This is a genomic window from Pantoea sp. WEP (assembly GCF_041678305.1).
GTDB lineage: Bacteria > Pseudomonadota > Gammaproteobacteria > Enterobacterales > Enterobacteriaceae > Pantoea > Pantoea dispersa.
This window is the reverse complement of record NZ_JBGNXB010000001.1, coordinates 3,724,890-4,111,630: the sequence shown is the minus strand read 5'-3', so window position 1 is coordinate 4,111,630 and position 386,741 is coordinate 3,724,890. Positions and strand designations below refer to the sequence as shown.

Genomic DNA, 386,741 nt, shown 5'->3' with positions numbered 1-386,741 from the left:
TCTGGCGATCGCTAAAACCGTGTGATTAGCGGTTTTTTAGCCATTGAACAATATACTCTGCAACCTGCTCAGGCTGATTGATATCCAGCACCGGTACCTGAAGCGCTAACGCTTCATCCGTCGCTACGGCAATCACCCAGTCGTCCAGCAATTCATCAATTTCTCCCTTAACGCCGCGCCGCCATAGCACCATCCTGGGTACGGGTTCCTGTTTAAACCCCTCGACCAGCACCAGATCCAGCGTTGCAGCGTCCATACGGCTTGCCAGCTGCGCTAAACTAAGCGGCTGTTGTGGCGTTTCACACATTAACGCCCAGCGTTGTTCGCTGGCGACGATCACCTGATCGGCTCCCGCTTTGCGCAGCAGATAACTGTCTTTTCCCGGCGTATCGATGTCCATCTGATGATGGGTATGCTTGATCAGCCCGGGGCGAATGCCCTGCGCTCTCAGTAGCGGAATCACCTGTTGTAACAGGGTGGTTTTGCCGGTGCCACTCCAGCCCACCACCGCCAGTAACGGCACACTCATCACGCACTTTCCTCATTAACCAAATCGTCAGGCGTATTGATATTGCGGAAGGCGGCTTCATCATCATCAAACAGTACGCCGTGTCCGCCATGTTCTCGCATAAACTGCATCAGACGACATTCTCCGCGCAGCAGCCACGCTTCCAGATCATCGGCCAGCGCACGATGCACCAGGGCCAGCGCCGGATGATCACGCTGACCCGATGTCACCCACACGGCGGCGGCTGCACCACGCTGCTGCCACAGCCGTGCAACAAAATCCTGCGGTAGCCACGGCGTATCGCAGGCGCAAAACGCCACCCATTCGGTCTGGCTGTGCCGCAGGCCGCTGAGCATTCCTGCCAGCGGACCGGGATAATCAGGCAGCGAATCACGAATCACCTGACAACCACTTGCCTGATAACGATCAATGTTACGGTTGGCGCTAATCAACACAATATTGACCTGCGGCTGTAAACGCTGCAGAACGTGCTGATAAAGCGGTTTGCCCTGTAATGGCAGCAAGCCCTTATCCTGACCTCCCATACGGCTGCCTTGCCCGCCTGCGAGGATCACACCGGTAAATGCGGTCATCTTCGTCTCCCTGTTTATTCTGGACGATACTTAACTCGCGGTAGCGAACCACCTGCGCAAAGGAATCAATGATGAAATATCACCGACTCAATGAACTGCTCGAACTGCTGCAGCCTGCCTGGCAGCAAGAACCCGATCTCAACCTGCTGGCATTTTTACAAAAACTGGCGCAGGAATCAGGTTTCAGTGGCCCATTAAGTGAATTAAGCGATGACGTATTGATTTACCATCTCAAAATGCGTGATGCCGGTAGTCAGGCTGTGATCCCGGGTCTGAAGAAAGATTATGAAGTGGACTTCAAAAGCGCGCTATTACGTGCGCGCGGTGTGATCAAGGATGATGAGTAGTGTTATCCTTGCGCGTTCAACGCACAGGTAACACACAGGCACAATGATGAGCGAAGCCGCTTTTAATTTTCAGACGCTGAATCCCGACGTCATCCTTGATGCGCTCTGGGATGCCGGTCTGCGGGTCGAGTCCGGCTTAACCGCCCTGAACAGCTACGAAAACCGCGTCTATCAGTTCAGCGATGAGGATAAGCGACGCTATGTCGCTAAGTTCTATCGTCCGCAGCGCTGGAGCGCCGCACAGATCGCTGAAGAGCATCGGTTTGCTCAGGATCTGCTGGACGATGAAGTGCCGGTTGCCGCACCGCTGGCGCTGCAGGGCAATACGCTCAATCAGCACGCTGGCTTTATGTTCGCGGTGTTTCCCAGCCTCGGTGGCCGGCAGTATGAAACCGACAATGAAGAGCAGATGGAGTGGGTAGGTCGTTTCCTTGGCCGTATCCATCAAACCGGACGCCACAGCCCGTTCCGCCAGCGGCCCACTCTGGGCCTGCAGGAGTATGTGGTTGAGCCACGTCTGCAGCTGGAACAGAGCACGCTGGTGCCCGCCTCGCTGAAGGATGCGCTACTGAAGGCGTTAGATAAACTCAGCGCCACGCTGCAGCAGAGCTGGCATAGCCAGTGGCAACCGCTCCGGCTGCACGGTGACTGCCATCCCGGCAATATTCTGTGGCGCGATGGGCCGATGTTTGTCGATCTCGATGACGCGCGCACCGGCCCGGCAGTGCAGGATTTGTGGATGCTGGTGAACGGCAGCCGTCAGGAGCAATTGATCCAGTGGGATATTTTGCTGGAAGCGTATAACGAATTTGGTGATTTCGATTTACACGAATTGACACTGATTGAGTCTTTACGCGCCATGCGCATGGTTTATTATCTGGCCTGGGTGGTACGCCGCTGGCAGGATCCCGCTTTTCCGCGCGCCTTCCCCTGGATGACCGATGAGGACTTCTGGCGCCGGCAGATTGCACTATTTATCGAGCAGGAAAAGTTGTTACACGAACCGCCGTTACAGCTTAGCCCGCAATTTTAATGAAGTACTCAGGAGATGTTCTCACGATGAAAAAGATTTGGTTTGCGCTGGTAGGTTTGATGCTGGCATTTAGCGCCTCAGCGGCACAGTTCAACGACGGCAAACAGTACGTTACGCTGCCAAAACCGGTCGCCGGTGAGCCGCAGGTTATGGAATTCTTCTCCTTCTTCTGCCCGCACTGCTACCAGTTTGAACGCATTTACCACGTCAGCGATGCGGTGAGAAAGAATCTGCCAGCGGATACCAAAGTGACCAAATATCACGTTGATTTTCTCGGCGGCGACTTCGGTCCGGTGGTCACGCATGCGTGGGCAGTGGCAATGGCGCTGGGTGTGGAAGATAAAGTGACCGCACCGATTTTCGACGGCATCCAGAAGACCCAGACCATTACCGACGCAGCCAGCCTGAAAGAAACCTTTATTAAAGCAGCGGGTATCACCTCTGAAGATTACGATGCAGCGTGGAACAGCTTCGCCGTGAAGGCGCTGGTCGCACAGCAGCAGAAAGCGGCCTCGGATGTTAATCTGCAGGGCGTACCGGCGATTTTCGTTAACGGCAAATACATGGTTAACAACGGCGGCCTGGACACCAGCTCAATGGATAACTTCGTGGCGGATTATGCCAACGTCGTGAAATTCCTGGTTGAGAAAAAGTAATTAAGCGCTGACAACGCGATGGCTTATGCTGTAGCGGCGCGGTTATCACCCGCCGCTACAGTGAAACCAACCCACACCATATCCTTAATTCACTAAGCCATTCATCCCTTACCGCCAGCGTTTTTTGATTACCCTTTCGCTTAATATCCACATAGACGATCGCCTTTTTAAAAAGGTGTTTCGTATCACGGCAAGATTATAACTGACTGATTGTAAAAGCATTTTAACCGTAAAATGATTGCAATTAACGTAAATAACAATACGTTATGAATTTTACGCACAAAGTTATCCACAAGATGATCCTTGCGATCCGCGCCGCGTAACCGCGAAAAAGATCCTCACTTTCTGCTGTTACTTCAACATTGTTCGCTGGTTGTGGCATCCTTATAACCCTGATTATCGCAACGAAGAAAATACAAACCTATGGCGCAAATTGCAGAAAATCCCCTGATTCTGGTAGATGGCTCTTCCTACCTCTACCGTGCATATCATGCCTTTCCGCCGCTGACCAACAGTGCGGGTGAGCCAACCGGCGCCATGTATGGTGTGCTCAACATGCTGAAAAGCCTGCTGATGCAGTATCAACCCAGCCATGTGGCTGTGGTCTTCGATGCCAAAGGCAAAACGTTCCGCGATGAGCTGTTTGAAAATTACAAATCGCATCGTCCACCGATGCCGGACGATTTACGCGCGCAAATCGCGCCGCTGCATGAAATGGTAAAAGCCATGGGGCTGCCGCTGCTGGCGGTGTCCGGCGTGGAAGCCGATGACGTGATTGGCACGCTGGCGCTGGAAGCGGAAAAGCAGGGGCGTGCGGTGCTGATCAGCACCGGCGATAAAGACATGGCGCAGCTGGTGACGCCGGGCATTACTCTGATTAACACCATGACCAACACCGTGCTCGGTCCGGAAGAAGTCGAGCAGAAATACGGAGTACCGCCTTCGCTGATTATCGATTTCCTCGCCATGATGGGCGACAGCTCGGACAACATCCCGGGCGTACCGGGCGTGGGCGAGAAAACCGCACAGGCGCTGCTGCAGGGGCTGGGCGGCATGCAATCCATCTACGACAACCTTGATAAAGTGGCCGGGCTCTCCTTCCGTGGAGCAAAAACCATGGCGGCGAAGCTGGAGCAGAATCGCGATGTGGCGTTTCTCTCCTACCAGCTGGCGACCATCAAAACCGATGTGGAACTGGAGCTGGCCTGCGAGCAGCTGACGGTTAACGAGCCTGACGTTGAAGCATTGCAGACGCTGTTCAGCCGCTATGAATTCAAACGCTGGCTAGCCGATCTGCAGGAAGGAAAATGGCTGCAGGGTAAAAAGAGCAATAGCCAGGCGCAGAAATCGCTGCCGGATGAACCCGTCGTGGCCGCAGCGGAAACGGTCAGCGTGCTGTCATCCGACGGCTATGTCACCATCCTCGACGAGGCGACCTTTGCCGACTGGCTGAAAAAACTGCAAAGCGCCGACGTGTTTGCTTTTGACCTGGAAACCGATTCGCTGGATACCCTGAGCGCCAATATTGTCGGCATTGCCTTCGCCGTGGCACCGGGCGAGGCCGCTTACCTGCCGGTGGCGCATGACTATCTTGACGCGCCACCGCAGCTGGATCGCGCCGCGGTGCTGAAGCAGCTGAAACCGCTGCTGGAGGACAGTAAAGCAGCGAAGGTCGGGCAGAATCTGAAGTACGATCGTGGCGTGCTGAAAAATTACGATATTGAGCTGAACGGCATCAAATTCGACACCATGCTGGAGTCTTACTGCCTGAACAGCGTCGGCGGCAAGCATGATATGGACAGCCTGGCGGCCCGCTGGCTTAACCACAAAACCGTCACTTTCGAAGAAATCGCCGGTAAAGGTAAAAATCAGCTCACCTTCAATCAGATCGCGCTTGAGCAGGCGGCGCACTATGCGGCAGAAGACGCTGACGTCACGCTGCAGCTGCACCTGCAAATGTGGCCGAAGCTGGAGCAGGAAGCTGGTCCAAAGCAGGTATTCGAGGCGATTGAGATGCCGCTGGTGACGGTCATTTCCCGCGTAGAGCGCAACGGTGTGCTGATCGATCAGAACATCCTCGCGAAACATTCGCAGGAGCTGACCACGCGTCTGGCCGAGCTGGAGCAGAAGGCGCACGAGCTGGCCGGCGAGCCTTTCAACCTCTCCTCCACCAAACAGCTGCAAACCATTCTGTTTGAGAAGCAGGGGATTAAGCCGACGAAGAAAACGCCGGGCGGCGCGCCATCGACCAGTGAAGAAGTGCTGGCTGAGCTGGCGCTCGACTATCCGCTGCCGAAAGTGATTCTTGAGCATCGCGGCCTGTCGAAGCTGAAATCCACTTACACCGATAAGCTGCCGCAGATGATCAATCCGATCACCGGCCGGGTACACACCTCTTATCACCAGGCGGTGACGGCCACCGGACGACTCTCCTCGACCGACCCGAACCTGCAAAACATTCCGGTGCGCAACGAAGAGGGACGGCGCATCCGTCAGGCGTTTATTGCGGGCGCGGATAAGCGCATCGTGGCTGCCGACTATTCGCAGATTGAGCTGCGAATTATGGCGCACCTGTCGCAGGACAAAGGCCTGCTGGATGCGTTTGCGCAGGGTGAGGATATCCACCGCGCCACGGCGTCTGAAGTGTTTGGTGTGGCGCTGAGCAAGGTTTCCGGTGAGCAGCGCCGCAGTGCGAAAGCAATCAACTTCGGACTGATTTATGGCATGAGCGCATTTGGTTTGTCGCGTCAGCTGAACATTGGTGCCGGCGAAGCGAAGAAGTACATGGATCTCTACTTTGAGCGCTATCCGGGCGTGCTGCGTTATATGGAAGCGACGCGCGCGCAAGCCGCGGATAAGGGATACGTCGAGACGCTGGATGGTCGTCGTCTGTGGCTGCCGGACATCAACTCCAGCAATGCCATTCGCCGTAAAGCTGCCGAACGTGCGGCGATCAACGCACCGATGCAGGGCACCGCAGCGGACATCATCAAACGTGCCATGATCGCCGTTGACGGCTGGCTGCTGCAGCAGAACAGTGACGAGGTGAAAATGATCATGCAGGTACACGATGAACTGGTATTTGAGATCCACAAAGATGCCGTCGCAGGTGCCAGCCAGACGATCCGCGAACTGATGGAGAACAGCATGAAGCTGGATGTACCGCTGCAGGTTGAAGTGGGAACCGGTGATAACTGGGATCAGGCGCACTAAGGGCCCGCTGCCCGCCGCAGATGCAGGCGGCGGGTAACGTCATAAGAAAAAAGTTTACTTAATCGGTTCAGCCGGTCATCAAAACTGCCGGTAAAATACAGGTTAAGTAACTGCTTATCGGCTAAGCATTTTTTTGGTAATTAAACTACATGCCCTGCGCGAAAATGTGACGAAGCTGGTAAAAAAGATGTCGAATTCTGAAACTTAACAACAAAAAACCCTTTGTTGGTCAGAAAAAATCGGGTAAAGTTCATCGCGTAGGGTACAGAGGTAAGATGTTCTATCTTTCAGACCTTTTACTTCACGTAATCGGATTTGGCTGAATATTAGCCGCCCCAGTCATTTATGACTGGGGCGTTTTTTATTGGGCTTTTTCTGAAAAAAAGCGGACGCAAAGGCCCGCTCTGGCGCTATTCTGACAGCGCTTCACCGTCGCCTTCCTGCGCCGGGGTCAGCTCGCTAAACCAGGTATCGAGTTTCTGACGCAGCTTATCGACGCCCAGTTTTTTCAGCGATGAGAACATCTCGACCTGGACATCGCCCATAAATGCCAGCGATGCTTCACGCACCATGTTCAGCTGCGCTTTACGGGCACCGGAAGCCAGCTTGTCGGCTTTGGTCAGCAGAATCATAACCGGAATACCGCTCTGCACCGCCCACTCAACCATTTGCTGATCGAGATCTTTAAGCGGATGGCGGATATCCATCAGCACCACCAGTCCTTTCAGGGCCTGACGTTTCTGCAAATATTCACCCAGCGCGCGCTGCCATTTACGCTTCATCTCTTCCGGGACTTCCGCATAACCGTAACCTGGTAAATCCACCAGGCGTTTGCCTTCCACCACTTCAAACAGGTTAATCAGCTGCGTGCGGCCTGGTGTTTTACTGGTACGCGCCAGGCTTTTCTGGTTGGTCAGGGTATTCAGCGCGCTGGATTTGCCTGCATTTGAGCGCCCGGCAAAGGCAACTTCAATGCCCGTATCCGCCGGTAGATGACGAATATCCGGCGCGCTGAGCATGAAATGGGTGACGTGATAGTTCAAAGCAGACAATGTAAAACTCCAGCAGAATGATCGGGCAATGGCGCTGATTATACCTGTTATGGCGCAAAAGTGCCCGACAGGCGTCTTAACGCGCCATTTTGTAAGAGATCGCCGCTAACTGCTACCAGTGATGACGGATTCATGCAACATTCATTCTTTATATTACTGTTTATTTTCATGGTCTTACGCTAAATATGAAAAAGACCGCTCTAAATTAGAGACAAGTCTCACTTGTTCAATTTACTGTTTGGTCTACATTTGTTGTCAGTGCACGGCAGCACCCATCAGGATGATGAGCTCAGGAGCGTCGGGGATGACCGCGAGCATGGCAGGAGAGCGATTCAGGCAGGAATCGGACAGGGACAGGGATTACTCGCAGGAGCGATGTGGCGATGGAGCAACCGGGACGTTGTGAGCCGTAAAGGATTTGACGCGTGTTTCCTTCGTATGAAGGTGCGAAATAAGGCGATAGCACAGGCTATCGCCTTTTTTCTTTGTCATCTTTCTGCTAGATTTCGCCGCAATTCTATACTGAACTCACCAGGCATCGCCGAGACCGAACACATGAAGCAACCTGCACCAGCCCAGCGTGGCAAACCTGCTGCTAAAGCGAAACGCAAATCGCGTGAAGAACTGAACCAGGAAGCCCGCGATCGCAAGCGCGATAAAAAGCACAGCGGCCACAAATCCGGCAGCCGCGCCAACCCGGAAACGCAAAGCGCCGGTAAAGGGCACAGCAAAAAGAGCGCCGATCCGCGCGTGGGCAGCAAAAAGCCGGTCGCGCTGGTGGCGGACGGCAAAACCCTGCCCGAGAAGAAAGTGGCGAAGCCAAAGCCCAAAGCCGAAAAAGTGCGTCTGACGCCGCAGGAAGAGCTGGCGAAGCTGGAGAACGATGAGCGTCTCGACACGCTGCTCGATCGCCTTGAGAGCGGCGAAACCCTGAGCGCAGAAGATCAGGCGTGGCTGGATGAGACGCTGGATCGCATCGACGAGCTGATGGAAACGCTGGGCATTGCGCTGGACGACGACGCCGAAGATGAGCAGGCAGAAGAGGATATGATGCGCCTGCTTAAGGGCCACTAACCGCCATTTTTGATCGGCATGCGGCTTTGCGCATGCCGCGCTAAACAGGTATTCACCTATGTTTTGGCCTGGATCAATTTTAGCGCTGCTGCTGACATGTTATCTGCTGTGGTTATTGTTTAAACTACGCCGCCTGTCGCGGCTGAAATCGCGCTTACGGCGGCGTTCCGCCCAGCGCTTCGTCTCCTCTTCTGCCACGCGACACGCCCTCAGACGACGTCACCGTAAGGAGTGAGCATGTCATCGCAGCAGATTGAGTGGGATCAGCGGCTCATCGAAAAATACAATTACGCCGGTCCACGCTACACCTCCTATCCCACCGCGCTGGAATTCAGTGAAAGCTTTGGCGCGAGCGATTTTCAGCGCGCGGTTGAGCGCTATCCCGAGCGCGCGCTATCGCTGTATGTGCATATCCCGTTCTGCCATCGTCTGTGTTACTTCTGCGGCTGCAATAAAATCGTGACGCGCCAGCTGCACAAGGCCGATCGCTATCTGGAGGTTCTGGCGCAGGAGATTCGTCAGCGCGCTCCGCTGTTTGCCGGCCGTCGCGTTACGCAGCTGCACTGGGGCGGCGGCACGCCCACCTTCCTTAATCAGCAGCAGGTCAGCCGGCTGGTGGCGCTGCTGCGCAGCCATTTCGACATCGCTGACGATGTGGAGATGTCGATCGAAGTCGATCCGCGTGAAATTGAGCTGGAGATGATCGATCATCTGCGCGCAGAGGGCTTCAATCGCCTGAGCATGGGCGTGCAGGATTTCAACAAGGCGGTGCAGGAGCGGGTCAACCGCGTTCAGGATGAAGAGACCATTTTCGTCCTGGTGCAGCGTGCCCGCGCGCAGGGATTCCGCTCAGTCAGTCTGGATTTAATCTACGGCCTGCCGCTGCAGACGCCAGAGAGCTTTGCCTTTACGCTGCAGCGGGTGATTGCGCTCAATCCGGATCGTCTCAGCGTCTTCAACTATGCGCACATGCCTGCGCTGTTTGCCGCTCAGCGCAAAATCAAAGATGAGGAGCTGCCGACGGCGGCGCAGAAGCTGCAAATCCTGCAGCAAACCATCGCGACGCTGACCGGTGCGGGTTACCAGTTTATTGGCATGGACCACTTTGCCAAACCGGATGATGAACTGGCGGTGGCGCAGCGCGCCGGCGTACTGCATCGCAACTTCCAGGGTTACACCACGCAGGGCGAAACCGAACTGCTCGGGCTGGGCGTTTCGGCCATCAGCATGCTGGGCGACAGCTATGCGCAGAATCAGAAAGAGTTAAAAGCCTGGTATGCCAGCGTTGAGCAGCAGGGCCATGCGCTGTGGCGCGGTTTAACCCTGAGCGAGGATGATTGTCTGCGGCGGGATGTAATTAAAGCGCTGATCTGTAACTTTGCGCTGGATTTTGCCGACATCGAAGCCCGGTGGCCAGTGGTGTTTGAACGCTATTTTGCTGAGGATTTAGCGCTGCTGGCGCCGCTGGTGGCGGACGGCTTGCTTGAGATCGGTGAGCGCCGGCTGCAGGTCACCGGCATTGGCCGTCTGCTGATTCGCAACATCTGCATGTGCTTTGACCGCTATCTGCGGCAGAAAGCGCGCATGCAGCAATTTTCGCGGGTGATTTAAGCATAAAGGGAGCCAGCGCTCCCTTTATGTTAACTGAACAGACTGACGCTGATGGCGCAGACCACGGCGGCCAGCGCGGTTTGCGGTGAGTGAGTCACAGCATTACCGATTGCCGCCACGTTATGCGCGATCAGCTGGATGACAGATTGCAACATGTTAGCCTCTCCCGATTGCCGCCCGTATGATACTGAACGGCACCGGTCTGTACAGATGTTACGCGCAGAAAGTGTGCAATAAATAACCCTTTTACACTTTTCCGCGTTATTCCATGCCCAGTTCTTTCAGTTTACGCGTGAGCGTATTGCGGCCCCAGCCCAGTAAACGTGCCGCTTCCTGCTTGTGGCCCTGCGTATGACGCAGCGCAGTGGTCAGCAGCGTACGCTCCATCTCCGGCTGTGCTTCTGACAGCAGGTTTTGATGACCGGAACGCAGCGCGCGGTCTGCCCACTGCGCCAGCAGCGTTGCCCAGCTGTCCGGCAGCGACTGCACCGGATTTTCCGGCGTACTCGACTCAAACAGCTCCGGCGGCAGATCCTGAATCAGCACTTCCTGGCCCGCGGCCATCACCGTCAGCCAGCGGCAGGTGTTCTCCAGCTGACGCACGTTACCCGACCAGTGCAGTCGCGTCAGCGCGGCTTCGGTCTCTGGGTGCAGAATTTTCGCTTCCACGCCCAGCTCACGCGCTGCGACCTGCAGGAAGTAGCGCGCCAGACGCGGAATATCCTCGCGACGTTCACGCAGCGGCGGCAGATGCACGCGAATCACGTTGAGGCGATGGAACAGGTCCTCACGGAACTTGCCCTCCTGCACGCGCAGCTCCAGATTCTGGTGGGTAGCGGCGATGATGCGCACATCCACTTTGACCGGCGCATAGCCACCAACACGATAGAACTGACCATCGGCCAGCACGCGCAGCAGGCGCGTCTGTACATCAAGCGGCATATCGCCGATTTCGTCGAGAAACAGCGTGCCGCCATCGGCCTGCTCAAAGCGGCCCTGACGAATCTGGTTCGCGCCGGTAAACGCGCCTTTCTCGTGGCCAAACAGCTCCGATTCGATCAAATCCTTCGGGATCGCCGCCATATTCAGCGCGATAAACGGGGATTTGGCGCGCGGGCTGTGGCGATGCAGCGCATGCGCGACCAGCTCTTTACCGGTACCGGACTCGCCGTTGATCAGCACGCTGATCGACGAACGCGACAGGCGCCCGATGATGCGGAAGACATCCTGCATCGCCGGCGCTTCGCCGATGATGTCGGTGGTCGGGCCGCTTACCGGCTGATTGCGCGGCTGTTGCTGCTCCTGATAGTGACTGATGGCGCGCTCTACCAGTGCGACCGCTTCATCAATATCAAACGGCTTTGGCAGGTAATCAAACGCGCCCTGCTGATAAGCGCTGACCGCCGCGTCGAGGTCCGAATGCGCGGTCATAATGATGACCGGCAGCATCGGATGACGCTGTTTGATCTGCTTCAGCAGCGCCAGACCATCCATGCCTGGCATACGAATATCCGACAATAATACGTCCGGGGTTTTGGTCGAGAGCGCATCCAGCACCTCGTTGCCGCTGTCAAAGGTGGCGCAGCTTAAACCGGCTCCAGTGAGCGCACGTTCAAGCACCCAGCGGATGGAGCTATCGTCATCGACGATCCAGACTATCCCTCGTTGCATAGAAACCTCACTGGCGAATAGGCAGGTAAACCGAGAATTCGGTGTGGCCTGGCCAACTGTTAAATTCAATTTTTCCCGAATGCTGATCAATCAGGCTGCGGGCGATAGAGAGACCTAAACCGGTGCCGCCTTCGCGTCCGCTGACCATCGGATAGAACAGCGTATCCTGCAGCTGGGCCGGAATGCCCGGGCCATCATCTTCAATGTCGATACGCGCCACCAGCCGGTAACGCGTGCCGTGTAACGTCAGCTGAAACGCGGTACGGGTGCGGATGACAATGGTGCCGCCCGCTTCGCCCAGCGCCTGCAGCGCGTTACGCACCACGTTGAGCAGCACCTGCTCAATCTGGTCCGGGTCGTGCGGCAGCTCCGGCAGGCTGGGGTCATAATCACGCACCAGCGAGACGTTTTCCGGCAGCTCCATCGACACCAGGTTAACCACACGTTCAGCCACCTGATGGATGCTCTGGGTCACGTGCAGTCCGGGCTGCTGCGGACCCAGCAGGCGGTCGACCAGGTTACGCAGCCGGTCGGCCTGCTCAATAATCACTTTGGTATATTCATTCAGCGCCGGATCGGGCAGGGCGCGCGATAACAGCTGCGCCGCGCCGCGCAATCCGCCGAGCGGGTTTTTAATTTCGTGCGCCAGGCCACGAACCAGATCGCGCGCGGCAACCTGCTGGGCGTGCTGAATCTGCTCCTGGCTGAGACGGCGCTGATTATCCATCGGCGCCATTTCCAGCAGAATAAATCCGTCGGGTAGACGCTGTGCCGTGAGCGACATAATGTGCGCGCGGCCATCCACCACTAACGTGACTTCGCTATCGGTAAAGCCCTGGCCTGCCCCTAAACTCTCGCTCATTACCTCAATGTTCAGCGAAAAATAGCCGGTAAGTTCCGGTAAGGGCGTGCCGAACAATTTTCGTGAGCTTTGCGCCAGTAACTGCTGGGCCGCCGGGTTGGCGTAGTGGATAACCAGATCGTTATCGACCAGCAAAATACTGTTGATCAGGGAGTTGAGAATCTGCCCCGCGTCGGGCAGCGTGCCAGTTGCCATACAGCGTTCCTCTGCACTAAATTAGTGCATTATAGCCTTTGGGGACGCAAATCTATCCGTCGAACGATGAATTCGCGGTGAAAAAAGCCCATCCGGAGATGGGCTAAAGTTTCCACGGCAACAAAAAATCTTCAGCGCCAGGATTAGCACCGTCGCGGCGATGGCGGCTACGGTGCATCTGCGCGAATCTTTTAAGGATTAAACGCTGTAGTACAGTTCGAACTCAACCGGGTGCGGCGTCATGCGTACGCGGTCGTTGTCAGCTTTACGCAGTTCGATGTAAGCATCGATAGCGTCGTCGGTGAACACGCCGCCACGGGTCAGGAACTCGCGGTCTTCGTTCAGTGCATTCAGCGCTTCTTCCAGTGAACCGGCCACTTTTGGAATCTCAGCTTCTTCTTCCGGCGGCAGGTCGTACAGGTTTTTGTCCATCGCATCGCCAGGGTGGATCTTGTTGATCACGCCGTCGAGGCCGGCCATCAGCAGTGCGGTGAACGCCAGGTATGGGTTAGCCGCTGGATCCGGGAAGCGCGCTTCGATACGACGTGCTTTCGGGCTGGCCACCACCGGGATACGGATAGAGGCAGAACGGTTACGTGCTGAGTAAGCCAGCATTACCGGTGCTTCGTAGCCTGGGACCAGACGCTTGTATGAGTTGGTGGTCGGGTTTGCCAGGGCGTTGATGGCTTTAGCGTGCTTGATGATACCGCCGATGTAGAACAGGGCAGTTTCAGACAGGCCGCCGTATTTGTCGCCAGAGAACAGGTTTACGCCGCCTTTAGACAGTGACATGTGGCAGTGCATACCGGAACCGTTGTCGCCAAACATCGGCTTCGGCATAAAGGTCGCCGTTTTGCCGTAGGCGTGCGCGACGTTGTGCACGACATATTTGTAGATCTGAATTTCGTCAGCTTTCTTGGTCATGGTGTTGAAGCGGGTAGCCACTTCGTTCTGACCCGCGGTTGCCACTTCGTGGTGATGCGCTTCAACCACCAGACCCATCTGCTCCATGGTCAGACACATGGCAGAACGGATGTCCTGTGAAGAGTCAACCGGTGGCACCGGGAAGTAGCCGCCTTTCAGACCTGGACGGTGACCTTTGTTACCGCCTTCGTACTCTTTACCGGTGTTCCAGGCTGCTTCGATGTCGTCGATAGCCACGTGTGAGCCGGAAGTTGAAGAGCCGAAACGGATGTCGTCAAACAGGAAGAACTCTGGCTCAGGTCCGAACAGTACGGTGTCGGCGATGCCGGAAGAACGCAGGAACTCTTCTGCGCGCTTGGCAATGGAGCGCGGGTCGCGATCGTAGCCCTGCAGCGTGCCTGGCTCGAGAATGTCACAGCGGATGATGAGCGTCGGATCTTCGAAGAACGGATCCATTACGGCAGTTGTTGCATCCGGCATCAGCACCATGTCTGATTCGTTAATGCCTTTCCAGCCTCCGATGGAAGAGCCATCGAACATTTTGCCTTCTTCGAAGAAGTCAGCGTTAACCTGGTGAGCAGGGATAGTAACGTGCTGTTCTTTACCTTTGGTATCGGTAAAACGCAGGTCAACAAACTTAACTTCGTGCTCGTTCATCATCGAGAGAACGTGTTCAGCGGACATACTCAACTCTCCTGGAAATGGTCATTTTGTCGTCGTGGTGAGAGAACTTCTGTTGCCGGGAATGTGTCACGACTACTGACCACCCCTGACCAAGATCTCGGCAAGCTCTTCAACCGTTGTGCAACTGTCGTTTTCGCTTAAAAGATATAAAGCGAATTCTGTGCCAACTTTATTACAATGGTGAAAATGGCGCTGTGATGCGCCCTGCGGTGAGACGACGGCTGCACCAGCGTGGATGGAATGCACCAAAATAGTGCCGTCAGTTTAGGGGTAAGCACTCAAATGGTGCAAAGCGCCATCAAAGTGCAGCTTAATGCACCGTTATTGGTGCTAAAAACGCGCACTGCGAGAATCTTTCGGCGAAAACTGTGATCATGTTCAGTCTTTCGCTTAATCCGTGTACAATACCGCGTTATTTCTATAATGCCTGAGGCAAAGCTGTGATCGAAAATTTGCGTAACATCGCCATCATCGCGCACGTTGACCATGGTAAGACCACCCTGGTTGACAAACTGCTGCAACAGTCCGGTACTTTTGATGCCCGTACCGAAGCGACTGAGCGCGTGATGGACTCCAACGATTTGGAGAAAGAGCGTGGGATTACCATCCTCGCGAAAAACACCGCCATCAAATGGAACGACTACCGTATCAACATCGTTGATACCCCGGGACACGCCGACTTCGGTGGTGAAGTTGAGCGCGTCATGTCCATGGTGGATTCGGTGCTGCTGGTTGTAGACGCGATGGATGGCCCTATGCCGCAAACCCGCTTCGTAACCAAGAAAGCCTTTGCCCACGGTTTGAAGCCGATTGTAGTCATCAACAAAGTTGACCGTCCCGGCGCGCGTCCGGACTGGGTTGTTGACCAGGTATTTGACCTGTTCGTCAACCTCGACGCGACTGACGAGCAGCTCGATTTCCCGATCATTTATGCGTCTGCGCTGAATGGTATCGCCGGTCTGGATCACACCGACATGGCTGACGACATGACCCCGCTGTATCAGGCCATCGTCGACCACGTTTCTCCACCGCAGGTTGAAATTGAAGCCCCACTGCAGATGCAGATCTCGCAGCTGGACTACAACAACTACCTCGGCGTAATCGGTATCGGCCGCATCAAGCGCGGTAAAGTGAAGCCAAACCAGCAGGTTACTGTGATCGACAGCGAAGGGAAAACCCGTAACGCGAAAGTCGGTAAAGTGCTGGGCCATCTGGGTCTGGAGCGTATTGAATCCGACCTGGCTGAAGCGGGCGACATCATCGCTATCACCGGTCTGGGCGAGCTGAACATCTCCGACACCATCTGCGACACGCAGAATGTGGAAGCGCTGCCAGCGCTGAGCGTGGATGAGCCAACCGTAACCATGTTCTTCAACGTCAACACCTCACCGTTCTGTGGTAAAGAAGGTAAGTTTGTGACGTCGCGTCAGATCCTTGAGCGTCTGAACAAAGAGCTGGTGCACAACGTAGCGCTGCGCGTAGAAGAAACTGAAGATGCTGATGCATTCCGCGTATCCGGTCGTGGTGAGCTGCACCTGTCAGTTCTGATCGAGAATATGCGTCGTGAAGGCTACGAGCTGGCGGTATCCCGTCCGAAAGTTATCTACCGTGAATTCGAAGGCCGCAAGCAGGAGCCATTCGAAAACGTTACCCTCGACATCGAAGAAACCCATCAGGGTTCAGTGATGCAGGCGATGGGTGAGCGTAAAGGCGACCTGAAAAACATGGATCCGGATGGTAAAGGCCGCGTACGTCTCGACTACGTGATCCCAAGCCGTGGTCTGATCGGCTTCCGTAACGAATTCATGACCATGACTTCCGGTACCGGTCTGCTGTACTCCACCTTCAGCCACTACGACGACGTGCGTCCGGGCGAAGTGGGCCAGCGTCAGAACGGCGTGCTGATCTCCAACGGTCAGGGTAAAGCGGTTGCCTTCGCCCTGTTCGGCCTGCAGGATCGCGGTAAGCTGTTCCTCGGTCACGGTGCGGAAGTGTATGAAGGCCAGATCATCGGTATTCACAGCCGTTCTAACGACCTGACCGTAAACTGCCTGACCGGTAAGAAACTGACCAACATGCGTGCGTCAGGTACTGACGAAGCGACCACCCTGGTACCACCGCAGAAAATGACGCTGGAGCAGGCTATCGAGTTCATCGATGATGACGAACTGGTAGAAGTGACGCCGCAGTCAGTACGTATTCGTAAACGCCACCTGACCGAGAACGATCGCAAACGCGCGTCTCGCGGCAGCAAAGAGTAAGCGAAATCGTCTGATAATGAGCCCCGCACCCGCGGGGCTTTTTTTTGCCTGCCGTCTGAGGCAGCGCGACCCGCACGAAATCAGACCCCGCTTGCGGAATGCGGATTTCCCCTAAGCGTACCTGTTCAGGCTTGCCTTTTACCGCTAGAGTGAATGATCCAGGGAACGTAGAGGAGAGGTGTCATGCTGTACATCTTTGATTTAGGCAATGTGATTGTTGATATCGATTTCAATCGGGTACTCGGCGTCTGGAGCGATCTGGGACGCGTGCCGCTTGCCACGCTGCAGAGCCGTTTTCGCATGGACGAGACCTTCGAGCAGCACGAGCGGGGCGAAATCAGCGACCCGGAGTTTGCCGCCCGGCTGTGTGACCAGCTCGATATTGCCCTGAGCTATCCGCAGTTCACCGCTGGCTGGCAGGCGGTGTTTGTCGGCGTGCGTCCGGAAACGCTGGCGATCATGAACCAGCTGCGCGCCAGCGGCGAGCGCGTGGTGATTCTGTCTAACACCAACCAGCTGCATTTCGAGTTCTGGCCAACGCAGTATCCGGAAGTGCAGCAGGCTGCTGACCACATCTATATGTCGCAGGATATCGGCATGCGCAAACCAGAAGCGCGCATCTGGCACTACGTACTGGAGCATGAAGGCTTCACCGCCGATCAGGCGGTATTCTTTGATGACAACCAGGCCAATGTTGATGCGGCGCGCGCGCTGGGCATTGAGAGCGTGCTGGTCGAAGATGCGAAAACCGTGCCTGACTGGTTTGCGAGCCGTCGCTGAGTGACCATGCGAACTCATCTGCGCCACTCGGCGCATGCGTTTTTCCTGTGGATCAAACTGCTGTGGCGCCGCATTGATGAAGACAACATGACCACGCAGGCCGGTAATCTGGCCTACGTGTCGCTGCTGGCGCTGGTGCCGCTGATTGCCGTGGTATTCGCGCTGTTTGCCGCCTTCCCGGTGTTCTCGGACATCAGCGTGCAGCTGAAGAACTTCATCTTCACTAACTTCATGCCAGCCGCCGGGGATGTGATTCAGCGCTATCTCGATCAGTTTGTCGCCAACGTCAACAAAATGACGGCGGTGGGGGCGGTCGGGCTGATTGTCACGGCGCTGCTGCTAATGCACTCGGTCGACAGCGCGCTCAACGCCATCTGGCGCAGCGATAAGCCGCGCCCGATGGTTTACTCCTTTGCGGTCTACTGGATGATCCTGACGCTGGGACCGCTGCTGGCCGGTGCCAGTCTGGCTATCAGCTCCTATCTGCTGTCGCTGCGCTGGGTGAACGTGACCGGCGTCACCAGCCTGATCGATCAGGCGCTGCGCATCTTCCCGCTGGTTCTCTCCATTCTCGCCTTCTGGCTGCTGTACAGCATTGTGCCGACGCGGCGCGTGCCGGGACGCGATGCGTTGATAGGTGCGGTGGTCGCGGGTCTGCTGTTCGAGCTGGGCAAAAAAGGCTTCGCGCTCTATGTTACGATGTTTCCTTCGTATCAGTTAATTTACGGCGTGCTGGCGGTGATCCCCATCCTGTTTCTGTGGGTTTACTGGACCTGGTGTATTGTGTTGTTAGGCGCGGAAGTGACCGTCACGCTGGATGACTATCGCCAGTTAAAACAGCAGGAACGCGATAAAGAACGAGAGGAAACATGATTGCTTTGATTCAGCGTGTGACGCGCGCCAGCGTCAGCGTGGATAACGCCACGGTGGGCGAAATTGGCGCCGGTCTGCTGGTGCTGCTGGGGGTAGAAAAGGGCGATGACGAGCAGAAATCACAGCGCCTGGCGGAGAAAGTGCTGGGCTACCGCATCTTTGGCGATGAGAACGACAAAATGAATCTCAGCGTACAGCAGACAGGCGGTAGCGTGCTGGTGGTTTCGCAATTCACCCTGGCGGCCGACACGCAAAAAGGCATGCGTCCCTCTTTCTCTGGCGGCGCGCATCCGGCGGAAGCGGAGCGCCTCTATCACGACTTCAGCGATCGCTGCCGGGCGCTGGGCGTCACCACCGCCAACGGGCGCTTCGCCGCCAATATGCAGGTTTCGCTGATTAACGATGGTCCGGTGACCTTCTGGTTACAGGTGTGAGATTTTTAGCCGAGCGGCAAGGGATCAGCCACGCAAGCTCCGAACGAGAGAATCACTTTATGTATCATCTTCGCGTACCGCAAACGGCGGAAGAGCTGGATATGTATTACCAGTTCCGCTGGGAAATGTTACGAAAGCCGCTGCGCCAGCCGCAGGGCTCAGAACGTGATGCCTGGGATGCGCTGGCGCATCACCAGATGGTGGTGGATGAGCACGGCAAACCGGTAGCGGTAGGCCGGCTGTATATCAATGCGGAAAATGAAGCGGCGATCCGCTTTCTGGCGGTGCATCCGTCGGTGCAGGGCAAAGGGCTGGGTACGCTGGTGGCGATGACGCTGGAGTCGGTGGCGCGCCAGGAAGGGGCCAAACGCGTCACCTGTAGCGCGCGCGAGGATGCGGTGGAGTTCTTTGCCAAGCTCGGCTTTGTCAATCAGGGCGAAATTACTGCACCGCAAACCACGCCGGTGCGTCACTTCCTGATGATTAAACCGGTGGTGACGCTGGATGATATTCTGCATCGTGCCGACTGGTGTGGACAGCTGCAGCAGGCGTGGTACGAACACATCCCGCTGAGCGAAAAGATGGGCGTGCGCATTCTGCAGTATACCGGGCAGAAGTTTGTTACCACCATGCCGGAAGCCGGCAACCAGAACCCGCACCACACGCTGTTTGCCGGCAGCCTGTTTTCACTCGCCACGCTCACCGGCTGGGGATTGATCTGGCTGCTGCTGCGCGAACGCCATCTCGGTGGCACCATCATTCTGGCCGATGCACATATTCGCTACAGCAAACCCATCAGCGGACGGCCCGGCGCCATCGCCGATCTCGGCTCGCTGAGCGGCGATCTCGACCGGCTGGCGCGCGGACGAAAAGCACGCGTACAGATGGAGGTGGAGCTGTTTGGGGATGATGAGCTGGGCGCGGTGTTTGAAGGTGTCTACATCGTGTTACCCGCCGATCCCGACGGACCGCTGGAAGAGGGCGGTTCAGGCGCGCGTATTAATTAACCACGCAGCGCGCAGCCACAAAATTAATCCGATTACCCCGGTGCGCATGAATGCGCACCCTGGAAAAACGGTGCATTGATTTTGTAGGGGCGCCATTAATGGCGACCAAAAAAGCGCAACTGACCCGCATCGCGCTTTTTCGGCGCGATCGGTCATGCAATCATCACTGCACCTGCCCGCCACGCATCGTCTGCTGCAGCGACTGCGTATCCGTCGTCACCGACAAACTGCCTTCTGCGCTGGTACGCAGCGGGGCGCCAGCGCTGAGCGAACCCTTCAGCTGCAGCTGCAAATTACTGCTACCGCTCAGCGGCAGCGCAGGCCAGCCCCAGTTTTGCAGCACGTTTGCCGGTACCGCCTGGCCTTTCAGGTTCAGCGTAAACGGACGCTGTGCTTCCTGTCCTGCGGTTGCCGTGCCTTCCAGTAATCCGCTACCGTTAAAGGCGCTCATCTCGCTGACCTCAATCTGCCGATCGCTGGCGTTCAGGCTAATCGACGGATGGCGCAAATCGGTGCGGTTAAAGGTGGCTTCCGCCGCGTTAAAGCTGGCTTTGCCCGCCCAGATGCCCCATTGATGCTGGCGCGCCAGCAGCAGATTTTCTGCATTACCGTCGAGCGCGGTCATCTGGAACGGGAAGGCCGGATTGATATCAATCACCAGGTTACGGTTAGCCGTCGCACGCTTCACCAGCACGCTATCCAGCCAGCCCGGCAGCGTCTGCTGCCAGCGATCGCGCCAGTTTTGCGGCAGCGTGTATTCCAGGCCGGCAATGGCTAAATCGTCAAGCGTCAGGCGCTTATCGCTGCGCGTCCAGCTGCCGCTGGCGCGAATCACGCCGTTGACCCAGCGTGAGCTGAACTGCGTCAGCTGAATGCCCTGCGGTGAGAATTCGGCGTTGACGATCGGATCGTTGAGTTCAAAGCTGCCGTTAATAAAGTTGCCGGCGTTCATGGCCAGCGAACCGTCGTCGCTCTGCCAGTCATCGCCGCGCAGCGTAATGTTCTTCAGGGTCAGATCGAGATCGGTCACCGCCCAGTCCGGGCCCTGCAGGCGCGCATCGGTCATATCCAGCCGGTTGATGCTCACCGAAGGCACGTCACGCAGCGGACTGAGGAACTCGCTCAGGCTCTGCTGAGTTTGCAGGCGGATATCGTTAAGACGCAGCTGGTTGATTTGCCAGTTACCCTGCGCGTCGCGCTCGGCACGTCCGGTCATTGAGCCGCGCGCCAGATCGGCGCCGATATTGCTCAGCACCAGCCGGCGTTTGGCGATATTGCCCTGCAGCAGCACGTTATTACCGGCGACGCCGTCCAGCGTCATGGCACCTGCGCTCATCTGGAACTGCGCATCGCTGCCCAGCATATCGTCTGGCGTGGGCTTCCACGGCACAATGCCGCCGTTGACCCGCTGCGCCGCCAGCGGCAGGGCGCTGTGCGGGCTTTCGATCTGCACATTATTGAGCTGCAGCCGGTTGGCCTGAATCGGCAGCGTGGTTTGTGGTGACTGGTTAGCGAGGTTGATGTCGCCGTCGCGCACTTCAATGCTGTCGAAATGCAGCGGATCGCTGAACTGCACCAGTGCCAGACCGAGATCGACGCGCTTCGCCACCAGCACCGCCGGCTGGCCGTCGTGGCCGAAGCTGAAGTCATCCAGGATGATGTGGGAAGGCGAGGAGAAGTTGTGCTCAATCTTACTCAGTGACAGATGCCAGGCGGTTTTATCGCTTACCCAACGGCTAAACCAGCCTGCGCCCCACTGGGTTTGCAGCAGCACATAGAGAACCACCAGCGCCAGCAGAATCAGCAGTAACAAGGTAAGGAAAAACTTGCCTAAAAATTTCATCGCATCCATCCATCCCGATATTTATCCGGTGAGTGGTTGTTATGCCTGAATTACCGTTACAGCTCAACAGCCTGGATGAAAAAGCGGATAAATAACAGGCAGGCCGTAGCCTGCCAGCAGCATTACTTTTCCTGCGGAAAGACGAGGTTAAGCACGATAGCGGTGATACCCCCGGCGGCGATGCCGGATGACAGCAGGGTTTTCAGCCAGTCCGGGGCAAATTGCAGAATCAGCGGCTGTTGCGATACGCCGAGGCCCACCGCCAGCGACAGCGCGATGATCATAATGGCGCGGCGATTGAGCGGCTCGCGCGACACGATGCGCACGCCAGAAGCGGCAATGGTACCAAACATCACGATGGTGGCGCCGCCCAGTACCGGTTCCGGAATATGCTGCACAAAGCCGCTCACCGCCGGGAACAGGCCGAGTACGATCAGCATCAGCGCCACCACAAAGCCCACGTAGCGGCTGGCCACGCCGGTCAGCTGAATCACCCCGTTGTTCTGACCAAAGCAGGAGTTAGGGAAGGTGTTGAACAGCGCCGACACAAACGAGTTGAGACCATTGGCCAGTACGCCGCCTTTCAGACGCTTCATATACAGCGGACCGCTGACCGGCTGTTCGGAGACATCGGAGGTGGCGGTAATATCGCCGATGGTTTCCAGCGAGGTCACCATAAACACCAGCATCAGCGGGATCAGCAGATTCCAGTCAAAACCCAGGCCGTAATAGAGCGGCGACGGCACGGCCAGCAGCCCCTGGTTGGTTGGTGCTGAGGTAGCGGGCAGCATATCCAGCGCCCAGGCCAGCGCATAACCCACCGCCATGGCGATCACCAGCGACGCGACGCGCAGATAAGGGTTGCGCTGGCGATTGAGCAGGATGATAACCACCAGCACGGCACCGGCCAGCAGCAGATTTTTCGGCGCCCCAAAGCTGTGATCGTTCATGGCGGCGAAGCCACCGCCAATCGAGGTCAGGCCGACCTGAATCAGCGACAGACCGATAATCATCACCACAATGCCGGACACCAGCGGCGTGATGATGCGGCGCGCGAGGTGCAGCACGCGTGACAGCAACATCTCAGTACAGGAAGCCACCATCAGGGTACCAAACAGCGCTGCCATCATGGTCGGCACATCGGCACCGCCGTTTTTCAGCGCCATACCGCCCATGATCAGCGGCGTGACAAAGTTAAAGCTGGTGCCCTGAATCGACAGCAGGCCAGAACCCACCGGTCCCCAGGTTTTAATTTGCAGAATGGACGCCACGCCCGAAGCAAACAGCGACATGCTGATGATGTGCTGCGTATCCTGTGCCGGCAAGCCGAGCGCCTGGCAGATCAGCAGTGCCGGGGTAATCACCGCCACAAACATCGCCAGCAGATGCTGGCAGGCAGCAAACAGCGTTTGCGGCAGCGGCGGACGATCTTCAAGACGGTAAATCAGTTCACTTTTGCTCTCGCCTGGCGCAGTGGCAGGCTGGCGGGATTCAGCAGTATTGACGGACATGGTGGCTTCTCAATAACAACAAAGGGGCGATTTTAAACGGTTGCGTTGTGAAAGCAATCGTTTGCAATGCCCCTTTTAGTTGCGATTGATCTAGAGCGTAAACACCGTGCGGCAGCGGCTGTCATCCTGCTGCCACGCCTGCTCTACCTCACTCAGCGGACGCTGCTGAAAAGCGATGGAGAAGTCACTTTCAGCGGCGGCGTTCAGCATCTCACCAATGCAGGCGATCAGTTCGCTGTCAGAGACGCTGCCCAGTCCGCTGCCCATCAGCGTCAGCCCGGATGAGCGCAGCAGTTTACTGTGCAGCGCGATCTCCTGCCCGCTGAGCGAGCCAATCTGCACAAAGCGCACCGTTTTCTCACCGCCGGCCACGGCCGCATGCATGATGTCGAGCGCACTCTGGCCCCACAGATAATCCAGCACCACATCAATGCCTTGCTGCATCAGCGCTGGCAGCGCGCCGGGCAGTTCATCCAGCGTCAGGATGATATCCGCGCCCTGCGTGCGCAGCTGCTCGAGCACCGCGCGGTTACGGCCGGTGGCGATGATTTTCCCGGCACCGAGGTGACGCGCAATACGCACCGCCAGCCCGCCGGAGGTGCCGGTTGCGCCGTTGATCAGCACGGTTTCACCCGCCTGAAACTGCGCGCGACGCGTCAGTGCGGCCCATGAGGACATGCCGGGATTGGCGATTGCTGCAGCCAGCAGCGGATCAAGCGCCGGCGGCAGCGCAACCACCGCTGCAGCCGGCACCCGGGTCTGCTGCGCCATACTGCCCCACGGTGCGCTAAAGGCGAGAAAATAGACCGGATCGCCGTTGCTCAGCGTGCCGGTGCCATCAATACCGGCGATAAACGGATAGTGGCTACCGGCGCTGTAATGGGCGCCGGCGGCCCGCGCTTTCGCCAGTTGGCTGATGGCGGCGGCCTTCACCGTCACCACCACATGCTGTTCATCGGCCTGCGGTGGCGGGAAATCGCCCCATACCGGTTTCTCACCTGCGGCACTGACAATGGCTGCTTTCATGTTTCACCTTCAGTTCATCGGATAATATGTGTAATATGCACACATTAGGCCTGCTCTGGGATGACGTCAATGAAAAGCGTGCAAAATACACATAATAATGCCGGCTTCGATGATTTGCATAACGCGCTGCTGATGATCGTCGGCACCTTTAATCGTCCGCAACGCGATGAATTATTAATAAAAGAGTCCGGTGTCCAGCTGGATCGCGCCCTGTTTCCGCTGCTGATCCAGATTGGCCGTTTTGGTCCTCTCGGCGTGGTCGAGCTGGCGGATCGCGCCGGGCGCGATTACACCACCGTCAGCCGCCAGGTGGCGAAGCTGGAAGAGCTGGGGCTGGCGCAGCGGCAGAAAAATGCCAGAGACAAGCGGGTTAATGAGGCGGTGATCACGGCGACGGGAAAAGCGATGACGGATAAAATCGACGCGGCGCGCACCCAGATCTATCAGCAGCTGTTCGCTGGCTGGCCAGCCGAAGAACGCGCTGAGTTAACGCGCCTGTTACAGCGCTTCGTCGGCGATTTTATGGCGGTGGATCGACAGCCGCAGCTGGATTAAGCGTGGCTGTAGCGCTCGGTTTCCGGCAGCCAGCGCTCGATCAGCGCCTGAGCCTGTTCAGGATAATGCTGGTGGATATGGCGCGCCACGCGCTGAACTTCCGGAATCATGCTTTGATCGCGCAGTAAATCGGCAACTTTAAACTCGGCGTTGCCGGTCTGGCGCGTGCCGAGCAATTCACCCGGACCGCGAATCTCCAGATCGTGCTGGGCGATGACAAAACCGTCGTTGCTGTCGCGCAGCACCTGCAGGCGTTTCTGCGCGGTTTTACTCAGCGGCGCTTTGTACAGCAGCACGCAGTGTGAGGCGACGGCACCGCGGCCAACGCGTCCGCGCAGCTGATGCAGCTGCGCCAGACCAAGTCGTTCCGGGTTTTCGATGATCATCAGGCTGGCGTTGGGCACATCCACGCCAACCTCAATCACCGTGGTGGCCACCAGCAGCTGGATTTCGTTGGCCTTGAATGCCGCCATTACCGCCTGTTTCTCCGCTGGCTTCATACGCCCGTGTACCAGACCAACCTGCAGGTCCGGCAGCGCCACTTTCAGCTCCTGCCAGGTGGCTTCCGCCGCCTGCGCTTCCAGCACGTCGGATTCATCGATCAGCGTACACACCCAATAGGCCTGACGGCCCTCGTGGCAGGCGCTTTGCACCCGGGTGATGATGTCGCTGCGGCGGGTATCGGGAATTGCCACCGTGGTCACCGGCGTACGGCCCGGCGGCAGCTCGTCAATGGTTGAGGTATCGAGATCGGCGTAGGCCGTCATCGCCAGGGTGCGCGGAATCGGGGTGGCGGTCATGATCAGCTGATGTGGATGGAAACCCTGCTCTTCGCCTTTTTCCCACAGCGCCAGCCGCTGATGCACGCCGAAACGGTGCTGCTCATCAATGATCACCAGCGCCATGCCGTTGAACTTCACCTGTTCCTGGAACAGCGCGTGCGTGCCCACCACCATCGCCACCTGACCGCTGGCAATCGCCTCCTGTTGCGCTTCGCGCGCTTTCCCTTTCTGCTTTCCTGCCAGCCAGCCAACTTCCACGCCAAGCGGCGCAAACCACTGGCGGAAATTACTGGCGTGCTGTTCTGCCAGCAGTTCGGTCGGCGCCATCAGCGCTACCTGCTTGCCGTGGGCGATCACATTCAGCGCCGCCAGCGCAGCCACCAGCGTTTTACCGGAGCCGACATCACCCTGCACCAGGCGCATCATCGGGAAGTCGTGCGCCAGATCGCGCTCAATCTCTGCAACCACGCGCCGCTGCGCCGCGGTGGGGGAGAATGGCAGCGCGGCCAGCAGTTTATCCACCAGTTCGTGGCGTGCCGGCATGGGCAGGGCGTGATGGCGCTGCGCGCCGGCGCGTACCGCCAGCATGCTGAGATTGTGCGCCAGCAGCTCTTCGAGGATCAGACGCTTCTGCGCCGGATGACGGCCGGTTTCCAGCTCGCTCAGGCGCAGGTCCGGCGGCGGCCGGTGCAGGGTGCGCAGCGCCTCCGGCAGGCTGATCAGACCGCCGCTCAATTCCGGCGGCAGCAGCTCGGCAATCGGGCAGCTCTCCAGCAGCGTCAGTGCCTGATCGGTGAGATTGCGCAGCGTGGCCTGGCGAATACCTTCGGTGGTGGGATAGACCGGCGTCAGGGTTTCCTGCAGCTCAACGCCACCCAGCTCGCCCTGGACGCGATACTCCGGATGAATGATTTCGGCGCCGCGCTGACCGCGTTTGATCTCGCCATAAGCGGTGACGCGACGGCCCGGCGCCAGGCTGTTTTTCATGCCAGCGTTGAAATTGAAGAAGCGCATCGTCAGCACGCCACTGCCGTCGCTGATCTGGCATACCAGCATGCGACGGCGGCCAAAGGTGATTTCGCTGTGCAGCACTTCACCTTCCACTGTCGCCCAGATGCCGGGCAGCAGATCGTTAATTTTGTACAGCTGGGTGCGGTCTTCGTAGCGCAGCGGCAGATGCAGCAGCAGATCCTGAATAGTAAACAGGCCGAGTTTCGCCAGCTTACCCGCCTGGCTGGCGCCGACGCCGGTCAGGGTACTGAGCGGAATGGCATCCAGCAGACGGCCTTTCATTTTTTACCCGTCGCTTGCATGGTGGCCCACCAGGCGGCATCGGCTTCGACTTCGCCCTGCGCGTTGATGTGCGGATAGGGCAGGCCTTTCTGCTTCGCTACGCGCGCCAGCACCGGATAACCGCCCTCAAACAGCAGGCGCTGCTGCTCATCCTCGTCCAGCAGGCTATGCTGGCGGCGATACATGCCGGCGTTTTGCCGCTGGCGCTGGGCTTCATACAGAATCAGCGCGGAGGCCACGGAGACATTCAGCGACTGCACCATACCGACCATCGGAATGATGATATCGCGGTCGGCCAGCACCAGCGCTTCAGCGGTGATGCCGGTTTTCTCCTGGCCCATCAAAATACAGGTCGGTTTGGTGTAATCGATCTCGCGGAAATCGACCGCTTTGTCTGACAGATGGGTCGCCAGCACCTGCATGCCGCGATCTTTCAGATGGCGCACCGCATCAGCAATGTGGCGATGGGTTTTCACCTTCACCCAACTGTTACTGCCCGCCGACGCGGACACCATGGTGCGCATACGCACGCTGGGCCATACGGCGTGCACTTCGTGGATGCCGACGGCGTCGGCGGTGCGGATCACCGCAGAGACATTGTGCGGCTTATGCACCTGCTCCATGCAGACGGTGAGATCGTGCTGGCGCATGGCCAGCATCTCCTGGATACGAGCAAAACGTTGAGCGTTCATGCACTAATTACGGTTACGGTGAACTTTAATCACGTCCGGCATCACGCGGATTTTACGCATGATATTGGCCAGATGGACGCGATCGTTCGCGGTGAGGCGGATGAAGGCGCTGTAAACGCGGCCGTCACGCTCTTCGGTATTGAGGCTTTGAATATTCGAACCTGCGGTATTGATTGCCGCGGTCAGGTTGGCCAGCGCGCCCTGGTGATTAAACATATCCACCTTAATCTCGGCGACAAACTCCTGATCGGTCACTTTATCCCATTCAACCGGCATGAATTTTTCCGGTTCTTTCTGGTAGCCGCGAATGTTGCGGCAGGATTCGTGATGCACCACCAGACCTTTACCGGGGCTGACGTGCGCGACAATCGGGTCGCCAGGGATGGGACGGCAGCACTTGGCGAAGGTAATCAGCACGCCATCAGCGCCCTTGATTGGCAGCTTTTTGCTGCGCTTACTGCTGCCAGATGACGGTTCGCTATCGGATTGCAGCAGGTTCTTCGCCACCACCACGCTCATGGCATTGCCGAGGCCAATCTCCGCCAGCAGATCGTCGATGCTGGAGAGCCTCATACGCTCCAGCTCCTGCTGAATATTCTCCGCCGGAATTTCGGCCAGCTTTTTACTCCCGCCGAGCGCGTGGCTCAGCAGACGACGGCCGAGGTTAACGGAATCTTCGCGCTTGAGGTTTTTCAGCAGCTGGCGAATTTTGGCACGCGCTTTTGAGCTCACCACAAAGTTGAGCCACGCGGCATTTGGCCGGGCGCCAGGTGCGGTAATGATTTCAATCGTCTGGCCGCTGGTCAGCGCCTGCGACAGCGGATACGGCTGGCGATCGACGCGCGCACCGACGCAGGCGTGGCCGATATCGGTGTGCACCGCATAGGCGAAATCCACCGGCGTGGCGCCCGCGGGCAGTTCGACGATGCGGCCTTCCGGCGTAAACACGTAGATCTCATCCGGGAACAGATCGGATTTTACGCTTTCGATGAATTCAAACGAGCTGCCAGCGCTCTGCTGCAGCTCCAGCAGGCTTTGCAGCCAGCGCTGGGCGCGAATTTGCGCGGTGGTACCGCTTTCGCCAGCTTCTTTATAAGCCCAGTGGGCCGCCACCCCCATCTCCGCCATCTGATCCATATCTTCGGTACGGATTTGCACCTCAACCGGCACGCCGTGCGGGCCGATCATCGAAGTGTGCAGTGACTGATAGCCGTTGGCTTTGGGAATGGCGATGTAATCTTTCACGCGTCCGGGACGCGGTTTGTACAGGCTGTGCATCTGACCGAGCACGCGATAGCAGGTATCAAGGTCTTTCACGATGACGCGAAAGGCATAGATATCCATGATCGAGTGAAATCGCTGCTCTTTCAGGTGCATTTTGCGGTAGATCGAATAGAGATGCTTTTCCCGTCCGCTGACGCGGCACGGAATGCCGGCTTCCTGCAGACGCCCGTCGATTTCCGACAGGATCTTCTGAATCATCTCTTTACGGTTACCGCGCGCCGCTTTCACCACCTCTTTAATCACGCGGAAACGGTTTGGGTAGAGCGCTTCAAAGCCGAGCTCTTCCAGTTCCGTTTTCAGGTGATGAATACCAAGGCGGTGCGCCAGAGGACTGTAAATCTCCAGCGTTTCCAGCGCGATGCGCCGTTTTTTATCCGGACGCAGCGCGCCCAGCGTGCGCATGTTGTGCGTGCGGTCAGCCAGTTTGATCAGGATGACGCGAATGTCCTGCACCATCGCCATGATCATTTTGCGGAAGTTTTCAGCCTGCGCTTCTTTCTTGTCGCGGAATTTCAGCTTATCGAGCTTGGAAACGCCTTCCACCAGCTCGGCCACGCTTTTTCCGAACAGCTGTTCCATGTCCTGATAGGTGGCGGGCGTATCCTCAATCACATCATGCAGCAGCGCCGCCATCAGCGTTTCGTGGTCGAGCTTCATCTCGGCCAGAATGCAGGCAACCGCAACGGGATGGGTGATATAGGGTTCGCCGCTGGAGCGTGTCTGGCCCTCGTGGGCATCACGTGCGACAAGGTAAGCTTGCTTGAGGCGCTTGATTTGCTCCTCAGGCAAGTATTTTTCAATCAGCTGATTGAGGCTTTCAAACAGATACAAGGTTGACCTGCAGAGTGCTGTTAACGACGACCTTCAGCGATAGCGGTAACGGCTTGTAACTCAGCGGCTTCCTGCTCTTGCTGTTCCTGACGATCACGGACATCCAGAATCTGGTTGGTGATCAGGCCTTCTTCGATTTCGCGCAGGGCGATAACGGTGGCTTTATCGTTCTCTTCCGGAACCAGCGGATCTTTGCCGCCTACCTGCATCTGACGTGCACGACGTGCAGCGACCAACACCAGGTCAAAACGGTTACCAACTTTCTCTACTGCGTCCTGAACGGTTACGCGTGCCATAGGTGTGCTACTCCACAGATGATGAAGAAATGACTGGGCATAATACTGAAAGTGACTTCAGACTGCCAATAGTTTGCTGATTAAAGCATCATGTCGCGCTTTCTGGCGACCCATACGCAGACGTTCTGCGCGAATAATGGTTTTCAGATCCGACAGCGCCAGATCGAAATCATCATTAACAATCAAATAATCGTATTCGGCATAGTGGCTCATTTCTGCCACTGCCTGCGCCATGCGGCGGGCGATCACCTCTTCGCTGTCCTGACCGCGGCCGCGCAGGCGGCGATCCAGCTCTTCGGTGGACGGCGGCAGAACAAAGATGCTGCGTGCGGCCGGCATTCTCTGGCGAATCTGCTGCGCGCCCTGCCAGTCAATGTCGAGAAACACGTCAACGCCGGTCGCCAGCACCTGCTCAATCGCCGCGCGTGAGGTGCCGTAATAATTGCCAAACACTTCCGCATGCTCAAGGAAAGCATCCTCGGCGATCATGCGTTCGAATTCAGGCTTTGAGACGAAAAAGTAGTGTTCACCATGCGCTTCGCCGGGGCGCACGCCGCGGGTGGTATGAGAAACAGACACCTGCGTATCGTACAGCGGTTGTGTCTTTAACAGCGCCTGAATCAGGCTGGATTTACCTGCGCCGCTGGGGGCGGAAACAATATAGAGCGTGCCTTGAGCCATGGTTATCTTGAATTGAGTAAAGAGCGGAGTCGATTTCCTGCACAGTATACACGGCTTAAGCGCAGCACGCAGCGTTTGCCGCCCGCACGCGGCAATTCTTTTTCTGTGCGCGCCCTCCAGCGGCAGCGCAACTTTCTGCAATTCGCACAAAAACCCGTCAGCCTCGCTCCACAATCGGCTTTTTAACGCTGGTGTCACTCGCTGCGGCACGCTGCAATCAGCAAAAAAGGAGGTGACGATGAAAGGATGGAGATGGCTGGGTGCGATGTTGCTGGCGGGATGTGCGAATGGGATGGCGGTCTGTCCCAACTGGTCACCGGTGCGCGCTGAACAGGAGATGGGCGTGCTGCACAACCAGCTGCGCCACTGGGATGATGCCTACTACCGTCAGGGGCAAAGCCCGGTAAGCGATGCCGACTACGACAGCCTGCAGCAGCGCTTACAGCAGTGGCAGCGCTGCTTCACGCCGGCGTTGCCCGGCTATGCGGCACAGCTCAGCACCGACGGCAGCACGCTGCACCCGGTGGCGCATACTGGCGTGCGCAAGCTGCGTGACAAGCTGGCGGTGGCCTACTGGATGCAGGATAAACCGGCACTGTGGGTGCAGCCGAAAGTCGATGGCGTGGCGGTGACGCTGGTGTATCGCCACGGCGAACTGGCTGGCCTGATCAGCCGGGGCGACGGACTGCGCGGTGAACAGTGGCTGGCGAAAGCACCGCACATTGCGGCGATCCCGCAGCATATCGCGACCGACCGTGCGGAAGTGGTGTTGCAGGGTGAACTGTTCCTGACGATGACCGATCACCAGCAGGCGCGCGATGGCGGTCAGAATGCGCGCGCCCAGGTGGCGGGCGCCATGATGCGGCGCGAAGCCAGTCCGCTGCTGTCGCGCATTGGCGTGTTTATCTGGGCATGGCCGGATGGGCCGCCGATGATGCAGGCGCGGCTGGCGCAGCTTACGAAGTGGGGCTTCGCCCTGACGCAGCAGTGGAGTCGCCAGGTCAGCAATGAAGAGGAGGTCGCAGCCTGGCGTGAGCGCTGGTATCGCCAGCCGCTGCCTTTTGTCACCGATGGTGTGGTGATTCATCAGTCACCGCAGCGCGTCGGGCGCGACTGGCAGCCCGGGCAGGGCAGCTGGTCGGCCGCGTGGAAATATCAGCCTGCCGAAGTCAGCAGCGAGGTGCTGTCGGTGGATTTCAACGTCGGACGCACCGGCAAAATTGCCGTGGTGCTGAACCTGCAGCCGGTGCAGCTGGAGGATAAAACCGTCCGGCGGGTCAATCTGGGCTCGTTGCGTCGCTGGAAGCAGTGGGATGTGATCGCCGGCGATCAGGTCACGCTGTCGCTGGCCGGGCTGGGTATTCCGCGGCTGGAACGGGTGATCTGGCGCGTGGCGCAGCGCGACTATCCCCAGCCGCCACAGGACGACGTATTCAATCCGCTGAGCTGCCTGCACTTCAGCACAGGGTGTCGCGCGCAGTTTCTGTCGCGCCTCAGCTGGCTGAGTCATAAGTCGGTGCTGGATATTGCTGGCATGCAGCGCAGTAGCTGGCAGCGCCTGCTGGACGGTGGCAGCATCAGCCACCTGTTCTCCTGGCTGACGCTCACGCCAGAGCAGATTGCGCAGGCGCAGGGCATCTCGACCGTACGCGCCCGGCAGATCTGGCATCGCTTTAACCTGACGCGCCAGCAGCCGCTGCGCCGCTGGATCAGCGCGCTGGGCTTACCGCTGCCGCGCACGGCGCTCCAGGCGTTGCCCGATACGCAGTGGTCGCAGCTGCTGGCGCGTTCAGCCGACAGCTGGCAGCAGCTGCCGGGTATCGGCAACGCCCTGGCACAGCGGCTGGTGACGATGCTGCAGGATGCGCGCCTGCAGTCGCTGATTCACTTTCTGCAGCAGCAGAATATCCCGGCGCAGCCGTCAGTGCTCGGGGTGGGGGTAGTTGAAAATCGGCAGACCGAGGCGGAAGCGCAGCGCCAGCAGGCGGGCGAAGAAGCCGAACAGTAGCGTGATGATCACCACCACTTCATGTGCCAGCGGCGTTTTCAGCAGCAGGATATACATCCAGCCGGAGGCAAAAGCGATACCGGCGTACAGCTCTTTCTGGAAAACCAGCGGAATGCGGTTGCAGAACATATCGCGCAGCACGCCGCCAAAAACGCCGGTGATGACTGCGGCGATGGCGGCGATGATCGCCGCATGGCCGGAATCCAGCGCAACCTGTGCGCCGATAATCGAGAACACCACCAGACCGAGCGCATCCAGCACCAGAAACACTTTACGCAGATGATTCATCAGCGGCGCGACAAAGGTGGTGACCACGGCCGCCGCCGCGACGATCATGATGTATTCCGGGTGTTTCACCCAGCCGAGCGGATAGTGGCCCAGCAGAATATCGCGCACCGAGCCGCCGCCAATCGCCGTGACTGACGCAATAATAATGACGCCGAACAGATCCATTTTGCGTCGGCCTGCCGCCAGCGCACCGGTCATTGCTTCGGCGGTAATACCAATGATGTACAGGACGGTTAATAACATAGAGCACTCCAGTAAACTGGCGGCAAGGCTAAAGATTTCCCAGAGTGTAGACCACTGAGATTTTCTAAAAAAATGTTTTCGGATTAGCCATCTTAATGGCGAGCCTGCTAATGAGCTTGTTACAGAGGAAGCGCGGTTATCGGCCGGTGTTTTCGCATCAATAAAAATGATGCGAGACGGCGGATCGGCCCTGATTTAAGTTTCGCCGATGATGTGTCGTACCTGATTAATGCCTGCTCATTCAGGCTCATCATTTACGGGCGCGACGTGCAGCAACTCTGGACAGGCATGAAAAAACACAGCGAAGACATCCTCTATTACTCCTCCGATAAGCTGGCGGCACTCGGGCTGGAAAGCCTGCTGACGGCATTACCGGTAGGCTGCCGGGTGCATGAGCTCTGGTCGCTCAGTACCGTCATCTCGCAGTGTGAAAAGCTGCGACCCCGCTTGCTGGTGTTTATCTTTCACGAGAATATGCCGCTGAGTGGCACCTTCAAAGTGCTGTATGCGCTGCAGCAGCAGTTTCCGGCTATGCAGGTGCTGGTACTGACGCGACGCCTGTTGCCGATGATGCACGCTCTCAGTCGTTATCTGCCCGGACTCAGCGTCCTCGATTTAAAGTCCTCACACACCGCGCTGTGTCGTTGCCTGCTGGCCTGTATCGCTGGCGGGATACCGCAGTTGCAGGAGGGGGCTGACATTCTGCTACCGGACCGGCAGCTGCGGGTGCTGCTGATGATGGCGTGGGGCTACAACACGGAGCAGATTGGTAACCGGCTCGGTATCAGCCATAAAACGGTGAATGCACACAAGCTGAATGCGCTAACCCGCCTGCAGGTGAAAAGCAAAAACGACATGGCCGATCTGTTTATGGTGATTGATGAGCTGCGCATGCTGGTGGGATGGCTGCGCCTGCACCGCAATGGCAAGCTGAGCGAGCTGGCTTATCATTCGCTGGAAGAGTTACTGGAAGCATAAAAAGAAAAAAGCGTGCTGGTAACCAGCACGCGAACGCATCTTGCAGATGCCCAGAGCCCACCATACAGACTTGTTGTTATTATCCGTTTCTTGCTCGCACTGCGGCGAAAGCTTTCAGGCTAAAACGGTACTCCGGCTGGAACCAGGGACGTCCGTAGTAGCAGTAGATCAGCATTCTGATGGAAACCATCGCCAGGTAACCCCAGATGGCGCACAGCACTGACGGCGTCAGCCACACGGTAAACAGCGTGACCGCCAGCCCTGCCAGCACGGAAGACGTCTCCGTAAAGGCAATGCGCGTAAATTGTTTTTCCCGTTGCAGGATGGCGCGATAGTGCTGCCCCTGCGGAATAATAATAAAGATGACGGAAATCATCTCCAGCATAATTGCCAGTTCCGGCTGTCCCATTACTCGGCTGTAAATGTCACTGCCGATAAACAGCGCGGCAAAAATAAATAGACCGCTTAATACATTACCCCAGTAAAGCGTCGAGAGTTCGCTGTTATTTAAACTTTGATAGCGAATAAGTGCGTTACCGAAGCCGCGATCGGCTAGTGTATCAATCACTAATAAGATCACTACGGCAATCGCGAGCAAATTGAGCTCATTTGCCTGCAGGATTTGCGCCAGCAGTGAAAGCTGTAATACCCCAATGCCAACGATTTTTATTGATGACAACACTGACCATTTGGCGCTGGCCAGATTTCTTTCGCGTATCGCCATACTCTGCTCATTATGGTACATGTACCAGTGCAATTAAGGGTTCACCCGGGCGGCGGCCCAGAGTACAGATCACATCAATGCAGCGCTTCCTGTCGCAGTCCTGAGATACCTTTCAGTGCCGGCCACGTCGCGATGCTGTTAATTAAGTGATGCTCTGATGATAAAATGATGCCCCTGGCGCGTAATTGTTGTGGCGTCTGCGCGGTATCTCCTCCGGTCAGGAGGAAATCCGCGAGATCGTTATAAAATCCTTTTGCATTATTATATTTCCCGGCCAGTATCCGTCTGGCAATCTCAACAAATTCTTTTTCAGATAACAAAGGATAGGTTGAGCGATCCATGTTATGTCCCTGCTGTTTTTATTATTAAGTACTGCTGTGTGTGAAGGAGTTATACCGTGTTTTATTTAAATTAACACCATAAGAAAACTCCTATAAATCGACTGCAGGAATAAATGGTTTCAGAATATGGATGTGAATATATAAGTTCTGGTCTTTACAATTTATTAGTCCTTTTCCACCTTTTATGGCGCTGCAAAGTTGAACAAGTCAGCGCACAGGAAAAAACAGAGTTAAATCAGAAGCACTCAGCTCTCGCCAGTCCGGCACGTCCAGGAATTTTCCCGGTTACGACGCTTTAGCCAGACTGGTGAATGGTGCGAAAATGCGCTTTGCGCGCGGTGAAACAGTTAAACACCGCTGCGCGAAAAAAATGCCGCTTTTTAGCGATTGCGTCCAGCGGAGGATAAAGGGTGGCTGGTGGGATAATGCATTGATTCTAATGGGTTAACAGATGAAGGAGGCGCTCAAGATCGCGTTTTACCCAGGCAACATCCCCGGCGAACTTCTCGTCAGACATCAGCGGCTGGCGATAAACCACCATGACGACTTCGGCACCCTGCTCGTTGGCAATGACCCGCATCGGCATATAAATCTCTTTACCGCTGCCGGTGTCAATCCAGTGATCCATCACGCCAAACGGGTTATAGGGAGTGAAACGAATCTTCACTGTGCCTTCCGGGCCTTTCGCTTTCCAGTACTGGCCTTCCTGCGTCAGCGTGCTGCTGCTCAGGCCGCTGGCCCACTTCGCAAAACATTCGGGTTTCCAGATGGTTTCGTACAGATCTAACCAGTTACGGGGAATGGTGAGCGTCACTGTCTGAGATGGCAGCATGGAGCCTCCGCGGGGCAGGTAAACGACAAATTAAACCTGAAACATCGCCTGTCACCTTAACTGAAGGGCACCGGACTGCAAACGGCCCGGTGACGGAAGTGTGCTGCAACAGCGTTTTTTGTCAGATAAAACGGCCACGCCCCTGAATGTCATGCAGTCCGGCGCTGCCGTCGGCCTGACGCAGCACGAAGCGATCGGATTGCGCCACCACCGCGCAGCTGTGATTAGGGAAGATGCGCAGCAGGGCACCAACCGCAGGCGCATGTTCGCCATAGGTTAAAAAGCCGTGCTCTTCCGACAACTTCTGCACTTCATACTGATGGCCATGCTCGTCCACCGCGATGCCGAAACTGCTGGCATTGGTGCCGTGCGGGCCTTTGTCCGAGCTCAGCATTTTGGAGCCGGCATCAATGATGGCGTAATAAGGATTAACGGCCACCACGCGCGTCACGACCGTTAACGCCAGCGCATCCGCCTCACACAAGCCCAGACGCCAGGCAGTGAGATCCAGCAGGGCATAATTGCCGGGACGAATTTCATCGCTGCGGGCGGCTACCGGTGCCGCCAGCGCCGTGGGCGTGGAGCCAACCGAGATGGGACAAGGGGCAAAACCGGCATCCAGCAGTCGCCGTTGCAGGTCACGCATCAGCGCGATCTCCTGCTGCGCCACCTCAGCTATCGCCGTGGCATGACCCGCAGCGTACGCATGACCCGCATGCGAGATCAGCCCGGCGAAGGGCAATCCGCTGGCGACAATCTGCTGCGCCAGCGTCAGCGCGCTATCGCTATGCGGATCGACGCCAACGCGATGCAAACCCACATCCACTTTAATGGCGATCGCCAGCGCGCAGTCCGGCTGCTGCTGATGGGCGGCGGCGATGGCGCTTACGCCCGCCGCGCAGTCTGCGATGCAGGTAATGCGCGCCTGATGCTGTGCCGCCAGCTGCAGCAGTTCGGTCAGCGCGGCGGCGTGCACTACGGGATAAGCCAGCAGTACATCGCGTGCCCCGCCGTGCACAAAAGCCACGCCTTCGCTCGGTTTCGACACAGTAATGCCGCGCGCACCCAGCTGGCGCTGCTGTTCAGCGATCCAGACGCTTTTATGGGTTTTGATGTGGGGACGCAGCGCGACGCCGGCGGCATCGGCTTTCTGTTGCATCAGTTGCAGGTTACGCTGCAGGCGCGCAGCATCAACTTCCAGGTAGGGCGTAAGCCGGTCGGCGTGCAGCGGTCGCAGCCAGCCTGCTGTCTCAGAGTGTTCCATTATAATAGTCCGCAGGTTATGTCTTGGTGCGGACTATCATTCACGAGCGCCGGTTAGACGTAAAGTGAAGCTTCGCCTGGCGGACGGGTTTTAAAGCGGCGATGCAGCCACAGATATTGCTCAGGCGCGCGCAGAATTTCTTTCTCAATCACCCGATTCATGTACGCCGCGGCGGCCGCTTCATCATCATGCGGGTAGTTTTCCAGCTGCGGCTGAATGATCAGCTGATAGCCGTCTTTGCGCGCATTACGAATCAGCACGATGGTCAGCATCGCCGGTTTCGCCAGCCGCGACAGGACAAAGGTGCCATTGGTGGTGGCCGCTTTCTCGACTGCGAACAGCGGAGCAAACACGCTGCCTTTCGGGCCGTAGTCCTGATCCGGCGCGAACCAGACGGCTTCGCCCTGTTTCAGCGCCTGAACCATGCCGCGCAGATCGCGTCGATCAATCATTGCTTTATTGGATCGCATGCGCCCTTTGGTCTGCGCCCACTCCATCGCCTGATTATTGTGCGGGCGATACATCGCCATCATCGGCTGGCACAGTCCGGTGATACGGCCACCCAGCTCCAGCGACATAAAGTGCACGCCAATCACCATCACGCCGCGCTGCTGGCTCTGCGCCAGCTGAAGATTGGCGATGCCGTGCACCTGAAACAGCTGTCGCACGCGCGCATCGGACCAGAACCAGGCGATGCCGGTTTCCGCCAGTGCCATGCCCAGCGACTCAAAATTGCCGGCAATCATCACCTCTTTCTCGTCTTCATTAATGTGCGGGAAGCAGAGTTCGATGTTACGCCGCGTGATGCGTTCGCGCCGCTTCAGGAAGTGGCGTGATAGCCGGCCCGTCGTCGCACCCAGCCGGATTAATAAAGGATAGGGGAGCTGCACCAGCAGCCAGAGCACTGCCAGCCCGAACCAGGTAAACCAATAGCGGGGATGCAAAAGTTTGGAACAGAACTGCCCGGTTTTCTTCATAGCGCCTTCATGTCAGGAGTGAATGTAACGCGCGAAGAAGTCGGTCCATGGTTCCCGGTGCGGTACAACTGTAGTTATTACGACCGCCACTTTAGCAAATAGTGCCGTATAAGATATGTAAACTCTGCAATCTTCAGGATTCAGATGATTGATAGATCGTGCACTAACTGGCGTGAGAATGAAATCGGATTGGGTTTAAACTGCGTAAAAACAACAGGTTGTTGGATTGGCTGGCCAAATTTATATGTCATTTTCGGTCAGTAACAGACACAGTTGCTCATCATTCAGGCAATAATCCTTACATTGCGAAAATTTAATATTGGTCTACTGCATCGGCTGGCAGCTTCTATAAGCCAGTTTCAGACACAGTAATGTCCATTTGGCGCTAAAAAAGCCATGATCAGACACTATTGTGTCTGGGTGGAAGCGTTATAGATCAAACAGGCTTACCGTATGGCTACGATGTGCAGCATAATGTTGCCGCATACCTGTGGGCAGGCCGTAAAACCGTGCGATCCAGCCATTAGGCGCTATACAAACCGGCGTAATGGCTGCTGTTAGCAAGGAAAGATAAAGCCCTGAGCAGGGCTTTACAGAGATAAGCGTTACTCGATGTTCTGAATCTGCTCGCGCATCTGCTCGATCAGCACCTTGAGCTCAATTGCTGAGGCGGTGATATACGCATTAATCGATTTCGATGCCAGCGTGTTCGACTCGCGGTTGAACTCCTGCATCATAAAGTCGAGGCGGCGGCCGACGGCTTCTTTCTTCTTCAGAATGTTGTAAGTCTCTTTCACGTGCGCATCGAGGCGATCCAGCTCTTCGGCTACATCAATACGCTGGGCCATCATCACCAGTTCCTGCTCAAGGCGATTGTTCTCCAGCTGAACCTCGGCTTCTTCCAGCTTGCTCACCAGACGCTCGCGCTGCCATTTCAGCACTTCTGGCATCTGTGCACGCACTTTGCTGACCTGCTCAGTCACGCCCTGCAGCCGCTGTTCGATGAGCGCTTTCAGCGCGTTGCCTTCACTTTCACGCGCAATGATGAAATCGTCCAGCGCGCCATCCAGCGCCGCCAGCAGTTCAGCATTAATGGCGTCCAGATCCTGCTCCTGCGCGGTCATCACGCCCGGCCAGCGCAGAATATCCAGCGGGTTAATTGCGCCTTCATCGCTCTGCATCTTCACCCAGTTCGCCGCCTGCACCAGCTGTTTAGCCAGCGACTCATTCAGCTGCAGCTCACCCTGGGCGCTGGCATCGGCGTCGAATCGCAGGTTGCACTCGATTTTGCCGCGCGTCAGGCGGTTGCGGATGCGTTCGCGAATCACCGGCTCCAGGCTGCGAAACTGCTCCGGCAGGCGGATATAGGTTTCGAGGTAACGCTGGTTGACGGAACGCAGTTCCCAGGCGGCGCTGCCCCAGCTGCCTTTGGCTTCACGGCGGGCGTATGCGGTCATACTGCGGATCATAAGCTTCTACTCATTCAGGAAATGTTCTTCGAATTATAGCGAGGGTGGCTTGTGCATGGTAGATAAATTCATGGGGATATTTGGGCTGTATTAATAATAAAAATCTTAATTTATACATGATTAATTTACTCTTCATTAATTATCACCAGGCAGGAATAGATTAATAATTAAGAATAATATATTTAAGATAATTGTTTTTTGTGTCGCCTGTTACGCTGTTACTGAGTGTGTTTAGTCAGTTCGATTTGTTTTGAGGTTATTATGTGGCTGATTAATAATGAGATATTATTCAATCCGGAAAGCAGGACGCTTGAAAATAAAGGAAAGGTGACTTTACAACTCAACGCGAGTGCATCGCGCTGTTTGTCATTATTCATGCATAATCCCGGAGATGTTATTAGCCGTGAAGCGCTGTTGAGAGAAGGATGGGGAAATCAGGGGGTACTTGTCACGGATAATTCGCTGCGCCAGGTTCTGTCAACATTACGCAAACAATTTTCACATTTTAATATTGAAGGTGATTTGTTTGTTACGATGCACAGGAAAGGTTACAGGCTAAATGATGACATTATTGTTAAATCACTTATCCCTGTCATTGAGCCTCATGATGAAAAACCATTGGGCGTTCTGGATGCTAATAAACTTTCGAATGTAAAGGCCAGAAGCTATTGGCATTTATTCAAACGAAGAAAGCCAGGAAGCCACAGCGCCATAAGACACGTTTTGTTTACCTTTATCGGCGTAATAAGTAGCGGTATCGTTCTCCTTATCTTTTCGTTAATGGGGATTAAGATTTTCGATGTTAAAGGGGTGGTTGATATTCGATATCAAGAGTATCGGGTGGAAAACTCTCTTCATTGGTATATTCAGCAGGACTTAACGAAAGCTCATATGGATAAAATTGAGCATTCTTTGCCTGTTATTAAAAAGGAGATTTTGCACTTAATCAGTCTTGAAGATAATGAAAATCATATTTATATCCATAGCGATAAGATGATTGATCGATTTAGCTGGTTTATTTGTCAGCGTCCCATTGAAAAGGAGAATGCGCTATGTCGTTCAGTTATGTCCTACGTCGCAGAGTGATGTTCATTATTTTAGGCGGACTGTTAACGCTATTGTTTGTATTGGCCTTAACGCTATGGTTAATCGTTAATAGACGTTTGCCTGATTGTGAATCTGATTCCATGATTATTACACATGAGGCGGAGAGACTCGTTGTGTCACGCGGTGTCTGGAAAGTCCAGAATCGTTTTTTACATGCTACAGGAAATTACAACGGTATTATAAGCTATTATGGACTGGATCATAAGCTTCTTTCACGTGAACCTGTGGATGTTTCATTCGAATTAAAATATGGTTTCACAGGTTCAGTCTTGCGTAGTGAAACGACATCACTTTCCTATAATCTTGGTAATCGTGCCGATGATGAAAGTATTGCCCGCTATACCTCCGCCGGTTTGTCGTTAGGGCATATCAATTATGGATGGATATATCGACTGCAGAATAAAAAGTATGTTCTGGGCAATAATTTCAATCCCACAATCATCTGCATGAAATGATGGGTGAATCTCACAAATTTATCCCCATCTTTCAGGCATGCGTTGACTTACAGGCAATCCTGAATGTTGGCCATTCAGAACTAATCACATTAAATTCAGACTTTGACAATTAATTTTTGATTTTTTCACAAAATTCACATATCCCAGATGTTATAGTCTGTTTAGTCGAAATTTTAGCTGTTATTTATTAATGCCGGAGGATGTCCGGATAATGAGTAAAGATGTTGCTTTGTTGCTTTCTCTCATGGTATTTATCTGAGGCGCGTAGAGGTGCTGGTCTGATGTCTTTTTTTAGCGATATAAAAAATTATACCCATGACATTTTTAGCGCTGCATCAAACCATGTTCCTGTAGCGTCAATAGCCTGCCTGGCGGTTTTTGCTCCAACCTTGATTTATATACCTAACAATGGAGGATCATCCTATGATCTTCCTTTAAACTTAATGACGGCTGGGCTTCTGGCATTATTTGTAACGGGCATTTTGTTAACGCGAAAGTTCCGCCTTGCGACGCTCCTTGATGATAATGATATGACGCATGCACAGTTATTCATGTTATTTTGCATAGCTCTGGCCGTTCTTTTGCAGGAAAGTGATCATGCGCTTATTTCTGGGGTTTTTCGCTTTTTAAATCTCGGCTTTATTTTTATATTATGGCTGGTGCTTAATCAGGTTCCCCAGCTTCGTAATCAACAAATCACTTTGTTAACCGGAATCGTTTTATTCGCGGTTTTACAGTCTGTTCTTTCTATTCTTCAGATAACTTTCCCCTCATTGTTACATTCTATGCTGGAGTTCAAGTTTGAACCTTCAGCAATCAGGCCCTACGGTATTTTTCAGCAGGTTAACGTTTTAGCAAGTTTCCTCGCCACCGGGCTTATTTGTTCGGTCTGGCTATGGATTAAAAACGATAAAAATTTCCCATTAATAATTTCTATGTCCGCATTAGTTATTAGCGTGGCATTGTTTCTCACGCAGTCACGGACAGGTATGTTAGGCTTTTTGCTAGCATTGTCGATTATTTTAATAATCAGCGCGCCGCAGGTTCGTATCAAACTGATAAAAATCATATTTGTCATCGTGTTAGGTGCTGCCATTGCAAGCATTGTGCGCTATCAAATATCTTTGGGAACCAGAGAGTATACTGGCTCAAATGTGGCACGCTTTGAGCTGTGGTTACATTCTGTAGAAATGATTATGGCAAAGCCATTTAGTGGTTGGGGTTTTGGTTCATTCGAGCATGACTTTGCCAGAATACGCATGGATGCGCACGCCTATAAAAATTCTTTCGATGTTGTTCATCCTCATAACGAGATTCTTTATTACTGGATTGAAGGTGGGGTGTTGGCCTTTACAGGACTGATGGCCATTTTAATTTCATGGTTTTTGCCATTGTGGAAGCTGAGAAATAATGTTGAGCGACAGCTTTTGTGGAGTCTTACCCTTCCTGTCGTTTTGCATACCATGCTTGAGTTTCCCCTCTATCAATCTTTGCCACATTTATGGTTGCTATTATTATTAGGTCATCTGGCGCTGCGCTCATCAGAAGACGATGCCACTCTTTCCGCTTGTAAAGAAAAGCGGAGACATTTTTCGTTGCGGCTGACACTGGCCATATTGACTCTGGGCGTTTCCGGTTTTTTCTTCAGCGGCCTGCAGACCAACGCGCTGCTCACCCAGGCGGAGCGCGGTCAGTTCCTCTCGTACCCTTCACGCGATCAGCTGTGGAATCCGTGGATTCAGGGCGAGCGCTATGAGTTCGGCGAAATGGTGCATTGCCTGATGCGCTACAACCAGACGCGGGATGAGCGCCTGCTGGCGCGCTTTGTGCAGCAGTCATCGCTGTGGCTGGAGCGCCATAACGACCTCAACGTATTCCGGAATGCGGTGATGATTGAGTGGCATCTGCGTCACTATCAGCGCTCGCGCAGGCTGCTGCGTCAGGCGCTGACCCTCTATCCGACAGATGAAAGTCTGCTGCAGCTGAAAGCAAAAATGATGACGGAATGGTCATCGGCGGCCTATGCTGTGACAGATGAGACAGGCAACTTCTGAGGCTAAGATGTTGAATAAATGGATGAGGCCGCTGGGCTTCACCATGATGTTAAGCGGATGTCAGACTTCTCCGCCCACCCCGCAGGTTATTCCGCCGCACACCGCGCCCGTGGCCGTGTGCGGGGCCGGCGAGATGATGATGCAAACCACGCTGTGGTTTGATCTGCCGTCCTCCGCTGGCGCAGCGGGCTGGTCGCAGTTTGCTGAACGCGACATCACGCCGCACTTTCCCTCGCCGCTGACGATTTACGATGCCCGCGGCCCGCAGGGCAATCGCAAGGTACTGGTACTGCTTCATCCGGCGGATCGGGCCAGCTCCGAAAGCATTAACGCGCTGCGCGACAAGTTTAAAAATCGTTTTGCGACACAACCGGTGACGCGCATCGACGCGCTGGTGTGCGCGGCGCTGTAACACGCGCTGCCTGCACGCGGGCAGGACAGCCGCCTGTGAAGTCCGTATAATGCGCAGCCAAACCCAAGCAAGCCGGAGAGAAACCATGCGTCCAGCAGGCCGTAGCACTTCTGAAGTGCGTCCCGTCACCCTCACTCGTCACTTTACCAAACATGCGGAAGGCTCGGTTCTTGTCGAGTTCGGCGAAACCAAAGTCCTGTGCACCGCGACCGTTGAAGAGGGCGTGCCGCGTTTTCTCAAAGGCAAAGGCCAGGGCTGGGTAACCGCAGAATATGGCATGCTGCCGCGTTCGACGCACAGCCGTATGGCGCGTGAAGCCGCCAAAGGCAAGCAGGGCGGACGTACGCTGGAAATCCAGCGCCTTATCGCCCGCTCGCTGCGTGCGGCGGTTGATCTGCAGGCGCTGGGTGAATTCACCATCACGCTGGACTGCGACGTGATTCAGGCCGACGGCGGCACGCGCACCGCGGCGATCACCGGTGCCTGCGTGGCGCTGGCGGATGCGCTGAACGCGCTGGTGGCAGCCGGTAAACTGAAAGCCAGTCCGCTGAAAGGTATGGTGGCGGCGATCTCGGTCGGCATCGTAGCCGGTGAAGCGGTGTGCGATTTAGAGTATGTCGAAGACTCCGCCGCAGAAACGGATATGAATGTGGTGATGACCGAAGATGGCCGCATGATTGAGGTGCAGGGCACCGCAGAAGGCGAGCCGTTCAGCCATGACGAATTGTTGCAGCTGCTGGCGCTGGCGCGCGGCGGCATTGAGCAGCTGATTCAGGCGCAGAAAGCGGCGTTAATTGATTGATGTAACAGGCGACCACAGAGTCGCCTTTTCTTTATTTGAGGAGTGAGAAATGAAAGCCTGGCAGCGTCAGTTTATTGAGTTCGCCCTGAACAAAGGGGTGCTGAAGTTTGGTGAGTTTACCCTGAAGTCTGGCCGTAAAAGTCCCTATTTCTTTAATGCCGGTCTGTTCAACACCGGGCGCGATTTAGCGCTGCTGGGCCGTTTCTATGCGCAGGCGCTGGTGGATGGCGGCGTCGATTTCGACCTGCTGTTTGGCCCGGCCTACAAAGGCATTCCGATTGCGACCACTACTGCCGTGGCGCTGGCCGATCATCATGACCGCGATGTGCCGTACTGTTTTAACCGTAAAGAGGCCAAAGATCACGGCGAAGGCGGTTTACTGGTGGGCAGCCCGTTGCAGGGCAAAGTGATGCTGGTCGATGATGTGATTACCGCCGGCACGGCAATTCGTGAATCGATGGATATCATCAATGCCCACAACGCCACGCTGGCCGGCGTGCTGATTTCACTCGACCGCCAGGAGCGCGGCCGTGGCGAGATGTCCGCGATTCAGGAAGTGGAGCGCGATTATCAGTGCAAGGTCACCGCGATCATTACACTGAGCGAGCTGATTGATTACCTGGCGGAGAAGCCAGAGATGGCCGACCATCTGGCGAAGGTGAAGGCGTATCGCAAAGAGTACGGTATTTAAGGTTTGCTGCGGTAGTCAGCGCCGCACGATAGCGTAGCGGCGCAATTTATTGCGCGATGGATCGCGCCGCTACAAATCCGCTGTGCGTATTAAACCAGCTGTGCGGCAATCAACGGCCAGCGGCTGTCGAAATCGGCGGTCGGGCGATAGCGGAACTCCGAGCGTACATAGCGTGACAGCAAACCTTCGCAGAACGCCAGCAGCTGGCTGGCGAGCAGCGTCTCATCGGTCTGGAAACCTTCACCGTCGCGCATCTTCTTCTCTTTCATCACCTGGCGCAGCTGAACTTCGATACGTTCAAACAGCTGATTAATGCGCCCCTGCAGGCGATCCTGTTCAAACATCAGCGCGTGGCCGGTCAGGATCCGCGTCAGCCCTGGATTACGCTCACCAAATCCCAGCAGCAATTGCACGATCAGGCGCAGACGCGCCATCGTCTCTTTTTCATCTTTCAGGATCAGATTGATGCGGGTAATCAGACTGTCTTCAATAAACTCAATCAGGCTATCAAACATGCGCGTTTTGCTGGGAAAGTGGCGATATAACGCCGCTTCCGAAACGCCGACATTGGCGGCCAGCTTGGCGGTGGTGATACGCTGACTGCCATCGCCCGACTCCAGCATTTGCGCCAGCGCCTGCAAAATCTCTTCGCGACGATTCCGTTTCGCGACTTTTTTTTCTGCCATGACCTTCAACACCCCTGAAATTCACCAAAAACAGGCAATACTGCCTTATCTGCCACAGATAAAGCGGCCTGTGGCGACAAGAAATAAAAAGATGGCTATGCGAAAAGTGAGCGTATTACTGACGGCCAGAGTGACCGAAACCGCCTGCGCCGCGATCGCTGGCGTCAAAATCTTCCACCAGGTTAAATTCGGCCTGCACCACCGGTACAAACACCAGCTGGGCCAGGCGATCGCCAGGCTGCAGCGTGAAGCTATCCTGGCCACGATTCCACACTGAAACCATTAGCTGGCCCTGATAGTCGGAGTCAATCAGCCCTACCAGGTTACCCAGTACGATGCCGTGTTTGTGACCGAGACCGGAGCGCGGCAGGATGACGGCAGCCAGTGACGGATCGGCAATGTGAATCGCCAGGCCGGTCGGCACCAGCGTGGTCATGCCCGGTGCGATTTCCAGTGCGTCATCAAGGCAGGCGCGCAGATCGAGACCCGCGGAGCCAGAGGTCGCATAGGTGGGTAGTGGGAATTCCTTGCCTACGCGCGCATCAAGTATTTTTACGTCGATTTTTTTCATCATAACGGCTGACAATCTCGTCTATTAATTGTTGGCCAAGGAGCGTCTTATCACTGAGCGGTAAGACTTTCTCTCCCTCCTGCCAAAAAAGGTGAAGAGCATTGGTGTCGCTATTGAAGCCCTGCCCGGCCTGCGCCACATCATTGGCGCAAATCAGGTCCAGGTTTTTCCGCACCCGTTTTTGCCGCGCGTATTCTTCCACATTCTGGGTTTCGGCAGCAAATCCCACCACGAAAGGGCGCTGCACTTTGAGCGCCGCGACGCCTGCGACAATATCCGGGTTCTTCACCAGCTGCAGCGTGACGTTATCATCGCCACCCTGTTTTTTAATTTTCTCTGCGGCAATGTTTGCCGCCCGGTAGTCTGCCACGGCTGCGCTGGCAATGAAAATATCTTGTTGGCTGATTTGCGCCATCACCGCCGCTTCCATCTCCAGTGCGCTGTTGACATCAATACGCGTCACGCCGGCGGGCGTGGCTAAGTTCACCGGACCGGAAACCAGCGTCACGTTTGCGCCGCGCTTCGCCGCAGCCGCGGCAACCGCATAGCCCATCTTGCCGGAGCTGTGATTACTGATATAGCGCACCGGATCCAGCGCTTCACGCGTCGGACCGGCGGTGATCATAATGTTGAGATGTTGCAGATCGTTGACGGGCGCGGCCCACTCCAGCGCATGCGCAACGATGGCCAGCGGGTCCAGCATGCGGCCCGGGCCGATATCACCGCACGCCTGGCTGCCGCTGTCCGGTCCCCAGATCAGCACGCCGCGCTGCGCCAGACGCTGCAGATTCTCCTGCGTGACTGCCGCGCGGTACATCTGCTGGTTCATGGCCGGCACGATGGCGACCGGTGCCGCGCTGGCCAGGCAGGCGGTGGTGACCAGGTCGTTTGCCATGCCAGCGGTAATGCGCGCAATCAGATCGGCGGTTGCGGGCGCAAGCACAATCAAATCGGCCCATTTTGCCAGTTCGATATGGCCCATTGCCGCTTCGGCCGCCGGGTCGAGCAGGTCATCAAACACCGGATAGCCGGAAACCGCCTGCAGGCTGAGCGGCGTAATAAAGGCTTTGGCCGCATCGGTCATCATCACGCGGACATCCGCGCCGCGATCGCGCAGACGGCGCACCAGTTCCGGTGCTTTATAGGCCGCGATGCCGCCGCTGACGCCCAGCAGAATTTTTTTTCCGGCTAATCCCATCATGTTGTTTGCCTCACTTCAACGCAGAGTGCCGCGCCTGGCGCGACAGATGCAGGCAACTTTATCACAAAATCGGCGACCCGCCTTTTCACTGCCTGCGCCCTTTGCGAGCCGGCTCTGGAATTTGTCACGCGCCGCTGGTGGCCTGCAATGCACCGGCGCAGAATGGCGGCATTGCAGGGAGGGCGGAACGATGACGGAACTGGCACCACGGGAAAAACTGACGCTGCTGGGCGCCGAGGCGCTAAGCGATGCCGAGCTGCTGGCGATCTTTTTACGTACCGGCACGCGCGGCAACAGCGTGATGGGGCTGGCGCGGCTGATGCTGAATGAATTCGGTTCGCTGTATCGCATCATGACCGCCAGTAAAGAGGAGCTGGGGCAGATAAAGGGCGTCGGCAGCGCCAAAATGACGCAACTGCATGCCATTGCGGAACTGGGTCGGCGCTTTTTTGCCAGCCAGCTGGCGCGCGAAAATGTGATGGAGAATCCGCAGGTCACGCGCCACTACCTGCAAAGCGTGCTGGCACATCAGGAGCGTGAAATCTTTATGGCGCTGTTTCTGGATAACCAGCACCGCGTTCTGCAGGCGCAGAAGATGTTTTCCGGCTCCATTGCCAGCGTGGAAGTGCATCCGCGTGAAATCGTGCGTGAGGCGCTAAAGCTCAACGCGGCGGCGGTGATACTGGCGCACAATCATCCGTCCGGCATGGCGGAACCGAGCCGTGCCGATCGCGAGATTACCAGCAAGGTGGCGCAGGCCTGCGCGCTGCTGAATATCCGCTTATTAGATCATCTGGTGATTGGTCACGGCGAGTTTACCTCTTTCGCTGAGCGCGGCTGGCTGTAATTCGCGGCGTCAACTGGGCAGAAATCCGGCGTTTTTGCGCGATCCGGAGGGATCTTTATCTGTTCGGGACTTGAGCACTTCGGCTTAGCGGCGTATACTACGCCACCTTTGAGAATCTCGGGTTTGGCGTTTGGGCCAGCTTAGCGGGTTCACATGGAACTCGCCTGGGCGGGCTAAGGCCTGACGAGGCGGCCAAAACCTAGTTTTTAAAGCTCGAGCTGATTTGATTTTTGGAGAATAGAAATGTCACGAGTCTGCCAGGTAACTGGAAAGCGTCCGGTGACCGGTAACAACCGTTCCCACGCAATGAACGCGACGAAACGCCGTTTCCTGCCGAACCTGCACTCTCACCGTTTCTGGGTTGAGAGCGAGAAGCGCTTCGTTACTCTGCGTGTATCTGCTAAAGGTATGCGTGTTATTGATAAAAAGGGCATCGATACGGTTCTGGCCGAAATCCGCGCCCGTGGTGAGAAGTACTAAGGAACTGAATCATGGCTAAAGGTATTCGTGAGAAGATCAAGCTGGTTTCCTCTGCTGGTACAGGTCACTTCTATACCACCACGAAGAACAAACGTACTAAACCTGAGAAACTGGAACTGAAAAAGTTCGATCCGGTTGTACGTCAGCACGTGATCTACAAAGAAGCCAAAATTAAGTAATTTTGGTGTTCTTGCGAAAAACCCGGCTCCGGCCGGGTTTTTTGTTTCTGCGCTACGTTGAGGAGATGAGATGCCTGAATTACCTGAGGTAGAAACCAGCCGACGCGGTATAGAACCTCACCTGGTGGGAGAAACCATTCTGCATGCCATTGTGCGCAATCCGCGTCTGCGCTGGCCGGTTTCCCATGAAATCCACGCGCTGAGTGACCAGCCGGTGCTCAGCGTACAGCGCCGCGCCAAGTATCTGCTGCTGGAGCTGCCGCACGGCTGGATTATCATTCATCTTGGCATGTCCGGCAGCCTGCGCGTTCTGCCCGGCGAACTGCCGGCTGCGAAGCACGACCACGTCGATTTGGTGATGAGCAATGGCAAAGTGCTGCGCTACACCGATCCGCGGCGTTTTGGCGCCTGGCTGTGGACTACCGATCCGGAAGGCAGCAGCGTGCTTGCGCACCTTGGTCCGGAACCGCTGAGCGATGCCTTCAGCGGCGGGTATCTGTATGAAAAGTCGCGCGGCAAACGCACGGTGATCAAGCAGTGGCTGATGGATAACAAAGTGGTGGTGGGCGTGGGGAACATCTATGCCAGCGAATCGCTGTTTACCGCCGGGATCTTACCCGATCGTCCGGCGATGAGCCTGAGTGAAGCGGAAGCGGAACTGCTGGCGAACACCATCAAAGCCGTACTGCTGCGTTCAATTGAGCAGGGCGGCACCACGCTGCGTGATTTCCTGCAGACCGACGGTAAGCCAGGCTATTTTGCGCAGCAGCTGCAGGTATATGGCCGCGCCGGCGAGCCCTGTCGCGCCTGCGGTACGCCGATCCTCAGCGGTAAACACGGTCAGCGCAGCACCTTCTGGTGTCCACGCTGCCAGCACTGATTACGGCTGCGCCAGCTTCGCCAGCAGCGCCTGATGCACCACGGCAGGCAGAAATGCCTGCACGTCACCCTGATGACGCGCCACTTCCTTGACCAGCGACGACGAGACAAATGAGAAGCCTTCGGACGGCATCAGAAACACGCTCTCCAGCGTGGGCAGCAGATGACGGTTCATGTGCGCCAGCTGCAGCTCATACTCAAAGTCCGATACCGCACGCAGACCGCGCACCAGCACGTTCGCGTTCTGCGCCTGGGCAAAGTTCGCCATCAAATCGCTAAAGCCAACCACCTCAACATTTGGCAGATGGGCCGTAACCTGGCGCGCCAGATCGACACGTTCATCAAGGCTAAACAGCGGCTTCTTACTCGGGCTGGCGGCAATCGCCAGCACGATGCGATCAAACATCTGCGCGGCGCGCGTGACGATATCCAGATGGCCCAGCGTCATCGGGTCAAACGTGCCGGGATAAATCGCTTTAGTGCTCATACGCGGCCCTGTGTTGAGGTGTGATGCAGCGCCCAGAGCGCCGAGTATTTGTTAAAGGTGTATTGTGCGTTGACCACCGCCAGAATCCAGCCCTGTTTACCATCGAGAAAACCGGCGCGCAGCAGCAGCGTCTTAATAAACGCGCCCGCGGTGTGGCTGAAAACAGAGAGAATACTGCAGCGCTTGCCGCGCTGAAAGCGCTCCTGCGCCCAGGCTTCGGCATAGTTCATCTGCTTGCGCTGGAAGGCGATCAGGTCGCGGCAGGTCAGGTGTTGCAAATCACCCGGCAGCGCCACCACCGGCGTGCCCTGCGTCTCCAGCGATTCGTGCACCAGATTGTCGTTATAGCGCAGATGGCGCGGATAGAGGCGCAGCACGCGGTCGGGATACCAGCCGCTGTGGCGCATAAAGCGGCCGAGAAACAGATTACTGCGGCCGAGGCTATAAACCTTATCGCTGGGTGGCTGTGTCAGCACCTGCTCAATGGCGCGGCGCAGTTCTGGCGTAACCCGTTCATCGGCATCCAGCATCAGAATCATATCGCCGCTGGCAAAGGCCTGGGCGCGCTGACGCTGCTTACCAAAGCCGGCCCAGCCGTCCGCCTGATAGACCTGCGCACCGCGCGCGCGTGCCACCTCGATGGTCGCATCGCTGCTGCCCGAATCCAGCAGAATGATTTCATCTGCCCAGCTGACGGAAGCCAGCGCCTCCGGAAGGAGTTCAGCTTCGTTTTTGGCGATCATCACCACGGAGAGACGTTGGCGTTGCGACATGCGTTAATGAGCTCGTGGAGGCAGATGCGGTTCGAGTAACTGTAGCAGACGCTGCAGTGCGCCCTGATTCTGGTGCAGCACGTCTACCGCGTGGCGGCCGTAGTAGCGGCGATAATCGTCATCCTGCAGCAGGTTCGCCACTTCTTTTTCCAGCGACACCACATCAGTAACGGTAATCAGCCCTTCCGCCTGCTGCAGACGGGCGCAGATATCTTTGAAGTTCCAGATGTGCGGGCCCATCAGCACCGGAATGGCATGCGCAGCGGGCTCGAGCGGATTATGGCCGCCGCGCTCCACCAGGCTGCCGCCGACAAAGGCCAGATCGGCGATGCCGTACAGCAGCATCAGTTCGCCCATGGTATCGCCAATCACCACCTGCGTGGCGCTGGAGGGGATCTCGCCGCTGCTGCGCAGGGTAAAGCTGAAGCCGCGTTTTTGCGTCAGGTTGCAGGCATCTTTAAAGCGTTCCGGATGGCGCGGCACCAGAATCAGCAGCAGATCCGGGAACTGTTGCAGCAGGCGACGATGGGCGTCGAGCACGATGGCCTCTTCGCCTTCGTGCGTGCTGGTGGCGATCCACACCGGCCGGCGCGACGCCCACTGGCGGCGCAGCGTCACCGCGCGTGCTGCCAGTTCCGGCGTAACGGAGATATCAAACTTGAGACTGCCGGTCACGGCCAGATGCGAGCGCTTCAGGCCGAGGCTGAGGAAACGATCGCCGTCCTCAACGTTCTGCGCGGCGATTAGCGTAATGCGCTGCAGCAGGTCGCGCATGAAACCGCCGAGCTTTTTATAACCTCTGGCGGAGCGTTCAGACAGGCGCGCATTGGCAATCACCAGCGGAATCTGGCGCTGATGCAGAATGCGAATGATGTTCGGCCACAGCTCGGTTTCCATGATAATCACCAGCCGCGGGTCAACGGTATCGAGGAAACGGTTGATTGAGCCGGGCAAATCGTACGGCAGATAGACATGGTGCACGTCTTTGCCAAACGCCGACTGGGCGCGCTCGGAGCCGGTGGGCGTCATGGTGGTCACGGTTATGGGCAGCGTCGGATAGCGATGACGCAACGCGCGCACCAGCGGCACGGCGGCGAGCGTTTCACCGACCGAAACCGAGTGCAGCACGATGCCGTGCGGCGCTACTTTACCGCTGCAGTAGCCGTAGCGCTCCGCCCAGCGTTTGCGATAGGCCGGTGCTTTTCGACCGCGCAGCCACAGGCGCAGCCAGATCAGTGGCTGAATCAGATAAAGCAGGGCTGTATAGAGAGTCGTCATAGTTAAGGTTACGACCAGTTCGCGTCAAAAAACACAGTAAAGGCGGCATGTTAACAGAAACTGACCGCCTGCTCATACCACTTCGTCAACGGGTTTGCAGGACGTGCTGATAAAGCGAAGTCAGCGCCTGCGCCAGTCTTTGCGGACCATAAGGTTCAATTTTGCGACGTGCGGCTTCGCCCAGCGCCGGATTGTGCGAAAGTGCAGGCGTTGCCATTACCGCTTCGTTTAACGCTTTGATATCCAACGCATCGCAGACAAAACCCTCTTCACCGTTGGTGATAAATTCTGCGCCGCCGCAGCCGGTGCTGGTAATGATTGCCAGCCCGCAGGCCATCGCCTCCAGCACCACATTGGGGAACGGATCGTACAGCGTTGGCAACAGCAGCGCATCGGCAGCGTGATAAAACGGCTGAACGTCCTGCTGCACGCCCGCGAAGCGCAGGCGGTCAAGACAGTTAAGCTGGTTCGCCAGCTGCTGATAGCGCGCCAGCTGTTTGTCCTGGCCGACCACCACCAGGTAGCGATCGCTATTAGCGACCGCTTCGATAGCGGCCTTTAGCCCTTTGCGTTCGAAGCCGGAGCCGACGTAGATCATCACCGTGGCGTCCTGCGGCAGGTTGAGTCGCTGACGCGCGGCGTGACGCAGCGTATCGCTGGCAGGCTGAAAACGCTGGCTATCAATGGCGTTGTGAATCACGTGGATTTTGCTGGCATCCAGCGCGAAGTGGCGCAAAATATCCTGCTTCACCATGTGCGAATTACAGATCACCGCTTTCAGCGAGGGCGCGTTGAACATCTCCGCTTCCGCCTGCAGCACATAGCGATGGTACGGGCTCAGGCTGGCGCTCAGCCGCTGCCACGGCGAAACAATGCGCGCGCGCTGCTCCAGCCATACGCGATGCACACCGTCGCCGGCGCGGAAAATATCGCAGCCAGCGATGCGCTCGTGGCTCTGTACGATATCGAACTTTTCCCGCTCCCAGCAGGCGCGCGCCGCGCGGGCAAAGCCGCGTTCACGCGAAATGCGGCCGAATTTTGCCGGATTGCAGATGTGCAGGTGCCAGGCCGGGTTCGGCGTGCCCTGCCAGCTGCGGGTAATAATGTTGAGATCGAGCTGCTCGCCGTCCAGCGCTTCCAGCGCACGTGAGATAAAGCGCTCGGCACCGCCGTCCGGCCGGTATTTCTGCCGGACAATCGCCAGCCGTAACTTAGTCATGCAAAAGGCTCCTGGCGGCGGCAAGCACATCCTCAACCGGGATGGCAGACAGATAGCGCTGCTCGGTATTGGTATTGATCGAATCCGGTGACGGCAGCGGCGCATAGTCGCCCGCCCAGATAACGCGGTTATTGTCGCCCCACGGGCGCCAGTGCTGCAGCTTGGTCGGGCCGAACAGCGCCAGGCACGGCGTCTGCAGCGCCGCAGCCATGTGCATCGGTGCGGAATCGACGCCAATAAACAGCTGTGCGGCGTCGATCAGCGCCGCCAGCTGCGGCAGCGAGAGCTGGCCCGCCAGCGACACCACGTTCGGCGTGCGGCACAGCGACTGGATATGGGCGATCATCGCCAGCTCTTTCTGATCGGGCGCGGCGGTCAGCACCACGCTGCGACCATCAGCGGCCAGCGCATCAATCAGCTGCGCCACCTTTTCATCTTCCCAGCACTTAAAAACCCAGCGCGAGGTGGGCTGCAGCACCACAAACGGGCCGGTAATCGACTGCTGAGCGAGGACATCCTGCACTTTTTGCTGGTCGGCGGTGCTGAAATGCATGGAGGCTGTCGCCCCGGCGGTGGGAATGCCGAGCGGCTGCAGCGCCGTCATGTTTTGTTCCACGGTGTGCAGCTGATGGTGACGGTCGGTGGAAACCAGCTGGTTATGGCACCAGCGCCAGAACGCGTTGTCGCGCTTGCGGTAGGCAAAGCCAATGCGAACCGGCGCACCGGACAGGCCGGTAATAATGGCGCTGCGCCACTGGTCGGCCAGATTGATCACCACATCGTAATGGCAGGCGCGCACCGCCCGCACCAGCGCGACCTCATGGCGAAACTTCTGCCAGCCGCCTTCCTTTTTCCAGTTGCGATCGATGATATGCAGCTGACGGATCGCCGGATGCGCTTCCAGCATCGGGCGCGTCTCTTTATACAGCAGCACATCAATGTTGGCCTGCTGATAGCGCTGGCGCAGCGCATTGATGGCAGGCGTGGTCAGCAGCATATCGCCATGATGACGCAGCTTTATCAGCAAAATATTTTGCGGTGCAAAGTGGGCTGGAATCGGGCTTGCCATACTCAAATCATCTCAAAATTCAGTGAGCTGATTGTAGGGCAAACCCTGGAGGGGTTAAAGCCGCGGCGGGCGCTTATTTATTGCGCCAGCGATAAATGCGGCTCAGCCACAGCAGCAGCTGATACCACTGACGCGCGCCGCGCGCATTGCGCAGCATGCGTTTGTGCGTCTGACTGCTAAACAGATCGGCGATCATTGCCTGGCGCGCTGCGGCGTCCGGTTCGCGCCGGATAGCGTGGCACACGCTGAGCGCTTCGCGGGTAATCTGCGCGTGGAAGCTCGGGTAAATCTTCACCTTGTGACGATAGCGCGTGTTGATCTCTTCCAGCATGCGCGCGATTTTCAGGTAGTGACGCTGATAGTCGACGTTGTGCTGGCCGGTGCGCTTGCGGTTGCTGATCGACGCATCGTGCATGTAGTAGCGATACAGCACCCGATCGGTGTAGCGCACGCGCTTAACGTTGAGCATGAACTCGGTGGTCCACGGGATGTCCTGATGATGCAGACCGGGTTCAAACTGCAGATTAAGCTGTTCGATCAGCTCACGGCGGTAGATACCGAGCCACACGACGTGCAGGTAACGCCGGGTTTTCAGCGCCTTGTCGAGCCACTCCGGCCCGCTTAATACGCCAGTGCTGGTGAGGCGATCCCGCGGAATCATCGGCTTAATTGTCTGGCTGGCCTTGAAAAACCACTCGGCGTTGCACTGCGCAGCGTCCAGCCGATCGCGCTCCGCCATGTCGACCAGCGTCTGGTACATCGCCGGGTCCATGGTGTCGTCAGCGTCGGGAAAGCTGACGTATTTACCCCGCGCCACGGCCAGCCCGGCATTACGCGCACGCGACACGCCACCGTTCGGCTGATGAATCACCTGAATATGCTGGTACTGCTGCGCCAGCGCGTCGGCGCGCTCGCCGGAACCGTCGGTGGAGCCATCGTCAACAATGATGATCTCCAGCGACGTCAGGGTTTGCGCCAGCAATGCATTGATACAGCCAGTAAAATCAGCACCAGCGTTAAACATCGGGATAATGAGACTGAGTAGCGGGGATGAGCTATCGGGCTGCGCTGTCATGTTCTTCGTTGTTCCGTCGCGCCAGGCGCTGCTGCTGCCGGGTGCGGATAAAATCATGGATATCATTTAGCTTGCGTTCATCCAGCTCAAACAGCTGTTCAACCGGATGGGCAAATTTGTATTGTGCAGCGAACACAAACGAAGAGGGCGCGATGTGGTTCGGGCCAATTAAGAGCACGTCACCCAGCGGCCTTTGCTCCTCTACGCAGCAGGGACCATAAATTAAAATCACCGGTACCTGTTGCGCGTCGGCAATATACACATTGCCGGAATCCGAGGCGATATAGAAATCCATCTCGTTAATGGCGGCAGGCAGCGCCTCGAGCGGGATTTTACCCACCAGACTCACCAGATTGTTTCGCTGACCGGCAACTTTAAACAACTCCTGAACGCGTGATTGTTCATTCGGTGCGCCGAAAGCAAAAAAAGTGCAGGGGAGATCGCTCAGGTGGTCGAAAAGCCGACACCAGATTAACGGCGGAATGGTTTTGGCCTGATTTCCTGCCGTTACGCTAATACCAATGCGGATGCCCGGCGCCTGCGTAATTTCCGCTGGCAGCGTTTCCGGTTGCCACAGTGGCAGGGTGGCATGTTTGGGATAACTCTCTTTGGTAAAAGAGCGGTCGGCCAGTTTCAGGTAATTTTCCAGCGTTAAGGTATTTTTCTCGTGATGAACCACGCCGCTGGCCGTTAAATAAAACAGGCCCTGATAGCCTTTGCGACGATAGCTGGAAAGAAATTGTTTGTTGCTGGCATTGCAGCAGGCGGCAATAAATAAATTGAGATTGGTGGGATGCAGCAAATAAATATTGTCGTAGCGATTGAGCAGCTGCCACACCAGTTTTATTTTTTTCATCAAACCGGAGCGATGATCTTCGATATACCAGATGTGCTCCAGCGTGGCGTCACGTTCAGCCAGCGGGGCGACACTATAGCTCAGCAGGGCATCGCTTTTTCCCAGGTGGGATAATAACGGCGTGATATTAATATAGTCGCCAATTTTAGCGGTCTGTATCACCAGATTTTTACCGGTACGGCCATGAACAAACTTCATCACCCATTTGACCGGCGAAAAAAGAATAAACAGTAGTACGTACGTCAAGTAGTCATCCCCATGATTCGGTCACACCGTCATGGGGGACCTGTTAACCTGAAACGTGCTGCGTGGTTGAAAATGACGTCTCCGCCACCTGAATAAGCTGCAGGTATTGCTGGCAAACAACGCTCAAACTATAAATGCTTAAGTCCAGATGTTGCAACCTGGGGGGAGTTGTATAAATTTCTCGCATTTTTTCTGCCAGCGATGTTGCATTCATCTCTGCCAGACCGCGTGACAGTTCGCCGGTGAGGATCGAAACAGGACCGCCCGGACAGCGCGTACTGACCACCGCGGTGCCGCAGCTCAGGGCTTCGACCAGCACATTACCAAAACCTTCACTGTCGGAGCTGACCACCAGCAGGCGCGCGTGACGTATCCAGGGATACGGGTTGCGCTGAAAACCTTCGAAGCGCACGCGCTCCGCAATGCCTGAATTCTGCGCCTGCTCACGCAATTTTTGCGTTATTTTTTCGCTTCCCTGTCCCAGCAAAACCAGCGGCGCGGTGATGCCACTCAGGGCATAGGCTTCAAGCAGGCGGTCATGGCGTTTGGTTTCATGGAAGCGTCCCACATGCACCAGGAAATCGGTGCCGGCTAACGGGCAGGGTTCAGCGGCCAGTCGGGCGAGGCTGTCAAAATCGAAAGGATTGGCGATCACTTTGGCCTGGCGGGGCTGTACGCCAATGTTTTGCACCATATCGTCGATGACGTACTGCGAAACCCCGACGATTTGGCGATCCTGATAAACGTGACGGATTTTCAGACGCTTCAGCCACAGCGAGAAGCCGGTTTTACGTGCCAGATACGAAGCAGAAAACACGCCGTGCAGACAAAACCAGGTTCTGTCTCCATCGAGCGCAGGCGTTTGCCTGACAATGCGGTCAGTTTTATGCAGATGAGAGAGGATCAGATCAAATTTGCCGTGCCGCGCTTCACTGTCGCGCACCGCACGATCCAGCAGGCGCGCGCGGCGCCATGTTTCTGTCAGCTTGCGCCACGGGTGGTTACAGCGATCAAGAATCACCTGGTAATCCACGCCAGCCGGAATAGGGTAATCACATACCTTCCGCAATGAGAAGATCGAAACCTGGTGTCCCTGACTGAGGAAGCCCCCCGCCAGAGTCAGTACGACTTTTTCGGCACCGCCGCCCGGCAGGCCATCAATCACCATTAAAATGCGTTTCGACAAAATTTTTTACCCCTACATGCCAGTCTGCTGTAAAGACTTAGCTGCTATCATTCCCGGTGCTATCAGGACTTAATATAAGAAAATTCAATTAATTATTTTTATGGCCAGGTAATTTTACACGAACGTGCGCTCGGTTAATTGCTAAAATTCAGGCCAGTGAAGAGTTTAAATTATTCTAGTTTAACTAATCTTATACCGCTATCGACTTCCCCCTGAACCCGCATGGGAAAAGTTTGCGCCCGTCAGGAGCGTTGCGTACCATAGCGATTATAACACTGTAATTCACCGGATAAGTTATGGAAAAACCTGCCTTTTTAATTACCCTTGATACCGAAGGGGATAACCTGTGGCGCAATCGCAGCGGCAAGGTCACTACCCATAACGTCCGGTTTTTACCGCGCTTCCAGGCGCTGTGTGAGAAATACGGTTTTAAACCGACCTGGCTAACCAACTATGAGATGGCCAGTGACCCGGCTTATGTCGAGTTCGGGCGCGATCTGCTGGCGCGCGGTCAGGGCGAAATCGGTATGCATTTACATGCCTGGTACAGTCCACCTGAATATGCGCTGACCGACGATGAGTGGCGTTATCAACCTTATCTGATCGAATATCCGGAAAACGTCCTGCGCGATAAAGTCGCCTATATGACCGATCTGCTGGAGAACGCTTTTCAGCGTAAAATGACCAGCCACCGCGCCGGCCGCTGGGCATTTAATGAAGTGTACGCCCGCGCCTTGATCGATCAGGGCTATCTGGTTGACTGCTCGGTTACGCCGCGTGTGAGCTGGCGTAATGCGCAGGGTGCACCGCAGGGACAGGGCGGAACGGATTACAGCCATTTCCCCGATCGCGCTTATTTCCTCGATGAACAGGATATTTCCAGGCCTGGCGGCAGCCCGCTGCTGGAACTGCCAATGAGCATTCAGTATCGCTATGGCACGTTCACTAATCAGCTCAAACAAGTGTGGAATGGCATCCGCGGCAGGCAGCGTGGACCTTCAGTGAACTGGCTGCGTCCGGTGGGGGGGAATCTGGCCCAGATGAAACAGGTGGCTGAACAGACGCTCGCACAGGGCAACGACTATGTGGAGTTCATGCTGCATTCATCCGAGTTTATGCCAGATGGCAGCCCCACGTTTAAAACGGAGGCTGATATTGAACGCCTGTATGACGATCTGGAAGGCCTGTTCAGCTGGCTGGCGACCCGGACGCAGGGGATGACGCTCACGGAGTTTGCCCGGCTGAAGCAACAGCAGCGCTAAGCCGCCCAATCGCGTTATAGCGCGATCTCAGCCAGCATGGCCATCACGTCGTCAGGCTGAATGTCTGCCATGCTGCTGCCCTGAGCGGGCCGTAACGCATGCTGATTCCTGCCGTAGCCACCAATCAGACCCGGGTCAGTCGGGCCGAACAGGGTGATGTTGGGGCGATCCAGCGCGGCGGTCAGATGGCTCAAACCGGTATCCACCGAGACCACCGCACGGGCGCCCGCCAGCTGCTGCGCCACCTGCTCCAGCGTTAGCTTCGGCAACACCTCTGCGTGATCAAACCCTGCTGCCAGCCGCTGCGCGCGCTGGTGCTCGTGTTCGGCGCCCCACGGCAGCCTGACGCGCAGGCCAGTGGGCTGAACCCGCGCGATGAGCTGGCGCCAGTGATCTTCCGGCCAGTGTTTGTTGTCGCGCGTTGTGGCGTGCAGAAACACCAGGTACGGTTGGCTATCCTGCGGTTGCGCCGCGAGAAAATGACCGGCAATGGCATAGTCGCCCTGCGTGGCCGGTTTTTCATAGCCCAGACTTTTCGCGAACAGTTCGCGCGTGCGTTCCACGGCGTGCTGCTGCTTGCCAATCTCATGACGCTTGTCATACCACCAGCTGGCGAACGGTTCGCGTGCGCTGCGGCTGTCCTGGCCATGTTTAATGCCTTTGGCGAGGCGCGTCACCAGCGCGGCGCTTTTAATCAGCCCCTGGGCATCAATCACCACGTCGTACTGACGTGACTGCAGCTCGCGTTTGAATTGCACGCGCTCCTCGCGCTGCTGGCTGCCAAACCAGTGTTTGCGCCAGCGACGAATCGCCACCGGCAGGACTTTGTCAACGGCCGGATGCCAGCCAGGAATTTGCGCAAAATTCTCTTCCACCACCCAGTCGAAGCGAATGCCGGGAATCGCCTGCATCGCGTCGGTCAGTGCCGGCAACGTGTGCAGCACATCACCCATCGACGAGGTTTTAACAATCAAAACGTGCATGGTTACTCCTGCACCGGATGCAGTAACTCATTGAGTTCCTGATGCACGCGTGCCGGTTGAATATCAATCAGGCTCTGGTGATAGCCCTCTGCGGCATCGCCTTTGCGCACTTTGTGGTAGCCGGTAATCAGGCGAATGATGCGCGCCTGATGGGATAGCGGCGGCGTGAAATCCGGGCTGCTCGGGCCATACAGCGCCACCAGCGGCCGGTTGAGCGCGGCGGCAATGTGCATCAGTCCGGAATCATTGCTGACAACCGCAGCACAGTGGGCGATCAGAATCACCGCCTGCTCCAGCTGCGTTTCGCCCGCCAGATTGCGGCAGTGCGCGCGTGCCGTGTCCGGCAGCGCCTGCAGGATCGCCTCGCCGGTTTCCCGATCTTTAGCCGAGCCGAACAGCAGTACCTGATAGCCTTCAGCAATCAGCTGTGCCGCCAGCGCGGCGTAGTGATAGTGCGGCCAGCGCTTCGCGGGACCAAACTCGGCACCGGGGCAGAAGCCGATAGCCGGGCGATCGGCCGACAGCGCAAACTGCGCTGCGGTCATGCGTTTTTCATCGTCGTCGACGCGCAGCTGCGGCCACAGCAGCGGCTGCGGCAACTGTGCTGCCGCCGCAACCGGCTGGTCATAGCCCAGCGCCACATAGCGCTCCACCATTAAGGGAAACGCGGCTTTGTCCAGCACACGCACGTCATTCAGCACGCCATAGCGCATTTCACCGCGCCAGCCGATGCGGCGTTTGATGCCGGCAAAAAACGGCACCAGCGCCGATTTAAACGAGTTTGGCAGCACATAGGCGCGATCGTAACCGCTGGCCCGCAGCGCTTTGCCCAGGCGACGGCGCTCACCCAGCGCCAGCGCACCGTGGCCAAGCGGCATCGCCAGCGCCTGATTCACTTCCGGCATGCGTGACAGCAGCGGCCGGCACCAGGCCGGCGCCATCACATCAATTACCGCCTCAGGGTGCGCCTGTTTCAGCGTGCGATAGAGACTTTGCGACATCATCATATCGCCGACCCAGGAGGGGCCAATAACCAGAATTTTCATCGCCGGTGCCGGTTTCCTTATGCGTGACGGTTCAGCCAGGCCATGTATTCGCCCACGCCCTGCGCAACGGTTTTAAACGGTTTGTCATAGCCCGCGGCGCGCAGTTTGCTGAGATCCGCCTGCGTAAAGGCCTGGTAGCGCCCTTTCAGTTTGTCCGGGAACGGGATGTATTCGATCTGGCCTTGCTGGTGGAACTTCAGCACCGCATCCGCCACTTCCTGGAAAGATTCGGCGCGGCCGGTACCACAGTTATAGATGCCGGAAACGCCGTTTTCCCAGCACCACAGATTGACTGCCACTACATCATCAACGTGGATGAAGTCACGACGGAAGCTGTCGCTGCCCTCGAACAGCTTAGGATTTTCACCGTTGCTGATTTGCGTATTGAGGTGGAACGCGACGCTCGCCATGCTGCCTTTATGGCCTTCACGCGGCCCGTACACGTTGAAATAGCGGAAGCCGCACACTGGCGAATCTGCTTCCGGCAGAATCTGGCGGACATAGTGGTCGAACAGCATTTTTGAGTAGCCGTACACGTTGAGCGGCTGCTCGTACTGGCGCTCTTCAATGAAGTTCTCGTTACGCCCGCCATAGGTGGCGGCCGATGAGGCATACAGGAACGGGATTTCACGTTCGAGGCAGAAGTGCAGCAGATCTTTTGAGTACTGATAGTTGTTATCCATCATGTACTTACCGTCCCACTCGGTGGTGGCTGAACAGGCACCTTCATGGAACACCGCTTCAATCGGACCCAGATCTTCACCCGACATGATGTAGGTGAGGAACTCCTCTTTATCCATGTAATCCGCGATGTCCAGATCCGCGAGATTCACGAATTTGGTGCCATCTTTCAGATTATCCACCACCAGGATATCGGTATGACCGCGATCGTTGAGCGCTTTCACAATGTTGCTGCCAATCATGCCCGCGCCGCCGGTTACGATAATCATATGCTTTGCCTTTAAACAGTTGGGGTGAAACAGGAGGTTTCACGCACGAATACCTAACATCATAACATTTCAGCCCGATGCGGACAGCCAGATGACGCCGATCGCGCTGCACAAATCCTGCGCGCCGCGTGAACTATGCTGCAAAACGGAGATTTCCCTGGCTGAATTGTCGTCCATTCGCTTTTCGATCAGTAATATGTGCCAAAATTTTGCTATCTGAGGAGCAGAATCATGTCCGATCAGTTCTATTCACAAATCCGGCAACAGCTTGAGACAACGCGGCAGGACGGATTGTTCAAACAGGAGCGCACCCTGACCTCGGCGCAGCAGGCGGAAATCAACGTCGCCAATAGCCCGCCGGTGATCAACTTCTGCGCCAATAACTATCTCGGCCTTGCGAACCATCCGGCGCTGATTCAGGCCGCCAAAGACGGTATGGATACGCATGGTTTTGGCATGGCGTCGGTGCGTTTTATCTGCGGCACGCAGGACAGCCATCAGCTGCTGGAGCGCCGGCTGGCGGAGTTCCTCGGCATGGAAGAGGCTATCCTGTTCTCCTCATGCTTCGACGCCAACGGCGGGCTGTTTGAGACCTTGCTGGGCGCGGAAGATGCGATTATCTCGGATGCGCTCAACCATGCGTCGATCATCGACGGCATCCGCCTGTGCAAAGCTCAGCGCTATCGTTACGCCAACAATGATATGGCTGAGCTGCGCGCGCGCCTGCAGGAGGCCCGCGACAAGGGCGCGCGGCACCTGCTGATTGCCACCGACGGCGTGTTCTCCATGGATGGCGTGATCGCTAACCTGCAGGGCATTTGCGACCTGGCCGATGAGTTTAATGCGCTGGTGATGGTGGATGACTCGCACGCGGTGGGCTTTGTCGGCGCAAGCGGACGCGGCACGCATGAATACTGCGGCGTGATGGATCGCGTGGATATTCTGACCGGTACGCTGGGTAAAGCGCTGGGTGGCGCGTCCGGCGGTTACGTGGCGGCAAAACGCGAGGTGGTTGAATGGCTGCGTCAGCGCTCGCGCCCCTATCTGTTCTCCAACTCGCTGGCACCGGCGATTGTGGCCGCGTCGCTGCGCGTGCTGGATCTGCTGAACGAAGGCGATGGGCTGCGGCAGCGGCTGTGGGAAAACGCCCGCTTCTTCCGGGAAAAAATGACCGCCGCGGGCTTTACGCTGGCCGGTGCCGATCACGCCATCATTCCGGTGATGCTGGGCGATGCCAAAGTGGCGCAGCAGTTTGCCAGCCTGCTTCAGCAGGAAGGCATCTACGTTACCGGCTTCTTCTATCCGGTGGTGCCGCAGGGCCAGGCGCGCATTCGCACGCAGATTTCTGCCGGCCACACTCAGGCGCAGCTGGAGCACGCAGTGGCGGCCTTCACGCGCATCGGACAACAGTTAGGGGTTATTACTGCAGGAGCCAACGGATGAAAGCACTGGCTAAACTGAAAGCGGAAGAGGGGATCTGGATGGTGCTCGACGCGCCGGTGCCGGAGCCCGGTCATAACGATCTGCTGATTAAAATCCGCAAAACCGCCATCTGTGGCACCGATGTGCATATCTATAACTGGGACGACTGGTCGCGCAAAACCATTCCGGTGCCGATGATCACCGGCCACGAATACGTGGGCGAAGTGGTCGGTATCGGTCAGGAAGTGAAGGGTTTCGCCATTGGCGATCGCGTATCGGGTGAAGGTCACATCACCTGTGGCCACTGCCGCAACTGTCGCGCCGGCCGTACCCATTTATGCCGTAATACCGTGGGTGTCGGGGTCAATCGTCAGGGCTGCTTCGCCGAATATCTGGTGATCCCGGCGTTTAACGCCTTCAAAATTCCCGACAATATTTCCGACGAGCTGGCGGCGATTTTCGATCCGTTCGGTAACGCGGTGCATACCGCGCTCTCGTTTGATTTGGTAGGTGAAGACGTGCTGATCTCCGGTGCCGGACCGATTGGCATTATGGCGGCAGCGGTGTGTAAGCACGTCGGCGCACGAAACGTGGTGATCACTGACATCAATGAGTACCGCCTCGGGCTGGCGCGTGAAATGGGCGTGACGCGTGCGGTCAACGTGGCGCAGCAGAATCTGCGCGAGGTGATGACGGAACTGGGGATGACCGAAGGCTTTGATGTCGGACTGGAGATGTCCGGCGCGCCGCCGGCGTTTCGTACCCTGCTGGAGACCATGAATCACGGCGGACGCATTGCGCTGCTGGGCATTCCGCCGGGAGAGATGTCGATAGACTGGAACCAGGTCATCTTCAAAGGGCTGTTTATCAAAGGTATTTACGGCCGTGAGATGTTTGAAACCTGGTACAAAATGGCCGCGCTGATTCAGTCCGGCCTCGATCTGACGCCGATCATCACGCATCGCTATCACATCGACGACTTCCAGCAGGGCTTCGACGAGATGCGTTCCGGGCGTTCAGGCAAAGTGGTGCTGAGCTGGGATTAAACGACACACCGGCCTGCGGGCCGGTGACGCTCAGGATTGCTGTTTTTCCGCATCAGTCAGATAACGCACCTTACGCGTGTAGTCCTGGCCTTTGAAGCTCAGCGGCTGGTGCGGATCCTGCAAATATTTTTGCCATTCACTTAAGGGAAAGCCGCCATGCGCGCCAATCACCTGCGGTGGAATCACGGCCGACTGACCACCAATGCGTTTCGACACCGGCCAGTTAGCCCATTCGCCCAGATTGACCGTGCGGACATCCAGCAGGTCGAGCAGGGCCGCGAGCGGTAGCTGATCGGTTGGCGGCTGGTCGTCGTTCATCAATTCCCAGGTATCATTAAATAACGTCAGCCACAGCGGACAAATACGCTGCCATGTGCGACGGGAGGCCGCCAGATAGGCGCCATTCACGTGATCCTGCAAATAAGGGCGAACGGTGTGGTGGTAATAGGCCGGAATATGTTCTTCCGGTGCGCCGGCCAGTTTGGCGATCATCTTGCCCTGACGGAAGCTGCTATACAGATGATGCTCACGCATCGCAATATCCGGCGTTTTCAATAAATTGAGATCGGAATCGATCATCAATATACCTTCACCGGTCGCCTGCAAGGGGGCCTGAAGTTTTATCAGGCGGCTGCGGTAGATCTGTTTATAACGGTAGTTTTCTTCTCGAAACGGCACTTCCAGCGTCACCACGCGCACACGTGCCGGCAGCGGCGGAAAAGCGCTGGAAGGCTGATCGCTGACGATGACAATTTCGCTGATGGTGTCGGCGCAGCGGCTGGCAAAATAAGCGCTGAGCACCGCTTCTTCAATGTAATCAGCGCCGGTACAGGGAATGACCACGGAACTGACGGCAATGGTGCCCTGCGCATCCGCCTGCGTGGCGGGAATGTTGTGGCGCGAGAGAATATAGCGACGGTGTTTATTTAAAAAATCAAACATGCTTTTTTCTCTCCATGACGTTTTCCAGAATGTTTTCCACGCCCGACACGTAATGTTCAATGCTGTAGCGCTCGCGCACCCGGGCGGCGGCGGCGGCGATTAAACGCTGGCGCAGTGCAGTATCCTGCCACAGCGCGCTAAGATGCTGGCTAAGCTGTTGCGTATTGCCATAGTCAAACAGTAAACCGGTCTCGCCGTGTTGAATTAATTCCGACGTACCGACGACATTCGAACCTATCACCGCCGTATTCACCAGCATCGCTTCCAGCACCACGCGCGGCAGCCCTTCACTGGCTGAGGCGAGAATAAACGTATCGAATGCCGCCAGATAATCCAGTGCGTTATTTTGAAAGCCGGTAAAAATAACCTGCGCGGCAATCCCTTCTTTTTGTGCCAGCTGCTGTAAGTGCTGCTGCTCCGGGCCGGCACCGACGATCACCATTTTCCATTTAGCGGCAGGATGCGCGCGGCTGAATGCACCCAGCGCCTGCAAAATATGATGGTTAGATTTACGCGCAATCAGGGAACCGATGGAGCCGAAAATAAAGGTATCTGCGGGATAATCAAAGCGCTGACGCACCGCCTCACGCTCCGGCAGCGGCTGATGAATATCGATAGCGTTGGATACGGTAAAGCAGCGCTGCGCATCAACACCGCTTTCGCTTAAGGTGCGGTGTACGCCCTGTGACACAGCAATCACCGCATCACAATGCCGATTAATCATCTTTACCAGCGCATTATTGAGTAACGGGTCAATGCGGCAGTGCTGAATTAACGCCACGTGAGTCTGTTCAGCGGCGAGATAGCCTTCAACGTTGGTGCTGGGCTGATTATTCATGTACAGCGCATCATAGCCACCGTCGCGTAAAATCGTCGCGATTTGGCGGGCGTTAGGCTGCATGCGCCACTGGCGATCGATGCGGTCGATGGCGCTTTTTTTCACCGCGCGGTTAAAAAACAGCAGGGTGCGCAATAACTCTTTGGTGGTTTTTGCCCAGAGCGGCTGGCGGCGCTGCGCAATAAATATCACCGGAATGCCGATCGCGTCTAATATCGAGGCAATGGTCTCCTGATTGCCACGCGCGTAATTCTGATAAAAACAGCAGGTGATAGCGAAACGCTGGCGATCGATGCGTTTGAGTAATTCCAGCATGCTGTTGGTGCCGCCGCCCCATTCGCGCCCGGTATCCAGCAGCAGAATTTTCTTTCTGGTTGACGTCATCTGTTCCGATATCCTTGCGCGGAAAAGGTGTGGCGTTAAATAAGGCGCAGCACGCTGCGCCTGATAATCAGAATAGCTGTTTAAGCGACTGCACGAGTGGACTGCCGGTAATGCTCTCTGTCACCACCTCCACCGCACGACTCTGCGGTACGGCAGGCAGCGGCTGGCCCGGCTTACACACGCCAGGCGCGCGGAATACCGGGGTACGCGGTTGCACCGGCGTGCTGGCCGGCGGCGTAGCGCCCTGGCGCAGCGGTTCGTTGAGCAACTGGCTGGGGCGGACGAGAGTGATATCGCCCGGTAGCGTCGGCAACATCTGCTGCAACACCCGTACCGTGGTGGGATGCGGATGGCCAATGGCGATAGCGTAGCCATCACGCTGTGCCAGCTTCACTGCGCGGGTGAACTGGGTGCGAATCGCCGCTTCATTCTGGCTGTCGTCGAGGAATACGCGCCGCTTCAGCACCTTAACCTGCGTGCCCTGCGCGGCCGGAACCGACTGGCTGTTGCCAATGGTCATGCTATCGAGGAAGTAGTAATTGTAGTGATTGAGCACCTGCATCACTTTCTGCATGCCGGGCAGGCTGGAGGTCATTTTGCTGCCCATGTGGTTATTCAGGCCAACCGCATACGGCACTTTGTTGCTGGCGTCACGCACGATGCGCGCGATCTCTTCGCTGCTCATCTCCGGCGTTAACGTATCCTTCTCCAGCGGCTGCTTGCTCAGCGGTGCCATCGGCAGGTGAATCAGCACCTCATGACCGCCCTGATGCGCTTTGGTTGCCATATCACGCGCATGAGGCGCATTGGGCAGCACCGCCACAGAAATCGCGGCAGGCATCTGCAGCACTTTATTCTCTTCAGTCGGGCGGTAGCCGAAGTCGTCAATGACGATAGCCAGTTTTCCCGCATGGGCGGCAAAGGTGAAAAACAGCCCGCACAGGGCGGCGCTAAGCTTTTGGGACTGAAACAACACTTATCTTCCTAACCACGGCAGTGGATTGACGGCCTGTCCCTGACGACGAATTTCAAAGTAGAGCGAGGGCGTGCCGCGGCCGCCGCTGGTGCCCACGAGGGCGATAGGCTGTCCTGCCTTCACCTGCGCACCGACGCTCACCAACGCGCTCTGATTGTAGCCATAAAGGCTCATATCGCCTTTACCGTGTTCGACGACCACAACCAGGCCGTAGCCTTGCAGCCAGTCGGCCATCAGCACGCGACCATCAGCAACGGCTTTGACTTCAGTGCCTTCCGGGGCATCAATCACCAGACCTTTCCAGCGCAGTTCGCCCTGCATTGCTTCACCAAAGCGATGTTCAATGCGACCGCGCACTGGCCAGATGGCCTGTCCGCCCGGCCGGCCAAGGCCGCCGGTGCGCGCCATCAGCTCGCGCTCGCTTTGTGTAGGGGAATAGCTGGAGCCTTTGGCTTTTGCCTGAGCCTGACGCTGGCGCACTTTTTCCGCCTCACGCGCTTCGCGTTGCGCCCGTTCGCGCGCCTCACGTTCGGCTTTGGCGATTTTGTCCTGCAGGCGGCTTTCGTTCTGGCGCATCTCGACCAGATCGGCCTGGTCTTTCTCCAGCGCGCTCTCCAGTGCGGACAGTGTTTTCTTACGCGCGGCGCTGGCGGTTTCCAGCTTGTTCTGTTGCGTCTGCTGCTGCGCTAACAGCGACTTTTGCTGCTCCTGCTTGCCCTGCAGCGCCTGACGCTGCTGCGCCAGCTCCTGCTGAGTCTGCTTAAGCTCATCGATGTTTTTCTGCCGTGCGGCATTGAGGTAGCCAAAATAGGCCAGAATGCGTTCGCTGCGCTGTGCTTCTTCACCGCCGAGCAGAAGTTGCACGCCGTTGTGCTGGCCCTGACGAAACGCGGCATCCAGCTGCTGCGCCAGCAGTTTTTCCTGCTGCGCCTGCTGCTTTTCCAGCCGGGCAATGGCGGCGGTGGTTTGGGCGATTTCGCCGTTCAGCGCGCTCAGGCTATTGCGGGTTTCACGCAACTGGCGACTGGCCTGGGCAATCACTTTTTCCTGACTCTGCAGCTGATCGAGCAGCTTACTGCGCTGCAGCTTCTGCGCTTTTACGCTTTTCTCTTTTTCAGCGATGTCCTGCTGAATGGACTTTAGCTGCGTTTTGCTGTCATCGGCGCTATGCGCGGCGACGGGCAACAGCAACGCACCCGCACAAAGCAGGCTGAGGGAGATATCGGACCAGCGAAATGACAACGGAGATGCCGGGTCGTTGTAACGGGTCCTTGTGTGTGTAACGGTCGCTTTTCCCTTCATAGTCGATAATTATTCCACGATGAACAGCCGCTTACCAGTTATCCCGGCCGGGTTTTGCTTTACGAAAGATGTCGGCCACAGCTTACCGGGATAAAGATTGTCTCAATTTTGCGATTAGAACACTTTTTTTGGAAAATGACGCACAAATCGTAACTCTGCCCGCTTCGCGACTGTACATGCGAAGTGGCGCAGGTATACTCAGAACCCTTGTTTTAGCTTATTAGCCCCGGTCTGGAGTCGTTACCCCTCATGCAAGAAATTATGCAGTTTGCAAGCAATCACCCCATCCTTAGTCTGGCATGGGTCGCTTTACTTATTCTGGTGATTGTAACCACCGTTAAAGGCATGTTCTCTAAGGTAAAAACCATCAGCCGTGGTGAAGCAACCCACCTGATCAACAAAGAGGACGCGGTGGTGGTAGACGTTCGTTCACGCGACGACTATCGCAAAGGACACATTTCAGGGGCTATTAACATCGCCGCAGCCGATATCAAAAAAGGCAGCTTCGGCGAGCTGGAAAAGCACAAGTCGCAGCCCATAATTGTGGTATGTGCCACCGGCCAGAGCGCCGCAGAACCGGCAGCCACCCTTAGCGCAGCGGGTTTTGACAAAGTGACCGTGCTGAAAGATGGTGTGAGCGGCTGGAGTGGCGAAAACCTGCCGCTGGTTCGCGGTAAATAACTTCCTGAGGTATCACCGCATGGCTAATGTTGAGATTTACACCAAAGTGACCTGTCCTTACTGCCACCGGGCGAAGGCGTTGCTGGATCAAAAAGGCGTGTCATACCAGGAGATTCCCATTGATGGGGACGCGGTAAAGCGCGAAGAGATGATCAAACGCAGCGGCCGCACCACGGTGCCACAGATCTTTATTGACGCGCAGCACATTGGCGGCTGTGACGATCTCTACGCGCTGGACGGGCGTCAGGGACTCGATCCCTTACTCCGCGCATAATATTTTCGACCGACAATTTTCACTTAAAGGATTCAGTAACATGTCAGAGCATAGCAGCAACGAAATGCAGTTCCAGATTCAACGCGTTTACACCAAAGACGTTTCATTTGAAGCGCCAAACGCTCCTCAGGTTTTCCAGAAAGAGTGGGAACCGGAAGTGAAGCTGGATCTGGACACCGCCTCTTCTCAGCTGGCGGATGAAGTGTATGAAGTCGTGCTGCGCGTTACTGTCACCGCCACCGTGGGCGAAGACACCGCGTTCCTGTGCGAAGTACAGCAGGCCGGTATCTTCACCATCAGCGGTATCGAAGGCACGCAGATGGCACATTGCCTCGGCGCTTACTGCCCGAACATTCTGTTCCCGTATGCGCGTGAATGTGTCACCAGCCTGGTGTCACGCGGTACCTTCCCTCAGCTCAATCTGGCGCCGGTCAACTTTGATGCGCTGTTCATGAATTATCTGCAGCAGCAGGGTGAAGGCGAAGCGCCACGTCAGGATGCCTGATGACTACACTCAACGCTTCGATTAGCGTCATCGGTGCCGGCTCGTACGGCACCGCACTGGCCATTACGCTGGCCCGTAATGGCCATCCGGTGCTGCTGTGGGGCCACAATCCGCAAAACGTGGCGCAGCTGCAGGCTGACCGATGCAATACCGCTTTCCTGCCCGATGTTCCTTTCCCCGATAATCTCGTTCCTGAAGCCGATCTGGCCCGCGTCGTCAGCGCCAGCCGCGATCTGCTGGTGGTGGTGCCAAGCCATGTGTTCGGCGACGTGCTGATGCAGCTCAAACCGCTGCTGCGTGCCGACTCACGCATTGTCTGGGCGACCAAAGGACTGGAAAAAGAGACCGGACGGCTGCTGCAGGATGTGGCGCGCGAAATCCTCGGCGACAGCATTCCGCTGGCGGTGATTTCCGGCCCGACCTTTGCCAAAGAGCTGGCGGCCGGTTTGCCGACGGCGATTGCGCTGGCGGCCACTGACGCGCAGTTTGCCGACGATCTGCAGCAAAAGCTGCACTGCGGCAAAAGCTTCCGCGTTTACAACAATCCGGACTTCATCGGCGTGCAGCTGGGCGGCGCAGTGAAAAACGTCATTGCGATTGGTGCCGGGATCTCCGACGGCATTGGCTTTGGCGCCAACGCGCGTACGGCACTCATCACCCGCGGTCTGGCGGAGATGAGCCGTCTCGGTGCTGCGCTGGGTGCCGATCCAACGACCTTTATGGGCATGGCGGGTCTTGGCGATCTGGTGCTGACCTGTACCGATAATCAGTCGCGCAACCGCCGTTTCGGCATGATGCTGGGGCAGGGCGAAAGCGTGGATGAGGCGCAACGCATTATCGGACAAGTTGTAGAAGGCTACAGAAACACTAAAGAAGTCAAAGCGTTAGCTGCGCGTATGGGCGTGGAAATGCCAATAACCGAGCAAATTTATCAGGTATTATATTGCGAAAAATCGGCGCGAGAGGCAGCATTGAGCCTGCTTGGTCGTACAAGGAAGGACGAGAACAGCCAAAGCTAAAGCAGGACGCTTAAGCATTATCACCTGTAGCGCCTAATCGGGCGCTTTTTTATCGGGAGCAAACAGCAATGTCGTCTGAAGAGTTAGAACTGGTCTGGAACCATATCAAAGCCGAAGCCAGAGCGCTGGCCGATTGTGAACCGATGCTGGCCAGTTTTTACCACGCGACCTTGCTCAAGCACGAAAATCTCGGCAGCGCGCTCAGCTACATGCTGGCTAACAAGCTCGCTAACCCGATCATGCCCGCTATCGCCATCCGCGAAATTGTTGAAGAAGCCTATCGTCAGGATCCTGAGATGATTGTCTCGGCCGCGTACGATATTCAGGCGGTGCGTCAGCGCGATCCGGCGGTCGACAAATATTCCACGCCGTTACTCTATCTGAAAGGCTTCCACGCGCTGCAGGCGTACCGTATTGGCCACTGGCTGTGGAAAGAGGGACGGCGCGCGCTGGCGGTGTATCTGCAAAACGAAATCTCGGTCTCATTCGCCGTGGATATTCATCCGGCGGCGCGCATCGGGCGCGGCATCATGCTGGATCACGCCACCGGCATCGTGATTGGTGAAACGGCTGTGGTGGAAAATGACGTCTCCATTCTGCAGTCGGTCACGCTGGGCGGTACCGGTAAAACCAGCGGCGATCGCCATCCGAAGATCCGTGAAGGGGTGATGATTGGCGCAGGGGCCAAAATCCTTGGCAATATTGAAGTCGGGCGCGGTGCCAAAATCGGTGCCGGTTCGGTGGTCTTGCAGCCGGTGCCGCCCCATACCACGGCGGCCGGCGTGCCGGCGCGCATTGTCGGCAAACCAGCCAGCGACAAACCGTCGATGGATATGGATCAGCACTTCACCGGCGCCGGGTTTGAGTACGGCGACGGCATCTAGCCTTTGATCAGCGCGCCCGCATAATCCAGCTGGCGCCACGCCTCATACACCACCACTGAAACCGCATTCGACAGGTTCATGCTGCGGCTCTCCGCGCGCATCGGAATGCGGATCTTCTGTTCTGCCGGCAACGCATTAAGAATTTCTGGTGGTAAGCCACGGCTCTCCGGGCCAAACAGCAGATAGTCGCCCGGCTGATAGCTGACGGCGCTGTGCGCCGGTGTGCCTTTGGTGGTCAGCGCGAATAAGCGCTGTGGCGCTTCTGCCGCCAGAAAAGCAGCGTAGCTGGCGTGCTTTTTCAGCGCGGTATATTCATGGTAATCCAGTCCGGCGCGGCGCAGGCGTTTATCATCCCAGGCGAAGCCTAACGGCTCAATCAGGTGCAGCTGAAAGCCGGTATTGGCGCACAGGCGGATGATATTGCCGGTATTTGGCGGGATTTCAGGTTCAAATAAGACGATGTTTAGCATAAGGCCCCCGGAAACGAGGGCCGCAGCATAGCAAATTATTGCCGGGCGGAGTACAGCGGCAGCCACAGCGTCAGGCGCAGACCGCCTAACGGGCTGTCATCGGCTTTCACCCAGCCGCGGTGCTGTTGCACGGCGGTTTCGACAATCGCCAGCCCGAGCCCGGTGCCGCCGGATTCACGGTCACGCGCTTCATCGGTGCGGTAGAACGGACGGAAAATCTGCTCGCGATCTTCCGGGCTGACGCCAGGACCGTCGTCGTCCACGTGCACGGTAATGCCCTGAATATCCACCGCAAAGCTAACGCTGATGTGCGTGTGTGAATAGCGCAGCGCGTTACGCACAATGTTCTCCAGCGCGCTTTCCAGCGCATGCGGGTTGCCGTACAGCGGCCATGGACCGGGCGGATACGGCACGTCCATGGTTTTACCCATCTGCTCCGCTTCGAATTTGGCATCTTCCAGCACGCCATTCCACAGCTGGTTGGCCTTCATCGCTTCGCTCACCAGCGCGTTCTTGTGCTGGGTGCGCGACAGTACCAGCAAGTCGTTGATCATGCCGTCCAGACGCTGCGCTTCGGTCTCAATGCGCTCCAGCTCTTTGCCTTCGCCATGACGCCGGCGCAGTAGCGCCGTCGCCAGCTGCAGACGCGTCAGCGGCGTGCGTAATTCATGGCTGATATCCGACAGCAGACGCTGCTGTGCCGTCATCATGCGTTCGAGCGCGCTCACCATCTGGTTGAAACTGGAGCCGGCAGCGAGAAATTCCTGCGGGCCCGATTCCAGTTCCGGATGCTGACGCAGATTTCCGCTCGCCACTTCATCCGCGGCATGTTTTAGTTTGCGTGCCGGACGCGCCAGGCTCCACGCCAGCCACAGCAGCAGCGGTGAGCTGATTAACATCGTGACGATGAGCAGCAGCAGAGGACGGTCAAACAGCAGGTTGACGAAATCGAGCTGGGAACTGGTGGCGGGACGGATCAGATAGAGCTGGTAATTGTCTTCGCCGTCGCGCACCGCGAAGGGGCCGACCATCTCGACGCGACCATACTTTTTCTTCTGCGGATGATCGGCATTATCGGACTGGCCGATAAAGTTGCGGATCACCTGCATTTCATTGTGCTGCGCACCGATCACCCGTCCTTCGCTGGTCACCAGCAGCAGGCGCTGACCGGGCGGTGCCCATTTGTCGATGGCGCGAAACAGCCGGCGCCACCACATCAGGTCGTTGGGCGGATCCTGTGACAGCTCCGCCTCAACGTGTTGCTCAATCATGGTGCCCTGGCGCTGTTCGCTCTCCATCAGCGAGGTCATCTGGCGCGAATCGAGTTTGGGCACCATCAGTACCAGCATCAACACCAGCGCCAGGGTGAGCCAGAAGATGGCGAAGATGCGGGTGGTCAAACTTCCAATCATGATGCCGAAACCATCAGATAGCCGCGTCCGCGCAGAGTTTTGAACCACGGATGACCATCACGACGTTCCGGCAGCTTACGACGCAGGTTGGAGATGTGCATATCGATGGCGCGGTCAAACGGCGTCAGGCGCTTGCCCAGCACTTCCTGGCTGAGATGCTCACGTGACACTACCTGGCCAAGATGCTGCGCCAGTAAGTAGAGCAGGGTGAACTCGGTGCCGGTGAGATCCAGCGTTTCGCTGTCGAAGCTGGCTTCCTGACGGCCCGGATTCAGGCGCAGGCAATCCACTTCCAGCGTCGGTGAGCTGTTATCGTGCTGTTGCTGCTGTTCGCTCCAGTTGGAACGGCGCAGAATCGCACGGATACGCGCCACCAGTTCGCGATCGTTGAACGGCTTTGGCAGATAGTCATCCGCGCCCAGTTCCAGGCCCAGAGCGCGGTCCAGCTCGCTACCGCGGGCGGTCAGCATGATGACAGGGGTTTGATGTTGCTGGCGTAGCTCTTTTAACGTGTCGATACCGTTCTTCTTCGGCATCATGACATCGAGCAAAAGCAGGTCGACGGTGTTGTCCAGCAGATTGAGCGCCTGCTCGCCATCGCTGGCGACAATCACCTCAAAACCTTCCATTTCAAGCAGTTCTTTAAGCAGCGAAGTCAATTCGCGGTCGTCATCAACCAACAGGATTTTATTCATTTTTTGTTGCCCTCCGCAGGCAAAATACCGTGTTCCTATAGTGGCAATCCAACGCTTTACGTAGTTTTACACCCCCTGACGGATGTTTGCAGCTGTCGCCGTACACTAGCTCTCGTTGAATCGCAAAACGGAACGAACCGGGAGTAAACGATGCGCTACTTAACCGCCGTCGTCTTTGCCTCAGCGATGGTTCTCAGTCACGCCAGCGCAGAAGCAGCAGACACGACGACGATTGACGAGATGCATCATAACGGCGGATTGACGACAGGCAGTATGACGCAAAATCCGCAAAGCCACATGTTCGATGGCATTGAGCTGACTGAACAACAGCGGCAACAGATGCGTGACCTGATGCAGCAAGCGCGCCATGAACGCCCGGTGTTAAGCGTTCAGGACATAGAAACTATGCATGACCTTGTCATTGCAGACAAATTTAACGAATCGGCTATCCGCCAGCAGGCAGAGAAACAGGCCCGTGAGCAGGTAGAACTGCAAATCGAGATGGCCCGGGTTCGTAATCAGATGTATCACCTGCTAACGCCTGCACAGCAAGCGACATTGCAGAAGAATTTTGAGCGGCGTCTGAACGAAGCGCGTCGGCTCTCCGGATTGCAGCCATCATCACCGCTGCAAGCAGTGAGTAGTACCAGCAGTAACCAGTAACATAGTATCCCTGTTTTCCTTGCCATAGACACCATCCCTGTCTTCCCCGCCATGATGGCGGGGTTTTTTTTGCCCTGAATTCGCGGGCAAATTGCATCCGTTTCGCCATCCTGTCACGCAGTCTGCACGGGACGGTGATAAACTTGAGCCATTTTCCACTGCATGGCGTGCTGCAGCGCCTGACGAGGCAAGGTATGGAACCTTCCTACGCAAAACTGGTAAACCGCGCGGCGCTGGCGGCGACCACGCTGGCAACGCTGTTGCTGATCGTGAAAATTTTCGCCTGGTGGTACACCGGTTCGGTCAGCTTGCTGGCGGCGCTGGTGGATTCGCTGGTCGATATCGCCGCGTCACTGACCAATCTGCTGGTGGTGCGCTATTCATTGCAGCCTGCTGATGACGATCACACCTTTGGTCATGGCAAAGCGGAATCGCTGGCGGCACTGGCGCAAAGCATGTTTATCTCCGGATCGGCGCTGTTTCTGTTTCTTACCGGGCTGCAGCATCTGGCCACGCCGGAAACGCTGCGCGCGCCGCTGGTTGGCGTAGTTGTGACGCTGATCGCCCTCAGCTCCACGCTGGTACTGGTCGCTTTTCAGCGCTGGGTGGTGCGGCGTACCCGCAGCCAGGCAATTCGCGCGGACATGCTGCATTATCAGTCGGATGTGGTGATGAACGGCGCCATTCTGGTGGCGCTGGGCTTAAGCAGTTATGGTTTTAAGCGTGCGGATGCGCTGTTTGCGCTCGGCATCGGCGTATATATCCTCTATAACGCGCTGCGCATGGGCTATGAAGCGGTGCAGTCGCTGCTGGATCGTGCGCTGCCGGAGCAGGAAAAACAGGCGATTATCGCGCTGGTAAGCCACTGGCCCGGCGTACGCGGCGCCCATGCGTTACGTACGCGGCAGTCCGGCCCGACGCGGTTTATTCAGCTTCATCTGGAGATGGACGATCATCTCCCGCTGGTGCAGGCGCATCAGGTGGCCGATCAAATTGAGCAGGCATTACGGCAAAAATTTCCCGGCTCAGATGTGATTATTCATCAGGACCCCTGTTCTGTCGTGCCGCAAAATCAGCAGGGTTTTTTTCAGTTTTAGCCGTTATAAAACATAGCATTGCGTGAAAAAAATGACGTAACGCTAACAACTCTGTAAAAAATTAGCGAAAACTTGTCTGACCTGAATCAATTCAGCATCAAGCCTTTGATATACTATCTGCAACTATTAAGCCGTGCGATCGCGAGCTGGTCCACACCGATCGACAGGCAGGAATAATCCTTAGTTTTGAACAATCCAGAGGTTGTCATGATCAAAAAAATCGGAGTACTGACCAGCGGCGGCGACGCCCCAGGCATGAACGCAGCCATTCGCGGAGTTGTCCGTTCCGCGCTGAGTGAAGGCCTTGAAGTTTTTGGTATTTATGACGGCTATCTGGGTTTGTACGAAGACCGCATGATCAACCTCGACCGCTACAGCGTGTCGGACATGATTAACCGTGGCGGCACCTTCCTCGGCTCGGCGCGTTTCCCGGAGTTCCGCAACGAAGAAGTGCGTCAGGTCGCGATCGAAAACATGAAAAAGCGCGGCATTGATGCGCTGGTAGTGATCGGCGGTGACGGTTCTTACATGGGTGCCAAACGCCTGACCGAAATGGGCTTCCCGTGCATCGGCCTGCCGGGCACCATCGACAATGACGTCGCCGGTACCGATTACACCATCGGTTATTTCACCGCGCTGGAAACCGTGGTTGAAGCGATTGACCGTCTGCGCGATACCTCTTCTTCGCATCAGCGTATCTCTATCGTAGAAGTGATGGGCCGCTACTGCGGTGACCTGACCTTAGCGGCGGCCATCGCCGGTGGCTGTGAGTTCATCGTGCTGCCTGAAATCCCTTACACGCGCGAAGAGCTGGTAGCAGAAATCCAGGCGGGCATTGCGAAAGGTAAAAAACACGCCATCGTGGCGATCACCGAACACATCTGTGACATCGACGATCTGGCGCACTTTATTGAAGCGGAAACCAAGCGTGAAACCCGTGCCACCGTGCTCGGCCACATCCAGCGCGGCGGTGCGCCATGCGCTTACGACCGCATTCTGGCATCACGCATGGGCGCTTATTCAATTGAGCTGCTGCTGCAGGGCTACGGCGGTCGCTGCGTGGGTATTCAGAACGAGAAGATGGTGCATCATGACATCATCGACGCTATCGAAAACATGAAGCGTCCGTTCAAGCGCGACTGGCTGGATACCGCGAAAAAACTCTACTAATCAACGATAAATCGGGCGCGATCGCTTTCGCGCCCTTTTTTATGCCTTGCTATATTCTCCATAGTTATAACAGCTTATTTTTAATTCTTTAATCCATGGATTGCTTTGTGTCAGTCTTGTTCTATAACGACCTCGGGAGAGCAAGCAATGAACAAGTGGAGTATTGGTGTCACCCTGTTACTGGCTTCAACCAGTGTTCTGGCAAAGGATATTCAGCTGTTAAACGTCTCTTACGATCCAACCCGTGAGCTGTACGAGCAGTACAACAAAGCGTTTAGTGCGCACTATAAGCAGGAAACCGGCGATAACGTGGTGATCCGCCAGTCGCACGGCGGTTCGGGTAAGCAGGCGACGTCCGTGATCAATGGCATCCGCGCAGATGTGGTGACGCTGGCGCTGCAGTCCGACGTGGATGCTATTGCTGACCGTGGTCGTATCGATAAAAACTGGATCAAGCGTCTGCCGGATAACTCGGCACCTTATACTTCCACCATCGTGTTCCTGGTGCGCAAAGGCAATCCTAAAGGCATTCATGACTGGCCGGATCTGATTAAGCCAGGCGTTTCTGTGATCACGCCAAACCCGAAAACTTCCGGCGGCGCACGCTGGAACTATCTGGCGGCCTGGGGCTGGGCGCTGGACCAGAACCACGGTGACCAGGCCAAAGCGCTGGCTTACGTCCGGGCGCTGTTCAAAAACGTTGAAGTGCAGGATTCCGGTGCACGTGGCGCGACTAATACCTTCGTTGAGCGCGGTATCGGTGATGTGCTGATTGCATGGGAAAACGAAGCCTATCTGGCCGTTGATAAGCTGGGCAAAGACAAGTTTGAAATCGTTACGCCGAGCGAATCGATCCTCGCCGAACCGACGGTCTCCGTGGTCGATAAAGTGGTGGATGAGCAGGGCACGCGTAAGGTGGCGGAAGAGTATCTGAAATATCTCTACTCACCGGAAGGCCAGACCATCGCGGCGCAAAACTTCTATCGCCCGCGCGATCCTGAGGTGGCGAAGAAGTTTGCCAGCAGCTTCGCGCCGGTTAAGCTGTTCACCATCGATGACAAGTTTGGCGGCTGGAGCAAAGCGCAGAAAGCACACTTTGCCGACGGCGGCAGCTACGATCAGGTCATGAAACCGTAACCGCGTTTTCATCATGACGAAACGGTCAGCCCTGCGCTGGCCGTTTTGCTTTGCGGCGCGGAAAAAGCCGTGACTTTCCGCTGGCGACAGGTGAGGATGCTGACAGCTCATCACTGAGGATCTGGCCATGCAGGCGCGCCGCCGTAGTCTCACGTTGCTGATTATCGCGTTCATCCTTCTGATTGCCGGGCTGATCGCCGGCGCGGTGCATTTGCATAAAAACGCCGACGCGCTGTGGCAGATTGTCAGCGAAAAGTGCGTACCGGACATGACGCAACGCGGTAATCCTGCCCCCTGTCAGCAGGTCAATCTGGCGCAGGGTTACGTCACGCTCAAAGATCTGAATGGCCCGCTGCAATATCTGCTGATGCCGATAGCAAAAATCACCGGCATGGAGAGCCCAATCCTCCTCGAACCCACCACGCCGAACCTGTTTGCTGCCGCCTGGCAGCAGCGCCGCCTGCTGGCGCAGAAGCGCGGTGCGCCTGTCGACGACCGCGTGCTGTCGCTGGCCATCAACGCGCAGTATGGTCGTACGCAGAATCAGCTGCACATTCATATCTCCTGCCTGCAACCGGATGTGCGTCAGCAGCTGGATACGCTGGCGCCGAAGCTGAATGCGCAGTGGCAGACGGTAACGCTGCTGCGGCATACCTGGCTGATTCGCACGCTGAGCACCGCCGAACTGGCGCAGCAGAGCGTGTTTATCCGGCTTGCAGAGGAGGTGCCGCATGCGCGCGGTGAGATGGGAAAATACGGGCTGGCGCTGGCCCAACTGCCGGATGGACGCCTGGCGCTGCTGGCGCTGGAGCGCAACTGGCTCAAGCTGAATCGCGGTTCGGCGGAAGAACTGCAGGATCACCAGTGCCGTTTGCTGGAGTGAGTGGCACCGCGACCGATTAAGGCAATAAAAAAGGCGGCTCATCAGCCGCCTTTCTCTGCGTGAGAAACTTACGCGTTTTTCGCTGCTGCAGCGGCTTTGACGATCACCGCGAAAGCGTCGGCTTTCAGAGATGCACCGCCCACCAGCGCGCCGTCGATGTCCGGCTGGGTGAACAGTTCTGCGGCGTTTTTGTCGTTAACCGAACCGCCGTACTGAATGATTACCTGCTCAGCGATAGCGGCATCTTTCTTCGCGATGTGGTCGCGAATGAATTTGTGTACTGCCTGCGCCTGCGCTGGGGTCGCTGATTTACCGGTACCGATGGCCCAGACTGGCTCATAGGCGATAACCGCGCCTTCGAAGGCCGCTGCACCCTGGGTTTCCAGCACGGCGTCGATCTGACGTGCGCACACTTCTTCAGTTTTGCCGGCTTCATTCTCGGCTTCGGTCTCACCGATGCACAGCACTGGTACCAGGCCTGCGGCCTTCAGCACGGCGAATTTCTTCGCGATGAACTCGTCGCTCTCTTTATGGTAGGTGCGGCGCTCAGAGTGGCCGATGATGATGTATTTCGCGCCGATGTCTTTCAGCATCTCGGCAGAGGTTTCACCGGTGAAAGCGCCAGACAGGTTCACGTCAACGTTCTGCGCACCCAGCGCAATGTGGCTGCCGGAAATGGCGTGTTTGGCCTGATCCAGATAGATCGCCGGCGGAGCAATCGCCACACCGCAGCCTTCCACACCTGACAGCTCTTTGCGCAGGCCTTCAATCAGCTCGCCCGCCATGTGCTTGCTGCCATTCAGTTTCCAGTTACCCATAACCAGTGGATGTCGCATTCTTTCCTCCGCATAACGCGATTCATGAAATAGCGCTGCCATCGGGGCAGCGATGTCTGCCAGACAGTATAGAGATCAAATGGGGCGCTGGCTTTGCTTTTCGTCATTTTTGCCGGGGAGATCAGGGGCTAGCGAGCGCCAGTTTGATGGGCTCAACGGCGAAGGTCAGTCCCTTGTCGCCGTTGTCTGCGACCACAAAGCGCAGCGCACCTTCGGTGCGGGAAAAATAGCGTGCGCCCTTGCCGGCGCTGAGCAGGCCATCGAGCTTCTTGTGTCCCTCTTCCGCTGACAAACCGGGCACAAAAAAGCGCAGTAGCGCAGTCATGTAATCCATGGCGCGTGTCTGTGCCGCTTTCATATCCGGGCCCGGCACCGGCAGCCAGGTAATCTGCAGCGTTTTAATCTTGCCGGTGCCCTGTTCCAGCGCGGTGGAGGCATACAGCGTTTCGCTGATTTTGCTGGCGGCACGTGTCAGGTGGCTCTTGTCATCGCGGTTATCGATGGCGCGATACTCCTGCAGCGGCAGGTCAGGATTGGCGGCGTTGTACTTTTCGCGGAACTGCGCGATGGTCATATCAAAGGTGGGCGCACCCGCCAGCAGATACGGCGCCGCAGGCAGGTGATCGTTGCGATCCTGCGCGGGCGCGTCCTCTGCCCAGGCGGGAAATGTCAGTGCGACGCTGAGCAACAGCGCGACTGGCAGATTCTTCATTGCTTCGGCCCTAAATCATTCACTTAGCCCACGATTAGAACGGTTTTTACCGCTGAAAGTCAAAACCCGCGCCGGGAAAAATCTGACATTTTGCTGCCGGCGCGATTACCAGTAATGCTCGCTGGTCATGTGACCGGGTTTACGCTTGAAATGCTTGCGCATATCGCGGGTCTCTTTCAGCAATTGCTGGGTATCGCGCACCATCTGCGGGTTACCGCACAGCATCACGTGGCTGGTGTCGGCGTGCATTGGCAGGCCCACGGCGTTTTCCAGTTCTCCGCTCTCGATCAGCTGCGGTACGCGGCCATGCAGTGAACCGGGCATCTGCTCGCGGCTGACCACCGTCTGAATGTGCAGCTTGCCCTGATAACGCTGCTGCAGTTGCTGCATCAGCGGCAGAAAACTCAGGTCGGCGGCATAGCGCGCAGCGTGCACCAGCACAATGTTATCGAAGCGCTCCAGCCCTTCGCCCTGTTGCAAAATCGACAGATACGGGCCGATCGCCGTGCCGGTCGCCAGCATCCACAGCGTCTGGCAGTCGGGGAGCTCATCCAGCACAAAGAAACCGGCCGCCTCTTTGGTCACCATCACCTGATCGCCGGGCTGCAGCGCCTGTAAACGCGGGCTGAGCTTCCCTTCCGGCACCGTTACCAGATAGAACTCCAGCAGCGGATCGTGCGGCGCGTTGACGTAGGAGTAGGCGCGCTGCACGCGCTCGCCGTCGACTTCCAGCGCCAGCTTGGCAAACTGGCCGGCGGTAAAAGGGTCGATGGGCGCCGTGACGCGCAGGCTGAACAGTGCGTCGGTCCAGTTTTTCACTTCTTTTACTTCTGCATTGACCCACTCTGCCATGTTCGCTCCTGATGATTGATAATTGGTCTCTTTCTATCTTCGTCAGCCCGGCACCAGATTTCCAGCCCCGCAGCGGTCAAAGGGCTCTCTGCGACAAATCGTCCGCACACATCAGCAACTGTAGCGGCCACGTTACAGCCTGGTACAGAAGCTTGACGGTGCCTGTGCTGCCGCTTTACGCCCGCCTCTCGCTTTGTGCGCAATTCCTGATATTTTTGCCGCCATAACTCTCCGGCAGCCCTGTTTAGTGCTGTCATTACTTTGTTTCTCAGGCAGACATTTTGTTCCATGATGATGAGTAATACGCAAAACCGCTTCCTGCTGTTCATGCTGATTGTGCTGGTGGCGGTCGGGCAGATGGCGCAGACCATCTATGTGCCCGCCATGGCGAACATGGCAGAGGCGCTTAACGTACGCAGCGGCGCCATGCAGCAGGTGATGGCGGCCTATCTGATGACCTACGGCGGATCGCAGCTGATCTACGGCCCGTTGTCGGACAGTATTGGCCGGCGTCCGGTGATCCTCGCGGGCATGACGATCTTCGCGGCGGGCGCGCTGATCGCCCTGTTTGCGCCGTCGCTGAGTGTGCTGGTGCTGGGCAGTGCGGTGCAGGGACTGGGTACCGGCGTGGCTGGCGTGATGGCGCGCACCATGCCGCGCGATCTCTACTCCGGCATTGCGCTGCGCCAGGCCAACAGCCTGCTCAACATGGGCATTCTGGTCAGCCCGCTGCTGGCGCCGGTAATCGGCGCGCTGCTGACCCATCTGTTTGGCTGGCACGCCTGCTTTGCTTTCCTGCTGCTGCTGTGTGTTGGCGTAACGGCGGCGATGGCACGCTGGCTCCCGGAGACCCGTCCGGTGGATGCGCCCGCGACACCGTTTCTGCGCCGCTACATCACGCTGCTCAGCGACGGCAACTTTGTGCGTTATCTGCTACTGCTGATCGGCGCGCTGGCGGGCATTGCGGTATTTGAGGCCAGCTGCGGCGTACTGATGGCGGGCGTGCTGGGGCTGGACGGGCTGACGGTGAGTATTTTGTTCATCCTGCCGATTCCGGCGGCCTTTTTTGGTGCCTGGTTTGCCGGCCGCGAGCAGAAATCCTGGCATACGCTGATGTGGTACGGCGTGAACAGCTGCCTGCTGGCGGGCCTGCTGATGTGGCTGCCGGCGTGGTTTGGCGTGATGACTATCTGGACGCTGCTGGTGCCGGCCGCGCTGTTCTTCTTCGGCGCGGGCATGCTGTTTCCGCTGGCAACTTCTGGCGCGATGGAGCCCTACGCGTGGCTGGCCGGCAGCGCCGGTGCGCTGATCGGAGGCCTGCAGAATCTGGGTTCCGGTGTGGTTGCGTGGCTCTCAGCGCTGCTGCCGCAGCACGATCAGTCGAGCCTCGGTATGCTGATGTTTGTGACGTCGCTGGTGATGCTGCTGTGCTGGTGGCCGCTCTCGCGTCATCCGGAGAGCGGCAAACAGACGGTTACAGGATAAAAGGGTGCAGCGCTGCGTCTTTGCGGTCCAGATAGTGGATTGACTGAATGCGGCGAATGGTGCGCGATTTACCGCGCACCAGCAGCGTTTCGCTGGTGGCGATATTGCCCTGGCGCGTGATGCCCTTTAGCAGATCGCCCGTGGTGATGCCGGTCGCCGCGAAAATTACATTATCGTTACGCGCCATCTGTTGCAGCGTCAGCACTTCCCCGGCGTTGATGCCCATTTCGGCACAGCGCGCCAGCTCCTGCTCACCCAGACGGCGGTTTTCGGCCGAATCCCCTTTGACCTGATGACGAGCCAGCAGGCGCGCCTGCATGTCGCCATCCATGGCGCGGATCACCGCCGCCGACACCACGCCTTCTGGCGCACCGCCGATGCCATACAGCACGTCCACTTCGCTGTCCGGCATACAGGTAAGAATCGAGGCCGCCACGTCGCCGTCCGGGAAAGCAAACACGCGCACGCCCAGCTGCTGCAGCTGCGCGATGACCGCATCGTGACGCGGTTTGGCGAGAATCGACACCGTCAGCTGGCTAAGCGGTTTATTGAGTGCCTGCGCAATCGCCTGCAGATTGGTGGCGAGCGGCTGGTTGAGATCGATAGCGCCGCGCGCGCCCGGACCGACAATCAGCTTTTCCATATACATATCAGGTGCGTGCAGGAAGCTGCCTTTATCGCCCACCGCCAGCACCGCCAGCGCGTTGGCCTGGCCCATCGCAGTCATACGCGTGCCTTCGATAGGATCAACTGCAATGTCCACCGCATCGCCGTGGCCGGTACCGACTTTTTCACCAATGTAGAGCATCGGTGCTTCGTCGATTTCGCCTTCGCCAATCACGATCTGGCCGTCGATATTGATGGTGTTGAGCATAATGCGCATGGCGTTGACGGCGGCGCCGTCGGCGGCATTCTTGTCGCCGCGTCCTAACCAGTGATAGCCCGCTAACGCAGCGGCTTCGGTCACACGGGAAAATTCAATCGCGAGTTCTCGTTTCATGGTCTGCACCTGACAAAAAACAGGCGGGCAGTGTAGCACAGCGGGGCAGGGGGACGGGAAAAACCCGCGGCAGGGCGCCGCGGGTCAGCACAGTGTTACTCTTCTTCTTCCCACGCCTGGGCGCGCGCCACGGCTTTTTTCCAGCCGGCATAGCGCACGTTGCGTTCGGTGGTTTCAATGCTTGGACGGAATTCGCGTTCCACCACGGCTTTAGCACGAACTTCCTCCAGATCGTTCCAGAAGCCGACCGCCAGACCGGCGAGGTAAGCTGCACCCAGCGCGGTTACTTCGCGCACTTCCGGACGCTCCACGCGCGTGCCGAGAATATCGGACTGGAACTGCATCAGGAAGTTGTTGGCCACCGCACCGCCATCTACACGCAGCGACTGCAGGCGGGTATCGGCATCGTTCTGCATCGCTTCCAGCACATCACGCGTCTGGTAAGCGATGGACTCCAGCGTGGCGCGAATGATGTGGTTGGCATTGGCACCACGGGTCAGGCCGAAGATTGCGCCGCGCGCATACGGGTCCCAGTACGGTGCGCCGAGACCGGTAAAGGCCGGCACCATGTACACGCCATTGGTGTCTTTGACTTTCATCGCGAAGTATTCGGAGTCGCCCGCATCGCTGATCAGCTTCATCTCATCGCGCAGCCACTGAATGGACGCACCACCGATGAACACGGCACCTTCCAGCGCGTAGTTCACCTCGCCGCGTGGACCGCAGGCGATGGTGGTCAGCAGACCGTGAGTCGAAGTAACCGCTTCGGTACCGGTGTTCATCAGCATAAAGCAGCCGGTGCCGTAAGTGTTTTTCGCCATGCCAGGCTGCACACACAGCTGGCCATACAGCGCAGCCTGCTGGTCACCGGCGATACCGGCGATAGGAATACGCGTGCCGCCCTTACCGCCAATGTTGGTCTGGCCGTAGATTTCGGACGATCCTTTCACTTCCGGCAGCATTTCACGCGGAATATCCAGAATCTCCAGCATGCGCGCATCCCACTCCAGCTTGTGGATGTTGTACATCATGGTACGCGATGCGTTGGTGTGATCGGTGATGTGCACGCGGCCCTGGGTCATTTTCCACACCAGCCAGGTGTCGACGGTGCCAAACAGCAGTTCGCCGCGTTTTGCCCGCTCGCGCGCGCCTTCCACATGGTCGAGAATCCACTTCACCTTGGTGCCGGAGAAGTACGGGTTAATCACCAGACCGGTGGTGTGCTGGATGTACTCTTCCAGACCCTCTTTCTTCAGCTTGTTACAGTAGTCGGCGGTACGCGGATCCTGCCAGACGATGGCGTTGTAAATTGGTTTGCCGGTCTCTTTGTCCCAGACAATCGCGGTTTCACGCTGGTTGGTGATACCGATGGCGGCGATCTGGTCAGAACGGATATCAGCGTGTGCCAGCACTTCCACTAGCGTGGAGCTCTGTGAGGCCCAGATGTCCATCGGATCGTGTTCAACCCAGCCGGCTTTCGGGTAGATCTGGGTGAATTCGCGCTGTGAGACGGCGACGATGTTGGCGTCATGATCGAGCACCACGGCACGTGAGCTGGTTGTGCCCTGATCGAGCGCGACAATATATTTTTTATCAGTCGTAGTCATTATGGTTTCCTGATGATTAACGATGAAACTTACGCTTTACGCTGCTCAGCGCGCGCGACCGGTTTTTCTGTTTTACTGGTTTCTGCAAGGTTGCCCGGCAGGTGACGGCCAATCAGCGCACGGTAACCGAAGGCACCGAGGCAGGCGCCGACCAGCGGGCCAAAAATTGGCACCAGGAAGTAAGGAATATCTTTACCACCGGTGAACGCCACGTTACCCCAGCCAGCGAAGAAGGCGAACAGCTTCGGACCGAAGTCACGCGCCGGGTTCAGGGCGAAGCCGGTCAGCGGACCCATGGAACCGCCAATCACCGCCACCAGCAGACCAATCAGCAGCGGCGCCAGCGGGCCACGCGGTACGCCGTTGCCGTCGTCGGTCAGCGCCATGATCACCGCCATCAGCACGGCGGTAATTACCATTTCCACCAGGAACGCCTGCGCCACGGTGATGTGCGGGTTCGGATAGGTGGAGAAGATACCGGCCAGATCGAGGCTTTGCACGCTGCCGCGTACCATCTGGTGGCTGGCTTCGTAATCAAAGAACAGATTGTAGTAAAGACCGTAGACCAGCGCCGCCGCACAGAACGCGCCAGCGATTTGCGACACAATATAAGGTAAAACTTTGCGGCCTTCGAAGTTGGCGAATAGGCACAGGGCAACCGTGACTGCCGGATTGAGGTGAGCGCCGGATACGCCTGCGCTCAGATAAACCGCCATGGAGACAGCAAGACCCCAGATGATACAAATTTCCCACTGGCCGAATGCGGCACCGGCCAGCTTCAGCGCCGCCACACAGCCGGCACCAAAAAAGATGATCAAACCGGTACCGAGAAACTCGGCGATGCACTGACCTTTGAGTGTGTTCGTTGTCTGACTCATAATGGAATTCCTGAAGCGAGGTTAAATTTTATCAGTTTTTGTTCTCAATCCTTGAGTCGCCCAGCTCTAATGTAGGGTTGATGTGAATTTATCGTTAACGAGCATAAACGAGAAATAGCGAAATCGAATTTTGTGTGCCGTGTCATAAAAATGCGCGTTTTCGCGTCTTTTGCCTGTGTTTAGGGCCAAAAACCCCCGCTGCGCTGCACCCTGCGCGTGTGACCGCGCGCAAAATGCGCGAAGTTGCGCGTTTTCCAGGTATAAACTGAAAAGTGTTACAGACTTCCCTCGCAGGCCTTGTGCTGCTGGACTTGCCGGGTGTGGCTACATACAATCGGGACATCGTGGCTGGACGCACTATTTTAAGGCACGCCCGGTCTATCAACGCCTTGCACGATTTAGGAGAGGTCAGAAAGATGTCATTTGAAGTATTCGAGAAACTGGAAGCGAAAGTACAGCAGGCGATTGATACCATCACCCTGCTGCAGATGGAAATTGAAGAGCTGAAAGAGCAGAACAATAACCTGAAAAATGAAATGAGCCAGGCATCCGGCAATCACGAAGCGCTGGCGCGTGAAAATCAGCATCTGAAAGAAGAGCAGCATGTATGGCAGGAGCGCCTGCGTGCACTGCTGGGAAAAATGGAAGAAGTTTAAGCCTCAGCGCTTAAACCAACGGGTGCCGCGGCACCCGTTTTTGTTTGTCGCTTACTCGATGTCGAGTGCGTCTTCAGACAGGATCATGCCGGTGTTGTCGGCGTAGAGATGATCGCCGGAGAAGAAGGTGACGCCGCCGAAGTTAACCCGCACGTCGCTCTCGCCGATGCCTTCGCCTGCGGCGCCAGCCGGAATGGCCGCAATCGCCTGAATGCCGATCTCCAGCTCTTCCAGTTCATCGACCTGGCGAACCGAGCCGTACACCACGATGCCTTCCCACTCGTTTTGCGCCGCCAGTCTTGCTAACTGAGCGTCAACCAGCGCGCGCCGCACCGAGCCGCCGCCATCGACCAGCAGCACGCGACCGCGACCGTTCTCTTCGAGCAGGTCATACAGCAGGCCGTTGTCTTCGAAACATTTCACTGTGGTAATTTGACCACCGAATGAGGTGCGCCCACCAAAGTTCGAAAAAAGCGGTTCAACAACGTTCACTTCTTCATGGTAGATGTCGCAGAGTTCAGATGTATCGTATTTCATAGGGATGTCGTCTGTTTGCCACAGGAGCGGTAAGTATATCGCTATCTGACGATTGTTGGCAAAATCATCAACCGCCAAAAAAAGCGCTGCATCAATATCCTGCGTAATATTTTGTCTGCGGCGGAGAGAACAGCGGCGCGTGGCGACAGCGCCGCAGGGGAAGCGTTACACGGCGGGCTTCTTGAAGGCCTGCTTGTGCGAGATACGGGAAATCAGCTCGGTCAGCGACAGCACCATGGTGGATCGCACCATCTGCAGGTAGCGCTGCTGCTGCATGGCGCGCAGCGCGGCGTCGTCGCGGGTGAAATCGGGTTGCGGCGGCCAGGCCAGCACGCAGTGCAGTTCGCCGAACGGGCCGAGTATTTCATCGTCGGTAAAGCGGTAGTCGCTGGTGTCGTGATTCAGCTCCTCACGCAGCGCCAGCAGCAGCTCGCAGTCTTCGTATTCGTGGCGATTGATCACCCCCAGGCCGTAGATAAGCTTCAGGCGTACCGAGAGCTCGCCCAGCGGGCCGTCGCCCAGCAGCAGCGGTTCCACCGCATATTTCACCGCGTAGTCGTCTTTGCGAAAGACCTGCAGCACCAGCAGATTGACTGCTTCCGCCAACAGTTCGACAGCGGCGATCAGGAAGCTTCTCACCGAACGACCGGCGTTCAGCCGCTCAAGCACCCGGTTTTCAAAAGCCTGCTTCTCTTCCATTATTGCCTGCATCATTCAGCTACCGTCGACGGGCACGCGGCTGCCGTGCCCGAATTGACCACTAAAGGGCGCGCATTATGCCATAGCGTGGTAAGCGCTCACCACTGAGCTCACCACTTCGCTATTGGCATCAAGGCCAGAAATCTCCGCCAGCGCCGCCTGTGGGCCTTTCTGCGCGATCAGTGACGCCAGCTCCTGCGCCTGCGGATCGGCTTCGCTGCGATAGTGCATCGCGGCGGCAATGCCCTGCACCAGGCTGGCGTGCGGCAGCTGATACTCCAGCGTGCCCAGCGTCGGCTTGATCAGGCGATCGCCGGCGCTCAGCTTACGCAGCGGCTGACGGCCGACGCGCTCGACGTCATCTTTCAGGTACGGGTTTTCGAAACGCGTCAGGATTTTCTGGATATACGCGGCATGTTTCTCCGCATCGAAACCATAACGCTTGATCAGCACCGCGCCGCTCTCCTGCATCGCGCCCTGCACCACGGCACGCACTTTCTGGTCGAGAATGGCTTCGCGAATGGTGGCGTGACCGGCGAGCTGGCCGAGATAAGCGGTAATGGCGTGACCGGTGTTGAGGGTAAACAGCTTGCGCTCGACGAACGCCATCAGGTTATCAGTCAGCTCCATGCCAGGAATGTCCGGCAGCGCGCCTTTAAACTGGGTTTTGTCGACGATCCACTCGCTGAAGGTTTCTACGGTAACTTCCAGCGGATCGGTGCTGCCGGCTTCAGATGGCGGCACGATGCGGTCAACTGCCGAATCAACAAAGCCAACATGCTCTTCAACCCACGCATGATACTGCGGCGGCAGCGCCTTCAGTACGTGCTGCTTCAGCTGGCTGGTGCCGCGCACCATGTTTTCACAGGCGATGATATTCAGCGGACGGACATTACCGTTGTCACTGCGTTTGGCCAGACCCTGCGCCACGCTGCCCGCGATGCGCTCAAGGATCTGCGGACCAACCGCCGTGGTAACGATATCAACCTCAGCAATCAGCGTGACGATGTCGTCGCTGGTGCTGTTCACCGCGCTGACGCCGGTAACGATTTCAACCTGCGCCTGCTCGCCCACCACGTGAACCGGATACTCATGACGGGCGTTAAGGGCATCAAGCACCACCTGATTCACATCAGCAAACACCAGTTCGATACCGGCATCCGCCAGCAGCTTACCGATAAATCCACGGCCGATGTTACCTGCTCCAAAATGTAACGCTTTCATAAATTTGACCCATATCAAATGACGAAAGGGCGGGCATGTCCGCCCCGGAAAGTGGGGACGGGCTTGCCCGCCCCAGGGAAGTTAAACCGCGAATTACGCGTTGGCAGTGCTGCCAGACAGCAGATCCAGCACGTCCTGCACGCTGGTGGTGTTCGCCAGCTTCTCAATTACGCTGTCGTCATCGAGCGCATTGGTCAGGCTGGTGATCACCTGAATGTGTTCGTTATTGCGTGCGGCAATACCAATCACCAGTCGCGCGACTTCGTCCGGCTCATCGCCAAACTGCACGCCGGCCGGATACTGGCAGAATACCACGCCGGTTTTCAGCACGCGGTCTTTGGCTTCAACGGTGCCGTGCGGCACGGCGATGGATTCACCGAGGTAGGTTGGCGTCAGCTGCTCGCGCGCCAGCATCGCTTCAACGTATTCCGGCTGCACGTAGCCGCCTTTCACCAGCTGCTCGCCGGCGAAGCGAATCGCCTGCTCTTTATTGCTGGCGCTCAGGCCGAGGAACACGTTATCAGCGCCCAGTTTGAACAGGTGCGCGCTGCCGTCGTCATAGCTGTCTGCCAGCGCGGTCTGCACTGTTTCACGGTGGGCTTCGCTGCGGTTCGCCGCCACCAGACGCTCAGTCAGGTTGGTGTACAGCGCGCTGTCGAGGAAGTTGTTCAGCGAGATGTGCTGCGCCTGTGGCGCCTGACGCATCGCACGTTCGGTCAGATCGCGGTGAGTAATCACCAGATCGACATCGCCCGGCAGCGAGTTAATCGCGCTGTTGGTCACCGAGATATTGCTCAGGCCCGCATCCTGCACTTTCTTGCGCAGCACGCCTGCACCCATCGCGCTGGAGCCCATACCGGCATCACAGGCGACGATGATTTTGCGCACGTGGCTGACGTCAACGCTGCTGGCATCGGCAACCACCGGTGAACCGGCAACGGCCTGGCCTTTTGACTGCGCTTTCATGTCTTTCATGCGCTGGGTCGCCGCTTCAATGTCGTCTTCTTCTTTTACTTTGCTGGTTTTCAGCAGAATCGAGGAGACCACGAAGGAGACGGCGAAAGCCGCAACGATAGCCGCGATGTTAGCGAAGTAAGCGCCTTTTGGCGTCATCGCCAGCACGGCCAGAATCGAACCTGGTGAGGCCGGTGATACCAGACCGCCATTCAGCAGCGTCAGGGTGAACACGCCGGTCATACCGCCGAGGATCACTGCCAGCAGCAGGCGCGGCGCCATCAGCACGTACGGGAAGTAGATTTCGTGGATACCGCCAAGGAAGTGGATGATCGCTGCACCGCCCGCCGACTGCTTGGCGCTGCCGCGGCCGAAGATCATATAAGCAACCAGCACGCCCATACCCGGACCCGGGTTCGCTTCAATCAGGAAGAAGATCGATTTGCCCGCTTCGCTGGCCTGCTGGATACCCAGCGGCGAGAAGATACCGTGGTTGATGGCATTATTGAGGAACAGGATTTTCGCCGGTTCAACAAAGATTGAGGTCAGCGGCAGCAGGTTGTTCTGCACCATCAGGTTTACGCCGGCGGCGAGAATGTGTGACAGACCTTCTACCAGCGGACCGATAGCGAGGAAGGCCAGCAGCGCCAGCAGCATACCGATAATACCGGCCGAGAAGTTGTTGACCAGCATCTCGAAGCCGCTTTTGATTTTGCCGTCAACCGCGCGGTCAAACGACTTGATCGCCCAGCCGCCCAGCGGACCGGCAATCATCGAGCCAAGGAACATCGGCATATCGGCACCGACGATCACGCCCATGGTGGTGATGGCACCGACCACGCCGCCGCGATCGCCACCCACCAGACGACCACCGGTGAAGCCGATGAGCAACGGCAGCAGGTAGGTAATCATCGGGCCGACCAGCTTGGCCAGCGTTTCGTTAGGAATCCATCCGGTTGGAATGAACAGTGCTGTGATGATACCCCAGGCGATAAACGCACCGATGTTTGGCATCACCATATTACTCAGAAAGCGACCAAAGCTCTGAACCTTGACCTTGACTGATGAGGACATAAACCCACCCCTTATTGAGACGCGCTGCAATAAGAGAGCGCGTTTGTTTTTGTTAAGACGTTACGGCGGGGGCCGTGGCATTACTGTATGCACGCGGACTCTAGCACTAGTTGATTACGCTGCGTAGCGTCAGGAAAAAGTGTGATATATATCACGCTAAGTTGGGGTGGGCAGGGGGATTAAAGGTGACTTTGATCACAAAAATACCCTGTAAGAAAGCAACGCCGGCGAAAAAATGCGCGCAACAGCGGTAGAAATGTGACAAAAATCACCTTTCACCTGGGCCGTTTTGTTTCACAAATGTGATTGAGATCACAAACTATTTTTGGTTGAAAATGCGCCAGATCACACTCTGTGCTGACAGAAAAAGGCGATGTAAGGAAGTGACGAAAATCTGAAAAAGCGGGCAGTGGAGAACTGCCCGCTGAGCGGCTTACTGCAAACCACCCTGTACGGCATTTTGTGCCTGGGTCAGCGCCTGCGTATTGCTGGCGAGATTACTCATCAGCGTGTTGTATTGCGTGGCCTGCTCCTGCGTCGGGAACTGAACGCCGCCGTCATTGAAGCTGACGCGCGCGCCCTGCGACTGCAGATAATCGCCGGCCTGAACTGCCGACTGGCTCAGCGCCTGCAGCTGCGGCAGCAGCGGGATCAGCGTGCTGGCTGGCTGAGTCACCACTTTGGCGTACACGCTGTCGTACACTTTCTTCAGATCGTCCGGCTGCTTCAGCGTGGCTTTGCTGCTGTCGGCCTGCATTTTGGCGCTCTGAATCTGCTGCGTCAGCACGCTCAGATTGCCGCTCGCCTGGCGCAGGCTGTCGCGGCGTGTCAGATAATCCTGCGGCACGCGGATGGCCGCCAGCTCATCAACCACCGGGCGCATGCCCTGGTCCACCGCCTGATTCACCTGCTGCGAGAAGCCATACAGGATGGCGTAATCACTGGCGTAGTTACCGAAGGTTTGCTTCTGGTTTTCGCTCAGGCTGGGCAGATGTTCACCGCTGCGCATCACGGTGTTTTGCAGAAAATCAGTAAAGGCTTTGCGCTGATCGCCCTCTTTATCGCCGCAGGCGGTAAGCTGCAGCACAAGTAGCACGCCGGTCAGCAGCATGCCGCTACGCATCCAGATGCGGGAAATTCCTGACGCCATAATTCAACTCCTGTTGTGACGATGGCTAAATTCGATTCGCTGGGAAAGGTCCTAAAGAATAGTGCAATGGCCCCGGCTGTACAACGGCTGGTCTGCAGTGCTTCACGCTGGTGCGTGCCTGCTGCACAACTGTGCAGCGCAGCCTGCCTGCGAGCGCAGCGCTGTGCAATAACATATGTAATTCAGGCTGATAGCAACCTGGCATTGATATTGCCTGCTTTCTGGCAGATGCAGGAGCGATCGCGGGCAACCGACGTCGCCACACAATTTGCAATGGGTCACTAGGGTTCCGATCGCGAGATGCTGGTCCGAGAGTGACCGACCGTCCTCTGACGGTTACACGGCGGGAAAAAAGCCCGGGAGGAAAGCGAGAACGTTGCTCGCCGCCTCCTGCCTGATTTTCGTCCGTTAACGCCAGAGGAATCATCATGATTAAAGCCTGTCTGCGCCTGCTGCTGATTTGCAGCGTCGCCCTGTTCAGCGTTCCGTCGCTGGCCGCCGCTAAACCATCCTTTAAACTTTGCTGGTCCATCTACGCTGGCTGGATGCCGTGGGATTACGCCCAGCAAAGCGGCATCGTGAAAAAGTGGGCCGATAAGTACGGCATCGATATTCAGTTTGTGCAGGTTAACGACTATATCGAGTCGGTCAATCAGTACACCGCGGGTGGCTTTGACGGCTGCACCATGACCAATATGGATGCGCTGACCATTCCGGCCACTGGCGGCGTCGACAGCACCGCGCTGATTGTCGGCGACTACTCCAACGGCAACGACGGCATTCTGCTTAAAGGCGCGGACAGCGTCAGCGCGCTGAAAGGCAAACCCATCAACCTCGTCGAACTCTCGGTCTCACACTATCTGCTGGCGCGCGCGCTGGAGAAATCCGGCATGAGCGAGAAAGACGTCAGGGTGGTTAACACCGCCGATGCCGATCTGGTGGCGGCGTTTGGCACTGCTGACGTTAACGCCATCGTCACGTGGAATCCGCTGCTGGCGGAAGCAGAGAAGCAGCCGGACAGCCATCTGGTGTTCTCCTCGGCGCAGATCCCGGGCGAAATCCTTGACCTGCTGGTAGTCAACACCGCCACGCTCAACAAATATCCTCAGCTCGGCAAAGCGCTGACCGGTGCCTGGTACGAGACGCTGCACAGCATGGCCGGACAGAGCGACAGTGCCAAAGCGGCGCGCACGCAGATGGCGCAGGCATCCGGTACCGATCTGGCCGGTTTTGATCAGCAGCTTGCCGCGACACACCTGTTCAGCGATGCCAAAACCACGCTGGATTTTGTCGATAGCCCGCAGTTAAAAGCCACGATGCAGCTGGTGGCCGAATTCTCCTTTAAACACGGTCTGCTGGGCGAAGGCGCGCCGGGGGCCGATGCGGTAGGGGTCGCTACCCCGGCCGGTAACTGGGGCGATGCCGGCAACATCAAACTGCGCTTTACCGACACCTTCACCAAACTGGCCGCCGCCGGTCAGCTGTAAGCGAGGCGCTGCCGATGCGTAAATTGATCAACTACCAACCGCTGCCGCTCGGCCGCCTGCTGCTTGGCATTCTGCCGCTGCTGGCGGTGCTGCTGGTCTATCTGTTCGCGTCGGATGCGCGTCTCAGCCTGAACGCGGCAGACAAACTGCTGCCGGGATTTAACGCTATGGGCGAGGCCATCAGCCGGATGGCGTTTCAGCCCAGCCCGCGCACCGGCGAGTATCTGCTGTGGAGCGATACCGCCGCCAGCCTGCTGCGTTTGCTGAGCGGCGTTGCTATCAGCGCGCTGCTGGCGCTGGCAATCGGCCTGTTCACCGGCGCGCTGCCGGTGGTGCGCGCGGTGCTGGCACCGCTGGTGACGCTGTTTGCGCTGGTGCCGCCGCTGGCGATTCTGCCCATTCTGTTTATCTGCTTTGGCCTTGGCGAAGTCTCCAAAGTGGTGCTGATCGTTATCGGCATCACGCCGCTGATCGCCCGCGATCTGCAGCTGCAGGTGCAGAAAATCCCGCAGGAGCAGCTGGTCAAAGCGCAGACGCTGGGTGCGCATAGCGCGCAGATTCTGTGGCGGGTGATTCTGCCGCAGCTGATGCCGCGCCTGTGCGATGCGGTGCGGCTGTCGCTCTGTTCGGCGTGGCTGTTCCTGATTGCTGCCGAAGCGATTGCGGCCACGGAAGGTCTCGGTTATCGCATCTTCCTGATGCGCCGCTATCTGGCCATGGATGTGATTCTGCCGTACGTGGCATGGATTACCCTGCTGGCCTTTGCCCTCGACCTGCTGCTGCGGCTCGTCAGCCGACGCTGCTGGCCGTGGTATCACGCCAAATAAGGAGCGCGCGATGCCCTTACTGCAACTGAAAAATCTGGAAAAACACTACGGCGATCAGGTGGTGCTGGAGCGGCTGAATATGCAGGTCGAGCGCGGCGAATTCGTGGCGATTGTCGGCGCCTCCGGCTGCGGCAAAACCACGTTTCTGAATATGCTGCTCGGCACCGAAGCGCCGACCAAAGGCGAGCTGCTGCTGGATGGCGCACCGATTCCCGACGAGCCGGATGCCCATCGCGGCGTGGTGTTTCAGCGCTACTCGGTGTTTCCGCATCTGACGGTGCTCGGCAACGTGATGCTGGCTGACGAGTTCAGCAGCGCACGCTGGCTGGGACGCGTCTGGGGACGCAAACGTCAGGCGATTCGCCAGCGCGCGCAGGCAATGCTGGCGCAGGTCGGACTGGAACAGGCGCAGAGCAAATATCCGCATCAGCTGTCGGGCGGCATGCAGCAACGTCTGGCCCTGGCGCAGGCGCTGATGAAACAGCCGCGCATTCTGCTGCTGGATGAACCTTTTGGCGCGCTCGATCCCGGTATTCGCAGCGAGATGCATCAGCTGATCACCCAGCTGTGGCAGCAGCATCAGCTGACCATTTTCATGATCACCCACGATCTGAAAGAGGGCTTCAGCCTCGCGTCACGCCTGCTGGTGTTCGACAAACTGCGCCACGATCCGCACGCGCCGCAAGCCTGGGGCGCCACTATCACTTACGACCTGCCGCTGGATCGCACTCAGCCCGCCGCTGAAGTGCTGTCCGCAACGCAGGTGGCTTAAAGGAGAGCACGATGCAGCCATACCAAACCCTGCTGCCCGCCGGGGCGCACTGGTCATTTGTCATGCGCAGCGGCAGCGCGCTGACGCTGACCGATGTGGAGGGCGGCGCCAGCGCCAGCCTGCTGTTTTATAACCCGGAAAACCTGCTGGAGCGCTATAACGCGCCGGACACGCTCAAGTGCCAGCACACTTTCCGGCTCACCGCCGGCCACTGTCTCTACTCGGACATGGGGCGCATTTTCTGCGGCATTGAATACGACAGTTTCGGCTGGCACGAGAGCGTGTGCGGCACGCTGAACGCGGCACAAACGGCTGCGCGCTATGGGGTCAGCGACTATCAGCAGGCGCGTAACCTGCGCCATCAAAACGGCTACGACAGCTTCCTGGTCGAGCTGGCGAAATATGGCCTTGGCCAGCGCGACATGGCGGCCTGCCTCAATCTGTTTGCGCAGGTACGCGCCGATGACAGCGGGCGCTTAACGCTGGAGCGGCAGGGCGAAGCCGGCGCGCAGGTTCGGCTGCGTTTCGCCATGGACACGCTGGTGCTGCTGCACACCTGTCCGCACCCGCTCAGCCCGGCGAGCGATTATCCGCGCCAGCCGCTGCAGCTGACGCTGGATGCGCAGCGCGCTCCGCTGCCGGAAATCTGTCTGCAGCGCGCGGAAAACCAGCGCGGCCTGCGCAATAACGCCCTCTATCAACTGCAGGGAGAAGTGTGATGATTAAAGAGAGTGAACGAAACCCGGCGCAGGCGCGTCTGCAGCAGCAGATCGACGCCGGTGATTACTGGCTGCAGCGCATTGCCGCCGGAGAAACGCTGCGCATTACCGATCTGGAAGGCAATCAGGCGGCGGACACGCTGTTTTTTAATGCCGACGATACCGCCGAGCGCTACAGCATGAGCGAGACGCTGCGCGGCCAGCACAACGTGTTTCTCACGGCCGGCAGCGTGCTGCGTTCTAATCTTGATCGGCCGATGCTGACCATCACCGCCGATACCTGTGGCCGTCACGATACGCTCGGCGGCGCCTGCTCGTGCGAGAGTAATACGGTGCGTTATGACCTCGAAAAGCGCCACATGCACTCCTGCCGCGACAGCTGGATGCTGGCGGTCGCCGCGCATCCGGAGTCTGGCCTGACGCGCCGCGATATCACGCACAACATTAACTTCTTTATGAATGTGCCGGTGACCCACGACGGCGGCCTGACGTTTGCCGATGGCATCTCCGCGCCGGGTAAGTATGTTGAGATGGTGGCGCAGATGAACATTCTGGTGCTGATCTCCAACTGTCCGCAGCTCAACAATCCCTGTAACGGTTACAACCCGACGCCGATTGCCGTCAGCGTGTGGTGATTCTCTGACGCAACGGGACGACCCGTTTTACGCCGTCACAGCTGGTGCAGGACGACCTGCCGCAATAAGAGTATTCAGTCATGATTGATCGCGTATTGATTGCCAACCGTGGCGCGATTGCCGTGCGTATCATCCGTACCCTGCAGGCCATGAATATCCGGGCGATTGCCGTCTATGCCGAAGCCGATCGCCATGCGCGCCACGTGCGGCTGGCCGATGAAGCCTGGTCGCTGGGCGAGGGCCAGGTGCGCGACACCTATCTCAACCAGGACAAACTGCTGGCGATTGCCGCGCAGAGCGGCGCGCAGGCGCTGCATCCGGGCTATGGCTTTCTCAGTGAAAAACCGGAGTTCGTCACGCGCTGCGAAGCGGCGGGCCTGCATTTTCTCGGGCCGGATGCGGCGCAGATGCGGGCGTTTGGCCTGAAACATCGCGCGCGTGAGCTGGCGCAGCAGAACGCGGTGCCACTGCTGCCGGGCAGCGGGCTGCTGACCTCCCTGCAGCAGGCACAGGCCGCCGCGCAACAGATTGGCTATCCGGTGATGCTGAAAAGCACCGCCGGCGGTGGCGGCATTGGGATGCAGCGCTGCAACAGCGCGGACGAGCTGGAGGAAGCCTTTACCCGCGTAAAACGTCTGGCAGGTAACAATTTCGCCGACGATGGCGTGTTTTTAGAGAAATTTATCGCCCGGGCGCGCCATATCGAAGTACAGATTTTTGGCGATGGCCACGGCAACGTGATTGCGCTGGGCGAACGCGATTGCTCGGCGCAGCGCCGTAATCAGAAGGTGCTGGAGGAGACCCCCGCGCCGCGGCTCAGCGATGCGGTGCGCGCGCAGTTGCAGGCCACCGCCGTACGGCTGGCGCGTGCGGTTAACTATCGCAGCGCTGGCACGGTGGAGTATGTCTACGATGAGGTCAGCCAGCAATTCTGGTTCCTCGAAGTGAATACCCGCCTGCAGGTCGAGCATGGCGTCACTGAACTGGTGTACGGCGTGGATCTGGTGCGCTGGATGGTCGAACTGGCGCAGCAGCGCCTGCCGCCGCTGGCGACGCTGCAACCGGTGGCGCAGGGCCATGCTATTCAGGTGCGGCTGTACGCTGAGGATCCGGCGAAGCAGTTTCAGCCGAGCGCCGGGCTGCTCAGCCACGTGCAGTTCCCGACGGCGCTCGATCACGCCACGCTGCGCATCGACAGCAGCGTAGAGAGCGGCATGGAGGTTTCACCGTTTTACGATCCGATGCTGGCGAAGATCCTCGTGCACGCGGCCGATCGCCAGCGCGCGCTCGACGGCATGATCGCGGCGCTGGCGCAGAGTGAGCTGTATGGCATCGAGACCAACCTGCGCTGGCTGCGTCAGCTCTGTACGCTGCCGGACGTGCAGCAGGGGCGCATCATTACCGCCACGCTCGGCAGCGTGGCGTGGCAGCCGCCGACGCTGGATATCCTCAGCGGCGGTACCCTCACCACGGTGCAGGATGCGCCGGGCCGCGTCGGCTACTGGCACGTCGGCGTACCGCCTTCCGGGCCGTTCGACAGCCGCGCCTTCCAGCTCGGCAATCGCCTGCTGGGTAATGAGGCCCAGGCGGCCGGGCTGGAAATCACGCTGCGCGGTCCGACGCTGCGCTTTAATCAGGCGTGCAGCTTTGTGCTGAGCGGCGCGCCGCTGGCAGCCACCCTCGACAGCCAGCCGCTGGCGATGCATCAGGTGCTGCATGCGCAGGCCGGGCAAACCCTGACGCTGGGCGACGTGCGCGACGGCTGCCGCAGCTATCTGCTGCTGGCGGGCGGGCTGGATACACCGCGCTATCTGGGCAGCCGCAGTACCTTTACGCTGGGTAAGTTTGGCGGTCACGCCGGGCGGGCGCTGCGCGCCGGCGACGTGCTGCAGCTGGCCGCGCCGCGTCAGGCTGCGGCGGCGCGCCTGCCTGAGACGCTGCTGCCGCCGCTTAACGGTGAATGGCAGCTGCGCGTTATTTATGGTCCGCACGGCGCACCTGCCTTCTTTACCGATGACGATATCGACGAATTTTTCGCTGCTGAGTGGCAGGTGCACTACAACTCCAGCCGCACCGGGATTCGGCTGATCGGCCCGAAACCTGACTGGGCACGCAGCGACGGCGGCGAGGCGGGCATGCATCCGTCCAATATTCACGACAACGCCTATGCCTTTGGCACGGTAGATTTTACCGGTGATATGCCGGTGATCCTTGGTCCGGACGGCCCTTCGCTGGGCGGCTTTGTCTGTCCGGCGACGGTGATCGACGCCGATCTGTGGAAGCTGGGTCAGCTCAAAGCGGGCGATCGACTGCGCTTTGTGCCGATCGCCCTTGCTGATGCCGATCGTCTGGCGCAGGCGCAGCGTCGTGAGATCGCGCATCTGCAACCGGATGCGGTGCGCGTGGTGCCAGCGCTGCCGCTGATCGATCCAATATTGCACCAGCATGCAGCAACCGCCGGGCGGCCTGCACTGTGCGTGCGCGCCGCGGGTGACCGTTTTCTGCTGGTGGAGTATGGCGCGCTGACACTGGACATTGCGCTGCGTTTCCGCGTTCACGCCCTGATGCAGTGGCTGGAGGCGCATCCGCTGGCGGGTCAGCTGGAGCTGACGCCCGGCATCCGCTCGTTACAGGTGCATTATGATGCGCAGCAGTGCGCAAGAAGTGAGCTGTTGGCGCAAATTTTGCACGCTGATAATCTGCTGGGCGACCTCGCCGACGCGGCTGTGCCGTCGCGCACCGTGTGGCTGCCGCTCAGCTGGGATGATGCCGCCTGCCGTGAAGCCGTAACACGCTATAGCCAGTCGGTGCGTTCGAATGCGCCCTGGTGCCCGAGCAACATTGAGTTTATCCGGCGCATCAACGGGCTCGATAGCGTGGAGGCGGTGAAACAGATTGTGTTCAGCGCCTCGTATCTGGTGATGGGGCTGGGCGATGTCTATCTCGGCGCGCCGGTGGCAACGCCACTCGATCCGCGTCACCGCCTGGTGACCACCAAATACAATCCGGCGCGTACCTGGACGGCGGAAAACTCGGTGGGCATCGGCGGCGCGTATCTGTGTGTTTATGGCATGGAAGGGCCGGGCGGCTATCAGTTCGTCGGACGTACGTTGCAGATGTGGAATCGCGATCGCCGCACCAGCGCCTTTACCCAGCCGTGGCTGCTGCGCTTCTTCGACCAAATCCGTTTTTATCCGGTCAGTGCCGACGAACTGCTGCAAATCCGCGAACGTTTCCCGTGGGGCGATTACCCGCTGCGCGTGGAAGCCGGGGAATTTCGCCTCGCCGACTATCAGGGGCTGCTGACTGCCCAGGCGACGGAGATCGACGCATTCCAGCAGCAGCGTCAGCAGGCGTTTGACGCCGAGCTGGCACGCTGGCGCGCCGATGGCCAGTTCACCTTCGACAGCCAGCTGCAGGCGCAGAGCAGCGAGGAAGTGGTGGTGCCGGCGGGCTGCCACAGCGTGGAGAGCCAGGTGGCGGGCAGCGTGTGGCAATGGCTGGTGGCGGAAGGCAGTGATGTGACCGCGGGTGCCACGGTAGGCATTCTCGAATCCATGAAGATGGAAATCCCGATCGTGGCGCCGGTCAGTGGCAAAATCCACAGCCTGCAACGCCAGGCCGGGCAGCAAGTGCAGGCGGGTCAGTTACTTATGGTGATCGATCCGTTTGCAGTATAAGAAAGAAGAAAAAATAATCAGGAAACAGGCAGCAAAACCGGGGATCTGACCCATACTTAGAGACCCGGTTCAATGTTGCATTGCCCTGACATCTTTTCGCAGTGTGCAACAGGCTGTGTCCCGTAACGGTTTCATTAAAACACTATTTTCGCCCTGATAAGGGAAAACTGTTTCGGGATACAGCCTGATAAGGCCGGTTTCAGCGCCTGGTGGCGCTTACCTCTCTACTTTCACGTGCTTCATAGTGAGTTTTAAGGAGTTCTCTATGGAAATAAAAGATCCAATGGTCGAATTACTCAGCAGTCTTGAGCAAATTGTTTTGACACGTGATGCACAGACTCCCGTATCAGAAATTGCACTCAATACCGTTTCCGTTCCCGAACCGCAGCGTTTACGCGAGATGACCGGCATGCAGGTGGATGAATTCGCCCGCGTGATGGGGGTGAGCGTCTCGTCAGTAAAAAGCTGGGAAGCGCAACGTACGCGCCCATCCGCCACGGCTCGCAAACTGATGAAACTGCTGCAGGCCAATCCGTATCTGGGCCGACAGCTGCTGGAATAACGCCGACTATCGGTTCTCTGTGACCCGCCTGCACGGCGGGTTTTTTTAGCTTAAGCCACCGTATTTCGCCGCCTGTTTGACAAACCAGCTCTCCGGCACGCTGTACGGCGGTTTTGCCAGCTGCGCGATGCCCTGTTCAATGATGTGATTCGCCTGCTGCCACAAACGCCGATCGCCCTGCTGTAACAGCTGAATCTGAATCTGTTTCTCCACCAGGTAAACCCGGGCAAAGTTGGGATCGAACTGCACGATGGCACGGGTGTTATCGATGATATCGGCCAGCTTGATGGTTTGCGCTTCGGGCGAGGCTTCGGCAGTGTGGCGAAAGTGTGCCAGCTTACGGGCGGTACGATTTTTCGCCTGCGGCTGGGCGCTGTCGGTGAGCATGTCCACCAGATGTGCAACGCGCGCACCAAAGTGTTCTTCAATATCCTGTAAAGTACTGGCGGTGTCCTCCACCGTGTCGTGCAGCCAGGCGGCAGCGATCATCGCTTCGTCATCGCTGACGCTGCGCACCAGCTCCGCGACGGCAGCCGGATGCACAATATAGGGTTCGTCGGTGTATTTACGACGCTGGCCCGCATCGGCATGTGCCTGCGTGGCATAACGGCGCGCCTGCTCTTCCAGTGAATCACGCATCTTCACACTCCAGGAAAAAGTTGCTTGCAATTATCTAGCGCGCTATCTATATTGAGTCGCATGAACAGTAATCAAGATGACAAAAAAGTGAAGCCTGCGCCACTCCAGCTTGATCAGCATCTGTGTTTCGCGCTCTATTCGGCGAACCTGGCGATGCATAAAGTCTATCGCCAGCTGCTGGCGGCGCTGGAGATCACCTATCCGCAATATCTGGTGATGCTGGTGCTGTGGCATCAGGATGATCTGACGGTATCGGAGATTGGTGAAAAGCTGTTTCTCGATTCGGCCACCCTGACGCCACTGCTGAAACGACTGGAGAGCGCTGGTCTGCTGCGCCGCCAGCGTTCGCGTCAGGATGAGCGTCAGGTCGTGGTTACGCTGACCGACCAGGGACGCGCGCTGCAGGAAAAAGCCGCCAGCATTCCGGAAGCGGTACAGTGCGCGACCGCCTGCGATACCGACACCATGGCGGCGCTGAAACAGCAGCTGGACGATCTGCGCGGCAACCTGAATCGCGCCACCTGAGCATCAGGGATGTCGCTGCGGCGGCATTCTGAGAGTGAAGTTTTCCCCTGTGCCTTATAAATAGCACGCGATTATATAGCGAATAGTGAGGTTATGATGTCTTTAGAAAAAGTGATTTACACCGCCAAAGCCAAAGCAACCGGTGGCCGCGATGGCCGCGCCACCTCGTCTGATAACGTGCTGGACGTGAAGCTGGGCGTGCCAAAAGAGATGGGCGGCGCGGGCGGCGAGGTGACGAACCCGGAGCAGCTGTTTGCTGCCGGCTACTCTGCCTGCTTCCTCGGCGCGATGAAGTTTGTTGCCGGCCGCGACAAAATCGCCATGCCAAAAGACGCGTGGATTGAGGGCGAAGTAGGGATTGGCCCTATCCCCACCGGTTTTGGCATTGAAGCAAAACTGAATATCCATCTGCCAGAGATGGACGCGGCGGAAGCGCAGAAGCTGGTTGATGCGGCACACATTGTTTGTCCGTACTCAAACGCGACGCGCGGCAACATCGACGTGACGCTGAATATCATCAACTAAGTTGATGCCTGCATAAAAGGCTCCTGCGGGAGCCTTTTTTATCACGAACAACATCCCGCATCCCATCGAACTAAAGAATTTTCTGGTCTTACCATTGGTTAAATGTTCTACTGCTGCGCTCCGTGCATCATCGTAATTATTTGGGTTCAGATTCGTCCCGATCCTACTCGCCAGGTCACGCTTTTCTGCTACGCAAGCGAACCTTACGCTCTTTGCACAGTCACATTTACGGTTGAAGCATCGACACCAGGTCGGGAACAGAAATTTATATGAATTACATTAAAAGTTTAACGCAGCAAAAGTTGTCGCTTTTGCTGGCGCTCTATCTTGGCATCTTATTGAATTTGCCAATCTTTTATCGCCGTTTTGACGGCTTCTTAACGAAATCTACCGTCACCAACTGGTTATCCGCCGCGGCGGAAGTGACCGCTGCCGTACTGCTGACCTTCTTCCTGATGCGACTGCTGTCGCTGGGTGGCAAATGGTTTTATCGCGTGATCGCCAGCCTGCTGGTGGTGATTTCGGTGGCCGCCGCCTATTACATGGCGTTCTTTAACGTGGTGATCGGTTACGGCATCGTGGCGTCGGTCATGACCACCGATGTCGATCTCTCTAAAGAGGTTATCGGGCTGCACTTTGTGCTGTGGATGGTGCTGGTGAGCGCACTGCCGCTGCTGCTGATCTGGCGCAATAACCTGAGCCTGACGCTGATTGAACAGCTGAAAACTCCCGGTCAGCGCCTGAAACCTACAGTGATCCTGCTGCTGAGCGTAGCGCTGGTATGGCTGCCGATTCGCTACTTCGACAAACTGCAAAAAGCCAATGAAGAGATCACCAATATCGACCTGCCAAGCTATGGTGGCGTAGTGGCGCACTCTTATCTGCCTTCGAACTGGATTGCGGCGCTGGGCCTGTTCGCCTGGACCAAGGTGGATGAGAAGCTGGACAGCCAGGAGTTGCTCGATCCGGCGAAGAAGTTTACCTATATAGCGCCGCCTGGCATTGACGATACCTATGTGGTGTTTGTGATTGGCGAGACCACGCGCTGGGATCACATGGGCATGCTGGGCTATAACCGCGATACCACGCCGAAGCTGTCGAAAGAGAAGAATCTGGTGGCATTCCGCGGTGAATCCTGTGATACCGCCACCAAGCTGTCGCTGCGCTGCATGTTTGTGCGCGAGGGCGGCACCATGGATAACCCTGGCCGTACGTTGAAAGAGCAGAACATTTTTGCGGTGATGAAAGAGCTGGGCTTCACCTCCGAGCTGTTCGCCATGCAGAGCGAAGTGTGGTTCTACGACAACGCCGATGTGAATAACTTCTCGTTCCGCGAGCAGATTGGTTCTGAGAAGCGCAATCAGGGCAAAGCGGTGGACGATATGCTGCTGGTGCCGGAGCTGCAGGCTTCGCTGCAGCGCTTCCCGAAAGGCAAGCATCTGGTGGTGTTGCACACGAAAGGTTCACACTATCTCTATTCGCAGCGTTATCCGCGCGAGTTTGCCCGCTATCAGCCTGAGTGTATCGGCGTGGACGATAAGTGCAGCAAAGCTCAGCTGATTAACGCCTACGACAACTCGATTCTGTATGTTGATACCATGCTGGACAGCGTGCTGGATCAGCTGCGTGATAAGAAGGCGATTGTGTTCTATGCCGCGGACCACGGTGAGTCGATCAGCGAAAATATGCACCTGCACGGTACGCCGCGCGAGATGGCGCCGCCGGAGCAGTTCCGCGTGCCTATGATTGTCTGGGCGTCTGATAAGTATTTGCAGGACCCGACTAACCGCAGCAACTTTGAGCGGTTACAGGCGCAGCAGCGCGTCGGCAAAACCCATCGTCATGTTGAGCTGTTCGACACCATTTTAGGGTGTCTGGGTTATACCTCGCCGGATGGCGGTATTAAAGCAGCGAATAACTGGTGCCAGGCACCTGCCACTGCCAGCAGTGCGAAAGCGCTGTAATTCGTGCCTGGATCTTATTGAGCAGGCAGGTGTTTAAGGCACTGCTTGCTTTCCAGGCAATCAGGCGGATTTTCGGGAAAAGGGATTGACGCTCTAAAGTCACGGCAGTAATATTCGCCCCCATCGGCGAGTAGCGCAGCTTGGTAGCGCAACTGGTTTGGGACCAGTGGGTCGGAGGTTCGAATCCTCTCTCGCCGACCATCATTCAAGAAACCTGCTTTGCAAAAAGCAGGTTTTTTTTCGTCTGTGGCAAATAGAGGATGAGAACCTCCGAAGGAGGTTTGAGCCGAGCGCAGCGAGACAACGTTGCGTCAGCAACGGCCCGCAGGGCGCTTCTCGCAGAGAAGCGTAATCCTCTCTCGCCGACCATCATTCAAGAAACCTGCTTTGCAAAAAGCAGGTTTTTTTTCGTCTTTAGCAAATAGAGGATGAGAACCTCCGAAGGAGGTTTGAGCCGAGCGCAGCGAGACAACGTTGCGCCAGCAACGGCCCGCAGGGCGCTTCTCGCAGAGAAGCGTAATCCTCTCTCGCCGACCATCATTTAAGAAACCTGCTTTGCAAAAAGCAGGTTTTTTTTCGTCTGTCGTTTTTGCAGTTTCAGGGTGAAATACGGGACCGCTCCGTAAAGACGCTGTCTCGTCCCTGATCGCTCGGCACACGCCATCCCTGGCGTGTGACGCTTTACTCCGCGGCCCCGCATTCCACCCTTTATCCGGCTTCGGTGATGGCTGAAGGTTTATTGGCTGCCGTGCACATCCCCCAGGTGCGTATAAATACGCACCCTACAAAAGTGCATAATCCTGTAGGGCCGCCATTCATGGCGACCGGATGGCCGCGCCGGAATCCACGCTCATCATTCAGCGGCATATTCCCTGTAGGGTCGCCATTCATGGCGACCGGATGACCATGCCGGAACCCACGCCCATCATTAATGGCGATCTGATGGGGCTTTCCCTGAACCAGACTCACATCCCGGCAGCAATTAAGCAAAGTCATCAATTTACGCGTTCCATTAATCATCACCGGGATAAACCGTATTATCCTTCAACACCGCTCTTCATCCCTTGCTGCATCAAAGCACCTCTCTTAATTCGCGACACATTCTGCTTATGACCGGCTTTTGCTTTTTGCTGATTTCTTATGCCATTACGCCAGCATATTTCGCTGCCTGAACGTCATAACGCACGGGGAATCGTTCAGATATTCAACATTTACCGACAACTTTAAGACGTTTTTTAACGGTGATAATCACTGTCATCAGGCGCTATTGCCAGAGAATCACACGGCATTGCGCGCTTTATCACCTTTTTAAATTTTGGCTTAGCGTGCAAACACTGTTTTTTATCGTTGCTTGCACTTACTCACACTCTGTGTAAATAACCCCACGTTGTATTGACGTTCATTGCAACTGTTGACAAATTGATGCGTCAATAAGATGCAGAGACGGCCAGCGCTGGCAGGTTCCACGGCGTCAGCGCTACAACAATAACCGCTCGCATTTTGGTCATTACATAACTGACCTGCCCGAACCGCATAAAAAAATCAGAGGTCGGGCGACGCACACAACATCACATCACAATGGAGCAAAACATGATCAACTCCCTGGCCAAATCCAGGATGCTGAAGGTCGGTCTTAGCCTGATTGCTATGACCGTGGCCGCGGGCGTTCAGGCGAAAACCCTCGTTTACTGTTCAGAAGGTTCGCCGGAAGGCTTCAACCCGCAGCTGTTCACATCCGGCACCACTTACGATGCCAGCTCAGTACCGATCTACAACCGTCTGGTTGAGTTCAAAACCGGTACCACTGAGCTGCAGCCGGGCCTGGCAGAAAAATGGGACGTCAGCGAAGATGGTAAAACCTATACCTTCCATCTGCGTCAGGGCGTGAAGTGGCAAACCACCAAAGACTTCAAGCCGACCCGCACCTTCAACGCTGATGACGTCGTGTTCTCCTTCGAGCGCCAGCTCGATAAAAACAACAAGTACCACGGTGTCTCCGGCGGCAGCTACGAATACTTCGAAGGCATGGACATGCCGAAGCTGATCGCCAAAATCGAAAAAGTGGATGACTACACCGTACGCTTCACGCTGACCCGTCCGGAAGCGCCGTTCCTCGCCGACCTTGGCATGGACTTCGCGTCAATCCTGTCGAAAGAGTACGCCGACAACATGCTGAAAGCCGGCACGCCAGAAAAACTGGACCTCAACCCGGTGGGTACCGGTCCGTTCGTGCTGCAGCAGTACCAGAAAGACTCACGTATTCTGTACAAAGCCAACCCGGACTTCTGGGGCACCAAGCCAAAAATCGATCGCTTGGTGTTCTCCATCACGCCAGATGCTTCAGTGCGCTACGCCAAACTGCAGAAAGGCGAGTGTCAGGTGATGCCGTATCCCAACCCGGCTGATATCGCCAGCATGAAGAAAGACACCAAAATCAACCTGATGGAACAGCCAGGGCTGAACGTCGGTTACCTGTCTTTCAACACCGAGAAAAAACCGCTGGATAACGTCAAAGTGCGTCAGGCTCTGACCATGGCGGTGAACAAGCAAGCGATCATTGATGCGGTCTATCAGGGCGCCGGTCAGGCAGCGAAAAACCTGATCCCACCAACCATGTGGGGCTACAACAATGACGTCAAAGACTACGCTTACGATCCGGCCAAAGCCAAAGAGCTGCTGAAAGAAGCGGGCATGCCGGATGGCTTCAGCATTGACCTGTGGGCGATGCCGGTACAGCGTCCGTACAACCCGAACGCCCGTCGTATGGCGGAAATGGTTCAGGCTGACTGGGCGAAAATCGGCGTGAAAGCCAAAATCGTTACTTTCGAGTGGGGCGAGTACCTGAAGCGTGCTAAAGCCGGTGAACACCAGACCGTGATGATGGGCTGGACCGGTGATAACGGGGATCCGGATAACTTCTTCGCCACCCTGTTCAGCTGCGCGGCAGCGAAAGACGGTTCCAACTACTCACGCTGGTGCTACAAGCCGTTTGAAGATCTGATTCAGCCAGCACGTGCTGAAGCCGATCACAACAAACGTATTGAGCTCTACAAGCAGGCGCAGGTGGTAATGCACGACCAGGCGCCAGCACTGATCATCGCGCACTCAACCGTGTACGAGCCAGTGAGCAAGAAAGTGAGTGGCTATGTGGTTGATCCATTAGGTAAACATCACTTCGAAAACGTCGACATCCAGGAATAACCTTTCGGATTATCGCGGTCAGGGCCAGCATGGCTGGCCCTCGGGCGGCACCTTCGCCGCCCGTACTCCGCACTTTATTTCCGGCTAATTTCTTATAAACCCTCAATACCTTGCGCTGATGCAGCGTGAAGTATGACGGGGATTTTGAAGCGCTTCTTGCGTCGCGTCCGGCTATGCCGGCTGCGGATTGTGAGCAATGTAGTCCATGGCGTTAGCGCCACGGAAAATGACTGAGAATCCGGCTTATGCTGCAATTCATACTCCGACGTCTGGGCCTTGTCATCCCGACGTTCATCGGTATTACATTATTGACCTTTGCCTTCGTTCACCTGATCCCCGGCGACCCGGTGCTGATCATGGCCGGTGAACGCGGTATCTCCCCCGAACGTCATGCGCAGCTGATGGCCCAGTTTGGTCTCGATCAGCCGATGTGGAAACAGTACATCACTTACATCAACGGCGTGCTGCATGGCGACCTCGGCATCTCGCTGAAAAGCCGCATCCCGGTGTGGGATGAGTTCGTGCCGCGCTTTAAAGCCACGCTTGAGCTGGGCATCTGCGCCATGATCTTCGCCGTTGCCGTGGGTATTCCGGTCGGCGTGCTGGCGGCGGTGAAACGCGGCTCAATTTTCGATCACACCGCCGTGGGCATCTCGCTGACCGGCTACTCAATGCCGATCTTCTGGTGGGGCATCATGCTGATCATGCTGGTGTCGGTGCAGCTCAACCTGACGCCGGTCTCCGGCCGCGTCAGCGACACCATCTTCCTTGACGACAGCCATCCGCTCACCGGCTTTATGCTGATTGATACGCTGCTGTGGGGCGAAGAGGGCGATTTCAAAGATGCGGTGATGCACATGATCCTGCCGGCCATCGTGCTGGGTACCATTCCGCTGGCGGTGATTGTGCGTATGACGCGCTCCTCGATGCTGGAAGTGCTGGGTGAAGATTACATCCGCACCGCGCGCGCCAAAGGCCTGACGCGCATGCGCGTGATCGTGGTGCACGCGCTGCGTAACGCCATGCTGCCGGTGGTCACGGTGATCGGGCTGCAGGTGGGCACGCTGCTGGCGGGCGCCATCCTCACCGAAACCATCTTCTCCTGGCCGGGACTCGGCCGCTGGCTGATCGAAGCACTGCAGCGCCGTGATTATCCGGTGGTGCAGGGCGGCGTGCTGCTGGTGGCAATCCTGATCATTCTGGTCAACCTGCTGGTTGATCTGTTGTACGGCGTGGTGAATCCGCGCATCCGTCATAAGAAATAAGGGGGAATCATGTCTGCTGTTGATCCCGCAAGCGTCACCGCTGCACCGAAGCCGATGACCCCGATTCAGGAATTCTGGCACTATTTTAAACGTAACAAAGGCGCGGTTATCGGCCTGGTTTACATCATTCTGATGCTGCTGATCGCCATCTTCGCCGATGTGCTGGCACCGCATGCCCCGGCTGAGCAGTTCCGCGATGCGCTGTTGCACCCGCCGGTGTGGCAGGAAGGCGGCAGCTGGAAATTTATTCTGGGCACCGATGACGTCGGCCGTGACATCCTGTCGCGCCTGATGTTTGGTGCGCGCCTGTCGCTGCTGGTGGGCTGCATGGTGGTGGTACTGTCGCTGATTCTGGGGGTGATTTTCGGTCTGATGGCCGGTTATCTCGGCGGCGTGGTGGATGCAGTGATCATGCGCCTCGTCGACATCATGCTGGCGCTGCCAAGCCTGCTGCTGGCGCTGGTGCTGGTGGCCATCTTTGGCCCGTCGATTGTCAACGCCTCACTGGCGATCACCTTCGTTGCGCTGCCGCACTACATTCGCCTGACGCGCGCGGCGGTGCTGGTGGAAGTCAATCGCGACTACGTAACCGCCTCCAGCGTGGCCGGTGCCGGTACGCTGCGCCAGATGTTCATCAATATTCTGCCTAACTGCCTGGCACCGCTGATCGTGCAGGCGTCGTTAGGTTTCTCCAACGCCATCCTGGATATGGCCGCGTTGGGCTTTCTCGGTATGGGGGCGCAGCCGCCGACGCCGGAGTGGGGCACCATGCTCTCCGACGTGTTGCAGTATGCGCAGAGTGCCTGGTGGGTCGTGACCTTCCCCGGAGTGGTCATCCTGCTGACGGTTCTGGCCTTTAACCTCATGGGCGATGGTTTGCGTGATGCACTCGACCCGAAACTCAAGCAGTAAAGAGGCACCGAGATGGCGTTATTAAATGTAGAAAAACTGTCGGTGCATTTCGGCGACGAAAAGGCACCCGTTCCGTGCGGTTGACCGCATCAGCTACCAGGTAGAACAGGGCCAGGTCGTCGGGATTGTCGGCGAGTCCGGCTCCGGTAAATCGGTCAGCTCGCTGGCGATCATGGGGCTGATTGACTATCCCGGCCGCGTGAAAGCGGAGAAGCTGGAGTTCAATCAGCGCGACCTGCAGCGCATCTCCGAAAAAGAGCGCCGCCAGCTGGTGGGCGCAGAAGTGGCGATGATCTTCCAGGACCCGATGACCAGCCTCAACCCGTGCTATACAGTGGGCTACCAGATCATGGAAGCGCTGAAGGTGCATCAGGGCGGCAGCAAGCGCACACGGCGTCAGCGTGCCATCGACCTGCTGGAGCAGGTGGGCATTCCCGATCCGGCGTCGCGACTTGATGTCTATCCGCATCAGCTGTCTGGCGGCATGAGCCAGCGCGTGATGATCGCCATGGCCATTGCCTGTAAGCCGAAGCTGCTGATTGCCGATGAGCCAACCACGGCGCTCGACGTAACTATTCAGGCGCAAATCATCGAACTGCTGCTGGAGTTACAGAAGCAGGAGAACATGGCGCTGATCCTGATCACGCACGATCTGGCGCTGGTGGCCGAAGCGGCGCAGCACATCATCGTGATGTACGCCGGTCAGGTGGTGGAGAGCGGCAAAGCGGTGGATATCTTTAAAGCGCCGCGTCACCCGTATACGCAGGCGCTGCTGCGTGCGCTGCCGGAGTTTGCCGCCGACAAAGCGCGGCTGGCGTCGCTGCCGGGCGTGGTGCCGGGCAAGTATGACCGCCCTAACGGCTGTCTGCTCAATCCGCGCTGCCCGTACGTGACCGACCGCTGCCGTACTGAAGAACCTGAGCTGCGCGATATTCCGGGCCGCCAGTCCAAATGTCACTTCCCACTGGATGATGCCGGGAGACCGACTTATGAGTCTTGATAACACGAAGCAGGATTACCTGCTGCAGGCGATTGACCTGAAAAAACACTATCCGGTGAAAAAGGGCCTGTTCGGCCAGGAGCGCCTGGTGAAGGCGCTGGACGGCGTCTCCTTTAACCTCGAGCGTGGCAAAACGCTGGCGGTGGTGGGCGAATCCGGCTGCGGTAAATCCACGCTGGGTCGCCTGCTGACGATGATTGAAACGCCGACCGCCGGCGAGTTGTACTGGCACGGGCAGGATCTGCTGAAACACGATCCGCAGGCGCAAAAGCTGCGCCGGCAGAAAATCCAGATTGTGTTCCAGAACCCGTATGGCTCGCTCAATCCGCGTAAGAAAATCAGCCAGATTCTGGAAGAGCCGCTGGTGATCAATACCGCGCTGAGCAAAGCGGAACGGCGGGAAAAAACGCTGGAGATGATGGCCAAAGTGGGCCTGAAAACCGAGCACTACGATCGCTATCCGCACATGTTCTCCGGCGGTCAGCGCCAGCGTATCGCTATTGCGCGCGGCCTGATGCTCGATCCCGACGTGCTGATTGCCGATGAGCCGGTCTCGGCGCTCGACGTCTCGGTGCGCGCTCAGGTGCTCAACCTGATGATGGATTTACAGCAGGATCTCGGCCTGTCCTATGTGTTCATCTCGCATGACCTGTCGGTGGTGGAGCACATCGCCGACGAAGTCATGGTGATGTACCTCGGACGCTGTGTGGAGAAGGGCAGCAAAGAGGCGATCTTCAGCAACCCGCGCCATCCGTATACCCAGGCGCTGCTGTCAGCCACGCCACGCCTCAATCCGGACGAACGCCGCGAGCGCATCAAACTGACCGGTGAGCTGCCGAGCCCGCTGAATCCGCCGCCGGGCTGCGCTTTCAACGCACGCTGCCGCCGTCGTTTCGGTACCTGCGTGCAACTGCAGCCGAAACTGAAGCAGTATGGTGAGCAGCAAATCGCCTGCTTCGCCGTCGACCAGGATGAGAATCAGCCGGTGGCGACGCCGTAATTACGGCCAGCCAGTGCGAAAGGCTCCTGCGGGAGCCTTTGTTATTGGTGGCCTGATACATGAGTAAAATTAACCTGACGTGTCTTAATCGCCTGCGATGGCAGAAATGTATTACGCGACTGAATCTTTAAAACACTGGTCCTGAACCACAGCGAAAAGGTTAAGGCAAATTCTGAATCCGTGCCGCATTGTGTGAGCGCCGTCACGGCCAGAGATAACTGCACATCTCAATGATATGTTGTTTACTATCAGTTAATTACCCTAATTATCTTCCGGCTGCTATTTCCGTTAATCGATTTTTATTAATCCTGCTCAATTAATCAGTGCATGCTTTTTGCATCTGCATATTTTCAATCTTTCAGATAAAACTCTTTTGTCGAATCTGCGGTTTTAATAATCAGAATTCTCTCACCGTGTCTTAACGTGTGTGTTATATTCGCGGAAATTACCCCTCCGCTTTAACAGGCTCTGATCATGAAGAACTACGACGATCTGCAGCGTTTCCAGGAAAAAACGCAAACGCTGGACATTGCTTTTAAGGATATGTCCGGGCAATCGCTGGAAGCCGATCACAGCCAGTGGGCGATCATCCGTCAGCTGGCGACGGATGATGAGCCGGAGCTGGGTAGCGGCCAGCGCGTCGATCTGCCGCAGCCGCAGCCGATTCGCGGCGATGAGTTTGTCGCGCCGCCGCAGGCTCTCAATCCGGCGCCCGTCGCCCGCAGTGAAAAGGCATCGCTGCTGCAGAGCCTCGCCGCCAGCGCGCCGGCACCCGACACAGAAACACCGCGCAGCGCGTTATTCCCGCCAGCAAGCAGCGCGCCCACTGCCGCGCCCGTGTCGTCGCTGGCACCGGCAGCCACGCACGTAGCGCGTCAGGCGGCCACTTCACTGTTCCCACCGCCGCCGGTCAGCGCGCCGGTCGCTGAACAGGCGGTCGCCCCTGCTGCCGCAGCACCGGCCACTGCGCCCGCCGTGATGCAGCCGGAGCCTGCTACGCCCTCGCGCTTTGGCGCACTGTTCCGCTCGCGTGCGGCGGAACCGGTTCATTTATCTAAAGAAACACTGCTCAAACCGTTACTGGAGAAGATCGCGCTATGCCATTAGTTTGTGTGTGCTCGCCAAAAGGGGGAGTAGGAAAAACCACCATGGCGGCCAACCTGGCCTGGAGTCTGGCGCGTGCCGGCAGCAAAGTGCTGGCGATCGATTTTGACGTACAAAATGCGCTGCGCCTGCATTTTGGCGTACCGCTGCACGACAGCCGCGGCTTTGTGGCGCGCTCGGAAGAGCAGGCTGACTGGAGTCAGTCGATCCTTACCACCGGCAGCAACATCTTTGTCATGCCTTACGGTGAAGTGACTGAAGCGCAGCGTGAGCGCTTCGAACACAACCTGGCGCACGATGCCCATTTCTTAAAACGCGGCCTGGATACCGTTCTGAATTATCCGGGTCTGGTGATTATTGCAGATTTTCCGCCGGGACCCGGTCCGGCGCTGAAAGCCATGCAGGCGCTGGCCGATATGCATTTAGTGGTGATGCTGGCGGATACCGCCTCGGTGGCGCTGCTGCCGCAAATTGAAAACCATCGCATGATTGGCCAGCCATTAAATAATCAGCACGGTCATTATTTCGTGCTCAACCAAAGTGATAATCGCCGGAATATCAGCCGTGAAGTGACCGCATTTATGCAGCAGCGGCTGGGCGATAATTTACTCGGCGTGGTGCACCGCGATGAAAGCGTGGCTGAGGCCAATGCCTCGCAGCAGTCAATCTATGATTTCAGCCCGGCTTCGGCAGCGGCGTTTGATATTGAACTGGTGGCAAAACGGGTAGCGAATATCCTGAATATCAACGTAGGCAACGGCGAAGTTCAGGCACCGATCCGCAGTCATTATTAACAAGCCCGGCCGCCAGCGGCCTGGTTCAAATAATAACAACACAGCTTTTTCAGGGTGAATCATGAGTAAACTCGGGTTTTACCTGCTGCTGCTGGTGCTTGCACCGGTCGCTGCGGTAATCGTCATCACGCCTATGGACAGCCAGAAACAGTATATTTTTGGTTTGATCAGTATTGGCATGATGTTTTTACTGGGCTTCAGTAAAAGCCGTAAAATAACCATTGTGATGGTTTTTCTTTCCGCGCTGATGTCGACCCGATATATCTGGTGGCGCACCACGGAAACGCTGCAGTTTAATTCCGAGATTGAAGCGATTCTCGGTATCGGCTTATATCTGGCCGAGCTGTACGTCTGGCTGATCTTAATTCTCGGCTTCCTGCAAACCAGCTGGCCATTAAAACGCACCATCGAACCGCTGCCGGATGATACCCGCTTGTGGCCGACGGTCGATGTCTACGTGCCGACCTATAACGAAAGCCTCGACGTGGTGCGGGATACCGTGCTGGCGGCGCAGTGTATCGACTACCCGCGCGATAAGATCAAAGTTTACCTGCTGGATGATGGCAAACGCAGCGAGTTCGCGGTATTTGCCGCCGACGTTGGCGTCGGCTATATCACGCGTGACGATAACCGCCACGCCAAAGCCGGCAACCTCAATCACGCCATGAAAATCACCAAAGGCGAGCTGATTTGCGTGTTTGACTGCGACCACGTGGCAACGCGCACGTTCCTGCAGGCCACCGTCGGTCCGTTCCTGAAAGATCCGAAGCTGGCGCTGCTGCAGACGCCGCACTACTTTTATTCGCCGGATCCGTTCGAACGTAACCTGCGCGCCGCGCGCAGCATCCCGAATGAGGGCTCGCTGTTTTACGGCCCGGTGCAGCAGGGCAACGACAACTGGAACGCCACGTTCTTCTGCGGCTCCTGTGCGGTGATCCGCCGCAGCGCGCTGGAACAGATTGGCGGCTTCGCGGTGGAAACCGTCACCGAGGATGCGCATACCGCGCTGAAAATGCAGCGTCTCGGCTGGGGCTCGGCGTTCCTGGCAATTCCGCTGGCGGCGGGACTGGCGACCGAACGTCTGGGCCTGCACGTGATTCAGCGTACCCGCTGGGCGCGCGGCATGACGCAGATTTTCCGCGTCGACAATCCGCTGCTGGGCCGTGGGCTCAAGTGGCAGCAGCGTCTGTGCTACCTCAACGCCATGCTGCACTTCCAGTTTGGCCTGCCGCGCGTGGCGTTCCTCACTGCGCCGCTGGCTTACCTGCTGTTTAACCTGAATATTATCCACTCGTCGGCGTCACTCATTTTCGCTTACGTACTGCCGCATCTGGTGATGTCGCTGTACGTCAACTCGCGCATGAACGGCAAATTCCGCTACACCTTCTGGGGTGAAATCTACGAAACCGTGATGTGCTTCCACCTGGTGATTCCGACGCTGCTGACCCTGCTGTCGCCAAAGCACGGCAAATTCAACGTGACGGATAAAGGCGGTCTGCTGGACCAGGGCTTCTTTGACTTCCACATCGTGCGGCCTCACGTCATCGTTGCCGCGCTGCTGTCGATTGGTATCGTGGCCGGCGTGGTGCGCGCCGTGGCGCATGATTACTTCGGGGTGGACCCGTACGTGATTGCGCTCAACGTCGGCTGGGCGGTGTTCAGCCTGATCATCCTGATGGCAGCGATTGCCGTGGCGCGTGAAACCAAACAGGTGCGTAAAACCATTCGTATCGAGGTGCAGATCCCGGCGGTGATTCACTATGCCAGCGGCATCTCTTCGCGCACGCAAACCAGCGATCTGTCGATGGGCGGCGCGCAGCTGGATGCGCCGGACAACCGGCATGAGCACGATGAAATCGAAGAGATCGATCTGCTGCTGAAATCGGGTGCCATCACCATTCCGGTGAGCAAGATCTCCGGTGATGAGGAGACCATTCGCCTGCGCTTTGGCGCGATGCCGCTGGCGCGCCGCCGTGAACTGGTGCGCGTGGTGCTGGCGCGGGCCGATGCGTGGATCCAGCCGGAATATAAGCAGGACAATCCGCTGGTGTCGCTCGGCACCATCATCCGTACCGTCTTTGAGCTGTTCTGGCTGAGCTGGAAAGATCGCCGTGAGGCGCGCAAGCGTGATGGCCAGGCAACGGCCAAAGAGGACAGCGCAGCATGAAAACATTGACGTACACGCTGCTGGCCAGCGCGCTGACCACCACGCTGCTGCTCGCCCCTGCCTGGGCAGAGACGCCGGCGGTAACCCAGGACAGTGCCGCGCTCTCTGACGTACCGCCGCCGCAGGGGCTGGATGGCAGTGCCGATCCGCAGCTGAAGCAGGCCGCGGGCGACGCGCCGTACACGCCGGGCGATGCAGCGCCGGTGCAGGAAAATACAGCACCCGCACAGTCGGCAGAGTCAGCAACGCCAGCAGCATCGGCTGCGCCTGACATCGTCATACCGCAGGTGGCTGCGGAGGCACCGGCTGCCGCTGAGCCCGCTGGCGCGCTGTTAAACCAGCCGGTGAGCAGCACCATTTCGGTGGCGCAGATGGGGCAGCCGCGCGGCATCACCCTGACCGGCGGCCAGCTGCAGTCCGGTATTCTGTTTACCCTGCCGGGCGATGAGGTGATCACTAATGCGCGGCTCAACCTGTCGCTGCGCGTCTCTGCCGCGCTGGCGGCGCGCAACACGTCGCTGCAGCTGATGCTCAACGGCCAGCCGCTCGGCACGCTGCCGCTGGGTGCCAGCGACAGCGATGTCAGCGACTATCAGCTGGATATTCCGGCGGCGATGGTGGTTTCCAGTAATAACCTCAGCTTTAAAATCAACGATGCCGACAAGCTGCTGTGCGAAAAAGAGAGCGCGCAGCAGTATCAGGTCACCATTCTGCCGAAAACCACGCTCAGCCTTGAAGGCCAGCAGCTCAACATCGGCACCAGCCTGCGCAACTTCCCGCGTCCGTTTATTGATGTGCAGCGCATGACGCCCGCCAGCGTGACCTTTGGTTTTGCCGCTAACGTTTCGCCGGATAGCGTCAGCGCCGCCGCGCTGGTGGCTTCCTGGCTCGGCATTCAGTCGGATTACCGTGGCATCCGTTTCCCGGTGGTGCGCGGCGATCTGCCCGAGCACAACGGTATCCTGATCGGCCACCCGGGTGACAAAATCGGCAGCGTGACGCTGCCCGCAGCCCGTGGTCCGCTGCTGCAGGTGATCGATAACCCTAACAATCCGGTGTACAAACTGCTGCTGGTGGTCGGTGCAGATGATGCCCAGCTGCGCCAGGCGGCCAACCGCCTGACCACGCAGCCGCTGGCCACCGATGCCAGCAGCCTGAACGTACCGCCGCAGCCGATTAGCACGCGCAAACCGTACGACGCACCGCGCTGGATCAACACCAGCCGCCCGGTGCGCCTCAGCGAGCTGCTGCGTAAAGATCAGAGCCTGACCACCACCGGTATCTGGCACGATGCGCTGCGGGTTAACTTCCGCGCGGCGCCGGATCTGTTCCTGTGGGACGGCGACGCGATTCCGGTCAATCTGCACTACCGTTTCCCGTCCGAAAGCTGGATTGATGAAAACAATTCGTTCCTCAACGTCACGCTGAACGGCACTTTCCTGCGCAACCTGACGGTGAATAAAGTCGGGCTGCTGGAGAGCGCCTGGCACCGGCTGGGCGGCGATGCACGTCAGGAGCAGTACACGCTGAAGCTGGAGCCATACCTGATTTACGGCGACAACCAGCTGGCGCTCTACTTCAACATCAAGCCAAAGGCGGATGCGCCGTGCGGCGTGCTGCTCAACAACAACATCAAGAGCCGTATCGAAGAGGATTCGTGGATCGATCTGAGCCACACGCGCCACTTCACCATGCTGCCGAACCTGTCGTACTTCGTCGGTGCTTCGTTCCCGTTCTCGCGGCTGGCGGATTTTTCGCAAACCACGCTGCTGCTGCCGGAGGCGCCGGGTGATGCCGAGATCGCCACGCTGCTGGACATGGCCGCGCGCGCCGGTAACGCCACCGGCGTGCCGCTGCTGCAGAACCAGGTATTGTTCGGCCTGCCGAATGGCGGCACCAATCTGACGCGCCTGCAGCACAGCGATGTACTGGCGGTGAGCACCATGCAGCACAGCGCCTTCACGCAGCAGATGCTGGCCGGCACCGCTTACCAGACCAGCGGCAACACGCTGGGCGTTAAAGAGCCGACCAGCGTCGATAAGCTGCGCGGCTGGCTGACCGGTGACTGGTCTCGCCAGCAGCTGGATGCCGATCGCTACTTCTCCTCAAATGAAGCGTGGCGCGGCTTTGTCAGCTATCGCTCACCGTGGAGCGCCGATCGTCTGGTGGTGATGACGGTCGCCACCAGCGATCAGCAGCTGCTGCGTTTGCACGATGATTTGAATTCGGCGCGCATCAACGCCGGCATTCGCGGTGATACCGCCATCATCACCGATGAGAACGGCATCCGCAGCTTCCGCGTCGGGCCGCAGTTCCCGAGCGGTGAAATGCCGTGGTACATGATGGTGGTGTGGTATGCCAACCAGCACTCGGTACTGATGGCGCTGGCAGCGCTGCTGCTGTCGGCGCTGATCGGCAGTGCGGCCTGGGTGATGCTGAAGCGCCACGCGTGGCGCCGTCTCCACCCGCAAGACGATAGCCACTCCGGCCGGAAGTAAGGATAAAAATAATGAAAAAACAGCTGATAAGTGCCGGTATTCGTCAGGCGTTCCTGCTGGGCGGCGCGCTGACGTTCTCACAGCCGCTGCTGGCGGCGGAGAGCACCAATCCGGCGTTACAGGCACTGTTCGACCAGGCGGCCTACTGGCATCAGAAAGCGCATGACGATCTGGCGAAAGCCTCGCTGCAAAAAATCCTGATGGTGGAGCCGAACAATACCCAGGCGCTGTATCTGCTGGCGCTCTATTCACAGCAAAGCGGCAGCGCGGCCGATGCGGCACAGTGGCGCGCCCGCCTGAGTGCGGTTTCGCCTAACGATCCGCATCTGACGGAACTGGACAATGCGCGGCAGCTGCAGAGCATTCCGCAGGCGCAGCTGTCGCTGGCGCGTCAGCAGGCGCGCAGCGGTAACATCGCCGCCGCGCTGCAAACCTGGCGCAACACCTTCAGCGGCAACGAGCCGCCACCGAGCGTGGCGGCAGAATATTATCTGACCATGGCCGGCGACCGCACGCTGCTGCCCCAGGCGGTGGAGGCGCTGCGGCAGTTTGCCGCTGATCATCCGCAGGATACCGGCGCTCAGCTGGCGCTGGGCAAAGCGCTGACCTATCAGGAAGCGACGCGCCGCCAGGGCATTGATGTGCTGGCCAGCATGGCGGACGGTAATAAAGAGGCCGATCGCTCGCTGCGTCAGGCGCTGCTGTGGCTGGCGCCCCAGGCGTCAGACGCCACGCTGTATCAGACCTGGCAGCAGCGCCATCCGCAGGACAGTGCAGTGGTGGATTACTACCGCAAAAATGTCGGCGGCGCGGAGAAGGGCGCGGGCTTTAGCGCGCTGAACAGCGGCGACGTCAGCGGTGCGCAGAACAACTTTGAAAAAGTGCTGCAGGCCAACCCGCAGGACGCCGATGCGCTGGCCGGTATGGGCTACGTGGCGCAGCGCGCCGGACGCTACGCCGAAGCCGCCGATTATCTGACGCGCGCCGCACAGCTGGGCGGCGATCAGAGCCAGCAGCGTCAGCAGCAGGCGGCCGACGCCCGCTTTTACGCGCAGCTGGCGAATGCCCAGCAGGCGCTGAAAAACGGTGACAGCGCGCAGGCGCTGGCGCTGAGTGAGCCGCTGACGCAGGCCGAGGGCGAAAAAGGCATATCGGCGAAGCTGTTCCGCGCTGATGTGCTGCGCCGCAGCAATCAGCTGCAGCAGGCGGAGCAAACCTACCGGGCCATTCTGCAGAGCGATGCCGATAACCGCAGCGCCAAAGAGGGACTGTTTTACGTGCTGCGCCAGCAAAACCGCAGCGCCGAAGCCAACAGCCTGCTGGCATCATTGCCCGACAGCGTGCGCCAGAGCGTGGCACCGCGCGGTAACAGCAGCGATCCGCTGCGTGCGCAGGCAAAACGCGAGCTGGCGGCAGGCAACCGCAGTGCGGCCATCGCCACGCTGAACAGCGCCATTCAGCGCTATCCCAGCGACGGCTGGCTGCGACTCGATCTGGCGCGCATCTACCGCGCGCAGGGCGATAGTTTACTGGCTGCCAACGTCATGCAGCCGACCCTGCGCAGCGGTGCCAGCACCAGCGAGCTGTATGCCGGTGCGCTCAACGCCAGCGAGAGCGGTGCCTGGCAGCAGGCCAGCCAGCTGCTGGCGCGCATTCCCAACGGCAGCAAGAACAGCGAGATGCGCGAACTGGCGCAGCGCGTGAATTTCAATCTGCAAATGGCCACCGCCGATCGCTATCTGGCGCAGGGCTCTGACGCGGCAGCGGCCAATACGCTGCGCGCGCTGGCCGCCACGCCGCCCGCCAATCCGGTCGATGCCGGTAATCTGGCACAGAAACTGGCCAAAGCCGGCGATCTCACCACGGCGGTGACGGTGGTGCGCGGCAACATGCAGCGCGGCGTGCAGGGCAACGCCGGTGATTACGCCGCGCAGGTGGCGGTACTGAATCAGGCGGGACTGACGACAGAAGCGCAGAGCTTCCTCAGCAGTCCGGAGCTGCAGGCGCGCAGTACGCCCACGCAGCTGGCCGGCATCCGCAACGGTTATCTCATCAATGAAGTCGATCGCCTGCGCGAGCAGAAGCAGTACGCCGCCGCCTATGACAAGCTGGTGGGCGCGCTGCAGCACGATCCGCAGAACCGCGATCTGATGTTTGCCATGGCGCGTCTGTATCAGTCCGGCAAGATGAACAAAGAAGCGGGCGTGGTGTATGACTATCTGCTGACGCAGGATACGCCCACTCAGGATGCGCGCACCGGTGCTATTGATGTGGCGCTGGCGCAGAACGACGTCGACAAAGCGAACACCTTAACCCGCGGCCTGCGCAATGAGCAGACGCCGGATCGCCTGTTACTGCTGGCGCGCGTGGCGGAAGCTAACGGCGAGCACAGCCAGGCGATGAGCTACCTGCGCAGCGCGCGCGGCCAGCTGATTGGTCTGCAGGGCGCACAGAGCGGCAGCGTGCCGACCGTTGGCGGTCTGGCGCTGGCGGACAATCCGTTTATCAACCGCAGCACCTCGCCGGTGTCCGGTTCGCCTTCCAGCTATGGCACGGTAATGCCGTGGCAAACGGCCCCGGCGACCAGCAGCAGCGCGCAGGACGTCACGCTGGCGAGCACCACGCCGGCGGTCCGGCAGAGCCAGACGCTGCGCCAGATTGACGAGATGATGGACAATCTGCAGGAGAAAACCGGCACCTGGGTACAGGGGCAGATGCAGGTGCGCGGACGCGACGGCGAATCGGGGCTCAGCAAGCTGACCGAAGCCAAAGCGCCACTGACCTTCTCGACCGTGCCGTTCGGCGAGTCGCGCTTCGACTTTACGATGACGCCGGTGTCGCTCACCGCTGGCAGTGCGGCCGGTGATGCGTGGCGTCGCTTCGGCAGCAACGCGCTGGTGCAGGGCAATGTGGTGGCATCCGGCGCGGCCAAAATAGACGACACGCCGTCTTCGTCGACCGATTCGCAAAAGGCCACCGGCGTGGAACTGAATATGGCGCTGAAGGGCGACAGCTATAAGATCGATCTCGGCAGCACGCCGCTCGGCCAGGATCTCAGTACGCTGGTGGGCGGCGTGCAGTGGTCACCGAAGCTGACCGATTTCCTGACGCTGATCCTCACCGGTGAACGCCGCGCCATGACCGACAGTCTGCTGTCGTACGTTGGCGTAGAGGACAAGACCAGCGGCAAGCGCTGGGGGCGCGTCACCAAAAACGGCGGCAACGCCATGCTGAGCTTCGATAACGGCGACGCGGGTTTCTACGTCGGCGGCGGTGCTTACAGCTATCTGGGCGAGAACGTGGCGAGCAACAACAGCGTGCAGGCCACGGCTGGCGCTTACGTGCGGCCTTTCCACTACGACGACCGCGAGCTAAAGGTCGGCATGAGCCTGTCGTGGATGGATTTCTCCAAAAACCTGAGTTACTTCAGCTACGGTCAGGGCGGCTATTTCAGTCCGCAGAATTATGCCGCGGTGTCGTTCCCTGTCGACTTCAGCCGCAAGTTTGATGACCTGAAAGTCAACGTTGGCGGTTCGGTCGGCTATCAGTCGTACAGCCAGGACAAGAGCGCGTATTTCCCCAACGATCCGTCGCTGCAGTCCCAGCTGCAAAGCCTCGCCGATCAGGGCTTTGTCAAAAGCGCCTACTATAGCGGTGAGAGCAAAAACGGCATTGGCTATAACCTGCACGCCGGTGCCGATTATAAGATTAATAAAGATGTCACCATCGGCGGCCAGCTCGGCTATGACACCTTTGGCGATTACAACGAAAGCACAGCCAATCTGTACTTCCGTTATCTGTTTGGAGACAACTAATGAGTGAGCAACCGGGCGCACGCATCAGCCATCCGTATCAGCCGGGCTGGTTTGATCTGGTCAGCGTGATGATTGAGAGCATGCTGGATAACGCTGGCGCGGAGGCGGAAGCCTTCCTCAACGGCGTGGGCGAATTGCTGGCAACGCGCTATCCTTTGCCGGAGGCGCGCACCGTGCAGGATCTGGAGCGCGAAATTAATCTTCAGCTGGCGCGCTTTAACTGGGGCTTTGTTCAGCTGCAGCCGCAGCAGAACGCGATTATGCTTGAGCACCATGCCCTGCCGCAGGGCGACAGCCAGCTTGATGCAGAACGCTGGCAGCTGGCGCTGAGCGCAGTGCTGGCCGGCGTGTACGCGCAGTGGCTACGTGCGCAGGGTGGTAGCGCGGCGGTACCGCTGACGCTGGAAAAAATCGACGGCGGCACGCTGCATTATCGATACCAATAGGAAGCTGTGATGAGAGTGATGCGGTTCTGGCGTCAGTGGATGCTGTGTTTCATGGTGATATTTTTCAGTGCTCAGGCGGCCGCCGATGGCTGGAGCAGTTACAAAAGCCGCTTTATGAGCAGCGACGGCCGCATCAGCGATACGGCCAACAACAACGTCAGCCACACCGAAGGTCAGGGCTACGGCATGCTGCTGGCGGTGGCGTATAACGATCGCGCCACCTTTGATTTGCTGTGGCAGTGGACGCGTACCCATCTGCGCAATCCGCAGAATGACCTGTTCTACTGGCGCTATACGCCGGGCGCAGCCGATCCCATCGCCGATAAGAATGATGCCTCGGACGGGGATGTGCTGATCGCCTGGGCGCTGCAGCGCGCGGCACAGAAGTGGGGCGGTGATTATCAGCAGGCGTCGGATCGCATTCAGCGCGCGGTCATCAAGCTAACGGTGATCGACTACGCCGGCCGCAAGGTCATGCTGCCGGGCGCGCAGGGCTTCAATAAAACCAGCTATGTGGTGCTTAACCCTTCCTATTTCCTGTTCGCCGCATGGCAGGAGTTTGCGCAGCACAGCCATCTGCGCGTGTGGAACACGCTGATTGATGATGGCCTTGCGCTGCTGGGCGACATGCAGTTTGGCAAAACCGGCCTGCCGCTGGACTGGGTGGCGCTGAACGCCGATGGCTCCGTCGCGCCGGCGGTCGGCTATTCCAACCGCTTCAGCTATGACGCGATTCGTATTCCGCTGAATATCTGGTGGTACGATCCGCAAAGCCTGCGGCTGGTGCCCTTCCAGCGCGTCTGGCAGGGCTACGCGCGCGACACCACGCCAGCGTGGTTTGATGTGCTGGCCAACACCCCGGCACCTTACAATATGGAAGGTGGCCTGACCGCGGTGCGCGACCTGACGCTCAACCAAACCGGCTACCTCAGCGACCGCTTAGCGCCGGAGCAAAACTATTTCTCCGCCAGCCTGCAACTGCTGACCTGGCTGGCTTATCAGGAGAAGCGATAGCCTCTCTGTGCCGGACGGGATTAACCTTCCGTCCAGCCGATCACCATCAGGCCCGCCCGCCTGGCTTCAAACCGCTGTTCCAGCGTTTCACTCGATTCCAGACCTGTCTGTATTTCATTTCATTCCTGTACTGACCGCGCAGCTATTGCGCCCGATCAAAATAAATCGCGCGAATAAGGGTTATCAGCGCACGCCATGCAACGCGTATTGAGAGGAGGCGCTATGAGCAAAGTCAGGTTTAAACGCAGTGAATTACCGCCGCTCACCGATAAGCAACAGGCGGAGCTGGATGCTTTGAGCCGGAAACAGGACAGCGACATCCAGTGTGATGATATTGCGCCGTTAGACGACAGTTTCTGGCAGGCTGCCGAACGGGGGCGTTTTTACCGCCCGGTAAAAACCCAGGCTTCGATCAGAATCGATGCGGATATTCTTGAGTGGTTGAAGGCGCCTGGCAAAGGTTATCAGACGCGCCTCAACGCGATCCTGCGAGCCGCGATGCTAAGAGAACTGCAGGGTAAATAGTATGCTTATTTAAAATCCGCATACGGTTCCAGTGGCTGTGGTGGCATATCCATGTCGCCGTTCCAGCCGGCCATTGAGTAGCGCACATACAGCAGCCCGTGGCTTGGGGTGTAATCTTTCGCCTGCTGAATATCCATGGCCAAACCCAGCGACCAGTGCGGCGTGATGCGCCGCTCTATCAACGCCTGCACGGTATAGCCGAAACCGCGTCCGGAACTGCTGTCCGATGACGGATTGCTGGCCAGCGTAAAGCCTGGATTCACCGGGTAGCGCGCCTGAGCGTCGGTGGTTGACTGTGACCACGACACCGAGCCGCCGAGTTCATACGACCAGTTTTCCGTGCGCTGACGCCAGGTCAGCGGCACCGCCAGCGAGAAGTAGTGCTGCGGGCTGTAATAGCCGCCCTGGCCAAAGGTGTAGTCGCTCAAATCTTTCTGATAGTGCCACAGCATACTGTTCAGGCCGATGGTGGCGCGCTGGTTGTCGCTATTGATCAGCTTGTAGTAATAGCCTGCCATCAGCCGTTCGCGGCTGTTATCCGCCACGTTTTCACCGCTGATTTGATGGGCGCTGAGATCGGCCCACATCCCGTGCGCGCCGCCCCGATCGTAACTCAGGCCGATGCCGCCGCCAGTCGCGACGACGCCGCCCCAGTTTTTGCCGCCGTTAGTGGCCGGATCGCGCGCGCCGGCGTAAGCCAGCAGCGAACTGGAGATCGGGCGACGTGAAGCAGTAAAGGTCACCCCGAGATCGTCGATGTCGGTCTTCCAGCTTACGCCGCCGACCCAGTTAGTGACGGTGAAACCGAGCGGCGTGGTGCCGATATCGGCTGACCAGCGATCGTTGTGCCAGCCGACGCCCAGCGCGGTGCCTTCGTCCCGCTGGGTGAAATCGCGCCGGCAGCCCCCGGCGTTGGCATCGTTACAGCTGCCGAACTGTTCACTGTGGCTGCCATCAGTGGTGGAAAATGTTCCGGCAGACACCTGTACGTGATCGACGCGCACAAAGCTGCGGCCATCGGCCAGCGGGGTTTCCGCCTGCAGCATGGTGGTATGGGCGGTAAAGTCAGAGGTGCCACCGTTGCCCTTATCGCGCGAGTAGTCCTGTTCCAGCGTCACAGTGGTGTCCTGCTGGCGATACAGGTCAGCGGCGTCGCTGCGGATGCTGCGCTTAAGCCAGTCGTCCTGGGCCTGCGTGCGCGTCAGCCGGGTATAGCGGGCGTTATCGTCTGGCAGCGCAGGGGTAATGCCGCTGGCGACCATCGCCGCGCGGTAATCCTGCTGTGCCAGCGCGGGCTGGCGCTGCTGTCTCTCCAGCCGCGCGGCATCACGCAGCACCAGCGCTTTTTCCTGTGACGGCGCGACAGCGGCGGCGCGGGTTTTCAGCGCGCTGAACAGCTGCTGCGCTTTGAGGAGATCGCCGCTGTTTTGCCAGGCGAGCGCCACGCGCCGGCCGCTGTTCAGGCTCTGCTGTGCCACGCTGTCCGGCAGGCTGTGCAACGCTGCGCGCGCTTCAGTGGTGCGCTGCAGCGCCAGCAGCGCCTCGATGCGGCCGAGCGCGGCATCGTTGTTGCTGGCGTCCTGCTGCAGCACCTGCTGATACCCGGCCAGCGCTGTTGTGGCATCGCCCCGCTCCAGCGCCCAGTCGGCCAGCGTAATGTCGCGGCGCGGCGAGGCCGGCTGCTGTTGCAGCAAGCGGATGGCGGCGGCTTCATCACCGCGGGCGCGTAGCTCCCCGGCACGCCCGAACGCCTGGTTTTGCGCCAGGCGATCCGCCAGTTCATGCATGTTGCTGTCCCAGCGGGCGGTGGGTAAACGGTGCAGCGTGGCCAGCGCGGCGGCATCGTCGTCGCCGGATGACTGCCACAGTGCCGTGGCATACAGCGCGGCTGGCTGCTGCGGCTGCTGGCGCACCATCGCGGCCATTACCGCCGCGCCTGCCTGGTTGTCACCGCTGCTGCGTAGCGCACTGGCCAGCCGCCAGGCCAGCCAGACATCATCCGGTCGCGCCTGAGCCGCCTCACGGTATTTCGCTACCGCCTGCGGCCATTGCTGCTGCTGCGCCAGCGTATCTGCGTCGGCCAGCAGGCTCTCAATACGTAAATTGCTCAGGCGCTGCTGCGCCGTGCCGTTACTGCGGTCAAGGCGCAGCGCCTGCTGCCAGTACTGTCGGGCTAACGCGCTGTTTTTACGCGCCTGCGCCACATCACCGAGGCCGATGAGCGCCCAGCTGTCATTGCTGTCGATGGCCTGCGCGCTGCGGTACTGCCGCTCAGCGCCGGACAAATCCCCCTGCTTCAGCGCCGCGTCGCCGCTGTCGATAGCCAGCCAGTAACGATTGGTCTGTAACAGGGACTGCCACTTGCCGATTTGCGTGCTGGCCTGGCCCGCCTGAATCGCTTTCTGTAGCCAGCTGATGGCGGCGGCGCGGTGACCGGCACGCGCCTGCGCCTGGCCCATGGCACCGAGCAGTTCGGCGTCGTCCGGATTGGCCTTCAGCGCCGCCTGTAATGCGCCGATTGCCGCCGCGCCGCCGCCAGCCTCGACCAGCGCCAGGCCGCGCATGCGCTGGCGGAAGGCCGGATCGGCCAGCATTTTTTGCTGACGCGCCAGCTCATCCGCTCCGCGCTGTTGCGCATCGCCGCTGGTGAACACCTGCAGATACTGCTGCAGGCTGGCAACGCTGCGCTCGCTTACCGGCTGGTTCTGGATCTGCTGCAGCCACAGTTCGGACGCGGCATCGCGGCCGCCGTCGCGGTTGGCCAGCTGACGCAGCTGGGTCATCGCCTGATCCGGCTGATTATTATCAAACGCCATGCGCGCCAGCTGTAGCTCGACGCCGATATTGCCCGGATAACGCTGCTCCAGCGCCTGTAACTGACGCCAGGCGAGCGGCTGCTGGCCCGGCAGGCGCGCCACCAGTCGCCAGTACTCCAGTTCGGTGTTTACATCGGGAAAGACGCCGTGAAACAGCGCATCCCACGCTGCTTTGGCCTCCGGCAGCCGTCCTGCGGTGGCCAGCAGCCGCGCCTGCTGCAGCTGCTGACGTCCTTCGGGGCTCATCAGGCGCAAACCTGCCGCAGATTCGCGTGTGGCTGCGTCATCCGGCGCAGCCTTTTGCAGCGCATCGAACAGCTGCTGCGCTTTGGCCTGATCGCCCTGACGCAGCGCCATACGAATGCGTGCCGCCAGCACCTGCGGGTTATCCGGATCGATTTTTTCCAGCCGGTACAGCGACTGCTGCACCAAATCGTATTTGTTGGTGGATTCGCCGGTACGAATCTGCATCAGCAGCCACGCCACCGGCGCCACCTGCGGACCGGGTGCGGCCGCCACGCTGCCGGCCAGCGCACTGGCGATCAGCAGCGCAAGCGGTAACTTATTCATCGTCATCCAGCTCAGCCAGGCGACGACGGCTCACCATGCGCATCAGGCGCCAGGCCATCAGGGCGAACAGGATCACCACCAGCACGGCACATATCGCCAGCCATACCGGATGGGTGGCCAGCAGATTCCACAGCCGCTCCCACCACGGCAGATGCCCGACAAAGTAGGTATCACCCACGCGCACGCTGTTGACGCCGGACTCCCGGACGATGCTGACGGAACCGAACATCGCCGCGCGTTTGCCGCTGTCGCGCAGCGCTGCATTCAGCAAATCCCAGCCGCGCGGGCTGTCAGCCAGCAGCGCGACCACGCTGCGCTGATCGTGGAACGGCGACTGGAAGCCAACCAGGGCGCCGATCGGACCGCGTGAACTGATGCCGGTCTGGCTTTCGGCAGTGCGCTCGCTGGCTGACAGTGGCACGTTGGGCGCGCTGCCCGGGCGCGATGGCATGTTGAGGGTGCTGCGCGTGCGATCCACCAGCAGATTGATCGCCGTGTCCGCCTGCAGATCCGGCGGAATGCTGCCGATCAACAGCAGATCGGCATCGTGGTCTTTGGCGTTGCGCCAGTCATCGCTCATCTGCACGCGCAGTGCCGGATAGCCGGTCTGGGCGCCGATCGCCCCCAGCGCGTCAAGCAGCGTACTGACTTCGCCGCTCTCCGGTTTTGCCGGCACCAGCACCAGGGTTTGCGCCAGATCGGCGAAGCGGCTGAACGGGAAGCCAGCGCTGGCAAACGCGCCGAGCGAGGGCATTTCGATGTAGTGACGATAGCCGGAGAAATCGATGCTGGAGCGATCGTCGATCACCGCATGATGCGCGACGGGGGTGACGGTTTCACAGCGGCCATCGGCAGTGCCGCCGATAAAGGTATTGGCGTAGTCAAAATCAAAGCGCAGCTGGTTTACCACACCGAGACGCAGTGCCGGAATGGTCAGCTGACGGCTGTTGTCCTGCAGGCCCTGCATCAGCGGAATGCGCATAAGCTGCTGACCCGCGCCATCTTTACTGGTCAGCGGATAATCCTGCATGAACTGGTTATTGAGATGCACCGCCAGCCGTGAGCCGTCCTGCTGCACCGGTGAGGTGTAGCGATAGATCAGGTCCATATCAATGCCGCGTGCACGCACCAGGAACAGATCCGGCGGCAGGTTGAGCGTCAGGCTAATCGGGTTGGGTTGCAGGCCATCGGCCTGCAGCTGGTTCTGATACTGCGTCAGTTCACCAAAGGTGGTGCGGCGATCGGTGCGTACCCAGTTTGGCGCATCGTACGGCTGGCGCGGGGCCAGCAGTTTCACGCTGTCGATGGTGGCGCGCTCGCCGCGCAGCAGCAGTTCACCCTGCGCAATGCCCTCTACTGCGGTGATCAGATCGTTATCGTCGCGGCCGAGAATCAGCAGCATCTTCTGATAGGGATTGTCCGGCTGGCTGACTATTTCCACGGTGGGTTTGTCCACCGGCGGCAGCGTTTGCAGGAAGTCAGGCCGGCGATCATTGGTGGCGAACACCACCGCATGCTGCCCTTCCGGCAGCTGGTTATACAGCACCGGGAAGGACTGGCCGCGCCACTGCGCCTGGCTACCGAACCACGAGGCCAGCAGGCCTGCCGCACGCTGTTGCTGCACATCCGGCTGGCCGCTGAACACCATAGGCAGCTGCAGCGGCCGGTTGTCGCGCGCGTCAAAGAATGGCTCCGGGAAATGGGAGAGATCGTTTTTCAGCGGCAGCTTCTGCAGCGTCAGGTCCAGTTTGCTCGCTTTACCGATATCCAGCCAGATGGTGCTGTTGGCCGGGTTTTCGCACACGTTGGCGTAGTGGCCGACCAGTTCCAGACGGATGCGGTTGAAATCGCTAATGTAGCGCGGGTCGATCGCCAGTTGCGTCTGGTTCTCTTTGCCGAGCTGATCGGCGGTGACGGTGACCAGTCCCACCAGTTCATCGTTGAGATACACCTTGAGCTGCGACTGCGTCGGCAGCAGCGCCGGCGAAGGCCGGTAGTTGAGCGTCAGCAGCGCGCGCGTGACCACTTCGTCGCTGCGCACGCCGAACTCAATCTGGCTGGTGGGGACAGTGCCGCGCAGCGTCATGCTACCCGGCGGCGGTGCCACCTGGGTAAACAGCAGCTGGCTATCGCGCAGCGGGGCGCTGGTATCGAGCGGTTGGTTCACGTCGGACAGCGGCGCAGAGGTTGCCGCAGGCGGTGCAGCAGGAAGCGCCGCCGGAAGTGCCGCCTGCGCCAGAGACGCCGTGCCCAGCAGCAGGGCGGTGAACCAACTCAGTTTTCTCGTCATGGTCATATCATCAGCTTAGGTAAAATCAGTGTTGAGCGTTGCCGGTCGCGGACGGACGTTGTGCGGCAACAGCGTTGCCAGCCAGTGCAGTCCGGCGGTCAGGCCACGGAACAGGCGGCGCAGCGGTGCCGGACCATACTCCGCCAGCCGCAAATAGCCTTTGAAGCCGAGCAGCATAATGTCCGCCAGGCTCTGCACCGGTTTATCCTCCGGAAAACCGTCCTGCCACAGCGCCCAGGTATCGGCGCGCGCAAAGGTGCACTGAATAAATTCGATGTGCTGGCGGGTGGAGAGCTGGTGCAGGCGGATACCCGCGCGGCGGCCAAATACGCGCTGTACCTGGCACGGGAAGCTGAACTCCTGCTGTCCGCGCCGCAGCAGCAGCGAGACGCTTTCGTTCTCGCGCAGTGCATCCGGCTCGCGCAGTTCGACGCCCACGCCGCCGTCAGAGTAGTCGCGCAGCGTGCACGGCAGCATATGACCATCGGCGCGTGCCAGCGCCGCCGGCATGGCGATCTCCACGCGGTGCGCTTCACGGATTTGACGCGCTTCCACCGACACCGCCACCGCGCCGCCGAGAATAATCATGTTGTAAACCACCCACACCAGACTGACCCAGATGGTGAGCAGCTCATTGGCCGGGCCGTGCGCCATGCGCCAGAAGCCCATGCCGATACCGGCAATGTTCAGCAGCACCAACAGCATGTAGGGTTTGGTGATCACCCAGTCGAGATGGCGCTCTTCTACCAGGCCCCCTTTGGCGGTCACGTTGAATTTGCCTTTGTGCGGATTAAACAGCGCGACGGTGGTGGGGCGGGCGATATACCAGGCGAGCACGGTTTCATACACCTCGCTCCAGAACGAGTGGCGCCAGCGCCCCTGGATGCGCGAGTTGGTCAGGCTGGTATGCACCATGTGCGGCAGCACGTAGATGGCGATGGCCAGCGCGGGCGCATAGATGATGTAGGCATGGCACAGCAGGAACGCCAGCGGCGCCAGCAGAAAGATCAGCCGGGGAATACCGGCAAGAAAGTGCAGCATGGCGTTGGCGTAACACAGCCGCTGTACCAGCTTCAGCCCTTTGCCAAACAGCGGATTATCGAGACGGAAGATCTGCACCATGCCGCGTGCCCAGCGGATGCGCTGGCCAATATGCGCTGACAGACTTTCGGTCGCCAGCCCGGCGGCCTGTGGAATGCGGATGTAGGCTGAGGTGTATCCGCGGCGGTGCAGTCGCAGCGAGGTGTGCGCATCTTCGGTAACGGTCTCTACCGCGATACCGCCAATCTCATCCAGTGCGCTGCGGCGCAGCACTGCGCAGGAGCCGCAGAAAAAGGCGGCATCCCAGGTGTCGTTACCATCCTGCACCAGACCGTAAAACAGCGAGCCTTCATTCGGCGTCTGGCGGAAGCGGCCGAGGTTGCGCTCAAACGGGTCCGGTGAGAAGAAGTGGTGCGGCGTCTGCAGCATGCCCAGCCGGTGATCTTTCAGGAACCAGCCCATGGTGAGCTGCAGGAATGAGCGTGTCGGCACATGGTCGCAGTCAAAAATCGCCACGTATTCGCTGCGGCAGGTGGTTTTCAGCGCATGGTTGATGTTGCCGGCCTTGGCGTGTTCGTGGCTGGGGCGCACCACGTAATTGACGCCCACGCTGGCGGCAAACTCGCGGAACTCCTCGCGCGTGCCGTCATCAAGAATATAGATGTTGAGTTTATCCTGCGGCCAGTCGATGCCCAGCGCAGCATAGATGGTGGGTTTGACCACGCTGAGCGGCTCGTTGTAGGTCGGCACCAGAATATCGACGCTGGGCCAGCTGGCGATCTCCGGCGGCATAGAGACCGGCTGGCGGTTGAGCGGCCACAGCGTCTGGAAATAGCCCAGCACCAGTACTGTCCACGCGTAGGTTTCCGCGCCAATCAGCAGCAGGCCAAACGTCAGGCTGAGCGGATCGTCCCAGTTAAGGGTTTCCGTATAGCGCCACCACAGATAGCGGCAGGAGATGGTGAGCGACAGCACAATCAGCATGATGGTCACCAGCCGGCCCGGCATACGGCGCACCAGCATGGCCAGCGCCCACAGCAGCAGCACAAACACAAACTGGGTGGTGATATCAAACGGCTGCGAGATGCACAGCAGCGCCAGCAGGCTGGCGGCGATCGCCACTACGATGAACAGCAACTGACGCACGCGCCGTGGCAGGCGCTGCAGCCAGCGTTCGCTGCGCTGCGGCACGCCGCTGTGTTCCAGCCGCGCCGGCAGCTGCGCCAGCCATTGATACAGCTGCTGGCGCCAGCGGAACAGCGAGCCAAAGGCGTTAAAACGTTTACGCTCGCTGCGCGCGCTGCCGTCCAGCGGCAGCATGATAAGCAGCCACAGGCTCTGGAGTGCATAGCGCACAATATCGAGCGGACGCGGGCGCAGCGGAGAGATATGCGGGAAGTAGCGCTGACGCTGCTGCAGCACGCGCCGCCACGCCGGCGTTTCCAGCCGCAGCAGCGACCAGGCGAGCACGCACCACAGAAGATGCAGCGCGACCGTTAACCGCCCGGCACCGTGCTGACGCGCCAGGTGCGCGCGCTGCTGCAATGCCTGCGAGGCCTGCGGCACCAGCAGCCAGCGCAGCGCATTCATGCGCCACCTCCGGCGACATGCAGCAGCAGCCAGTTGGCCAGCGTATTGATCTCTTCGCTGGCCAGCGCATGCGGACGCCAGGCGCCCACTGGCTGTTTCATCATCAGCGCTTCCGCCAGCGCTTCATCGCGATGAATTACCTGTGGAATCAGGTTTTTAAGCGAGCGCAGCCACAGCTGATGCAGATCCTGCTGCAGCTGGCTGTTGGCGTTGAACTGGTTAATCAGAAACAGCGTCTGCGGCGAAAAGTGCGCGCGGTGCAGGCGCAGCTGGCAGTTGGCATCCAGCGTTAACAGCTGAAGCAGCCGATCGGCGGCCGGGATGAACGCCTGCTGCCACGGCAGCAGATCCGCCGGAAGGTCGAAAATAATCCACTGATAGCGCTGTTTCAGGGCCGGCAAAGCCTTAAGCAGCGGTTGTGCAATTTCCGCTGTCGCTGCGTTTAAGGATAAGGTCTGCTGATGCGTGAGCGTGCCAGACGGCAGGAAATCCAGCCCCGGCTGATAGCGCAGCGCGCTGTGCTGCCACGGCTGGTTATCCAGCTGCGCACGCAGCCAGCCGTACGGCGTGTCGAGCGGCAGATTAAAGTGGGCCGCCAGTTGGTTGGCTGGCGAAAGGTCAATAAGCAGCACCGACTGCTGCAGCGCGTTTAGCGCCCAGCCCAGCGCAGCACTGAGTGCCGTCGCGCCACACCCGCCACGCAGCCCCTGTAAGGCGAGAACCGGCATTAGCGTGGTGACTCCGGTCCCTGCGTGCATTCCTGCAACAACGGCCAGCGCGACAGCAACTGTTGCAGACGCGCTTCACGGGCAATATCAATATAGCGAAACGCCTTCAGTGAAAAGGCGTCACTCAGGGCGTTAATATCATCCTGATCTTCGCTGCCGACAGCGATCAGTGAAAAAGCATTTTCAGTTTTCATTACTTTTTTGCCACCAAAGAAACGACAACGGATAAAGAGGGGTGATATTTTCTTGTCGCGTATAAAACCGCAGCCAGCGATTTCTGGCCCGGCAAAGTCAAACAGTCTGGCGCGTGCGCAGCTTTTTTTATTTCAGCAGTTCCAATCGTTGCCGTCTATATTAAACTAGCCTGGATTGTACAGATCGCGACGCTAATATGAAAAATCTTTATACGCTTGGCCTGCAGCAGGTACAACAGGAATTAATCGCCCTGCAGTCGCCGGGATTTTACTGGATAACCTGCCAGCGGCCCGAAGACGCACGAACGCTGTTACGTCAGGTGGTTAGCCAGCAAAAGGCGGCCACGCTGGTGAGCGCGGATGGACCCCCGCAGGCGCTGTTAACGCCCGATCCGCCCGGCGGTCCGGCACGTATTCCCTTATTTTCGCTGCCTGCCAATAAAGCCAGCCTGCAACATCTGGCCAGCGATATGGCGCGCGTAATGAATAAACGTAGCGGTCTGGTCATGTTTTATAGTCAGGCGGCGCTGTGGAGCAAATTATCCCCGGATGAACTGACCGTGTGGATAAAAGGCTTGCGCCGGGTTCTGTTAAAAAAACAAATGACGCTGCTAATGATCACCTGCGGAACCGCAATTATTCCCCTGCGAAATCATCTGCAGCGTTATTTTCGTCAGCTTGATGGTGTCGCTCATTTAGAATTTCAGCAGGATAGCTGGCAATATCGAATTAACTGGTGGTATTCCGCCGATAAATTGCTGGCCGACCGCGCTATCCGCCTGAACTGTATTGATAATCAGTTTATTGCGCAGGCTGAAGCCGCCGCGTCGCAGCCGCTGAGCCTCAATGATGAAAACCAGTTTCTGGCCCAGCAGGATGTGCTGGAAGGGGCGCCGCCGCTTTCCGCGCAGTGGCAACTGTTCAGCGATAACGAGAGCGTGTATGCGCGCGCGCAGCAGGCCAACGCCGCCACGGTCATCTTTAGCCTGGCCCATAATCAGGATGTGCCGACTCTGGCGAGCATGGTCCATGGTTTGCGGCGATCGCGCGGCAACGCGCTGAAAATCGTGGTGCGGGAACTTGGCACCAGCCTGCGCTACAGCGATGAACGTTTGCTGCTGGCGTGCGGCGTTAACAGCATTGTTCCGACGGCGGCGCCGCTGTCGCGCTTGCTGACCGCACTGGAAGGGGTGCAGGGCCAGCAGTTTACCCGCCACGTGCCGGCCGATCTGCCGGCGCTGGTGCAGGCGCTACAGCCGCTGCAGCAGAAAGGCTATTTGCCGCTGGAGCGATTCTGTGCGGCGGTACAGCAGTTGATGAACAATACGCTGCTGCCGGAAAACGACAAAGGGCTGATGGTGGCGCTGCGCCCGGTGCCGCAGCTGTCGCCGCCGCAGGTGCTGACGCTGTGTAAACCGCGTCGTTTTGGCGACCTGGTGACGCTGGTTGACGATCGGCTCTATTTATTCCTCTCTTCCTGCCGCTTTAACGACCTGGACATTGCCCTGAAATCGATATTTTCCCTGCCGCACGACGAGCTGTTTAGTAACCGCATGGTGTGGTTTGCCGACAACCAGATTTTGTCGGAGGTGAATAAAGTGCGGCAGCTGACGCCGGTGGCGCAGTTCGAACCGCTCAGGGTACCGGCCGCTGCGCAACCTGCCGCGCCGGCAGCGGCCGCGCCGCGCGGCCCTCAGGCGCCGCAGCCGATCATCATCGACCTCGGGGAGCCGCACGTATGACGCTGATGGATGGTGTGCAGGTGGCGATCCTGCTGTTACTGATTTTGCTGTTCCTGAAATCGCTGTGGCGACGCTGGCTGCCGCAGCGCAGCACCAGCCTGCTGATGCGCCTGTTACCTGCCCGCGCCCTCAAATCGGAAGGGCAGTGGCAACGCCAATCGACCAAAACGGATAAACATGGATAACACACCTTCGACGCTGCACGCGGCGCGCTGGCGCGGCCTCGGCGGCTGGAACTTTTACTTTCTGATCAAATTTGGTCTGTTGTGGTACGGCTATCTCAACTTCCATGCACTGAGTAATCTGGTGTTTCTGGCGTGGCTGCTGTTTCCGCTGCCGTCAGCGCGGCTGCATCGTCTGCGCCAGTGGGTGTCGCTGCCGATTGGCTTCGCGCTGTTCTGGCACGATACCTGGCTGCCGGGTCTGAACTCGCTGCTCAGCCAGGGCAGCCAGGTGGCGGGATTCTCGCCGGCCTATCTGCTGGATTTGCTGCAGCGCTTTATTAACTGGGAGATGATCGGCGCGGCCTTTGTGCTGCTGGTGATTTACCTGTTCGTGGCGCAGTGGATTCGCGTCACCGTGCTGGTGTCACTGGCGCTGATCTGGCTGAACGTGCTGACGCTCGCCGGCCCGGCGGTCAGCCTGCTGCCCAGCAAAGCCGCCGCACCGCCGGTGGCGCTGAATGACAAACCGGCCGCCAGCCCGGCCGCGGCGGGACTCGATCAAAGCGCGCCGCCCACCAGCGCCAACCTCACCGCGTGGCTGAATCGCTTTTACGACAGCGAACGCCAGCGCGTCACGCACTTCCCGGATGCGCTGCCCGCCGATTCGCAGCCGTTCGATATTCTGGTGATCAACATCTGTTCGCTGGCGTGGTCGGACATTGATGTGGCGCAGCTGCGTGACCATCCGCTGTGGAAGCACTTTGATATCGTGCTGAACAACTACAACTCCGCCACCGGCTACAGCGGTCCGGCCGGTATTCGCCTGCTGCGCGCCAGCTGCGGCCAGACCTCACACAGTAACCTGTATAAAGCCACCGACCAGCGCTGCTATCTGTTTGATAATCTGGCGAAGCTGGGCTTTAAGCAGCAGCTGATGATGGACCATACCGGCGTGTTTGGTAACTACCTGAAAGAGCTGCGCGAGGACGGCAACATGCAGGCGCCGCTGATGTCGCAGGCCGGGATTGCGCCGGAGCTGACGTCTTTTGATGGTTCGCCGGTGTACAACGACGGGCAGCTGATGCAGCGCTGGCTTGATGACCGCAGCAAAAGCAGCGATGCGCGCAGCGCCACCTTCTACAACCTGATTCCGCTGCACGACGGTACGCGCGAGCTGGGCAGCACCCGCACCGCCGAGTGGCAGCCGCGCGCACGGGTGCTGTTCGACCAGCTCGATACCTTCCTGACCAATCTGGAGAAGTCGGGACGCCGGGTGATGGTGCTGGTGGTGCCAGAGCACGGTGCGGCACTGCAGGGGGATAAAATGCAGATGTCCGGGCTGCGCGACATTCCGAGCCCGGGCATCACCCACGTGCCGGTTGGCATTAAATTTGTTGGCATGAAAGCGCCACATCAGGGCCAGCCGCTGACCATCGATACGCCTGTCAGCCTGCTGGCAATTTCCGAGCTGGTGTCGCGGGTGGTGGACGGTCAGGTGTTTAACGCACCGAACGTCAACATGTCGGTGCTGGCGGATAACCTGCCGCAGACGCCGGTGGTGTCGGAAAATGATAACGCCGTGGTGATGATGTATCAGGGCAAACCGTGGATTCGCCTTAACGGCGGCGACTGGGTAGCCTATCCGCAGTAAAACCTGAGCGGCAAACGGTGCGGGCTGGCGCGCACCGTTTTGTCTCTGCGCCGCTAAAGGCTGACAAAATGCTGAAACCGCGCGCAAAGCGGGGCAGTTGCGTGATTTTCGCCTTTATCCCGGCGCAAAAAAATGCTGACCTGGGATATACTTGCTGCGCATTCCGGCAACTGTCACGGCCCCCGGCGGCCAGGAGAGGTTTTGTTGCGCGTCAGTCGTTCGTTAACGATAAAGCAGATGGCCACCGTGTCCGCCGTGGCGCTGGTCACCATCTGTATTTTTATCGTCATCCAGTTATTCCATTTTGTGCAGCAGCGCAGGGTGGATTACGCCCAGCAGATGGAGAACGTCGCGCATACCGTGCGTCAGCCGCTGTCCGAAGCGGTGCTCAAAGCCGATATCCCGCAGGCCGAACGCATTCTGAATACCCTTAAGCCGGCGGGCATTCTGTCGCGCGCCGATGTGGTGCTGCCGAACGCCTTCCAGGCGCTGCACGCCGACTTCGCGCCGGAGAAACCGGTGCCACGCTTTGTCGCCCGGCTGTTCGAACTGCCGGTGCAGATTACGCTGCCGCTCTATTCGGTCGAGCGCAGCGGGCTGCCGAAGCCGATTGCCTATCTGGTGCTGCAGGCTGATTCGTCGCGCGTTTATCAGTTCCTGCTCAGCACGCTGTCCACCATGATCACCACCTATCTGCTGCTGGCGCTGATTCTGTCCGTGGCGATCAGCTGGTGTATCAACCGGCTGATCGTGCATCCGCTGCGTAATATTTCGCGTGAGCTGCAGGAGCTGCCGCCGCCCGCCATTCTCACCCATAAGCTGGCGCTGCCGCACAATCATCGCGACGATGAGATCGGCATGCTGATTCGTAGCTACAACCGCAATCAGCAGGTGCTGGAGTCGATTCACGATGAGATGAGCCGGCTGACCACCCATTTCGCGGTGACCGATTTGCCCAACCGCGCGCTGTTTCTGGCGCTGCTTGATCAGCACATCCGCCATCGCCACAGCCAGCAGCCGTGGGGGCTGATGGTGATCCGCATCGAAACCCTGCAGGAAGCCAATGGCGTCCTGAGCGATGAGCAACGCGATACGCTGATGCTGACGCTGGTGGAAAAAATCCGCAGTACCATTGATGACCATACGCTGCTGGCACAGACCGGACCGAGCGACTTTGCGCTACTGATGAAGCGTGCGCACAATCCGTTTCGCGCCATGCGGCTGGCGCGCAACCTGATGCTACGCATCAACCAGCCGGTGAACCTGTATCAGCTGCAGCTGCGCCCCAACGCCAGCATTGGTCTGGCGCTGCATGACGACAACACCGTGTCCGCTGGCGAACAGCTGGCGCGCGCCACGTCGGCGATGATGTCGGCGCGCCATCAGGGTAAAAACCAGATTCTGTTCTTTGACCCGGCGCTGACCGAGCGGGCGCAGAAGCGCTTAACTCAGGAGCACGACATCCTGCAGGGCCTGCAGGATGGCCAGTTTGCGCTCTATCTGCAGCCGCAAATCAATATGGCCACCGGCGAGCTGGCCGGCGCAGAAGCGCTGCTGCGCATGCGAATGCCGGACGGCAGCTACGGGTTATCCGAAGAGTTCATCGCCAGCGCCGAAGAGATTGGCGTCATCTCTGCGCTCGGCCGCTGGGTATTTGAAGAGGCGTGCCGCATCATCGCTGGCTGGCAGCGCCACGGCATCAATCTGCCGCTCAGCGTGAATATCTCCGCAGTACAGCTGCGCGATGCCAGCGTGGTGAGCCATCTGCAGGGGCTGCTGGAGCGCCACCGCATTGCGCCGGGTAACTTCGTGCTGGAGATCACCGAAACCGCGCAGATTGGCGATGCTGAACAGGCGATGGCGCTGCTGCGCTCGCTGCAGCAAACCGGGGTGGCGGTCGCGCTGGATGATTTCGGCATGGGCTACTCCAACCTCAACTACCTGCATCAGTTCAAAGCGCTGCCGGTCAATAAGCTAAAAATGGATCGCAGTTTTGTCGCCGCGCTGCCGGATGATGACACCATGGTGCGCATCGTGGCGGCAATTGCCGATATCATTCACCTCGACGTGATTGCCGAAGGCGTCGAAACCGCCGAGCAGCGCGACTGGCTGCTGGCGCGCGGAATTACCATTGGGCAGGGCTACTTATATGCTGAAGCCCTGCCGTTATCGGTGTTTAACCAGCGCTGGCTGGCCAGCTCGTCACCGTCTGAATAATCACCTTATTTATTGATTTTCCTTGCAGAATTGCACCGTTATGGGGTGCTGAAGCGTTTCAGTTCATAGTTAGAGTTTTGTAACTTTTGTAAGGAATGTAAGGGTATACTAATCCTGTTAACAGAGTGTTATTTTCCTCGCCATCGGTAAGGTCATACGCTTCCAGGCGGCTTGCCGCATGCGTTTCTCCATAACAATGGCGGTGAATGCCGTCTATACCTGGACACCTGTTATGAAACTGTTCAAAAGCCTCTACTTTCAGGTACTGGTTGCCATCGGCATCGGCGTCCTGTTAGGCCACTACTACCCTGAGTTAGGCGCGCAAATGAAGCCGCTTGGCGATGGCTTCGTTAAGCTGATCAAGATGATCATCGCCCCCGTGATTTTCTGTACGGTGGTGACCGGTATTGCCGGCATGGAGAGCATGAAAGCAGTTGGACGGACCGGCGCAGTAGCGCTGCTCTATTTCGAAATTGTCAGCACCATCGCGCTGATTATCGGTCTGGTGGTGGTCAACGTGATCCAGCCGGGCGCAGGAATGAACGTCGATCCGGCGACGCTGGATGCCAAAGCGGTTGCAGTCTACGCGCAGCAGGCTGAGCAGCAGGGCGTGATTGCCTTCCTGCTGGACGTGATCCCGAACAGCGTAGTCGGTGCCTTCGCCAGCGGTAACATCCTGCAGGTGTTGCTGTTCGCTATCCTGTTTGGCTTTGCGCTGCATCGCCTCGGTAACGCCGGCACCGTGATGTTCAACGTCATCGAGAGCTTCTCGAAGGTGATTTTTGGCGTGATCAACATGATCATGCGTCTGGCGCCGATTGGTGCGTTCGGCGCCATGGCGTTCACCATCGGTAAATATGGTGTCGGATCGCTGGTGCAGCTCGGTCAGCTGATTATCTGCTTCTACATCACCTGCGTACTGTTCGTGGTGATTGTGCTGGGCATTATTGCCCGCTGGGCCGGCTTCAACATCTTTAAGTTTGTTGCCTACATCAAAGAAGAGCTGCTGATTGTACTGGGAACGTCTTCGTCCGAGTCGGCGCTGCCGCGTATGCTGGACAAGATGGAGAAGCTGGGCTGTAAGAAATCGGTGGTCGGGCTGGTGATTCCAACTGGCTACTCGTTCAACCTCGATGGCACGTCGATTTACCTGACCATGGCGGCGGTGTTTATCGCTCAGGCGACCAACGCCCACATGGATGTCTTCCACCAGATCACGCTGTTAGTGGTGCTGCTGCTTTCCTCCAAAGGCGCGGCAGGGGTGACCGGCAGTGGCTTTATCGTGCTGGCGGCTACGCTGTCGGCGGTGGGACATCTGCCGGTGGCCGGTCTGGCGCTGATTCTCGGGATTGACCGCTTCATGTCGGAAGCCCGTGCGCTCACCAACCTGGTGGGTAACGGTGTGGCGACTGTGGTGGTGGCGAAGTGGGTCGGCCAGCTGGATGAAGCGCAGATGAAAGCGACGCTTTCTTCAGCGAAAAAGGTCAATAACGCTTCACAGACCAGCGCGTAATCCTCTATTTGCGTTAATTTGTCGTGAAATGCCCGCTGTCGCTTGCCCTGACAGCGGGCATTTGCATAATAACCCCATTGATTTTTTTCCCGATTTTTTTCCTCGTCGCGCGACATCCTGACCTTCCTGTGGTCAAAGAGTCTGTCGTTGTATAAACGTGGCGGCAGCCTGCCGCCGTGGTTCGCTGAAAAGCGGCCGCCTATGGCGCGCACGAGCGTTTATCTGTTTGAGTAGGGGTTCACATGCAGGGCACCAGAATTCGGCTTTTGGTTGGCGGATGGCTGCTTGCGGCATCTGGCTTCGGCGTCCACGCCGAAACACTTCAGCCTGATCCCGCCTGGCAGGAAGGCAAACTGGACAATGGTTTCAGCTGGCAGCTGCTGACCACACCACAACGTCCGAGCGATCGCATCGAGCTGCGCCTGATAGTTAATACCGGTTCGCTGGTGGAAAGCGCCCAGCAAACCGGGTTCAGCCATCTTTTACCGCGTCTGGCGATGGTGCATAACACCGCGCTGGATACCAATCAGCAGCGCGCACTGTGGCAACAGGCGATGGATCCGCAGCGACCGCTGCCGCCGGCCATCTCATCTTATGATTTCACCCAATACAATCTTAGCCTGCCGAACAACCGGCCGGAGCTGCTGAAAGAGGCGCTCAGCTGGCTGGCGGCCACCGCCGGTAAAATGACCATCAATGAGCAGGTGGTGTCGACCGCGCTGACCGCCACCGATCCCATCGCGACCTGGCCGCCCAATACGCAGGATGTGTGGTGGCGCTATCGCCTGAAAGGGTCGACCATGCTGGCGCATGATCCGGGCGAACAGCCGCGTGCGCCGGTGGATATCGCGCAGCTTAATGCGTTTTACCAGCAGTGGTACACGCCGGACGGCATGACGCTGTACGTGGTGGGCAACGTGGATAGCCGCAGCATGGCGGAGCAGATCAACAAAGCGTTCTCGCCACTGCAAGGCAAACGGGTGGCGCCCGCGGCGCTGCCCACGCTGTCGCCGCTGCCGCATCAGCCAATCAACCTGGTTAACGGCGGCATGATGCAGGATCGCCTGTCGCTGGTGTGGGATACGCCATGGCAGCCGATCCGCGACTCGCAGAATCTGCAGCGCTACTGGCAGAGCGATCTGGCGCGCGAAGCGCTGTTCTGGCACGTCCAGCGCGCGCTGGCCGACAGCAAAGCGCAAAACGTGCAGGTTGGCTTCGACTGTCGCGTGCTGTATCAGCGTGCGCAGTGCGCCATTAACATGGATTCGCCTAACGCGTCGCTGGCGCAGAACCTGAACCAGGTGGCGCGTGAGCTGGCCACCGTACGTGACAAAGGTCTGCCGCAGGAGGAGTTTGATGCGCTGATGGCGCAAAAGCTGCTGGAACTGAACAAACTGTTTGCCACCTACGCGCGCACCGACACCGATATTCTGATGGGGCAACGTCTGCGCTCGCAGCAGAATTCCGTGGTGGATATCGCGCCGGAGCAGTACCAGAAACTGCGTCAGGCGTTTCTCAGCGAGTTAACGCGCGACCAGCTCAACCAGGAGCTGCGCCAGCAGTTAACGCAGGAGCTGACCATGGTGCTGATTCAGCCGCAGGGTGAGCCCGAAACCAACGTCAGGATGCTGCAGGACAGCTGGGACAAGGTGATGAAGGTTCCGGATGCGCCTGCCGCCGCCGCTACCCCGGATGAGGCTAAACCCGAAAATAATGGCAGCGCGAGCGCGACTGATGCGGCTCAACCCTCGTCATGACACAGGGCGCATGAATCCCCGCAATAAGGTGCGCTACAGCAAGGCGGCACGGATGTTCATCCTCAGAAGCTTACGTAAGCGACCGGGATGAACGCGCGCCGCCAGCGCCGCTGCGGTTCAACGTAGCAGGGGCATCAGGTCTTTGCGCGCAGCCATTCGGTCACCAGCATCGGCCAGCTGGCCAGCGGCAGATCCGCCACGCCACGAATCCCAAAGCCGTGGCCGCCTTTCTGATAAAAATGAATTTCCGCCGGCACCTTGTGCTCCCGCAGGGCACTAAAAAACACCATGCTGTTATTAACGGAAACCGTCTCATCGTCAGCAGCGTGGATCAGCAGCGTCGGCGGCGTCTGGCCGTGCACGCGCGTCTCCAGCGAATAAGCATCAATGCTTTTTTGATCCGGCCATGCGCCCAGCAGGCGGGTGCGTGAACTTTCATGCGCCAGACCGTCGCGCATGCTGATGACCGGATAGAGCAGCACCATCGCATCAGGCCGCGGTGACAGGCTGTCGGCCTGATCCTGCAGTGGATAGATTTTTTCGCCAAAGCGGGTGCCGAGACTGGCGGCCACGTGCCCGCCGGCGGAAAAGCCCATCATCACGATGTATTTTCCGTTCAGGCCGCGCTGTGAGCGCTCGCGCAGCACGCGCACCGCACGCTGGGCATCGGCCAGCGGCGCATCCGGCCCTTCATGATGGCCGTCGTACGGCAGGCGATAGGTCATTACCGCCAGCGTGTAGCCCATCGAGGTAAAAAAGGTGGCGAGGGCGCTGCCTTCGCGGTCGATCAGTACGCGCTGATAACCGCCGCCCGGTGCCACCAGCAGGGTGATACCGTTTGAGGTTTCCGGGTGCCAGATCGCCATCTCCGGGCAGCGCACGCCGGTGGCGGCGCGGTCGTAAGGTTCGAACTCTCTGGCCAAATCGACGATCTGCGGCTGAGCGCGCGAGTCACTCGCGCCTGGCGCGTCGCCGTGCGGCCAGATATTGATAATTTCTGTGTGCATAAATCTGTCCTGAGCGAGTCATGTTGTCGTTATTGTGTTCGCGGTCGACCTGACAGCTTCCTGCTGTGGTTGATTAAAACATGGTCTTTTTTCGCGCGATCGTCCAGCCGAAAACCGCCGGCGTCGCCAGTTTCGGACTATGCCTGGCGGTCGGGTTTATCGTCGTAATGCATTGAATTTAAATCAGTCTGATTAGCGGCATTTAAGTGGTGAGCGTCAGGCAGAGAGGAGGCTGGATGGCGTGCGTCATTAGTAAAAATTGCCCGGTGAATCTGCGTCATTAAGCCAAATTTTCGCGGTGATATTTTTCAACGTAATAATCAATTTGCCGTCAGGGCAGAGGGAAAATTGTCGCGACGCGTAGCAGGCAGCGCGACGCGACGCGACGCGACAATCGTGTGCGGTGTTAAACGGTTTTTGGCATCGCGCTGTGCGGAATAATCGCGCCGCGATGCTGGATCACCGTACTGGCGGTGAGATGGCCGCGCGCTGCGGCCTGCTCCACGCTGCCACCCGCGAGGCGCACCGCCAGATAACCGGCGCTGAAGGAGTCACCTGCCGCGGTGGTATCGACAATCTGCGCCGGAGCCAGTTTGATGGCCGCAACGTCCCGCAGCGGCTCGTCGCCGCGCGCCACCAGGCAGGAGTCAGCACCACGTTTGATCACAATCTCCTGCACGCCGGCGGCGCGCGTGCGCGCAATCACGTCCGCCAGCGGCTGTTCGCCCCATAGCAGGTGTTCATCATCCAGCGTTAGGAAGGTGATATCGGTGTGGCGTAGCATCGCCGCATACGCCTGCTGCGCACTGGCGCTATCCGCCCACAGACGCGGCCGGTAGTTGTTGTCAAAAATCACGGTGCCACCGTTTTGCCGGCAGGTACTGAGCAGCGCCATCAGCTTTTCGCGGCTGGCCTGAGGCAGGATCGCCAGGCTGATGCCGCTCAGGTAGAGATAGTCGTAATGCGCCAGCTGCTGACAGATGGCCCCGGCCTGCGGACTATCCAGCCAGAAGCGCGCGGCTGCATCGCTGCGCCAGTACCAAAAGGTGCGCTCGCCGTGGGCATCGGTTTCGATGAAGTAAAGCCCGGGCATTTTGTCCGGCAGGCGCTGCACCAGCTGCGTGTGCACCTGCTCCTGCTGCCAGGCCGCGATCATCTGGTCGCTGAAGCTGTCGGTGCCAAGCGCGGTGACATATTCCACGCGCAGCTGGCTGGGATCGCTCTGCCGTGCCAGATAGACCGCGGTATTCAGCGTATCGCCGCCAAAGCCGCGTTTGATGTTCTCACCTTTTTCGGACAGCTCAATCATGCATTCGCCAATAATGGCGATGGTTTTCTGCGTCATGGTGTTTGGCCTGTAGTGAATGCTGCGCTCTAGTCTCGCGTCTGGTATGGCAGTCGTCAATGCTTTTTAAAACACTGTTTTAATTTGCCTTAAGGCGTAAAATCGCGCTTCTGCACCGATTTAGCGGCCAAACCGGGGGTTGTTTTGCCGATTAAGCCGCAGACACGCTGCTAGACTCAACAGCTCGTGTGGCTGCGCAGACCAATAAAGTTATCCAGGGGAGAGCCGATACTTGCCACTGAGATGCTATTTGCAGGCACTCAATACCAACCAGGAAAACACCATGGTGATGAAGAATTTGAGTCATCGGCTGCCTTTTTCTCCCGAACTTGAGCAACAACAGGAAACCCGTCTCTACTGGCAGCAGTGCCAACGGTGCTACACTTTCCAGCCGATTTACCAGGTTTCTGGCCGCTTACTGGCTATTGAACTGCTTACCGCCGTGGTGCATCCCGCCGCACCTGAGCAAAACGTGTCACCCGAAGACTATTTCGAGGCGCTGACCATTGCCCAGCGTCTCGACATCGTCCAGGAGCAGCTTGAACTGTTATTACAGTGGGCTTCCTTCTTCAGCCAGCGTCAGCTGGTGGCCTCCGTCAATATTGATGGACCCACGTTACTGGCCATTCAGCAGCATGCGCCCGTGCGCGCGCTGATCGTTCAGCTGCCGTGGGTGCGCTTCGAACTGACCGAGCACCACGCGCTGCCGCAGGAAGAGATGGTGGCGCAGATGCCGGAGCTGGGCCCGCTGTGGCTGGATGACTTTGGGTCCGGCATGGCGAACTTCTCCGCGCTGACCGAACTGCGCTACGACTACATCAAGCTTTCGCGCGAGCTGTTTATGCTGCTGCGCGCCAGTGATGAAGGGCGCTCGCTGTTCTCCATGCTGCTGGCGCTGATCAACCGTTACTGTAACGGCGTGATCGTCGAAGGGGTGGAAAACGAGGAGGAGTGGCAGCAGGTACGCAACTCGCCCGCCATGGCCGCACAGGGCTATTATTTTTCACGTCCGCTGCCGTTTAACCAGCTGGAAAACCTGGTACTTGAGCTTCCGTAATTCCGCTCTGCCGCGTCTCGACTATCTTTAAGGAGACGTGGAAGGGCAAGGAGGAGGCAAAATGTCGCGTACAGGAAAAATAATTAGCTGGGTGGTCGGGATTTTATTGTTGCTGGTTGTGGTGGTCGTGGTGATTATCGCCACCTTTGACTGGAACCGCCTGAAGCCAACCATCAACCAGAAAGTCTCGGCAGAACTGAACCGACCTTTCGCTATTCGCGGCGATCTTGGCGTTGCCTGGGTGCGCAATCGCGAAGAGCCAGGCTGGCGCAGCTGGGTGCCGTGGCCGCAGGTGCACGCTGACGATGTTATGCTCGGTAATCCGCCCAGCGTGCCGGAAGTGACAATGGTGCATTTGCAGCGGGTGGAAGCCACGCTGGCGCCGCTGGCGCTGCTGCACAAAGAGATTTACCTGCCGTGGATTAAGATGCAGCAGCCGGATGCGCGACTGGTGCAGACCGCCGATAAGAAAAATAACTGGACCTTCAACCTCGCCAGCAGCGAAAACAGCGACCCCAACGCGCCGCCTTCGGCATGGTCATTCCGCCTTGATAATATCCTGTTCGATCAGGGACAGCTGCGCTATCGCGACGCCATCAACAAAGCCGATGTCTCGGTAAAGATCAATCCGCTGGGCAAACCGGTGCCTTACGCGCAGGTCGCGGGCGGTAACGACCAGCAGAAAGGGGCCGGCGATTTTGTGTTTGGCTGGCAGGCGAGCGGGACCTACAACAACCAGAAACTCGATGGCGACGGTAAGATTGGCGGTATGTTGTCGCTGCGCAGCAAAACCACGCCGTTCCCGTTGCAGCTCGACGTACGCAATGGCACCACACGTGTGCGCGTGGATGGCACCCTGCAGGATCCGCTCAATCTCGGCGGGCTGGATGTGCGGCTGCGCTTCTCCGGCGACACGCTGGCAAATCTGTACGGCTTAACCGGCGTGCTGCTGCCGGACACGCCACCGTATGAAACTGACGGCCACCTGATTGCGCGTTTCAACGAAGAGAAAGGGCCGCTGTTCCGCTACGAAAAATTCAACGGTCATATTGGTGACAGCGATATTCACGGTTCGCTCAGCTATCGCCAGGGCAAACCGCGTCCGACGCTGAGCGGCGAGCTGACGTCGAACCAGCTGCGTATGGCGGACCTTGGGCCGCTGATTGGGGTTAACTCCGGCAAGGGCAGTGAAAAAACGGCGCAGGCCAAAGCACAGCGCGGTGAGGCCAGCACCCAGCCGGCGGATCGCGTGTTGCCACATGACAAGTTCGATACCAAAAACTGGGATGTGATGGACGCTGACGTGAAGTTCAGCGGCAAGCGTATCGAGCACAGCAGCAAGCTGCCGCTCAGCGATCTCTATACCCATCTGCAGCTGAAAAATGGCGACCTGCTGCTGGATCCGCTGCGCTTCGGCATGGCCGGCGGCAGCATTAATTCGACCATCCATCTGGAGGGCGATCGCTCACCGATGCGCGGCCGCGCCGACCTGCATGCGCGCAAGCTGCAACTGCGTCAGCTGTTCCCGGATGTCACCGCCATGCAGCGTAGTCTCGGCCAGCTCAACGGGGATGCCAGTCTGACCGGCACCGGCAATTCGGTGGCCGACCTGCTGGGCACCAGCAATGGCGAGCTGAAACTGTTGATGAACGATGGCCTGATCAGCCGCAGCCTGATGGAGATTGCCGGGCTGAACGTTGGTAACTATGTGGTGGGTAAACTGTTTGGCGACGATGAGGTGCGCATCAACTGTGCCGCGACCGACCTGAATATCCGTCAGGGACTGGCGACGCCGCGGCTGTTCGTGTTCGATACCGAGAACGCGGTGATCAACGTTACCGGCAACGCTAACTTTGCTAATGAGCGCTTGGATCTGTCGATCAATCCGGAGAGCAAGGGCATTCGTATCATTACGCTGCGTTCGCCGCTGTATGTGCGCGGCACCTTCAAAAACCCGGATGCCGGAGTCAAAGCCGGTCCGCTGCTGGCGCGTGGTGCCGCAGCCGTCGCGCTGGGGGCAGTGGTCGCGCCGGCGGCCGCACTGCTGGCGTTGATTTCACCAAGCGACACCGATGATAATCAGTGCAGCAACGTGCTCCAGCAGATGAAAAGCAAAAAGTGATCAGTTACGCCACAGCACTTTGATGATGTGGTAGCCAAAAGCGGTTTTCACCGGTCCGTAAGGTTGCAGCAGCGGGCAGGTGAACACCGCTTTATCAAATGCCAGCACCATCTGCCCTTTGCGAAACTCCCCCAGATCGCCCCCGTTACGCCCGGACGGGCAGGTCGAATGTTTTTTTGCCAGTTGCTGAAAATTCGCGCCTTTTTCCAGCTGCGCCAGCAGCGCTTTTGCCTGCGCTTCCTGTTTCACCAGGATATGTAAAGCCGCCGCGGTTTTCGCCATGATGGTGTTCCGTTATGTATGTATAATATTCGACGCATTATAGCGTAGTGCGCGTCAGTTGTAGGGTCGCCATTGATGGCGACCTTTGCGCTCAGGTGCGCATCAATGCGCACCCGACGGCGCGATGTAAATCTTCCTGTCTGATTAAATTGAGTGATGTTTTTCTATGCGTCTTAATCCCGGCCAACAACGTGCTGTCGAATTTGTCACCGGTCCCTGTCTGGTGCTGGCCGGTGCGGGTTCCGGTAAAACCCGCGTGATCACCAATAAAATCGCCCATCTGATCCGTGAATGCGGCTATCAGGCGCGCCATATCGCGGCGGTGACCTTCACCAACAAGGCGTCGCGCGAGATGAAAGAACGTGTGGCGCAAACGCTGGGACGCAAAGAGGCGCGCGGCCTGATGATCTCAACCTTCCACACGCTGGGCCTGGAGATCATCAAGCGCGAGTACAAGGCGCTCGGCATGAAATCGACCTTCTCGTTGTTCGACGATCAGGATCAGCTGGCGCTGCTTAAGGACCTGACCAAACAGTGGCTGGAAGAAGATAAGACCCTGTTGCAGCAGCTGATTTCCACCATCTCCAACTGGAAAAATGACCTGGTCGACCCGCAGGGCGCGGCCGGCCTCGCCAAATCGCAGCGCGACCAGATTTTTGCCCACTGCTACGCGCTGTACGATCAGCATCTGAAAGCCTGTAACGTGCTGGATTTCGACGATCTGATTCTGCTGCCGACCCTGCTGCTACAGCGGAATCAGGAGGTGCGCGAACGCTGGCAACAGCGCATCCGCTATCTGCTGGTGGATGAGTATCAGGACACCAACACCAGCCAGTATGAGCTGGTGAAGTTGCTGGTCGGCGCCCGGGCGCGCTTTACCGTGGTCGGTGATGACGATCAGTCTATCTACTCGTGGCGCGGCGCGCGGCCGCAGAACCTGGTGCTACTGAAAGAGGATTTCCCGGCGCTGGAAGTGGTGAAGCTGGAGCAGAACTACCGCTCGACGCAGCGTATTCTTAAATGCGCCAATATCCTCATCGCCAACAATCCGCACGTGTTTGAAAAGCGGCTGTTCTCTGAGCTGGGCGAGGGCAGCGAGCTGAAAGTGCTGAGCGCCAACAACGAAGATCACGAAGCCGAGCGCGTGGCGGGCGAGCTGATTGCCCATCACTTTATCAATAAAACCCAGTACAAAGATTACGCGATTCTTTATCGCGGTAACCATCAGTCGCGCGTGTTTGAAAAGCTGCTGATGCAGAACCGTATTCCTTATCGCATCTCCGGTGGCACGTCGTTTTTCTCGCGGCCGGAAATCAAAGACTTGCTGGCCTATCTGCGCGTGCTGACCAATCCGGAAGATGACAGCGCGTTTCTGCGCATCGTAAACACGCCACGCCGCGAGATCGGCCCGGCGACGCTGCAGAAGCTGGGTGAGTGGGCCAATCTGCGCAACAAAAGCCTGTTTAACGCCAGCTTTGATATGGGGCTTGAACAGACGCTTTCCGGGCGCGGGCTGGAGCATCTGCAGCGCTTTACCCACTGGCTGAATGAAATCGTTCAGCTCACCGAGCGTGAACCGGTGAATGCGGTGCGCGACCTGATTCGCGGCATCGACTATGAAAGCTGGCTGTTCGAAACCTCCCCCAGCCCGAAAGCGGCGGAAATGCGCATGAAGAACGTCAATACGCTGTTTCAGTGGATGACCGAAATGCTGGAGGGCGACGAACTTAACGAGCCGATGACGCTGGCGCAGGTGGTGACGCGCTTTACCCTGCGCGACATGATGGAGCGCGGTGAGAGTGACGAAGAGCTCGATCAGGTCCAGTTGATGACGCTGCACGCCTCGAAAGGGCTGGAGTTCCCCTATGTCTATCTGGTGGGCATGGAAGAGGGGCTGCTGCCGCATCAGAGCAGTATCGATGAGGACAATATCGAAGAGGAGCGTCGCCTGGCCTACGTGGGCATCACTCGCGCGCAGAAAGAGCTGACTTTTACCCTGTGCCGCGAGCGCCGTCAGTACGGCGAGCTGGTGCGTCCGGAACCAAGCCGCTTCCTGCTGGAATTGCCGCAGGATGATGTGGCGTGGGAGCGTGAGAAAAAGGTGATCAGCGCCGAAGAGCGGGTGAAAACCGGGCAAACGCGTGTCGCCGGCTTACGTGCGATGCTGGAGAACGCGAAGAAGGGGTAATGGTTTCGTCACAGCCGCAAGACTGGCCTCTGGCGAAATCTGTTGCGCGCGCCGCAGAGGCAAAGCGCCCGGCAAAGCAAACTTCACTCGCGTAAAGGCGCAGTTGCCGGGCGTTTTCCAACGCAGCAGCAGCAGGTTCGATCAGGAAATCGTCAGCAGCCAGTGCACATACGACTGGTAATGGCTCTCCTGCTCCAGCAGCTCGGCGCGCAGCGGATGCGCAGCCAGCCAGCCTGCCGGCAGCGTCAGGTGCAGCGCATCATCATCCGCCTGCAGACGCACCGCCGGCAGCGTGTCGTCGCGCCGCCGGCTGGAGAAGATAATTGCCAGCCGCAGCAGACGGCTCAGCCGCTCTGCCATGCGCGGCGGCACGGCGTTTTGCTGCGTCAGCAGCGCCAGATCAATGCTGCCGCTCTGGTTCTGCAGCAGGCAGGCCAGCATTTTTTTCTGTGCGGGGGTGAAACCAGGAAGATCGAGATGGCGAATCAGATACGCGGCGTGCTGTGGTGCCTGGCGGAAATCGACGCTCAGGCCAATTTCGTGGATTGAACAGGCGCTGAGGAGTAAATCGCGACATCGCTGATCCAGCTTCCAGCTGCTGCTCACCTGACGGAAAAAGCTCTCTGCCAGCTGGCGCACGCGGCCCGCCTGCTCAACATCAATGGCGAAACGACGCTGAACGTTCTGCAGCGTGCGGCTGCGAATATCGCGGTCAATCGGCAGATGCAGCATGCCGTACACCAGCCCTTCGCGCAGTGCGCCGCCGGCCAGCGTCATGCTCTCAATGCTCAGCTCGTGGAAAATGGCGATCAGAATCGACAGGCCGCTGGGAAACACCAGCGCACGCTCCAGCGTCAGCCCTTCAATCTCCAGCTCCTCCAGCTTGCCGCACTGAATGGCACGCTGCTTAAGCTGCTGCAGTTTGCTCAGGGTGATGCGCTCATCCATGCCCTGCGCCACCATGATCTCCTGCAGCGCCTGGACGGTGCCGGACGCGCCCACGCAAATCTGCCAGCCTTTCTCACGCAATGCTGGCGCAATCGGACGGATCATTTCACGTGCAGCCTGTTCGGCCTGGGCAAAGTTCTCTTTGGCGAGATGACGATCGCTGAAGAAGCGCTCCAGCCAGGTCACACAGCCCATCGACAGGCTAAACAGCGTCGTGGCGTGCGCACCTTCGCCGGTCACCAGCTCGGTGCTGCCGCCGCCGATATCGACCACCAGCCGCTGATCAGAGCCGCCGGTGGTGTGCGCAACACCCTGATAGATCAGGCGTGCTTCTTCCTCGCCGCTGATGACGTTCACCGCACAGCCGAGAATCTGTTCCGCCTGAGTCAGGAAATCCTGCGCGTTGCTGGCAATGCGCAGCGTGGCGGTTGCCACCACGCGGATTTGTTCCGGGGGAATGTCCTGCAACTGCTCGGAGAACAGACGCAGGCACTGCCAGCCGCGCTGCATCGCCTCAGCCGAGAGATGGTTGGCCGCATCAAGACCTGCCGCCAGACGCACCTTGCGTTTAATTCGCGCGACGGTCTGAATACTGCCGGACACTTCGCGCACCACCAACATATGAAAGCTGTTAGAACCTAAATCAATCGCAGCATAAAGTGACGATGCGCTTAGCATGTGTGCTTAACCCGAACGTTTACGGTTGTTGTTGCGCGGGGCACCGCCGCGACGGTTGCTGTTGTTGCCACCGCGACGTGGACCGTTGCCCGAGCGGTTACGCTGCAGGCGTTTCGGTGGCGGCAGGTCGCTCAGCAGGGCGTCGCTGTTGTACTTGCTCACCGGAATACCGTGACCGATGTACTCTTCAATCGCCGGCAGGTTGAGCGCGTACTCTTCACAGGCCAGGCTGATGGAGTGACCGCTGGCGCCAGCACGACCGGTACGGCCAATGCGGTGCACGTAATCTTCGCGATCGTCCGGCAGGTCGTAGTTGAAGACGTGCGTAACTGCCGGGATGTGCAGGCCGCGCGCGGCGACGTCGGTGGCAACGAGGATATCCACATCACCTTTGGTGAAGTCGTCCAGAATGCGCAGGCGTTTTTTCTGCGCCACGTCGCCGGTCAGCAGGCCCACGCGGTGACCATCGGCAGCCAGGTGGCCCCAGATATCTTCACAGCGGTGCTTGGTGTTGGCGAAGACGATGGCGCGATCCGGCCACTCTTCTTCCAGCAGGGTCTGCAGCAGACGCATCTTCTCTTCGTTCGAAGGGTAGAACAGCTCTTCTTTAATGCGGTGGCCGGTTTTCTGCTCGGGCTCAACTTCAACGTATTCGGCGTTGTTCATGTGCTCGAACGCCAGTTCACGTACGCGATAAGAAAGCGTGGCCGAGAACAGCATACTCAGGCGCTGGGTGGCCGGCGGCATGCGGCGGAACAGCCAGCGAATGTCTTTAATGAAGCCGAGATCGAACATGCGATCTGCTTCATCCAGTACCACGACCTGAATGGCGCCGAGGTTGATGTGATTTTGTTTGGCGTAGTCAATCAGGCGTCCGGTGGTGCCCACCAGAATATCGACGCCGTCTGCCAGCACTTTCAGCTGCTTGTCATAGCCATCGCCGCCATAGGCGAGGCCCAGCTTCAGACCGGTGGCCTGCGCCAGCGGCTCGGCATCGGCATGAATCTGCACCGCAAGCTCACGCGTCGGTGCCATGATCAACGCGCGTGGCTGATTAACCTGGCGGCCTTCAGCAGCAGGATGAGAAAGAAGATAATGAAACGTTGACGTCAGGAACGCCATCGTTTTGCCGGTACCGGTTTGCGCCTGACCCGCGACATCACGCCCTGAAAGCGCAAAAGGCAACGCGAGCGCCTGAATCGGCGTGCAGTTATGAAAGCCTTTCTTATCAAGGGCTTCCACTACCTGTGGGTGCAGGGCGAAGTCGGAAAACTTCTGTTCTGTTAAGTGTGTTTTGCTCATAGTGTGGTAGAATATCAGCTTACTATCGCTTTACGAAAGCGTATCCGATGAAATAAAGTCAACCTACGTTGGTATATTTTACGCCAATTCGCCAGGCATAATCTTTGGAGTTAAACATGAGCAGCGATAAAATCGTTCACCTGACCGATGACAGTTTCGACACTGACGTGCTGAAAGCCGACGGTGTGACGCTGGTAGATTTCTGGGCTGAATGGTGTGGTCCTTGCAAAATGATCGCCCCGATTCTCGACGAAGTCGCAGAAGAGTACGACGGTAAGCTTACCATCGCCAAGCTGAACATTGATGAAAACCCAGGTACTGCGCCAAAATACGGTATTCGCGGTATCCCGACCCTGCTGCTGTTCAAGAACGGCGAAGTGGCGGCGACCAAAGTGGGTGCGCTGTCTAAAGGTCAGCTGAAAGAGTTCCTGAACGCTAACCTGGCCTAAGCCCGGCGCGGTGTTTGTTCGGCAGTGGTGAATTTTTTCGCCACTGCTGGACGTCTCCCTTCAGGCGTGTTAAGTTGACCTCACTGCATTACGCACTTACCTTGTAGTTTGCATCTAAAGTTTTCCCTTGTCAGACCCAGCTCGCATTGAACGTTTTCGTGGTTTGGCAATCTGACGGCTAGCACATTCGGCATCACCTTTCGACCGTCTCCTCGCTTCCTATCGCCACATCTGACGATAACCGTCGAGCAGCGTTGAAAAAGAGCCATTAACAGGCATGGAATTTTTGCCATACCATTCACGACAAACATTTCGAGAATTACCCCGAGTTTAAGAACCCATCACTATGAATCTTACCGAATTAAAGAATACGCCGGTTTCTGAGCTGATTACTCTCGGCGAAAATATGGGGCTGGAAAACCTGGCGCGTATGCGCAAACAGGACATTATTTTCGCCATCCTGAAACAACACGCGAAGAGCGGCGAAGACATCTTCGGTGATGGTGTGCTGGAGATACTGCAGGATGGATTTGGTTTCCTCCGCTCCGGAGACAGCTCCTACCTCGCCGGTCCCGATGATATCTACGTTTCTCCCAGCCAAATCCGCCGCTTCAACCTCCGCACTGGTGACACCATTTCTGGCAAAATCCGCCCACCGAAAGAAGGTGAACGCTATTTTGCGCTGCTGAAAGTTAACGAAGTTAACTACGACAAGCCAGAAAACGCCCGTAGCAAGATTCTGTTTGAAAACCTGACGCCGCTGCACGCGAACAACCGTCTGCGCATGGAGCGTGGTAACGGTTCGACCGAAGACCTGACGGCGCGCGTGCTGGATCTGGCATCGCCAATCGGTCGTGGTCAGCGTGGTCTGATCGTCGCACCGCCGAAAGCCGGTAAAACCATGCTGCTGCAGAACATCGCGCAGAGCATCGCGTACAACTATCCTGACTGCGTGCTGATGGTGCTGCTGATTGACGAGCGTCCGGAAGAAGTAACCGAAATGCAGCGTCTGGTGAAAGGCGAAGTTATCGCGTCTACCTTTGACGAACCGGCCTCGCGTCACGTGCAGGTTGCAGAGATGGTGATCGAGAAGGCTAAGCGCCTGGTCGAGCACAAAAAAGACGTTATCATCCTGCTGGACTCCATCACCCGTCTGGCGCGCGCCTACAACACCGTGGTACCGGCGTCGGGTAAAGTCCTGACCGGTGGTGTTGACGCCAACGCCCTGCATCGTCCGAAGCGTTTCTTCGGTGCGGCACGTAACGTGGAAGAGGGCGGCAGCCTGACCATCATCGCCACCGCGCTGGTTGATACCGGTTCGAAGATGGACGAAGTGATTTACGAAGAGTTTAAAGGTACAGGTAACATGGAACTGCACCTGTCACGTAAAATCGCTGAGAAGCGCGTGTTCCCGGCTATCGATTACAACCGTTCCGGTACGCGTAAAGAAGAGCTGCTCACCTCTCAGGAAGAGCTGCAGAAGATGTGGATCCTGCGCAAAATCATCCATCCGATGGGTGAAATTGATGCGATGGAGTTCCTCATCAATAAACTGGCAATGACCAAAACCAACGACGAATTCTTCGATATGATGAAACGCTCGTAATCTGTTGCCGCCGGTAACGGCCTGAGCCAGCCGGCTAACGGCACAAATTGCCAGGATTTATGACTAACGCCACGTCTTAACGTGGCGTTTTTCATTTGTGGGCATTAGGATTATGCCTGTCAGGAAGCAGACATATTGACTGAGGCAGCAAAGCGGCGGTTTTTTCAGCAAACGCACGCGCTGCGACAGAATTCAGACCAGGGATATACAGCAATGGCGGGAAAATTGCTTATTGTTGCCCATGATTTTAGCTGAGAGCGTTAACGTGAATTTACTCACTATGAGTACTGAGCTTGGTTTAGTATTTCTTTTTTCTTTAGCGTTCCTGTTTTTTGCTCGTAAAGCGGCTAAAAAAATTGGGCTTGTGGACACGCCGAATTCCAGAAAACGACACCATGGCGCCATTCCGTTAGTCGGCGGTATCTCCGTGTATGCGGGGATTTGCTTCGCCTTTGCCATCTCAAATTATTATCTGCCGCACGCCGTATTGTACCTTTTCTGCGCCGGGGTACTGGTGCTGGTCGGCGCGCTCGATGACCGCTTTGATATCAGCGTCAAAATCCGTGCCGTGGTTCAGGCGGCGATTGCCATCGTGATGATGGTCGGGGCAAAACTCTATTTACTGAGCCTGGGGTTTATCATTGGTCCGGTCGAGCTGATCGTCGGGCCTTTCGGCTATGTGCTGACGCTGTTCGCGGTATGGGCAGCGATCAATGCTTTCAATATGGTGGACGGTATTGATGGTCTGCTGGGTGGCTTATCCTGCGTCACCTTCGCTGCGATGGGCATCATCCTCTACTTTGACGGACAGACCAGCCTGGCGATGTGGTGCTTCGCGATGATCGCCGCCACCATTCCCTACATTCTGCTTAATCTCGGCTTTTTAGGCCGGCGTTATAAAGTCTTTATGGGTGATGCCGGCAGTACCATGATCGGCTTCACCATCATCTGGATTCTGCTGGAAACGACGCAGGGCCTCAGCCATCCCATCACGCCAGTTACCGCCCTGTGGCTGATTGCTATTCCGCTGATGGACATGGTGGCGATCATGTATCGTCGCCTGCGCAAGGGCATGAGCCCGTTCTCGGCCGATCGTCAGCATATCCATCACCTGATCATGCGGGCCGGTTTTACCTCCCGCCAGGCCTTTTTATTGATTACCGTGGCCGCCGCGCTGCTGGCCGGGATCGGCGTGCTGGGCGAATATCTGGCATTTATTCCCGAGTGGGTCATGCTGGCGCTGTTCCTCGCTGCTTTCCTCCTTTACGGTTATTGCCTGAAACATGCATGGCGCGTCGCGCGCAAAATCCGTCGTATCAAACGTCGCTGGCAAAGCAGCGGCGAAGAGAAAAAATAATTACCCAGATAAGTACCCGGATAAGGACACTTTTGTTATGACCTCTGTCGTTGTGGAGAACGAACTGGATGTACGCGGCCTCGGCTGCACGCTGTGGCGCGGCAAAGGCTGGATTATTGGCCTGGCGCTGCTGTTTGCGCTGCTGGCGTGGCTGGCTTCCATGCTAATGAAGCAATCCTGGAGCGCCACGGCGGTGACCGATCGGCCGACGGTGAATATGCTGGGCGCATTCTTTGTGCAGCAGCAGTTCCTCAATAATCTGGATGTGCGCAACGAGACCGTCAGCCTCAACACGCCAGCACCGACGGTGATGGATGAGGTCTATCAGGAGTTCACCATGCAGCTGGCGTCGTGGGATACGCGTCGCGATTTCTGGCTGCAGACTGATTACTATAAGAGCCGCAAAAGCGGTAATGCGCACAATGATGCCGCGCTGCTCGACGATCTGATCACCAACATTCAGTTCACCCCGGCTGATACCACTCACAATACGCTGGATAACATTAAGCTGATCGCGGAGACCGCCGGCGACGCCAACAATCTGCTGCGGCAGTACATTGCCTATGCCAGCGAACGCGCCGCGCGCCATCTCAACGATGAGCTCAAAGGTGCGTGGCAGGCGCGCAGCGTGCAGCTGCAGGCGCAGGTCAGTCGTCAGCAGGAAGTGGCACAGGCGGTGTTTGATCGCCGTCGCCAGCGCATCGAGCAGGCGCTGAAAGTAGCCAGCCAGCAGGGCATTAAAGAAAACCGCGCGCCGGTCAGCGGTGAAGCGCTGCCGGACAGCGATCGCTTCCTGCTGGGGCAGCAGATGCTGCAGGCGCAGCTGGATACCCTGCAAGCCAGCGGACCTGCTTACGATTTAAGCTATGATCAAAACAGGGCGATGCTCAACACACTGCAGGCCGGACCGCGTCTGGATAAACCGTTCCAGACCTACCGTTACCTGCGCACGCCGGAAGAGCCGGTCAGCCGCGATAGCCCACGTCGTCTGTTTATGATGGTGATGTGGGGCGCGATCGGTGCGCTGGTGGGTGCCGGCGTAGCGCTGGTGCGTCGTCCGCGTGCAACATTCGCCAACCGTCACTAAGAGAATCCGCGTGAAAGTTCTGACTGTATTTGGCACGCGCCCTGAAGCGATCAAAATGGCTCCGCTGGTGCAGGCACTGGCGCAGGATGCTGCCTTCGAATCGCGCCTGTGCGTGACGGCACAGCATCGTGAAATGCTTGACCAGGTCCTGCGCCTGTTCCGGCTGCAGCCCGACTATGACCTCAATATTATGCGGCCCGAGCAGGGGCTGACCGAGATCACCAGCCGCATTTTGCAGGGTATGAAGACCGTGCTGGCAGACTTCCAGCCGGATGTCGTGCTGGTGCACGGCGATACCACCACCACTTTTGCCGCCAGCCTGGCCGCGTTTTACCATCAGATTCCGGTGGGCCACGTTGAGGCGGGTCTGCGGACCGGTAACCTGATGTCACCGTGGCCGGAGGAGGCCAACCGCACCCTGACCGGTCATCTCGCCAGCTATCACTTCACGCCGACAGAAAATTCGCGGCAAAACCTGCTGCGCGAAAATCTGCCCGATGCGCGCATTTTCGTCACCGGCAATACGGTGATCGACGCGTTGCTGTGGGTACGCGATCGCGTGCTGGATGATGCCGATCTCAATGCCCGCCTGGCGGCGCGTTACCCGTTCCTTGAGGCCGACAAAAAGCTGATTCTGGTTACCGGCCATCGGCGCGAAAGCTTTGGCGAAGGCTTTGAACGCATCTGCAGCGCGCTGGCGCAGCTGGCGCGTCAGCATCCGCAGCTGCAAATCGTCTATCCGGTGCACCTCAACCCTAACGTCAGCGAGCCGGTGAACCGTATTCTGAGCGGTATCAACAACATCATTCTGATTGAGCCGCAGGAGTACCTGCCGTTTGTCTGGCTGATGAATCGCGCCTGGCTGATTCTTACCGATTCCGGTGGCATCCAGGAAGAGGCGCCGTCGCTGGGCAAACCGGTGCTGGTGATGCGCGAAACCACCGAGCGGCCGGAAGCGGTCGCGGCCGGTACGGTGAAGCTGGTCGGCACCGACGTGAATAAAATTGTTGCTGAAGTCAGCCTGCTATTGCAGGACGACGAGGCGTGGCAGGCGATGAGCCGTGCGCACAATCCGTATGGCGACGGCCATGCCTGCGCGCGCATCCTGCAGGCACTTAAACAACACAGAGTTTAACTATGCGTTTTTCAACCATTTCCGTTATCGGACTGGGCTACATTGGGCTGCCGACGGCAGCCGTTTTTGCGTCGCACGGGAAACAGGTCATCGGCGTGGATATCAATGCGCGCGCGGTGGAAACCATTAATCGCGGCGAAATTCATATCGTCGAGCCTGAACTGGGCGACGTAGTACGTGCAGCGGTGCACAACGGCAACCTGCGCGCCACCACCCAGCCTGAAGCCGCCGACGCCTTTCTGATTGCCGTGCCGACGCCGTTTGTCGGCGATCATCAGCCGGATCTCAGCTACGTGCAGGCGGCTGCGCTGTCGATTGCGCCGGTGCTGAAGGCCGGCGATCTGGTGATCCTCGAATCAACTTCGCCAGTGGGCGCTACTGAACAGATGGCGCAATGGCTGGCGGCGGCGCGCCCGGATCTGCGCTTCCCGCAGCACGGCGAGCAACCTGACGTGTTTATCGCTTACTGCCCGGAGCGCGTGCTGCCGGGGAAAGTGATGGTCGAGCTGCTGGAAAATGACCGCGTGATTGGCGGCATGACGCCGGCCTGTTCGGCGCGCGCCAGCGAGCTGTATCGCATTTTCCTGCGCGGCGAGTGTGTGGAAACTAACGCGCGCACCGCAGAGATGTGCAAGCTGACGGAAAACAGTTTCCGCGATGTGAACATCGCCTTTGCCAATGAACTGTCGCTGATCTGCGCCGAACAGGGGATCAACGTGTGGGAACTGATTGCGCTGGCGAACCGCCATCCGCGCGTCAATATCCTGCAGCCGGGACCGGGCGTTGGCGGCCACTGCATTGCGGTCGACCCATGGTTTATCGTGGCGCAAAACCCGCAGCAGGCACGGCTGATCCGGACCGCGCGTGAGGTTAACGATGCCAAGCCGGGCTGGGTGCTGGATCAGGTTAAACAGGCGCTGGCCGAGTGCCTGACGGCCAGCGGCAAGCGTGCCACGGACGTGACCATCGCCTGCTTCGGTCTGGCATTCAAACCTAATATCGATGACCTGCGTGAAAGCCCGGCGATGTCGGTGGCGCAGCGTATTGCGGGCTGGCACAGCGGCCGCACCTGGGTGGTCGAGCCGCATGTGGCGGATATTCCGCCGCAGCTCGCCGAACGCGCTACGCTGGTGCCGCTGGCTGATGCCCTGCAACACGCTGACATCCTGGTGATGCTGGTCGATCATGCACAGTTCCGCGCCGTTACCCCTGAACAGGTGACGCAGCCGTGGATTGTGGATACCAAAGGAGTCTGGCGATGAAACAGTTTTTAGTCACCGGCGGCGCCGGTTTTATTGGCTCCGCGCTGGTGCGCTTCCTGATTGCCAATACCGACCACCGGGTGGTGGTGGTGGATAAGCTGAGCTATGCCGGCAATCTGGCGTCGCTGGCACCGGTTGAGCAGGATGCGCGCTTTGCTTTTGAGCAGGTCGATATCTGCGACCGCGCCGCGCTGGATCGCGTGCTGGCGCAGTACCAGCCGGACTGCATCATGCATCTGGCGGCAGAGAGTCACGTGGACCGCTCGATTGACGGGCCAATCGCCTTTGTCGAAACCAACATTGTCGGCACCTACCAGCTGCTGGAGGCGACGCGCCATTACTGGAACGGCATGACGGATGAGCGCAAGAAAGGCTTCATCCTGCACCACATCTCCACTGACGAAGTGTTTGGCGATCTGCACGGCACGGAAGATTTCTTTACCGAAACCACGCCGTACGCCCCGAGCAGCCCCTATTCGGCGACCAAAGCCAGCAGCGACCATCTGGTGCGCGCATGGCTGCGCACCTACGGACTGCCTGTGGTGGTCACCAACTGTTCCAACAACTATGGGCCTTACCATTTCCCGGAAAAACTGATTCCCCTCACCATTATCAATGCGCTGGCCGGTAAGCCGCTGCCGGTGTACGGCAACGGCAGCCAGATTCGTGACTGGCTGTATGTGGAAGATCACGCCCGCGCGCTGTACACCGTAGTCAGCAGCGGCAAAGTGGGCGAGACCTACAACATTGGCGGCCACAATGAGCGGCGCAATATTGAGGTGGTGGAGACGCTGTGTGATTTGCTGGATGAGCTGGCACCGCAACAGCGCGCTGCCGGGCTGAGCAGCTACCGGGAACTGATCACCTTTGTTCACGATCGTCCCGGCCACGACCTGCGCTATGCCATTGATGCCAGTAAAATCGCCCGTGAACTGGGCTGGACGCCGCAGGAAACATTCGACAGCGGCATCCGCAAAACCGTGCAGTGGTATCTGGCCAATCCGCAGTGGTGGCAGGCGATTCTCAACGGCAGTTATCGCGGCGAGCGTCTGGGCTTAGCCACCCCGCGTTAAGCGCGCATGCAGGAGGAGCAACGATGAAAGGTATCATCTTAGCCGGTGGCTCGGGCACGCGCCTGCACCCGATAACCCGGGCGATATCCAAGCAGCTGCTGCCGGTGTACGACAAACCGATGATCTACTATCCGCTGTCGGTGCTGATGCTGGCGGGGATTCGCGACATTCTTATTATTACCACGCCGGACGATCGCGCCCATTTTGAGCGGCTGCTGGGGGATGGCAGTGAATTTGGCCTGCAGCTGCAGTATGCCGAGCAGCCGAGTCCGGATGGCCTGGCGCAGGCCTTTATCATCGGTGAATCCTTCATTGGCGACGACAGCTGTTGTCTGGTGCTGGGCGACAATCTCTACTTCGGCCAGGGCTTCAGTCCGAAACTGAAAAAGGTGGCCGCGCGCAGCCACGGTGCCACGGTCTTTGCCTATCAGGTCATGGATCCGGAACGTTTTGGCGTGGTGGAGTTTGATGACGACTTCAACGCGCTGTCGATTGAAGAGAAGCCGCAGCAGCCGAAATCGCGCTGGGCAGTCACCGGCCTCTACTTTTACGACAACCGCGTGGTGGATTTTGCGAAGCAGGTGCAGCCTTCGGCACGCGGCGAGCTGGAAATTACCGCCATCAACCAGATGTATCTGGAGCAGGGCGAACTGGCGGTGGAGCTGCTGGGGCGCGGCTTTGCCTGGCTGGACACCGGCACCCACGACAGCCTGATTGAGGCCAGCGTGTTCGTGCAAACGGTTGAGAAACGCCAGGGCTTTAAAATTGCCTGCCTCGAAGAGATTGCCTGGCGCAACGGCTGGCTGAGCGATGAGCAGCTGCTGGCAGCGGCACAGGCGTTGACCAAAACCGGCTACGGCCAGTATCTGCTGGATATTCTGCATGCCCGTCCGCGTCAGTATTGATCCCCTTGCGTGGGAGAGCGACTTCTTCCGCTGCGCCACGGCGCGGCTGACGCTGGACGGCGATGTGCCGCTGGCCGAGGCGCTGCAGCAGCCTTACACGCTGTGGCAGGTTAAGGTGCCGGCGCAGGACAGCGCGGCGATAGATGCGCTGAGCCAGCACGGTTTTCAGCTGGTGGAAGGCGAAGCGGATCTGGCGATCAATATCAAACGCACCGAACGGCAGACCGGCGTACGTATCGCGCGCGAAGCGCAGATCCCGCAGCTGCGCGCGGCAGCGGCCCAGGCGTTTAGCCAGAGCCGTTTTCGTGCTCCCTGGTTTGACGCTGAAGACAGCGGCCGCTTCTACGCACAGTGGATTGAGAACGCGGTGCGCGGCACATTTGATCACCAGTGTCTGATCGCCTGCGACGAGCAGGGCGCGCTGCAGGGGTTCGTCTCCATGCGCGAAGTCGCTGGTGACGCGCGTATCGGTCTGCTGGCGGTGCTGCCGGCGGCGCAGGGCAACGGCGTCGGGCAGCGTTTGCTGCTGGCGGCAGCCGACTGGGGCCGGGTGCGCCAGCTCGAACGTCTGCGGGTCGCAACCCAGCTCAGCAATCTTACGGCGATGCGCCTCTATTTACGCAGCGGTGCCCGGCTGGAAAGCACCGCCTACTGGTTTTACAGGAAAGCCTGATGATCCCATTTAATGCGCCCCCGGTTGTGGGCACCGAAGTTGACTATATGCAGTCGGCGATGGCCAGCGGCAAGCTGTGCGGCGACGGCGGCTTTACCCGGCGCTGTCAGCAGTGGATGGAGCAGCATTTTGGCAGCAAAAAAGTGCTGCTGACGCCCTCGTGCACCGCTTCGCTGGAGATGGCCGCGCTGCTGATCGATATCCAGCCCGGCGATGAAGTGATCATGCCGAGCTACACCTTTGTCTCCACCGCCAACGCCTTCGTGCTGCGCGGCGCCACCATTGTGTTCGTCGACGTGCGCCCGGATACGCTGAATATCGACGAAACGCAGATTGAAGCAGCAATCACGCCGAAAACGCGCGCCATCGTGCCGGTACATTACGCGGGCGTGGCGTGCGAGATGGATACCATCATGGCGCTGGCGGCGAAGCACCAGCTGTATGTGATTGAAGATGCGGCGCAGGGCGTGATGTCGCAGTACAAAGGGCGCGCGCTGGGCACCATCGGCCATATTGGCTGCTTTAGCTTCCATGAGACGAAAAACTACACCGCCGGCGGTGAAGGCGGCGCTACGCTGATCAACGAGGCGAAACTGATCGAGCGTGCGGAGATCATCCGCGAAAAAGGCACCAACCGCAGCCAGTTCTTCCGCGGACAGGTGGATAAATATACCTGGCGCGACATTGGTTCCAGCTACCTGATGGCGGATTTGCAGGCGGCTTATCTATGGGCGCAGCTGGAAGCGGCGGAACGCATCAACCAGCAGCGTCTGCGCCTGTGGCAGAACTATTACGACGCGCTGCAGCCGCTGGCGGCCAGCGGGCGCATTGCGTTACCGGCGGTGCCGGCCAGTTGCCGTCACAACGCCCACATGTTCTATCTCAAATTGCGCGACAGCGAGGATCGCCAGGCACTGATTAACTGGATGAAGGAAGCGGAGATCCTCACCGTGTTCCACTATATCCCGCTGCACTCCTCACCGGCCGGCGCGCGTTTTGGCCGCTTCCACGGCACGGATGCGTTCACTACGCGCGAGAGCGAGCGCCTGCTGCGGCTGCCGCTGTTCTACAACCTGTCGGACAACAACCAGCGTACGGTAATCAGTTCGCTGCTGAGCTTCTTTGCCTGATGTCGTTAGCCAGAGCCTCAGTGTGGACCGCCTCGTCCACGCTGGTAAAAATTGTCGCTGGCCTGCTGGTGGTGAAACTGCTGGCGGTGAGCTTCGGCCCCGAGGGCGTCGGCCAGGCGGGTAACTTTCGCCAGCTGATTACCGTGCTCGGCGTGCTGGCCGGCGCGGGTATCTTTAACGGCGTAACCACCTATGTCGCGCAGTTCCGCCAGCAGCCGGCGCAGCTGCGTGCAGTGACCGGCACTGCGTCAGCAATGGTGCTGGGGTTTTCCACGCTGCTGGCGCTGCTGTTCCTGCTGGCGGCGGAGCCCATCAGCCGGGCGCTGTTTGGTCACGCCGCCTGGCAAAACGTGGTGCGTATCGTCGCCTTTTTGCAGCTGGGCATTGCCTGGGCCAACCTGACACTGGCGTTGCTGAAAGGTTTTCGCGATGCGCGCGGTAACGCGCTGGCGCTGATCGCCGGCAGCCTGATCGGCGTGGTGGGTTATGTGCTGTGCTGGTGGCTGGGTGGCTATGCCGGTGCGCTGGTCGGGCTGGCGCTGGTGCCGGCGCTGCTGGTCGGGCCGGCGCTGTGGATGCTGCGACGCCACCGCGAGGAACTGCCGCTGCGCTGGCTGATGCCGCAGTGGCAGCCGGCGCTGGCGCGTAATCTGGCCAAATTTACCCTGATGGCGCTGATGACGGCCGTGACCCTGCCGGTAGCCTGGGTGATGATGCGTAATCTGCTGGCGCAGCAGCAGGGCTGGGCGCAGGTCGGGCTGTGGCAGGGCGTCACCAGCATCTCCGATGCGTATCTGCAATTTATCACCGCCACGTTCAGCGTCTGGCTGCTGCCAACGCTGGCGCGGCTGGAGCATAAAGCTGACATCGCGCGCGAAATTGGCCGTGCGCTGCGCTTTGTGTTGCCGGCGGTGGCGGCGGCCAGCTTTTGCGTCTGGCTGCTGCGCGATGTCGCCATCTGGCTGCTGTTTTCCCCGCAGTTCAGCGCCATGCGCGATCTTTTTGTCTGGCAGTTGTGCGGTGACGTCTTTAAAGTAGGCGCCTATGTTTTCGGATACCTGGTGATCGCCAAAGCCTCACTGCGCTTTTATATTCTCACGGAAATCAGCCAGTTTGTGCTGCTGACAGCCTTTGCGCACTGGCTGATCCCACTGCACGGAACGGCGGGCGCGGCGCAGGCTTATATGGCGACCTACGTGCTCTACTTTGCCCTTTGCTGTGGCGCTTTCTTGATTTATTGCCGGAAAAAATGACGCTATTTCACGTGCTGGGCTCCGATATCCCGCATCACAATCACACGCTGCTGCGCTTCTTTAACGACGTCATGAGCGTTGAATCGCCAGCCGACGCGCCGCGTCAGTTTATGGTGGTATCGGCCGCGCCGGATACCCTGATGGCCTATCCTCAGCTGCAGATCGACGTGTATCCCAGCAAGCGCGCGCTGGCGCAGGCGGTGATCGCACGCGCCGCCGATCGCCGTCAGCGCTTCTTCTTTCACGGCCAGTTCAATCCGCGCCTGTGGCTGGCGCTGCTCAGCGGCAAGCTGCGGCGACAGCAGGCGTTCTGGCACATCTGGGGCGCCGATCTCTACGAAGAGGGCGCCGGGCTGAAGTACCGCCTGTTTTATCTGCTGCGGCGTATCGCCCAGGGGCGCATGGCGCAGGTGTTTGCCACGCGCGGCGATCTGCACTTTTTCCAGCAGCGCCATCCGCGCGTGCCCACTTCGCTGCTCTATTTTCCAACGCGTATGCCGGAGGCCGCGATACCCGCACCTGCCGCCAGCGACAGCTTTACCATTCTGCTCGGCAACTCGGGCGATCGCAGCAACCGGCACATTGAAGGATTGCAGGCGATTCGCCGCCAGTTTGGTGAGCAGGTTAACGTGGTGATCCCGCTCGGTTATCCGGCCAGCAACTATGAGTACATCGATGAGATTGATGCTGCCGCGCAGCGCCTGTTTCCGCGCGGCCAGGTGACGCTGCTGCGCGACAAAATCGACTTCACAGCCTATCTGCAATTGCTGAGTCGCTGTCAGCTCGGTTATTTTATGTTCGAGCGTCAGCAGGGCATCGGTACGCTGTGCCTGCTGATTCAGGCCGGCATTCCGTTTGTGGTCAACCGTAAGAATCCGTTCTGGCGTGACCTGAGCGAGCAGGGGCTGCCGGTGTTATTTAGCGCTGATGCGCTGGATCGCACGCGCGTGGCGGAGGCGCAGCGTCAGCTGGCGCAGTGCGATCGTTCCGCTATCGCCTTTTTTGCCCCGGGCTATCTGGCGGGATGGCGCCACGCGCTGGCGGAGAGTGAAAGGGAGTCAACATGAGCCTGCTGCAGTTTAGTGGTCTGCTGGTGGTGTATCTGTTTTCGCTGGGCTTCATTCTGACGCTGACCTGGCGCGAATTTAAACGGGTGCGTTTTAATTTCCACCTGTTCTTTACCCTGCTGTTTTTACTGACCTTTTACTTTGGCTTTCCGCTGACCAGCGTGCTGGTGTTCCGCTTTAACGTCAGCGTGGTGCCGGCAGACTATCTGCTGCAGGCGCTGCTGGCCGCCACCAGTTTCTACGCCATCTATTACGTCAGCTACAAAGTGCGGCTGCGGCCTGCGCAGGCGGTGCCGCGCAAACCCTGGCTGACGATGAACCGGGTGGAAACCCATCTGACCTGCCTGCTGCTGGCGCTGGTGGCGGTGGGAACCGTCACGGTGTTCTTTATGCATAACGGCCTGCTGCTGTTCCGGCTGTCGGCCTATAACCAGATCTTCTCCAGCGAAGTGTCCGGCGTGGCGCTCAAGCGTTTCTTCTACTTCTTCATTCCGGCGATGCTGATCCGCTATTTCCTTAATCCTACCCAGCGCCAGTGGCTGCTGTTTTTGCTGATCACGGTGGCGTTTGGTCTGCTGACCTATGCGCTGGTGGGCGGGACGCGCGCCAATATCATCATCGCCTTTGCGCTGTTCCTGTTCATCGGCATTACGCGCGGCTGGATTACGCTGTGGATGCTGGTGGGGGCCGGCGTGATGGCGATTGGCGGCATGTTCTGGCTGGCGCTGCGTCGTTACAATCTCGACGTGGTGGGTGATGAAGCGTTTTACACGTTTCTCTATCTAACGCGCGACACCTTTTCGCCGTGGGAAAACCTTGCGCTGCTGCTGCAGAATTACGACAAAATCGATTTTCAGGGGCTGGCCCCGATCTGGCGTGATTTCTACGTGTTTATCCCAGGCTGGCTGTGGCCGGATCGGCCATCGATGGTGCTCAACAGCGCCAACTATTTCACCTGGGAAGTGCTGAATAACCACTCCGGGCTGGCGATTTCACCCACGTTGCTCGGGTCGCTGCTGATCATGGGCGGTGCAGGCTTTATTCCCCTTGGGGCGATAGCGGTCGGGCTGTTGATGAAAGGGTTTGATTCTCTCTACCAGCAGGGGCGCGAAGCTGGCAACCGCTACAGCGGTGCCATTTTGCAAAGCTTCTGCTTTGGCGCGGTGTTCAATATGATCGTGCTGGCGCGCGAAGGGCTGGATGCCTTCGGCTCGCGCGTGGTGTTCTTTTGCCTGATTTTCGCCGCCTGCGTTGGGCTGGCGAAGTTACTTTTCTGGCTGTTAGCGCGTGCCGGGCTGATTCGCCCGCGCGCGGAGCCAGTTTTATCGCGCTCTGCTTAACCTCCGGGCCTGACGGGAAATACCGACCATGGAAACCGATCATCCGCGTTATACCCTGCGCGGCATCGATTTACACGCTTTCGCCGATATGGCGAGCTTTCTTCACTTTTTGCTGCCGGACGGCAAGCCGCGCAGCGGCACGCTGGTGGCGATCAACGCCGAAAAGATGCTGACGCTGGAAGAGGATGCCCAGCTGCGCGCGCTGATCGCCGCCGCGGAGATCAAATACCCGGACGGCATCAGCATTGTGCGTTCGCTGCGAAAAAAATACCCGCAGCTGACGGTGAACCGCATCGCCGGCGCCGATCTGTGGGAAGCGCTGATGGAACAGGCGGGCCGCAGCGGTATTCCGGTGTTTTTAATCGGCGGGCGTGAGCAGGTGCTGCAGGAAACTTGCGATAAATTACGCCGTCAGTGGAATGTCAACATCGTGGGCAGCCAGAACGGCTACTTCGCTCCAGCCGAACGCGAGGCGCTATTTGCGCGCATTGCCGCCAGCGGGGCGCAGATTGTGACCGTGGCGCAGGGATCGCCGCGCCAGGAGCTGCTGATGCGCGACTGCCGCGAACACTGGCCGCACGCGCTGTATATGGGCGTCGGCGGCACCTATGACGTCTTTACCGGCCACGTCACGCGTGCGCCGCGCATCTGGCAGCAATTAGGGCTGGAGTGGCTGTATCGCCTGATACGCCAGCCATCACGCTGGCGCCGCCAGTTAAAACTGCTGAAATATTTACGCTATCACTGGCGCGGCGATCTGTAACGCGGCAGGAATAGTGCTGTAATTCCGGCAGGTTAAGCAGGCAAATTGCGTTATTTATCGACGGAATGCACAAAGCGTAAGCAAACGCGATTTTTTTATGAAAAAGCACTGGACAGCCTGGAGTCAAATACGTAGTATGCCCATCCGCAACGGCGCTACGCGCCCGTAGCTCAGCTGGATAGAGCGCTGCCCTCCGGAGGCAGAGGTCTCAGGTTCGAATCCTGTCGGGCGCGCCATTTAGTTTGTGCGCAAGAGCTTCGGTGGTTGGTTTAACCGCGTTATGCAGTGCATTAAGTAAGCGGTTACGCTTACGCACCAGAATTATGGTGGCTATAGCTCAGTTGGTAGAGCCCTGGATTGTGATTCCAGTTGTCGTGGGTTCGAGTCCCATTAGCCACCCCAGATTTTGCTGGGACATGCGAAGGTGGCGGAATTGGTAGACGCGCTAGCTTCAGGTGTTAGTGTTCTTACGGACGTGAGGGTTCAAGTCCCTCTCTTCGCACCAGGCAAAACAAGTAAGCAGTAACAGGCAGTACAAAATCGGCGAGTAGCGCAGCTTGGTAGCGCAACTGGTTTGGGACCAGTGGGTCGGAGGTTCGAATCCTCTCTCGCCGACCATATTCGAAAAGCCTGCTTTGCAAAAAGCGGGCTTTTTTCGTTCGTAGCAAAAGAGGATGAGAACCTCCGAAGGAGGTTTGAGCCGAGCGCAGCGAGACAACGTTGCGTCAGCAACGGCCCGCAGGGCGCTTCTCGCAGAGAAGCGTAATCCTCTCTCGCCGACCATCATTTAAGAAACCTGCTTTGCAAAAAGCAGGTTTTTTTTCGTCTGTAGTAAAAGAGGATGAGAACCTCCGAAGGAGGTTTGCGCCGGGCGCAGCGATTGTCGCTATTACGCGACACCTAACCTGCTGATTTTCAACAGCCTTACCTTTCCTTGCACAGCCTGTCGCTCAGCGGAGACAGCTTTAAACCGGTCTGTCGCGTTTTCGCGACATCGCAACCGCTGTCAGCGGGCAGAGATTGCCTAACTCACTGATATAAAATAACTTCCCGTGACTCATGCCATTCTGGCACGCTTTGTGCAATAATCTCTGCGTAGATGCTCATTCCACCTCTTATGTTTGCGGATGCAACATAAACCTGGGAATGATGCAGAGCCCCTTACGGTATCCGTTGTCCAGCTGGCAGTAACGTGCACGCGCTACTGCAGTAAGAAGGACATTACGTTGAGTCGGATACCATCAGTTGTCTTACCGACCTGATCTTACACCTGCTTCTGGCAGGTGTTTTTTTATCTGCCGTTCACGGATTGATGCCGTATTCCCTGCACGCTCTTTGAGGCAAAAAAAAGCCGGGACTGGCCCGGCGTGCACAAAAATAACAACAGTAAAATCAGGCGCCAGGATTGTTCTTCAGCGTCAGTAACAGACCTTCGCGACGCATTTTAGCCGCGTCTTCCGGGCGATGCAGGCGATCGTAAACGTCCGCCAGCCAGGCGTAGTCAAAGCCATCGGGACGCTGTGCCAGCGCCTGCTGGAAGGCTTCTGCGGCCTGCTGCCATTCACCATGGCGCATCAGCAGCTGGCCGAGCGTGCTGTGCAACAGCGGCGTGGCGCCGTGCTGCTTGATCTGCTGACGCAGCGCTTTTTCCAGCGCCTGCGGGTCACCGCTTTTGATACGCGGCATCAGCAGCACCAGCCGATCGTCATACTGACGCTTCAGCCCTTCCAGCACGATGCTTTGCGCTGTGTCCGGATCGTCGCACTCGATCAAATGCTCAGCCATCGCCACCTGCAGGGCAGTCTCCTGGCGGGTTTTACGACTCTGGTTCTGCCACCATTTTTTCAGGCCTTCGCTGCCCTGATCGGCCATAGCCTGATTCATCAGACCCAGCCACGCCTGCTGCTGCAGCGCGTTACGCTGGTTCTCATCGTTAATCTGCGCCTTCTGCATAGAGGGCAGGATATCCAGCAGTGCGCCCCAGGCGCCGGTGCGGATATAAGCCTGCTCGGCCAGACGCAGCACTTCCGGATGGCGCGGCGCCACTTCCAGCAGGCGATCAATACCGTGACGTGCGGCGTGATCTTCGTTACGCGCCAGCTGCAGTCGCACGCGGGTGATCTCAACCGGAATGGTATCGTTCTCGGAGAGCTCAGAGGCGCGCTCCAGGTGCTGGTTAGCACGGATTTCATCGCCGCGCTGCTGCGCTGCTTCCGCCGCCAGCAGATAGTTCGCCACCGGCTGATCGGCGTGATCGGCATTCTTTGACAGCAGCTTTTCTACCTGACGATAATCGCCTTCCGCCAGCTTCATCAGCGCGCTTTGCGTGTGACGCTGGGCGCTACGACGTTTCCGCCCGGTGAACCAGCCGCGGGTGCGGGCGCCGGTGCGGAACAGGCGACGCAGAATCCATTCGACCAGCAGAATCACCAGCAGGCTGAGAATCAGGATGATGGCCAGACCGGTGACGCTGGTCTCAATGTTCCAGTTATCGGTCTGGATCAGCACGTAGCCCTGATGGCCGGCAACCATCGGCCCCAGCACAATGCCGGCAATCAGCAGCAGGAAAAGCACCAATACTTTCAGCATGGTTAGCCTCCCTGTTGATCAGCCGCAGCCGATGGCTGCGCCAGCAGATTGCGCACGCGTGTTTGCATCAGTTTTTCCAGCAGCGCCTGGCTCTCCAGCGTGTCCGGCACGTCCATCGAAATACTTTGCTGACTCAGCTCGTCGAGCTGGGCGAGGAAGGCTTTGGTCGCCGCATCGTTAGTGTCGTACCAGGCTCGCACCCAGGTGGATACCGCATCGATGGACTGTTTGTAGATCTCATCCTGATGGCGCGGCACCGCCTGCGCGGCAATCAGCAGACGTGAACGGATGTTTTCGCGCAGATAAACATCCTGATTCGGTGCCAGCAGCGGCTGCGCGGTGTTATCGCGGCGGCGGATGGTGATGAAATCATCCATGAAGTTGTGCCAGCTCTTCACCAGATTCTGACGCCATTCGTGCAGCGAGCTGGAGAGCTCACCGCTGTCGGCATCCATCGGCGATTCATCGCTGTCGTTATCGGCCAGACGCAGATTATCCACGCCGTTCGACAACTGGTTCAGCTTGAGGATGATGCCGTCGTAGTCCACCTGGCTGACCGCCGCCAGTGAACTGATATCCTGGGTCAGCGCGCGGCGCACGTTCATGATGCTGGGATCGTTCATCTCCGCCAGGCTGGTGTCCGCGCTTTTCAGCAGCGCTGCCGCGGTGGTGACGTCCTGATCGCTCCACAGTTTGCGACCCGCCAGTTTAACGAGGTAGTCGGCCTGCGCCAGCAGCCAGGTGCGGGTATCGTTGCCGGAAATAGTGGCCACTTTTTCACGCAGCGTCTCCAGCTCTTTGGCGCTGTTATCCTGCTGGCTGCGCGCTTCCTGCAGCGCGGTGTTGGCGTCCGCCAGCTGCTGCGAGAGCTGTTGTTTATCGCTGCCCAGTTGCTGCTGCAGGGCGCTCAGCTGCTCGCTCAGGTTCTGGTTAGTCTGAGCCTGTAAGTCGGCCTGGTGTTTCCCATTCAGGTAAAGTCCCGCGCCAATCGCCAGTGCAATGACAATTGCCACCGCGCTCAGCACCTTGCCGTCGCTCTTTTTCGCGCGAGGCGGCTGGCTGGCTGGCGTCGGGGAAGTGTCCGCAGGGGTGGTTTCTTCAACCATGGCGGAGGAGTCTTTTTGTTCCGTCATTGTGGCTCATCCCAATGTTAAGTTCAGCGTAACGCACGCAGCAGCGCGTCGTTATCCGCACCATCGGCTACCTCAATCTCCTGCCAGCCTAATTCGGCGGCCTGGGTAGCCAAACGTTCACTGACGACCAGTAGCCGACAGTGCAGCAGCCATTCCCGCCGATCGATTGGCGGAAACAGCGCAAACAGTTGTTGTAACATTTCACCGCTGGTCACCACCAGCGTGGTAATACCGCGATCGCGCCAGCGACGGCCTTCAATCGCGCCGTCGTACTGCTTTTCACAGCGCTGATAGCATTCACAGTATTGCACGTCCGCGCCGCGGGCGATCAGCGTCTCCGCCAGCAGTTCACGGCCCGGACTGCCGCGCAGAATCAGCGCACGCTTGCCGCTGACCTGCTGCAGGCGATTCAGCCGCACCAGCTCTTCGCTGGTTTCCCGCGCATGCGGATAGTCAACGTTCAGATTACTGACGGTGTGCAGCGCCAGCGCGGTGCTGCGACCAATGGCATAATAGTCGAGAAATGCCGGCCACGCGCTGCGCTGCTGCTGTAAAGCGGGCTGGGCAAAGTGCACCACCTGCTGCGACAGCAGAAATACCAGGTCACCGGGCTGCAGAGCGGCCAGTTTTAGCGGCAGTTGGGGGAGATCGCGACCCGGCGTGAATTCAATCAGCGGAAACGACCACGCCAGTTTGCCCTGGCTGCGCAGGCGCGCAACCAGTTCGCTGGCGGCGGGTTCCGGACGGGTCACGAGGATAGTCATGCGGGCGGCTGTCCCTGATAAACTTCACGCAGAATGTCACGCGCACCGCCGTCCAGCAGCTCTTCGGCCAGCGAGATCCCCATCTGTTCGGCCTGTTCACGCGGGCCGCGGCGTTCGCCCACCACCATCTGGCTGCCGTCCGGCGCACCGACCAGGCCGCGCAGCCACAGCTGATCGTCTTCCAGCACGGCAAAACTGCCGATCGGTACCTGACAGCCGCCTTCGAGACGGGTATTCATGGCGCGCTCGGCGCGCACGCAGACGGCTGTGTCGCTGTGGTTCAGCGCCTGCAGCAGCGTAATTAACGGCTGATCGTCGAGGCGGCACTCAATGCCGACCGCGCCCTGGCCCACCGCCGGCAGGGAAAACTCCGCCGGCAGCGCCTGACGAATGCGATCTTCCAGTCCAAGGCGTTTCAGCCCGGCGGCAGCAAGAATGATGGCGTCATACTCGCCGGCGTCCAGTTTGCTGAGACGCGTACCAACGTTACCGCGCAGCGAGCGAATCACCAGGTCCGGGCGCCGTGCGCTAATCTGGCACTGGCGACGCAGGCTGGACGTGCCGACCACCGCGCCCTGCGGCAGCGCGTCGATCGAGGAATAATGATTCGAGACGAACGCGTCGCGCGGATCCTCGCGCTCGCAGATGGTCACCAGTCCCAGACCGTCGGGAAAATCGACCGGCACATCTTTCATGGAGTGCACCGCCATATCGGCACGGTTTTCCAGCATCGCCAGCTCAAGCTCTTTGACAAACAGTCCCTTGCCACCCACTTTCGCCAGCGGCGTATCAAGGATGACATCACCTTTGGTGACCATCGGCACCAGCTCAACCTGCAAGCCGGGATGCGCAGCCATCAGGCGCTGTTGGACATATTGTGCCTGCCACAAGGCAAGCGGGCTTTGCCTGGTAGCAATTCTGAAAATTTTGTTTAACATGCTGTTAACCATTTTGATCGTTCATCGATTATCCTATCATTGATAGGGGAATGCTGTCAGTTTCAACGGATTGACCAGGCTGCAATCTCAGACCGGAGCCCGCTTTTTACGGCGTCAGATTCTGAGGCTGGAGTCCGAAAATGCAGGGCTACGTTTGGAACGTGCTAAACTGTCAGGTAGCGCAACTTTCTTTACGGTCAATCTTCCAGGTGTTAGATTGATCACGTTTCCAGCAATAATTTGCCCGACATCTTTATTATTAAGCGGCAGATTTTGGAAACAGGGTGCTTAACACTGGGACAATCAGGCGAAACGTCTTGTACCTCTACATTGAGACACTGAAACAGAGACTGGATGCGATTAACCAGCTGCGTGTAGATCGCGCACTGGCTGCCATGGGACCTGCTTTCCAGCACGTCTACAGTCTGCTGCCAACATTACTGCATTATCATCATCCGCTGATGCCGGGTTACCTTGAAGGTAGCGTTCCCCATGGCGTCAGCTTCTTTGCGCCTGATGAAAACCAGCAGCAGCTGTTGCAACAGTTAGCGGGCGACCATCCGCTCGACCTCAGCAGCGCGGTGAAGGGCGAACTGCCTATCACCGGCATCTACTCAATGGGCAGCACCTCGTCAGTCGGCCAGAACAGCGTCTCCGACCTCGACATCTGGGTATGCCATCAGTCATGGCTGGATAACGAAGAGCGTCTCAATCTGCAGCGCAAGTGTACGCTCCTGCAAAAATGGTGTGTGTCGCTGGGTGTGGAAGTCAGCTTCTTCCTGATCGACGAAAACCGTTTCCGCCATAATGAGAGCGGCAGCCTCGGCGGTGAAGACTGCGGTTCTACCCAACATATTTTACTGCTGGATGAGTTCTACCGTACCGCCGTGCGCATGGCGGGCAAACGCATTCTGTGGAACATGGTGCCTGGCGAAGAAGAACATCACTACGACGATTACGTGATGTCGCTCTATTCACAGGGCGTGCTGACGCCGAATGAGTGGCTGGATCTCGGCGGTCTCGGCACGCTGTCGGCGGAAGAGTATTTCGGTGCCAGCCTGTGGCAGCTGTATAAAAGTATCGATTCGCCGTACAAAGCGGTGCTGAAAACCCTGCTGCTGGAAGCTTACAGCTGGGAATACCCAGACACGCAGCTGCTGGCGATGGATATCAAACAGCGACTGCACGATGGCGAAATTGTCTGCTTCGGTCTCGATCCCTACTGCATGATGCTGGAGCGCGTGACGCGCTATCTGACCAGCGTCGATGACACCGCGCGCCTTGATTTGGTGCGCCGCTGTTTTTACCTCAAAGTGTGCGAAAAACTCTCCAGCGAGGAGCAGCATCCGCGCGCGGGCTGGCGGCGTGAAATTCTGTCGCAGCTGGTGAAAGAGTGGGGCTGGGACGATGAGAAGCTGGCGGTGCTGGATAATCGCGCGCAGTGGAAAATCGAACGGGTGCGCGAGGCGCACAACGAGCTGCTGGATGCGATGATGCAGAGCTATCGCAACCTGATCCGTTTTGCCCGTCGCAACAATTTAAGCGTCAGCGCCAGCCCGCAGGACATCGGCGTGCTGACGCGTAAATTGTACGCCGCGTTTGAAGCGCTGCCGGGCAAAGTCACGCTGGTGAACCCGCAAATCTCGCCCGATCTGTCGGAAGAGAACCTGACCTTTATTCATGTGCCGGCCGGGCGCGCCAACCGTGCCGGCTGGTATCTGTATAACCAGTCGCCGGACATGAGCTCAATCATCAGCCATCAGCCGCTGGAATATAACCGCTATCTCAACAAGTTAGTGGCATGGGCGTGGTTCAACGGACTGCTGACGCGCAAAACCCGTCTGCACATTAAGGGCAACGAGTTCTGCGATCTGCCGCGCCTGCAGGAGCTGGTCAACGATGTCTCCAGCCACTTCCCGCTGCGTCTGCCGGCGCCGACGCCGAAAGCGCTCTACAGCCCGTGCGAAATCCGGCATCTGGCGATCATCGTTAACCTCGAACACGATCCGACCTCGGCGTTCCGCAATCAGGTAGTGCACTTCGACTTCCGTAAGCTGGATGTATTTAGCTTTGGCCAGCAGCAGCAGTGCCTGATCGGCAGCATCGATCTGCTGTACCGCAACTCGTGGAACGAAGTGCGTACGCTGCACTTCAGCGGCGAGCAGGCGATGATTGAAGCGCTGAAAACCATTCTGGGCAAAATGCATCAGGACGCCGCACCGCCGGACACGGTAGAAGTATTCTGCTACAGCCAGCATCTGCGCGGCCTGATTCGTACCCGCGTGCAGCAGCTGGTGTCGGAATGCATTGAGCTGCGTCTGTCGAGCACGCGTCAGGAGCCGGGCCGCTTTAAAGCGCTGCGCATGGCCGGTCAGACCTGGGGCCTGTTTTTCGAACGCATGAGCGTCTCGGTGCAGAAACTGGAAAACGCGGTCGAGTTTTACGGCGCGATTTCCAACAACAAGCTGCACGGTTTGTCGATCAAAGTTGAATCGAACCAGACGCCGCTGCCGCCGGTGGTCAACGGCTACGCCAGCGAAGGCATCATTCAGTTCTTCTTTGAAGACACCAGTGACGATCGCGGCTTCAATATCTATATCCTCGATGAAAGCAACCGGGTTGAGGTGTATCACCATTGCGAAGGCAGCAAAGAGGAGCTGGTACGTGACGTCAGCCGCTTCTATTCGTCGTCGCACGATCGCTTTACCTACGGCTCAAGCTTTATCAATTTCAACCTGCCGCAGTTCTATCAGATTGTGCACGCTGGCGATCGCTTCCAGGTGATTCCGTTCCGCAGCCAGACGCTGACGCAGCTGTGCGCCACCCAGCCGGACAACGACAACGGCGACTTCCAGCCGCGCTACCAGATGCACTAAAGCCGCTGCGCTGTACGCAGTGGCCTGCACCCGTTTCTGAACCTTCTGCCGGATATTTCCTGTTGCTTTTACAACGTCAACTGCGATGATAAGCAGCTGGGATTTGGATAAAAAGAGCAGACAGAATGATACGAGTGATGAGCCAGCTGGGTATGGCGCTGGCGCTGGTCAGCCTGGTAGGCTGTGGCCTGAAAGGACCGCTGTATTTCCCGCCCAACGATCGGCCGCAACAGAAAAATCAGCCGGTGACTGAGCAGCAGCAAAAAGCGGCACAGGATGCGGATACCAGCGGCCTGGTCACCAGCAAACCGGCTGGCGTGCAGGCGAATTAAACCCGATGAGTCATCCGGCGGAGCAGAAAATGCAGTTCTCGAAAATGCACGGTCTCGGTAACGACTTTATGGTCGTCGATGCCGTGACGCAAAACGTCTTTTTTTCGCCGGAACTGATTCGCCGCCTGGCGGATCGGCATCTGGGGATCGGCTTCGATCAGTTGCTGATCGTCGAGCCACCTTACGATCCGGATCTCGATTTCCACTACCGCATCTTCAACGCTGACGGCAGCGAAGTGGCGCAGTGCGGCAACGGCGCGCGCTGTTTTGCCCGCTTTGTTCGCCTCAAAGGGCTGACCAATAAAAGCGACATTCGCGTCAGCACTCAGACCGGCCGCATGGTACTGAGCGTCACCAGCGATGAGCTGGTACGCGTTAACATGGGCGAGCCCAACTTTGACCCGCAGCAGGTGCCGCTGCGCGCTAACAAGGCGGAAAACCTCTATCTGCAGCGCGTGGCCGAGCAGACCGTGATGTTTGGCGCGGTATCAATGGGCAATCCACACTGCGTGATTCAGGTTGAAAGCGTGAAAACCGCCGCGGTGGAGACGCTCGGTCCGGCACTGGAGAGCCATGAGCGCTTTCCCGAGCGCGTGAACGTCGGCTTTATGGAAGTGGTCAATCCGGAACACATCCGTCTGCGCGTGTATGAACGCGGCGCAGGCGAAACCCAGGCGTGCGGCAGCGGCGCCTGCGCCGCAGTGGCCTGCGGCATTCAGCAGGGCATTCTGGCGGAGAAAGTGCGCGTCGATCTGCCCGGCGGCACGCTGCATATCGCCTGGAAAGGGGCCGGTCAGCCGCTGTTTATGACCGGGCCAGCCACACACGTCTATGATGGGTTTATTCATCTATGAAAAATATCGAAGAGCAGACCGACAGCGCGGTTTTGCTGGACGATCAGGCGGTGAGCGCCTGGCTGCGTCACAACCCCGATTTCTTTATTCGCAATGCGCGCCAGGTTGAGCAAATGATGGTGCCGCATCCGGTGCGCGGCAGCGTATCGCTGGTGGAGTGGCATATGGCGCGTCAGCGCAACCACATCCAGCAGCTGGAAGAGGAGATCACGCTGCTGATGGAGCAGGCAACCGCCAATCATCAGCTGTTCGATCGCCTGCTGGCGTTGCAGAGCCATCTCGCGGCGGCCGATAGCCTGCAGGAGATGCTGACGCGCCTGCATCGCTGGGCGCGCGAGCTTGGCCTGGCGGGCGCTAATGTGCGGCTGTTCAGCGACCGCTGGCGCATCGGCGCACCCTCCGATTTCACCCAGCTTGGTCTGTCACGCCAGGCGTTTGAGCCGCTGCGCATCCAGCGCTTTGGTCAGCAGCATCACTACCTTGGCAGCCTGAACGGACCGGAGCTGCTGCTGCTGCTGCCGCAGGCAAAAGCCGTCGGATCGGTGGCGATGTCGCTGATGGGCGAGCAGGGCGATCTCGGCGTACTGATCTTCAGCAGCCGCGACAACCAGCACTATCAGGCGGGCATGGGCACGCTGCTGCTGCAGCATCTGGCACAAATGCTGCCCGACCTGCTGTCTCGCTGGGTGGAGCGCGCATGAGCAGCGCCAGCCCGCTGTTGCCGGCCGTTGAGGGCTTTCTGCGCTATCTGAAAGTCGAACGCCAGCTCAGCCCGCTGACGCAAAAGAATTACCAGCGCCAGCTGCAGGCGCTTATCGCCATGGCGGATGACATGCACATTACCGCGTGGTCGCAGCTGGAACCGGCACAGGTGCGCAGTCTGGCGTCGCGCAGCCGGCGCGGCGGTCTCGGGGCTAGCAGCCTGGCCCTGCGCATGTCGGCGCTGCGCAGCTTTCTCGACTGGCAGGTCAGTCAGGGCATGCTGAGCGCCAATCCGGCGAAAGGCATCGCCACGCCGCGCAACGCACGGCATCTGCCAAAAAATATGGATGTCGATGAAGTCAGCCAGCTGCTGGAGATCGACCTCGACGATCCGCTGGCGGTGCGCGACCGCGCCATGCTGGAAACCATGTACGGCGGCGGTTTACGTCTCGCTGAGCTGGTGGGCATCGACTGTCGTCATCTTGACCTGGAGAGCGGTGAAGTCTGGGTGCGGGGCAAAGGCAGCAAAGAGCGCCGCGTGCCGATTGGCGGCACCGCCGTCACCTGGCTGCAGCACTGGCTGCCGTTACGCAACAGCTTCGCGCCGCAGGATGATGCGGTTTTTGTATCGACGCGCGGCAGCCGTATTTCGGCGCGCAATGTGCAGAAACGCTTCGCCGAATGGGGCATTAAGCAGGGCGTCGCCAGCCATATCCACCCGCATAAGCTGCGCCACTCGTTTGCTACCCATCTGCTGGAATCGAGCGGCGATCTGCGCGCGGTGCAGGAGTTGCTCGGCCACGCCAACCTCTCGACCACGCAAATCTATACCCACCTGGATTTCCAGCATCTGGCGTCGGTATACGATGCGGCACACCCGCGTGCTAAACGAGGAAAGTCTGAATGAAGTTTTATCGCCCGCTGGGCCCGATCAAAGCCATCACCTTCGATCTCGACGATACGCTGTATGACAACTATCCGGTGATCCGTAAAACCACGGCGGAATCGCACGCTGCACTGCAGGCGTATCACCCGGCGCTGCGCGAGTTTACGCCGGAAGATTATCAGGCGTTGCGCGATGAACTGCTGCTGCGTGAGCCGGAAATTTATCACGATGTCTCTGAGTGGCGTCGCCGCTCGGTAGAGCTGGCGCTGCTCAACGCCGGACTGCCGGCCGCGCAAGCCAGCGCAGGTGCCCGCGACGTGATGAGCGTGTTTCATCAGTGGCGCAGTGCGGTGGAGATGCCAGAAGAGACCCATCAGACGCTGGCCTGGCTCGGCGAGCGCGTGCCGCTGGTGGCGATCACCAATGGCAACGCCGACCCGCAAAAGCTCGGCATCGATCACTACTTCCAGTTCGCGCTGCGCGCCGGTCCGCACGGGCGCGCCAAGCCGTGGCAGGATATGTACCATCTGGCCGCCGAACGGTTGGGCATTGCGCCGCAGCATATTCTGCACGTCGGCGATGACCTGACCACCGACGTCGCCGGTGCGCTGCGCGCCGGTCTGCAGGCGTGCTGGATCAACCTGCGTGACGGCAATCTGATGAAGATTGATGACGCGCGCCTGCTGCCACACGTGGAAATTCATCAGTTGGCATCGCTGACCTCGCTGCTATAATGGCTGTAAATTTATCCAGTCGTATTCTGTATTCTGCAACGCGCGGCCGTGCAGGCTGTGCGTCACCAGCCTGATCGCATAGCTGATTACGCCCTCGCAGATGTCTGCCCTTGCCGCCTGGCGGCAACGCGAACGGTGCAGGATACGCATCCTACTTGCTTAAAACGGTGCTTATGGACGTTTCCGATCTGCTTAACGGCTTGAATGACAAACAGCGCGAAGCGGTCGCCGCGCCGCGCAGCAATCTGCTGGTGCTGGCCGGAGCAGGCAGCGGTAAAACCCGCGTGCTGGTGCATCGCATCGCCTGGCTTTTGTCGGTAGAGAACTGCTCGCCTTACTCAATCATGGCGGTGACCTTCACCAACAAGGCGGCAGCGGAGATGCGCCACCGTATCGACCAGCTGATCGGTACCAGCCAGGGCGGCATGTGGATTGGCACCTTCCACGGCCTGGCGCACCGTTTACTGCGCGCGCACCACCTGGATGCCGGGCTGCCGCAGGATTTCCAGATCCTCGACAGCGAAGATCAGCTGCGTCTGCTCAAGCGCCTGATCAAAGCCATGAACCTCGACGAGAAACAGTGGCCGGCGCGTCAGGGCATGTGGTACATCAACGGCAAAAAGGACGAAGGGCTGCGGCCTAAGCACATTGAAAGCTACGGCAATCCGGTGGAGCAGACGTGGCTGCGTATCTATCAGGCGTACCAGGAAGCCTGCGATCGCGCCGGGCTGGTCGACTTCGCCGAACTGCTGCTGCGGGCGCATGAGCTGTGGCTCAACAAGCCGCAGATTCTCAATCACTACCGCGAGCGCTTCAGCAATATTCTGGTAGACGAATTCCAGGACACCAACAACATTCAGTACGCGTGGATTCGCATGCTGGCTGGCGACAGCGGCCGGGTCATCATCGTTGGTGATGACGATCAGTCCATTTACGGCTGGCGCGGCGCGCAGGTGGAGAACATCCAGCGTTTCCTGCAGGATTTCCCAGGCGCGGAAACCATCCGTCTTGAGCAGAACTATCGCTCCACCAATAACATTCTGAAAGCAGCCAACGCCCTGATTGCCAATAACAATGGCCGTCTGGGGAAAGAGCTGTGGACCGACGGCAGCGACGGTGAAAAGATTTCACTGTATTGCGCGTTCAACGAGCTGGATGAAGCGCGCTTTGTCGTCAATCGCATCAAAACCTGGCATGAAAACGGCAACGCGCTGCAGGATTGCGCCATTCTCTACCGCAGCAACGCCCAGTCGCGCGTGCTGGAAGAGGCGCTGCTGCAGGGCAGCATGCCGTACCGCATTTATGGCGGCATGCGCTTCTTCGAGCGCCAGGAGATCAAAGATGCGCTGGCCTATTTGCGGCTGCTGGCCAACCGCAATGACGATGCGGCATTCGAGCGCGTGGTCAACACGCCGGTGCGCGGCGTTGGCGATCGCACGCTCGATGTGGTGCGCCAGACCGCGCGTGAGCAGCAGCTGACGTTGTGGCAGGCCACGCGCGCACTGCTGCAATCCAAAGCGCTGGCTGGCCGTGCCGCCTCGGCGCTGCAGCGCTTCTGCGAGCTGGTGGATGCGCTGGCGACGGAAACCGCTGAGCTGCCGCTGCACGTACAGACCGATCGGGTGATTAAAGACTCCGGCCTGTGGCTGATGTACGAGCAGGAAAAGGGCGAAAAAGGCCAGGCGCGTATCGAAAACTTAGAGGAATTGGTCACCGCCACGCGCCAGTTCAGCTATCAGGACGAAGACGAAGATCTGATGCCGCTGCAGGCGTTTCTGTCGCACGCGGCGCTGGAAGCCGGTGAAGGCCAGGCGGACAAGTGGCAGGATGCGGTGCAGCTGATGACGCTGCACTCGGCGAAAGGGCTGGAGTTCAGCCAGGTGTTTATCGTCGGCATGGAAGAGGGCATGTTCCCGAGCCAGATGTCGCTGGACGAAGGCGGCCGGCTGGAGGAGGAGCGTCGCCTGGCGTATGTCGGCGTGACGCGCGCGATGGAGAAGCTGACGCTCACCTACGCCGAAACCCGTCGCCTTTATGGTAAGGAAGTGTATCACCGGCCATCGCGTTTCATTGGTGAACTGCCGGAAGAGTGCGTGGAAGAGGTGCGGCTGCGCGCCAGCGTGAGCCGGCCGGTGAGCCATCAGCGCATGGGCACACCGGTGGCGAAGAGCGACAGCGGCTTCGCGCTCGGGCAGCGCGTGCGCCACGCTAAGTTCGGCGAAGGCACCATTATCAATCTGGAAGGCAGCGGCGAGCACAGCCGTCTGCAGGTGGCCTTTCAGGGTCAGGGCATTAAGTGGCTGGTGGCGGCTTACGCCCGGCTGGAAACCGTGTAGCGCGGTTGCGCTACCTTGACGACTTTTTCGTCTCAGCGTAACATGCGCGCACTATTATCATGAGAGGACAATGCCTTGGACGCGCCCAGTCGATGCTGGCTCTATACCCTGGTTAACAGGGACAATTTCTAAGGCTACCTCTTTAACGCGGGTAGCCTTAGCGGTTATCAGCGACCTCCCTTTTTGATCCCGTCGCACGAGTCAGCACTGATTTACCCTTGAAGCGAAAGTTTCCGCGTTCAGGCTTTGCCGTGCCCGTGGTGCCAGCAGCACTGCGGTTCACCGCCTTGTCCCATGTCGTCTGCAATGGGGAGTATTGCTATGCTGAGCGCATTTAAACTGGAGCGCGATCGCCTGACGCGCATCGAGCTGGAAGACAACAACGACAAACTCAACACCTCGGTGTGGGTCGATCTGATCGAGCCGGACGACAGCGAGCGTGAGCGCGTGCAGTCGGAACTGGGGCAGAGCCTGGCAACGCGCCCCGAGCTGGAGGACATTGAGGCCTCGGCGCGTTTCTTCGAGGACGAAGACGGCCTGCACATCCACTCCTTTTTCTTTTTTGAAGATGCTGAAGATCACGCCGGCAACTCCACCGTGGCGTTTACCATCCGCGAAGATCGCCTGTACACACTGCGCGAGCGTGAGCTGCCGGCGTTCCGCCTGTACCGCATGCGCGCGCGCAATCAGCAGCTGACTGACGGCAACGCCTACGAACTGCTGCTCGATCTGTTCGAAACCAAAATCGAGCAGCTGGCGGATGAGATCGAGAACATCTATAGCGCGCTGGAAAAACTCAGCCGCGTGATTATGGAAGGGCAACAGGGCGAAGAGTACGACGACGCGCTGTCGCGCCTGGCGGAGCTGGAAGATATCGGCTGGAAAGTGCGTCTTTGCCTGATGGATACCCAGCGTGCGCTGAACTTCCTGGTGCGTAAAGCGCGGCTGCCGGGCAATCAGCTGGAGCAGGCGCGCGAGATCCTGCGCGACATCGAATCGCTGCTGCCGCACAACGAATCGCTGTTCCAGAAGGTTAACTTCCTGATGCAGGCGGCGATGGGCTTTATTAACATCGAGCAGAACCGCATCATCAAAATCTTCTCGGTGGTGTCCGTGGTGTTCCTGCCGCCGACGCTGGTGGCCTCCAGCTACGGCATGAACTTTGAGTTTATGCCGGAGCTGAAGTGGAGCTTTGGTTATCCCGGCGCGATTGGCCTGATGATTCTCGCCGGGCTGGCGCCGTATCTCTATTTCAAACGGAAGAACTGGCTGTAATCGTACAGCATTGCATCATCGCACAGAACCGTAGCGGCGCGATTCATCGCGCTTTGTCTAACGGATGCTCAGCATATTGCGTCGTGGCATTCGCGTTATTAATACGCAAACCTGAGCGCAATAAATTGCGCCGCTACAACAGCGTGCGGTCTTTTGCTGGCGCCTTACCCCTGACGCGCCAGCGCTAATCTGCTAACCTGTTGCCTCAACTCACTTTCTGATTTCCTCCTTATGGCGCGTTTCTCTTTGCGGCAGCAGTGGGCGCTGCTGCTGACGGCTTCGCTGGTGCTGGGCTGCCTGCTGCAGCTATTGCACCTGCCGGCTGCACTGCTGCTCGGTCCGATGATTGTCGGTACCATTATGGGGCTGAGCGGCGCAACCGTGCGCATCGACAAACGGCTGTTCGTACTGGCGCAGGCGGTGCTGGGCTGCATGATCGGCCAGAGCCTGTCGCCTGCGATCCTCTCGCCGCTGCTCGATGACTGGCCGGTGGTGCTGGCGGTGCTGCTGCTGACGCTGGCGGCCAGCGGGCTGTCCGGTTTTCTGCTGGTGCGCTTTAGCTCGCTGCCGGGACCGACCGGCGCGTGGGGATCGTCGCCGGGCGGCGCGTCCGCAATGGTGGCGATGGCGGGCGATTTTGGCGCCGACGTGCGGCTGGTGGCGTTTATGCAATATCTGCGCGTGCTGTTTGTTGCTACTGCCGCGGCCGTGGTGGCTCGCATCGGCCTCGGCAGTAGCGGTGCTGCGGCCCACATTGTCTGGCTGCCGCCGCTGCACAGTGGCTTCGTGCTGACGCTGCTGGTGATGGTGGCGGGTGCGTGGCTGGGGCAGAAACTGCGTATCCCGTCCGGCGCGCTGCTGCTGCCGGCGCTGATGGGTGCCACGCTGCACGGAACGGGGGTCGCGACGCTGCAGGTGCCGGAGTGGCTGCTGGCACTGGCCTATGCGCTGATCGGCTGGAGCGTTGGCCTGCGCTTTACCCGGCCGATCTTTTTGCTGGCGCTGCGCACGCTGCCGCAAATGATCGCCTCGATTATCGGTCTGATGCTGTTGTGCGGGGGGCTGGCGTGGATGCTGACGCGCGTGCTGCACGTCGATCTGATGACCGCTTATCTGGCAACCAGCCCGGGCGGGCTGGATACGGTGGCGATTATTGCTGCTGGCAGCCGGGTCGATATTGCGTTTGTCATGGCGCTGCAGACGCTGCGTCTGTTTACCATTCTGCTTACCGGCCCGGCGATGGCCCGTTTTATCTCACGCTATGCGCACGCGCGTGCGGGCTGAAAACAGCAGCGCGTCCAGAATGAAGATCGCCAGCGCCAGCCAGATGAAGCCGAAGGTCACCATTTTATCCGGCGTCAGGCTCTCACCGTAAAACAGCACCGCCAGCAGGAACATCAGCGTCGGCCCGAGGTACTGAAAGAAACCGACCGTCGACAGGCGCAGGCGCGCGCAGGCGGCGGCGAACAGCATCAGCGGAATGGTGGTAATGATGCCGGCGGCGATCAGCTTGAGGTTCAGGCTGAGTGGATTAGCGCTGAGGTGGCTGGTGGCGCTGTCAGCAAAGCCAAACAGATAGATGGCCGCCAGCGGGAACAGCCACGCGGTTTCAATCAGCATACCGCTCTGTGCATCAACCTGAATCTTCTTGCGCACCAGCCCGTACAGCGCGAAGCTCAGCGCCAGGCCGAGGCCGATGATTGGCAGCGAACCGAACTGCCACAGCTGCACCAGCACGCCGGTGGCCGCCAGCAGCACCGCCAGCCACTGCAGACGGCGGAAGCGCTCGCGCAGAAACAGCATGCCAAACACCACGTTAATCAGTGGGTTGATAAAGTAGCCGAGGCTGGCCTCCAGCATATGCTGATTATTCACCGCCCAGATAAACAGCAGCCAGTTGCCGCCAATAGTCAGTGCGGTCAGCGCCAGCAGCAGCACTTTTTTCGGCTGGGCCAGCACGCTGCGTACCTGACGCCAGCTGCGGCTCAGGGTAATCAGTCCCAGCATAAACAGGGCCGACCAAATCACACGGTGGGTCATAATTTCCGTCGGTGGCACTTCTTTGACCAGCTTGAAATAGGCCGGTGCGATGCCCCAGATAAAGTAAGCGCCCAGCGCATAAAAAATGCCCTGACGCGTTTGTTGCGTATCCATCATCTATTCCAGAAAAGCGGCGAGTGTCGCAGGCCGCACGAAGTTAACCAATAAGATAGGTCGCAGTCGCAGTGGCGATGTAATCGCCCTGCTGATTGTGCAATTCGACGCGCGCAACCGCGACTTTATTCCCGGCGCGCAGCAGGCTGCTGGTGGCGACAAAGCGCTCGCCGCGTCCCGGGCGCAGGTAGTCGACGCGCATATCAATGGTGCCCATGCGTGACAGGCGCTGACGCAGCTCCTCTTCGCTGATGCTCTGCTGGCGCGACAGCGCATGGCTGACGCACACCAGCCCGGCGGCAACATCCAGCACTGAGGCAATCACGCCACCGTGCAGAATCTGCTGCGCGGCGTTACCCACCAGCATGGTTTTATTGGCAAAGCCGAGTTCGGCGTAATCGGTTTCAAGGCGATCCAGCTCAAGGCCCAGTGCCTGATTAAACGGCATGTGATAGACAAAAATTTCGCCAATCAGCCGGCGCGCTTCCTGCTGTGTCAGCATCGGGGATGACATTTTTCCTGCCTTAAGATGTTAAAGAATTGTGTATATTATGCCGCGTTCGCGCCGCTTTCCAGTTTCAGAAATCCGCGCTAATCAACCACCGGGTTTGCGTGTAGAATGGCGTGCTTTTTGAACCGTCGCCCGACGATAACTTTTGCAGCGCTCTGGAGAATTCTATGCGTAAGCAGTACGCCTTGCTGGCCGCGGCATTTATGGTTCCTGCGCTGGCGCAGGCCGATGAAGCCACCGTGAAAGAGGTTCATGACGCACCAGCGGTGAAGGGCAGTATTATCGCTAACCTGCTGGAAAAACACGATAACCCATTCGTGCTTTATCCCTATGAAAATAACTATCTGCTTTACACCTACACCAGCGACATGAATAAAGAGGCGATTTCCTCTTACAACTGGGCAGACAAAGCGAAAAAGGATGAAGTAAAATTCCAGCTCAGCCTGGCGTTTCCGCTGTGGCGCGGCATTTTGGGTGACAACTCGGTGCTGGCCGCGTCGTATACTCAGCGCTCCTGGTGGCAGTTGTCGAACCGGGGGGCTTCATCACCGTTTCGTGAAACCAACTATGAGCCGCAGATTTTTCTCGGCTGGGCCACCGACTATTCGCTGGGCGGCTGGACATTACGCGACGTCGAGCTGGGTCTGAATCATCAGTCAAATGGCCGCAGCGATCCCACGTCACGCAGCTGGAACCGCGCTTACGCCCGTCTGATGGCGGAGAACGGCAACTTCCTGGCGGAAATCAAACCCTGGTATCGTCTGCCGGAAAGTGCCAGCAACGATGATAACCCGGACATCACCAAATACATGGGCTACTACCGGGCGAAGCTGGGCTATATGCTCGGCGACAGCATTTTCAGCGTGGAAGGCAACTACAACTGGAATAGCGGCTACGGCGGTGCAACCTTCGCGTGGAGCTATCCGATTTCTGAACACGTGCGCTTTTACACGCAGCTGTTCAGCGGTTATGGTGAATCCCTTATTGACTATAACCATCGCCAGACGCGTCTTGGCGTCGGCGTAACGCTTAACGATCTGTTCTAACCAGTCAAAACAGGATTACCGTGGCAACATCGGCAGTGCTTAATCAGGAAATGCTGGCGCAGCAGGTATTACAGGATACCTTCGGCTATCAGCAGTTCCGTCCGGGTCAGCAAACCATCATCGAAACCGCGCTGTCAGGGCGCGACTGCCTGGTGGTGATGCCGACCGGCGGCGGCAAATCGCTGTGCTATCAAATCCCGGCGCTGGTGCGCGAAGGGCTGACGCTGGTGGTTTCGCCGCTGATTTCACTGATGAAAGATCAGGTTGATCAGCTGCTGGCGAACGGCGTGGCGGCGGCGTGCCTTAACTCGACGCAGACGCGTGAGCAGCAGCAGCAGGTGTTTGCGGACTGCCGCAGCGGCAAACTGCGGCTGCTGTACATCGCGCCGGAACGTCTGATGATGGATAACTTCCTCGACACCCTGCAGCACTGGAATCCGGTTATGCTGGCCGTTGATGAAGCACACTGCATTTCGCAGTGGGGCCACGATTTCCGTCCGGAATATGGCGCGCTCGGTCAGCTGCGCCAGCGCATTCCGCAGCTGCCGGTGATGGCGCTGACCGCCACCGCCGATGAAGCCACGCGTAACGACATCGTGCATCTGCTGCAGATGCACGATCCGCTGATTCAGATCAGCAGTTTTGACCGTCCCAACATTCGCTACACGCTGGTGGAGAAGTTCAAGCCTACCGAGCAGCTGCTGCGCTATGTGCAGGATCAGCGCGGCAAAAGCGGCATCATCTACTGTAACAGCCGCGCCAAAGTGGAAGACACCGCTGCGCGTCTGCAGAGTCGCGGCATCAGCGTTGGCGCTTATCATGCCGGCATCGACAGCGAGCAGCGCGCACGCGTGCAGGAAGCGTTTCAGCGTGACGATTTGCAAATCGTGGTCGCGACCGTGGCGTTCGGCATGGGCATCAACAAACCCAACGTGCGTTTTGTGGTGCACTTCGACATTCCGCGTAATATCGAATCCTACTATCAGGAGACCGGCCGCGCCGGGCGTGATGGCCTGCCGGCGGAAGCGATGATGTTGTACGACCCGGCCGACATGGCGTGGCTGCGTAAGTGTCTGGAAGAGAAAGCGCCCGGGCCGCTGCAGGATATTGAACGCCACAAACTCAACGCCATGGGCGCGTTTGCCGAGGCGCAAACCTGCCGTCGTCTGGTCTTGCTTAACTACTTTGGTGAAGGTCGTCAGCAGCCGTGCGGCAACTGCGATATCTGCCTCGATCCGCCGCGTCGCTATGACGGTCTGGTCGAAGCGCAAAAAGCGCTGTCGGGCATTTACCGTACCGGGCAGCGTTTTGGGATGAGCTATATTGTTGAAGTTTTGCGCGGCTCAACCAACCAGCGCATCCGTGATAACGGCCACGATAAACTGCCGGTGTACGGCCTCGGGCGCGAGCAGAGTCAGGAGCACTGGGTCAGCGTGCTGCGCCAGCTGATCCATCTGGGCATGGTGACGCAAAACATCGCCATGCACTCGGCGCTGCAGCTCACCGAGGCCGCGCGCCCGGTGCTGCGCGCTGAAGTGCCGCTGATGCTGGCGGTACCGCGTACCGTGACGGTGAAAAGCCGCAGCAGCGCGCCAAAAGTCTACGGCGGCAATTACGATCGCAAGCTGTTCGCCAAGTTGCGTAAGCTGCGTAAAGCCATCGCCGACGAAGAGAATATTCCGCCTTACGTGGTGTTTAACGACGCCACGCTGATTGAAATGGCAGAACAAATGCCGGTCAGCGCTTCAGAGATGCTGAGCGTGAACGGGGTCGGTCATCGCAAACTGGAGCGCTTCGGTAAGCCGTTCCTGCTGATGATCAAAGAACATCTTGATGAAGAATAAGGGAAATAAACCATGCTGATGTTATTTGCCACCGTCGCGCTGGTGCATCTGGTTGCGCTGATGAGTCCGGGACCGGACTTCTTTTTTGTCTCACAGACCGCCGCCAGCCGCTCGCGCAAAGAGGCGATGATGGGCGTGCTCGGCATTACGCTGGGGATTGTGATTTGGGCCGGTGTCGCGCTGATGGGCCTGCATCTGATTCTGGAGAAAATGGCGTGGCTGCATGAAATCATCATGGTCGGTGGCGGGCTGTATCTGCTGTGGATGGGCTGGCAGCTGCTGCGCTCAGCGCGTCAGCGTCACAAGCAACCTCATACGGAAGCGCCGGTGGTTGAGCTGCCAAAGCGTGGCATGAGCTTCCTCAAAGGGTTTCTCACCAACCTGTCTAACCCGAAAGCCATCATCTACTTCGGCAGTGTGTTTTCACTGTTCGTGGGTAACGATGTGGGCGCGATTGAGCGCTGGGGCCTGTTCCTGTTGATCGTCGGTGAAACCTTTGCCTGGTTTACCCTGGTGGCGGCGATTTTTGCCCTGCCGTGGATGCGCGATAAGTATCAGCGGATGGCGAAGTGGGTGGACGGTATGGCGGGCGTGCTGTTTGCCGGGTTTGGTATTCACCTCATCATCTCCCGATAAGATCCCGAACCGTAGCGGCGCAATTTATAGCGCGTTTCAACTGGGCGCGATAAAGCGTGCCGCTACGATCAGTGCCAATCGTTACGCCATTTTACGTGCGCTGGCCAGCAGTGCGCCGACCGCCATAAACAAGCCACCAAACACCCGGTTCAGCAGCTTCATCTGCTTCGGACCTTTGATCCAGCCGGCAATGCGCGTCGCCAGCGTGGCGTAACCAATCATCACAATGATGTCGACCACGATGGTAGTCACGCCGAGCACCAGATACTGCATCAGCTGCGGCTGGTGCGGCACGATAAACTGCGGAAACAGCGCGGCGAGAAACACAATGCTCTTCGGATTGGTGAGATTCACCAGCAGCGCGCGCTGAAACAGACGACGACGCGGCATCGCTTTGGCCACCGCATTGAGATCGATTCCGCCCGCTGAGCGCCACTGCTGAATGCCAAGCCACACCAGATAGGCCGCGCCCGCCCATTTCAGTACCTCAAACGCCAGCACCGACTGCGAAAACAGCGCGCCCAGACCGGCGCCCACCAGCACAATATGCACGGCGAGACCCAGCTGTAATCCGGTAATTGAGGCTGCCGCACCGCGATAGCCGTGGCTGATGCCGGTGCTCATGGTGTTGATCGCGCCGGAACCGGGCGAGAGGCTGAGGATGGTCGTGGTTAACAGGTAGGTTAACCACCATTCAATGGTCATGGGTGACATTCCCTGAAGAGAGTGAAGTGTGACACAATACGCCAGAAAATCGCGCTGCGCTATTAAGTGCAGAGCCGCGTTTGACGTTTTTTCAGGGGGACGGATGCAGCAGCATAAACAGAGTTGGCTCGGACGTGAGCACGCTTTTTCAGCCTTTGCTACCGGTCCGCTGCTCGACTTCTGGCGTCAGCGTGAAGAGTGTGAATTCAGCGGCGTGGGCAATCTGACCATTCGCTATGTGCGCTTCACCTCACCGCAACACCGCCGTGTCATCCTGATTGTGCCCGGACGCATTGAAAGCTACATCAAATACCCCGAGCTGGCCTATGACCTGTTCCACTGCGGCTACGATGTGGTGATTATCGACCATCGCGGTCAGGGGCGTTCAGACCGGCTGCTGGCCGATTCGCATCGCGGTCACGTGGTGGAGTTCAGCGATTATGTCGACGATCTGGAAACGCTGTATCTGAAAGAGATCGTCAGCCATCACTATCAGCAGCGCTACGTGCTGGCGCACTCGATGGGCGGCGCAATTGTGGCGCTGTTTCTGGCGCGTCAGCCGCAGGCCTTCCACGCGGCGGTGTTTTGCGCGCCGATGTTTGGTATCGTGCTGCCGCTGCCGCCGTTTCTGGCGCACCGCATTCTCGACTGGGCGGAAAAGCTGCCCGCGCTGCGCGACGGCTACGCGCTGGGCACCGGACGCTGGCGCGCCAGCCCGTTTGGCATTAACCGGCTGACGCACAGTCGCGAACGCTATCGTCGCAATCTGCGCTTTTACGCCGACGATCCGGCGATTCGCGTCGGCGGCCCTACCTATCACTGGGTGCGGGAAGGGATTCAGGCCGGACGCCATATCCTTAATCAGGTGGCGCAGATTACGACACCGATTCTGCTGCTGCAGGCCAGTGAAGACGATGTGGTGGATAACCGCGCGCAGGATCTGTTCTGTGAGGCCATGGCGGCAGCGGGACATGCGGTGGAAGGCACCACGCCTTACATCATTCAGGGCGCGCGTCACGAGATCCTGTTTGAAACAGACGCCATGCGCGCCGAAGCGCTCAATGCGGTGGTCGACTTTTATCAGCGCCACCGTGACTAATGTATTCTTAGACATCAATACCAGAGGCCTACATGTACCACATCGTTGCATCCGACCTGGATGGCACGCTGCTTTCTCCGCAACATCGTCTGACGCCGTTTGCCCGCACCACGCTGCAGGAACTGGTGGCGCGCGATGTGCATTTTATCTTTGCCACCGGACGCCACTACATTGACGTCGGTCAGATGCGCGATAAGCTCGGCATTCCGGCGTATATGATCACCTCAAACGGCGCGCGCGTGCACAACGCCGACGGCGAACTGGTGTTCAGCCACAATCTGGACAGCGATATCGCCAGCGAGTTGTATGGCCTGAAGTATCACGATGAGAAAATCCTGACGCACGTTTACCGCGACGATGAGTGGCACATCAGCCGCCATAATCCGCAGGAAGCGGAGTTTTTCCAGGAATCGGTGTTTACCTATCAGGTGTATCAGCCCGGCATGCTGGCCACCGACGGCATCAGCAAAGTGTTCTTCACCTGCGACGATCCGGAGCATCTGGTTCCGCTGGAACAGGCGATTGAAGCGCGCTGGGGTGACCGGGTTAACGTCAGTTTCTCGCTGCCCACCTGTCTGGAAGTGATGGCTGGCGGCGTCTCGAAAGGGCACGCGCTGGAAGCGGTGGCGAAACAGCTTGGCTATTCGCTGAAAGAGTGCATCGCGTTTGGCGACGGCATGAATGATGTCGAGATGCTGAGTATGGCGGGCAAAGGCTGCATCATGCGTAACGCCCATCAGCGACTGAAAGATACCCTGCCGACGCTGGAAGTGATTGGCAGCAACGCCGACGATGCGGTGCCGCAGACGCTGCGTAAATTATTCCTCGCCTGAATAAAACGGGCCGGTATTCACCGGCCCGCTCAGATTATGCCTGCTGCTGCTTATGGCGATGCTCGCTGACCATGGTCAGCAGCAGTAACACCACCGCCAGCACCGATCCGACAATCATCACTAAGAAACCGCCGTCCCAGCCGAAGAAATCCACGGTGTAACCGACAATCGCACTGGCTGCTACCGATCCACCGAGATAGCCGAACAGACCGGTAAAGCCTGCTGCAGTGCCGGCCGCTTTTTTCGGTGCCAGCTCCAGCGCGTGCAGACCAATCAGCATCACCGGACCGTAGATCAGGAAGCCAATGACGATCATGCAGATCATATCCACGCCCGGATTGCCCGGCGGGTTCAGCCAGTAAATGATGGTAGCGATGGTCACCAGCGTCATGAAAAACACCCCGGTGGCACCGCGATTGCCGCGGAATACCTTGTCCGACATCCAGCCGCACAGCAGCGTGCCCGGAATCCCGGCGTATTCGTACAGGAAATAGGCCCACGAGGATTTATCCAGCGTGAAGTGCTTCACCTCTTTCAGATAGGTCGGTGACCAGTCGAGGATGCCGTAGCGCAGCAGATAAACGAACACGTTGGCCAGTGCGATGTACCACAGCAGCTTATTCGGCAGCACGTACTGCATGAAAATCTGCTTCGCCGTCAGCTCCTGTTCGTGGTTCTCGCTGTAATCCGGCGGATAGTCATTCTTCCATGCCTCAATCGGCGGCAGCCCGCACGACTGCGGCGTATCGCGCATCAGCGCAAAAGCGATGATGGCGACGAGGATGGCACCAAACGCCGGCATATAGAGCGCGGCTTTCCAGTCGTTAAACCACGCCATGCCGAGCAGGAACAGCAGCGGAGGAATGCCGCCACCCACGTTGTGCGCGCAGTTCCATACCGACACAATGCCGCCGCGCTCTTTCTGCGACCACCAGTGCACCATGGTGCGTCCACACGGTGGCCAGCCCATGCCCTGGAACCAGCCACACAGAAACAGCAGCACGAACATCACCATGATGCTCGAGGTTGCCCACGGCACGAAGCCCATTACCAGCATCACGGCGGCGGCGAGAATCAGGCCGGCGGGCAAAAAGACCCGCGGGTTGGAGCGATCCGAGACCGATCCCATGATGAATTTGGAAAAACCGTAGGCGATGGAGATGCCGGAGAGGGCAAAGCCAAGGTCGCCGCGGGAAAAGCCCTGTTCGACCAGGTAAGGCATCGCCAGCGCAAAGTTTTTGCGCACCAGATAATAGGCGGCGTAGCCAAAGAAAATGCCGAAGAAGATCTGCCAGCGCAGACGACGATAGAGCGGATCGACGCGATCGTCCGCCACCTGGGGCTGGTGTGGTGCAGGTTTAAAAATACTCAACATCAGAATGGCCCTCCAGGGCGCAATATAGTTATCGATTCCCAGCAGGTTGGGGCAAAAAAAGTACGACAGCGAACAGAAAGCAACCTTTCCATTTCGCGCACAGAATAGTGATGGTTACGCGCAGTTACTGTGACGTGTGACACATATGTTACAGTTTTATGACACTAAAGAGCGATATAAACCAGTAAATGTTGGATTTCGCGCATTTCTGCCAGAGAAAACGGCACGTTGCCTCATAAAAATCGCCGCCCGTCGGTCAACCCGCCATGCGAACACGTGCCTGCTGACCGGGCAGCGAAGATGCGATCGTGTTTAATTTCATCACATGTCAACCAGATTATCCCGCCAGCGCGCTGTAGTTTGTTTACACTAGCGCCAGTGTTGAACTTTAGGATGCATAACCGTGCTGTTGCTGATCGTTACCACCATTCTGTGGGCTTTTTCTTTTAGTTTAATCGGGGAGTATCTGGCGGGGCAGGTGGATACCTGGTTCTCGGTGCTGATGCGTTTAGGCCTGGCGGCGCTGGTCTTTCTGCCGTTTCTGCGCTGGCGCGGTTACCGCGCTTCAACGTTGCTGCTCTATATGCTGGTGGGCATGCTGCAATTAGGCATCATGTATCTGATCAGCTTCGAGGCTTATCTCTATCTCAGCGTGCCGGAATTCCTGCTGTTTACGGTGATGACGCCGCTGTATGTCACACTGATTTATGACCTGCTCAGCAAGCGCCCGCTGCGCATTGGCTATGCCTTCAGCGCGCTGCTGGCGGTGCTCGGTGCGGCCATTATCCGCTACGACAAAGTCAGCGATGATTTCTGGTTCGGACTGCTGCTGGTGCAGGCGGCCAACATCTGCTTTGCGATTGGCATGGTGGGCTATAAGCGCCTGCAGGAAGTCCGCCCGATGCCGCAGCACACCGCGTTCTCGTGGTTCTATCTCGGCGCAGTGCTGATCGCGGTGATCGCCTGGTGCATCTGGGGCAATCCGCACAAGCTGCCGACCACCACGCTGCAGTGGAGCGTGCTGGTGTGGCTGGGCGTGGCCGCGTCCGGGCTGGGTTACTTCATGTGGAACTACGGCGCGACCCAGGTCGATGCCGGGACGCTGGGCATTATGAACAACATGCACGTGCCGGCAGGATTACTGGTGAATTTGGCGATCTGGCAGGAGAAGCCGCACTGGCCGAGCTTTATCGCCGGGGCGATAGTGATTTTTGCGTCCCTGTACGTGCATAAACGCTGGGTACTGGGACACACGGCCAAAAGCGGCAGCTCAGGCGCTTAGCTTTTTTTCGCGGGTGTCGATGGCCGCTGAATCAGCGTTAAGCCTTTCAGGAAGTTACGCAGAATCTGGTCACCGCACTCGCGATAATTTTTATGATCCGGGTTGCGGAAAATCGCGCCGATCTCGGCCTGTGACACCTTGAAGTTAGCCTTCAGTAAGATATCCGGGATATCGGTGGTTTTCAGCGCGAAGGCGATGCGTAACTTTTTGAGAAAGATATTATTGTTCATGCGGCGCTCAACCGACGGGGCCGGCGCGTCTTCGCTTTTGCCGCGACGGTAGAAAATCAGACCGTTGAGGAAGTAGCCCATCAGCACATCCGGCAGTTTACGAAACGTCTCATCGTCATCTTTCTTCAGCCACGCCTGCACATCTTCACGCGGTACTTCACTGCCCGCCAGCGCAAAAATCTCCACCACTTTGCTGTCGCTCAAATCCAGCATATAGCGCACGCTGCGCAGCACATCGTTATTGGTCATGGTGAAACTCTCCGGTAGCGGTTAAGGCGGCGCATTATAGAGCAGGCAGGGCGGGGATAACAGCACGGGCGACATTGGCCGCCCGCGGCATCAGGACGAGACCGGCTGCAGGGAGCCGGGGCGCGAGGCATCGCGCACGTAAGGCAGGTGCTCGCAGGCGTGCTGACGGGCAAAGCGCACAAAGGCCTCCAGCACCGGCTGCCGCTGCTCGCCGTCGCGCATCGCCGCGTATAAACGGCTCCACAATCCGTCGCCCAGCGTGCGTGTCACCACCAGCCCCTGGTGCTCAAAGCTCTCTACCACCCAGTGCGGCAGCGCGGCAATGCCCATGCCGGCCGACACCATCTGGATCAGCAGCAGCGTATTATCCACGCTCTTCAGCGCCGGGCTGACGCCGGCTGGCTGTAAAAAGTTACGCCACACGTCCAGCCGCTGACGCTGTACCGGATAGATCATCAGCACCTCATCGGCCAAATCTTCCGGCGTGATGTGAGCCAGTTGCGCCAGACGGTGATCCGGCGCCAGCACCAGCCGCACCTCAAAATCAAACATCGGCGCATAGAACAAACCGCTGCGCGGCAGAATATCGGACGTCAGCACCACGTCCAGTTCGCCCTGCTGCAGCGCCGGTTGCGGATCAAAGGTCACGCCGGATTTGAAGTCCATCACTACCTGCGGCCAGCTCTGACGGAAATTGTTCAGGGCCGGCGTCAGCCACTGGATGCAGCTGTGGCATTCGATAGCGATGCGCAACGTGGTCTGATGCGGCTCATGACAGGCCTGCAGCGCCTGCTGGATCTGCGGCAGAATCTGCTCCGCCAGCTGTAACAGAATCTCTCCCTGCGGCGTAAAACGGAGCGGCTGGCTCTTACGCACGAACAGCCGGAAGCCCAGCCGCTGTTCCAGGTCGCTGAACTGGTGAGACAACGCCGATTGCGTCTGATGAAGCTGGGCGGCGGCGGCAGCCAGCGAGCCGGTGTGCCGTAACGCCTGCAGCGTCCGCAGGTGTTTGAGTTCGATCATGAGAGTCCTTCACATCGAGATTGAACAAATTGCGCTTGAGACACATACAGTACCCGCAGATTATAGCGGTGTAAACATCTGGACGGCTAAACATCTCAGTCAGACGCGACGGCCACTTTACCTTTGTCCAGCTAATACGCTCAGCGCACGGCAGGATTGCCCGCTGGATGAACGTAAATCGGTTGCTGCGACTGTCGCACAGCGAATAACTTCTGGAGAATCTCACATGACCATTCTGAACCATACTCTCGGTTTCCCTCGCGTCGGACTGCGCCGCGAACTGAAAAAAGCGCAGGAAAGCTACTGGGCCGGGAACAGCTCACAGGACGAACTGCTGGCGGTGGGTCGTGAACTGCGCGCCCGTCACTGGCAGCAGCAGAAAGACGCCGGTGTTGATCTGCTGCCGGTCGGCGATTTTGCCTGGTACGATCACGTACTGACTACCAGCCTGCTGCTCGGTAACGTACCGGCACGGCACCAGAATAAAGACGGCTCAATTGACCTCGATACCCTGTTCCGCATCGGCCGCGGTCGGGCGCCCAGCGGTGAGCCTGCGGCGGCGGCAGAGATGACCAAATGGTTTAACACCAACTATCACTATATCGTGCCGGAATTTACCCAGGGTCAGCAGTTCCGTCTCAGCTGGACGCAGCTGCTGGACGAGGTGGATGAAGCGCTGGCGCTCGGCCACGCCATCAAACCGGTGCTGCTGGGGCCGGTGACCTATTTGTGGCTGGGTAAGGTGAAAGGTGACGCCTTTGACCGCCTGTCGCTGCTGCAGGCCATTCTGCCGGTGTACCGTCAGGTGCTGGCTGAACTGCATCAACGCGGCATCGAATGGGTGCAGATTGATGAGCCGGCGCTGGCGCTGGAACTGCCGCAGGTGTGGCGCGAGGCGTTTAAACCGGCGTACGACGCGCTACAGGGCGAAGTGAAACTGCTGCTGACCACCTACTTTGACAGCATTGGTCAGAATCTTGATGTCATCAAAACGCTGCCGGTGCAGGGCCTGCACGTGGACCTGGTGCACGGCAAAGATGACCTTGAGCAACTCAACCAGCAGATCCCGGCGGACTGGCTGCTGTCGCTGGGGGTGATCAATGGCCGTAACGTCTGGCGCGCCGATCTCACCCGCTGGTTTGAGCGCCTGCAGCCGCTGATCGGCCAGCGTCAGCAACTGTGGATTGGATCTTCCTGTTCACTACTGCACAGCCCCATTGACCTGAGCGTGGAAACCCGTCTCGACGACGAGGTAAAAAGCTGGTTCGCCTTTGCGTTACAGAAGTGTACGGAGCTGTCGCTGCTGAGTCAGGCGCTGAACCAGCACGATGCCGCTGCGCTGCACGCCTGGAGCGCGCCGATTCGTGCCCGGGCAAACTCTGCTCGCGTGCATAACCCCGCCGTGGCGCAGCGTCTGGCGCAAATCCAGGCCAGAGACACTGAGCGCAACAGCAGCTACACCGTGCGTGCTCAGGCGCAGCGTCAGCGCTTTAACCTGCCGGCGTGGCCTACCACCACCATCGGTTCTTTCCCGCAGACCACCGAGATCCGCGGCCTGCGCCTTGACTTCAAAAAAGGCAACATTGACGGCGGCCACTACCGCACCGGTATCGCGGAACACATCCGGCAGGCGATTGCGGAGCAGGAGCGTCTGGGGCTCGACGTGCTGGTGCATGGCGAAGCCGAGCGTAACGACATGGTGGAGTACTTCGGCGAAAACCTCGACGGCTTTGTTTTCACGCAGAACGGCTGGGTACAGAGCTACGGCTCGCGCTGTGTTAAGCCGCCGGTGATCATCGGGGACGTCAGCCGCCCGCAGCCGATTACCGTCGAGTGGGCAAAGTATGCGCAGTCGCTGACCGACAAACCGGTGAAGGGCATGCTGACCGGACCGGTCACCATCCTGTGCTGGTCGTTCCCGCGGGAAGACGTGACGCGCGAAACCATCGCAAAACAGATTGCGCTGGCGCTGCGCGACGAAGTGCAGGACCTGGAAAAAGCCGGTATCGGCATCATTCAGATTGACGAACCGGCGCTGCGTGAAGGCTTGCCGCTGCATCAGTCTGACTGGGCAGCCTACCTGCGCTGGGCGGTGGACGCGTTCCGCCTCAACGCTGCGGTGGCGCAGGACGAGACGCAGATTCACACCCACATGTGTTATTGCGAGTTCAACGACATCATGGATTCGATCGCCGCGCTGGACGCCGACGTGATCACTATCGAAACCTCACGTTCTGATATGGATCTGCTTGATGCGTTTAAAGCGTTCGAATATCCCAATGAAATCGGGCCGGGCGTATATGACATCCACTCACCCAACGTACCGAGCGTGGAGTGGATGGAAGATCTGCTGCGCAAAGCGGCGCAGAGTATTCCGCAGCAGCGCCTGTGGGTGAACCCGGACTGTGGCCTGAAAACGCGCGGCTGGAGTGAAACGCGTCAGGCGCTGGCCAACATGGTAAAAGCGGCGCAGAAGCTGCGCGCCGAAATCGTTGGATGACAGGATAATACGTTGTGTTGTTGAGTTGGGGCGCGCTGGCGCCCCTTTTTTATTCCGCGTTCGGCGCGACGCCATACTGCTTAAACCACGCCAGCATGCGCTGCCAGCCATCCTGCGCGGAATCGGCGTGGTAGCTCGGACGATAGTCGGCGTTGAAGGCGTGGCCAGCTTCCGGATACACCACAATCTCGGCTTTGGCATTAGCCGCGTGCAGGGCCTGGCGCATCTTATCGATACTTTCCAGAGGAATGCTTTCATCCTGGCCGCCATACAGGCCCAGCACCGGTGCATTCAAATCCACTGCAATATCAATTGGATGTTTCTGCTGCTTCAGCGTTTTCTCGCCCTCCAGGCGACCGTACCAGGCGGCGGCGGCGCGCACCTGCGGATTATGGGCGGCAAACAGCCAGCTGATGCGACCGCCCCAGCAGAAACCGGTGATCGCCAGACGACGGATATCGCCGCCGTGGCGCGCCGCCCAGTTGGCCACGTGGTCGAGATCCGACAGTACCTGCGAATCCGGCACTTTGCTCACCAGCTCTTTGAACAGGGTGGGGATATCGTTGTAATCGTTGGGATCGCCTTCGCGGAAATAGAGCTCCGGCGCCACGGCGAGATAGCCTTCCAGTGCCAGACGGCGGCACAGATCGCGGATGTGCTCGTGCACGCCGAAAATTTCCTGCACCACCAGCACGACCGGCAGCGTGCCGCTAAACTGTTGCGGACGAGCATAATAAGCCGGCAGGTTCTCACCCTGGCTCGGCACGGACGTCTCGCCCGCGTGAATGGCATCGCTGGCGGTAATGATGGTGCTGGCTGCGGTGGGCTGCACCGCTGGCGCAAAGCCGTCGGTAGCGGATTTTTGTGCCATATTGTCTTCGGTTTTCATGGTTCTCTCCGTGCTAGCAAGTGCGCAATCACGTAACTATAGCCTGGCCTTACGGCAAGGCTGGCGTAGGGTACGGGGGATGGTTAACCTGGTCTGCTTCTCTATTAACACTGCCTTTTATGGTTACACAGCACCGCTTGTAGCAATTCAGCGCAGCAGACCGCTAATATGTGATTAGAGTCACACAATATCTTTAGTTCAATGTAACTTTCATTATTGATAGTGAATTCAGTCACATATTTATCCGGGCCGCTGACGTAAAGTGGCGCGCTTATTCCCCTTATCTTCCAGGAGTCTGATATGGCCCAGTCTGACGTTTTCCACCTTGGCATCACCAAAGCCGATTTGAAAGGAGCCACGCTGGCGATTGTTCCTGGCGATCCGGAGCGCGTGAAGAAAATCGCGGCGCTGATGGAGAATCCACAGCACCTCGCGTCGCATCGTGAATTCACCACCTGGCTGGCGGAGATCGACGGCAAACCGGTGGTTGTCTGTTCCACCGGCATCGGCGGTCCGTCCACCTCTATCGCCGTTGAAGAGCTGGCGCAGCTGGGCGTGCGTACCTTCCTGCGTGTGGGTACCACCGGCGCGATTCAGCCACACATCAACGTGGGCGATGTGCTGGTGACCACCGCCTCGGTCCGTCTGGACGGTGCCAGCCTGCACTTTGCGCCGATGGAATTCCCGGCGGTGGCTGATTTCGCCTGCACCACCGCGCTGGTGGCCGCGGCAGAAGCCTGCGGCGCGACCACGCATATTGGTGTCACTGCCTCGTCAGACACCTTCTATCCTGGCCAGGAGCGCTACGACACCTTCTCCGGACGCGTGGTGAGCCGCTTCCAGGGCTCGATGAAAGAGTGGCAGCAAATGGGCGTGCTTAACTATGAGATGGAATCCGCTACACTGTTAACCATGTGCGCCAGTCAGGGACTGCGTGCCGGCATGGTGGCTGGCGTCATCGTGAATCGCACGCAAAAAGAGATCCCGGATGCGGCCACTATGAAGCAGACAGAAAGTGATGCGGTGAAAATTGTGGTGGATGCCGCGCGTCGCTTACTTTAGCGCGCCAGTCAGGGAATGATTTCGAGACCAGGCTTATAGGAAGCTCAGCAATTGCCTGATTAGAATGCGCGCAATTTCAGCCGATTCTGAGAAATTTCCTATGCGCAAAACGATCTCTGTCCCACGTCCGGGTTTTACCAGCCGCCCTGCTGCAATGCAGGCCCGCGTTGAGAGTGCCGCCGCGCGGTTTCGTCAGGCAATGGCCGCGTCAGATTATCCTCTGGCGCGCCAGTGCTGCGAAGAAGTGCTGCGCGTCATGCCTAACCAGATGCAGGTGCTCAGCGACTACGCGCTGACGCTGATGCGCGTCGGCGAACATAAAAAATCCTACAAGATTTACCAGAAAATCTATCAGGCACCGGCGGCGCAGCGCGCGCAGGCGTCGGAAACCTGGCTGGATGGCCTGACGGAAGTGTGTGGCTGGCTGGATAAGACAGATGAAGTGGCGCGTTATGGCCTGGAATCGCTCACCCAATCCGACATGCGTTTCAGTCAGGGCGCGAAAGCGACTTTTCCCGCACCGGCGCCTGCGCCGATTAACCGCAGCAATCCGGCAGAAAATATCATCTCCTTCAGCCTGTACGGCGGTCAGCCGCGCTACTGCGAAACCCTGATTAAAAACGTTGAGGTGGCGCGCGAGCTCTATCCGGACTGGATGTGCCGCATCTATCTCGACGACAGCGTGCCGCAGCACGTGTGGCAGCGCCTGACCCAGCCAAACACCCAGCTGGTGGATATGTCGCAGGAGAAAACCATTTTCCCTACGCTGTGGCGCTTTCTGGTGATGGACGATGCCAGCGTAAAACGCTACATCGTGCGGGATGCGGATTCGCTGCTGTCAGAGCGCGAAGTGGCGGCCGTCGACGCCTGGCTGGCTTCGCCATTCTGGTTCCACCACATGCGCGATTATTATTCGCACACCGAGCTGTTACTGGCCGGCATGTGGGGCGGCTGTCACGGCGTGTTTCACAATGTGGAGCAGCAGATGCGCGACTTTATCGCGCAGTATGACGGCAGCGAGCGCTTTACTGACCAGTACTTCCTCAAGGTAGCGCTGTGGCCGACGGTGCGCGACAGCATCCTCAATCACGACGATATCTTTCACTTCCACCACGCGCAGCCGTGGCCGGCGCATGCGCCGATTCGCTGGCAGACCGACAGCTTCCACGTCGGCAGCAACGCCGGTTTCGCCAGCATGGCCGGCAAAGTGGCCAACGCCGAAAATGGCCAGCAGCAGGTAGAGCTGACCTACGGCGGCAACAGCTGGTGCTATCCGGCGAAGGTGAAAAGCGACAGTGAATGGGTGCTGCCGATGCCGTTTTTCCTGATTGACGCCTGGAAAGCCGGCGACCTGACCGTACGCGCCCTGTAGTTGCCCGGACGGTGCCCATCGCGCCCGCGATAAAATCCGCGGGTTGCCATGAATGTTCTGGACATTCATACAGTGGCGCTCTACCTTCTCCTCAGCGAGACGATCCGCGGGGGGATTATGGATCAGCAACTTATCATCAGCGGCGCGCTGGCGCTGGCCGGTTTGGGCATTGGCTGGATTATTGCCCAGCTGCGCGCCGGCCATCAGCACGCCAGCTTCACCACCGAACGCCGCCTGCTGGAACAGGCGCAGCAGCGTCAGCAGCAGCAGCTGGAACAGCTGCAACAGCAACTGCAGCAGCGCGAACAGGAGCTGCGCCAGCTTCACGGCACGCTCAGCGGCGCGCAGGAGCGCCTGCAGCAGCTGGATTACTGGCGGGCCGAGAGTGAACAGCTCAGCCGCGAGCTGCGTAATCAGCTGGAAGTTAACAGCGCGCAGGAAGCCGAACTGCGGGAAGTCACCATTCGATTAGAAGAGACGCGTTTCGCCGCTGAGGAGAAGCAGCGTCTGCTGACCAACAGCGAACAGCGCCTGAGTGCGCAGTTTGAAAACCTCGCCAACCGAATCTTCGAAAACAGCGGAAAACGCGTCGACGAGCAGAACCGGCAGAGCCTCAACAGCCTGATCGGCCCGCTGCGCGAACAGCTGGACGGCTTCCGCCGCCAGGTCAACGATAGCTTCGGCCAGGAAGCGCGTGAACGCCACACGCTGGCGCATGAGATTCGTCAGCTGCAGCAGCTCAACGCGCAGATGGCGCAGGAAGCGATCAACCTCACCAAAGCGCTGAAGGGCGACAACAAAATTCAGGGCAACTGGGGCGAAGTGGTGCTCAGCCGGGTGCTGGAGGCCTCAGGCCTGCGCGAAGGCTACGAGTACCAGACCCAGGTCAGTGTGCAGCTGGAGCAGCAGGGCCGTATGCAACCGGATGTGATTGTGCGTCTGCCGCAGGGTAAAGATGTGGTGATTGACGCCAAAATGACGCTGATTGCCTATGAGCGCTACTTCAACGCCGACGATGAGCTGACGCGCGAGCAGGCGATTCAGGAGCACATCAACGCGGTGCGCGGCCATATCCGGCTGCTGGGGCGTAAAGATTATCAACAATTGCCCGGTTTACGCTCGCTGGATTATGTGCTGATGTTTATTCCGGTCGAACCGGCGTTTCTGCTGGCGATCGATCGTCAGCCGGAGCTGATCAGCGAAGCGCTGCAGCAAAACATTATGCTGGTCAGCCCGACCACGCTGCTGGTGGCGCTGCGCACCATCAATAATCTGTGGCGCTATGAGCATCAGAGCCGCAACGCGCAGCGCATCGCCGACCGCGCTGCGCGCTTGTACGACAAGATGCGGCTGTTTGTTGATGACATGAGTGGCATCGGGCATAGCCTCGACAAAGCGCAGCAGAGTTATCAGCTGGCGATGAAAAAGCTGGCGCAGGGGCGTGGCAACCTGATCGCCCAGAGCGAGTCGTTTCGTGCGCTTGGCGTGGAGATCAAACGGCCCATCAACCCGCAGCTGGCAGAGCAGGCGCAGCCCGACGCGGCGGATGATACATGGGCCGATGACAGCGAGCCCGCTGAAAATGCGGCAGATTCTTCCGCCGCTTCCCTGCGCCGCATCAACGAATAACACGCCGGTGGCGTGCTCGGATCGCCCGACTCTGATACACTTCGGGAAGTATTGTTTGTGGAACAGGTAAAACCGATGGCAGATGAATCACAGCAGGAAACTACCCATTTTGGCTTTCAGACCGTCGCCAAAAGTGAAAAGGCCGATAAAGTCGCGGACGTGTTTCACTCCGTCGCGGCGAAATATGACCTGATGAACGATCTGATGTCGTTCGGCATCCATCGCGTCTGGAAGCGTTTTACCATCGACAGCAGCGGCGTGCGCCGCGGTCAGCGCGTCCTGGATCTGGCCGGCGGTACCGGCGATCTGACGGCAAAATTCTCGCGCCTGGTCGGTGAAACCGGTCAGGTGGTGCTGGCGGACATCAACAGCTCAATGCTGAAGATGGGACGCGAAAAGCTGCGCAATCTCGGCGTAACCGGCAACGTCAGCTACGTGCAGGCTAACGCAGAAGCGCTGCCGTTCCCGGATAACTATTTCGACTGCATCACCATCTCCTTCGGCCTGCGTAACGTGACCGAAAAAGAGAAGGCGCTGGCGTCGATGTTCCGCGTGCTCAAGCCAGGCGGTCGTCTGCTGGTGCTGGAGTTCTCTAAACCGGTTTTCGATCCGCTGAGCAAAGCCTACGACACTTACTCTTTCCACATTCTGCCGCGCATCGGCCAGCTGGTGGCAAAAGACGCGGAGAGCTATCGCTATCTGGCGGAGTCGATTCGTATGCATCCGGATCAGGAAACCCTGAAGGCGATGATGAACGACGCGGGCTTTGAAAATACCAGCTACTACAACATGACCGGCGGCATTGTGGCGCTGCATCGTGGCTTTAAGTTCTGATTAATCATGACTTTTACCCCTCTCATCACCGGCGGTCTTGAGACCGCCCTGAACCGTGTGTTGTACCGCGATCGCAGCCTGAAAACCGCACGCCAGCGTCTGGCCGGCAAAGTCCTGCTGCTGCGCCTGCAGGAGCTGGATTTTCCGCTGGTGCTGGTGTTCAGTGAAAACCAGCTGGATGTGCTGAGTGACTGGCAGGACCGCAGCGACTGCAGCGTCAGCCTGCGTTTCAGCACGCTGCCTAAGCTGCGCGATCGTCAGCAGCTGACCAGCCTGATTCGCAGCGGTGAGCTGGACGTGGAAGGCGATCTGCAGGTGGTACAGCAATTCTCCGCGCTGATGGATCTGGCTGAACTCGACCCGGCCGAATATCTCGCGCCGTGGGTGGGCGACATTGCGGCACAGGGCATCAGCCAGGCCGCTCAGCGTGCGCTGGCCCAGCTCAGACAGCAGGTCACCCGCCGTCAGGATTATCTGGGGCAGGTGCTGACCGAAGAGTGGCGCGTGGCACCGGGGGCGCTGGAGCAGGCGTGGTTTTGTGAGGAGGTAGAAGCGATGGAACGTGCGCTTAATGCGTTTGAGGCGCGTTTGGCACAGTTGGAGGCGAAATGACGCTGGGAGAAATTCGGCGCTTATACTTCATTATCAAAGTTTTTCTGACCTACGGGCTGGATGAACTGATTCCGCATATGCGCATTACGCTGCCGCTGCGGCTGTGGCGGCGCTGTGTTTTCTGGATCCCCAACCGGCACAAAGAAGCCGAGATGGGCATCCGTCTGCGTCTGGCCATGGAGCAGCTCGGTCCGGTTTGGATCAAGTTCGGTCAGATGCTCTCGACGCGCCGCGACCTGTTCCCGCCGAAAATTGCCGATGAGCTGGCGATTCTGCAGGACCGTGTGGCGCCGTTCGACGGCGTGAAAGCCAAAGCGCAGATTGAGCGTTCGATTGGCGGCCCGGTGGAAACCTGGTTCGACGACTTCGATATCAAACCGCTGGCATCCGCTTCGATTGCCCAGGTGCATACCGCGACGCTGAAATCCAACGGCCGCGAAGTGGTGATCAAAGTGATTCGCCCGGATATCCTGCCGGTGATCAAAGCTGACATGAAGCTGATTTACCGCCTGGCGCGCTGGGTGCCACGTCTGCTGCCGGACGGTCGCCGTCTGCGCCCGATGGAAGTGGTGCGCGACTACGAAAAAACGCTGATTGATGAACTCAATCTGCTGCGTGAAGCTGCCAATGCGATTCAGCTGCGCCGCAACTTCGACCAGAGCCGCATGCTGTACGTGCCGGAAGTGTTTTCCGACTACTGCAGCGAAACCATGCTGGTAATGGAGCGCATTTACGGCATTCCTATCTCCGACGTCGCCACGCTGGAGCAGCACGGCGTCAACATGAAGCTGCTGGCCGAACGCGGCGTGCAGGTGTTCTTCACACAGGTGTTCCGCGACAGCTTCTTCCACGCCGATATGCATCCCGGCAACATCTTCGTGAGCTACGAGCATCCGGAAGATCCGCAGTACATCGGCATTGACTGCGGCATCGTTGGCTCGCTGAACAAAGAAGATAAGCGCTACCTGGCGGAAAACTTCATCGCCTTCTTCAACCGCGACTACCGCAAAGTGGCCGAGCTGCACGTCGACTCGGGCTGGGTACCGCCGGATACCAACGTGGAAGATTTTGAGTTCGCGATCCGTACCGTGTGCGAGCCGATTTTCGAAAAGCCGCTGGCGGAAATCTCCTTTGGTCACGTGCTGCTCAATCTGTTCAACACCGCGCGCCGTTTCAATATGGAAGTGCAGCCGCAGCTGGTGCTGCTGCAGAAAACCCTGTTGTACATCGAGGGCATCGGCCGTCAGCTCTATCCGCAGCTCGATCTGTGGAAAACCGCCAAGCCGTTCCTGGAGGACTGGATTAAGGATCAGATCGGCATTCCGGCCATCCTGCGGGCGGTGAAAGAGAAGGCGCCGTTCTGGGCGGAGAAACTGCCGGAGCTGCCGGAGCTTTTTTACGACAGTATGCGCCAGCACAAGTTATTGCAGCACAGTGTCGATAAACTCGTCACCGATTTGAACGCGCAGCGCACCCGTCATCATCAGGCACGTTATCTGTTTGGCGTCGGGGCTACACTGTTATTAAGTGGCACCGCCGTGCTGTTGAGCCGGCCTGACTGGGACTTCTTCCCGGCGCTGTTAATGGCCGCCGGCATCGTCACCTGGCTCATCGGCTGGCGCAAGACAAACTGATTGTCTGCCTGGTGCAAATCGCGTAATGTCGCAGGCTTAAGTCCGGGTAAAAACGGACTTTCTGTGCGTTACAGTTAACCGTTTTTCACAGAATATTAGAGGCATATCTCATGGGCGGTATCAGTATTTGGCAATTGTTAATCATTGCCGTCATTGTTGTACTTCTGTTCGGTACCAATAAGCTTCGTAACCTGGGTTCGGATTTAGGCTCTTCCATTCGCGGCTTCAAAAAAGCCATGAGCGATGAAGACGAGAAAAAGGATCAACCGAAAGAGCAGGACGCTGACTTCAACGCCAAACTGGCAGACAAACAGCACACCCCGGCGAGCAAAGACGACGCCCGGGACAAGTAAGGTAAAACTGTGTTCGATATTGGTTTTAGTGAACTGGTATTGGTGTTCGTGATCGGGCTGATTGTACTGGGCCCGCAGCGCTTACCGGTTGCGGTGAAAACCGTTGTTGGCTGGATCCGGGCCATTCGCTCGCTGGCTGCTAATGTGCAGAACGAACTGGCCCAGGAGCTGAAACTGCAGGAGCTGCAGGACAGCCTGAAAAAGGTCGAAGAGGCAGGACGCGGCACGCTGTCGCCGGAGCTGAAACAATCCATGGAAGAGCTGCGTAAAACCGCGGACTCCATGAAGCGCTCGGTGCAGCAGAGCATCGATATCGAAAAAGCGGAAGATGAAGCCAACACCATTCATCAGCCGCCCGCTGCTGCGCCACAGCCCGCTGCCGCACCGCAGCCCGCTGAGCCGCACAGCGTTGTGACGCCGGCCAGCGCGGCGCATCAGGCCAGCGCCCCGGCGCAGGCGCCGCAGCCTGCACCAGCCACCAGCCACACCGATTCCGTCGCGCCTGCGACCACTCCTCCCGTAAAAGATGAACGATAAACATGGCCGTTGAAGATACCCAACCGCTCATCAGCCACCTGATTGAGCTGCGCAAGCGTCTGCTGAACTGCATCATCGCGGTGTTTGTTATCTTCCTGTGTCTGGTTTACTTCGCCAACGACATCTATCACGCGGTGGCAGCACCGCTGATTAGCCAGATGCCCGCCGGCGCCAGCATGATCGCCACCGACGTGGCCTCACCGTTCTTTACGCCGATCAAACTGACCATCATTGTGTCGGTGTTTCTTGCGGTGCCGGTGATTCTTTATCAGGTCTGGGCGTTTGTCGCCCCCGCGCTGTATCGCCATGAGCGCCGTCTGGTGATGCCGCTGCTGTTCTCCAGTACGCTGCTGTTTTATGTCGGCGTGGCCTTTGCCTACTTCATTGTGTTCCCGCTGGCATTTGGCTTCTTCGCCAAAACCGCGCCGCAGGGCGTCACCATCGCCACGGACATCACTAACTACCTCGACTTTGTCATGACGCTGTTCATGGCGTTTGGCGTGGCGTTTGAGGTGCCGATTGCCATCGTGCTGCTGTGCTGGACCGGCATTACCAGCCCGGACGATCTGAAAAAGAAACGGCCGTATATTCTGGTCGGCGCGTTTGTGGTTGGGATGTTGCTCACACCGCCGGACGTTTTCTCGCAAACTTTGCTCGCTATTCCGATGTACTGCCTGTTTGAAGTCGGCGTATTCTTCTCCCGCTACTATGTGGGTAAAGGACGTCAGGCGGCAGACGATGAGGAACAGAACCCCGACGCCTGATGTCTTTTATGCAGGGCATCCCGCTGATGGGGTGATGATGAATCTTAACCGCCCGCCTGCCGGGCGGTTTTTCTATCCGTCGCTTTAAGACGGAATGGGGAGCAAACATGTTTGATATCGGTGTAAACCTGACCAGCACGCAATTCGCAAAAGATCGCGATCAGGTGGTAAAACGCGCGCGCGAAGCAGGCGTCACCGGCCTGTTAATTACCGGCACCAATGCCCTGGAGAGCCAGCAGGCGCGTCAGCTGGCGACCCGGCACGCGGGCTACTGCTGGTCGACCGCCGGCGTGCACCCGCATCATGCCAGCGAGTGGTCGGCGGAAACCGCCAGTACGCTGCGCCGCCTGGCTGACAGCGAGCAGGTGGTCGCGATTGGTGAATGCGGGCTCGACTTCAACCGGAACCTTTCCGCGCACGAGCAGCAGGAGTACGCGTTTGATGCGCAGCTCCAGCTGGCGGCGGAATTGCAGCTGCCGGTGTTTTTACACTGTCGTGAGGCACATGAACGTTTTCTGGCGGTGCTGCAGCCGTGGCTGCCGAAACTGGTGGGCGCGGTGGTGCACTGTTTTACCGGCACGCGTGACGAGCTGGAAGCCTGCCTGGCGCTGGGGTTATCGGTGGGCATTACCGGCTGGGTGTGCGATGAACGGCGCGGAATGGCGCTGCGTGACATGCTGCCGCTGATTCCGGCAGATCGTCTGCTGCTGGAGACCGATGCGCCCTATCTGCTGCCGCGCGATATGCGTCCGCGTCCGACCTCGCGCCGTAACGAACCCTGCTTTCTGCCGCATATCGTTCAGCAGGTGGCGCACTGGCGTGGTGAACAGCCAGACGCACTGGCGGCACGCGTCGACCACAACGCACGTCAGCTATTCAGGCTGGCTTAAACCTTACGGAACTGCTTGTTGTCCACGCTGCGCATCACCTGTTTATTCAGCAGGTTAAGCAGCAGGATTGAGCGGGTTTCACCATCGGGCTCGGCAAAAATAGCGCGCAGCCCTTCAAAGGTGCCGTCGGTGATCAGCACTTCATCACCGACCTGCGGCGTTTCCGGATCCAGCAGGATCTGCGGCGCATCAGTTTGCAGCGCTTCGATCACTTCATACGGCACCGTCGCGGGCATGGCACCAAAGCGCACAAAGTGGCTGACGCCGCGCGTGCTGCTGATGGTGGTGGTGTGAATCGCTTCCGGATCGAATTCGATAAACAGATAGTTGGGAAACAGCGGCTCACTCACGGTGGTGCGTTTGCCGCGCACAATCTTCTCCAGAGCGATCATCGGGCTGAGGCAATTCACCTCCTGCCGCTCAAGATGCTCCTTCGCGCGCAACAGCTGACCACGTTTGCAATAGAGTAAGTACCAGGATTCCATAACTGCTCCCAAATAATGGACGCTAAGAATAACAAACCTGTTGTCAGAGTTATAGCGCATCGGCGGCCGGAAACCCGGTCACACAAGAAAAATCTCTACGAATTTTCCGATTGGTGCGACGAACTAACGCTTTTCAGCAAGAAAATTGACGTCTGGCGATCATCTGTATCAGACTGCCAACCCATTAGACGAAGAAAAAGGACAGGCTGATGGAACTGTTTTTACTGAGCAATGGCAAAGTGGCCGACGATGCGCCGCTGCTGAGCTATGCGCATCCGCAGCTGCACGCGATGATTGCCCAGCGCGGCATCACCTCGGCGGTGCTGGTGCCCTACGCCATTATTCGTGACGATCACGCCCAGCGTGCGCAGGCGTTGTCTCAGTCACTGGGCATTCCGGTGCGCACGGTACACGAGTTCGAGACACCGGTTGCGGCCATTGAGCAGGCGGAGCTGATTCTGGTGAGCGGCGGCAATACCTGGCTGCTGAACCAGATGCTGCACGAGCAGGGGCTGATCGTGGCGATTCAGCGCGCAGTGCGCGAGCGCGACGTCCCTTACGTTGGCTGGAGCGCGGGCTGTAACGTGGCGACACCGTCGATTCGCACCACCAATGATATGCCGGTACGCAGCAGCGTGGTGCTGCCTGCGCTGGGGCTGTTCCCGGTGCAAATCAATCCTCACTATCTTGATGCGCACGTCAGCGGCCATATGGGCGAAACCCGTGATGAGCGTCTGGCCGAATTCTGCGCGGTGAATCCGCAGGAGTCGGTGATTGCGCTGCGGGAAGCCAGCTTCCTGCACGTCAGTGAGAACCGTCTGCGCTACTACAGCGCGCGCGGTGAAGATTTCAAAGTGTTCCGTCACGGTGAAGCGATTGCCGCTTATCATGATGTGCTGGCCCTGCAGTCGCTGGTGCCGTTTTCCTGTCAGCCCGCCTGACGCAGAAACTCAAACACGCTGGCGTGAACAAACTTATAATGACGCTTCACTCTGGCCGGAAGACTAACGCCGCATGAAATATCAGGATTTACGAGACTTTCTCGCGCTGCTGGAACAGCGCGGCGAGTTAAAGCGCATCACTCAGGAGATCGATCCTGTCCTCGAGATGACCGAAATCGCCGACCGCACGCTGCGGGCCGGTGGCCCGGCGCTGCTGTTCGAAAACCCGAAGGGCTACAGCATGCCGGTGCTGTGCAACCTGTTTGGCACGCCGAAGCGCGTGGCGATGGGTATGGGCCAGGAAGAGGTCAGCGCGCTGCGCGAAGTGGGTAAGCTGCTGGCGTTTCTGAAAGAGCCGGAGCCGCCGAAAGGGTTCCGCGATCTGTTCGATAAGATGCCGCAGTTCAAACAGGTGCTGAACATGCCGACCAAACGGCTGCGTAATGCGCCGTGTCAGGAAGAGATTTTCAGCGGTGACGAGGTCGACCTGGCACGCATCCCGGTCATGAAATGCTGGCCGGGCGATGCGGCCCCACTGATCACCTGGGGTTTAACCGTCTCACGTGGACCGCATAAAGAGCGGCAGAACCTCGGCATTTATCGTCAGCAGGTGATTGGTAAAAACCGGGTGATTATGCGCTGGCTGTCGCATCGCGGTGGCGCGCTGGATTTCCAGGAGTGGTGCAAAGCGCATCCCGGTGAACGCTTCCCAGTGGCGGTGGCGCTGGGCGCCGATCCGGCCACCATTCTTGGCGCAGTCACGCCGGTGCCGGATACGCTATCGGAATATGCGTTTGCCGGTCTGCTGCGCGGCAACAAAACCGAGGTGGTGAAGTGCGTCTCGAACGATCTGGAAGTGCCGGCCAGCGCCGAAATCGTGCTGGAAGGCTACATCGAACCGGGTGACATGGCGCCGGAAGGGCCGTACGGCGATCACACCGGCTACTACAATGAAGTAGACAGCTTCCCGGTGTTTACCGTGACGCACGTGACCCAGCGGCGCAACCCGATTTACCACTCCACCTACACCGGCCGTCCGCCGGATGAGCCCGCGGTACTGGGCGTGGCGCTGAACGAAGTGCTGGTGCCGATTCTGATCAAACAGTTCCCGGAGATTGTGGATTTCTATCTGCCGCCGGAAGGCTGCTCTTATCGCCTCGCGGTAGTGACGATTAAAAAACAGTATGCCGGTCACGCCAAGCGCGTGATGTTCGGCGTGTGGTCGTTCCTGCGCCAGTTTATGTACACCAAGTTTGTGATTGTGTGTGACGATGACGTCAACGCGCGTGACTGGAACGACGTGATTTGGGCCATCACCACGCGGATGGATCCGGCGCGCGATACGGTACTGGTAGAAAACACGCCGATTGACTATCTCGACTTCGCTTCGCCGGTTTCCGGACTTGGCTCGAAGATGGGACTGGATGCCACCAACAAGTGGCCGGGTGAAACCCAGCGTGAATGGGGGACGCCGATTGTGAAAGATCCTGCGGTTACGGCGCGTATTGATGCAATCTGGGATGAGTTAGCGATCTTTGCCGAGCCGCCGCAGCGCTGATGGCGGCTGAGAACCATAAAAAAGGGCACCTATGACGACGTTAAGCTGCAAAGTGACTTCGGTTGAAGCAATTACGGACACGGTTTACCGCGTGCGGTTAATTCCGGCGGCGGATTTTAGCTTCCGCGCCGGCCAGTATCTGATGGTGGTGATGGATGAGCGCGACAAGCGCCCATTTTCGCTGGCATCGACGCCAATGGAAAAGGACATCATTGAGCTGCACATTGGTGCCTCAGAGCTGAACCTGTACGCCATGGCGGTGATGGATCGCATCAAAAACGATCGGCAGATCACCGTGGATATGCCGCACGGCGACGCCTGGCTGCGTGAAGACAGCGCGCGGCCGATTGTGCTGATTGCCGGCGGCACCGGCTTCTCCTATGCGCGTTCGATTCTGCTGACCGCGCTGGCGCAGCAGCCGGATCGCGATATCGCTATCTACTGGGGCGGCCGCGAGCTGAGACATCTGTACGATCTGGATGAGCTCAATGCGCTGGCGGTGAAGCATCCGAACCTGAAAGTGATTCCGGTGGTGGAGCAGCCGGCGGAGGACTGGCAGGGGCGCAGCGGCACGGTGCTGACCGCGGTGATGCAGGATTATGCCAGCCTGAGCGGACACGATATCTATATTGCTGGCCGGTTTGAGATGGCAAAAATTGCCCGCGAGCGCTTCTGTGCCGAACGTGGTGCGTTAGAAGCGCAGATGTATGGCGATGCGTTTGCCTTTATCTGATGTGTGATGCGGTGCGCATGCACGTGCCGCTGCAAAAAAAAAAGCCCGCCCGGTTGGGCGGGAACACGTGCAAGTGTAGTGGTCAACGTATTAAACCCGTTCGAATACCGTCGCGATGCCCTGGCCTAAGCCAATGCACATGGTTGCCAGACCAAACTGTGCATCGCGACGCTCCATCAGATTCAGCAACGTGGTGCTGATACGAGCTCCGGAACATCCCAGCGGATGCCCGAGTGCGATTGCGCCGCCGTTAAGGTTCACTTTCTCATCCAGCTGCTCCAGCAGCCCTAAATCTTTCAGGCACGGCAGCGTCTGCGCGGCGAAGGCTTCGTTGAGTTCGAACAGATCGATATCCTGCACGCTCAGCCCGGCGCGCTTCAGCGCCAGCTTACTGGCCGGTACCGGGCCGTAACCCATGATCGACGGATCGCAGCCAACCACCGCCATGCTGCGGATGCGTGCGCGCGGCGACAGCCCCAGTTCGCGCGCCCGGCTTTCGCTCATGATCAGCATGGCGGCCGCGCCGTCGGACAGCGCCGACGAACTGCCGGCGGTAACCGTGCCGTTGACCGGATCGAACGCCGGACGCAGCGCGGCTAAGCCTTCAAGGCTGGTGTCCTCGCGAATCACTTCGTCGCTGTCATAGCGTTTCAGCACGCCATCGGCATCGTGGCCGTAGGTCGGCACGATTTCGCGTCTGAAATCACCGCGCTGAGTGGCGGCCGCAGCGCGCTGGTGTGAACGCAGCGCGAAGGCGTCCTGCTGTTCACGGCTGATGTGGTGCATGCGCGCCAGCATCTCGGCGGTCAGCCCCATCATGCCAGCCGCTTTCGCCACGGTGCGCCCCAGGCCGGGATGAAAATCCACGCCGTGGTTCATCGGTACGTGGCCCATATGTTCCACGCCGCCAATCAGACAGCTGTGGGCATCGCCGACCATAATCGCGCGCGCCGCATCGTGCAGCGCCTGCATGGACGAGCCGCACAGGCGATTGACGGTGCTGGCCGGCACGCGATGCGGGATCTCCGCCAGCAGCGCGGCGTTGCGGGCGATATTAAAGCCCTGTTCCAGCGTCTGCTGCACGCAGCCCCAGATAATGTCATCCAGCGCGGCGGCATCGACGGCCGGATTGCGGCTGAGGAGTTCGCGCATCAGATGGGCGGAGAGATCCTCGGCGCGCACCTGGCGAAAGGCGCCGCCTTTGGAACGGCCCATCGGCGTGCGCACGGCATCAACAATCACTACGTTTTCCATGTTCATTACCTCAGGCAGTTTGCAGCGCCGCTGCGTCAATCGGTTGAGCGACGGGATACCAGCTCTGATGCTGGTGGGCTTTCTGAACCAGCAGCTCAGGTAGCGCGTACAGCGGGCCGAGCGCGAGGTAGCGTTTAGCCTGATCGACGACATTGCTGATGCCCAGCGTGTCCATATAGCGGAACGCGCCACCGCGGAACGGCGGGAAGCCTAAGCCATACACCAGCGCCATATCCGCCTCGGCGGGGGAAGCGATGATGTTTTCTTCGAGGCAGCGCACCACTTCGTTGAGCATCGGCAGCGTCATGCGGTTGGCGATCTCTTCATCGCTGAATACCCGCTTCGGTTCACATACCGGCTCCAGCAGCGCATCGACATCTGCATCGGCGCGCTTCTGCGCTTTGCCTTTTTTGTCCTGTTCCCAGCGGTAAAAGCCCTGGCCGTTTTTCTGGCCGTAGCGTTTGGCTTCAAACAGCACATCAATGGCATCGCGGTAATCTTTCTGCATCCGCGACGGGAAGCCCTGGGCCATCACCTGTTGCGCATGATGCGCGGTATCAATGCCCACCACGTCCAGCAGCCACGCCGGCCCCATCGGCCAGCCAAACTGCTTCTCCATCACTTTATCGATCTGGCGGAAGTCCGCGCCGTCGCGCAGTAGCAGGCTGAAGGCGGCAAAGTAGGGGAACAGCACACGGTTCACAAAGAAGCCGGGGCAGTCATTCACTACAATTGGCGTTTTGCCCATCTTGCTGGCCCACGCCACCACTTTACTGATGGTGGCTTCAGAGGTTTGCGCACCGCGAATCACTTCGACCAGCGGCATACGCGGCACCGGATTGAAGAAGTGCATGCCGCAGAAATTTTGCGGACGCTGCAGTGCCTGCGCCAGCTGGCTGATTGGAATGGTGGAGGTATTCGAGGCCAGCACGGCATCATCCCGCAGCTGCTGCTCGGTTTCAGCCAGCACTTTGGCTTTGATTTGCGGGTTCTCGACCACCGCTTCGACCACCACATCGGCGCGATCAAAGCCGCTGTAATCCAGCGTCGGCTGAATGCTCGCCAGCACGCTCGCCAGCCTGGTACCGTCAATTTTGCCGCGCTCCAGCTGCTTATTAAGCAGCTTGCTGGCTTCATTCATGCCCAGCGTCAGCGCCTGCGGATTAATATCTTTCATCTTCACCGGCACGCCTTTCCAGGCCGACTGCCAGGCGATCCCGCCGCCCATGATGCCTGCGCCCAGTACCGCCGCCTGCTCTGGCGTGCCGGCCGCGCTGCTGTGTTTCTTCGCCAGGCCTTTTACGTACTGGTCATTGAGGAAGATGCCGACCAGCGCGCGTGCCACATCGCTCTGCGCCAGCGGCACAAAGGCAGCGGTTTCCAGCTTCAGCGCATCATCACGACCTAAGCCCGCTGCCGCTTCGATGGTTCGCACCACGGCGATCGGCGCTGGATAGTGTTTACCGGCGGTTTGCTGCACCATGCTTTTGGCGAGGGTAAAACTCATCGCAGCTTCAATCGGACTGAGCTTAAGCGGTGCCAGCTTCGGCGCACGACGCGCCTGCCAGCTGCCCTGGGCTATGGCATCCTGCAGCATGGTCAGCGCCGCGCTGCGCAGCTTCTCGCTGCTGACCACCGCATCCACCAGACCGAGCTTCAGCGCGCCCGGGCCATCAATATCTTTACCGGCGGCGATGATCTCCAGCGCGCTGTCGGCACCGAGCAGGCGCGGCAGACGCACGCTGCCGCCGAAGCCCGGCATAATGCCGAGTTTGGTTTCCGGCAGGCCAATGCGCGCGGTGGGCGTGGTCACGCGGAAGTCGGTCGCCAGCACACACTCGCAGCCCCCGCCCAGTGCGTAGCCGTCGATGGCGGCGATGGTTGGCACCGGCAAATCTTCCAGACGATTAAAGATGCTGTTGGCAAATGTCAGCCACTGGCTGAGCTGCTCAGCGGGCGCATCAAACAGCGACAGGAATTCTGTGATATCCGCCCCGACAATAAACGCCGGTTTGGCGGAAGAGAGCAGCAGGCCGCGCAGCGTGCTTTGCTGCTCCAGTACGCTCAGCGCCTCGCCTAAGGCGGCGACGGTTTTGGTATCAAGTTTGTTCACCGAACCGGGCGCATCAAAAACCAGCTCGGCGATGCCATCGTCAAGCCAGTGCACTGAAAGGGTATCGCCTTGGTAGAGCATGTCCGTCTCCTGAAACGCGAAAGGTGATCTGGTCATACCAGATGATCAGGAGTGTGGGTGTCATGTTAATTTTTTGCAAACAAGAGTTTGCTTATTTGATACGGCGATCACAGCGCGCGCAGCACGGCATCCCCCGCGCGGCTGTGCTACACTGCCGCCACTTTCGCGACATCGGAGACAAGTCCATGGATTCACTGAAAACCCTGTATCACGCGCATATCTCAACGCTGCAGCAGCGTGCGCAACAGGTGCTGGCGCGCTTTAAGCTGGACGCCATGCTGATTCATTCAGGCGAGTTGCTGACCGTATTTCTTGACGATCATGACTATCCGTTTAAGGTGAATCCCCAGTTTAAAGCCTGGGTACCAGTGACGCAGGTGCCCAACTGCTGGCTGTGGATCGATGGCGTGAATAAACCCAAACTGTGGTTCTACTCGCCGGTCGATTACTGGCACAACGTCGAGCCATTGCCGGACAGCTTCTGGACCCAGGATGTTGAGGTCATCGGCCTGAAAAACGCTGACGATATCGCTCAGCTGTTGCCGGCACAGCGCGACAATGTGGCCTATATCGGGCCGGTACCGTCCCGCGCCACCCAGCTGGGCATCCGCAGCGAGGGGATCAATCCCCAGGGCGTCATCGACTTCCTGCATTATCATCGCAGCATCAAAACCGATTACGAGCTGGCCTGTATGCGCGAAGCGCAGAAGCTGGCGGTGGCAGGCCATCGCGCAGCGAAAGAGGCGTTCTTCTCCGGCATGAGCGAGTTTGATATCAATCTTGCCTATCTGACTGCCACCGGCCACCGTGACATTGATGTACCGTATGGCAATATCATCGCGCTGAATGAACATGCTGCGGTGTTGCACTACACCCGGCTTGACCATCAGCCGCCGGCGAAACGTCACAGCTTCCTGATTGATGCCGGCGCAGAGTATCTTGGCTATGCGGCAGACCTGACGCGCAGCTACGCGGCGCAGAGCAAAACGCGCTACGCGGAAATGGTTGCCGCGATGAATAAAGAAGAGCTGGCGCTGATCGCCACGCTGAAAGCCGGCGTGCGCTATACCGATTACCATCTGCAAATGCATCAGCGTATCGCGCGTCTGCTGCTGAAGTTTGAACTGGTGCAGGGGCTGAGCGAAGAGACGCTGGTGGCGGAAAACCTCACCGGCCCCTTCATGCCGCACGGTCTCGGCCATCCGCTGGGCCTGCAGGTGCACGACGTTGCCGGGTTTATGCAGGACGACAGCGGCACGCATCTGGCGGCGCCATCGCAATATCCTTATCTGCGCTGTACACGGGTACTGCAGCCGGGCATGGTGCTGACCATTGAACCGGGCTTCTATATTATCGATTCACTGCTGGCGCCGCTGCGCAGCGGTAAGTTCAGTCAGCACTTTGACTGGCAGGCGATTGATGCTCTGAAGCCGTACGGAGGCATTCGTATTGAGGATAATGTGGTGATTCACGCCAGCCGCATCGAAAACATGACGCGTGACTTGCATCTGGCCTGATGGACGCTTACGACATTCCCGCTGAGGCCGTCAGTCTCAGCGAGGAGACCATCAAAAAGAGCCGCTTTATTACCCTGCTGGCGCATACCGATGGGGTGGCCGCTGCGCGCGCCTTTGTGCAGCAGGTGAAGCACGAACACCCGACCGCGCGGCATCACTGCTGGGCCTGGGTGGCGGGCGCGCCCGATGATTCACAACAGCTGGGATTTTCTGACGATGGCGAACCCTCCGGCACGGCCGGTAAGCCGATGCTGGCGCAGCTGATGGGCAGCGGCGTGGGCGAGATCACCGCCGTGGTGGTGCGCTATTATGGCGGAATCATGCTGGGCACCGGCGGGCTGGTGAAAGCCTACGGTGGCGGCGTGCAGCAGGGGCTGAAGCTGCTGGCGCGCCAGCGCAAAGTGCCGATGCAATGTTTCACCCTGCAGTGTGACTATGCGCAACTGAGCGATATAGAGCGCCTGCTGCAGCGTTTTGACGGCAGCATTGAACAGAGCCATTATCAGGATCGCATTACGCTACGTCTGGCGTTGCCCCATCCGCAGATTGATGGCTTCAGGCAAAACCTCTCTGATTACAGCCGGGGCGCTTTGGCGCTGATCCCGCTGGACAACTAACCGCATCTGTTTAAAGGAAACGGCTGAATGCATTTTCGCGCCATTACCCGCATCGTGGGCCTGCTGGTGATTCTTTTCTCGGTAACCATGATCCTGCCTGGCTTAGTGGCCCTGATTTATCGCGACGGTGCCGGGCGCGCGTTCAGTCAGACGTTTATGATGGCGATCGTCATCGGTTCGCTGCTGTGGTGGCCCAACCGCAAACAAAAAAGTGAGCTGAAACCGCGTGAAGGCTTTCTGATTGTGGTGCTGTTCTGGACCGTGCTGGGCAGCGTGGGGGCAATGCCGTTTATCTTCGCCGAGCAGCCACATCTGTCGGTGACCGACGCCTTCTTCGAATCGTTCTCTGGCTTAACCACCACCGGTGCCACTACGTTAGTAGGGCTCGACTCGCTGCCCAAAGCGATTCTGTTCTATCGCCAGATGCTGCAGTGGCTTGGCGGCATGGGGATCATCGTGCTGGCGGTGGCCATTCTGCCGATTCTTGGCGTCGGCGGCATGCAGCTGTACCGCGCCGAGATGCCGGGACCGCTGAAAGATAACAAAATGCGCCCGCGCATTGCCGAAACGGCTAAAACCCTGTGGCTGATTTATGTGCTGCTGACGGTGGCCTGTGCGCTGGCGCTGTGGCTGGCGGGCATGCCGATGTTTGATGCTATCGGCCACAGCTTCTCGACCATCGCCATCGGCGGTTTTTCTACCCATGATGCCAGCATCGGCTACTTCAATAGCCCGACCATTAATACCATCGTGGCGATTTTCCTGCTGATCTCCGGCTGTAACTACGGCCTGCACTTCTCATTGCTCAGCGGGCGAAACCTGAAAGTCTACTGGCGCGACCCGGAATTCCGCATGTTCATTGGCGTGCAGCTGACGCTGGTGCTGATTTGTACCCTGGTGCTGTGGTTCCATAATGTCTATTCCAGCGGCTGGCAAACCCTCAATCAGGCGTTTTTCCAGGTGGTATCGATGGCGACGACGGCGGGCTTTACCACCGACAGTATTGCGCGCTGGCCGCTGTTCCTGCCGGTGCTGCTGCTGTGTTCAGCCTTTATCGGCGGTATGGCGGGTTCGACCGGCGGTGGCCTGAAGGTGATTCGCATTCTGCTGCTGTGCAAGCAAGGGTCGCGCGAACTGAAACGCCTGGTGCATCCCAATGCGGTCTATACCATTAAGCTGGGGAACCGTGCGCTGCCGGAACGTATTCTCGAAGCGGTGTGGGGCTTTTTCTCGGCTTACGCGCTGGTGTTTCTGGTCAGCATGCTGGCGATTATCGCCACCGGCGTGGATGACTTCTCGGCCTTCGCCGCAGTGGCGGCGACGCTGAATAACCTTGGCCCGGGTCTGGGTGTGGTGGCAGATAACTTCACGTCGATGAATGATGTCGCCAAGTGGATTTTAATCTCCACCATGCTGTTTGGACGCCTTGAAGTGTTCACGCTGCTGGTGCTGTTCACGCCCACCTTCTGGCGCGAATAATAAAACAGGAATGAGTGATGAAAGCGTTAATTCTTTATTCCAGCCGTGACGGGCAAACCCGTGAAATCGCGGCGCGTATTGCCCGCACGCTGACACCGCAGCAGCTGTGCGATGTGCTGGATCTGACACAGGCGCCGCAGGTGGAGTGGGCACAGTATGATCGCGTGCTGATTGGCGCCTCGATCCGCTATGGTCATTTCCAGCCCGAGCTGATGAAATTCGTCACGCAACATAAGGCGGCACTGCAGCAGCGCGTCAGCGGCTTTTTCAGCGTCAATCTTACTGCGCGCAAAGCCGATAAGTGCACGCCGGAAACCAATGCCTATACGCGTAAATTCCTGGCGCAGTCACCGTGGCAACCGGATCGCTGTGCGGTGTTTGCCGGTGCGCTACGCTATCCACGCTATCGCTGGTTCGATCGCATCATGATTCAGTTCATTATGCGTATGACCGGCGGCGAAACGGATACATCGAAGGAAGTTGAATACACCGACTGGGAGAAAGTCACGCGTTTTGCCCAGGATTTCGCACAGTTACCAGGTAAATTGCCGCAAAATAACGCGTAGTGGTGAAATTTAGGCCGAACGATCATTTTTTTGCAATAAACCCTTGTCAGCCAGAATTAACTCCCTATAATGCGCCACCACTGAGACGGCAAAGCGGCAACGCAGACGGCTCAGCAGGGCGTGAAGCGATTCACCCCGCCGGAGAAAAACGCTGAAAAAAGTGTTTGACTCTGAAGGAGGAAAGCGTAATATACGCCACCTCGCGACAGCAGGCCGAACGCCGCGTCGCACCGCTCTTTAACAATTTATCAGACAATCTGTGTGGGCACTCGCAGGATTGATATCAGCGTCTCCGGACGTAAAAAATATCAAGTCTTTGCTGAGTGAACACGTAATTCATTACGAAGTTTAATTCACAGAGCATCGCTGCACTCGTTGCAGCAAATCAAACTTAAATTGAAGAGTTTGATCATGGCTCAGATTGAACGCTGGCGGCAGGCCTAACACATGCAAGTCGAACGGCAGCACAGAAGAGCTTGCTCTTTGGGTGGCGAGTGGCGGACGGGTGAGTAATGTCTGGGAAACTGCCCGATGGAGGGGGATAACTACTGGAAACGGTAGCTAATACCGCATAACGTCGCAAGACCAAAGTGGGGGACCTTCGGGCCTCACACCATCGGATGTGCCCAGATGGGATTAGCTAGTAGGTGGGGTAATGGCTCACCTAGGCGACGATCCCTAGCTGGTCTGAGAGGATGACCAGCCACACTGGAACTGAGACACGGTCCAGACTCCTACGGGAGGCAGCAGTGGGGAATATTGCACAATGGGCGCAAGCCTGATGCAGCCATGCCGCGTGTATGAAGAAGGCCTTCGGGTTGTAAAGTACTTTCAGCGGGGAGGAAGGCGGTGAGGTTAATAACCTTGCCGATTGACGTTACCCGCAGAAGAAGCACCGGCTAACTCCGTGCCAGCAGCCGCGGTAATACGGAGGGTGCAAGCGTTAATCGGAATTACTGGGCGTAAAGCGCACGCAGGCGGTCTGTTAAGTCAGATGTGAAATCCCCGGGCTTAACCTGGGAACTGCATTTGAAACTGGCAGGCTTGAGTCTCGTAGAGGGGGGTAGAATTCCAGGTGTAGCGGTGAAATGCGTAGAGATCTGGAGGAATACCGGTGGCGAAGGCGGCCCCCTGGACGAAGACTGACGCTCAGGTGCGAAAGCGTGGGGAGCAAACAGGATTAGATACCCTGGTAGTCCACGCCGTAAACGATGTCGACTTGGAGGTTGTGCCCTTGAGGCGTGGCTTCCGGAGCTAACGCGTTAAGTCGACCGCCTGGGGAGTACGGCCGCAAGGTTAAAACTCAAATGAATTGACGGGGGCCCGCACAAGCGGTGGAGCATGTGGTTTAATTCGATGCAACGCGAAGAACCTTACCTGGCCTTGACATCCAGAGAACTTAGCAGAGATGCTTTGGTGCCTTCGGGAACTCTGAGACAGGTGCTGCATGGCTGTCGTCAGCTCGTGTTGTGAAATGTTGGGTTAAGTCCCGCAACGAGCGCAACCCTTATCCTTTGTTGCCAGCGATTCGGTCGGGAACTCAAAGGAGACTGCCGGTGATAAACCGGAGGAAGGTGGGGATGACGTCAAGTCATCATGGCCCTTACGGCCAGGGCTACACACGTGCTACAATGGCGCATACAAAGAGAAGCGACCTCGCGAGAGCAAGCGGACCTCATAAAGTGCGTCGTAGTCCGGATTGGAGTCTGCAACTCGACTCCATGAAGTCGGAATCGCTAGTAATCGTAGATCAGAATGCTACGGTGAATACGTTCCCGGGCCTTGTACACACCGCCCGTCACACCATGGGAGTGGGTTGCAAAAGAAGTAGGTAGCTTAACCTTCGGGAGGGCGCTTACCACTTTGTGATTCATGACTGGGGTGAAGTCGTAACAAGGTAACCGTAGGGGAACCTGCGGTTGGATCACCTCCTTACCTGAAGATACCTTCCCGCGAAGTGCTCACACAGATTGTCTGATAGAAAAGTAACGAGCAGGACGGCTGCGAAGTCGTGACACTTTGTGTCCCCTTCGTCTAGCGGTTAGGACTCCGCCCTTTCACGGCGGCAACAGGGGTTCGAATCCCCTAGGGGACGCCACTGCTTGGTGACAGGTGAAAGGTGTCTCCACAGAATATCTCAAAACTGACGGTAACGTCGTGTTTGAGATATTGCTCTTTAACAATCCGGAACAAGCTGAAAATTGAAACGACGCGTCGCTTCATTTCTCCGTAATAAGAAATGAATCACGATGCGTTCGGGTCTCTCAAATGCTTGCAGTCTGCAGCGTTGCAAAACGCCTGTGGGTTGTGAGGTTAAGCGACTAAGCGTACACGGTGGATGCCCTGGCAGTCAGAGGCGATGAAGGACGTGCTAATCTGCGAAAAGCGACGGTAAGGTGATATGAACCGCTACAGCCGTCGATGTCCGAATGGGGAAACCCGGTGCACTCTGTGCATCATCGTTAACTGAATACATAGGTTAACGAGGCGAACCGGGGGAACTGAAACATCTAAGTACCCCGAGGAAAAGAAATCAACCGAGATTCCCCCAGTAGCGGCGAGCGAACGGGGAGCAGCCCAGGACCTGAATCAGCTTGTGCATCAGTGGAAGCGTCTGGAAAGTCGCGCGATACCGGGTGACAGCCCCGTACACGAAGATGCATGAGTTGTGAGTCCGACGAGTAGGGCGGGACACGTGGTATCCTGTCTGAATATGGGGGGACCATCCTCCAAGGCTAAATACTCCTGACTGACCGATAGTGAACCAGTACCGTGAGGGAAAGGCGAAAAGAACCCCGGCGAGGGGAGTGAAACAGAACCTGAAACCGTGTACGTACAAGCAGTGGGAGCCTACTTGTTAGGTGACTGCGTACCTTTTGTATAATGGGTCAGCGACTTATATTCTGTAGCAAGGTTAACCGCATAGGGGAGCCGAAGGGAAACCGAGTCTTAATTGGGCGTTAAGTTGCAGGGTATAGACCCGAAACCCGGTGATCTAGCCATGGGCAGGTTGAAGGTTGGGTAACACTAACTGGAGGACCGAACCGACTAATGTTGAAAAATTAGCGGATGACTTGTGGCTGGGGGTGAAAGGCCAATCAAACCGGGAGATAGCTGGTTCTCCCCGAAAGCTATTTAGGTAGCGCCTCGTGAATTCATCTCCGGGGGTAGAGCACTGTTTCGGCTAGGGGGCCATCCCGGCTTACCAACCCGATGCAAACTGCGAATACCGGAGAATGTTATCACGGGAGACACACGGCGGGTGCTAACGTCCGTCGTGAAGAGGGAAACAACCCAGACCGCCAGCTAAGGTCCCAAAGTCATGGTTAAGTGGGAAACGATGTGGGAAGGCACAGACAGCCAGGATGTTGGCTTAGAAGCAGCCATCATTTAAAGAAAGCGTAATAGCTCACTGGTCGAGTCGGCCTGCGCGGAAGATGTAACGGGGCTAAACCATGCACCGAAGCTGCGGCAGCGACACTATGTGTTGTTGGGTAGGGGAGCGTTCTGTAAGCCGCTGAAGGTGTGCTGTGAGGCACGCTGGAGGTATCAGAAGTGCGAATGCTGACATAAGTAACGATAAAGCGGGTGAAAAGCCCGCTCGCCGGAAGACCAAGGGTTCCTGTCCAACGTTAATCGGGGCAGGGTGAGTCGACCCCTAAGGCGAGGCTGAAAAGCGTAGTCGATGGGAAACAGGTTAATATTCCTGTACTTGGTGTTACTGCGAAGGGGGGACGGAGAAGGCTAGGTTATCCGGGCGACGGTTGTCCCGGTTTAAGCGTGCAGGTGTGAAGACCAGGCAAATCCGGTCTTCTTTAACACTGAGGCGTGATGACGAGCCGCTACGGCGGTGAAGTAACTGATGCCCTGCTTCCAGGAAAAGCCTCTAAGCTCCAGGTAACACGAAATCGTACCCCAAACCGACACAGGTGGTCAGGTAGAGAATACCAAGGCGCTTGAGAGAACTCGGGTGAAGGAACTAGGCAAAATGGTGCCGTAACTTCGGGAGAAGGCACGCTGGCGCGTAGGTGAAGGGACTTGCTCCCGGAGCCGAGGCCAGTCGAAGATACCAGCTGGCTGCAACTGTTTATTAAAAACACAGCACTGTGCAAACACGAAAGTGGACGTATACGGTGTGACGCCTGCCCGGTGCCGGAAGGTTAATTGATGGGGTTATCCGCAAGGAGAAGCTCTTGATCGAAGCCCCGGTAAACGGCGGCCGTAACTATAACGGTCCTAAGGTAGCGAAATTCCTTGTCGGGTAAGTTCCGACCTGCACGAATGGCGTAATGATGGCCAGGCTGTCTCCACCCGAGACTCAGTGAAATTGAAATCGCTGTGAAGATGCAGTGTACCCGCGGCAAGACGGAAAGACCCCGTGAACCTTTACTATAGCTTGACACTGAACATTGAGCCTTGATGTGTAGGATAGGTGGGAGGCTTTGAAGCGCGGACGCCAGTCTGCGTGGAGCCAACCTTGAAATACCACCCTTTAATGTTTGATGTTCTAACGTAGGCCCGTAATCCGGGCTGCGGACAGTGTCTGGTGGGTAGTTTGACTGGGGCGGTCTCCTCCCAAAGCGTAACGGAGGAGCACGAAGGTTGGCTAATCCTGGTCGGACATCAGGAGGTTAGTGCAATGGCATAAGCCAGCTTGACTGCGAGAGTGACGGCTCGAGCAGGTGCGAAAGCAGGTCATAGTGATCCGGTGGTTCTGAATGGAAGGGCCATCGCTCAACGGATAAAAGGTACTCCGGGGATAACAGGCTGATACCGCCCAAGAGTTCATATCGACGGCGGTGTTTGGCACCTCGATGTCGGCTCATCACATCCTGGGGCTGAAGTAGGTCCCAAGGGTACGGCTGTTCGCCGTTTAAAGTGGTACGCGAGCTGGGTTTAGAACGTCGTGAGACAGTTCGGTCCCTATCTGCCGTGGGCGCTGGAGAATTGAGGGGGGTTGCTCCTAGTACGAGAGGACCGGAGTGAACGCACCGCTGGTGTTCGGGTTGTCATGCCAATGGCACTGCCCGGTAGCTAAGTGCGGAAGAGATAAGTGCTGAAAGCATCTAAGCACGAAACTTGCCCCGAGATGAGTTCTCCCTGACCCTTTAAGGGTCCTGAAGGGACGTTGAAGACGACGACGTTGATAGGCCGGGTGTGTAAGCGCAGCGATGCGTTGAGCTAACCGGTACTAATGACCCGTGAGGCTTAACCTTACAACGCCAGAGGCGTTTTGGTCTGAGAGACCGGAGAATTTTCAGCTTGTGACGGAAAAATTAGCGGAAACGAAAGATTTTACGCTGAGGCGAGGCGGCAGGCAGGAGGAAAGGAAGGAGCATACACGAGTATGTGACTGACTTTGCGAGGGCGGCCAACGCGGCATCAGTGAAAAAGATTCGTTTCGCGCACCAGAATTTGCCTGGCGGCAACAGCGCGGTGGTCCCACCTGACCCCATGCCGAACTCAGAAGTGAAACGCCGTAGCGCCGATGGTAGTGTGGGGCCTCCCCATGCGAGAGTAGGGAACTGCCAGGCATCAAACCCGTAAAGAAGCCCCGGACGAGAGTCCGGGGCTTTTTTACGTCCGTACTGCGGCAAATTTACCGCTAAAAACGCGAAAACTCCCCACTGTAAAACCGTGCAATCGGGTAAACTACGGCCAGATTAATCAGTAAAGGCCGTAACATGTCCAGCCCTCAGACTTCCCTGAAAGCGTTCAACACACTGGGTCTTGCAATCGCGGCTGAAAAGCTTGTTGTTGCGGATAGCGCAGAAGCCATTTCCTCTGCCTGGCACGCCAGCCAGCAAAATAATCAGCCGTTTATGGTGCTTGGCGAGGGCAGTAACGTCCTGTTCCTCGAAGATTTTGCCGGCTGCGTGGTGATAAACGCGATTAAAGGCATCACCCTGGAAGAGCACGACGAAGCCTGGCATCTGCACGTTGGTGCTGGCGAAAACTGGCATCAGTTGGTTGAGCACACTCTAAAGAAAGGCCTCACCGGGCTGGAAAATCTGGCGCTGATTCCAGGCGTGACGGGATCGGCACCAATCCAGAACATTGGCGCTTACGGTGTTGAATTTAAAGATATTTGCCAGTACGTCGAGGTGTTACACCTGCCGGATAGCACAGTCACGCGTCTGCACCGTGATGAGTGCCAGTTTGGCTATCGCGACAGCATCTTCAAACACGCGATGAAGCACGACTATGTGATTGTGGCCGTCGGGCTGCGTCTGGCTAAGCAGTGGAAACCGGTACTGAGCTATGGCGATCTGGCGAAGCTCAATCCCGCCACCGTATGCGCGTGGGACGTATTCAATGCGGTGTGCCATATGCGGCAAAGTAAGCTGCCCGATCCGCGCATAACAGGCAATGTAGGCAGTTTCTTTAAAAACCCCCTGATTTCCGCTCAGCAGGCAGAGGCATTGCTCACGCACTATCCTGCTATGCCGCACTATCCACAGCACAGTGGTGAGGTCAAGCTGGCCGCGGGCTGGCTGATCGATCAGTGTGCGTTGAAAGGCTATCGTCTTGGCGGTGCTGCGGTGCATCGTCAGCAGGCACTGGTACTGATCAATGAAGACAATGCCACACCGCAGGATATTGTCGCCCTGGCACATCATGTGCGTCAGGAGGTGGGGAAAAAATTTGCCGTGTGGCTGGAGCCAGAGGTGCGGTTTATTGGCGCGCAGGGCGAGCGTAACGCCGTCGAGGTGATTTCATGAAAGATCATAGCGTTCCATTAAAACTGGTCGCCCTGCTGGCCGATGGCGAATTTCACTCTGGTGAACAGCTGGGTGAAGCGCTCGGTATGAGCCGCGCTGCCGTGAATAAACATATTCAGACGCTGAAAAGCTGGGGCCTGGATGTCTACACCGTGACAGGGAAAGGTTACAGCCTGCCAGCGCCCATTCAGCTGCTGAATGAAGAGGCGATCCTGGCGCATCTGCATCAGCCGGATCTGGCGGTGATTCCGGTTATTGACTCCACGAATCAGTATTTACTCGATCGCATGGACCAGCTGAACTCCGGCTATGCGTGCATCGCGGAATATCAACAGGCCGGGCGCGGCCGGCGCGGACGGAAATGGTTCTCGCCGTTTGGCGCCAATCTCTACATGTCCATGTACTGGCGACTGGAGCAGGGGCCAGCTGCGGCAATGGGTCTGAGTCTGGTGATTGGTATCGTGATGGCAGAGGTTATCCAGTCGCTGGGCGCGGCAGACGTACGCGTTAAGTGGCCAAATGACCTCTATCTGCAGGATCGTAAACTGGCGGGTATTCTGGTTGAGCTCACCGGTAAAACCGGCGATGCGGCGCAAATTGTCATGGGCGCGGGGATCAACCTGGTGATGCGGGGCGAAGGCACGACGGAAATCAATCAGGGTTGGATCAATCTGCAGGAAGCCGGCATCGAGATCAATCGTAACGAACTCGCCGCCAGGCTGATAAACCGTCTGCGTGAAGCTTTACCGCTGTTTGAACGCGATGGGCTGGCGCCGTTTGTCGGCCGCTGGGAAGCGCTGGATAACTTTATCCATCGCCCGGTAAAACTGCTGATTGGCGATCGTGAAGTGCATGGCATTGCGCGCGGAATTGATAAGCAGGGCGGTTTATTGCTGGAACAGGATGGTGAGATTAAGTCCTGGGTCGGTGGGGAAATCTCATTACGTCCCGCTAATTAACACAGTAAACAGTGACGCATTAAACGCCCTGATAAAGCAGGGCGTTTTTAATACTATTTTCGCAACCGCACACTTTGCACGGCATGATCCGCAGACTTGGTCATAATCAGGCTGGCCCGCTCACGCGTAGGTAAGATGTTTTCTTTTAAATTCAGCCAGTTAATTTCTTTCCATAACCCACGTGCAATACTCTCTGCTTCCTCTTCAGGCAGCTGAGAATAGTGGTGGAAATAAGAGTCCGGATCGCTGAAGGCACCTTCGCGGAATTTAAGAAAGCGATTAACGTACCAGCGCTCTAATAAGTTTTCTGGCGCATCGACATATATTGAAAAGTCGACGAAATCTGAGACAAATACATGATGCGGATCGTGCGGATAATCCATACCGCTCTGCAGGACGTTCAGCCCTTCCAGAATCAGGATGTCCGGCTGCTGCACCATCTTATCGCCATCCGGGATGACATCGTATATCAGGTGTGAATACACCGGTGCGGTGACCTGACTGGCGCCCGATTTCAAATCCGATACGAACTTCACCAGTCGATGCATATCATACGACTGCGGGAAGCCTTTCTTCTTCATCAGGCCGCGCTCTTTCAGCACCGCATTAGGGTGCAAAAAGCCATCGGTGGTGATGAGTTCCACCTTGCGGTGCTCGGGCCAGCGGCTAAGCAGCGCCTGTAACACGCGCGCGGTGGTGCTTTTACCGACGGCGACACTGCCGGCAATACTGATAATGTAAGGGATCTTCTGGCCATTGGTGCCAAGGAACTGCTCCAGCACCGCCTGACGGCGCAGATTTGAACTGATATAGAAGTTCAGCAGACGTGATAGCGGCAGATAGATCTCAGCGACTTCTTCCAGCGAAAGATCTTCATTGATACCGCGCAGCCGTTCAATTTCGCTGGCGGCCAGCGTCATCGGTACGGAATCTCGCAGCGCAGCCCATTGCTGGCGATCAAACTGCAGGTAGGGCGTCGTCAGTGGCGTCGTTTTTTTACTCATAAGCATGCATCTGACCGCAAATTCTGGCTCATCAACACCTTGCAGCAACAGGCATACAGCGATGTGTCGAACTCAGTTGCACGTCACAGGGGTAATTTAACGAGAACAATGGGCAGGAGGGTAACACCAGTGTGACTTTAAAAAGAAGTAAAATGATAAACCTGAGCACGCTTTCGTAAGCAGGCCCGCATTTTTATGATCACAGTATGAGGCTAACGCGGTATCAAAGAATAATCAGGCTGTGGGCTGGCGGAAAAACACACCATGTTTGCTGCTTTTTGCTGCGCTGGCGGGGCGTTTTGCGAGGATTTGCACAAATAGTAAGCGGTAGTGCAAATTTAGCAATTTTTTTGTTGCATCCTGAACCCGGTCTTCCTAGAATGCGCGTCACTTGATGCCGGCTTAGCTCAGTTGGTAGAGCAACTGACTTGTAATCAGTAGGTCACCAGTTCGATTCCGGTAGCCGGCACCATCAAGTAGGTGGGATTCCCGAGCGGCCAAAGGGAGCAGACTGTAAATCTGCCGTCACAGACTTCGAAGGTTCGAATCCTTCTCCCACCACCATCTCAACCTCTCGGTTGAGCGTCAGATAAAGGCTTATCTGATGGGTGAGTTCAACTCTCTCACCTTCGAATTCAGATTGCGCAGTAGCGTGATCACCGTCAGTCGGAAACTCTGACTGGCTCGAATAATAGAAGGTCTTCTTTTATTATTCATAAGCTACAGAAAGAACAGGTAGCCGAGTTCCAGGATGCGGGCATCGTATAATGGCTATTACCTCAGCCTTCCAAGCTGATGATGCGGGTTCGATTCCCGCTGCCCGCTCCAGATGTGCTGATATGGCTCAGTTGGTAGAGCGCACCCTTGGTAAGGGTGAGGTCCCCAGTTCGACTCTGGGTATCAGCACCACTTCCTTTATCTCTCTCCTGATTCTCTCTCTGTAAAACTAACATCAGGTTTTGCCTGGTTAATGTGACGATATCTTTGATATATCCGTGTCTTAGAGGGACAAGCGATGGCTAAAGAGCAATTTCAACGTAACAAACTGCACGTAAACGTGGGCACCATCGGTCACGTCGACCACGGTAAAACCACTCTGACTGCGGCAATCACCACCGTTCTGGCTAAAACCTACGGCGGCCAGGCGCGTGCATTCGATCAGATCGATAACGCGCCAGAAGAGAAGGCTCGTGGTATCACCATCAACACCTCTCACGTTGAATATGAAACCCCGACCCGTCACTACGCACACGTTGACTGCCCAGGCCACGCCGACTATGTGAAAAACATGATCACCGGTGCTGCGCAGATGGACGGCGCGATCCTGGTTGTTGCTGCGACTGATGGCCCAATGCCACAGACCCGTGAGCACATCCTGCTGGGTCGTCAGGTTGGCGTTCCTTACATCATCGTGTTCCTGAACAAGTGCGACATGGTTGATGACGAAGAGCTGCTGGAACTGGTTGAGATGGAAGTGCGTGACCTGCTGTCTGCTTACGACTTCCCTGGCGACGATACCCCAATCGTACGCGGTTCTGCGCTGAAAGCGCTGGAAGGCGAAGCTGAGTGGGAAGCGAAAATCGTTGAGCTGGCTGAGCACCTGGATAGCTACATCCCCGATCCAGTCCGTGCTATCGACCTGCCGTTCCTGCTGCCAATCGAAGACGTATTCTCAATCTCTGGCCGTGGTACCGTTGTTACCGGTCGTGTTGAGCGCGGCATCGTGAAAGTGGGCGACGAAGTAGAAATCGTTGGTATCAAAGCGACTGCCAAGTCTACCTGTACCGGTGTTGAAATGTTCCGCAAACTGCTGGACCAGGGTCAGGCAGGCGAGAACTGTGGTGTTCTGCTGCGCGGTATCAAGCGTGAAGAGATCCAGCGTGGTCAGGTTCTGGCTAAGCCAGGCACTATCAAGCCACACACCCAGTTCGAGTCAGAAGTTTACGTTCTGTCTAAAGACGAAGGCGGCCGTCATACTCCGTTCTTCAAAGGCTACCGTCCACAGTTCTACTTCCGTACCACTGACGTAACCGGTTCAGTAGAGCTGCCAGAAGGCGTTGAGATGGTAATGCCAGGCGACAACATCAAAATGGTTGTTACCCTGATCCATCCAATCGCAATGGACGAAGGTCTGCGCTTCGCAATCCGCGAAGGCGGCCGTACCGTTGGCGCGGGCGTTGTTGCTAAAGTTATCGCGTAATAGCGATAATATTTGACGCAATGCACACGGAAAGGGCATCATTTGATGCCCTTTTGTACGCTGTTAACCAGAACCTGGCTCATCAGTGATTTTCGATCATAATCATTGCTGAGACAGGCTCTGTATTACGGCGCTGGATACCGAGTTATGCCCAAAAGCGCATTCGGTTTGGATGCCTCGCTCTGCGGGGCAGAATAGTTTCTGAATTATTGTGGCAGGTTGGTTTATGAGTGCGAATACCGAAGCTCAAGGGAGCGGGCGCGGCCTGGAAGCGGTAAAGTGGGTAGTTGTGATCGCATTGCTGCTGGTAGCAATCGTCGGTAACTACCTGTATCGCGATGTGACACTGCCTTTACGCGCGCTGGCTGTCGTGGTGTTGATCGCTGCGGCGGGCGGCATTGCGTTGCTGACCACCAAAGGCAAAGCAACCGTGGCTTTTGCACGTGAAGCAAGAACCGAAATGCGTAAGGTCATCTGGCCAACTCGCCAGGAAACATTGCACACCACGTTAATCGTTGCCGCGGTCACTGCCGTGATGTCACTGATTTTGTGGGGGCTGGATGGTATTCTGGTCCGTCTGGTATCGTTTATCACTGGCCTGAGGTTCTGAGATGTCTGAAGCTCCAAAAAAACGCTGGTACGTCGTTCAGGCGTTTTCCGGTTTTGAAGCCCGCGTAGCCAAGTCGCTGCAAGAGCATATCAAACTGCACAACATGGAAGAACTGTTTGGCGAAGTCATGGTGCCGACTGAAGAAGTCGTGGAAATCCGTGGCGGCCAGCGTCGCAAAAGTGAACGCAAATTCTTCCCTGGTTACGTACTGGTCCAGATGGTGATGAATGACGCCAGCTGGCACTTAGTGCGCAGTGTACCGCGTGTAATGGGCTTCATTGGTGGTACCTCTGACCGTCCGGCACCGATCAGTGATAAAGAAGTGGATGCGATCATGAACCGCCTGCAGCAGGTGGGTGATAAGCCGCGTCCGAAAACGCTGTTCGAGCCAGGCGAGATGGTGCGTGTCAACGACGGCCCGTTTGCCGACTTCAACGGTGTGGTCGAAGAAGTGGATTACGAGAAGAGCCGCCTGAAGGTTTCTGTTTCTATCTTCGGCCGTGCAACGCCGGTAGAACTCGACTTTGCTCAGGTGGAGAAAGGCTAAGCCGTTTGTTCACTTTTTAGCTCTTGCGGAAGGCGCGAAATTTACCTATAATTTCGCGCCTTTTGTTTTTATGCGCTGGCAACAGCGTGTAAATCGTTATCACGGGGAGCCTGTTCGCCAGGCGCTATACCCAATAGAGGAAATATCATGGCCAAGAAAGTACAAGCCTACGTCAAGCTGCAGGTTGCAGCTGGTATGGCTAACCCGAGCCCACCAGTTGGTCCGGCTCTGGGTCAGCAGGGTGTTAACATCATGGAATTCTGTAAAGCGTTCAACGCCAAAACAGAATCACTGGAAAAGGGTCTGCCGACTCCAGTAGTTATCACCGTATACAGCGACCGTTCTTTCACCTTCGTTACCAAAACGCCTCCGGCTGCCGTTCTGCTGAAAAAAGCAGCAGGCATCAAGTCTGGTTCTGGTAAGCCGAACAAAGATAAAGTCGGTAAAGTAACTCGTGCTCAGGTACGTGAAATCGCAGAAACCAAAGCTGCGGACATGACTGGTGCTGACGTAGAAGCGATGACTCGCTCTATCGAAGGTACTGCTCGTTCCATGGGCCTGGTAGTGGAGGACTAAGAAATGGCTAAGCTGACCAAGCGCATGCGCGTGATCCGTGACAAGGTTGATGCGACTAAACAGTATGACATCAACGAAGCTGTTGCTCTGCTGAAAGAACTGGCTACCGCTAAATTCGTAGAGAGCGTGGACGTTGCTGTTAACCTCGGCATCGATGCACGTAAATCTGACCAGAACGTGCGCGGCGCGACCGTTCTGCCACACGGTACTGGTCGTTCAGTACGTGTTGCCGTCTTTACCCAGGGCGCAAACGCTGAAGCTGCTAAAGCAGCTGGCGCTGAGCTGGTAGGTATGGAAGACCTGGCTGATCAGATCAAGAAAGGCGAAATGAACTTTGACGTTGTTATTGCTTCTCCGGATGCAATGCGCGTTGTTGGCCAGCTGGGCCAGGTTCTGGGCCCACGTGGTCTGATGCCAAACCCGAAAGTTGGTACCGTAACTCCTAACGTTGCTGAAGCTGTGAAAAACGCTAAAGCGGGTCAGGTTCGTTACCGTAACGACAAAAACGGCATCATCCACACCACCATCGGTAAAGTGGACTTCGATGCTGACAAACTGAAAGAAAACCTGGAATCTCTGCTGGTTGCGCTGAAAAAAGCTAAACCTGCTCAGGCGAAAGGCGTGTACATCAAGAAAGTCAGCATCTCTACCACCATGGGCGCCGGCGTTGCCGTTGACCAGGCTGGTCTGAACGCAGCAGCAAACTAATTGCTGCTTGTAACGGGCGAAAAATTCATCTAGAATCTTACGCCCGTTGTTCTGGTTGATCCGTCAATTCAGAACCCAAATTCATAGTCGCGGAGTGCACAGGTCTAAACACCTTGTCATTCAGCGATTAAGGTTGGAGCCAGGCCTGATCCTGGCCTCCGTCCAAGACCGCAGGAGCAGAACCTCTTCGGAAGTGATGCTTAATATCCTGCGTAGACGGTGACAGAACCAAAAAGAATTTTTTCTTCACTGGATTCTGCTCACCGTGTAACGCGCTTACGGCCTTCGGGTGTGTAAGTGAAGTGAGTTCCGGGAAATTTTCCCGGTCAAATCCAGGAGCAAAGCTAATGGCATTAAATCTTCAAGGCAAACAAGCAATTGTTGCTGAAGTTAGCGAAGTAGCCAAAGGCGCGCTTTCAGCGGTTGTTGCGGATTCCCGTGGCGTTACCGTTGATAAAATGACTGAACTGCGTAAAGCAGGTCGTGAAGCTGGCGTCTACATGCGTGTTGTTCGTAACACCCTGCTGCGCCGCGTCGTTGAAGGTACTCCATTCGAGTGCCTGAAAGACACGTTTGTTGGTCCGACCCTGATTGCATACTCTATGGAACACCCGGGCGCTGCTGCTCGTCTGTTCAAAGAGTTCGCGAAAGCGAATGCAAACTTTGAGGTCAAAGCTGCAGCCTTTGAAGGTGAGCTGATCCCGGCGGCACAAATTGACCGTCTGGCAACGCTGCCGACTTACGAAGAAGCACTGGCACGTCTGATGTCGACCATGAAAGAAGCTGCTGCTGGCAAGCTGGTCCGCACTCTGGCTGCTGTTCGCGACGCGAAAGAAGCGGCTTAAGGCCAGATTCTTTTTCTTCGTACTTGCTAACGTATAAACTTTTACTGATTCTTAGGAACAATTGTCATGTCTATCACTAAAGATCAAATCCTGGAAGCCGTTGCAGCTATGTCCGTAATGGAAGTAGTTGAGCTGGTTTCTGCTATGGAAGAAAAATTCGGCGTTTCTGCTGCTGCTGCTGTCGCTGTTGCTGCTGGCCCGGCTGAAGCTGTTGAAGAGAAAACTGAATTCGACGTTATCCTGAAAGCTGCTGGCGCGAACAAAGTTGCTGTAATCAAAGCCGTTCGTGGCGCAACTGGTCTGGGCCTGAAAGAAGCTAAAGACCTGGTTGAAGCTGCTCCAGCTGCAATCAAAGAAGGCATCAGCAAAGACGACGCAGCTGCACTTGAAGCTGCTCTGAAAGAAGCTGGCGCTGAAGTTGAAGTTAAGTAAGACAACCCTCGGGTTGCAGTCTGCGTAAACAGACTGATGGCTGGTGACTTTTTGGTCACCAGCCTTTTTGCGCTACAGGGGAATGATGGCGTTTCGCACTGTTTGTCCATTGTTCCTCTTCAATATCTTTTTCTATCGACGACTTAATATACCGCTTTCCTGTGAGGGTTCCCTGCCTGCGCAACGGCGATGAAATGATTTAAGAGTGATAGAAAGATGTATTGCATGGGGTGCCGCGCATCGCATGAAAAACAAAATAGTGTTGCATGAACTGTCCCTTCAGGACGGACAGCGTGGGTCGACTTGTCAGCTAGCTGAGGAACCCTATGGTTTACTCCTATACCGAGAAAAAACGTATTCGTAAGGATTTTGGTAAACGTCCACAAGTACTGGATGTGCCTTATCTCCTTTCTATCCAGCTTGACTCGTTCCAGAAGTTTATCGAGCAAGATCCAGAAGGCCAGTACGGTCTGGAAGCAGCCTTCCGTTCCGTGTTCCCAATCGCGAGCTACAGCGGCAACTCTGAGTTGCAGTATGTCAGCTACCGTCTGGGTGAGCCGGTGTTTGACGTGACAGAATGTCAGATCCGTGGCGTGACGTATTCCGCACCGCTGCGCGTTAAACTGCGTCTGGTGATCTACGAGCGCGAAGCGCCGGAAGGCACCGTCAAAGACATCAAAGAACAAGAAGTGTACATGGGCGAAATTCCGCTCATGACCGACAACGGTACCTTTGTCATCAACGGTACTGAGCGTGTTATCGTTTCTCAGCTGCATCGTAGTCCTGGCGTATTCTTTGACAGCGATAAGGGTAAAACGCACTCTTCCGGTAAAGTGCTGTATAACGCACGTATTATCCCTTACCGCGGTTCATGGCTCGACTTCGAGTTTGACCCGAAAGACAACCTGTTCGTCCGTATTGACCGTCGTCGTAAGCTGCCGGCCAGTATCATCCTGCGCGCGCTGGATTACACCACTGAGCAGATTCTCGATCTGTTCTTCGAAAAAGTGGTGTTTGAAATCCGCGACAACAAGCTGCAGATGGAACTGGTGCCTGAGCGCCTGCGTGGTGAAACCGCCTCCTTCGATATCGAAGCCAACGGCACGGTCTACGTTGAGAAAGGTCGTCGCATCACTGCGCGCCACATCCGTCAGCTGGAAAAAGACAACATTCAGCACATCGAAGTGCCGGTCGAGTACATCGCGGGCAAAGTGGTCGCGAAAGATTACATCGATCTGAACACCGGTGAGCTGATCGTACCGGCGAACATGGAGCTGTCACTGGATCTGCTGGCGAAACTGAGCCAGTCCGGTCACAAGCGCATTGAAACCCTGTTCACCAACGACCTGGATCACGGCCCGTACATTTCTGAGACGCTGCGCGTTGACCCAACCAACGATCGCCTGAGCGCGCTGGTTGAGATCTACCGCATGATGCGTCCTGGCGAGCCGCCAACGCGTGAAGCCGCAGAAAACCTGTTCGAGAACCTGTTCTTCTCTGAAGATCGTTACGATCTGTCGGCCGTTGGCCGCATGAAGTTTAACCGTTCTCTGCTGCGTGACGAGATCGAAGGTTCCGGTATCCTGAGCAAAGACGACATCATCGAAGTGATGAAGAAGCTCATCGGTATCCGTAACGGTATTGGCGAAGTGGATGATATCGACCACCTCGGCAACCGTCGTATCCGTTCGGTCGGCGAAATGGCGGAAAACCAGTTCCGCGTTGGCCTGGTGCGTGTAGAGCGCGCCGTGAAAGAGCGTCTGTCTCTGGGCGACCTCGACACGCTGATGCCACAGGACATGATCAACGCCAAGCCAATTTCGGCCGCGGTGAAAGAGTTCTTTGGTTCCAGCCAGCTGTCCCAGTTTATGGACCAGAACAACCCGCTGTCTGAGATTACGCACAAACGTCGTATCTCTGCTCTGGGCCCAGGCGGTCTGACCCGTGAACGCGCCGGCTTCGAAGTGCGTGACGTACACCCGACTCACTACGGTCGCGTATGTCCAATCGAAACCCCGGAAGGTCCGAACATCGGTCTGATCAACTCACTCTCTGTTTACGCGCAGACTAACGAATACGGCTTCCTCGAAACGCCGTACCGCCGCGTGGTTGACGGTAAAGTGAGTGATGAAATTCATTACCTCTCTGCTATCGAAGAGGGTAACTACGTTATCGCTCAGGCGAACACCAACCTCGCCGATGACGGCAGCTTTGTTGACGATCTCGTCACGTGCCGTAGCAAAGGTGAATCGAGCCTGTTCAGCCGCGATCAGGTTGACTACATGGACGTTTCCACCCAGCAGGTGGTTTCTGTCGGTGCGTCACTGATCCCGTTCCTGGAGCACGATGATGCTAACCGCGCCCTGATGGGTGCGAACATGCAACGTCAGGCTGTACCTACCCTGCGTGCTGACAAGCCGCTGGTTGGTACCGGTATGGAACGTGCTGTTGCAGTCGACTCCGGTGTAACTGCTGTCGCGAAACGTGGTGGTACCGTGCAGTACGTCGATGCGTCACGTATCGTTATCAAAGTTAACGAAGACGAGATGTATCCGGGCGAAGCAGGTATCGACATCTACAACCTGACCAAGTACACCCGTTCTAACCAGAACACCTGCATCAACCAGATGCCGTGTGTTTCTCTGGGTGAACCTATCGAGCGTGGCGACGTGCTGGCTGACGGCCCGTCTACCGACCTCGGTGAGCTGGCGCTGGGTCAGAACATGCGCGTGGCGTTCATGCCATGGAACGGTTACAACTTCGAAGACTCCATCCTCGTTTCTGAGCGTGTAGTACAGGAAGACCGTTTCACCACCATCCACATTCAGGAACTGGCTTGCGTGTCGCGTGACACCAAACTGGGGCCGGAAGAGATCACCGCTGACATCCCGAACGTGGGTGAAGCTGCGCTCTCCAAACTGGATGAATCCGGCATCGTGTATATCGGTGCGGAAGTGACCGGTGGCGACATTCTGGTAGGCAAGGTGACGCCGAAAGGTGAAACCCAGCTGACGCCAGAAGAGAAACTGCTACGTGCGATCTTCGGTGAAAAAGCCTCTGACGTGAAAGACTCGTCACTGCGCGTGCCAAACGGCGTTTCCGGTACGGTTATCGACGTACAGGTCTTCACCCGCGATGGCGTGGAAAAAGACAAGCGCGCGCTGGAAATCGAAGAGATGCAGCTGAAGCAGGCGAAAAAAGACCTGTCTGAAGAACTGCAGATCCTCGAAGCGGGCCTGTTCAGCCGTATCCAGGCCGTCCTGATTTCAGGTGGCGTGGAAGCGGAGAAACTGGACAAGCTGCCACGTGAGCGCTGGCTGGAACTCGGTCTGACCGACGAAGAGAAGCAGAACGCGCTGGAGCAGCTGGCTGAGCAGTATGACGAGCTGAAGCACGAGTTTGAGAAGAAACTCGAAGCGAAGCGTCGCAAGATCACCCAGGGCGACGATCTGGCACCGGGCGTGCTGAAAATCGTCAAGGTGTATCTGGCCGTTAAGCGTCAGATTCAGCCTGGTGACAAAATGGCGGGTCGTCACGGTAACAAAGGTGTTATCTCGAAGATCAACCCAATCGAAGACATGCCATACGATGAGAACGGTACGCCGGTCGACATCGTACTGAACCCGCTGGGCGTACCATCGCGTATGAACATCGGTCAGATTCTGGAAACCCACCTGGGTATGGCGGCGAAAGGCATTGGTGAGAAGATCAATGCGATGCTGAAGAAGCAGGAAGAAGTCGCCAAACTGCGTGAGTTTATCCAGCGTGCTTACGATCTGGGCACCGATGTGCGTCAGAAAGTTGACCTGAACACCTTCTCGGACGACGAAGTGCTGCGTCTGGCAGAGAACCTGAAAAAAGGTATGCCAATCGCGACGCCAGTGTTCGACGGTGCGAAAGAGAGCGAAATCAAAGAGCTGCTGCAGCTCGGCGGTCTGCCTTCTTCCGGTCAGATCACCCTGTTCGACGGCCGTACCGGTGAGCAGTTTGAGCGTCAGGTAACCGTAGGTTACATGTACATGCTGAAACTGAACCACCTGGTCGACGACAAGATGCACGCCCGTTCTACCGGCTCTTACAGCCTGGTTACGCAGCAGCCGCTGGGTGGTAAGGCGCAGTTCGGTGGTCAGCGCTTCGGTGAGATGGAAGTGTGGGCACTGGAAGCATACGGTGCCGCGTATACCCTGCAGGAAATGCTTACCGTTAAGTCTGATGACGTCAACGGCCGTACCAAGATGTATAAAAACATCGTTGACGGCAACCATCAGATGGAACCGGGCATGCCGGAATCCTTCAACGTACTGTTGAAAGAGATTCGCTCGCTGGGTATCAACATCGAGCTGGAAGACGAGTAAGCACTCGCAAGTACTGGTTATGGGACGCGCCTGGCGCGTCCCTGAGAGTTCCACTCCGACGGGAGCTAATCCGTGAAAGACTTACTTAAGTTTCTGAAAGCGCAAACTAAAACCGAAGAGTTTGATGCGATCAAAATTGCGCTGGCCTCGCCAGACATGATCCGTTCCTGGTCTTTCGGTGAAGTTAAAAAGCCGGAAACCATTAACTACCGTACCTTCAAGCCGGAGCGTGACGGTCTTTTCTGTGCCCGTATTTTCGGACCAGTAAAAGATTACGAATGCCTGTGCGGTAAGTACAAGCGTCTGAAACACCGTGGCGTGATCTGTGAGAAGTGTGGCGTTGAAGTCACGCAGACCAAAGTGCGTCGTGAGCGTATGGGCCACATCGAGCTGGCTTCGCCGACCGCGCACATCTGGTTCCTGAAATCACTGCCGTCCCGCATCGGTTTGCTGCTGGATATGCCGCTGCGTGACATCGAGCGCGTGCTGTACTTCGAATCTTATGTTGTGGTCGAAGGCGGCATGACCAACCTGGAAAAACGTCAGATTCTGACCGAAGAGCAGTACCTTGACGCGCTGGAAGAGTTCGGTGACGAATTCGACGCGAAGATGGGTGCGGAAGCTATCCAGGCGCTGCTGAAAAATATGGATCTGGAGCAGGAGTGCGAGCAGCTGCGTGAAGAGCTGAACGAAACCAACTCTGAGACCAAACGTAAAAAGCTGACCAAGCGTATTAAGCTGCTGGAAGCGTTCGTGCAGTCTGGCAACAAGCCAGAGTGGATGATCCTGACCGTTCTGCCGGTGCTGCCGCCAGATCTGCGTCCGCTGGTACCGCTGGACGGCGGTCGTTTCGCTACGTCGGATCTGAACGATCTGTATCGTCGCGTGATCAACCGTAACAACCGTCTGAAGCGTCTGCTGGATCTGGCTGCGCCAGATATCATCGTACGTAACGAAAAACGTATGCTGCAGGAAGCGGTAGATGCCCTGCTGGATAACGGCCGTCGCGGTCGTGCCATCACCGGCTCTAACAAACGTCCTCTGAAATCTTTGGCCGACATGATCAAAGGTAAGCAGGGTCGTTTCCGTCAGAACCTGCTGGGTAAACGTGTTGACTACTCCGGTCGTTCGGTTATCACCGTAGGTCCATACCTGCGTCTGCATCAGTGCGGTCTGCCGAAGAAAATGGCACTGGAGCTGTTCAAACCGTTCATCTACGGCAAGCTGGAACTGCGTGGCCTCGCGACCACCATTAAAGCGGCCAAGAAAATGGTTGAGCGCGAAGAAGCGGTCGTCTGGGATATCCTGGATGAAGTGATTCGCGAACACCCGGTACTGCTGAACCGTGCACCAACCCTGCACCGTCTGGGTATCCAGGCGTTTGAACCGGTACTGATCGAAGGTAAAGCGATCCAGCTGCACCCGTTGGTGTGTGCGGCGTATAACGCCGACTTCGATGGTGACCAGATGGCTGTTCACGTACCGCTGACGCTGGAAGCCCAGCTGGAAGCGCGTGCGCTGATGATGTCTACCAACAACATTCTGTCTCCAGCGAACGGCGAGCCAATCATCGTTCCTTCACAGGACGTTGTTCTGGGTCTGTACTACATGACCCGCGACAAAGTGAACGCCAAAGGCGAAGGCATGGTGCTGACCGGCCCGAAAGAAGCTGAGCGTGTTTACCGCGCTGGCCAGGCCGAGCTGCATGCACGCGTTAAAGTGCGTATCACTGAATACAGCAAAAATGAGCAGGAAGAGCTCGTTGCGAAAACCAGCCTGATCGACACCACCATTGGTCGTGCGATCCTGTGGATGATCGTACCGAAAGGTCTGCCTTACTCCATCGTCAACCAGGCGCTGGGTAAGAAAGCGATCTCTAAGATGCTGAACACCTGTTACCGCATCCTGGGCCTGAAGCCGACCGTTATCTTTGCTGACCAGACCATGTACACCGGCTTTGCCTATGCAGCCCGTTCAGGTGCCTCAGTCGGTATCGACGACATGGTGATTCCTGCCAAGAAAGCAGAAATCATTGCAGAAGCCGAAGCGGAAGTGGCCGAGATCCAGGAGCAGTTCCAGTCTGGTCTGGTTACCGCAGGCGAACGTTACAACAAAGTCATCGATATCTGGGCTGCGGCTAACGAACGCGTATCCAAAGCGATGATGGATAACCTGCAGACCGAAACCGTGATCAACCGTCACGGCGAAGAAGAGCAGCAGGTTTCGTTCAACAGCATCTACATGATGGCCGACTCCGGTGCGCGTGGTTCTGCGGCACAGATTCGTCAGCTGGCAGGTATGCGTGGTCTGATGGCGAAGCCAGATGGCTCCATCATTGAGACGCCGATCACCGCGAACTTCCGTGAAGGTCTGAACGTACTCCAGTACTTCATCTCGACCCACGGTGCGCGTAAAGGTCTGGCCGATACCGCACTGAAAACGGCGAACTCCGGTTACCTGACCCGTCGTCTGGTTGACGTGGCGCAGGACCTGGTAGTCACCGAAGACGACTGTGGCACATTCGAAGGCATCATGATGACTCCGGTCATCGAAGGTGGCGACGTTAAAGAGCCGCTGCGTGAGCGTGTACTGGGTCGTGTGACGGCAGAAGACGTGCTGAAGCCGGGCACTGCGGACATCCTGATCCCGCGTAACACCCTGATCGATGAGCACTGGTGTGACGTGGTTGAACTGAACTCCGTGGACGCAATTAAAGTGCGTTCCGTGGTGAGCTGTGAAACCGACTTCGGTGTGTGTGCACACTGCTACGGTCGCGATCTGGCACGTGGTCACATCATCAACAAAGGTGAGGCCATCGGCGTTATCGCAGCACAGTCCATCGGTGAGCCGGGTACCCAGCTGACCATGCGTACCTTCCACATCGGTGGTGCGGCATCGCGTGCGGCAGCTGAATCCAGCATTCAGGTGAAGAACAAAGGTACTATCAAGCTGACCAACGCCAAGTCAGTAACCAACTCCTCCGGGAAACTGGTTATCGTCTCGCGTAACGTTGAGCTGAAGATGATCGACGAGTTCGGTCGTACCAAAGAGAGCTATAAAGTGCCTTACGGTGCGGTCATGGCGAAAGGTGATGGCGAGCAGGTTGCCGCGGGCGAAACCGTTGCAAACTGGGATCCACACACCATGCCGGTTATCACCGAAGTGGGCGGTTTCATCCGCTTCACCGACATGATCGACGGTCAGACCATTACCCGTCAGACTGACGACCTCACTGGTCTGTCATCGCTGGTGGTACTGGATTCTGCAGAGCGTACTGCGGGCGGTAAAGACCTGCGTCCGGCACTGAAAATCGTTGATGCCAACGGCAACGACGTATTGATCCCGGGCACCGACATGCCGGCACAGTACTTCCTGCCAGGTAAAGCGATTGTGCAGCTGGAAGATGGCGTGAAGATCAGCTCGGGTGATACCCTGGCGCGTGTTCCGCAGGAATCTGGCGGTACCAAGGACATCACCGGTGGTCTGCCACGCGTTGCCGACCTGTTCGAAGCGCGTCGTCCGAAAGAGCCAGCTATCCTGGCGGAGATCAGCGGTATCATCTCCTTCGGTAAAGAGACCAAAGGCAAGCGTCGTCTGGTGATCACCCCGGTTGACGGTAGCGATCCGTATGAAGAGATGATTCCGAAATGGCGTCAGCTCAACGTATTCGAAGGTGAACGTGTAGAACGTGGTGACGTCGTATCCGACGGCCCAGAGTCTCCGCACGACATCCTGCGTCTGCGTGGCGTCCATGCTGTGACCCGTTACATCACTAACGAAGTGCAGGAAGTTTACCGCCTGCAGGGCGTTAAGATTAACGATAAGCACATCGAAGTCATCGTGCGTCAGATGCTGCGTAAAGCAACCATCCTGAGCGCGGGTAGCTCGGAGTTCCTGGAAGGCGAGCAGGCGGAAGTCTCTCGTATCAAGATCTCCAACCGCGATCTGGAAGCGAACGGCAAAATCGGCGCGACGTACATGCGTGACCTGCTGGGTATCACCAAAGCCTCGCTGGCAACCGAATCGTTCATCTCTGCGGCATCGTTCCAGGAGACCACCCGTGTCCTGACCGAAGCAGCGGTAGCCGGCAAGCGCGACGAACTGCGCGGCCTGAAAGAGAACGTTATCGTGGGTCGTCTGATCCCGGCCGGTACCGGTTATGCTTACCACCAGGATCGTATGCGTCGCCGTCAGGCGGGTGAAGCACCGGTTGCACCGCAGGTGACTGCGGATGAAGCCTCTGCCAGCCTCGCTGAGCTGTTGAACGCCGGTCTGGGCGGTAGCGACGACGAATAATCGTCTGCTCTGCTGACCATGAAAAAACCCTGCCTCGGCAGGGTTTTTTTCGTCTGAAATCCGCGTTATTTCTGATTGATATCCTGACGCGTCAGCCCGATGTCACGCAACTGCGCATCACTCAGGTGCGAAAGAATCTCCCGCGTTTCCCGTCTGGCATGCCAGCGTTTTATCGCGCGCACGCCGCCACGAAAGATATCGAGTAAGGTCACGCTGAACGGTTTTGCCGCCCGGTTCTGATCGAATTCCATAATCCCAGCCCTCAGTATGATGTCTGAACAACATTTTCCCTCTGATGGCGAATTCAATACAGATTCAAAAATCACTTATCTTTAACATACAGATTGCGCCCGTACCGATCTGAATGGTAGAAATAGGCATCATCTGTACTGATTTTTGATCACCGTTAACGCAGCGAGGCACACAATGACGCGCTATCAACATCTGGCTTGTCTGCTTTCAGACCGTATTGAGCAGGGGCTGTATCGCAGCGGCGAACGCTTGCCCTCGGTGCGTACGCTCAGCATTGAGCACGGCGTCAGCATCAGTACTGTGCAGAAGGCTTATCATCTGCTGGAAGAGAAGCAGCTTATCGTGCCGCAGCCGCGTTCCGGCTATTTTGTCGCTACCCGTAAAGCCACGCCGCCGGTGCCGGCGATGACCCGACCCGTACAGCGTCCGGTTGAGATCACCCAGTGGGAATCGGTGCTGGAGCTGCTGAGCAGCCGCATTAATGGCGACGTGCTGCAGCTGGGCAGCGGCATGCCGGACCTGACCCAGCCGACACTCAAGCCGCTGTGGAAAATCATGGGCCGCATGGCGCAGAAGCAGGACATTGATCAGCTCAACTATGACAGCCTGCTCGGCGTGGCAGCGCTGCGCGAGCAGATTGCGCGGCTGACAATTGACAGCGGCTGTCAGCTGACGGCGGAAGATATTGTCATCACTACCGGTTGCCATGAAGCGCTGTCGGTGTCGATTCGCGCCGTGTGCGAGCCAGGCGATATCATTGCCGTTGAGTCGCCGGCGTTTCACGGCACCATGCAGACACTGCGCGGTCTGGGCATCCGCGCCATTGAAATCCCGACCGATGCGGTCAGCGGGATCAGTCTTGAGGCGCTGGAGCTGGCGTTTGAGCAGTGGCCAATCAAAGCGGTGGTGGTGGTACCCAACTGCAATAATCCGCTCGGATTTATCATGCCCGAAACGCGTAAGCGGGCGCTGCTGACGCTGGCGCAGCGCTTTGATGCGGCGATCATTGAAGATGATGTTTACGGCGAGCTGGCGTGGGAGTATCCGCGTCCGATCACCATCAAATCGCTGGATATGGATGGCCGCGTGCTGCTGTGCAGCTCGTTTTCCAAAACCCTGGCGCCCGGCTTGCGCGTGGGCTGGGTCGCGCCGGGACGCTATCGCGATCGCGTACTGCACATGAAATATATTGGCACCGGTTCGACGGCAACGCAGCCGCAGTATGCGGTCGCAGAGTTTATTCGTCAGGGCCATTACCTGCCGCATTTGCGCCGCATGCGGCAGGTGTATCAGCGTAACTATGAGACGTTTAGCTGCTGGGTGCGCCACTATTTTCCCTGCGGCATTTGCGTCTCGCGGCCGCAGGGCAGTTTCCTGATGTGGATTGAGCTGCCGGAAGCCTTCGATGCGGTGCGGCTGAATGCGGAGCTGCGGGAGCTGAAAATCCAGGTGGCGGTCGGTTCGCTGTTTTCGGCGGCGGGTAAATATCGCAACTGTCTGCGCCTCAATTATGGTCTGCCAATGAATGAGCAAACCGAGCAGGCGATTGCCAGCCTCGGCGCAGCTGTGGAGCGTGCCATGCAGGCCTGCAGTGCGGAAACGCGCCATATCACCTCCCTGACAGAATAACGGTGGAAAGGCAGGGCCGGACAGAGAGTCGGGGAAGCCAGCCCTGGCCCGCTGCAAGCGACAGCGGGCAGGCTCACTTTAGCGATTGTCCCCGGTCGCGCCAGCCCTGACTGCTGCCGTTTGCGCGCCGTATTCGCGGATTTTTAGCGCCGTTGCAGTCAGTTACAACGCTTTTGCGACATGCTCTGGGGATTCTACCAGCGCCAGCAGCTGGCGGGTCGCCGCCTGCCAGTCTTCCGCCTGGGTAATCGCGCTGACCACGGCAATGCTGCCGACGCCGGTCGCCAGCACCTCCGGCACGCGTGCCAGCGAAATGCCGCCAATCGCTACGGTGGGAATGTGCTGCAGCCGCGCCAGATGGCGCTTCAGCTCGGCAATGCCCTGTGGCGCAGAGGGCATCTCTTTGGTTTGTGTCGGAAAGATGTGGCCGAGCGCAATATAGGACGGACGCAGCGCCAGCGCGCGATCCAGCTCGGCGTCATCGTGTGTCGACAGACCCAGGCGTAAGCCGGCGTGGCGGATAGCGTCCAGATCGGCCACATCCAGATCCTCCTGACCAAGATGCACACCATAGGCGTTGTACTTAATCGCTAAACGCCAGTAATCGTTGATAAACAGCCGCGCGCCGTACTGTTTGCCCAGGGCGATGGCATCGCGTACCGCGGCTTCAATCTGGCGATCATCGCCATCTTTGATGCGCAGCTGGAGGGTGCGCACGCCGGCTGTCAGCAGGCGTTCAATCCACAACACGCTGTCGACAACCGGATAGAGCCCCAGTTTTGGCGCGGTGGCAGGGAAGGCTTCAGTCATCATTTTTCCTCTTTAAGGGCATCGGCGGCATGATACAGCTCGCCGCCACGGCTACGGAAGGCATCGGACATTTGCGCCATCCCCAGCGCTATCGGCTGGGCTTCAGCCTGCTGGCGGGCGGCAAATTCGCGCACTTCCTGGGTGATTTTCATTGAACAGAATTTGGGGCCGCACATGGAACAGAAGTGGGCCACTTTGCCGGATTCCTGCGGCAGGGTTTCGTCGTGATAGGCCCGCGCGGTATGCGGATCGAGCGCCAGATTAAACTGATCTTCCCAGCGGAACTCGAAGCGAGCTTTCGACATGGCGTTGTCGCGGATCTGCGCGCCGGGATGGCCTTTAGCCAGATCGGCTGCGTGCGCCGCAATCTTGTAGGTAATCAGCCCCTGCTTAACATCCTCTTTATTCGGCAGGCCAAGGTGCTCTTTCGGCGTGACGTAGCACAGCATCGCGCAGCCAAACCAGCCGATCATGGCGGCGCCAATCCCGGAGGTAAAATGATCGTAGCCCGGCGCGATATCGGTCGTCAGCGGGCCCAGCGTATAAAACGGCGCTTCATGGCAGTGTTCCAGCTGCTCGGTCATATTGCGGCGGATCATCTGCATCGGCACGTGACCGGGGCCTTCAATCATGACCTGCACATCATATTGCCAGGCGATTTGCGTCAGCTCGCCTAAGGTACGCAGTTCGGCAAACTGGGCTTCGTCGTTGGCGTCCTGAATCGAGCCGGGACGTAAACCATCACCGAGAGACAGCGCCACATCATAGGCTGCGCAGATTTCACAGATTTCGCGGAAATGCTGGTAGAGGAAGTTTTCCTGATGATGTGACAGGCACCACTTCGCCATGATGGAGCCGCCGCGCGACACGATGCCGGTCAGTCGTTGTGCGGTCATCGGCACATAGCGCAGCAGCACGCCCGCGTGAATGGTGAAGTAATCAACGCCCTGCTCAGCCTGTTCCAGTAGGGTATCGCGGAAAATGTCCCAGTTAAGATCTTCTGCGATGCCGTTGACCTTTTCCAGCGCCTGATAGACTGGCACCGTGCCGATCGGCACCGGACTGTTGCGCAAAATCCACTCGCGCGTTTCATGGATATAGCGGCCGGTCGACAGATCCATCACGGTATCTGCCCCCCAGCGCGTGGCCCACACCAGTTTTTCCACTTCCTCTTCAATCGACGAACTTACCGCCGAGTTGCCGATGTTGGCGTTGACCTTCACCAGAAAATTGCGGCCGATGATCATCGGCTCCGATTCCGGGTGATTGATGTTGGCAGGAATGATGGCGCGGCCGCTGGCCACTTCAGCGCGCACGAATTCGGCGCTGATATTTTCTGGCAGCTGCGCGCCAAAGCCGTGACCGGCGTGCTGCTGCAACAGCGTTGCACTGCGGATACGCTCACGTCCCATGTTTTCGCGCAGCGCGATAAACTCCATCTCCGGCGTGATGATGCCCTGACGCGCATAATGCAGCTGCGTGACGCGGCGACCCGCTTTGGCCCGGCGCGGCAGCGGCAGATGTTCAAAACGCAGATGATCCAGCCCGTCATCCGCCAGCCGCTGCTGACTGTAGCTTGAGCTGAGTGCGCTGATGGTTTCGCTGTCGTTGCGTTCGGCGATCCAGCCGGCGCGCAATTTTGCCAGACCCTGATGCACGTTGATGGTCGCGTGGGGATCACCATAGGCACCGGCGGTGTCATACACCGGCACCGGTTCATTGTCTGCGTATTGCGGATGATCTTTGCTGCCGCCGGTGTGCGTCGGGCTGAGCTGAATTTCGCGCATCGGGACGCGGATATCCGCGCGGCTGCCGCTGATCCAGATCCGTTTTGAGTTAGGGAAGGCGGTTCCCTGGAGCGAATCGATAAATTTTTGCGCCTGCGCGCGTTGTTCACGACGTGAGGTTTTAGCATCAGACATAGCAAGTTTCCTGAAAACAAGGGGAAGCTGCTTGTCCGGAGTCCGGAAGGAGTAACAGAAACGGTGCCGGGCGCCTGACTGCACCGTGCTGATCACATCTACTCTTGTTCCCTTCGCAGGTACTAACCTGATCAGGTTCCGCGGATCCCGAATTAACGGTCTCAGCCCCTAAGGGCACTCCGACAAGTTTACGTTTTACGCGATAAGCGACTTTACTGACTGCTGCACGCTGCGCTTATATCGCAAAGTTTGATTGTGGATTGTCGTTAAAAAAGACAATAAAAAAGCCCATTCAGCATAAAAGGGCTTTTCCTGAATAACAAGTCTTTTACAACTGCAGCGGTTCAGGCCGGACGAGCAATGGTGCTGTCATTGGCTACCGGCGGGCGCGCCAGCTGGTTATCCCAGGCGAGCTGAATCAGTTTGTCTTCCAGCGTAAAGCGTGACTCCAGCGCTTCGCCCACTTCTGACAGCGCCTGCTGGAAATCCACGCAGTTGTCGTCATTGATGGCCTGCTGCAGATGGCTGTCATACAGTTGCATCAGCCGTTCAGTATTGCCTTCCAGCGCCGGATAGATCTGCGCCGCAGCAATCATCGGGCTGTCGCCTGACATCTCGCTGATAATGCGCTCGTAAACGCTGAAGTGGCCGGTAGAGAGATAGTCCACCAGACGATGGCAAAACGCATCCAGCGCCTGTTCATCCAGCGCGGTCAGCGCTTCTTTGTTCGGCTTCATGCCAATTAACTCGTAATAGGTGACGAGCAGCTGTCGACGGGCGCGCAACCATGAGTCGACTAATTCATTACCGCCACCTACACGCTCGGTCAGGTTATCTAACTGGGTAAGCATACGGGGCTCCAGGTGAGTTATAGTTGTTTATTACACACTTAACATCAGGATTTCAGCGTGCCATTTGACGCTAAGGACAACGATTAAGATGCAACGTGAGATCTCAAGCGTAGACGCTGGCTGGTGGATTGTCAGCTCCGCGCAGAAACTTTGGTTGCCGAAAGGCGAGTTGCCGCATGGCTTATCCGGCGAGTTTGGCCTGACCGGCAGCAGCGGCAGAGTGATTGGCGAGTGGCAGGGCGAAAACGTCTGGTTGGTATGCGAAGCGCGTCCGGACAATATGGCCTCGGTGCGCCAGCTGATTGACGAAGATGTCGGTCTGTTTCAGCTCGCCGGGCGCGGCGTGCAGCTGGCAGAGTTCTACCGTTCGCATCGCTGGTGCGGCTATTGCGGCCATGAAATGCAGCACAGCAAGCGCGAATTTGCCTGCCTGTGCAGCCATTGCCGCGAGCGCTACTATCCGCAAATCGCCCCCTGCATCATTGTGGCGATTCGTCGCGGTGAGGAGATCCTGCTGGCAAACCATGCGCGCCATCGCAACAGCATCTACACCGTGCTGGCCGGTTTTGTCGAAGTCGGCGAAACGCTGGAGCAGGCGGTGGCCCGCGAGGTGATGGAAGAGAGTAACGTGCGGGTAAAAAATGTGCGTTACGTGACCTCGCAGCCGTGGCCGTTCCCGCACTCGCTGATGATGGCGTTCATGGCGGAGTACGATGGTGGCGAGCTGCAGCACGATGGTAAAGAGCTGCTGGATGCTGGCTGGTATCGCTACGACGATCTGCCCCTGTTGCCGCCGCCGGGCACCGTGGCGCGCCGGCTGATTGAAGATACGGTTGCGCTGTGTCGCGCCAGCGCGGCGTGAAAATGCTACACTGCCGGCCTTAGCATGAGAGAGCCCATTATGAGTGAACTGAAGAACGATCGTTATCTGCGCGCCCTGTTACGCCAGCCGGTGGATATCACCCCGGTATGGATGATGCGACAAGCCGGGCGTTACCTGCCGGAATACAAAGCCACGCGCGCTGAGGCCGGTGATTTTATGTCGCTGTGTAAGAACGCGGAGCTGGCGTGCGAAGTCACCCTGCAGCCGCTGCGCCGCTATGCGCTGGATGCCGCGATCCTCTTCAGCGACATCCTCACCATTCCGGATGCGATGGGCCTGGGACTTTACTTTGAGACCGGCGAAGGCCCGCGTTTCTCCCATCCAATCACCTGTCGTGCCGATGTGGATAAACTGCCGGTGCCGGATCCAGAGCAGGAGCTGGGTTACGTGATGAATGCGGTGCGCACCATCCGTCACAACCTTAAAGGCGAAGTGCCGCTGATCGGTTTCTCCGGCAGCCCGTGGACGCTGGCAACCTACATGGTAGAAGGCGGCAGCAGCAAGGCTTTCACCAAAATCAAGAAGATGATGTACGCCGAGCCGCAGACGCTGCACGCACTGCTGGATAAGCTGGCAGAGAGCGTGATCCTTTACCTCAACGCGCAGATTAAAGCGGGTGCGCAGTCGGTGATGGTGTTTGATACGTGGGGCGGCGTGCTGACCGGGCGCGACTATCGCGAGTTCTCGCTCTATTACATGCACAAAATCGTCGACAGCGTGCTGCATGAGAACGAAGGACGACGCGTGCCCATTACCCTGTTTACCAAGGGCGGCGGCCAGTGGCTGGAAGAGATGGCGGCCACCGGCTGTGATGCGCTGGGTCTTGACTGGACCACCGATATTGGCGAAGCGCGGCGCCGCGTGGGCGATAAAGTCGCGCTGCAGGGCAACATGGATCCGTCTATGCTGTATGCACCCCCTGCACGAATTGAGCAGGAAGTGGCGGGGATTCTGGAAGCCTTTGGCGCAGGCGAAGGCCACGTCTTCAACCTCGGTCACGGGATTCATCAGGATGTTCCGCCAGAGCACGCTGGCGCGTTTGTGGAGGCGGTGCATCGGCTATCACGACCATATCACCAGGGATAAGCATGGATTTAGCCGCACTACGACAGCAACAGGTACAGCTCGCCGCCAGCGTGGTGCGGCAGGATGATTTTGACGTACTGCCGCCGCGCTTCATTGGCGGCGCCGATGTTGGTTTTGAACAGGGCGGCGAGGTAACGCGCGCCGCTCTGGTGATCCTCGAATATCCTTCATTAACGCTGGTGGAGCATCGCATCGCGCGTGTCGCGACCACCATGCCTTACATCCCCGGTTTTCTCTCGTTTCGCGAAATTCCAGCGCTGCAGGCGGCGTGGCAGCAATTGTCGCAGCGGCCCGATCTGCTGTTCGTCGACGGCCATGGCATCTCTCATCCGCGCCGGCTGGGCGTTGCCGCGCATTTCGGCTCGCTGCTGGATGTGCCGACTATCGGCGTAGCGAAAAAGCGCCTGTGCGGCCGTTTCGCTGAGCTGGATGCGGCACCGGGCAGTCGTCAGCCGCTGATGGATAAAGGCGAGCAGATTGCCTGGGTGTGGCGCAGCAAGACGCGCTGCAACCCGCTGTTTGTCTCAACCGGCCACCGCGTCAGCCTCGACAGCGCCCTGTACTGGGTTGAAGCCTGCATGGCCGGCTACCGCTTGCCGGAGCCAACGCGCTGGGCTGATGCCGTGGCATCTGGCCGTCCCGCTTTTGTGAAGTGGCAAAATGCGCGCTAACGCTGTTTGTGCGCGGCTTTTGCGGTACACTGCCGCCAGCTAATCTACCGAGAGTAAGTTTGATGTTACAGAACCCCGTCCATTTGCGTCTGGCGAAGCTGGAAAGCTGGCAGCACATGACCTTTATGGCCTGTCTGTGCGAGCGGATGTTCCCCAATTACTGGGCCTTCTGTCAGCAGACCGAGTTTGCCGATCCGCAGCTCTATCGCCGCATTCTCGACCTGGTGTGGGAAAGCCTGACGGTGAAGGATGCCAAAATCAATTTCGACAGCCAGCTCGAGAAACTGGAAGCGGCGATCCCAAACGGTGACGACTTTGACGTTTATGGCGTGCACCCGGCGATTGACGCCTGCGTGGCGCTAAGTGAACTCCTGCACGCGCAGCTGAGCGGTGAAACGCTGGAGCACGCCATCGAAGTCAGCCGCACGTCGATCACCACCGTGGCCATCCTTGAAATGACCCAGGCCGGTCGCGAAATGAGCGACGAAGAGCTGCGTGACAACCAGGCGGTAATTGACGAATGGGACCTGCAGTGGGAGATTTTTCGCCTGCTGGCAGAGTGCGAAGAACGGGACCTGGAGCTAATCAAAGGACTACGTGCAGACCTGCGTGAAGCCGGAATCAGTAACATCGGTATAAATTTTCAGCAATAAGGCGAGAAAACGTGACTTCAGGCCCGAATTACCGCGCCTGGAGGCTTCACATCAGCCCCCTGTCTGGTCTACATTTGGGGGGCTGAAAATTGTGGCTATCGGTGCGTGCAGGCTGAAGAGTGCCAGAATATGGCTTTTCCCTCGCACTCGTTGCTTAGCAAGCGATAAATACACTTTAAGGATAACTTATGAACAAGACTCAACTGATTGATGTGATCGCAGAGAAAGCGGACCTGTCTAAAACCCAGGCTAAAGCTGCGCTGGAATCTACCCTGGCTGCGATCACTGAGTCTCTGAAAGAAGGTGATGCTGTACAACTGGTTGGTTTTGGTACTTTTAAAGTGAACCACCGCGCTGAGCGTACCGGTCGCAACCCGCAGACTGGCAAAGAGATCAAAATCGCTGCAGCTAACGTGCCAGCGTTCGTCTCTGGTAAAGCACTGAAAGACGCTGTTAAGTAAGTTTTCCGCATCGCGGTTTAGCTTTAAAAGAGGGGCGATTTCGCCCCTTTTTGTTACCGGGGCCTGCTATGCTGAACATCTCTCCTCAGCGCCTCTGCGCCATCCTCCTCGGGGTATTACTCACCGGCTGCAGTGCCACTCCCGATCTTCCGGCTTTCACCGCCAGCGGCTATCTGTCTGACCGTGGCACGGTGCGAATCTGGCGTAAAAACAGCGACCACGAAGCCGTCCATCTGCGTACTGTCTATACCCCTTTCAATGGCGATAGCCGGGAAACCACCGACTATATCTGGCAGGCGGATAAACTGCTGAGCGTGGAACGGCACGTCACTGGCCAGCAGCCGGACGACGTAACCCTGCGTTTCGACCATCAGGGCAACCTTAACTTTATGCAGCGACAGCTGGCTGGCCGGCGTGAAGCCGTCAGCGCCGACAGCGTCGAGCTGTACCGGTTTGACGCGCAGCGCATGCTGGCGCAGAGCAATGCACTGCTGAGTGGGCGGGTACTGTTGCGGCAGGGGCACTGGCAGGGCGGTACGCGGGTTCGTGACTGTGAGGGGCAGCAGGTGAATGTGGCGTTCGATCGCGACACGCTGGCGACGCTGTATCGACAGCAGCAGGGGCAGCAACAGCCGATTACCCTGTCGTGGCTGGAAGCGCCAGAGGGGATTCAGCTGCTGCGTGCCACGCCGGAAGATGAGTGCCGCTGGCAGCCGAAAGAGGCCGATTTTTAGCGGCGACCGGCTGGCCGCCGCCGGGGGCTTACTTGCGGTTAATCGCGCGGTAACCAATATCATTACGGCAGAAGCTGCCGTTCCATGAGATGTGCTGCGCCAGCGCGTAGGCATTCTTCTGCGCTGCCGCCACATCTTCACCCAGCGCAGTCACGCACAGTACGCGACCGCCGCTGGTCACCACCAGATCATCTTTCAGGGTGGTGCCGGCATGGAATACCTTCCCGTCCGGTACGTCTTCCAGCGGCAGACCGTGGATCTGATCGCCCGTGTTGTAGTCGCCCGGATAACCGCCTGCGGCCAGCACCACGCCGAGCGACGGGCGCGGATCCCACTGTGACTGCTGCTGATCGAGCGTGCCGTCGACGGCGGCGAGGCACAGCGCGACCAGATCCGACTGCAGGCGCAGCATGATCGGTTGCGTTTCCGGATCGCCGAAGCGGCAGTTGAATTCGATCACCTTCGGCTGACCGGCTTTGTCGATCATCAGACCGGCATACAGGAAACCGGTGTAGGTATTACCTTCCGCTTTCATGCCGTTGACGGTTGGCCAGATGATCTGATCCATCACGCGCTGGTGGATCTCATCGGTCACTACCGGTGCCGGTGAGTAAGCGCCCATGCCACCGGTGTTCGGGCCGGTGTCGCCGTCGCCAACACGTTTGTGATCCTGGCTGGTGGCCATCGGCAGGACGTTATCGCCGTCCACCATCACGATGAAGCTGGCTTCTTCACCATCAAGAAACTCTTCGATGACGATGCGGTGACCTGCGTCGCCAAATGCATTGCCGGCCAGCATGTCCTGCACCGCCGCTTCCGCTTCGGCCAGCGTCATGGCGACGATGACGCCTTTACCCGCGGCCAGACCGTCCGCTTTGATGACGATCGGCGCGCCTTTCTCACGCAGGTAAGCCAGCGCCGGTTCCACCTCGGTGAAGTTCTGGTATTCCGCCGTCGGGATCTGCTGGCGGGCAAGGAAATCTTTGGTGAAGGCTTTTGAGCCCTCCAGCTGCGCGGCAGCCTGCGTCGGGCCAAAGATTTTCAGGCCGGCAGCGCGAAACGCATCGACTACGCCAATCACCAGCGGCGCTTCCGGTCCGACGATGGTCAGGTCGATGTTTTCCTGCTGCGCAAACGCCAGCAGTGCCGGAATATCGGTGGCGCTGATGGCCACGTTCTGCAGGGCCGGCTCCAGCGCGGTACCGGCGTTGCCTGGCGCAACAAATACGGTTTCTGCCAGCGGCGACTGTGCTGCTTTCCACGCCAGCGCGTGTTCACGTCCACCATTACCAATCACTAAAATTTTCATCGTTACGGCTCCAGGCTATTAATGGCGGAAATGACGCATGTCGGTGAAGATCATTGCGATGCCGTGCTCGTCGGCGGCAGCAATCACTTCATCATCGCGGATGGAACCGCCCGGCTGGATCACACAGGTGATGCCCACTGCCGCCGCAGCATCAATGCCATCGCGGAACGGGAAGAAGGCGTCGGAAGCCATGGCGGAACCCTTCACCTCCAGTCCTTCGTCAGCGGCTTTGATGCCGGCAATTTTGGCAGAGTAAACGCGGCTCATCTGGCCCGCGCCAATACCGATCGTCATGTTGTCGCGTGCATACACAATGGCGTTGGATTTAACGAATTTCGCCACTTTCCAGCAGAACAACGCGTCACGCAGTTCCTGTTCGGTCGGCTGACGTTGGCTGACAACGCGCAGCTGGCTGGCATCGACCATACCGAGATCGCGATCCTGAACCAGCAGTCCACCGTTGACGCGTTTGAAGTCGAGACCGGCCACGCGGCTCTGCCACTGACCGCACACCAGAACGCGGACGTTCTGTTTGGCTGCGGTTACGCGCAGTGCCGCTTCACTGGCCGATGGCGCAATAATGACTTCCACGAACTGACGGCTGATGATCGCCTGGGCGGTCGCTTCATCCAGCTCGCGGTTAAAGGCGATGATGCCGCCGAACGCCGAGGTCGGATCGGTTTTATAAGCGCGCTCGTAGGCGGCAAGAATTGAATCGCCTGCGGCGACGCCGCATGGGTTAGCGTGCTTGACGATAACGCAGGCTGGCTCGCTGAACTCCTTGACGCACTCCAGTGCCGCATCGGTATCGGCAATATTGTTGTAGGACAGCGCTTTGCCCTGCAGCTGCTGTGCGGTGGCGACCGACGCTTCGCTGACTTGCTCTTCAATATAGAAAGCAGCGTCCTGATGGCTGTTCTCGCCGTAACGCATATCCTGCTTTTTAATAAAGTTGAGGTTCAGGGTGCGCGGGAAGCGGCCGGCCGGCGCGGTGCTTTCGCCGTGATAGGCCGGTACCAGGCTGCCAAAGTAGTTGGCAATCATGCTGTCGTAAGCGGCGGTGTGTTCAAAGGCTTTGATGGCCAGATCGAAACGGGTTTCCAGCGTCAGGGAGTTTTCGTTGGCATCGAGCTCCGCGATGATCGCGTCGTAGTCACTGCTCTTCACCACGATCGCCACGTCTTTGTGGTTCTTGGCTGCCGAGCGCACCATGGTGGGACCGCCGATATCAATGTTCTCAACGGCATCTTCCAGGCTGCAGTCGGCTTTCGCCACGGTCTGGGCAAAGGGATAGAGGTTCACCACCACCATGTCGATAGGATTGATGGCGTGCTCGGCCATGATGGCATCATCGGTACCGCGACGGCCCAGAATGCCACCGTGCACTTTGGGGTGCAGCGTTTTGACGCGTCCATCCATCATTTCCGGGAAACCGGTGTAGTCAGAAACTTCCGTGACGGGCAGGCCGGCATCTGCCAGCAGGCGCGCGGTGCCACCTGTGGAGAGCAGCTCAACACCACGATGGGAGAGGGCCTGAGCAAATTCGAGGATACCGGCTTTGTCAGAGACACTGAGCAGAGCGCGGCGTACAGGACGACGTTGTTGCATGGTGGTTTTATCCCTTGGCTTTGTTTCGCGTAAATAAGAGCGTTACATCAGGCTTAACTTTCTCTCTCTATATATAGAAGAGAACATTTACCTCAGGTAACGCCCCAAAAGGGGCATCCTTGACGTCGCGGGGCATTGTAGCGAAAACGTTTGCGCGATGCTCGCCTAAATTTATTACCGGCTGCAGATGTGGATAACTTTGTGTGTAACCGGGTATAAGGCGGGGTTTTGCTGTGGAATGCAGCGAACGATTGTTTTTATTGAATTTAGCGGTTGCGCGTGCCGAACAACTCCCTATAATGCGCCTCCATCGACACGGCACAACGACTTACGGAATGCGGTGTAGAGAGGAAGCTTCGTTAAGAACTTCCGCCGGAGAAAAACGCTGAAAAAAGTGTTTGACTCTGAAGGAGGAAAGCGTAATATACGCCACCTCGCGACAGCAGGCCGAACGCCGCGTCGCACCGCTCTTTAACAATTTATCAGACAATCTGTGTGGGCACTCGCAGGATTGATATCAGCGTCTCCGGACGTAAAAAATATCAAGTCTTTGCTGAGTGAACACGTAATTCATTACGAAGTTTAATTCACAGAGCATCGCTGCACTCGTTGCAGCAAATCAAACTTAAATTGAAGAGTTTGATCATGGCTCAGATTGAACGCTGGCGGCAGGCCTAACACATGCAAGTCGAACGGCAGCACAGAAGAGCTTGCTCTTTGGGTGGCGAGTGGCGGACGGGTGAGTAATGTCTGGGAAACTGCCCGATGGAGGGGGATAACTACTGGAAACGGTAGCTAATACCGCATAACGTCGCAAGACCAAAGTGGGGGACCTTCGGGCCTCACACCATCGGATGTGCCCAGATGGGATTAGCTAGTAGGTGGGGTAATGGCTCACCTAGGCGACGATCCCTAGCTGGTCTGAGAGGATGACCAGCCACACTGGAACTGAGACACGGTCCAGACTCCTACGGGAGGCAGCAGTGGGGAATATTGCACAATGGGCGCAAGCCTGATGCAGCCATGCCGCGTGTATGAAGAAGGCCTTCGGGTTGTAAAGTACTTTCAGCGGGGAGGAAGGCGGTGAGGTTAATAACCTTGCCGATTGACGTTACCCGCAGAAGAAGCACCGGCTAACTCCGTGCCAGCAGCCGCGGTAATACGGAGGGTGCAAGCGTTAATCGGAATTACTGGGCGTAAAGCGCACGCAGGCGGTCTGTTAAGTCAGATGTGAAATCCCCGGGCTTAACCTGGGAACTGCATTTGAAACTGGCAGGCTTGAGTCTCGTAGAGGGGGGTAGAATTCCAGGTGTAGCGGTGAAATGCGTAGAGATCTGGAGGAATACCGGTGGCGAAGGCGGCCCCCTGGACGAAGACTGACGCTCAGGTGCGAAAGCGTGGGGAGCAAACAGGATTAGATACCCTGGTAGTCCACGCCGTAAACGATGTCGACTTGGAGGTTGTGCCCTTGAGGCGTGGCTTCCGGAGCTAACGCGTTAAGTCGACCGCCTGGGGAGTACGGCCGCAAGGTTAAAACTCAAATGAATTGACGGGGGCCCGCACAAGCGGTGGAGCATGTGGTTTAATTCGATGCAACGCGAAGAACCTTACCTGGCCTTGACATCCAGAGAACTTAGCAGAGATGCTTTGGTGCCTTCGGGAACTCTGAGACAGGTGCTGCATGGCTGTCGTCAGCTCGTGTTGTGAAATGTTGGGTTAAGTCCCGCAACGAGCGCAACCCTTATCCTTTGTTGCCAGCGGTTCGGCCGGGAACTCAAAGGAGACTGCCGGTGATAAACCGGAGGAAGGTGGGGATGACGTCAAGTCATCATGGCCCTTACGGCCAGGGCTACACACGTGCTACAATGGCGCATACAAAGAGAAGCGACCTCGCGAGAGCAAGCGGACCTCATAAAGTGCGTCGTAGTCCGGATTGGAGTCTGCAACTCGACTCCATGAAGTCGGAATCGCTAGTAATCGTAGATCAGAATGCTACGGTGAATACGTTCCCGGGCCTTGTACACACCGCCCGTCACACCATGGGAGTGGGTTGCAAAAGAAGTAGGTAGCTTAACCTTCGGGAGGGCGCTTACCACTTTGTGATTCATGACTGGGGTGAAGTCGTAACAAGGTAACCGTAGGGGAACCTGCGGTTGGATCACCTCCTTACCTGAAGATACCTTCCCGCGAAGTGCTCACACAGATTGTCTGATGAAAAAGTAATGAGCAAAGCGTCTTACGAAAGAGACTTCAGTGTCCCCTTCGTCTAGAGGCCTAGGACACCGCCCTTTCACGGCGGTAACAGGGGTTCGAATCCCCTAGGGGACGCCACTTGCTGGTAATGAGTGAAAGGCGTTACCGATAATACTTCAGAGTGTGCTGATTAAGCATGCTGCGAAGTATTTGCTCTTTAACAATCCGGAACAAGCTGAAAATTTGAAACGACGCGTCGTATTCATTCTCCGTAATAAGAATGAAATGACGATGCGTTCGAGTCTCTCAAAAGCTTACAGCTTACAAGCAACTGTGATGCAGTAGCGAGCGAGCAGTAAAGAAGGCAAGGCGCGACGGCGCACAGCCAGCGGAGCGTACTGAAGTACGTGAGCATGGCGGGCACCGCGCAACGACGCATTCTTTACGCGCAGCCGTTACGGCAGACAGATAAACGCCTGTGGGTTGTGAGGTTAAGCGACTAAGCGTACACGGTGGATGCCCTGGCAGTCAGAGGCGATGAAGGACGTGCTAATCTGCGAAAAGCGACGGTAAGGTGATATGAACCGCTACAGCCGTCGATGTCCGAATGGGGAAACCCGGTGCACTCTGTGCATCATCGTTAACTGAATACATAGGTTAACGAGGCGAACCGGGGGAACTGAAACATCTAAGTACCCCGAGGAAAAGAAATCAACCGAGATTCCCCCAGTAGCGGCGAGCGAACGGGGAGCAGCCCAGGACCTGAATCAGCTTGTGCATCAGTGGAAGCGTCTGGAAAGTCGCGCGATACCGGGTGACAGCCCCGTACACGAAGATGCATGAGTTGTGAGTCCGACGAGTAGGGCGGGACACGTGGTATCCTGTCTGAATATGGGGGGACCATCCTCCAAGGCTAAATACTCCTGACTGACCGATAGTGAACCAGTACCGTGAGGGAAAGGCGAAAAGAACCCCGGCGAGGGGAGTGAAACAGAACCTGAAACCGTGTACGTACAAGCAGTGGGAGCCTACTTGTTAGGTGACTGCGTACCTTTTGTATAATGGGTCAGCGACTTATATTCTGTAGCAAGGTTAACCGCATAGGGGAGCCGAAGGGAAACCGAGTCTTAATTGGGCGTTAAGTTGCAGGGTATAGACCCGAAACCCGGTGATCTAGCCATGGGCAGGTTGAAGGTTGGGTAACACTAACTGGAGGACCGAACCGACTAATGTTGAAAAATTAGCGGATGACTTGTGGCTGGGGGTGAAAGGCCAATCAAACCGGGAGATAGCTGGTTCTCCCCGAAAGCTATTTAGGTAGCGCCTCGTGAATTCATCTCCGGGGGTAGAGCACTGTTTCGGCTAGGGGGCCATCCCGGCTTACCAACCCGATGCAAACTGCGAATACCGGAGAATGTTATCACGGGAGACACACGGCGGGTGCTAACGTCCGTCGTGAAGAGGGAAACAACCCAGACCGCCAGCTAAGGTCCCAAAGTCATGGTTAAGTGGGAAACGATGTGGGAAGGCACAGACAGCCAGGATGTTGGCTTAGAAGCAGCCATCATTTAAAGAAAGCGTAATAGCTCACTGGTCGAGTCGGCCTGCGCGGAAGATGTAACGGGGCTAAACCATGCACCGAAGCTGCGGCAGCGACACTATGTGTTGTTGGGTAGGGGAGCGTTCTGTAAGCCGCTGAAGGTGTGCTGTGAGGCACGCTGGAGGTATCAGAAGTGCGAATGCTGACATAAGTAACGATAAAGCGGGTGAAAAGCCCGCTCGCCGGAAGACCAAGGGTTCCTGTCCAACGTTAATCGGGGCAGGGTGAGTCGACCCCTAAGGCGAGGCTGAAAAGCGTAGTCGATGGGAAACAGGTTAATATTCCTGTACTTGGTGTTACTGCGAAGGGGGGACGGAGAAGGCTAGGTTATCCGGGCGACGGTTGTCCCGGTTTAAGCGTGCAGGTGTGAAGACCAGGCAAATCCGGTCTTCTTTAACACTGAGGCGTGATGACGAGCCGCCACGGCGGTGAAGTAACTGATGCCCTGCTTCCAGGAAAAGCCTCTAAGCTCCAGGTAACACGAAATCGTACCCCAAACCGACACAGGTGGTCAGGTAGAGAATACCAAGGCGCTTGAGAGAACTCGGGTGAAGGAACTAGGCAAAATGGTGCCGTAACTTCGGGAGAAGGCACGCTGGCGCGTAGGTGAAGGGACTTGCTCCCGGAGCCGAGGCCAGTCGAAGATACCAGCTGGCTGCAACTGTTTATTAAAAACACAGCACTGTGCAAACACGAAAGTGGACGTATACGGTGTGACGCCTGCCCGGTGCCGGAAGGTTAATTGATGGGGTTATCCGCAAGGAGAAGCTCTTGATCGAAGCCCCGGTAAACGGCGGCCGTAACTATAACGGTCCTAAGGTAGCGAAATTCCTTGTCGGGTAAGTTCCGACCTGCACGAATGGCGTAATGATGGCCAGGCTGTCTCCACCCGAGACTCAGTGAAATTGAAATCGCTGTGAAGATGCAGTGTACCCGCGGCAAGACGGAAAGACCCCGTGAACCTTTACTATAGCTTGACACTGAACATTGAGCCTTGATGTGTAGGATAGGTGGGAGGCTTTGAAGCGCGGACGCCAGTCTGCGTGGAGCCAACCTTGAAATACCACCCTTTAATGTTTGATGTTCTAACGTAGGCCCGTAATCCGGGCTGCGGACAGTGTCTGGTGGGTAGTTTGACTGGGGCGGTCTCCTCCCAAAGCGTAACGGAGGAGCACGAAGGTTGGCTAATCCTGGTCGGACATCAGGAGGTTAGTGCAATGGCATAAGCCAGCTTGACTGCGAGAGTGACGGCTCGAGCAGGTGCGAAAGCAGGTCATAGTGATCCGGTGGTTCTGAATGGAAGGGCCATCGCTCAACGGATAAAAGGTACTCCGGGGATAACAGGCTGATACCGCCCAAGAGTTCATATCGACGGCGGTGTTTGGCACCTCGATGTCGGCTCATCACATCCTGGGGCTGAAGTAGGTCCCAAGGGTACGGCTGTTCGCCGTTTAAAGTGGTACGCGAGCTGGGTTTAGAACGTCGTGAGACAGTTCGGTCCCTATCTGCCGTGGGCGCTGGAGAATTGAGGGGGGTTGCTCCTAGTACGAGAGGACCGGAGTGAACGCACCGCTGGTGTTCGGGTTGTCATGCCAATGGCACTGCCCGGTAGCTAAGTGCGGAAGAGATAAGTGCTGAAAGCATCTAAGCACGAAACTTGCCCCGAGATGAGTTCTCCCTGACCCTTTAAGGGTCCTGAAGGGACGTTGAAGACGACGACGTTGATAGGCCGGGTGTGTAAGCGCAGCGATGCGTTGAGCTAACCGGTACTAATGACCCGTGAGGCTTAACCTTACAACGCCAGAGGCGTTTTGGTCTGAGAGACCGGAGAATTTTCAGCTTGTGACGGAAAAATTAGCGGAAACGAAAGATTTTACGCTGAGGCGAGGCGGCAGGCAGGAGGAAAGGAAGGAGCATACACGAGTATGTGACTGACTTTGCGAGGGCGGCCAACGCGGCATCAGTGAAAAAGATTCGTTTCGCGCACCAGAATTTGCCTGGCGGCAACAGCGCGGTGGTCCCACCTGACCCCATGCCGAACTCAGAAGTGAAACGCCGTAGCGCCGATGGTAGTGTGGGGCCTCCCCATGCGAGAGTAGGGAACTGCCAGGCATCAAACCCGTAAAGAAGCCCCGGACGAGAGTCCGGGGCTTTTTTACGTCCGTACTCCGGCAAATTTCCCGCCAAAAACCTCCTCCATAACGACTTATTTAACCCTGAAAAAATTCTAACGCGCTCTTTTCCCGACCTTATTGCTGCTGCTCACCGCGCGGCGCTCGCGGCTATTGCCGTTCAATGCTGAAACATTTTCATAAACCGCATGAAGACTCGACATCCAGCGGCAGCCAGGCTAATCTCGGGCATCTGGATGTCTAAACGTTTATATGGTTATCAGCAAGAGGTCAGCAGGTTATGCCAATCAGGATCCCCGACGAATTACCGGCAGTGAATTTTTTGCGTAATGAGAATGTCTTTGTCATGACCTCATCGCGCGCCAGTGTTCAGGAGATTCGTCCGCTTAAAGTGTTGATCCTTAACCTGATGCCTAAAAAAATTGAAACGGAAAACCAGTTTCTGCGCCTGCTCTCTAACTCGCCGCTGCAGATCGATGTCCAGCTGTTACGCATCGACAGTCGCGAGTCGCGCAACACACCAAGCGAGCATCTGAACAACTTCTACTGCAACTTCGACGATATCGCTAACGATAACTTTGACGGCCTGATTGTCACCGGCGCGCCGCTGGGGCTGGTTGATTTCAATGATGTTGCCTACTGGCCACAGATTCAGCGCGTGCTGCACTGGGCGAAAGAGCACGTCACTTCTACCCTGTTCGTTTGCTGGGCGGTGCAGGCGGCGCTTAACATCCTGTATGGCATTCCTAAACAGACGCGACAGAACAAGCTGTCAGGCGTCTATGAGCATCAGATCCTTCATCCGCACGCGCTGCTGACGCGCGGTTTTGATGACAACTTCCTGGCACCGCATTCACGCTATGCTGATTTTCCCAGCCAGCTGATTCGTGACTACACCGATCTCGAGCTGTTTGCCGAATCAGAGAGCACCGGTGCCTATCTGATGGCGAGTAAAGACAAACGACTGGCGTTTGTCACCGGCCATCCGGAATATGACGCTCTCACGCTGTCGGGGGAGTACCATCGGGACTACGAGGCCGGCCTGCACCCTGAGGTACCGTTCAATTACTTCCCGCAGGACAACCCGGAATTGCCGCCGCGCGCCACATGGCGTAGCCACGGCAACCTGCTGTTCTCCAACTGGCTCAACTACTACGTCTACCAGATTACGCCATTCGATCTGCGCCACATGAATCCAACGCTCGAGTAAAACGCCTGCTAACAACGCGTTTAAACCTGCCGTGACAGCCGCGTGTTGTCGCGGCTTTTTTTTGCCTTTTTTCTATGATGGAACGTATTGCCTTTATTTCGTGAGATTAAATTACAGTTAAATCAGGCAAATAAAATCAAATAAACACTAAAATGGAAATAGTTTTTGAAATTAAAATAAAAATGATTATGCTCTGATCTTGCCGGTTAAAAAACACCCTACAGCCCGATCCTGTCGTTAGAAAAAGGATCAAACCAGGAGGCAGCCCGCATGACAGACACGGTTATCAGCCCGACACTGACCTTTAGCCAGCCCTTTACCCACGCGGAAAAGCAGCTGCTCACGCCCGAAGCCATTGATTTCCTGCACTCGCTGGTAGTGCGCTTTGCACCCGAGCGCGAGCGTCTGCTGAAAGCGCGTCAGCAGCGCCAGCAGCGCTACGATCAGGGGGCGTTGCCAGACTTTGATTCGGAAACCGCTTCCATTCGGCAAAGTGACTGGCAGGTGAGACCCATTCCTCAGCTGTTGCGCGATCGCCGCGTCGAAATTACCGGTCCGCCAGATCGCAAAATGGTGATCAACGCGCTGAACGCTAACGTCAAAGTGTTCATGGCCGATTTTGAGGATTCGCTGGCACCGACCTGGCAAAAACTGCTTGATGGTCAGCTGGCGCTGCGCGATGCGGTTAACGGCACGCTGAGCTTCACCAGCGAAAACGGCAAGATCTACCAGTTACGATCCGATCCGGCGCTGCTGATGTGCCGGGTTCGCGGCTTACATCTGGATGAGAAGCATGTTGAGTGGCGCGATCGGGCCATTCCCGGTGGGTTATTCGACTTTGCGCTCTATCTGTTTCATAACGTCACCGCGCTGCTGGAGAAGGGTCACGGTCCGTGGTTCTATCTGCCGAAAACCGAGCATGCGGCGGAAGTGGCATGGTGGCGGGAAATCTTCCGCTTCAGTGAAGATCGTTTCGATCTGCCGCGCGGCACCATCAAAGCCACGGTACTGATCGAGACGCTACCCGCGGTATTCCAGATGGATGAGATCCTGTGGGAACTGCGCGATCACGTGGTTGGCCTCAACTGTGGTCGCTGGGATTACATCTTCAGCTACATCAAAACGCTGGGCCAGCATGGTGACCGCATTCTGCCGGATCGTCAGCAGATCAGCATGGACCAGCCGTTCCTCGAGGCTTATTCGCGCCTGCTGATCAAAACCTGCCACCGGCGCGGTGCGCTGGCGATGGGCGGCATGTCGGCGCTCATCCCAGCCAAAGACGCTGAACGCAACGCCTGGGTGATGCAGAAAGTGCAGGAGGACAAAGCGCGTGAAGCGGGCAACGGCCATGACGGTACCTGGGTCGCACATCCCGGTCTGGCGGATATCGCCATGGCGGAGTTTGACCGTCAGCTGGGCGATCGCCCCAATCAGCTGCACGTCAGTCGTGAACAGGATACGCCGATCACCGCCGAGCGCCTGCTGCGCCCGTGCCGTGGTCAGCGCACCGAAGCCGGAATGCGCGCCAACATCCGTGTTGCGCTGCAGTATCTGGAAGCGTGGATCAGCGGCAATGGCTGCGTGCCTATTGATGGGCTGATGGAGGATGCCGCTACCGCGGAGATTGCCCGCACCTCCATCTGGCAGTGGATTCACCACAAGCAAATCCTCAGCGATGGTCAGCTGGTGACCGCCGCGCTGTTCGAACAGTTTCTTGATGAAGAGCTGGCGGCCCTGCGCCACAGCCTGGGTGACTCGCGCTTTGACGCCGGTCGCTATGAAGATGCGGCTGCGCTGATGGCGCAAATCACCACCGACGAACAACTGGTTCCTTTCCTCACCCTGCCGGGCTACCGCCTGCTGCCATGACTCTGGAGATACTGCTATGTCAAATCGTACCCAACAGATCGCTCAACTGGAAAATAGCTGGCTGGCATCACGCTGGCAGGGCATTACCCGTCCTTACAGCGCCGAAGAGGTCATTAACCTGCGCGGCTCCGTTAATCCCGCCTGCACGCTGGCGGATCGCGGCGCGAGAAAGCTGTGGGCACTCCTGAACGGTGACGCGCGCAAAGGCTATATCAACAGCCTCGGTGCCCTGACCGGCGGACAGGCGGTGCAGCAGGCGAAAGCCGGCATTGAGGCGATTTATCTCTCTGGCTGGCAGGTGGCGGCCGATGCAAACCTGGCCGGGCAGATGTATCCGGACCAGTCGCTGTATCCGGTCAATTCGGTGCCAGACGTGGTGGAACGTATCAACCAAAGTTTTCAGCGCGCCGATCAAATCCAGTGGGCGAGCGGACTGTCGCCGGACGATGACGGCTTTATCGATTACTACCTGCCGATTGTCGCCGATGCGGAAGCCGGATTTGGTGGGGTGCTCAATGCTTTTGAGCTGATGAAAGCGATGATTCAGGCCGGTGCCGGCGCGGTGCACTTTGAAGATCAGCTGGCGGCGGTGAAGAAGTGCGGGCACATGGGCGGCAAGGTGCTGGTGCCGACGCAGGAAGCGATTCAGAAACTGGTGGCGGCGCGGCTGGCGGCCGATGTGATGGATGTGCCCACGGTGCTGATTGCACGCACCGATGCCGACGCTGCCGATCTGATTACCTCCGATTGCGACGAGCGCGATGCGCCGTTTATTTCCGGGGAACGGACCGCTGAAGGCTTCTTCCGCACCCATGCCGGTATCGAACAGGCGATAGCCCGTGGCCTGGCGTATGCGCCGTATGCCGATGTGCTGTGGTGCGAAACTTCCACGCCGGATCTGGCGCTGGCGCAGCGCTTCGCCGAGGCGATTCACGCGCAGTATCCCGGCAAGCTGCTGGCTTACAACTGCTCGCCTTCGTTTAACTGGAAGAAGAATCTCGACGATCGCACCATTGCCCGCTTCCAGCAGGCGCTGAGCGAGATGGGCTACCGCTTTCAGTTCATCACTCTGGCCGGCATTCACAGCATGTGGTTCAACATGTTCGACCTCGCACACGCTTATGCGCAGGGCGAAGGCATGCGCCACTACGTGGAAAAGGTGCAGCAGCCGGAATTTGCCGCACGCGAACGCGGCTACACCTTCTCTGCGCATCAGCAGGAAGTGGGCACCGGTTATTTTGACCGCATCACCACGGTGATTCAGGGCGGCAGCTCGTCGGTCACCGCGCTGACCGGCTCCACCGAAGCCGCACAGTTCTGATCAGCGTACTCGCGGTGCGCAGCATGGCGCACCGTTTCACTGGCTCACGCTTGCCGGAGATTGCCGATGTCACCGAGAGAATCCCTTATCGCCCACACGATTCTGCAGGGTTTTGATGCGCAGTACGGCCGCTTTCTCGATATTACCGCAGGCGCGCAGCAGCGCTTTGAACAGGCGGACTGGCAGGCGGTGCAGCAGGCGATGAAAGCGCGTATCCATTTGTACGACCATCACGTCGGGCTGGTCGCCAATCAGTTGCGCATCCTCAACGAGATGGCCGACTGGGATGACGCTTTCTGGCTGCGGGTAAAAAGCCACTATGCCACGCTGCTGCCGGGCTATCCGCGTCATGAAATCGCCGAAAGCTTTTTTAATTCTGTCTATTGTCGCTTGCTGGGGCACAGCCACTTACTGCCTGAGCGGCTATTTATCCTGCCGTCACAGCCGTACGCGCCCGCGCCGCCGGCGCAGCGACCGCTGTCGCGCCTGTACCGGCCGCAGCACAGCTGGCATGAGACGCTGCGTCAGGTATTGAATGACATTCCCTTGCGGCTGACGTGGCAGGATCAGACGCGCGACATCGGCTGGATTGTGCGCCATCTGCACGAGCAGTTCAGCGCGGCACAGCTGGCCAATGCCACACTGGACGTCGCCAGCGAGCTGTTTTATCGCAACAAAACCGCCTGGATTGTGGCGCGGCTGCAGCTGAGCGCGGGCGAGATCGTGCCGTGTCTGCTGCCGATTCAGCGCGATGACGCCGGCCGGTTGTGGATCGATACCTGCCTCACCGACAGCAATGACGCCAGCATCGTGTTTGGCTTTGCCCGCGCCTATTTCATGGTGTACGCGCCGGTGCCAGCCGCGCTGGTGGCCTGGCTGCAGCCGATTTTGCCGGGCAAAACCCTCGCCGAGCGCTATATGGCGATTGGCTGTCAGAAACACGGTAAAACCGAATGCTATCGCGAATATTTAGATTACCTGGCGCACAGTCAGGAAGCATTCACCATCGCGCCCGGCGTGCGCGGTATGGTGATGCTGGTATTTACGCTGCCTGGTTTTGATCGGGTATTTAAGGTGATTAAAGATCGCTTCGCGCCGCAAAAAGAGGTGACGGATGCGCAGGTGCGCGCCTGTTACCGGCTGGTCAAAGAGCATGACCGCGTCGGGCGCATGGCTGACACCCAGGAGTTTGAGCATTTCGCCATCCCACTCGCGCGCATTCCGGCGGCGCTGATGGCGGAATTTGAGCGCGAGATTCCGGAAAAAATCGAGCTGCGCGATGACGTAGTGATCATCCGCCACTTATGGCTGGAGCGTCGCATGCAGCCGCTTAACCTGTGGCTGATGCAGGCGACGCCGGAACAGCGCCAGCACGCCATTGAGGAATACGGTGATGCGATTTGTCAGCTGGCGGCGGCCAATATCTTCCCCGGCGATATGCTGTTTAAAAACTTCGGCATGACGCGCCATGGCCGCGTGGTGTTTTACGACTATGATGAAATCCGCCCGATGACCGAGTTGGTGTTCCGCGATGTTCCGGCGGCGCGTTACGAAGAGGATGAGCTGCAGGCCGAGCCGTGGTACAGCGTCGGGCCGGATGATGTGTTTCCGGAAACTTTCCGCTACGCGCTGTGCAGCGAACCGGCGACCGGAAAATTGCTGCAGGCGCTGCATCCGCAGTTGTTCGATCCCGGCTGGTGGCGCGCACTGCAGGCGCGGATCCGTGCCGGGCATATTGAAGAGGTGATGGCGTGGCGCGCCGGACAGCGTTTCAGCGCGCGCTACGCGTCAGTGGCCGCCTAGCGGCCTGCATAGCTCAGCGTCACCTGTTTCGCCGCGCGGATCACCAGCGCCCCGAGCTCGGTAATGCGGTCGTCGGTCATACGCGCCAGCGGGCCGGAGATGGAGATGGCGGCAAACGGTTCGCCGTGTTCATCATAAATCGGTGCCGCCACACAGCGCAGGCCGAGCGCGTGCTCCTCGTCGTCGTGCGAAAAACCCATCTTACGGATCAGCGCCAGATTCTCCTTCAGGCTATGCGGCGACATCAGGGTTTTCGGCGTGTAATGATGTAATCCCTTCTGATGCAGCAGGGCGGTGACCTGATCATCGCTAAGGTGAGCGAGAAACGCTTTGCCGGCACCGGACGCATGCATCGGCAACTTGCCGCCAATCGGCGCTGACATGCGCATCAGCTGGGTGCACTGTACCTGGTCAATAATCACCGCCTGATAATCACTGAGATCCAGCACCGCCAGATTCACGGTTTCGCCAGCTTCTTCCATCAGCCGGCGCAGAATCGGGTGCACAATCGCCAGCAGATTGCGGCTCTGCAGAAAACTGCTGCCGACCACAAAGGCATGAGCGCCAATGGTCCATAAACCGAGGTCGCCCACCTGATGCACAAATCCCTGCAGCTGCATGGTGGTCAGCAGGCGATGAGTGGTGGAGTTGGGAAGCCCGGCCTGTTGCGCCAGCTCGGTCAGCGCCACGCTACCGTGTGATTCGGCAATCAGCTCCAGCAAACGCAGCCCGCGCGTCAGAGATTGTACCTGGCCGCCGGCAGGGGCACTGGCCGCCGGAGCCGTACGGGGTTTTTTGCCGCGTTTCGCGGGCGCAGGGGTTGCCATAACATCTCCACAGTCATTGCAGGTATGGAAACCATTTTCGTTTTTAATGGTATGAATGCAAACGCTGGCTGACTGGTCGGATCTGCTGGTCATTTTGCCGCCGGTGGCCGCAAACGGGTGACTTTTGCTCATTTGAAAGTTGTGCCAGTATGACTGGCTGGCATTTAGCCAGCGTAATGACGTGGATGGGGCAAGAGTGAGCAATAAAACCGCAACGCTACAGCAGCAGCTGGCACAACGCATCATGATTCTGGACGGTGGCATGGGCACCATGATCCAGAGTTACAAACTGGATGAGCAGGATTTTCGCGGCAGCCGCTTCGCTGACTGGCCGTGCGATGTGAAAGGCAATAATGACCTGCTGGTGCTGAGTAAGCCGGACGTCATTCGCGAAATCCACGATGCTTACCTGGCGGCTGGTGCGGATATTCTCGAAACCAACACCTTCAACGCCACCCCGATTGCCATGGCCGACTATGAAATGGCCGCGCTGTCGGCGGAGATCAACTTCGAAGCGGCGAAACTGGCGCGCGCCTGCGCCGACGCGTGGACGGCAAAAACGCCCGATCGCCCGCGCTACGTTGCTGGCGTGCTCGGCCCGACCAACCGCACCTGCTCGATCTCGCCTGACGTCAACGATCCCGCGTTTCGTAACATCACCTTCAATCAGCTGGTGGACGCCTACCGCGAATCGACCCATGCGCTGATTAGCGGCGGTGCTGACATCATCATGATCGAAACGGTGTTCGATACCCTGAATGCCAAAGCGGCGATCTATGCGGTACAGAGTGAGATGGAAGCGATGGGCGTGACGCTGCCGCTGATGATCTCCGGCACCATTACCGATGCGTCAGGCCGTACGCTCTCCGGCCAGACCACGGAAGGATTCTACAACTCACTGCGCCACGCGGAGCCGCTGTCGTTCGGCCTCAACTGCGCGCTTGGCCCGGACGAACTGCGCCAGTATGTGCAGGAGCTGTCGCGCATTGCCGAAGGCTATGTCAGCGCCCACCCCAACGCCGGTCTGCCGAATGCCTTCGGCGAATATGACCTTGATGCGGCGACGATGGCGGCGCAGATTGGCGAGTGGGCGCGCGCCGGTTTCCTCAACATTATCGGTGGCTGCTGTGGCACCACGCCGCAACACATTGCGGCGATGGCGGCAGCGGTCGAGGGCGTGCCACCGCGGCCGCTACCGGAAATAGCCGTCGCCTGCCGTTTGTCTGGCCTCGAACCGCTCAATATTCAGGCCGATTCACTGTTCGTCAACGTGGGTGAGCGCACTAACGTGACCGGCTCGGCCAAATTTAAGCGCCTGATTAAAGAAGAGAAGTACAACGAAGCGCTGGACGTGGCGCGCCAGCAGGTGGAAAACGGCGCGCAGATTATCGATATCAATATGGATGAAGGCATGCTGGACGCGGAAGCGGCCATGGTGCGCTTTCTCAACCTGATTGCCGGTGAGCCGGATATCGCGCGTGTGCCGATCATGATCGACTCCTCGAAATGGGAGGTGATTGAAAAAGGCCTGCAGTGCATTCAGGGCAAAGGCATCGTCAACTCCATCTCGATGAAAGAGGGCGTCGAGCCGTTTATTGCGCACGCGCGCAAAGTGCGGCGCTACGGCGCGGCGGTGGTGGTGATGGCGTTCGACGAAGTGGGCCAGGCGGACACCCGCGCGCGCAAAATTGAGATCTGCCGCCGCGCCTACCAAATCCTCACTGAAGAGGTCGGTTTCCCGCCGGAAGACATTATTTTCGACCCCAATATCTTTGCCGTGGGCACCGGCATCGAAGAGCACAACAACTACGCGATGGATTTCATCGGTGCCTGTGAAGACATCAAACGCGAACTGCCGCATGCGATGATCTCCGGCGGCGTCTCCAACGTGTCGTTCTCGTTCCGCGGTAACGAACCGGTGCGCGAGGCGATTCACGCGGTGTTCCTCTACTACGCCATCCGCAACGGCATGGACATGGGCATCGTCAACGCCGGTCAGCTGGCGATTTATGACGATCTGCCGGCGGAGCTGCGCGATGCGGTTGAGGACGTGATCCTCAACCGGCGCGACGATGGCACCGAGCGACTGCTGGCGCTGGCGGAGAAGTATCGCGGCAACAAAGGCGAGGGTGAGCAGGACAAGCAGCAGGCCGAATGGCGCAGCTGGGACGTGGTGAAGCGGCTGGAATATTCGCTGGTGAAAGGCATCACCGAGTTTATCGAGCAGGACACCGAAGAGGCGCGCCAGGCCGCGGCACGGCCGATTGAAGTCATTGAAGGGCCGCTGATGTCCGGCATGAATGTGGTCGGCGATCTGTTTGGCGAGGGCAAAATGTTCCTGCCGCAGGTGGTGAAATCGGCGCGCGTGATGAAGCAGGCGGTGGCCTACCTCGAACCCTTTATCCAGGCGAGCAAAGAGGCCGGCCGCAGCAACGGTAAAATCGTGCTGGCGACGGTAAAAGGCGACGTGCACGACATCGGCAAAAATATTGTTGGCGTGGTGTTGCAGTGTAACAACTACGAAATCATCGACCTGGGCGTGATGGTGCCGGGCGACAAAATCCTGAAAACCGCGCGTGAGGAAAACGCCGACATCATCGGACTTTCCGGCCTGATTACCCCGTCGCTCGACGAGATGGTGAACGTGGCGAAAGAGATGGAGCGCCAGGGCTTTACGCTGCCGCTACTGATTGGCGGGGCCACCACCTCGAAAGCGCACACGGCGGTGAAGATTGAGCAGAATTACAGCGGCCCGACGGTTTATGTGCAGAACGCCTCGCGTACCGTCGGCGTGGTCTCTTCGCTGCTGTCGCCCACGCTGAAAGAGGCGTTCGTGGCGCGCACGCGTAAGGAGTACGAGACCGTGCGGATTCAGCACGCGCGTAAAAAGCCGCGCACGCCGCCGGTCACGCTGCAGGCCGCGCGCGATAATCATTACGTCATTGACTGGCAACGTTACACGCCACCGGTGGCGCATCGTACCGGCGTCAGCGTAGTGGAGGCCAGTATCGATACGCTGCGCAACTACATTGACTGGACGCCGTTTTTTATGACCTGGTCGCTGGCCGGCAAATATCCGCGCATCCTGGAAGATGAGGTGGTGGGCGAAGAAGCCACGCGGCTGTTTGCCGATGCCAATGCGATGCTGGATAACCTCAGCGCGCAGAGTACGCTCAGGCCGCGCGGCGTGGTCGGTATTTTCCCGGCTAACCGGGTTGGCGACGACATTGAAATCTACCGTGACGAGACCCGGCACGAAGTGCTGTGCGTCAGCCATCATTTACGTCAGCAAACGGAAAAAACCGACTTCGCCAACTACTGTCTGGCGGACTTCGTGGCGCCGAAATCCAGTGGTAAAGCGGATTATCTCGGCGCGTTTGCCGTCACCGGCGGGCTGGAGGAGGATGCGCTGGCGGCGGCGTTCGACCAGCAGCACGATGATTACAACAAAATCATGGTGAAAGCGGTGGCGGATCGCCTGGCGGAGGCGTTTGCCGAATACCTGCATGAGCGCGTGCGTAAGGTGATCTGGGGCTATGCCGCCCATGAAAATCTCAGCAACGACGAGCTGATTCGCGAAAATTACCAGGGCATTCGTCCGGCGCCGGGCTATCCGGCCTGTCCGGAACACACTGAGAAGGCACAAATCTGGCAGCTGCTGGATGTGGAGCATCACACCGGCATGAAACTGACCGAATCTTTTGCCATGTGGCCCGGTGCCGCGGTGTCCGGCTGGTATTTTAGTCATCCGGAGAGTAAATATTTCGCCGTGGCGCAGATTCAGCGCGACCAGGTGGAAGATTACGCGGCGCGTAAAGGCATGAGCGTCAGCGACGTGGAACGCTGGCTGGCACCGAATTTAGGCTACGACGCGGATTGATGAATTGCCGGCGCAGAGCGCGCGCAATCAAATGTGCCCTATTGTTTGCGCAATAAATTGCGCCGCTACAAATACGTGCACACTCTGTAGCGGCGCGATTCATCGCGCGTTTTTTTAAAACCGGCGCGGGTTCTACCCGCGCTGCAATTTAATTAAAACGCGCATCGCGATCGGCGGTCAGATCGTACAGCTGGTACTTACGGCCCAGCATCTGACCACCGTCACGCGTCAGCGGCACCCAGTTCACCTGCGCACGGCCACGGGTTGGCGAGACGGTAAACAGATCCATCGGAATCGAAATATAGAAACCTTTGGTGAAATCCCCTTCGCCATACGCTTCGGCTGACACGTTGGTTTTGGTGGCGTAGAAGCCGACCATCACGCCGCTGTCAAAGCGCTTCGACACATCCAGCGTGACCCCTTTATCCTTCGCCAGATATTCACCGACGCTGGCTTTCACCAGCACATCCTGCATGAACCACGGACGCCAGTAAGCGGTAAGGTGCCCGGTCGGCGCCTTGTAATCGGTGAACTGCATCATGTTGTCCCAGTCACGCTGCTTCACGTAGTTCGCATCGAGACCGAAAGCCCAGTTGCTGTCCACCGGGCGATACAACAGCTCGCCGCCCACGCCGCCATACATGGTTTCCAGATAGCCACCGTACACCTGGCCGTAGAAGCCATTGCCGAGATAGCGCATGTAGTTGGCCTGCAGATCATTCACGTAAACGTTGTTCTCCACGTAGTCGCGAATGTGGGTGCGCACGCGCGGCAGCGTCGAGTCGGCTGGCGCGCCGTTGTAGTTGAACTTGTCATAGTTGTTGGCGATGTTGCCAAACAGGCTGCCGCCAATCAGCCAGTGATCGGTCAGCCAGTAATCGACATTGCCCATTACGCCGAGCTGATACATGTAGAAGCTTTCCGGACCGCCGACCGACTGGTTCAGCACCGGCGACAGGCTGTAGTTGAGGCGATCCTTACGGATGAAATAGCCCTGTTCGGTGGTGCCCGGATCGATCGGTTCTTCACGCGTCTGCTGCAGCGGCTGCTCATGGCCGAGCGGATAGCCGCGCAGTTCGTTATTCAGGCTGACCACATCGGTGCGCGTGGTGACCTGCGGCATGTTAAAGCGCGACTCGGTGACTTCAATCGTATCAATGCCCGCCGGCAGATTGTTCATGATGATGCGGTTAGCGCGGTCAACGCCTTCGCGCGTGTCGCGATATTTGGTCTGCTCACCGGAAACGTATAGCGTGCGGCCTTTGGTCTGGATGCGCGGACCATCCAGTCCGGCATTGTATTTCAGATCGGTAAGCTGATTAGCGACCACCGTCGGCTGCAGCAGATCGCCCTGCGGCTGTGGCTGATAAGCCGGTTTTGCGCTATCAAGGTGCGACTGGTGTAACGAATTAAAGTTGGTACGCACGGTCACGCCAAACATAAAAGTATTGCCGCGCTCGTAGCTGGCGTTGATATCCGCCCAGTCGGTAAGGCGATAGATTGCGCCAACGTTGACCTTACTGCGCTGCTCCAGCCGGCCGGCAAAATCGTCCTGATAATCGTTGCCTTCATACTCCAGCTTGAGACGCAGCGGCTGCCACGGCGTCTGGTATTCGATGCCACCAAACAGTGCCGCCGGACCGTGGAACATCTGCGAGCCGTTAATGGAACCCGCCGAACCGCCGCCGGTGCGGCTGCAGAAGCTATCGCTGTAGGAGCAGAACGGGTTTTTGATGGTGCCGCTGTTGCCGAGATAGCCCCAGCCCAGGCCGAGGCTAAAATCAAACGGCCCCCAGGCTTTACTCGCCACCAGATATTCACTGTCGAACAGGCCGGTACCGCCCAAATCGCGCGAACCCACCGCCACTTCCGGCAGCCAGAAGCTCTCCTGCCACAGTCGCAGCTTCAGGTCGAAGGCTTTGTCTTTATAGCTCTGGTTGCCGCTGAAGCCTTCCACCGCACTGTAGCGGCGGGTGCGTACGTCGGTATAGCGCACCGTGGTTTCCAGCCACGGGAACAGCTGCAATGACGCAGAATAGTAACGATATTGATCGTTATCGCGGAAGTTCAGGCTAAATTCGCCCTCTTTTGCCATGCGCGCGGTCGGCGTTTGCATCAGGCCCACGCCGCCAAAATCAGATTGTGAAGGACCGACCGGTTCCGGCCAGGTTTCCGCCTGCACCTGGCATGCGGCGGCGACAGAAGCAGCCAACAGGCTGAGGAGTAATTGTTTTTTCATCAGTCTGGCATCCGGTGAGTCAGAACGGAAAGCATGCGCGCATTCAAATCAGGCTGGCCCCAGGGCAGGCTCCATGTGGAAAAGCCCAGCCAGATGATGCTGCCAGGCTCGACTTCAACATGCCGCTGATTCCAGTAAGCGATCGGCACCTGCTGCGTCTCACCTGACGGCGCAATCACCGTGGCCACGCTGCGTTCGGCACCCGATAAACGCGCATGCGGCGCGAGGTAGTCACGCACCGTGCGTCCTGGCTGCCAGCTCTCACTGCCGGGATGGCTGAGTGCGCCCATCACCCGTACCTGCGTCGGCGCTGCCACGATGTACAGGTCGTAGCTGCCCTGCAGTTTACGGTTGGCTTCCGGACGCAGCCGCACCCAGTCGGGATCGAGCGAAGTAAACTGGCGCCCGGTAACCTGCAGGGCGCTGAGCTGCTGGATTACGCTGCCGATGGTTGCGGCCAGTGAAGTACCGCTGTCGGCCTGCCAGGCGCGCAGATCCGCCAGCAACTGAGCGTGCTGCTGCTGCGCCACGGCGGTCGCACCGCGTTCGGCAATCACCGTGCCCGGCCACCAGCTGTGCAGCGCCGGGTTCGTTACCAGTTCGCTCAGGGTGCTGGCATGATCGATTTGGAAACTGCGCTGATCGTGCGCAGGGTGTACCGTCACCTGGCTATCCGCCAGCGCGTGGCTGGCCGCCGCGAGGGCGAGTGCCGCCAGCAAAGAATTGATTTTTTTCATGATTTCGCCGGCTTCAGAAGGGTGGTTGCAATCGGGAACTGGTCAGCCGCCAGCATCTGCTGCGCCTGCAGCACCGTACCGTCGCGGTTATCGATCCAGAAGGTGTTCTGCCAGCTGACGCCGGGGCTCTCCATCTCTACCGTTTCGTGCCAGACGCGGCAGGGCACCCGCTCGCCGGCGAGGTTCAGCACTTCATCGTCGCCGCGCTGAAAGGTGGAGTGAGCGGTGGCGGCGCGCACGTTGTCCTGCTCGCGCCACTGCACGACGCGCGTCCACTGCGCGCCATTTTGCAGCCGCAGCGCATCGGCCAGCGGATCCTGCGCCAGGTTACTGACGGCCTGCAGGTTGTCGCGCAGGCCGAGGGTTTTCACCAGGCGGCCGTGCTGCATCACCAGCATGGCTTTATCCTGGGTTACCCATTTCTGCTGGCCGTTTTCCAGGTAGCCCAGCACCACAAAGATGCGCGGACCGTTGTCGACGCGCGCATACAGGCTGGCATAGGGCAGAGTAGCGATTTGTTCATCGCTGACGGTGACATCGTCCGGACCGCTGATGGCGAGCATCACGGTCTGTTCGAGGCCTTTTTGCGTTTGTGTGCAAGCCTGCAGCAACAGGCAAAGAAGCAGCAAAGAGAGTCGGCGCACTGTGTATCCCTGTCTCAATAGAGGCAAAAAAACAAAAAATAACCACACGACTGTGTGGTTATGTTTAAAGGTGCTACATCAACGAGTGGTGCTCGTTGTGGTAGTGGTTGTTGTACCGGTATTTGCACCGTCGCCACCGCCAGCAGCGGCAACGCCGAGACCCACTAACGCACCGAGTGCGCCGATACCCACAGCGGTGGTCGCACCGGTCGAGATTGCTCCCGCCTGCGCGCCTGCTGCAGCACCGGCTTCTTCCGGTGCGGCAATCGCAGCGGAAGAAACGGCAACGTAAAGTAAGGCTGCACCGGCAACCATCAGTTTTTTCATAACAACGTTTCCTGCATCTTGATAAAACGTGAATGAAGGATATTACCCGTCATACCGTACGCTGCCGTCCGATGGCCGCTGGGCCGCATGCAGCTGGCTAACCGTGGTCAGCGCGCAATAATGTTTCCCGGGCCGCCGGGCGACAGCGGGGAAGTATTCAGGGCAGCCTTGAAGGCGCGTTCAGTATAGGGCAACAAATTACCAGAGTTCAGCGCCAGAAAAAGAGGGGGATTAAGCAGGACATTTCTGGTGATAAATAAGGCGAATTGGCGTTAGCTGCTTTTTTTAATTGCGCTTTTTTCGCTGGCTGGAATATTTGCGCAGGACGTTATGGCACAGCAGCATTTTTCACTTTTGCATTAAAAAATGGCACGGAATAGGAATAATCAGATTTTCCTGAAAGGGTTAAAATAGAAAGACAAATTTAATCAGTTGCTTAGGTGGGTGAGGTGGACAAATCAGATCCATTTTTTATCAGATAAGCCCGCCACGCATGATGGCATCTTCCGATTTTCCTTAGGGCATTTTAAGAATTATCTAACCGCAGCGTGGTAGCAAAATCCGCTTATTTGCCGCGGGGCAGTTGATCGGAGCAAAAAAAAGGCGGCATGTGCTGCCGCCTGATGAGCCTGGGGGTGAAATTAACGCCAGGATTTGTAGCGATTAATTAAGCCATTGGTGGAGCTATCGTGACTGTTAATCTGCGCATCGTTTTCCAGCTCCGGCAGAATGCGGTTAGCCAGCTGTTTGCCCAGCTCAACGCCCCACTGATCGAAGGTGAAGATGTTGAGAATCGCGCCCTGAGTGAAGATCTTGTGCTCGTACAGCGCAATCAGCGCGCCGAGGCTGAACGGAGTAATTTCACGCAGCAGAATCGAGTTGGTCGGGCGGTTACCTTCAAACACCTTGAACGGCACGATATGCGCGACGGACTCCGCCGATTTACCGGCATCGGTAAACTCTTTCTCTACCACCTCGCGGGCTTTACCAAACGCCAGCGCTTCGGTCTGAGCAAAGAAGTTGGAAAGCAGCTTCTGGTGGTGATCGGCCAGCGCGTTGTGGGTCTGCGCCGGCGCAATGAAGTCGCATGGAATCAGCTTGGTACCCTGATGGATCAGCTGATAAAACGCGTGCTGCCCGTTGGTGCCGGGTTCACCCCAGATAATTGGGCCAGTCTGGTAATCCACCGGGTTGCCGTCGCGGTCGACGTACTTACCGTTGGACTCCATGTTGCCCTGCTGGAAGTAAGCGGCAAAACGGTGCATGTACTGGTCGTACGGCAGAATCGCTTCGGTTTCGGCACCGAAGAAGTTGTTGTACCAGATACCGATCAGCGCCAGCAGCACCGGCAGGTTTTGCTCCGCCGGCGTGTTCGCGAAGTGCTGGTCCATGGCATGCGCGCCGCTCAGCAGCTGTTCGAAGTTTTCGAAGCCGATGGACAGGATGATCGACAGACCGATGGCGGACCACAGTGAGTAGCGGCCGCCGACCCAGTCCCAGAACTCGAACATGTTGGCGGTATCAATACCAAATTCGCCGACCGCTTTCGCGTTGGTTGAGAGCGCGGCAAAGTGCTTCGCCACGTGCTGCTGATCGCCGGCGGTGTTCAGGAACCAGTCGCGCGCGCTGTGGGCGTTGGTCATGGTTTCCTGCGTGGTAAAGGTTTTCGACGCCACGAGGAACAGCGTGGTTTCCGGGCTAAGCGGTTTCAGCGTTTCGGCAATGTGCGTGCCATCAACGTTGGAGACAAAATGCATGTTGAGGTGGTTTTTATACGGACGCAGCGCTTCGGTCACCATGAACGGGCCGAGGTCTGAACCGCCGATACCGATGTTCACCACGTCAGTAATCGGCTTGCCGGTGTAGCCTTTCCACTCGCCGCTGATGATGCGCTCTGAGAAGGCTTTCATCTTCGCCAGCACCGCGTTCACTTCCGGCATTACATCTTTGCCATCCACGAGGATCGGCGTATTGCTGCGGTTGCGCAGGGCCACGTGCAGCACGGCGCGATCTTCGGTGCGGTTAATCTTCTCACCGGAGAACATGGATTTGATGGCGCCCGCCAGATCGGTCTCTTTCGCCAGCGCCTGGAGTTTGTCGAGGGTTTCCTGGGTGATGCGGTTTTTTGAGAAATCCACCAGCATCTGATCATCAAAGGTGGCAGAGAATTTCGCAAAACGATCGGCATCCTGCGCAAACAGGTCGGCAATCTCTACCGATTTCATCTGATCAAAATGCTGCTGCAGCGCTTTCCAGGCTGCGGTTTGTGTCGGATTGATATTTTTCATGGCAACACTCTTGTTGATATAAGAACCGTCATTCCATCCGGGCGCATCCTGTCTGGCCCGGCATGCTGAGCATTTGTTACGGCTTGCACGCGTTTCAGTATGACCACAGTTGCAACTGAAAGGAAAAAATTTGTGACGCCAGCCGCAGCGTTTCAGGTAAATCCGGCGGCGATTGTCGGCCGGTTCGCCGCGCATTACTCTGCGCGGCATCAGCAAAACACCGGTTTTTTCGCACCGCTGACTACTTTAGGCGGCTGGCGGCTTCCGGGTTTGTTTAGCAATGCGCTGCATAAGTGTAAAAATGAATTTTCCCGGCGCCGCAAGGCTGGACAGCGGAACAATTAATCAGTATTTTGTGCGCGCGACTTGCACCTCCGGGTGCAAGCCAGAAGAGGCGCGTCGCCCAGGCAGTGTGTTTGAGGATCCGTATCCAGCGAGAACACATCAGGGGGTGCGACGCCGAGGTGGTGCAACACGCGGAGTGTTGTGCTGTCGGCTGCAGGGGCTGAATCCTCTGGGTTGTCACCAGAAGCGTCCGCAGTCGGACGTTTCGCAAGGTGAAGTGCTTTTGGTGACTCATCTCCTGATCTTGTCTGTCCAATTCTGCTCTTCTCTTGTGCCAAGGCTGTTACCCGATCTTCTCTTCCGCGAATGGGAGGAGATAACCTGACACGAGGTTTTGTTACATGTCTCAATCGTTGATCGTGGCAAAATTTGGCGGCACCAGCGTTGCCGATTTCGATGCCATGAACCGCAGCGCGGACGTCGTGCTGTCTGATGCCAATACCCGTCTGGTGGTGCTCTCTGCCTCGGCGGGCGTGACTAACCTGCTGGTTTCGCTGGCTGAAGGCCAGGAACTCGAGCAGCGCGCTTATCTGCTGGATCAAATCCGCACCATTCAATATGCCATCATCGATCGCCTGCAGTCGCCGGACGTCATCCGTCAGGAGATTGATCGCATGCTGGAGAACATCATCATGCTGGCGGAAGCGGCGGCATTAGCCCGTTCGACCGCGCTGACCGATGAGCTGGTGAGCCACGGCGAACTGATGTCGAGCCTGCTGTTTGTGGAGATTCTGCGCGAGCGCCAGGTGAATGCCGAGTGGTTTGACGTACGCAAAGTGATGCGCACCAGCGACCGTTTTGGCCGCGCCGAGCCGGATGTGGCCGAGCTGAAAACGCTGGCAGCGGCTCAGCTGCAGCCGCGCACCGCAGAAGCGCTGGTGATCACGCAGGGCTTCATCGGCAGCGAAGGCAAAGGCCGCACCACCACGCTGGGCCGTGGCGGCAGCGATTACACCGCTGCGCTGCTCGGCGAAGCGCTGCAGGCGACGCGTGTGGATATCTGGACCGACGTGGCGGGCATCTACACCACCGACCCGCGTGTGGTGCCGCAGGCGAAACGCATCGAAGAGATCACTTTTGAAGAAGCGGCGGAGATGGCAATCTTCGGCGCGAAAGTGCTGCATCCGGCGACGCTGCTGCCGGCGGTGCGCAGTGATATTCCGGTGTTTGTCGGCTCCAGTAAAGATCCGGCGGCGGGCGGCACGCGCGTCTGCAACGAGACTAAAAATCCGCCGCTGTTCCGTGCGCTGGCACTGCGGCGCAAACAGACGCTGCTGACGCTGCACAGCCTGAACATGCTGCACGCGCACGGCTTCCTGGCGGAAGTGTTTGCTATCCTGGCGCGCCACAGTATTTCGGTTGATCTGGTTACCACCTCGGAAGTGAGCGTGGCGCTGACGCTGGATACCACCGGTTCAACCAGCACCGCCGACAGTCTGCTGACCCAGGCGCTGCTGACCGAGCTCTCTTCCCTGTGCCGGGTAGAAGTGGAAGAGAATCTGGCGCTGGTGGCGATCATCGGCAACAACCTGTCGAAAGCCTGCGGCGTCGGCAAAGAGGTATTCGGCGCGCTGGAGCCGTTTAACCTGCGCATGATTTGCTACGGCGCAAGCAGCTACAACCTGTGCTTCCTGGTACCAACGCCGGACGCGGAAGAAGTGGTGCGCGCGCTGCATAAGAATCTGTTCGAATCTTAATTGACGCGTAAGTCACCCGAAGCCGGACAATGTCCGGCTTTTTTTATCTCTGCCGTTCAGCCTGACGCTATTTCGGACAAATGCCAGCGGAATGCCCGTGTCTGCCCGGCGATCTTTAGCAGCCGATAGGCATTTTCTGTCGTCGGCCACGCTTATGATAATGAAATGTTATGATCCGGCGCAGGTCGCTGCGGTCGTTCCCCGCGCGCCGTTTCATCTGTGGCAAAAAACCAATTAAGTAAAACGCTAAGGACATTTCTTCATGCTCGCCAAACTCACCCGCCTGTTTCCGCTCTGGGCCGTACTGCTGTCCGTTGCAGCCTATTATTCGCCGTCCACCTTCCTCGGCATCGGGCCGTGGGTAACCTACCTGCTGATGCTGATCATGTTCGGCATGGGCGTGACGCTCAACATTGATGATTTTAAACGCGTGCTGGTGCGTCCGGCGCCGGTGGTTGCCGGCACGTTCCTGCACTATCTGGTGATGCCGCTGGCGGCCTGGGCGCTGGCGAAACTGTTCCAGATGCCGCCGGATCTGGCCGCCGGGATGATTCTGGTCGGCAGCGTGGCCAGCGGGACAGCCTCGAACGTGATGATTTATCTGGCGAAGGGCGACGTGGCGCTGTCGGTGACCATCTCGTCGGTTTCGGCGCTGGTGGGCGTGTTCGCGACGCCGCTGCTGACGCGCTTCTACGTAGATACCCACATTCAGGTCGATGTGGTGGGCATGCTGCTCAGCATCGTCAAAATCGTGGTGATCCCGATTGGGCTTGGCCTGATTATTCACCACTCCATGAACAGCGTGGTGCGCCGCGTTGAGCCGTATCTGCCGGCGTTTTCGATGGTGTGTATTCTGCTGATCATTAGCGCGGTGGTCGCCGGTAGCCAGGGCTTTATCGGCTCGGTAGGGCTGATGGTGATCGCGGCGGTGATCCTGCACAACGCCATTGGGCTGCTCGGCGGCTACTGGGGTGGCAAGCTGTTTGGCTTTGACGAATCCACCTGTCGCACGCTGGCGCTGGAAGTCGGTATGCAGAACTCCGGACTGGCGGCCACGCTGGGCAAACTGTACTTCTCACCGCTGGCCGCACTGCCCGGCGCACTGTTCTCGGTGTGGCACAACCTCTCCGGTTCGCTGCTGGCGGGTTACTGGTCGGGTAAAACGATTGAGAAGAAGCAGAAATAACGGGGCATGCGTACCGGTGGTCATCAATGACGATCGGTTACGCACCATCGTCCTGTTGATACCGGTGCGCATAAATGCGCACCCTACAAAAAACACGCGATAACCTTGCAGAGGGGCAATAAATGCGCCCTCTGCAAAACGTGCGATAACTTTGTAGGGGCGCCATTCATGGCGACCGTAAACGCTCAACGGTCAAGGGTTCCCCCATAAATGCGCCCTCTGTAAAAACGCGCAATAATCTTGTAGGGTCGCCATTCATGGCGACCGCAAACACGCAACGGACAGCGTGGCGTCATCAATCGTCATTCAAAATATTCCACAGGCGCACTAATCCTCACCTCATATAAATATGCAAGCATTAAGAACCCCTACACGGGCCAGCCCGATTTATTCTTTTTTTACTGATGCAGGAAAAGCCAGAAAGGGAAACAGTAAATAAGGCGCAACGATCAAAAGAATAAACACTCCCCGTGAATATCCCGCATCGTTTATTCTTCTGCTGCCACAAGCCAGCGATGGCAGAACGAAAAGCAGTAAAGGAATCCATGCTATTTCATTCGTGAATGAAGCGAACACACTGAGATAACAACAAAACCAGATAATCTGGAACATCATAAAAATGATGTAGCATAAGCGGCTATCTTTGCCACTATAATCAAACGTCTTAATCAATCCATTCTTTATGGATGTTAGTAAGAGGGTCAGCGCCATTTTATTCTAACCACCACAAAAATGATGAGAGACAGCAAGCTGTTCACCGTCGAAAAACACGTAAAGTAGAGATTTTACGATAAACCGGATAACGCGTGTTGTGAACCTGAATGTTGTCTATTAAATACCAGGCAATAACATGTGTTGAATCATGCTATTACTGGTATTATTAATTAGCGCCGCCAGCATGCGAAACATTACAGCTTCAGGTAAACCCGAATCCCGTCCAGGAACATCTGCGTCGCCAGCATAATCAGGATCAAACCCATTAATCGCTCCAGCGCATTAACGCCTTTATCCCCCAGCAGGCGCAGGAACAGGCCGGACATCAGCAGAATCACTACCGTGACGCCCCAGGCAATCAGCAGGGCGCCGACCAGGTGCGTCATCTGATTGGGATACTGGTGTGACAGCAGCATCAGGGTGGCGAGCAGTGAGGGCCCGGCGACCAGCGGGATCGCCAGCGGCACCAGGAACGGCTCTTCACCGGCGGGCAGGCCGCTGGTGCTGGTCTCGCCGGACGGAAAAATCATGCGAATGGCGATCAGAAACAGAATGATGCCGCCGGAAATCGATACCGTTTCGGTGCGCAGATTAAGAAACGCCAGAATGCGTTCACCGGCGAACAGGAACAGCAGCATCAGAATCAAGGCGATCAGCATCTCGCGCATCAGCACCACGCGGCGGCGCTTCGGCTCCAGGTGCTTCAGCACCGACATGAAAATCGGCAGGTTGCCCAGCGGGTCCATAATCAACAGCAACAATATGGTCGCGGATATCATTTCAGTCATCAGAGGTAAACCATCCCTTCAGGTCGGCCACAGCCGTTATAAGTTGTACTGCTGAAAAAGTTAGCGCAATCGAATTAATTCACTTGCCAGAAGTGCTGCATTTTGTAGAGTTGTGGGTCATAGGTAAACCTGATTATTACGCAGACTGGCGCATTGCTGGCGCTGGTCTTTTTTCGCACCACCCAGGCCCCGGCCCGAGTTCCTGAGACGGACAGAAAATGAAGAATGTAGGTTTTGTTGGTTGGCGTGGCATGGTCGGCTCTGTGCTGATGTCACGTATGAGCGAAGAACGCGATTTCGATGTGATCAATCCGGTCTTCTTCTCCACTTCGCAACTGGGTCAGGCTGCGCCGACGTTTGGCGGTAAGTCGACCGGTGCGCTGCAGGATGCGTTTGATATTGAGGCGCTGAAGGCGCTGGATATCATCATCACCTGCCAGGGCGGCGATTATACCAGTGAAGTCTACCCGAAGCTGCGCGAGAGCGGCTGGCAGGGCTACTGGATTGATGCGGCCTCCACGCTGCGCATGAAAGATGACGCCATCATTATTCTTGATCCGGTCAACCATCAGGTGATTCGTCAGGGCCTCGACAGTGGCATCAAAACCTTTGTCGGCGGTAACTGCACCGTCAGCCTGATGCTGATGTCGCTGGGCGGACTGTTCGCTAACGACCTGGTCGAATGGGCCTCCGTCGCGACGTATCAGGCGGCCTCCGGCGGCGGCGCGCGCCATATGCGCGAACTGTTGACCCAGATGGGCATGCTGCACGACCACGTTGCGACTTCGCTGCAAAATCCGGCCTCCGCCATTCTCGACATTGAGCGCAGCGTGACTGACTTTACCCGTTCCGGCACGCTGCCGACCGACAACTTCGGCGTACCGCTGGCCGGCAGCCTGATCCCGTGGATCGACAAGCAGCTGGACAACGGCCAGAGCCGCGAAGAATGGAAAGGCCAGGCGGAGACCAACAAAATTCTCTCGACCCGTCACACCATTCCGGTCGATGGCCTGTGCGTGCGCGTCGGCGCGTTGCGCTGCCACAGCCAGGCGTTCACGTTGAAGCTGAAGAAAGATGTGCCGCTGAACGAAATCGAACAGCTGCTGGCCGCGCACAACGAGTGGGTGAAAGTGGTGCCGAACGATCGCGACATCACCATGCGTGAACTGACGCCTGCTGCGGTGACCGGTACGCTGACCACGCCGGTGGGCCGTCTGCGTAAGCTGAACATGGGACCGGAGTATCTGTCGGCCTTCACCGTCGGCGATCAGTTACTGTGGGGCGCTGCCGAACCGCTGCGTCGCATGCTGCGTTTGCTGATCGACTAAGCGCAGCGCGAATCCAGACAGGCCGGGGTTTCCCGGCCTTTTTTCTTTCCACGGGAGTGCAAAACTTAACCCAAATTGCGCCCGACAAGTGATCAGCTTCCCCTTTTTGCTCGCCCGATAACAATTTTTTGCGTTCCACCCTGGCTTCTGCCAACCCCAAGCTATGATTTAACAGTGATGTGCCGGTTGTTAACTGTTTTTACTTTGCGAATGGAATAGTTGTTGTACACGGCCAGGATCTTTCCCACGGAGGGTGTCCTTCCTTGCTGCTGTATGTATGGCTCATGAAAAGCAGCGCACCTATAGCGACAATCCTGTCTCTCCGGTCGCCTGCGCAAAAAATCATAGGAAGAAAGTCATGTCAGAGCTTCCCGATCGCCATGCGATCAATGCCCTTTTCGCCGGGAATTATGCCGACCCCTTCTCAGTACTGGGGATGCACCAGACCACACAAGGTCTCGAAGTGCGTGCGCTGTTACCGGATGCATCCGAAGTCTGGGTGATTGAAACCAACACCGGCCGCAAATGCGCCCAGCTTAAATGTCTTGATTCGCGCGGCTTCTTCAGCGGCGTGATCCCGCGCCGTAAAAACCTGTTTCGCTACCAGCTGGCAGTCAACTGGCACGGCCAGCAAAACCTGATCGACGATGCCTACCGCTTTGGCCCGCTGCTGGCGGAGATGGATGCCTGGCTGCTGGCCGAAGGCACGCACCTGCGACCGTATGAAACGCTCGGCGCGCACGGTACCACCATTGATGGCGTCGCCGGCACGCGCTTCGCCGTCTGGGCCCCGAACGCGCAGCGCGTTTCGGTGGTAGGCGAGTTTAACTTTTGGGATGGCCGCCGCCATCCGATGCGTTTCCGCCGCGAGCTCGGCATCTGGGAGCTGTTTGTCCCCGGCGCGGTTAACGGCCAGCTGTACAAATTCGAGATCATTGATGCGCACGGTCAGATGCGCATCAAAGCCGATCCGTTCGCCTTCGAGGCGCAAATGCGCCCGCAGACCGCCTCGATGATCTGCGGCCTGCCGCCGAAGCTGGAGATGCAGCCACAGCGCAAAATCGCCAACGGCTTTGACCAGCCGATCTCCATTTACGAGGTGCATCTCGGTTCGTGGCGTCGCCACACCGACAACAATTTCTGGCTGAGTTACAAAGAGCTGGCCGAACAGCTGGTGCCCTATGTCAAAGAGATGGGGTTTACCCATATCGAACTGTTACCGATCAACGAGCATCCGTTCGACGGCAGCTGGGGCTATCAGCCACTCGGCATGTACGCGCCTACGCGCCGCTTCGGCACGCGCGATGAGTTTCGGCATTTCATCGCCGCCGCGCACGAAGCGGGCCTCAACGTGCTGCTCGACTGGGTGCCGGGCCACTTCCCCAGTGACGATTTTGGCCTCGCCAAATTCGACGGTACCGAGCTGTACGAGCACAGCGATCCGCGCGAAGGCTACCATCAGGACTGGAATACGCTGATCTACAACTTTGGCCGGCGCGAAGTCAGCAACTATCTCTCCGGCAATGCGCTGTACTGGATGGAGCGCTTCGGCATTGATGGCCTGCGCGTCGATGCGGTGGCGTCAATGATCTATCGCGACTACAGCCGCAAAGAGGGTGAGTGGGTACCTAACCAGTTTGGCGGCCGTGAAAACCTCGAAGCCATCGCCTTCCTGCGCCACACCAACCGCACGCTGGGCCGCGCCGCACCCGGCAGCATCAGCGTGGCGGAAGAGTCTACCGATTATCCCGGCGTGACGCGGCCATCCGAAGATGGCGGCCTGGGCTTCTGGTTCAAATGGAACCTCGGCTGGATGCACGACACCCTCGACTACATGAAGCTCGATCCGGTGCATCGCCGCTACCATCATCAGCTGATGACCTTCGGCATGCTGTACAACTACACGGAAAACTTCGTGCTGCCGCTGTCGCACGACGAAGTGGTACACGGCAAAAAGTCGATCCTCGACCGCATGCCGGGTGATACCTGGCAGAAGTTTGCCAACCTGCGCGCCTATTACGGCTGGATGTGGGGCTTTCCCGGCAAAAAACTGCAGTTCATGGGCAATGAATTCGCTCAGGGACGCGAGTGGAACCATGATACCAGCCTCGACTGGCATCTGCTGGAGGGGCTGGATAACTGGCACCACGGCGTGCAGCGTCTGGTACGTGACCTGAACCACAGCTATCGCCACTTTTCGCCGCTCTATCAGCTCGATTTCGATGCCAGCGGCTTCGAGTGGCTGGTGGTCGACGATCACGAAAACTCGGTCTTTGTGTTTGTGCGCCGCGACCGCGAGGGCAATGAACTGATTGTCGCCAGTAACTTCACGCCGGTGCCGCGCCACAACTATCGCTTCGGCGTGAATCAGCGTGGCGGCTGGCGCGAAGTGCTGAACACCGATCAGCATGATTATCACGGCAGCGATCTGCGTAATCACGGTATCGTCCATACCGATGACATCGCCAGCCACGGGCGCGCGCAGTCGCTAAGCCTGACGCTGCCGCCGCTCGCCACGCTGTGGCTGGTGCGGGAGGGCGATTGATGCTCCAGCCGGGCCAGCCGGTACCGCCGGGTGCCCATTATGACGGGCGCGGCGTCAACTTTACGCTGTTCTCGCGCCACGCGGAGCGGGTGGAGCTGTGCCTGTTTGATGAACAGGGGAGTGAGCAGCGTTTTCCTCTGCCGGCGCGCAGCGGTGACATCTGGCATGGCTATGTTCCAGCGCTAAAGCCGGGCCAGCGCTATGGCTACCGCGTGCATGGGCCGTGGCAGCCAGAGCGCGGTCATCGTTTCAATCCGGCCAAACTGCTGGTCGATCCCTGTGCCAAAGCGGTATGCGGCGCGGTGCCAGACGACGCGCGCCTGCTGGGTGGAGAGTGGCAGCAGGATGATGCCGACAGCGCTGGCGTTGCGCCCAAATCTCTGGTGATCGCCGACGATTTTGACTGGCAGGACGATTGTGCGCCGCGCACGCCGTGGGGCAAGACGGTGATTTACGAGGCGCACGTTCGCGGCCTGACGCAGCAGCATCCGGAAATTCCGGAAAGGCTACGCGGGACATATGCGGCGCTGGGGCATCCTGCTATGGTGAGCTATCTGCGCCGGCTGGGTATCACCGCGCTGGAGCTGCTGCCGATAGCCGCATTTGCCAGCGAGCCGCGCCTGCAACGGCTCGGCCTGAGCAACTACTGGGGCTACAACCCGTTTGCGCTGTGGGCGCTGCATCCGCATTACACGGCGGGTGAAGCGGGCCAGACGCCGCTGCAGGAGTTTCAGCAGGCGGTAAAAGCGCTGCACGCGGCGGGCATTGAAGTGATTCTGGACGTGGTGTTCAACCACAGCGCCGAGCTGGAAGAGATTGGCCCGACACTGTCGCTGCGCGGCGTCGACAACGCCAGCTATTACTGGCTGGGCGATAACGGTGAATATCACAACTGGACCGGCTGCGGTAATACGCTGAACCTCAGCGATCCGCAGGTGCTTGACTGGGCGCTGGGCGCGCTGCGTTACTGGGTGCAAACCTGCCACGTTGACGGCTTTCGTTTCGATCTGGCCAGCGTGCTCGGGCGCACGCCGGATTATCGCCAGGATGCGCCGCTATTTGTGGCCATGCAGGCCTGCCCGGTGCTGTCGCAGGTGAAACTGATCGCTGAACCCTGGGATATCGGCCCCGGCGGCTATCAGGTGGGCAACTTTCCGCCGGGCTTCGCCGAATGGAACGACCACTTTCGCGATACGGCGCGCCGCTACTGGCTGCACGGTGAGTTGAGTAATGGTGATTTTGCCCGCCGCTTTGCCGGCTCCAGCGATGTATTTCAGCGCGCGGCGCGTCTGCCGCACGCCAGCATTAATTTGATCACCGCGCACGACGGCTTCACGCTGCGTGACGTGGTGAGTTATAACCAGAAGCATAATCAGGCCAACGGCGAAGATAATCGCGACGGCAGCAGCAGTAATTTCAGCCATAACCATGGTTTTGAAGGGCTGCAGGGCAACTTCGATGTGGTCGAGCGGCGGCGGCGCAGCGTGCACGCATTGCTGACCACGCTGCTGCTGGCGCAGGGCACGCCGATGCTGCTGGCCGGTGACGAACGCGGTCACAGTCAGCACGGCAACAATAATGCGTACTGTCAGGATAACCCACTCACCTGGCTGAACTGGCAACAGGATGATTTTGGACTGGTCGACTTCACTGCCGCGTTAATCCGGCTGCGTCAGCATATTCCCGCGCTGACGCAGGACAGCTGGTGGCAGGAGGGCGATGGCAACGTGCAGTGGTTGAATGCCAGCGGCAAACCACTGGAAAGGGATGAGTGGGAACAGGGGATGCACAGACTGCAGATCCTGCTCTCCGGCCGCTGGTTACTAACGATAAACGCCACGGATTCGGTGAGTGACCTTGCCTTACCAGACGGAGAATGGCGAGCCATTCCTCCTTTCGCCGGGGAAGATAACCCCATCCTGACAACTGTCTGGCACGGGCCCGCACACGGCGTGTGTGTGTTCCTAAAGCAATCATAAGGAGTCAGACATGGTGAAATTAGATAGAAACGACCCCCTGATGCTGGCGCGCCAGCTCCCTACACAGACGGTTGCCCTGATCCTTGCTGGCGGGCGCGGTACGCGCCTGAAAGATCTTACCGCCAAACGCGCCAAGCCTGCCGTGCACTTCGGCGGCAAGTTCCGCATCATCGACTTTGCGCTCTCCAACTGTATCAACTCCGGGATTCGGCGCATCGGCGTCATCACCCAATATCAGTCACATACGCTGACGCAGCACATTCAGCGCGGCTGGTCATTGTTCAACGAAGAGATGAATGAGTTTGTCGATCTGCTGCCGGCGCAGCAGCGCGCCTCGACCGAACACTGGTATCGCGGTACCGCCGATGCGGTCACGCAGAATCTCGACATCATTCGCCGCTATAACGCGCAGTACATCGTGATTCTCGCCGGGGATCACATCTACAAAATGGATTACTCGCGCATGCTGCTCGACCACGCCGATCGTGGCGCTAAGTGCACCATCGCCTGTCTGCCCGTACCGCTGCATGAGGCCACCGCGTTTGGCGTGATGGCAGTCGATGCGGACAACAATGTAATCGATTTCGTTGAGAAACCGGCGCAGCCGCCGTCCATGCCGGGCGACGACAGCAAAGCGCTGGCCAGCATGGGCATCTACGTGTTCAACGCCGATTACCTCTATGAACTGCTGGAGGAGGATTTGCAGATCGCCGACTCGAGCCACGATTTCGGTAAAGATCTGCTGCCGAAGATCGTCGCCAGCGGCGAAGCCTACGCGCACTCCTTCACGCTGTCGTGCGTACAGAACGACGAAAACGCGGAACCTTACTGGCGCGACGTCGGTACGCTGGAAGCTTACTGGCGCGCCAACCTCGATCTGGCCTCGGTGACGCCCGAACTCGATATGTATGACCACGAATGGCCGATTCGTACTCACATGGAACCGCTGCCGCCGGCCAAATTTGTCCAGGATCGATCCGGCAGTCACGGCATGACCATGAACTCGCTGGTCTCCGGCGGCTGCATTATCTCCGGCTCGGTGGTGGTGAATTCGGTGCTGTTCCCGCGCGTGCGCGTTAACTCGTTTTGCAATATTGATTCGGCGGTGCTGCTGCCCGATGTGGTTATCGGGCGATCGTGCCGTTTGCGTCGCTGCGTCATAGACCGTGCCTGCGTCATTCCGGAAGGCATGGTGATTGGCGAAAATCCGGATGAGGATAGTCGCCGTTTTTACCGTTCAGAAGAGGGCATCGTACTGGTGACGCGCGCCATGCTGGCCAAATTGGCCGCTGCGGGTCAGTAAGTGACGAAAGGCAAAGAACATTGCCGCGTGGAACGCGGGCGATAACACAATAGGGGTTCAGGATGCAGGTTTTACATGTCTGTTCAGAGCTTTTCCCGCTGCTAAAAACCGGCGGACTGGCTGATGTCGTCGGCGCATTGCCTCAGGCACAAATTGCCGAAGGTATGGACACGCGGGTGCTGATTCCGGCGTTTCCGGATCTGCGTAAAGGGATTCCTGATACCGAAGTGGTGGCGGAGCTGCAAACCTTTGCCGGGCCGGTCCGCTTGCTGTTTGGGCCCTTCAACGGCGTGGGGATATATTTGATTGATGCGCCGGGACTGTACGATCGTCCCGGCAGCCCGTACCACGATACGTCGCAGTTTGCCTATGTCGATAACTACCTGCGCTTTGCGCTGCTCGGCTGGATGGCGGCCGAGCTGGCCAGCGGGCTGGATACTTACTGGCAGCCGGACATCGTGCACGCGCACGACTGGCACGCCGGTCTGGCACCGGCCTATATCGCCGCACGCGGACGTCCGGCGAAAACGGTGTTTACCGTGCATAACCTGGCGTATCAGGGGCTGTTTTCCGCGCGGCATCTGGACGAAATCCAGATCCCGCGCGCCTATTTTGAAATGCACGGGCTGGAATTCTACGGCCAGATTTCTTACCTAAAGGCCGGCCTGTTTTATGCCGATCACATAACTGCGGTCAGCCCGACCTATGCGCTGGAGATCACCCGGCCGGAGTTCGGCTACGGCATGGAAGCGCTGCTGGAGCAGCGGCTGCGCGAAGGACGGCTGAGCGGGATTCTCAACGGCGTCGATCCCGGCATCTGGGATCCGGCACATGACCTGTTGCTGACCGCCCGCTACGACCGCGACACGCTGGAGAGCAAAGCGGAGAATAAACGTCAGCTGCAGATTGCCATGGGGCTGAAGGTTGATGACAAAGTGCCGGTGTTCTGCGTTATCAGCCGTTTAACCAAACAGAAAGGGCTGGATCTGGTGCTGGAAGCGCTGCCGGGACTGCTGGCGCAGGGCGGGCAACTGGTGCTGCTGGGTCAGGGCGATGCGGAACTGCAGCAGGGCTTCCTCGCCGCAGCCGCTGAGCATCCGGGCAGCGTCGGCGTGCAAATTGGTTATCACGAAGCGTTCTCGCACCGCATTGTCGGTGGCGCGGACGTCATTATGGTGCCCAGCCGTTTCGAACCGTGCGGTCTGACGCAGTTGTACGGCCTGAAATATGGCACGCTGCCGCTGGTCAGGCGCACCGGTGGACTGGCGGATACCGTACAGGACAGCTCGCTGGAAAACCTCGCCGACGGCGTAGCCAGCGGCTTCAGCTTCGAAGACAGCAATGCCTGGTCACTGCTGCGCGCGATTCGTCGTGCTTTTGTTTTATGGTCCCGTCCTTCACTCTGGCGTTATGTTCAGCGCCAGGCGATGGGGATGGATTTTAGTTGGCAGGTGGCAGCACAAGCCTACCGCGATCTTTATCAACGCTTGCTGTAATGAGAGATTGGGATACCGCATATGAACGCACCTTTCACCTATGCCTCACCCACGCTGACGGTTGACGCCCTCAAGCACTCAATCGCCTATAAGCTGATGTTTACCATTGGTAAAGATCCGTCGATCGCCAACAAGCATGAGTGGCTGAACGCCGCGCTGCTGGCGGTACGCGATCGCATGGTGGAGCGCTGGCTGCGCTCCAGCCGTGCGCAACTGTCGCAGGATGTGCGCCAGGTTTATTACCTGTCTATGGAGTTTCTGATGGGGCGCACGCTGGGCAATGCCTTGCTGGCGATGGGTATCTATGACGACCTCAACCAGGCGCTGGATGAGATGGGACTCGACCTCAGCGAGCTGATGGAAGAAGAGAACGACCCCGGGCTCGGCAACGGCGGTCTTGGCCGGCTGGCGGCCTGCTTCCTCGACTCGCTGGCCACGCTGGGCCTGCCCGGGCGCGGCTACGGCATTCGCTACGATTACGGCATGTTCAAACAGAACATCGTTGACGGCCAGCAGCGTGAATCGCCGGATTACTGGCTGGAGTACGGCAATCCGTGGGAGTTTCAGCGCTTTAACACCCGCTACAAAGTGCGTTTTGGCGGGCGATTGCAACATGAAGGCAGCCGGGTGCGCTGGGTTGAGACCGAAGAGATCGTGGCGATGGCCTACGATCAGATCATCCCTGGCTTCGATACCGATGCCACCAACACGCTGCGGCTGTGGGGCGCGCAGGCCAGTAACGAAATCAACCTCGGCAAGTTTAATCAGGGCGACTACTTCGCGGCGGTGGAAGATAAAAACCACTCGGAGAACGTGTCGCGCGTGCTCTATCCCGACGACTCGACCTACTCCGGGCGCGAGCTGCGTCTGCGCCAGGAGTATTTTCTCGTCTCCGCCACGGTGCAGGATATCCTCAATCGCCACTGGCAGATGCATGAAACCTGGGACAACCTGGCCGACAAAATTGCCATCCACCTCAACGATACCCATCCGGTGCTGGCGATTCCCGAGCTGATGCGTCTGCTGATTGATGAGCACAAGTTTACCTGGGACGACGCCTTTGAAGTCACCTGCCAGGTGTTCTCGTACACCAACCATACGCTGATGAGCGAAGCGCTGGAGACCTGGCCGGTGGACATGATCGGTAAGATCCTGCCGCGTCACCTCAGCATCATCTTCGAAATCAATGACTACTTCCTGAAGACCATTCAGGACTACTATCCGGACGACTGGGATCTGATGGCGCGCATCTCGATCATCGACGAAAACGATGGTCGCCGCATCCGCATGGCGTGGCTGGCGGTGGTGGTTAGCCACAAGGTCAACGGCGTGTCGGAGCTGCACTCTAATCTGATGGTGCAGTCGCTGTTCGCCGATTTTGCCCGCCTGTTCCCGGGTCGCTTCTGCAATAAAACCAACGGCGTGACGCCGCGCCGCTGGCTGGCGCTGGCCAACCCGGCCTTGTCTGAGGTGCTGGATGACGCCATTGGCCGCACCTGGCGTACCGATCTGGCTCAGCTGAGCGAGCTGGTGCCGCACATTGACTATCCGGCGTTTATTGAACAGATCGCCGATGCCAAGTTCGCCAACAAGAAGCGCCTCGCGGAGTGGGTGGCGAAGAATATGGATATCGTGCTGGATCCGCAGGCGCTGTTCGACGTGCAGATCAAGCGTATTCACGAATACAAACGTCAGCTGCTGAACGTGCTGCACGTCATCACGCGTTACAACCGCATCAAAGCCGATCCGACCGCAGAGTGGGTGCCGCGCGTCAATATCTTCGCCGGGAAAGCGGCGTCGGCCTATTACGTCGCCAAGCACATCATTCACCTGATCAACGATGTTGCCAACGTGATCAATAACGATCCGCAGGTGAAGAACAAGCTGAAGGTGGTGTTTATCCCTAACTACGGCGTCAGCCTGGCGCAGATCATCATTCCGGCGGCGGATCTCTCCGAGCAGATCTCTACCGCCGGCACCGAAGCCTCCGGCACCAGTAACATGAAATTTGCGCTAAACGGCGCGCTGACCATCGGTACGCTGGACGGGGCCAACGTGGAGATGCGCGAGCACGTCGGCGCAGAGAATATCTTTATCTTCGGCAACACCACGCCGCAGGTGGAGAAGCTGCGCACTGAGGGCTATAACCCGCGCAAATACTATGAAGAGGATGCGGAACTGCACCAGGCGCTGACGCAAATCGCCAGCGGCGTCTTCAGCCCGCAGGAGCCGGGGCGCTACCGTAACCTGTTCGACGCGCTGGTCAACTTTGGCGATCATTATCAGCTGCTGGCGGATTACCGCAGTTACGTGGATACCCAGGATAAGGTGGATAAGCTTTATCGCCAACCGGAAGAGTGGCAGCGGCGTGCGGCGCTGAACATCGCCAATATGGGGTATTTCTCCGCCGACCGTACCATTCAGGAGTACGCGGATGAGATCTGGCATATTTCGCCGGTGAGGTTGTAAACGAGGCACATTCTGTAGCGGCGCAATTTATTGCGCGGTTTTTAACAACGCGCGATAAATCGCGCCGCTACCGTTGGTGCAAACTTACTTCAGAGTAATACTCTTCACAATCGCATCGGCATCGCTCTGCGCCTGCTGCTGATTGTCGGCGGGCAGGGTGATCTGCAGCGTCAGCAGTTTACCGTCCACCTTCGCCAGAATAACCGAGGACCAGGAGGTCTGGTTATTGGCGGAAATCACCGTATCCAGCTGCTGTGCCGGCTGATCTTTCAGCGTCACCGCTTTGTTCGACACCACCTGCAGCTGCGGATCGCGGTTGCGCTGCTGCTGCTCCAGACGCTGAGCCAGCGCATCCAGTGCTTCACTGGTCGGATCGCCCGCAATCACGATAATTGCGCGCTGGCCGGTTTCATCGGCATACACGTGCATATTGGTGGATTCCGAACCCAGCTTGCCGCTCTTATCTGACATGCCTGCTGGCAGGCTGAAACTCAGCTTACCGTCCATCAGGTTTACTGTCTGTGCTGACTGACTGGCGCTGGTGCCGTTGCTGTTTGCCGCCGTGTCGTCTTTCTTCTGATCACACGCCGCCAGGCCTAACACCAGCAGGCCGATGCCCGCATATTTCACTAAGTTACGCATTCTTATCCCTTCGTAAGGTTTCCATCAGCCGTTATCAAAACGGAATCGGTGCTTAAAAGCAATCAGCGCTTTGTCAGGAAATCTTAGCGTGCCGTGGCGTTTCGTCTACGTTCAATTAGCCGAAATTCATCTGGCGCTGAGCCGAACGTTCCGCCAGGCGCTTAAGTGCCGCATTGAGCAAAACACCGTAAGCAGGCAGGAAGAAAACCATGCAGATCAGCACTTTGAAGCTGTAATCCACCAGTGCGATCTCCACCCAGTGGCTGGCCATGAACGGGTCCGGACTCTTATAAAAGGCGATAAAGAAGAAGGCCAGCGTATCGCTGATATTGCCGAGGAACATGGCACAGGCAGGCGCAATCCACCACTGCGGCAGTTTACGCAGGCGGTTAAACACGTGCACATCAAGGATCTGCCCCAGCGCATAGGCCATAAAGCTGGCGCAGGCGATACGCGCCACGAACAGATTGACCTCCTGCAGCGAGGCCCAGCCCTGCCACGCGCCCTGATAAAACACGCACGACACGATGTAGGAGATAAACAGCGCCGGAATCATCACCGCAAGGATAATGCGCCGTGCCAGCGGTGCGCCAAAAATACGTACGGTGAGATCGGTGGCGAGAAAAATAAACGGGAAGCTAAACGCACCCCAGGTGGTGTGGAAACCGAAAATCGCGACCGGCAGCTGCACCAGATAGTTACTGGAGGTAATCACCAGCAGGTGAAACAGCGACAGCCAGAATAGCGCATGCATACGCTGACGAGCAGAGAAGTTGATCATAAAGGCCTTTTTAGTAATGGGGTGAGGGAACCCATCCTCTTCATACTTCAGGTTTTATGTGCGTTGGCTGCGCCTGCTCACCCCAGTCACTTACTTCAGTAAGCTCCTGGGGTGAGCAGGCTTGCCGCCTTCCTAAAACCTGAATTATTTTGAGGAATTGGCAATAACATTAAAAAATCGGACGGCATCTTAGCGTGTTGCGCAACAAATGCAATGGTTAATTTTAACGCAATCGTTCTCGCCTTGCGCGCGCGCTGTAGCGCGTTAGAATGAGCGCCCACCCTGAATAAAGACAGAGAATCATGAGCGATCCTTTTTCCGCTGCGGACCATACGCTTGATGCGCTTGGGCTGCGCTGCCCGGAGCCGGTGATGATGGTGCGCAAAACCGTGCGTACCATGCAGGCGGGCGAAACGTTGCTGATCATCGCCGACGATCCGGCGACCACGCGTGATATTCCCGGCTTCTGCCGCTTTATGGAGCATCAGCTGCTGGCACAGCAGACCGAGAGCCTGCCGTACCAGTATCTGATCCAGAAAGGCGCGGATGCCTGATCGCGGCATCCGCCCGCCTCAGCGCTGACGCAGCAGGCGCAGCGCGTTGGCGGTGACCAGCGCGGTGGCACCGGAATCGGCCAGCACCGCCAGCCACAGGCCGGTAAAGCCGAGCAGCGTGGTGACGAGGAAAATCGCCTTCAGCCCCAGCGCCAGCGCAATATTCTGACGGATAATGGCGCGCGTGCGGCGTGCCAGCTGCACGGTGCGCGGCAGAATCGCCAGGTTATTCTGCGTCAGAGCCGCATCGGCCGCTTCCAGCGCCACATCAGTGCCGCTGCCCATGGCAATCCCCAGCGTCGCGGCCTTCATGGCTGGCGCATCGTTGATGCCATCGCCGACCATCGCCAGCGGCTGCTGTTCGCCCAGTTCACGCACGGCGGCTACCTTATCCGCAGGCAACAGACCGGCGCGATAGCTGATGCCGAGTTCGGCGGCAATCGCGGCGGCGGCGCGCGGATTATCGCCGGTCAGCATCACGCTGCGAATCCCCAGCGCCTGCAGCGCCGCCAGCGCACTGCGCGCCTCCTCGCGCAGCAAATCCTGCAGCGCCAGCAGCCCGAGCGGCTGTGCTTCGCGCAACAGCACCACCACGGTTTTGCCCTGTGCCTCCAGCTGCGCAATCTGCTGCTGCTGCGCGTCACTCAGCGCCGCCACATCGCGCGGTGCCAGCAGCTGGTGCATCACGCCGTTGATCTGCGCGCGAATGCCGCTGCCGGCCAGTGTTTGCTGATGCTGCGCCGGTGGAATCACCTGCTGCTGGCGCTGCGCTTCCGCGACTATCGCCCGCGCCAGCGGATGGCCGGAGCCCTGCTCAATAGCGGCCGCGAGGCTGAGCAGCTGTTGCTGTGCATCCGCGCCAAACGGCTGCACGTCGGTAACCTGCGGTTTACCGGCGGTCAGGGTGCCGGTTTTATCAAACGCCAGCGCCTGCACCCGGCTGAGGCGTTCGAGCGCCGCGCCGCCTTTAATCAGCGCGCCCTGGCGAGCCGCCGCCGCCAGGCCGGAAGTGATAGCGGCAGGCGTGGAGATCACCAGCGCGCACGGACAGCCAATCAGCAGCAGCGTCAGCCCTTTGTAGATCCACGGCAGCCAGGCGCCTAATCCGAGCAGCGGCGGCAGCACCATCACCAGCAGTGCCAGCAGCATGATGGCCGGCGTGTAGAGGCGGCTGAAGCGATCGATAAAACGCTCCACCGGCGCGCGGTGACTTTCAGCTTCTTCTATCAGCTGCAGAATGCGGTCGATAGCGCTGTGGCCCGGCTGTGAGGTCACGCGCAGCGTCACCAGCCGATCCACGCTGGTGGCACCTGCCATCACGGCATCGCCCGGCTGATGGGCCACCGGTAGCGATTCGCCGGTCAGCGCACTTTCATCAAAGCTGGCGCTGGCGTGCAGCAGCTCGGCATCGGCGGGCAGACGACCGCCTGCCGCTACTTCAATCACATCACCGGGCTGCAGCGCCGCCAGTGCCACCTGCTCACGCTGTGTGCCATTGACGCGCATGGCGGTGTCCGGACGCAGCGCCATCAGCGCGGTGACGCCACGGCGCGCCCGCGCGGCGGCATAGGCTTCCAGCCGTTCTCCCAGCTGAAACAGCAGCAACACCATGGCAGCTTCGGCGTGGGCGCCAATCACCAGCGCGCCCGCGGCGGCGAGGGTCATCAGGGTTTCAATGCTGAACGGTGAGCCGCTGCGTATGGCCTGCCACGCGCTGCGGGCTACCGGCACAAGACCGACCAGCGTGGTAAGCACAAACAGGCGATCGCCCCACAGCGGCGTGAGCTGGCTCAGCAGCCAGCTGGCGATCATCAACAGCGTGAGCAGTATGAGCGAGGCATTATCGCGCCAGCGGCGCGCCGCCGGTGCGGGGTTCTCAGTGGATTTCAGGCTAAAGCCGGCGTGGTTAACGGCCTGTTCGATAGCCGGACGAATATCGCTGTGCGCCTCAACCAGCAGATTTTCACTGGCGAATATCACCCGCGCGCTGGCGACCTGCGGCAGCTTTTGCACGGCGGTTTCGATTTTGCGGGCGCAGCTCGGGCAGTCCATGCCGGCAATCTGCCAGCGGAACTGATAGGGCGCGGACGCGCGCCTGTCGCTGTCGGCGTCGCCGCCGCCGGGACTGTCGTCATCGCTGGTGCAGCAGCCGCAATCACTGGACGCGGCCACCGGCTGCGCGGCGGAAATCTTCAGGGATGCAGGCTGAACGCTGCGTACCGCGCATAGCGGTTTTGGCTGACGGTGTGATTTGCCACAGCGGCAAGAGTGGGCATGTTGATGCATGTGACCTCCGGTTGCAGAAGCGGGCCGATGCCCGCGGTCTGCATGCTACACTCTGGAGTGGACTCCAGAGTCAAGCGGTGAGGTCACTTTTTTCAGTACAGCCACAGTGAACGCACAATCATGAAGTGACCGGCGAAGTAGCAGGCGGCAACGATGGCGCTGTCAGCACTGAAGCGGCGGCGATAGTGCGAGATAAACCACACGATGTTAGCCAGCAACAGCAGCACGGCACCCACCAGCAGCGAGAAACTGTAATCGGTCGGACGGAAGAAGTAGTTTTCCGCCGCCATCCAGTTCATCACCAGCGTCATGCCAATCAGCGTACAGATCGGCCAGCGCAGCGTATCCAGTTTTGACCAGATAATGGCGATCACGATGATACCAATCACCAGGAAGGTGAGCGGAATCGGCCAGAAGAAGCTCATGGTCATGTGCGCGGCAAAGCTGATGGTGTACAGCAGATGCGAAAGGAAAAAGGCGCCGAGCGCATATAGCATCTGCTGACGCGGCAGCAGGGTTAACGCATCGCCCACCAGCGTAGCGACCAGGCCAGCCAGAATCAGGTAGTCGGTGGTGTTAAGCGTGGGAGCCTGCCACGCCCAGGCAACCAGCAACAGCAGCGTAACGGGTTTGAACAGCCAGCGCTGCCACTGCGGGCCGCGGTAGGAGGCATCGACATACAGCCAACCGGAAAAAAGGACTGCAAGGAAAGACCAAAGCATTTTTTCTCCCTTTTGTGAACGTGTCGCCCACATTGATGAATTTTCCCAAAATCGCGATCTCAGTTTAAGTTACTGGCGGCAAATGTGACAATCGGGCAACTCTGGTTGTATGCTTTGGCGTCTTTTATCTGTTAACCGCCGACGTAAAGTGCGAGAGAAAACATGAGCAAACCACCGCTAATCTTTTTTATCGTCCTGGCTGTAATTGCCATCCTGGCAACCCGTCAGTTTATCAAGCAGCGCCGCGAAGCCGCGGTCAACGACGCTTCACCGGTGCGCTCAATGAGTGTGGAAGTGAAAACCAAGCGAGAGTTTCCGGCCCCCAATCGCCGTTCGCGTCAGCGCGAGGAGATTGTGGCGGAAGAGATGAAATATGAAGCCTGGTTCCATCCGCTGAACGGCGCCGGTGATTTTAAGGTCAACGTCAGCGCCAGCGATTATCACCAGATGGACAAAGGCGTGAAGGGCGAGCTGAAAATGCAGGGCACGCGCTTTGTCAGCTTTACCCCGGCGCAATAGGCACTAAAGCGCACGGGGCTGAAGCCGCGCGCGCTGTCTTACGTTACGACGGATAGTGCTTTTTCTGCCACGCCAGCAGCTCAAATACACCAAAGAAGAAGATTTTCGCCTGCGTGGCGCGGCTCAGCTTTGGCGCTTCCTTCGGCTGCGTGGCACGCAGCAGCACCAACTGCAGGCCGTGCATCACCACCATAAAGAACAGCGCAACGTGGACAAAGTAGCGCAGCGGCGTCGGGAAGGGATGCACCAGGTTAAGCAGCAGAAATGCCCAGACGCAAATCATCAGCAAACGTCCCAGATTAAGCCACATCATCGGTCTCCTGTTGGCGTTGATAGAGGCGATAGGCCACCTGACCGGCAATCTTCTCGCGATACAGGTCCCAGTTAGCCGGTGCCAGCGGGGTGCCGTGTTCCACTTCGCTCTCAACATAAATCAGCGCGTGGGCGGCGAGCCAGCCATTGTTCTCCAGCAGCGTTAGTGTCTCCTGCAGCAGGCCTTTGCGGAACGGCGGATCAACAAACACCACGTCGAACGGTTCGCCGGGCTGGCTTAGCCACTGCAGCGTATTGGTCTGGACGACGCTGGCGTTGGTGGCACGCAGCGTGTGCAGGTTTTGCGTCAGCTGCTGCGCCACGTGACGTTCCAGTTCCAGCAGGGTCGCGGAGGCGGCATAGCGCGACAGCGCTTCTAAACCCAGCGCGCCGCTGCCGGCATAGCAATCGAGGCAGCGCGCCTGCTGGATATCCGGCGCCAGCCAGTTGAATAGCGTTTCACGCACGCGATCGGTGGTCGGGCGCAGGCCGGCGCTGTCCGGCACCGGCAATTTGCGGCCGCGCCACTGTCCGCCAATCAGGCGAATCTGGCCTGCCGCGCCGCTGTTGCGGGGGGATTTACTCATTTCGCTCACAACTCGTCATAATTTGTTGCGTAGTTTAACGGGCGTAGCAGGCAGAAGAAACGTTAAAAAAGGGTGCTGTGGTGCGCTGGCAGGAAAGTGTTAGACTACTAAGTTGATAAAGCGGACGTAATTGCCTGATTTTTACGCCGCTCACGCGCGAAAAAGTGAATTTTTTATCCCCTGGGAACAGCGTGCTACCGGGAATAAGCCATCGAGGAGTGTGGTCACACAATGGCAAAAGAGAAAAAACGCGGCTTTTTTTCCTGGCTGGGCTTTGGCAAAGAAGAGCAGCAGCCAGCGGAAGAGCAGGCGCAGCAGCAGCCGACCGATCAACCGGCACCCGCCGCTGAAGAGAGCGCGTTAGCAAGCGCCGAAGCGCAGGCCGCCGAAACCGTGATCGTCACTGAACAGGTGGCAGAACAGCAGGCCGAATCGTCGGTTCACGCCGACGCTGAAACGCATCCCGTTGCGGAAGCAGAAACCGCAGCCGAATCCGACGCTAACGCTGATGACGCAGAAACCGCTGTCGTCAGCGCGATTGAAGAAGAGGTACTGCCGGAAGATCATCCGCAGCCGGAGCTGATGCCGGTTGAGGAGGAACCGCAGGCTGAAGAACTGATTATTGAAGCACCGGTTTTATCTGAGGAGCCTCAGCCAGAGGACGCAGACGCACCGCTGAGCGATGAAGAGCTGGAAGCGCTGGCGTTAGCGGAAACCTATGCCGAAGACGCGGCAGAAGAGCTTGTGGCGACAGACACCGTGAGCAATCTGCCGCTGGCGGCCGCGCCGATTGTGGCTCAGGAGCAGGAGCGCCCCACCAAAGAGGGCTTCTTTGCCCGCCTGAAACGCAGCCTGGTCAAAACGCGTGAAAACCTCGGATCCGGCTTTATCAGCCTGTTCCGCGGCAAAAAAATCGATGACGAGCTGTTTGAAGAGCTGGAAGAGCAGCTGCTGATTGCCGATGTCGGCGTGGAAACCACGCGCCGCATCATCACCAGCCTGACGCAGCAGGCCAGCCGTAAGCAGCTGCGCGATGCCGAAGCGCTGTATGGCCTGCTGAAGGCTGAAATGGCCGGCATTCTGGAAAAGGTCGATGCTCCGCTGGACGTGGCGGGCAAAACGCCGTTCGTTATCCTGATGGTCGGCGTTAACGGCGTGGGTAAAACCACCACCATCGGTAAGCTGGCGCGTCAGTATCAGGCGCAGGGCAAGTCCGTCATGCTGGCGGCGGGGGACACCTTCCGCGCGGCGGCGGTAGAGCAGCTGCAGGTCTGGGGCCAGCGCAACAATATTCCGGTGGTCGCGCAGCATACGGGCGCGGATTCTGCGTCGGTCATTTTTGACGCCATCCAGGCGGCGAAATCGCGCCACGTTGACGTGCTGATCGCCGATACCGCCGGCCGCCTGCAGAACAAAGCGCACCTGATGGAAGAGCTGAAAAAAATCACCCGCGTGATGAAGAAGCTGGACGAAGAGGCACCGCATGAGGTGATGCTGACGATTGACGCCAGCACCGGCCAGAACGCCATCAGCCAGGCGAAGCTGTTCCACGAAGCGGTCGGCCTGACCGGCATCACCCTGACCAAGCTCGACGGCACCGCAAAAGGTGGCGTGATCTTCTCGGTGGCCGATCAGTTTGGCATTCCGATTCGTTATATCGGTGTCGGGGAAGGCATCGAAGATTTACGGCCGTTTAAGGCCGCCGACTTTATTGAGGCACTGTTTGCCCGAGAGGAATAATTGGCATGATTCGCTTTGAAGAGGTCAGTAAGGCTTATCTGGGAGGACGCCAGGCGCTGCAGGGCGTGGATTTCCATTTGCGTCCCGGTGAGATGGCGTTTCTGACCGGCCACTCAGGCGCGGGGAAAAGTACCTTACTGAAGCTGATTTGTGGCATTGAGCGCCCGAGCGCCGGGCAAATCTGGTTCAGCGGTCACGATATTTCCCGGCTGCGTCACAGCGAAGTGCCTTTCCTGCGCCGCCAGATCGGCATGATTTTCCAGGATCACCACCTGCTGATGGATCGTTCGGTCTACGACAACGTGGCGATCCCGCTGATTATTTCCGGCGCCAGCGGCGAGGATATTCGCCGTCGCGTATCGGCGGCGCTGGACAAAGTCGGCCTGCTCGACAAAGCAAAAAGTTATCCGATTCAGCTCTCTGGCGGTGAACAGCAGCGCGTCGGCATTGCCCGCGCGGTAGTGAATAAACCGGCGGTGCTGCTGGCGGATGAACCGACCGGTAACCTCGATAACGCGCTGTCAGAAGATATTTTGCGCCTGTTTGAAGAGTTCAACCGCGTGGGCGTTACGGTACTGATGGCGACGCACGACATCGGGCTGATCGCACGCCGCAATTATCGCGTGATGACGCTTAATCAGGGACGTCTGCACGGAGGCCACGATGGTCAATAAACGTAACAAGCGTCCGGCTGCGCCGAAAGCGGCGAAGCAGCCGTCAAAGAGCAAAGCGCTGAAGGGCGGCTGGCAGGAGCAGTGGCGCTACGCGTGGCGCGGTACGCTGTCCGACATGTATCGTCAGCCGCTGGCGACGCTGCTGACGGTAATGGTGATCGCGATTTCGCTGACGCTGCCCAGCGTGTGCTACATGGTGTGGAAAAACGTCAGCCAGGCCGCCGCGCAGTGGTACCCGGCCCCGCAGCTGACGGTTTACCTCGACAAAGCGCTGGATGACACGGCGGCAGAGAACGTGACCGCCGAGCTGAAAAAGCTTGATGGCGTGGACAAGGTGAACTACCTGACGCGTGAAGAGGCGCAAAGCGAGTTCCGCAACTGGTCCGGCTTTGGTGGTGCGATGGATATGCTGGAGCAGAACCCACTGCCGGCGGTGGCGATCATCACGCCGAAGCTGAACTTCCAGAACTCCGATACCATGGCCAATCTGCGCGATCGCGTGGCGAAAGTGCAGGGCGTGGATGAGGTGCGCATGGATGACAGCTGGTTTGCGCGTTTAGCCGCGCTCACCGGGCTGGTGGGGCAGGTGGCGTCAATGATCGGCCTGCTGATGGTGGTGGCGGTGTTCCTGGTGATTGGCAACAGCGTGCGTCTGAGCATTTTTGCCCGGCGCGACACCATCAACGTGCAAAAGCTGATTGGCGCGACCGATGGCTTTATTCTGCGGCCCTTCCTCTACGGCGGCGCGCTGCTCGGTTTCAGCGGTGCGGTGCTGTCGCTGATTCTGTCGGAAGTGCTGGTGCTGCGCCTGCAGTCGGTGGTGGCGCAGGTCGCCTCCGTCTTCGGTACCAGCTTCGCGCTGGAGGGCTTTTCGTGGGATGAAGGTCTGCTGCTGCTGTTAATCGCGGCCATCATCGGCTGGATTGCCGCCTGGCTGGCGACGGTGCAACATTTACGTCGTTTTACGCCGCAGTAACCCATAGCAACGATTTTTTGATATACTCTTCCTCTGCTGCCGACGACCTGGGAGCAGAGGATTTCTCCGATTTCCCCCGCCGTCATCTGTGTGTAAAATATTCACTGCTATAATTGAACTTGTGGATAACCTTGACGTCCAAGTAGCACAGATTGCTTTTGGTTTTCACGCGTCGTTGACATAATGTAACGGCTGCGCAGGGAAACGAGCAGCAAGTCCATTGAATTTGTGAGGGTTTGAATGACCAAAGAAATGCAAACTTTAGCGATTGCTCCTCTGGGCAACCTGGAATCTTACGTCCGGGCTGCTAACAACTGGCCGGTATTAACGGCAGAAGAGGAAAAAGCACTGGCTGAGCGGCTGCATTACCAGGGCGATCTGGATGCAGCTAAGACGCTGATCCTGTCTCACCTGCGCTTTGTTGTTCATATCGCTCGTAACTATTCCGGTTACGGCCTGCCGCAGGCGGACCTGATCCAGGAAGGTAACATCGGCCTGATGAAGGCGGTGCGTCGCTTCAACCCGGAAGTCGGGGTGCGTCTGGTGTCGTTTGCCGTGCACTGGATCAAAGCGGAGATTCACGAGTACGTGCTGCGTAACTGGCGTATCGTGAAAGTTGCCACCACCAAAGCACAGCGCAAACTGTTCTTTAACCTGCGTAAAACCAAGCAGCGTCTCGGCTGGTTCAATCAGGATGAAGTCGAAATGGTGGCGCGCGAGCTGGGTGTCAGCAGCAAAGACGTGCTGGAAATGGAGTCGCGCATGGCGGCCCAGGATATGACCTTCGACATGTCGTCTGATGACGATGCGGGCGAAGGCAAGCCGATGGCACCGGTGCTGTATCTGCAGGATAAAACCTCTGACTTTGCCGACGGCATTGAAGAAGATAACTGGGATGCGCATGCCGCTGACAAGCTGAGCGATGCAATGCTGAGCCTCGATGAGCGTAGCCAGCACATTATCCGCGCCCGCTGGCTGGATGATGACAACAAAACCACGCTGCAGGAGCTGGCCGACCAGTACGGTGTGTCTGCCGAGCGCGTGCGTCAGCTGGAAAAGAACGCCATGAAGAAACTGCGTATGGCGATTGAAGCCTGATTAACGGCTGACAGATAAAGGGGGCGACCAGCGGGTCGCCCTTTTTTATGCGCGCAATAACCGGCGACGACGCATGACCTGTGCGGATTGCAGCACGGTCGCCATGAATGGCGACCCTACAGGACGCGCATGCATAGGCATCGTTAATCACGACCCCACGCAATCTGTACGCTCGTTCGCAATCCCCGTAGGGCGCGCATCCATGCGCACCGCTCTGCACGGCGTAAAATCGCCGCTTAACGCCCCCACCCGTCGCTCTGCGCGCGGAAACCACACGCCTGCATAAACGCCGCGCGTACGCGCTGATCGTCTTCGCCGTCATCGGCAACCCACCAGTGATCCAGCGCGCTGTTCTGCGCTATTGTCTCTTCCAGCAGATACTGCCCTACGCCGCGCCGCCGCGTGACTTCACGCACTTCCAGCTGCGTAATCTTGCCCAGCGTGCCGCGAATCTCCAGCCGCAGCGCGCCGAGCAGGCGATCGTTAAAGCGCGCTGCATACAGCCGCTGCGCTTCACTGAGGCTGGCTTCCAGCTGCGCGATATCCTGCTGCGGCCAGACTTTGGCTAAGTCCAGTCGATCCTGCGGCGTCAGCGTACTGATGCGCTGAATAGTGAGCTTCATAACCCTTACCTGTACTGGCAGAAAGGCCTTAGTGTAGCGAATTTAGACAGTCAGAGCGCTGTCACTTTTTTGCGATGAAAAGAGGTCAAATGCCAGCCACTTTGCCAGGATTGTGGAGTAAGCCCGCATCGATCGCTGAAAAAGCCAGCATAACGCGCTGGCCAGGTGGTGAAAAACCGGCCATAAAAACCAGAGTAATCTGCTGTTCCTGTCAGCTTTTACTGAATATGTCAGTTGATTTACAGAAGAAAGTTCCTGTTTAATAACCTGAAAAATAAAGCCTTCTTAACAAAAAATGCCAGAAAAGAGCGCTAACTCATTATTCTCAAATCAGTTTTGCTCTTTGACTGACAGATAAATAACCAATCACAACAGACACGACACAACAGATGGGGAAGTTCGCATGAAAATGAGTAAAGGACGCGCATTACTGGCGGGTTGCGTAGCGCTGGCGATGAGCCATGCGGTACTGGCGAAAGACATCAAAATTGCGATTGTCGGTGCGGCAACCGGCCCGGTGGCGCAGTACGGTGATATGCAGTTCACCGGTGCGGCCCAGGCGATCAAGGACATCAACGCCAAAGGCGGCGTAAACGGCGACAAGCTGGTCGGCGTAGAATATGACGACGCCTGTGACCCGAAACAGGCGGTTGCGGTGGCCAACAAAGTGGTCAATGACGGCATCAAATACGTTATCGGCCACCTGTGCTCCTCCTCCACTCAGCCCGCATCAGACATTTATAACGATGAAGGCATTCTGATGATCACCCCGGCGGCTACCGCGCCTGAACTGACCGCGCGCGGCTATGCCGACGTGATGCGTACCACCGGTCTGGATTCCGATCAGGGCCCGACCGCGGCCAACTACATCCTCGATCAGATCAAACCAAAACGTATTGCCGTGGTACATGACAAGCAGCAGTACGGTCAGGGCCTGGCGGAATCCGTGCAGAAAACCCTGAAGGCGAAAGGCGGCAACGTGGTGCTGTTCGAAGGGATCACCGCTGGCGATAAAGACTTCTCCACGCTGATTGCGCGCCTGAAGAAAGAGAACGTCGACTTCGTTTACTACGGCGGTTACTACCCGGAGCTGGGCCAGATTCTGCGTCAGGCCAAAACCGCCGGTCTGAAAGCCGGCTTTATGGGACCAGAAGGGGTCGGCAACGCTTCCCTGTCTAACATCGCGGGTGACGCCTCTGAAGGCCTGTACGTGACGCTGCCGAAGCGCTACGACCAGCTGCCAGACAACAAAGCGATTGTGGACGCGATCAAAGCCAACAGCGCATCAAACCGCAAAGATCCAACCGGCCCGTTCGTCTGGACCACCTATGCGGCTATTCAGTCACTGGTGGCGGGCATTGAGCGCAGTAAAAGCGATGAGCCTGATGCGATTGCTAAAAACCTGAAAGAGGGTGCGCCGGTACCCACCGTGATGGGTAACCTGAGCTGGGACCAGAAGGGCGATCTGAAGGGCTTCGAATTTGGCGTCTTCAAATGGCACAAAGACGGTTCTTCTACCGCAGTTAAGTAAGCACGCTCCTTAATTGTCCCTCTCCTGATGGGCGAGGGCAGGGTGCGGCACCGCGCACGCGCGCTGAATGAGGCGCTGCGACGCGGTGCTCTCACCCTAACCCGGTGCCGAACGCACCGGGGATTTCCCGTTTACATGCAGGTCCTCACTATGTCCGAGCAGTTTCTCTATTTCATTCAGCAGATGTTCAACGGGGTCACCCTCGGGAGCACCTACGCGCTGATCGCCATCGGTTACACCATGGTTTACGGCATCATCGGCATGATCAACTTCGCCCACGGCGAGGTATACATGATCGGCAGCTATGTCTCCTTTATCGTGATTGCCGCCCTGATGATGATGGGTATCGACACCTCGTGGCTGATGATTGCCGCCGGGTTCGTGATGGCGGTGATTATCTCCAGCGCCTACGGCTGGAGCATCGAGCGCGTGGCGTATAAGCCGGTGCGCTCCTCCAAACGCCTGATCGCGCTGATCTCGGCGATTGGTATGTCGATCTTTCTGCAGAACTACGTCAGCCTGACGCAGGGCTCGCGCGATCTGGCGCTGCCCAGCCTGATCACCGGCCAGTGGACGCTGGGTGAGAGCAACGGCTTTGCCGCCACGCTCACCACCATGCAGCTGGTTATCTGGGTCGTCACCTTCCTCGCGATGCTGGCGCTGACGCTGTTCATCCGCTATTCGCGCATGGGCCGCGCCTGCCGTGCCTGCGCTGAAGATCTGAAAATGGCCAGCCTGCTGGGCATCAACACCGACCGCGTCATCTCACTGACCTTTGTGATCGGCGCAGCGATGGCGGCCGTGGCTGGCGTGCTGCTGGGGCAGTTTTACGGCTCCATCAACCCGTTCATCGGCTTTATGGCCGGCATGAAAGCCTTTACCGCGGCGGTACTGGGCGGCATCGGCAGCATTCCGGGCGCGATGATTGGCGGCCTGGTGCTGGGCATTGCGGAAGCGCTGACATCAGCCTATCTGTCGACCGAATATAAAGACGTGGTGTCGTTCGCGCTGCTGATCGTGGTGCTGCTGGTGATGCCAACCGGTATCCTTGGCCGTCCGGAGGTGGAGAAAGTATGAAACGCCTCGGTCTGGTTAACGCCGTGGTCTCCACGGTGATGCTGCTGGTACTCGCCAGCTTCTTTATGGGTATGCGCCTCGATCTCGACGGCACCAAACTGGTGGTGGCGAATGCGGGCGCCGTGCGCTGGAACTGGATCTTCCTCGGCTGCGCAGTGGTGTTTGTGTTCCAGCTGCTGCGTCCGCTGTTGCAGGGCAAGCTCAAACGCAGTGGCAAAGGGCTGGTGCTGCCGGGTTTTGACGGTTCGACACCAAAACAAAAGCTGCTGATGCTGCTGGTGATTGTGGCCGCCGTCGCCTGGCCCTTCTTAGTTTCGCGCGGCAGCGTGGATATCGCCACCCTGACGCTGATCTACGTGATGCTCGGCCTCGGCCTGAATGTGGTAGTGGGCCTGTCCGGCCTGCTGGTGCTGGGCTACGGCGGCTTTTACGCCATCGGTGCTTACACCTTTGCGCTGCTGAATCACTATTACGGCTTTGGCTTCTGGGAAAGTCTGCCGCTGGCCGGCATTGTCGCCGGTGCCTTTGGCCTGCTGCTGGGCTTCCCGGTGCTGCGGCTGCGCGGTGACTATCTGGCGATTGTGACGCTCGGCTTTGGTGAGATCGTGCGTATTCTGCTGCTGAACAGCACATCAATCACTGGCGGTCCCAACGGAATCGCGCAGATTCCCAAGCCGAGCCTGTTTGGTATTGAATTTGGCCGGCGCGTCAGTGAAGGCGGCTGGACCACCTTCCACGATCTGACGGGCCTGGCGTACGATCCCAATCACCGCGTGATTTTCCTTTATCTGGTGGCGCTGTTGCTGGTGGTGCTGACGCTGTTCGTCATCAATCGTCTGCTGCGCATGCCGCTGGGGCGTGCGTGGGAAGCGCTGCGTGAAGATGAGATCGCCTGCCGTTCGCTCGGTCTCAGCCCAACGCGCATCAAGCTGACGGCCTTTACCATCAGCGCGGTGTTCGCCGGTTTCGCCGGTACGCTGTTTGCCGCGCGTCAGGGCTTTGTCAGCCCGGAATCTTTCACCTTTGTCGAGTCCGCGTTTGTGCTGGCGATTGTGGTGCTGGGCGGCATGGGTTCGCAGCTGGCGGTGATCCTGGCCGCGATTCTGCTGGTGGTGTCGCGCGAGCTGATGCGTGATTTGAACGAGTACAGCATGCTGGTACTCGGTGGGTTGATGGTGCTGATGATGATCTGGCGTCCGCAGGGGCTGCTGCCGATGAAGCGTCCGCACCTGAAGCTGAAACAGGCAAAACAAGGAGAGCAGGCATGAGTCAGCCTTTATTAGCCGTTGAAGGCCTGATGATGCGCTTCGGCGGCCTGCTGGCCGTCAACAACGTGGCGCTGGAACTGCATCCGCAGGAGATCGTCTCGCTGATTGGCCCGAACGGGGCGGGGAAAACCACGGTATTCAACTGCCTGACCGGTTTCTATAAGCCAACGGGCGGTACCATCAAACTGCGCGATCAGCCATTGCAGGGCCTGCCGGGGCAGAAGATCGCGCGCATGGGCGTGGTGCGGACCTTTCAGCACGTGCGCCTGTTCCGTGAGATGACGGTGATTGAAAACCTGCTGGTGGCGCAGCATCAGCATCTGAAAAGCGGCGTGTTCTCCGGGCTGTTTAAAACCCCGGCGTTCCGGCGCGGCGAGAGCGAAGCGCTGGACCGTGCGGCCAGCTGGCTGGAGCGCATTGGCCTGCTGGAGCTGGCTAACCGCCAGGCCGGCAATCTGGCTTACGGCCAGCAGCGCCGGCTGGAGATCGCCCGCTGCATGGTGACGCGTCCGGAAATCCTGATGCTCGACGAACCGGCGGCCGGCCTCAACCCGCGCGAAACGCACGAGCTGGATGAGCTGATCGCTGAACTGCGCGGCGAACACAAGGTGACGGTGTTGCTGATTGAACACGATATGAAACTGGTGATGGGCATTTCTGACCGCATTTATGTGGTGAATCAGGGAACGCCGCTGGCCAACGGTACGCCGGAAGAAGTGCGTAACAACCCGGATGTGATCCGTGCTTATTTAGGTGAGGCGTAACATGGCGAACCCGATTTTAACTTTACAGGGCGTCAGTGCGCACTATGGCCCGATTCAGGCACTGCATAACATTAATCTGCACATCAGCCAGGGCGAAATCGTGACGCTGATTGGCGCTAACGGCGCAGGCAAAACCACGCTGCTCGGTACGCTGTGTGGCGAACCGCGCGCCACCAGTGGCACCATCACCTTTGATGGCAAAACCATTACCGACTGGCAGACGGCAAAAATCATGCGTGAAGCGATTGCCATCGTACCGGAAGGCCGGCGCGTGTTTTCGCGCATGACGGTGGAAGAGAACCTGGCGATGGGCGGTTTCTTCGCGACGCGTCAGCAGTATCAGGAGCGCATTGAGCGCGTTTATCAGCTGTTCCCCCGGCTGGCGGAGCGCAAAGTGCAGCGCGCCGGCACCATGTCCGGCGGTGAGCAGCAGATGCTGGCGATTGGCCGCGCGCTCATGAGCCAGCCGCGCCTGCTGCTGCTGGACGAGCCATCGCTGGGTCTGGCGCCGATCATTATCCAGCAGATTTTCGACACCATCGAACAGCTGCGTAAAGAGGGCATGACCATCTTCCTCGTCGAGCAGAACGCCAACCAGGCGCTGAAGCTGGCCGATCGCGGCTACGTGCTGGAGAACGGTCACGTGGTGCTGGAGGATAGCGGTGAAGCGTTGTTATCCAATGAAGCGGTGAGAAGCGCGTATTTAGGCGCCTGACCTGGCTTTGGTCATGACGTTGGTGCGGTTTTGCCCTCACCCTAACCCTCTCCCGCACGCGGGAGAGGGAACCGTACGGCAGCGTTTTTCAGGCCAGGTTGCTATCCTGGCATCCTCCCGGACTTCTCTCGCCCTGCAGAAGAAGGCATCAGCGCACCGCCTTTTATCCCCCTCTCCCCGTGGGAGAGGGCCGGGGTGAGGGCATCAGCGCGCACTAACCCCGTCATATTCCCGTCATAATCCTGTTATTTTTCCGTCATTTCCCCGTGTCATGTTACTTCGCGAACAAAAAATGCGTGATATCGCGCGCGCCACAAGCACAGGAAACCCTTATGTCCGCTTTTACGCTTCGTCCCCGCCTGATGAGTCTGCTGCTCGGTCTGGCGATCAGCGGTAATGCGCTGGCTGCTACCGAAATCCCTTTCTGGCACTCAATGGAAGGCGAGTTAGGCAAAGAAGTCGATTCTCTGGCACAGCGTTTTAACCAGGCTCACCCGGATTACAAAATCGTTCCGACCTACAAAGGCAACTATGAGCAGAGCCTGGCCGCGGGTATCGCTGCGGTGCGCAGCGGTAAGGCACCGGCCATTCTGCAGGTTTACGAAGTGGGCACCGCCACCATGATGGCCTCTAAAGCCATCGTGCCGGTGCATGAAGTGTTTAAAGACGCCGGCGTGCCGATGGATCCGAAACAGTTTGTTCCTGCGGTTGCCGGTTACTACAGCGACAGCAACGGCCAGCTGATCTCGCAGCCGTTCAACAGCTCCACGCCGGTGCTGTACTACAACAAAGACGCGTTCAAAAAAGCCGGTCTCAACCCGGATCAGCCACCGAAAACCTGGCAGGCGCTGGCGCAGGATGCCGCCGCGCTGCGTAAAGCCGGCATGAGCTGCGGCTATGCCAGCGGCTGGCAGGGCTGGATTCAGATCGAAAACTTCAGCGCCTGGCATGGCCTGCCGGTTGCCACCAAAAACAACGGCTTTGACGGTACCGACGCGGTGCTGGAGTTCAACAAACCCGTGCAGGTGCGCCACATCCAGCTGCTGGAAGAGATGAATAAGAAAGGTGATTTCACCTACTTTGGCCGTAAAGACGAGTCGACGTCCAAGTTCTATAACGGCGACTGCGGTATCACCACCGCCTCATCCGGTTCGCTGGCCGACATTAAGCATTACGCCAAATTCAACTTTGGCGTGGGCATGATGCCGTACGATGACACCGTGCCGAACGCACCGCAGAACGCCATTATCGGTGGCGCCAGCTTGTGGGTGATGAAAGGCAAAGATGCAGCGACGTACAAAGGTGCGGCGGAGTTCATGAAGTTCCTCGCCCAGCCGGATATTGCGGCAGAATGGCACCAGAAAACCGGTTATCTGCCGATCACCACCGCGGCTTATGAGCTGACCAAACAGCAGGGCTTTTATGACAAAAACCCGGGCGCCGACATCGCCACGCGGCAGATGCTGAATAAAGATCCGCTGCCGTTCACCAAAGGGATGCGTCTGGGCAACATGCCGCAGATTCGTACCATCGTCGACGAAGAGCTGGAAGGCGTGTGGACCGGCAAACAGTCGCCACAGGCAGCGCTGGACAACGCGGTGAAACGCGGCAACGAACTGCTGCGTCGCTTTGAACAGCAAGTGAAGTAATTCCGTAATGGCGGGATGGACGGGTAAGTCCGTCCCGCTGTCTCTTTCTGACGAGCCTGCTATGTCTTCATCATCACGTCCGGTTTTCCGTGCCCGTTTGTTGCCGTATCTGCTGGTGGCCCCGCAGCTGGCGATCACCGCGATCTTTTTTCTCTGGCCCGCCGGAGAGGCGCTGTGGTACTCGCTGCAAAGCATCGATCCGTTTGGCATCTCCAGCACCTTTGTTGGCCTTGATAACTTCCGCCGCCTGTTCAGTGACGACTACTACCTTGATTCGTTCTGGACCACCCTCGTGTTTAGCGCGCTGGTGACGGTATGCGGCATGACATTCTCGCTGCTGCTGGCGGCACTGGTGGATTACGTTATCCGGCTGAAAAAGCTTTATCAGACGCTGCTGCTGCTGCCCTATGCGGTGGCGCCGGTAGTTGCGGCGGTGCTATGGATGTTCCTGTTCAATCCGGGGCTGGGGCTGTTCAGCCATCTGCTGAACCAGCTTGGCTACAACTGGAACTATGCGCAGAACAGCGATCAGGCGATGTTCCTGATTGTACTTGCGTCGATCTGGCAGCAAATGAGCTACAACTTCCTGTTTTTCTTTGCCGCGCTGCAGTCCATTCCTAAATCGCTGGTGGAAGCCGCGGCGATTGACGGTGCCGGACCGGTGCGCCGTTTCTTTAATCTGTCGCTGCCGCTGATTACGCCGGTCAGCTTTTTCCTGCTGGTGGTGAATCTGGTTTACGCCTTTTTCGACACCTTCCCGGTGATCGATGCCGCCACCGGCGGCGGGCCGGTACAGGCCACCACCACGCTGATCTACAAAATCTACCGCGAAGGCTTCACCGGACTCGATCTCTCGTCGTCCGCCGCGCAGTCGGTGGTGCTGATGTTGCTGGTTATCGGCCTGACCATTCTGCAATTCCGCTTTGTCGAGCGTAAGGTGCAATACCAATGATTGAAAACCGACGCGGGCTGGATATCTTCGCCCACACGCTGCTGGCGCTGGGGGTGCTGACCATTCTGTTCCCGCTGTACGTGGCGTTTGTCGCCGCGACGCTGGATAACAACGCGGTGTATCAGGTGCCGATGACGCTGGTGCCGGGCCCGCATCTCATCGACAACATCACCCACATCTGGCGCGATGGCGTCAACGGCAGCGCGGCGTTTGGCCTGATGATGCTGAACAGCCTGATCATGGCGCTGGGCATCACCGTGGGCAAAATCACGGTGTCGATGCTCTCGGCGTTTGCGCTGGTGTGGTTTCGCTTTCCGCTGCGCACGCTGTTTTTCTGGCTGATCTTTATCACCCTGATGCTGCCGGTAGAAGTGCGTATTTTCCCGACGGTGGAGGTGATCTCCACGCTGCACATGCTGGACAGTTACAGCGGTCTGACATTGCCGCTGATGGCCTCCGCGACCGCCACGTTCCTGTTCCGCCAGTTTTTTATGTCGCTGCCGGATGAGCTGATTGAAGCGGCGCGCATTGACGGCGCCAGTCCGATGCGTTTTTTCTGGGATATCGTGCTGCCGCTGTCAAAAACCAATCTCGCCGCGCTGTTTGTCATCACCTTTATTTACGGCTGGAACCAGTATCTGTGGCCGCTGCTGATCATCAACGATGCCGGCCTGAGCACTGCCGTGGCGGGGGTGAAAAGTATGATCAACACCAGCGGCGGTCCGACGCAGTGGAACGAAGTGATGGCGGCGATGTTATTAACCCTGATCCCACCGGTGGTGGTGGTGCTTGTGATGCAGCGCGCTTTTGTGCGTGGCCTGGTGGAGAGTGAGAAATAGATGGCAGCGGTAACCCTTCAGACCGTGACGAAATCGTATGACGGCAAAAACCAAATCATTCAGCCGCTGAACATCACCATCAATGACGGTGAATTTATGGTGATGGTCGGCCCATCCGGCTGTGGAAAATCGACGCTGCTGCGCATGGTGGCCGGGCTGGAGCGCGTCACGTCGGGCGATATCTACATCGATGATCGGCGCGTCACCGACATGGAGCCGAAAGATCGCGGCATCGCCATGGTATTCCAGAATTACGCGCTCTACCCGCACATGACGGTGGGAGAAAACATGGCTTACGGCCTGAAAATCCGCGGCATGGGCAAGGAACAGATTACCCAGCGGGTGATGGATGCGGCGCGCAGTCTGGAGCTTGATCACCTGTTGCAGCGCCGTCCGCGCGAGCTCTCCGGCGGCCAGCGGCAGCGCGTGGCCATGGGCCGCGCCATCGTGCGGGAACCGGCGGTGTTTCTGTTTGATGAGCCGCTGTCGAACCTGGATGCGCGCCTGCGCGTGCAGATGCGTCTGGAGCTGCAGCAACTGCACCGCCGGCTGAAAACCACCAGCCTGTACGTCACGCACGATCAGGTTGAAGCCATGACGCTGGCGCAGCGCGTGATGGTGATGAATAAAGGCGTGGTGGAGCAGGTGGGCACCCCGGTGGAGGTGTATGAGCGTCCGGCCAGTCAGTTTGTTGCGTCATTCATCGGCGCGCCGGCGATGAACCTGCTACCCGGTCAGATTAACAGCGATGGCTCGCGCTTTACGCTCGACGCGCTCAACAGCCTGCCGCTCGGCGCAGGCAAAGCGCGATGGGCCAACCGTCCGCTGACGCTCGGCATTCGTCCCGAGCATATTCAGCTCAGCAGCCGTGAGGCCGGCGGTGTGCCGCTGGTGGTGGATACGCTGGAGATCCTCGGCGCGGACAATCTTGCGCATGGCCACATTGGCAACACGCGGCTGGTGGTGCGTTTGCCGCATAGCGAGCGGCCGCAGGCTGGCAGCAGCCTGTGGCTACAACTGCCGCCAGATGCGTTACACTTCTTCGATTCTACCCATGGAAAGCGTCTGGAATGAGTGTAAAAAACTGGCCCTATCCGCACATTGTTGCGCATCGCGGCGGCGGCAAGCTGGCCCCGGAAAACACCCTGGCGGCGATTGATGTTGGCGCGCACTACGGTCATACCATGATCGAATTCGACGCCAAACTGTCACAGGATAAGCAGATTTTCCTGCTGCACGATGACACGCTGGACCGCACCAGCAACGGCTGGGGCGTGGCGGGCGATCTGCCGTGGCAGCAGCTGGCGCAGCTGGATGCCGGCAGCTGGTTTAGCCCTGAATTTGACGGTGAACCGCTGGCATTGCTGAGCGAGGTGGCCGCGCGCTGCCGCCAGCATCAGATGATGGCCAACATTGAGATCAAACCCAGCAGTGGTACCGAGGTGGAAACCGGACGTGATGTGGCGCTGGCCGCACGAACGCTGTGGCAGGGACAAACGGCACCGCTGCTGTCCTCGTTCTCGTACGCGGCGCTGGAAGCGGCGATGCAGGCCGCGCCGGAGCTGCCGCGCGGCCTGCTGCTGGATGAGTGGCACGACGACTGGCAGGCGCTGACCGCCGCGCTCGACTGCGTCTCCATCCATTTAAATCATCGCTTGCTGGACGTCGGACGCACCGCCGCGCTTAAAGCCGCCGGTCTGCGTATTCTGGTGTATACCGTGAATCAGCCCGCGCGGGCGCGCGAGCTGCTGAGCTGGGGCGTGGATGCCATCTGTACCGATCGCATTGATGCTATCGGCCCGGACTTCCGTTAATTGCCGTACTGCGTTTGTGTATTGCTGTTCTGCTGGCCCGGCTGCGACTGAATCACGCGCTGCCGGGCGCTATCGCGCCGCTCCTGCAGCTTACGCTGCATCTCCTGATTTTGCTGCTGCTGATCCTGACGCAACTGCTGCTGCTGTTGCTGCTGCTGGACCTGCATGCGCGTCTGCATCCTCTGCTGGCTTGGGTTATAGCCGGGTTGATTCGGTTGGTTAGTGTTGTTCAGCATGTTCGCCATGCCGCTCAGCGGCATCAGTGCCGCGATAACAATCAGCCATTTTTTCATGGTGTTCCTCCATCAGTGCGGCCTGCTGTGTGAGGTTGCTCGCCACCCGGCAGCAACCGCCGCAACCATAAGTTTATGCGATATCACAAACCCCAAAACCAGGAGTGCACCTAATTTGGCTTAACTGCTATCTTTTTTACAGTATTTGCAAACACTTGCAGCAATCAATAACAAATGTAAACAACTGAAAGGATGGTGGCGGGATGAGGATACATAACGGTGTGCGCCAGTTCGGCTGGGCGCTGTTAATGAGTTTTACCGTGGTGCAGGGGGCGCAGGCGGCGCCAGCCAGCGCACCGCCGGTGTCATATGGCGTCGACAGCGACACCTTTCATCCGGTGAAAGCGCAGCACGGGATGGTTGCATCAGTGGACGCCATGGCAACCCGGGTGGGCGTCGATATCCTCAAACAGGGGGGTAACGCGGTAGATGCAGCGATTGCGGTGGGCTTTGCGCTGGCGGTCACCCACCCGCAGGCGGGCAACCTGGGCGGTGGCGGCTTTATGCTGCTGCGCACCGCTGCCGGCCGCACCACCGCCATCGATTTCCGCGAGATGGCGCCGGCGCGTGCCTCGCGCGATATGTTCCTGGATAAGCAGGGCAATGCGGATAGTAAGTTATCACTCACTTCTCATCTGGCTTCCGGCACGCCGGGAACCGTAGCCGGTTTTGCCCTGGCGGCGCAAAAGTATGGCACGCTGCCGCTCAGCACGCTGCTGGCGCCGGCGATCAAGCTGGCGCGCGACGGCATCATCGTTAACGATGCGCTGGCTGACGATCTTGCTACCTACGGTAAAGAGAACCTGATCAACCACGACAACAGTCGCGCCATTTTCTATAAAGCCGACGGTCAGCCTTACCAGAAGGGCGATCGCCTGGTGCAGAAAAACCTCGCGCACAGCCTGCAGCTGATTGCTCAGCAGGGGCCGGATGCTTTCTACAAAGGCAAAATTGCCGATGAGATCGCTGCCGAAATGGCGCAGCACGGCGGACTGATTGGCAAGGCGGATCTGGCGGCCTACCGCGCAGTGGAACGCAAGCCGGTAAGCGGCAGCTACCGTGGTTACGAGGTGTTCTCCATGCCGCCACCGTCGTCCGGCGGCATTCATATCGTGCAGATCCTCAATATCCTGGAAAACTTCGACCTGGCGAAATGGGGCTTCGGCAGCGCGGACGCGATGCAGGTTATGGCCGAAGCGGAAAAATATGCCTACGCCGACCGCTCCGAGTATCTCGGCGATCCCGACTTCGTTAGAGTGCCGCAGCAGGCGCTGACCAGCAAAGCCTACGCCAAAACGCTGGCCCAGCAGATTGATGTCAACAAGGCGCGCCCCTCAGCCGACATCAAGCCCGGCAAGCTGGCACCGTACGAGAGCAATCAAACCACCCACTTCTCGGTGGTGGATAAAGACGGCAACGCGGTGGCGGTGACCTATACGCTGAATACCTACTTTGGCAGCGGCGTGGTGGCCGGTAACAGCGGCATTCTGATGAACAATGAAATGGATGATTTCTCTGCCAAGCCGGGCACGCCAAACGTCTATGGCCTGGTGGGCGGTGAGGCGAACGCGATCCAGCCGGCCAAACGTCCGCTGTCATCGATGTCGCCAACCATTGTGGCGAAAGACGGTAAAACCTGGCTGGTGACCGGCAGCCCGGGCGGCAGTCGGATTATCACTACCGTGCTGCAAATGGTGGTGAACAGTATCGATTTCGGTATGAACGTGGCGGAAGCCACCAATGCGCCGCGCTTCCACCATCAGTGGCTGCCGGATCAGCTGCGCGTCGAGAAGGGCTTTAGCCCGGATACGCTGCGTCTGCTGGAAGCAAAAGGTCAGCATGTCAAAGTGCTGCCGGCGATGGGCAGCACGCAGAGCATCATGATTGGCCCGGACGGCATGCGCTACGGCGCGTCCGACCCGCGCTCGGTGGATGATTTGAGTGCCGGGTATTAATCCAGGCTTTTAAAAAGAGCAGCCTTAAGAGCGGTTACCCTGCCTGATGCATACATTTCCGGTCGCCATAAATGGCGACCCTACAACGAAATTGAGACGTTTTTTGTAGGGGCGGATTCATGCGCACCGGCATATTTTTCCGGTCGCCATAAATGGCGCCCCTACAACGAGTGGAGACGTTTTTTGTAGGGGCGGATTCATGCGCACCGGCATATTTCTCCGGTCGCCATAAATGGCGCCCCTACAACGAGTGGAGACGTTTTTTTGTAGGGTGCGCATTCATGCGCACCGGCATCAGATAGTGCAAATCCCCTTTAACATCAGGGAATTCGCGCGCAACGTCAACGGCAAAAAAATCGGGAAAGGGCTTTACAGATGCGAATGATAATGATTATTATTGTCAACGCGAATCCGGCAGCGTCTCCTGACAAACCGGGTAAGCACGACATTGCTCACATTGCTTCCAGTGTTTCTTAGCCAGCTCGGGTGCTGGCTTTTTTTTTGCCTGCGCCTCAGGCGCCCGCCGTCCCCGGCACTTTATCCCTCTTCTCCTTCCGTGGCCGCAACGGCATAACATGACAAAAAAATGATAAACTCAGCGTATCTCTGACCTCAGGCGCACACGATGAAGAAGAAAAGACCGGTATTACAGGATGTTGCCGATCGCGTCGGCATCACAAAAATGACCGTCAGCCGCTATTTGCGGAACCCCGATCAGGTCTCTGCGGCGTTGCGCGATAAAATCGCCGTGGCGCTGGATGAACTCGGCTATATCCCCAACCGTGCGCCCGACATGCTCTCTAACGCCACCAGCCGCGCGATTGGCGTGTTGCTACCCTCGCTCACCAACCAGGTATTTGCCGACGTGCTGCGCGGCATTGAAACCGTGACTGATGAAGCGGGCTATCAGACGCTGGTGGCGCACTTCGGCTATAACCCGCACAAAGAGGAGCTGCAGCTGCGTTCGCTGCTGGGCTGGAATATTGATGGCGTGATCCTTACCGAACGTTCCCACACGCCGGGCACGCTGCGCATGCTGGAAGTGGCGGGCATTCCGGTGATCGAAATGATGGATTGCGTCACGCCGTGTCTTGATATGGCCGTGGGCTTCGACAACGTCGAGGCGGCGCGGCAGATGACGCATGCTATCCTCAGGAAAGGCCATCGTCACACCGTCTATCTGGGCGCGCGCCTCGATGAGCGTACGCTGCAAAAGCAGCAGGGCTACGAACAGGCGATGCGCGAAGCCGGGCTGACGCCACACAGCGTCATGATGGAAGATGCCTCCTCCTTCAGCGCCGGTGCCCAGCTGCTGCGCGAGGCGCAGAAGCGTTATCCGCACACTGACAGCCTGTTCTGTACCAATGATGACCTGGCGGTAGGCGCGATGTTTGAGTGCCAGCGCCAGGGGTTGCGCGTGCCGGAGCAGATGGCCATCGCCGGCTTTCACGGCCACGACATCACGCAGGTGGTCAATCCGCGGCTGGCTACGGTGCTGACGCCACGCGAACGCATGGGGCGTGAATCAGCCGCCATGCTGCTGGCGCGGATTGGCGGCGATCGCAGCGTGACCGCACCGCTGGATGTCGGTTTTGAGATTGCCGAAGGTGGCAGCATCTGATTTTGGCGATTTTTTGAGTCAGTTCACACTTTCGTGCTTTTCCGCCTGACAAGGGTTGCCAGCGTCTGAGCGCGCTCGGACAATGGCAATCAAAATTGTTATCGGTAACATTGGCAGCACCAACTGCCGGAGCGCAAAACCATGACCACGCCATCTCCATCGCACCACGTCTTTATCCTGATGGGTGTTTCCGGCAGCGGAAAGTCTGCCGTCGCCAATCAGGTGTCTCATCAGCTCAGCACCGCATTTCTGGATGGTGATTTCCTGCATCCGCGCAGCAACATCACCAAAATGGCGGAAGGCCATCCGCTGAACGACGACGATCGCCAGCCGTGGCTGCAGGCGCTGAATGATGCGGCGTTCGCGATGCAGCGCACCCAGGCGATCTCGATTATCGTCTGTTCGGCACTGAAAAAGTCCTATCGCGACATCCTGCGTCAGGGCAATCACAACCTGAAATTCATCTATCTGAAGGGCGATTTTGCCACCATTGAGTCTCGTCTCAAGGCACGCAAAGGCCACTTCTTCAAACCGCAGATGCTGGTGACACAGTTTGAAACCCTGCAGGAACCGGGTGCCGACGAGCCGGATGTGCTGGTTGTCGATATCAATCACTCACTGGATGAGGTAGTTGCGGCCACGGTTGCGACCATCGAGGGCGCAATCAACAAGGGCTAGTCATGAGTACCGCAACGCTGGTGTTAACCGCAGCAGGCTCTGTCCTGCTGCTGCTGTTTTTGGTGATGAAAGCGCGTATGCACGCCTTTGTCGCTCTGATGTTAGTGTCGATGGGGGCCGGTTTGTTCTCCGGTATGCCGCTGGATAAAATTGCTGAGACCATGCAAAAGGGCATGGGCGGCACGCTCGGCTTTCTCGCCATTGTGGTGGCGCTGGGCGCCATGTTCGGCAAAATTCTGCACGAAACCGGTGCGGTCGATCAGATCGCCATTCGCATGCTGAAAACCTTTGGCGAACGGCGCGCGCACTATGCGATGGGCATTGCCGGGCTGATCTGTGCGCTGCCGCTGTTCTTTGAAGTGGCCGTAGTGTTGTTGATCAGCATCGCCTTCGCGGTGGCACGTCGTACCCACGATAATCTGGTTAAACTGGTGATCCCGCTGTTTGCCGGCGTCGCCGCCGCGGCGGCCTTTTTGCTACCCGGACCGGCACCGATGCTGCTGGCGGCGCAGATGCACGCTGACTTTGGCTGGATGATCCTGCTGGGGCTGTGCGCGGCGATTCCCGGCATGCTGATTGCCGGTCCGCTGTTCGGCAACCTGATTGCGCGCCATGTGACGTTCAGCGCGCCGCCGGAAGATCATCAGCCGGACGTCAGCGAGGGCCAGCTGCCGTCGTTTGGCTTTAGCCTGTCGCTGATTCTGTTCCCGCTGCTGCTGGTCGGGCTGAAAACCATCGGCGCGCGCTTTACCACACCGGATACACGTCTGTATGCGTGGCTGGAGTTTATCGGCCATCCGTTTACCGCCATCCTGCTGGCGCTGCTGGTGGCGATTTACGGCCTGGCTTACCGTCAGGGCATGGATAAAGAGAAGGTGATGCAGGTATGCGGCAGTGCGCTGCAGCCGGCGGGGATTATCCTGCTGGTGATTGGCGCGGGCGGCGTGTTCAAGCAGGTGCTGGTGGATTCCGGCGTTGGCCCGGTGCTGGGCCACGCGCTGACCGGTGCCGGCATGCCGATTGCGCTGGCCTGTTTTATTCTCTCCGGCGCGATTCGGGTGATTCAGGGCTCGGCCACGGTGGCCTGTTTAACCACCGTCGGGCTGGTGATGCCGGTGATTGAACCGTTGCATTACAGCGGTGCGCAGCTGGCGGCGCTGTCGATCTGCATCGGCGGCGGCTCGATTATTATCAGCCACGTCAACGATGCCGGTTTCTGGCTGTTCGGTCGCTTCACCGGTGCCACCGAAGGCGAGACGCTGAAGACCTGGACGCTGATGGAGACGATTCTCGGCACCACCGGCGCCATCGTCGGGATGATCGCGTTTAGTTTGTTGTCGTAATGGCAATGCGCAATAAATTGCGCCGTTACAGATTAATGCACAGCCTGTAGCGGCGCGATTTATCGCGCGTTGTAAAAATGATTAATCCACCTCGCGCTCATCGTCCGGCTGGTCCAGCACGGTGTACGCCACCGCACAGAACAGCGAATTCAGGCGCTTCATATCTCCCAGCAAACCTAAATGCAGCGAACTGGTTTCGATGCTTTGCACATTCTGCCGATGCAGGCGCTCGACGTGGGCGTGGGAATAACGGCGAATCAGGATGCGGAAACGGTGCTTGGCACGGCGCAGGCGCTTCGCGCTGGTGACGTCGTGCGACAGAAACACCGACAGGCTCAGGCGCAGGTTGCTTAACACCTGCTCCTGCAGCGAATTCAGCTCTTCCAGCCCTTCCGGCGAAAACGCCCGGCGCGCCTGCAGCGATTTGTCCGCCACGTCGGCGCTCATGCGTTCGATAATGTCGCCTGCCTGCTCCAGATTCAGCGCCATCTCAATCACCTCGGCCCAGCGGCGTGAATCCTCTTCCGCCAGGTCCTCCTTCGGCATGCGCGCCAGATAGAGCTTAATGGCGGTGTACAGCACATCCACATCATCATCCAGCCGCCGCACTGCGCGCTCCTCGCGCAGTTCGCCCATCACCACCTTGTTGAAGCTCTCCAGCATCTGCTCCACCACATCGCCAATGCGCAGTGTCTCCCGCGCCGCGTTGGCCAGCGCCAGCGCCGGGGTATCCAGCGCGCTGCTGTCGAGGTGCTTAGGTTTGAGATGGGTCTGGTTTTCCGCATCGTCGGCGATCATGCGGCGGCACAGGCGCGCCATCGGTTCGGCAAACGGCACCATTACCAGACAGCGCACCAGGTTGTAGAACACGTGGAAGAAGATCACCATCTCTTCATCGTTAACCGGCAGCTTATCCAGCAGATCGGCGATGTAATCGACAAACGGCAAAATAACGATGCTGCCAATCAGCTTGAACAACAGGCTGCCGAGCGCCACCCGCTTGCCGGCAGCATTCGATCCGCTGGCGTTGATCATCGCCAGCAAGCCGCTGCCGAGGTTAGCGCCAATCACCAGACACAGCGCCACTTTGAACGAGATAACGCCGGTGGCGGTCAGCGTGGCGGTAATCAGCACCGCAGCCAGGCTTGAGTAGCTGATGATGGCGAATACCGCGCCAATCAGCGCATCCAGCATGATATCGCCGGTCAGCGTCGAGAACAGCACCTGTACGCCAGCGGCCTGCGTAATGGGTTTGGCGGCGGCGACAATCAGCTGCAGCGCCAGCAGAATCAGCCCGAGGCCGATGGCCGCGCGTCCGATCTGGCCGGCGCGCGTCTGTTTGCGGCTGAGGAAAAATACCACGCCAAAAAAGATAAACAGCGGCGACAGCCAGGAGAGATCGAAGGTCAGGATGCGCGCCATGATGGCGGTACCGACGTCGGCTCCCAGCACCACCACCAGCGCGGGCGTCAGGCTGACCAGATTCTGCGCCACAAACGAGGTGACTAATAACGTGGTGGCGTTACTGCTCTGCACCAGCGCGGTAACGCCAATCCCGGCAAGAAACGCCATCGGTTTTTTTTCCACGCTGCGGCTTAACACGCGACGCAGATCGGCACCGTATACGCGCATCACGCCGGTGCGGACAATGTGGGTGCCCCATACCAGCAGGGCGACGGCGGAGAGAAGGTTAAGCAGGGTTAGCACGAATAAAGGCTCCTATGCGCCAGGCAGAAAACAGGCGGCTGCCTGCCTGGCGATAAGCACAGCCGATAAATACCTGCGTCGCGCTGCGTTGCCAATTTTTCGTTTAATTTAAGCGACCTGGCGCAACGTCGACATCTCTAACTGTAGTCCAATCTGCATGCCGGCGGGGTGTAAATCTGCCACGCTGCGGTTGAGCACATCCACCGACAACTCGACCTGATTCGCCAGCACGCGATAGCGGATCACGTTCCCGAGCAGGCTATGGCTGAGAATGGTGGCCGCGATGCCTGCCTGCGGTGCGCACAGCTGGATGGATTCCGGACGAATCGCCACCTGGCCGCTGAACGGCTGGCCGGTCAGCTGCGTTGCCTGTTCGGCGCTCAGCAGGTTGTAGTTACCAATAAAGCCCGCGGCGAACAGATCCACCGGCTGGGTATAGAGCGTTTCCGCGTTGCCGTTTTGCACAATGCGACCGCGATTCATCAGCACAATACGGTCCGACAGCGTCAGCGCCTCTTCCTGATCGTGGGTGACAAAAATGGTGGTCAGCTTCAGCTCCTGCTGAATGTGGCGAATCTGCTCGCGCAGATGGCGGCGAATGCGGGCGTCCAGCGCCGACAGCGGTTCATCCAGCAGCAGCAGGCGCGGCCGCGTCACCAGCGAACGCGCCAGCGCCACGCGCTGACACTGACCGCCCGACAGCTGGTGCGGATAGCGGCGCGCGAAGTCGGTCAGCTCCACCAGCGCCAGCGCTTCCATCACGCGTTGCTGAATCTCGCCGGCGGCCAGTTTCTGCATCTTCAGGCCAAACGCGACGTTCTTCTCTACCGTCATATTGGGAAACAGCGCATAGCTCTGGAACACCATGCCAATGGTACGTTTCTGCGGCGGCAACGGCACCAGATCCTGGCCCTGCAGCAGAATGGTGCCGCTGTCGACATCGGTCAGGCCGGCGATGCAGCGCAGCAGCGTTGACTTGCCGCAGCCGCTCGGGCCGAGCAGGGTGACAAACTCACCTTCGTCGGCGCTGAAATCGATGTTTTCAAAAATGGTGGTGGGGCCATAACTTTTATTCAGTTGGGTAACGTTCAGGTAACTCATGGTCAGCCTCGTTCAGGATTGAGGGCATTGGCCAGCCAGGTGACCAGCAGGACAACCGCAAAATAAGAGATCACCAGCGCGCTGGTGAAATGCCCGCTGCCGTTGCGCATGTTGTAGAGATAAACCTGCAGCGTTTCATAGCGGGTGCCGACCAGCAGGTTAGCAAAGACAAACTCACCTATCAGAAAGGAGAAGGAGAGCAACACGGCAATGAACACCCCTTTGCGCAGATTTGGCAGCACCACAAACAGAGCTGCCTGCCAGGTGCTGGCGCCCAGCAGATGAGCCGCGTCAATCAGCTCTTTCAGGTTGATGGCCTGCATGTTGTTGGCAATGGCGCGGTAGATAAACGGCAACGCAATGGTGAAGTAACAGCCGATGAGAATCCATGGCGTGCCGGTCAGCATCAGCGGGCCTGAGGAGTAGAGCTGCAGCAGCCCGACCGACGAGACCACCGGCGGCACGGCAAACGGCATCAGAATCAGCACGTTCATCACCGCGTCCAGTTTTGGATAGTAGTAAGCGATTACAAACATCGCAGGCAGCACCAGCAGAAGGGAGAACAGCAGCGCACCCACGCAGATCAGCAGTGAATGACCGAGCGCGGTGAGGAAGCGCGGATCGCTCCACAGCTGCGTCAGCCACTTCAGGGTAAAGCCCTGCGGCAGAATGGTATCGCTCCACTCGCTGGAGATGCCGTACAGCAGCGTCGCCAGCAGCGGTGCGGCGAGCACAATCAGCAGCAGCCAGACAATCAGGCGATGGTAGAGTTTTTCGACGCGAGACATGTCAGGACTCCTGTACGCGGGCATGCAGATAGCTGCGACGCACCAGATACTGCTGCACCACGGTAATCAGCGCCATAATCAGCACCAGCAGCATCGCCAGCGCGCCGCCGGTATTGGGATCGAGCGAGATATCGCCTGACACCAGCGCGGCGATGCGCACCGGCACCACGTTGAAGTTGCCGGTGGTCAGCGCGTAAATGGTGGCGTAGGCGCCCAGCGCGTTGGCCAGCAAAATTACAAAGGTGCCGAGCAGTGCCGGAAACAGAATCGGCAGGCCGATGTGCCACCAGTAGCGCCAGCGGCTGGCACCGAGCAGTGCCGCCGACTCTTCCCAGTCTTTACGCAGCCCGTCAAACGCCGGGTAGAGCAGCAGAATACCGAGCGGAATCTGGAACCAGGTGTAAACCAGCACCATGCCGTCGCGCGAAAACAGCTTAAAGCTGTCCAGCCAGCCGTAGTGGCGCAGCAGCAGCGTCAGGCAGCCGTTCAGTCCGAGCAGGATGACAAAGGCGAAGGCCAGCGGCACGCCGGCGAAGTTGCTGGTCATATTGGTGAACGACAGCAAAAAGCGCTGAAAACGCCCGGTGCCGAGCTTGTGCAGCGAATAACCGGCAAGCAGCGCGATCAGCAGGCCGTAAACGCTCGACCGCAGCGAAATATCCAGCGACAGGCGAAAGGCCTGCAGGTAGAACGGTGAAGTGAGGATATCGCTGTAGTTATCGATGCCCCAGCGCTCATTGATATCGCTCCAGAAGCTGTTGATGGCAATCCACAGCAGCGGCGCGAGCTGGAAGGCGATCCAGAACAGCACGAACGGCAGCAGCAACAGCGAGGCCAGGGTTTTGCCCTTCATCAGCGCGGCTCCGCCAGCAGACCGCGACACAGCGGTTTGTCGTGCGGGACGCCGAGCAGGGTGCAGACGGTGCCGCACAGGTCGGTTTGCTGCGGTTCCAGGTCGGGCTGCAGCGAGAAGCCGCGGCCAAAAACAAACAGCGGCACCTGCGTCTCTTCCGGCAGAATACCGCCGTGCGAGCGATCGTCGTTCATGCCGTGGTCGGCAGTGACAATCACCTGATAACCGGCGGCCAGCCAGCCGGGCATCCACTGCGACAGATAGCCATCCGCCATTCGTGCCCGGTTACGGTACTGCGGAGAAGACAGGCTGTGCTTGTGCCCGGCATCGTCGATGTTCATTGGGTGAATCAGCAGGAAATCGGGATCGTGCTGCAGGCGCAGGCTTTCGGCATCCTCGAACAGATGCGAGTCGGGGTAACCGTCGTCCCAGTAGAAATGGCCGTACTGGATCGGCAGGTCGGGCGCGTTAGTGTGGCGATCGCGCGCAGCGTTGAACGGCGAGCGGTTATACAGTTCGCTCACCCAGTGATAAGCGGCAGCGGCGGTAGTGAGTCCGGCGTCGCGCGCGTAGTGGAAGATGCTGCGCTGATTGCTCAGGCGATTGACGCCGTTGTGAATGATGCCGCTGCGCACCGGCGGAATGCCGGTCAGAATGCATTCGTACAGCGGACGCGACAGCGACGGCAGTTCGCAGGTCAGCGTGTAATAGTGGCCGTTGCCCTGTTTGCATTCGGCAAACAGATAGCCCATGGCGTGCTGCGCCACCTGATTACTCAGCCCATCGAGTACCACCAGGATTGTTTTCATCCCCGCTCCCTCAGGTGCGCATGAATGCGCACCCTGTAAAAATTGGTGATAGGTAGCGGCGCAATGTATTGCGCATTGCCGGAAAACGGATGCGCGATACATCGCGCCGCTACGGTATGTGCGACTGGCAAAACGTCTGCGTTACTGCTTCATGTTAATAACCACATTCTCCTGCCACAGGCGCGGCAGCAGTTTTGAGGTCTTATCCCAGGCAGCCTGATCTTTGATCGGACGGGCATTTTTATATTCCGACTGCGGCAGCAGTTTGGCCTGCACGTCTGCCGGCAGCGTTAAATGCTCGGCGCGAATCGGGCGCGCATAACCTTTCGCCAGGTTGATCTGGCCCTCATCCGACAGAATGTATTCACGCGCCAGCTTCGCCGCGTTCGGGTGGCGGGCGTATTTGTTGATAATGGTGGTGTAGCCAGAAGTCACGGACCCGTCCGACGGAATCACCACTTCGTAGCGATTTTTATCAATCTGATCGCGGTAGTTCAGGCCGTTGAAGTCCCACACCACGGCGACCTGAATCTCACCTTTTTCGATGTTGGCGATCACCGGGTCGGTCACGCCAAGGCGGCCCTGTTTCGCCAGCTCGCCAAAGAGCGCCAGCGCCGGCTTGATGTTCTTCTCGTCACCGCCCAGCGCATAGCTGGCGGCGAGGACGCCGTTTGCCGCCTGAGCAGCCGTGCCGACGTCGCCGATAGTGACCACATACTTACCTTTTTTCAGATCGGCCCAGCTGTGCGGTGCGTCTTTCACCTGCTGCTTGTCGATCAGGAAAGCGATGGTGCCGGTGTAGGCCAGCATCCAGTTGCCATCGGCGTCTTTCGCCCATGCCGGAATCTGATCCCAGTGCGTCGGTTTGTAAGGTTGCGCCACGCCTTTGGTGACGGCAATCGGACCGAAAGCGGCGCCCACGTCGCCGATATCGGCGCTGGCGTTATCCTGCTCGGCGGCAAACTTCGCCAGCTCCTGCGCCGAAGACATATCGGTATCGCTGTGCTTGAGACCGTATTTGGTGCTGAGATCGTTCCAGGTATCTTTCCAGTTGGCCCAGGTGTCAGGCATACCGACGCTGTTAACCTGGCCTTCGGCGCGCGCGGCTTTTTCCAGCGCGGCAAGATCGTTATCGGCGGCCTGCGCGGCGGGCAGCGCAAGCAGAACGGCACTGGCTACTACAGAAGAGATAAACGCTTTCATCTCGGTTGCTCCGGGTGTAAGTTGTGGGTCGTCGTGGTCTAGTCCAGCAAGAACCGAGCCAATGTAGCCCGGATAGATGAAGGTTTTATGACCGGGGTGTTGAAATGGGATGTGGCGCGTCGTTCCACATGCGGTTACAGCGCGCTAAAGCGTGGGATGTGCCTTGTCACATTGTAGTCATCGAACTGTCATAGTGCAGATTTGCCCCAAAATGAGGCTAAAAAAATGTCGTCGAAAACCGCAGATGTGATCGCCGCCGCACTATGCGAACGGATTGAAAACGGAGAGTTTGTCACCAGACGATTGCCGGCCGAGCGCGCGTTGAGCGAACAATATTCCACCACGCGCATCACGCTGCGTGAAGCGCTTGGCCTGCTGGAAGCGCAGGGCGTCATCTACCGCGAACTGCGGCGCGGCTGGTTTATTGCGCCGCCGCGCCTCATCTATAACCCGGCACATCACAGCCACTTTCACGCCATGGCGCTGCAGCAGGGGCGCATTGCCAGCACTGAGGTGATGGAGGCGCGCGAGGTGCCGGCGCAGCTGGCAATTGCGCGTCATCTGCAACTGCTGGAAGGCGATCAGGTGTACCGCATTCGCCGCTTGCGCCGCATTGATGGCCGCGCGGTGCTGTACGTCGAGCACTACCTCAATCCGGCCTTCTTTCCTGGCCTGCTGCGTGAAGATCTCACCCGCTCGCTGACCGATTTGTATGACCAGCGCTACGGCATTCACTACGGCGGTGCGCGATTTACTATTGTACCCGGCCCGCTACCGGCGCGGGCGGCGCCCGCACTGAACGTGGCGAGCGGTACGCCCGGCCTGCTGATCACGCGTATCAACCGTGACCAGCATAAGCGGGTGATTGACTGCGACTGCGAGTACTGGCGTTATGACGCGCTGTGTGTTGATGTTGAGGTGTGATGTATTGTGATTTAGATCACATTACAGCATGATAGCGCCAGAAGAATCTCGTCATCTGAGGCGCAAAATAATGACAACAAAACCAGCGGCGGGGCAGCTTATTGCTTCGGTATTACAGTGGGTACTGAACATTGGCCTGGTGATTCTGGCCGTTATTCTGGTGGTGTTTCTTGGTAAAGAGACCATTCACCTGGCGAATGTGCTGTTCAGCACCGGTGAGCAGGCGTCCTCGTATCTGCTGATCGAAGGCATTGTGATCTACTTTCTCTATTTCGAGTTTATCGCGCTGATTGTGAAGTATTTTCAGTCCGGCTTTCACTTTCCGCTGCGCTACTTCGTCTATATCGGGATCACGGCGATTATTCGTCTAATCATTGTCGACCATAAAAATCCTTTCGATACGTTGTGCTACTCGGCGGCCATTTTGATTCTGGTGGTGACGCTGTGGCTGGCCAACAGTAACCGCCTGAAACGCGAGTAATTCCTCCCGCGACGCCAGCGTGGCACAAGCAGATGTGTCACGCTGAGCGCGGTGCGCTACACTAGGGCAACTTTTTTACCGGAGATGTCCTGATGTCGCATGACGCGCTGCGCCAGTTACGCGCACTGCACTGGCTGCCAGCCTCTTCCCCGTTACTTTCACCGCCGCTGCTTGACTGGCTGCTGGAAGAAGACTCAATGACGCGCCGCTTTGAGCAGCACTGCCAGCAGGTTACCGTACAACTGCTGCGGGAAGCGTTCATTACCGCCGATGAGATGCCGCAGGAAGCGGCGTTTCTGCCTGCCGACACGCGCTTCTGGCTGCGTGAAATCGTGCTGTGCGGTGACAATGAACCCTGGCTGATTGGCCGTACCGTGGTGCCTGAGAGCACACTGAACGGCCCGGAACAGATGCTGCAAAATCTCGGCACGCGACCGCTGGGACGCTACCTGTTTTCCTCCTCGACGCTGAGCCGCGATTTTATCGATCCGGGCCAGATTGATGACCTGTGGGGACGTCGCTCGCGGCTGCGCCTGTCCGGCAAACCGCTGCTGTTAACTGAACTGTTTTTACCGGCGTCGCCGCTGTACCGCGCGCTGAAGCAAGGATAACGCCCCGTGCAAAAGACTTTAACCATGAGCAAATGGCAGGCCTATAGTCGCCTGATGCGTATTGATAAACCGATTGGCACGCTGCTGCTGCTGTGGCCGACACTGTGGGCGCTGTGGCTATCCGGCATGGCGATTCCGCCGCTGTCGGTGCTGGTGGTGTTCGTCCTCGGCGTGTTTGTGATGCGTGCGGCGGGCTGCGTGATCAACGATTATGCCGACCGTAACGTCGACGGCCACGTGAAACGCACCGCCGCGCGACCGTTAGCCAGCGGCGCGGTAACGGAGAAAGAGGCGAAGCTGCTGTTCGCCGGCCTCGGTCTGCTGGCGTTCCTGCTGGTGCTGACCATGAACCGCATGACCATTCTGCTGTCATTTGGCGGGCTGGCGCTGGCGTGGGTTTATCCCTTTATGAAGCGCTATACCCATCTGCCGCAGGTGGTGCTGGGCGCAGCGTTTGGCTGGGCGATTCCGATGGGCTGGGCGGCGGTTAGTGAGTCCTTACCCTTTGTCTGCTGGCTGGTGTTTCTCGCCAATATTTGCTGGACGGTGGCTTATGACACCCAGTACGCCATGGTTGACCGCGACGACGATCTGAAGATTGGCGTGAAATCGACGGCGATTCTGTTTGGGCGTTACGACAAGCTGATTATCGGGCTGTTACAGCTGGCCGCGCTGGGCCTGATGGCGCTGGTGGGCATTTTACTGCATCTGAACGGTGCGTTTTACTGGTCGCTGCTGCTGGCGGGCGGGCTGTTTGTGCATCAGCAGAAACTGATTGCCGGGCGTGAACGTGAGCTGTGCTTCCAGGCATTCCTCAACAACAACTACGTTGGCCTGGTGCTGTTTATTGGCGTGCTGCTCAATACCCAGCCGTTTGTTGCGCTGTTCTGATGGTGGGGTGATTAACCCCGGCGGTGCGTCGGTCGCCGCAGTGGGAAGCGCGTTCTTTCCGCGTCTGAATTCTGACAACGAAAACCGCGACGCAATCTGGCGTGTGACAGATGCGCCGCGGTTTTCAGTCGCCCATTAGTCGTGCGCCACGGCACTCTCAATGGTCAGACGGACATCGCTGGTGACCAGTTCGGCCAGCATCTGCCACATCATATTGGTACGTTCAGCATCCGCATCACCGGAATCACTGATATAGCCTTCATCACGCAGCGACAGCACCAGCGCGGTAAAGACCGCCTTGTCGAAGAACTCCGGCGCATTGATACCGTGCAGCACTGACAGACGCTGAGCCAGCGTGCGGCTCTCTTTCTCCAGCGTGCCACGGTTAATGGTCGGCTTGGCGCTGAGAATGGCGAAGGTGATGGCGAAACGCTGCAGCGTTTCACGAATCCCGGCCGCCAGCAGCTGCAGCGTACGATAACGTGCCGCACTCATTTTCAGCTGGCCTTCCTGTACGGTGATCAGCCCCTGCCGCGCCATTTCGGCGCAGAGCGCATTCAGCAGGGCCGGCAGTTCAACACTGTCCCAGCGCAGGAACAGTTCGCTCTTCAGCATTGGATAGACCAGGCTGACCTGACGCAGCAGTTCCGCCTCGCTGATCTCCCGATGCTGCTGCACGATAGCGGCAATCAGCGACGGCATCACCAGCATATGGTGGATGTTGTTGCGGTAGTAGGTCATCAGCACCGCCTGCTCGCGCGGCAGAATGATGATCTCGCCAATACTGTCCTGCTCGGTCTCGAACTTGTTCATGCCCATGGCGTGATCGAGCAGCGCTTCAGCGCTGAGATCCGGCACGGTTGACTCGGGTGAGTACGGCACATTGCGCAGCAGCTGGGTGTAGCACTCCAGCTGTTCCGTCAGCTGTTCACGCGTCAGCGAACGCTGGCGCGATGCCAGCAGCGCGGTCACGCACAGGTTCATGGCGTTGGCCGCGCCGGCTTCGTTGATGCGTACCATCAGACGTGCCGCGATATCATTCACCACCGGCGTCATCCACGCCGGACGCTGGGGATCGATAGGGTCAATCGCGTCGCGCCACTCCGGTACCTGTTTGTTGAGATAGTTAACCAGCGACAGCGGCTCACCGAAGTTCACATAGCCCTGGCCGAGGTTACGCAGCTTGCGCAGGCCGCGCACCATCTGCATGAAGCCCTCTTTCTCTTTTGCGGCACCGCGCAGCTCTTTGGCATAAGTGCCGACTTCCATCACGTGCTCATAACCGATGTAGATCGGCACAAAGGTGATAGGACGGCTGCCGCCGCGCAGCAGCGCCTGTAACGTCATCGAAAGCGTGCCGGTTTTCGGGTCGAGCAGACGGCCAGTACGCGAGCGCCCGCCTTCAACAAAATACTCAACTGAATAGCCGCGGCTGAACAGCTCGCCCAGATACTCGCGGAACACCGTGGAGTAGAGCTTGTTGCCTTTGAAGGTACGACGAATAAAGAAGGCACCGAGGCGACGGAAAATCGGTCCGGCTGGCCAGAAATTGAGATTGATACCGGCAGCAATGTGCGGCGGCACCAGGCCCTGATGATAGAGCACGTAGGACAGCAGCAAATAATCCATGTGGCTGCGGTGGCAGGGCACGTAAACAATTTCGTGACCATCCTGCGCCAGCTGGCGCACGCGTTCGCCGCCGTGCACGTTAATGCCCTGATAGAGCCGACTCCACAGCCAGCCCATCACACGGTCAGTCACGCGGATCGCTTCGTACGAGAAATCCGCCGCCACTTCTTCCATCATTTCGATGGCGTTCTGCTGCGCTTTTTCATGCGAAATCTTCTTGCTTCGCGCTTCGTCTTCAACCGCTTTCTCAATCGCTTTGGACTGCAGCAGCTTGTTGAACAGATCCTGGCGTGCCGGCAGACGCGGGCCGACGGCTGCCAGCCGCTGGCGGGCAAAATGAATGCGCGCGACACGTGCCAGCTTCTGCGCGATCGACTGATCGGTACCGTGTTCGGTGGCCATCTGACGCAGCGAAACCGTGGGCGAGAAGCGGACAAAGCTGTCGCGACCGTGCCACAGGATGGCAAAGAACTTCTGTATACCGTTAAGAATACGCAGATGTGGCGTCGGTTCGCCCTGAATTTCACGGCCTGGCGCCCGGCCAAACATCACGGAAACCGGCAGCATCTGTACGTCCAGCGCCGCATTGTTGCGGTGCAGATCGAGATAGTCATGGAACAGCTTGACCGACTCCGGGTTCGCCACGAAATAGGGGAAGACGCGCGGCCCATCGTGAATAAATACGTGGCGCGGCAGCAGGGTGCCGTCAATCTCCAGCGGCGCCAACGGATCCGGTAGGTCGTGCTTCAGGCACTGTGCGCGTAGCGTGAGCAGGTCCGCCTTTGAATCATAAGGCAAAACATACATCACCGGACGGGTCGGATCGATACCGTGTTCCGAGATCGGATCGGTCGGAATGACCTTACTTTTTACCAAAATAGAGAGTGGTAAATTCAACAATTTGTAATAGAGTTTACGCCAACCTGACATAGACAACTTGAAGCCTCTTGTTAGCAAAGCGCGGCAAGCATACCAGAAAGTGCGGCGAAGATCTGTGGCTGTGCCACCTCGCGCGCCCAGACATTGACGTCAAAAACAGTTAAGGGTTCCACAACATGGCAAATAACGTCACCGGTTTCCTGAGAATCATTAAAGCCGCCGGTTATTCCTGGCAGGGGCTGCGCGCTGCCTGGCAGCATGAAGCCGCTTTTCGCCAGGAAGCGATTGCCGCACTGGTCGCGGTTGCCATCGCCTGCTGGCTGGATGTCGATGCCATCACGCGTGTGTTGCTGATTGGCTCGGTGGTGCTGGTGGTCATTGTTGAGATCCTTAATAGTGCCATCGAAGCCGTGGTGGACCGTATTGGTCAGGAGCGCCATCCGCTGGCGGGACGCGCCAAAGACATGGGCTCGGCGGCGGTACTGCTGGCTATCTTACTGGCTCTGTTTGTCTGGATCGCGCTGCTTTGGTCGCATTTGCGATAAACATTCCACATTCATCAAGCCGCTGATTTTTCCCTCTGTTTCGGTTTTCATTTCGCCAATACCTGTATATACTCACAGCGACTGTATAAACAACCAGGGGGCGGGATGAAAGCGTTAACTAGCAGGCAGCAACAGGTCTATGACCTGATTCGCGACCATATTAATCAGACCGGCATGCCGCCAACGCGTGCTGAAATTGCTTCGCAACTGGGCTTCCGCTCGCCTAACGCTGCTGAAGAGCACCTGAAAGCGCTGGCGCGTAAAGGTGTCATTGAAATCGTCTCCGGTGCATCGCGCGGTATCCGCCTGCTGATGGAAGAAGAGGCGAGTGAAGGGCTGCCACTGATCGGTCGCGTCGCCGCCGGTGAACCGCTGCTGGCGCAGGAACATATCGAAGCCCACTATCAGGTTGACGCCAACCTGTTCAAACCCTCTGCCGATTTCCTGCTGCGCGTCAGCGGTATGTCGATGAAAGATATCGGCATTATGGACGGTGATCTGCTCGCGGTGCATAAAACACAGGAAGTGCGCAATGGCCAGGTGGTGGTTGCGCGTATTGATGATGAAGTCACGGTGAAACGCTGGAAGAAGCAGGGCGCGATTGTCCAGCTGCTGCCGGAAAACAATGATTTCCAGCCGATTGTCGTGGATACCCGTGAACAGTCGCTGACCGTGGAAGGGCTGGCCGTAGGCATCGTGCGCAACGGCGAGTGGCTCTGAAACCCGGTTGATCTCCCCCGCTGCGGCGGCGCACGCGCGCTGGCCGCAGTCTGCTTTAATCATACTTTTGTTCCCGGCCCGTAAGGCGCTCGCTCAGGCCGACTACCGTAACCCTCGGGATGGGGCTGATGCAGCTATTTTCCTCTTCTGATAAAGCGCTGTGGCGACTGGCGTTGCCAATGATCCTCTCCAATATCACCGTGCCGCTGCTCGGCGTGGTCGATACCGCCGTGATTGGCCATCTTGATAGCCCGATCTACCTCGGCGGCGTGGCCGTAGGCACCACGGCAACCAGCTTCATCTTTATGCTGCTGCTGTTTCTGCGTATGAGCACCACCGGTTTAACCGCGCAGGCCTTCGGGGCCGGCGATAAACAGGCACTGGCGCGCGCACTTATGCAGCCGCTGCTGATCGCCCTCGCCGCCGGGTTGCTGCTGGCGCTGCTGCGTTCTCCTGTCAGTAGCCTGGCGGCAACGCTGATGGGCGGCAGCGCGGAAGTCCAGCAGCAGGCGCAAATCTTCATTGAAATCCGCTGGCTGAGCGCACCGGCTACGCTGGCTAACCTGGTGATTCTCGGCTGGCTGCTGGGCGTGCAGTATGCGCGTGCGCCGATGGTTCTGCTGATTGTCGGAAACCTGGTCAACATCCTGCTCGATCTGCTGCTGGTGCTGAAACTGCACTGGGGCGTTGCCGGTGCTGCCGCCGCCACGGCGCTGGCCGAATACGTGACGCTGGCAGTGGGATTATGGATGGTGGCGCGCGTGCTGAAACTGCGCGGTATCGATTTCAAACTGCTGAAAAACAGCTGGCGCGGTGACGCGGCACGGTTATTTCGCCTTAATCGTGACATCATGCTGCGCTCGCTCATGCTGCAGATCTGCTTCGCCTCGCTGACCCTGCTGGGTGCACGCATCGGACCGGATGTGGTCGCGGTTAATGCGGTGCTGTTGATGTTCCTGACGTTTACTGCCTATGCGCTGGACGGCTTTGCTTACGCGGTGGAAGCCTGCTCGGGTGAAGCGGTAGGGGCAAAAGATCGCAGCCGGCTGCTGCTGATCTGGCATGCCGCCTGTCGTCAGGCGGGTATCGTTGCGCTGCTGTTTGCGCTTATTTATGCGCTCAGCGGCCCGCACATTGTTGCGCTGCTTACCTCGCTGCAACCGTTGCGTGAGATGGCCGATCGCTTTCTGCTGTGGCAGGTAATTTTACCGCTGATCGGCGTCTGGTGTTATCTGCTGGACGGTATGTTCATCGGCGCGACACGCGGCCGCGAAATGCGTAACAGCATGATCATGGCAGCAGCCGGTTTCGGTATCACTTTGCTGACGCTGCCGTGGTTAGGGAATCACGGTTTATGGCTGGCGATCACGGTGTTTCTGGCGCTGCGTGGCCTGACGCTGGGGTGGATGTGGCGCCGCCACTGGCAGCGTGACAGCTGGTTCAGCCAGCCATAAGCGCAGCGCAGGCACCAGAATAATCTGTAATTCCGTGCACAATCCGAAGCGGCTACTATAATTATCTCAAACGGCGCAGATAAGTAGCGCGTTATATGGTTATTTCCGGCATTACATGAGAAATACACCATCTCACTCAGGAAGACGTGGAGGATTGTTATGAACAAAGACGAAGCGAGCGGAAACTGGAAGCAGTTTAAAGGGAAGTTTAAAGAGAAATGGGGCAAGTTAACCGATGACGATTTGACTGTGATCGAAGGGAAACGCGATCAGCTGGTAGGTAAAATCCAGGAACGTTACGGTTACGCCAAAGATGAAGCTGAACGTGAATTGAAAGACTGGGAAAGTCAAAACAAAGATTACCGCTGGTAAGTCTCCCGCTTTAAGGATGATGCTCCTACCCGCTGATCGTTACGATCGGCCTGGCACACGGACGTGCCAGTTACCCTTTACGCCCCTTCTTCTTACTTTCCACTTCATGATCGTGCTGACAGCTACCCGGCTGTGTGCAGGCCGCCACTTCGGCACAGTTTTCACACAGGCCGTGCGCCTCAATAACGCTATGACGTAAGGTAAAACCTGCCTGATCGGCCAACCCGGCAATGATCTTTTCCACGCCGTGCGCGTGCTTCTCACTGACGGCGGCACAGTTGTCGCACACCAGCATCACCGATGTGTGCGCCGGCTCGTCGAAATGGTGGCACACCACATAACTGTTATTTGACTCCACCCGATGAATAAATCCCTGCTCCAGCAGGAAATCCAGCGCGCGATAAATAGTCGGTGGTTTCGCCTGGGGTTCACTGATGCGCAGCTGGTCCAGCAAATCGTAAGCGCTAATGGAACCGTTCTGCTCCGCCATCAGGCGCAGCACTTCTGCGCGCTGCGTAGTGAGGCGCACGCCACGGTCAAGGCACAGAGATTCAGCCTGCGTGAGCAGTTGTTCGGGCGTGAGGTTTGGCATAAGCATTCTCCAGGTGATGGGTGATGTTATTTTATCACACAAACTTTTACGCTGCTGCCATTGCTTTTTTACCTTATATCATCCAGGAAATGTCCGGCTTTCAGCCACTTATCTGCCGCGTTACGTCCTGGTACCTCCTTCTGTTAAGCCATGTTTTTCCTTCCTGAGTTTTTTCTCACAGGTTAACCCATCTTTTTGCTTTGCAACTCACTGACTTAGTGGCTATGGTTCAAAAGGTTTTAAGTAATTTCTGGCATCAATTTAGCTGACGTTCATATTTCTGCATAAAACAACAGCAGAATGGTGCGGGCGTGACCAATTCTGCGAATAGCAATGCTAATTCCTTTCAATTCACAGCAATAAAGCGTTAGCCAGCGTTCAGAATAGGGCTAATAAACTATTCAGTCGTAGAGACAGTCCACGACAATTAAAAGGTGATGGCAGACTCATGGTGAAGACATTATTCAGACGCAAGAAAATTGCTTATGTTGTTGGTTTTAATGCGGTATTTGTTACCACATCAGCATTTGCTGCTGGCACCTGGTACGATGCGCGTAACGATGCCATGGGGGGAACCGGTGTCGCTTCCTCAACCTGGAGCTCGGCAGTGCTGGCTAACCCGGCATTGATGACCAAAGCGCAGCCTGAAGATAACGTCAGCATCATTTTTCCTTCAGCCGGTGTGCAGATTACTGACAAAGACAAATTAGTGGATCGCGTAGACGAAATTACTGATACGGTGGACCGCTATCGTGACGTGATCAACAACATCACGCTGCCGGAGATCATCAATGGCGCGCCTCAGGTCAGAGCCGCGGCAGGTGATATGGCCAATCAGCTGCGCGATCTGCGCGGTGATAAAGCGAATGGCACCGCAGGCGTGGCGTTAGCCGTCAGCATTCCCAACGAGACCCTTCCTTTCGCCTTCATCACCAAAGCCTACGGCACGGCACACATCCGCGCTAACGTGGTACAGAGCGATATTGATTATCTGGATCAGGTCGCAAATGGACGCATTCCCTTGCCGGGCGACCAAAATAATCTGCGCTCCAGCGCCAACGGCCTGGCTGCGCTGATCACCGATTACGGCGTCGCAATGGCACATGAGTTCACCATCGCCGGTCACCCGGTCTCCGTTGGCGTCACGCCGAAGCTGCAGAAAACCTGGCTGTATAACTACACCGCCAGCGTTTATAACTACGACAAGAATGATATTAACGACAGCCGCTATCGCAGCACCGAAACCGGTTTCAACGTCGATGCCGGTATCGCTACCGACTTCGCGGAGAACTGGACCTTCGGCGTGACCGGGCAGAACCTGGTCTCGCGCGATATCGACACCAAAGAGGTTAACGGCTATCGCGATACGTATCAGATTCGCCCGCTGGTTACCACCGGACTGGCGTGGAATCGCGGACCCTTTACTCTGACCGGCGATGTCGATCTGACGGAAACCAAACGTTTTAAATCGCAGGAGAGCAGTCAGTACGCTGGCGTGGGTGGTGAATATCGCGTGCTGGACTGGCTGGCGCTGCGTGCCGGCTATCGCGCGGATATGAAGTCGAATGACACCGATGTGTTTACGGCCGGTCTCGGCGTGTCGCCGTTCAACAATGCGGTGCATCTGGACCTGGCCGGTTCGGTCGGCAAAGACAATACCTGGGGCGCCATGGTGCAGCTCGGGTTTAACTTCTGACCACACGATGACGGGCGGCTGTGTCGCCCGTCACAGCTGTGATATCATTGCGCAGTTTCTCATCACTTAACTGCGGATTTACTGCGTTTCATGACCGATACATTCTCTTCGCAACGTTTCTCCATCGCCCCCATGCTGGACTGGACCGACCGTCACTGTCGCTATTTTCACCGTCAGCTGAGCGGCGACACGCTGCTGTACACCGAAATGGTGACCACCGGCGCCATCATCCACGGCAAAGGCGACTATCTGGCCTATAGCGAGGCGGAGCATCCGCTGGCGCTGCAGCTGGGCGGTAGCGATCCGGCCGCGCTGGCAACCTGTGCAAAGCTGGCAGAAGCGCGCGGATACGATGAGATCAACCTGAACGTTGGTTGTCCGTCCGATCGGGTACAGAACGGCCGTTTTGGCGCGTGCCTGATGGGTGAGGCGGCGCTGGTCGCGGACTGTATCAAAGCGATGCGCGATGTGGTCAGCATTCCGGTCACGGTGAAAACCCGCATCGGTATTGACGACCAGGACAGCTACGCCTTCCTGTGCGATTTTGTCGGCACCGTGGCGCAGCAGGGCGGTTGTGATACGTTCATTATTCATGCGCGTAAAGCGTGGCTTTCGGGGCTCAGCCCGAAAGAGAACCGTGAAATTCCACCGCTCGATTATCCGCGTGTTTACCAGCTGAAGCGGGATTTCCCGGCGCTGACCATAGCGATCAACGGCGGCGTTAAGACGCTTGAAGAGGCCAAAGCGCATCTGCAGCACCTGGACGGCGTGATGATGGGGCGCGAGGCCTATCAAAATCCCGGCATTCTGGCGCAGGTTGATCGCCAGCTGTTTGGCCGTGAGACACCGGTGGCCGATCCGGTCGCCGTGGTGCGTTCCATGTACTCTTACATCGAAGCCGAACTGGCCCAGGGCACTTATCTGGGACACATTACGCGCCACATGCTGGGCCTGTTCCAGGGCATTCCCGGCGCGCGCCAGTGGCGCCGTCATCTGAGCGAAAATGCCCACAAACCGGGCGCCGACGTCCGCGTGCTGGAAGCGGCGCTGGCGCTGGTGGCCGACCGCATCGTGCAGGAAGCCTGATCCCGCGAGCCGGCCTGGTCAGGCTGGCAGACCGGTTTAAACCGCACGGTTTCATCGTGCGGTTTTTAATTCACCACCAGTTAGTCAATTTCACCAAATCAACGTCCCCTCTGTCCTGCATCAAAGCGATAATTCAATGGCTTAGCGATCGTTACGACCTGGCACGTATCTTGTAATACCTTCTGCATTACAGATACAGGAGAGCGCTCGTGGAAATATTATTCGTTATCGGCTTTTTTATGATGCTGCTGCTGACAGGCGTATCACTGCTGGGCGTGATCGCCGCGCTGGTGGTGGCCACCGTGGTGATGTTTCTCGGCGGGCTGTTTGCGCTTGTTATAAAATTGTTGCCGTGGCTGGTGCTGGCGGTGGTCGCCGTGTGGCTTTATCGCGCATTTACCACGCCGCAGGGAGAGGTGAAACTTAACCGGCTGAAAAGGAAAATCAGCAACTTAGAGAAGAGAAGCTGGCGCTAAATGCGGTTACGATCACAGAGTTGGTGATTGCTTAGTACGAATTCGCAATTAAACATATTTTTTACTTATGTTTTCTGTCAGGATAGGTAAAGAAATTCAGACGAATTCATCGCCGCTGTCCCTACACCAGCGCGAACTATAAAAAAGAAAGAAAAGGGCTTCCTTCGGGAAGCCCTTCATCATTTCTGCTATCAGGGAATTAACAGGCTGGAACCCTGAGTGGCACGACTCTCCAGCACCTGATGCGCACGCACTGCATCGCTCAGAGCAAATTTCTGCTGCTCCGGCACGTTAAGCTGTATAGCGCGGCTGGCGATAAGCGAAAACAGTTCGCCGCTGGCGCGATCGAGCTCTTCACGGTTGGTGATATAGCCAAACAGGGAAGGGCGGGTGACAAACAGTGAGCCTTTCTTGTTAAGAATGCCGAGGTCAACGCCGGTCACCGGGCCGGAGGCATTACCAAAGCTCACCATCAGGCCGTGGCGGCGCAGGCTGTCGAGGGAGGGTTCCCAGGTATCTTTGCCCACTGAGTCGTACACTACCGCCACTTTTTCACCGTTGGTCAGTTCGCTGACGCGCTGGGCGATATCCTCTTCGCGATAATTGATGGTGGCCCAGGCGCCGGCATCTTTGGCGATCTGCGCTTTCTCCGCAGACCCGACGGTGCCAATCAAATGCGCGCCCAGCGCTTTCGCCCACTGGCAGGCAATCAGGCCCACGCCGCCCGCGGCGGCATGAAACAGGAAAATTTCATCGGCTTTTACTTTGTACGTCTGACGCAGCAGATACTGCACCGTCAGGCCCTTGAGGAAAGAGGCCGCAGCCTGCTCAAAGCTGATGCTGTCCGGCAGAATCACCAGCCGATCTTCCGCCACATTGTGCAGCTCACTATAGGCACCCAGCGCGGCCTGGCAATACACCACGCGATCGCCCGGCTTGAAACGCGAAACCGCGCTGCCCACTTTTTTCACGATGCCTGCCGCTTCAGTGCCCAGGCCGGACGGCAGCGAGGAGACCGGATACAATCCGCTGCGCACGTAGGTATCGATGTAGTTAATACCAATCGCCTTGTTCTCCACCTGAACTTCATGGTCGGTGGGATCGGCTGGTGTGAAATCGACCCATTGCAATACTTCCGGGCCGCCGTGCTGGTTGAACTGAATTCGCTTTGCCATTCTGACTCCTGTGATTGTTCATCCTGGGACGGTATACTTGCGCGTCCCTTTCACGATCGGTAATGCATTCACTATGGCAGGAAATAAACCCACCAACAAATCGAACGAACCCCGCGATCGGCAGCTCGAAGGCGTGAAAATGCCGCCGCACTCTCTCGAAGCGGAGCAGTCGGTGCTCGGTGGGTTGATGCTGGATAACGAACGCTGGGATAACGTCTCCGAGCGCGTGGTTGCGGAAGATTTCTTCAACCGCTCGCACCGCATGATTTTCTCTGAAATGCAGCGCCTGCTGGAAGCCGGTCAGCCCATTGATCTGATCACCCTGTCAGAGTCGCTGGAAACGCGCGGTGAGCTGGAGATGGCGGGCGGCTTTGCCTATCTGGCCGAGCTGGCAAAAAATACCCCAAGTGCGGCAAACCTCGGTGCTTATGCCGACATCGTGCGTGAACGTGCGGTGGTGCGTGAGATGATTTCGGTGGCTAACCAGATCGCTGATGCCGGTTACGATCCGCAGGGCCGCAGCAGCGAAGAGCTGCTGGATTTCGCTGAATCCAACGTTTTTAAAATTGCCGAACAGCGCGCCAATAAGGATGAAGGCCCGCAAAATATCGAACAGATCCTCGAAGCGACGGTATCGCGCATTGAAGCGCTGGTGTCAACGCCGCACGATGGCGTGACCGGCGTCGATACCGGCTATCAGGATCTCAACAAGAAAACCGCCGGTCTGCAGGGTTCAGATCTGATCATTGTCGCGGCGCGTCCGTCGATGGGTAAAACCACTTTCGCCATGAACCTGTGCGAAAACGCCGCCATGCTGACAGACAAACCGGTGCTGATTTTCAGTCTCGAGATGCCCAGCGAACAGCTGATGATGCGTATGCTGGCCTCGCTGTCGCGCGTTGATCAGACGCGTATCCGTACCGGTCAGCTGGAGGATGAAGACTGGGCGCGCATCTCGGCCACCATGGGCATCCTGTTAGAAAAGAAGAACATGTTCATCGATGACTCGTCCGGCCTGACGCCTACCGAAGTGCGTTCACGCGCGCGCCGCGTGTTCCGTGAAAACGGCGGCCTGAGCATGATCATGATCGACTACCTGCAGCTGATGCGCGTACCGGCGCTCTCCGACAACCGTACGCTGGAGATCGCCGAGATCTCACGCTCGCTTAAAGCGCTGGCGAAAGAGCTCAATGTACCGGTGGTGGCGCTGTCGCAGCTTAACCGCTCGCTGGAGCAGCGCGCCGATAAGCGTCCGGTTAACTCGGATCTGCGTGAATCGGGGTCGATCGAGCAGGATGCGGACCTGATCATGTTCATCTATCGTGACGAGGTGTATCACGAAAACAGCGATCTGAAAGGCATCGCCGAGATCATCATCGGTAAACAGCGTAACGGCCCGATCGGCACAGTACGTCTGACGTTCAACGGCCAGTGGTCACGCTTTGATAACTACGCCGGACCGCAATACGACGACGAATAATCGCGCTTCCACAGTTGCATGCACGATTTGTGCATGCATTTCACGTCATCAGAAAATAGTGTTGGACAACCTCGTCAATTATCAGGTTATCTGTAGCAAAGCGAATCCTATAACGCTGTGGACACAGAATGACTCAGGTAGACGATTACGACCTTAAGATACTGACACTACTACAATCTAACGGCCGCCTTACCAACCAGGAATCTCAGTGATTTAGTCGGACTTTCGGCGTCGCAATGTTCACGCCGGCGCATTAATCTCGAACAGGCAAATCTCATTCTCGGCTATCACGCACGGCTCTCGCCGGACGCGGTAGGGCTGGGCATGGTCGGCTTGATCGAGGTGCGACTGAAAAATCACACGCCCGATTACGAAGAGAGTTTTCACCGCATGGTGGAGCAGGAAGCGGCGATTGTCGACGCGTTCAAAACCACCGGCGACGCCGACTATCTGTTAAAAGTCGCGGTGGCCGATTTAGCGGCGCTGAGCGCGCTGATCAGTCAGCTCGTCGCTGGCCATCAAAGCGTGGCGCACGTGAAAACCTCGGTGGTACTCAATCGTTTAAAAGAGAACGGTTTGATGATGATCCCCGAGCACAAAGTGCGCCAAAAGAGTGCATGATGTGCCAGTGTGGTGCAGATTTCTGCCATTTTTCGCGTAAAGCGCGCACCAGAAACCGAATTTGTGCATGAATCGATTATTTTACGGCAGATTGATGCACATAAACCTGCAATAAAGCGCCTTAGTTATCAATTGGATAATCGCTGGCACCCATCGGCGGCGACAGGAAGCCGCCGATGTGGTGCGTTTTTTGCAAATGAACGCCATCATTTGCAAAGAGATCGCGCCATGGATAACGCTGTACAATCTTCCCGCATTCCCCACACCCGTACAGAAGATGCGCTGGCTATCGTGCTTGGCACGCTGATGGTGTCGTTTGGCGTCATTATGCTGAAACAGGCGGGCGCGCTGACCGGCGGTACGGCGGGCGTGGCTTTTCTCATTAGCTACCTGTCGCCGCTCTCGTTCGGCAGCGCCTTCTTTCTGATTAACCTGCCGTTTTACTGGCTGGCCATTCGTCGCATGGGCTGGGAATTTACCCTGAAAACCTTCTGTGCGGTGGGGCTGGTATCGCTGTTCACCCATTTGCACCCGCTGTTTATCCATTTTTCTGCGCTAAATCCGTTTTATGCGACATTGTTCGGTAACGTGGTGATGGGGATTGGGTTTATAGTGTTGTTTCGTCACAAAGCCAGCCTCGGTGGTATCAATATTCTGGCGCTCTGGCTGCAGGATCGCTCTGGTCTGCGCGCCGGCAAACTGCAAATGGCGCTGGATACCTGTGTGGTACTGGCCTCGCTTTTTGTGGTATCGCTGCCGATGCTGCTGGCCTCCATCGCCGGCGCGGTGATGCTCAATCTCATCATCGCCATGAATCACCGTCCCGGCCGCTATTTTGTTTGATGACGTCGACCCACACATTTATGAATAATCATGGAGATCTGCACCGTGTTTCAAAACGTTGATGCCTATGCTGGCGATCCGATTCTGTCGCTGATGGAAACCTTCAAACAGGACCCGCGTGACCACAAGGTGAATCTGAGCATCGGCCTCTATTACAACGAAGCCGGCATCATTCCTCAGCTGCAGGCGGTGGCCGCCGCGGAAGAGCGTTTGCAGGCGCAGCCACATCAGGCTTCGCTCTATCTGCCAATGGAAGGGCTGGGTCCGTATCGTAACGCCATTGCGCCGCTGCTGTTTGGTAAAGAGCATCCGATGCTGCAGGCGGGGCGCATTGCTTCCATCCAGACGCTGGGCGGCTCCGGCGCGCTGAAAGTGGGCGCAGATTTCCTGAAGCGTTACTTCCCGGACGCCAGCGTATGGGTCAGCGATCCGACATGGGAAAACCATGTGGCGATCTTTAACGGTGCCGGTTTTAACGTTAACACCTACCCGTGGTACGACGACGCCACCAACGGCGTGAAGTTCGATGCCTTCATCGCCAAACTGAAAACGCTGCCGAAGCAATCCATCGTGTTGCTGCATCCGTGCTGCCACAACCCGACCGGTGCGGATCTGACCAACGCGCAGTGGGATCAAACCGTTGAGGTCCTGAAAGCGCAGGAGCTGATTCCGTTCCTCGACATCGCCTACCAGGGCTTTGGTGCCGGTATGGAAGAGGACGCTTACGCGATTCGCGTGATTGCCGCGGCGGGCCTGCCGGCGCTGGTGAGCAACTCCTTCTCGAAAATCTTCTCGCTGTACGGTGAGCGCGTTGGCGGCCTGTCGATTGTCTGCGACAGCGCAGAAGAGTCGGCACGCGTGCTGGGTCAGCTGAAAGCGACCGTACGTCGCAACTACTCCAGCCCGCCGAACTTCGGTGCTCAGGTGGTTTCCTGCGTGCTGAACGACGAAGCGCTGCTCAACAACTGGCTGGCGGAAGTGGAAGCGATGCGCCTGCGTATCATCGAAATGCGCCAGGTGCTGGTCAATGTGCTGAACAGTAAACTGCCCGGCAAAAACTTTGATTATCTGCTGAAGCAGCGTGGCATGTTCAGCTATACCGGGCTGAGCGCACAGCAGGTGGACCGCCTGCGCGAAGAGTTCGGTGTGTACCTGATCGCCAGCGGTCGCATGTGTGTCGCCGGTCTCAACAGCCGCAACGTCAATCAGGTAGCTGAGGCGTTTGCTGCCGTAATGTAACCGACGCGATGCCTGTCAGCCCGCGGCTGGCAGGCACCCGTTTCAGCCATCCACACATTGTCTGTTCCCGCTGTACCTTCTGCCGCCCCCCGCTTTTCCACGCTTCTCTTTGCCAGCCATGCTGGCTGGCGGCCGCATTCCGCATGGCTATAACACCTTAACCCCGGGTAATCGGGACGGGTCTTGTGTGTTCCTGTTAGTGAGGGCGCTATTTTTTGCCGGCGCGCTTTGGCGCACTGCCAGAGCGCTCGCCAATCACAATAAGGAACCGCCCATGAGCTATTTCCCTTCCGCACTGAAACCCCTCTGCATTGCCATGACGCTGGCGCTCGCACTGCCTGCTGCAGCCGTTGAGCTGACGCGTGATAACGGCGCGCCGGTCGGCGATAACCAGAATTCACAAACTGCCGGCGCCAATGGCCCGGTGCTGTTACAGGACGTGCAGCTGATTCAAAAGCTGCAGCGTTTTGATCGTGAACGTATTCCGGAACGTGTGGTGCACGCACGTGGCACCGGCGCGCACGGTGAATTTCGCGCCAGCAAAGATATCAGCGATCTGACTATCGCTGAGGTGTTTAAACCGGGAACGGTGACGCCGGTCTTTGTGCGCTTCTCCAGCGTGGTGCACAGCAAGCATTCGCCGGAAACGCTGCGCGACCCGCGTGGTTTTGCCACCAAATTCTATACCAGCCAGGGCAACTGGGATCTGGTGGGCAACAACCTGCCGGTGTTCTTCATCCGCGATGCGATCAAGTTCCCTGATATGGTGCACGCGTTTAAACCGGATCCGCGCACTAACCTCGATAACGATGCGCGCACCTTCGATTTCTTCTCCCACGTACCGGAAGCCACGCACGCGCTCACCATGCTGTTCTCCAACATGGGCACGCCGGCGAGCTATCGCGAAATGGACGGTAACAGCGTGCACGCCTACAAGTTTGTGAACAGCAAAGGCGAAGTGCACTACGTGAAGTTTCACTGGAAGACGCTGCAGGGCGAACGCAACCTCGATCCTACTGAATCGGCAGCGATCCAGGGCCGCAGCTACAGCCACATGACTGAAGATCTGGTGGCGGCGATTAACCGCAAAGCGTTTCCGAAGTGGGATCTCTACATTCAGACCATTAAAGCCAGCGAACTGGATAAGTTCGATTTCAATCCGCTCGACTCCACCAAAATCTGGCCGAATGTGCCAGAGGTGAAAGTGGGGCAGATGGTGCTGAATCGCAACGTCGACAACTTCTTCCAGCAAACCGAGCAGGTGGCGATGGCGCCGTCCAATCTGGTGCCGGGCATTGAGCCGTCTGAAGATCGCCTGCTGCAGGGCCGCCTGTTCTCCTATGCTGATACCCAGCTGTACCGCGTGGGCGCTAACGGCCTCAGCCTGCCGGTGAATGCGCCGCGCGTACCGGTCAGCAATGGCAATCAGGATGGCCTGATGGACAGCGGTAACGCCGATGACAAGGGCGTTAATTACCAGCCAAGCCGCATCTATCCGCGTGAAGAGCTGCAAAGCGCACGTTACAGCCATACGCCGCTTAACGGCAGTACGCAGCAGGCGATGATCGCCAAACCGCAAAATTTCCGCCAGGCAGGGGAGCTGTATCGTTCCTTTAACGCGAAAGAGCGGGGCGCTCTGATCACCTCGCTCGGTAGCGCGCTGAAAAGCGCCGACGCGCAAAGCCGGCTGGCGATGCTCTCGTTCTTTTATAAGGCCGATAGCGAGTACGGCACGCGTCTGGCGGCGGTAACGCAGGACGATATCACCACGGTAAAAGCGCTGGCTGACAAGCTGAGCGACTGATGTGCCGGCGGCAGAGCAAGCGCTCTGCCGCTTTTTCCCGCTGAAGGGTTTACCTTTCGCCGACATGCTGCACACTTAAGTAAACGGTTTAACCCAGGAATGTGGCATGTGGCAGCAACAAACTCTCACGCTGAGCGCGAAGGCGCGCGGCTTTCATCTGATCACCGACGAAATTGTCGGCCAGCTTAAGGGCTTAACGGACCTGCGCATCGGCCAGCTGCATCTGCTGTTGCAGCACACCTCAGCGTCGCTGACGCTCAATGAAAATTGCGATCCTACGGTGCGCAGCGACATGGAGCAGCACTTTCTGCGGCACGTTCCAGAGGACGCGCCCTATCAGCACGACTATGAAGGCGCTGACGACATGCCGGCGCACATCAAATCGTCACTGCTTGGCGTATCGCTGCTGATCCCGGTCAGCCGCGGCAAACTGCTGCTCGGCACCTGGCAGGGGATCTGGCTGGGCGAACATCGGGTACACGGCGGCGCGCGGCGCATCGTCGCCACCTTACAAGGGGAATAAAACATGAACACGTCGGATTTACTGACCTACTGCATGAGCAAACCGGGCGCTTCACAAAGTTATAAAGATGAGTGGGACGCAACCCAGGTGAAGAGCGATGGCGTGCTGTTTGCCATGGTGCATGACGTTGAAGGGCGACCGGCGTTGTCGCTGAAGACCTCGCCCGCGCTGGCGGAGTTATTGCGCGATGAACACCACGATGTGTTTCCCAGTGAACATCTCAATAAGTCGTACTGGAGCACGCTGTGGCTGGATGGATCGCTGAAGGATTCGCAGATTTACTATCTGGTTGATGCGTCATGGCAACAGGCTGACGCCACGCGCGCGGCGGGCGTCAGCCATGATGATGAGACGCGCTGATTAAGCCGCAGACTCTTCACGCAGGGTGTTGATATCAATCACGAAGCGATACTTCACGTCGCTTTTCAGCATGCGCTCGTAGGCGTCGTTGATTTGGTTCATGGCGATCAGCTCGATATCCGAAGTGATGCCGTGCTTGCCGCAGAAATCCAGCATCTCCTGGGTTTCGGCGATACCGCCAATTAGTGAACCGGCAATGCTGCGACGCTTGAGGATCAGGTTAAATACCTGTGGCGCCGGGTGATCGTGCTCCGGCGCGCCGACCAGCGTCATGTTGCCGTCGCGCTTCAGCAGGGCGATAAACGGGTTGAGATCGTGCTGCGCGGCGACGGTATTTAAGATGAAGTCGAAGCTGTTGGTATGTTGTGCCATCTGGTCAGCCTCTTTCGAAATCACCACTTCGTCAGCGCCGAGGCGTTTGCCATCTTCAATTTTTGACGGTGACGTGGTGAACAGCACCACGTGCGCGCCCATCGCATGCGCGATTTTCACGCCCATATGGCCGAGGCCGCCCAGACCAACGATACCGACTTTTTTGCCGGGACCGACATTCCAGTGACGCAGCGGGGAATAGGTGGTGATACCGGCGCACAGCAGCGGCGCAACGCCCGCCAGATCGAGGTTTTCCGGTACGCGCAGCACAAAGCTTTCATCAACCACCATGCTGGTGGAGTAGCCGCCGTAGGTGATGGCGCCGGTTTCACGATCCTGGCCGTTGTAAGTGCCAACAAAGCCGTTTTCACAGTACTGCTCGAGTCCTTCCTGACAGCTTGGGCAGCTGCGGCAGGAGTCGACCATACAGCCGACGCCGACTAAATCGCCCACTTTATATTTGTGCGTGTGCGCGCCAACGGCGGTAACGCGACCCACGATTTCATGGCCTGGCACCACCGGGAATACGGTGTTGCGCCATTCGTTGCGCGCCTGGTGCAGGTCCGAGTGGCAGACGCCACAGTACAACACTTCAATCTGCACATCATGAGCGCGCAGTTCGCGCGGCTTATAATCGAACGGGGCGAGTTTGGCTTTCGCGTCCTGTGCGGCATAGGCATGCGTAATATTCATGGTGTCTCCAGTCAGATGTGTCGTGAGTATTTTTTGCGAGGGGTCCGTTCAGTGATGACACTGAAGGACAGAGGCGCGTCAGCGGCGCCAAAAGGAACGCAGTAAGAATAGTCAGCGGGACGCGATGCGTATATGCCTGAAGTTGTCTGTTTCTTGCCTGTTTCTGCATTTGCTAAGGCATTCAGACAATGGCACCAAATGGCGAGCAACCGGAGCGGTGAGCCGTGGCGAGATCAGAAAAAACGCGCCGCAACAGCGGGTGCGGCGCGTTAAACCTACTTTTTCAGCATCGGCTTGAGGAAGCGTGCAGTATGCGATTTTTCGCACTGTGCAACGGTTTCCGGCGTGCCGGCCACCAGGATTTCACCACCGCCGCTGCCGCCTTCCGGACCGAGATCGACAATCCAGTCAGCGGTTTTGATCACGTCGAGGTTGTGCTCAATCACCACGATGGTATTGCCCTGATCGCGCAGCTGATGCAGCACTTCCAGCAGCTGCTGGATGTCGGCAAAATGCAGGCCGGTGGTCGGTTCATCGAGAATGTACAGCGTCTGACCGGTACCGCGCTTCGACAGCTCACGCGCCAGTTTAACGCGCTGCGCTTCACCGCCGGACAGCGTGGTTGCCGACTGGCCAAGACGAATATACGACAGGCCGACATCAATCAGCGTCTGCAGCTTACGCGCCAGTGCAGGTACCGCATCAAAGAACTCACGCGCCTCTTCGATGGTCATCTCCAGCACTTCGTGAATGCTCTTGCCTTTGTACTTAATCTCCAGCGTTTCGCGGTTATAGCGTTTGCCTTTGCACTGATCGCACGGCACATAAATGTCCGGCAGGAAGTGCATTTCGACCTTGATTACGCCGTCGCCCTGACAGGCTTCACAGCGCCCGCCGCGCACGTTAAAGCTGAAGCGGCCCGGATTGTAGCCGCGCGAACGCGCTTCCGGCACGCCGGCAAACAGTTCACGCACCGGGGTAAAAATCCCGGTGTAAGTGGCCGGGTTTGAGCGCGGCGTCCGGCCGATCGGGCTCTGATCGATGTCGATCACTTTATCGAAGTGCTCCAGCCCGGCGATCTCGCGATACGGCGCAGCTTCACCGCTGGTAGCACCATTCAACTGGCGCTGCGCAATCGGGAACAGCGTATCGTTAATCAGCGTTGATTTGCCGGAACCGGACACGCCGGTGATACAGGTAAACAGCCCAACCGGAACCGTCAGCGTGACATCCTTCAGGTTATTACCGCGTGCGCCGCTCAGTTTCAGTACTTTGGACGGATCGCCTTTCACCCGCTCTGCCGGCACCGCGATTTCACGCTTGCCACTGAGGAACTGACCGGTGAGAGAATCTTCGTGCGCCATGATGGCATGCACATCGCCCTCGGCTACCACCTGGCCGCCGTGCACGCCAGCGCCCGGACCGATATCAATAATATGGTCAGCGGCGCGAATCGCGTCTTCATCATGCTCAACCACGATCACGGTATTACCGAGATCGCGCAGGTGAATCAGCGTCGATAGCAGGCGTTCGTTGTCGCGCTGATGCAGACCGATGGACGGTTCATCCAGTACGTACATGACGCCAACCAGACCGGCACCAATCTGGCTCGCCAGACGAATACGCTGTGCTTCACCGCCGGACAGTGTTTCCGCTGAACGCGACATCGACAGATAATTCAGGCCGACGTTGACCAGGAAGCTCAGACGGTCGCCAATTTCCTTCAGCACTTTCTCGGCGATTTTGGCGCGCTGGCCGCTCAGCTTCAGATTGCGGAAGAAGTCCATAGCGTGGCCGATGCTCATATCCGAGATGGTCGGCAGGTTGGTGTCTTCCACGAACACATGGCGCGCTTCACGACGCAGGCGCGTCCCTTCGCAGCTGGCGCAGGCGCGGTTGCTGATAAACTTCGCCAGCTCTTCGCGCACCGCGTTGGATTCCGTCTCTTTGTAGCGGCGCTCCATGTTATGCAGCACGCCTTCGAACGGATGACGACGCACCGAGGTATCGCCGCGATCGTTGATATATTTGAACTCAATGTTCTCTTTGCCGGAGCCGTACAGAATCACTTCGCGCGCTTTCTCGCTCAGGCTATTGAACGGCGCTTCGACATCGAAATCCAGATGTTCCGCCAGCGAGCGCAGCATCTGGAAATAGTAGAAGTTACGGCGATCCCAGCCGCGAATGGCGCCACCGGCCAGCGACAGCTCCGGATTTTGTACCACGCGATCGGGATCGAAATATTGCTGAACGCCGAGGCCGTCACAGGTCGGGCAGGCACCGGCCGGGTTATTGAACGAGAACAGGCGCGGCTCCAGCTCGCGCATGCTGTAACCGCATACCGGGCAGGCAAAGTTAGCTGAGAACAGCATCTCTTCGGTATCGGGATCGTCCATATCCGCGACGATCGCCGTGCCGCCACTCAGTTCCAGCGTCGTTTCAAAGGATTCGGCCAGACGCGTCGCCAGATCGTCACGCACGCGGAAACGATCGATCACCACCTCAATGGTGTGTTTCTTCTGCAGCTCCAGCTTGGGTGGATCCGACAGATCGCACACTTCGCCATCAATACGTGCGCGGATGTAGCCCTGCGCCGCCAGATTTTCCAGCGTTTTGGTGTGCTCGCCTTTGCGGTCTTTTACCACCGGCGCCAGCAGCATCAGGCGCCGACCCTCTTCCTGCGCCAGGACCTGATCGACCATTTGGCTGACGGTTTGTGCCGCCAGCGTGACGTTGTGATCCGGACAGCGCGGTTCACCCACGCGGGCAAACAGCAGACGCAGGTAGTCATGAATTTCAGTGATGGTGCCGACGGTCGAGCGCGGGTTGTGTGACGTCGATTTCTGCTCAATGGAAATGGCAGGCGACAGCCCCTCGATGTGGTCTACGTCCGGTTTCTCCATTAAGGAAAGAAACTGGCGCGCATAGGCAGAAAGCGATTCAACATAGCGGCGCTGGCCTTCGGCATACAGCGTATCAAACGCCAGCGAAGACTTACCGGAACCCGACAGACCGGTCACTACAATGAGCTTGTCGCGTGGGATGATCAGGTTGATATTCTTCAAATTATGGGTGCGAGCACCGCGGACTTCAATCTTATCCATTCACCTTTCCCGGATTAGGCAACGCTCGCCATGCCTTGCCAGCACGACCAGCAGAAACGCATCATTATGGCACAAAAAATAAACTGAATAAATATCCAGTGTTTTTGCTATCCTGTCACGGTCGAAAAACTGGAATCCCGCTCGAAAGTGGGAAGCGTCATTGTGACGTGATACAATTTTTCGCTTAGACTTTTAGCATTAACTCATCGGGAGACAGCAACATGGCCAGTCGTGGCGTAAACAAAGTGATTCTTGTCGGGAATCTGGGTCAGGATCCGGAAGTGCGCTACATGCCGAATGGTGGCGCGGTAGCCAACATTACGCTGGCCACGTCAGAGAGCTGGCGCGACAAGCAAACCGGTGAAAACAAAGAGATCACCGAGTGGCACCGCGTCGTGCTGTTCGGCAAGCTGGCTGAAGTCGCCGGCGAATATCTGCGTAAAGGTTCGCAGGTCTACATTGAAGGCCAGCTGCGCACCCGTAAATGGCAGGACCAGAGCGGTCAGGACAAATACACCACCGAAGTGGTCGTGAACGTGGGCGGCACCATGCAGATGCTGGGTGGTCGTCAGCAGGGCGGCAACGGCGGTGGCGCACCGATGGGCGGCCAGGGCGGCGGCAACAATAACGGCTGGGGCCAGCCGCAGCAGCCACAGGGTGGGGGCAACCAGTTCAGCGGCGGCGCGCAGCAGCGTCCACAGCAGCAGAGCGCACCGGCGAACAACGAACCACCAATGGATTTCGACGACGATATCCCGTTCTGATTGGCGTACCGATCCACGCATTATCCAGCCCTCGCTTCTGCGAGGGTTTTTTTATGTCCTGATAAGCCGGCGATCAAACATAAACGGTAACGCTTTCACACCCGGCAGATAGTCACTAAATGCAGGATGGAGAGGGTTCAGGATGGCGTTGTTTTCCATCGGGATAATCGTGGAAGGTAGCATCAGCGCGGCACCTTCAGCGGATTGCAGCCAGCCGGTGCCGAGATCCATTGTCGACAGTGGCGCTGGATCATGACGCCAGTCCGGCGGCAAAAATGCTTCAGCAAGATAGGCAACTTCTGCATCCGGGATGTCGATACTGAGTAAGGTGTACTCATCCAGCACCGACTCTCTTCCGATATGGACCAGCACTTCCAGTGCTGCGAGTGACACCGACGTGGCAACATAAACGGTGGGATAGCCTTTATGATTCCAGCGTCCACCATACTGTTTTGCCCCATAACCGGACCAGGCTTCAGCCGCATACTGGCTCTTCGTCAGCCGATAAAAAATCACGAGAAAACACCGTGCTCCAGACGGCCGATCAGATCGAGCACATCCAGCGCACCGCTCTCCGTCGTCAGTAAGGTGATGGGCGCAACATTGCCTAACCCTTTCACCGGCCGGCTCAGCCACTGGGTGGCCTCTTCTTTATTACCAGCAAAAAGCTGAACGGCGGCATCCATCACGCGGACGAAGCGGGCGACACGTTCACTCTCGTCGGGTGACAGACTTTTACCCGTGCTTTTACGACGGGCAATGTTGCGTTCATTAATCCCTGTGACCTTCATGATTTCGGCGCGCGTCATGGCCGACCAGTGACGGATATCATCAATGACGGCCACCGGCAAACCGGCTTCCAGCATACGCGTTAACTCAATACCACGTGGAGGCAGGCCTGCAACCCGCCACAGCGTGTTGTCATTGGCTCCAGGCTGAGGAATATAAGCTCGCATGTGAGAAACTCCATACAGACAAGTGTCATGCTCTATTATTGACACTTGTCAGATTATTTCAATAGCGCAACCCTTAATGCGCGCGCCACTCCCGCAGTAATTCTTCCGTGGTTTTAACCCGCACCGGATTGCCCGGCATGATCAAATCCGCCCACACTTCGTTGTGCTGATTAATAAGCTGCTGCGCCGACACATGTGTGCGATCGGCGGTGGTGTGGGCATCGGCCGCCACGGTGACGTGATAGCCAAGGCTGGCCCCGACTTTGATGGTGGTATCGACGCAATAATCGGTGGCGCAGCCGCAAATGACAAAGCTTTCAATCTGATGCTGTTCAAGCTGCGCCGCGAGCCCGGTTTGCCAGAAGCTGTCGCAGGCGGTTTTGGTGATGTAAAGCGCGCCGGCGGGTTGTTCCAGTTCGGCGACTATTTGCCAGTCTGCGGAGTCAGCGGCTAAATCCGGCCCGCTATGCTGAATAAAAATGACCTGATCGGCGGCGGCCATCAGCTGATTAATGCGCGCGCAGCGTCCGGCGCGGTCGTAACGCGGCGTTGCCAGCACGCCATTTTGCATATCCACTACCATTACCACCCGTTGTGCCATTGTCGCCTCCTTTATAGGTCAGGCCCCAGTGTCGCGCTGAAGGGCCAGGCGCGTAAAGCGATTGGGCTTTGCTTTTTTTGTGCGCGCCGCGCATGCTTACTGCCTGATAGCGTATGGAGGTGTGTGGTGACGGTGGTTCCCGAAGTCTTTCCCTGTGAGCAGGATCGTGCGCAGTTTCAGCACTTTGCTGAGCTGCCGGGCATTGAGCTTTATCAGGCGCACATCTCCCGCTACGCTTTTGAGCCCCATACCCACGAAGCCTTCGGGATTGGCACCATTGAATCCGGCGCGCAGCGCTTTCGTTACCGCGGCACCAATTATGTCGCGCCGGTGCATTCGCTGGTGATGATGAATCCCGATGAACTGCACACTGGTGAATCGGCCTGCGCTGAAGGCTGGCGTTATCGCATGATCTATATCGATCCGGCGGAGATGGATCGGCTGACCGGCGATCGCAACTGGTGGTTTAGCGATGCGCTGCGCACCGATGCGCGTCTGGCACAACCTTTCTCTCACGCGCTGGCACAGATGTGGCAGGCGCAAAGTGCGCTGGAGCGGCAGGGCGCGCTGCTGGATCTGCTGGAGTGGCTGCGTCCGCTGGCGCAGCAGGGCGTCGCGCGGCCGCGCGAAGGCGCCCACCGCTTTGATGTGGTAAAAGCCTGGCTGCGCGATAACCTGGCAGAGCCGGTGCGGCTGGAGGAGCTGGCGGCGCTGGTATCGCTGTCGCCGTGGCATTTTCTGCGCAGTTTCAAACAACACTTTCACGTCACTCCCCATCAAATGCTGATGGCCTTCCGCCTGTTCGAGGCCAAGCAGCGGCTGGCGCAGGGCGAGAGCGCCGCCAGCGTGGCGGCGGCGGTTGGCCTCACCGACCAGGCGCATCTGACGCGGGCGTTTGCCCATCGCTACGGCATTACGCCGGGACGCTATCAAAAGCAGGTGTTCAGCGGACGTTAACCGCAATCTGCTACAAGCCTTTCACCTTTTCCTGCGCCACACTGTGGCGGATTAAAGATAAAGGAAAGGTGTATGTTTGCAGGAATAGTGTTTGCCCTCGCGGCGGGGCTGATGTGGGGCATGATTTTTGTCGGGCCGCTGCTGATACCCGATTATCCGGGCACGTTGCAATCGGCGGGTCGCTATGTTGCCTTTGGTCTGGTGGTGCTGCCGCTGGCGTGGCTCAGCCGGCGCCGGCTAAAACAGCTGACGCGCCCGGACTGGACGGAGGCGGTGAAGCTGTCGCTGGTGGGCAATCTGCTCTATTACGCCTGCCTCGCCAGCGCGATTCAGCGCACCGGCGCACCGGTCTCCACCATGATCATCGGCACGCTGCCGGTGGTGATCACCGTCACCGCTAACCTCTGTTACGGCCATCTCGAAGGGCGCCTGCCATGGCGCCGGCTGATGCCCGCGCTGGTCATCATTGCTGCCGGTCTGGGCTGCGTCAACGCGGCGGAACTGCACGGGCAGGGGCCGGCATTTGAACTCTGGGGCTACCTGAGTGGCCTGCTGCTGGCGGTGCTGGCAGTGGTGTGCTGGACTTGGTATCCGTTGCGCAATGCGCGCTGGCTGCGCGAACATCCTCAGCACAAACCGTCGAGCTGGGCCACCGCGCAGGGACTGGTGACATTGCCGCTGGCGCTGGTGTTTTATGGGCTGGTGAGCCTGCAGATTCACTGGCAGCAGCCCGATTTCGCTTTACCGTTCGGCCCGCAGCCGGCGCGCTTTATCTGGCTGATGCTGGCGATTGGTTTGTTCTGCTCATGGCTGGCGGCGCTGTGCTGGAATGCCGCCAGTCAGCGTTTGCCAACGGTAGTGATGGGGCCGCTCATCGTATTCGAAACGCTCTCTGGCCTGCTGTGGACCTTTATTTACCGCCAGAGCTGGCCACCGCTGCTCACCAGCATCGGTATCGGCTGTCTGATTGTTGGCGTGATCTATGCCATGCGCATTAAACCGCAGCGGCTGACCGCACTTTCTTAACTCTGCCTCGCTGCTGAGTCATCCACTCAGCAGCGCTTTCCCCTGATATTTTAGGAATTTGACCAGCCGATAATTCCGCCTCAGTGACCTGATGCTGGCCGGCACGCGCATGCTATATAACCGACCAGCGCTACGGCCGCCCGGTTTTCATTCTCTTCCGCTATAAAACTCTCTGCCGTCAGCACGGTAAAAGGTCGACTTTCGCTGCCTTATAGCGTTCCGGTGGGATAAAAAAAGCGCATATCGGGCAACAATTCGCCGGTTTAGCGCGTAAAAAACTCTTCGCCAGTCGGATTTTTACCCGGCTGTGGCACTGAAATACCAGCGTGAGAAGCCACCTTAGCCTTAAGCGTTACCGGCATTGTTAAGAATGATTCCCAACAGCTGCCAGAAAAAAAGATTAAAGATGACGATGGATTCAAGCACAGTATTTACCGTGGATAACCGTTTTTCGGCATTATAGTTTAAACATCATAACGTTTTTGAACCGGAGTATTCCTGGTGTGGTTTAAGAGTTAGCCGACTAGCGCTGATCGCCAAAGCGATCATAAACGCAGCGGCCAGATCCAGTTTAAAACTGAGCCAATGTGTGAGCGGTTACACTGTGTTGTTCATTAACGCTTAACAGAATTGTCTGTGATCAGGTCTGATTATTAGTAATCGTGAAGTAATAGACTAAGCACCAATCTCACCAAAATGAGATTGGGCTAAGTCTAAATGGCTTGAAACGCGAGGCTTTTGCTGGTGTGAATCAATTTTACCGCAAAAAAGGAAGTGATTCCGTGATGGCATTCATCAGGAAAAAGTGGTTCGAATTGTTATGTAGCGAATGCCGAATTTAATGATCTTCATCTCTTCTGGTAAGAACAAATCTCAGCATTAAGTCATATAACATCGGCCTCAATGGTATTAGCGATTATCGGAACCGGAAGGGTAATGATAAACGCTACGGCTAATATCCAGTAAACGACAGCTGCGACGGGTACCGATGTCGAAAGTGGTTTGCAGGAAGTTGACCGCCTGACGCTTTTCATTCGTAGTGAAGAAGTTTTTCAGCACGCTTTGCAGCATCTCCTTGTCGGAGCTCAGGGTCTGCAGCTCGCGCGTAAGGTTCTGCAGTTTATCTTCCAACTCCTTGATTTTTCGCCCCTCCTCTGATGAAAGCCCGGAGAACTTCTTCTTCCAGCTATAGAAGGTGGCCTCGGAAATGCCCAGCTCCTCACAAATCTCCCTGACTTTCACTCCCGTTTCAGAAGCTTTAATGGCATTTGTGATTTGCTCTTCGCTATATCGTGACTTTCTCATAAATGCTCTTACCTTTCTTATCAATTAGTGGATGAGAATTACTGTATTAATATCTGGTACTGCAAAAACGGTATTAATGCAGTATTAAAGTGCGCGATTAGAATTGCGAGGGTTAAATTAAGTTATTTAGAATAAATATCATCATGGGATAAATCTTATTTTATTCTGAATGCCATTGAACGCCTTCCTGGTGCTGGGTTTTTGATATAGATTCATTCCATCCCAAATGCAGAAAAATACGACAATCATTGGAAATTCGGCATAGCCTGCTTGCAAAAAACTCAGGATATGCCTGTGAACTTTTGTCCTGAATTCGGGTTGAAATCGTTTACATCCATCGGGCTTCGCACCAGGTTTAATCGGAATTTTCCTGAATTTAATCGCTAAACTCTGACGCGAGTCTCATTTTTCGGACCAGCCTGGTTTGAAGTTATTAAATTGTGTCAGGCCCACTGAGCGCTTGTTAATTCATTTCAAGGACGTTGTACCGAAAAGCAGTTGCTGTACGTAATACTAAGGACCAGTCAATGAAATTGAGCGTAATGTCTAATGCCGCCTGGATGATGTCTGAGAAGATCGTCTCGGTATTCGGCGTCATATTTGTGACCTCCTACGTGGCAAAATCCTTTGGCCCAACGGTGTTTGGCCAAATGGCATTTTCGACCTCGCTGTTCTCCATGGTGCAAACCGTGGCGATTTTTGGTACCGAAACCATCCTGTTCAAGCGCATCAGCAAAAGTGCGCCGAAAGGCCTGCGGTTAATGGCCGTGGCGCGGACCATGCGCCTGGTGCTGCTGTTGCTGACATCAATCCCGGTGTTGATTTGGGTCTGGTACAACATGCAGGAAAACTTCCTTGCGTTTGCACTGGCCTCGTTTATCTCGTCGGTGTTTGTTACCCAGGACACGTTCAGCGTGTATAACAATGCGCGGCTGGCGTCACGGCTCAATACCATTGCCAACTCGGCCGGCTTGCTGCTGGGCTTTGCCATGAGCTTCACCATCGCCTGGCTGCACCTCAATCCACTGTGGCTCACCGCCTCGATTGTGGCCGTCACGCTGGTGCCGTACGCCATCAAGCGCGTCAATTTCTATCGCGAACATCAGGATCTGGCGCCGCCGCAGGACAAGCGCACCACCTACCTGCGCTACCTGATGTATGCCGGCCTGCCGCTGGCCATCTCCAGCATCTTTATCTCGGTGCAGGTGAAAGCCGCACAGATGTTCCTCGCGGGCATCGCCTCAGCGCGCGACCTTGGCCTGTTCGCCGCTGCGAATACCATTTCGGCTTCCTGGATTTTTATCCCGGTTGCCATCATCACTTCCTGCTTCTCGGAGATTTTCCGCGAGCGTGGAGCAGCCGCGATCAAGCTCACCGCGCGGCTGAACGGCTATGTCATGGGAGTTTCATTGCTGCTATTAGCGGTGATCGCCTTATACGGCGAAAAAATCATCATCGCTTTATATGGTCACGAGTACACACAGTCCGGAAGTCTCATTACGTTACTGTCGTTAGCAACCTGCTTTTCGGCAATGGGGACCGTCGCTTATCGCTACATGGTGAAAGAGGGCGGGTTTAACTATCTGTTGAAGAAGATCATTTGTCTGATGGTCATCAGCCTGCCGCTGTCGTGGTGGCTGATCCAGGGCTACGGCATCATGGGTGCCGCCTGGAGCGTCTTCATCACGGAGTTACTGTCCCTGACCGTAATGAATTACTTCTTCAAAAACGGCGTCATCCAAAAAATTCAGGTTTCCTCACTCAACTACAAAACCTACAAATGAGGTCAGATATGATCAGGTTGAAAGACGAACTCAGAAGAAGCGTACAGTATTTCATCAAAAAGATGCCCTGGGCGTACCAGGATCGCATTTACTACTTTCACAAATTCCGTAAGCTGCCGAACCTGCGTCAGCCGAAGGTGTTCAATGAGAAAGTGCTGTATCGCAAATTCGTCTACGGCGACTACCAGTGCTATGGCCGCCTGTCGGACAAGTTTTCGGTGCGTGAGTACATTGCCGAAAAGGTGGGCAGTGAGTATCTGATTCCGCTGGTTTATGAGACCAGCGATCCGCACTCACTGCATACGCTGCCGAGCTGGAAGAACACGGTTATCAAGCCGAATCACGGCTCCAACATGGTCGAGATCCTGCTGGAAGAACCGGATGCGCTGAAAAAACAGCAGATTATCAGCGATTGCCAGCGCTGGCTGAAGACCGACTTCGCCAACGAGGCGCGCGAGATTCACTATCGCTATATTAAGCCGCGCATTCTGGTAGAGAAGTACATCGGCGATGGCAAAACCGCGCCGATCGATTACAAGTTTCACATGTTCAACAAGCGCGACGGCAATTTTGAATATGTGCTGCAGGTAATCTACAACCGCTGTAATCCGCTGCTGTCGATGAACTTTTACGTCAACAATCTTAACGAGGCGTATCACAAAATCCGTGACACCGGGCTGGATGTGTCACCGCTGCTGCCACAATTGCAGCACGCGCTGGCGCTGAGTAAAACGCTGGCCAGCGACTTCGATTATGTGCGTGTGGACTGGTATATCGATGGCGAACAGATCTACTTCGGTGAGCTGACGTTCACGCCAGGCGCCGGGCTGGTCACCGGGTTGGATCGGGGGCTCAATCAGATGATGGGTGATATGTGGATTCAGGATCGTCGCGATACGCAGAGATCGGACGTCACGGTGCCGGAAGTACCACTTCCAGCCGTATTGAAGAAAATTTGAAATCACACAGCAAAATAAAAAACCCCGCTTAGCGGGGTTTTTTATGCGCCGCGTTTACGGCATTGGCCAGTCGGCTGGTGTCTGGCTCATCACCTGAATAAACGCCTCTTTGGTGATGGACATAAAGTTATGCACGTTTTCCATGCTCAGCGTAATGCCGAGCAGACCGGTAACGAACCAGCATGACATCGCTACGCCCACGCCGCCGCACATCAGCGCCATCACGTGGTGGCTGTTCTGACGCAATTTAATTTTCATGGTGCTGGCGAAGAACATCATTACCGCGCTGAGCAGTTCCCAACGCATGACGATCAGACTGGTAGTTAACGTAGCCATCGGCGAAAACCTCTTGAAATCAGTAATATCCCTGACATTCATCGGACATCACTGGCGGCAGACAAGGGAGGTCAGGGAAGCCCTTCTGTCGTCTTAATACAGCTTGAATCTGTGACTTGGGTCACATTATATCACTGGATTTGAAAATTTGAACAAAATTTAGACCTGGTATGGCAGGCCAAGAAAGGGCTGGAGGAAGGTGAGGAGGAGGGGAAAGGCGCGCCCGCGTGGGGCGCACTGACTTCAGCGTACCGGGCAGCACTCGCCGGTGGTGCGCTGGGCAAAGCTGTTCATGCCTTCGCTGCAGTCAAAGTTGACCAGACGCGGACGCTGCACCATCGCCTGGCGACGCATGCTGTGACGATAAGCGGTAGGGGTTTGCGAGAAGCTGACGGCGGAACACGCGCGAAAACGTCTGCTGCGAGTCGTAGCCGTACTGCATCGCAATGTCGAATACCGGACGCTGCGTCTGACGCAAGGCTTCGGCGGCCAGCGTGAGACGGCGTTCACGAATATAACCACCCAGCGTTTGTTTCGTAACCGTACGGAACATACGCTGCAGGTGCCATTTCGAGTAACCCGATTTTGCCGCCACTTCATCAATCGACAATGTTTTATCCAGATTCTGATCGATCCAGTTAGTCAGTGAATGGATGATTTCCTGTTGCATCATAGCCTGTTCCTTCTGCAAGGTTATCGCCTGGTTTGAAATTCGCTGTTTTGCTGGGGTGCGAGTATAATTCCTCAAGTTAACTTGAGGTAAAGGCCCTAAATGAAAAAAGAACGCAATTACCCGAAACCGGTGCTGACGCCGGGCGAAGTGGCGAAACGCAGCGGCGTGGCGGTATCGGCACTGCACTTTTATGAAAGCAAAGGCTTGATCAGCAGCACGCGCAATGGCGGTAATCAGCGCCGCTACAGCCGTGATGTGCTGCGCCGCGTGGCGATCATCAAAATTGCCCAGCGCATCGGGATTCCGCTGGCGACGGTCAGCGACAGCCTGATGCATGTGCCGGCGAATAAGCGCATGTCGACGCAGGAGTGGGACGCGCTGACGCAGCACTGGCGCGAAGAGCTGGATAAACGCATCGAAACCCTGACGCGTCTGCGCAACGATCTTGACGGCTGCATTGGTTGCGGCTGCCTGTCGATGCGCGACTGCCCGCTGCGCAATCCGGGTGACCGCCTGGGGCAGCAGGGCTCCGGAGCGGTCCTGCTCGATCCGCAACAGGACGAGCCGCAGCGTTAATCCGCTATACTAGATGCCAACCCTTAGCAGCAAGGAATCGCGCATGATTACCGTTCACCATCTGGAAAACTCCCGTTCTCATCGGGTGCTGTGGCTGCTGGAAGAGCTGGCGGTGCCGTATCAAATCAAACGCTATCAGCGGGAAAATACCCTGCTGGCGCCGGACGAATTAAAGAAAGTGCATCCGCTGGGTAAATCGCCGGTGATTACCGATGGCAATCGGGTGATCGCCGAATCGGGCGCCATCCTCGAATATCTGCAGCTGAAGTACGACAGTGAGCATCTGCTGGCGCTGCATGAGGAAGAGGAGCAAATTCAGGCGCGCTACTGGCTGCACTATGCTGAAGGTTCGCTGATGCCGCTGCTGGTGATGAAGCTGGTATTTGCGCAACTGGGCAAAAAGCCGGTGCCATGGCTGCTGCGCCCGGCCGGCGTGGCGCTGAGTAAAGGCATTCAGAAAGCGTGGCTGAACAAGCAGCTGGCACTCCACGGGCGCGTGATTGAGCAGCATCTGAGCCAGCAGCGCTTTTTTGCCGGTTCACGCTTCAGCATTGCCGATGTGCAGATGAGTTTTCCGCTGCTGGCGTTGCAGATGCGTGGCGCGCTGGGTGAGATGCCCGCCACGGCGCGCTGGCTGGAGAATATGCAGCAGCGGGCCGCGTGGCAGCGCGCGCTGGAGCAGGGCGGCCCGATTCAGTTCAATAACGGCTGAGGCGCAGCGGTAACGCAACGAAACAGGACGCCGCGACGCGCTGTCGCGGCACCGCAGCAAACCACCTGAAATGCCAGCCTTTTTCCTCCATGATTTCCTGCTTCCGCTAGCGTAACGCCAGCCATAATTGCGCCTGAGCTGCGCATTATCCTGCCTGCCAGGTGATTAGCAGTTGAAAACGCCACCCCAAACGCCAGATAATCGTTTGCCTTTTTTCCGCGTCACCCCTTTTTGACCTGGAATACGCGGCCACGTAATCGTTTGCCTGCTTTTCTCTCTGAGACATCTTCACCAGGATGATGCGCAAACGCGAGCCGCGCGGTGACCTATATCTTAAAAAACACAGAGGAATAACTATGTCTGGCGAATCACGCCCGGCCAGGGGAAAACTGGACGCCTGGTTCCACATTTCAGCACGCGGCAGCAGCGTGCGGCAGGAAGTGCTGGCTGGCCTCACCACCTTTTTAGCGATGGTCTATTCGGTCATCGTGGTGCCTGGCATGCTCGGTAAAGCGGGCTTCTCACCGACGGCGGTGTTTGTCGCTACCTGTCTGGTGGCCAGCTTTGGCTCCCTCATCATGGGACTGTGGGCCAACCTGCCGATGGCGATTGGCTGTGCCATCTCCCTGACCGCCTTCACCGCGTTCAGTCTGGTACTGGGCCAGCACATTAGCGTGCCGGTGGCGCTGGGCGCGGTCTTCCTGATGGGCCTGCTGTTCACGCTGATTTCCGTGACCGGCATTCGCGCGTGGATTCTGCGTAACCTGCCGATGGGCGTGGCGCACGGCACCGGCGTCGGTATCGGCCTGTTTCTGCTGCTGATTGCCGCCGATGGCATTGGTCTGGTGGTAAAAAACCCGGCGGCAGGCCTGCCGGTGGCGCTTGGTCACTTCACCTCTTTCCCGGTGATCATGGCGCTGATCGGGCTGGCGGCGATTTTTGGTCTGGAAAAACGGCGGGTACCGGGCGGCATTCTGCTGACCATCATTGCGATTTCGCTGCTTGGGCTGATTTTCGACCCGGCGGTGAAGTGGCAGGGGCTGTTTGCCATGCCGAGCCTGCGTGATGCCAGCGGCCAGTCGGCAATGTTTAGCCTGGATATCATGGGCGCGCTGCAGCCGGTGGTGTTACCGAGCGTGCTGGCGCTGGTGATGACCGCGGTGTTTGACGCCACCGGCACCATTCGTGCGGTGGCCGGGCAGGCGAACCTGCTGGATAAAGAGGGCCAGATTATCAATGGCGGTCGCGCGCTGACCACCGACTCTATCAGCAGCCTGTTTGCCGGACTGGTGGGTGCCTCGCCCGCCGCAGTGTATATCGAGTCCGCTGCGGGTACTGCCGCCGGCGGTAAAACCGGCCTGACAGCGATTGTCGTGGGTCTGTTGTTCCTGCTGATTCTGTTTATGTCGCCGCTGGCTTATCTGGTTCCAGCCTATGCCACCGCACCCGCGCTGATGTATGTCGGCCTGCTGATGCTGAGCAACGTGGCCAAAATCGACTTCAATGATTTCGTCGATGCGATGTCTGGCCTGCTGACGGCGGTATTCATCGTACTGACCTGCAACATCGTCACCGGCATCATGCTCGGCTTTGCCGCGCTGGTGATTGGCCGCCTGTTTGCCGGCGAGTGGCGCAAGCTCAACGCTGGCACGGTGGTGATTGCTGTGGCGCTGGTGGCGTTCTACGCGGGCGGCTGGGCTATCTGACCGCAATCCGGGCGTCAGTCCGGATTATTCTCTTTATCGCACACGCCGCACATCGGGTAGCCCCGCCGGGCGGCGTTTTGTTTTACACTTTCCGACGCAACATCGCTTCGATTAATATGATTCGCCTAAGGAAAGCATGGAAATCTTCTTTACTATTCTCATCATGACGCTGGTGGTTTCGCTGTCCGGCGTTGCGGCACGTATCCTGCCGTTTCAGATCCCGCTACCGCTGGTACAGATCGCGGCCGGCGCGCTGCTGGCCTGGCCAACCTTTGGTCTGCACGTCGATTTTGACCCCGAACTGTTCCTCGTGCTGTTTATTCCGCCGCTGCTGTTTGCCGATGGCTGGAAAACGCCGATCAACGAGTTTCTGCATCACGGCCGTGAAATTATCGGCCTGGCGCTGGTGCTGGTGCTGATTACCGTGGTCGGTATCGGCTACCTGATTTACTGGCTGGTGCCGGGCATTCCGCTGATTCCGGCGTTCGCGCTGGCGGCGGTGCTGTCACCGACCGATGCGGTGGCGCTCTCCGGCATCGTCGGCGAAGGGCGCATCCCGAAAAAGATCATGTCGATTGTCCAGGGCGAGGCGCTGATGAATGACGCGTCGGGCCTGGTGTCACTCAAGTTTGCCGTCGCGGTGGCGATGGGCACCATGGTGTTCACCTGGGGCGGCGCCAGCGTCGAATTCCTTAAAGTGGCGATTGGCGGCCTGGTGGCCGGTGTCGCCGTTTGCTGGCTGTACGGTCGTTCGCTGCGCCTGCTCAGCCGCTGGAGCGGTGACGATCCGGCAACACAAACCGTACTGCTGCTGCTGCTGCCGTTCGCCTCTTACCTGATTGCTGAACATCTCGGCGTCTCCGGCATTCTGGCGGCGGTAGCGGCCGGTATGACCATCACCCGTTCCGGCATCATCCGTCAGGCACCGCTGGCAATGCGCCTGCGCGCCAACAGCGTATGGCAGATGCTGGAGTTTGTGTTCAACGGCATGGTGTTCCTGATGCTGGGCCTGCAGCTGCCGGACATTCTCTCCACCTCGATTGCTCAGGCGAACGCCGATCCTAACGTCGAGCTGTGGATGCTGTTCGCCGACGTCGGGCTGGTCTATGCGGCGCTGATGATCGTGCGCTTCGGCTGGCTGTGGATCATGAAGCGCACCAGCCTGCGCCTGCTGAAGAAGAAGCCGCTGGAGTTTTCCAGCTACTCGCTACGTGAACTGCTGATCGCCTCTTTTGCCGGCGTGCGCGGTGCTATCACGCTGGCCGGTGTGCTGTCGATCCCGCTGTTCCTCAGCAACGGCGAACCTTTTCCGGCGCGCTACGAACTGGTGTTTATCGCCACCGGCGTGATTCTGTTCTCGCTGTTTGTCGGCGTGATTCTGCTGCCGATTCTGCTGCGCGGCATGGAGAGCCACGACAAAGTGGGGCACCGTCGCGAAATCCAGAGTGCGCGTGCTGCGATGGCCGGCGTGGCGATCGAGAGCCTGCACAAAATGGAGCAGCGGCTGGAAAACGACGCTGAAGAGAACATCGATCCTGAGCTGCTGAAAGAGGTCAGCCTGCGGGTGATTGGTAATCTGCGTCGTCGCGTCGATGGCAAAGATGATATGGAGCAGGCGCTGTTTGCGGAAAATCTGGAGCGCCGTTTCCGTCTGACCGCGCTGCGCGCCGAACGTGCCGAGGTTTATCATCTGCGCGCCACCCAGCAGATCTCCAACGAGACCATGCAGCGCCTGCTGCGCGATCTCGACCTGCTGGAAGCGTTGCTGATAGAGAAAGAGGAATAGCCGCCGCGTTTTGCTGCTCTCCGATCCCGCGGCCGCCTGACCTACAGGGCGGCCGCTTTGCTACAGCGATAGCCGTGGCGCGTTATCCGGCCAGTGTTCGCGGCAGCAGGCAATCCACGCCTGCGCGCTGCGCGACAGATAACTGCCTTCGCGCCAGATTAGCCCCAGACGCCACTGCAGCTCCGACTCCAGCGGCAGCCACAGCAAGGCCTGTTTATCCAGCCGCTGGCAAATCGGCTCCGGCAGGATCGCCAGCCCCATATCCGCCTGCACCATCGCGGCAAGAAAATCCCACTGCGCGCTGCGCAGCGCGATATCCGGCATCACTCCCTGGCGCTGAAACGCTTTCATCAGCTGGCGGTTAAGCGAAAACTCTTCGTTGAGGATCAGCAGGGGATGCTGAGCCAGCTCGGCCAGCGTCAGGCTGGTGCGGTTGAGCCAGCGCGCGCTGCGCGGCAGCAGCACGCACAGCGGATGGCGCATCAGTTCCAGCGTATTCAGCGGCAGCTCCGCATCAATCGGCAGGGCGGTCAGCGCAATATCCAGCCCGCCGCTCAGCACCGCCTGCTGCACCGTCAGGCCACCAAATTCGGAGATTTTCAGCTGTACGCCGGGATAGCGGCGGCGGAACGCGGAGATCGATCCGGCAATCTGCATGCCGACCATCGGCGGAATGCCCAGCCGCAGCTCACCGGTTTTCAGCTGGTTGATGTCACTGATTTGCGCCTCCAGCTGATGAAACTCCTGCAAAATCGCCAGACCACGCTGATACACCGCCTGGCCGCTGTCGGTGAGATGCAGCTTGCGTCCCTCGCGCAGCAGCAGTGTACAGCCCAGCTCTTCTTCCAGCTGGCGCAGCATTTTGCTGATGGTGGGTTGCGTCACGAACAGCTTCTCCGCCGCGCGGGTAAAGCTCTGCTGACGCACCACTTCGGTGAAGTAACGCAGGGCACGCACGTCCATAAACATTCCTTTTTGGCATAGTTTGAATAATTTTAATTCATTTCTTTCACACTCTGGCACGGATTTATACTGAAACCCTGAATTTTTAACGGGAAGAGAGAAATGGCGTCCGCGCTTCGTCCGCGCACCACGGATATCCTGCAACGCGTCACGGTGCCGCTGCAGCTGGTGCTGTATATCGCCCTGTTCATTGCCAGTGGTCAGATGGTGAGCTGGCTGCATCTGCCGTTACCGGCCAACGTCGTGGGTATGGTGTTGCTGTTACTGTTGATCGTCAGCGGTATCGTGCCGCTGCGCTGGGTTAAAGCCGGTGCCAACTGGCTGCTGGCCGAAATGCTGCTGTTTTTTATTCCGGCGGTGGTCGCGGTGGTGAATTACAGCGACCTGCTGCGCAGTGAAGGCTGGCGTATCTGTGTGGTGATCGCCGTCAGTACGCTGATGGTGCTGGCGGCCACCTCACTGGTGGTCGATCGCTTATACCGCTTCGAACTGGCGCGCGCGGCGCGTAAGCAGGGCAATCGTGACTGACTTTATCATTAGCCTGTTGTGTCTGGCGCTAACGCTGCTGGTTTACTACCTCAACAAACGCCTGTACCGGCGCAGGCCCACGCTGCTGCTGATGCCGCTGGTGTTAACGCCGCTGGTGCTGGTGGCGCTGCTGCTGCTGACGCACGTCAGCTGGCAGGATTACATCGCCGAAAGCCACTGGCTGCTGTGGCTGCTGGGTCCGGCGACGCTGGCTTTTGCGGTGCCGGTTTACGAAAACCTGCACATTATCCGTCGCCACTGGCTGTCGCTGAGCGTGGGCGTGATCACCGCCACGCTGGTGGCCGTGTGCAGTTCGGTGTGGCTGGCGCGGCTGCTGACATTACCGGAGAGCATCCAGCGTAGCCTGGCGGTGCGCTCCATCACCACGCCTTTTGCGCTGGCAGCGGCCCAGCCGATTGGCGGCCAGCCCGATTTGGTCGCGCTGTTCGTGGTGATTACCGGCGTGTTTGGCATGGCGGTGGGCGACGTGCTGTTTTTACGCATCGCGATTAAGCAGGGCGTGGCGAAGGGCGCCGGCTTTGGCGCCGCCTCGCACGGAGCCGGCACGGCACGCGCTTATCAGCTCGGCCAGCAGGAGGGCGTGGTCTCCAGCCTGGTGATGATGCTCTCCGGCGTGCTCACGGTGCTGCTGGCCCCGCTGCTGGGACAGCTGTTGTGGCATGCCTGACGAGCAAATCTGCGCCCGCATCGTCCTGCGTGTTATCGGATGCGGTCAGTTTCTGCCCGCTGTAACCCATTTTTACGTAAAGCTTTCCAAATAAAGTTGTGTCACGTCGCCGCGCTGTTTACCCTTTGCGCCGAATTATGTGTCCTTCATGGAGTGGATTGTTATGTTTAAGCAACTTGTTACGGGAAGCGTTTTAGGTCTGGCACTGCTGAGCGGCGGCGCGCAGGCGATTGAGGGCAGTGTTGACGTGGGTGAGCACAGCACCAACCTGAACCTTGGCCTCGGCACCGCTTCACCGGGTCTGTTTCTGAAAGGCAACTGGCTGCGCAGCGATCACGACGGCAGCACCTACGGCCTTGGTATGGGGTATAACCTGGATGTGGGTGATTTCCGCGTGGCACCAACGGCGAAAGCGCTGTTCACCCATCCGGAAGATGGCCGTGATGGCTTCACCGTGGCGCTGGGTGCCGGTGCGCAGTATAACTTCAACAGCATGTGGGGCCTGTACGGCGAATATTACTATGCGCCGGAAGCGTTCTCCGATCGTCTGGACAGCTATAAAGAAGCCTCAGGCGGCCTGAGCTTTACGCCGATTTCGCTGCTGAACCTGCGTGTTGGCTATCAGTACATTGAGCTGAACAACAAAGGCGACCGTAAAGATAACGTACTGGTCGACGGCCCGTACGTCGGTGCATCGCTGCGTTTCTGATGACGGGACCAGGTGCGCATGAATGCGCACCCTACGAAATTCCGTAGGGTCGCCATTTATGGCGACCTGGTCAATCACCGCACTACGTTCATGGCGACCTGGTCAATTACCGCACCGCTTCAATGGCGACCTGGTCAATCACCTCACTGCTTCAATCTTAATGCGCTTTCCCCTGCGAAATGCCGACGCCCGTTTGTGAACGGATAAACTGTCCGCGGAATTTCGCCCGCTCCAGCGCCCCCTGCTGGGAATGATCGGTAATGGAAAACAGCCAGGTGCCGACAAACGCGACCAGCATTGAGAACAGCGCCGGATACTCATACGGATAGACTGGCGTTGCGTGTCCCAGTACCTGTACCCAAATGGTCGGGCCGAGAATCATCAGCACCACCGCCGTCAGCAGGCCCAGCCAGCCTCCCACCATGGCGCCGCGCGTGGTCAGCTTTGACCAGTACATCGACAGCAAAATAATCGGGAAGTTACAGCTGGCGGCAATCGAGAACGCCAGGCCGACCATGAAGGCAATGTTCTGTTTCTCAAACAGAATGCCCAGCGCAATCGCCACCACGCCCAGCACCAGCACGGTAATTTTCGACACACGCAGCTCTTCTCGCTCGGTGGCCTGACCTTTGCGGATCACGCTGGCATACAGGTCATGCGACACCGCCGAAGCGCCGGCCAGCGTCAGTCCGGCCACCACCGCCAGAATGGTGGCGAAGGCTACCGCCGAGATAAAACCGAGGAACAGGCTGCCGCCGACCGCATTGGAGAGATGCACTGCCGCCATGTTAGTGCCGCCAATCAGCGCGCCGCTGGCGTCTTTGAAGGCCGGATTAGCGCCGACCAGCAGAATCGCGCCGAAGCCGATAATAAAGGTCAGGAAGTAGAAGTAGCCCATAAAGCCGGTAGCCCAGAACACGCTTTTGCGTGCTTCCCGCGCATCGGCGACGGTGAAGAAACGCATCAGAATATGCGGCAGGCCGGCGGTGCCAAACATCAGGCCCAGACCGAGCGACAGCGCGGAGATCGGGTCTTTCACCAGACCGCCCGGCTGCATGATCGCGCTTCCTTTCGGATGCACCGCCATCGCCTCGGTAAACAGCCTATTAAAGCTGAAACCGGTGGCTTTCATCACCATGATGGCCATGAAGCTGGCACCAAACAGCAACAGCACCGCTTTGATAATCTGCACCCATGTGGTGGCGAGCATGCCGCCAAACAGCACGTACAACACCATCAGAATGCCGACCAGCACCACCGCGATGTGGTAGTCGAGACCGAACAGCAGCTGGATCAGCTTACCGGCACCCACCATCTGCGCAATCAGATACAGCGCCACCACCACCAGCGAACCGCAGGCGGAAAGGGTGCGGATAGGCTTTTGCTGCAGGCGATAGGACGCCACATCGGCAAAGGTATAGCGGCCCAGGTTGCGCAGGCGTTCGGCAATCAGGAACAGAATCATAGGCCAGCCGACGAGGAAGCCGAGCGAGTAGATCAGCCCGTCGTAGCCGGAGGTGTAGACCAGCGCGGAGATACCGAGAAACGAGGCGGCCGACATAAAGTCACCGGCCATCGCCAGGCCATTCTGGAAACCGGTGATGTTGCCGCCGGCAGTGTAGTAATCGCTGCGCGAGCGGGTGCGTTTGGAGGCCCAGTAAGTGATGCCGAGCGTGGCCGCCACGAAGACCACGAACATGATGATCGCTTCGTAGTTGGTGGCCTGTTTTTGCACCGCGCCGGTAATGGCATCGGCGGCAAATACGCTGGCTGGTACGATAGCCAGCGAGGCGGAGAGCAGGCGCTTCATGATTTCACCTCGCTGACAATCTGTTTGGTCAGACGATCAAACTCGCCGTTGGCGCGCCAGACATAAACGCCGGTCAGCAGAAACGACACCACAATCAGGCCGACGCCGATGGGGATGCCGCGCGTCACATTAGTGCCGGCGTGCAAGGGCGTGCCGAGCCAGCCGGGCGCGAAGGCAATCAGCAGAATAAAGCCGACGTACAGTATCAGCATGATGAGGCTGAGCAGCAGCGCAAACGACTGACGTTTGTGCACCAGCTCCTGAAAACGCGGATTGCTTTCGATTTGTTGCCAGACGGCTTCCTGTTGGTTCAGGGCTTCGTTCATCACATTTTCTCCAGAGGCAAGGCAGACAGAAAACTCACGGCAACGTGATTTAACTGGCTGAATATTCTAGTTATAAAGGTTGTGCGATGGTGAAAAGCATACGGCGTAAGGATGGAAGGGCGGAGAGCTGCCTGCCGGGGACAGGCTGATACTCTCCGCCGGGTCAATGCCGGTTATGGCATGGTGATCGACTGTTTCTCCTCGAGCAATTTCTCCACCACGCCCGGATCGGCCAGCGTTGAAGTATCGCCAAAGTTGCTGGTATCGCCGGCGGCGATCTTGCGCAGAATGCGGCGCATGATTTTGCCGGAGCGGGTTTTTGGCAGCGAATCGGTCCAGTGCAACACGTCTGGCGTGGCAATCGGGCCGATCTCTTTACGCACCCAGTTGCGCACCTCACTGTACAGCTCTGGCGACGGCTCTTCGCCGTGATTCAGCGTGATATAAGCATAGATCGCCTGGCCTTTAATGCTGTGCGGAATCCCCACCACCGCGGCTTCGGCAATTTTCGGATGCGAGACCAGCGCGGACTCGATCTCCGCCGTGCCAAGCCGGTGGCCGGAGACGTTCAGCACGTCATCGACGCGGCCGGTGATCCAGTAATAGCCATCGTCGTCACGGCGCGCGCCGTCGCCGCTGAAGTAGCGATTTTTAAACGTCGAGAAGTAGGTTTGCTCAAAGCGATCGTGATCGCCAAACAGCGTGCGTGCCTGGCCGGGCCATGAGTCAACGATCACCAGGTTGCCCTCGGTGGCACCGTCCAGCGTATTACCTTCGTTATCCACCAGCGCCGGCTGGACGCCAAAGAACGGTTTGGTGGCCGAGCCGGCCTTCAGCTCGGTGGCACCGGGCAGCGGCGTAATCATAAAGCCGCCGGTTTCGGTCTGCCACCAGGTATCGACGATCGGGCAACGGCTGTCGCCAATCTTTTTGTAATACCACTCCCAGGCTTCCGGGTTGATGGGCTCGCCGACCGATCCCATGATGCGCAGGCTGCTGCGCTGGGTGCCGGCAATCGCTTTATCACCTTCAGCCATCAGCGCGCGGATAGCGGTTGGCGCGGTGTACAGCAGCGTGACCTTATGTTTATCCACCACTTCCGCCATGCGGCTGGGCTGAGGCCAGTTGGGTACGCCTTCGAACATCAGCGTGGTGGCCCCGCAGGCCAGCGGACCGTAGATCAGATAGCTGTGCCCGGTAATCCAGCCCACGTCGGCGGTGCACCAGTACACATCATCGTCATGATAATCAAAAACATATTTGAAGGTGGTGGCAGCATACACCAGGTAACCACCGGTGGTGTGCAGCACGCCTTTCGGCTTGCCGGTGGAGCCGGAGGTATAAAGGATAAACAGCGGATGTTCGGCCTCGACCGCTACCGGCTGATGCTGATCGCTGGCTTTCGCCATCAGTTCATGCCACCACAGATCGCGGCCTTCGCGCCAGCCGGTCTCTTTGCCGGTGCGCTGGAACACCACCACGTTTTTCACGCTGGTGACGTTTGGATTGTTCAGCGCATCATCCACATTTTTCTTCAGCGGAATGCTGCGTCCGGCACGTACGCCTTCGTCAGCGGTAATCACCAGTTTTGCACTGGAATCCACTACGCGTCCGGCCACCGCTTCAGGTGAGAAGCCGCCAAAAATGACCGAGTGCACGGCGCCGATGCGCGCGCAGGCCAGCATGGCGACCGCGGCTTCCGGCACCATCGGCATGTAGATCGCCACCACATCGCCTTTCTTCACGCCAAGGCCGGTCAGCACGTTGGCGAAGCGGCAGACGTCGGCGTGCAGTTCACGGAAGGTCAGGGTTTTGCTTTCGCTGGCGTCATCGCCTTCCCAGATAATCGCCGGGTGATCGCCGCGCGTAGCCAGGTGGCGATCGAGACAGTTGGCGGCAAGGTTCAGCGCGCCATCTTCATACCAGCGAATCGAAATATTGCCGGGGGCAAACGAGGTATTTTTCACTTTGCTGTAGGGCGTCATCCAGTCGAGGATTTTGCCCTGTTCGCCCCAAAAGGCCTCAGGATCGTCAACCGACTGTTGATACAGCGCCGCATACTGATCGGCATTTATCAGGGCATTCGCTGCAATGGCAGCGGGTACGGGATGCTTGTGTATTTGGCTCATGGCTGACCTCCTTGAAGATGTTAATCATATGTCAATCAAAGGTTAATTGAAGAGTGGGGCCGGGCTTTGTTTCTGTTTTGCAGTCTGGATCACGACCTTGTGTAAGGCTGAAAAGTCACCCAATTCAATCTGTTTACCGGCGCAGGAAATGAGGCAAAACCACTGGCTGGATCAATAAAATTATGAACCAGCCGGTTAAATAAGCAGCAAACAGACCGGCGCATTTTTTCAGCAATCCTGAATAGCTATGCGGAAAATTATCGAATTAACACTTTTCATAACAGCGAGTTATGACAGACACATGTCAGCAGCATTTTATGCTGCCTGGCTGTGCAGGATTTAAGCTATCGCCCCAGGGGTTGCATTTACCGTAGTGAAAATGGTACTTATCTCGGCCCTGTTCAGCAGGTATCAACTCAGGCTGCATCATCGCGCGGGCGCATAATGCCGGCGCAGCGGTAACCGATGCAGTCCATTATAACCCTCTATTTTATCGGGCTTTTGCTCACTTCCCTGTGTGTAATGTCTTCTGCACCTTCGCAGCAGAGCAAAGGGGTTTTAACTGAGGAAATAACGCGTTATGAAAGGTTTTAAACTCACCCTCGCGTGGCAGATTCTGATTGCCCTGATTCTCGGCGTTATCGTCGGAACCGTGCTGCATAATCAGCCAGACGATCGTGAATGGTTAATCACTAACATTCTTACTCCTGCCGGCGACATCTTTATTCATCTGATCAAGATGATTGTGGTGCCGATTGTTATTTCCTCACTGATTGTCGGCATCGCCGGCGTGGGTGATGCGAAAAAGCTCGGGCGGATTGGTGTGAAAACCATCATCTATTTTGAAGTGATTACCACCATTGCCATTGTGGTCGGCATCACGCTGGCCAACGTATTCCAACCCGGCAGCGGCATTGATATGTCAACGCTGGCAACGGTGGACATCTCTAAATACGAAGCCACAACGGAAGCCGTGCAGGGTGCGCCACATGGCCTGGTGACCACCATTCTGTCGCTGATCCCGCAGAATATTTTCGCCTCGCTGGTCAAAGGCGACATGCTGCCGATTATCTTCTTCTCGGTACTGTTTGGCATGGGACTGTCGGCGCTGCCGTCGGAGCATCGCGATCCGCTGGTGACCGTATTCCGTTCCATTTCCGAAACCATGTTTAAAGTGACGCACATGATCATGCGCTATGCGCCGGTCGGAGTGTTTGCACTGATTGCCGTCACCATTGCTAACTTCGGTTTTGCCTCGCTCTACCCCCTGGCCAAGCTGGTGCTGCTGGTGTACGTGGCGATTCTGTTCTTTGCGTTCGTGGTGCTGGGTGCGGTGGCGCGCTTCTGCAAGTTGCGTATTACGACCCTGATGCGCATTCTGAAAGATGAGCTGATTCTGGCGTATTCCACCTCCAGCTCAGAGACCGTGCTGCCGCGCATCATGCAGAAGATGGAAGCCTACGGCGCGCCGAAGGCGATCACCAGCTTCGTGGTGCCAACCGGCTACTCGTTCAATCTGGATGGTTCAACGCTGTATCAGAGCATTGCGGCGATCTTTATCGCCCAGCTGTACGGCATTGACCTGTCGCTGACCGATGAAATCATTCTGGTGCTGACCCTGATGGTGACGTCGAAAGGTATCGCGGGTGTGCCGGGCGTCTCGTTTGTGGTGCTGCTGGCCACGCTGGGCAGCGTCGGTATTCCGCTGGAAGGTCTGGCGTTTATCGCCGGCGTCGACCGTATTATGGACATGGCGCGCACCGCGCTCAACGTCATTGGTAACGCGCTGGCGGTGCTGGTTATCGCCCGCTGGGAAAACCAGTTTGATACCAAACAGGCCGCCGCCTACGAGCTGCAGTTGCGCACGCAAAGCGCCAGCTAAGCGACACGCTCTCTGACTGAACCCGCCTTCTGGCGGGTTTTTTTATATTTTGCAGACAAGTCCTGTCGTGGTGAGCTGCTTAAGAAAGTTTAAATTTATACCCACCATAACCACTCGCATCCGCCGTAGATAATCAAGAAGGCAATTTACATAAGGACTCACCATGAGATTCCCCGTTTATTTGCACAAAACAGAAAACGGCAGCTGGTCAGGTTTCGTACCTGACGTGCAGGGATGTTTTTTTGCGGGCAACACCGTTGACGAGGCGTTAAGCGATGCATTTGGTGCAATCGATGCGCATGTGGAATCGTTAGCGGACGCAGGCAAGGCCATTCCAAAAGCAGCCAGCGTTGAAACCCATATTAATGATGAAGAGTGCCAGGGAGGTTACTGGGCTTTCGTTGAGATTGATCTCAGTCGTTACGAAGGTAAAGCGGTGAAGCTGAACATCACCCTGCCGCAAAACTTACTGACCAAAATCGATAGCCACGTAGAAGCACACCGCGAATACGGCTCCCGTAGCGGCTTTCTCGCCGCGCTGGCACGCAGAGAACTGGCAAACATCTAGCGCTTCTCCTTAATCCAACCCGCCTTCTGGCGGGTTTTTTTATGCCCGCTGCCGCAAAAGGCAAAAAAATTGACCTGAGCAGGAGGAATTAACAATTCTATATGATATATAGTTTCAAGAATAAATTATTCCTGAAGGGAGCGAACATGAACATCGATCTGAGCCAGATGATCACCGAGGGCCGCAACCCGGCGAGCCAGAACATTGACGAGCTGAACACGGAAGCGATGCTGCGCGTCATTAACGATGAAGACAAAAAGGTGGCACTGGCGGTGGAAGCTATCGTGCCGCAGATTGCTGAGGTGGTGGATGCCATCACGGCGGCATTCAGCCAGGGCGGACGTCTGATTTACTGCGGTGCCGGGACCTCTGGCCGGCTCGGTATTCTCGATGCCAGCGAATGCCCGCCCACGTTCGGTACGCCGCGCAGTCAGGTGGTCGGGCTGATCGCCGGCGGCCATACCGCCATTCTGCAGGCGGTGGAAAACGCCGAGGACAACCGCGAGCAGGGCGCGCAGGATTTAAAAGATATCGACTTTTCGGCGCGCGATGTGCTGGTCGGCATTGCTGCCAGCGGCCGCACACCTTATGTGCTCGGCGCACTGGCCTGGGCGAAGCAGCAGGGCGCCTTCACCGCCGCGCTGACCTGTAATCCCAACAGCGCCATGTCGCAGACGGCGGACGTCGCCCTGACGCCGGTGGTGGGCCCGGAAGTGGTCACCGGCTCGTCACGCATGAAAGCCGGCACCGCGCAGAAGCTGGTGCTCAATATGCTGACCACCGGCGCCATGATCCGCAGCGGCAAAGTGTACGGCAACCTGATGGTCGACGTAGAAGCCACCAATCAGAAACTGGTGCAGCGGCAAATCAACATTGTTAAGCAGGCCACCGAATGTGACGATGCCCGCGCGCAGCAGGCGCTGGCAGCGTGCGGCGGCCACTGTAAAACCGCCATTGTGATGATACTGGCGGACCTGAACGCCGATGAAGCGCAGGCGCTGCTGGCACAGAACCACGGCTTTATCCGCCAGGCATTACACCACGCAGGAGCGCAATGATGGCGGCGATCACTGAAAGCTTATTGCGCGATATCCTGCAGGCGGTCGGCGGCGCAGGCAATGTCGTGCACTGCGGTAACTGCATGACGCGTCTGCGTCTGACGCTGGCCGATGCCGCGCGGGTCGACAGCGCCCGGCTGAAAACGCTGCCCGGCGTGCTGGGCGTGATTGACAGCGATGCCCAGCTGCAGATTGTGCTCGGCCCTGGCAAAGCGCAAACCGCAGCGGAAAAAATGCAGGCGATGCTGAACAGCGCCACGCCAGAGGCGTCGGGCGATCTGCACAGCATTGCCAGCGCGCAGAAGCAGCAGATGAAAGCGAAGCAAACCAGCGCGCTGCACCGTTTTCTCTCCTGCTTTGCCACCATTTTTACCCCGCTGATCCCGGGTTTTATCGGTGCCGGATTGCTGCTGGGGTTTGCCACGCTGATTGAGCAGGTGTGCCATCTTAATCAGCCCGGGGAACACGCCCGCTGGTTGCTGGATACCGTGGCTTATATGAAGGTGTTCGGCAAAGGGTTGTTCACTTTCCTCAGCATTTTAATCGGCTATAACGCACAGAAAGCGTTTGGCGGCACCGGCGTGAACGGTGCGATCATCGCCTCACTGTTTGTGCTGGGGTATGTGCCAAACGCGACCGTCGGCTATTACAGCGGCATGCAGGATTTCTTCGGCCTGACCATCGATCCGCGCGGCAATATTATTGGCGTGCTGCTGGCGGCGATATTTGGTGCCTGGCTGGAGAAACAGCTGCGCAAAATTATCCCGGATAATCTCGATATGATCCTCACCTCGCTGCTGACGCTATTAATTACCGGCGCGGTGGCGTTCCTGGTGATCATGCCGATTGGCGGCGAGCTGTTTAAAGGCATGTCGTGGCTGTTTATCCACCTGAACAATAACCCGTTCGGCTGTGCCATTCTGGCCGGCTTATTCCTGATTGCGGTGATGTTCGGCATTCATCAGGGCTTTATTCCGGTCTATTTTGCGCTGATGGAAACCCAGGGTTTCAATTCGCTGTTCCCGATACTCGCCATGGCCGGAGCCGGTCAGGTCGGCGCTTCGCTGGCGCTGTGGTGCAAAGCCGACAAGCACTCGCTGCTGCGCAGCCAGATTAAAGGCGCCATCGTGCCGGGTCTGCTGGGCGTCGGTGAGCCGCTCATCTATGGCGTGACGCTGCCGCGTCTTAAACCGTTTATTACCGCCTGCTTCGGCGGTGCGCTGGGCGGCTTCTTTATCGGGCTGGTGGCGTGGCTCGGTCTGCCGGTGGGCATGAACACGGTGTTTGGCCCGTCAGGACTGGTGACGCTGCCGCTGATGACCTCTTCGCAGGGCATCTTTGCCGGTATGGCGGTCTATCTGGTGGGGCTGATCGTGGCGTGGATCGGCGGCTTCGTCTTTACCTGGTGGGGCGGCACCAAAAACGTCGATTTAAGCTAGAAAAGCCTGCGCGAGCAGACCGTCAAGAGGTCTGATGTCATTAAATGGATGATTTTGCTGCAATTGTGGGCTGGCTCACAATTGCAGTATTTCGTTAGCGCTGCTTATTATTGAGCGTGAGAATTATCACCCGTCCAGACTTTACTGGAGTGGCTGAAGATAAATCACGTGATATTAATGCGTTATCACTATAAGCCTTATTTAAACCAGGGTTATAGCCTTTCATTTCCTGCGAAATTCTTATTTCATCCTGATAAATATCTCCGGGCTCGCTTTTGATCTGTGCAGCCATAAAGTCTATATAAGCAACAGCTTTCTCCTGATTTTCACGCATCAGCGGCACCCTCTGTGCCCATAATTAACCACTTGATTCGTTTTGTGAAAATAGAGTTCGCCCATCTGCCCCTTTGTTCTTTTTTTCGCTGTGCTTTCACAGCGTCGCTGATTGCTTGTTACTGGAGGTTGTATGAGATTCACACGGAATCCCATTGCGTTAGGGATCGTCGCTGCGCAGGCGGTGTTTTATTTCCCCGGCGTGGGGGAAGCGGCAACACTGGGCACGTATAATCCGCGCGATAACGACCAGCAGAGCGGCGCGCTGATCGTTAACGGCGGTAGCGCAACCTTAACCGGTAATCAGGCGTTTGAGCCGGGCATCGACGGGGCGGTCAACACCACGCTCGGCCAGGTGACCATCGCGGCGGGCGCACAATACCTTAATCAGGCACGTCTCGATCCCGGTCCGCAAAACCTGGCCATCACCGTGCCGGATCCCACTACCGGCGGCAACACCACCTTTCAGGTGTTTGATTCCGCCAGCCTGGTGGCGCAGGCACCGGTTACCGCCAGCACGGTGGTGCCGGATCTGCAAAACGTGAATGACAATCAGTATATCGACGCGCGCATCGCCGACGTCAGCGGCAGTGGCAGTTCGCTGGATGTCAGCATTGGTCAGGCTAACGCCAACAGCAGCGCCAGCACCAACGCCTGGACCATGGCGGCCAAAAACACCACGCTGTTTCAGGTCAGTAACGGCGGCACCCTCAACTGGAACAACAACAACCGCATCACCTTCAATGGTTCTGCGGCCAACGTTTCCGGCGGCCAGGTGACCGACAGCCTGGCGGTACAAAACCTTGCGACCTATAACGGCAGCTTTCGCGTGCAGACGCTGGACGGCAAAACCACCGCCTTCAACGTCACCAATGCCAGCCAGCTGCAAAGCTACAATAACTGGCTGGTGAGCCAGCTGCAGGCCGGCAATCTCGCGCCGGCCAGCTACCTCAGCGCGTTCAATCAGGCGGTCACTATCACCAACGGCGATATTGTCTATAACGTCAGCGCCACTGCGCCGGATGAAGTGACGCAGCCGATAGGTAGCCGCGTGGTGATCAATGCCGAAGGCGCCGGTTCGCAGGTCACTATCGCCGCCGGTAAAACGCTGGAAGTGGTAGGGGCCAGCGATGGCGCGGTACGCGTGGCCAATGGGGCCAATGCCACCATCGATGGGAAACTGGCGAGCCGCGGCACTGCACTGGCGCTGGATGGCGCGACGGCTACCAACAGCAGCAGCGGCGTTATCAACGGCGGCTTCCTCAACCGTATTGATGGCACCGGCGTCGGCGCGGCCAGCAACAACGCCACGGCGGTAACGGTGCAAAACGGCGGTGATTTCACCAACAATGGCGTGCTTAACCTCGGTACCACCGGCAGCAATCTGACCAACGGCGTGGCGGGCATCCGCCTTGATGCCAATGCGCAGGCCAGCAACAGCGGCAATATCAACGTGGGCGTCAACGGTTCCAGCGCGCGCGGCACCACCTCCGGCGTGCTGCTCACCAGCGACAGCAGCCGATTTACCAACAACAGCGGCGGCACGATTTACCTCGGGCGAGGCGCGCAGAACAGCCTGAGCGACAACGTGGCGGAGACCGCCCTGAACCAGAGCGGGCTGACCAGCGGCATTGCACTGCTGGCCAACGGCAGCGCCACCAACGACGGGGCGATTGTGATTGGCTCGCGCGTACAGAACGCCGCCGGGATGTCGGTCAGCGGTGCCAGCAATGCCACGCTGATCAACAGCGGCACCATCGACGTCAATGGCAGCGCTGCGCGCGTGCCGCGCGAGAACGTTGGGATGCTGGTCACTAACAGCAACGGTACGCTGGAGAATCGCGGCACCATCAACCTCAACGGCGTTAACGGCACCGGCCTGAAAGTGCTGGCCACCAGTGGTAACAGCGCCGCCGCCAGCTCCACCGGGACCATCAATGTGGCGGGCGGAGCCGATCCTGCCAGCGGCACACGCAACTTTGGCGTGTGGGTGGAAGGCCAGGGCAGCGGCACTGCCGCAGCAAACGTGGACGGGCCGATTAACCTCACCGGCAACGGCGCGATTGGCGTGCACGCGCGCGGCAACGCCACGGTTAACGTCACGCAGAATGCCATTCCCCGTTTCAGCACCGGCAGCAATCAAATTGGTTTTTTTGCCTATGGCCCGAATGCGCTGATCAACGTGGACGACAACAACGCGTTTGACGTCACCACCACTAACTCGACGCTCTTCCGCATCGAACAGGGCGCGACGTTTGACGGGACTAATACCACGCTGACCGCCTCCGGCGCGGGTGCGGTGGCGGTGAACGGCACCGGCGGTGGCGGAACATTGGTGAAGACCAACAACGCCACGATTAACGTTAGCGGCACCGGTGCCACCGGCGTCAATATCGAGGGCGGTGCGCAGGGCAACATTGACGCGGCGACCACCATTACCCTCAGTGGCAGCAACGCCACGGGCGCGATTGCCGACGGGCAGAAACATACGCTGACCGGTGCCAACAGCCGTGCGCCGGTCGCCAGCACGCGGCTGACCTCCGCCGCAGAACTCAATTCGGCGCAGAACGGCATTACCGGCTATCTGGCTCGCAACCGCGCGCAGCTCAGCAACAGCGGCAACATCAACTTCAGCGGGGCCAATACCACTGGCCTGCGCGTGGAGAGCGGGGCGACCGGCAGCAACAGCGGCAACATCAGCATCAGCGACGGCGGCACCGGAATCGCGGTGAACAGCGCGGGCAGCACCTTCGCTACCACCGCCAGCAACAGCGGCAACATCGACGTCAATGGCGGCAGCAGCACCCGCCGTACGCGCGGCGTCAGCGCCAGCGGTAGCCAGGCCGTGGCGAACCTCAACGGCGGTACGCTCACGCTCAACGGCAGTGGTGCCATCGGCGCCGAAGCGCTGGACGGTGCGCT

Annotated in this window: 327 protein-coding genes, 11 tRNA genes, 6 rRNA genes, 3 other RNA genes, 3 pseudogenes and 3 riboswitches (1 of these 353 only partly in view); of the genes and pseudogenes, 226 read left to right on the top strand and 124 right to left on the bottom strand. The window is 57.8% G+C overall.

What is annotated here, in order from left to right; genetic code table 11:
* Nucleotides 1-25: 25 nt before the first annotated feature.
* Nucleotides 26-529, bottom strand: coding sequence for a molybdopterin-guanine dinucleotide biosynthesis protein MobB (gene mobB, locus ABVR31_RS19170; protein WP_315655518.1), 504 nt, complete (start codon nucleotides 527-529; stop codon nucleotides 26-28).
* Nucleotides 529-1,101 carry a molybdenum cofactor guanylyltransferase MobA gene (gene mobA / locus ABVR31_RS19165; protein WP_372773946.1) on the bottom strand — a complete coding sequence of 191 codons (573 nt, stop codon included), beginning with the start codon at nucleotides 1,099-1,101 and terminating at the stop codon, nucleotides 529-531. Before mobA ends, mobB begins: the two co-directional genes overlap by 1 nt.
* A gap of 71 nt (nucleotides 1,102-1,172) precedes the next feature.
* Here mobA and ABVR31_RS19160 point away from each other — a divergent pair, with 71 nt between their 5' ends.
* The 4 genes from ABVR31_RS19160 (at nucleotide 1,173) to polA (ending at nucleotide 6,350) form a co-directional block, all read left to right on the top strand.
* Complete coding sequence (locus tag ABVR31_RS19160; protein ID WP_021313943.1) at nucleotides 1,173-1,448, top strand: YihD family protein; 276 nt, start codon at nucleotides 1,173-1,175, stop codon at nucleotides 1,446-1,448.
* A 46-nt stretch (nucleotides 1,449-1,494) separates the two neighbouring features.
* Nucleotides 1,495-2,481 carry a serine/threonine protein kinase gene (locus tag ABVR31_RS19155; protein ID WP_315655636.1) on the top strand — a complete coding sequence of 329 codons (987 nt, stop codon included), beginning with the start codon at nucleotides 1,495-1,497 and terminating at the stop codon, nucleotides 2,479-2,481.
* A gap of 26 nt (nucleotides 2,482-2,507) precedes the next feature.
* Nucleotides 2,508-3,137, top strand: coding sequence for a thiol:disulfide interchange protein DsbA (gene dsbA / locus ABVR31_RS19150; protein WP_021507125.1), 630 nt, complete (start codon nucleotides 2,508-2,510; stop codon nucleotides 3,135-3,137).
* Nucleotides 3,138-3,560: 423 nt separating this feature from the next.
* Nucleotides 3,561-6,350 (top strand): DNA polymerase I, encoded by a 2,790-nt coding sequence (gene polA / locus ABVR31_RS19145; protein WP_059011683.1) that lies wholly within the window; start codon nucleotides 3,561-3,563, stop codon nucleotides 6,348-6,350.
* A gap of 410 nt (nucleotides 6,351-6,760) precedes the next feature.
* Here polA and yihA read toward each other — a convergent pair whose 3' ends face one another.
* The gene (gene yihA, locus ABVR31_RS19140; RefSeq protein ID WP_031279643.1) at nucleotides 6,761-7,402 is read right to left on the bottom strand and encodes a ribosome biogenesis GTP-binding protein YihA/YsxC; all 642 of its coding nucleotides are present in this window, start codon (nucleotides 7,400-7,402) and stop codon (nucleotides 6,761-6,763) included.
* A 555-nt stretch (nucleotides 7,403-7,957) separates the two neighbouring features.
* On the opposite strand from yihA, the gene yihI reads away from it, so the two are divergent.
* Nucleotides 7,958-8,476, top strand: a complete 519-nt coding sequence (gene yihI / locus ABVR31_RS19135; protein WP_058770999.1) for a Der GTPase-activating protein YihI — start codon at nucleotides 7,958-7,960, stop codon at nucleotides 8,474-8,476.
* A 237-nt stretch (nucleotides 8,477-8,713) separates the two neighbouring features.
* Entirely contained in the window at nucleotides 8,714-10,087 is a 1,374-nt protein-coding gene (gene hemN, locus ABVR31_RS19130; protein ID WP_372773943.1) for an oxygen-independent coproporphyrinogen III oxidase, read from the top strand.
* A 29-nt stretch (nucleotides 10,088-10,116) separates the two neighbouring features.
* Here the strand turns inward: hemN and ABVR31_RS19125 are convergent, their stop codons facing one another.
* The 4 genes from ABVR31_RS19125 to glnA form a co-directional block, all read right to left on the bottom strand.
* Nucleotides 10,117-10,242, bottom strand: a complete 126-nt coding sequence (locus ABVR31_RS19125; RefSeq protein ID WP_021507120.1) for a YshB family small membrane protein — start codon at nucleotides 10,240-10,242, stop codon at nucleotides 10,117-10,119.
* 106 nt (nucleotides 10,243-10,348) lie between these two features.
* The gene (gene glnG, locus ABVR31_RS19120; protein ID WP_031279642.1) at nucleotides 10,349-11,758 is read right to left on the bottom strand and encodes a nitrogen regulation protein NR(I); all 1,410 of its coding nucleotides are present in this window, start codon (nucleotides 11,756-11,758) and stop codon (nucleotides 10,349-10,351) included.
* 7 nt (nucleotides 11,759-11,765) lie between these two features.
* Nucleotides 11,766-12,815 (bottom strand): nitrogen regulation protein NR(II), encoded by a 1,050-nt coding sequence (glnL, locus tag ABVR31_RS19115; RefSeq protein WP_021507118.1) that lies wholly within the window; start codon nucleotides 12,813-12,815, stop codon nucleotides 11,766-11,768.
* Nucleotides 12,816-13,013: 198 nt separating this feature from the next.
* On the bottom strand, nucleotides 13,014-14,423 hold the full coding sequence (gene glnA / locus ABVR31_RS19110; RefSeq protein WP_031279641.1) for a glutamate--ammonia ligase: 1,410 nt from the start codon (nucleotides 14,421-14,423) through the stop codon (nucleotides 13,014-13,016).
* Nucleotides 14,424-14,863: 440 nt separating this feature from the next.
* Between glnA and typA the strand changes: the two genes are divergently transcribed.
* From typA to fabY, 5 genes are all read left to right on the top strand, one after another.
* A complete protein-coding gene (gene typA, locus ABVR31_RS19105) occupies nucleotides 14,864-16,684 on the top strand; it encodes a ribosome-dependent GTPase TypA (RefSeq protein ID WP_058759442.1) in 1,821 nt (606 codons plus the stop codon).
* A 183-nt stretch (nucleotides 16,685-16,867) separates the two neighbouring features.
* The gene (gene yihX, locus ABVR31_RS19100) at nucleotides 16,868-17,464 is read left to right on the top strand and encodes a glucose-1-phosphatase (RefSeq protein WP_021507115.1); all 597 of its coding nucleotides are present in this window, start codon (nucleotides 16,868-16,870) and stop codon (nucleotides 17,462-17,464) included.
* A gap of 6 nt (nucleotides 17,465-17,470) precedes the next feature.
* Complete coding sequence (locus ABVR31_RS19095; RefSeq protein WP_021507114.1) at nucleotides 17,471-18,337, top strand: virulence factor BrkB family protein; 867 nt, start codon at nucleotides 17,471-17,473, stop codon at nucleotides 18,335-18,337.
* Complete coding sequence (gene dtd, locus ABVR31_RS19090; protein ID WP_021507113.1) at nucleotides 18,334-18,771, top strand: D-aminoacyl-tRNA deacylase; 438 nt, start codon at nucleotides 18,334-18,336, stop codon at nucleotides 18,769-18,771. Before ABVR31_RS19095 ends, dtd begins: the two co-directional genes overlap by 4 nt.
* Nucleotides 18,772-18,830: 59 nt before the next feature.
* Nucleotides 18,831-19,778 (top strand): fatty acid biosynthesis protein FabY, encoded by a 948-nt coding sequence (gene fabY, locus ABVR31_RS19085; protein WP_021507112.1) that lies wholly within the window; start codon nucleotides 18,831-18,833, stop codon nucleotides 19,776-19,778.
* A gap of 163 nt (nucleotides 19,779-19,941) precedes the next feature.
* Here the strand turns inward: fabY and ABVR31_RS19080 are convergent, their stop codons facing one another.
* The 3 genes from ABVR31_RS19080 to ABVR31_RS19070 all read right to left on the bottom strand — a co-directional run bounded on the left by ABVR31_RS19080 (nucleotide 19,942) and on the right by ABVR31_RS19070 (nucleotide 24,158).
* The gene (locus tag ABVR31_RS19080; RefSeq protein WP_058759453.1) at nucleotides 19,942-21,621 is read right to left on the bottom strand and encodes an AsmA family protein; all 1,680 of its coding nucleotides are present in this window, start codon (nucleotides 21,619-21,621) and stop codon (nucleotides 19,942-19,944) included.
* Nucleotides 21,622-21,743: 122 nt separating this feature from the next.
* Nucleotides 21,744-23,132, bottom strand: coding sequence for an NCS2 family protein (locus tag ABVR31_RS19075; RefSeq protein ID WP_058759441.1), 1,389 nt, complete (start codon nucleotides 23,130-23,132; stop codon nucleotides 21,744-21,746).
* A 90-nt stretch (nucleotides 23,133-23,222) separates the two neighbouring features.
* A complete protein-coding gene (locus ABVR31_RS19070) occupies nucleotides 23,223-24,158 on the bottom strand; it encodes a zinc-binding alcohol dehydrogenase family protein (RefSeq protein ID WP_372773938.1) in 936 nt (311 codons plus the stop codon).
* A gap of 69 nt (nucleotides 24,159-24,227) precedes the next feature.
* On the opposite strand from ABVR31_RS19070, the gene ABVR31_RS19065 reads away from it, so the two are divergent.
* Entirely contained in the window at nucleotides 24,228-24,713 is a 486-nt protein-coding gene (locus ABVR31_RS19065; protein ID WP_372773936.1) for a MarR family winged helix-turn-helix transcriptional regulator, read from the top strand.
* Here the strand turns inward: ABVR31_RS19065 and recG are convergent.
* The 5 genes from recG to gmk are packed head-to-tail and all read right to left on the bottom strand — an operon-like array spanning nucleotide 24,710 to nucleotide 30,572.
* Nucleotides 24,710-26,788: an ATP-dependent DNA helicase RecG gene (recG, locus tag ABVR31_RS19060; RefSeq protein WP_059011671.1), complete on the bottom strand. Its 2,079-nt coding sequence runs from the start codon at nucleotides 26,786-26,788 to the stop codon at nucleotides 24,710-24,712. The two genes, ABVR31_RS19065 and recG, sit on opposite strands and share 4 nt — an antisense overlap.
* Nucleotides 26,785-27,480, bottom strand: a complete 696-nt coding sequence (gene trmH / locus ABVR31_RS19055; RefSeq protein WP_372773934.1) for a tRNA (guanosine(18)-2'-O)-methyltransferase TrmH — start codon at nucleotides 27,478-27,480, stop codon at nucleotides 26,785-26,787. The genes recG and trmH overlap by 4 nt, the downstream gene beginning before the upstream one ends.
* Nucleotides 27,481-27,483: 3 nt before the next feature.
* Nucleotides 27,484-29,595 carry a bifunctional GTP diphosphokinase/guanosine-3',5'-bis pyrophosphate 3'-pyrophosphohydrolase gene (gene spoT, locus ABVR31_RS19050; protein WP_372773932.1) on the bottom strand — a complete coding sequence of 704 codons (2,112 nt, stop codon included), beginning with the start codon at nucleotides 29,593-29,595 and terminating at the stop codon, nucleotides 27,484-27,486.
* Nucleotides 29,596-29,615: 20 nt separating this feature from the next.
* The gene (gene rpoZ, locus ABVR31_RS19045) at nucleotides 29,616-29,891 is read right to left on the bottom strand and encodes a DNA-directed RNA polymerase subunit omega (protein WP_021314198.1); all 276 of its coding nucleotides are present in this window, start codon (nucleotides 29,889-29,891) and stop codon (nucleotides 29,616-29,618) included.
* A gap of 57 nt (nucleotides 29,892-29,948) precedes the next feature.
* A complete protein-coding gene (gene gmk / locus ABVR31_RS19040) occupies nucleotides 29,949-30,572 on the bottom strand; it encodes a guanylate kinase (protein WP_021507104.1) in 624 nt (207 codons plus the stop codon).
* Between the two features lie 238 nt (nucleotides 30,573-30,810).
* Here gmk and ligB point away from each other — a divergent pair, with 238 nt between their 5' ends.
* Nucleotides 30,811-32,580: an NAD-dependent DNA ligase LigB gene (gene ligB, locus ABVR31_RS19035; RefSeq protein WP_222951444.1), complete on the top strand. Its 1,770-nt coding sequence runs from the start codon at nucleotides 30,811-30,813 to the stop codon at nucleotides 32,578-32,580.
* Here the strand turns inward: ligB and ABVR31_RS19030 are convergent.
* Entirely contained in the window at nucleotides 32,494-33,111 is a 618-nt protein-coding gene (locus ABVR31_RS19030; protein ID WP_031279636.1) for a trimeric intracellular cation channel family protein, read from the bottom strand. The genes ligB and ABVR31_RS19030 overlap by 87 nt on opposite strands.
* A gap of 288 nt (nucleotides 33,112-33,399) precedes the next feature.
* Here ABVR31_RS19030 and ABVR31_RS19025 point away from each other — a divergent pair, with 288 nt between their 5' ends.
* Nucleotides 33,400-34,089: a LuxR C-terminal-related transcriptional regulator gene (locus tag ABVR31_RS19025; RefSeq protein ID WP_058759435.1), complete on the top strand. Its 690-nt coding sequence runs from the start codon at nucleotides 33,400-33,402 to the stop codon at nucleotides 34,087-34,089.
* A 79-nt stretch (nucleotides 34,090-34,168) separates the two neighbouring features.
* Here ABVR31_RS19025 and ABVR31_RS19020 read toward each other — a convergent pair whose 3' ends face one another.
* From ABVR31_RS19020 to ABVR31_RS18995, 6 genes are all read right to left on the bottom strand, one after another.
* On the bottom strand, nucleotides 34,169-34,813 hold the full coding sequence (locus tag ABVR31_RS19020) for an oligosaccharide flippase family protein (RefSeq protein ID WP_021507100.1): 645 nt from the start codon (nucleotides 34,811-34,813) through the stop codon (nucleotides 34,169-34,171).
* Nucleotides 34,814-34,887: 74 nt separating this feature from the next.
* Nucleotides 34,888-35,154 (bottom strand): hypothetical protein, encoded by a 267-nt coding sequence (locus tag ABVR31_RS19015; RefSeq protein WP_222951442.1) that lies wholly within the window; start codon nucleotides 35,152-35,154, stop codon nucleotides 34,888-34,890.
* Nucleotides 35,155-35,590: 436 nt separating this feature from the next.
* Nucleotides 35,591-35,986, bottom strand: a complete 396-nt coding sequence (locus tag ABVR31_RS19010) for a hypothetical protein (protein ID WP_021507099.1) — start codon at nucleotides 35,984-35,986, stop codon at nucleotides 35,591-35,593.
* A gap of 121 nt (nucleotides 35,987-36,107) precedes the next feature.
* Nucleotides 36,108-37,250: an alanine racemase gene (locus tag ABVR31_RS19005; RefSeq protein WP_372773927.1), complete on the bottom strand. Its 1,143-nt coding sequence runs from the start codon at nucleotides 37,248-37,250 to the stop codon at nucleotides 36,108-36,110.
* Between the two features lie 53 nt (nucleotides 37,251-37,303).
* Nucleotides 37,304-38,227: a kdo(2)-lipid IV(A) palmitoleoyltransferase gene (gene lpxP, locus ABVR31_RS19000; RefSeq protein WP_372773925.1), complete on the bottom strand. Its 924-nt coding sequence runs from the start codon at nucleotides 38,225-38,227 to the stop codon at nucleotides 37,304-37,306.
* Nucleotides 38,228-38,832: 605 nt separating this feature from the next.
* The gene (locus tag ABVR31_RS18995) at nucleotides 38,833-39,696 is read right to left on the bottom strand and encodes a YicC/YloC family endoribonuclease (RefSeq protein ID WP_372773923.1); all 864 of its coding nucleotides are present in this window, start codon (nucleotides 39,694-39,696) and stop codon (nucleotides 38,833-38,835) included.
* Between the two features lie 261 nt (nucleotides 39,697-39,957).
* On the opposite strand from ABVR31_RS18995, the gene ABVR31_RS18990 reads away from it, so the two are divergent.
* From ABVR31_RS18990 to pyrE, 6 genes are all read left to right on the top strand, one after another.
* Complete coding sequence (locus ABVR31_RS18990) at nucleotides 39,958-40,782, top strand: transcriptional regulator (RefSeq protein ID WP_372773921.1); 825 nt, start codon at nucleotides 39,958-39,960, stop codon at nucleotides 40,780-40,782.
* Nucleotides 40,749-41,258, top strand: coding sequence for a hypothetical protein (locus tag ABVR31_RS18985; protein ID WP_141497145.1), 510 nt, complete (start codon nucleotides 40,749-40,751; stop codon nucleotides 41,256-41,258). The genes ABVR31_RS18990 and ABVR31_RS18985 overlap by 34 nt, the downstream gene beginning before the upstream one ends.
* A gap of 281 nt (nucleotides 41,259-41,539) precedes the next feature.
* Complete coding sequence (locus ABVR31_RS18980) at nucleotides 41,540-43,312, top strand: Wzy polymerase domain-containing protein (protein WP_372773919.1); 1,773 nt, start codon at nucleotides 41,540-41,542, stop codon at nucleotides 43,310-43,312.
* Nucleotides 43,313-43,319: 7 nt separating this feature from the next.
* Entirely contained in the window at nucleotides 43,320-43,724 is a 405-nt protein-coding gene (locus ABVR31_RS18975; RefSeq protein ID WP_372773918.1) for a DUF3574 domain-containing protein, read from the top strand.
* An 85-nt stretch (nucleotides 43,725-43,809) separates the two neighbouring features.
* Nucleotides 43,810-44,526: a ribonuclease PH gene (gene rph / locus ABVR31_RS18970; protein ID WP_021507082.1), complete on the top strand. Its 717-nt coding sequence runs from the start codon at nucleotides 43,810-43,812 to the stop codon at nucleotides 44,524-44,526.
* Between the two features lie 49 nt (nucleotides 44,527-44,575).
* Nucleotides 44,576-45,217: an orotate phosphoribosyltransferase gene (gene pyrE, locus ABVR31_RS18965; RefSeq protein ID WP_150059582.1), complete on the top strand. Its 642-nt coding sequence runs from the start codon at nucleotides 44,576-44,578 to the stop codon at nucleotides 45,215-45,217.
* A gap of 89 nt (nucleotides 45,218-45,306) precedes the next feature.
* Here the strand turns inward: pyrE and slmA are convergent, their stop codons facing one another.
* From slmA to coaBC, 3 genes are all read right to left on the bottom strand, one after another.
* A complete protein-coding gene (slmA, locus tag ABVR31_RS18960; RefSeq protein ID WP_021507079.1) occupies nucleotides 45,307-45,903 on the bottom strand; it encodes a nucleoid occlusion factor SlmA in 597 nt (198 codons plus the stop codon).
* Between the two features lie 115 nt (nucleotides 45,904-46,018).
* Entirely contained in the window at nucleotides 46,019-46,477 is a 459-nt protein-coding gene (gene dut, locus ABVR31_RS18955) for a dUTP diphosphatase (protein WP_031279631.1), read from the bottom strand.
* The gene (coaBC, locus tag ABVR31_RS18950) at nucleotides 46,446-47,675 is read right to left on the bottom strand and encodes a bifunctional phosphopantothenoylcysteine decarboxylase/phosphopantothenate--cysteine ligase CoaBC (protein ID WP_104094253.1); all 1,230 of its coding nucleotides are present in this window, start codon (nucleotides 47,673-47,675) and stop codon (nucleotides 46,446-46,448) included. Before coaBC ends, dut begins: the two co-directional genes overlap by 32 nt.
* Before the next feature lie 190 nt (nucleotides 47,676-47,865).
* On the opposite strand from coaBC, the gene radC reads away from it, so the two are divergent.
* The 4 genes from radC to mutM all read left to right on the top strand — a co-directional run bounded on the left by radC (nucleotide 47,866) and on the right by mutM (nucleotide 50,061).
* Nucleotides 47,866-48,522, top strand: a complete 657-nt coding sequence (gene radC, locus ABVR31_RS18945) for a DNA repair protein RadC (protein WP_021507076.1) — start codon at nucleotides 47,866-47,868, stop codon at nucleotides 48,520-48,522.
* Nucleotides 48,523-48,765: 243 nt separating this feature from the next.
* Nucleotides 48,766-49,002, top strand: a complete 237-nt coding sequence (gene rpmB, locus ABVR31_RS18940; protein WP_010616494.1) for a 50S ribosomal protein L28 — start codon at nucleotides 48,766-48,768, stop codon at nucleotides 49,000-49,002.
* Nucleotides 49,003-49,013: 11 nt separating this feature from the next.
* Entirely contained in the window at nucleotides 49,014-49,181 is a 168-nt protein-coding gene (gene rpmG, locus ABVR31_RS18935) for a 50S ribosomal protein L33 (RefSeq protein WP_001051798.1), read from the top strand.
* Between the two features lie 70 nt (nucleotides 49,182-49,251).
* Entirely contained in the window at nucleotides 49,252-50,061 is an 810-nt protein-coding gene (gene mutM / locus ABVR31_RS18930; RefSeq protein WP_058775472.1) for a bifunctional DNA-formamidopyrimidine glycosylase/DNA-(apurinic or apyrimidinic site) lyase, read from the top strand.
* Here mutM and coaD read toward each other — a convergent pair whose 3' ends face one another.
* From coaD to ABVR31_RS18890, 8 genes are all read right to left on the bottom strand, one after another.
* On the bottom strand, nucleotides 50,062-50,547 hold the full coding sequence (gene coaD / locus ABVR31_RS18925; protein ID WP_021507073.1) for a pantetheine-phosphate adenylyltransferase: 486 nt from the start codon (nucleotides 50,545-50,547) through the stop codon (nucleotides 50,062-50,064). It lies immediately after the preceding gene.
* Nucleotides 50,544-51,320, bottom strand: coding sequence for a glycosyltransferase family 2 protein (locus ABVR31_RS18920; protein WP_372773832.1), 777 nt, complete (start codon nucleotides 51,318-51,320; stop codon nucleotides 50,544-50,546). Before ABVR31_RS18920 ends, coaD begins: the two co-directional genes overlap by 4 nt.
* Nucleotides 51,321-51,323: 3 nt before the next feature.
* Complete coding sequence (gene waaA / locus ABVR31_RS18915) at nucleotides 51,324-52,598, bottom strand: lipid IV(A) 3-deoxy-D-manno-octulosonic acid transferase (protein WP_021507071.1); 1,275 nt, start codon at nucleotides 52,596-52,598, stop codon at nucleotides 51,324-51,326.
* 85 nt (nucleotides 52,599-52,683) lie between these two features.
* Entirely contained in the window at nucleotides 52,684-53,817 is a 1,134-nt protein-coding gene (locus ABVR31_RS18910; protein WP_141497149.1) for a glycosyltransferase family 4 protein, read from the bottom strand.
* Entirely contained in the window at nucleotides 53,810-54,886 is a 1,077-nt protein-coding gene (gene rfaQ / locus ABVR31_RS18905) for a putative lipopolysaccharide heptosyltransferase III (protein WP_372773829.1), read from the bottom strand. The genes ABVR31_RS18910 and rfaQ overlap by 8 nt, the downstream gene beginning before the upstream one ends.
* A 73-nt stretch (nucleotides 54,887-54,959) precedes the next feature.
* On the bottom strand, nucleotides 54,960-55,961 hold the full coding sequence (locus ABVR31_RS18900; protein ID WP_372773827.1) for a glycosyltransferase: 1,002 nt from the start codon (nucleotides 55,959-55,961) through the stop codon (nucleotides 54,960-54,962).
* Entirely contained in the window at nucleotides 55,942-57,063 is a 1,122-nt protein-coding gene (locus ABVR31_RS18895; RefSeq protein WP_141497152.1) for a glycosyltransferase family 9 protein, read from the bottom strand. The genes ABVR31_RS18900 and ABVR31_RS18895 overlap by 20 nt, the downstream gene beginning before the upstream one ends.
* Before the next feature lie 43 nt (nucleotides 57,064-57,106).
* Nucleotides 57,107-58,231, bottom strand: a complete 1,125-nt coding sequence (locus ABVR31_RS18890; protein WP_021507066.1) for a glycosyltransferase — start codon at nucleotides 58,229-58,231, stop codon at nucleotides 57,107-57,109.
* A 314-nt stretch (nucleotides 58,232-58,545) separates the two neighbouring features.
* Here ABVR31_RS18890 and ABVR31_RS18885 point away from each other — a divergent pair, with 314 nt between their 5' ends.
* Entirely contained in the window at nucleotides 58,546-59,511 is a 966-nt protein-coding gene (locus tag ABVR31_RS18885; protein WP_372773825.1) for a polysaccharide deacetylase family protein, read from the top strand.
* A gap of 14 nt (nucleotides 59,512-59,525) precedes the next feature.
* On the opposite strand, the gene rfaC is transcribed toward ABVR31_RS18885, so the two are convergent.
* The 3 genes from rfaC to rfaD are packed head-to-tail and all read right to left on the bottom strand — an operon-like array spanning nucleotide 59,526 to nucleotide 62,490.
* A complete protein-coding gene (rfaC, locus tag ABVR31_RS18880) occupies nucleotides 59,526-60,494 on the bottom strand; it encodes a lipopolysaccharide heptosyltransferase RfaC (RefSeq protein WP_288421227.1) in 969 nt (322 codons plus the stop codon).
* 2 nt (nucleotides 60,495-60,496) lie between these two features.
* The gene (gene rfaF / locus ABVR31_RS18875) at nucleotides 60,497-61,540 is read right to left on the bottom strand and encodes an ADP-heptose--LPS heptosyltransferase RfaF (RefSeq protein ID WP_058759419.1); all 1,044 of its coding nucleotides are present in this window, start codon (nucleotides 61,538-61,540) and stop codon (nucleotides 60,497-60,499) included.
* A gap of 17 nt (nucleotides 61,541-61,557) precedes the next feature.
* Complete coding sequence (gene rfaD / locus ABVR31_RS18870) at nucleotides 61,558-62,490, bottom strand: ADP-glyceromanno-heptose 6-epimerase (RefSeq protein ID WP_021507062.1); 933 nt, start codon at nucleotides 62,488-62,490, stop codon at nucleotides 61,558-61,560.
* A 231-nt stretch (nucleotides 62,491-62,721) separates the two neighbouring features.
* Here rfaD and ABVR31_RS18865 point away from each other — a divergent pair, with 231 nt between their 5' ends.
* Nucleotides 62,722-63,933 carry a glycine C-acetyltransferase gene (locus ABVR31_RS18865; RefSeq protein WP_058771026.1) on the top strand — a complete coding sequence of 404 codons (1,212 nt, stop codon included), beginning with the start codon at nucleotides 62,722-62,724 and terminating at the stop codon, nucleotides 63,931-63,933.
* The gene (tdh, locus tag ABVR31_RS18860) at nucleotides 63,930-64,958 is read left to right on the top strand and encodes an L-threonine 3-dehydrogenase (RefSeq protein ID WP_372773821.1); all 1,029 of its coding nucleotides are present in this window, start codon (nucleotides 63,930-63,932) and stop codon (nucleotides 64,956-64,958) included. The genes ABVR31_RS18865 and tdh overlap by 4 nt, the downstream gene beginning before the upstream one ends.
* Before the next feature lie 30 nt (nucleotides 64,959-64,988).
* On the opposite strand, the gene ABVR31_RS18855 is transcribed toward tdh, so the two are convergent.
* The 4 genes from ABVR31_RS18855 to envC form a co-directional block, all read right to left on the bottom strand.
* Nucleotides 64,989-65,900 (bottom strand): hypothetical protein, encoded by a 912-nt coding sequence (locus ABVR31_RS18855; RefSeq protein WP_021507059.1) that lies wholly within the window; start codon nucleotides 65,898-65,900, stop codon nucleotides 64,989-64,991.
* Nucleotides 65,893-67,122, bottom strand: a complete 1,230-nt coding sequence (locus ABVR31_RS18850) for a glycosyltransferase (protein ID WP_372773819.1) — start codon at nucleotides 67,120-67,122, stop codon at nucleotides 65,893-65,895. Before ABVR31_RS18850 ends, ABVR31_RS18855 begins: the two co-directional genes overlap by 8 nt.
* Nucleotides 67,123-67,189: 67 nt before the next feature.
* Nucleotides 67,190-68,095: a divergent polysaccharide deacetylase family protein gene (locus ABVR31_RS18845; RefSeq protein ID WP_372774091.1), complete on the bottom strand. Its 906-nt coding sequence runs from the start codon at nucleotides 68,093-68,095 to the stop codon at nucleotides 67,190-67,192.
* A gap of 3 nt (nucleotides 68,096-68,098) precedes the next feature.
* Nucleotides 68,099-69,400: a murein hydrolase activator EnvC gene (gene envC, locus ABVR31_RS18840; RefSeq protein ID WP_372773817.1), complete on the bottom strand. Its 1,302-nt coding sequence runs from the start codon at nucleotides 69,398-69,400 to the stop codon at nucleotides 68,099-68,101.
* Between the two features lie 249 nt (nucleotides 69,401-69,649).
* Here envC and ABVR31_RS18835 point away from each other — a divergent pair, with 249 nt between their 5' ends.
* The 5 genes from ABVR31_RS18835 to cysE all read left to right on the top strand — a co-directional run bounded on the left by ABVR31_RS18835 (nucleotide 69,650) and on the right by cysE (nucleotide 72,763).
* The gene (locus ABVR31_RS18835; protein ID WP_058759412.1) at nucleotides 69,650-70,081 is read left to right on the top strand and encodes a rhodanese-like domain-containing protein; all 432 of its coding nucleotides are present in this window, start codon (nucleotides 69,650-69,652) and stop codon (nucleotides 70,079-70,081) included.
* 19 nt (nucleotides 70,082-70,100) lie between these two features.
* Entirely contained in the window at nucleotides 70,101-70,355 is a 255-nt protein-coding gene (gene grxC / locus ABVR31_RS18830) for a glutaredoxin 3 (RefSeq protein ID WP_010616518.1), read from the top strand.
* Nucleotides 70,356-70,395: 40 nt separating this feature from the next.
* Nucleotides 70,396-70,860, top strand: coding sequence for a protein-export chaperone SecB (gene secB, locus ABVR31_RS18825; protein WP_021507054.1), 465 nt, complete (start codon nucleotides 70,396-70,398; stop codon nucleotides 70,858-70,860).
* A complete protein-coding gene (gpsA, locus tag ABVR31_RS18820) occupies nucleotides 70,860-71,879 on the top strand; it encodes an NAD(P)H-dependent glycerol-3-phosphate dehydrogenase (protein WP_372773814.1) in 1,020 nt (339 codons plus the stop codon). The genes secB and gpsA overlap by 1 nt, the downstream gene beginning before the upstream one ends.
* Before the next feature lie 68 nt (nucleotides 71,880-71,947).
* Nucleotides 71,948-72,763 (top strand): serine O-acetyltransferase, encoded by an 816-nt coding sequence (gene cysE, locus ABVR31_RS18815; protein WP_021507052.1) that lies wholly within the window; start codon nucleotides 71,948-71,950, stop codon nucleotides 72,761-72,763.
* Here the strand turns inward: cysE and trmL are convergent.
* Genes trmL through cpxR form a run of 3 tightly spaced genes read right to left on the bottom strand, consistent with a single transcriptional unit; the run spans nucleotide 72,760 to nucleotide 75,340 of the window.
* Complete coding sequence (gene trmL, locus ABVR31_RS18810; protein ID WP_021507051.1) at nucleotides 72,760-73,233, bottom strand: tRNA (uridine(34)/cytosine(34)/5-carboxymethylaminomethyluridine(34)-2'-O)-methyltransferase TrmL; 474 nt, start codon at nucleotides 73,231-73,233, stop codon at nucleotides 72,760-72,762. The two genes, cysE and trmL, sit on opposite strands and share 4 nt — an antisense overlap.
* Before the next feature lie 35 nt (nucleotides 73,234-73,268).
* Nucleotides 73,269-74,645, bottom strand: coding sequence for an envelope stress sensor histidine kinase CpxA (gene cpxA, locus ABVR31_RS18805; RefSeq protein WP_031279625.1), 1,377 nt, complete (start codon nucleotides 74,643-74,645; stop codon nucleotides 73,269-73,271).
* Nucleotides 74,642-75,340, bottom strand: a complete 699-nt coding sequence (gene cpxR, locus ABVR31_RS18800; RefSeq protein ID WP_372773811.1) for an envelope stress response regulator transcription factor CpxR — start codon at nucleotides 75,338-75,340, stop codon at nucleotides 74,642-74,644. Before cpxR ends, cpxA begins: the two co-directional genes overlap by 4 nt.
* Before the next feature lie 150 nt (nucleotides 75,341-75,490).
* Here cpxR and cpxP point away from each other — a divergent pair, with 150 nt between their 5' ends.
* The 5 genes from cpxP to ABVR31_RS18775 all read left to right on the top strand — a co-directional run bounded on the left by cpxP (nucleotide 75,491) and on the right by ABVR31_RS18775 (nucleotide 80,290).
* Complete coding sequence (cpxP, locus tag ABVR31_RS18795) at nucleotides 75,491-76,003, top strand: cell-envelope stress modulator CpxP (RefSeq protein WP_021507049.1); 513 nt, start codon at nucleotides 75,491-75,493, stop codon at nucleotides 76,001-76,003.
* 194 nt (nucleotides 76,004-76,197) lie between these two features.
* Nucleotides 76,198-77,100, top strand: coding sequence for a CDF family cation-efflux transporter FieF (gene fieF, locus ABVR31_RS18790; RefSeq protein ID WP_141497158.1), 903 nt, complete (start codon nucleotides 76,198-76,200; stop codon nucleotides 77,098-77,100).
* A 207-nt stretch (nucleotides 77,101-77,307) separates the two neighbouring features.
* The gene (gene pfkA / locus ABVR31_RS18785; protein ID WP_021507047.1) at nucleotides 77,308-78,270 is read left to right on the top strand and encodes a 6-phosphofructokinase; all 963 of its coding nucleotides are present in this window, start codon (nucleotides 77,308-77,310) and stop codon (nucleotides 78,268-78,270) included.
* Nucleotides 78,271-78,417: 147 nt separating this feature from the next.
* Nucleotides 78,418-79,407 (top strand): sulfate ABC transporter substrate-binding protein, encoded by a 990-nt coding sequence (locus tag ABVR31_RS18780; protein ID WP_021507046.1) that lies wholly within the window; start codon nucleotides 78,418-78,420, stop codon nucleotides 79,405-79,407.
* Nucleotides 79,408-79,534: 127 nt separating this feature from the next.
* Nucleotides 79,535-80,290 (top strand): CDP-diacylglycerol diphosphatase, encoded by a 756-nt coding sequence (locus ABVR31_RS18775; RefSeq protein ID WP_372773808.1) that lies wholly within the window; start codon nucleotides 79,535-79,537, stop codon nucleotides 80,288-80,290.
* Between the two features lie 68 nt (nucleotides 80,291-80,358).
* Here the strand turns inward: ABVR31_RS18775 and tpiA are convergent, their stop codons facing one another.
* From tpiA to fpr, 3 genes are all read right to left on the bottom strand, one after another.
* Complete coding sequence (gene tpiA, locus ABVR31_RS18770) at nucleotides 80,359-81,126, bottom strand: triose-phosphate isomerase (protein WP_031279624.1); 768 nt, start codon at nucleotides 81,124-81,126, stop codon at nucleotides 80,359-80,361.
* Between the two features lie 121 nt (nucleotides 81,127-81,247).
* Nucleotides 81,248-81,838: a YiiQ family protein gene (locus tag ABVR31_RS18765; protein WP_058771031.1), complete on the bottom strand. Its 591-nt coding sequence runs from the start codon at nucleotides 81,836-81,838 to the stop codon at nucleotides 81,248-81,250.
* A 105-nt stretch (nucleotides 81,839-81,943) separates the two neighbouring features.
* Nucleotides 81,944-82,690 (bottom strand): ferredoxin--NADP(+) reductase, encoded by a 747-nt coding sequence (fpr, locus tag ABVR31_RS18760; protein ID WP_166712375.1) that lies wholly within the window; start codon nucleotides 82,688-82,690, stop codon nucleotides 81,944-81,946.
* Nucleotides 82,691-82,981: 291 nt separating this feature from the next.
* On the opposite strand from fpr, the gene emrD reads away from it, so the two are divergent.
* The gene (emrD, locus tag ABVR31_RS18755; RefSeq protein WP_275044624.1) at nucleotides 82,982-84,175 is read left to right on the top strand and encodes a multidrug efflux MFS transporter EmrD; all 1,194 of its coding nucleotides are present in this window, start codon (nucleotides 82,982-82,984) and stop codon (nucleotides 84,173-84,175) included.
* Here emrD and glpX read toward each other — a convergent pair.
* From glpX to ABVR31_RS18740, 3 genes are all read right to left on the bottom strand, one after another.
* Nucleotides 84,165-85,175: a class II fructose-bisphosphatase gene (glpX, locus tag ABVR31_RS18750; protein ID WP_141497161.1), complete on the bottom strand. Its 1,011-nt coding sequence runs from the start codon at nucleotides 85,173-85,175 to the stop codon at nucleotides 84,165-84,167. The genes emrD and glpX overlap by 11 nt on opposite strands.
* A gap of 95 nt (nucleotides 85,176-85,270) precedes the next feature.
* A complete protein-coding gene (gene glpK / locus ABVR31_RS18745) occupies nucleotides 85,271-86,782 on the bottom strand; it encodes a glycerol kinase GlpK (protein ID WP_021507040.1) in 1,512 nt (503 codons plus the stop codon).
* A gap of 29 nt (nucleotides 86,783-86,811) precedes the next feature.
* Nucleotides 86,812-87,660 carry an MIP/aquaporin family protein gene (locus ABVR31_RS18740; protein WP_021507039.1) on the bottom strand — a complete coding sequence of 283 codons (849 nt, stop codon included), beginning with the start codon at nucleotides 87,658-87,660 and terminating at the stop codon, nucleotides 86,812-86,814.
* 416 nt (nucleotides 87,661-88,076) lie between these two features.
* On the opposite strand from ABVR31_RS18740, the gene zapB reads away from it, so the two are divergent.
* Complete coding sequence (zapB, locus tag ABVR31_RS18735) at nucleotides 88,077-88,316, top strand: cell division protein ZapB (RefSeq protein ID WP_021507038.1); 240 nt, start codon at nucleotides 88,077-88,079, stop codon at nucleotides 88,314-88,316.
* Between the two features lie 51 nt (nucleotides 88,317-88,367).
* On the opposite strand, the gene rraA is transcribed toward zapB, so the two are convergent.
* The 5 genes from rraA to ABVR31_RS18710 form a co-directional block, all read right to left on the bottom strand.
* Complete coding sequence (gene rraA, locus ABVR31_RS18730) at nucleotides 88,368-88,853, bottom strand: ribonuclease E activity regulator RraA (RefSeq protein ID WP_021507037.1); 486 nt, start codon at nucleotides 88,851-88,853, stop codon at nucleotides 88,368-88,370.
* Nucleotides 88,854-89,018: 165 nt separating this feature from the next.
* Nucleotides 89,019-89,567 carry a mannitol operon repressor MtlR gene (gene mtlR / locus ABVR31_RS18725; protein ID WP_193717991.1) on the bottom strand — a complete coding sequence of 183 codons (549 nt, stop codon included), beginning with the start codon at nucleotides 89,565-89,567 and terminating at the stop codon, nucleotides 89,019-89,021.
* Between the two features lie 60 nt (nucleotides 89,568-89,627).
* Nucleotides 89,628-90,776: a mannitol-1-phosphate 5-dehydrogenase gene (gene mtlD / locus ABVR31_RS18720; RefSeq protein ID WP_288444346.1), complete on the bottom strand. Its 1,149-nt coding sequence runs from the start codon at nucleotides 90,774-90,776 to the stop codon at nucleotides 89,628-89,630.
* A gap of 93 nt (nucleotides 90,777-90,869) precedes the next feature.
* Entirely contained in the window at nucleotides 90,870-92,804 is a 1,935-nt protein-coding gene (locus ABVR31_RS18715; RefSeq protein ID WP_058771034.1) for a PTS mannitol transporter subunit IICBA, read from the bottom strand.
* Between the two features lie 433 nt (nucleotides 92,805-93,237).
* Nucleotides 93,238-93,954: a DUF3053 domain-containing protein gene (locus ABVR31_RS18710; RefSeq protein WP_010616539.1), complete on the bottom strand. Its 717-nt coding sequence runs from the start codon at nucleotides 93,952-93,954 to the stop codon at nucleotides 93,238-93,240.
* Nucleotides 93,955-94,224: 270 nt separating this feature from the next.
* Nucleotides 94,225-94,319: riboswitch (guanidine-I (ykkC/yxkD leader) on the top strand.
* Nucleotides 94,320-94,382: 63 nt separating this feature from the next.
* Here ABVR31_RS18710 and ABVR31_RS18705 point away from each other — a divergent pair.
* The 7 genes from ABVR31_RS18705 to ABVR31_RS18675 all read left to right on the top strand — a co-directional run bounded on the left by ABVR31_RS18705 (nucleotide 94,383) and on the right by ABVR31_RS18675 (nucleotide 102,636).
* Complete coding sequence (locus ABVR31_RS18705; RefSeq protein ID WP_058758070.1) at nucleotides 94,383-95,441, top strand: putative urea ABC transporter substrate-binding protein; 1,059 nt, start codon at nucleotides 94,383-94,385, stop codon at nucleotides 95,439-95,441.
* A 14-nt stretch (nucleotides 95,442-95,455) separates the two neighbouring features.
* Entirely contained in the window at nucleotides 95,456-96,268 is an 813-nt protein-coding gene (locus ABVR31_RS18700; RefSeq protein ID WP_058771035.1) for an ABC transporter permease, read from the top strand.
* Nucleotides 96,269-96,278: 10 nt separating this feature from the next.
* Nucleotides 96,279-97,040, top strand: coding sequence for an ABC transporter ATP-binding protein (locus ABVR31_RS18695; protein WP_058758072.1), 762 nt, complete (start codon nucleotides 96,279-96,281; stop codon nucleotides 97,038-97,040).
* Nucleotides 97,041-97,051: 11 nt separating this feature from the next.
* Nucleotides 97,052-97,759 carry an urea amidolyase associated protein UAAP1 gene (locus tag ABVR31_RS18690; RefSeq protein ID WP_215800484.1) on the top strand — a complete coding sequence of 236 codons (708 nt, stop codon included), beginning with the start codon at nucleotides 97,052-97,054 and terminating at the stop codon, nucleotides 97,757-97,759.
* Complete coding sequence (locus ABVR31_RS18685) at nucleotides 97,759-98,394, top strand: urea amidolyase associated protein UAAP2 (protein ID WP_021507029.1); 636 nt, start codon at nucleotides 97,759-97,761, stop codon at nucleotides 98,392-98,394. Before ABVR31_RS18690 ends, ABVR31_RS18685 begins: the two co-directional genes overlap by 1 nt.
* Before the next feature lie 80 nt (nucleotides 98,395-98,474).
* Nucleotides 98,475-102,074, top strand: coding sequence for an urea carboxylase (uca, locus tag ABVR31_RS18680; protein WP_372773801.1), 3,600 nt, complete (start codon nucleotides 98,475-98,477; stop codon nucleotides 102,072-102,074).
* A gap of 265 nt (nucleotides 102,075-102,339) precedes the next feature.
* Complete coding sequence (locus ABVR31_RS18675) at nucleotides 102,340-102,636, top strand: HTH-type transcriptional regulator (RefSeq protein WP_021507026.1); 297 nt, start codon at nucleotides 102,340-102,342, stop codon at nucleotides 102,634-102,636.
* 45 nt (nucleotides 102,637-102,681) lie between these two features.
* On the opposite strand, the gene ABVR31_RS18670 is transcribed toward ABVR31_RS18675, so the two are convergent.
* Nucleotides 102,682-103,275 (bottom strand): HD domain-containing protein, encoded by a 594-nt coding sequence (locus tag ABVR31_RS18670; protein WP_021507025.1) that lies wholly within the window; start codon nucleotides 103,273-103,275, stop codon nucleotides 102,682-102,684.
* Nucleotides 103,276-103,335: 60 nt separating this feature from the next.
* On the opposite strand from ABVR31_RS18670, the gene ABVR31_RS18665 reads away from it, so the two are divergent.
* From ABVR31_RS18665 to ABVR31_RS18570, 20 genes and pseudogenes are all read left to right on the top strand, one after another.
* Entirely contained in the window at nucleotides 103,336-103,800 is a 465-nt protein-coding gene (locus ABVR31_RS18665) for a MarR family winged helix-turn-helix transcriptional regulator (protein ID WP_010616544.1), read from the top strand.
* A gap of 96 nt (nucleotides 103,801-103,896) precedes the next feature.
* Nucleotides 103,897-104,325, top strand: a complete 429-nt coding sequence (locus ABVR31_RS18660; RefSeq protein WP_021507024.1) for an organic hydroperoxide resistance protein — start codon at nucleotides 103,897-103,899, stop codon at nucleotides 104,323-104,325.
* 269 nt (nucleotides 104,326-104,594) lie between these two features.
* Entirely contained in the window at nucleotides 104,595-106,289 is a 1,695-nt protein-coding gene (gene eptB / locus ABVR31_RS18655; RefSeq protein ID WP_222951426.1) for a kdo(2)-lipid A phosphoethanolamine 7''-transferase, read from the top strand.
* Nucleotides 106,290-106,413: 124 nt separating this feature from the next.
* Nucleotides 106,414-106,490 (top strand) — tRNA-Pro (locus ABVR31_RS18650).
* Between the two features lie 38 nt (nucleotides 106,491-106,528).
* A non-coding RNA gene (locus ABVR31_RS18645) (RtT sRNA) lies at nucleotides 106,529-106,658 on the top strand.
* Between the two features lie 38 nt (nucleotides 106,659-106,696).
* A non-coding RNA gene (locus ABVR31_RS18640) (RtT sRNA) lies at nucleotides 106,697-106,826 on the top strand.
* A gap of 291 nt (nucleotides 106,827-107,117) precedes the next feature.
* Nucleotides 107,118-107,402 (top strand): hypothetical protein, encoded by a 285-nt coding sequence (locus ABVR31_RS18635; RefSeq protein WP_222951425.1) that lies wholly within the window; start codon nucleotides 107,118-107,120, stop codon nucleotides 107,400-107,402.
* Between the two features lie 477 nt (nucleotides 107,403-107,879).
* Nucleotides 107,880-109,490: a dipeptide ABC transporter periplasmic-binding protein DppA gene (gene dppA / locus ABVR31_RS18630; protein ID WP_058758078.1), complete on the top strand. Its 1,611-nt coding sequence runs from the start codon at nucleotides 107,880-107,882 to the stop codon at nucleotides 109,488-109,490.
* A 245-nt stretch (nucleotides 109,491-109,735) separates the two neighbouring features.
* Nucleotides 109,736-110,755 carry a dipeptide ABC transporter permease DppB gene (dppB, locus tag ABVR31_RS18625; protein WP_021507021.1) on the top strand — a complete coding sequence of 340 codons (1,020 nt, stop codon included), beginning with the start codon at nucleotides 109,736-109,738 and terminating at the stop codon, nucleotides 110,753-110,755.
* Between the two features lie 9 nt (nucleotides 110,756-110,764).
* On the top strand, nucleotides 110,765-111,667 hold the full coding sequence (dppC, locus tag ABVR31_RS18620) for a dipeptide ABC transporter permease DppC (RefSeq protein ID WP_021507020.1): 903 nt from the start codon (nucleotides 110,765-110,767) through the stop codon (nucleotides 111,665-111,667).
* 12 nt (nucleotides 111,668-111,679) lie between these two features.
* A pseudogene (gene dppD / locus ABVR31_RS18615) lies at nucleotides 111,680-112,667 on the top strand (dipeptide ABC transporter ATP-binding protein).
* Entirely contained in the window at nucleotides 112,657-113,667 is a 1,011-nt protein-coding gene (gene dppF, locus ABVR31_RS18610; protein WP_021507018.1) for a dipeptide ABC transporter ATP-binding subunit DppF, read from the top strand. The pseudogene dppD and the gene dppF overlap by 11 nt, the downstream one beginning before the upstream one ends.
* Nucleotides 113,668-114,141: 474 nt before the next feature.
* Nucleotides 114,142-114,774 (top strand): cellulose biosynthesis protein BcsO, encoded by a 633-nt coding sequence (bcsO, locus tag ABVR31_RS18605; RefSeq protein WP_372773796.1) that lies wholly within the window; start codon nucleotides 114,142-114,144, stop codon nucleotides 114,772-114,774.
* Complete coding sequence (bcsQ, locus tag ABVR31_RS18600) at nucleotides 114,765-115,565, top strand: cellulose biosynthesis protein BcsQ (protein ID WP_031279622.1); 801 nt, start codon at nucleotides 114,765-114,767, stop codon at nucleotides 115,563-115,565. The genes bcsO and bcsQ (ABVR31_RS18600) overlap by 10 nt, the downstream gene beginning before the upstream one ends.
* Before the next feature lie 61 nt (nucleotides 115,566-115,626).
* On the top strand, nucleotides 115,627-117,732 hold the full coding sequence (gene bcsA, locus ABVR31_RS18595) for a UDP-forming cellulose synthase catalytic subunit (protein WP_021507015.1): 2,106 nt from the start codon (nucleotides 115,627-115,629) through the stop codon (nucleotides 117,730-117,732).
* Nucleotides 117,729-120,230, top strand: coding sequence for a cellulose biosynthesis cyclic di-GMP-binding regulatory protein BcsB (bcsB, locus tag ABVR31_RS18590; protein ID WP_058758081.1), 2,502 nt, complete (start codon nucleotides 117,729-117,731; stop codon nucleotides 120,228-120,230). The genes bcsA (ABVR31_RS18595) and bcsB (ABVR31_RS18590) overlap by 4 nt, the downstream gene beginning before the upstream one ends.
* Before the next feature lie 11 nt (nucleotides 120,231-120,241).
* Nucleotides 120,242-124,045, top strand: coding sequence for a cellulose synthase subunit BcsC-related outer membrane protein (locus ABVR31_RS18585; RefSeq protein WP_372773793.1), 3,804 nt, complete (start codon nucleotides 120,242-120,244; stop codon nucleotides 124,043-124,045).
* On the top strand, nucleotides 124,045-124,491 hold the full coding sequence (gene bcsD / locus ABVR31_RS18580) for a cellulose biosynthesis protein BcsD (RefSeq protein WP_058758083.1): 447 nt from the start codon (nucleotides 124,045-124,047) through the stop codon (nucleotides 124,489-124,491). Before ABVR31_RS18585 ends, bcsD begins: the two co-directional genes overlap by 1 nt.
* Before the next feature lie 9 nt (nucleotides 124,492-124,500).
* Nucleotides 124,501-125,505 (top strand): glycosyl hydrolase family 8, encoded by a 1,005-nt coding sequence (locus tag ABVR31_RS18575; RefSeq protein WP_031279620.1) that lies wholly within the window; start codon nucleotides 124,501-124,503, stop codon nucleotides 125,503-125,505.
* A gap of 222 nt (nucleotides 125,506-125,727) precedes the next feature.
* Nucleotides 125,728-126,030, top strand: coding sequence for a BrnA antitoxin family protein (locus tag ABVR31_RS18570; RefSeq protein ID WP_058775497.1), 303 nt, complete (start codon nucleotides 125,728-125,730; stop codon nucleotides 126,028-126,030).
* A 5-nt stretch (nucleotides 126,031-126,035) separates the two neighbouring features.
* Here ABVR31_RS18570 and bcsC read toward each other — a convergent pair whose 3' ends face one another.
* From bcsC to bcsR, 5 genes are read right to left on the bottom strand one after another with little or no spacing between them, the layout of a single operon-like run.
* Nucleotides 126,036-129,416: a cellulose synthase complex outer membrane protein BcsC gene (bcsC, locus tag ABVR31_RS18565; RefSeq protein WP_372773791.1), complete on the bottom strand. Its 3,381-nt coding sequence runs from the start codon at nucleotides 129,414-129,416 to the stop codon at nucleotides 126,036-126,038.
* The gene (bcsB, locus tag ABVR31_RS18560) at nucleotides 129,409-131,706 is read right to left on the bottom strand and encodes a cellulose biosynthesis cyclic di-GMP-binding regulatory protein BcsB (RefSeq protein ID WP_372773789.1); all 2,298 of its coding nucleotides are present in this window, start codon (nucleotides 131,704-131,706) and stop codon (nucleotides 129,409-129,411) included. Before bcsB (ABVR31_RS18560) ends, bcsC begins: the two co-directional genes overlap by 8 nt.
* A gap of 15 nt (nucleotides 131,707-131,721) precedes the next feature.
* The gene (bcsA, locus tag ABVR31_RS18555) at nucleotides 131,722-134,337 is read right to left on the bottom strand and encodes a UDP-forming cellulose synthase catalytic subunit (protein ID WP_058758087.1); all 2,616 of its coding nucleotides are present in this window, start codon (nucleotides 134,335-134,337) and stop codon (nucleotides 131,722-131,724) included.
* Nucleotides 134,334-135,065 carry a cellulose biosynthesis protein BcsQ gene (gene bcsQ, locus ABVR31_RS18550; RefSeq protein ID WP_058758088.1) on the bottom strand — a complete coding sequence of 244 codons (732 nt, stop codon included), beginning with the start codon at nucleotides 135,063-135,065 and terminating at the stop codon, nucleotides 134,334-134,336. The genes bcsA (ABVR31_RS18555) and bcsQ (ABVR31_RS18550) overlap by 4 nt, the downstream gene beginning before the upstream one ends.
* Nucleotides 135,065-135,259, bottom strand: coding sequence for a cellulose biosynthesis protein BcsR (gene bcsR / locus ABVR31_RS18545; RefSeq protein WP_021507005.1), 195 nt, complete (start codon nucleotides 135,257-135,259; stop codon nucleotides 135,065-135,067). Before bcsR ends, bcsQ (ABVR31_RS18550) begins: the two co-directional genes overlap by 1 nt.
* Before the next feature lie 197 nt (nucleotides 135,260-135,456).
* Between bcsR and bcsE the strand changes: the two genes are divergently transcribed.
* From bcsE to ABVR31_RS18515, 6 genes are all read left to right on the top strand, one after another.
* Nucleotides 135,457-137,001, top strand: a complete 1,545-nt coding sequence (gene bcsE / locus ABVR31_RS18540) for a cellulose biosynthesis protein BcsE (RefSeq protein ID WP_372773786.1) — start codon at nucleotides 135,457-135,459, stop codon at nucleotides 136,999-137,001.
* Nucleotides 136,998-137,186 (top strand): cellulose biosynthesis protein BcsF, encoded by a 189-nt coding sequence (bcsF, locus tag ABVR31_RS18535; protein ID WP_010617915.1) that lies wholly within the window; start codon nucleotides 136,998-137,000, stop codon nucleotides 137,184-137,186. Before bcsE ends, bcsF begins: the two co-directional genes overlap by 4 nt.
* Complete coding sequence (gene bcsG / locus ABVR31_RS18530) at nucleotides 137,179-138,816, top strand: cellulose biosynthesis protein BcsG (protein WP_104189219.1); 1,638 nt, start codon at nucleotides 137,179-137,181, stop codon at nucleotides 138,814-138,816. The genes bcsF and bcsG overlap by 8 nt, the downstream gene beginning before the upstream one ends.
* A 204-nt stretch (nucleotides 138,817-139,020) precedes the next feature.
* A complete protein-coding gene (gene hmsP, locus ABVR31_RS18525) occupies nucleotides 139,021-141,033 on the top strand; it encodes a biofilm formation regulator HmsP (RefSeq protein ID WP_021507002.1) in 2,013 nt (670 codons plus the stop codon).
* A gap of 232 nt (nucleotides 141,034-141,265) precedes the next feature.
* Nucleotides 141,266-142,546: a dicarboxylate/amino acid:cation symporter gene (locus ABVR31_RS18520; RefSeq protein ID WP_031279619.1), complete on the top strand. Its 1,281-nt coding sequence runs from the start codon at nucleotides 141,266-141,268 to the stop codon at nucleotides 142,544-142,546.
* 242 nt (nucleotides 142,547-142,788) lie between these two features.
* Nucleotides 142,789-144,303: a pitrilysin family protein gene (locus ABVR31_RS18515; protein WP_058758091.1), complete on the top strand. Its 1,515-nt coding sequence runs from the start codon at nucleotides 142,789-142,791 to the stop codon at nucleotides 144,301-144,303.
* 134 nt (nucleotides 144,304-144,437) lie between these two features.
* Here ABVR31_RS18515 and ABVR31_RS18510 read toward each other — a convergent pair whose 3' ends face one another.
* Nucleotides 144,438-145,310 (bottom strand): alpha/beta hydrolase, encoded by an 873-nt coding sequence (locus tag ABVR31_RS18510; RefSeq protein ID WP_058758092.1) that lies wholly within the window; start codon nucleotides 145,308-145,310, stop codon nucleotides 144,438-144,440.
* Nucleotides 145,311-145,716: 406 nt separating this feature from the next.
* Nucleotides 145,717-146,655, bottom strand: coding sequence for a sugar kinase (locus ABVR31_RS18505; protein WP_372773783.1), 939 nt, complete (start codon nucleotides 146,653-146,655; stop codon nucleotides 145,717-145,719).
* Between the two features lie 283 nt (nucleotides 146,656-146,938).
* On the opposite strand from ABVR31_RS18505, the gene pdeH reads away from it, so the two are divergent.
* Nucleotides 146,939-147,712 carry a cyclic-guanylate-specific phosphodiesterase gene (pdeH, locus tag ABVR31_RS18500; protein ID WP_021506997.1) on the top strand — a complete coding sequence of 258 codons (774 nt, stop codon included), beginning with the start codon at nucleotides 146,939-146,941 and terminating at the stop codon, nucleotides 147,710-147,712.
* Nucleotides 147,713-147,773: 61 nt separating this feature from the next.
* Nucleotides 147,774-149,834 (top strand): AsmA family protein, encoded by a 2,061-nt coding sequence (locus ABVR31_RS18495; protein ID WP_141497115.1) that lies wholly within the window; start codon nucleotides 147,774-147,776, stop codon nucleotides 149,832-149,834.
* Here the strand turns inward: ABVR31_RS18495 and ppiC are convergent, their stop codons facing one another.
* Nucleotides 149,835-150,116 (bottom strand): peptidylprolyl isomerase PpiC, encoded by a 282-nt coding sequence (gene ppiC / locus ABVR31_RS18490; protein ID WP_288421161.1) that lies wholly within the window; start codon nucleotides 150,114-150,116, stop codon nucleotides 149,835-149,837. It lies immediately after the preceding gene.
* 166 nt (nucleotides 150,117-150,282) lie between these two features.
* On the opposite strand from ppiC, the gene rep reads away from it, so the two are divergent.
* Entirely contained in the window at nucleotides 150,283-152,304 is a 2,022-nt protein-coding gene (gene rep, locus ABVR31_RS18485; RefSeq protein WP_288421159.1) for a DNA helicase Rep, read from the top strand.
* A 141-nt stretch (nucleotides 152,305-152,445) separates the two neighbouring features.
* Here the strand turns inward: rep and ppx are convergent, their stop codons facing one another.
* On the bottom strand, nucleotides 152,446-153,930 hold the full coding sequence (gene ppx, locus ABVR31_RS18480) for an exopolyphosphatase (RefSeq protein ID WP_031279616.1): 1,485 nt from the start codon (nucleotides 153,928-153,930) through the stop codon (nucleotides 152,446-152,448).
* Nucleotides 153,931-153,936: 6 nt separating this feature from the next.
* Nucleotides 153,937-155,232, bottom strand: a complete 1,296-nt coding sequence (rhlB, locus tag ABVR31_RS18475) for an ATP-dependent RNA helicase RhlB (protein WP_031279615.1) — start codon at nucleotides 155,230-155,232, stop codon at nucleotides 153,937-153,939.
* A 116-nt stretch (nucleotides 155,233-155,348) separates the two neighbouring features.
* Here rhlB and trxA point away from each other — a divergent pair, with 116 nt between their 5' ends.
* The 19 genes from trxA to ABVR31_RS18380 all read left to right on the top strand — a co-directional run bounded on the left by trxA (nucleotide 155,349) and on the right by ABVR31_RS18380 (nucleotide 171,115).
* The gene (trxA, locus tag ABVR31_RS18470) at nucleotides 155,349-155,681 is read left to right on the top strand and encodes a thioredoxin TrxA (RefSeq protein WP_021313352.1); all 333 of its coding nucleotides are present in this window, start codon (nucleotides 155,349-155,351) and stop codon (nucleotides 155,679-155,681) included.
* Nucleotides 155,682-156,027: 346 nt separating this feature from the next.
* On the top strand, nucleotides 156,028-157,287 hold the full coding sequence (rho, locus tag ABVR31_RS18465; protein WP_021506991.1) for a transcription termination factor Rho: 1,260 nt from the start codon (nucleotides 156,028-156,030) through the stop codon (nucleotides 157,285-157,287).
* A gap of 280 nt (nucleotides 157,288-157,567) precedes the next feature.
* A complete protein-coding gene (wecA, locus tag ABVR31_RS18460; RefSeq protein ID WP_021506990.1) occupies nucleotides 157,568-158,644 on the top strand; it encodes a UDP-N-acetylglucosamine--undecaprenyl-phosphate N-acetylglucosaminephosphotransferase in 1,077 nt (358 codons plus the stop codon).
* A gap of 37 nt (nucleotides 158,645-158,681) precedes the next feature.
* Nucleotides 158,682-159,731, top strand: a complete 1,050-nt coding sequence (gene wzzE / locus ABVR31_RS18455) for an ECA polysaccharide chain length modulation protein (RefSeq protein ID WP_058771054.1) — start codon at nucleotides 158,682-158,684, stop codon at nucleotides 159,729-159,731.
* Between the two features lie 10 nt (nucleotides 159,732-159,741).
* Nucleotides 159,742-160,866, top strand: a complete 1,125-nt coding sequence (gene wecB, locus ABVR31_RS18450) for a non-hydrolyzing UDP-N-acetylglucosamine 2-epimerase (protein WP_166712334.1) — start codon at nucleotides 159,742-159,744, stop codon at nucleotides 160,864-160,866.
* A gap of 2 nt (nucleotides 160,867-160,868) precedes the next feature.
* The gene (gene wecC, locus ABVR31_RS18445; RefSeq protein ID WP_150361820.1) at nucleotides 160,869-162,128 is read left to right on the top strand and encodes a UDP-N-acetyl-D-mannosamine dehydrogenase; all 1,260 of its coding nucleotides are present in this window, start codon (nucleotides 160,869-160,871) and stop codon (nucleotides 162,126-162,128) included.
* The gene (rffG, locus tag ABVR31_RS18440; RefSeq protein ID WP_021506986.1) at nucleotides 162,125-163,201 is read left to right on the top strand and encodes a dTDP-glucose 4,6-dehydratase; all 1,077 of its coding nucleotides are present in this window, start codon (nucleotides 162,125-162,127) and stop codon (nucleotides 163,199-163,201) included. The genes wecC and rffG overlap by 4 nt, the downstream gene beginning before the upstream one ends.
* A gap of 23 nt (nucleotides 163,202-163,224) precedes the next feature.
* A complete protein-coding gene (rfbA, locus tag ABVR31_RS18435; RefSeq protein WP_166720212.1) occupies nucleotides 163,225-164,106 on the top strand; it encodes a glucose-1-phosphate thymidylyltransferase RfbA in 882 nt (293 codons plus the stop codon).
* A complete protein-coding gene (gene rffC, locus ABVR31_RS18430) occupies nucleotides 164,084-164,779 on the top strand; it encodes a dTDP-4-amino-4,6-dideoxy-D-galactose acyltransferase (RefSeq protein WP_058758102.1) in 696 nt (231 codons plus the stop codon). The genes rfbA and rffC overlap by 23 nt, the downstream gene beginning before the upstream one ends.
* Nucleotides 164,779-165,909 (top strand): dTDP-4-amino-4,6-dideoxygalactose transaminase, encoded by a 1,131-nt coding sequence (rffA, locus tag ABVR31_RS18425; RefSeq protein ID WP_058771059.1) that lies wholly within the window; start codon nucleotides 164,779-164,781, stop codon nucleotides 165,907-165,909. The genes rffC and rffA overlap by 1 nt, the downstream gene beginning before the upstream one ends.
* Nucleotides 165,909-167,162 (top strand): lipid III flippase WzxE, encoded by a 1,254-nt coding sequence (gene wzxE / locus ABVR31_RS18420; RefSeq protein ID WP_058758104.1) that lies wholly within the window; start codon nucleotides 165,909-165,911, stop codon nucleotides 167,160-167,162. Before rffA ends, wzxE begins: the two co-directional genes overlap by 1 nt.
* Nucleotides 167,159-168,229, top strand: a complete 1,071-nt coding sequence (locus ABVR31_RS18415) for a TDP-N-acetylfucosamine:lipid II N-acetylfucosaminyltransferase (protein ID WP_372773777.1) — start codon at nucleotides 167,159-167,161, stop codon at nucleotides 168,227-168,229. Before wzxE ends, ABVR31_RS18415 begins: the two co-directional genes overlap by 4 nt.
* On the top strand, nucleotides 168,226-169,569 hold the full coding sequence (gene wzyE / locus ABVR31_RS18410; protein WP_238561281.1) for an ECA oligosaccharide polymerase: 1,344 nt from the start codon (nucleotides 168,226-168,228) through the stop codon (nucleotides 169,567-169,569). The genes ABVR31_RS18415 and wzyE overlap by 4 nt, the downstream gene beginning before the upstream one ends.
* A 28-nt stretch (nucleotides 169,570-169,597) precedes the next feature.
* A complete protein-coding gene (gene wecG, locus ABVR31_RS18405; protein ID WP_021506979.1) occupies nucleotides 169,598-170,332 on the top strand; it encodes a lipopolysaccharide N-acetylmannosaminouronosyltransferase in 735 nt (244 codons plus the stop codon).
* A gap of 159 nt (nucleotides 170,333-170,491) precedes the next feature.
* Nucleotides 170,492-170,568 (top strand) — tRNA-Arg (locus tag ABVR31_RS18400).
* Between the two features lie 90 nt (nucleotides 170,569-170,658).
* Nucleotides 170,659-170,734 (top strand) — tRNA-His (locus ABVR31_RS18395).
* Nucleotides 170,735-170,750: 16 nt separating this feature from the next.
* Nucleotides 170,751-170,837 (top strand) — tRNA-Leu (locus ABVR31_RS18390).
* A gap of 36 nt (nucleotides 170,838-170,873) precedes the next feature.
* Nucleotides 170,874-170,950 (top strand) — tRNA-Pro (locus ABVR31_RS18385).
* A 35-nt stretch (nucleotides 170,951-170,985) separates the two neighbouring features.
* Nucleotides 170,986-171,115: non-coding RNA, RtT sRNA (locus tag ABVR31_RS18380), on the top strand.
* A 609-nt stretch (nucleotides 171,116-171,724) separates the two neighbouring features.
* Here the strand turns inward: ABVR31_RS18380 and hemY are convergent.
* Genes hemY through hemC form a run of 4 tightly spaced genes read right to left on the bottom strand, consistent with a single transcriptional unit; the run spans nucleotide 171,725 to nucleotide 175,756 of the window.
* The gene (gene hemY, locus ABVR31_RS18375) at nucleotides 171,725-172,921 is read right to left on the bottom strand and encodes a protoheme IX biogenesis protein HemY (RefSeq protein ID WP_058775512.1); all 1,197 of its coding nucleotides are present in this window, start codon (nucleotides 172,919-172,921) and stop codon (nucleotides 171,725-171,727) included.
* A 2-nt stretch (nucleotides 172,922-172,923) separates the two neighbouring features.
* Nucleotides 172,924-174,054 (bottom strand): uroporphyrinogen-III C-methyltransferase, encoded by a 1,131-nt coding sequence (gene hemX / locus ABVR31_RS18370; RefSeq protein ID WP_058758109.1) that lies wholly within the window; start codon nucleotides 174,052-174,054, stop codon nucleotides 172,924-172,926.
* A gap of 23 nt (nucleotides 174,055-174,077) precedes the next feature.
* Nucleotides 174,078-174,818 carry a uroporphyrinogen-III synthase gene (hemD, locus tag ABVR31_RS18365; protein ID WP_288424603.1) on the bottom strand — a complete coding sequence of 247 codons (741 nt, stop codon included), beginning with the start codon at nucleotides 174,816-174,818 and terminating at the stop codon, nucleotides 174,078-174,080.
* Nucleotides 174,815-175,756 carry a hydroxymethylbilane synthase gene (gene hemC / locus ABVR31_RS18360; RefSeq protein WP_031279613.1) on the bottom strand — a complete coding sequence of 314 codons (942 nt, stop codon included), beginning with the start codon at nucleotides 175,754-175,756 and terminating at the stop codon, nucleotides 174,815-174,817. The genes hemD and hemC overlap by 4 nt, the downstream gene beginning before the upstream one ends.
* A gap of 317 nt (nucleotides 175,757-176,073) precedes the next feature.
* Here hemC and ABVR31_RS18355 point away from each other — a divergent pair, with 317 nt between their 5' ends.
* The 9 genes from ABVR31_RS18355 to ABVR31_RS18315 all read left to right on the top strand — a co-directional run bounded on the left by ABVR31_RS18355 (nucleotide 176,074) and on the right by ABVR31_RS18315 (nucleotide 187,035).
* Complete coding sequence (locus ABVR31_RS18355) at nucleotides 176,074-178,632, top strand: class I adenylate cyclase (RefSeq protein ID WP_058771065.1); 2,559 nt, start codon at nucleotides 176,074-176,076, stop codon at nucleotides 178,630-178,632.
* A 125-nt stretch (nucleotides 178,633-178,757) separates the two neighbouring features.
* The gene (locus tag ABVR31_RS18350; protein ID WP_022548017.1) at nucleotides 178,758-178,964 is read left to right on the top strand and encodes a lipoprotein; all 207 of its coding nucleotides are present in this window, start codon (nucleotides 178,758-178,760) and stop codon (nucleotides 178,962-178,964) included.
* A gap of 29 nt (nucleotides 178,965-178,993) precedes the next feature.
* Entirely contained in the window at nucleotides 178,994-179,818 is an 825-nt protein-coding gene (gene dapF / locus ABVR31_RS18345) for a diaminopimelate epimerase (RefSeq protein WP_031279612.1), read from the top strand.
* On the top strand, nucleotides 179,815-180,519 hold the full coding sequence (locus ABVR31_RS18340; protein ID WP_021506972.1) for a DUF484 domain-containing protein: 705 nt from the start codon (nucleotides 179,815-179,817) through the stop codon (nucleotides 180,517-180,519). Before dapF ends, ABVR31_RS18340 begins: the two co-directional genes overlap by 4 nt.
* A complete protein-coding gene (gene xerC, locus ABVR31_RS18335; protein ID WP_372773771.1) occupies nucleotides 180,516-181,427 on the top strand; it encodes a tyrosine recombinase XerC in 912 nt (303 codons plus the stop codon). Before ABVR31_RS18340 ends, xerC begins: the two co-directional genes overlap by 4 nt.
* Nucleotides 181,424-182,140 carry a 5-amino-6-(5-phospho-D-ribitylamino)uracil phosphatase YigB gene (yigB, locus tag ABVR31_RS18330; RefSeq protein ID WP_021506970.1) on the top strand — a complete coding sequence of 239 codons (717 nt, stop codon included), beginning with the start codon at nucleotides 181,424-181,426 and terminating at the stop codon, nucleotides 182,138-182,140. Before xerC ends, yigB begins: the two co-directional genes overlap by 4 nt.
* 173 nt (nucleotides 182,141-182,313) lie before the next feature.
* Complete coding sequence (gene uvrD, locus ABVR31_RS18325; protein ID WP_021506969.1) at nucleotides 182,314-184,476, top strand: DNA helicase II; 2,163 nt, start codon at nucleotides 182,314-182,316, stop codon at nucleotides 184,474-184,476.
* Nucleotides 184,477-184,797: 321 nt separating this feature from the next.
* On the top strand, nucleotides 184,798-185,751 hold the full coding sequence (gene corA, locus ABVR31_RS18320) for a magnesium/cobalt transporter CorA (protein WP_010617090.1): 954 nt from the start codon (nucleotides 184,798-184,800) through the stop codon (nucleotides 185,749-185,751).
* A 231-nt stretch (nucleotides 185,752-185,982) separates the two neighbouring features.
* Nucleotides 185,983-187,035 carry an AbrB family transcriptional regulator gene (locus tag ABVR31_RS18315; protein ID WP_058775517.1) on the top strand — a complete coding sequence of 351 codons (1,053 nt, stop codon included), beginning with the start codon at nucleotides 185,983-185,985 and terminating at the stop codon, nucleotides 187,033-187,035.
* Here ABVR31_RS18315 and rarD read toward each other — a convergent pair.
* Both rarD and ABVR31_RS18305 read right to left on the bottom strand, forming a co-directional pair.
* A complete protein-coding gene (gene rarD / locus ABVR31_RS18310; RefSeq protein ID WP_058771068.1) occupies nucleotides 187,006-187,905 on the bottom strand; it encodes an EamA family transporter RarD in 900 nt (299 codons plus the stop codon). The two genes, ABVR31_RS18315 and rarD, sit on opposite strands and share 30 nt — an antisense overlap.
* A 43-nt stretch (nucleotides 187,906-187,948) precedes the next feature.
* Nucleotides 187,949-188,419: a thioesterase family protein gene (locus ABVR31_RS18305; RefSeq protein WP_288424588.1), complete on the bottom strand. Its 471-nt coding sequence runs from the start codon at nucleotides 188,417-188,419 to the stop codon at nucleotides 187,949-187,951.
* 164 nt (nucleotides 188,420-188,583) lie between these two features.
* Here ABVR31_RS18305 and pldA point away from each other — a divergent pair, with 164 nt between their 5' ends.
* The 3 genes from pldA to rhtC are packed head-to-tail and all read left to right on the top strand — an operon-like array spanning nucleotide 188,584 to nucleotide 191,942.
* A complete protein-coding gene (pldA, locus tag ABVR31_RS18300; RefSeq protein WP_021506965.1) occupies nucleotides 188,584-189,462 on the top strand; it encodes a phospholipase A in 879 nt (292 codons plus the stop codon).
* A gap of 20 nt (nucleotides 189,463-189,482) precedes the next feature.
* Complete coding sequence (gene recQ, locus ABVR31_RS18295; protein WP_058758115.1) at nucleotides 189,483-191,306, top strand: ATP-dependent DNA helicase RecQ; 1,824 nt, start codon at nucleotides 189,483-189,485, stop codon at nucleotides 191,304-191,306.
* 12 nt (nucleotides 191,307-191,318) lie between these two features.
* Nucleotides 191,319-191,942, top strand: coding sequence for a threonine export protein RhtC (gene rhtC / locus ABVR31_RS18290; RefSeq protein ID WP_021506963.1), 624 nt, complete (start codon nucleotides 191,319-191,321; stop codon nucleotides 191,940-191,942).
* Between the two features lie 81 nt (nucleotides 191,943-192,023).
* Here the strand turns inward: rhtC and rhtB are convergent, their stop codons facing one another.
* Nucleotides 192,024-192,647, bottom strand: a complete 624-nt coding sequence (gene rhtB / locus ABVR31_RS18285) for a homoserine/homoserine lactone efflux protein (RefSeq protein WP_021506962.1) — start codon at nucleotides 192,645-192,647, stop codon at nucleotides 192,024-192,026.
* 103 nt (nucleotides 192,648-192,750) lie between these two features.
* On the opposite strand from rhtB, the gene pldB reads away from it, so the two are divergent.
* Nucleotides 192,751-193,746 (top strand): lysophospholipase L2, encoded by a 996-nt coding sequence (gene pldB, locus ABVR31_RS18280; RefSeq protein WP_058775518.1) that lies wholly within the window; start codon nucleotides 192,751-192,753, stop codon nucleotides 193,744-193,746.
* A 32-nt stretch (nucleotides 193,747-193,778) separates the two neighbouring features.
* Nucleotides 193,779-194,579: a sugar/pyridoxal phosphate phosphatase YigL gene (gene yigL, locus ABVR31_RS18275; protein WP_058758117.1), complete on the top strand. Its 801-nt coding sequence runs from the start codon at nucleotides 193,779-193,781 to the stop codon at nucleotides 194,577-194,579.
* A 34-nt stretch (nucleotides 194,580-194,613) separates the two neighbouring features.
* Here the strand turns inward: yigL and glpT are convergent, their stop codons facing one another.
* Nucleotides 194,614-195,954, bottom strand: coding sequence for a glycerol-3-phosphate transporter (gene glpT, locus ABVR31_RS18270; RefSeq protein WP_058758118.1), 1,341 nt, complete (start codon nucleotides 195,952-195,954; stop codon nucleotides 194,614-194,616).
* A gap of 403 nt (nucleotides 195,955-196,357) precedes the next feature.
* Here glpT and ABVR31_RS18265 point away from each other — a divergent pair, with 403 nt between their 5' ends.
* Nucleotides 196,358-197,236 carry a carboxylate/amino acid/amine transporter gene (locus ABVR31_RS18265; protein WP_371221922.1) on the top strand — a complete coding sequence of 293 codons (879 nt, stop codon included), beginning with the start codon at nucleotides 196,358-196,360 and terminating at the stop codon, nucleotides 197,234-197,236.
* Here ABVR31_RS18265 and ABVR31_RS18260 read toward each other — a convergent pair.
* Both ABVR31_RS18260 and metR read right to left on the bottom strand, forming a co-directional pair.
* A complete protein-coding gene (locus ABVR31_RS18260) occupies nucleotides 197,233-197,715 on the bottom strand; it encodes a DUF1456 family protein (protein WP_288424577.1) in 483 nt (160 codons plus the stop codon). The genes ABVR31_RS18265 and ABVR31_RS18260 overlap by 4 nt on opposite strands.
* Before the next feature lie 90 nt (nucleotides 197,716-197,805).
* A complete protein-coding gene (gene metR, locus ABVR31_RS18255; protein ID WP_021506955.1) occupies nucleotides 197,806-198,738 on the bottom strand; it encodes an HTH-type transcriptional regulator MetR in 933 nt (310 codons plus the stop codon).
* Nucleotides 198,739-198,964: 226 nt separating this feature from the next.
* Between metR and metE the strand changes: the two genes are divergently transcribed.
* Nucleotides 198,965-201,238, top strand: coding sequence for a 5-methyltetrahydropteroyltriglutamate--homocysteine S-methyltransferase (gene metE, locus ABVR31_RS18250; RefSeq protein WP_372773766.1), 2,274 nt, complete (start codon nucleotides 198,965-198,967; stop codon nucleotides 201,236-201,238).
* A gap of 49 nt (nucleotides 201,239-201,287) precedes the next feature.
* On the opposite strand, the gene ABVR31_RS18245 is transcribed toward metE, so the two are convergent.
* On the bottom strand, nucleotides 201,288-202,127 hold the full coding sequence (locus ABVR31_RS18245) for a dienelactone hydrolase family protein (protein ID WP_021506953.1): 840 nt from the start codon (nucleotides 202,125-202,127) through the stop codon (nucleotides 201,288-201,290).
* A 300-nt stretch (nucleotides 202,128-202,427) separates the two neighbouring features.
* Here ABVR31_RS18245 and udp point away from each other — a divergent pair, with 300 nt between their 5' ends.
* The 10 genes from udp to tatD all read left to right on the top strand — a co-directional run bounded on the left by udp (nucleotide 202,428) and on the right by tatD (nucleotide 211,814).
* Nucleotides 202,428-203,189 carry a uridine phosphorylase gene (gene udp / locus ABVR31_RS18240; RefSeq protein WP_021506952.1) on the top strand — a complete coding sequence of 254 codons (762 nt, stop codon included), beginning with the start codon at nucleotides 202,428-202,430 and terminating at the stop codon, nucleotides 203,187-203,189.
* 100 nt (nucleotides 203,190-203,289) lie between these two features.
* Entirely contained in the window at nucleotides 203,290-204,561 is a 1,272-nt protein-coding gene (locus ABVR31_RS18235; protein WP_031279608.1) for a hypothetical protein, read from the top strand.
* A 117-nt stretch (nucleotides 204,562-204,678) separates the two neighbouring features.
* Nucleotides 204,679-206,190 carry a DNA recombination protein RmuC gene (gene rmuC, locus ABVR31_RS18230; RefSeq protein WP_021506950.1) on the top strand — a complete coding sequence of 504 codons (1,512 nt, stop codon included), beginning with the start codon at nucleotides 204,679-204,681 and terminating at the stop codon, nucleotides 206,188-206,190.
* Nucleotides 206,191-206,265: 75 nt separating this feature from the next.
* The gene (gene ubiE, locus ABVR31_RS18225; RefSeq protein WP_021506949.1) at nucleotides 206,266-207,024 is read left to right on the top strand and encodes a bifunctional demethylmenaquinone methyltransferase/2-methoxy-6-polyprenyl-1,4-benzoquinol methylase UbiE; all 759 of its coding nucleotides are present in this window, start codon (nucleotides 206,266-206,268) and stop codon (nucleotides 207,022-207,024) included.
* A 6-nt stretch (nucleotides 207,025-207,030) separates the two neighbouring features.
* Nucleotides 207,031-207,636, top strand: coding sequence for an SCP2 domain-containing protein (locus ABVR31_RS18220; protein ID WP_058758122.1), 606 nt, complete (start codon nucleotides 207,031-207,033; stop codon nucleotides 207,634-207,636).
* Nucleotides 207,633-209,270, top strand: coding sequence for a ubiquinone biosynthesis regulatory protein kinase UbiB (ubiB, locus tag ABVR31_RS18215; protein WP_021506947.1), 1,638 nt, complete (start codon nucleotides 207,633-207,635; stop codon nucleotides 209,268-209,270). Before ABVR31_RS18220 ends, ubiB begins: the two co-directional genes overlap by 4 nt.
* A 110-nt stretch (nucleotides 209,271-209,380) precedes the next feature.
* Entirely contained in the window at nucleotides 209,381-209,623 is a 243-nt protein-coding gene (tatA, locus tag ABVR31_RS18210; RefSeq protein WP_010618194.1) for a Sec-independent protein translocase subunit TatA, read from the top strand.
* 9 nt (nucleotides 209,624-209,632) lie between these two features.
* Complete coding sequence (gene tatB / locus ABVR31_RS18205; RefSeq protein ID WP_021506946.1) at nucleotides 209,633-210,160, top strand: Sec-independent protein translocase protein TatB; 528 nt, start codon at nucleotides 209,633-209,635, stop codon at nucleotides 210,158-210,160.
* Between the two features lie 2 nt (nucleotides 210,161-210,162).
* Complete coding sequence (tatC, locus tag ABVR31_RS18200) at nucleotides 210,163-210,924, top strand: Sec-independent protein translocase subunit TatC (protein WP_021506945.1); 762 nt, start codon at nucleotides 210,163-210,165, stop codon at nucleotides 210,922-210,924.
* A gap of 107 nt (nucleotides 210,925-211,031) precedes the next feature.
* Complete coding sequence (tatD, locus tag ABVR31_RS18195; RefSeq protein ID WP_058758125.1) at nucleotides 211,032-211,814, top strand: 3'-5' ssDNA/RNA exonuclease TatD; 783 nt, start codon at nucleotides 211,032-211,034, stop codon at nucleotides 211,812-211,814.
* Here the strand turns inward: tatD and rfaH are convergent.
* Nucleotides 211,811-212,299 carry a transcription/translation regulatory transformer protein RfaH gene (gene rfaH / locus ABVR31_RS18190; RefSeq protein ID WP_031279607.1) on the bottom strand — a complete coding sequence of 163 codons (489 nt, stop codon included), beginning with the start codon at nucleotides 212,297-212,299 and terminating at the stop codon, nucleotides 211,811-211,813. The two genes, tatD and rfaH, sit on opposite strands and share 4 nt — an antisense overlap.
* A gap of 209 nt (nucleotides 212,300-212,508) precedes the next feature.
* Between rfaH and pepE the strand changes: the two genes are divergently transcribed.
* The 3 genes from pepE to fre all read left to right on the top strand — a co-directional run bounded on the left by pepE (nucleotide 212,509) and on the right by fre (nucleotide 215,531).
* On the top strand, nucleotides 212,509-213,240 hold the full coding sequence (pepE, locus tag ABVR31_RS18185) for a dipeptidase PepE (protein ID WP_058758126.1): 732 nt from the start codon (nucleotides 212,509-212,511) through the stop codon (nucleotides 213,238-213,240).
* A gap of 73 nt (nucleotides 213,241-213,313) precedes the next feature.
* Complete coding sequence (ubiD, locus tag ABVR31_RS18180) at nucleotides 213,314-214,798, top strand: 4-hydroxy-3-polyprenylbenzoate decarboxylase (RefSeq protein ID WP_021506941.1); 1,485 nt, start codon at nucleotides 213,314-213,316, stop codon at nucleotides 214,796-214,798.
* Between the two features lie 31 nt (nucleotides 214,799-214,829).
* On the top strand, nucleotides 214,830-215,531 hold the full coding sequence (gene fre / locus ABVR31_RS18175) for an NAD(P)H-flavin reductase (RefSeq protein WP_021506940.1): 702 nt from the start codon (nucleotides 214,830-214,832) through the stop codon (nucleotides 215,529-215,531).
* A 90-nt stretch (nucleotides 215,532-215,621) separates the two neighbouring features.
* Here the strand turns inward: fre and fadA are convergent, their stop codons facing one another.
* On the bottom strand, nucleotides 215,622-216,785 hold the full coding sequence (fadA, locus tag ABVR31_RS18170; protein ID WP_215480781.1) for an acetyl-CoA C-acyltransferase FadA: 1,164 nt from the start codon (nucleotides 216,783-216,785) through the stop codon (nucleotides 215,622-215,624).
* Between the two features lie 10 nt (nucleotides 216,786-216,795).
* Nucleotides 216,796-218,979, bottom strand: a complete 2,184-nt coding sequence (fadB, locus tag ABVR31_RS18165) for a fatty acid oxidation complex subunit alpha FadB (RefSeq protein WP_372773760.1) — start codon at nucleotides 218,977-218,979, stop codon at nucleotides 216,796-216,798.
* 185 nt (nucleotides 218,980-219,164) lie between these two features.
* Between fadB and pepQ the strand changes: the two genes are divergently transcribed.
* The 10 genes from pepQ (at nucleotide 219,165) to birA (ending at nucleotide 230,839) form a co-directional block, all read left to right on the top strand.
* Nucleotides 219,165-220,496, top strand: coding sequence for a Xaa-Pro dipeptidase (gene pepQ / locus ABVR31_RS18160; protein ID WP_058758128.1), 1,332 nt, complete (start codon nucleotides 219,165-219,167; stop codon nucleotides 220,494-220,496).
* Entirely contained in the window at nucleotides 220,496-221,113 is a 618-nt protein-coding gene (locus tag ABVR31_RS18155; RefSeq protein ID WP_058758129.1) for an IMPACT family protein, read from the top strand. Before pepQ ends, ABVR31_RS18155 begins: the two co-directional genes overlap by 1 nt.
* Nucleotides 221,114-221,140: 27 nt before the next feature.
* The gene (gene trkH / locus ABVR31_RS18150) at nucleotides 221,141-222,592 is read left to right on the top strand and encodes a Trk system potassium transporter TrkH (RefSeq protein WP_021506935.1); all 1,452 of its coding nucleotides are present in this window, start codon (nucleotides 221,141-221,143) and stop codon (nucleotides 222,590-222,592) included.
* Nucleotides 222,593-222,609: 17 nt separating this feature from the next.
* Nucleotides 222,610-223,158 carry a menaquinone-dependent protoporphyrinogen IX dehydrogenase gene (gene hemG, locus ABVR31_RS18145; protein ID WP_125310352.1) on the top strand — a complete coding sequence of 183 codons (549 nt, stop codon included), beginning with the start codon at nucleotides 222,610-222,612 and terminating at the stop codon, nucleotides 223,156-223,158.
* A 393-nt stretch (nucleotides 223,159-223,551) separates the two neighbouring features.
* Nucleotides 223,552-225,093: ribosomal RNA gene (locus tag ABVR31_RS18140) — 16S ribosomal RNA — on the top strand.
* Between the two features lie 88 nt (nucleotides 225,094-225,181).
* Nucleotides 225,182-225,256 (top strand) — tRNA-Glu (locus ABVR31_RS18135).
* A 213-nt stretch (nucleotides 225,257-225,469) separates the two neighbouring features.
* A 23S ribosomal RNA gene (locus ABVR31_RS18130) occupies nucleotides 225,470-228,374 on the top strand.
* A 202-nt stretch (nucleotides 228,375-228,576) separates the two neighbouring features.
* Nucleotides 228,577-228,692: ribosomal RNA gene (rrf, locus tag ABVR31_RS18125) — 5S ribosomal RNA — on the top strand.
* Together the 16S, 23S and 5S rRNA genes with 1 tRNA gene alongside form the textbook arrangement of a ribosomal RNA operon.
* A gap of 150 nt (nucleotides 228,693-228,842) precedes the next feature.
* Nucleotides 228,843-229,880, top strand: a complete 1,038-nt coding sequence (gene murB / locus ABVR31_RS18120) for a UDP-N-acetylmuramate dehydrogenase (RefSeq protein WP_058775753.1) — start codon at nucleotides 228,843-228,845, stop codon at nucleotides 229,878-229,880.
* A complete protein-coding gene (gene birA, locus ABVR31_RS18115; RefSeq protein ID WP_372773756.1) occupies nucleotides 229,877-230,839 on the top strand; it encodes a bifunctional biotin--[acetyl-CoA-carboxylase] ligase/biotin operon repressor BirA in 963 nt (320 codons plus the stop codon). The genes murB and birA overlap by 4 nt, the downstream gene beginning before the upstream one ends.
* 53 nt (nucleotides 230,840-230,892) lie before the next feature.
* Here birA and coaA read toward each other — a convergent pair whose 3' ends face one another.
* Entirely contained in the window at nucleotides 230,893-231,843 is a 951-nt protein-coding gene (gene coaA / locus ABVR31_RS18110; protein ID WP_372773754.1) for a type I pantothenate kinase, read from the bottom strand.
* Nucleotides 231,844-232,239: 396 nt separating this feature from the next.
* On the opposite strand from coaA, the gene ABVR31_RS18105 reads away from it, so the two are divergent.
* The 13 genes from ABVR31_RS18105 to rpoC all read left to right on the top strand — a co-directional run bounded on the left by ABVR31_RS18105 (nucleotide 232,240) and on the right by rpoC (nucleotide 246,412).
* Nucleotides 232,240-232,315: transfer RNA gene (locus ABVR31_RS18105), tRNA-Thr, on the top strand.
* A 7-nt stretch (nucleotides 232,316-232,322) separates the two neighbouring features.
* Nucleotides 232,323-232,407: transfer RNA gene (locus tag ABVR31_RS18100), tRNA-Tyr, on the top strand.
* A 189-nt stretch (nucleotides 232,408-232,596) separates the two neighbouring features.
* Nucleotides 232,597-232,671: transfer RNA gene (locus ABVR31_RS18095), tRNA-Gly, on the top strand.
* Nucleotides 232,672-232,676: 5 nt separating this feature from the next.
* A tRNA-Thr gene (locus tag ABVR31_RS18090) sits at nucleotides 232,677-232,752 on the top strand.
* Nucleotides 232,753-232,858: 106 nt separating this feature from the next.
* A complete protein-coding gene (gene tuf / locus ABVR31_RS18085; protein ID WP_150059788.1) occupies nucleotides 232,859-234,043 on the top strand; it encodes an elongation factor Tu in 1,185 nt (394 codons plus the stop codon).
* A 226-nt stretch (nucleotides 234,044-234,269) separates the two neighbouring features.
* The gene (gene secE, locus ABVR31_RS18080) at nucleotides 234,270-234,653 is read left to right on the top strand and encodes a preprotein translocase subunit SecE (protein WP_021508209.1); all 384 of its coding nucleotides are present in this window, start codon (nucleotides 234,270-234,272) and stop codon (nucleotides 234,651-234,653) included.
* Between the two features lies 1 nt (nucleotide 234,654).
* Nucleotides 234,655-235,200: a transcription termination/antitermination protein NusG gene (nusG, locus tag ABVR31_RS18075; protein WP_010616908.1), complete on the top strand. Its 546-nt coding sequence runs from the start codon at nucleotides 234,655-234,657 to the stop codon at nucleotides 235,198-235,200.
* A gap of 147 nt (nucleotides 235,201-235,347) precedes the next feature.
* Nucleotides 235,348-235,776: a 50S ribosomal protein L11 gene (gene rplK / locus ABVR31_RS18070; protein ID WP_013507401.1), complete on the top strand. Its 429-nt coding sequence runs from the start codon at nucleotides 235,348-235,350 to the stop codon at nucleotides 235,774-235,776.
* A 3-nt stretch (nucleotides 235,777-235,779) separates the two neighbouring features.
* Entirely contained in the window at nucleotides 235,780-236,484 is a 705-nt protein-coding gene (gene rplA, locus ABVR31_RS18065; RefSeq protein ID WP_021508208.1) for a 50S ribosomal protein L1, read from the top strand.
* Nucleotides 236,485-236,831: 347 nt separating this feature from the next.
* Entirely contained in the window at nucleotides 236,832-237,329 is a 498-nt protein-coding gene (gene rplJ, locus ABVR31_RS18060) for a 50S ribosomal protein L10 (protein WP_021508207.1), read from the top strand.
* Between the two features lie 66 nt (nucleotides 237,330-237,395).
* The gene (gene rplL / locus ABVR31_RS18055) at nucleotides 237,396-237,761 is read left to right on the top strand and encodes a 50S ribosomal protein L7/L12 (RefSeq protein WP_021508206.1); all 366 of its coding nucleotides are present in this window, start codon (nucleotides 237,396-237,398) and stop codon (nucleotides 237,759-237,761) included.
* A 326-nt stretch (nucleotides 237,762-238,087) separates the two neighbouring features.
* Nucleotides 238,088-242,116 (top strand): DNA-directed RNA polymerase subunit beta, encoded by a 4,029-nt coding sequence (rpoB, locus tag ABVR31_RS18050; RefSeq protein ID WP_021508205.1) that lies wholly within the window; start codon nucleotides 238,088-238,090, stop codon nucleotides 242,114-242,116.
* 72 nt (nucleotides 242,117-242,188) lie between these two features.
* Nucleotides 242,189-246,412 carry a DNA-directed RNA polymerase subunit beta' gene (gene rpoC, locus ABVR31_RS18045; protein ID WP_058769982.1) on the top strand — a complete coding sequence of 1,408 codons (4,224 nt, stop codon included), beginning with the start codon at nucleotides 242,189-242,191 and terminating at the stop codon, nucleotides 246,410-246,412.
* A 65-nt stretch (nucleotides 246,413-246,477) separates the two neighbouring features.
* Here rpoC and ABVR31_RS18040 read toward each other — a convergent pair whose 3' ends face one another.
* Nucleotides 246,478-246,663 carry a DUF1127 domain-containing protein gene (locus tag ABVR31_RS18040; RefSeq protein ID WP_021508203.1) on the bottom strand — a complete coding sequence of 62 codons (186 nt, stop codon included), beginning with the start codon at nucleotides 246,661-246,663 and terminating at the stop codon, nucleotides 246,478-246,480.
* A gap of 175 nt (nucleotides 246,664-246,838) precedes the next feature.
* On the opposite strand from ABVR31_RS18040, the gene ABVR31_RS18035 reads away from it, so the two are divergent.
* Nucleotides 246,839-248,293: a PLP-dependent aminotransferase family protein gene (locus tag ABVR31_RS18035; RefSeq protein WP_372773748.1), complete on the top strand. Its 1,455-nt coding sequence runs from the start codon at nucleotides 246,839-246,841 to the stop codon at nucleotides 248,291-248,293.
* A 162-nt stretch (nucleotides 248,294-248,455) separates the two neighbouring features.
* Here the strand turns inward: ABVR31_RS18035 and thiE are convergent, their stop codons facing one another.
* The 3 genes from thiE to ABVR31_RS18020 form a co-directional block, all read right to left on the bottom strand.
* Nucleotides 248,456-249,103 (bottom strand): thiamine phosphate synthase, encoded by a 648-nt coding sequence (gene thiE / locus ABVR31_RS18030; protein ID WP_372774089.1) that lies wholly within the window; start codon nucleotides 249,101-249,103, stop codon nucleotides 248,456-248,458.
* Nucleotides 249,103-251,025: a phosphomethylpyrimidine synthase ThiC gene (thiC, locus tag ABVR31_RS18025; RefSeq protein WP_372773746.1), complete on the bottom strand. Its 1,923-nt coding sequence runs from the start codon at nucleotides 251,023-251,025 to the stop codon at nucleotides 249,103-249,105. The genes thiE and thiC overlap by 1 nt, the downstream gene beginning before the upstream one ends.
* A 91-nt stretch (nucleotides 251,026-251,116) precedes the next feature.
* Nucleotides 251,117-251,217, bottom strand: a riboswitch (TPP riboswitch).
* 152 nt (nucleotides 251,218-251,369) lie between these two features.
* On the bottom strand, nucleotides 251,370-251,876 hold the full coding sequence (locus ABVR31_RS18020; protein WP_021508199.1) for an Rsd/AlgQ family anti-sigma factor: 507 nt from the start codon (nucleotides 251,874-251,876) through the stop codon (nucleotides 251,370-251,372).
* Between the two features lie 88 nt (nucleotides 251,877-251,964).
* On the opposite strand from ABVR31_RS18020, the gene nudC reads away from it, so the two are divergent.
* The 6 genes from nudC (at nucleotide 251,965) to ABVR31_RS17990 (ending at nucleotide 256,364) form a co-directional block, all read left to right on the top strand.
* The gene (gene nudC, locus ABVR31_RS18015; protein ID WP_372773744.1) at nucleotides 251,965-252,738 is read left to right on the top strand and encodes an NAD(+) diphosphatase; all 774 of its coding nucleotides are present in this window, start codon (nucleotides 251,965-251,967) and stop codon (nucleotides 252,736-252,738) included.
* Between the two features lie 39 nt (nucleotides 252,739-252,777).
* A complete protein-coding gene (hemE, locus tag ABVR31_RS18010) occupies nucleotides 252,778-253,845 on the top strand; it encodes a uroporphyrinogen decarboxylase (protein WP_141497172.1) in 1,068 nt (355 codons plus the stop codon).
* 2 nt (nucleotides 253,846-253,847) lie between these two features.
* Nucleotides 253,848-254,516 carry a deoxyribonuclease V gene (nfi, locus tag ABVR31_RS18005; protein ID WP_021508196.1) on the top strand — a complete coding sequence of 223 codons (669 nt, stop codon included), beginning with the start codon at nucleotides 253,848-253,850 and terminating at the stop codon, nucleotides 254,514-254,516.
* A gap of 62 nt (nucleotides 254,517-254,578) precedes the next feature.
* Complete coding sequence (locus ABVR31_RS18000) at nucleotides 254,579-255,169, top strand: YjaG family protein (RefSeq protein WP_058758906.1); 591 nt, start codon at nucleotides 254,579-254,581, stop codon at nucleotides 255,167-255,169.
* 188 nt (nucleotides 255,170-255,357) lie between these two features.
* Entirely contained in the window at nucleotides 255,358-255,630 is a 273-nt protein-coding gene (gene hupA / locus ABVR31_RS17995; RefSeq protein ID WP_006121511.1) for a nucleoid-associated protein HU-alpha, read from the top strand.
* A gap of 68 nt (nucleotides 255,631-255,698) precedes the next feature.
* Entirely contained in the window at nucleotides 255,699-256,364 is a 666-nt protein-coding gene (locus ABVR31_RS17990; protein ID WP_372773740.1) for a DUF1481 domain-containing protein, read from the top strand.
* A gap of 28 nt (nucleotides 256,365-256,392) precedes the next feature.
* On the opposite strand, the gene purD is transcribed toward ABVR31_RS17990, so the two are convergent.
* Nucleotides 256,393-257,673 carry a phosphoribosylamine--glycine ligase gene (gene purD / locus ABVR31_RS17985; protein ID WP_152391445.1) on the bottom strand — a complete coding sequence of 427 codons (1,281 nt, stop codon included), beginning with the start codon at nucleotides 257,671-257,673 and terminating at the stop codon, nucleotides 256,393-256,395.
* Nucleotides 257,674-257,691: 18 nt separating this feature from the next.
* The gene (gene purH, locus ABVR31_RS17980) at nucleotides 257,692-259,281 is read right to left on the bottom strand and encodes a bifunctional phosphoribosylaminoimidazolecarboxamide formyltransferase/IMP cyclohydrolase (protein ID WP_021508192.1); all 1,590 of its coding nucleotides are present in this window, start codon (nucleotides 259,279-259,281) and stop codon (nucleotides 257,692-257,694) included.
* Between the two features lie 627 nt (nucleotides 259,282-259,908).
* On the opposite strand from purH, the gene ABVR31_RS17975 reads away from it, so the two are divergent.
* The 8 genes from ABVR31_RS17975 (at nucleotide 259,909) to aceK (ending at nucleotide 271,409) form a co-directional block, all read left to right on the top strand.
* Nucleotides 259,909-261,450, top strand: a 16S ribosomal RNA gene (locus ABVR31_RS17975).
* 86 nt (nucleotides 261,451-261,536) lie between these two features.
* Nucleotides 261,537-261,612, top strand: a tRNA-Glu gene (locus ABVR31_RS17970).
* A gap of 351 nt (nucleotides 261,613-261,963) precedes the next feature.
* Nucleotides 261,964-264,868, top strand: a 23S ribosomal RNA gene (locus ABVR31_RS17965).
* A gap of 202 nt (nucleotides 264,869-265,070) precedes the next feature.
* Nucleotides 265,071-265,186, top strand: a 5S ribosomal RNA gene (rrf, locus tag ABVR31_RS17960).
* A 300-nt stretch (nucleotides 265,187-265,486) separates the two neighbouring features.
* Nucleotides 265,487-266,416: a homoserine O-succinyltransferase gene (metA, locus tag ABVR31_RS17955; protein WP_031279798.1), complete on the top strand. Its 930-nt coding sequence runs from the start codon at nucleotides 265,487-265,489 to the stop codon at nucleotides 266,414-266,416.
* Between the two features lie 270 nt (nucleotides 266,417-266,686).
* Complete coding sequence (aceB, locus tag ABVR31_RS17950; RefSeq protein ID WP_058757600.1) at nucleotides 266,687-268,285, top strand: malate synthase A; 1,599 nt, start codon at nucleotides 266,687-266,689, stop codon at nucleotides 268,283-268,285.
* Between the two features lie 16 nt (nucleotides 268,286-268,301).
* Nucleotides 268,302-269,606: an isocitrate lyase gene (aceA, locus tag ABVR31_RS17945; protein ID WP_372773737.1), complete on the top strand. Its 1,305-nt coding sequence runs from the start codon at nucleotides 268,302-268,304 to the stop codon at nucleotides 269,604-269,606.
* Between the two features lie 66 nt (nucleotides 269,607-269,672).
* Nucleotides 269,673-271,409, top strand: a complete 1,737-nt coding sequence (aceK, locus tag ABVR31_RS17940) for a bifunctional isocitrate dehydrogenase kinase/phosphatase (RefSeq protein ID WP_372773735.1) — start codon at nucleotides 269,673-269,675, stop codon at nucleotides 271,407-271,409.
* Here aceK and iclR read toward each other — a convergent pair.
* Entirely contained in the window at nucleotides 271,406-272,236 is an 831-nt protein-coding gene (iclR, locus tag ABVR31_RS17935; RefSeq protein ID WP_372773733.1) for a glyoxylate bypass operon transcriptional repressor IclR, read from the bottom strand. The two genes, aceK and iclR, sit on opposite strands and share 4 nt — an antisense overlap.
* Before the next feature lie 196 nt (nucleotides 272,237-272,432).
* Between iclR and metH the strand changes: the two genes are divergently transcribed.
* Nucleotides 272,433-276,116, top strand: coding sequence for a methionine synthase (gene metH, locus ABVR31_RS17930; protein WP_372773731.1), 3,684 nt, complete (start codon nucleotides 272,433-272,435; stop codon nucleotides 276,114-276,116).
* Nucleotides 276,117-276,264: 148 nt separating this feature from the next.
* On the opposite strand, the gene ABVR31_RS17925 is transcribed toward metH, so the two are convergent.
* The 5 genes from ABVR31_RS17925 to pgi all read right to left on the bottom strand — a co-directional run bounded on the left by ABVR31_RS17925 (nucleotide 276,265) and on the right by pgi (nucleotide 282,351).
* Entirely contained in the window at nucleotides 276,265-278,355 is a 2,091-nt protein-coding gene (locus tag ABVR31_RS17925) for a YjbH domain-containing protein (protein ID WP_150059130.1), read from the bottom strand.
* Nucleotides 278,355-279,092, bottom strand: a complete 738-nt coding sequence (locus tag ABVR31_RS17920) for a capsule biosynthesis GfcC D2 domain-containing protein (protein WP_372773729.1) — start codon at nucleotides 279,090-279,092, stop codon at nucleotides 278,355-278,357. Before ABVR31_RS17920 ends, ABVR31_RS17925 begins: the two co-directional genes overlap by 1 nt.
* Nucleotides 279,089-279,736 carry a YjbF family lipoprotein gene (locus ABVR31_RS17915; protein WP_125309294.1) on the bottom strand — a complete coding sequence of 216 codons (648 nt, stop codon included), beginning with the start codon at nucleotides 279,734-279,736 and terminating at the stop codon, nucleotides 279,089-279,091. The genes ABVR31_RS17920 and ABVR31_RS17915 overlap by 4 nt, the downstream gene beginning before the upstream one ends.
* 78 nt (nucleotides 279,737-279,814) lie before the next feature.
* The gene (gene yjbE / locus ABVR31_RS17910) at nucleotides 279,815-280,063 is read right to left on the bottom strand and encodes an exopolysaccharide production protein YjbE (RefSeq protein ID WP_021508031.1); all 249 of its coding nucleotides are present in this window, start codon (nucleotides 280,061-280,063) and stop codon (nucleotides 279,815-279,817) included.
* A gap of 641 nt (nucleotides 280,064-280,704) precedes the next feature.
* Nucleotides 280,705-282,351 carry a glucose-6-phosphate isomerase gene (pgi, locus tag ABVR31_RS17905; RefSeq protein ID WP_021508030.1) on the bottom strand — a complete coding sequence of 549 codons (1,647 nt, stop codon included), beginning with the start codon at nucleotides 282,349-282,351 and terminating at the stop codon, nucleotides 280,705-280,707.
* A gap of 99 nt (nucleotides 282,352-282,450) precedes the next feature.
* On the opposite strand from pgi, the gene ABVR31_RS17900 reads away from it, so the two are divergent.
* From ABVR31_RS17900 to panS, 3 genes are all read left to right on the top strand, one after another.
* Nucleotides 282,451-282,696 (top strand): hypothetical protein, encoded by a 246-nt coding sequence (locus ABVR31_RS17900; RefSeq protein ID WP_125309290.1) that lies wholly within the window; start codon nucleotides 282,451-282,453, stop codon nucleotides 282,694-282,696.
* Nucleotides 282,697-282,732: 36 nt separating this feature from the next.
* Nucleotides 282,733-282,927, top strand: a riboswitch (Lysine riboswitch).
* 110 nt (nucleotides 282,928-283,037) lie between these two features.
* Complete coding sequence (gene lysC / locus ABVR31_RS17895; protein WP_021508028.1) at nucleotides 283,038-284,393, top strand: lysine-sensitive aspartokinase 3; 1,356 nt, start codon at nucleotides 283,038-283,040, stop codon at nucleotides 284,391-284,393.
* A 262-nt stretch (nucleotides 284,394-284,655) separates the two neighbouring features.
* Nucleotides 284,656-285,579, top strand: coding sequence for a ketopantoate/pantoate/pantothenate transporter PanS (gene panS, locus ABVR31_RS17890; RefSeq protein ID WP_058769993.1), 924 nt, complete (start codon nucleotides 284,656-284,658; stop codon nucleotides 285,577-285,579).
* A 387-nt stretch (nucleotides 285,580-285,966) separates the two neighbouring features.
* Here the strand turns inward: panS and ABVR31_RS17885 are convergent, their stop codons facing one another.
* Nucleotides 285,967-286,290, bottom strand: coding sequence for a DUF805 domain-containing protein (locus ABVR31_RS17885; protein WP_372773724.1), 324 nt, complete (start codon nucleotides 286,288-286,290; stop codon nucleotides 285,967-285,969).
* A 197-nt stretch (nucleotides 286,291-286,487) separates the two neighbouring features.
* The gene (locus tag ABVR31_RS17880; protein ID WP_031279795.1) at nucleotides 286,488-287,081 is read right to left on the bottom strand and encodes a YhgN family NAAT transporter; all 594 of its coding nucleotides are present in this window, start codon (nucleotides 287,079-287,081) and stop codon (nucleotides 286,488-286,490) included.
* Between the two features lie 218 nt (nucleotides 287,082-287,299).
* On the opposite strand from ABVR31_RS17880, the gene asd reads away from it, so the two are divergent.
* From asd to glgP, 6 genes are all read left to right on the top strand, one after another.
* A complete protein-coding gene (asd, locus tag ABVR31_RS17875) occupies nucleotides 287,300-288,409 on the top strand; it encodes an aspartate-semialdehyde dehydrogenase (protein ID WP_031279794.1) in 1,110 nt (369 codons plus the stop codon).
* Between the two features lie 358 nt (nucleotides 288,410-288,767).
* The gene (gene glgB, locus ABVR31_RS17870; RefSeq protein ID WP_058757592.1) at nucleotides 288,768-290,954 is read left to right on the top strand and encodes a 1,4-alpha-glucan branching enzyme; all 2,187 of its coding nucleotides are present in this window, start codon (nucleotides 288,768-288,770) and stop codon (nucleotides 290,952-290,954) included.
* Nucleotides 290,954-292,933, top strand: coding sequence for a glycogen debranching protein GlgX (gene glgX / locus ABVR31_RS17865; protein ID WP_372773721.1), 1,980 nt, complete (start codon nucleotides 290,954-290,956; stop codon nucleotides 292,931-292,933). Before glgB ends, glgX begins: the two co-directional genes overlap by 1 nt.
* A 10-nt stretch (nucleotides 292,934-292,943) precedes the next feature.
* Nucleotides 292,944-294,236 carry a glucose-1-phosphate adenylyltransferase gene (gene glgC / locus ABVR31_RS17860; RefSeq protein WP_058757590.1) on the top strand — a complete coding sequence of 431 codons (1,293 nt, stop codon included), beginning with the start codon at nucleotides 292,944-292,946 and terminating at the stop codon, nucleotides 294,234-294,236.
* A 62-nt stretch (nucleotides 294,237-294,298) separates the two neighbouring features.
* Complete coding sequence (gene glgA / locus ABVR31_RS17855; protein ID WP_058757589.1) at nucleotides 294,299-295,732, top strand: glycogen synthase GlgA; 1,434 nt, start codon at nucleotides 294,299-294,301, stop codon at nucleotides 295,730-295,732.
* Nucleotides 295,733-295,753: 21 nt separating this feature from the next.
* A complete protein-coding gene (gene glgP, locus ABVR31_RS17850; RefSeq protein ID WP_058769996.1) occupies nucleotides 295,754-298,201 on the top strand; it encodes a glycogen phosphorylase in 2,448 nt (815 codons plus the stop codon).
* Nucleotides 298,202-298,285: 84 nt separating this feature from the next.
* Here glgP and ABVR31_RS17845 read toward each other — a convergent pair whose 3' ends face one another.
* A complete protein-coding gene (locus ABVR31_RS17845) occupies nucleotides 298,286-298,843 on the bottom strand; it encodes a DcrB family lipoprotein (protein ID WP_150059135.1) in 558 nt (185 codons plus the stop codon).
* A gap of 115 nt (nucleotides 298,844-298,958) precedes the next feature.
* On the bottom strand, nucleotides 298,959-299,624 hold the full coding sequence (locus ABVR31_RS17840) for a 7-cyano-7-deazaguanine/7-aminomethyl-7-deazaguanine transporter (RefSeq protein WP_021508018.1): 666 nt from the start codon (nucleotides 299,622-299,624) through the stop codon (nucleotides 298,959-298,961).
* 302 nt (nucleotides 299,625-299,926) lie between these two features.
* Here ABVR31_RS17840 and tusA point away from each other — a divergent pair, with 302 nt between their 5' ends.
* The gene (gene tusA / locus ABVR31_RS17835; protein WP_021508017.1) at nucleotides 299,927-300,178 is read left to right on the top strand and encodes a sulfurtransferase TusA; all 252 of its coding nucleotides are present in this window, start codon (nucleotides 299,927-299,929) and stop codon (nucleotides 300,176-300,178) included.
* Nucleotides 300,179-300,196: 18 nt separating this feature from the next.
* Here the strand turns inward: tusA and ABVR31_RS17830 are convergent, their stop codons facing one another.
* A complete protein-coding gene (locus ABVR31_RS17830) occupies nucleotides 300,197-302,464 on the bottom strand; it encodes a zinc/cadmium/mercury/lead-transporting ATPase (protein ID WP_372773718.1) in 2,268 nt (755 codons plus the stop codon).
* A gap of 92 nt (nucleotides 302,465-302,556) precedes the next feature.
* The gene (locus tag ABVR31_RS17825; protein WP_021508015.1) at nucleotides 302,557-303,186 is read right to left on the bottom strand and encodes a lysoplasmalogenase; all 630 of its coding nucleotides are present in this window, start codon (nucleotides 303,184-303,186) and stop codon (nucleotides 302,557-302,559) included.
* A gap of 162 nt (nucleotides 303,187-303,348) precedes the next feature.
* On the opposite strand from ABVR31_RS17825, the gene ABVR31_RS17820 reads away from it, so the two are divergent.
* Nucleotides 303,349-303,705 carry a DUF2500 domain-containing protein gene (locus ABVR31_RS17820; RefSeq protein ID WP_021508014.1) on the top strand — a complete coding sequence of 119 codons (357 nt, stop codon included), beginning with the start codon at nucleotides 303,349-303,351 and terminating at the stop codon, nucleotides 303,703-303,705.
* Nucleotides 303,706-303,748: 43 nt separating this feature from the next.
* On the opposite strand, the gene ABVR31_RS17815 is transcribed toward ABVR31_RS17820, so the two are convergent.
* Both ABVR31_RS17815 and rsmD read right to left on the bottom strand, forming a co-directional pair.
* Complete coding sequence (locus tag ABVR31_RS17815) at nucleotides 303,749-304,015, bottom strand: DUF1145 family protein (protein ID WP_021313674.1); 267 nt, start codon at nucleotides 304,013-304,015, stop codon at nucleotides 303,749-303,751.
* Entirely contained in the window at nucleotides 304,005-304,604 is a 600-nt protein-coding gene (gene rsmD / locus ABVR31_RS17810; protein WP_262264536.1) for a 16S rRNA (guanine(966)-N(2))-methyltransferase, read from the bottom strand. The genes ABVR31_RS17815 and rsmD overlap by 11 nt, the downstream gene beginning before the upstream one ends.
* A gap of 231 nt (nucleotides 304,605-304,835) precedes the next feature.
* Here rsmD and ftsY point away from each other — a divergent pair, with 231 nt between their 5' ends.
* The 4 genes from ftsY to rpoH all read left to right on the top strand — a co-directional run bounded on the left by ftsY (nucleotide 304,836) and on the right by rpoH (nucleotide 309,092).
* Entirely contained in the window at nucleotides 304,836-306,344 is a 1,509-nt protein-coding gene (gene ftsY, locus ABVR31_RS17805) for a signal recognition particle-docking protein FtsY (protein ID WP_372773715.1), read from the top strand.
* Between the two features lie 5 nt (nucleotides 306,345-306,349).
* A complete protein-coding gene (gene ftsE, locus ABVR31_RS17800; protein ID WP_021508011.1) occupies nucleotides 306,350-307,018 on the top strand; it encodes a cell division ATP-binding protein FtsE in 669 nt (222 codons plus the stop codon).
* Nucleotides 307,008-307,994 carry a permease-like cell division protein FtsX gene (gene ftsX, locus ABVR31_RS17795; protein ID WP_058770000.1) on the top strand — a complete coding sequence of 329 codons (987 nt, stop codon included), beginning with the start codon at nucleotides 307,008-307,010 and terminating at the stop codon, nucleotides 307,992-307,994. The genes ftsE and ftsX overlap by 11 nt, the downstream gene beginning before the upstream one ends.
* A 240-nt stretch (nucleotides 307,995-308,234) precedes the next feature.
* Nucleotides 308,235-309,092, top strand: a complete 858-nt coding sequence (gene rpoH / locus ABVR31_RS17790; protein WP_021508009.1) for an RNA polymerase sigma factor RpoH — start codon at nucleotides 308,235-308,237, stop codon at nucleotides 309,090-309,092.
* Nucleotides 309,093-309,328: 236 nt separating this feature from the next.
* Here the strand turns inward: rpoH and panM are convergent, their stop codons facing one another.
* Nucleotides 309,329-309,715, bottom strand: a complete 387-nt coding sequence (panM, locus tag ABVR31_RS17785; RefSeq protein WP_372773712.1) for an aspartate 1-decarboxylase autocleavage activator PanM — start codon at nucleotides 309,713-309,715, stop codon at nucleotides 309,329-309,331.
* A gap of 403 nt (nucleotides 309,716-310,118) precedes the next feature.
* On the opposite strand from panM, the gene ABVR31_RS17780 reads away from it, so the two are divergent.
* From ABVR31_RS17780 to ugpQ, 10 genes are all read left to right on the top strand, one after another.
* Complete coding sequence (locus ABVR31_RS17780) at nucleotides 310,119-311,246, top strand: branched-chain amino acid ABC transporter substrate-binding protein (RefSeq protein WP_021508007.1); 1,128 nt, start codon at nucleotides 310,119-310,121, stop codon at nucleotides 311,244-311,246.
* 150 nt (nucleotides 311,247-311,396) lie between these two features.
* Complete coding sequence (gene livH, locus ABVR31_RS17775; RefSeq protein ID WP_010615899.1) at nucleotides 311,397-312,323, top strand: high-affinity branched-chain amino acid ABC transporter permease LivH; 927 nt, start codon at nucleotides 311,397-311,399, stop codon at nucleotides 312,321-312,323.
* On the top strand, nucleotides 312,320-313,591 hold the full coding sequence (locus ABVR31_RS17770) for a high-affinity branched-chain amino acid ABC transporter permease LivM (protein WP_288425051.1): 1,272 nt from the start codon (nucleotides 312,320-312,322) through the stop codon (nucleotides 313,589-313,591). Before livH ends, ABVR31_RS17770 begins: the two co-directional genes overlap by 4 nt.
* On the top strand, nucleotides 313,588-314,355 hold the full coding sequence (livG, locus tag ABVR31_RS17765; RefSeq protein ID WP_021508005.1) for a high-affinity branched-chain amino acid ABC transporter ATP-binding protein LivG: 768 nt from the start codon (nucleotides 313,588-313,590) through the stop codon (nucleotides 314,353-314,355). The genes ABVR31_RS17770 and livG overlap by 4 nt, the downstream gene beginning before the upstream one ends.
* A 1-nt stretch (nucleotide 314,356) precedes the next feature.
* Nucleotides 314,357-315,070, top strand: a complete 714-nt coding sequence (gene livF, locus ABVR31_RS17760) for a high-affinity branched-chain amino acid ABC transporter ATP-binding protein LivF (protein ID WP_010615896.1) — start codon at nucleotides 314,357-314,359, stop codon at nucleotides 315,068-315,070.
* Nucleotides 315,071-315,402: 332 nt separating this feature from the next.
* A complete protein-coding gene (ugpB, locus tag ABVR31_RS17755; RefSeq protein WP_058757579.1) occupies nucleotides 315,403-316,719 on the top strand; it encodes a sn-glycerol-3-phosphate ABC transporter substrate-binding protein UgpB in 1,317 nt (438 codons plus the stop codon).
* Between the two features lie 61 nt (nucleotides 316,720-316,780).
* On the top strand, nucleotides 316,781-317,671 hold the full coding sequence (gene ugpA, locus ABVR31_RS17750) for a sn-glycerol-3-phosphate ABC transporter permease UgpA (RefSeq protein ID WP_215800451.1): 891 nt from the start codon (nucleotides 316,781-316,783) through the stop codon (nucleotides 317,669-317,671).
* Nucleotides 317,668-318,510 carry a sn-glycerol-3-phosphate ABC transporter permease UgpE gene (ugpE, locus tag ABVR31_RS17745; protein WP_021508002.1) on the top strand — a complete coding sequence of 281 codons (843 nt, stop codon included), beginning with the start codon at nucleotides 317,668-317,670 and terminating at the stop codon, nucleotides 318,508-318,510. Before ugpA ends, ugpE begins: the two co-directional genes overlap by 4 nt.
* Nucleotides 318,511-319,584 carry a sn-glycerol-3-phosphate import ATP-binding protein UgpC gene (locus tag ABVR31_RS17740; RefSeq protein ID WP_021508001.1) on the top strand — a complete coding sequence of 358 codons (1,074 nt, stop codon included), beginning with the start codon at nucleotides 318,511-318,513 and terminating at the stop codon, nucleotides 319,582-319,584.
* Nucleotides 319,581-320,324: a glycerophosphodiester phosphodiesterase gene (gene ugpQ / locus ABVR31_RS17735; RefSeq protein WP_372773707.1), complete on the top strand. Its 744-nt coding sequence runs from the start codon at nucleotides 319,581-319,583 to the stop codon at nucleotides 320,322-320,324. The genes ABVR31_RS17740 and ugpQ overlap by 4 nt, the downstream gene beginning before the upstream one ends.
* Here the strand turns inward: ugpQ and ABVR31_RS17730 are convergent.
* Complete coding sequence (locus tag ABVR31_RS17730) at nucleotides 320,321-320,617, bottom strand: DUF2756 domain-containing protein (RefSeq protein ID WP_058757576.1); 297 nt, start codon at nucleotides 320,615-320,617, stop codon at nucleotides 320,321-320,323. The two genes, ugpQ and ABVR31_RS17730, sit on opposite strands and share 4 nt — an antisense overlap.
* Nucleotides 320,618-320,820: 203 nt before the next feature.
* On the opposite strand from ABVR31_RS17730, the gene ggt reads away from it, so the two are divergent.
* The 4 genes from ggt (at nucleotide 320,821) to gntU (ending at nucleotide 326,214) form a co-directional block, all read left to right on the top strand.
* The gene (gene ggt, locus ABVR31_RS17725; protein WP_372773705.1) at nucleotides 320,821-322,572 is read left to right on the top strand and encodes a gamma-glutamyltransferase; all 1,752 of its coding nucleotides are present in this window, start codon (nucleotides 320,821-320,823) and stop codon (nucleotides 322,570-322,572) included.
* Between the two features lie 625 nt (nucleotides 322,573-323,197).
* Nucleotides 323,198-324,193, top strand: a complete 996-nt coding sequence (gntR, locus tag ABVR31_RS17720) for a gluconate operon transcriptional repressor GntR (RefSeq protein WP_021507996.1) — start codon at nucleotides 323,198-323,200, stop codon at nucleotides 324,191-324,193.
* 141 nt (nucleotides 324,194-324,334) lie between these two features.
* Entirely contained in the window at nucleotides 324,335-324,871 is a 537-nt protein-coding gene (gene gntK, locus ABVR31_RS17715; protein WP_010615889.1) for a gluconokinase, read from the top strand.
* Nucleotides 324,872-324,873: 2 nt separating this feature from the next.
* Nucleotides 324,874-326,214 (top strand): gluconate transporter, encoded by a 1,341-nt coding sequence (gntU, locus tag ABVR31_RS17710; RefSeq protein WP_058757574.1) that lies wholly within the window; start codon nucleotides 324,874-324,876, stop codon nucleotides 326,212-326,214.
* A gap of 81 nt (nucleotides 326,215-326,295) precedes the next feature.
* Here gntU and ABVR31_RS17705 read toward each other — a convergent pair whose 3' ends face one another.
* The 6 genes from ABVR31_RS17705 to ABVR31_RS17680 all read right to left on the bottom strand — a co-directional run bounded on the left by ABVR31_RS17705 (nucleotide 326,296) and on the right by ABVR31_RS17680 (nucleotide 332,675).
* Complete coding sequence (locus ABVR31_RS17705) at nucleotides 326,296-327,921, bottom strand: Na/Pi cotransporter family protein (RefSeq protein WP_031279764.1); 1,626 nt, start codon at nucleotides 327,919-327,921, stop codon at nucleotides 326,296-326,298.
* 108 nt (nucleotides 327,922-328,029) lie between these two features.
* Nucleotides 328,030-329,022, bottom strand: a complete 993-nt coding sequence (locus ABVR31_RS17700) for an ABC transporter ATP-binding protein (protein WP_372773702.1) — start codon at nucleotides 329,020-329,022, stop codon at nucleotides 328,030-328,032.
* A gap of 2 nt (nucleotides 329,023-329,024) precedes the next feature.
* Nucleotides 329,025-329,810 (bottom strand): ABC transporter permease, encoded by a 786-nt coding sequence (locus ABVR31_RS17695; protein WP_058757571.1) that lies wholly within the window; start codon nucleotides 329,808-329,810, stop codon nucleotides 329,025-329,027.
* A gap of 1 nt (nucleotide 329,811) precedes the next feature.
* Nucleotides 329,812-330,663, bottom strand: a complete 852-nt coding sequence (locus tag ABVR31_RS17690; RefSeq protein ID WP_372773700.1) for an ABC transporter permease — start codon at nucleotides 330,661-330,663, stop codon at nucleotides 329,812-329,814.
* Nucleotides 330,663-331,472, bottom strand: coding sequence for an alkaline phosphatase family protein (locus ABVR31_RS17685; protein WP_058770008.1), 810 nt, complete (start codon nucleotides 331,470-331,472; stop codon nucleotides 330,663-330,665). Before ABVR31_RS17685 ends, ABVR31_RS17690 begins: the two co-directional genes overlap by 1 nt.
* A 141-nt stretch (nucleotides 331,473-331,613) precedes the next feature.
* Nucleotides 331,614-332,675 (bottom strand): ABC transporter substrate-binding protein, encoded by a 1,062-nt coding sequence (locus tag ABVR31_RS17680; protein ID WP_372773697.1) that lies wholly within the window; start codon nucleotides 332,673-332,675, stop codon nucleotides 331,614-331,616.
* Nucleotides 332,676-332,900: 225 nt separating this feature from the next.
* Between ABVR31_RS17680 and ABVR31_RS17675 the strand changes: the two genes are divergently transcribed.
* The 4 genes from ABVR31_RS17675 to ubiA all read left to right on the top strand — a co-directional run bounded on the left by ABVR31_RS17675 (nucleotide 332,901) and on the right by ubiA (nucleotide 335,582).
* Nucleotides 332,901-333,599: a UTRA domain-containing protein gene (locus ABVR31_RS17675; RefSeq protein WP_021507862.1), complete on the top strand. Its 699-nt coding sequence runs from the start codon at nucleotides 332,901-332,903 to the stop codon at nucleotides 333,597-333,599.
* 70 nt (nucleotides 333,600-333,669) lie between these two features.
* On the top strand, nucleotides 333,670-334,080 hold the full coding sequence (psiE, locus tag ABVR31_RS17670) for a phosphate-starvation-inducible protein PsiE (protein ID WP_141496159.1): 411 nt from the start codon (nucleotides 333,670-333,672) through the stop codon (nucleotides 334,078-334,080).
* 92 nt (nucleotides 334,081-334,172) lie between these two features.
* Nucleotides 334,173-334,691, top strand: a complete 519-nt coding sequence (gene ubiC / locus ABVR31_RS17665) for a chorismate lyase (RefSeq protein WP_010616617.1) — start codon at nucleotides 334,173-334,175, stop codon at nucleotides 334,689-334,691.
* 24 nt (nucleotides 334,692-334,715) lie between these two features.
* Nucleotides 334,716-335,582, top strand: coding sequence for a 4-hydroxybenzoate octaprenyltransferase (gene ubiA, locus ABVR31_RS17660; RefSeq protein ID WP_176428066.1), 867 nt, complete (start codon nucleotides 334,716-334,718; stop codon nucleotides 335,580-335,582).
* Nucleotides 335,583-335,717: 135 nt separating this feature from the next.
* Here ubiA and plsB read toward each other — a convergent pair whose 3' ends face one another.
* Nucleotides 335,718-338,141, bottom strand: a complete 2,424-nt coding sequence (gene plsB / locus ABVR31_RS17655) for a glycerol-3-phosphate 1-O-acyltransferase PlsB (protein WP_315658546.1) — start codon at nucleotides 338,139-338,141, stop codon at nucleotides 335,718-335,720.
* A 125-nt stretch (nucleotides 338,142-338,266) separates the two neighbouring features.
* On the opposite strand from plsB, the gene ABVR31_RS17650 reads away from it, so the two are divergent.
* The 4 genes from ABVR31_RS17650 (at nucleotide 338,267) to ABVR31_RS17635 (ending at nucleotide 341,181) form a co-directional block, all read left to right on the top strand.
* Nucleotides 338,267-338,635: a diacylglycerol kinase gene (locus tag ABVR31_RS17650; protein WP_021507859.1), complete on the top strand. Its 369-nt coding sequence runs from the start codon at nucleotides 338,267-338,269 to the stop codon at nucleotides 338,633-338,635.
* 105 nt (nucleotides 338,636-338,740) lie between these two features.
* Nucleotides 338,741-339,355 carry a transcriptional repressor LexA gene (gene lexA, locus ABVR31_RS17645; protein ID WP_031279762.1) on the top strand — a complete coding sequence of 205 codons (615 nt, stop codon included), beginning with the start codon at nucleotides 338,741-338,743 and terminating at the stop codon, nucleotides 339,353-339,355.
* 128 nt (nucleotides 339,356-339,483) lie between these two features.
* Nucleotides 339,484-340,809, top strand: a complete 1,326-nt coding sequence (dinF, locus tag ABVR31_RS17640; protein WP_372773693.1) for an MATE family efflux transporter DinF — start codon at nucleotides 339,484-339,486, stop codon at nucleotides 340,807-340,809.
* Between the two features lie 159 nt (nucleotides 340,810-340,968).
* Nucleotides 340,969-341,181 (top strand): CsbD family protein, encoded by a 213-nt coding sequence (locus tag ABVR31_RS17635; RefSeq protein WP_021507857.1) that lies wholly within the window; start codon nucleotides 340,969-340,971, stop codon nucleotides 341,179-341,181.
* Nucleotides 341,182-341,251: 70 nt separating this feature from the next.
* Here the strand turns inward: ABVR31_RS17635 and zur are convergent, their stop codons facing one another.
* A complete protein-coding gene (gene zur, locus ABVR31_RS17630; RefSeq protein WP_058757567.1) occupies nucleotides 341,252-341,773 on the bottom strand; it encodes a zinc uptake transcriptional repressor Zur in 522 nt (173 codons plus the stop codon).
* Nucleotides 341,774-342,221: 448 nt separating this feature from the next.
* On the opposite strand from zur, the gene traF reads away from it, so the two are divergent.
* From traF to pspG, 3 genes are all read left to right on the top strand, one after another.
* Entirely contained in the window at nucleotides 342,222-343,469 is a 1,248-nt protein-coding gene (traF, locus tag ABVR31_RS17625; RefSeq protein ID WP_058757566.1) for a conjugal transfer protein TraF, read from the top strand.
* 90 nt (nucleotides 343,470-343,559) lie between these two features.
* A complete protein-coding gene (gene dusA, locus ABVR31_RS17620) occupies nucleotides 343,560-344,555 on the top strand; it encodes a tRNA dihydrouridine(20/20a) synthase DusA (RefSeq protein ID WP_058757565.1) in 996 nt (331 codons plus the stop codon).
* Nucleotides 344,556-344,764: 209 nt separating this feature from the next.
* Nucleotides 344,765-345,031 (top strand): envelope stress response protein PspG, encoded by a 267-nt coding sequence (gene pspG, locus ABVR31_RS17615; RefSeq protein ID WP_058780892.1) that lies wholly within the window; start codon nucleotides 344,765-344,767, stop codon nucleotides 345,029-345,031.
* Between the two features lie 191 nt (nucleotides 345,032-345,222).
* On the opposite strand, the gene ABVR31_RS17610 is transcribed toward pspG, so the two are convergent.
* Nucleotides 345,223-346,206 (bottom strand): quinone oxidoreductase, encoded by a 984-nt coding sequence (locus ABVR31_RS17610; RefSeq protein ID WP_058757563.1) that lies wholly within the window; start codon nucleotides 346,204-346,206, stop codon nucleotides 345,223-345,225.
* Nucleotides 346,207-346,279: 73 nt separating this feature from the next.
* On the opposite strand from ABVR31_RS17610, the gene dnaB reads away from it, so the two are divergent.
* The 7 genes and pseudogenes from dnaB to ABVR31_RS17575 all read left to right on the top strand — a co-directional run bounded on the left by dnaB (nucleotide 346,280) and on the right by ABVR31_RS17575 (nucleotide 353,076).
* On the top strand, nucleotides 346,280-347,686 hold the full coding sequence (gene dnaB / locus ABVR31_RS17605) for a replicative DNA helicase (protein WP_021507851.1): 1,407 nt from the start codon (nucleotides 346,280-346,282) through the stop codon (nucleotides 347,684-347,686).
* A gap of 128 nt (nucleotides 347,687-347,814) precedes the next feature.
* Nucleotides 347,815-348,307: pseudogene (locus ABVR31_RS17600) on the top strand (Lrp/AsnC family transcriptional regulator).
* A gap of 228 nt (nucleotides 348,308-348,535) precedes the next feature.
* A complete protein-coding gene (locus ABVR31_RS17595) occupies nucleotides 348,536-349,150 on the top strand; it encodes a YitT family protein (protein WP_288425018.1) in 615 nt (204 codons plus the stop codon).
* Nucleotides 349,151-349,195: 45 nt separating this feature from the next.
* Nucleotides 349,196-350,389, top strand: coding sequence for an amino acid aminotransferase (locus ABVR31_RS17590; protein ID WP_031279758.1), 1,194 nt, complete (start codon nucleotides 349,196-349,198; stop codon nucleotides 350,387-350,389).
* A 316-nt stretch (nucleotides 350,390-350,705) separates the two neighbouring features.
* A complete protein-coding gene (locus ABVR31_RS17585) occupies nucleotides 350,706-352,193 on the top strand; it encodes a catalase (protein ID WP_372774086.1) in 1,488 nt (495 codons plus the stop codon).
* Nucleotides 352,194-352,299: 106 nt separating this feature from the next.
* On the top strand, nucleotides 352,300-352,716 hold the full coding sequence (locus tag ABVR31_RS17580; protein WP_211726529.1) for a secondary thiamine-phosphate synthase enzyme YjbQ: 417 nt from the start codon (nucleotides 352,300-352,302) through the stop codon (nucleotides 352,714-352,716).
* 3 nt (nucleotides 352,717-352,719) lie between these two features.
* Nucleotides 352,720-353,076 (top strand): MmcQ/YjbR family DNA-binding protein, encoded by a 357-nt coding sequence (locus tag ABVR31_RS17575; RefSeq protein WP_288425014.1) that lies wholly within the window; start codon nucleotides 352,720-352,722, stop codon nucleotides 353,074-353,076.
* On the opposite strand, the gene ABVR31_RS17570 is transcribed toward ABVR31_RS17575, so the two are convergent.
* Entirely contained in the window at nucleotides 353,077-354,141 is a 1,065-nt protein-coding gene (locus ABVR31_RS17570) for an NAD(P)-dependent alcohol dehydrogenase (protein WP_058780888.1), read from the bottom strand. It abuts the gene before it with no gap.
* 275 nt (nucleotides 354,142-354,416) lie between these two features.
* Nucleotides 354,417-357,245: an excinuclease ABC subunit UvrA gene (gene uvrA / locus ABVR31_RS17565; protein WP_150059149.1), complete on the bottom strand. Its 2,829-nt coding sequence runs from the start codon at nucleotides 357,243-357,245 to the stop codon at nucleotides 354,417-354,419.
* Nucleotides 357,246-357,466: 221 nt separating this feature from the next.
* On the opposite strand from uvrA, the gene ssb1 reads away from it, so the two are divergent.
* Nucleotides 357,467-358,009 carry a single-stranded DNA-binding protein SSB1 gene (gene ssb1 / locus ABVR31_RS17560; protein ID WP_021507842.1) on the top strand — a complete coding sequence of 181 codons (543 nt, stop codon included), beginning with the start codon at nucleotides 357,467-357,469 and terminating at the stop codon, nucleotides 358,007-358,009.
* Between the two features lie 51 nt (nucleotides 358,010-358,060).
* Here the strand turns inward: ssb1 and ABVR31_RS17555 are convergent, their stop codons facing one another.
* The 3 genes from ABVR31_RS17555 to ABVR31_RS17545 all read right to left on the bottom strand — a co-directional run bounded on the left by ABVR31_RS17555 (nucleotide 358,061) and on the right by ABVR31_RS17545 (nucleotide 359,566).
* Nucleotides 358,061-358,525, bottom strand: coding sequence for an RES family NAD+ phosphorylase (locus ABVR31_RS17555; protein WP_088515717.1), 465 nt, complete (start codon nucleotides 358,523-358,525; stop codon nucleotides 358,061-358,063).
* Nucleotides 358,522-358,965, bottom strand: coding sequence for an antitoxin Xre/MbcA/ParS toxin-binding domain-containing protein (locus tag ABVR31_RS17550; protein ID WP_141496166.1), 444 nt, complete (start codon nucleotides 358,963-358,965; stop codon nucleotides 358,522-358,524). The genes ABVR31_RS17555 and ABVR31_RS17550 overlap by 4 nt, the downstream gene beginning before the upstream one ends.
* A 73-nt stretch (nucleotides 358,966-359,038) precedes the next feature.
* Nucleotides 359,039-359,566, bottom strand: coding sequence for an isochorismatase family protein (locus ABVR31_RS17545; protein WP_150059150.1), 528 nt, complete (start codon nucleotides 359,564-359,566; stop codon nucleotides 359,039-359,041).
* A 126-nt stretch (nucleotides 359,567-359,692) separates the two neighbouring features.
* On the opposite strand from ABVR31_RS17545, the gene ABVR31_RS17540 reads away from it, so the two are divergent.
* Together ABVR31_RS17540 and ABVR31_RS17535 are read left to right on the top strand one after the other, a co-directional pair.
* Complete coding sequence (locus ABVR31_RS17540; RefSeq protein ID WP_058757554.1) at nucleotides 359,693-360,523, top strand: AraC family transcriptional regulator; 831 nt, start codon at nucleotides 359,693-359,695, stop codon at nucleotides 360,521-360,523.
* A gap of 72 nt (nucleotides 360,524-360,595) precedes the next feature.
* Complete coding sequence (locus tag ABVR31_RS17535; RefSeq protein WP_166712220.1) at nucleotides 360,596-361,549, top strand: DMT family transporter; 954 nt, start codon at nucleotides 360,596-360,598, stop codon at nucleotides 361,547-361,549.
* 909 nt (nucleotides 361,550-362,458) lie between these two features.
* Here ABVR31_RS17535 and ABVR31_RS17530 read toward each other — a convergent pair.
* Nucleotides 362,459-362,854 (bottom strand): transposase, encoded by a 396-nt coding sequence (locus tag ABVR31_RS17530; protein WP_031279757.1) that lies wholly within the window; start codon nucleotides 362,852-362,854, stop codon nucleotides 362,459-362,461.
* Between the two features lie 527 nt (nucleotides 362,855-363,381).
* Between ABVR31_RS17530 and ABVR31_RS17525 the strand changes: the two genes are divergently transcribed.
* Entirely contained in the window at nucleotides 363,382-364,638 is a 1,257-nt protein-coding gene (locus ABVR31_RS17525) for a polysaccharide biosynthesis C-terminal domain-containing protein (RefSeq protein ID WP_058757552.1), read from the top strand.
* Between the two features lie 8 nt (nucleotides 364,639-364,646).
* Nucleotides 364,647-365,597: an ATP-grasp fold amidoligase family protein gene (locus ABVR31_RS17520; RefSeq protein ID WP_031279756.1), complete on the top strand. Its 951-nt coding sequence runs from the start codon at nucleotides 364,647-364,649 to the stop codon at nucleotides 365,595-365,597.
* 54 nt (nucleotides 365,598-365,651) lie between these two features.
* On the opposite strand, the gene ABVR31_RS17515 is transcribed toward ABVR31_RS17520, so the two are convergent.
* Together ABVR31_RS17515 and soxS are read right to left on the bottom strand one after the other, a co-directional pair.
* Nucleotides 365,652-365,933, bottom strand: a complete 282-nt coding sequence (locus tag ABVR31_RS17515) for a YjcB family protein (protein ID WP_010618515.1) — start codon at nucleotides 365,931-365,933, stop codon at nucleotides 365,652-365,654.
* Between the two features lie 243 nt (nucleotides 365,934-366,176).
* Nucleotides 366,177-366,606 (bottom strand): annotated as a pseudogene (gene soxS, locus ABVR31_RS17510) (superoxide response transcriptional regulator SoxS).
* A 99-nt stretch (nucleotides 366,607-366,705) separates the two neighbouring features.
* Here soxS and soxR point away from each other — a divergent pair.
* The 4 genes from soxR to ABVR31_RS17490 all read left to right on the top strand — a co-directional run bounded on the left by soxR (nucleotide 366,706) and on the right by ABVR31_RS17490 (nucleotide 371,386).
* Nucleotides 366,706-367,182 carry a redox-sensitive transcriptional activator SoxR gene (soxR, locus tag ABVR31_RS17505; RefSeq protein WP_021507832.1) on the top strand — a complete coding sequence of 159 codons (477 nt, stop codon included), beginning with the start codon at nucleotides 366,706-366,708 and terminating at the stop codon, nucleotides 367,180-367,182.
* Nucleotides 367,183-367,225: 43 nt separating this feature from the next.
* A complete protein-coding gene (locus ABVR31_RS17500) occupies nucleotides 367,226-367,894 on the top strand; it encodes a glutathione S-transferase family protein (RefSeq protein WP_021507831.1) in 669 nt (222 codons plus the stop codon).
* Nucleotides 367,895-368,250: 356 nt separating this feature from the next.
* Complete coding sequence (locus ABVR31_RS17495) at nucleotides 368,251-369,600, top strand: NCS2 family permease (protein WP_058757550.1); 1,350 nt, start codon at nucleotides 368,251-368,253, stop codon at nucleotides 369,598-369,600.
* A 136-nt stretch (nucleotides 369,601-369,736) separates the two neighbouring features.
* The gene (locus ABVR31_RS17490) at nucleotides 369,737-371,386 is read left to right on the top strand and encodes a Na+/H+ antiporter (protein ID WP_021507828.1); all 1,650 of its coding nucleotides are present in this window, start codon (nucleotides 369,737-369,739) and stop codon (nucleotides 371,384-371,386) included.
* Between the two features lie 60 nt (nucleotides 371,387-371,446).
* Here ABVR31_RS17490 and ABVR31_RS17485 read toward each other — a convergent pair whose 3' ends face one another.
* Nucleotides 371,447-372,349 carry a LysR family transcriptional regulator gene (locus tag ABVR31_RS17485; protein ID WP_021507827.1) on the bottom strand — a complete coding sequence of 301 codons (903 nt, stop codon included), beginning with the start codon at nucleotides 372,347-372,349 and terminating at the stop codon, nucleotides 371,447-371,449.
* A 102-nt stretch (nucleotides 372,350-372,451) separates the two neighbouring features.
* Here ABVR31_RS17485 and ABVR31_RS17480 point away from each other — a divergent pair, with 102 nt between their 5' ends.
* The 3 genes from ABVR31_RS17480 to ABVR31_RS17470 all read left to right on the top strand — a co-directional run bounded on the left by ABVR31_RS17480 (nucleotide 372,452) and on the right by ABVR31_RS17470 (nucleotide 374,274).
* Nucleotides 372,452-372,877: a CidA/LrgA family protein gene (locus ABVR31_RS17480; RefSeq protein ID WP_372773683.1), complete on the top strand. Its 426-nt coding sequence runs from the start codon at nucleotides 372,452-372,454 to the stop codon at nucleotides 372,875-372,877.
* Nucleotides 372,870-373,565, top strand: a complete 696-nt coding sequence (locus tag ABVR31_RS17475) for an LrgB family protein (protein ID WP_021507825.1) — start codon at nucleotides 372,870-372,872, stop codon at nucleotides 373,563-373,565. The genes ABVR31_RS17480 and ABVR31_RS17475 overlap by 8 nt, the downstream gene beginning before the upstream one ends.
* A 163-nt stretch (nucleotides 373,566-373,728) precedes the next feature.
* A complete protein-coding gene (locus tag ABVR31_RS17470; RefSeq protein WP_031279754.1) occupies nucleotides 373,729-374,274 on the top strand; it encodes a YfaZ family outer membrane protein in 546 nt (181 codons plus the stop codon).
* 157 nt (nucleotides 374,275-374,431) lie between these two features.
* Here the strand turns inward: ABVR31_RS17470 and ABVR31_RS17465 are convergent, their stop codons facing one another.
* The 3 genes from ABVR31_RS17465 to acs form a co-directional block, all read right to left on the bottom strand.
* A complete protein-coding gene (locus ABVR31_RS17465) occupies nucleotides 374,432-376,084 on the bottom strand; it encodes a cation acetate symporter (RefSeq protein ID WP_150059154.1) in 1,653 nt (550 codons plus the stop codon).
* Nucleotides 376,081-376,410, bottom strand: coding sequence for a DUF485 domain-containing protein (locus ABVR31_RS17460; RefSeq protein WP_058757546.1), 330 nt, complete (start codon nucleotides 376,408-376,410; stop codon nucleotides 376,081-376,083). Before ABVR31_RS17460 ends, ABVR31_RS17465 begins: the two co-directional genes overlap by 4 nt.
* 173 nt (nucleotides 376,411-376,583) lie before the next feature.
* Complete coding sequence (acs, locus tag ABVR31_RS17455) at nucleotides 376,584-378,539, bottom strand: acetate--CoA ligase (RefSeq protein WP_058774926.1); 1,956 nt, start codon at nucleotides 378,537-378,539, stop codon at nucleotides 376,584-376,586.
* 580 nt (nucleotides 378,540-379,119) lie between these two features.
* Here acs and gltP point away from each other — a divergent pair.
* From gltP to murP, 4 genes are all read left to right on the top strand, one after another.
* The gene (gltP, locus tag ABVR31_RS17450) at nucleotides 379,120-380,421 is read left to right on the top strand and encodes a glutamate/aspartate:proton symporter GltP (RefSeq protein ID WP_058757544.1); all 1,302 of its coding nucleotides are present in this window, start codon (nucleotides 379,120-379,122) and stop codon (nucleotides 380,419-380,421) included.
* A gap of 163 nt (nucleotides 380,422-380,584) precedes the next feature.
* Nucleotides 380,585-380,989, top strand: a complete 405-nt coding sequence (locus ABVR31_RS17445) for a type II toxin-antitoxin system HicB family antitoxin (RefSeq protein WP_058757543.1) — start codon at nucleotides 380,585-380,587, stop codon at nucleotides 380,987-380,989.
* A 146-nt stretch (nucleotides 380,990-381,135) separates the two neighbouring features.
* Complete coding sequence (murQ, locus tag ABVR31_RS17440) at nucleotides 381,136-382,047, top strand: N-acetylmuramic acid 6-phosphate etherase (protein WP_372773679.1); 912 nt, start codon at nucleotides 381,136-381,138, stop codon at nucleotides 382,045-382,047.
* A complete protein-coding gene (murP, locus tag ABVR31_RS17435; RefSeq protein ID WP_372774084.1) occupies nucleotides 382,047-383,486 on the top strand; it encodes a PTS N-acetylmuramic acid transporter subunit IIBC in 1,440 nt (479 codons plus the stop codon). Before murQ ends, murP begins: the two co-directional genes overlap by 1 nt.
* A gap of 94 nt (nucleotides 383,487-383,580) precedes the next feature.
* On the opposite strand, the gene ABVR31_RS17430 is transcribed toward murP, so the two are convergent.
* The gene (locus tag ABVR31_RS17430) at nucleotides 383,581-383,820 is read right to left on the bottom strand and encodes a hypothetical protein (RefSeq protein WP_136546466.1); all 240 of its coding nucleotides are present in this window, start codon (nucleotides 383,818-383,820) and stop codon (nucleotides 383,581-383,583) included.
* 132 nt (nucleotides 383,821-383,952) lie between these two features.
* On the opposite strand from ABVR31_RS17430, the gene ABVR31_RS17425 reads away from it, so the two are divergent.
* Nucleotides 383,953-386,741, top strand: the 5' portion of a protein-coding gene (locus tag ABVR31_RS17425) for an autotransporter outer membrane beta-barrel domain-containing protein (RefSeq protein WP_372773677.1). It continues 3,271 nt past the right edge of the window; only the first 2,789 of its 6,060 coding nucleotides appear in the window; it begins with the start codon at nucleotides 383,953-383,955; the stop codon falls past the right edge of the window.

Coding starts and splice junctions, on each gene's coding strand:
- mobB (WP_315655518.1), bottom strand. CDS start 529: ATGAGTGTGCCGTTACTGGCGGTGGTGGGCTGGAGTGGCACCGGCAAA.
- mobA (WP_372773946.1), bottom strand. CDS start 1,101: ATGACCGCATTTACCGGTGTGATCCTCGCAGGCGGGCAAGGCAGCCGT.
- ABVR31_RS19160 (WP_021313943.1), top strand. CDS start 1,173: ATGAAATATCACCGACTCAATGAACTGCTCGAACTGCTGCAGCCTGCC.
- ABVR31_RS19155 (WP_315655636.1), top strand. CDS start 1,495: ATGAGCGAAGCCGCTTTTAATTTTCAGACGCTGAATCCCGACGTCATC.
- dsbA (WP_021507125.1), top strand. CDS start 2,508: ATGAAAAAGATTTGGTTTGCGCTGGTAGGTTTGATGCTGGCATTTAGC.
- polA (WP_059011683.1), top strand. CDS start 3,561: ATGGCGCAAATTGCAGAAAATCCCCTGATTCTGGTAGATGGCTCTTCC.
- yihI (WP_058770999.1), top strand. CDS start 7,958: ATGAAGCAACCTGCACCAGCCCAGCGTGGCAAACCTGCTGCTAAAGCG.
- hemN (WP_372773943.1), top strand. CDS start 8,714: ATGTCATCGCAGCAGATTGAGTGGGATCAGCGGCTCATCGAAAAATAC.
- ABVR31_RS19125 (WP_021507120.1), bottom strand. CDS start 10,242: ATGTTGCAATCTGTCATCCAGCTGATCGCGCATAACGTGGCGGCAATC.
- glnG (WP_031279642.1), bottom strand. CDS start 11,758: ATGCAACGAGGGATAGTCTGGATCGTCGATGACGATAGCTCCATCCGC.
- glnL (WP_021507118.1), bottom strand. CDS start 12,815: ATGGCAACTGGCACGCTGCCCGACGCGGGGCAGATTCTCAACTCCCTG.
- glnA (WP_031279641.1), bottom strand. CDS start 14,423: ATGTCCGCTGAACACGTTCTCTCGATGATGAACGAGCACGAAGTTAAG.
- yihX (WP_021507115.1), top strand. CDS start 16,868: ATGCTGTACATCTTTGATTTAGGCAATGTGATTGTTGATATCGATTTC.
- ABVR31_RS19095 (WP_021507114.1), top strand. CDS start 17,471: ATGCGAACTCATCTGCGCCACTCGGCGCATGCGTTTTTCCTGTGGATC.
- dtd (WP_021507113.1), top strand. CDS start 18,334: ATGATTGCTTTGATTCAGCGTGTGACGCGCGCCAGCGTCAGCGTGGAT.
- fabY (WP_021507112.1), top strand. CDS start 18,831: ATGTATCATCTTCGCGTACCGCAAACGGCGGAAGAGCTGGATATGTAT.
- ABVR31_RS19080 (WP_058759453.1), bottom strand. CDS start 21,621: ATGAAATTTTTAGGCAAGTTTTTCCTTACCTTGTTACTGCTGATTCTG.
- ABVR31_RS19075 (WP_058759441.1), bottom strand. CDS start 23,132: ATGTCCGTCAATACTGCTGAATCCCGCCAGCCTGCCACTGCGCCAGGC.
- ABVR31_RS19070 (WP_372773938.1), bottom strand. CDS start 24,158: ATGAAAGCAGCCATTGTCAGTGCCGCAGGTGAGAAACCGGTATGGGGC.
- ABVR31_RS19065 (WP_372773936.1), top strand. CDS start 24,228: ATGAAAAGCGTGCAAAATACACATAATAATGCCGGCTTCGATGATTTG.
- recG (WP_059011671.1), bottom strand. CDS start 26,788: ATGAAAGGCCGTCTGCTGGATGCCATTCCGCTCAGTACCCTGACCGGC.
- trmH (WP_372773934.1), bottom strand. CDS start 27,480: ATGAACGCTCAACGTTTTGCTCGTATCCAGGAGATGCTGGCCATGCGC.
- rpoZ (WP_021314198.1), bottom strand. CDS start 29,891: ATGGCACGCGTAACCGTTCAGGACGCAGTAGAGAAAGTTGGTAACCGT.
- gmk (WP_021507104.1), bottom strand. CDS start 30,572: ATGGCTCAAGGCACGCTCTATATTGTTTCCGCCCCCAGCGGCGCAGGT.
- ligB (WP_222951444.1), top strand. CDS start 30,811: ATGAAAGGATGGAGATGGCTGGGTGCGATGTTGCTGGCGGGATGTGCG.
- ABVR31_RS19030 (WP_031279636.1), bottom strand. CDS start 33,111: ATGTTATTAACCGTCCTGTACATCATTGGTATTACCGCCGAAGCAATG.
- ABVR31_RS19025 (WP_058759435.1), top strand. CDS start 33,400: ATGAAAAAACACAGCGAAGACATCCTCTATTACTCCTCCGATAAGCTG.
- ABVR31_RS19020 (WP_021507100.1), bottom strand. CDS start 34,813: ATGGCGATACGCGAAAGAAATCTGGCCAGCGCCAAATGGTCAGTGTTG.
- ABVR31_RS19015 (WP_222951442.1), bottom strand. CDS start 35,154: ATGGATCGCTCAACCTATCCTTTGTTATCTGAAAAAGAATTTGTTGAG.
- ABVR31_RS19010 (WP_021507099.1), bottom strand. CDS start 35,986: ATGCTGCCATCTCAGACAGTGACGCTCACCATTCCCCGTAACTGGTTA.
- ABVR31_RS19005 (WP_372773927.1), bottom strand. CDS start 37,250: ATGGAACACTCTGAGACAGCAGGCTGGCTGCGACCGCTGCACGCCGAC.
- lpxP (WP_372773925.1), bottom strand. CDS start 38,227: ATGAAGAAAACCGGGCAGTTCTGTTCCAAACTTTTGCATCCCCGCTAT.
- ABVR31_RS18995 (WP_372773923.1), bottom strand. CDS start 39,696: ATGATCCGCAGTATGACCGCATACGCCCGCCGTGAAGCCAAAGGCAGC.
- ABVR31_RS18990 (WP_372773921.1), top strand. CDS start 39,958: ATGTGGCTGATTAATAATGAGATATTATTCAATCCGGAAAGCAGGACG.
- ABVR31_RS18985 (WP_141497145.1), top strand. CDS start 40,749: ATGTCGTTCAGTTATGTCCTACGTCGCAGAGTGATGTTCATTATTTTA.
- ABVR31_RS18980 (WP_372773919.1), top strand. CDS start 41,540: ATGTCTTTTTTTAGCGATATAAAAAATTATACCCATGACATTTTTAGC.
- ABVR31_RS18975 (WP_372773918.1), top strand. CDS start 43,320: ATGTTGAATAAATGGATGAGGCCGCTGGGCTTCACCATGATGTTAAGC.
- rph (WP_021507082.1), top strand. CDS start 43,810: ATGCGTCCAGCAGGCCGTAGCACTTCTGAAGTGCGTCCCGTCACCCTC.
- pyrE (WP_150059582.1), top strand. CDS start 44,576: ATGAAAGCCTGGCAGCGTCAGTTTATTGAGTTCGCCCTGAACAAAGGG.
- slmA (WP_021507079.1), bottom strand. CDS start 45,903: ATGGCAGAAAAAAAAGTCGCGAAACGGAATCGTCGCGAAGAGATTTTG.
- dut (WP_031279631.1), bottom strand. CDS start 46,477: ATGATGAAAAAAATCGACGTAAAAATACTTGATGCGCGCGTAGGCAAG.
- coaBC (WP_104094253.1), bottom strand. CDS start 47,675: ATGATGGGATTAGCCGGAAAAAAAATTCTGCTGGGCGTCAGCGGCGGC.
- radC (WP_021507076.1), top strand. CDS start 47,866: ATGACGGAACTGGCACCACGGGAAAAACTGACGCTGCTGGGCGCCGAG.
- rpmB (WP_010616494.1), top strand. CDS start 48,766: ATGTCACGAGTCTGCCAGGTAACTGGAAAGCGTCCGGTGACCGGTAAC.
- rpmG (WP_001051798.1), top strand. CDS start 49,014: ATGGCTAAAGGTATTCGTGAGAAGATCAAGCTGGTTTCCTCTGCTGGT.
- mutM (WP_058775472.1), top strand. CDS start 49,252: ATGCCTGAATTACCTGAGGTAGAAACCAGCCGACGCGGTATAGAACCT.
- coaD (WP_021507073.1), bottom strand. CDS start 50,547: ATGAGCACTAAAGCGATTTATCCCGGCACGTTTGACCCGATGACGCTG.
- ABVR31_RS18920 (WP_372773832.1), bottom strand. CDS start 51,320: ATGTCGCAACGCCAACGTCTCTCCGTGGTGATGATCGCCAAAAACGAA.
- waaA (WP_021507071.1), bottom strand. CDS start 52,598: ATGACGACTCTCTATACAGCCCTGCTTTATCTGATTCAGCCACTGATC.
- ABVR31_RS18910 (WP_141497149.1), bottom strand. CDS start 53,817: ATGACTAAGTTACGGCTGGCGATTGTCCGGCAGAAATACCGGCCGGAC.
- rfaQ (WP_372773829.1), bottom strand. CDS start 54,886: ATGGCAAGCCCGATTCCAGCCCACTTTGCACCGCAAAATATTTTGCTG.
- ABVR31_RS18900 (WP_372773827.1), bottom strand. CDS start 55,961: ATGACAGCGCAGCCCGATAGCTCATCCCCGCTACTCAGTCTCATTATC.
- ABVR31_RS18890 (WP_021507066.1), bottom strand. CDS start 58,231: ATGGTGATTGATGGCCTGCCGGGCGGCGGTGCCGAAAAAGTCGTACTG.
- ABVR31_RS18885 (WP_372773825.1), top strand. CDS start 58,546: ATGGAAAAACCTGCCTTTTTAATTACCCTTGATACCGAAGGGGATAAC.
- rfaC (WP_288421227.1), bottom strand. CDS start 60,494: ATGCACGTTTTGATTGTTAAAACCTCGTCGATGGGTGATGTGCTGCAC.
- rfaF (WP_058759419.1), bottom strand. CDS start 61,540: ATGAAAATTCTGGTTATTGGCCCCTCCTGGGTCGGCGATATGATGATG.
- rfaD (WP_021507062.1), bottom strand. CDS start 62,490: ATGATTATCGTAACCGGCGGCGCGGGCATGATTGGCAGCAACATTGTG.
- ABVR31_RS18865 (WP_058771026.1), top strand. CDS start 62,722: ATGTCCGATCAGTTCTATTCACAAATCCGGCAACAGCTTGAGACAACG.
- tdh (WP_372773821.1), top strand. CDS start 63,930: ATGAAAGCACTGGCTAAACTGAAAGCGGAAGAGGGGATCTGGATGGTG.
- ABVR31_RS18855 (WP_021507059.1), bottom strand. CDS start 65,900: ATGTTTGATTTTTTAAATAAACACCGTCGCTATATTCTCTCGCGCCAC.
- ABVR31_RS18850 (WP_372773819.1), bottom strand. CDS start 67,122: ATGACGTCAACCAGAAAGAAAATTCTGCTGCTGGATACCGGGCGCGAA.
- envC (WP_372773817.1), bottom strand. CDS start 69,400: ATGAAGGGAAAAGCGACCGTTACACACACAAGGACCCGTTACAACGAC.
- ABVR31_RS18835 (WP_058759412.1), top strand. CDS start 69,650: ATGCAAGAAATTATGCAGTTTGCAAGCAATCACCCCATCCTTAGTCTG.
- grxC (WP_010616518.1), top strand. CDS start 70,101: ATGGCTAATGTTGAGATTTACACCAAAGTGACCTGTCCTTACTGCCAC.
- secB (WP_021507054.1), top strand. CDS start 70,396: ATGTCAGAGCATAGCAGCAACGAAATGCAGTTCCAGATTCAACGCGTT.
- gpsA (WP_372773814.1), top strand. CDS start 70,860: ATGACTACACTCAACGCTTCGATTAGCGTCATCGGTGCCGGCTCGTAC.
- cysE (WP_021507052.1), top strand. CDS start 71,948: ATGTCGTCTGAAGAGTTAGAACTGGTCTGGAACCATATCAAAGCCGAA.
- trmL (WP_021507051.1), bottom strand. CDS start 73,233: ATGCTAAACATCGTCTTATTTGAACCTGAAATCCCGCCAAATACCGGC.
- cpxA (WP_031279625.1), bottom strand. CDS start 74,645: ATGATTGGAAGTTTGACCACCCGCATCTTCGCCATCTTCTGGCTCACC.
- cpxR (WP_372773811.1), bottom strand. CDS start 75,340: ATGAATAAAATCCTGTTGGTTGATGACGACCGCGAATTGACTTCGCTG.
- cpxP (WP_021507049.1), top strand. CDS start 75,491: ATGCGCTACTTAACCGCCGTCGTCTTTGCCTCAGCGATGGTTCTCAGT.
- fieF (WP_141497158.1), top strand. CDS start 76,198: ATGGAACCTTCCTACGCAAAACTGGTAAACCGCGCGGCGCTGGCGGCG.
- pfkA (WP_021507047.1), top strand. CDS start 77,308: ATGATCAAAAAAATCGGAGTACTGACCAGCGGCGGCGACGCCCCAGGC.
- ABVR31_RS18780 (WP_021507046.1), top strand. CDS start 78,418: ATGAACAAGTGGAGTATTGGTGTCACCCTGTTACTGGCTTCAACCAGT.
- ABVR31_RS18775 (WP_372773808.1), top strand. CDS start 79,535: ATGCAGGCGCGCCGCCGTAGTCTCACGTTGCTGATTATCGCGTTCATC.
- tpiA (WP_031279624.1), bottom strand. CDS start 81,126: ATGCGACATCCACTGGTTATGGGTAACTGGAAACTGAATGGCAGCAAG.
- ABVR31_RS18765 (WP_058771031.1), bottom strand. CDS start 81,838: ATGAAGAATCTGCCAGTCGCGCTGTTGCTCAGCGTCGCACTGACATTT.
- fpr (WP_166712375.1), bottom strand. CDS start 82,690: ATGGCAGAGTGGGTCAATGCAGAAGTAAAAGAAGTGAAAAACTGGACC.
- emrD (WP_275044624.1), top strand. CDS start 82,982: ATGATGAGTAATACGCAAAACCGCTTCCTGCTGTTCATGCTGATTGTG.
- glpX (WP_141497161.1), bottom strand. CDS start 85,175: ATGAAACGAGAACTCGCGATTGAATTTTCCCGTGTGACCGAAGCCGCT.
- glpK (WP_021507040.1), bottom strand. CDS start 86,782: ATGACTACGACTGATAAAAAATATATTGTCGCGCTCGATCAGGGCACA.
- ABVR31_RS18740 (WP_021507039.1), bottom strand. CDS start 87,660: ATGAGTCAGACAACGAACACACTCAAAGGTCAGTGCATCGCCGAGTTT.
- zapB (WP_021507038.1), top strand. CDS start 88,077: ATGTCATTTGAAGTATTCGAGAAACTGGAAGCGAAAGTACAGCAGGCG.
- rraA (WP_021507037.1), bottom strand. CDS start 88,853: ATGAAATACGATACATCTGAACTCTGCGACATCTACCATGAAGAAGTG.
- mtlR (WP_193717991.1), bottom strand. CDS start 89,567: ATGATGCAGGCAATAATGGAAGAGAAGCAGGCTTTTGAAAACCGGGTG.
- mtlD (WP_288444346.1), bottom strand. CDS start 90,776: ATGAAAGCGTTACATTTTGGAGCAGGTAACATCGGCCGTGGATTTATC.
- ABVR31_RS18715 (WP_058771034.1), bottom strand. CDS start 92,804: ATGTCCTCATCAGTCAAGGTCAAGGTTCAGAGCTTTGGTCGCTTTCTG.
- ABVR31_RS18710 (WP_010616539.1), bottom strand. CDS start 93,954: ATGGCGTCAGGAATTTCCCGCATCTGGATGCGTAGCGGCATGCTGCTG.
- ABVR31_RS18705 (WP_058758070.1), top strand. CDS start 94,383: ATGATTAAAGCCTGTCTGCGCCTGCTGCTGATTTGCAGCGTCGCCCTG.
- ABVR31_RS18700 (WP_058771035.1), top strand. CDS start 95,456: ATGCGTAAATTGATCAACTACCAACCGCTGCCGCTCGGCCGCCTGCTG.
- ABVR31_RS18695 (WP_058758072.1), top strand. CDS start 96,279: ATGCCCTTACTGCAACTGAAAAATCTGGAAAAACACTACGGCGATCAG.
- ABVR31_RS18690 (WP_215800484.1), top strand. CDS start 97,052: ATGCAGCCATACCAAACCCTGCTGCCCGCCGGGGCGCACTGGTCATTT.
- ABVR31_RS18685 (WP_021507029.1), top strand. CDS start 97,759: ATGATTAAAGAGAGTGAACGAAACCCGGCGCAGGCGCGTCTGCAGCAG.
- uca (WP_372773801.1), top strand. CDS start 98,475: ATGATTGATCGCGTATTGATTGCCAACCGTGGCGCGATTGCCGTGCGT.
- ABVR31_RS18675 (WP_021507026.1), top strand. CDS start 102,340: ATGGAAATAAAAGATCCAATGGTCGAATTACTCAGCAGTCTTGAGCAA.
- ABVR31_RS18670 (WP_021507025.1), bottom strand. CDS start 103,275: ATGCGTGATTCACTGGAAGAGCAGGCGCGCCGTTATGCCACGCAGGCA.
- ABVR31_RS18665 (WP_010616544.1), top strand. CDS start 103,336: ATGAACAGTAATCAAGATGACAAAAAAGTGAAGCCTGCGCCACTCCAG.
- ABVR31_RS18660 (WP_021507024.1), top strand. CDS start 103,897: ATGTCTTTAGAAAAAGTGATTTACACCGCCAAAGCCAAAGCAACCGGT.
- eptB (WP_222951426.1), top strand. CDS start 104,595: ATGAATTACATTAAAAGTTTAACGCAGCAAAAGTTGTCGCTTTTGCTG.
- ABVR31_RS18635 (WP_222951425.1), top strand. CDS start 107,118: ATGGCCGCGCCGGAATCCACGCTCATCATTCAGCGGCATATTCCCTGT.
- dppA (WP_058758078.1), top strand. CDS start 107,880: ATGATCAACTCCCTGGCCAAATCCAGGATGCTGAAGGTCGGTCTTAGC.
- dppB (WP_021507021.1), top strand. CDS start 109,736: ATGCTGCAATTCATACTCCGACGTCTGGGCCTTGTCATCCCGACGTTC.
- dppC (WP_021507020.1), top strand. CDS start 110,765: ATGTCTGCTGTTGATCCCGCAAGCGTCACCGCTGCACCGAAGCCGATG.
- dppF (WP_021507018.1), top strand. CDS start 112,657: ATGAGTCTTGATAACACGAAGCAGGATTACCTGCTGCAGGCGATTGAC.
- bcsO (WP_372773796.1), top strand. CDS start 114,142: ATGAAGAACTACGACGATCTGCAGCGTTTCCAGGAAAAAACGCAAACG.
- bcsQ (WP_031279622.1), top strand. CDS start 114,765: ATGCCATTAGTTTGTGTGTGCTCGCCAAAAGGGGGAGTAGGAAAAACC.
- bcsA (WP_021507015.1), top strand. CDS start 115,627: ATGAGTAAACTCGGGTTTTACCTGCTGCTGCTGGTGCTTGCACCGGTC.
- bcsB (WP_058758081.1), top strand. CDS start 117,729: ATGAAAACATTGACGTACACGCTGCTGGCCAGCGCGCTGACCACCACG.
- ABVR31_RS18585 (WP_372773793.1), top strand. CDS start 120,242: ATGAAAAAACAGCTGATAAGTGCCGGTATTCGTCAGGCGTTCCTGCTG.
- bcsD (WP_058758083.1), top strand. CDS start 124,045: ATGAGTGAGCAACCGGGCGCACGCATCAGCCATCCGTATCAGCCGGGC.
- ABVR31_RS18575 (WP_031279620.1), top strand. CDS start 124,501: ATGAGAGTGATGCGGTTCTGGCGTCAGTGGATGCTGTGTTTCATGGTG.
- ABVR31_RS18570 (WP_058775497.1), top strand. CDS start 125,728: ATGAGCAAAGTCAGGTTTAAACGCAGTGAATTACCGCCGCTCACCGAT.
- bcsC (WP_372773791.1), bottom strand. CDS start 129,416: ATGAATAAGTTACCGCTTGCGCTGCTGATCGCCAGTGCGCTGGCCGGC.
- bcsB (WP_372773789.1), bottom strand. CDS start 131,706: ATGACGAGAAAACTGAGTTGGTTCACCGCCCTGCTGCTGGGCACGGCG.
- bcsA (WP_058758087.1), bottom strand. CDS start 134,337: ATGAATGCGCTGCGCTGGCTGCTGGTGCCGCAGGCCTCGCAGGCATTG.
- bcsQ (WP_058758088.1), bottom strand. CDS start 135,065: ATGCCGGTTCTCGCCTTACAGGGGCTGCGTGGCGGGTGTGGCGCGACG.
- bcsR (WP_021507005.1), bottom strand. CDS start 135,259: ATGAAAACTGAAAATGCTTTTTCACTGATCGCTGTCGGCAGCGAAGAT.
- bcsE (WP_372773786.1), top strand. CDS start 135,457: ATGAAAAATCTTTATACGCTTGGCCTGCAGCAGGTACAACAGGAATTA.
- bcsF (WP_010617915.1), top strand. CDS start 136,998: ATGACGCTGATGGATGGTGTGCAGGTGGCGATCCTGCTGTTACTGATT.
- bcsG (WP_104189219.1), top strand. CDS start 137,179: ATGGATAACACACCTTCGACGCTGCACGCGGCGCGCTGGCGCGGCCTC.
- ABVR31_RS18520 (WP_031279619.1), top strand. CDS start 141,266: ATGAAACTGTTCAAAAGCCTCTACTTTCAGGTACTGGTTGCCATCGGC.
- ABVR31_RS18515 (WP_058758091.1), top strand. CDS start 142,789: ATGCAGGGCACCAGAATTCGGCTTTTGGTTGGCGGATGGCTGCTTGCG.
- ABVR31_RS18510 (WP_058758092.1), bottom strand. CDS start 145,310: ATGCACACAGAAATTATCAATATCTGGCCGCACGGCGACGCGCCAGGC.
- ABVR31_RS18505 (WP_372773783.1), bottom strand. CDS start 146,655: ATGACGCAGAAAACCATCGCCATTATTGGCGAATGCATGATTGAGCTG.
- pdeH (WP_021506997.1), top strand. CDS start 146,939: ATGGTGATGAAGAATTTGAGTCATCGGCTGCCTTTTTCTCCCGAACTT.
- ABVR31_RS18495 (WP_141497115.1), top strand. CDS start 147,774: ATGTCGCGTACAGGAAAAATAATTAGCTGGGTGGTCGGGATTTTATTG.
- ppiC (WP_288421161.1), bottom strand. CDS start 150,116: ATGGCGAAAACCGCGGCGGCTTTACATATCCTGGTGAAACAGGAAGCG.
- rep (WP_288421159.1), top strand. CDS start 150,283: ATGCGTCTTAATCCCGGCCAACAACGTGCTGTCGAATTTGTCACCGGT.
- ppx (WP_031279616.1), bottom strand. CDS start 153,930: ATGCTAAGCGCATCGTCACTTTATGCTGCGATTGATTTAGGTTCTAAC.
- rhlB (WP_031279615.1), bottom strand. CDS start 155,232: ATGAGCAAAACACACTTAACAGAACAGAAGTTTTCCGACTTCGCCCTG.
- trxA (WP_021313352.1), top strand. CDS start 155,349: ATGAGCAGCGATAAAATCGTTCACCTGACCGATGACAGTTTCGACACT.
- rho (WP_021506991.1), top strand. CDS start 156,028: ATGAATCTTACCGAATTAAAGAATACGCCGGTTTCTGAGCTGATTACT.
- wecA (WP_021506990.1), top strand. CDS start 157,568: ATGAGTACTGAGCTTGGTTTAGTATTTCTTTTTTCTTTAGCGTTCCTG.
- wzzE (WP_058771054.1), top strand. CDS start 158,682: ATGACCTCTGTCGTTGTGGAGAACGAACTGGATGTACGCGGCCTCGGC.
- wecC (WP_150361820.1), top strand. CDS start 160,869: ATGCGTTTTTCAACCATTTCCGTTATCGGACTGGGCTACATTGGGCTG.
- rffG (WP_021506986.1), top strand. CDS start 162,125: ATGAAACAGTTTTTAGTCACCGGCGGCGCCGGTTTTATTGGCTCCGCG.
- rfbA (WP_166720212.1), top strand. CDS start 163,225: ATGAAAGGTATCATCTTAGCCGGTGGCTCGGGCACGCGCCTGCACCCG.
- rffC (WP_058758102.1), top strand. CDS start 164,084: ATGCCCGTCCGCGTCAGTATTGATCCCCTTGCGTGGGAGAGCGACTTC.
- rffA (WP_058771059.1), top strand. CDS start 164,779: ATGATCCCATTTAATGCGCCCCCGGTTGTGGGCACCGAAGTTGACTAT.
- wzxE (WP_058758104.1), top strand. CDS start 165,909: ATGTCGTTAGCCAGAGCCTCAGTGTGGACCGCCTCGTCCACGCTGGTA.
- ABVR31_RS18415 (WP_372773777.1), top strand. CDS start 167,159: ATGACGCTATTTCACGTGCTGGGCTCCGATATCCCGCATCACAATCAC.
- wzyE (WP_238561281.1), top strand. CDS start 168,226: ATGAGCCTGCTGCAGTTTAGTGGTCTGCTGGTGGTGTATCTGTTTTCG.
- wecG (WP_021506979.1), top strand. CDS start 169,598: ATGGAAACCGATCATCCGCGTTATACCCTGCGCGGCATCGATTTACAC.
- hemY (WP_058775512.1), bottom strand. CDS start 172,921: ATGCTGAAAGTATTGGTGCTTTTCCTGCTGCTGATTGCCGGCATTGTG.
- hemX (WP_058758109.1), bottom strand. CDS start 174,054: ATGACGGAACAAAAAGACTCCTCCGCCATGGTTGAAGAAACCACCCCT.
- hemD (WP_288424603.1), bottom strand. CDS start 174,818: ATGACTATCCTCGTGACCCGTCCGGAACCCGCCGCCAGCGAACTGGTT.
- hemC (WP_031279613.1), bottom strand. CDS start 175,756: ATGTTAAACAAAATTTTCAGAATTGCTACCAGGCAAAGCCCGCTTGCC.
- ABVR31_RS18350 (WP_022548017.1), top strand. CDS start 178,758: ATGATACGAGTGATGAGCCAGCTGGGTATGGCGCTGGCGCTGGTCAGC.
- dapF (WP_031279612.1), top strand. CDS start 178,994: ATGCAGTTCTCGAAAATGCACGGTCTCGGTAACGACTTTATGGTCGTC.
- ABVR31_RS18340 (WP_021506972.1), top strand. CDS start 179,815: ATGAAAAATATCGAAGAGCAGACCGACAGCGCGGTTTTGCTGGACGAT.
- xerC (WP_372773771.1), top strand. CDS start 180,516: ATGAGCAGCGCCAGCCCGCTGTTGCCGGCCGTTGAGGGCTTTCTGCGC.
- yigB (WP_021506970.1), top strand. CDS start 181,424: ATGAAGTTTTATCGCCCGCTGGGCCCGATCAAAGCCATCACCTTCGAT.
- uvrD (WP_021506969.1), top strand. CDS start 182,314: ATGGACGTTTCCGATCTGCTTAACGGCTTGAATGACAAACAGCGCGAA.
- corA (WP_010617090.1), top strand. CDS start 184,798: ATGCTGAGCGCATTTAAACTGGAGCGCGATCGCCTGACGCGCATCGAG.
- ABVR31_RS18315 (WP_058775517.1), top strand. CDS start 185,983: ATGGCGCGTTTCTCTTTGCGGCAGCAGTGGGCGCTGCTGCTGACGGCT.
- rarD (WP_058771068.1), bottom strand. CDS start 187,905: ATGGATACGCAACAAACGCGTCAGGGCATTTTTTATGCGCTGGGCGCT.
- ABVR31_RS18305 (WP_288424588.1), bottom strand. CDS start 188,419: ATGTCATCCCCGATGCTGACACAGCAGGAAGCGCGCCGGCTGATTGGC.
- pldA (WP_021506965.1), top strand. CDS start 188,584: ATGCGTAAGCAGTACGCCTTGCTGGCCGCGGCATTTATGGTTCCTGCG.
- rhtC (WP_021506963.1), top strand. CDS start 191,319: ATGCTGATGTTATTTGCCACCGTCGCGCTGGTGCATCTGGTTGCGCTG.
- rhtB (WP_021506962.1), bottom strand. CDS start 192,647: ATGACCATTGAATGGTGGTTAACCTACCTGTTAACCACGACCATCCTC.
- pldB (WP_058775518.1), top strand. CDS start 192,751: ATGCAGCAGCATAAACAGAGTTGGCTCGGACGTGAGCACGCTTTTTCA.
- yigL (WP_058758117.1), top strand. CDS start 193,779: ATGTACCACATCGTTGCATCCGACCTGGATGGCACGCTGCTTTCTCCG.
- glpT (WP_058758118.1), bottom strand. CDS start 195,954: ATGTTGAGTATTTTTAAACCTGCACCACACCAGCCCCAGGTGGCGGAC.
- ABVR31_RS18260 (WP_288424577.1), bottom strand. CDS start 197,715: ATGACCAATAACGATGTGCTGCGCAGCGTGCGCTATATGCTGGATTTG.
- metR (WP_021506955.1), bottom strand. CDS start 198,738: ATGATCGAACTCAAACACCTGCGGACGCTGCAGGCGTTACGGCACACC.
- metE (WP_372773766.1), top strand. CDS start 198,965: ATGACCATTCTGAACCATACTCTCGGTTTCCCTCGCGTCGGACTGCGC.
- ABVR31_RS18245 (WP_021506953.1), bottom strand. CDS start 202,127: ATGAAAACCGAAGACAATATGGCACAAAAATCCGCTACCGACGGCTTT.
- udp (WP_021506952.1), top strand. CDS start 202,428: ATGGCCCAGTCTGACGTTTTCCACCTTGGCATCACCAAAGCCGATTTG.
- ABVR31_RS18235 (WP_031279608.1), top strand. CDS start 203,290: ATGCGCAAAACGATCTCTGTCCCACGTCCGGGTTTTACCAGCCGCCCT.
- rmuC (WP_021506950.1), top strand. CDS start 204,679: ATGGATCAGCAACTTATCATCAGCGGCGCGCTGGCGCTGGCCGGTTTG.
- ubiE (WP_021506949.1), top strand. CDS start 206,266: ATGGCAGATGAATCACAGCAGGAAACTACCCATTTTGGCTTTCAGACC.
- ABVR31_RS18220 (WP_058758122.1), top strand. CDS start 207,031: ATGACTTTTACCCCTCTCATCACCGGCGGTCTTGAGACCGCCCTGAAC.
- ubiB (WP_021506947.1), top strand. CDS start 207,633: ATGACGCTGGGAGAAATTCGGCGCTTATACTTCATTATCAAAGTTTTT.
- tatA (WP_010618194.1), top strand. CDS start 209,381: ATGGGCGGTATCAGTATTTGGCAATTGTTAATCATTGCCGTCATTGTT.
- tatC (WP_021506945.1), top strand. CDS start 210,163: ATGGCCGTTGAAGATACCCAACCGCTCATCAGCCACCTGATTGAGCTG.
- tatD (WP_058758125.1), top strand. CDS start 211,032: ATGTTTGATATCGGTGTAAACCTGACCAGCACGCAATTCGCAAAAGAT.
- rfaH (WP_031279607.1), bottom strand. CDS start 212,299: ATGGAATCCTGGTACTTACTCTATTGCAAACGTGGTCAGCTGTTGCGC.
- pepE (WP_058758126.1), top strand. CDS start 212,509: ATGGAACTGTTTTTACTGAGCAATGGCAAAGTGGCCGACGATGCGCCG.
- ubiD (WP_021506941.1), top strand. CDS start 213,314: ATGAAATATCAGGATTTACGAGACTTTCTCGCGCTGCTGGAACAGCGC.
- fre (WP_021506940.1), top strand. CDS start 214,830: ATGACGACGTTAAGCTGCAAAGTGACTTCGGTTGAAGCAATTACGGAC.
- fadA (WP_215480781.1), bottom strand. CDS start 216,785: ATGGAAAACGTAGTGATTGTTGATGCCGTGCGCACGCCGATGGGCCGT.
- fadB (WP_372773760.1), bottom strand. CDS start 218,979: ATGCTCTACCAAGGCGATACCCTTTCAGTGCACTGGCTTGACGATGGC.
- pepQ (WP_058758128.1), top strand. CDS start 219,165: ATGGATTCACTGAAAACCCTGTATCACGCGCATATCTCAACGCTGCAG.
- ABVR31_RS18155 (WP_058758129.1), top strand. CDS start 220,496: ATGGACGCTTACGACATTCCCGCTGAGGCCGTCAGTCTCAGCGAGGAG.
- trkH (WP_021506935.1), top strand. CDS start 221,141: ATGCATTTTCGCGCCATTACCCGCATCGTGGGCCTGCTGGTGATTCTT.
- hemG (WP_125310352.1), top strand. CDS start 222,610: ATGAAAGCGTTAATTCTTTATTCCAGCCGTGACGGGCAAACCCGTGAA.
- murB (WP_058775753.1), top strand. CDS start 228,843: ATGTCCAGCCCTCAGACTTCCCTGAAAGCGTTCAACACACTGGGTCTT.
- birA (WP_372773756.1), top strand. CDS start 229,877: ATGAAAGATCATAGCGTTCCATTAAAACTGGTCGCCCTGCTGGCCGAT.
- coaA (WP_372773754.1), bottom strand. CDS start 231,843: ATGAGTAAAAAAACGACGCCACTGACGACGCCCTACCTGCAGTTTGAT.
- tuf (WP_150059788.1), top strand. CDS start 232,859: ATGGCTAAAGAGCAATTTCAACGTAACAAACTGCACGTAAACGTGGGC.
- secE (WP_021508209.1), top strand. CDS start 234,270: ATGAGTGCGAATACCGAAGCTCAAGGGAGCGGGCGCGGCCTGGAAGCG.
- nusG (WP_010616908.1), top strand. CDS start 234,655: ATGTCTGAAGCTCCAAAAAAACGCTGGTACGTCGTTCAGGCGTTTTCC.
- rplK (WP_013507401.1), top strand. CDS start 235,348: ATGGCCAAGAAAGTACAAGCCTACGTCAAGCTGCAGGTTGCAGCTGGT.
- rplA (WP_021508208.1), top strand. CDS start 235,780: ATGGCTAAGCTGACCAAGCGCATGCGCGTGATCCGTGACAAGGTTGAT.
- rplJ (WP_021508207.1), top strand. CDS start 236,832: ATGGCATTAAATCTTCAAGGCAAACAAGCAATTGTTGCTGAAGTTAGC.
- rplL (WP_021508206.1), top strand. CDS start 237,396: ATGTCTATCACTAAAGATCAAATCCTGGAAGCCGTTGCAGCTATGTCC.
- rpoB (WP_021508205.1), top strand. CDS start 238,088: ATGGTTTACTCCTATACCGAGAAAAAACGTATTCGTAAGGATTTTGGT.
- ABVR31_RS18040 (WP_021508203.1), bottom strand. CDS start 246,663: ATGGAATTCGATCAGAACCGGGCGGCAAAACCGTTCAGCGTGACCTTA.
- ABVR31_RS18035 (WP_372773748.1), top strand. CDS start 246,839: ATGACGCGCTATCAACATCTGGCTTGTCTGCTTTCAGACCGTATTGAG.
- thiE (WP_372774089.1), bottom strand. CDS start 249,103: ATGACTGAAGCCTTCCCTGCCACCGCGCCAAAACTGGGGCTCTATCCG.
- thiC (WP_372773746.1), bottom strand. CDS start 251,025: ATGTCTGATGCTAAAACCTCACGTCGTGAACAACGCGCGCAGGCGCAA.
- ABVR31_RS18020 (WP_021508199.1), bottom strand. CDS start 251,876: ATGCTTACCCAGTTAGATAACCTGACCGAGCGTGTAGGTGGCGGTAAT.
- nudC (WP_372773744.1), top strand. CDS start 251,965: ATGCAACGTGAGATCTCAAGCGTAGACGCTGGCTGGTGGATTGTCAGC.
- hemE (WP_141497172.1), top strand. CDS start 252,778: ATGAGTGAACTGAAGAACGATCGTTATCTGCGCGCCCTGTTACGCCAG.
- nfi (WP_021508196.1), top strand. CDS start 253,848: ATGGATTTAGCCGCACTACGACAGCAACAGGTACAGCTCGCCGCCAGC.
- ABVR31_RS18000 (WP_058758906.1), top strand. CDS start 254,579: ATGTTACAGAACCCCGTCCATTTGCGTCTGGCGAAGCTGGAAAGCTGG.
- hupA (WP_006121511.1), top strand. CDS start 255,358: ATGAACAAGACTCAACTGATTGATGTGATCGCAGAGAAAGCGGACCTG.
- ABVR31_RS17990 (WP_372773740.1), top strand. CDS start 255,699: ATGCTGAACATCTCTCCTCAGCGCCTCTGCGCCATCCTCCTCGGGGTA.
- purD (WP_152391445.1), bottom strand. CDS start 257,673: ATGAAAATTTTAGTGATTGGTAATGGTGGACGTGAACACGCGCTGGCG.
- purH (WP_021508192.1), bottom strand. CDS start 259,281: ATGCAACAACGTCGTCCTGTACGCCGCGCTCTGCTCAGTGTCTCTGAC.
- metA (WP_031279798.1), top strand. CDS start 265,487: ATGCCAATCAGGATCCCCGACGAATTACCGGCAGTGAATTTTTTGCGT.
- aceB (WP_058757600.1), top strand. CDS start 266,687: ATGACAGACACGGTTATCAGCCCGACACTGACCTTTAGCCAGCCCTTT.
- aceA (WP_372773737.1), top strand. CDS start 268,302: ATGTCAAATCGTACCCAACAGATCGCTCAACTGGAAAATAGCTGGCTG.
- aceK (WP_372773735.1), top strand. CDS start 269,673: ATGTCACCGAGAGAATCCCTTATCGCCCACACGATTCTGCAGGGTTTT.
- iclR (WP_372773733.1), bottom strand. CDS start 272,236: ATGGCAACCCCTGCGCCCGCGAAACGCGGCAAAAAACCCCGTACGGCT.
- ABVR31_RS17925 (WP_150059130.1), bottom strand. CDS start 278,355: ATGAAAAAACAATTACTCCTCAGCCTGTTGGCTGCTTCTGTCGCCGCC.
- ABVR31_RS17920 (WP_372773729.1), bottom strand. CDS start 279,092: ATGAAAAAAATCAATTCTTTGCTGGCGGCACTCGCCCTCGCGGCGGCC.
- yjbE (WP_021508031.1), bottom strand. CDS start 280,063: ATGAAAAAACTGATGGTTGCCGGTGCAGCCTTACTTTACGTTGCCGTT.
- pgi (WP_021508030.1), bottom strand. CDS start 282,351: ATGAAAAATATCAATCCGACACAAACCGCAGCCTGGAAAGCGCTGCAG.
- ABVR31_RS17900 (WP_125309290.1), top strand. CDS start 282,451: ATGACCACAGTTGCAACTGAAAGGAAAAAATTTGTGACGCCAGCCGCA.
- lysC (WP_021508028.1), top strand. CDS start 283,038: ATGTCTCAATCGTTGATCGTGGCAAAATTTGGCGGCACCAGCGTTGCC.
- panS (WP_058769993.1), top strand. CDS start 284,656: ATGCTCGCCAAACTCACCCGCCTGTTTCCGCTCTGGGCCGTACTGCTG.
- ABVR31_RS17885 (WP_372773724.1), bottom strand. CDS start 286,290: ATGGCGCTGACCCTCTTACTAACATCCATAAAGAATGGATTGATTAAG.
- ABVR31_RS17880 (WP_031279795.1), bottom strand. CDS start 287,081: ATGACTGAAATGATATCCGCGACCATATTGTTGCTGTTGATTATGGAC.
- asd (WP_031279794.1), top strand. CDS start 287,300: ATGAAGAATGTAGGTTTTGTTGGTTGGCGTGGCATGGTCGGCTCTGTG.
- glgB (WP_058757592.1), top strand. CDS start 288,768: ATGTCAGAGCTTCCCGATCGCCATGCGATCAATGCCCTTTTCGCCGGG.
- glgX (WP_372773721.1), top strand. CDS start 290,954: ATGCTCCAGCCGGGCCAGCCGGTACCGCCGGGTGCCCATTATGACGGG.
- glgC (WP_058757590.1), top strand. CDS start 292,944: ATGGTGAAATTAGATAGAAACGACCCCCTGATGCTGGCGCGCCAGCTC.
- glgA (WP_058757589.1), top strand. CDS start 294,299: ATGCAGGTTTTACATGTCTGTTCAGAGCTTTTCCCGCTGCTAAAAACC.
- glgP (WP_058769996.1), top strand. CDS start 295,754: ATGAACGCACCTTTCACCTATGCCTCACCCACGCTGACGGTTGACGCC.
- ABVR31_RS17845 (WP_150059135.1), bottom strand. CDS start 298,843: ATGCGTAACTTAGTGAAATATGCGGGCATCGGCCTGCTGGTGTTAGGC.
- ABVR31_RS17840 (WP_021508018.1), bottom strand. CDS start 299,624: ATGATCAACTTCTCTGCTCGTCAGCGTATGCATGCGCTATTCTGGCTG.
- tusA (WP_021508017.1), top strand. CDS start 299,927: ATGAGCGATCCTTTTTCCGCTGCGGACCATACGCTTGATGCGCTTGGG.
- ABVR31_RS17830 (WP_372773718.1), bottom strand. CDS start 302,464: ATGCATCAACATGCCCACTCTTGCCGCTGTGGCAAATCACACCGTCAG.
- ABVR31_RS17825 (WP_021508015.1), bottom strand. CDS start 303,186: ATGCTTTGGTCTTTCCTTGCAGTCCTTTTTTCCGGTTGGCTGTATGTC.
- ABVR31_RS17820 (WP_021508014.1), top strand. CDS start 303,349: ATGAGCAAACCACCGCTAATCTTTTTTATCGTCCTGGCTGTAATTGCC.
- ABVR31_RS17815 (WP_021313674.1), bottom strand. CDS start 304,015: ATGTGGCTTAATCTGGGACGTTTGCTGATGATTTGCGTCTGGGCATTT.
- rsmD (WP_262264536.1), bottom strand. CDS start 304,604: ATGAGTAAATCCCCCCGCAACAGCGGCGCGGCAGGCCAGATTCGCCTG.
- ftsY (WP_372773715.1), top strand. CDS start 304,836: ATGGCAAAAGAGAAAAAACGCGGCTTTTTTTCCTGGCTGGGCTTTGGC.
- ftsE (WP_021508011.1), top strand. CDS start 306,350: ATGATTCGCTTTGAAGAGGTCAGTAAGGCTTATCTGGGAGGACGCCAG.
- ftsX (WP_058770000.1), top strand. CDS start 307,008: ATGGTCAATAAACGTAACAAGCGTCCGGCTGCGCCGAAAGCGGCGAAG.
- rpoH (WP_021508009.1), top strand. CDS start 308,235: ATGACCAAAGAAATGCAAACTTTAGCGATTGCTCCTCTGGGCAACCTG.
- panM (WP_372773712.1), bottom strand. CDS start 309,715: ATGAAGCTCACTATTCAGCGCATCAGTACGCTGACGCCGCAGGATCGA.
- ABVR31_RS17780 (WP_021508007.1), top strand. CDS start 310,119: ATGAAAATGAGTAAAGGACGCGCATTACTGGCGGGTTGCGTAGCGCTG.
- livH (WP_010615899.1), top strand. CDS start 311,397: ATGTCCGAGCAGTTTCTCTATTTCATTCAGCAGATGTTCAACGGGGTC.
- ABVR31_RS17770 (WP_288425051.1), top strand. CDS start 312,320: ATGAAACGCCTCGGTCTGGTTAACGCCGTGGTCTCCACGGTGATGCTG.
- livG (WP_021508005.1), top strand. CDS start 313,588: ATGAGTCAGCCTTTATTAGCCGTTGAAGGCCTGATGATGCGCTTCGGC.
- livF (WP_010615896.1), top strand. CDS start 314,357: ATGGCGAACCCGATTTTAACTTTACAGGGCGTCAGTGCGCACTATGGC.
- ugpB (WP_058757579.1), top strand. CDS start 315,403: ATGTCCGCTTTTACGCTTCGTCCCCGCCTGATGAGTCTGCTGCTCGGT.
- ugpA (WP_215800451.1), top strand. CDS start 316,781: ATGTCTTCATCATCACGTCCGGTTTTCCGTGCCCGTTTGTTGCCGTAT.
- ugpE (WP_021508002.1), top strand. CDS start 317,668: ATGATTGAAAACCGACGCGGGCTGGATATCTTCGCCCACACGCTGCTG.
- ABVR31_RS17740 (WP_021508001.1), top strand. CDS start 318,511: ATGGCAGCGGTAACCCTTCAGACCGTGACGAAATCGTATGACGGCAAA.
- ugpQ (WP_372773707.1), top strand. CDS start 319,581: ATGAGTGTAAAAAACTGGCCCTATCCGCACATTGTTGCGCATCGCGGC.
- ABVR31_RS17730 (WP_058757576.1), bottom strand. CDS start 320,617: ATGAAAAAATGGCTGATTGTTATCGCGGCACTGATGCCGCTGAGCGGC.
- ggt (WP_372773705.1), top strand. CDS start 320,821: ATGAGGATACATAACGGTGTGCGCCAGTTCGGCTGGGCGCTGTTAATG.
- gntR (WP_021507996.1), top strand. CDS start 323,198: ATGAAGAAGAAAAGACCGGTATTACAGGATGTTGCCGATCGCGTCGGC.
- gntK (WP_010615889.1), top strand. CDS start 324,335: ATGACCACGCCATCTCCATCGCACCACGTCTTTATCCTGATGGGTGTT.
- gntU (WP_058757574.1), top strand. CDS start 324,874: ATGAGTACCGCAACGCTGGTGTTAACCGCAGCAGGCTCTGTCCTGCTG.
- ABVR31_RS17700 (WP_372773702.1), bottom strand. CDS start 329,022: ATGAGTTACCTGAACGTTACCCAACTGAATAAAAGTTATGGCCCCACC.
- ABVR31_RS17695 (WP_058757571.1), bottom strand. CDS start 329,810: ATGTCTCGCGTCGAAAAACTCTACCATCGCCTGATTGTCTGGCTGCTG.
- ABVR31_RS17690 (WP_372773700.1), bottom strand. CDS start 330,663: ATGAAGGGCAAAACCCTGGCCTCGCTGTTGCTGCTGCCGTTCGTGCTG.
- ABVR31_RS17685 (WP_058770008.1), bottom strand. CDS start 331,472: ATGAAAACAATCCTGGTGGTACTCGATGGGCTGAGTAATCAGGTGGCG.
- ABVR31_RS17680 (WP_372773697.1), bottom strand. CDS start 332,675: ATGAAAGCGTTTATCTCTTCTGTAGTAGCCAGTGCCGTTCTGCTTGCG.
- ABVR31_RS17675 (WP_021507862.1), top strand. CDS start 332,901: ATGTCGTCGAAAACCGCAGATGTGATCGCCGCCGCACTATGCGAACGG.
- psiE (WP_141496159.1), top strand. CDS start 333,670: ATGACAACAAAACCAGCGGCGGGGCAGCTTATTGCTTCGGTATTACAG.
- ubiC (WP_010616617.1), top strand. CDS start 334,173: ATGTCGCATGACGCGCTGCGCCAGTTACGCGCACTGCACTGGCTGCCA.
- ubiA (WP_176428066.1), top strand. CDS start 334,716: ATGAGCAAATGGCAGGCCTATAGTCGCCTGATGCGTATTGATAAACCG.
- plsB (WP_315658546.1), bottom strand. CDS start 338,141: ATGTCAGGTTGGCGTAAACTCTATTACAAATTGTTGAATTTACCACTC.
- ABVR31_RS17650 (WP_021507859.1), top strand. CDS start 338,267: ATGGCAAATAACGTCACCGGTTTCCTGAGAATCATTAAAGCCGCCGGT.
- lexA (WP_031279762.1), top strand. CDS start 338,741: ATGAAAGCGTTAACTAGCAGGCAGCAACAGGTCTATGACCTGATTCGC.
- dinF (WP_372773693.1), top strand. CDS start 339,484: ATGCAGCTATTTTCCTCTTCTGATAAAGCGCTGTGGCGACTGGCGTTG.
- ABVR31_RS17635 (WP_021507857.1), top strand. CDS start 340,969: ATGAACAAAGACGAAGCGAGCGGAAACTGGAAGCAGTTTAAAGGGAAG.
- zur (WP_058757567.1), bottom strand. CDS start 341,773: ATGCCAAACCTCACGCCCGAACAACTGCTCACGCAGGCTGAATCTCTG.
- traF (WP_058757566.1), top strand. CDS start 342,222: ATGGTGAAGACATTATTCAGACGCAAGAAAATTGCTTATGTTGTTGGT.
- dusA (WP_058757565.1), top strand. CDS start 343,560: ATGACCGATACATTCTCTTCGCAACGTTTCTCCATCGCCCCCATGCTG.
- ABVR31_RS17610 (WP_058757563.1), bottom strand. CDS start 346,206: ATGGCAAAGCGAATTCAGTTCAACCAGCACGGCGGCCCGGAAGTATTG.
- dnaB (WP_021507851.1), top strand. CDS start 346,280: ATGGCAGGAAATAAACCCACCAACAAATCGAACGAACCCCGCGATCGG.
- ABVR31_RS17595 (WP_288425018.1), top strand. CDS start 348,536: ATGGATAACGCTGTACAATCTTCCCGCATTCCCCACACCCGTACAGAA.
- ABVR31_RS17585 (WP_372774086.1), top strand. CDS start 350,706: ATGACGCTGGCGCTCGCACTGCCTGCTGCAGCCGTTGAGCTGACGCGT.
- ABVR31_RS17580 (WP_211726529.1), top strand. CDS start 352,300: ATGTGGCAGCAACAAACTCTCACGCTGAGCGCGAAGGCGCGCGGCTTT.
- ABVR31_RS17575 (WP_288425014.1), top strand. CDS start 352,720: ATGAACACGTCGGATTTACTGACCTACTGCATGAGCAAACCGGGCGCT.
- ABVR31_RS17570 (WP_058780888.1), bottom strand. CDS start 354,141: ATGAATATTACGCATGCCTATGCCGCACAGGACGCGAAAGCCAAACTC.
- uvrA (WP_150059149.1), bottom strand. CDS start 357,245: ATGGATAAGATTGAAGTCCGCGGTGCTCGCACCCATAATTTGAAGAAT.
- ssb1 (WP_021507842.1), top strand. CDS start 357,467: ATGGCCAGTCGTGGCGTAAACAAAGTGATTCTTGTCGGGAATCTGGGT.
- ABVR31_RS17550 (WP_141496166.1), bottom strand. CDS start 358,965: ATGCGAGCTTATATTCCTCAGCCTGGAGCCAATGACAACACGCTGTGG.
- ABVR31_RS17545 (WP_150059150.1), bottom strand. CDS start 359,566: ATGGCACAACGGGTGGTAATGGTAGTGGATATGCAAAATGGCGTGCTG.
- ABVR31_RS17535 (WP_166712220.1), top strand. CDS start 360,596: ATGTTTGCAGGAATAGTGTTTGCCCTCGCGGCGGGGCTGATGTGGGGC.
- ABVR31_RS17530 (WP_031279757.1), bottom strand. CDS start 362,854: ATGAGAAAGTCACGATATAGCGAAGAGCAAATCACAAATGCCATTAAA.
- ABVR31_RS17525 (WP_058757552.1), top strand. CDS start 363,382: ATGAAATTGAGCGTAATGTCTAATGCCGCCTGGATGATGTCTGAGAAG.
- ABVR31_RS17520 (WP_031279756.1), top strand. CDS start 364,647: ATGATCAGGTTGAAAGACGAACTCAGAAGAAGCGTACAGTATTTCATC.
- ABVR31_RS17515 (WP_010618515.1), bottom strand. CDS start 365,933: ATGGCTACGTTAACTACCAGTCTGATCGTCATGCGTTGGGAACTGCTC.
- soxR (WP_021507832.1), top strand. CDS start 366,706: ATGAAAAAAGAACGCAATTACCCGAAACCGGTGCTGACGCCGGGCGAA.
- ABVR31_RS17500 (WP_021507831.1), top strand. CDS start 367,226: ATGATTACCGTTCACCATCTGGAAAACTCCCGTTCTCATCGGGTGCTG.
- ABVR31_RS17495 (WP_058757550.1), top strand. CDS start 368,251: ATGTCTGGCGAATCACGCCCGGCCAGGGGAAAACTGGACGCCTGGTTC.
- ABVR31_RS17490 (WP_021507828.1), top strand. CDS start 369,737: ATGGAAATCTTCTTTACTATTCTCATCATGACGCTGGTGGTTTCGCTG.
- ABVR31_RS17485 (WP_021507827.1), bottom strand. CDS start 372,349: ATGGACGTGCGTGCCCTGCGTTACTTCACCGAAGTGGTGCGTCAGCAG.
- ABVR31_RS17480 (WP_372773683.1), top strand. CDS start 372,452: ATGGCGTCCGCGCTTCGTCCGCGCACCACGGATATCCTGCAACGCGTC.
- ABVR31_RS17470 (WP_031279754.1), top strand. CDS start 373,729: ATGTTTAAGCAACTTGTTACGGGAAGCGTTTTAGGTCTGGCACTGCTG.
- ABVR31_RS17465 (WP_150059154.1), bottom strand. CDS start 376,084: ATGAAGCGCCTGCTCTCCGCCTCGCTGGCTATCGTACCAGCCAGCGTA.
- ABVR31_RS17460 (WP_058757546.1), bottom strand. CDS start 376,410: ATGAACGAAGCCCTGAACCAACAGGAAGCCGTCTGGCAACAAATCGAA.
- acs (WP_058774926.1), bottom strand. CDS start 378,539: ATGAGCCAAATACACAAGCATCCCGTACCCGCTGCCATTGCAGCGAAT.
- gltP (WP_058757544.1), top strand. CDS start 379,120: ATGAAAGGTTTTAAACTCACCCTCGCGTGGCAGATTCTGATTGCCCTG.
- ABVR31_RS17445 (WP_058757543.1), top strand. CDS start 380,585: ATGAGATTCCCCGTTTATTTGCACAAAACAGAAAACGGCAGCTGGTCA.
- murQ (WP_372773679.1), top strand. CDS start 381,136: ATGAACATCGATCTGAGCCAGATGATCACCGAGGGCCGCAACCCGGCG.
- murP (WP_372774084.1), top strand. CDS start 382,047: ATGGCGGCGATCACTGAAAGCTTATTGCGCGATATCCTGCAGGCGGTC.
- ABVR31_RS17430 (WP_136546466.1), bottom strand. CDS start 383,820: ATGCGTGAAAATCAGGAGAAAGCTGTTGCTTATATAGACTTTATGGCT.